Here is a 461,373-nt window from a genome sequence, read left to right as displayed (position 1 = left end):
GATCCACATCGGCGGTACGGCGTTGTAGGGCTTCGGCACGCTGGTGGAGGTGGGGAACTTGTACACTTCGCCGTCATGGGCGTAGTCGCCTTCCCACAGCTTGCGCACCACCGGCACCATTTCACGCAGGGCCTTGCCGCCGTCGGTGGCCGGCATGCCACCTGCCATGCGGTCGAATTCGAACTGGTAGGCGCCACGGGCCAGGCCCACTTCCATGCGGCCCTTGCTGATCACGTCGAGCAGGGCGCATTCGCCCGCCACGCGGATCGGGTTCCAGAACGGCGCGATGATGGTGCCGGCGCCCAGGCGGATCTTGTCGGTGCGCGCAGCCAGGTAGGCCAGCAGCGGCATCGGGCTTGGCGAAATGGTGTATTCCATGGCGTGGTGTTCGCCGATCCACACGGTGCTGAAACCGCCGTTCTCGGCCATCAGGGTCAGTTCGGTCAGGTCTTCGAACAGCTGGCGGTGGCTGACCTGTTCATCCCAACGTTCCATGTGCACGAACAACGAAAATTTCATGGGGCTTTCCTCAACGCTTGAAAGGGGCTGGCGCCTGGCAGGGTTGGCACCAGCGGTCTCGATTCAGAATAGGCTTCAGGCAAAGGCCGGCAGGCTGGCCATCTTGCCGCGGCAGTACACCATCGGCCGTGGCGCCTCTTCAGGGACGATCAGGTTGTGCACCTTGCCGACCATGATGGCGTGGTCGCCACCTTCGTATTCGCGCCACAGTTCGCATTCGATGACTGCGGTGGCACCGGCCAGGATCGGGTTGCCCAGTTCGCTCAGGGACCACTCGATGCCACTGGCCTTGTCCTTGCCCTTCTTGGCGAACGCATAGGCTTCGGCCTGCTGTTCACCGGACAACAGATGAATGGCGAAGCGCTTCTGCCTGATCAGCACGGGGTAGGAGTCGGAGGTGTAGTTGGGGCAGAACAGCACCAGCGGCGGGTCCATCGACAGGGAGGAAAAGGCGCTGGCGGTCAGACCGACGACCGAGCCATCGTCGTCCAGGGTGGTGATGACGGTAACGCCGGACGGGAAGGAGCCCAGGACATGCTTGTAGACGGTTGCGTCGATCATCTGGTGTACCTCTATAGGGCTGCGGTGGTCCGCGGTTTTTATCATTGATGTGTCTGATGGTATACCGTAATACCTATTTTGCAAGCGGAATTTTCAAGCGAGGGTGTTGCGCGATGAACGGCTCAAGCCCGCGTATACCGTGGGCTTGAGCGGTGAGGCGGTTTGCCGCAGGGGTTGCGCGAGCGGATCAGTGGGCGTTTTTTCCTACGGATCAGTGTTGTCAAAAGTTTGGAATACCATAATATGGTCCGCAGCTGAGAGGCCGCCTAGAAGCGGTTTCCTTACAAAGATAAAAACGACCTTTCGAGCTGAATCCTATGTCCCAACCGTCGTCGCAACACCAGTTTGTCGAGAATCACACGGTCGATTACGTTCCACCTGCCGAGCGCCACGGGAAGGCGCGCGACCTGTTCACCCTCTGGTTCAGTACCAACATCGCGCCACTGCCCATCGTCACCGGCGCCATGGTGGTCCAGGTGTTCCATCTGAACCTGTTATGGGGGCTGGTCGCCATCGTGCTGGGCCATCTGGTCGGGGGCGTGGTCATTGCCCTTGCCTCTGCGCAGGGACCGCAGCTGGGCATTCCGCAGATGGTGCAGAGCCGTGGCCAGTTCGGCCGCTACGGCGCCTTGCTGATCGTGTTCTTCACCGCGCTGATCTATGTCGGCTTCTTCATTTCCAACATCGTCCTGGCGGGCAAGACCATCCACGGCATCACCCCGAGCGTGCCGATGCCCGGCGCGATCGTGATCGGTGCGCTGAGTGCCACCGCCATTGGCGTGATCGGCTACCGTTTCATTCACATCCTCAACCGCATCGGTACCTGGGTGATGGGTTCGGCGCTGCTGGCCGGCTTCATCATGATGTTCGCCCAGGAACTGCCGGCCGACTTCTTCAGCCGTGGCGCGTTCAACCTGTCGGGCTTCATCGCCACCGTGTCGCTGGGCACCATCTGGCAGATCAGCTTCTCGCCGTATACCTCCGACTATTCGCGCTACCTGCCGCGTGAAGTGGGCATTGCCAAGCCGTTCTGGGCCACCTACTTCGGCGCTACCCTGGGCACCATCCTGTGCTTCAGCTTTGGTGCGGTGGCGGTGCTTTGCGTGCCGGAAGGCACCGATGCAATGGATGCGGTCAAGCAGGCCACCGGCTGGCTGGGCCCGATCCTGATGGTGCTGTTCCTGCTCAACATCATCAGCCACAACGCCCTCAACCTGTATGGCGCGGTGCTGTCGATCGTCACCGCGATCCAGACCTTCGTCGCCGAGTGGACGCCGAGCATCAAGGTGCGGGTGGTGCTGGCTTCGGTGATTCTGGTGGTTTGCGGCCTGGTAGCGCTGAATGCCTCGGCGGACTTCATCGGCCAGTTCATCGGCCTGATCCTGGCACTGCTGCTGGTGCTGGTGCCGTGGGCGTCGATCAACCTGATCGACTTCTACCTGATCAAGAGGGGCCAGTACGACATCGCCTCGATCTTCAGTGCTGACGGCGGCATCTATGGCCGCTTCAACCACCACGCGATCATTGCCTATGCGTGCGGCATCCTGGTGCAGTTGCCGTTTGCCAACACGTCGCTGTATGTGGGGCCGTATTCCAATATCGTCGAAGGGGCTGATCTGTCGTGGCTGTTCGGCTTGCTGGTGACGGTGCCGCTGTATTACTGCCTGGCGACCCGGGGCAAGGCTGCCGAGAAGGCGGGGCGGGTTGTGAGTGTGAATGACTGATAGATTGGCGTTGCTGTAACAGGGGCTGCGTTGCAGCCCATTCGCAGCGCAAGGCTGCTCCTACAAAGGAATCGCGTTGCATGTAGGAGCAGCCTTGCGCTGCGAATGGGCCGCAACGCGGCCCCGGTTGTTTCAGCTCGCACCTCGCTGCGGTCAGACGATCGCGATCAGCGGGTCGGCAGCGGCCAGTGCCAGGGCGCGATCAGCCGCTGGCGGGTAGATCCACACCGAGTTGATCTGGCGCTTGAGGTCTTTGCCTTCCTGGCCGTGCAGCTTCAGTTCGCGCTCCCAACCCTCGCTGAACGTCGCGCCCCATTCGCCCAGGTCCAGGCAGGTGACGTACTTGGGCTGGCGGTACACCACCGGCTGCAGGCCGAGCAGGTCGGCCGCGGCGTTGTTGCCGGAGTGGCGGCCCATGGGGATGGCGTGCTGGCAGGTCATCAGGGCGTGGTTGCCCAGCTCGTCCACAGCGGCCCAGGCGGTGTCGCCCGTGGCGTACACATGGTCCTGGCCGAGCACCTTCAGGTGGCCGTCCACTTTCAGCCGGCCGAAGTGGTCACGCTCGCCGGCAACCTGTGCGGTCAACGGGCTGGCCTTCACGCCAACGGTCCAGATCACGGTGTTGCTGGCGATATGGTCGCCGTTGTCCAGGGTAACGCCACCGGCATCGACAGCCACTACCGAGGCCCCGGCCTTCCACTCGACCCCGGCCTGTTCGCAGGCTGCGATGATCGACGGCGTGATACCGGCGCCCAGCGCCGCACCAACTTGCGCACCGCGGTCGACCACCACCACCCGCACCGCTGCACTGGCACCGAGGATGGTACGCAGGCGGGCAGGCATTTCCGTGGCGGTTTCAATACCTGTGAAGCCACCGCCACAGACCACCACAGTGTTGCGTGCAGGCGAAGCGGGCTGGGCGGCCAGACCGACCAGGTGCTGTTCCAGGCGCATGGCCGATTCCATCTGGTCGACATCGAATGCATGTTCGGCCAGGCCAGGCACTGGCGGGCGTGCGACCTGGCTGCCGGCGGCGAGGATCAGGCGGTCGTAGGCGATCTGTTGCCGGTGCCCCTGGGCGTTGGTGTAGCTGACGCTGCGCCCTTCGGTATCGATGCTGTCGGCATTGCCCGGGATGAAGTGAATGCCCACCGCTTGGAACAGCTCGCCCAGCGGGGCCTTCATGCCGTGCACGTCGGCCTCGTAGAAGCGCGGGCGGATGCGCAGTTCAGGCTGTGGAGCGAGGACGCTGACGTTGATGTCGGCGCGCTGGGCCTGATCGAGCAGGCGCGCAGCGCTCAGGGCGCTCCATACACCGGCAAAGCCGGCACCGATGATGAGGATGTTCGATTTCATGAAGGTGCTCCGCAAGGTTCGAAAGGGGCTTCGAGGGCGGGTTGTGTGCCTCTCGAATAACTACGACTGTATTGATCGTAGTTAGTGCGTGCAAGTCTTTTTTCTCACAGGCCGACACTCCGCATGACCATTTCACGGCTCGAATAGCTGTATTTACTGGGCTTAAGGGATAAACAAGGCCGACAGACGGCAGCTTTGCGCTTTGCGGTGCGGATGCTATAGGCGTATTATTTGCGACAAGATTGGTCGGAGATAGATATGTCGCTCTACAGTGCTGGCGTCGAATACGGTATCCATTGCCTGCTGTTCCTGGTGGACGAGCGGGGCGATTCGCGCGAGTCCAGCGTGCGCGACCTGGCGGAGTTGCAGGGTGTACCCCAGGAGTACCTGGCCAAGGTATTCACCAAGCTGGCCCGTGCCGGTCTGGTGGCCGCCACCGAGGGCGTGCGTGGCGGCTTCCGGCTGGCGCGACCGTCGGATGAAATCACCGTGCTGGATATCGTCAATGCCATCGACGGGCCGAAGAAGATCTTCGACTGCCGCGAAGTTCGCGAGCGTTGCAGCCTGTTCGAGGGATCGCCGCCGGGTTGGGCGACCGAGGGCACCTGCGCGATCCACGCGGTGATGCTGGGTGCGCAGAAGCGCATGGAAGAGGCCCTGGCGCAGCAGACCATCCTTGATCTGGCGCGGCGGTTCGGGCGCAAGGCGCCGGCCGAGTTCGGGCAGAAGGTCAATGCCTGGATGGGTGAGCGGCGGGAGGGCAAAGGGGCAGGGGATATTCCGGTCAGTCAGGTCTGAATCTGCTGCCTGCACCGGCCTCTTCGCGGGTAAACCCGCTCCCACAGGTTCCAGAGATTGTGATATCCCTGTGGGAGCGGGTTCACCCGCGAAGAGGCCAGTGCAGGCTAACGCCCCTCATGCTGCCGCCGATACGCCCCCGGCTGCAGCCCCACCGCCTTGGCAAACGCCCGGGTAAACGCCGCCACTGACTGATACCCCACCTGTGCCCCCACCTGCTCCACGGTATGCCCCGCCCGCAGCAACTGGCTTGCAAGGCGCATGCGCAGCGCCAGCAGTACTTGCCCCGGCGACTGTCCGGCCAGTTCATTGAAACGCTTGAAAAACGCCGACCGCGACAACCCGGTACAGGCGGCCATGCTTTCCAGCGTCCACGCTTGCCCCGGTTGCTCGATCAACTGCTCCAGCAAACCGGCAAACGCCGGTTGCCGGGCGAGGGCGACCAGCCCGCCCAGCGATTGCCCGGCATGCACCTGCTGGCGTAGCACATACAGGAACAGCAAGTGCGTCAGCCGCTCCAGCAACGTCTGGGAAGGCCCGGCGGCGCGCCGGCACTCCTCCAGGATCAGCTCGAACAACGCCCGCGCCGCATGCCCGGCCGGTTCATCGGCGCGCAGCAATATCCAGTCGGCCAGGCTGTCGACGATCAGCGCCGACAACCCCGGCCTGAAGTGGAAGAAACCACATACCAGGCCCACGCCATCGACCGCATCAACGTCCATGGCCTGCATCTGCTGGCGTGGCTGGGCGCAGGCACTTGCAGGGTCCTGGTCGCTGGCCAGGCGATAGCCGAGGTCGCGCAGCAGGAACACCGCATCGCCCGCCTCCAGGCGCAGTGCCTCGGGCTGGCCATCGATGTGCAGCCAGCAATGCCCTTGCACCACCAAGTGGAAGCTGGCCCGGCCCATGCCTTCGGTGCTGGCGTGCCAGCCGCGGCAGTAGCGGCCCACATGGAACAGGCTGGCATCGAGCTCCAGGCCCTCTAATAACCAATCGACAAGGTGGCTGGACGAAATCATCTAATGCAAAGACTCAAGAGCAAGGAAAGGCGACTGATGAATATGGAGGGTAGTTCTTATAACCAACAGACTGTAGTGACACTCATCAAAGGAGACCACTCCATGTCCTCGCGCATTACTTTACACACGCTGCAGAGCGCCCCGGAAGCGGCCCGTCCGTTCCTCGAGAACGCCCAGAAGAATTCCGGCTTCATCCCCAACCTGCTGGGCGTACTGGCCAATGCCCCGGCTGCGCTGGAAACCTACGTGACCGTTTCGGCACTCAACGGCAAAGCCGAACTGAGCCTGGCCGAGCGTGAAGTGGTGCAGCTGATTGCCGCCACCCAGCATGGCTGCGACTTCTGCGTGGCTGGCCACACGGCCGTGGCCCTGAACAAGGCCAAGCTGCCGCAGGAAGTGGTCGATGCCCTGCGTGCCCGTGGCGAGCTGCCCGATGCCCGGTATGAAACCCTGGCCGCGTTCGCCCGCGAAGTGATCGCCACCCGCGGCAATGTCAGCGAGGCCACTTACCAGGCCTTCCGCGCAGCCGGTTTCAGCGAAGGCAACGCCCTGGAGGTGATTCTGGGCGTGAGCCTCGCAACCCTGTGCAACTTTGCTAATGTGTTCGCCCAGACGCCGCTCAATGACGAGCTCGGCAAGTACCGCTGGCAACCTTCTGCATGATCCGCGCGTGACACCGGTCGTACCGCGATCGTTGCAGGAGCGGCCTTGTGCCGCGAATGGGCCGCCAGGCGGCCCCGGCGTTTTCAAAGGAGCAAGACCATGCAAGATTGTGCATTTCGACACTGGCTGGATGCCAATGCCGAGGCCATTGACCGGGGCCAGTGCGAGCCGCAGCTGGTGCTGGCGCAAATCGCCGAGTCGCAGCTGCTGCGCGTCGGTGTCGACCCCGCCCAGGGCGGCACGGGCGGGCAGGTGACCGACGCGGTCGAGGCCATCGCCGCGATCGCCAGCCGCTCGCTGGCAGCGGCGTTCGTTTGCTGGGGCCAGCGCGCCTTCATCGAATACCTGTTGCACAGCCCCAACCAGCCCCTGCGCGAGCGCCTGCTGCCGCGCCTGCTGACTGGCGAACTGGCCGGTGCCACCGGGCTGTCCAACGCCATGAAGTTCTTGTCCGGCATCGAAGCGCTGCAGGTGCGTGGCCGCCCGCAAGCCGATGGCTGGCTGCTGGAAGGGTGCCTGCACTGGGTGACCAACTTGCGCAAAAGCGGCTTCGTGGTGGCTGCGGCTATCGAAGACGAAGCCGGTGGTGCACCGTTCGTGCTGGCCATCCCGTCCGACGCACAGGGCCTGGAGCGTTCCGACGACCTGCAACTGATGGGCCTGCAGTCAAGCAACACCGCAGCACTGGCCTTCCACCAGGTGCAATTGCAGCGTGGCTGGTTGCTGCACGAAAATGCCCGTGAGTTCCTGCCCCGGGTACGCCCGGCGTTCCTGGCGCTGCAGTGCGGCATGGCCATTGGCCTGGCGCGGCGGGCGCTGGCGGAAGTGCAGGCACACCTGCATGGCCGTGCCTCATTCCTCGACGAAGCACGTCAGGTGCTCAGCGAACGCCTGGAAAACACCGTGAACGAGCTCAAGCAGGGCCTGCTCGATGGCCGCTTCCAGCAGCAGCCGGCGGCCTTGTTCAAGCTGCGCATCACCTTGGCCGAAAGCGCTGCCGACGCCGTACAGCTGGAGTTGCAGGCCAGTGGTGGCAAGGCCTACCTCAGCGAGTACGGTGAAGGCTTTGCCCGCCGCTGGCGCGAGTCGGCCTTCGTGCCGATCGTCACGCCCAGCCTGGTGCAACTGCGCGCCGAACTGCAACGCCAGGCGGGCGCGGCATGAGCCAAATGTTGCTCGAAGCCCGTGACATCAGCCTGGGCTACCCGCGCGAGGGTGGCTGGCAAGCGGTGCTGGCGCAGTTCGACCTGCAGCTGGCCCCCGGCGAAGTGGTGACCATCCTCGGCCCCAGCGGGGTCGGCAAGTCCAGCTTGCTGCGGGTACTGGCCGGCCTGCAGCAGCCCCGCGGTGGCAGCGTGACCCTGCACGGCCAGCCGCTGCAGGGCCCGCACCCACGCCTGGCGGTGGCCTTCCAGGACCCGAGCCTGTTGCCCTGGTTGAACCTGGAGAAGAACGTCGCCTTCGGCCTGGACTTCGCCCGCCAGCCAAAACTTGCCGCCGCCGAACGGCGCGCACGCATCGACCATGCGATTGCCGCCGTGGGCCTGGCCCATGCCCGTGGCCAGTACCCGGCGCAGTTGTCCGGCGGCATGGCCCAGCGCACCGCGCTGGCCCGCTGCCTGGCCCGCCAGCCCGAAGTACTGTTGCTCGACGAGCCGTTCGGCGCGCTGGATGAAGTGACCCGGGCCGACATGCAGCAACTGCTGCTGCAACTGATCGCCACCCACAATACGGCGGCGGTGCTGATCACCCACGATATCGACGAAGCCCTGCTGCTGTCCGACCGGGTCCTGCTACTGGGCAACCACCCAGCGCACACCCTCGGCCAGTGGCACATCGACCTGCCGCAACCACGGACGCAGCGGGTCGAGGAACTGGGCGCCTTGCGCATCGAAATCCTCAAAACCCTTCGGCGGGCAAGCCGCACAGTCGAACCTACCCCAACCCCATTGCCCTCGGAGGCTGTCCATGTGCATGGATGACTGCTGTTCCTCTTCTTCGCGTCGCGATTTCCTCAAGCTCGGCGCCATGCTCACGGCCGCCGGAGCACTGCCGTTGCTGTCGAGCCTGCAGGCCCGGGCCGCCGCCGAGCCGGACGCGCCGGTGCGTATTGGCTACCTGCCGATCACCGACGCCACGCCACTGCTGGTGGCGCACAACAACGGCCTGTTCGAGGCCGAAGGCATCAAGGCCGAGCGCCCGGTGCTGCTGCGCAGCTGGGCGCAGGTGATCGAGGCGTTCATCTCCGGCCAGGTCAACGTCATCCACCTGCTGTCGCCGATGACCGTGTGGGCCCGCTACGCCAGCAAGGTGCCGGCCAAGGTGGTGGCCTGGAACCACGTGGGCGGTTCAGGCCTGACCGTGGCCCCGGACATCAGCGACATGAAACAGCTGGGCGGCAAGACCGTGGCCATCCCGTTCTGGTACTCGATCCACAACGTGGTGCTGCAACAGATGCTCGACGACAACGGCCTGACCCCGGTGTCGAAGCCGGCCAATGCGCCACTGGCCGGCAACGAAGTCAACCTGCTGGTATTGCCGCCGTCCGACATGCCGCCGGCGCTGGCCAGCAAACGCATCGCTGGCTATATCGTCGCCGAGCCCTTCAACGCCCTGGCCGAGAACCTCAAGGTTGGCCGCGTGCAGCGCTTTACCGGCGATGTGTGGCGCAACCACGCCTGCTGCGTGGTGTTCATGCACGAGCACGACCTGAACAACCGCCCGGAGTGGTCGCAGAAGGTGGTCAACGCCATCGTCAAGGCCCAGCACTGGACCCGTGACCACCGCGCCGAGGCCGCCGCACTGTTGTCCAAGGCCGGCCCCAACAAGTACACGCCGCATGAACCTGCGGTGCTCGGCAAAGTGCTGGCCCCGGCCGCCGAGGACCGTGCCGGTTACATTGCCAGTGGCGCCATTCGCCACCAGCAGTGGGACGAAAAGCGCATCGATTTCCAGCCTTACCCGTTCCCCAGCTACACCGAAGAACTGGTCAAGCGCCTGAAAACCACCCTGATCGAGGGCGACAGCGCGTTCCTGGCCGGCCTTGACCCGGCACAGACCGCCCGCGACCTGGTCGACGACCGCTTCGTGCGCAACGCCATTGCTACCGTTGGCGGGCCGTCGGTGTTCGGCATCGCCGATAACTTCGAGCGTAGCGAGGAGTTCGCGGTCTGATGCGCACGCATGTCGTTCATGCCGGCCTGGGGCTGGCCGGGTTGCTGGGTTTGTTGCTGTTGTGGTGGGCCGGTGTCGCGCTGTTCGGCCAGGCCGATGGCCTGTCGGCGCGCTTTTCGCCGGCAGCGACCCTGGCCAGCCTGGTCGAGTTGCTGGGGCAGGGCGAGGTGTACGGGCATATCTGGGTCAGCCTCAAACGTATCCTGATCGGGCTGCTGCTGGCGCTGCTGATCGGCGTGCCGCTGGGCTTGCTGGTGGGCAGCTACCGGCACCTGGAGGCGGCGACCACGCCGGCGTTCCAGTTTCTGCGCATGATCTCGCCGCTGTCGTGGATGCCGGTGGTGGTAATGCTGATGGGCGTGGGGGACCAGCCTGTCTACTTTCTGCTGGCGTTTGCCGCGTTGTGGCCGATCTTGTTGAACACGTCGGCCGGGGTAAGGCAGCTGGACCCGCGCTGGTTGCAGTTGAGCCGTAGTTTGAGTGCCACGCGCCGGGAAACCTTGTGCAAGGTGATCGTGCCGGGGGTGATCGGCCATGTGCTGACCGGCGTGCGCCTGGCTATCGGCATCCTGTGGATCGTGCTGGTGCCGTGCGAAATGCTCGGGGTCAGTGCGGGGCTGGGGTACTTCATTCTCGATACCCGCGACCGGCTGGCGTATTCCGAGCTGATGGCGATGGTACTGCTGATCGGGGTGCTGGGGTTTGTGCTGGATGCCCTGGCGCGTGGGCTGCATCGGCGCTGGGTGCATGGCTGACAGGCCAGTGTGGCTTCTTCGCGGGTAAACCCGCTCTCATAGAACTGCACATAACTCATTGAATTAGCAGGGACCCTGTGGGAGCGGCTTTAGCCGCGAACACCGGCGCAGCCGGTGCCATGCACCGCGTTGGATTCTTCGCGGCTAAAGCCGCTCCCACAGGGTACGAGGATCGCTTGCGAATTCAGTTATCTGTGCGACAGCGCAGCCCAAAGGGCTGGGCAATCTCCCACAGGCCCTTGGATCAATGCACGGTCTTGCGCTGCCGTACACACTCCTGGGCCTCTCATAGAACTGCACATAACTCATTGAATTAGCAGGGACCCTGTGGGAGCGGCTTTAGCCGCGAACACCGGCGCAGCCGGTGCCATGCACCGCGTTGGATTCTTCGCGGCTAAAGCCGCTCCCACAGGGTACGAGGATCGCTTGCGAATTCAGTTATCTGTGCGACAGCGCAGCCCAAAGGGCTGGGCAATCTCCCACAGGTCCTTGGGTCAATGCACGGTCTTGCGCTGCCGTACACACTCCCGGGCCTCTCATAGAACTGCACATAACTCATTGAATTAGCAGGGACCCTGTGGGAGCGGCTTTAGCCGCGAACACCGGCGCAGCCGGTGCCATGCACCGCGTTGGATTCTTCGCGGCTAAAGCCGCTCCCACAGGGTACGAGGATCGCTTGCGAATTCAGTTATCTGTGCGACAGCGCAGCCCAAAGGGCTGGGCAATCTCCCACAGGTCCTTGGATCAATGCACGGTCTTGCGCTGCCGTACACACTCCTGGGCCTGAGCGGTCAGTTCGTCCAGCCGCTCATCCCGCATCTGTTCCGCTTCGATCATCGCATCCTCACCCTGCTGGTTGAGCAGGTAGGTATGGATCTGCATCACTTCCGCCGTCTGGTAGATCGGCGCAATATCCAGTCGCCCGATCAGCGCGCCGCTAGCCCGCCCGGTACTGCTCATCAGTACCTGCGGCCCATTGGCGGCCACCACCTGCATGCCCATCGCCTCGAACCACGGTACCTGGCTGGCAAAGGCATTCAGCTCGACGCAGGCATGGCGTGCCTGCAGGTCGCCCAGCAGGGCGCGGGCGATGCCTTGGCGTCGATGGCTGGCGCGCACGGCCAGGAACGCCAGGGCGCACGCCTGTTCATCGTCCTCGGCCGGCAGCGACAGGGCAAACCCCAGCAATTGGTCTGGCTCTTCGGCATCCAGCGCCAGGGTCAGCGCCACGGCCAGGCCGCGGGTACCGTCCAGTGCTTGCAGGTACTGGTGCACCTCCATGCCAACGCCGTACTGGTACAGCGGGTACAGCGGGTTGTCGGCGCTGATGGCGACACTGCTCAGTTCGCCGACGTGGTGGATCACCAGTTCGCGGATCTGGTTCTGGAAGGATTCAGGCGGCACGCTGTCGAGGCGGCTCAGGATGAACATCGGGGGGCGGGCTCCGGCGGGTAGATGGACGGCCCGCGCCATGCGGGCGCGGGCTGTACAGTCTAACCGTTTTTGCCGATCAGCCTTGTACCTGCAATGCACCGAGCATCAGGTCGAGGTTTTGCACCGCCGCACCGGAGGCACCTTTGCCGAGGTTGTCGAACACTGCGGTCAGCAGCACCTGGCCATGCTCAGGGTTGGCGTAAAGCGCCAGGCGCAGGTCGTTGCTGTCGTTCAACGCCTCGGGGTCGAGGTTCGGCGCTGCGCCGTGCTGGTGCAGGGGCATTAGCTGGACGTGGCGGGCACCCTGGTAGTGCTGCTGCAGGCAGGCCTGCAGCTGTTCGGCACTGACCTGGCCGGGCAGCAGGCGCAACTGCAGCGGGATGCTCAGCACGATGCCCTGGCGGTAGGCACCGTAACCGGGCATGAACATCGGCCGCGCCGACAGCCCGGCGTGCTGCTGGATTTCCGGCACATGCTTGTGCGCCAGTTCCAGGCCGTACAGTTGCAGGGCCGGGGTTTTGCCGGCGGCGGGCTGTTCATGCCGTTCGACTGCGGCGCGGCCACCACCGGAATAGCCGGAGATGGCGTGGATGTTCAGCGGGTAGTCCGCTGGCAGCAGGCCGGCCTTGACCAGTGGGCGCAACAGGGCGATGGCGCCGGTGGGGTAGCAGCCGGGGTTGCTGACGCGCTTGCTGTGCGCGATGCGCTCGGCTTGCTGCTCGTCGAGCTCCGGCAGGCCATAGACCCAGCCTGGGCTGGTGCGGTGCGCGGAGCTTGCGTCGATCACCCGCACTTGCGGGTTGTGGATCGCCGCCACGGCCTCGCGGGCGGCATCGTCGGGCAGGCACAGCAGGGCGATGTCGGCGCTGTTGATCGCTTCGCGGCGGCGTTGCGGGTCTTTGCGTTCGGCTTCGGGCAGGGTCAGCAGGCGCAGATCGCTGCGGCCTTGCAGCCGGGCATGGATCTGCAGGCCGGTGGTGCCTTGGTCACCGTCGATGAAGACAACAGGTGTGTGCATGGTCAAAGTCCGGTCGGGTAGGGATGGCCTATGCTCGCTTGTGGCTCTGGTAAAGAAAATTTGAATATGATGATCGATATATTCATCTTTTCTGAACGAGATTGGCCCATGCGCGAAATCAGCCTCGATCGCCTCCGCACCTTGGTGGTCATCTCCGACCTGGGCTCGTTTGCCGAAGCCGCCCGCCAGCTCAACCTGGCACCGCCCACCATCAGCCTGCACGTGGCCGAGCTGGAAGCGCGCATTGGCGCACCGTTGCTCACCCGCACCCGCGGCCAGGTGCGGCCCACGGTCATCGGCGAAACCCTGCTGGCCCGTGCCCGCCGCCTGCTGGCCGACGCCGACCTGGCGCTGGATGAAGTGCGCCGGCAGGTCGAGGGCCTGACCGGCCGGGTGCGCCTGGGCGCCTCCACCGGTGCCATCGCCCACTTGCTGCCGCAGGCGCTGGAGCACCTGCGTACGGTGCACCCAGGGATCGATGTGCAGGTCCAGGTGCTGACCTCCCAGGCCTCGTTGGCGCGCCTGCGCGAAGGCACGCTGGATATCGGCCTGGTGGCCTTGCCACAGGTGGCCGGTAAGGGGCTTGCGGTTACGCCCTGGCGGCGCGACCCGATCCTGGCCTACGTGCCGGCCGACTGGCAGCCACCGGCCAAGGTTACGCCGGCCTGGCTGGCGCAGCGGGCGTTGATTCTCAACGACAGCAGCACCCAGCTTTCGCGGGTGACCGGCGAGTGGTTCGCGGCAGCGGGGTTGTACCCTGAGCCGCGAATCGAGCTGAACTACAACGATGCGATCAAGAGCCTGGTCGGGGCCGGGTATGGGGCGACATTGCTGCCGCAGGAGGGGGAGTCGGCCGAGCTGGACCGGCGCATTGCCCGCCGGCCGCTGCGGCCGGGGTTGTGGCGGCAACTGGGCATTGCCTGCCGGGAAGGGCAGGTGGAGCGGGCCACGGGGTATGTGTTGCAGGCGTTGGAGCGGTTGCGCCAGTAGGGGCCGCAAGGCGGCCCTTGGGGTCACCCTCGCTCTCGGGCCCGCACCGCAGTCACTGTCTCCCCGCCAACCCCCCAGTTATCGGTCGGCACCTCCTCGATCACCACAAAGGTACTGGCCGGCGGCTTGCCCAGCACCTGCTCCAGCATGCGGGTCGTCTGTTCGATCAGTTGGCGCTTGTGCTCAGCACTGACGCCTTCATTGGTCACGCGAATATGGACATAAGGCATGGTTGCTCGCTCCTCTGTTAATGCCAGGTGCCAGCGGTGCTACCGCCATCCACCGGCAGGATAACGCCGCTGACGAAGCGTGAGTCGGCCAGGTATAACACTGCATCCACGACATCCTGTGGCAAGCCGGTGCGGCCACTGGGTGACAGCGCGCCCATGCCTTGTGTGTTGCCGCCATGCAGCGGTGTATCGATGATCCCCGGTGCCACCGCATTCACCTGCACGCCGCTGGCTGCCAGTTCCAGCGCCAGGCCTTTCACCGCCTGGTTCAGGCCACCCTTGACCAGTACCGGCAGCAGGGCCGGCACGCGGGTGTCCGGTTGCAAGGCAATGGAGGCGGTGATGGCGATGATCTGCCCATGCCCTTGCCTGGTCATGATCCGCGCCGCTTCCTGGGCCGGGTAGAAGAAGCCCTTGAGGTTGGTGCCGACCAGGGCGTCGACATCCGCTTCGCTGTACTCGGCAAACGGCTTGGCAATGAAGATGCCGGCGTTGTTGATCAGCATGTCGACCCCGCCAAAGGCTTGCTCGGCGCTGGCGAACAGGCGCTGGGCCGTGCCCGGCTCGGCGATGTCGCCAGCCACGCCGATGAAGCGCGATGGGTTGCCGAGGCGGGCGGCGGCTTGCTCAAGGCGGGCCTGGCTGCGGGCGTTGCCGACCACGTTGTCGCCGCGTTTGAGGAAGGCCTCGGCCAGGGCGAAACCCAGGCCGCTCGAGGCCCCGGTAATAATGACGGTGCGTGGCGTGTTCATGTGCATGATCTCCAGTGAAGTGAGCCATGGGCTCGGTGTGAAGCCACTGTAGGTTGCAATCAGAACTTGAAAAATGAGGCGCTTGGCATTTCAATCGATACACCATGTAATCAATCGAGCCGACATGACCCGCCATTTCGATGACCTGCAACTGGGCAGCCTGGAACTGTTCTGCCTGGCAGCCGACAGCGGCAGCTTCACCGCTGCGGCCACGGAAGCCGGCGTTACCCCGGCGGCGGTCAGCCGCAGCGTGGCGCGCCTGGAAGAGCGCCTGGGTGTGCGTCTGTTCGTTCGCACCACCCGGCAGATGCGCCTGTCCTCAGCCGGCCAGGCCTATTACCAGCAATGCCGGCAGGCACTGGGGCAGTTGGTGGAGGCCGAGCGCCAGGTCACGGGCGGGCAGGTCGAGCCGAGCGGTCGGCTGCGTATCAGTGCACCCACGCCCTATGCTCATCACCGGCTGTTGCCGCTGCTGCCGCGGTTTCGCCAGCGCTACCCCAAGGTGCAGGTGGATGTGCATGTCAGCAACCGCAACGTCGACTTTGCCGAGGAACCGTTCGACCTGGCCATTCGTGGCCGCGAGCCGGCCGATTCGCGGCTGGTGGCGCGTCGCCTGGAAGATGCCGAACTGGTGGTGGTGGCCACGCCGGGCTACCTGGCCCGTGCCGGCACGCCACGAACACCGCACGACTTGCTGCAACATGAGTGCATCCAGTTCGAACTGCCCAGCAGTGGCCGCCGCCCGCCGTGGAGCTTCCTTCAGGATGGCCAGCAGGTGGAGATCGAAACCCAGGGTGGGTTCACCTGCCTGGGCGACTTCCTCGCCACCGCCACGCTGGTGCGCCACGGCGGCGGGCTGATGCAGGCTTACCGCTTTACCGTGCAGGACGCACTGGCCAGTGGCGAACTGGTGGAAGTGCTCGCCGAGTTTGGCGGCACTTCGCGGCCGTTCATGCTGATCTACCCCCAGGCCCGGCACATGCCGCTGCGGGTGCGGGTGTTCATCGATTTCCTGTTTGCCGAGGGGGCATAGCCCCCGGGCTGAGCCGAGGCGCCGGGGCGTATGGCCGACTATGCTGTTTGCTGCGTCGAGCCAGTGTCATCTCGACGACCCTTCAGGTTTTCCAGGAGAACGCTCCATGAAATCCACTAAATGCATACCTTTGCTGGTGATTGCCTCGGTCCTCAGTTTTGCCGCACACGCAGACCCGGCGAGCAACTGTGCGGCCAAGATCAAGGAGCTTGAGGATTTCGAAAAGGCCAGTGGCCAGGCAATGCATGGCGGCATGGCCCATGACTTCAAAGTCCACTTGCAAAATGCCAAGGATGCTCAGAGCAAGGGCGATATGACTCAGTGTCAGGCCTCGGCGGACCAAGCCAAGACTATCTACAACAAGGCACGTAGCAAGTAAGCCCTTGCTGGCCTCTTCGCGGGTAAACCCGCTCCTACAGTATCTCCAACAGGCTCAAGGCCAGCGTGGTTACTGTGGGAGCGGGTTTACCCGCGAAGAGGCCAGCGCAGGCTGGCGCCGTCTTCAGAACCAGCGATCGTTCTTCCTGCGCCCACGGGTCAGCGACGGCAGGATCAGCCCCGCCAGCAAGCCCGCGCCGGCAATGCTGCCGCCATACACCATGTAGCGCATCATCACCTGCTTGTTCTCGTCTCCCAGGCGGGCCTGGGTATCGCGCAGCTGCGACTGGCTCTGGTCGAGCTGTTCATTCAGCGCCTGGTTGCGCGCTTCCAGTTCGTCGATCAGCTTCTTGCGTGAATCGAGGGTTTCCTGCATGCCCTGCACGCGGTTCTTCCAGCTGTCGTCGATGTTCTTCAACTGCCCGGTCAGGTCCGCGACCTGGGCATCGAGCTGCGGCAGGCGCTCGCCCTGGCCTGGCACCGACTGCAGGTCGTTGCTGAGAATCCACACCACATCGCCGTTCTGCCCGCGCACCTGGCTGTAGTTGCCCTGGCTGCCGATCAGGGTCAGCTTCTGCCCGGACTTGAGCGTACCGACAATGCGGTGGCCATCGGTGGGGCCGCTGCGCACATAGGTGCTCAGGCTGTCGCTGACCCAGCGTGCATCGCTGGCAGGCTCTTCGGCGTGCACCGGTGCGGCAAGGGCCACCAGGGTGGCGATCAGGCCGCCGCGCAGGGCAGTGAGGGCGGAAGCAGTTGGGCGGGAATCGGGCATGTTGGGTCTTCGCTGAAACAGGACAAAAAGTAGGCCCGGTGACTGGGCCGATGAACCGGTCGGTGGGTTGACCGTCAGCGAAAGACCGTTTTTTTGTCAGCAGGTTCACTACCTGATGTCGGAAATGTCTGCAGGATGTTGCAGGACTTCAACCGGCGACTGTGAGACTAGACTCAAAGGCTCACACCCTTTCTTGGAACAAGACCATGACAGCCAAGAACACAATTTGCCTCTGGTACGACAACGACGCCGAGGAGGCCGCGAACTTTTACGCCAGCGTCTTCCCTGACACGGCAGTGATAGCGGTGCATCAGGCACCTGCTGATTATCCATCCGGGAAACAGGGTGACGTGATTACCGTGGAGTTCAGCGTCATGGGTATTCCCTGCGTGGGGCTCAACGGAGGCAAGGCCTTCACGCATTGCGAGGCGTTTTCATTCCAGGTCAGCACCGAGGACCAGGCCGAGACCGACCGCTTGTGGGATGCCATTGTCGGCAACGGCGGGGAGGCCAGTGTCTGCGGCTGGTGCAAGGATAAATGGGGGATTTCGTGGCAGATCACCCCGCGCATCCTCATCGAAGCCATCGGCCACCCCGACCGGGCGGCGGCCAAGCGGGCGTTTGATGCCATGATGCAGATGGGCAAGATCGATGTGGCCAGGATAGAGGCGGCGTTGAAGGGCTGATCACGGCAGTGAAGGCATCTTGATCGGGGGCTGCGCAGCAGCCCCGATTCCACAAAGTTGCCAGGTCAGTTGCCGGTCACTTCGGCCTCTGCCGACGCCGGCTTGGTCGAAGCCTTCTTCTCCTGCACCACGATGTAGAACTCTTCGCCATGCTTCACCGCGCCATACAGCACTGCCTTCTCGATCAGTTCGTTGCCGCGCAGGTGGCGCAGCATCATCGGGTCCTTGCGCAGGTCGCGGTACAGCGCCAGGCACAGCAGCACCATCACCACCACGAACGGCAGGGCCACGACGATGGTCAGGTTCTGCAGGCCGGTCAGTGCCTCGCCGGGGTCGCGCGGGTCGCCGATTGCCAGCATGATCGCCGCCACCGTACCGGTCAGCGCGCCCCAGAAGATCACCGTACGGCGCGATGGCGTGGTGGTGCCGTGTTCCGACAGCGTGCCCATCACCAGCGAGGCTGCGTCGGCACCGGAGACGAAGAAGATACCCACCAGAACCATCACCAGCACTGATGTCGCCGAGGCCAGCGGGTAGCTGTCCAGCAACTGGTACAGCGCGTGGTTGCTGTTGACTGCACCATTGGCCAGCTGGAAGGCGCCTTCACGCAGGGCGTCGATACCCGCGCCGCCAAAGATGGTGAACCACACCAGGCTGACCAGGCTCGGTACCAGCAGCACCCCGGTAACGAACTGGCGGATGGTGCGGCCGCGGCTGATGCGGGCGATGAACATGCCCACGAACGGCGTCCAGGAAATCCACCAGGCCCAGTAGAACACGGTCCAGCCGGCCAGCCAGTTGTTCATCTGTTCACCGCCGCTGGCGTTGGTACGGGCCATCATTTCCGGCAGCATCTTGACGTAGATGCCGATCGAGGTTGGCAGCAGGTTGAGCATCAGCAGGGTCGGGCCAACCATGAACACGAACACCGCCAGCACCAGCGCCAGCACCATGTTGGTGTTGGACAGCCACTGGATGCCCTTGCCGATGCCCGACACCGCCGAGGTAACGAAGGCAATGGTCAGCAGGGTGATGATCGAGATGTAGAACAGCTTGCCGGGGCTTTCGATCCAGCCGTTGTATTCCAGGCCACCGGCAATCTGCAGCGCGCCCAGGCCCAGCGAGGCCGCCGAGCCGAACAGCGTGGCGAAGATCGCCATCATGTCGATCAGGCGGCCGAGCGGGCCGTTGGCATGCTTGCCGATCAACGGCCGGAAGGCGGCGGAAATCAGCTGCGAGCGGCCGCGGCGGAAGGTGCCATAGGCAATCACCAGGCCGACGATGGCGTACATGGCCCAGGGGTGCAAGGTCCAGTGGAACAACGTCGTGGCCATGGCCACCTGCATCGCTTCGCTGGACTGCCCGGTGGCCGTCCCTGGTGGTGGCGATACATAGTGCGACAGCGGTTCGGCAACGCCGAAGAACATCAGGCCAATGCCCATGCCGGCGCTGAACATCATCGCCACCCACGACACCGTACGGAATTCTGGCTGTTCGCCATCACGGCCCAGCGGGACCCGGCCGTAACGGCTGGCCGCCAACCACAGCACGAACACCACGAACAGCGTGGAGGTAAGCACAAAGAACCAGCCGAAGTTGAGAATGACCCAGGATTGCGCGCTGGAGGCGCTGCTGGCGAGGCTTGCCTGGTTGAGGAAGCCCCAGAGGACGAAAGCGATGGCCAGGAAGCTGGTGAAACCAAAGACGATCCAGTCGAGCTTGCCCTCGAAACGCCGGTCCTGGCGTGCTTCCGCGGTTTTCGAGGGATCCGTCACGCCAAGGTCGAGCGTTTCGGTGATGTGTTCCTTTGCCATGAATGATGAGGCCCCTTTCTGGCTTACCGGCTGGTGCAGGCTTGTAGTTTTGTGTGGGCTACCGAGTTCGATGACTGCCTCGGCGGGGAGATTGCTGGCGGGATTATCCTGCGCACTAAACGGCGGCTCCTGTCCCGATAACGCCCCGGGGCGTCCATTACGCGACCTGCCAAATACTTTTAGTTCTGGGGGCGATGGCCCTTTCTGCCTCGGGTTCTGGTACCCTGTGGGCATTACCCAGGCCTGCACATCCGGGCATCGTAGAAGCGCTGCCGCTTGTGGGCCTGGCCGTACCAGGAAACGGAGATTCGTCCAGATGGCCACTGACCGTGTGAGCCTGATTCATTTCGATAAATTGAGCATGAGCCCTGCCGCTGCCGATCGGTTCCAGAAAGCCCTCGACGCGCTGGAAGCGCTCAAGCTGCAGGACCGTTACGTGTATCTCATCGCTCCTTATCTGGGTGATATCGCTGACGCCTCCGACCGCGAGCAACTGGCCACCGCCCTGGAACAGGGCTTGCGCGTGGTCGACGAGCTGCTGGCTGCCAGGTCGGTCACCAAGGTCAAGGCCGAAGAAGTACGCCAGGTGTTCCACGCTGCCGCCGAGCGCGCGCAGGCTGAAATGCCCGGCTGAGTGGCGGCATGGCCAAAGACATCGACAACCCCTGCGTCTCGCTGTGCCAGCTCAATAGCGAGCTGTGCGTGAGCTGCGGGCGCAGCCGTGACGAAATTCGCAAATGGCGGAGCATGAAGCGCCCCGAGAAGATGGCCACCGTGCAGCGGGCGGCAACGCGGATGAAGGCTATCGCCAAGAAGGCGGCCAAGCGGCAGAATGGCGACTGAACCTGCGCACCCTGTGCGCAATTTTCCTGATTGTCTGACGAGCCTGAAAATGGATTCTCACTCGCTGTTTGCCTTTACCCTGGTCGCTGCCATCGCGATCGCCAGCCCCGGCCCTGCCACCCTGATGGCCATCAACAACAGCCTTGCCCATGGCCAGCGCAGCGCGATCTGGTCGTCGCTGGGCAATGGCTCGGGCCTGTTCTGCCTGTCGGCAGCCGCCATGCTGGGGCTGGGCGCGCTGCTGGCCAGTTCCGAAATGCTGTTCAACGCCGTGAAGATCCTGGGGGCGGGCTACCTGTTCTATTTGGGCGCGCGGCAATTGCTGAAAAAGAGCCCGATGCTGGCGCAGGGCGACGCAGAGGGTGTGGCCAAGGTTCGGCCCACGCCGCTGAAGCTATACAAGTCGGCCTTCCTCACGGCAGTGACCAACCCCAAGGCGACCATGTTCTTCACCGCGCTGTTCCCGCAGTTCATCGACCAGGGGGCGGCGCTGTTGCCGCAGTTCCTGATCCTGACCGGGATATTCGTAGCGTTGTCGCTGGTTTCGCTGAGCCTGTATGCCGCACTGGCGGCGCGGGCCAAGGGCGTGCTGACCCGGCCGTCCCTGTCGCGCTGGGTGAGCCGGGTGGTGGGCACTACCTTTATCGGTTTTGGCGCGGCAATCCTGGCGATGCGCCGGCAGGGGGCCTGAAGTACGAGGGGCGCTCCATCTGGCCGATAAAAGGCCAACCTGATGGCCATACATGGTCCAGACTGTCTGCAGCACGCACAGATGGGTGCTGCAGTCGACCACAGGACGTGGCAACCATTGGCCACCGCTCCGGGTCTGCGGATGTCACATGTGCCGAGGGTTGTCGATGATCGAGCGCTGCTTTCGCCACGCCTTGTTGCTGTTGCCGTGCCTGCTGCTGCCGCTGGCGGCGGTAGCGCATGAGGAATGCCGGCGGCTGACTGCCACCGGCAACCCGGAATACCCCCCCTACCTGTGGCGCGACCCGCAAAACCCCCAGCAACTGATCGGTGCCAATGCCGACCTGCTCAAGTACCTGGGCAAACAACTGGGGCTGGAAATCGAGGTGGTCTACGGCGGGCCGTGGTCGCGCGCCCAGGAAGAAGTGCGCACGGGCCGGATCGACCTGATGGCCGGGTACTTCCTGACCAAGACCCGTCAGCAGCAGATGGACTTCATTACCCCGGCATTCCTGTATACCCCAAGTGTTATCTGGGTGCGCCAGGACAATACCTTTGCCTACCAGCAATGGGCCGACCTGAAGGGCCGCAAAGGCGGCACGCTGGTCAACAACAGCCACGGCCAGCAGTTCGACGACTACGCCAGAACCAACCTCACCCTCGAAGCGGTACCCGGTGCCAGGCAGGCATTCGAGAAGTTGATGCACAAGCGCAGCGATTACGTGGTGTACGAGCAGTATCCCGGCTTGGCGCTGGCACGCACCTTGGGGATTGCCGACAATTTACAGGTGCTGGAACCACCGGTATCCAGCGAAGGGCTGTACCTGGCGCTTTCGCATGACTCGCCCTGCAATCAGCCGAAGCTGCGTGAGGCACTGACAAGGGAGATGGAAAAGATCGTTGCCGGGGCGTTGCCGGAGCAACTGGTGCAGCAAAACCTGGAGCGTTGGCAATAAATAGCAGCCTGGCATGCGCTCCTACAGGGCTCGGGCCAACTGCTCGGCTTCCTTGGCCCGGATCACGCTGACTGCGCTGGGCAGGGTGACATCGTTCTTCGCCGCTAGGATCTCGGCCATGACGCTGACGGCAATCTCGGCTGGGGTCTTGCTACCGATATAAATGCCGATAGGGCCGTGCAGGCGCTGCAACGACGCTTCGCTTTCGCCAAAGTGTTCGATCAGCCGCTCGCGGCGCAGCTGGCTGTTGCGCCGTGAGCCGATGGCACCGATATAAAACGCCGGGCTGTGCAACGCTTCGAGCAGGGCCAGGTCGTCCAGCTTGGGGTCGTGGCTGACAGCGACGATGGCGCTGCGCAGGTCCGGGGCGAAGGCGCGGACGACGTCGTCCGGCATGCCGGCAAGGTGGTTGACGCCGGCAACGTTCCAGCCTGCTGTGTACTCGGGGCGCGGGTCGCACAGTGAAACGCTGAAGCCATTGAACAGGGCCATGGTCGCCAGGTATTCGGCCAGCGCGCCGGCACCGATCAGCAGCAGGCGGTAGCCGGGGCCCAGAGTGCTGAGCATGTGCCGGCCATCGAAGCTGAACAGTTCGGGCGTGGTGGTGGCGCTGAGGCTGGCTTTGCCGCTGTGCAGGTCGAGCCCACGCCGTACCAGGTTGCCGCCGTCGAGGCCGGCGAGCAATTGTTCGAGGTGTGGCAGCGACGGGGAGAATTCCAGCACCAGTTCGAGGGTGCCGCCACAGGGCAGGCCGAAGCGGTGGGCCTCGTCGGCGCTGACGCCATAGCGCACCACCTGGGGCAGGCCGCCGGGCATGCCGGGGCCGCCGTAGGCGCTGGTGTAGCGGTGAATGAGGTCGTCCTCGATGCAGCCGCCAGAGACACTGCCAACCACACGGCCGTCGCTGCGCAGGGCCATCATCGAGCCGACCGGGCGGGGGGAGGAGCCCCAGGTGCGGGCGACCGTGGCGAGCAGGGTGCGGTGGCCGGCGGCGAGCCAGTCACGGGTGGTGCGCAGGACCAGCAGGTCGATGCTTTCCATGGGTACTCCGGTAAAGCCTGGTGTTCAAGGGTGGCTGTACCGGCCTCTTCGCGGGTGAACCCGCTCCCACAGGTATTGCACAGGTCTTAGGGGTGGTGCAAATCCTGTGGGAGCGGGTTCACCCGCGAAGAGGCCGGTACAGCCACCAAATTCATCGCATATGCAAAATGATCGGGCTACTGCTGGCCGGGTCGGTATGCCCACGCAACTTGCCCACCGCCTGCGCATTCACCGCGCCACCATTGTTCCCCCAGGCACTGCGCACGAAACCCAGCACATCAGCAATTTCCTGGTCACTCAGTTGCTCACGGAAGGCCGGCATGCGATAGGCATCGGGCAACCCGGCCGTCACCACCCGCTGCGAACCATTGAGGGTGATGTTGATCGCCGAGGCGTCTTCCTTGGCCAGTGCTGAAGTAGCGCCGGCCAAAGGCGGCATCCATTCGGGCTGGCCCTTGCCGTCCAGGCCGTGGCACGACGCACAGCGGGTTACATAGGTATGCGCCCCAGGGCTGTCGAGCCGCGCCGCCGTCGTTTCGGCCTGGTATTGCCACGGCGCACCGTCGCGTTGCGGGTCGCCGGGCAGCGACTTCAGGTAGCGGGCGATGGCGGCCAGGTCGTCGTCACTCATGAACTGCGTGGAGTTGTTGAAGGCCTCGGTCATCGAGCCGAATACCACCGCATGCCGGTTGCGCCCGGTCTTGAGGAACTGCGCGATCTCGGCTTCGCTCCAGCGCCCCAGCCCGGTGTTGGGGTCGGCACGCAAGCTCGGTGCATACCAGCCATCGAGCAGGGCACCAGCGAGGAACGGCTTGCCGCTGTCATCCAGGGCCTTTTCGTTGAAGGCCAGGCCGCGCGGCGTATGGCAGCTGCCACAGTGGCCAGGGCCCTGGACGATGTAGGCGCCGCGGTTCCACTGGGCATCCTGCCCGGCCTGGTTGGTGTAGGGCGTGGTGGCGGCGAACACGCCGTTCCACAAGGCGATGGGCCAACGCAGGTTCAGCGGCCAGGGAATGTCGCTGGCCAGGTTGGCCTGTTGCACCGGTTGCACGCCGTGCATGAAGAAGGCGTACAGCGCCTTTACATCGTCATCGCTGAGCTTGGCGTAGGACGGGTAGGGCATGGCCGGGTACAGCCGCCGGCCACCGGGTGCGACGCCCTGGCGCACGGCACGGTCGAAGTCGGCCAGGCTGTAGCCACCGATGCCGGTGTCGCGGTCGGGGGTGATGTTGGTGGCGTGGATCGCCCCCAGCGGGGTGGCCATTTCCAGCCCGCCGGCGAACGGTTTGCCGTCCGGCAGGCTGTGGCAGGCCACGCAGTCGCTGAGGCGGGCCACGTACTCGCCACGGCTGACCAGCGCCGGGTCGGCAGTGGTGGCCTGCGCATCGGCGAATGGCGAGGCGGGCTCGCGGGTGACGTACCAGGCCAGCAGGCCTGCCGCGACCAGGCACGGCAGCGCCAGCCAGCCAGCGGTTCTTGCGAAACGATGGGTCATGGGGCGTCCTTGTGTGCTCAGCTGAAGGTATGGCGGCTCAATGGCAGGCTGCGCACGCGCTGGCCGGTCAGCTGCGCGACTGCGTTGGCTACCGCCGGTGCCACCGCGGGCAACGGTGGCTCGCCGATGCCGCCCATCTTCGCCCCGCTTTCGACAATGCGCACATGCACCCTGGCCATGCGCGACGGCGGCAGGATCGGGTACAGGTCGTAGTTGCGCGCGCGCGGCTTGCCATCCACGTACACCGCTTCTTCCAGCAGTGTCTGCGACAGGCCCAGGGCGACGGCGCCGTTGACCTGATGCTCGATGATCGCCGGGTTGACGATGCTGCCCGGGTCGATGGCCTGCCAGATGTCGTGCACTTTGACCTGGCCGTTCTCGATCGATACCTCGGCAATGACCGCTGCCTCCGAGCCGAACGGCGAGGCCATGGCCACGCCACGCGCCCGCTTGCTGCCGTCCTCGGCGGTGAACGGCCCGCGCTTCCAGCCGCCGGAAAGCTCGGCGACGGCCTGCAGCAGGTTGGTCAGGCGCGGGTTGTCGCGCAGCAGGTGCAGGCGCAGTTCGAACGGGTCCTTGCCGCCTTTGTCGGCCAGTTCGTCGAGGAACGACTCATAGAAGAAGTCATTCAGCGAGTTGCCCACCGAGCGCCAGTAGCCGAGCATGGCCGGGCCTTTCACGTAGATCTGCGCGATACGCTTGTTGGCGATGGCGTAGGACTTGCCCGACAGGCCTTCGAGCGCGGTCGGGTCGAGCTTTTCGCCTTGCTTGCCTGCGAGGGCCTCGGTCGGGCCTTCGGTGGCGCTCACGGCTTCGAGGGCCACCGGCAGGCCGTCGGCATCCAGCCCGGCACGGAATTTCACCACGGCGACCGGGCGCAGCACATCGCGGAGGAATTCTTCCTCGCGGCTCCAAATGAGTTTCACCGGCCGGCCGACCGCCTTGGCCAAGGCAATGGCCTGTGGGTAGGGGTTGGCCGAGTCGTACAGGAAGTGGCGGCCAAAGAAACCGCCCAGCAACGGCGAATGCAGGGTGATCTGTGCCGGGGCCAGGCCGGTGCGCTTGGCAATGTCGTCACGGAACATGTCCGGCGCCTGGTTGGGCAGCCATACCTCCAGGGTGCCGTCCGGGTTGAAGCGCGCCAGTGCCGACGGCGGCTCCAGCTGGGCGTGGTTGAGGTACTGGTTATGGTAGGTTGCCTCGACCCGGGTCTTGGCACTGGCCAGCATGCCGGCCACGTCGCCCTGGTTTTCGTCGTCGCGCGCCGGGCCCGTGACCGTGGCCAGGTGCTCGCGCCAGCCATCGCTGGAGAAGTCGGCCGGCATCGGCCGTACCGGGCTGTCAGCCGCAGGCTCCTTCCAGTCAACCTGGATGGCCTCGACCGCGCGCTTGGCATGCCACCAGCGTTCGGCTACCACGGCCACGGCGCCCGGCAGCTGATGCACCGAATGCACGCCCTTCATGGCCTTGACCTGGTCTTCGTTGCGCAGGCTGCCGACGGTCATGCCCAGGCGTGGCGCGTGCTGCACGGCAGCGTGGAGCATGCCGTCGACCTTGATGTCGATGCTGTACACCGCCTTGCCGGTGGACTTGTCGTAGGCATCCAGGCGACGTACCGGCTTGCCGATCCAGCGAAACTGGCTGGGGTCGCGCAGCTTGACGCTGGCCGGGTCCGGCACCGGCAGGTCCATGGCCCGCCCGGCCAGTTCTCCGTAGGGGATGGAGCGGCCAGTCGTGGTATGTACCACGTGACCCGGCGTGGTGGAGAGTTCTTCGACCGGCACGCCCAGCTGCTCGGCACCCGCCTGCAGCAGCATGGCCCGGGCGAGGGCGCCCAGGCGGCGCATGGTCGGGTAGCTCATGCGCACCGACATGCTGCCGCCGGTGATGCGCATACCGTTTTCCATCACTACATAGGCTTCGCCGGGCGGCGCGCTGTCGACCACGAAATTGGCCGGGTCGACGTCCAGCTCTTCACCAACGATCTGCGCCATGGCGGTGAAGGGGCCTTGGCCACCTTCCATGAACGGGCTGAGCAGGCGCACTTTGCCGTCCGGGCGGATCTCCAGAAACGCCGGCACCTGGGTGCCGCGCTCCGGGGTTGCTGCGGCAGCTGCCTGCACGCGGGCCGAGCCCATGGGCAGGCCGAAACCCAGCACCAGGGCACCGACAGCCGTGCCGGCAAGAAAGCGCCGACGCGACAGGTTGACGGTTTCGCCCAGTTGCAGCTTGAGCAGTTCGGCGGGGGAATCGACTGGTGTGTTCATCAGGCCTTCTCCCCTTGGGCCAGCTCATGCACGGCAGCATGGATGGCGTTGTAGGTGCCGCAGCGGCACAGGTTGACCATGGCTGCCTCGATCTGTGCGTCACTGGGCTTGGGCGTGTGCTTGAGCAGAGCCGTGGCGGCCATTACCTGGCCGGACTGGCAGTAGCCGCACTGGGCCACCTGGTGCTCGACCCAGGCCGCGACCACCCGTTTGCCGACGGCATCGGCCTCGATCGCCTCGATGGTGGTCACCTCGCGCCCGACCACACCGGCCACCGGGGTGACGCAGGCGCGCACCACGTTGCCGTCCACCAGCACCGAACAGGCGCCGCACTGGGCCAGGCCGCAGCCATACTTGGTGCCGGTCAGCCCCAGGTCATCGCGGATCACCCATAGCAGGGGCGTGTCGGCGTCTGCCTCGACCTGGTAGGTCTTCTGGTTGATGCGTAGTTCCATGGTTCACCTGCCCGTCAACGGTTGCTGTCGCTTGGTTTCTTGTGATCGGGGAATACGGTGCTCCCCAGTGCAGAAACGCTAGCACAGCGGGGTGACCGCCGGTCTGCTGACGGGGGCAGGTTCAGAGGATCAGGCAAGCAATTCGGTGAAATGCGCAAGCGGCGATGTGCGCTATCGCCTGTAGGAGCGGCCTTGTGTCGCGATGGGGCGCGCAGCGGCCCCAGGATCTTGGCAGCATGCAGTATTGTAAGGGGCCGCTTTGCGGCCCATCGCGACACAAGGCCGCTCCTACAAGAAAGCGCATTTGGAGGTGAGGAGGACTTCCGCAACGAAAACCCGGATAATGTCGGCCAATTTCGTTTTGCACGTTTAAATCACGGTAATCCCGCATGGAAATCAAGGTCAATTTTCTCGACAATCTCCGTCTCGAAGCCAAGTTCGACGACTTCACGGTGATCGCCGACCAACCGATCCGCTACAAGGGTGATGGCTCGGCCCCGGGGCCGTTCGACTATTTCCTGGCGTCTTCGGCCTTGTGCGCGGCTTACTTCGTCAAGCTGTACTGCCAGACCCGCGACATTCCCACCGAAAACATTCGCCTGTCGCAGAACAACATCGTCGACCCGGAAAACCGCTACAACCAGGTCTTCAAGATCCAGGTCGAGCTGCCCGAGGACATTTCCGAGAAGGACCGCCAGGGCATCCTGCGCTCGATCGACCGCTGCACGGTGAAGAAGGTGGTGCAGACCGGCCCCGAGTTCGTGATCGAAGTGGTCGACAACCTCGATGCCGATGCCCAGGGCTTGCTGATGCCGGTGGCGGACACCAGCACCTACATCCCCGGCAAGGACCTGCCGCTGGAACAGACCATCGCCAACATGTCGGGCATCCTCGCCGGGCTGGGGATGAAGATCGAGATCGCCTCGTGGCGCAACATCGTGCCTAACGTGTGGTCGCTGCATGTGCGCGACGCCCAGTCGCCGATGTGCTTCACCAATGGCAAGGGCGCGACCAAGGAGGCCGCGCTGGCCTCGGCGCTGGGTGAGTTCATCGAGCGGCTGAACTGCAACTTCTTCTATAACGACCAGTTCTGGGGCGAGGACCTGGCCAACGCGCCGTTCGTGCACTACCCGAACGAGCAGTGGTTCAAACCCGGCCCGCGCGATGCGCTGCCGGCTGAGATCCTCGACGAGCACTGCCTGGCAATCTACAACCCGGACGGCGAGCTGCGTGGCTCGCACCTGTACGACACCAACTCGGGCAACACCGCGCGCGGCATCTGCTCGTTGCCGTTCGTGCGCCAGTCCGACCAGCAGGTGGTGTACTTCCCGTCCAACCTGATCGAGAACCTGTTCCTCAGCAACGGCATGAGCGCCGGCAACACCCTGGCCGAGGCGCAGGTGCAGTGCCTGTCGGAAATCTTCGAGCGCGCCGTGAAGCGCGAAATCCTCGAAGGCGAGCTGTGCCTGCCGGATGTGCCGCAGGAGGTACTGGCCAAGTACCCGGCCATCGTCGCCGGCATCCAGGGCCTGGAAGAGCAGGGCTTCCCGGTGCTGGTCAAGGATGCGTCGCTGGGCGGTGAGTTCCCGGTGATGTGCGTGACCTTGATGAACCCGCGCACCGGCGGCGTATTCGCTTCGTTCGGCGCCCACCCGAGCTTGGAAGTGGCGCTGGAGCGCAGCCTCACCGAACTGCTGCAGGGCCGCAGCTTCGAAGGCTTGAATGACCTGCCGCAACCGACCTTCGAAAGCCACGCGCTGACCGAGCCGAACAACTTCGTCGAGCACTTCATCGACTCCAGCGGTGTGGTGTCGTGGCGCTTCTTCAGTGCCAAGGCCGACTTCGAGTTCGTCGAGTGGGACTTTTCCGGCCACGGCGAGGATTCCAACGTGCAGGAGGCCGCGACCCTGTTCGGTATCCTCGAGGACCTGGGTAAGGAAGTGTACATGGCGGTGTACGACAACCTTGGCGCCACCGCCTGCCGCATCCTGGTGCCGGGTTACTCGGAGATCTACCCGGTCGAGGACCTGATCTGGGACAACACCAACCGCGCCTTGTCGTTCCGCGCCGACATCCTCAACCTGCACAGCCTGGACAACCGTTCCCTCAAGCTGCTGCTCAAGCGCCTGGACAACTGCGATGTGGATGACTACACCACCATCACCACGCTGATCGGCGTGGAGTTCGACGAGAACACGGTGTGGGGCCAGCTGACCATTCTCGAGTTGAAGCTGCTGATCTGCCTGGCGGTACAGCGCTTCGAGGATGCCAAGGAATTGGTGGAGGCGTTCCTGCAGTTCAATGACAACACCGTCGAGCGCGGCCTGTTCTACCAGGCGCTGAACGTGGTGCTGGAAGTGCTGCTGGACGACGAACTGGAAATGGACGATTACGAAGCCAACTTCCGCCGCATGTTCGGTAACCCGCGCATGGACGCGGTGCTGGGTTCGGTGGACGGCAGCGTGCGCTTCCATGGCCTGACCCCGACCAGCATGAAGCTCGAAGGCCTCGATCGCCACCTGCGCCTGATCGAAAGCTACAAGAAGCTGCACGCGGCCCGGGCCAAGTTCGCCTGACTCCTGTAGGAGCGGCCTTGCGGCCCATCGCGACACAAGGCCGCTCCTACAGCGACGTCGATCGCCTTCATATATCGGTTTCAAATAAACGCTATCCCCAATCTGTCTTGCCGCTTCGCCTGCCAGGCGCGTAGCGTTTTGCTCCCATCCCCTCGATCCATGGCGCGTTGACCGCCAGAAGGACCTCGGCCGCGCACAACAAGAAGGCGCAGACCATGAGCACCCCTTTGGATACCAATGCCCTCAAAGCCCGTCAGCAAGCCGCGTGGGCAAGTGGCGACTACGCGGTAATCGGCACCACCCTGCAACTGGTTGGCGAGCGCCTGGCCGAAGCCTGTGACCTGCGCTGGGACGAACAGGTGCTGGATGTCGCCGCCGGCAACGGCAATGCCACCCTGGCTGCTGCCCGGCTCGGCTGCCGTGTCACCTCCACCGACTATGTGCCCGAGCTGCTCAAGCGCGGTGAAGAACGCGCGCGGGCCGAGCACCTCAATGTGGTGTTCCAGGTCGCCGATGCCGAAGCGCTGCCGTTTGCCGATGGCACCTTCGATGCCGTGCTGTCCACTTTCGGCGTGATGTTCGCCCCCGACCAGGCTCAGGCCGCACGCGAACTGAGCCGGGTGTGCCGGCCCGGTGGCCGGATCGGTCTGGCCAACTGGACCCCGCAAGGGTTCGTCGGGCAAATGTTCAAGACCCTCGGGCGGCATGTACCGCCACCAGCCGGGGCTCTGCCGCCTTCACGCTGGGGTGATGAAGAACAGTTGCGCGTGATGTTCGAGGGGGCGCTGGGCGAATTGAAGGTCAGCCGCCAGCACTTCAACTTCCGCTATCGCTCGGCGGCGCATTTCATCGAGGTGTTTCGCACCTGGTACGGGCCGGTGCACAAAGCGTTTGCCTCGCTGGAGCCGGAAGCGGCCGGGGCGCTGGAGCGGGATCTGACCCAGTTGCTGAATGAAAGCAATGTGGGCGGCGCGTCGTCGTTGGTGGTGCCGAGTGAGTACCTTGAAGTGGTGATCATTCGAGGTTGAGCCCACGGGCCAAGCGCTCAGTTCTTGCACTTGGCCATCACCACCTGGCAAGTCTTCGGTGTGCCTCCTGACCGGCTTGCATAACGCACGCAGTTGTTCAGCGATTTCTGCCGGGCAATGCTCAGCGTATTGCCCCACGCGAGACCGCCTTCGCCGGTGGTGGGCACGGCCTTGGCGAAGCAGTTGGAGCCCGTTGCCGGTGTCGCGTACCTGGCCTTGCTGGCTTTGCTGGAGCAACCGGCGGTGAGTGCCAGGCTGAAGGCGAGCAGGGTGGTCAGCGCCCAGGAGGTGGAGGGGCGAATCGGTTTACTGCTCATATGCTCTCCTTACCGAGGCGCAGGACTCTGCGATCGCAAGCAAGGTGCTGCCCCTGTGGGAGTGGGTTTACCGAGGCGTCGAAGCGCCGCGAACACTGGCAAGGCCGGTGCCATACACTGCACAGGATATTGCATTCAAGCGAAGCGGTGAACGCTTGCGTTGTATCAGAAGCAGCGCAAGGCCTCGAACCATGGCAAGGCCTTGCGCCTGGGGCAACGATCAGAACCGGTAGTTGAAGCTGGCTTCCAGCGTGCGCGGTGCACCCGGGGTGATCAGGTCAACCGAACCGTGCGCGGAGGCATAGTAGTCGCGGTCGAACACGTTCTTGAGGCGCAGCGCGGCATCCCACTGCGGCACGCTGTACAGCAGCGCGGCGTCGAAGGTGGTGTAGCCCGGCATCACCACCACGTTGTCGAGTGCGGTGTAGCGCTCGTCGACGTAGTTGGCGCCGGCGGCCACGCGCCATTCCGGGGTCAGCGTGCGCACCAGCCAGACGTTGGCGCTGTTACGCGGCGTCAGGGTAGGAGTCTGGCCTTCGTTGGCCACGCCATTGGTCTTGCTGTTGGACTTGGTGATCTCGGCATCCAGGTAGGCGTAGCCGGCGTAGATCTGCCACTTGTCCGTGAGCTGCCCGCTGACGGTGGCTTCGAAACCGTCGGTGCGCTGTTCGCCGGCCAGCACAGTCAGGTTGGGGTTGGCCGGGTCGGCGGTCTTCATGTTGGTGCGCTCGAGGCGGAATACCGCTGCGGTCACCGACAGGCGGCTGTCGAGCAGGTCCCACTTGGCGCCGATTTCGTAGTTGGTGGTTTCTTCCGGCTCCAGATGCTGGTTGGTCGGGCTGACCGCGAACACTTCGCCCGAAGGCTGGTAACTGCGGCTGACCGACACATAGTAGGACTGGATGTTATCCGGCTGGTACACCAGGCCGGCACGTGGGCTCCAGGTCTTGTCGGTACGGTCGAGGTCGACGTTCTGCGCGCGGTCGTCGTCGTACTCCTGGCCGAAGATGTCATAACGCACACCGACCAGGGCCTTCCAGTGCTCGTTCAGCTCGATCATGTCCTGCACATACAGGCCGGCGGTCTGCTGGAAGTTGGTGCCCTTGGACGACAGGTTGGCGGCGTGCTCCGGCACCGGCACCAGGGCGTCGCGGTACACCGGCACCTGGGCCACGTTGTTCTGGCTCAGCACCCGCTGGTGCTTGTCCTGGAAGCCCACTTCCACGCCATACAGCAGGTTGTGCTGCATGCCGGCAAGCTGCGCCTGTTGCTTGAGTTCGGTCTGGTTGAACATGCCGTACTCGTCGCGGGCGACGTTGCCACGGTTGAGCTTGACCAGCAGTTCGCCGTCAGGCGCGGTGACGAAGCGCGTCGGGCTGCTGTCGGCCAAGGTGTTGTTGCGGTCCAGGTCGTAGCGGTAGTACCGGCTGGTGTTGGTCAGGGTGAAGTCGTCGTTGATGCGGTAGTCCAGGCTGGCAGTCAGCGAGAACACTTCGCTGCGGGCGTAGTCCTGGTCGGCATCGCCGGAGCCGAAGCGCTTGTCGCGGTCCACATCTACCGGGCGGTTGCCCAGCGCCGGGATGCCGAAGTCGATCAGGCGCTTGTCGTACAGGTAGGTGGCGCCCAGGTTCAGTTCCAGGTCGTCGGAGAGGCGGAAGTAGGCCGATGGCGCGATGGCCTTGCGGTCGATATAGCCATCGTCGCGGAAGGTGTCGCTGTCTTCGAAGGCGCCGGTCACGCGGTAGGCCTGGTTGCTTTGCGGGTCGGCCCAGCCGGTGTCGAACTGGGTGCGGCGCTTGCCTTCGCTGTCGAAGCTCATGCCGACTTCGCGCTTGGGCGTGAAGCTCGGCTTCTTGCTGATGCTGTTGATCAGGCCGCCCGAAGAGCCGCGGCCATACAGCACGGCGGCAGGGCCCTTGATCACCTCGACCCGCTCGATGTTGGACAGGTCGCGGAAGTACAGCGCGTCGTCGCGCACGCCGTCGATGTACATGTCGCCAATGGCGCTGAAGCCGCGAATGGTCACCTGGTCACGCTGGCCGTCGCCGTTGGACAGGCCGACGCCGGGCACGTTCTTCAGCACGTCTTCCATAGACTGCGCACCCTGGTCCTTGATCACGCTTTCGGGCACGACGTTGACGGTTTGCGGGATGTCGCGCAGCGGGGCGTCGATCTTCATGGCGCTGCGGCTTTCGCTGGCCTTGTAGCTTTGCTGCTCGTAGGCGCTGGTGACCGCAGTGGCGGGCAAGGCGAGGGAACCCTGCGATTCAGATTGGACCGCGTGAACAGCAGGTACAACCAGAATGCCCAGCACGGAAATGGATGCTGGGACAACAGACTTTTTTGCCATTACAGGTGACTCTTTGTTGTATTTGAAGGTCACGAATAGTAATGATTTGCAAATGTAAAGCAAGTGTAAAGAGTTCGTATTTGCTATTGCAAGAATGCAGCTGGCAGAAAAAGCGACAAAACGCGTCGTGAGGGGGAAGGGCCGGCAATGTGTCAGGCAAGGGCTATGCTTGTTGGCGCGTGAACATTTCACGTCCCTACCCGGTCTCGATTACATGGAAGCAGGCCTATGAATCCAATTCGCTCTCTCGCTCGTGCCATTGCCGTTGCCACCCTGGCGTCTGCCTTCAGCTTCACGGTGCAGGCTGCCGGTATTCCCATTGGTAGCGAGGCGCTGGAAAGCCACGTCACCACGCAGGTCACGGCCATCGACCTGGCTAACCGACAGGTCACGGTGAAAGGCCCTGACGCCAAGAAGGATGTGACCTTCCAGCTCACTGAAAAGGCCAAGGCGCTGCCCAACCTCAAGGTGGGTGACCAAGTCGACATCTACGTGACCCGTGCAGTGGCCTATGTGCTGAATCCCGAGGTGGGCGGTGCACCGAAGGCGACTGAAGAGTCCGGTACCATTCGCGCCACCGCAGACAACCCCAACCCGGGCGGCGAGGCGTTCCGCCAGGTCAGGGTGACCTCGCAGATCAAGAAGATCGACCTCAAGACGCATGAAGTGAGCCTGTTGCCGCCGGAGGGCAAGCTGCAGGTGGTCAAGGTCGAGAACCCTGACCTGCAGGCACGCATGAAGAACCTCAAGGTCGGCCAGACGGTCGACGCGATCTACACCGAAGTGCTGCGCGTCGAAACCTCGCGCTGACCATTCATTGGGGCAGGCTGTGGGTTGCCCGCCTATGGGATCGCCTTGCATTGATGCCCTTTCAGCTAATCGATTGGGGCCGCTGTGCGGCCCATCGCCGGCAAGCCAGCTCCCATAGAACTGCACATAACTCATTGAATTAGCAGGGACTTTGTGGGAGCGGCTTTAGCCGCGAACACCGGCGCAGCCGGTGCCATGCACCGCGTTGGATTCTCGCGGCTAAAGCCGCTCCCACAGAGATCGCGCCAACTTTTAGAATTTGAGCAAGACAGTTGCTCTCATAGGTACGGCTCAGGCTTCAGGACTGCGCGGTACCTATGGGCGCTGGCTTGCCGGTAATGGGCTGCGTGATCGTGTATCCATGTGGTGAATAAAGTACGTGCACACTTTCGATTTCCATGGATGAAGGGAATTTCCCGATCATCGCCTGAACATCTGTCACGAATGAGGACTGCCATGTTCAGCAAGACCTTGTGCCTTCTGGTGCTTCCCTTTGCCCTGGCGTTGCTTGCCGGTGCCGTGCTGCCGTTCCAGGCTGCGGGTAATGCCGCCGTCGGCCGGGCTCTGGGGCATTGGTTATGGGGCGCGTTCACGTCATTGACGGTAAGTTCGCTGGTAGTGATTTTCGCGCTGCTGATCCTCAGGGTACCGGCGCCGGACATGAGCAAGGCCTTGCAGGGGCCCTGGTGGCTGTGGGTTGGTGGTGTGCTGGGGGGCTGTACGTGGCCGGTGCTGCTGCGCTCACCCCCCGGCTTGGGGCGGCGGGGTTCCTGGTGCTGGTGGTGGCGGGGCAGATCATCACGGCGGTGGTCGCAGACCACTTCGGGGTGATGGGGTTGGGGGGCAAGCCGCTCAACCTGGCCAGGTTGGCAGGTGTGGTGCTGATCCTCTGCGGCGTGCTGCTGGTGCAGGGCACCTGGGCAGCAGGCACGCCGGCCAGTGCCACTGCCGTGGAGAAACAGTCGGAAGGCTGATCAGCGCCCCGGCTGGCTGCACGCCCACACGGTTTCCCGCAGCCAGCGATGCCCGGGGTCGTCGTCCTTGCGGCTATGCCAGGCTTGCTGGTAATCGAACGAAGGAATCGCCAGTGGCGGCTCGAACTGGCGCAATGTCTTGTGCTGGTGCAGCGAGCCCACCGCGCGGCTGGCCACGGTGAGGATCAGGTCGGTGCCGGCCAGCACCTCGACCGCCGCACTCCAATGCGGCAAGGCCAGGGCAATCCGCCGACGCAGGCCTTGCGCGGCCAGGGCGCGTTCGATTTCATCGAAGGCATCCGGGTGCATGGCCATCAGCACATGCGGGCGGGCCAGCCAGTCGTCCAGGGCCAGGCCGCCGCTGGCCGGTAGCACCTGGCGGTCGGCAACGCTGATGAAGCTGTCGGTGAACAGCGGCTGCGCCGTGATGGCCTGGGGCAGGTCCGGGAAGATGCCCAAGGCCAGGTCCAGTTCACCATCGAGCAACTGGGCCAGCATGGTTTCGCGGCTGGCCTGGCTGATGGCCAGGTCCACCCCGGGCGCGACCTGGCGCAGGTGGCGCAGCAGGGGTGGCAGGATGATCCGCGAGGAATAGTCGGACAGCGAGAGCCTGAAGCGACGCTGGGCCTTGGCCGGTTCGAACTGTGGGGCGGCCAGCAGGCCGTTGAGGTTGCCCAGGGCGTCGTGCAGCGGTTTGGCCAGCGATTGGGCGCGGGCGGTCAAGGTCATGCTGCCGTTCTGGCGCACCAGCAAGGGGTCGTCGAAGTGCTTGCGCAACTGCGCCAGGGCGTGGCTTACCGCCGGTTGGCTGCGGTGCAGGCGCAGGGCGGCGCGGGTGACGTGCTTTTCGCTCAGCAGGGCGTGCAGGGCGAGCAGCAGGTTGAGGTCGATCTTGCGTAGTTCATCCATGGTGCGAATGGTCTTGGTTGTGTCTGGCAGTTTTGATCAGCTTAACAAATGCCCAAGGCTGTCGAGGCCCCAGGATTTCGGCATCATGGCTGACATTGTCGGGGCCGCGGTGCGGCCCATCGCGACACAAGGCCGCTCCTACAGGGACCGTGTCATTCGTTGGGGTTATATTCCCCACCCGTTTCACTGTTATCCGAGTATTCCGATGGGTCTTTCCGCAACCGCAACACCCGAGCCGCGTCGCCTGGGCGCCCCTATGGCTGCAACCTGATCGGCGTGCGCCTGCGTCCGCTGTACTTTGCCGGCGAGCGTCGGCCTGTAGCGCTGACCGGGTGCTGAGGCACTGAGCGAACTGCTGCAAGGGGTGCAGAAATCATCTGCATCCTGCCTAATTGTTCAACATTCCTCGCCTGATTAGCCTGCCTCGAACCCCCATCCAACAGGATTCGATCATGGCTACCCGCATCGTTCTCAACAGCACCGGCACTGCCGATGTCATGCAGCTTGAACACTTGCAAGCACAAGCCCCAGGGCCCGGCCAGGTCTGGCTGGAACAGACGGCCATGGGTGTCAACCCGCTCGACCTGTTGCAGCGCAAGGGCGGTGCCCCACTGGACTTGCCTTCCGGGCTGGGGCTGGAAGGGGCTGGGCGGGTCGCTGCCGTCGGCGAAGGGGTACATGACGTGCAGGTGGGCGACCGGGTCGCCTATGCCATGGGCCCGGTTGGCGGTTACGCCAGCGGCCGCCTGTACCCGGCCGAGCGCCTGATCAAGCTGCCGCCGCAGCTGGATGACCAGGCCGCTGCCGCCGTGCTGTTCAAGGGCATCACGGCGCAGTACCTGCTGAAGACCACCTATGCCGTGGGCCCGGGTAGCCAAGTGTTGTTGTACGGTGCCGCCGGTGCCTTGGGCCAGCTGATGGCGCCTTGGGCGCGGCACCTGGGGGCGACGGTGATCGGCGTGGTATCACGCCCGCAGAGTGTGGCAAGGGCGCAGGCAGCAGGTTGCCACCATGTGCTGGTGTTCGACGCGGCAACCTTGGCCGGCCAGGTCCGCGAGCTGACCCAGGGCCAGGGCGTGGACGTGGCCTATGACTGTGTCGGCAAGGTGTCGCTGCAAGCCTCGCTGGACAGCCTGCGGGTGCGTGGCTTGCTGGTGTCGTTCGGCGGCACCTCCGGCGCGCCGGCGGCCATCGAGGTTGCCATGCTCAACGCCAAGGGCTCGCTGTACCTGACCCGGCCCTCGCTGGCAGCACACACCCGCACGGTCGACGAGTACCAGCAGCGCGCCGCCGATGTGCTGGCGGCGGTCGCCGAGGGTATCATCCAGCCTCGGGTCTGGCGTGCCTACCCGCTGGCCGACGCGGCCAGGGCCCACGGGGACCTGGAGCAAGGGCAGTCGGAGGGCGCGCTGGTCCTTACTGCCTGATACCCGACTTCCACCTCTACTGCCTTGTGCCGAGCCTTGCCATGGATGCCTTCGACAGCCGCCGCGCCGATGAACTTGCCACCTTGCTGGCGCTGCACGAGCAGGGCTCGTTTGCCGCTGCCGGGCGGCAGCTGGAGCGCCACCCCACGGTGCTGTCGAAGCGCCTGGGCATTCGCCTGGTGGAGCGCAGCACGCGGCAACTGCGCTTTACCGATGAAGGCGAGCGGCTGGTGGCCAAGGTGCGCGAGGCCAACCGGCTGATCGCCGAGGCCGAACAGGAAGCGGCCGAGGGGGCGGCGACGGTACGTGGGCGCCTGCGCCTGGCATTGCCGGCAGCCATGGGCCGGCGCTGGTTGAGCGGGATGCTGGCCGATTTCGTGCTGGCCTACCCGCAGGTGATGGTGGAGGCCGAGTATGCCGATCGTTTCGTCGACCTGATCGGCGAGGGTTTCGACGCTGCCATCCGCATTGGCGAGCTGGCTGACAACCGCCTGGTGGCCAGGAAGCTGTGCGATCACCTGCGCATCCTGTGTGCGTCGCCCGAGTACCTGGCCCGGCATGGCGCACCCGTGCAGCCGGAGGATCTTGCCGGGCATGACTGCTTGGGTTTCAGTGGTTTGCGAAGCTTCCCCGAATGGCGACTGATGAGTGGCGGGCAGCAGGTGAGTGTCAAGGTTGCCGGCAGCCTGCGCAGCAATGACAACGAAGCCCTGCTGGAGGCGGCGCGGCGTGGCGTTGGCATCCTGGCGGGAGGGACTGGCTGATGGGCGAGGACCTCGCCGCCGGGCGCTTGGTGCGGGTGCTGCCGCAATGGCAGCTGGATGTGGCGGCAGGCATTTACCTGGTACGGCCGACCGCGCGCCTCAACACTGCCGCCCTGGTGGCTTTCAAGGCGTGGCTGGAAGCACGCTTCGAGGCCGGCGCACCGTGGCGGCTATAGAATTGCACATAATCAATTGAATTAGCAGGGACCCTGTGGGAGCGGCTTTAGCCGCGAACACCGGCATAGCCGGTGCCATGCACCGCGATGGATTCTTCGCGGCTAAAGCCGCTTGTGTCTTCAAGGTCTCTTAAACTCGAAAGGGTGAGAGCAGTGGATGGCAGACTGAAAGCCAGGTGTGCTCTAAAGCACGAGTGGGAGCCTAGTCGCCATCCACCTCCCACTCTGACCTAAGCCCGAACAGTTGAATGAGTGGCGAACTCGCAGTCACAAGCTAGGGCTAAGTCAGAGTGCTCTCACTTCTTGAGTGTAAGAGGGCTTGGCGATGATTTCCTACTTCGTTGGTCTCGACGTTTCGAAAGCGACTCTGGATGTGGGCTTTCTTCCTGAAAGTATTCCCCAGTTCCAGGTCAGGAATGACTCTGAGGGCTTTGCGCAACTGATCGCATGCCTGAACGAGCTTGAGGTCGAACGGGTCTTGCTGGAAGCCACCGGTGGCTATGAACGGGCCGTATTCAAAGCCTTGCGACTGGAGGGTTTGAACGTCGTCAGGGTCAACCCCAGGCGCTGTCGGGACTATGCGAGTGCCATGGGCAAAATTGCCAAGACTGACAAGATCGACGCCCAGATGCTGGCGCGGTTTGCCAGGGACTTCGAGGACTTGCCGCAGATAGAGCCTAATCAAGATCGGGATGAACTGGGAGAGCTCATCAAACTCCGTGGCAATCTTGTCCAGCATCGGGATGATGACAAGCGTCGGATGAAACAAACCACTTCAGCTACGGCCATTACCGTTTATACCGAGCATGTCGCTTACCTGAATGATCAGATTAAGGCCTTGGACAAGGCGATTGAGCGTGCCTCGAACGTGCTGGATCGCACGACAGCCATGCGGCTAAGGTCTGTGAAAGGGATTGGCGTCATCAGTTGTGGCACCTTCATGGCCTACCTACCTGAGCTGGGAAGCGTGACGGGGCGCGAAATTGCAGCCTTGGCTGGGTTAGCGCCGTACAACAAAGACAGCGGCAAGAAGAGTGGCCCGAGGAAGATCGAAGGCGGGCGTTACAGAGTCCGCAAGGCGGCCTACATGTCGATCTGGTCAATGATCCAGCATGTCCCAGAAGTTAGAACCCGCTATGAAGCCCTGATAGCCCGAGGCAAGCGCGCAAAAGTTGCCGCAGTGGCGTGCATGCGCGTGTTGCTGGTGCGCCTGAACGCAATGCTGCGTGACGGAACGGAGTGGAAAGAGCTCAAGCCTCAGGTACCCGCACCCTGATCACGAACGAGGATCGATTTTCTACAAATGCGGGCTTCGCCAGCGACACCGCTACGCGGTATCGAGCGAAGCCCTGCCCGAATGGCACGCTTGAAAATAAATTTCTAAAGACAGTTGCTCCCACAGGGTACGCGGGCAATCGTTATCGCCTTGCTACCGCATGTTGCACGCACTGCTCGTAATAGGTCTGCTTGATCGCTGCAGGCTTTAGCCGCGAGCGGCTGTTGTAGGTCTGTTCGGTAATGCCGAAGGCGGTCATGCGCATCCACGGTTTGGGGAATTTGCGCGCCTGCAGCTTCTTGCGCGTGGCATACAGGGTTACCCCGGAAAGCTTGGCCTGCTGCGCCTCGGCGGCTATCTGCGCGCCCCAACCGCAAGTGTGGCGATCGTTCTGGCTCAGCGCCCGTGCCTGGGCGCCGAAAGCGAGCGTGGCTAGCAGGCAGCCGGCCATCGTTGCTAGAAGTACTCGCATGTTGCTGTCCTAAGCATCTGAAGGAAAACGAAGTTTGCCTTCACAAGCAGTTACCGGGGGCCAGCAAATTGCCGTCAGGTTGTTGCCATCCGCAACGGGCTGGCGCGGTGTGTGCGCAGGCTGGTCCAGGCCAGGCTGGCGACCCAGATCACCGATACGCCGTAGTTCAGGCGCTGGTACAGGCCGAACCATTGGCCGCTTTGCGCTGCCTTGCCCATGAGTACGACGGTCACGATCGCCAGCACCACGCAAGCCAGGGAAAACAGCCCCAGTGCCCTGGAGCCGGCAATGCGATTGCCCAACCAGGCCCACAGTGCGCTTGCAAGGGTCAGCGAAAGGAACATCAGCAAGCCGGACAGGTTGTGTAGCTGCTGTGAAGGGGAAGGCTGCGCCGGAGCGCAACCTTGGTCGCAAGGAAACCAGCCGGTACCCAGGCTGCCCAGACCATGAAACAGCACCAGCGCCGCACTCAGCAATGCCAGCTTCGAACCACGCCAGCGCCGCGCCAGGCCCCAGGCAAACAGGGTGAACAGCATGGCAAGGGGGAAGTTGTTGACCAACGGCGACCAGTTCTGGGTCGGCGAACCGACGGCGCCGAGCTGGCTCATGGCCTGTTGCAGGTGGTCGTAGCCGGGGTAGGCCAGGGCGGTGAACCATACGCCTGCCAGCAGCCAGAAGGGGATCAACAGGCCACTGGCTAGCAACAAGCGGTCGAGGGGTTTCATGCGGTGTTTTCCTTCCATGGATGAGCGTAAAACCGCACAGTACAGCGTTGCAACTGCGAGGCGCCAGCATTCCAGTGTTTCGTTCAGGGCTGCGTGTCGCCTGCGGACGCCGAGAAATACCGCACTGCGTGTATGTGATCGTACAACTGCTTGCGCTATGATGAGCGCTGTCTTTCAAGGTGAAATACAGGGCAATGACAGAGCAGCAGGTACAGGCAAAGACCCGGCGCAAGCCGCGCAGTCTGGCCCAGGAACTGGTCACGGTGCTGACCGAGCGCATTCGCAGCGGCCAGCTCAAGCGCGGCGACAAGCTGCCGACCGAATCGCAGATCATGGCCGAAGAGGGTGTCAGCCGCACGGTGGTGCGTGAAGCGATCTCGCGGCTGCAGGCTGCCGGGCAGGTCGAGACCCGCCACGGCATCGGTACCTTCGTGCTGGACGCGCCAGCCACGGGTGGTTTCCGTATCGACCCGGCGACCGTGGTCACCCTGCGCGAAGTGTTGGCGGTGCTGGAGTTGCGCATTGCCCTGGAGATCGAATCGGCGGGCTTGGCGGCGCAGCGGCGCAGCGATGAAGAGCTGACCGGCATGCGTGCGGCGCTGGACGAACTCAACGAAGGGGCTGCCCACGCCACGGATGCGGTGTCGGCGGATTTCCAGTTCCACCTGCGCATTGCCCAGGCCAGCGGCAACCACTACTTCGCCGACATCATCAACCACCTGGGCACCAGCATCATCCCGCGTACCCGGTTGAACTCGGCGCGGCTGGCCCATGATGACCAGGCGCACTACATGAGCCGGCTGATGCATGAGCACGAGGCGATCTACGAAGCCATCGCCCGGCGTGATAGCGAAGGGGCGAAGATGGCCATGCGCATGCACCTGAGCAACAGCCGCGAGCGCTTGCGCCAGGCGCATGCAGAGGCCGAGGCGCAGGGGGCCTGAGGCTTCTCTGTTGCCTGACCTGGCCTCTTCGCGGGTAAACCCGCTCCCACAAGGTTATCCATTACCTGTAAGTACGGCGCGGTCCCTGTAGGAGCGGGTTTACCCGCGAAGAGGCCGGTACAGCCAAAAGAAAAGCCCCGCCATCCGCGGGGCTTTCTGGTTTCAAGGGGCGATCAGATCGCGCCCTCACTCCACTGGCCATTCACCAGCCGGCGCAGCCCAAGCGGGTTGCCGTCGCGCAGTGCCTCAGGCAACAGCGCCTGCGGGTAGTTCTGGTAGCACACCGGGCGCAGGAAGCGGTCGATGGCCAGGGTGCCGACCGATGTGCCGCGCGCATCCGACGTGGCCGGGTAAGGCCCGCCGTGCACCATCGCATCACACACCTCGACACCGGTCGGGTAGCCGTTGACCAGGATCCGCCCGACCTTCTCTTCCAGCAGGGGGACCAGCCAGGCGAAGGCCTGCAGGTCTTCCGGCTCGCCAATCAGGGTCGCGGTCAGCTGGCCGCGCAGGCCGAGCAGGGCGGCGCGCAACTGATCGTTGTCCTGCACTTCCACGGCAACAGTGGTCGGGCCGAACACTTCTTCCTGCAGTAGCGGGTCAGACGCCACCAGCAGGCGGGCATCGGCCTTGAACAGTTGGGCGCGCGCCTGGCTGCCTGCCTGCGCCTGGCCGGCCAGGTGCTCGATACCGGCATGGGCGTGCAGGTGCTCCAGGCCACCGACGTAGCTGCGCAGGCCACCTGCGTTGAGCATGGTCTGGCCGGCTTGCTGGCTCAGGTGCTGGCCAAGCTCGGCCAGCAGTTGGCTGTACTGCGGCGACTGCAGGCCGATCACCAGGCCCGGGTTGGTGCAGAACTGGCCTGCGCCCAGGCTCACCGAACCGGCCAGTTCTCGGGCGATGGCTTCGCCACGCTTGGCCAGGGCGCCCGGCAGGATGATGACCGGGTTGATACTGGACATCTCGGCGAACACCGGGATCGGCTGCGGGCGCTCGGCGGCCATGCGGCACAGGGCGTCACCGCCTTTCAGCGAGCCGGTAAAGCCGACCGCCTGGATGGCCGGGTGCTTGACCAGCCACTCGCCGACGCCGCCACCGAACACCATGTTGAACACGCCCTTGGGCATGCCGGTGCGCTCGGCGGCGCGCTGGATGGCACAGCCAACCAGGTCGGCGGTGGCCATGTGGCCGCTGTGGGCCTTGAACACCACCGGGCAACCGGCGGCCAGGGCCGCAGCGGTATCGCCACCGGCGGTGGAGAAGGCCAGCGGGAAGTTGCTGGCGCCGAACACGGCGACCGGGCCGACGCCGATGCGCATCTGGCGCAGGTCCACGCGTGGCAGGGGCTGGCGCTCGGGCAGGGCCAGGTCGATGCGCGCACCGAGGAAGTCACCACGGCGCAGCACCTGGGCGAACAGGCGCATCTGGCCGCTGGTGCGGCCGCGCTCGCCCTGGATACGGGCGGGGGGCAGGGCGGTTTCACGGCAGACGATGGCGACGAAGGCGTCGTCCAGTTCGTCCAGCTCGGCGGCGATGGCGTCGAGGAATTCGGCGCGCCGCGCCGGGGCCAGCTGGCGGAATTCGGCGAAAGCGGCGGCCGCGGCCTTGGCGGCCTGGTCCACTTCGCTTTCGGTGGCTTGGGCGAAGCTGTAGGGCAGGGCCTCGCCGGTGCTGGCGTCCAGGCTCTGCAGGCGCTGCGGGCCAGCGGCGCTGCGCTGGCCGGCGATGAAGTTGTGGCCGAGGATTTCAGGCATGGGGTGCTCCTGTAGAGAGTAGTGAATGAAGAGAACGTGCTTGAGGCGTTTGCTCGGACCCTGTGGGAGCGGGTTCACCCGCGAAGCAGGCAACTCGGTGTATGGCACCGGCATTGCCGGTGTTCGCGGGTGAACCCGCTCCCACAGGGACCGCGTTGCAATATTGAGTCGGGCAAGCCCTTGGCATCAGGTAATCGGTGCCGGGTTGAAGAGGGTGATGTCGTTGTGCAGGCGATGCTGTTCGGCCCAGGTCTGCTTGCGGCCGCTGGCCACGTCCAGGTAGTAGTGGAACAGCTCCCAGCCCAGCTCCTCGATGGTCGAGCGGCCGCTGGCGATGCGCCCGGCGTCGATGTCGATCAGGTCGGGCCAGCGTTGGGCCAGCTCGCTGCGGGTGCATACCTTGACCACCGGCGCCATGGCCAGGCCGTACGGGGTGCCGCGGCCAGTGGTGAACACATGCAGGTTCATCCCGGCAGCCAGTTGCAGGGTGCCGCAGACAAAGTCGCTGGCCGGGGTGGCGCAGAAGATCAGGCCTTTGCGGTTGACCCGCTCGCCCGGGCCGAGCACGCCCTGGATGGCGCCGCTACCGGACTTGACGATCGACCCCAGCGACTTCTCGACGATATTCGACAGGCCGCCTTTCTTGTTGCCCGGCGTGGTGTTGGCGCTGCGGTCGGCGGCGCCTTGCTGCAGGTAGCGGTCGTACCAGTCCATTTCGCGCACCAGGGCGTCTGCGACCTCCTGGTTTTCCGCCCGCGAGGTGAGCATGTAGATGGCGTCACGCACTTCGGTCACCTCCGAGAACAGCACGGTGGCGCCGGCGCGTACCAGCAGGTCGGCGGCGTAGCCCAGCGCCGGGTTGGCGGTGATGCCCGAAAAGGCATCGCTGCCTCCGCACTGCATACCCAGGATCAGTTCGCTGGCCGGCACGCTTTCGCGGCGGCGCTGGTCGAGTTTCTTCAGGCGGGTCTCGGCCAGTTGCATGATCTGTTCGATCATTTCCACAAAGCCCAGGCTGGCGTCCTGCAGGCGGTACAGCCACGGGTCGCTGAGGTCCACCGACGGGTCGTTGTCGTGCATCACCTGGCCGGCCTGCAGCTTTTCGCAGCCCAGGCTGATGACCAGGGCCTCACCGCCCAGGTTGGGGTTGCGCGCCAGGTTGCGCACCGTGCGGATCGGGATGTAGGCATCGCGCGCGTTGATCGCCACCCCGCAGCCGTAGCTGTGGGTGATCGCCACCACGTCATCGACATTGGGGTACTTGGGCAGCAACTCGCTGCGAATGCGCTTTACCGCATGCTCCAGCACGCCGGCCACGCACTGCACGGTGGTGGTGATGCCGAGGATGTTGCGGGTGCCGACGGTGCCGTCGGCGTTGCGGTAGCCTTCGAAGGTGAAGCCTTCGAGCGGCGGCAGCGGCTGCGGGACGGCGTCGCAGCGTGGCAGGCTGTCCAGCTCCGGCGCGGCCGGCATGGCCAGTTGGCTTTCCTGCACCCAGCTGCCCTGGCGCAGGTCTTCCAGCGCGTAGCCGATGATCTGCCCGTAGCGGCGCACCGGTTCGCCCTTGGCGATGGCTACGGTGGCTACCTTGTGGCTCTGTGGCACGCCCTCGACCAGGGTCAGGCCGTCGGCGAAGCGGGCGCCTTCGCCCAGGCCGCCATCATTGACCACCACCACGACATTGTCATCGTCGTGCAGGCGGACGTAGCGGGGCGAGTCGGAATGTTCGATCAACTGCATGTTCGGGCCCTACTTGTCAGGTTCTCAGGCTTTTGTACATCCGCCCGCGGCGGGGTGGCCGCCGCGGGCGTGTTCACTCAGTGGCGCGAGCCGGCCAGTTCGCTGCCGGCCGCTGGCTCGGCGTCAGGCTTTGGGCTTTCACGCAGCTCGATGCGCTTGATCGGGCCGACGATCACCAGGTAGCTGAACACCGCCACCAGGGCGTTGGCGCCGACGTACACCAAGGCCCACTTGAACGAACCCGTGGCGCTGATGATGTAGCCGATCACGATTGGCGTGGTGATCGAGGCGATGTTGCCGAAGGTGTTGAACAGCCCGCCCGACAGCCCGGCGATCTGTTTCGGCGAGGTGTCGGCGACCACCGCCCAGCCCAGCGCGCCGATGCCTTTGCCGAAGAACGCCAGGGTCATGAAGCCGACCACCATCCACTCGGCGTCGACGTAGTTGCAGAACACCATGGTGGTCGACAGCAGCAGGCCGCAGACGATCGGCAGCTTGCGCGAGAAGGTCAGCGAGTTGCCGCGGCGCAGCAGCCAGTCGGAGATCACCCCGCCCAGCACACCACCGATGAAGCCGCAGACCGCCGGCAGCGAGGCGATGAAGCCGGCCTTGAGGATGGTCATGCCGCGCTCCTGTACCAGGTACACCGGGAACCAGGTGAGGAAGAAGTAGGTGATGGCGTTGATGCAGTACTGGCCCAGGTACACGCCCAGCAGCATGCGGCTGGTCAGCAGTTGCTTGATGTAGCCCCATTTCGGGCCGTCGTTGCCGCGCTTCTGGTCCATGTCCACCAGGCCGCCGTTCTGCTCGATGTGCTCGAGTTCACCCGGGCTGATACGTGGGTGTTGGCGCGGGTTGTAGATGGTCTTCAGCCACACCATGGAGAACACGATGCCCAGTGCGCCCATGACCACGAACACGTGCTCCCAGCCGAAGCTGAACACGATCCAGCCCATGATCGGTGCGAACAATGCGGTGGCGAAGTACTGCGCCGAGTTGAAGATGGCCGAGGCGGTGCCGCGTTCCTGGGTCGGGAACCAGGCCGCGACGATGCGCGCATTGCCGGGGAACGACGGGGCTTCGGCAAAACCGACCAAAAAGCGCAGGGTGAACAGGGTCACCACCGCCCAGGCCACCGGCAGGCCACCGACAAAGCCCTGCAACAAGGTGAACAGCGACCAGGTGAAGATGCTGAAGGCGTAGACGTTCTTGGAACCGAAGCGGTCGAGCAGCCAGCCACCAGGAATCTGGCCAGCCACGTATGCCCATCCGAAGGCGGAGAAGATGTAGCCGAGGGTCACGGCATCGATGCCGAGGTCTTTCTGCAGGCTGGAACCCGCGATTGCAATGGTGGCGCGGTCAGCGTAGTTGATCGTGGTCACCAGGAACAGCATGAACAGGATCAGGTAGCGCACATGCGTCTTCTTCGTCGCTTGCATGCTGGTAGTACTCCCACTAGTTATTTTTGTGCGGGCTCACGAATTGTAACCGGAGCGGGGCTGGTCCACTCCGGGTGCGGCATCTGGCAGGCCGCGGGCGGCGCTTACTGCGGGCCCATCTTGTCCATCAGCGCGGCGAGTTTTTCGTACTCGTCGGCGGTGAGGTCGGTAAGCGGAGTACGCACCGGGCCGGCGTCGTAACCGGCGATTTTGGCGCCGGCCTTGACGATGCTCACGGCGTAACCGGCCTTGCGGTTGCGGATGTCCAGGTACGGCAGGAAGAAGTCGTCGATCAGCTTGGCCACGGTGGCGTGGTCGTCACGGGCGATGGCGTTGTAGAAGTCCATGGCGGTCTTCGGCACGAAGTTGAACACGGCGGAGGAGTACACCGGCACGCCCAGGGCCTTGTAGGCGGCCGCATACACCTCGGCGGTCGGCAGGCCACCCAGGTAGCTGAAGCGGTCACCCAGGCGGCGACGGATCGACACCATCAACTCGATGTCACCCAGGCCGTCCTTGTAGCCGATCAGGTTCGGGCAGCGCTCGGCCAGTTTTTCCAGCAGGTCGGCGTTCAGGCGGCAGACGTTGCGGTTGTAGACGACTACGCCGATGTTTACCGATTTGCACACGGCTTCGACGTGGGCGGCGACACCTTCCTGGCTGGCTTCGGTCAGGTAGTGCGGCAGCAGCAGCAGGCCCTTGGCACCCAGGCGCTCGGCTTCTTGCGCGTATTCGATGGCCTGGCGGGTGGAGCCACCGACGCCGGCAAGGATAGGGACCGACTTGGCGCAGGTGTCGATGGCGGTCTTGATCACCTGGCTGTATTCGCTGGCAGCCAGGGAGAAGAACTCACCGGTGCCACCGGCGGCGAACAGAGCGCTGGCGCCGTACGGGGCCAGCCATTCCAGGCGCTTGACGTAGCCAGCCGGGTTGAAGTCGCCCTGGGCGTTGAAGTCGGTGACCGGGAAAGACAGCAGGCCGTGGGAGAGGATGGATTTGAGTTCTTGTGGAGTCATTGTTGTTGGCATCCTGTGGCGCTTGGGTGAAGGGTGTTGTTTTGCGTTTGAGGTAAGTTATCGTACAACTTGTACGATGACTAGTCCCTTTGGGAGATTTTTTTGTGGAGGGGCGGAAGGAGTGTTATTGCCTGTGCTGGCCTCATCGCGGGTAAACCCGCTCCCACACGGACCGCGTCGCGCTTGAAATTTGCGGAGATCCCTGTAGGAGCGGGTTTACCCGCGAAGAGGCCAGAACAGGCGACAACAAGAGATGCACGAGACGCAGATGGCAGATCCATCGCGATCAGTCATCGTATCTCTTTATGGGGCAGGAAAAAAAGATCGCGGAGACAGGCACAAGCCCGCCGCCCGTTTCCACGGGAAGTGTTCTGGGACCAGCAGAGGGTGACCGGGGAAAACGAGGGCGGCCTTGCGCCGCCCCGCGATCAAAGCAGAGGAAACTGGGGTCAGGCAGCGTGCTGGCGCTTGATCTGCGCCTTGCGTACCTGGGCCCGGCAAGCGTCGCCGAAAGCCTGGAAAATCTTGATCGAATCCGGGTTCTTCGCCGCTTGCCACTCCGGGTGCCACTGCACGGCGAACAGGAATGGCGAGATGCTCGGGGCATGGATCGCCTCGACCAGGCCGTCTTCGGCGTGGGCGATGGCCTCGATGCCGGTGCCGAGCTTGTGCAGGCCTTGGCCATGCAGCGAGTTGACGCGAATCTCGTCGGTACCCAGGGTGTCACGCAGCCAGCTGTCCGGCTTGATCTTCACGCCGTGCACCTGGGCGTATTGCACCTCGACCGGGTCTTCCGGGTTTTCCCGGTGGTCGTTGAAGCCTGGCTCGGCGTACACCTTCTGGTAGATGTCGCCACCCAGGGCCACGTTGATTTCCTGCATGCCACGGCAGATGCCGAAGATCGGCAGGCCACGCTTGATCGCGGCCTTGACCAGCGGGATGTCGAACAGGTCGCGGTTCTGGTCCTGGCCTTTGCCGGGGGTCTCGTTTTCCTGGCCGTACAGGGCCGGGTCGATGTTGCTGCCGGCGCCGGTCAGGTACACGCCGTCGGCCATGTCCAGATAGGTCTCGAGGTCTTCGATGCCGCAGCAGGTGGGCACCAGCACCGGGACGCAATCGGAAAACTCGACCAGCGGGGTGATGTATTTGTGGGTCATGACCTGATAGTCATGGCCTTTGCGCTCTTGGCTGCCCATGGTCATCAGGACGACGGGTTTGCGCAGGGAGGGTTGCTTGTTGCCAATGTTGCTGTTGGACATATGTCACCTTGGGACAGGTTCGGCCTGTCGTTGTTGTGCAGGTGCACGGCGCGGGGCCATGGGTGCAACCTGTAGCCCCGAGCACTGCCGGCTCGTCGGAGGCGACGATTCCGGTCGGGGCTTGTAGATAGCTTGCCAGAGCCGTTCGATATGTCAAACGACGGAGCAGGGCTTGATGGCAGGGAATGCGCCGGTTTTTGGGGGGCTGAAACCGTTGCGGGCCTGTGGTGGCGTGGGTTTGGCGGGGGGTAAGGTCAATAATATTTAACGATGCAGTTGGGTCTTTGCAGCGGTGCAATGAAGGTGTCGCCTGTTCCGGCCTCTTCGCGGGCATGCCCGCTCCCACAGTTTGATCACCGGTCTCGAAGGCCGAGGTGATCCTGTGGGAGCGGGCGAGCCCGCGAAGAGGCCGGAACAGGTGTCAGTGCAGTATCTGCGCCAGGAACCCCTTGGCCCGCTCGGTACGCGGCTGGTTGAAGAACACCTGCGGCGGGCTGTCTTCGATGATCTGCCCGCCCTCGAGGAACAGCACCCGCTCGGCCACCTGGCGGGCAAAGCCCATTTCATGGGTGACGCAAAGCATGGTCATGCCAGTGCCGGCCAGCTGCACCAGCACATCCAGCACCTCGGCGACCATCTCTGGGTCAAGCGCCGAGGTGGGCTCGTCGAACAGCATGATCCGCGGCTTCATGCACAGCGCCCGGGCAATCGCCACGCGCTGCTGCTGGCCGCCGGACAGCTGGCTGGGGTACTTGTGCGCCTGGCTTTCGATGCCGACCTTGCTCAGGTACATGCGCGCCCGCTCCTCGGCGTCCTTGCGCGACAGGCCGCGCACGCTGGTGGGGGCCAGCAGGCAGTTGTCGAGCACGCTCATGTGCGGGAACAGGTTGAAGTGCTGGAACACCATGCCGATGTCGCTGCGCACCTGCGCCGCTTCGCGGGTGGTGGCCGCCAGGTCGATGCCATCCACCTTGATGCTGCCCTGCTGGGCCACTTCCAGGCGGTTGATGCAGCGGATCAGGGTCGACTTGCCCGAGCCGGACGGCCCGCACAGCACGATGCGTTCGCCTTCGCGCACCTGCAGGTCGATGTCGCGCAGTACGTGGAACGCGCCATAGTGCTTGTTCAGGCCTTCGATGCGGATCAGCACCGGGCGTGGGTCGGGTTCGGGGGCAAGGGTGGCAAGGCTCAGTGGTGCGGTCATCTTGTTGTTCTCCCGCAGGGGTTCAGTCGAAACGGGTCGCGCTGTAGGGCGCGGGGTCGGTGAAGGGGCGTTCGCCGGTGACCAGTTCGGCCACCAGTCGGCCGCTGACCGGGCCCAGGGTGAGGCCGTGGTGGGCGTGGCCGAAGTTGAACCACAGCCCCGGGTGGCGCGGTGCCGGGCCGATCACCGGGCGCATGTCGGGCAGGCACGGGCGGCGGCCCAGCCAGGGGGTGTCGTCCAGGCGCTCACCCAGGGCCGGGAAAAGCTTGCGCGCCAGGGCTTCGCAACGGCCCAGCTGGATCTGGTTGCCCGGCGCGCTGCTGGCGTCGAACTCGATGCCGGTGGTCAGGCGCACACCGCGGGCCATCGGCGCCAGCACGTAGCCGCCCTGGGTGTCGCAGATGGAATGCTCCAGTTGCGCGCCGTCACGGGTGCTGTAGTGCATGTGGTAGCCACGCTTGATCGCCAGCGGTATCTGGTAGCCCAGGCCACTGAACAGGTCGGCTGACTGCGGGCCGAGGCAGGCCACCACCTCGTTGGCGGTGATCGGGCCGCGGCGGCTGTCTACCTGCCATTGGCCGTCGACCTGGCGCAGGCTGCGCGCATCGCCATGCAGGAACTGCCCGCCGCGCTGCGTGAACAGGGTGGCGTAGCCGCGGGTGAGGGCGCCGGGGTTGTTCACGGTCTTGGGGTCGAGCCAGTGAATGCCGCCGACCACGCTGGCGTCCAGCTGGTGCTCGCGGGCCTGCAACTGCCCGCATTCGAGGATTTCGAACTGCAGGCCATATCGGCTCAGGCCCTTGGCGTCGGCCTTGGCCTGCTCGAACAGCGCCGGGTCACGGAACACTTCGATCCAGCCTTTGGCCTGCACCAGCCCTTCCAGGCCGGCGGCAGCAATGAATGCGTCGTGCTCTTCGACGCAGCGTTGCACCAGCGGCAGCATATCGGCAGCGGCCCCGGCCAGGCGCCCGGGGGCCGATTGGCGCCAGTAGCGCCACAGCCATGGAGCGGCCTTGGGCAGGTGCAGCAGGCTGTAGCGCACATCGGGCTGGCGGTTCAAGCCGTAGCGCAGCAGTGCGCCCAGTTGCCGCGGGAAGGCATAGGGGATCACGCTGGAGCGCTCGATCAGCCCGGCGTTGCCGTGGCTGGTGCCGCTGCCCGGTTCGTCGCGGTCGATCAGGATCACCTGGCGCCCGCGGGCCTGCAGGTGCAGCGCGGTGCTGACGCCGACGATGCCGGCGCCGAGGACAAGGGTCTGGCAATGCATGGAACGTATCCTTCGGTCAGTTCAGGTGGCGGCCCAAGCGGGCTTCCAGGTGTTTCAGCAGGCGCCGCACCAGTTCGACGATCAGCAGGTAGAGCACGGCGGCCCACAGGTAGATCTGGAAGTCGAAACTGCGCGAGAAGGCCAGTTTGGTCACGCCCATCAGGTCGTAGATGGTCACCAGCGAGGCGATCGCGCTGGCCTTGATCATCAGGATCAATTCGTTGCCCAGCGGGCCGATGGCCACCAGCAGCGACTGCGGCAGGATCACCTTGAAAAAGGTGGTCGAGCGCTTCAGGTTCAGCGCCCGCGCCGCCTCATACTGGCCGGGGGCGACGGCCATCAGGCTGCCGCGGAAGATCTCGGCCTGGTAGGCGGCGGTATTCAGGGTGAACGCCAGCAGGGTGCAGAACCACGCCTCGCGGAAGAACCACCACAGGCCGACGTCCTGCCAGAAGCCTTTGAGCGAACCCAGGCCGTAATACAGAAGGAACAGCTGGGCCAGCAGCGGCGAGCCGCGGAAGAAGTACACATAGCCGGCGGCCATGCGCTGCAGCAACAGGCTGCGCGACATGCGCGCCAGGGCCAGCAACAGGCCGAGCACGGCACCCAGGCTGAAGGAAATCGCCACCAGCTTGGCCGTTACCAGCAGGCCATCGAGGAAGCGCGGGCCGTAGCGGTCCAGCAGGTCGGGGTCGAGTATCAGCGCCAGCAGTTGTTCGAAGCTCATGCGCGTGCTCCTTGCAGGTGGCGGTTGCTGCGCCGTTCGATGAAGGCGAACACGCGCCCGGAAATGGCGGCGAACAGCAGGTAGCCCAGGCAGGCCACGCCATAGAAGAACATCGGCTCCTTGGTCACGCTGACGGCCAGGTTGGTCTGGCGCATCAGGTCGACCAGCGAGATGGTGGATACCAGCGAGGTGTCCTTGAGCAGCGACAGCCAGTTGTTGGACAAGCCGGGCAGGGCGATGCGGGTCAGTTGCGGCAGCAGCACCTTGAAGAAGCCGGTGCGCTTGCTCAGTCCCAGCGCCGAGCAGGCTTCCAGTTGGCCCTTGGGCAGGGTCTTGAAGGCTGCCAGCCAGATCTCGCTGGAGAACGCGGCGAACACCAGGCTGAAGGCGATCATCGCGGCGAGGAAGGTATTGATCAGGAACTCACCCTGGTAGCCCATGGCTGCGAGAATTTTCTGTGCGGCGATCTGGCAGCCGTAATAGATGATCAGCAGCGTCAGCAGTTCGGGCAGGCCACGGAAGACGGTGGAGAAGGTGGTGGCCCAGGCGCGCGGCAAGCGCTTGCGCGAGCGTGCTGCAAGGGCGACCACCAGGCCCAGCGGCAGGCCGATGGGCAGGCAGGCCAGGGCCAGGGAAACGGTGACCAGCGCGCCGGCCAGCAGCGCCTGGCCCCAGCCTCCACTGGCGAAGGACAGCAAGGACAATTGATCGAGCATGACAAACCCCTTGGGCGGGTAGGTGCGATCTCTGTGGGAGCGGCCTTGCGTCGCGAAAGGGCTGCGTAGCGGCCCCAGGATTCATGCAACTGCACAGATTGCCGGGGCCGCTGCGCGCCCCTTTCGCGACGCAAGGCCGCTCCCACAGGGGGTGCGCAAAACTTCCTGAAGATCAGTTGTAGATATCGAAAGCGAAGTATTTGCTGGCGATCTTCTGGTAGGTGCCGTTGGCGACGATCTGCTGCAGCGCGGTGTTCAGGCGCTGGCGCAGGGCTTCGTCGTCCTTGCGCACGGCAATGGCGGCATCGGCCTTGGTGTCGGCCACGTCACCGAGGATCTTGCAGCAGTCCCCGCCGTTCTTGGTCATCCACTCATGCAGCGGGAATTTGTCGGCAATCACCCCATCCAGGCGGCCCGCGGCCAGGTCGGCGTTGGCTTCGTCCATGGTCGGGTACAGTTTCACATCGGCACCGGCCTTGGCGTAGACGTCTTCGGCGTAGATGGCCTGGGTGGAGGACGACTGGGCGCCAACGGTGTAGCCGTCGAAGGTGGTCTGGGCGTCGTTGATCTTGCTGTCCTTGGCCACGGCAACGGTCAGCGGGGTGCGGTAATAGTGGTCGGTGAAGGCGATTTTCTTGCGCCGTTCTTCGGTATTGATCATCGACGCGACCACCGCGTCGTACTTGCGTGCCATCAGCGCCGGGATGATGCCTTCCCAGTCCTGGGCCACCAGCGTGCACTCGACTTTCATCTGCTCGCACAGGGCATGGGTGATGTCGACGTCGAAGCCGTGCAACTGGTTATTGGCGTCGACATAGTTGAAGGGCGGGTAGGCGCCCTCGGTGGCGAAGCGCAGGGTTTCGGCACTGGCGGCACCCGACAGCAGCAGGGCGCACGCACCCACCAAGGCCATGGTCTTTTTCATCTCGCACCTCATTGCACTCTTGCTATTGTTGTTTTCCCGTCGACCACGAGGTGTAGCCGACGAATTCGTTATGTAGAGCGGCAGTTGCTTCCAAGCGCTTTTCAACATCCGGCCCGAGCTTCTTGCAGACCTCGTTGACCATCAGGTGCACCCACGACAGCATGGTCGAGGTGGACTCCCAGAACAGGTTGAACTCGGTGGGGATGCGGAACACCTCGTCGGCGTTGGCATCGGCCCAGTCACAGAAGGTGTCGGTCACCAGGGTGACCGCTATGCCAGCCTCGCGCGCCTTCTGGCACAACAGCAGGGCATGGCGGGAATAACGGCGGGCTTCGAACACCACCAGGGCGCTGTCTTCGGCGCGGCCCAGCAATACTTCGCCGAAGTGCCCGGCACTCATATCCACCAGCTGCACGCCATCGCGCAGGTACTGCAGCAGGTGGCTCATGCACATGGCGATGCCGCGCTCGGTCTGGAAGCCGGCAATGAACACCCGCTGCTTGCTTGCCAGGCGCTGCGCGACGCTGTGCCAGGCGCTGCTCTGGCGATACTCGTGCACGCGCACCAGCGCGGCGATTTCCAGCTCCAGGCTGCCGGCGTTGTCGCTGGCGTTCTGGTTCTGGCGGTAATCTTGCAGGCGGTCGCCCACCAGCCACGGGCCATCGCCCAGGTCGTTCTGCAGGTCTTGCTTCAACGCCTTGAGATGGGCATAACCCAATGAACGGCAGAAACGGCCGACGCTGGATTCGCTGACGCCCAGCTTGACGGCAATGCTGGCCGAGGTCTGGAACGGCAGTTCATGCAGGTTGGCGAGCATGTAGGTGGCGATCTTGCGGCCCGAAGCAGCGGCCCCTTCGAGGCTGTTTTCCAGGCGTTGCTTGATCGGTTGGCTCATGCTGCGGCTCCAGGGGTAAGGCTTGCGAAAGAAAATGGCTGTTTTCTGTCATTAAGTCAACATTTGACAGATAGCTGTCACATGCAGGAAAGTTTTTGTCGTTGCAACGCTGTAGCCATTCCAATTCCAACAAGGAGCTTCAGATGTCCGCACCTTCCACCAGCACTGTCGTGCGTGTGCCTTTTACCGAGCTGCAGGGCCTGTTGCAGAGCATTTTCCAGCGCCATGGCTGCAGCGAAAGCGTGGCCCGGGTGCTGGCCCACAACTGCGCCAGCGCCCAGCGCGATGGTGCCCATAGCCATGGGGTGTTCCGCATGCCCGGCTATGTTTCGACATTGGCCAGCGGCTGGGTCGATGGCCAGGCCACGCCGAAGGTCAGCGACGTGGCGCCCGGTTATGTTCGTGTCGATGCCGCAGGCGGCTTCGCCCAGCCGGCGCTGGCGGCGGCCCGTGAACTTCTGGTGGCGAAGGCGCGCAACGCTGGCATCGCCGTGCTGGCGATCCACAACTCGCACCACTTCGCCGCGCTGTGGCCGGATGTGGAGCCTTTCGCCGACGAAGGCCTGGTAGCCCTGAGCGTGGTCAACAGCATGACCTGTGTGGTGCCGCACGGCGCCCGCAAGCCGCTGTTCGGCACCAACCCCATCGCCTTTGCCGCACCTTGCGCCGAACATGACCCGATCGTCTTCGACATGGCCACCAGCGCCATGGCCCATGGCGACGTGCAGATTGCCGCGCGTGCTGGCCAGCAATTGCCGCAGGGCATGGGGGTGGATGCCAATGGTGAGCCGACAACCGACCCCAAGGCGATTCTGGAAGGCGGCGCGTTGCTGCCATTTGGCGGGCACAAGGGCTCGGCCTTGTCGATGATGGTCGAGTTGCTGGCGGCGGCGCTGACCGGCGGGAATTTTTCCTGGGAGTTCGACTGGTCGGGGCACCCGGGGGCGAAGACGCCGTGGACCGGGCAGTTGATCATCGTCATCGACCCGAACAAGGCCGAGGGCGAACGTTTTGCCCAGCGCAGCCGCGAGCTGGTCGAGCAGATGCAGGCGGTAGGGCTGACGCGCATGCCGGGCGAGCGGCGTTACCGCGAGCGCGAGGTGGCCGAGGAGGAGGGGGTGGCGGTGACCGAGCAGGAATTGCAAGGCCTGAAAGAATTGCTTGGCTGACCCGGCCTCTTCGCGGGTAAACCCGCTCCCACAGGGTTATCACAGGCTTCGAAAATTGTGCATGACCTGTGGGAGCGGGTTTACCCGCGAAGAATCCAGCACCAATCCTCAGCCATGCAATGTTGCATAGACAACCTTGCATAATAGTTGATGTTCCTGAGCCCGCACTCCGGGTATGCTCAGGGCTGCCTTTTCGAACTGTCCTGATCCAAGGAGCTGCACGCTGTGTTCAAACATGTCGATGCCTATGCCGGCGACCCGATCCTCTCGTTGATGGAAACCTTCAAGGCCGACCCGCGCGCCGACAAGGTCAACCTGAGTATCGGCCTGTACTACGATGAGGCCGGCGTGGTGCCGCAGCTGGCGGCTGTGGATGCGGTGGAGAAACGCATCGCCGGCCAGGACCACGAAGCCTCTTTGTACCTGCCGATGGAAGGCCTGGCCAGCTACCGCCAGGCGATCCAGGCGCTGCTGTTCGGTGCCGATCACCCGGCTGTTACCGGCGGGCGTGTGGCCACCGTGCAGACCGTAGGCGGTTCCGGCGCCCTCAAAGTCGGCGCCGACTTCCTCAAGCGCTACTTCCCGCAGTCCGAAGTCTGGGTCAGCAACCCGACCTGGGACAACCACCGCGCCATCTTCGAAGGCGCCGGCTTCAAGGTGCACACCTACCCGTACTTCGACCAGGCCACCCGTGGCGTGGACTTCGAAGGCATGCTGGCTACCCTGCAGACCCTGCCGGCCAACAGCGTGGTGCTGCTGCACCCGTGCTGCCACAACCCCACCGGTGCCGACCTGGAACAGCACCAGTGGCAACAGGTGGTTGAAGTGGTCAAGGCACGCCAACTGATCCCGTTCCTCGACATCGCCTACCAGGGCTTCGCCGAAGGCCTGGTGGAAGACGCCTACGCCATCCGCGAAATGGCCCGCGCCGGCGTGCCGTGCCTGGTCAGCAACTCGTTCTCGAAGATCTTCTCGCTGTACGGCGAGCGTGTCGGCGGCCTGTCGGTGGTCTGCGACGATGAAGCCACTGCCCAGAGCGTGCTCGGCCAGCTGAAGGCTACCGTGCGCCGCAACTACTCCAGCCCGCCCAACTTCGGCGCCCAGCTGGTCGCTGGCGTGCTCAACGATGCGGCCCTCAATGCCCAGTGGGCCGAGGAAGTCGAAGTGATGCGCAAACGTATCCTCGACATGCGCCAGGCGCTGGTCGATGCCCTGGCCGTGCTGCTGCCAGGCCAGGACTTCCAGTTCTTCCTGCGCCAGCGCGGCATGTTCAGCTACACCGGCTTCAGCGTCGAGCAGGTGCGCCGCCTGCGTGACGAGTTCGGCGTGTACCTGATCGACAGCGGCCGCGTATGCATGTCCGGCCTGCGCCCGGCCAACCTGCAACGGGTTGCCGAAGCCTTCGCCGCCGTCCAGAAGTAACACCGCACGGGGCCGCTTTGCGGCCCTTTCGCCGGCAAGCCGGCTCCCACAGAGATAGCGCAAGGCTCAAGCACTGCGCGGTCGGTGTGGGAGCCGGCTTGCCGGCGATCAGGCTGCATGCAGCCTCTGGTTGCAATCCGCTTGTAAAGACAAGTGCAACCGCTCCTCGGAAAAGGGCTTCGCAAGTGCAACCTTTCCGTGCACAATCGCGCTCCCTTTTTCGGTTGAGTTGGGCGAAACGTCTATTTCGCCATTCTCAGCCTGTTGCAGTCTTGCGAGTGGAGCTTCACCCGGAATGAATGAGCAGGCCCCAAGCGTTGAACAACGCTTTGCAGAATCGACCCCCGCCACCCTCGGCAGCTGGTCGCGTCACGACACCACCTGGATGCTGGGCCTGTTCGGCACAGCGATCGGCGCCGGAACCCTGTTCCTGCCGATCAACGCCGGCCTTGGCGGCTTCTGGCCGTTGCTGATCCTGGCCATGCTGGCCTTCCCGATGACCTATTTCGCTCACCGCGGGCTGACCCGTTTCGTCCTTTCCGGGCGCAATGACGGCGATATCACCGAAGTGGTCAAGGAGCACTTCGGCATTACCGCCGGCGCCTCGATCACCGTGCTGTACTTCTTCGCGATCTTCCCGATCCTGCTTATCTATAGCGTGGCGCTGACCAACACCGTGTCCAGCTTCATGGAGCACCAGTTGCACATGCAGCCGCCGCCACGGGCCATCCTGTCGTTCGTGCTGATTCTCGGCCTGCTGGCCATCGTGCGCTGCGGGGAGCAGGCCACGGTCAAGGTCATGAGCCTGCTGGTCTACCCGTTCATCGTCGCCCTGGCATTGCTGGGCCTGTACCTGGTGCCGCACTGGACCGGTGGCATTCTCGACAGCGCCACCCAGGTACCACCAGCTTCGGCCTTCCTGCACACCCTGTGGCTGGCGATTCCGGTGATGGTGTTCTCGTTCAACCACTCGCCGATCATCTCCGCCTTTGCCGTCGACCAGAAGCGCCGCTACGGCGAGCATGCCGATGAGCGTAGCGGCCAGATCCTGCGCCGTGCCCACCTGCTGATGGTGGTGATGGTGCTGTTCTTCGTGTTCAGCTGCGTGCTCACCCTGAGCAGCGCCCAGCTGGCCGAGGCCAAGGCGCAGAACCTGTCGATCCTGTCGTACCTGGCCAACCACTTCAGCAACCCGACCATCGCGTTCGCTGCACCGCTGATCGCCTTCGTGGCCATTGCCAAGTCGTTCCTCGGCCACTACATCGGCGCCAGCGAAGGCCTGAAGGGCATCATCACCAAGGCCGGTGCACGCCCGGCGGCCAAGACCCTGGACCGGGTGGTTGCCGCGCTGATGCTGGTGGTGTGCTGGATTGTCGCCACCCTCAACCCGAGCATCCTCGGCATGATCGAGTCGCTCGGTGGCCCCATCCTCGCGGTGTTGCTGTTCCTGATGCCGATGTACGCCATTCGCCGCGTGCCATCCATGCGCAAGTACAGCGGTGCTGCCTCCAACGTGTTCGTGGTAGTCGTCGGCCTGGTTGCGCTGACCTCGGTGGTATACGGCCTGCTGGGCTGATACGCCATCCGCAAAAGTAATGCCCGGGGCGCTTGTAGCCACCCGGGCATTTTTTTGTCCACAAGAATTGTCCGGTAATAGAACAATTTCACTGCCCCCATAGGCACCCGGCCGCCTTCATGCTTAACTCAGTGTCCTTTTCAAACCCGCATAAGGATTTCGTCATGGCTCAAGTGACTCTCAAAGGCAACCCGGTTCAGGTCAACGGCGAGCTGCCGAAAGCCGGCGCCCAGGCTCCGGCTTTCTCCCTGGTCGGTGAAGGTCTGGCTGACAAGTCGCTGAAAGACTTCGCCGGCAAGCGCAAGGTGCTGAACATCTTCCCGAGCGTCGACACCCCGACCTGCGCAACCTCCGTGCGCAAGTTCAACGCCCAGGCCAACGATGTGGCCAACACCGTGGTGCTGTGCATCTCCGCCGACCTGCCGTTCGCTCAGGCACGCTTCTGCGGCGCCGAAGGCCTGGACAACGTGAAGAACCTGTCGACCCTGCGTGGCCGCGAGTTCCTCGAAAACTACGGCGTGGCCATCGCCGATGGCCCGCTGGCCGGCCTGGCTGCCCGTGCCGTGGTGGTGCTGGACGAAAACGACAAGGTGCTGCACAGCGAGCTGGTTGGCGAAATCGCTGATGAGCCGAACTACGACGCAGCTCTGGCTGTGCTGAAGTAAGGGTTGTGGGGTAGGTCGGCTGAGTCCTGTACCGGCCTCTTCGCGGGTAAACCCGCTCCTACAGGTACGGCACAGGTTTCAAAAGCTGTGATATCCCTGTGGGAGCGGGTTTACCCGCGAAGGGGCCGGCACAGGCAACCGAAACCTTTCAGCCCGCCACCGCTCAAGCAACACCCTGTAAACGGCCCGGAACGCTTTCCGGGCCGTTTTCATTTAAAGTTCAACCTCTTGGCAACGTCAGGCAAAGGTAAACCTCTGGTAAAGGCGCTTTGCTAAAACGATGCCAGTGCTTATCGTTCATTCTCCCCAAGCCGTCATTCCGAACAAGGTTCGTTCAACCCATGCAAGTGTCCAATTCCCGCTCCCCTCGTCGCTGGCTCGTCGGCCTGCTGATCCTGCTGCTGGTGGCTGCACTGGCCTGGTGGCTGTGGCCCGCAGCGACGCCTGCGCATAAAGAAGCCGGTAGCGGGCGCGGTGGCAAGGGCATGGGCATGATGGGCGGTCGCCCGGGCTTCGGCGGCTCCAGCGACCCGGTGCCGGTGCGCGTCGAGCCGGTGCGGGTGGGCGACTTCCCGCTGTACTACAAGGCCCTGGGCACAGTCACCGCGACCAACACCGTCAACGTGCGCAGCCGCGTGGCCGGCGAGCTGGTCAAGATCCACTTCAAGGAAGGCCAGCAGGTCAAGGCCGGCGACCTGCTCGCCGAAATCGACCCGCGCCCGTACCGCATTGCCCTGCAGCAGGCCGAGGGCACCCTGGCGCAGAACCAGGCGCAACTGAAGAACGCCCAGGTCGACCTGGCCCGCTATAAAGGCCTGTACGCCGAAGACAGCATTGCCAAGCAAACTCTCGACACCGCCGAAGCGCAGGTGGCACAGTTCCAGGGGCTGGTGAAGACCAACCAGGCGCAGGTCAACGACGCCCGCCTGAATCTGGACTTCACCCAGATCCGCGCGCCGATCAACGGCCGCGTAGGCCTGCGCCAGCTCGACCTGGGCAACCTGGTGGCGGCCAACGACACCACCGCGCTGGTGGTGATCACCCAGACCGAGCCGATCAGCGTTGCCTTCACCCTGCCGGAAACCGAGTTGAGCACCGTGCTGGAACGTTACCGCAGCGGCGCCAGCCTGCCGGTCGAGGCCTGGGACCGCAGTGACAGCAAGCTGCAGTCCACCGGCGTGCTGGGCAGCATCGACAACCAGATCGACACCACCACCGGCACCCTCAAGTTCAAGGGCCGCTTCGAGAACAAGGACCTGGCCCTGTTCCCCAACCAGTTCGTCAACGTGCGCCTGCTGGCCGACACCCTCAAGCAGGTGACCATGGCCCCGGCGGCGGCCATCCAGTTCGGCAATGACGGTTCCTTCGCCTACGTGGTCAATGACCAGAACACGGTCAATATCCGCAAGCTCAAGGTTGGCGCCAGCGACGGCGAGAACAGCGTCATTCTCGAGGGCCTCAAGGCCGGCGAACGCCTGGTGCTGGAAGGCACCGACCGCCTGCGCGAAGGCACCAAGGTGGAAGTTGTCGAAGACAGCTCGCAAGTGCCGACCACCCCGGGCCAGCACCTGCAAGGCCAGGAAGCCAAGGGTTCGGCAAGCACTGGCGATGTGCAGCCCGGTGAAGCACAGCCTGGTAGCGCAGCAGGCAAGGCGGGCGCATGAACCTCTCGCGTCTGTTCATCCTGCGGCCGGTTGCCACCACGCTGAGCATGCTGGCCATCGTCCTGGCCGGCCTGATCGCCTACAAGCTGCTGCCGGTTTCCGCATTGCCGCAGGTGGATTACCCGACCATCCGGGTCATGACCCTGTACCCAGGCGCCAGCCCGCAGGTCATGACCAGCGCGGTTACCGCGCCGCTCGAACGTCAGTTCGGCCAGATGCCAGGCCTGGAGCAGATGGCCTCGACCAGCTCCGGCGGCGCCTCGGTGCTGACCTTGCGCTTCAACCTCGACATGAACATGGACGTTGCCGAGCAACAGGTGCAGGCCGCGATCAACGCCGCCAGCAACCTGCTGCCCAGCGACCTTCCGGCGCCGCCGGTGTACAACAAGGTCAACCCGGCCGACACCCCGGTGCTGACCCTGGCCATCTCCAGCAAGACCATGCCGCTGCCCAAGCTCAACGACCTGGTCGATACCCGTGTGGCACAGAAGCTCGCACAGATCAGCGGTGTGGGCATGGTCAGCATCGCTGGTGGCCAGCGCCAGGCGGTGCGGATCAAGGTCAACGTCGATGCCCTGGCCGCCAACGGCCTGAACCTGGAGGACGTACGCACCCTGATCGGCGCTTCCAACGTCAATCAGCCCAAGGGCAACTTCGACGGCCCGACCCGGGTGTCGATGCTCGACGCCAACGACCAGCTGCGTTCCCCTGAGGAATATGCCAACCTGATCCTGGCCTACAACAATGGCGCGCCTCTGCGTCTGAAGGATGTTGCAGAAATCGTCGACGGCGCCGAAAACGAGCGCCTGGCTGCCTGGGCCAACGAAAACCACGCCGTGCTGCTGAACATCCAGCGCCAGCCGGGCGCCAACGTCATCGAAGTGGTCGACCGCATCAAGGCCTTGCTGCCGTCGATCACCGACAACCTGCCGGCCGGCCTCGATGTGTCGGTGCTCACCGACCGCACCCAGACCATCCGCGCCGCGGTCAAGGACGTGCAGCACGAACTGCTGATCGCCATCGCCCTGGTGGTAATGGTCACGTTCGTCTTCCTGCGCCGTTTCAGCGCCACGCTCATCCCGTCGATCGCCGTGCCGTTGTCGCTGATCGGTACCTTCGGCGTGATGTACCTGGCCGGTTTCTCGGTCAACAACCTGACCCTGATGGCCCTGACCATCGCCACCGGTTTCGTGGTCGACGACGCCATCGTCATGCTGGAGAACATCTCCCGGCACATCGAGGAGGGCGAGACGCCCATGCAGGCGGCGCTCAAGGGCGCCCGGCAAATCGGCTTCACCCTGATCTCGCTGACCTTCTCGCTGATTGCGGTACTGATCCCGCTGCTGTTCATGGCCGATGTGGTCGGCCGCCTGTTCCGCGAGTTTGCCATCACCCTGGCGGTGGCCATCCTGATTTCCCTGGTGGTATCGCTGACCCTCACGCCGATGATGTGCGCGCGCCTGCTCAAGCGCGAGCCCAGGGAAGAGGAACAGGGCCGGTTCTACCGCGCCAGTGGCGCCTGGATCGACTGGCTGATCAGGCACTACGGTAGCGCCCTGCAGTGGGTCCTCAAGCGCCAGCCGCTGACGCTGCTGGTGGCCGTGGCCAGCCTGGCGCTCACCGTATTCCTGTACATGGTGGTGCCCAAGGGCTTCTTCCCGGTACAGGACACCGGGGTGATTCAGGGCATTTCCGAAGCGCCGCAGTCCACCTCGTTCGCCGCCATGAGCGAACGCCAGCAGGCGCTGAGCAAGGTGATCCTGCAGGACCCGGCGGTGCAGAGCCTGTCGTCCTACATTGGTGTCGATGGCGACAACGCCACGCTCAACAGCGGCCGCCTGCTGATCAACCTCAAACCCCATGGCGAGCGTGATGTCACTGCCAGCGAGGTGATCAACCGCCTGCAGCCACAAGTCGATCGGCTGGTGGGCATCCGCCTGTTCATGCAGCCGGTGCAGGACCTGAGCATCGAGGACCGGGTCAGCCGGACCCAGTACCAGTTCAGCCTCTCGTCGCCCGACGCCGACCTGCTGGCGCAGTGGAGCGGCAAGCTGGTGCAGGCGTTGCAGCAACGCCCGGAACTGGCCGACGTGGCCAGCGACCTGCAGGACAAGGGCCTGCAGGTTTACCTGGTGATCGACCGCGACATGGCCGGCCGCCTGGGCATCAGCGTGTCGCAAATCACCAACGCCCTGTATGACGCCTTCGGCCAGCGTCAGATCTCGACCATCTACACCCAGGCCAGCCAGTACCGCGTGGTGCTGCAGTCGCAGGATGCGGCGGTGATCGGCCCGCAGGCGCTGGAGTCGATCCACGTCAAGGCCACCGATGGCGGCCAGGTGCGCCTGTCGGCGCTGGCGCGCATCGAGCAGCGCCAGGCCCAGCTGGCCATTTCCCACATTGGTCAGTTCCCGGCGGTGACCTTGTCGTTCAACCTGGCCCACGGCGCTTCGCTGGGCAAGGCGGTGCAGGTGATCGAGCAGGTGCAGAAGGACATCGGCATGCCGCTGGGCGTGCAGACCCGCTTCCAGGGCGCGGCGGAGGCCTTCCAGGCATCGCTGTCGAGCACCTTGCTGTTGATCCTGGCGGCGGTGGTGACCATGTACATCGTGCTGGGCGTGCTGTACGAGAGCTACATCCACCCGGTGACCATTCTTTCGACCCTGCCGTCGGCAGCGGTCGGCGCCTTGCTGGCCTTGCTCATCAGCGGCAACGACCTGGGCATGATCGCCATCATCGGCATCATCCTGCTGATCGGCATCGTCAAGAAGAACGCGATCATGATGATCGACTTCGCCCTCGAGGCCGAGCGCCAGCAGGGCATGAGCCCGCGCGATGCCATCTACCAGGCGGCGCTGCTGCGCTTCCGGCCGATCCTGATGACTACCCTGGCCGCGCTGTTCGGCGCCGTGCCGCTGATGCTCGCCACCGGTTCCGGCGCCGAGCTGCGCCAGCCGCTGGGCCTGGTGATGGTCGGCGGGTTGCTGGTCAGCCAGGTGCTGACGCTGTTCACCACCCCGGTCATCTACCTGTACTTCGACCGCCTGGCCCGCCGCTGGCGCCCGGCCACTGACGTGAAGCAGGCCGAGGCATGAACCTGTCCGGTCCTTTCATCCGTCGCCCCGTTGCGACGATGCTGTTGAGCCTGGCGATCATGCTGCTGGGCGGGGTCAGCTTCGGCCTGTTGCCGGTGGCACCGCTGCCACAGATGGACTTCCCGGTAATCGTGGTGTCGGCCAACCTGTCAGGCGCCAGCCCGGAAGTGATGGCGTCCACCGTGGCCACGCCGCTGGAGCGCAAGCTGGGCAGCATTGCCGGCGTGACCACCCTGACCAGCAGCTCCAACCAAGGCTCCACACGGGTGATCATCGGCTTCGAGATGGGCCGCGACATCGACGGAGCGGCGCGCGAGGTGCAGGCGGCGATCAACGCCACCCGCAACCTGCTGCCCAGCGGTATGCGCAGCATGCCCACCTACAAGAAGATCAACCCGTCGCAGGCACCGATCATGGTGCTGTCGCTGACTTCGGACGTGCTGCAGAAGGGCCAGTTGTACGACCTGGCCGACACCATCCTGTCGCAGAGCCTGGCCCAGGTGCCCGGGGTAGGGGAGGTGCAGATCGGCGGCAGTTCGCTGCCGGCGGTGCGCATTGCCGTCGAGCCGCAATTGCTCAACCAGTACGGCGTGTCGCTGGATGAAGTGCGCACTGCGGTGTCCAACGCCAACCAGCGCCGGCCGATGGGCTTTGTCGAGGACGCCGAGCGCAACTGGCAGGTGCGTGCCAATGACCAGCTGGAAAGCGCCAAGGACTACGAGCCCGTGGTGATCCGCCAGCAGAACGGCACCATCCTGCGCCTTTCCGACGTGGCGACCATCACCGACGGCGTCGAGAACCGCTACAACAGCGGCTTCTTCAATGACCAGAGCGCGGTGCTGCTGGTGGTCAACCGCCAGACAGGCGCCAACATCATTGAAACGGTCGACCAGATCAAGGCGCAGTTGCCGGCCCTGCAGTCGCTGCTGCCGGCCAGCGTGCAACTGAACGTGGCCATGGACCGTTCGCCAGTGATCAAGGCAACCCTCAAGGAAGCCGAGCACACCCTGCTGATCGCCGTGGTGCTGGTGATCCTGGTGGTCTACCTGTTCCTCGGCAGCCTGCGTGCTTCGCTGATCCCCAGCCTGGCGGTGCCGGTGTCACTGGTGGGCACCTTCGCGGTCATGTACCTGTGCGGCTTCTCGCTCAACAACCTGTCGCTGATGGCGCTGATCCTCGCCACTGGCCTGGTGGTGGACGATGCCATCGTGGTGCTGGAGAACATATCCCGGCACATCGAGGACGGCCAACCACCTATGAAAGCGGCCTTCTTGGGCGCCAAGGAAGTGGGTTTCACCTTGCTGTCGATGAACGTGTCGCTGGTGGCGGTATTCGTCTCCATCCTGTTCATGGGTGGCATCGTGCGCAACCTGTTCCAGGAGTTCTCCATCACCCTGGCGGCGGCGATCATCGTGTCGCTGGTGGTGTCGCTGACCCTCACGCCGATGCTGTGCGCCCGCTGGCTCAAACCGCACCAGGCCGAGCCGACACGTCTGCAGCGCTGGAGCGAACACTTGCACCAGCGCATGGTCGATGCCTATGACCGCAGCCTGGGCTGGGCCTTGCGCCACAAACGCCTGACGCTGATCAGCCTGCTGGCCACCATCGGCATCAACATCGCCCTGTACGTGGTGGTGCCGAAAACGCTGATGCCGCAGCAGGATACCGGCCAGCTGATAGGCTTCATCCGTGGCGACGATGGCCTGTCGTTCAGCGTCATGCAACCGAAAATGGAAATCTACCGCCGCGCCTTGCTGGCCGACCCGGCAGTGCAGAGCGTTGCCGGCTTCATCGGTGGCAACAGCGGGACCAACAATGCCTTTGTGCTGGTGCGCCTGAAGCCGATTAGCGAGCGCAAGCTCGACGCCCAGAAGGTGATCGAACGCCTGCGCAAGGAAATGCCCAAGGTACCCGGCGGGCGCCTGTTCCTGATGGCCGACCAGGACCTGCAACTGGGTGGTGGTGGCCGTGACCAGACCTCTTCGCAGTACCTGTACTCCCTGCAGAGCGGAGACCTGGCGGCCCTGCGCGAATGGTTCCCGAAAGTGGTGGCGGCGCTGCGTGCACTGCCGCAACTGACTGCCATCGACGCCCGCGACGGTGCCGGCACCCAGCAGGTGACCCTGGTGGTCGACCGTGACCAGGCCAAGCGCCTGGGCATCGACATGGACATGGTCACCTCGGTGCTGAACAACGCCTATAGCCAGCGGCAGATCTCCACCATCTACGACAGCCTCAACCAGTACCAGGTAGTGCTCGAGATCAACCCGAAGTACGCCTGGGACCCAAGCACCCTCGAGCAGGTGCAGGTGATTACCGCCGACGGTGCCCGCGTACCGCTGTCGACCATCGCCCACTACGAGAACAGCCTGGCCAACGACCGGGTCAGCCACGAAGGCCAGTTCGCCGCCGAAAGCATCGCCTTCGACGTCGCCGAAGGCTACAGCCCCGACCAGGCCATGGCGGCGCTGGAGCGTGCGGTGGCCAAGCTGGGCTTGCCCGAGGAAGTGATCGCCAAGCTCGGCGGTACCGCCGATGCCTTTGCCAAGACCCAGGAAGGCCAGCCGCTGATGATCCTTGGCGCGCTGGTGCTGGTCTACCTGGTGCTGGGCATTCTCTACGAAAGCTACATTCACCCGCTGACCATCCTCTCGACACTGCCCTCGGCCGGCGTCGGTGCCTTGCTGGCGCTGTACGTCACCGGCGGCGAGTTCAGCCTGATCTCGCTGCTGGGGCTGTTCCTGCTGATCGGCGTGGTGAAGAAGAACGCCATCCTGATGATCGACCTGGCCTTGCAGCTGGAGCGCCACCAGGGCCTGACACCGGAAGAGTCGATCCGCCGGGCTTGCCTGCTGCGCCTGCGGCCGATCCTGATGACTACCCTGGCGGCCATCCTCGGTGCCTTGCCGCTGCTGCTGAGCCGCGCCGAAGGCGCGGAAATGCGCCAGCCTCTGGGCCTGACCATCATTGGCGGCCTGGTGTTCAGCCAGGTCCTCACTCTTTACACGACACCGGTGGTCTACCTGTACCTGGACCGCCTGCGTCACCGTTTCAACCGTTGGCGTGGCGTGCGCACCGACGCCGCCCTGGAAACCCCGCTATGACTTTTGCCCAGACCCCACTTCACCGTGCCCTGCAGACGCTGACCCGTGGGCGTGGCTCGCGCCTGCTCGGCGCCGGGTTGTGCGTCGCCTTGCTCAGCGCCTGCACCCTGAGCCCGGACTACCACCGCCCGGAGCTGAGCAGCACGGCGCAGTTCAAGCACGCCGAAGGCTGGACCCAGGCCACGCCGTCCGATGCCATCGCCCGCGGCGCCTGGTGGGAAATCTACGGCGATGCCGGGCTCAATGCACTGGTCGAAGAGCTCAACCGCAGCAACCAGACCGTGGCCCAATCGGAGGCCCAGTATCGCCAGGCCCAGGCGCTGGTGCGCAGCAGCCGGGCGGCGCTGTTCCCCAGCCTGGACCTGAGCGTCGGCAAGAACCGCTCGGCCCAGGGCACCGGTAGCTCCAGCTCGAGCCTGTCCAACAACAGCAGCGGCATTCGCAACACCTACAACGCCCAGCTCGGCGTCAGCTGGGAAATCGACCTGTGGGGCAAGCTGCGCGAGACCCTGAACGCCAACGAAGCCAGTGCCGAAGCCAGCCTGGCCGACCTGGCCTCGATCCGCCTCAGCCAGCAGTCGGAACTGGTGCAGAACTACCTGCAGTTGCGGGTGATCGACGAGCAGAAACGCCTGTTGGAAGCCACCGTGGCAGCTTATGAACGTTCCCTGCGGATGAACGAAAACCAGTATCGCGCCGGCGTCGCCGGCCCGGATGCAGTGGCCCAGGCGCGTACCCAGCTCAAGAGCACCCAGGCCGACCTGATCGACCTGATCTGGCAGCGCGCGCAGTTCGAGAACGCCATTGCCGTGTTGCTGGGCAAGGCCCCGGCGGACTTCGCCCTGGCCGACAGCAAATCCATTCCAGCGCTGCCGCAAATTCCGGTGGCCTTGCCTTCGCAGTTGCTGGAGCGACGCCCGGACATCGCTGCGGCCGAGCGCAACGTGATGGCTGCCAACGCCAACATCGGCGTGTCGCGGGCGGCGTATTTCCCGGACCTGAGCCTGAGCATGAGTGGCGGTTACTCCAGCAGCAGCTTCAGCAACTGGATCGAACTGCCCAACCGCTACTGGTCGGTGGGCCCACAGCTGGCGCTGACCTTGTTCGACGCCGGCAAGCGCAGTGCCGAGGTGGACCGCACGGTGGCGGTGTATGACCAGACCGTGGCGCAGTACCGCCAGACCGTGCTCGACGGCTTCAAGGAAGTGGAAAACCTGCTGGTGCAGTTGAAGGTGTATGGCGATGAGGCGGTGGTGCGCCAGGAGGCACTGGATGCCGCTCGCGAGTCGCTGCGCCTGACCGAGAACCAGTACCGCGCCGGGCTGATCGGCTATCTGGATGTGGTCAACGTGCAGACCACGGCGCTGAGCAACGAGCGCAGTGTGTTGAACCTGCTGCAAGGGCGCCTGGTGGCCAGCGTGCAGCTGGTTGCCGCGCTGGGTGGTGGTTGGGATGCGGAACAGGCGTTTGCCGAGCAGGACTGAAATATTGGCAGTGCTTTGTGGGAGCGGCCTTGTGTCGCGAAAGGGCCGCAAAGCGGCCCCAGGTTCTCGGCACAATGGCTGATATTGCTGGGGCTGCTTCGCAGCCCTTTCGCGACACAAGGCCGCTCCCACAAAAGAGAGTGCATTTCTGCGAGGCCGTATAGCGTCTTCCCTTTGGATCCATTCCCATTCGCAAAAACCCCGTGCGTTTCGCCTGACCTTGAGTACAATCGTCAGCTTTTTCCGGGCTTCCCGCCCCGCTGGAACTCTCGATGCTGACCGGTAGCTACTCCTCTTCGCTGGTGTTGATTTCGCTGTGCGTGGCGATCCTGGCGTCCTATACAGCCCTTGACCTGACCGGCCGCATCGCCACGGCCAAAGGCCGGGCTGCCTGCCTGTGGATGGGGGGGGGCGCGTTGGCCATGGGCATCGGCGTGTGGTCGATGCACTTCATCGGCATGCTCGCCTTCAGCCTGCCCATCGACCTGGGCTACGACCTTGCCCTGACCGCGTTCTCGCTGCTGATTGCCGTGTTGTCCTCGGGCTTTGCCTTGTGGCTGGTCAGCCAGCCGAGCCTGCCGTGGCAGCAATTGGCATTTGGCGCACTGATCATGGGCACCGGCATTGCCTGCATGCACTACACCGGTATGGCCGCGCTGCGCATGCTGCCGGGCATCGCCTATGACCCGACGCTGTTCGGGGCCTCGCTGCTGATTGCCGTGGCCGCCTCGGCAGCGGCGTTGTGGATCGCCTTCCGGCTGCGTGCGCATACTCCTTATGTGAGGCAGATTCGCGGCCTGGCGGCAGTGGTGATGGGCTTTGCCATCGTTGGCATGCACTACACCGGCATGGCCGCGGCGAATTTCCCCGAAGGCAGCTTCTGCGGTGCGCTGGCAGCGGGAGGCCTGCAAGGCGACGGCCTGGTCTACCTGGTGCTGATCACCACGCTGGCGGTACTGGCGGTGGCCTTGCTCACCTCGGTACTGGATGCCCGCCTGGAGGCACGCACCGCCGAGCTGGCCCGCTCGCTGACCCTGGCCAACCAGGAACTGACCCAGCTGGCCCTGCACGACACGCTCACCGACCTGCCCAACCGTACGTTGCTGGCCGACCGCATCGAGCAGGCCATTGCCAAGGTAGCGGAGCAGGGCGGCTGCTTTGCCCTGATGTTCATCGACCTGGACGGCTTCAAGCCAGTCAACGATGCCTTCGGCCACCACATCGGCGACTTGCTGCTCAAGGCCGTGGCGGCGCGCCTGCGCGGGCACCTGCACAGCCAGGACACGCTGGCGCGCATCGGCGGCGACGAATTCGTGCTGCTGGTGGAGCTGCGCGAGCCGAACGATGCCATGGATGTGGCGGTCAAGCAGGTCAACCTGGTGTCACGGCCATTCCGCGTGGCCGAGCATGACCTGCAGCTGACAGCGAGCCTGGGCATCGTCCTGTACCCGGGCAATGGCCTGGACCAGCATGAGCTGCTGCGCAATGCCGACGCTGCCATGTATCACGCCAAGAGCGCCGGCAAGAATGGCTACAGTTTCTTCGACGCGTCGATGAACAGCAACGCCCGCCAGCAATTGCAGCTACTGCAGGACCTGCGCCAGGCCCTGGAGCAGCGCCAGTTCCGCCTGCACTACCAGCCCAAGTTCGACGCCCAGAATTGCCAGCCGATCGGTGCCGAGGCCTTGCTGCGCTGGGAGCACCCGCAGCAGGGCCTGTTGCTGCCCGACCGTTTCATCGGCCTGGCAGAAAAGACCGGCCTGATCATTCCCATTGGCGAATGGGTGCTCATCGAGGCTTGCCGGCAGATGCGTCAGTGGCTGGACCAAGGGCACCACGGCTGGCGCATGGCGGTGAACCTGTCGGCCATCCAGTTCTGCCATGCCGGGCTGGTCGACAGCGTGGCCCGAGCCCTGCAGCAGAACAGCCTGCCGGCCAACTGCCTGACCCTGGAAATTACCGAAACCACCGCCATGCACGACGCCGATGCCAGCCTTACGGTGCTGCAACGGTTGTCCGACATGGGCGTGGACCTGTCCATCGATGACTTCGGCACCGGTTATTCCAGCCTGATGTACCTCAAGCGCCTGCCGGCCAACGAGCTGAAGATCGACCGCGGTTTCGTGCGCGACCTGGAGCAGGACAGCGATGATGCGGCGATCGTTTCGGCAATCGTGGCGCTGGGCCAGGCGCTGGGGCTGCGCATCGTTGCCGAAGGGGTGGAGACTGACAGGCAGCAGGACTTCCTGACCCGCCTGGGCTGCGATTCGCTGCAGGGCTACCTGCTGGGCCAGCCGGTGCCGGCCGAGCAGTTCATGGGCAAGTTGCAGGCCATGCGCCAGGAAAGTACGGCAGTGGGCTAGACTGCGTCGCGCAGGGTGAAGGCGGGCATGAAAGTATCCATCTCCGCCTCGACGGCCTCGATGATGCGCTCTACGTCGGCGGCCGCCATGATTGCCGAGCAGGGGATGCCGGCAATCGCCAGCAGGGTTTCGCCGGTGGCGCGGTCGAACAGCCGCGCGACCATGCTGCGTGGCGCATCCATGCTGGCTTCGAAGCCCAGCGGGTGGAAATGCCAGCGCATCACCTGGCAGGCGTTGGGGAACGTCATCTTGTTCATGCCAGCCTCCTTGTTCGTACCTGGACGTGGTGAGCGGGTGGCCACATCGATGCGACCGCCGGGAAAGTAACCATAGCACCTGTCACGGAGTATTCTCGGCTGCAAATACGACAAATGTGCTAATGCATGACAGCGGTCACATCCTTGTGAGGGACGGCAACTTGGAGACCGGCGCTCTGGCAAACGTTTTCCGCGTGCGATGGCGGCAGATATTCCGATGAACTCTGCAGGGGCAATTGATACTGTGACATGGTACTTTCGGACGAGCGGCATTGCTCCTCAGCCCACGGGAGGACGTTGAAGTGAATAACCGGGCGAGTAGTTTGCCATCGCAGAGGTAGTATCCATGGGATTCCTGATGGTTCCCGTCGTCATCCATGTAACGACCGTCTCCAGGATTGAAGCTCCTGACATGGCGAGCGTCATGCCCCCGAGAGTTAGCTCAGCAGGGTGGACTTGTTGAGTGATTACAGCCTGGAGGCCGATATTCTGTGCCTGCAAGACGGCCTGATCCATCATTTGCATCAGTTGTGCAAGGTTCATTTCCGGAGCTTGGTGCGGCTGCGGGGCCTGGTGATTATCTTGTGGCTCTCTTTGCGGCCGGTCCTGCGGGCGTTGTGCTCGTTGCTGCTGTCGTTGCTCGGCCCTTTGTTGAACTCTGCGAGGGCGTTGGGTAGTAAAACCTTGGGGTGGGCGGAAGCTATTTTTCGGGACGCCATTTGTTCTGGCCTGTGCCATTGGTCGACGCGGCATTTTGAAACGGCCCGTTGGATCGGTGAAATTTATAGGGTCATCTTGGCAGTAGACATAACAGTTCAGACCGCCGTAATGGAAAGGCGAAAAGCTGTCTGGTTGGTAAAAGCGCATTAGTAAAGGGCTATAGACTCTATGGCCATTTCCAAGCGAATAGGTTCTGAAAGCAGCGTCATAGAGAGCTCCAGTAAAACCTAACAAGCTTTCAACGGAATTCGGCTTACTAACCCCATAAGGTGAATACACCTGTTGCGATGGCGTTGCAGCCGTGCCCATGATCGTACTTGCGGTGTCGGCTTGAATCAGCAAACTTTTCGAACCAGCCGTTTTCATGGCTTAACCCTTTTACACTTCGGCCATCAAGAGTCTCTTGGTGGGCCGAACGGTTGCAACTAGCAGAATTGATGGGAAGCTCAGCCCAGCAGGCCAGCAGCGATGTTGATGGTGAACCCCAAAATCGCCGTATTGAATACGAACCCCACTAGCGAATGCGCCAGCACCACCCGCCGTAGGCCCCGCCCAGCGACGCCCACGTCGGAGGTTTGTACCGCCACGCTGATGGTGAACGAGAAATAGTGGAAGTCCCAGTAATCGGGGTTGCGTTCGCCATCGGCGAAGCGCAGCGGCGGTTCGTGGTTTTGTCCGGTATAGAACAGCCGCGCGTAGTGCAGGCTGAAAATGCAGCCGATCAACAGCCAGGAACCGGCCACGGTCAGGCCGGTGTAGAGGTAGTGCACGACCAGCGCCGTGCCTTGCAGGCCACGGCTGGACACCAGTTGCAGGGTGACGGCGGCGAGGCTGGCGATGGCGGCGATGCACACGGTGAGCAGGACCAGGCCGGCGTTTTCGTCTTCGACGCGGGCGACCTTGCGTACCTTTTCCGCATTGGCGCTCAAGGTCAGGTAGAGCACCAGCAGCAGGTACAGCCATACGCCAAGATTCCAGCCGGCGAGGATGTGCTGCACGCTGTCGCTGGCGGGGATCAGCCAGGCGCCGAGCAGGCCGACCACAGTGGCGATGCTCAGGCGCGGGTGGGTGTGGGTCAGGCGGTGGAAAGCCATGGGGCCTCGTTTTCGGGGGTATGGCTACCACTCTAGCCGGTCATTACAGAGATGAGGGACATGCGCGGGTCCATTGTGGGAGCGGGCGAGCCCGCGAAGCAGCCACCGCGGTGGCTGGCAAGTACCCTGTGGGAGCGGCTTTAGCCGCGAACACCGGCGCAGCCGGTGCCATGCACCGCGTTGGATTCTTCGCGGCTAAAGCCGCTCCCACAGGGTATGCGGTGTGCTCACTGATTCTTTGCTGCCGCCCATCGCGCGGCATTGCAACTCTCAGTACACTGCACGCTCCAACACCAACATCCGTTGAACTCGAGGTTACTGCATGACGCTCAGTCCTTTGGCAGGCAAGCCGGCTCCGGCCAGCGTGCTGGTCGATATTCCCCGACTGCTCACCGCCTACTACACCGGCCGCCCCGACGCTGCCGTGGCGGCCCAGCGGGTGGCCTTCGGCACCTCGGGGCACCGTGGCACTTCGCTTGAATTGAGCTTCAACGAGTACCACGTCCTGGCCATTACCCAGGCCATCTGCCTGTATCGCCAGGAGAAGGGCATCGATGGCCCGCTGTTCATCGGCGCCGACACCCACGCACTGTCGGCACCGGCTACCGCCAGCGCCCTGGAAGTGCTGGCTGCCAATGGCGTGCAGGTAATGCTGTCCAAGGACGACGAATACACGCCAACACCAGCGGTTTCCCATGCCATCCTCTGCCATAACCGTGGCCGCGAGCAGGGCCTGGCCGACGGCATCGTCATCACCCCGTCGCACAACCCGCCGCAGAGTGGTGGCTTCAAGTACAACCCGCCCAATGGCGGCCCGGCCGACAGCGATGTGACCAAGTGGATCGAGGCCAAGGCCAACGAACTGCTGGCTGCTGACCTGGCGGGCGTCAAGCGCATGGACCATGCCCAGGCGCTGCAGGCATCCACCACCCAGCGTCACGACTACGTGAGCAACTACGTGGCCGACCTGGAAAACGTCATCGACTTCGACGTCATCCGCGCTGCCAAGCTGCGCCTGGGCGTCGATCCGCTGGGCGGGGCAGGGGTGCGCTACTGGTCGGCGATTGCCGAGCATTACCAGCTGGACCTGGAAGTGGTGAACACCGAGGTCGACCCGACCTTCCGCTTCATGACCGTCGACTGGGACGGCCAGATCCGCATGGACCCGTCCTCGCCCTATGCCATGCAGGGCCTGATCGGCCTGCGGGAACGCTTCGACGTGGCCTTCGCCTGCGACCCCGACCACGACCGCCATGGCATCGTCACCCCCGATGGCCTGCTGCAGCCGAACAACTACCTGGCCGTGGCCATCGACTACCTGTACCGCCACCGCCCGCAATGGCGCAGCGATGCCGCCGTCGGCAAGACCGTGGTGTCCAGTGGCCTGATCGATCGCGTCACCCAGCGCCTGGGCCGTGAACTGTACGAAGTACCGGTGGGCTTTAAGTTCTTCGCCCAGGGCCTGTTCGACGGCACGCTGGGCTTTGGTGGCGAGGAAAGTGCGGGGGCTTCGTTCCTGCGCCGCGATGGCTCGGTCTGGGCCACCGACAAGGACGGGCTGATCCCGGCCTTGCTGGCTGCCGAGATGACCGCCCGCACCGGGCGCAACCCGAGCCAGGCCTACGCCGACCTGACCGAGGCGCTGGGCAAGCCGTTCGCCACCCGTGTCGAAGCCAAGGCCGATGCCCGGCAGAAGGCTTTGCTGAGCAAGCTGGCGCCGGAGCAGGTGAAGTCGACCGAGCTGGCGGGTGAGCCGATCGTGCAGATCCTCAGCCATGCACCGGGCAACGGCCAGGCGATCGGCGGGCTGAAGGTGATGACCGCCAATGGCTGGTTCGCCGCGCGCCCTTCGGGCACCGAGGATATCTACAAGATCTACGCTGAAAGCTTCATCGACGAGGCGCACCTGCAGCGCCTGGTGCAGGAAGCGCAAGTGCTGGTGGATGCGGCGATTGCCTGACTGGTAACAAACCGCTTGGTTCTGTGGTGCGCTGTAAATTAGAATTAATCTTATTTACGCCACCGCAGGGCCTTCCCCATGATCGACGCCGCGCCGCCACCGGAGCATAGCCTGCCTGCCCTGTACCGGGAACACCGCGGCTGGCTGGAAACCTGGCTGCGGCGGCGCATGGGCAATGCCTGGGATGCCGCCGACCTCAGCCAGGATACCTTCCTGCGTATCCTGGCCAGCGCCCAGCCGCTGGCAGACATTCGCGAACCGCGTGCCTACCTGCTGACCGTGGGCAAGCGCCTGCTGAGCAACTTCCACCAGCGGCGCAGCCTGGAACAAGCCTACCTCGATGCACTGGCGCAGTTGCCCGAGCAGCATGTGCCCTCGCCAGAGCAGCGTTGGGTACTGCTGGAAACCCTGCAAGCCCTCGACGAGTTGCTCGACGGCCTCAAGGCGCCGGTACGCAAGGCCTTTCTCTGGAGCCAGCTGGAGGGCCTGGGCTATGCCGAGATCGGCAAGCGCCTGGGCGTTTGCGAGCGCTCGGTCAAACGCTACATGGCGCAGGCCTACGAGCATTGCCTGCTGGCCGAACTGTAATGACCAGCCATTCCCCCGAAACCCGCGAGGCACTGCAGGCCGCCGCGCGCTGGCTGGCACTGGTGGACTCTGGCGCTGCCAGCGAGGGTGACCTGCAGCGCCTGGAACAATGGCGCACCAGCAACACCTTGCACGAACACGCCTGGCAAAAGGCACTGCTGTTGCGCCAGCGCTTTTCCGCGCTACCCGGCGCATTGGCCATGGCCACCCTGGACCGCCCGGATAGCGGCCGCCGGGCGCTGCTCAAGCAGGCCCTGGGCGTGGCTGCATTGTTGCCGGCGGCCTGGCTGGCAAGCCGCGAACTGCCGCTGGAGGCCTGGGCCGCCGACATGCGCACCGCGGTCGGGGAGCGCCGGCAGGTGCTGCTGAGCGATGGCACATTCGTGCAGTTGAACACCGACAGTGCGGTGGATATCGACCTGGGCGCGCGTCGCCTGACATTGCTGCGTGGCGAAGTGGCAGTCAGGTTGCCCGGCAACCTGAGCCTGACGTTGCAGGTGCCCTATGGCCAGGTCGCGCTGGATGCTGGCGAGGTGTGCTTGCGCCTGGTCGATCAGGCTTGCCGGGTATCGGTGCTCAAGGGCACGGCCAACCTGCAGCCGCGGCAAGGCCCGGCGCTGCTGCTGCAGGCCGGGCAGCAGGCCAGCCTGCAAGTGGTCGGGGTTGGCCCTGTCACCGGCCTGGACGCCTGGCTGCTGGGCTGGCGCGAAGGGGTACTGCGGCTGGAGGATCGCCCCTTGGGCGAGCTGCTGCACGAGCTGCGCAGGTACCGCCCCGGCGTGCTGCGCTGGGCGCCCGAACTGGAGGCCCTGCGCGTGACCGGTACGTTCCGCCTCGACGACACCGACCGGGTGCTGGCCTTGCTCGCCGTCAGCCTGCCGTTGCAGGTGCACACGCGCACGCGTTACTGGGTGAGCCTGGCCGCGCGAGAAAATCGCGCATGATGCTGTCCCCTTTTTTTCGCTCACCGGTCATTACCGGTAGGAGCAAATAAAGGGGAGCCTTGTTCAATGCCTGTTGTCATGTCCAGCCGCCTGCGCCCACTGGCGCGTGCGGCACATCCGTTGTTCGCCATGAGCCTGTTGTTGTGTGCACCGGCCTGGGCCGAAGAACCCGCCCGGCGCAGCTATCAGGTGCCGCCTGCAAACCTTGGTGCGGCACTTACCCAGTTTGCTGACCAGGCCGGGGTCAGCCTGTCGCTGGACCCGGCGCTGGTCAACGGTCGGCAGAGCAATGGCCTGTCCGGCAGCTACAGCGTCGACGAAGGCTTCACCCAGCTGTTGCGCGGCAGCGGCCTGCAGCTGCTGCCGGTGGGCGAGGGCGCTTTCACATTGATGCCGGCACCCCAGGCGGGTGGTGCGCTTGAAATCGCCCCGACCAGCATCGTCGGTGGCCTGGCCGCAGGCAACGAAACGCAACCCTATGCCGGTGGCCAAGTGGCCCGTCAGGGTTCACAGGGCCTGCTCGGCACGCGCGACTTCATGGAAACCCCGTTCAGCATCACCAGCTACACCAGCGAACTGGTGAAGAACCAGCAGGCGCGAACCTTGGGCGAGCTGATCGCCAGCGACCCATCGGTACGCGCCACCAACCCGGCGGGTGGGCGCTTCGAGCAGTTCACCATTCGCGGCTTCAGCCTGTTCAACAGTGATGTGGCCTACAACGGCCTGTACGGCATCCTGCCGACCTACTCGATCGACATGGAAATGGCCGACCGGGTCGACATCATCAAAGGCCCCAGCCAGCTGATCAACGGCATTTCGCCGCGAGGCAGTGTCGGCGGCGGCATCAATGTGCAGCCCAAGCGAGCCGGCGACCAGCCGCTCACCGAGTTTACCGGCAGCTATGCCTCGGCCGGCCAGGCAGGCGGTGCGGTGGACGTTGGCCGGCGCTTTGGCGAAGGCCAGCAGTTCGGCGTGCGCTTCAATGGCGTGAAACAGGCGGGCGATACCGAATGGGACCACCAGCGAGTCGAACGTGAAATGGCGGTGTTGGGCCTGGACTTTCGTGGCGAGCGCCTGCGGCTTTCGGCGGACCTTGGCCATACCGAGCGCGATACCGATGCACCGCAGGAGCGGGTGCTGGTCGGTGCCAATGCCAAGGTGCCGGATGCCAACGACGTACGCCACAACTACGCCCAGGCCTGGAGCAAGGCGCGCACCAACGACACCTTCGGTGCGCTGCATGCCGAGTACGATATCAGCGAGTCGCTGCTGGCCTATGGCGCGGTCGGCGCACGCAAGAGCAACCATGACTTCCTGCGCCACAACGTGTCCATCAGCAACGATGCCGGCGACTTCACCGTGCAGCCGCGCGACTTCACCCGGGATGAAAGCGTGCGTACCGCCATGGCCGGCGTGCGCAACTGGTTCCATACCGGGCCGGTCAGCCACGAGCTGAACCTGGCCGCCACCTACTTCTACATGGACTTCACCAACGGCGGCGCCCGCTATGCCTCGGCGCCCAGCAACCTCTACCACCCGGTGGCCACGCCGACACCGGGCACGCCAACCCGCATCGACCCCGAGGTGTACACGGAAAACCGCTTTTCCGGCGTGGCCCTGGCCGACACCCTGGGCTTCTTCGATGACCGCCTGCTGCTGACCCTGGGCGCGCGTTGGCAGCGGGTGCAGGTTGATGACTGGAGCGACGGCATCAAGGGGGATACCGCCTACGATGAAGAGAAGGTGTCGCCCTCGGGCGGCGTGCTGCTCAAGGTTACCGACCAGCTGTCGTTGTATGCCAACTACATGGAGGGCCTGAGCCAGGGCAAGATTGCGCCGTCGACATCGGTCAACGAAGACCAGATCTTCCCGCCGTTCACCAGCCGCCAGGTCGAAGTGGGGGCCAAGTACGACCTGGGCCAGGTCGCCTTTACCGCCAGCGCCTTCCGCATCCGCCAGCCCGCCTATGAAACCAACCCCACATCGCGGGTGTTCGGCCCCAATGGCAAGCGTGACAACCGCGGTATCGAACTGAGCGTGTTCGGCGAGCCCGTGCAAGGCATGCGTGTGCTGGGCGGGGTGATGTATATCGACAGCGAACTGACCGACACCATCGGTGGCGCCTACGATGGCAACCGCGCGCCGGCCACGCCCGAGTACAACGTCAACCTCGGCGCAGAATGGGATGTGCCTGGGGTGAACGGCCTGACCCTGACGGCGCGGGGCATCCACTCGAGCCCGCAGTACCTGGACCAGTACAACAGCAAGCAGATCGACGGCTGGGAGCGTTATGACGTGGGCGCGCGTTATGCGTTCAAGGTGGATGCCACTCAGGTGACCTTGCGTGCCAGTGTCGAGAATGTGCTGGACGACCGCTACTGGAGCTCGGCCGGAGCTTCGGATGACAGCGAGCCGGGGCTGACGCTGTCTACGCCGCGTACCTACCTGCTGTCGGCGACAGTGGGTTTCTAGCCCATTTCAAAAGTGGGCGCGTTCCCTGTAGGAGCGGCCTTGTGTCGCGAAAGGGCTGCAAAGCAGCCCCAGCAATTTCAAGTGTTGCGCATCAATCCTGGGGCCGCGTTGCGGCCCTTTCGCGACACAAGGCCGCTCCTACAGGTTGAACCGATCGGTCAGACCGAATCAGGCACCACGGCGATCACATCGATCTCCATCAGCCACTCGGCCTGGGCCAACCCGGCCACCACCAGCCCGGTGGAAATCGGGAACACACCCTTGAGCCACTTGCCTACCTCCTTGTACACCGGCTCGCGGAAGCGCGGGTCGGTGATGTAGGTGGTGGTCTTGACGATGTGCGACAGGTCCGAGCCGGCTTCTTCGAGCAGTTGCTTGACGTTCTTCATTGCCTGCTCGGCCTGCGCCCGTGGGTCACCCAGGCCCACCAGGTTGCCTTCGAAGTCGGTGCCGACCTGGCCGCGCACGTAGATGGTGTTGCCGGCGCGCACCGCCTGGCACAGGTCGTTGTCCAGGGTCTGGTTGGGGTAGGTGGCCTTGGTGTTGAACATGCGAATGCGGGTATGAGTAGGCATCAGTGGGCTCCGAGGGTGCTGACGTTGCTGATCTTGGGTTGCTGCTGCTCATCCGCTGCGCGTTGCTCGCGGTCGCGGTAGGCGGCATAGGTGCGTTGCGTGGCGATGTGGCCGGCGACGTGCTTGGCGTCGTGCCACACGCCCCAGATGAACGACGAGCCACGACGCGACAGCCACGGCAGGCCAAGGAAGTACACGCCCGGCTCGCGGGCCACGCCGCGTTGGTGCTGGGGCTTGCCGTTGGCGTCGAAGGTGTCGACCTGTAGCCAGCTGAAGTCGACACCGTAACCGGTGGCCCAGATGATGCTGGTGACGCCGGCCTTGGCCAGGTCCAGTTGCTGCAGCGGGTTGCGCATGCACTCCGGGTCGGCCAGGCGTTTGCGGGCTTCGGGCTCTTCCGGCAGGTCCAGGCCGTTGCGTTCGATGTAGGCATCGGCGGCATCGAGCAGGGCCAGGTAGTTTTCGTCGCCGCGGTTGATGTTCTCGACCAGGTTGTCCTGGAAGCGCGCTACGCCGTTCTCGAATGACTGGGTCAGGCCGACCAGGGTCATGCCCTGGTGGGCGAGGGCGCGGAAGTCCACGGTGTGGCCGCCACGGGCGCCACTGACGGCAATGGTCACGTGCTCGCGGCCAGGCTTGGCGATTTCCGCATCCCACTCACCCAGCACGCCCAGCCACCAGCAGAAGTCGCGGTTGCGGTAAGCGCGTGGCGGGCGATCGTGGGCGCCGACCGAGAGGTACACATGGCGCCCGGCACGCATCAGTTCTTCGGCGATCTGCACGCCCGAGGAGCCGGCGCCGACCACCAGCACAGCGCCTTCTGGCAACTGCTCGGGGTTGTAATAGGCAGCGGAGTGGATCTGGTGCAGGTTGCTGTCTTTCGGCGCGATGGCCGGGATCACCGGCTTCTGGAACGGGCCGGTGGCGGCGACCACGCGGTTGGCGCGAATCACGCCTTCATCGGTTTCGATGGTAAAACCGGGGCGGTCGCTGTTGCGCAGCACTTTCTTCACTTCGATGCCGGTGCGTACGGGCAGGTTGTACTTGCGTACGTACTGCTCGAAGTAGTCGGCCACCTGGTCCTTGCCGGCGAAGGCGTCGGCGTCGAGGTTGAATTCCAGCCCCGGGAAGCGGTCGTGCCAGACCGGGCCGTTGGCCACCAGCGAGTCCCAGCGGCCGGTGCGCCAGGCCTCGGCGATACGCTTGCGCTCCAGCACCAGGTGCGGCACGCCAAGCTTGCTCAGGTGTTCGCTCATGGCCACGCCGGCCTGGCCGGCGCCGACGACGAGGGTGTCGATTTCGAGGTTGTTCAGTGTCATGTCCGAGCCCTTGTTCAGGCGGTTTTTGTCAGGTCGGTTTGGAGGACCGCCGTTGCCTGGGGCCAGACTAGGGATGCCGTGGAAATGGCGAAAATAGTATTTAGCTGGGGCTTGCCGATAAAACGGCGAAGGCTTTGATTCCTGCCGCCTGCAGCGGTTCCAGCAGCAGCTGTGCCAGGGTTTTGTCCGAACGTTTCGTGGTCATAGTTTTTTCCTCTGCAAACCCTCGGAAAAAGGTCGTTTCGCCGGCCGAAAGGCTCAACCCAGAATGCCGTATATCGCACAGCACAACAGGAACCATGACATGACTTTTTCCATCATCGGTCGTTGCCAGGAAACCGGCCAGGTCGGTATCGCCATCAGCTCTTCGAGCATCGCCGTGGGCGCCCGCTGCCCGTGGGTGCGTGCCGGTGTGGGTGCGGTCGCCACCCAGAACATCACCTTGCCGGCGCTGGGCCCGCAGATTCTCGATGCCCTGGAACAGGGCCAGTTGCCGCCTGCCGCTGCGCTGGACCGGGTGCTGAGCGCCAACGGCTGGAGCGAGTATCGCCAGCTCACGGTGATCGACAGCCATGGCCAGGTCGCGCTGTTCACTGGCAAGGAAGCCCTGGGCACCCACCACGCCGTGGCCGGTGAGCAATGTGCGGCGGCAGGCAACCTGTTGGCCTCGACCCAGGTGATCGAGGCGATGGTGCAGGCCTTTGAACAAGCCGGCGGGCATCTGGCCGACCGCCTGCTGGCGGCCATGCACGCGGCGATGGCCGCAGGTGGCGAGGCGGGGCCTGTGCACTCGGCGGCGTTGAAGATTGCCGGCGAACTGACCTGGCCACTGGTGGACCTGCGTGTGGACTGGGCCGAAGCCGACCCGATCGGTGTGCTCGATGGCCTGTGGCAGGCATATCGGCCGCAGATGCAGGACTACGTCACCCGCGCCCTCAACCCGACTGCCGCGCCAAGCTACGGGGTGCCGGGCGATGAGTGAATTTGCCAGTCGCGCGCTGCTGGCCAGGCTGATCGGCTTTGCCACGGTCAGCCGGGATTCCAACCTCGAACTGATCAGCTTCATCCGCGACTACCTGGCCGAGCTGGGGGTGGAAAGCGAACTGTTCCATAACCCGGAAGGCACCAAGGCCAACCTGTTCGCCACCATCGGCCCCCGGGACGTTGGCGGCGTGGTGCTGTCCGGGCATACCGATGTGGTGCCGGTGGACGGCCAGGCCTGGACAGTCGAGCCGTTTGCCCTGAGTGAGCGCGACGGGCGCCTGTATGGCCGCGGCACGGCCGACATGAAGGGCTTCATCGCTTCGGTACTGGCGGCTGTACCGGCGTTTCTCACACAGCCGTTGCGCATGCCGGTGCACCTGGCGTTCTCCTACGACGAGGAAGTCGGCTGCCTGGGGGTGCGCTCGATGTTGGCCGCGCTGGAGCAGCGCCCGCACAAGCCACGGCTGTGCCTGATTGGCGAACCCACCGAACTCAAGCCGGTGCTGGGGCACAAGGGCAAGCTGGCGATGCGTTGCCAGGTGCATGGTGCGGCCTGCCACTCGGCGTACGCGCCGTATGGGGTGAATGCCATCGAGTATGCGGCGAAGCTGATCGGCAAGCTGGGTGATATTGGTGATGCCCTGGCGTTGCCGGAGCATCACGACGAGCGCTTCGACCCACCGTTCTCCACGGTGCAGACCGGTGTGATCAAAGGGGGCAGGGCGCTGAACATCGTGCCGGCGGAATGCGAATTCGATTTCGAAGTACGGGCTTTGCCGGGGTTCGAGGCGCAGGCAGTGGCCGACCAGCTGCAAACCTATGCCGAGGCCGAACTGCTGCCGCGCATGCGCAAGGTCAATGCCGCCAGCGCCATTCGCCTGCAGCCGTTGAGTGCGTATCCGGGGCTGGCCACGCCAGCGGATAGCGAGGCGGCTGGCCTGGTGGCGTTGCTCAGTAGTTCGGATGAGTTCGGTACGGTGGCGTTTGGTACCGAAGGTGGACTGTTCGACCAGGTGGGCATCCCGACTGTGGTGTGTGGGCCCGGGAGCATGGACCAGGGGCACAAGCCGGATGAGTTCGTCAGCGTCGAGCAGTTGCGGGGGTGTGATGCCATGTTGCTGAGGTTGGTGGATTACCTCAGGCAGGGTTGATTGCGCTGGCCTCTTCGCGGGCACGCCCGCTCCCACAGGTACAGCACCGCCAGGACAGCCGGTGATACACCTGTGGGAGCGGGCGTGCCCGCGAAGGGCTGCAGAGCAGCCCCAATCAAGGTTTCAGAAGGTAGCCTTGACCTGCAGGCCAACCACCAGCGCGTTGTCGATGTCCTTCCCGGAGAACGCGCCCGGCTCGATGATGTACTGCACATCCGGGCGCAGGTTCAGCCACGGTGTGGCCTGGTAGCCATAGCTCAGCTCGACCAGCTGCTCGCCGCTGTCGATATCGGGGAACTGCTGCCCGGCATCGAACGCGGCATCTTCCAGCACGTCGCGGCTACGCGGGTTGGGTACGGCACGGCCATAGCCCAGGGCCACAGTATCCTTCGGGCGGCCTGCGAACGGCTTGTACAGCACCACGCCGGCGCCATACCACTTGGTGAATGGCGATGCGGCCTTGCTCGACGCCGAGTACTGGCCGAAGGCATGCAGGCTGCGGCCCGGCAAGCCCTGGTCGTTCCACACCGCCTGGTCGACCAGCAAGTAGTGGCCGCCACGGCCGGACACTTCCTCGTCGCTGCCGATGCGCTTCACGTCGGAGCTGTCGTAGTAGTAGCCCAGTTTGTACTCGCCAGGCAGCTCGCCCTGCAGCTTGTAGACCAGCTCTACCGGTACCACGGTGCCAGTGGTGTGCTTGGGGCCCAGGTGCCAGGCGCGGCTGGAGTTGCCATTGCTTTCCGGGTCGACGTTGAACGCCGCCACACGCAGTTGCCAGGATGGCGACAGGTCGTACTTCACCCGTACGCCTAGGTGGGCATTGGGGTAATTGGTCCAGCCACTGCCGCCAGACATGTTCAGCGGGTGGCCGCAGAAGCCGGCGTTCATGAAGTTGCACAGGATGCCACTGTCCAGGCCGCCGAGGTCGTTGCCCATGGCCATGTAGCCGAGCTTGACGTTGAGCGCCGGGGTGAACAGGGTACGCTCGTAGCTCAGCTCGGTCAGGCGGGTGTACAGACCACCGAAGTTTTCCTGGATCGGCAGGCGGTTGCCCACCAGGTCTTCCGAGGCGCTGTTGCCGCGGCGGTCGTTGATGGTCAGCTGGACCTTGCCGCCGTTGTCCAGGCCATACAGTTTCGACAGGTCGAACTGCACGCCCAGTTTCAGGTTTTGCGAGTAGCGCGCCGAGCGGTGCAGGCCACCGTGGGCGTTGTAGGCGGTTTCGCCGCTGTAGTCGCCGGTGAACCTGACGCCGTCTTCTTCCAGCTGGTGACGCAGGCCGCCCCAGTCACCGGTCAGGGTGCTGCGGGTCATCAGGTCGCCGTCGGCCAGGGCGGTGCTGCTGGCGAGGGCCAGCAACAGGGTGGGGGTGATGCGAATTGCGGATGGCATTGCTGAATCTCGTATTCTTTTCTGGGGCCTGTTCGCGGGCAAGCCCGCTCCCACAGGATGATCACTGCCCAAGCGGACGGTGCAGTCCCTGTGGGAGCGGGCGTGCCCGCGAAGAAGGCGACGCGGTCTTACGGCAGAGCGTAAGAAATCACGTAATCGCCACGGTCAGTCGACTGGCGCGCGCCGCCAGCCGTGACCACCACGTACTGCTTGCCGGTTTTCGGCGAAACGTAGGTCATCGGGCCGCCCTGGCTGCCCACTGGCAGGCGAGCCTTCCAGATTTCGTTGCCGTTGCTGCTGTCGTAGGCGCGCAGGTAGAAGTCCTGGGTGCCGGCGATGAACACCAGGCCGCCCTGGGTGGACAGGGTGCCGCCGAGGGTCGGCAGGCCGATCTTGATCGGCAAGTGCATGCGGATGCCGAGCGGGCCGGTGTCCTCGACGGTACCCACAGGTACCTGCCACGCCACCTGGCGGGTCTTCATGTCGATGGCGGTCAGGGTGCCGAATGGCGGCGCCTGGCACGGAATGCCGGCCACCGACAGGAAGCGGTTCTTGTTCACCGCATACGGGGTGCCCTTGAGCGGTACTGCACCCATGCCGGTATTCAGCGCTTCGCCACCGGAAGCGGCACCGCCCTTGTTCTGCGACGGGATCATCTGGATCCACAGGCCCAGGCGCATGTCGTTGACGAAGATGAAACCATGTACCGGGTCGGTGGAAATGCTGCCCCAGTTCATGCCGCCCAGCGAACCCGGGAAGCTCAACGACAGGTCGGTGCCCGGCGCGGTGTACAGGCCGTCGTAGCGCATTTTCTTGAAGTCGATGCGGCACAGCAGCTGGTCGTACGGGGTTGCGCCCCACATGTCCGATTCGGTCAGGGTCTGCGCGCCGATCTGCGGCATGCCCACCGACTTCGGCTGGGTTGGCGAGTACGGCTCGTTGGGGATGTTGCTTGGCTTGACCGGTACTTCGTCGACCTGGGTCAGCGGCTTGCCGGTGGCGCGGTCGAGCACGTAGATCTGCCCGGCCTTGGTGCCGATTACCACTGCAGGTACCGACTGGCCGTCGTCCTTGGTGAAATCGATCAGGCTCGGCTGCATCGGCAGGTCGAAGTCCCACAGGTCGTTGTGCACGGTCTGGAACACCCACTTCTGGTTGCCGGTGGTGGCGTCCAGCGCCAGTACCGAAGCGCCATAGGTGTGGTCCAGCTTGCTGCGTTCGACACCGTAGATGTCGGTGGACGACGAGCCCATCGGCAGGAACACGGTATTCATCGCCGGGTCGTAGGACATCGGGGCCCAGCTGTTGGGGGTGCTGCGCACATAGGTGCTGTCGCCCTGCGGCGCCTGGCGATCTTCCGGGTTGCCGGGGTCGAAGGCCCAGCGCATTTCACCCGTGATCACGTCGAAACCACGGATCACGCCGCCTGGCATGTCGGTCTGGACGTTGTCGGCGACGCGGCCGCCGACCACCACGGTGGTACCGGCCATCAGTGGGGCCGAGGACAGCTGGTAGTAGGAGTCCGGCACATCGCCCAGGCCGGCCTTGAGGTCGACCTGGCCGTTGTTGCCGAAGCCCTGGCAGAACTCGCCGGTGTCGGCGTCGACGGCAATCAGGCGGCCATCGATGGTGTTGGTCAGCAGGCGACGCTGGCAGTTGGCACCGGCCGGTACGCTGGCCGCGGTGATTGGCGAGCTGTTCGGCTGGGTCGGCTGGGCGATGGCGGCAGTGGCGTCGAAGTAGGCCATGCCACGGCAACGCTGCCAGACCTTGGACTGGGCGTTGATCGCGTTCTTCCACAGCTCTTTGCCGGTGTCGGCATCAAGGGCGATCAGGTTGTTGTGCGGGGTGCAGATGAACACCTTGTTGCCGACCTGCAGCGGGGTCAGCTGGTCTTCGGCGCCGTTGCCGTCGCTGAGCGCCACGTCACCGGTGCGGTAGGTCCAGGCCACTTTCAGCTTGTTGACGTTGTCGCGGTTGATCTGGTCCAGCGCGGCGAAGCGGCTGCCACCTTCGGTGTTGCCGTAGTGAGCCCAGTCCTTCTGCGCCTTGCCGGCCTCGACCGGGGTCATGCCCGGGCCTTTGCCGGTGGGGGCGACGCTTGGGTGGGCGACGAACATGTTGCCGGCGGCGATCACCAGCAGCACGGCCATAACCCCGGCAACGCCATAGGCACCGCGGCCGGCGCTGGTGCCATTGGCACGGGCCAGCAGCGGGTAGACCAGTGCCACCACCATGCCGATTGCGCCGAACATGAACAGGCGCGAGAACAGCGGCCAGAACACCAGGCCAGCGTCGATCAGCGCCCAGATGGCAGTGCCGACCAGGAACGCCGCGTACAGCCAGGCGCCAGCCGGCTTGCGGCGAGCGATGAGAACGCCGGCGATGGCCATGGCCAGGCCGCCGATCAGGAAGTACCAGGAACCTCCCAGGCCGGCCAGTTTGACGCCGCCCGCAGCCAGGAGGAGGCCGAGCAGGGCGATGATCACGCCCAGGCCGACCAGGATGATGTTTGTGGCGCCAGAGGCGCGCGATGTTTCTTTCATGCCAGGGATCTCAGCAGGTGGAATGCGCGCAGTGTAATCTCTTAGCTTGCTAATTAACAAGTTGGTACATAATTTTGTGGGGCGGATTGTCGCAGGGTTGAACTCTGCAAGGTGTGGCTAAAAGTCTAGATCATGCGCTTAAAATTGCAGTAAACAGGGTGTTCATGTCGGCTGGTTAACCCGCGTTCGATTTTCGATTACCGGATTCACGCCGGCCACGGAGTGCCGCTGCTGTAGAACACCGCGAGCCAGATGGTGGCGGTGCCGGGGGCGGTCCATTCCACGCGGTGGCGGTAATGCGGCGGGATGTCCAGGCAATCGCCCGGCGCCAGCAGGCGGGTGTGGCTCTCGTGCTCGAAGCGCAGGCCGGCGGCGCCACTGAGCAGCACGATCCATTCGCCTTCGGCCTGGTCGTACCAGAAACCGGGCGGGCTGGCCTGGCCGCTGGAAACGATACGCTCAACGCGCACACCCGGGCGGCTGAGCAGTTGGTCGACCCGTTCGGAGCTGGTGGGGTCGCAAGGGGGCAGGGCAGTCAGCAGGTTGGTCGGGATCATGGAAAACCTCGCTTGAAAGGGGGTAGTTCCACTATGGACGCAATTGCCGTGCGCCGCGCTTCTTGACCGGCCCGGCTGTTTGTAAGAACTTTCCGGGATTTGGAAGACGGGCAACAAATGGACAAACTCCTGGCGATGAAGATGTTCGTAGCCACCGTCGATGCCCAGGGCTTTTCTGCCGCCGCACGCCAGCTTGGGCTGGCGACATCGTCGGTGACGCGCCTGGTCGATGCCCTGGAAGCGGCGTTGGGCGCCACCTTGCTCAACCGCTCCACGCGCCAGGTCAGCCTGACCGAGGCCGGCGCCCGTTATTACGAGCGCGCGCGGGGTATTTTCGAGGCCCTGGACGAGGCCGATGCCAGTGTCGCCGACCGGGGTGAAGAACCGGTTGGCGTGTTGCGCCTGTGCTTGCCGGTGGAGTTCGGCAGGCGGGTCATCGCCCCGCACCTGGGGCCGTTCCTGGCGCAACATCCGGCTCTGGAGCTGGACATCGACCTCAGCGACCGCCTGGATGACCTGCTTGACGGGCGCTATGACCTGTCGATCCGCCTGGGCGACCCCTCGCCCAATGACGAGCTGGTATGCCGCCAGCTGGGTCGCTTCCAGCGCTGGCTGGTGGCCAGCCCGGGCTACCTGGCCGGGCGTGACGCGCTGGAGCATCCGCGGCAGCTGCTCGAGCACGCCTGCCTGCGCTTTCGCTACGGGCAGAAAAGCCGCCCCTGGCGCCTGGCCCGTGGGCAGGACAGTCTGGAACTGGACGTGAGCGGGCCGTTGCGCAGTGCCAATGCCGACATGCTGCGCGAAACCGCACTGGCGGGCAGCGGCATCGCGCTGCTGGCCGACTGGCTGGTGCGTGAGGATGTGGCGGCCGGGCGCCTGCAGCGGCTGTTCCCCGATTGGCAGGCCAGCCCCGGCGCTGCCAATGACAGCATCAACGCCTTGTATCTGCCCAATCATCGTGGTTCACGGCGGGTGAATGCCTTTATCGACTTTTGCGAAAACCTGTTGCAGCGCAGCACCTAGTGTTGCGCAGTGCGCAAAGCCCTGTTGCGCCAGCGCTGGATTCTCGCCAGGAGTGCGTCTGGGTAAGGTAGCCGGCATATTCCAGCCATCGCCGAGGACACTCGCATGAATCCCTCCCTTGCCGCCGCGCAGCCTGCCGCCACCGGCCTCAGCCGGGCCCTGGTCGCCCTGCTGGCGTTCTGCTGCGGCGCGATCGTCGCCAATATCTACTATGCCCAGCCCATCGTCGGCCTGATCGCCCCGGACCTGGGGCTGTCCACCGAGCATGCCAGCCTCATCGTTTCGCTCACGCAGCTTGGCTATGCCTTGGGCCTGCTGTTGCTGGTACCGCTAGCCGACCTGTTGGAAAACCGCCGCTTGATGGTGGCTACCGCCGTGCTGGCCTGCGTCAGCCTGCTGCTGGCGGGCACCAGCAGCAGCGGCCAGGGCCAGCTGTTCCTCGGCTATGCACTGCTGATCGGTTTCAGTTCCGTGGCGGTGCAGATGCTCATCCCGCTGGCGGCGCACCTGGCGCCGGAGCAGCAGCGTGGGCGGGTGGTCGGCAACATCATGGGCGGCCTGCTGCTGGGTATCCTGCTGGCGCGGCCGTTGTCCAGCCTGGTGGCCGACTACTTCGGCTGGCGGGCGGTGTTCATTGGCGCTGCCGCGGTGATGCTGGCGATCATCCTGCTGCTGGCCCTGACCTTGCCGCGGCGGGTGCCCGAGCACAAGGCCAGCTATGCCGGGCTGATGCTGTCGCTGCTCACGCTGCTGCGCCGTTATCCCTTGCTGCGCCAGCGCTCGCTGTACCAGGCGTTGATGTTCGCGGCGTTCAGCCTGTACTGGACGGCGGTGCCGATGGCCCTGGCAACCGAGCATGGCCTGTCGCAGAGCCAGATCGCAGTATTCGCCCTGGTGGGCGCGGTAGGCGCCGTCGCCGCACCCATGGCCGGCCGCCTGGCCGATGCCGGGCATGCCCGGGCCGGTTCGCTGTTGGCGTTGTTACTGGCACCGGCGGCACTGTTGCTGGGGCTGACCGTGCCGGGCTACAGCGTGATCGGCCTGGGCCTGACTGGCGTGCTGCTGGATTTTGCGGTGCAGATGAACATGGTCATCGGCCAGCGTGAAGTGTACGCGCTGGACCCGGCCAGCCGCGGGCGGCTGAACGCGGTGTACATGACCAGCATCTTCCTGGGTGGGGCGCTGGGTTCGGCGGTGGCCAGTGCGGTGTTCAGCCAGTTCGGCTGGCAGGGTGTGGCGCTGGTGGGGGCGGGGTTGCCGGGCGTGGCCTTGATCATCTTCCTGACCAAAGCGCGCCGGGGTTGAATGGTAGCGCGGTCACCTGTGGGAGCGGCCTTGTGTCGCGAAAGGGCCGCAAAGCGGCCCCGGCAATTCTGAAGTGATGCGTAGATCGTGGGGGCGCTTCGCACCCCTTTCGCGACGCAAGGCCGCTCCCACAAAAAAAACGGCACACGCCTGTATCAGACGCTACCGCCCAAGCGGCAACGCCACACCAATCAAGGCAAACAGGCTGCCGCAGCAGCGGTTGAAGCCCTTGCCGCCCTTGGCCAGCCATGGCCGGATGCGAAACGCCAGGCGTGCCAACAGGTGTTCGACCAGGAACTCGACACTGGCAAAGGTCGCCGCCATCACCACGAACTGCAGCAGCAACCCACGCTGCGGGTCGATGAACTGCGGCAGGAAAGCGCCGTAGAACAGCAGCACCTTGGGGTTGGCCATGGCCGACAGCAGGCCCTGGCGGAACAGGCCGGCATTGCCCAGCCGCGCACTTTGCGCGGTCAGTTCCAGGTGCAGGCCCGGGCTGCGCCACAGCTGGATACCCAGCCAGACCAGATAAGCGCCACCCACCCACTTGAGCACGCTCAGCACCGAGGCCGAGGCCTGCAGCAATGCGCTGAGGCCGAACATGGCCAAGGCAATCAGGGCGCTAAAGCCAAACACCCCGCCAATGATGGTGAACAACGTCCGGCGTGCGCCATACAGGGCACCGTGGGTCAGGGCCAGCAGGCTGTTGGGGCCTGGGGTCAGCGACAGGCCGATGCTCGCCAGCAGGTAGATGAGCCAGGTGTCGAGTGCCATGGTGGGGAATGCCTTGTTGATGGAGAGGGCGCCAGTCTATGGCGCCGATCTTGTCGGGCAAGGGTATGATCCGGACATTGAATGGTCGTTTCTGGACGCGATGCCAATGCTGCCCGACATCCGCTTGCTGATCTTGCCGTTACCGGATTTTGCCCTGCTGCCGTTCGGCGCCTTTCTCGACAAGTTGCGTTTCAGCGCCGACGACGAGGACTACAGCCAGCAGCGCTACTGCAGCTGGACCGTGGCAGGGCTGACCCTCGACCCGGTGCCTTCGAGCAGTGGCGCGGTGGTGCAGGTCGAGGCCGTCGCTGGCCAGCTCGAGCTGGCCAGTTTCGACTACCTGGTGGTGTTCGGCGGGCGCAACGCGCTGGCCACTGCCGCGCTGGCGCCTCGCTACCGGGCCTTGCTGAGGCAGGCTGGCAAGGCTGGCGTCAAGCTGGTGGCGGTCGACAACGGTGCTTTCCTGTTGGCTGCCTGCGGGTTGCTGCAGGGGCACAAGGTAGTGGTGCACTGGCGCCACGAAGCCGAATTCCGTGCAGCCTTCCCGCATTTGCAGGTACTGAGTGAGCAACTGTATTGCATCGACGGTAGCCGCATCACCTGCGCCGGCGGCACCGCGGCCATCGACCTGGCCGTCGCGCTGTTGTCACGCGCTTGCGGGAGGGCCAGGGCGCTCAAGGGCCTGGCCGACATGCTGGTGGATGAAACCCGTGACAGCCGCCATGCCTTGCGCTCGTTGGAGCTGGGGGCCGGGCAGGGGCGGCAGGTGCAGCGCGCGCAGGCATTGATGCGTCACCACCTGGGTACGCCGTTGACCGCGGAGCAGCTGGCGGCTGAGCTGGGCATCAGCCGGCGCCAGCTGGACCGGCAGTTTCACGCCAGCCATGGCATGAGCGCCAAGGCCTGGTGGCTGGAGATGCGCCTGCAACAGGCGCGTTGGCGCCTGCTCAATTCCAGCCACAGCCTGGCGCAGATTGCCGATGAAGTGGGCCTGGGCGATGCCAGTTACCTGGGCAAGTGCGTGCGGCGACGGTTTGGATGCACGGCCCTTGAGCTGCGCTGTCACGTAGAGAACTGAATTCACAAGCGGTCCACGTACCCTGTGGGAGCGGGTTTACCCGCGAAGAAGCCACCGCGGTGCATGGCACCGGCTGCGCCGGTGTTCGCGGCTAAAGCCGCTCCCACAGGGTCCCTGCTATTTGAATGAGTCCTGTGGGAGCCGGCCTACTGCGGCGTCCCGAACAACCCTGTCCAGTAGATCCCCGCATCACTCTTCGGGTCCACTGCATACGCAGCGCCCAGCTCACGGAAGTCCGGGTTCATCAGCGTCGCGCAATGCCCCGGGCTATCCAGCCAGCCATCGACCACCTTGCGCGCGGTGTCACGCCCGGCGGCGATGTTTTCGCCGATCTGCTGGTACAGGTAACCGGCCAGCTCTGCCCGGTCACCGGGGGTGCGGCCATCCTTGTCGATGTGGTCGAAGAAGTTCTGGTTGGCCATGGCCCGGGTGTGGCTGGCAGCAACCCCGGCCAGCACCGTGCTCCAGCTCAGTGCGGGGGCGGCGGCGAAGGGCTGGCCACCGCATTGGCGCGGCACCTTGCGCGCGGCGTTGATCTCCTGCAGCACCTTCTGCCCCTCGGCCTGCCAGTCGCCCAGGCGGCCACTGAGCAGCGGCCGGGCAAGCACGATGCGCCAGTCGCGGCCTTCCTGGCTGACGCCGATATCGACGAACTGCGGGTCCAGCACCACCTGGCAGAAGCTCTCTTCGATGGCATGCATGGCAGCGCGCGCATCACGTGGCCCCGACAGGCTGATGGCCTGCACGTTGACCATCGGGTAGGCGGCGCGGGTCATGGCCTGCTGCAGGTCGCGGGTACCCTCTGGCGACAGCGCCAGGCGGGTATCGCTGTTGAGCGGTGGCAGTTCCAACGACGCTTCGCCACCGCAGGGCTGGGCCTTGCTGCGGTAGACATTGATCGAATCGATCAGTTGCGCTTCTTCGCCGGTGGCAGCCATGGCCCCGACCGAGACGACCAGGCCCAGCGACAAGGCGGCTACGGATGACAGGACGCGCATGTGGATCTCCCTATGACTGGCAGCGTCGGGGTTCGCGCTGCTCATCCTACACAAGCCCGGGGCTTTTGGCCCGGGCTCGTGCAAAGCAATGAGAACGCCAACATTCGTTGCTGGCGGCAAAAGAGGGAGTAGACCACTGTTCATCTGAAAAGTGCGAATAGTTGGTAATCATTCCTATCGAACCACGCCTGTCTGCCGGTTTGCTGGCGCCCGGCGTCTATCAGCGCGCCACCGCCTGGTTCGGTTTGTAGAACAGAAAATGCCTGGTCTGCGCCGTCCGGCGGTAGGCTTTGGCCCAGTCCGGGTGCACATTGCGGTCATGGAAGTACAAGGCACCCCCGGTGCGGTCTCTCAATTGCTGGTTGAGCGCCTTGCGCGCGATCTCCTTGGCAATGTCGTAGCGTTGCGCTTCTTCGACCTGGTCCGGGCGCCCGTCACACCACCAGGAGAACTGGCAGGCCTTGCTTTCCACCCCCTGCTTGACCACGCCGCAGATGGTATCCGGGAAGCCATCGTGGCCCAGGCGGTTGAGCACGACGTTGGCCACGGCGGCCATGTCTTCGGCGTCGGCACCCTTGGCCTCCCAGTAAATGGTGCGGGCCAGGCAGGTGATGCTGTCATCCAGCGGCGCCTGGCCGGCCGGGTCCACTGCCTGTGCTTCGCCCGGTGTGAGGGTCTCGGCCTTTTTCGGGGGTGGCGTGTCATTCACCACTTTTTCCTCGAGCACCTCGGCCTTGTCCTCGGCAACGGCAGCCTTGGCCGGGTCGGCCGCGTGCAAGGGGCCTGCGAGCAGGGCCGAAACCAGGCCGATCACCATCCACGAAAGGCGCATGATGCAAGCTCCCGAACTGTGGGCTGGTTCACAGTCTAGCCAAGCGCAAGCATCAGCACCAAAGGCAGGGTGGCGGCGGCCAACACAGTCTGCAGGGCGATGATGGTGGCCATCAGCGGTGCGTTACCGCCCATTTGCCGGGCCATTACATAGGAAGATGATGCGGTCGGCAGTGCCTGGAACAGCACCGCGACAACCGCTGCCTGGCCACCCAGGCCAAGCAGGCGGCACAAGCCCCAGGTAGTCAGCGGCATGACCAGGAACTTGAATGCCGACGCCGCCATCAGCGGGCGCACCTGCTGGCCCAGGCGGGCACCACCCAGGGCTGCGCCGACGCACAGCAGGCCCAGCGGCAGGGCGGCCTGGCCCAGGGCCTTGACCGTGGGTTCGATACCCGCTGGCAAGCCCAGCCCGCTGGCGCGCAGCAGCAACCCGCCGGCGCAACCGACGATCAAGGGGTTGGCGAAGATGGCCCGCAACACCGTGGCCGGTGAGCTATGGCGGGCGCTGAAGCGGGCGAACACCAACACGCAAAGCAGGTTGACCAGTGGCACGATGGCGGCGTTGGCCACCGCTGCCAGGGCAATGCCGGCGCTGCCGTAGATACCCGCTGCAAGGGTGGCGCCGATGTAGTTGTTGAAGCGGATGCCGCCCTGGAACACCGAGGTGAAGTCGGCACCGTCGTGGTTCATGGCGCCCTGGTACAGCACCAGCAGCACGGCCCCGGCCAGGGTCGAGAGCATCAGCACGCCAACCATGCCCAGCACCGGTACGCCATCGAGGTTGGCGGTGGCCAGGCCATGGAGGAACAGCGACGGCAGCAGTACGTAATAGCTCAGGCGCTCGGCGCCGGGCCAGAAGTTATCGGCGAGAAAGCCGCGCAGGCGCAGGAAAGTGCCCAGGGCAATCAGCAGGATGATCGGCAGCAGGGTAGTCAGCAGCAGGTGGAGCATGATCGACGTTCCGTGGTCGGGTACGGGGCACAGACTACTGGTGCGGATCGATCTGTAAAAACGTTGTTTTCTGCACTGACCATTGAGGAAAAATGCATGGTTGCTCTGGGGGCGCTGTGCGCCCCTTTCGCGACGCAAGGCCGCTCCCACAGGTTTGCCACTGCCTTCAAATGCAACGCGTTCGCTGTGGGAGCGGCCTTGTGTCGCGAAAGGGCCGCGCAGCGGCCCCGGCAATCTCAAGCCTCCAGCGCAGTCTTCAGCACCGCGCTCAAATGCCGCCGCTGGCTCTTCTCATGCTCCAGCAACACCACGCGCCGGGTCAGCTGCGGTTCGCCAAATGGCAGGCAGGTAGCCGGTGGCAAGCGTTGCAGGTCGTCATCGGCCATGGGGATGATTGCCACGCCCAGGCCCATCACCGCCATGCGCGCCAGCGCTTCCTGGCTGTCCAGTTCCATCTGCTCGCTCACCTGCAGATGCTGGCGGCGCAGCTCCTGCTCGATCTGCCGCCCGGCCCAGGCACGCTTGTCGAAGCGCAGGAACGGCTGGCTGGCCAGCAACTGCGGCACGCTTAGCCCGGCCAGGTCGGGACTGGCAATGGTCCAGAAGCGGTCTTCGAACAACGGCGTGAAGTCCAGGCTTTGCGGGTAGGGGCTGACCGGCTCGGTGGTGATTGCCGCATCGAGCTCGCCGTCTTCCACCCGTCGCGCCAGTTCCGCCGACATGCCGGAGGCCACGCTGACATGCAGCTGCGGATGGTGCGCCTTGATCCACACCAGCGCCTTGGGCAGGCGCCGCGCCAGCACGGTGTGGATCGCCCCCAGGCGCAGGCGGCCGCGCAGGCTCGGGCCGCTGGCCAGGGCGTCGGCCAGTTCGTCATAACTAGCCAGGATGGTCTCGGCGCGGGCGACCGCCAACTGGCCGGCTTCGGTCAGCGACACCTGCCGGCGGCTGCGGTCGAACAAGGTCACCTGCAGTTCGTCTTCGAGGGTCTTGATGTGCAGGCTTACCGCCGAAGGGGTGAGGCTGAGCAGGTCGGCGGCACGGGCGAAGGTGCCGTGGCGGGCGATGGTCACCAGGGTGCGCAAGGCTTTGAGGGACATGCGGGTGAGGTCCGGTTTCAAGCTGACAGAGATGCATTGTCAGGCCCGGCCCTTTCGCAGCACAAGGCTGCTCCTACAGCGAGTCGAGGCTGGTAGAGGCAGTATTTCTCAGCGCCCACCACGCCCATAGGCCTGGCTGATCCGATCGATCACCATGGCCAGGGCGACGATCGCCAGCCCGGCCTCGACGCCTTGGCCGACATTCAGCGTCTGGATCCCTGACAGCACATCCTCGCCCAGCCCGCGGGCACCAATCATCGAAGCCACCACCACCATCGACAGGGCCATCATCACCGACTGGTTGAGCCCGGCCATGATGCTCGGCAGCGCCAGCGGCAGGGCGATGCGCCGCAACCGCTGCCAGCGGCTGGCCCCCAGGCCATGGGCGGCTTGCAGCAGCGAAGGGTCGATCTGGCTCAGGCCCAGTTCGGTCAGCCGCACCAGCGGTGGCAGGGCATAGATCAGTGTGGCGAACACGGCGGGCACCTTGCCCAGGCCGAACAGCATCAGCACCGGGATCAGGTAAACGAAGGCCGGCAAGGTCTGCATCACATCCAGTACCGGCAACAGCAAGCGCTTCGCCAGTGGCCGGGCAGCCAGCAGGATGCCCAGCGGCACGCCCACCAGCACGCAGAGGCCGGTACTGACCAGCACCAACGCCATGGTCTGCAGCAGTTTGTCCCACAACCCGAGCATACCGATCAGGGCCAGCAGCGCCACCAGTACCGCGCTGCGCAGCACGCTGCGGCTGGCATGCCAGGCAAGCAGGCCGATCAGCAACAGCAGCAGCCACCACGGCAGCAGGCGCAGCAGGGTTTCCAGGCCGACCAGCAGTTGCAGCAACTGGTCCGAGACGCTGCGCAGGTGATCGCCGTAATGCAGTACCAGCCAGTCGACCAGGCGGTTGACGCTGTCGGCAAAGGAGAATTGCAGGGCCTCGGGGAAGCCGCCGCTCACAGGCTGGCCTCGACCTTGGTGGCAATGTCCGCAGGCAACCAGGCTTTCCACACCTCGCGGTTATTGCGCAGGAAGGTGAGGGCAGCGTCGCGGGGCGGCGTTCGCTTTTCGCTCATGTCGGCCAGTGCCTTGTTCAGTCGGTCGATGGGCAGGTCGACCCGCTCGAACATGCTCACCAGTTCCGGGTAGCCCTCGCGAAAGGCCTTGGACACGCCAATCGACAATTTGGCCGGCAGCGAGCTGCTGCCCTTGGGCTCGGGGTTGCCGGCATCGGTGAGGGTGGCCCAGGCCTGGGCATCGAACGGCGGCTCTTGCAGGCGTATGAGCTTGTAACGCCCCATCAAAGGGGTCGGGTTCCAGTAGTAGAACAGCACCGGTTGGCCACGGCGGATGGCCGAGCCGATTTCGGCATCCATTGCAGCCCCGGAGCCACTGCGGAAGTTGGTATAGAGATCATTCAGCCCGTAGGCCTTGAGTTTCTGGCTGTTGACGGTTTCGGATGTCCAGCCGCTGGGGCTATTCAGAAAGCGCCCTTTACCGGGTGACTCGGGGTCGCGGAACACCTGCGGGTAACGTTTCAGGTCCTCGACGCTGCGCAATTGCGGCGCTACGGGTTTCAGTTTGCGCGCGTCATCGCCCTCGATCACATAGGCCGGCACCCACCAGCCTTCTTCGGCGTTCTTGACCGTGTCGCCCAAGGCAAACACCTGGCCGGCCTGTTCTGCCTTGACCCAGGCTGGGCTGCGCCCGGCCCATTCCTCGGCGATTACTTGCAGGTCGTTGCGCGCCAGGGCCACTTCCATGCTGACGGTGCTGCCGGGCAGGGTGTCGGTGGTGTAGCCGTAGCCACGCTCCACGATCAGCCGCAGGATCTCGGTGGTGAGGGCACCGCTTTCCCAGCCGATGGCGCCAAAGCGGATGGGCGTGGTGCGTTCTGCGGAGGCGGCGCTGTCGGTGCTGGCCAGGCCGACGGCGAGCAGCAGGCCGGCCAGCAACGTCGGAATCTTTTTCATGGGGCCTCTTGGAGTGGCGCTACTGAGTTGCCGCAAGTGTAGACGACCGGCTCCAGGCCCGGCAGGAAGGCCGCTGCACGCGATTGGCAGCGGCCTGCAAGTGACTTAGACGCGGAACTGGTCCATCAGCGCCTGTTGCTGGTTGGCCAGGCTGTTCAGCGACTGGCTTACCCGCGCCGACTCGTTGGCCTGCCCCGACAGCGATTCGGTGACATCACGGATGGTTGCCACGTTGCTGTTGATTTCCTCCGCCACTGCGCTTTGCTCCTCGGCGGCCGAGGCGATCTGCAGGTTCATGTCGGTGATCACCGTCACTGCCTGGCCGATGCGCTGCAGCGCGGTGACTGCCTGGCCAACCTGCTGCACGCCGCTCTGGGCTTGGCGGTGGCTGTTGTCCATGGCCCCGACCACCTCGCGAGTGCCGTTCTGCAAGGCCTCGATCACCTGGCGCGTTTCTTCCACCGATTCCTGGGTACGCTGGGCCAGGTTGCGTACCTCGTCCGCGACCACGGCAAAGCCACGGCCGGCTTCACCGGCGCGGGCCGCCTCGATGGCGGCGTTGAGCGCCAGCAAGTTGGTCTGTTCGGCGATCGAGCGGATCACCTCCAGCACCGAACCGATTTTCTCGCTGTTCTGCGCCAGGCCCTCCACTTCGCTCATGGCGTTGCTCATGTCGGCAGCCAGGGCATCGATGCTGTGGGTGGTGCGGTCGATCACCGCCAGACCTTCGCGGGTGGCCTGGTCGGCATCGCGGGCGGCTTGCGCGGCCTGGGCGGCGCTGCGGGCGACGTCCTGGGCGGTGGCACTCATCTCGTGCGAAGCAGTGGCCACCTGGTCGACCTGGCGGTACTGCTGCTCCATGCCGGCGCTGGTCTGGGTGGCAATTGCCGAAGACTGGTCGGCGGTGCCACGGGCGGCCTGCACCGAGCGTTTGACCTCGGCAATGGTCGGCTGCAGCTTGTCGAGGAAGCGGTTGAACCAGCCGGCCAGTTCGCCCAGTTCGTCCTGCTTCTGGTAGGTCAGGCGGCGGGTCAGGTCACCTTCGCCGCTGGCAATGTCCTTGAGCATGCTTGCCACGCCGAGGATCGGCCGGGTAACGCCTCGGGCCATCAGCCACACCATCAGCAGGCCGGCAATCGCCGCCGCCAGGCCCAGGCCAAGTTCCAGCAGGGTGCCGCTGGTGTTCAGCGCGTCCAGTTCCTGTTTCAGCGCTTCGGCCGGCCCGGTCAGGGCGTTCTCCGGCACATCCAGCAGCACGCCCCAAGGCTGGGCATCCGGGATCGGCTGGAAGGCGGCCAGCACCTTCAGGCGCTGCTGGTCGTGCACGATGGTCATCTTGCCGTCGGCCAGCTTGCGCACCAGTTCAGCACCCTTGGCGGTGTCGACCTGGTCGAAGCGCTGGGCCAGCTTGCTGGCGTCGGCGCTGTAGCCGGCCAGCAGGCCGACCGGGCTGAGGATGCCGACCGTGGTGCGGCCTTCGTACAGGCTGCGGCTGGCCTCCTGGCTCAGGGCCTGCAGGCTGTTGAGGTTGATGTCGATGGACAGGGTGGCGATCACCTTGCCGTCGACTGCCAGCGGGAAGACGATGCTGGTCATCAGCACCTGCTGGCCATCGATGTCGTAGAAGTAGGGCTCCACCACGCACACCTTGCCGGATGTGCGCGGGCACACCCACCAGGTATTGGCTGGCTGGCCGCTGGGGCCGATCTCGGTGTTGGCCATGTCATGTTCGGGCAGGGCCATGGCCGTCAGCTGGCCGACACGCGGCTGCGACCAGTACAGGGCGAAGCGCCCGGTTTCGTTGCTGCCCAGTTCTGCCTTGCCGGCGAACAGGCTGTCCTTGTTGTCCAGGGCGTTGGGCTCGAATACCAGCGACAGGCCGAGCAGCTCAGGGTTGGCCTGCAGGGCGGCGCGCACCTGGCGGGTCATGTCCTCGCGCAGGTCGAAGGCATCGAGAAAGCGCTTTTCCGCCTGCTCGCGCAGGAACAGCACCTGGCGGGCGAAACCGGCGCCGTACTGGTAGGCGTCCATGAACTGGCGGCGGATGTTCAGCGCCTGCACCTCGCCCTGCGACTCGATGCGCGACTGCGCCGACTCGGTCAGCATCTGCATGCTGCTGGCCTTGACCAGGTCCGAGCTGTGGTCCATGCGATACAGCGACAGGCCGACGAGCAGGGTGACGATGCCGGCCAGGCAGAGACCGGCGAGCAGGGTGATCTTCCACTGGATGGAAAGTTGTCGCAAAGGCATGGGGTGGGTCCCTTGTAATAAGAGTGTGGCTGACGAATGTGTCGGCTGGCGCGGGCTTTTCTTTATTCAAACGTTCAATTTAATCCGCAGGCCGCGCGGGGCGTTGGTAATCCGCCGCAACATGGCGCTTTTGACATCTGCTGCCCACTGCTTCAGAGTGCGCGCTTTTTTTCTGTCGCAATGAGGTAAGTCAACCATGAATGCAGTGATCGCCGCGGTCGGCATCATGCTGATACTCAGCCTGTCCCGCGTGCACGTGGTCATCGCCCTGATCGTCGGGGCCCTGGCCGGTGGGCTGGTGGGGGGGCTGGGCATCGAAGGTACGCTCAAGGCCTTCAACGGCGGCCTCGGCGGCGGGGCCACGGTAGCCCTGTCCTATGCACTGCTGGGCGCCTTTGCCGTGGCCATCGCCAAGTCCGGCCTGGCCCATGCCCTGGCCGACCGCGCCCTGGCCATGATCGACCGCCAGGGCCACGCCAGTGGCGGCAAGGTCAAATGGTTGCTGGTGGGCCTGATGCTGGTGGTGGCAGTGTCGTCGCAGAACATCCTGCCTATCCACATCGCCTTCATCCCCTTGCTGGTGCCACCGCTGCTGTACGTGCTGACCCGCCTGCGCATCGACCGCCGGCTGATCGCCTGCGTGATCACCTTTGGCCTGATCACCCCGTACATGTTCCTGCCGGTGGGCTTTGGCAACATCTTCCTCAACGAAATCCTGCTGGCCAACGTCGCCCGCGCGGGTGTCGACGTGAGTGGCGTGAATGTCACCCACGCCATGGCCATCCCGGCCGCTGGCATGCTGGCTGGCCTGTTGCTGGCGGTATTCGTCAGCTACCGCAAGAAGCGTGACTACGACCTGGCGCGCATCGAGCAGGTGGAGCAGGTGAGCGTGCAGTACAACCCGCTGACCCTGCTGGTGGCCGGGCTGGCGATTGCCTCGGCGTTCATCGTCCAGTTGTGGCTGGACTCGATGATCATCGGCGCCATGGTCGGCTTCCTGATCTTCTCGCTGTCGGGCATCGTGCGCTGGAAGGACACTGACGACCTGTTCACCGAAGGCATGAAGATGATGGCCATGATCGGCTTCATCATGATTGCCGCCTCAGGCTTTGCCGACGTGATGAAGGCCACCGGTGAGGTGAACAGCCTGGTGGAAACCTCGGCGCAGTGGATCGACCACAGCAAGGGCGTCGGTGCCTTGCTGATGCTGCTGGTGGGCCTGCTGGTGACCATGGGCATCGGCTCGTCGTTCTCCACCGTGCCGATCCTGGCCGCGATCTTCGTGCCGCTGTGCGTGCAGCTGGGCTTCGACCCGCTGGCCACCGTGTGCATCGTTGGTACCGCCGGTGCCCTGGGCGACGCGGGCTCGCCTGCCTCGGACTCGACCCTGGGCCCGACCTCGGGGTTGAACGTGGATGGCCAGCACCACCATATCTGGGACACCGTGGTGCCTACCTTCATCCACTACAACCTGCCACTGCTGGCGTTCGGCTGGTTGGCGGCGATGACGCTGTAAGACGGGGAGGGCGTCAGCCCTTGTCGGGCGGTGGCGAGATGCGGTTGAGCACGGTGCTGCCGTCCTTGCTGCGGGTCAGGTAGACCGGCAGCACCTTGGGCAGGTTGTTGACCAGGCGCCCCACCTCACGGGTGTTGTAGATACCGCTGATGCGGATGCGGCCGGTGCTGGCGTCGGCCAGCAGCAGCGGTGCGTCGAGGTAGCGGTTGATTATCGGCAGGGCCTGTTCCAGGCTCAGGTTGTCGAGCACCAGCTTGCCGTCGCGCCAGGCCAGGCTGTTGCCGTAGTCCTCGCTCTGCTCCAGTTGCGGCTCGAAGTCGCCCTTGTGATAGCTGGCCTGCATACCAGGGCCCAGGCGGTAGCCACCGGTGCTGCCGTCGCTGGATACCAGTACCGAACCTTCCACCAGGGTGACCTTGACCTGGTCCTGGTACTTCCACACGTTGAACTGGGTGCCGGTGACGCGGGTCTGGCCACGACCGGCATGCACGATGAACGGGTGGCTGCTGTCGTGCTGCACCTTGAAGAACGCCTCGCCACGCTTGAGCGTGACCTGGCGCTGGTCCTTGTAGTTGAGGTAGGTGAGCTCGGTGTTGAGGTTGAGCTGCACCGTGCTGCCGTCGCTTAGCTGCACGGTCTGCATGTGCGCGCCGGCTTCGAAGTGCTGGTAGCGATTGGGCAGCCAGCCTTGTTCCCAGCCCACCCAGCCGGCCAGCGGCAGCACTGCCAGGGCGATCGCGGCGGCGGATGCCAGCGGCCGCCAGTTGCGCTGGCGCGCAGCCTTTTGCAGCGGCGGGTTGAAGTCGATGACGGTGGCATTGCGCGGCAGCAGGTCGGCGGTTTGCCAGATTTCCAGCATCGCCTGGTATTCCTCGGCATGCCGCGGGTCGGCCGCCAGCCAGCGGGCGAACGCCTCGCGCTCGGCCACCGAGCAATCTTCGGCGTGCATGCGCATGCACCAGTGCGCGGCGGCGTCGGTGATGGCATCGTCTGGGCTGGAATTGAGGCGGTCGTGGTTCATTGCGGCTCCGGGTTTTGCGCATTCTACCCTTGCGGGAGGGCTCCCGAGAACCGAGGTAATGGCGAATGACTATCAGTTGTGCCGGTTTTCGTCGGATTGGTGATGGTTTTTCAGCGTTTGAGAACCCTTCGCGCAGGTAAATTCAGGCTGAAATCGTTGGGGCTGCTGCGCAGCCCTTTCGCGACACAAGGCCGCTCCCACAGGTGCAGCGCTGCCCGATGGGTTGGTGGGATGCCTGTGGGAGCGGCCTTGTGTCGCGAAAGGGGCGCACAGCGCCCCCAGCGGCTCATCAGAACTGCGCCGCCTCCAAACCATAAAGGCTGCCACTACCTGCCCGGATACTGGCCTCCAGCCCCAACCCGCGCGGCAAGACCCGCTGGAAGAAGAACTCCGCACACGCAAGCTTGGCCCCATGAAACGCGGCATCCTCGTCACGCCTGGCCAACGCCACCGCCGCCATCCGCGCCCACATGAAGGCGTACGCAGTCAGCCCGAACAGCTGCAGGTATTCCACCGCCACCGCGCTGACCAGGTTGGCATCCTCGCCGGCCCGCGCCCGCAGCCAGGCGCTGGTCGCTTCCAGCCGCGCCAGGCTCGCTTGCAGGGCTTCACGGTGCAGGGGCGCATCAACGCTGAAGGCCCGCACCTCGGCGGCAAAGCCGGCCAGCGCCTGGCCACCGTCGGCCAGCACCTTGCGCCCGAGCAGGTCGAGGGCCTGGATGCCGTTGGTGCCTTCATAGATCTGCGCGATGCGCACATCGCGCACCCGCTGCTCCTGGCCCCATTCGCGAATGTAGCCATGGCCGCCATACACCTGCTGGCCGAGCACACAGCTTTCCAGGCCGTTGTCGGTGAAGAACGCCTTGGCCACCGGCGTCAGCAGCGCCACCAGGCGTTGCGCATGTTCGCGCTCGCCGGCGTCTTCGGCGTAGCGTGCCAGGTCCAGCTGCTGGCTGACGTAGGCGGCAAACGCCCGGCCACCTTCGGTGAGGGTGCGCATGGTCAGCAACATGCGCCGCACATCGCCATGGTGAATGATCGGGTCGGCAACCTTGTCCTGTGCCTGCGGGCCGCTGGCGGCGCGGCTTTGCAGGCGCTCGTTGGCGTAGCGGGCGGCGCTCTGGTAGGACGCCTCGGCACAACCGATGCCCTGGATGCCGATGGACAGGCGCTCGTAGTTCATCATGGTGAACATCGCCGCCAGGCCCTTGTTCGGCTCGCCGACCAGGTAGCCGACGGCACCATCGAGGTTCATCACACAGGTGGCCGAGGCCTTGATGCCCATCTTGTGTTCGATCGAGCCGCAATGGGCGGCGTTGCGCGCCCCCAGGCGGCCATCGGCCTCGACCAGGTACTTGGGCACCAGGAACAGCGAGATGCCCTTGGCGCCGGTGGGCGCATCCGGCAGCTTGGCCAGCACCAGGTGGACGATGTTCTCGGTCAGGTCCTGTTCGCCGCCGGTGATGAAGATCTTGCTGCCGCTGATGCGATAGCTGCCATCGGCCTGGGGCTCGGCGCGGCTGCGGATCAGCCCAAGGTCGGTGCCGGCATGGGGTTCGGTGAGGCACATGGTGCCAGCCCAGCGGCCTTCGTACAGGGGCGGCAGGTAGGTGGCCTTGAGTGTTTCGCTGGCGTGGGCATCGATCGCCAGGCAGCTGCCGGCGCTCAATGCCGAATACAGGCTGAAGCTGCAGTCGGCGGCGTAGAGCATTTCTTCGAACAGCACACCGAGCATTTTCGGCATGCCCATGCCGCCATGTTCAGGATTGCCGCCGAGGCCGACCCAACCGCCTTCACGGTAGGTGTGCCAGGCCTCGCGGAAGCCGTCGGGTGTAGTGACTTCACCAGCGGCGAAGCGCACGCCTTGCTCGTCACCGTTGCGGCTGAGCGGGGCAATCAGCTGGCCGGTGACTTTGGCTGCTTCCTCGAGGATGGCATCGGCGGTATCGGCGTCGATGCGCTCGGCCAGGGCGGGCAGGCGGGCCCACAGGGCCGGGGCGTTGAACACGTCATGCAGGACGAAGCGCATGTCGCGCAGGGGGGCGGAGTAGGTAGTCATCGGTAGCTCTTGAGAAGTGGGAAATCTGGGCTGGCCTCTTCGCGGGTAAACCCGCTCCCACAGGGATCGCGCCAAACCTGAGCACATTGCTGTACCTGTGGGAGCGGGTTTACCCGCGAAGAGGCCGCTACGGGTTCAGAGGGCTTTGGCCCGGTCGCGCAGCACGTACTTCTGGATCTTGCCGGTGGAGGTCTTGGGCAGTTCGCCGAACACCACGGTCTTCGGCACCTTGAACCCGGCCAGGTGCTCGCGGCACCAGCTGGTGATGTCGGCTTCGCGGGTGTCTTCGCGGCCCGGCTTGAGCGCAACGAAGGCGCACGGGGTTTCTCCCCACTTTTCATCCGGGCGTGCCACCACCGCGGCCTCCAGCACCGCCGGGTGCTTGTACAGGGCGTCTTCGACCTCGATGGTGGAAATGTTCTCGCCACCGGAAATGATGATGTCCTTGAGCCGGTCCTTGATCTCGACATAGCCGTCGGTATGCCACACAGCCAGGTCACCGGTATGGAACCAGCCGCCACGGAAGGCTTCGGCGGTAGCCTCGGGGTTCTTCAGGTAGCCCTTCATCACCGTGTTGCCACGCATGAAGATCTCGCCCAAGGTGTTGCCGTCGCGCGGTACCGGCTCGAGGGTTTGCGGGTCGGCGACCATCAGGCCGTCGAGGGTCGGGTAGCGCACGCCCTGGCGGGACTTGATCCGTGCCCTCTCTTCCAGCGACAGGTCATCCCATTCGTCATGCCAGGCACACACGGTCACCGGGCCGTAGACTTCGGTCAGGCCGTAGGTGTGGGTGACCTGGATGCCCATCTCTTCCACTGCGCCGATGACCTTCGCAGGTGGCGCGGCGCCCGCGACCATGGCCTGCACCGGGTGCTCGATGGCCGCCTTGGCCGCCTCGGGCATGTTGACCAGGGCGTTGAGCACGATCGGCGCGCCGCACAGGTGGCTGACCCGGTGCTCGCGGATCAGGGTCAGGATCTTCTGCGGGTCGACCCGGCGCAGGAACACATGGGTGCCGGCCAGCGCGGTGATGGTCCATGGGTAGCACCAGCCGTTGCAGTGGAACATCGGCAGGGTCCACAGGTACACCGGGCGATGGCCCATGCCCCAGACCATCTGGTTGCCCAGGGCGTTCAGGTAAGCGCCACGGTGGTGGTAGACCACGCCCTTGGGGTTGCCGGTGGTGCCGGAGGTGTAGTTGAGCGAGATCGCCTGCCACTCGTCATCGGGCCATTCCCAGGCAAAGTCCGGGTCGCCTTCGGCGAGGAACGCTTCATAATCCAGTTCGCTGACCGCACGGCCTTCGCCGTACTCCGGGTCATCCACATCCACCACCAATGGCGGGTGCTCGAGCAAGGCCAGGGCCGCCTCGATGACCGTGTGGAACTCGCGGTCGGTGATCAGCACCTTGGCCTCGCCATGCTGCAGCATGAAGGCGATGGCCTCGGCGTCCAGGCGTACGTTCAGGGTATTGAGCACGGCACCGGTCATGGGCACGCCAAAATGGGCTTCGAGCATGGCCGGAATATTGGGCAACATCACCGCCACGGTGTCGCCACGGCCGATACCCCGGCCCACCAACGCGCTGGCCAGGCGCCGACAGCGTTGGTAGGTCTGCTGCCAGTTACGGCGGATGGCACCGTGGATCACCGCCGGATAATCGCCATATACGGCAGCGGTGCGTTCGATGAAACTCAGCGGGGTGAGGGCGACATGGTTGACGGCAGCGGGCATCAGGCCCTGGGCATAGATCGACATGCGGTAATCCTGTAGAGGAGGCAGGCACAACCTGTGCGCTTGACCCCCGGTGGCTGATTGTTAGCTCTGTTCAGGGTGCAGGGAGGCGGACGGTGGGCCGCTCCCCTTGTCGCAGTTTTACGCGAGTCGCTATGGTATTAGGAATATCGACTATAGCAATATAGTAAAACTACTATAACAACGAGCCGCCTACCGTGGACAACACTGCCTATCCCTTGCTCGCCAAGGACCCGCAACCCAGCCTGATGCTGGCCGGCGACGCCAGGCCGCTGGCACTCAACCCGGCGCTGCAGGCCTGGGTCGATGAAGGCCCGGCACTGGCCAGCTGGCTGCCGGGCAACTGCGCCGCCCTGGTGCGCGCCTGCCTGCGCCAGCGCCGGGCGATCGCCGATGTCGAGGTGCAGGTCGGTGAACGCATCGTGCTGTGGAGCTTCATCCCTGACGACCAGGGCCAGCAGGTGCTGGCGCGTGGCCGCGACGCCAGCGACGAGCGTCATGGCGCACGCGAGGCCAGCCGCGCCCGGCGCCTGTACCGGCTGATCATTGAGAACACCACCGACCTGATCTCCCGGCATAGCCCCGATGGCCGTTTCCTCGATGCTTCGCCGGCAGCATTCCGCCTGCTTGGCCTGTGGCCCGAGCAACTGCGCGGCATGGCCGTACATACCCTGCTGCACCCGCGCGAGCGCCGCCAGGTGCTGCGCCAGGCCGCCGCCGCCCTGGACCAGGACGGCTACCACACCATGACCTGCCGAGTGCGCCAGGCCGCAGGCGGCTACCGCTGGTTCGAAATCGCCAGCCGGGCCATCCGCGAAACCTACACCGGCGCGGTGGTGGAGGTGGTCAGCGTGTCTCGCGACATCACCCTGCGCATCGAGGCCCAGGAAAGCCTGGCGCACAGTGCCCGGCTGGCCACCTTGGGCGAGCTGGCTTCGGGCATTGCCCACGAGATCAACCAGCCGTTGGCCGCGGTGGTCAACTATGCCAACGCCAGCCAGCGTTACCTGCAGGGCCTGGAGCGCGACCCGCAGGCCCGAGAGCGGGTAGGGCAGGGCCTGCAGCGCATCAGCGAACAGGCCACCCATGCCGCCGAAGTGATCCGCCGCCTGCGCGCCTTCCTGCGCAAGGGGCCGCGCCGCCTGCAGGCTCTGGACGTGGCCGAGGTGGCCGGCGAAGCCATGCGCCTGTGCGCCTGGGAAGCCGCGCGTGACCAAGTGGTGGTCGAGTTGCGCATGAGCGCGCAGCTGCCCTTGGTGTATGCCGACCGGGTACTGCTGGAGCAAGTGCTGTTGAACCTGTTGCGCAACGCCATCGATGCCAACCGCGAGCAGCATGGCGAGCGGCCGTCACGTATCCTGCTGGGCGCTGCGCGCGATGGTGATGGCGTGCTGGTCGAGGTGGCCGACCAGGGCCCGGGCGTGGCGCCCGAGCGCCTGGATGAAATCTTCACGCCGTTCACCACCAGCAAGGCCGATGGCCTGGGCCTTGGCCTGAGCATGAGCCGCAGCCTGATCGAGGGCTTTGGTGGCAGCCTGTGGGCGCGAGCCGGTGACAATGGCGGTCTGGTACTGTGCTGCCGCCTGGCGGTCAGCAGGGGATAAGGGGAGATGGCGGTGCAAGCGAAAGTGTATGTGGTCGATGACGACCAGGGTATGCGCGACTCGACGGTGTGGCTGTTGCAGTCGGTGGGTTTGCAGGCCTTGCCGTTCGCCGGCGGGCAGGCGTTTCTCGACGCCTGCGTCGACGATGGGCCGGCCTGTGTGCTGCTGGATGTGCGCATGCCGGGGCTGGGCGGGTTGGCGGTGCAGCAGGCGATGCGCGAGCGTGGCCTGGGTTTGCCGGTGATTTTCGTCAGCGGCCATGCCGATGTGCCGATCGTGGTGCGGGCATTCAAGGCCGGCGCCTGCGACTTCATCGAGAAACCCTACAACGACCAGTTGCTGCTCGACAGCGTGCAGGCCGCGTTGGAAAGCGCCGGGCGGGCACGCCAGGACGACCAGGCGCTGGCCCGGGTGCAGGCGCGCATCGATGGCCTGACCCCACGCGAGCGCGACGTGTTCGTGCCGTTGGCCCAAGGGTTGAGCAACCGCGAGATTGCCGAACGGCTGGGCGTCAGCGTGAAGACGGTGGACCTGTACCGGGGGCGGGTGATGAAGCGGTTGCAGGCCGATAGCCTGGCGGAGTTGGTGGGCATGGCCATTGCCTGCGGGGCGGTGGAGGCACTGGGCCTGCGATTGCGGCAGTGACAGCAGTCACAGTTCCCTGTGGGAGATGACCCAGCCCTTTGGGCTGCGTTGTCGCGTAGATAACTGAAATCGCAAGCAGTCCGCGTACCCTGTGGGAGCGGCTTCAGCCGCGAAGAATCCAATGCGGTGCATGGCACCGGCTGCGCCGGTGTTCGCGGCTAAAGCCGCTCCCACAAGAGCCTCCCTCGGCAGGCGAGAGAAGGGGAACATCATGAAATTTTCCATAGCAACCTAATCAAAGCTTTGACATTCACTGCCTAGGCAGTAATATTTCTACACAATTACCCGAGCAGCCTCCAATGGCCCATTTCTCCCCCGAAAACTTCCAGACCTGCGCCATCGGCATGCTGCTTGGCCGGGCGGCGATCCTGAAGGACCGCACTCTCGACTGGCACCTCGAATCCGAAGGCGTCACCGCCGCGCAGTTCAAGGTGCTGATCATCGTCACCCAGTACCAGGTGGACACCCCGGCCGAGCTGTGCCGGTACCTGGGCCTGGACAGCGGATCGATGACCCGCATGCTCGACCGCCTCGAGCAGAAGGAACTGATCGTGCGCAACCGTTGCGCCGACGACCGTCGCCAGGTGCGCCTGGCGCTTACCGCCGATGGCCAGCGCCTGGCTGACCGCCTGCCGGAAATCGGCGCGGCGGCCATGAACGAGCTGTGCGGCGTGCTGGCACCCGAAGAGCTCGCGACCCTGGAAGGCCTGCTGGCCAAGGTCCTGCTCGCTGCCGGCGACCCGTTGACGATCCGCCGCTTCGGCGATCGTTGATCCCTGTCACGAATTATCCAAGGTATTGCCATGGCCACTCCCGCAGACACCCCGATTCCCTCCGCCGCGCCCGAACCGTCGCGCAAGCGCAAGGCCTGGCTGCTTGGCCTGGTGTTGCTGCTGATCCTTGCCGGCGTCGGTGCCTGGGCCTGGTACAGCCTGGTCGGGCGCTGGCACGAAAGCACCGACGATGCCTACGTCAACGGCAACGTGGTAGAGATCACCCCGCTGGTCACCGGCACTGTCACCAGCATCGGTGCCGATGACGGCGACCTGGTCCACGCCGGCCAGGTATTGCTGCAATTCGACCCGGCCGACAGCCAGGTGGCCTTGCAGGCCGCCGAAGCCAGGCTGGCGCGCAGCGTGCGCCAGGTGCGCGGGTTGTACAGCAACGTCGACGCGCTCAAGGCCCAGCTGGAAACCCGCCAGGCCGAGCTGCGCAAGGCCCGCCAGGACTTCAACCGGCGCAAGGTACTGGCCGACAGCGGCGCGATAGCTGCGGAAGAATTGTCCCATGCCCGCGACGACCTGAGCGTGGCCGAGGCCGCCGTCAACAGTGCACGCCAGCAGCTCAGCACCAGCAGCGCACTGGTCGACGACACCGTGGTGTCCTCGCACCCCGAGGTGATGGCCGCCGCCGCCGACCTGCGCCAGGCCTACCTCGACCATGCCCGCACCACCCTGGTGGCACCGGTCACCGGCTACGTTGCCAAGCGTACCGTGCAGCTGGGCCAGCGCCTGCAACCGGGCACCGCGACCATGGCGGTGATCCCGCTGGACCAGGTGTGGATCGACGCCAACTTCAAGGAAACCCAGCTGCGCGACATGCGTATCGGCCAGCCGGTGCAGATCAGCGCCGACCTGTACGGCAGCGAGGTCAGGTACAGCGGCACGGTCGACAGCCTTGGCGCCGGCACCGGCAGCGCCTTCGCCCTGTTGCCGGCGCAGAATGCCACCGGTAACTGGATCAAGATCGTCCAGCGCGTGCCGGTACGCATCCACCTCAGCCCCGACCAGCTCAAGGACCACCCGCTGCGCATCGGCCTGTCCACCGTGGTCGAGGTCGACCTGCACGACCAGAGTGGCCCGGCCTTGGCCCAGCAGCCACCGCAGCAGGCCAGCTACACCACCCAGGTGTATGACCGCCAGCTGGTCGAAGCCGACAACCTGATCGCCCGGCTGATCCACGAAAACAGCGCAACCGGCAAGACGGCCCAGCGATGAGCAACAACGCTGCTGCCCAGTTCACGCCGCCGAGCCTGCTGCTGACCACCATCGGCCTGTCGCTGGCGACGTTCATGCAGGTGCTCGACACCACCATCGCCAACGTGGCCTTGCCGACCATTTCCGGCAACCTGGGGGTGAGCTACGAACAGGGCACCTGGGTCATCACCTCGTTCGCGGTGAGCAACGCCATCGCCTTGCCGCTCACCGGTTGGCTCAGCCGACGGTTTGGCGAGGTGAAGCTGTTCATCTGGGCCACGCTGCTGTTCGTGCTGGCCTCGTTCCTGTGCGGTATTGCCCAGTCGATGCCGGAGCTGGTCGGTTTTCGCGTGTTGCAGGGTGTGGTGGCCGGGCCGTTGTACCCGATGACCCAGACTTTGCTGATCGCCGTCTATCCCCCGGCCAAGCGCGGCATGGCCCTGGCGCTGCTGGCGATGGTCACGGTGGTGGCGCCGATTGCCGGGCCGATTCTCGGCGGCTGGATAACCGACAGCTACAGCTGGCCTTGGATCTTCTTCATCAACGTGCCCATCGGCCTGTTCGCCGCCGCCGTGGTCCGCCAGCAGATGCGCACCCGGCCGGTGGTCACCAGCCGCCAGCCGATGGACTACATCGGCCTGCTGACGCTGATCATCGGCGTTGGCGCCTTGCAGGTGGTGCTGGACAAAGGCAACGACCTGGACTGGTTCGAATCGTCGTTCATCATTGCCGGAAGCCTAGTCTCGCTGGTGTTCCTGGCGGTGTTCGTGATCTGGGAACTGACCGACCGTCACCCGGTGGTCAACCTGCGCCTGTTCGCGCACCGCAACTTCCGCGTGGGCACCATCGTGCTGGTAGGGGGCTATGCCGGGTTCTTCGGCATCAACCTGATCCTGCCTCAGTGGCTGCAGACGCAGATGGGCTATACCGCTACCTGGGCCGGCCTGGCGGTGGCGCCGATCGGCCTGTTGCCGGTGCTGATGTCGCCGTTCGTGGGCAAGTACGCCCACCGCTTCGACCTGCGTGTGCTGGCCGGGCTGGCGTTCCTGGCGATCGGCAGCAGCTGCTACATGCGTGCCGGGTTCACCAGCGAGGTGGACTTCCAGCATGTGGCGCTGGTGCAGTTGTTCATGGGTATTGGCGTTGCGCTGTTCTTCATGCCGACCTTGAGCATCCTGCTGTCCGACCTGCCACCGCAGCAGATCGCCGATGGCTCGGGCCTGGCGACCTTCCTGCGTACCTTGGGCGGCAGTTTCGCGGCGTCGCTGACCACCTGGATCTGGATTCGCCGGGCGGACCAGCACCATGCCTACCTGAGCGAGCACATCAGCCAGTTCGACCCGGCCACGCGACATACCCTGGAGCAGCTGGGCGGGGCCAGCCCGCAGAGCTATGCGCAGCTGGAGCAGATACTCAACGGGCAGGCGTACATGATGTCGACGGTGGACTACTTCACCCTGATGACCTGGGTGTTTGCCGGGTTGATCCTGCTGGTGTGGTTCGCCAAACCGCCCTTTACCGCCAAGGCGGGGCCGGCGTCGGCAGGGCACTGAGCCGGGCCAGAACAAGGCCCAGGCTCATTGCCAAATGCCATGTCAGGCACTCGCTGCTGCGTACCAGGGCCGCTGCATGCGCAGCACCAACCGGTCGATTTGCGGCACCAGCAGGTTGCCGGCCAGCACGGCGAAGCAGAGGCCATCGGCGTAAAGCCCGAACTCGCGAATCAGCTCGGTCAGCGTGCCGACGGTCACGCCGAAGAGGATGCGACCGGCGCGGGTATCGGGGCTGGTGACCGGATCGGTGGCGATGAAGAAGGCGGTGAAGAGATAGCCGCCGAGGCTGAGGTTGTAAACGGCTTCCTGCAGGCTGTGGCCGGCAGCCATGCACAGCAATACTGTGCTCGCGATCATCGCCAGCGGAATCTCGATGCGGATCACCCGCAGCGAAGCCAGCAGCAAACCGCCGGCAACGTAGCCGAACCCCGACAGATTGTGGGTGACATGGGTGAACTCGTTCTGCGCCAGTTGAGTGGCGCCGGCGAACGCATCGAGCTCCAGGCGTGGCACCAACTGTAGTTGTTGGAGCAGAACCGCCTTGGCGTCCAGGGTTGCGGTCCAGGGGGCATGGTTCGATGGCGCGGGGTACAGCTGCTGATAGAAGCAGATGGCAACGACCCCCAGGCCAACCATGGCAGGGTTGAGACGGTTGCGACCAAGGCCTCCACTGGCGTGCTTGCATAGTGCCAGAGCAGCAAAACTGGCCAGGGCGATCATCCACAACGGCACCATCAGCGGCAATGCCCGAGCCAGTATCAGGCCCAGCACCAGCCAGCTGAAGTCGCTCAAACCCTTGCGTACGTCATGCCCGCGCAGGCGCAGCAGGGCGGCTTCGAAGCCCAGGGCGAACAGCACGCACCAGAACACTTGCAACCAGACCACGACGCCGAATTGCCAGGCATACAGGACGGTGCCCGGCAGCAGGCACAGGACGACCAGCAGCATCACCGTGCGCAGCCGTTGCGGGATGGGGTGGCGTATCAGGCTCATGCGCGGACCTCCGTCTTGCTTTGGCGGAAGCGTTCGCGCAGCGGGATATTGCTTGGGCAGATGCTGCTGCAGCTGCCGCATTCGATGCAGGCATCCAGGCGCAGTTCCTGCAGGCTGGTCTTGTCCAGGCGCTCGGCGGCAGCGTAGAGGTCCAGCGGCCGCAGCGACATCGGGCAGACATCCACGCAGCGCGTGCAGCGAATGCAACTGCTGGCGGGGCGAGCAGCCGGCAGGTAGCGCTCGGCGCCGAAAATCAGGCAACTGCTGGTCTTGCTGACGAAGGCGTTGGCGTCCGGTAGCGGCTGCCCCATCATCGGGCCACCGACTTGGGTCAACTGCCCTGTGGGGGACGCGCCAGCAATCGCGCGCAGTTCGCTGACCGGGTAACCCACCGGCACCCGCACATTGCCGGGGCGCTCGCAGTCACCTGTCAGCGTCAGCACGCGGCTGGTCAGTGGTTCGTCCTGGAAGACGGCCCGGCCCAGCGCGTAGAGCGTTGCGACATTCAGGGCGAGGACGCCGATATCGGCGGGGCGCCTCCCCGGGGCCAGGTTGCGGCCACTGAGGCTCTTGATCATCAACGGCTGCCCACCTGCTGGGTAACGCTCCGGAAGTGGACAAATCTCGACCCGGGTGCGCGCCTGGCGTGCGGCGGCACGTAACGTGGCCATCGCCTCCGGTTTGTTGGTTTCGATGCCGAAACGGGTTGCCGTTATTCCCAGCAGCGCGGCGACATAGTCGGCGGCCTCGATCAACGCTTCGGCATTTTCACGCATGAGGCGGTCATCGCAGGTAAGGAAGGGCTCGCATTCGGCACCGTTGATCAGCAGCAGGTCGGGCTGCTGTGCGTCGGCCAGCTTGAGGGCCGTGGGGAAACCCGCACCACCAAGGCCGACTATGCCCATCTGCAATGCGCGCTCGACCAGCGCCTCTGGCGTTTGCGGCAGGCCCGGTGCCGGGCGTTCGAGCCACTCGTCCAGGCCATCTGCGTTCAGGATGACGGCCATGACTGGCTCGGCCGAGTCGGCCGCGAAGACGTGATCGATCCGGTCCACGATGCCGGAGGTACTGGCATGCACCCAAGCGGTGGTGTTGTCGCCAATACCGATCACTTCGCCCTTGCGCACATGCTGCCCCGGCTGCACGCAAGGCTGGACAAACCGCCGACCCCGCCCGAGCGGAATCGCCAGCTGGATTTTACCGACCACGACCGGGGCAACCGGCGTAGCGTTGGATAGTTCCTTGTATCCCCTGAGCTCGATCCCTCCGTGCCAACTACGCTGAGAGGATGAGGCGATGGCCAGCAGACGGCGCCAGAAAGGTTTCTGTTGCGGCTGACGCTGGGCGCGGATGCGGCTCTGCAGGCGTTCGACGCTCTGCAACGAATGGCTAGACATGTAATGTCCTCCAATTTTTGGGCAAAGAACGCCCCTGTGCGCTTATGCACATGGTTGTCTTATTGCTTCCGGGACGTTAAGCGGAAAGGGAGGGGGATGAATGATCACCCGCGCAGATCAGAGTGTTCGATGAGGAGTTTGTTCGGTTTTTGACCAGGTTTGCTGATGAACGGTAGGCCAATTGCCATCTCGCAACTCTGGTGAAATAGCCTGCGCCGCGTACGGGCGGCCAGAGTCTGCGAGGTGTCCAATGATGCGCGCAAGCCTGCTGGTGATGCTGGTGACGTTGCTGTATGGCTGCGGCGACAGGATTGAACGCTTTGGCGGGCCGACCATGGGGAGTACGTATTCGATCCAGTACGTACCCACTGCACAGACGCCCGATTCGCGGCAAGTAAAGGCCGAAGTCGAGCTTGTTCTCCAGGCCCTCGACAAGCAGTTCTCCAACTGGCGCGGCGATTCCGTGGTTTCCCGCTTCAACAACCTGCCGGCCGGCGCCTGTCAGGCAGTGCCGCAAGAGATGCAGCAATTGCTGGCGTACGGTGTTTCTCTGTTCCGCGAGAGTGGCGGGGCTTTCGACCTGACGGTCTTGCCATTGATGAACCTCTGGGGCTTCGGCCCGCAGTCACGCGGTAGGCAGGTGCCGGACGCCAGCACGCTGGCACGGGAGCAGGCACGGGTAGGGCTGCAGCACTTGCACCTGGATGGAGAAAAGCTGTGCAAGGATGTGGCGGCGCAGCTGGATTTCGACAGCATGCTCGCCGGTTATGCAGTGGATCGGGTGGGCGACAGGCTTGCGGCCCTGGGTATCCAGGCCTATCTGGTCGAGATCACCGGTGAACTCAAGGGCGTCGGCCGCAAGCCGGATGGCTCGCCCTGGCGCATCGCCCTCGAGGTACCGAGTGGTGGGGGCGAACAGCAAGTGGAGCGCGCCATCGCCCTGGATGGCTACGGCGTTGCCACCGCCGGCGATTACCGCAACTATTTCGAGGAAGGTGGCCAGCGTTATTCGCACACCTTCGATCCCCGTGTCGGCAGGCCGGTCAAGCACGCGCTGGCGGCAGTGTCGGTGGTCGACCCTTCGGTGTTGCGTGCCGATGCCCTGGACACACTGTTGATGGTGCTGGGCCCGGAGGAAGGCTATGCCTTCGCCGAGCGGAATGAAATCGCTGCCTACTTCATCATGCACCAGGGGCTGGGTTTCGTTGCGCGGGCGACGCCGCGGTTCGAGACGTTGTTTCCCGGGCAAGGCAAACCCACGCAGTAGCAGAAGGAAAGGTCATTCCCACGCGCTGCCTTTTCCCCTATTGTCGATGCTCCCTTTCCAAACGATTAGCAGACCCATGGAGCAAGTCATAGTCATCACCGGTGCCAGCCGCGGCATCGGCGCCGCCACGGCGCTGCTGGCCGCCCGTCAGGGCTACCGCATCTGCATCAACTACCACGCCGACGACCAGGCCGCCGAGGACATCCTCGGCCAGGTCCGAGCCCTGGGCGCCAAGGCCATCACCGTGCGCGCCGACGCCAGTGTCGAGGATGAGGTCATCCAGCTGTTCCAGCGCGTTGACGAAGAACTCGGCCCGGTCACCGCGCTGGTAAACAACGCAGGCACCATCGGCCAGCAAAGCCGGGTTGAGGACATGTCCGAATTCCGCCTGCTCAAGGTCATGAAGACCAACGTCGTCGGCCCCATGCTCTGCGCCAAGCACGCACTGAAGCGCATGGCACGCCGGTACGGCGGGCCGGGCGGGGCCATCGTCAACGTGTCGTCGGTGGCCGCCCGCCTGGGCTCGCCCAACGAATACGTGGACTATGCCGCTTCCAAGGGCGCCCTCGACACCTTCACCATTGGCCTGGCAAAGGAAGTGGCAGGCGAGGGCGTGCGGGTAAATGGTGTGCGGCCAGGCTATATCCATACCGGGTTCCACGCGCTGTCGGGCGACTCCGACCGGGTCAGCAAGCTCGAGCCCGGCTTGCCCATGGGCCGCGGCGGGCGCCCCGAGGAAGTGGCCGAGGCCATCCTCTGGCTGCTCTCGGACAAAGCCTCGTACTCCACCGGCAGCTTCATCGACCTGGGCGGCGGGCGCTGAGCGCGCCGGTCAATCCTCCAGCAGCGTGCGTACCCGTTCGGCCAGCACTGCCAGCTCGAACGGCTTGGTCAGCACCTGAGTGCCTTGCAGCAACTGGCCGTCACTGAGCGCCGCGCTTTCGTCGTAGCCGGTGATGAACAGTACCTTGAGGTCGGGGTGGCGCTCGCGGCAACGTTCAGCCAACTGGCGGCCATTCAGGCCGCCGGGCAGGCCGATATCGCTCAACAGCAGGTCTGGCCGCTCGCCAGCTTGCAGATGGGCGAGGGCAGCCGGGCCGTTCTCGAATGCATCGACCCGATAACCCAGTTCTTCCAGCACCTCGCAGACGACCACGCGCAAGGCGGCCTGGTCTTCGACCAGCAGGATACGCTGCGTGGCGCCGCTGCTTTTTTCCAGCAGTGTGTGCAGTGGCCTGGGTGCCGGGGCTTCGGGGTGCTGGTGGTGGCGGGGAAGCAGCAGCTCGATGCGGGTGCCTTCGCCAGGTGTCGACAACACCCGTAGCTGCCCGCCCGACTGGCGCACGAAACCATAAGTCATCGACAAGCCCAGCCCAGTGCCCTGGCCCATGGGCTTGGTGGTGAAGAACGGGTCGACGGCGCGCTCGGCCACCTCCGCCGACATGCCCTTGCCGTTGTCGCTGATGCTCAGCCGTACGTATTCGCCAGCTGGCAGTTCCAGTGCACGGGCTTGCTGGTCGTCGAGCAGCAGGTTGTCACCGAGGATATCGATCACGCCGCCGGCAGGCATGGCATCGCGGGCATTGATGCACACGTTGAGCAGGGCGCTTTCCAGTTGCGGCGGGTCGATGAAGGTCGGCCATAGCTGGCAGGGGAATTGGCTGGTCAGGGTGATGGAGGGGCCGATGGTGCGGCGCAGCAGCTCCTCCATGCCGCCCACCAGCGTGGCCACCTGCGTGGAGCAGGGCTGCAGGGTCTGCTGACGGGAAAATGCCAGCAGCCGGTGTACCAGCGAAGAGGCCCGCTGCGCCGAGCCGCTGGACAGCTTCAGCAATGGCTCCAGGGCGTCGAAACGGGATTGCTCCAGGCGTTGGCGCATCAGCTCCTGGGCACTGAGGATGCCGCCCAGCAGGTTGTTGAAGTCGTGGGCGATGCCGCCACTGAGCTGGCCGACCGCTTCCATCTTCTGTGCCTGGCGCAGGGCTTCCTCGGCCTTGGCCTGTTCTGCCAGTGCCGCATTCACCCGTTGTTCCAGTTCCTCGTTCAGGCGCTGCAGGGCCTGCTCTGCCCGTCGGCGTGCAGTGACGTCCTTGAACAGTACCGCCACCTGGCGCTTTTCGGCAGGCTCTACGCGGAAGGTGGTCACCGACAACACATGGCCGGTGGCGACCAGTTCCTGCTCGAAATGCAGCGGCTCGCCCGTACGCAGCACCGCGCCATAACGGGCGACCCAATCGTCGGCCTCATCGGGCACCATCTCGCGCAGTTTCTGCCCGACCACGTTGGGGATGCCGGCATGCTTGGCATAGGCCGCATTGGCCAGCACATGCACATAGTCGCTCAGTGGGCCGTGCGGGCCGTCGAAGAACTCGATGATGCAGAAGCCTTCGTCCATGGTGTCGAAGAGCGAGCGGTAGAAGTCCTGATCGTGTTGCTGATGGCTTGCCAGGCGGGCTTCCAGCAGCGCGTTCTGTTGCTGCAGGGCTTCGACTTGTTGGCGCAGTGAAAGCAGGTCGCGGGAGGGCATGCCGACGTCCGACAGTGGATGAAGCCCAGACTTTAGCGTGTTCGGCAACAGGCGAATAGCCAGTCAACGCGGGTGTGACGCAATGCCCAACAGGCGCTCGATCCGTTCGCCGAGGGTGTTCAGGTCGAGGGGTTTGTGCAGCAGTTCGGTGCGCCTGCCGGGCCGGGCACAGTGCACCGTTTCGGCAGTCTCGTAGCCGGTAATCAGCAATACCGGGGCATCCGCCACAAGGTCCTGGCAGGCCTCTGCAAGCTGGTAACCGTCGAGTCGCCCAGGCAGGCCGACATCGGTGATCAGCAGGTCCGGTGGCGGCCCTTTCTGCAACGATTCCAGAGCCCGGTGGCCACTCTCGAAAGCCTGCACCTGATAGCCCAGTTCCGTCAGCACTTCGACCAGTACCAGGCGCAGGGCCGGTTGGTCCGCCACCCGCATGATCCGGTGCATCCGCGGCTGCAACGTCGCGGTGGCGGATGTGGCTGGCTCGCCGTGGCCGGTTGCGCAAGCGCTCTGGTCACGGGGCAGGTACAGGTGAACGCAAGTGCCTTGCCCGGTGACGCTGTCGATCAGCAACTGCCCCCCGGACTGGCGAACAAAACCATAGGCCATGGACAATCCCAAGCCAGTGCCCTGGCCCAGCGGCTTGGTGGTGAAGAAGGGCTCGAAAGCGTGTTGCAGCACCTCACTGGGCATGCCCACGCCGGTGTCCTCGACACGAATGTGCAGATAGTGCCCCGTCGGCAGGTCCAGGCGCTTGGCCTCGGCCGCTGCGAGATCGGCGTTTTCACAACCGATGCGCAAGGTGCCGCCCAGCGGCATGGCGTCACGGGCATTGATGCACAGGTTGAGCAGAGCGTTCTCCAGCTGCTGCGGATCGATGCGGATCGACCATTGCGCGGCCAGCGTGCGGTCCTGGAAGTCAATGTGCGGGCCGGTCGAGCTGCGGATCAGGTCATGCATGTCGGCGACCAGGCGGTGCACATCCACCGCTTGTGGCATCAGCGTCTGTTGGCGCGAAAAGGCCAGCAACCGCTGCACCAGGGCTGCGGCGCGCATTGCGTTGCTGCGGCCGAGCCCGAGCATGCGGGCGGTGTCGGCAAGGCGTTGCTCGCCCAGGCGCTGCTCTGCAAGCTCCAGCGCGCCAAGCAGGCTACCCAGCAAGTTGTTGAAGTCGTGGGCGATGCCGCCGGTCAACTGGCCGACCGCCTCCATTTTCTGCGACTGGCGCAGGGCCTCTTCGGCCTGGCGCAGGCGTTCCTGCTCGGCCATGCGCTCGGTGATGTCATAGGCGAACAGGTACCCGCCCTGGACTTGCTGTTGTGCATCGAGCAATGGGTGATAGCGGATTTCGTAATGGCGGGGGGCATCGGAGGGGCCGAGTGAGATAGTGTCGATGAAGGCTTCGCCGGCCAGCACGCGTGGCCACACCGGTGCCAGGCGGCCCATGATGTCAGGGTGGTTGAGCAGAATTTGTGGCACGTAATCGCCGATCTGCGGCACGAAGCCCCGGTAATGCTCGAAGGTTTCCCGGGCCGTGCGGTTGATCGCGACCAGGCGCTTCTCGCTGTCGGCGGCAAACACGTTGGCCCGGCTGTTGTCGAGCAGTTCGCCCAGTAGCTGGATGTGGGCCTGTGCAGTGTCGTCGCGCTCTGCCAGGCGAGCTTCCAGTTCTGCGACACGCGCTTGCAGTTGTGCCAATGACGGGAGCGAGTCTGCTTGCATGGCGAGGGCCCGGTGAGCGGATCGGGCAACTATAGCCGCCCACCGGGGCGCCAGTCATCAGAACGAGCGGATGATCCGCCCCAGGGTTTCCATGGCCCGTTCGGCATCCTCATGCCAGGGGCTGCCGTAGTTCAGGCGGATGCAGTTGCCGAAGCGCCGGGTGGGCGAGAAGATCGGCCCGGGGGCGATGCTGATGCCTTGGGCCAAGGCCATGTGGAACAGCTTGAGGGCGTCCATCTGTTCGGGCAGCTCCAGCCACAGGAAGTAGCCGCCGGACGGTTGGCTGACCCGCGTCTGCGCCGGAAAGTGCCGGGCGATGGCCGCCAGCATGTTGGCCTGCTGGCCTTCCAGGGCATAGCGCAGCTTGCGCAGGTGGCGGTCGTAGCCGCCGTGCTGCAGGTAGTCGGCGATGGCCGCCTGCGCCGGCATCGAGGCGCACAGCGAGGTCATCAGCTTGAGCCGCTCGATCTTCTGTGCAAAGCGCCCGGCTGCCACCCAGCCGATGCGGTAGCCAGGTGCCAGGCTCTTGGCGAACGAGCCGCAGTGCATCACCAGCCCCTGGGTGTCGAAGGCCTTGGCCGGTTTGGGTGCCTGTTGCGCGTAGTACAGTTCGGCGTACACGTCGTCTTCGATCAATGGCACCTGATGACGCGCCAGCAGCTCCACCAGTGCCTGCTTTTTCGCCTCCGGCATGCTGGCGCCCACCGGGTTCTGGAAGTTGGTCATGCACCACACGGCCTTGACCGGGTGTTTCTCCAGCGTTTGCGCCAGCACGCCCAGATCCATGCCTTCGCGCGGGTGCACAGGAATTTCCACGGCCTTTAGCTTGAGACGCTCCAGTACCTGCAGGCAGGCATAGAAGGCGGGGGCTTCGATGGCCACCAGGTCACCGGGCTGGGTGACGGCCTGCAGGCACAGGTTCAGGGCTTCCAGCGCGCCGTTGGTGATCAGCAACTCCTCCATTGGCAGCATCAGCCCGCCAACCATGTAGCGCAGGGCAATCTGCCGGCGCAGCTGCGGGTTGCCGGGTGACAGGTCGGTCACCACCATGCGCGGGTCCATGCTGCGGCTGGCGCTGGCCAGCGAGCGCGACAGGCGTTGCAGCGGAAACAGCTCGGGGCTGGGAAAGGCCGAGCCGAACGGCACGGTGTTGGGGTCCTTGATCGAGTCGAGGATCGAGAACACCAGCGCGCTGACGTCGACATCGGTGGACTCGCTGACCGGCTGCAATGCCTGCGGCTCGCTGAACTGGCGCGGGGCGTGGGCATTGACGAAATAGCCCGAGCGCGGCCGGGCGCGGATCAGCCCGCGCCGCTCCAGCAGGTAGTAGGCCTGGAACACGGTGGACGGGCTGACCCCGTGGGTCTGGCTGGCATAGCGCACCGAGGGCACGCGCTGGCCGGGGCCCAGCACCCCGGAGCGGATCAGTTCGGCGATGTCGTCGGCAAAGCGTTCGTAGCGTTTCATTCTGGCCTTCTGTCGAAGCCTGGCAGGCAAGGTGGAATCAGTGTAAGGGATCAACGGTTCATCGGCGCGACGAAGCGGCTGTGGGCCACGCTGCGGATGGCGGGGTCGTCGCGCTCGCTGATTTCGAAGCTCAGCGTCTGCGAGCTGCTGGCCGGGCGCTCGGCGAGCATCGCCACCGACACCGGCAGTTCACTCATTTCACCGGCCGGGATCACGAAGGAGGTCTTGCCCTGCAGGCTGAAGCCGTCGGCGTCCAGCAGGCGCAGCTCATAGTGCCGGGTGCTTTCGGTCTTGTTGATGACCTTGAGCAGGTAGATGTTCTCGATCTGGCCCTGGGCATTCTCGCGGAACAGGCCGCGGTCCTTGATCACGTCCAGCGACACCATCGGGCGCAGCTGCAAGGCCACCACCAGTGCCGCGATCATCACCCAAAGCGCGGCGGCGTAGCCCAGCAGGCGCGGGCGAAGCCAATGGGTGGTGCCACCTTGCAGGCTGCGTTCGGACTTGTAGCCGATCAGGCCACGGGCGTAGCCCATCTTGTCCATTACCCCGTCACAGGCATCGATGCACGCCGCACAACCGATGCACGCCATTTGCAGGCCGTCGCGGATATCGATGCCGGTGGGGCACACCTGCACGCACAAGGTGCAGTCGATGCAGTCGCCCAGGCCCTGGGCGCGGAGGTCACTGCCTTTCTTGCGCGGGCCACGGGCTTCGCCGCGACGCGGGTCATAGGCGACCGCCAGGGTGTCCTTGTCGAACATCACGCTCTGGAAGCGTGCATAAGGGCACATGTGCAGGCACACCGCTTCGCGCAGCAGGCCGGCATTGATGTAGGTGGCGGCGGTAAAGAACAGCACCCAGAACAGCGCCACGCCGTCCAGTTGCAAGGTGAACAGTTCCGCGGCCAGTGGGCGGATCGGGGTGAAGTAGCCGACGAAGGTCAGCCCGGTGAGCACGCCAATGGCCAGCCACAGGCTGTGCTTCAGCGTGCGACGGGCCAGTTTGCTCAGGCTCCAGGGCGCGGCGGCCAGCTTGATGCGCTGGTTGCGGTCGCCTTCGGTGACCTTCTCGCACCACATGAACAGCCAGGTCCAGGTGCTCTGCGGGCAGCTGTAGCCGCACCACACGCGGCCGGCATATACGGTGATGGCGAACAGGCCGAAGGCGCAGATGATCAGCAGCGCCGACAGCAGGATGAAGTCCTGCGGCCAGAAGGTGGCGCCGAAGATGTGGAATTTGCTGTTGCCCAGGTCCCACAGCACGGCCTGGCGGCCGTTCCAGTTCAGCCAGGCGGTGCCGAAGAACAGCACGAACAGGGCGCCGGCGAAGCCGATGCGCAGGTTGCGGTACAGCCCGGTGAAGCTGCGGGTATGGATGCCATTGTCGGCGCGGCGTGGCTGGGGGCTGGCTGGGGCGGTGGCGATCTCTGTAAAAGGGATTCTATCGTTCATGGCTCGGTGCTCATCAGGCCTCGATCAGGCATGAGCACTATGGCCCTGAGGCTGTTATCAGCACAGGCTCAGATTTTGCGATAAAAACCGTATCAGATTTCCCGGCGGGCCCCGCCAGGCCTCAGATTACCGAGCCTGGCGTGCTGGCCTTCAGATGCCTGCGGCTATCCACCGCACCCGCCACGGTCAGTGCATCGGCCTCGGCTTCGGTGATGGGCACACGCTGGCCGGCGAGCAGGGCCACGGACATGCGCAGCTGTTCGTCGGTGACGATTTCGATGGACGGGCCATCACCCTCGATGCGCAGGTCTTCGGCGATCAGGGTGCAGCGGCGGGTGGTTTCGTCGATTTCAATGGGCATGGGGTGGTCCTCCTGGGGGTTACAGGGGTGGACCACAGGGCGGGGCGGGTTGCTGCATCCGGAAGCTGAGCGGCACTTTGTCATTTACCCGGAGGTCAACCCTTGCAGATGGCAGGCCCGGCCTCTTCGCGGGTAAACCCGCTCCCACAGGGTTTGCACAGGTTTCAATGCAGTGCAGTACCCGCGAAGAGGCCGAACCTGACAACACAATGCTCCACATGGGAAGAAAGCAATGGACCTCATCTGGCAAGCAATCCAGGCCGAATTCGCCGATATCACCGACGAGCGCGAGGTCACGCAAATCCTCGTACGCCTGCTGATGGCAGCCCTGCTTGGCGCTGTGCTGGGTTTCGAGCGCGAGCACAAGGGCAAGGCCGCCGGGGTGCGTACGCATATGCTGGTTTCGCTGGGCGCCGCGCTGTTCGTGCTGGCACCGAGCATGGCCGGGGCCGACGAGCAAGCGCTGAGTCGCGTTATCCAGGGCATTGTCGCCGGTATCGGTTTTCTGGGTGCCGGCACCATTCTCAAGGGTAACGGCCAGGACGCCAGCCATGTGAAGGGCCTGACCACTGCCGCCGGGTTGTGGATGACCGCCGCCATCGGTACGGCAGCCGGCATGGGCCGCGAAGCCACGGCGTTGATCAGCACGATACTGGCCCTGCTGGTGCTGGGCACGATGCCGTTGCTGGTGGACAAGCTCGAAGGGCAGGATGAGGGAAAGCAGGAGGAGGAAGAGGGCAGGAAGCACTGAGGGGAGCCGAAGCTCCCCTCAAAGCGTTGTTGCCTGCTCTTTTTTTATTATTGGGACCGGCCTGTTTTTGTTTTTGTCAGCCTGTCCTGGTGTTGCGGGCGACCCCCATGCGGGGTCAAGAGCAAACGTATTTTTTTGAGCGCTGACCTGCTTTCATCATTGCTGATCCGAACTGGCTGCCGCTACCTGGAGGTAGTTTTATTGTTCTGTGCCAGACCGCGGGGCGTACCCCTGAAAAGCGTGTCGACTCCAAAAAAATCTGCTTGCTACGCCTCTGCCGTGTTGTTCTTGTTATGTCAGAGCCGTTACCTGTTGTTTTTATTGGGTGTCACATTTTTTTTGTTGTTGTACCAGAGATATAGCAGGGTGCGTGCCAACTTTTGCAAACCCTTTAAAATCAATCACTTGGCGATTTCAGTCGAAATCGACCGGCCTGAAATTCTGCCGATTTGTTTCCCTGTTACCCGATTTTTTGCTGCAAAACGTGGGGGCGGTAACACTCCACCCACACCAATGTGACACCTGTATGACCTATTGCGCGCTGCGCGCCCGTGCTACCCGCGACCCGTTGTCGCGGCCCAGCACGCTGCTGATGCGGCGGCCGGCGGCGATCAGTCGGTCCAGGTCGATGCCGGTTTCAATGCCCAGCCCCTGCAGCAGGTACACCACGTCTTCACTGGCGATATTGCCGGTAGCGCCTTTGGCATAGGGGCAGCCGCCCAGCCCGGCCACCGAGCTGTCGAACACGCTGATGCCTTCGAGCAGGCTGGCATACACGTTGGCCAGGGCCTGGCCATAGGTATCGTGGAAGTGCCCGGCCAGTTGCTCGCGCGGTACCTGTGCAGCGACCACCTCGAACAGGCGCCGGGTCTCGCCGGCGGTACCGGTGCCGATGGTGTCACCCAGCGATACCTCGTAGCAGCCCATGTCGTGCAGGGCACGGGCCACCGGGGCGACCTGCTCGGCGCTGACCTTGCCTTCATAGGGGCAGCCGAGCACGCACGACACATAGCCGCGCACGCGCACACCGTGGCTGCGCGCGGCTTCCATGATCGGCTCGAAGCGCTTGAGGCTGTCGCTGATCGAGCAATTGATGTTGCGTTGCGAGAAGGCTTCGGAGGCGGCGGCGAACACCGCCACTTCCTTCACGCCGGCGGCCAGGGCGTCCTCGAAACCGCGCAGGTTGGGGGCAAGCGCCGCATAGGTGACACCCGGGCGCTGGTGGATGCCGGCGAACACTTCGGCGGAGCCGGCCATCTGCGGTACCCACTTGGGCGAGACGAAACTGCCCACTTCGATATAGGCCAGGCCCGCTTCGGTGAGGTCGTCCACCAGGCGCACCTTGTCGGCGACGCTGATGGGCTGGGCTTCGTTCTGCAGGCCGTCGCGGGGGCCTACTTCGACCAGGCGGACGTGTTTGGGCAAGGACATGGCGGGTTTCCTGTGGCGTTCAGCGGTTGTCTTTATTGTTCAGGGTGGCGGCCAGGGCTTGTTCGCAGCGCTCCTGGGCGGTGTCCAGCTCCAGCTGCATCTGGTGGATGTCGAGCATCTGCTGTTCCAGCTGGGCGCGGCGCTCGGCGATTTTCGCCAGCATGCTGTTGAGCTGCTTGAGGTTGCCGCTGGAGGGGTCGTACAGCTCGATCAGCTCGCGGCATTCGGCCAGCGAAAAGCCGATGCGCTTGCCGCGCAGGATGAGTTTCAAACTGACTTTGTCACGCGCCGAATAGATACGCTCCAGGCCACGGCGCTCGGGGCTCAGCAGGCCCTGTTCCTCATAGAAGCGGATGGCGCGGGTGGTGATGTCCAGTTCGCGGGACAGGTCGGAAATGCTGTAGGTCTGGGTGCTCATGCTGGGGCTCGGCGTGGGGTATGCGGGTATCCTGAGGGCAGGTTGACGTATACGTCAAGCAGGGGCGCGGGATGTGTGTTGCCTGTGCCGGCCTCTTCGCGGGTAAACCCGCTCCCCTGTAGGAGCGGGTTTACCCGCGAAGAGGCCCGCACAGGCGAAAAATTTACTCAGACAACCCCGACCTGCGATACCCATTCGGCGTCTGCCCAGTCAACCGCTTGAACCACCGGGCAAAATACGTCGGGTCGGTAAACCCCAGGCTATCCGACAACTGCCCGATGCTCATCCGCGTATAGATCAGGTTGCGCCGGGCCTCCAGCAGCAAGCGCTGGTGCACCACCTGCAGCGCGGTCTGCCCACTTAGTGCCCGGCACAGCTGGTTCAACTGCAAACTCGGAATATTCAACCGCGCGGCAAAATCCTCCACCGACAGGTGCTCACGGTAATGCGCCTCGACCAGGCGCAGGTACTGCCCCAGCAAGTGGCGGTCACGTTCATCGCGGTTGCGCGGTGCCTGTACCAGCTGCTGGCGGCGGCTGATCCACACCATCAGCGCCGTCACCAGTGCTTCGAGCAAGGCTGCCCGCGCCGGGGCGTTGCCCTGGTACTCCTGCTGCAGGGTCTCGATCAGGCTGCGCAGATGCACCCGGTCCCGGCCAAGCGGGTAACACGCCGCCTTCGCCAGTACCGCCAGCGGCGCGCCCAGGCGCTGCTCCAGGTTGGCCACCAGTGCCGTGCCAAAGGTCAGCACATGCCCCTGGATATCGGCGCTGAAGCGAAACCCGTGCACGGTCATCGGCGGTACCACCTGGATTGCCGCTTCGCTGATGGCGCTGCGCCCCCCCTCGATCTCCACTTCGGCCCGGCCGCGTTGCACATACAGCAACTGGAACAGCTCGGCGTGCTGGTGCGGCTTGATTTCCCAGTGATGCAAACGGCTACGCGCCGGGATCGACTCGCAGTGCAGCAGGTCGGTGCCGGGCCAGGCCTGGTTTTCGCCGTACAGCTTGAACAAGGGGACGCCGGGGAGGGTGGATTTCATGCGGGCAGGCCTGTTCGTTAATCGAACGTTTTTTGTAAAAGTGCAGGTTATGCATGGGATATCACACTTCAATGGCTGTTTTTGCCAGTAAAAATGCAAGGGCAAACCCTAACAGCAGATGCCGCCCCACTGCCAGTCCAGGGCCGGCATCGTCCGCACAGAGACAACAACAATGAAAACTCAGGTCGCAATTATTGGTGCAGGTCCGTCTGGCCTGCTGCTGGGCCAACTGCTGCACAAGGCCGGTATCGATACCGTCATCGTCGAACGCCAGACGCCCGAATACGTGCTTGGCCGCATCCGTGCCGGGGTGCTGGAGCAAGGCACGGTCGACCTGCTGCGTGAAGCCGGTGTGGCCGAGCGCATGGACCGTGAAGGCCTGGTACACGAGGGTGTCGAACTGCTGGTCGGCGGGCGCCGCCAACGCCTGGACCTCAAGGCCCTGACCGGTGGCAAGACGGTGATGGTATACGGCCAGACCGAAGTCACCCGTGACCTGATGCAAGCACGTGAAGCCAGCGGCGCGCCGATCATCTATTCGGCAAGCAATGTCCAGCCGCACGAACTCAAGGGCGAACAGCCCTACCTGACCTACGAAAAAGACGGCCAGATGCACCGCGTGGTCTGCGACTACATTGCCGGTTGTGACGGCTTCCACGGTGTCTCGCGGCAGAGCATCCCCGAGGGCATCCTCAAGCAGTACGAGCGGGTCTACCCGTTTGGCTGGCTGGGCATGCTGTCAGACACGCCACCGGTCAACCACGAACTTATCTACGCCCACCACGAACGCGGTTTCGTGCTGTGCAGCCAGCGTTCGCACACCCGTAGCCGCTACTACCTGCAGGTGCCGCTGGACGAGCAGGTGGAGGCGTGGCCCGACGAGCGCTTCTGGGCGGAGCTGAAGGCACGCTTGCCCGAAGACGTGGCTGCGCGCCTGGTCACCGGCCCGGCCCTGGAGAAGAGCATCGCGCCGCTGCGCAGCCTGGTGGTCGAGCCGATGCAGTATGGCCACCTGTTCCTGGTCGGTGACGCCGCACATATCGTCCCGCCGACCGGCGCCAAGGGCCTGAACCTGGCGGCATCGGATGTCAACTACCTGTACCGGATCCTGGTCAAGGTGTATCGCGAAGGGCGCACCGACCTGTTGCAGCAGTATTCGCCGCTGGCCCTGCGCCGAGTGTGGAAAGGCGAGCGCTTCAGCTGGTTCATGACCCAGCTGCTGCATGACTTCGGCAGCCACAAGGACGCCTGGGACCAGAAGATGCAGGAAGCCGACCGCGAGTACTTCCTGACCTCGCCGGCGGGGCTGGTGAACATTGCCGAGAACTATGTAGGGCTGCCGTTCGAAGAAGTGGCCTGACCTGTAGGAGCGGCCTTGTGTCGCGAAAGGGGTGCGAAGCGCCCCCAGGGTCTTCGCATTCCTGCAAAATTGCTGGGGCCGCTTTGCGGCCCTTTCGCGACACAAGGCCGCTCCCACAGGTACAGCAGCGCCTGTGAGGCAAGCGATTACATGTGGGAGCGGCCTTGCGTCGCGATTGGGCTGCAAAGCAGCCCCGGCATTCGAAAGTCAGCATTGGCTAGCGAGCCAGTAACGCCTCCATCTCCCGATACCCCCGCTGCCGCGCATGCTCCAGCGCGGTCACCCCGTCCTTGTCGGCAATCTGCCGATCCGCCCCGGCCGCCAGTAGCCGGCGCACGATCTCAACATGCCGCGGCCCGCCGTCACCGAGGATCACCGCCTCCAGCAGCGCAGTCCAGTGCAGGCGGTTGAGATGGTTCACGTCCACCCCGGCATCGATCAGCAACTGCACGGTCTCGACATGCCCGCGTTCGGCGGCGGGTATCAGCGCAGTGCCTCCATACCGGTTGGTGCTCTTGAGGTCGGCACCGTGGCTCAAGGTCAGCCGCAGGATGTCGTTCAGGCCACGCGCCCCGGCATACAGGTACGGGCTGTCGTCGATGTTGTCCTTGGCATTCACATCGGCACCGGCCTCGATCAGCGCTTTCGCGGCCGCAACCTGGTTGCCATGGGTAGCCACCAGCAGGGCAGTGCGCCCTTGATCGTCACGGCTCTCCAGCTGCGCACCTTGTGCCAGAAGTTGTTGCAGGGTGCGCACATCATCGTGACGGGCAGCGTTGTGCAGGCGGTTGTCCATGGCAGTGCTCTCGGCGTGGGCGGCAAGGCTGGTGCACAGGGCGAACAGCATCGCAGCAAGTAGTGAACGCATGGGGGCAGGCTCCTCGATGACCTGCCCGCATCCTAGAAAAAACACGCCAGGGCTTGAAGTTAAGTTTGCGCATGACAGACAGTGCCTTGCTGAATAGGTAATGGCAGGAAGCACAACGATGACATTCTCCACCCCCCTGATGGGCGCCTTGTGCCTGGTAGCTGCCAGTGGCTGGGCCTGTGCCGACCAGGTGCTGCCCGCGCCACCGGAACTGGCCTCCGGCTACCGCACTGGCCTGCAGCCGGTGCATGCCAGCCGGCACATGGCCGCAGCTGCCAACCCGCTGGCCAGCGAAGCGGGGCGGGCGATGCTGCGTGCCGGTGGCAGCGCCATCGACGCGGCCATCGCCATGCAGATGGTGCTGAGCCTGGTCGAACCGCAATCCAGCGGCATTGGCGGCGGGGCGTTCATCCTCTACTGGGACGGCCAGCGCGTGCAGGCCTTCGATGGCCGCGAGGCAGCCCCGGCGACGGTAACGGAAAACCTGTTCCTGCAAGCCGATGGTTCACCGATGCCGTTCAGGACGGCGCAGATCGGCGGGCGTTCGGTGGGCGTACCAGGGGTTCTGCGTGCCCTGAAGCTAGCCCATGAGCAGCACGGCAAGCTGCCCTGGCGCGACCTGTTCGCCCCGGCCATTGCGCTGGCGCGCAACGGTTTCGCGGTTTCCGAACGCCTTCACACCCTGGTGGCGGGCGACCCGTTCATTGCCCGCTCACCCGCCATGGCCCGCTACTTCCTGGATGAACAGGGCAAGCCACTGGCGGTGGGGACTACCTTGCGCAACCCCGAGCTTGCGCAAACCTTCGAGCAGATTGCCGAGCAGGGCCCCGAGGTGTTCTACAGCGGCGAGATCGCCGAAGCCATCGTCGCCAAGGTGCGCAGCCATGCCAATGCCGGCTACCTGTCGCTGCAGGATATGCAGCAGTACCGAGCCAAGGTGCGCGAGCCGCTGTGTGGCCCCTACAAGGCCTGGCGCATCTGTGGCATGCCACCGCCATCGTCGGGCGGGGTGACGGTGCTGCAGACCCTGGGCATCCTGGAGGCACTGCAGCGGGCTTCGCCACAGCGCGACCTTGCCGCCATGCGGCCGCTGCGCACTTCGACCGTTGCCGGGCTGGAAGCCCCGCCGCTGGCCGTGCATCTGGTTGCCGAGGCCGAGCGCCTGGCCTATGCCGACCGCGCCCAGTACCTGGCCGACAGCGATTACGTGCCGGTGCCGCTCAAGGCCCTGACCGACTCCGCATACTTGGCCAGCCGCGCGGCGCAGGTCGGCGAGTACAGCATGAAACGCGCCCGCCCGGGCCAGCCGCAGGGGGCCGATCTGGCCCTGGCGCCTGACCGCTCGCCGCTGCGCATTTCCACCTCGCACCTCAGCGCGGTGGATGACCGCGGCCAGGCCCTGGCCATGACCACTTCGGTGGAAGCAGCGTTCGGCTCGCACCTGATGGTCAAGGGCTTCTTGCTCAACAACCACCTGACCGACTTCTCGTTCATCCCCCGGGAACAAGGCAAGCCCGTGGCCAACCGGGTGCAACCGGGCAAGCGGCCGCTGTCGGCCATGGCGCCGACCCTGGTGTTCTCGCAAGCTTCCGGAGAGCTGGTGGCCAGCCTGGGCTCGCCCGGCGGCTCGCAGATCATCGGCTACGTGAACAAGGCGCTGATCGGCCTGCTGGATTGGCAGCTCGACCCGCAGCAGGCCGCCGGCCTGCCCAACTTCGGCAGCCGCAATGCCGGCACCGAAGTAGAGGCGGGTTTGGCCAGCCCGGCACTGATCCGGCAGTTGGCAGCCTGGGGGCATGAGGTGACGCCGATGATCATGACCAGTGGCATGCAGATCATCCAGCGCAGTGGCGAGGGTTGGTCGGGTGGTGCCGACCCTCGGCGCGAAGGCGTGGCAGTCGGCGACTAGCGGTGTGCGTTGCGGTGCAGCAGGTGGCGTGATAGAAGTCAGTCTTGCCATTCAAAAGTTGAATACCAAGATGTCTATCAGCGTGAAATCGAATAGGGCCCTGTTCGACCTCGACCTGCTGCGTGCCATTGTCGTGGTGGCCGATTGCGGCAGCTTCACCACGGCTGCTGCGCGCCTGCACTCCACCCAATCGACCATCAGCCAGAAGGTGCGCCGCCTGGAGGATATGGTTGGCCACCGTCTGCTGGTGCGTGGCAATCGCGACGTGCTGCCGACCGACGCCGGGCAGACCCTGCTCGGCTATGCCCGGCACATGCTGGCCCTCAACGACCAGATGCTCGAAGCCTTGGCCGGGGCGATGGTTGGCATGACCGTGCGCCTTGGCGTGCCCGAGGACTTCGTGGGCGGGCGTACCACCAATGCGCTGTCGGCGTTCAGCCGGCTGCACCCGCAGGTGAAGCTGGAAGTGACCAGCGGCCTGTGCCGCGACCTCAGCCAGGCCTACGACAACGGTGAGCTCGACCTGGTGTTGCTCAAGCAGCGGCGCAACAGCCGCGAAGGCGTGGCCTGCTGGCCCGAGCGCCTGCAGTGGATCGACAGCGCGCGCACGCCCGCCTTCGAACTGGACCCGATCCCGCTGGTGACTTTCCCGCCCCGAGGCCTGTACCGCGACGACATGATTACCGCCATCGAAGGCATGGGCCGGCGTTGGCGCATCAGCTTCACCAGTTCCAGCCTCAGCGGCATCCAGGCAGCGGTCGCCGATGGTATGGGCATCAGCCTGCTGCCGCCACGGGCGGCGACCGGCGAACATCGGGTGCTCGGTGCGGAGCAGGGGCTACCTGAGGTCGACAGCTATGAAATCGTCATCGTCCACCGGCCGACGGCGGATGTGATGGTCAAGGCGCTGGCCGAGGTGATGACGCAATTGCTTGCGGGTGGCGGGATCTGACAGGGTTGAGGCCGGTGCAGGTTTTCAATGCCCTCTAGGGCTGGCGCTCGGCCACCGCTCGCAGGGTCCGCAACGTCACCACTGGCGCATCCACCACAAACCGGTTGGCCAGCCACCCCGGCACATCCCCGGCAGGGTCGGCTTGCAGCTGGTAAGTCACCTCGGTCCTGCGCTCACCCAGCGGTTTCATCCGCCACTCGCCGTTGAGCTGCTGCACACGGATCAGCCCATCTACCTTGGGGATCCTGTCTGGCTCGGCGCTCAGGTGGCGCAGCAGCGTGCCGTCGTCCAGGCGTTCGGTGGTGACCTTCAGCACGATGTCCCGCGGCATCGTCGGCCACGGCAGGTTGGTGGTCAGGTACACCCAGGTGTTTTCGCCCTGCACATCCAGCAAGCGCATCTCGGCGCAGGCGTACAGCCACTTGCAGGCCACCCGCAGGTTCTCCTGCAGGTCGGTGAGCGTGCGAACGCTGGCTTTCATGGTGCTGACACCACGGAATTGCTGGTAGGGCGAGTCGGGGGCGGCGCTCAGGTAAACGCGGATGCCTTCGCGGTCGTAGGCCAGGTTCCAGTCATCGGCGGCTGGGGCGGGGGTGCAGAACAGCAGGGCGGTGAGCAGCAGGCAGCGGTTCATGGCTGGTACCGCACGGGGGCAGGATTTTCAGTATGCGGCTACTGGGGCTGCCTTGCAGCCCTTTCGCGACACAAGGCCGCTGCCACAGGGTTCGGGGTACACCGCACTTTTGTGGGAGCGGCCTTGTGTCGCGAAAGGGGCGCAGAGCGCCCCCAATGCATCAACGCTTAGGGTTGAGCGTCAGGTGCACATGACGGTTCACGTCCTTGTACAGCAGGTAGCTGAACTTGCCTGGGCCGCCGGCGTAGCAGGCTTGCGGGCAGAAGGCGCGCAGCCACATGAAGTCGCCGGCTTCCACTTCGACCCAGTCCTGGTTCAGGCGGTACACCGCCTTGCCTTCCAGCACGTACAGGCCGTGTTCCATTACGTGGGTCTCGGCGAACGGGATCACGCCGCCCGGCTGGAAGGTGACGATGTTCACGTGCATGTCGTGGCGCATGTCGGCCATGTCGACGAAGCGGGTGGTGACCCAGCGGCCTTCGGTGCCCGGCATCTCGATGACGGTGGCGTTGTCACGGTGGGTGACGAACGACTCGGGAACGTCCAGGCCTTCGACCTTCTGGTAGTGCTTGCGCAGCCAGTGGAAGGTGACGTTGGACTTGCTGTTGTTGCGCAGGCTCCACTCGGCGCCCGGGGCCAGGAAGGCGTAGCCGCCCGGTACCAGGGTGTGGTGCTTGCCTTCGACGGTGATGTCCAGTTCGCCTTCGACGATGAACACCACGGCTTCGGCGTTCGGGTCCAGCTCAGGGCGCTCGCTGCCGCCTTCCGGGGCCACTTCGACGATGTACTGGGAGAAGGTTTCGGCAAAACCGGTCAGCGGGCGGGCGATGACCCACATGCGCATCTTGTCCCAGAACGGCAGGTGGCTGGTGACGATGTCACGCATCACGCCCTTGGGAATGACGGCATAGGCTTCGGTGAACATGGCACGGTCAGTCAGCAGCTCGGTCTGAGCCGGGTGCCCACCGTGGGGGGCGAAGTACGAATGGTTCGACATGGACGATCTCGACTTGTTGTTCTCTCCCCATGCCGTGAACCGCACCGGCCGGTGCGGCGCAGGGGATGTGGCGACAGAATAGGGTCGAGTGCGTGCCATCCACAAATTAAATGTTGGAATACCCGGTATTTGCCGACTGAATGCGAACCTGCCGGCCAGCGTGCCCTTCCGGCAAGCGGTCGCCCTGGCCGAACAGCTTGCGGCGCAAGGTGCCTTCGGTATAACTCAGCGGGTAGCGGCCACGGCGTTGCAACTCCGGCACCAGTAGCTCGACCACATTTGCCAGGTCGTCTGGTTGCACTGCGTAGGTCAGGTTGAAGCCATCGATGCCGGTCTGGTCCAGCCAGCTTTCCAGCTGGTCGGCCACCTCGCTGGCAGCACCCACCAGCACCGGGCCACGGCCGCCCAGGCCGACGAACTCGGCAGCCTCGCGCACGGTCCAGCTGCGGTTCGGGTCGGCGGCGGTGAAGGCGGCCAGGGCTGCGCGGCCGGCATCGTTCTCGACGTATTCGATGGGCGCATCGGGGTCGAGGCCGGCAAAGTCGATGCCGGTCCAGCCCGACAGCAGTGCCAGGGCGGCGTCCAGGTCGACATAACGGCGGTATTCGGCGAAGCGCGCTTCGGCCTCCTCCCGGGTGGGAGCGACGATCAACAGCGCCTGGGCGTAGATCAGCACCTCGTCCCGGCCACGCCCGGCCACCTCGCTGGCCTGGCGGATGCCGTCGGCGTAGCGGCGCAGTACCGTGGGCGTCGGCCCGCTGATGAACACGCATTCGGCGTGCCGCGCCGCGAACTGCTGGCCGCGTGCCGAAGCACCGGCCTGGAACAGCACAGGCGTGCGTTGCGGCGAAGGTTGGCACAGGTGCATGCCCGGCACCTGGAAGTGCTCGCCCACATGGTTGATGGGGTGCACCCGGGCGGGTTCGATATAGCGCCCGCTGTCACGCTCCAGCAGCACCGCATCGTCGTCCCAGCTTTTCTCCCAGAGCTTGTACAGCACCTGCAGGTATTCCTCGGCCAGGTCATAGCGCTGGTCGTGGCCCAACTGGCGCGCCAGGCCCAGGTTACGCGCGGCGCTGTCGAGGTAGCCGGTGACGATGTTCCAGCCGACCCGGCCACTGCTCAGGTGGTCGAGCGTCGACATGCGCCGGGCGAACGGGTAGGGGTGTTCGTAGGTGAGCGAGAAGGTGACGCCGAAGCCCAGGTGCTCGGTAACCCCGGCCATGGCCGGCACCAGCAGCAGCGGGTCGTTGACCGGCACCTGCACGCCACCGCGCAGGGCGGCTTCGGGGCCGCCCTGGTAGACGTCGTAGATGCCCAGCACATCGGCGATGAACAGGGCATCGAACAAGCCGCGTTCGAGCAGGCGGGCCAGGTCGGTCCAGTAGCCCAGGCGGTTGAAGGCCACGCTGGTGTTGCGCGGGTGGCGCCACAGGCCGGGGGACTGGTGGCTGGCGGCATTCATGCTGAAGGCGTTGAAGCGAATCGGGCGGGGCATGGTGGGCGCGCTCCGCTCAAGGCAATACGGAAGCCGGGTAGACCGCGTCGGCCACCTGCAGCTTGCGTGGAATCAGGCCCAGGCCCTGGAAGGTGTCGGCCAGCTTTTGTTGCTCGGCAACGATCTCTGGGGTGATGGCCACGGCATTGTAGTTGCGCCGCTCGCTGGCCGCTTGCAGCACGTTGGCGTTGATCCCGAGTTGCGGGGCCAGCAGTGCGGCGACTTCCTCAGGCTTGGCGTTGGCCCATTGGCTGACCTTGCCCAGCTCGGCGAAAAAGGTCTTCAGCAAGGCGCGATGCTTGTCGGCGAAGCTGGCGGTGGACAGGTAGAAGGTGCGGTTGTTGGACAGGCCGCTGCCGTCGCGCAGGTTCTTCAGGCCCGGCTGGCTTTCTGCCGCGGCGAGGAACGGGTCCCACAGGGTCACGGCCTGTACGCTGCCCGATTGCAGGGCAGCCACGGCATCGGCGGCGTTGTTGACGTAGGCCGGGGTGATGTCCTGGTAACTGAGGCCGGCCTGTTCCAGGGCAACGGCCAGCAGGTACTGGGCGTTCCAGCCGCGGCCGGTGGCCACGCGCTTGCCCTTGAGGTCTTGCACGCTGGCCAGGTGGTCCTGCTCACGTACCACCAGGCCGATGCCACGTGGGTAGGGCTGCTCGGCGGCCAGGTACACCACCGGCTTGCCTGCGGCCTGGGCGAACACCGAGGGTGCGTCGGCGGCATGGCCGAGGTCGATGGCGCCGGTGCTCAAGGCTTCGAGCAACTGCGGGCCGGCGGCGAACTCGTGCCAGCTGACTTTCACGCCTTGCGGCGCCAGGGCCTTCTCCAGGGCACCGCTGCCCTTGAGGATGTTGATGCTGTTGAACTTCTGGTAACCGATGCGCAGGGTCCTGGCCTCGTCGGCAAGGGCTTGGGACCAGGGCAACAGGGTACTGGCGACACTGGCCAGCAAGCCGCCGATCAACAGGCGGCGCAGGGGGGAAAAAGCACGGGCGGGCATGGGCATTGCTCCTTGAACGGGGAGGGAAGCGATGCGCCCAGACTAGGGAGGTGGCGTTTGGCATTCAATTTTTATATCTCTTTTTGTTAGATTGTTTTGTTATTTTTATATCCTTTTGTTTTGTTACGTCTGGTCAATTTCACATTCACTTGCCAGGCTCCCGGCAGGCCATTCGATGACGAGAGCGTGCAGGGCCTTCGCACTCCGAGGTGCCTGTTCTGCGACCAGCGTGGCCCTTGGCCAGGGCAGGCAGCGTTTGCGGGTAGGCAGCAGCCGTGGGGTGGTGGCTACCCGACCAACAGCGCGCTTCCCTGCATGGCCGCGCTCGCGGATAATCCCCCTCATTCCAATAAACAGCCTGTGAGTGGGTATGAGTGATTCCGTAGTCAGCCTCGGCCAGCCTGAAACCGAAGGGGGGCGCAAGACGCGCAAGAACAACCCCGAGAAAACCCGCGAGGACATCCTTCAGGCCGCAATCAACGAGTTTGTCCAGCAAGGGCTGGCTGGTGCCCGCGTCGACGCCATCGCCGAGCGCACCGCCACCTCCAAGCGCATGATCTACTACTACTTCGGCAGCAAGGAGCAGCTGTACTGCGAGTGCCTGATCAAGCTGTACGGCGACATCCGCAAGACCGAACAAAGCCTGGACCTTGAGTCGCTGCCGGCCGAGCAGGCGATCCGCCGGCTGGTGGAGTTCACCTTCGATCACCACGACCGCAACGTCGATTTCGTGCGGATCATCTGCACCGAAAACATCCACTATGGCGAGTACGTCAAGCAGTCGCCGGCGATTCGCGAAATGAGCAGCCTGGTGCTCGAGGCTCTGGGCAATACCTTGCGCCGTGGGGTGCAGGAAGGTGTGTTCCGCACCGGCATCGAGGTCATCGACCTGCACATGCTGATGAGCTCGTTCTGCTTCTACCGGGTTTCGAACCGCCACACCTTTGGCGAGATCTTCCAGATCGACCTGTCCGATGAGCAGGTCAAGCTGCGTCACAAGGCCATGATCTGTGATGCTGTGTTGCGGTATATCCAGACCGAGCACCGCCCCTGAAAATTCTCCAGTGGCTGGGCCGGCTCCTTTGCCGGCAAGCCAGCCCACGGGTGCAAGAACTGGCTTGCCGGCGATGGGCCGCGTAGCAGCCCCCGGCGATCAGCTCAATTCCAGCCAGATCGGCGCATGGTCCGACGGCTTTTCCATCCCGCGCAGTTCGTAGTCCACACCTGCATCCTTGATCCGCGGCACCAGGTGCTGGGAGGCCATGATCAGGTCGATGCGCAGGCCGCGCTTGGGCTCGTCCTCGAAACCGCGGCTGCGGTAGTCGAACCAGCTGAAGCGGTCGGCCACTTCCGGGTAAAGGTGGCGGAAACTGTCCACCAGGCCCCAGCCCTTCAAGCGTTCCATCCACTCGCGCTCTTCCGGCAGGAAACTGCACTTGCCAGTCTTGAGCCAGCGCTTGGCATTGTCCGGGCCGATGCCGATGTCGCAGTCCTGCGGCGAGATATTCATGTCGCCCATCACCAGCAGTGGCTGGTCGTTGCGGAACTGGCCCTCCAGCAGCGCCTGCAGGTCGCTGTAGAAGCGCTGCTTGGCCGGGAACTTGGTGGGGTGGTCGCGGCTTTCACCCTGAGGGAAATAGCCGTTCATGATGGTGATCGGGTTGCCATCGGCATCGGCGAAGGTGCCCCAGATGAAGCGGCGCTGAGCGTCTTCCTCATCGCTGGCAAAACCCTTGTGCAGGCTCAGCGGTGCCTGGCGGGACAGCAGGGCCACGCCATAGTGGCCTTTCTGGCCGTGGTAATGTACGTGGTAGCCCAGCGCCTGCACGTCGGCCAGCGGGAACTGATCGTCGCTGACCTTGGTTTCCTGCAGGCCGATCACGTCCGGCTGGTGCTTTTCGATCAGCGCCGCCAGCTGGTGCGGGCGGGCCCGCAGGCCGTTGATGTTGAAACAGACGATCTTCATGGAAACATGATCCCGGTAAAAGGCGCGATGCTAGCCGACATCGCTTGCCATCACCAGCATGGCGGCTTCGGCAGCCTGCTGCTAACGTCCTTTCCAAGGCACCCATGAGCCCATTCCAGGAGGACTGCCCGCAATGCCCGAAACCACTGCCGCTCCGGCCCGTGTCTGCCTGCTCGATGACGGCTACAGCCGTGAGGCGCGTTCGCTTCTGTACAACGCCTACCGTCACGAACCTACCTTCGCCTATATCTTCGAGGCCCAGCGCCCAGGCTACGAGCGGCGTCTGCGGGTGATGGTGCGCGAGTGGGTACGCCAGCATTTCTACCTGCAACTGCCCGCCATCGGCCTGCTGGTGGAAGACCGCCTGATCGCCATGGCCCTGATCGTGCCGCCGATGCGCCGGCTGGGCGTGGCCGACAGCTGGGCCTGGCGCCTGCGCATGATAATGGGCACCGGCCTGCGCTGTACGCGCCGCTACATGGACTACCAGGCCGCCCTGGCCACCTGCCTGCCCACCGACGAGGTGCATGTGCTGCCGCTGCTGGGCGTGCACCCGCAGTTCCAGGGCAAGCACTACGGCGAGCAATTGTTACAAGCTGTGCATGACTGGTGTGCAGACGACCCTGGTACGCAGGGAGTGGTGCTGGACACCGGCAACGAGCACTACCTGGCCTTTTACCAGCGCCAGGGCTATGAGGAAATTGGCGAGGTGGCTGTAGGACCAATCCGTGAGAGGGTGTTCTTCCATCCCAACCCGGTCTCTTCCAATTCTGCTTTTGCCTGAGCGGACCGCGCGACGGCTCCCTTGAGCGCCCGGCTCTGGTAGCATGCCCCGCATGACGTATTCAGGAAGATTGACCTGGGGCCTGGTTATCTGGGTCGCCAGTTTCGCAGCATGGGGCCAGAGTGAGTTGCTGGTGAAGGTCAAACCGGCCAACAAGGCGCTCAAGGCCAATGTCGAAGGCTATATCGGTACCCTTGGCGACCGCGATGAAGAAGCGCTGCTGCGCTTCAGTCGCGGCGCCCAGGAGCAGGCGCGCAAAGCCGCGCAGGCACTTGGCTACTACCAGGCGCAGATCGACACAGAGGTCAAGCCCGCCAGCGAGGCTGACCGTTCCCCGCAACTGATCATCACCATCGACCCTGGCGAGCCGATTCGCCTGCGCAACGTGACCATACGCATCGAAGGCCCCGCCAGTGAGATGAAGGCTTTCCGCGTGCCCGACAGCAAGGTCCTGCGCGCGGGTGAACAACTCAACCACGGCCATTACGAAGATGCCAAGCGGCTGATCCAGAACCAGGCGTCGCGCTACGGCTTCTTCAGTGGGCGCTTCAGTCGCCAGCGCCTGGCGGTAGACCCCCAGGCCGGTGTGGCCGATATCGAACTGGTCTACCAGAGCGGCCCGCGCTATCACCTGGGCGCGGTCACCTTCGGTGGCGACACACCGCTGGACGACGACCTGCTGCAGCGTATGGTCTCGTTCAAGCCGGGTACACCTTACGACTCGGAACTGATCGCCGAGCTGAACAATGACCTGCAATCGAGCGGCTACTTCGAAGGCGTGCGCGTGGATGCGGCGCCCACCGCCGCCGTGGGCGAAGAAATCCCCGTGGATGTCCGCCTGCAAACCCGCAAACCGCGCACCATGGGCCTGGGCCTGGGCTTCTCGACCGACGTCGGGCCCCGCGGCAAGGCCAACTGGACCCGCCACTGGGTCAACCCGCAAGGCCATAGCTACGGCTGGGAAACCGAACTGTCGGCACCCCGGCAGAACGTCGGCCTTTGGTACGACATCCCCCTCGACCCGCCGCTGACCGACAAGTTGCGCTTTGCCGGCGGCTACCAGAACGAAGAGATTGCCGGCACCGACACCCTCAGCAAACTGCTGACGGTGGGCCCCGAGTGGCACAGCAAGCTGCCAAGCGGCTGGCAGCGGGTGATTTCCCTCAAGTACCAGCGCGAGGAGTACCGTCTGGGTGATGACTCCGGGCTGAGCAACCTGTTGATGCCGGGGGTGAGTTACTCCTTCCTGCGCAGTGACAACCGCATCGACCCGCACAACGGCTACCGCCTGCAGTTCGATGTACAGGTAGCCAAGGAAGGGCTGGTCTCGGACACCAACCTGCTGCATGGCAACGTGCTGCTCAAGGGCCTGACCACGCTTGGCCATGACCATCGCTTGCTCGGCCGGGTGCAGTTCGGTGGCAGCGCGACCAATGGCTTCAAGAACAACATCCCGCCGTCGCTGCGCTTCTTCGCCGGTGGCGACCAGAGCGTGCGTGGCTATGACTACCAGACCTTGTCGCCGAAGAACAGCGACGGCGACCGCATTGGCGGGCGCTACCTGGTCGCCGGCAGCGTCGAGTACCAGTATTCACTGACCGAGAAGTGGCGGCTGGCAACCTTCGTCGACCAGGGCAACTCGTTCAACGACCTGGAACTGCCAAGCCTCAAGACCGGTGTCGGTTTTGGCGTGCGCTGGGTGTCGCCGGTCGGGCCGCTGCGCCTGGACCTGGCCAAGGCGCTGGATGATGAAGGGGGAATTCGCCTGCACTTTTCCATGGGGCCTGAGCTGTGAAACGCGTGATCAAGTACACTCTGGCGGGCCTGCTGGGGGTAACCGCAAGCCTGGGCCTGGTACTCGGCCTGTTGCTGGGGACCGAAGCCGGCAGCCGCTGGGTGCTGGGCAAGGTGCCCGGGCTTGAGGTGGCTGACTTCCAGGGCCGCCTGGCCGGTAGCTGGCAAGCCAGCCGGCTTATCTGGGCCGATGCCGGCAGCTCGGTAGATTTGCAGGCACCGCTGCTGGCCTGGTCGCCGGCATGCCTGCTGCGCTCTACCTTGTGCATTGACCAGTTGCAGGCGCAGCGTATCGACATGGCCTTTGCGCCCAGCGCCGAATCGGCCGACAGTGGCCCGCTGCAGTTGCCGGCCTTGCGCTTGCCGCTGGCCATCGAACTGGGTGAGGTCAAGGTTGGCCAGTTGCGCCTGGATGGCAATGATCTGCTTGGCGACTTGCAACTGGCGGCGCACTGGACCAATGCCGGGCTGCGCATCGACAGCCTGCAGCTGAAGCGTGACGACCTGCAATTGAGCCTGCAGGGCGACCTGCAGCCCGAAGCTGACTGGCCGGTAGAACTCCAGGCGCAGCTGCAACTGCCAACGGTAGGTGGCAAACCCTGGCAGCTGGCATTGACCGCCACCGGCGAGTTGCAGAAAACCCTGAAACTAGCCGGCACCAGCAGCGGTTACCTCGACGCCACGCTGAACGGGCAATTGCAGGCGTTGGCCGAGCACCTGCCGGCGACCTTGCAGATCCGCTCCGAGGCATTCAAGCCGGCCGCCTCGTTGCCCGACACCGTGCAGTTCAACCAGCTCAAGCTCGACGCCCGGGGCGACCTGCTCAAGGGCTATCAACTGTCGGGGTCGGCCAGCCTGCCGGCCGAGCAGTCGCCGATCGCCTTGCTGTTGTCAGGGCTGGTCGACAGCAAAGGCGCCAGGCTTGATGCCCTGGACCTGAGCGCCAGCGATACCCAGCGGGTCAAGATGCAAGCCACGGCTGACTGGCAGCAAGGCCTGGTCGCCGACGCCCAGTTGGACTGGCAGGACTTTCCGTGGCTGCGCCTGTACCCGCTGGAGACGCCCCCTGAGGTCACCCTCAAGCGGCTCATGGCCCAGGTACATTATCGCGATGGCAACTACCAGGGCACTTTCAATGGCGACCTGGATGGCCCGGCTGGCGCGTTCAGCCTGGCCAGCCCCTTCGAAGGCGACCTGAGCCAGGTGAAGCTGCCGCAGTTGGCGCTGACCGCTGGGCAAGGCAAGGCTGCCGGCAGTGTCGCCGTGCGCTTTGCCGACACCTTGGCATGGGATGTCGACCTGCAGTTGTCGGCGCTCGACCCAGCTTATTGGCTGGCCGAGCTGCCGGGTAACCTGGCGGGTCCGCTGCGCAGCAAAGGGGAGATGAAAGGCGACGCCTTGAGCCTCGATGCCCAGCTTGACCTGAAAGGCCGCCTGCGCGGCCAACCGGCAGTGCTCAAGGTCGAGGCCCAGGGGGCAGGGCAGAGCTGGACCTTGGGTACCCTGGCAGTCCAGCTGGGGGATAACCGCATCAATGGCAGTGGCAGCCTGCAGCAACGCCTGGCCGGGCGGCTCGACCTCGACCTGCCGCGCCTGGGCCAGTTGTGGCCAAGGTTGCAGGGCCAGGTCAAGGGCCGGCTTGACGTCGCCGGTACCTTGCAGGCTCCGCAAGGTACGCTGGCCCTGCAGGGCCAGCGGCTGGCCCAGGCGGAAAACCGCGTGCAGCAGCTGGACCTGGACGCCCGCCTGGACAACGCCCAGCGTGGCGTGATCGAACTGAAGGCCAGCGGCATTCACCTGGGTGACACGGCGTTGGGCACCTTGCAGGCCAACGGCAAGGGCGACATTCGCCAGCAAGCTTTGACCTTGGCGCTGGACGGCCCGCAGCTCAAACTCGACCTCGGCCTGGATGGCCAGTTGAACAAGGGTGACTGGCGCGGGCGCCTGGCCAGTGGGCGGATCCAGGCCGGCGGCCAGGACTGGCAGTTGCAGGCACCGGCGCGCCTGCAGCGGCTGGCCAGCGGCCAGCTGGACTTTGCGGCGCACTGCTGGCGCTCCGGCCAGGCCAGCTTGTGCGGCGACGACCAGCGTCTGGCCCCCGAGCCACGCTTGCGCTACCACCTCAAGCAGTTCCCGCTGGACAGCCTGGCCCAGTGGCTGCCGAAGGACTTCGCCTGGCAGGGTCTGCTCAATGCCGACATCAATCTGGACATGCCGGCCAGCGGCCCCAAGGGCAACATCGTCGTCGACGCCAGTGGCGGTACCCTGCGCGTGCGCGACAAGGACCGCTGGGTCGACTTCCCGTACCAGGCCCTGCGCCTGGACAGCACGCTGGCGCCAAGGCGCATCGATACCCGCCTGGCGTTCCGCGGCGAGCGCCTGGGCGAGCTGAACGTCAACACTCGCCTGGATCCACTGGGCAACAACAAACCGCTGTCGGGTGATTTTCGCCTGGCCGGCCTCGACCTGTCGGTGGCGCGCCCGTTCGTGCCTATGGTCGAGCGCCTGGCCGGGCAGCTCAATGGCAGTGGCCGGCTGTCGGGCACCTTGTTGGCGCCGCAGGTCAACGGCAACCTGATGCTCAGTGGCGGCGAAGTCAGTGGTGCCGAGCTGCCGGTCAGTCTCGAGGACCTGTCATTGCAGGCGTTGATTGCCGGGGAGCAGGTACAGCTCAACGGCGGCTGGCGCAGTGGCGAGGCGGGGCGTGGCCAGCTCAATGGCAACCTGACCTGGGGCCAGGCACTGGGCATGGACCTGCGTCTGCAGGGCCAGCAACTGCCCGTCACGGTCGAGCCCTATGCGACGCTGGAGGTCGCCCCGGACCTGACCTTGCGCCTGATCGACGACAAGCTGGCGGTGACCGGCAAGGTACAGGTGCCCAAGGGTGCGATCACTGTGCGCGAGCTGCCACCGTCCACCGTCAAGGTCTCGGATGACACGGTGATCGTCGGCCACCAGACCGAAGAGGGCAAACCGCCCATGGCTATGGCCATGGACATCGATGTCGAAGTGGGCCGCGACAAGCTTTCGTTCAGCGGCTTTGGTCTCACGGCCAACCTGCTCGGCCATGTGCACATCGGCGACAACCTCGACACCCGTGGCGAGCTGAACCTGGCCGATGGACGCTACCGCGCCTACGGCCAGCGCCTGACCATCCGCAGTGCGCGGTTGTTGTTCGCAGGCCCGATCGACCAGCCGTACCTGGACATTGAAGCGATCCGCAAGGTCGACGATGTGATTGCCGGTATCCGCCTGAGCGGCAGTGCCGAGCAGCCCACAAGCAAAGTGTTCTCGGAACCGGCCATGAGCCAGGAGCAGGCGCTGTCGTACCTGGTACTGGGGCGGCCGCTGGGCACGTCCGGCGAAGACAACAACATGCTCGCCGAGGCGGCCTTGGGCCTGGGCCTGGCGGGTAGCGCCGGCATCACCGGCAGCCTGGCTTCGAGCCTGGGCATCGACGACTTCCAGCTGGACACCGAAGGTTCGGGCAATACCACCAGCGTGGTCGCCAGCGGCAACCTTACCGAGAAACTGAGCCTGCGCTACGGGGTGGGGGTGTTCGAGCCCGCCAACACCATTGCATTGCGCTACAAGCTGAGCAAGAAGGTGTACCTCGAAGCTGCCAGCGGGCTGGCCAGTTCACTGGACATCTTCTACAAGCGCGACTTCTGAGCTGGCGCGGGGCGGCCGTCAACGGACAGTGGCCGCTTCGATGAACTCATTGGTATCGGGCGATGGCGGCGGGCTGGGGGCGCGTACCGGGATGATCAGGCTGGTGTATTCCTCGATCAACCGGTTGAGGGCTTCCGGCGGTTCGCTGGCCTGGAACTGCATGCGGATCTGCACTTCATCAGGGTCACGGCTGTCGCCCTGACGGCCCTGGCCGCCGATGGTGACCTTGAAGCTCGCCGCTTTGTTTTCGCCTGCACTCAAGAGTGCCTGCCGTGCTTCGGTACCTTTGACTCTTACCGAAAGGTCGACCTGCATGCGCTCGAGGGCCAGGCCCTTGGGCGACACCAGCGCGAACAGCGGCACGCGCATGATGTGCTGGCCATCCATGGCCACCTCGACCATCTTGGCTTTCATGGGCGCACCCAGCGCCTCGGTGTCGCACTCGAAGAACTGGTCGAACAGGTTGATGTACTGCTGCGCGATCAGGCTGTTGGTAGCGCTGGCGGCCTCCTGCAGGCCACGAGTGATCTCGCGCAGGTCGATGGAGGTCATGGGGGCGGGGGCTTTATCCAATGATTCGATTCCTCTGGCCAGGTGGTGCCCCCCTGTTCAGGAGGGCTGTTCGGGGCGGGGAGGCGTGTCTCAAGGGGTGCCTGCGCCGAGGGCTGGGGCGCTGGCGGCCGCAGGGTGCTTCAAGGTATCGGCCTGGGAAATCACGTCCTGGCTGTCCAGTGTGGCGGTTTTGACCACGGTCGGCTTTGTCGCGGCGTCGGTCAGGAAGTCGATCACCCGCATCATCGCTTCAGGCGGATCCTGGCGCTTCAAGGTCGTGTTGAAGGCGTATCGGGCTCGAGTATCGGTCTTGCGGGTTTGCGTGGACTTGTGGCTGACGCTGCCTTTCACGTTGAGCCTGAACGGCCCCCAGCCCAGCGAACCGCTTGCCTCGGCGCTCATGTCCTTGCTGGAAACGTCTTCCGACATCTGGTTGATGACCAGCTCGAACTCGACATTACCTTCTTCGATGGAAATGTTCGGGTGGGTGATGGCTGCCACCAGCGGCACTTTCATGGTCTTGCTGACCACGCCCTTGTATTCGCCTTGTTCGTCGACGATGGTTTCGTCGTAGTCGAACTGGATGGCCACGGCCTTGCCGTCCTGGACGCACACCTGCATCAGGAAGTCGGCGTAGGATTTGCTGGCGGTGACCTGGGCCTGGACCATGGCCTGCAGGGGGCCTGCGATCATGCGGTCCATTGGCAAGGCATTGATTACGGAACCGATGAGGCTGTTATCTATCGACATTGCTGGGTTCTCTTCTGGTTGGGTTCAAAACGTGGCCGTCAGTGGTGGTGACGATGCCGGGGCTTCAGCGCGCGCAATGTTCCTGGCGACGGATGTTGCCGATCTGGCGCAGGCTCAGGCCGTACTTGTCAGCGAGCAGGCTGCGCGACAGGCCGCTGGCGCTTTCCTTCTGGATCTGCAGGTTGCGCAACTGGCGCATGAAATGGTCAGCCTTGGGGATTTCCAGGGCGACACCGGCAAAGCGCTTGATCAGCGCGTCGAGCGCTTCGGCCGGCAGCACGTCGGCAAGCTTGGTGCGCTCGCGGTGCTTGGGGATGTACTTGGGCCTGCCGCCGTAGGCGCAGGTCAGCTGGTAGGCGTTGTCGATGCCGATGCAGTCGATCAGGGCCTGCAGCGAGTGGGGCAGTTGGCTGATATCGATGTGGCTCAAGTCTGGCGTTTGCATATGGCGCTCCTTCGGGACGGATGGGCTGTGCTACCCGATCACCAGCGGCGTTATGTCGAAGGTGTGACTGGATTTTCTGTGACAGCCGAGGCATGTCGCTAGGCGGCATATGGGTTGGGGGTTGTAGCTTCCGTGAACAGGTTTTGCAGGCAGCGATATCCGGCGTTGTAGGACATGGCTTCAACACCTGGCTGTAGCGGGTGATTTCCCATCAGCTCACTCCTTGTGTTGCGCGCTGGGTGTGATAACCATCAATCACACGGATAGCTGCTCAACAGGCTGGCGCTGCGCAGGTAGGCCTGAGGGGAGTCGCGCATGCCTTGCGGCAGCGTGCGCCAATCGACCAGCAGGCACAGGGCATGCAGCGGCTGCCCGTCACGCTGGCCGATGACCTGGTCGGCAAAGCTGCGGCGATACAGTGCCTGGGTCTGCTGTTGCGCTTGTACCCGGTCGGCCTGGGCCAGGGTTTGCCGGGCCAGCTCTGGCAGTTGCGCCTGGGGGGCAGTGAAATGCACCGACGCACCTTTTGCCTGCAAGTAACCGGCCTGGCGCACGCGCTGCCACAGTTGCTGCCATTGGCTGGCGCCGGCGTGGGCAGCCAGTTCGCGGCCCAGTTCGAGCAGTTGCTCGGCCGAGGTCTGGCGGGTGTCCAGCGCATGAAGGGAAAAGGGGGTCAGCAATAGCGACGCGAACAGAAGGGGTTTGTACATGGTGCCTCCGGCATGGGTGCTTGGGAGCACCATGCTTTCAGGCAGGCGCCGCCCCACCCAGCAGGAAATGCAGCGCCGGGGCCGGTGGCCGTTGTATCATTGCCGCGGCTCGTTGCGAGCCATTTGCCCCTGATGTTGCAAGGAACCTTCGATGACACACGTGCAGCGCCTCAAATACTCCCTTCTGATCATCCTGGTGGTACTGGGCCTGATGCTGGGCCTGTCCCACCTGCAGAAGCAGGGTACGATCAGTGAGCAGACCTTCCAGATGCTGGCCATCGCCATCGCCGTGGTGGTCGTGGTGATCAACGGCATCCTGCGGCGCAAGGTCAAACCCTGACTTTGGCGGGCCGGCCAGGTATGGCCGGCCATGCGCTCAGCGCAAAGGCGTTCGTTCCAGCACGGCGCGCGCCTGGGGGGCGAGGCTGTAGCATTTGTCGCTGCCCAGCTGGATGACGCCCTCGCTGCACAGCCGCTTGAGAACTTCGCGCACGCTGAGGAACGACAGCGGGATATCCAGCTGTTCCAGCTGCGCGTGCACGCCGCGCACGCCAATGCTGCGGCCATTGCGGTCGGCGGCGTGCAAGGCATCGATGACCTTGAGGCGGATCAGGCTGGTACGCAGGCCGAAACTGCGCAAAAGCTCGCGGATCTGTTCGTTGCCGATGCGTTCGTCAGCAAAAACGTCCTGTTCCCTGGGCGCTTTGCCTGGGACGCGCCCAGCCTGGATCGAGGGTTGCGGGTTGTACATGTGAATGCTCCTTTTCGTGGACGAACCCGAAATTTGGGTGCCTCACTTACTAGGACGAATGAGAACGGAAAAACTGCAGCCCACTCGCAAAAAAAATCTGGTTCTGTTCAAGACGTTCCATTGCCTTGTGGTACGTAAAATTTTCATTTGGCCATTCGTCTGATCGGGATGATCCCCGAAGCCGAGGAGTGCCTGTGTTTCCACTTTCCCGTCCCATGACTTGCGCTGGCCTGGCCGCCGCCCTGGTAGCCTTCAGCGTTGGCGCAGTGCCGGTGCAGTCCGCCGCAGCCGATGCCAGTGCGCAGATTCGCCGAACCACTTACGGTGTGCCGCACATCGTGGCCAAGGACGAGCGCGGCCTGGGTTATGGCATCGGCTACGCCTACGCCCAGGACAACTTGTGCCTGCTGGCCAATGAAGTGCTGACCGTGAGTGGCGAGCGCTCACGCTACTTCGGTGCCAAGGGCAAGACCCTTGAGCAGCGTGACAATCTGGCCAGCGACGTATTCTTCACCTGGCTCAACACTCCGGCGGCAGTCGATGCGTTCTTGCAGGCGCAGCCGGCACCGGTACGGGCGCTGCTGGCAGGTTATGCCAGCGGGTTCAACCGGGCGCTGGCCGAGCGCCGCAGCCAAGGGTTGCCCGCCGAATGTGGCACCGGCGAGTGGCTGCGGCCGATAAGCAGCGAGGACCTGGTCAGGCTGACCCGTCGGCTGCTCGCCGAAGGCGGTGTCGGGCAGTTCGTCGAAGCGCTGGCCGGGGCGCAACCGCCAATGCAGGCCAGCCAGCCGGCGCCGGCAGGGTTTGCCGCGGCGCTGGCCAGGCAACAGCGTTTTGCCACGGAGCGCGGTAGCAATGCGGTGGCTGTCGGGGCCCGGCGTTCGGCCAATGGCCGTGGTCTGTTGCTGGCCAACCCGCACTTCCCGTGGATGGGGGGCATGCGTTTCTATCAGATGCAACTGACCATTCCCGGCCAGCTCGATGTGATGGGGGCGGCATTGCCGGGCCTGCCGGTGGTCAACATCGGCTTCAACCAGCATCTGGCCTGGACGCACACCGTCGATACGTCGAATCACTTCACCCTGTACCGCCTGCAACTCGACCCCAAGGACCCGACCCGCTACCTGCTCGATGGCAAGTCGCTGCCGCTGGCCCGGCAAACCGTCAGTGTTGCGGTAAAGGCCGAGGATGGCAGCCTGAGCCAGGTGCAGCGCCAGGTCTACAGCTCGCAATTCGGCCCGGTGGTGCAATGGCCGGGGCGACTGGACTGGGATGCACATGCTGCCTACAGCCTGCGCGACGCCAACCTCGAGAACACCCGGGTGTTGCAGCAGTGGTACCAGATCAACCATGCAGACAGCCTGGTGGCGTTGAAACGCTCGATCGAACAGCTGCAGGGCATCCCCTGGGTCAACACACTGTCGGTGGATCAGGCTGGCAAGGCCCTGTACCTGAACCAGTCAGTGGTGCCTTATGTGGATCAGCAACTGCTGAGCACGTGCAGCAACCCGCAGGCACAAGGGCGCCTGGTAGTACTGGATGGCTCCCGCAGCGCGTGCCAGTGGAAGGTCGATGCGCAGGCCGCACAGCCGGGGATTTTCCCTGCGCGGCTTCTGCCGAGCCTGGAACGCGAAGATTTCGTGCAGAACTCCAACGACCCGGCCTGGATGGCCAACCCGGCGCAGCCGCTGACCGGTTATTCGCCGCTGGTCAGCCGCAGTGACCAGCCGCTGGGCATGCGTGGCCGCTTTGCCCTGCAACGCCTGCAGGGTACGGCCCGCCTGGGCGCTGACGACCTGCAGCGCATGGTGACCGATGACGAGGTCTACCTGGCCAGCCTGCTACTGCCTGACCTGCTGCAGTGGTGCAAGGGCGCCGACGCGGATGTGCGGGCCGTATGCAGCAGCCTGGCGGCCTGGAATGGCAAGGCTGACCTGGACAGTGGCATTGGGCTGATACATTTCCAGAACCTGTACGATGCCCTGGCCGAGCACCCGCAAAGCTGGCGGGTGGCCTTTGACCCTGCCGATCCGCAGCATACCCCGCGCGGGTTGGCGGTCGAGCAGGCGGCCGTGCGCAAGCTGTTGCATCAGGCCGCATTGGCGTCGCTCGAGCAGGTGCGTGACAGCGGTATGGCAGGGGAGGTGCGTTGGGGGCAGGTGCAACAGGCGGGCGATGGTACGCCGGTGCCGGGTGGCCCGCAGGCGTTGGGCGTGTACAACGCGATCTACAGCGTGCCGCATGGGCAGGGCAAGCGGTTGGTGGTCAGTGGTACCAGCTACCTGCAACTGGTCAGTTTTACCGACCAGGGGCCAGAGGCCCGTGGGCTGCTGGCGTTTTCCCAGTCCAGTGAAGCGGCTTCGGTGCATGCCGGTGATCAGACCAAGGCGTTTGCAGCCGGGCAACTGGCGGTGATTCCGTTTACCGAGGCGCAGATCAAGGCTGACCCGGAGTACCGGGAACTGGTGATCAGTGAGGGGGACAAGGGGGCGGTGGTCAGCCGGCCTTGAGGTATAAGCCTGTGCCGGCCTCTTCGCGGGTAAACCCGCTCCCACAGGTGCTGCACCAGGGCTGCAAGCAGCACGATACCTGTGGGAGCGGGTTTACCCGCGAAGAAGGCGACTCGGTTGGTCAGGAAAACTCGAACGGCGCCAGCTGAAAGCCTTGCTCGTCAACCTGCAAGGCCCAGCCACGGCGGTCCCAGTCGCCCAGCACGATACGCCGTGCCGGTTGCCCATCGACCACCAGCTTGTGTATCGCCGGCCGATGGGTATGCCCATGCACCAAGGTACGTACACCATGCGCTGCCATTACCTTCGGCACTTCCTCTGGCGTGACATCGACGATCTCGGTGGACTTCATCCGCGTTTGCGAGCGGCTTTCGCTGCGTAGCTTGCGTGCCAGCTTGTAGCGGGCCGACAGCGGCAGGTGCCGCAACACCCACAGGCTCAGCGGGTTGCGCAGCAAGCGGCGCATTTTCATGTAGGCCAGGTCGCGGGTGCACAAGGTATCGCCATGCATCAGCAGCACCTGCTCGCCACCCAGCTCGATCACGCTGGGGTCGTGCAGCAACGTGCAGCCCGCAGCGTCGCAGAAGGCTTGGCCGATCAGGAAATCACGGTTGCCATGCATCAGATAGATGGCCGTGCCGCTGTCGCTCAGCCGACGCATGGCCTGGCAGACCGACTGCTGGAAGGGCGTCATGGCATCGTCGCCGATCCAGGCTTCGAAAAAGTCGCCAAGGATGTACAACGCCTTGGCGTGGCGGGCACGGCCATCGAGCAGATCAAGAAACGCCCGGGTAATGTCCGGGCGTTCTTCTTGCAGGTGCAGATCGGAGATCAGCAGGATCACTCAACGATCTCGGCTTTCTCGATGATCACGTCGTCCTTCGGCACGTCCTGGTGGCCAGCCTTGGAACCGGTGGCGACCTTTTCGATGGCGTCGACGATTTCACGGCCTTCGATCACTTCGCCGAATACCGCGTAGCCCCAGCCCTGAACGTTCTTGCCGCTGTGGTTGAGGAAGTCGTTGTCGGACGAGTTGATGAAGAACTGCGCCGAGGCGGAGTGCGGCTCCATGGTACGGGCCATGGCGATGCTGTACTTCTTGTTCTTCAGGCCGTTGTCGGCTTCGTTCTGGATGCTGGCGCGGGTCTTCTTCTGGCTCATGCCAGGCTCGAAGCCGCCGCCCTGGATCATGAAGCCCTTGATCACGCGGTGGAACACGGTGCCATTGTAGTGGCCGTCCTTGACGTACTGAACGAAGTTTTCGGTAGTCAGCGGCGCTTTCTCGGCGTCCAGTTGCAGGACGATGTCGCCGTGGTTGGTGCTCAGTTTGACTTTGGACATGCTGAAACTCGCTCTTTCAAGGCAATCGGAATTAGGGTGCGCAGGGCGCGGGTCATCACCTGACGCAGGATCAGGCGATCGCGACACATGGCGCGCACTGGCCATTTTGCCAGGCTGCGGCAAAAAGCCGTGATAAATCACGCCAGTTTGTCCGGGCCCGACTGTCAGCAGCTTGACTGCTTCGGCTATGATAGGCCCTTTGATTCAATCGGCCTACCCAGGCCGGACACGTGCATTCAAGGATCCTATGAGCAAGCCCACTGCCGACAACGCGCCCAACGCCGCTGCCAAAGGCGCCCCCGCTGTCCCTGCGAATTTCCTGCGGCCGATCATCCAGGCCGACCTGGACTCGGGCAAGCACAGCAGCATCGTCACCCGTTTCCCGCCGGAGCCCAATGGCTACCTGCACATCGGTCACGCCAAGTCGATCTGCGTCAACTTCGGCCTGGCCAAGGAATTCGGGGGCGTCTGCCACCTGCGTTTCGACGATACCAACCCGGCCAAGGAAGACCAGGAGTACATCGACGCCATCCAGAGCGATGTCAAGTGGCTGGGCTTCGACTGGGCCGGCGATGTGCGCTACGCCTCCGACTACTTCGACCAGTTGCACGACTGGGCGGTCGAGCTGATCAAGCGTGGCAAGGCCTACGTCTGCGACCTTACCCCCGAGCAGGCCAAGGAATACCGTGGCAACCTCAAGGAGCCGGGCAAGAACAGCCCGTTCCGCGAGCGCAGCGTTGACGAGAACCTCGACCTGTTCGCCCGCATGAAGGCCGGCGAGTTCAAGGATGGCGAGCGCGTGCTGCGGGCCAAGATCGACATGGCCTCGCCGAACATGAACCTGCGCGACCCGATCCTGTACCGTATCCGCCATGCCCACCACCACCAGACCGGTGACAAGTGGTGCATCTACCCGAACTACGACTTCACCCACGGCCAGTCGGACGCCATCGAGGGCATCACCCATTCGATCTGCACCCTGGAGTTCGAAGGCCATCGTCCGCTGTACGACTGGTTCCTCGACAACCTGCCGGTGCCGGCGCACCCGCGCCAGTACGAGTTCAGCCGCCTGAACCTGAACTACACCATCACGTCCAAGCGCAAGCTCAAGCAGCTGGTAGACGAAAAGCACGTCGAAGGCTGGGACGACCCACGCATGTCGACCCTGTCCGGCTTCCGTCGCCGTGGCTACACCCCGGCTTCGATCCGCAACTTCTGCGAAATGATCGGCACCAACCGTTCCGACGGCGTGGTCGACATGTCGATGCTCGAGTTCAGCATCCGTGACGACCTGGACCGCACCGCACCGCGCGCCATGTGCGTGCTGCGCCCGCTGAAAGTGGTCATCACCAACTACCCGGAAGGCCAGGTCGAGCAGCTCGAATTGCCGCGCCATCCGAAGGAAGACATGGGTGTGCGCGTGCTGCCGTTCTCCCGTGAACTGTACATCGACCGCGACGACTTCATGGAAGAGCCGCCGAAGGGCTACAAGCGCCTGGAACCGGCCGGTGAAGTGCGCCTGCGCGGCAGCTACGTGATTCGCGCCGACGAGGCGATCAAGGATGCCGACGGCAACATCGTCGAGCTGCGCTGCTCGTACGACCCGGACACCCTGGGCAAGAACCCGGAAGGCCGCAAGGTCAAGGGCGTGATCCACTGGGTGCCGGCCGAGGGCAGCGTTGAGTGCGAAGTGCGCCTGTACGACCGCCTGTTCCGCTCGCCGAACCCGGAAAAGACCGAGGAGGGCGGCAGCTTCCTGGACAACATCAACCCAGGCTCGCTGCAAGTGCTCAGCGGCTGCCGCGCTGAGCCGTCGCTGGCCCAGGCGCAGCCCGAGGACCGTTTCCAGTTCGAACGCGAAGGCTACTTCTGCGCCGACCTGAAGGACAGCCAGCCGGGCCGCCCGGTGTTCAACCGCACTGTCACCCTGCGTGACTCCTGGGGCAGCTGAGGAACCGCCGTGCTTACCATCTACAACACGCTGAGCAAAACGAAGGAAACCTTCAAGCCGCTGGATGGCAACAAGGTGCGCATGTACGTGTGCGGCATGACCGTGTACGACTACTGCCACCTGGGCCATGGCCGCAGCATGGTGGCCTTCGACCTGGTCACCCGCTGGCTGCGCAAAAGCGGCTACGAGCTGACCTACGTGCGCAACATCACCGACATCGATGACAAGATCATCAACCGGGCCAACGAGAACGGCGAAAGCTTCGACGCCCTGACCGCCCGCATGATCGACGCGATGCACGAAGACGAGCGCCGCCTGAACATCCTGCCGCCGGACCAGGAGCCGCGTGCCACCGACCATATCGCCGGCATGCACGCGATGATCCAGACCCTGATCGACAAGGGTTATGCCTATGCCCCGGGCAATGGTGACGTGTACTACCGCGTCGGCAAGTTCGTCGGCTACGGCAAGCTGTCGCGCAAGAAGATCGAAGACCTGCGCATCGGTGCCCGTATCGAGGTCGACGAAGCCAAGCAGGACCCGCTGGACTTCGTGCTGTGGAAGGGCGTCAAGCCGGGCGAGCCGAGCTGGGAGTCGCCATGGGGCCCGGGGCGTCCGGGCTGGCACATCGAGTGCTCGGTGATGTCCACCTGCTGCCTGGGTGAAAGCTTCGACATCCACGGCGGCGGTAGCGACCTGGAGTTCCCGCACCACGAGAACGAGATTGCCCAGAGCGAGGCGGCCACCGGCAAGCAGTACGCCAACGCCTGGATGCACTGCGGCATGATTCGTATCAATGGCGAGAAGATGTCCAAGTCGTTGAACAACTTCTTCACCATTCGCGACGTGCTCGAGAAGTATCACCCGGAAGTGGTGCGCTACCTGCTGGTGGCCAGCCACTACCGCAGCGCGATCAACTACTCGGAAGACAGCCTGCGCGATGCCAAGGGCGCGCTGGAGCGCTTCTACCACGCCCTGCGTGGCTTGCCACGGGTAGCGGCCAAGGGTGGTGAAGAGTTTGTCGAGCGCTTCAGCGTGGCCATGAACGACGACTTCGGTACCCCCGAAGCCTGCGCCGTGCTGTTCGACCTGGTGCGCGAGATCAACCGCCTGCGCGAAAGCGACGTCGAGGCTGCTGCCGGCCTGGCCGGTCGCCTGCGCGAGCTGGGTGATGTGCTGGGTGTGCTGCAGCTGGAAGCCGATGACTTCCTGCGTGCCGGTGCCGAAGGCAAGGTGGATGCCGCTGAGGTCGAGGGCTTGATCCAGGCTCGCCTGCAGGCGCGTGCGGACAAGAACTGGGCCGAGTCCGACCGCATTCGCGACCAGCTGACCGCCATGGGTGTGGTGCTGGAAGACGGCAAGGGTGGGACTACCTGGCGTCTGGCCGACTGATCGGTTTAAAGGGGGCTGCGCTGCAGCCCATCGCGACACAAGGCCGCTCCTACAGGAATAGCGCCGCATTCAATGCTTGCGTAATCCCTGTAGGAGCGGCCTTGTGTCGCGATGGGCCGCAAAGCGGCCCCGTTTCTATTTGGCCAGGCCCACAAGCGGGCAGTGCAACACCAACCTGGCCCCACCCAGCTCGCTTTCCCCCACCTCCAGTCCGAACCCATGCAGGTCGACGATCGCCGCAACGATCGACAAACCCAGCCCGAACCCCGCATGGCGGTGGCCTTCATCGCTACGGTAGAAGCGCTTCAGCACTGCCGCCCGTTCCTCTTCCGGAATACCCGGCCCGCTGTCCTCGATGGCCAGGTGCAGGCCCTTGTCGTCCTGCGTCGCCGTTATCCGCACCAGCCCACCCTCGGGCGTGAACTTGATGCCGTTGCCCACCAGGTTGGCCAGTGCGTCGAACAGCAGTTCGCGGTCACCATGCAATGCCGACAGTTCGGCCGGCTGCTGCAGTTCCAGGCGGATGCCACCATCTTCTGCCAACGGCAGGTAGAAGTCGTGCAGCTCGACCAGCAACTCGTGCGGGTCAAGCTGGACGAAACCGGCCCGCCGCTGGCGGTCTTCCAGTTCGCTGATGCGCAACAACCCGCGAAAACGCGCCATCAGGGTGTCGGTTTCGCTAATGGCCTGGTCCAGTGCCTCGGCCTGGGTGGAGTCAGCGTCACTTTGCTGGCGAATGCGGTACAGCTGGGCGCGCAGGCGCGTGAGCGGGGTGCGCAGGTCGTGGGCGATGTTGTCACACACGCCCTTGACCTCATGCATCAGCCGCTCGATGCGGTCGAGCATGGCGTTGACGATGGCCGCCAGCATGTCCAGCTCGTCGCGCCGGGCCGACAGCGGCAGGCGGTGGGTAAGGTCACCGGCGACGATCAGTTCGGCCTGGGCCTGGATCGCGCGGATGCGCTTGAGTGGGCGGCGCCTCAGCAGGTACCAGCCGGCAAAGCCCGGGATCAGGGTCAGCGAGATCCCCCAAAGCAGGGCATGCAGGATGATCCGGGTGACCACGAACAGCGAGCCGTTGTCGCGCACCAGCACCAGCCAGCGGCCATCCTGCACCTTGATCGCCACCGCGTCGCAGCTGTCACGCGGCATGTGCGGGTCGTCGGCGTCCAGGCAGCGCTTGAGTTCGTGAACCTTGCCGTCCAGCCCCAGCTCTGGCGGGATGGCGCGAATGCGCCCGCCGATCGGGTTGAGCTGGTTGTCGAACAGGCCGTAGGCGTCGAAGCTGCGTTCCTCGAAGGCCTGGCTGGCGACCAGGGCGTCGTCCAGCTGTTTGCCGCTCATGTGCGCGAACAGGTGCTGGCGCTGCAGCATCGAATGGCGGGTGAGTTTGTTCAGGTAGCTGGACACCTCGAAGTACAGCACCCCCATGAGGATGCTGCTCCAGGCCACGAACAGAAAGCTGTACAGCGCCAGCAGGCGGCTGGTCGAGGAGCTCCAGCCCTTAGACGGGTTCAGCAATGGCATAGCCGGAGCCCCGTACCGTACGGATCAGCGGCGACTGGCCGGGCGAGTCGATTTTCTTGCGCAGGCGACCGATGTGTACGTCGATCAGGTTGGTGCCCGGGTCGAAGTGGTAGCCCCAGACTTCCTCGAAAATCATCATCCGCGTGATCACCTGGCCGCTATGGCGCATCAGGTACTCCAGCAGCTTGTATTCGGTGGGCAGCAGGTTGAGGGTCTGTTCGCCACGGCGGGCTTCGTGGCTAATCAGGTCCAGTTGCAGGTCGGCGACCTGCAGGCGGGTCTGGGTCATGGGCACGCTGTTGCGGCGCAGCAGCACTTCGACCCGCGCGGCCATCTCGTCGGAGGCGAACGGTTTGGTCAGGTAGTCGTCACCCCCGGCACGCAGGCCGCGCACCCGCTCGTCGACGTCGGAGAGGGCGCTGATCATCAGGATCGGCGTGGCAATCTTGAGGTTGCGCAGCGTGGTGACGATGGTCAGGCCATCGACCTCGGGCAGCATGCGGTCCAGAGTGATCAGGTCGTAGCCGCCGGCAATGGCCTTGGCCAGGCCTTCACGGCCATTGTCGGCCCAATCCACCTCAAGGCCGTGGCTGGTAAGTTCGGCGACGATTTCCTGGCCGGTGACGGCGTCGTCTTCGATGGTCAGTACGCGAGGCATGCTGGTTCCCGGGCATCTAATGGAGACTTGATTGTGCCAAAGAATAGCCAAACGGCGATTTAAGAAAAATTCATCTGGCGTGTTTTGCCTGCACTGGCCTCTTCGCGGGTAAACCCGCTCCCACAGGTGCAGCGTCACCCCCAAGGGCGGTGACATCCCTGTGGGAGCGGGTTTACCCGCGAAGCAGGCGCCGCGGTCTTTCAACGTGCGCCGATACCCTCGGCATGCATGATCTGCGCAATGATCGGCACCGGAGTCATCAGGTGCGAGCGCATCATGGCGCTGGCGCGCTTGGCGTCCCGGGCCAGAATCACTTCCACCAGGGCCGCATGCTCCTGGCGCTTGAGTTCCAGGGCCTGTTCGGAAAACACCGTCTGGGTCAGCCACAGGTGCCGGTAGCGCTCGGCCTGGTCGAACAGGTAAGTGCGCGCCTGCAGCAGGTGCTTGGAGCCGCAGCCCGAGGCAATGGCCGTGTGGAATGCCTTGTGCCGTTCGTCCCACACATCCAGGCGCTGTTCGCGGGTCTTCACTTCCACCACCTTGGCCAGGGTATGCGAGTGGGCCAGTACCGACGCCTCCCAGGCGTCGTCGCCACGCTCGATGGCCAGGGTGATGATCATCGCCTCCAGGTTGGCGCGGGCATCGTAGATGTCGTTCATCTCGTCCAGCGACATGGGCGCCACACGGTAGCCCTTCTGGCTGATCGCGTTGACCAGGTGCTCGGCCACCAACTGCGACAGTGCTTCGCGCAGCGGGCCCACGCCCAGGTCGTAGCGCTCCTTCAGGGTGCTCATCAGCAGCTTTTCGCCGGGTTTGAACACGCCGCGGATGATGTCCTTCTTGAGCCTCTCATACCCGCTGAATGCTGAGTTTTGTCGGGGGGCGAGCGCTTCCAAGGTCCTGTTCCTCAAACGGTTTTGTCGATCATACCGAAAGCGTTCGCCGGCGAAAAACAATGGACAAAAACACATTCTGTCTCTGAAAAATAAAAATGTAGACATTTTGCGTTTATGGCGATAATTTTAGCTCGCCCGCACTGATCCAGGTCATGCCCGGACGGCGCTACTCATTTTTTCTGCCAGGACACTGCCATGAACGCTTTTACGCAGATCGACGAACTTGTGATGCCACTGCCGCTCGAGCCGCGTGGTTACACCATCGCCCCTTCGAAACAGTCGCCGCGCCTGCTTGAGCTCACCTTTGCCCGCGAAACGGTCGAAGCGTTCGTCCAGGCTGTTGCCCAGTGGCCGGTGCAGGCGCTGGAGTACAAGTCGTTCCTGCGCTTCCGGGTTGGCGAGATCCTCGACGAGCTGTGCCAGGGCACCCTGCGGCCGGTGCTGCTCAATACCATCCTCAACCGCGCCAGCGGCGGCATGCTGATCACCCCGGTCGGCCTGGATGACGTGAGCCAGGCCGAGGACATGGTCAAGTTCACCACCGCCTGCGCACACCTGATCGGCCGCTCCAACTACGACGCCATGAGCGGCCAGTTCTATGCCCGCTTCGTGGTGGTCAACACCGACAACTCCGACAGCTACCTGCGCCAGCCGCACCGGGTCATGGAGCTGCACAACGACGGCACCTTCGTCAACCAGATCACCGACTACGTGCTGATGCTGAAGATCGACGAAAAGAACATGGAAGGCGGCAACTCGCTGCTGCTGCACCTGGACGACTGGGAGCAGTGCGACGAATTCTTCCGCCACCCGCTGGCCCGTCGCGAAATGCGCTGGACCGCACCGCCGAGCAAGAAGGTGTCCGAAGATGTGTTCCACTCGGTATTCGACACCGATGCCGAAGGCCGCCCGACCATGCGCTACATCGACCAGTTCGTGCAGCCGGAAAACTACGAGGAGGGCATCTGGCTGAACGCCTTGTCCGAATCGCTGGAAGGCAGCGAGAAGAAGCTTTCGGTACCGGTCGGTGTGGGTAGCTTCCTGCTGATCAACAACCTGTTCTGGCTGCATGGCCGCGACCGCTTCACGCCGCACGAAGGCCTGCGCCGCGAGCTGATGCGCCAGCGCGGTTACGTGGCCTTCCCCAAACCGCTGTACCAGCGCGGGCAATAATGACAGGGCGCGGGGCGGGCGCCCGCCCACGCGTCTTTGCACAAAACGATGCCACCAGGGCCCGCGCGGGCCTTGGTGAGCCAGTCAGGCAATGCCTGCGTGTGAGGTAAGGCTGTGTACGATTTCATCATCATTGGCGGTGGCATTGTGGGCATGTCCACGGCCATGCACCTGATCAAGGTCTACCCGGATGCGAAGATTCTCCTGCTGGAGAAAGAGTCCGGCCCGGCCCGCCACCAGACCGGCCACAACAGCGGCGTGATCCACGCCGGCGTGTATTACACCCCCGGCAGCCTCAAGGCGCGCTTCTGCCTGGAAGGCAACAAGGCCACCAAGGCTTTCTGCACCCAGCACGGTATCCGCTTCGATGAATGCGGCAAGCTGCTGGTGGCTACCAACGACCTGGAAATGCAGCGCATGAAGGCGCTGTGGGAGCGCACCGCGGCCAATGGCCTGGAGCGCTACTGGCTGTCGGCGGCCGAACTGCGCGAGCGCGAGCCCAATATCGTTGGCATGGGCGGCATCTTCGTGCCCTCCAGCGGTATCGTCAATTACGCCGAAGTGACTGCGGCCATGGGCGCCGAGTTCCAGCGCGCCGGCGGTGAGATCCGCTATGGCGCCGAGGTGGTCGGCCTGCAGGAGTTGGCCAGCGAAGTGGTCGTGCGCACGCGTGGCGACCATCATGACGATGAGTTGCGCAGCCGTTTCCTGGTGACCTGCTCGGGCCTGATGGCCGACCGCGTGGTGAGCATGCTGGGCCTGCGGACCGAGTTCGTCATCTGCCCGTTCCGTGGCGAGTACTACCTGCTGCCCAAGCAGCACAACCAGATCGTCAACCACCTGATCTACCCGATTCCCGACCCGTCCATGCCGTTCCTGGGGGTGCACCTGACTCGCATGATCGACGGCACCGTGACCGTTGGCCCCAACGCCGTGCTGGCAATGAAGCGCGAGGGTTACCGCAAGCGCGATGTCAGCCCAGCCGACCTGTTCCAGACCCTGACCACCCCCGGCATCCTCAAGGTGCTGGCGAAGAACTTCCGCCCAGGCCTGATCGAGATGAAGAACTCGCTGTTCAAGGGTGGTTACCTCAAGCAGGTCCAGAAATACTGCCCGAGCATCACCAAGGCCGACCTCACGCCTTATCCGGCCGGCGTGCGTGCCCAGGCCGTATCGCGTGACGGCAAGCTGATCGACGACTTCCTGTTCGTCAACACCGCTCGCAGCGTCAACGTGTGCAACGCACCGTCGCCGGCCGCCACCTCCGCCATCCCGATCGGCGCGTACATCGTCGACAAGGTATGCGAGCAGGTCGGTCGCCAGGGCGGCAGTTTCCCCAAGGCCGACCTGGCGCCTCGTCAGCGGGCTGCCGGCTGACCTACCCGTAATACGCCCTGCGGTTTCGTTTTCCTCAACCCGTACTGCCCTACTCACCATCTGGGGCAGGGCGGGCTTTTTCGCGCCTGCGTCGGTGACGTGCAAGCCGGCGGCCCCAGCGTGGGCATGACAAAAACAACAAGGTAGCGCCATGCAAACCCACAAGAACAATTTGAGTCATGGATTGAAATCCCGGCATGTCACCATGCTGTCCATTGCCGGCGTGATCGGTGCCGGCCTGTTCGTCGGCTCCGGCCGTGCGATTGCCGAGGCAGGGCCCGCCACCATCCTGGCCTATATCCTGGCCGGCGCGCTGGTGGTGCTGGTGATGCGCATGCTGGCCGAAATGGCCGTTGCTTCACCGGACACCGGTTCGTTCTCTACCTATGCCGACCTCGCCATCGGCAAATGGGCCGGCTACACCATCGGCTGGCTGTATTGGTGGTTCTGGGTACTGATCATCCCCATCGAGGCCAATATCGCCGCCACCATCATCAACTCCTGGGTCCCGCAGCTGGAGATCTGGGTCTTGTCGTTGGTGATTACCCTGTTGCTGACCGCCACCAACCTGTTCAGCGTGAAGAACTACGGTGAGTTCGAGTTCTGGCTGGCGTTGGTCAAGGTGGTGGCCATTGTCGGCTTCATCGCGCTAGGGGTATGCGCCATCTTCGGCCTGCTGCCAGGCTCCGGTGTCAGCGGCGTGTCCCGCCTGTGGGACAGTGGCGGCTTCATCCCCAACGGTTTTGGTGCGGTGCTGAGCGCCATGCTGATTACCATGTTCTCGTTCCTCGGCGCCGAAGTGGTGACCATTGCCGCAGCCGAATCGGATGAAGCGGGCAAGCATATTTCCAAGGCCACCAACTCGGTGATCTGGCGGATCACGCTGTTCTATATCCTGTCGATCTTCATCGTCATCGCGCTGGTGCCGTGGACTGACCCGCGCCTGGCCACCGAAGGGTCCTATGTCACGGTGCTGGACACCCTGGGCGTGCCGAATGCCAAGGCCATCATCGACTTCGTGGTGCTGACGTCGGTGACCAGTTGCCTCAACTCGTCGCTGTATACCGCTTCGCGCATGGTCTACTCGCTGAGCCGCCGCGGTGATGCGCCGGCCTGTGCCCAGGTGACCAGCCGCAGCGGCACCCCTGTGGTGGCTGTGCTGCTGTCCACAGGCGCAGCTTTCCTGGCGGTGATTGCCAATTACCTGGTCCCGGCCAAGGTGTTCGGCTTCCTCATGGCAAGCTCCGGCGCCATTGCCCTGCTGGTGTATCTGGTGATCGCCGTTTCCCAGCTGCGCCTGCGTCAGCGCCTGACTGCACAGGGCAAGACGTTGGGCTACCGCATGTGGCTGTTCCCATGGCTAACCTGGGGCGTGATCCTGTTCATCAGCGGCGTGCTGGTACTGATGCTGTTCCGCCCGGATCACCGTCTGGAAGTAGTATCGACCATGGTGCTGGCGGTACTGGTGGTGTGTTCGGGCCTTCTGGTCACACGGCGCCGGGCGCGCGAGGCGGTGGTTGGCAGCGTAGGGCAGGGCGCTTGAGTCGCTCGGCCTGAAGACAGACGAGCAAGTCGCATCAGGCTGTGAGAGGATGTCCGCCATCACAGCCAGGACCCCGAACGCAGCCTGATGAAGACACCCAAAAGAATCGAACCCCTGATCGAAGACGGCCTGGTCGACGAAGTACTGCGGCCGTTGATGAGTGGCAAGGAAGCCGCCGTGTATGTGGTGCGCTGTGGCAGCCAGGTGCGCTGCGCCAAGGTTTATAAAGAAGCCAACAAGCGCAGTTTCCGCCAGGCTGCCGAGTACCAGGAGGGCCGCAAGGTTCGCAACAGCCGTCAGGCCCGGGCCATGGCCAAGGGCAGCAAGTACGGCCGCAAGGAAGCCGAAGACGCCTGGCAGAACGCCGAAGTGGCGGCGCTGTTCCGCCTGGCCGGCGCTGGCGTGAGGGTTCCCAGGCCCTACGATTTTCAGGACGGCGTGCTGTTGATGGAGCTGGTGACCGATGCCGACGGTGACGCGGCCCCGCGCCTGAACGACGTACACCTCGAAGCCGAGGAAGCCCGGGCGTACCATGCCTTCGTCATTCGCCAGATCGTGCTGATGCTGTGTGCCGGGCTGGTGCACGGCGACCTGTCGGAGTTCAACGTGCTGCTTGGCCCGGACGGGCCGGTGATCATCGACTTGCCGCAAGCGGTGGATGCAGCGGCCAACAACCATGCCTTCAGCATGCTGCAGCGCGATGTGGCCAACATGGCCCATTATTTCGGGCGCTTTGCGCCGGAGCTGAAAAGTACCCGGTATGCGCAGGAAATGTGGGCCTTGTACGAGGCGGGCGAACTGCGCCCGGACAGCCCACTGACGGGGTTGTTCGAGGATGACGAGCATGCGGCTGACGTGGCCGGGGTGATGCGCGAGATCGATGCGGCCCGGCTGGATGATGCGCGCCGGCGAGCCGCGCGGGCCGAGGCTGAGGCCGGTGTGGCCAGGGCAGAGGAGCCTGCGCCGCCCTGGCTGCAGTAATAGGTTGCCTGCACTGGCCTCTTCGCGGGTAAACCCGCTCCCACAAGTACAGCGCGAATCCCGTGGGAGCGGGTTTACCCGCGAAGAGGCCGGCACAGGAAAAATGCAGCCATTGCCTTTGACGCAAGACAATATCTCGTCATCCGGCCTTTTCACTGGCGCGCGACAGGCATAAGGTATACGCCGTTCAAATTCCCTGGAGCTGTCATGTCCAACCAATTCCCGTCCGTTCGTCCACGCCGCCTGCGCCAGAACGAGTCCCTGCGCACGATCTTCCAGGAAACCGAGTTCCGCCTTGAAGACCTGATCCTGCCGATCTTCGTCGAAGAGGGTATCGATGACTTCGTGCCGATCACCAGCATGCCGGGCGTCAACCGCATCCCCGAGAAGCTGCTGGCCCAGGAAATCGAGCGCTATGCCCGCGCTGGTATCAAGTCGGTGATGACCTTTGGCGTTTCGCACAACCTGGACGCCGTCGGCAGCGACACCTGGAACGAAAACGGCCTGGTCGCGCGCATGTCACGCATCTGCAAGGACACCGTGCCGGAAATGGTGGTGATGTCCGACACCTGCTTCTGCGAATACACCAGCCACGGCCACTGCGGCGTACTGCACGACCACGGTGTGGACAACGACGCCACCCTGGCCAACCTGGGCAAGCAGGCGGTCATCGCCGCTGCTGCAGGTGCCGATTTCATTGCCCCGTCGGCGGCGATGGACGGCCAGGTCCAGGCCATCCGCAGCGCGCTGGATGGTGCCGGCTTCCACGACACCGCGATCATGGCCTATTCCACCAAGTTCGCCTCGTCGCTGTATGGCCCGTTCCGTGAAGCCGGTGGTACCGCGCTGAAGGGCGATCGCAAGAGCTACCAGATGAACCCGATGAACCGCCGCGAAGCCGTGCGCGAGTCGCTGCTCGACGAGCAGGAAGGCGCCGATGTACTGATGGTCAAGCCGGCCGGTGCCTACCTCGACGTGATCGCCGATATCCGTGCCGCCTCGCGCCTGCCGCTGGCGGCGTACCAGGTGAGCGGCGAGTACGCGATGATCAAGTTCGGTGGCCTGGCTGGCGCCATCGATGAAGGCCGGGTGGTGCGTGAAAGCATTGGCGCGATCAAGCGTGCCGGTGCCGACCTGATCCTCACCTACTTCGCCATGGACCTGGCCCGCGAAGGCATCTGACCGCGAGCCGTTGCCCATGCAAGCCGCTGCCATCGCAGCGGCTTTTCTTTGCCTGTGCAGCAACCGAAGAGGAGAAACACAAAAAACCCGTAAGCGCTGAATTATTTAGTGTCCCGTCGTATCTCATCCCTTAGAGCATTCATCGACAGGGATACGGACATGAAACCTCGCAAGAAAAGCATCCAGCCAATCGGCCTGAAGGACATCACCATCGTCGACGACGGCAAGATGCGCAAGGCAATCACCGCGGCGGCACTGGGCAATGCCATGGAGTGGTTCGACTTCGGCGTCTACGGCTTCGTCGCCTACGCCCTGGGCAAGGTTTTCTTCCCCAATGCCGACCCCAGCGTGCAGATGATCGCGGCGTTGGCCACGTTCTCGGTGCCGTTTCTGATCAGGCCTCTGGGCGGGCTGTTCTTCGGCGCCTTGGGCGACCGGTTCGGGCGGCAGAAAATCCTCGCTGCGACCATCGTGATCATGTCGCTCAGCACCTTTGCCATCGGCCTGATACCGTCCTATGCCAGCATCGGTATCTGGGCGCCGATCCTGTTGCTGCTGGCCAAGATGGCCCAGGGCTTCTCGGTGGGGGGCGAGTACACCGGCGCGTCGATCTTCGTCGCCGAATATGCCCCGGACCGAAAACGGGGTTTTCTCGGCAGTTGGCTGGACTTCGGCTCGATTGCCGGGTTCGTGCTGGGTGCCGGTGTGGTGGTGTTGATCTCTACGGTGCTGGGTGAGGAAAAGTTCCTCGAATGGGGTTGGCGCCTGCCGTTCTTCCTCGCCTTGCCGCTGGGCATCATCGGCCTGTACCTGCGCCATGCTCTGGAGGAAACGCCGGCTTTCCAGCAGCATGTCGAAAAACTGGAGCAGGGCGACCGCGAAGGCCTGGCGTCCGGGCCCAAGGTGTCCTTCAAGGAGGTCGCCACCCAACACTGGCGCAGCCTGGTGACCTGTATCGGTGTAGTGATCGCCACCAACGTCACCTACTACATGCTGCTCACGTACATGCCCAGCTACCTGTCGCACAACCTGCACTACAGCGAAGACCATGGCGTGCTGATCATCATCGCGATCATGGTCGGCATGCTGTTCGTGCAACCGATGATCGGGCTGCTCAGCGACAAGTTCGGCCGCCGACCGTTCATCATCGTCGGCAGCGTCGGCCTGTTTGCGCTGGCCATTCCGGCATTCATGCTCATCAACAGCGGCGTACTGGGGGTGATCTTTGCCGGGCTGCTGATCATTGCCGTGCTGCTGAACTTCTTCATCGGCGTGATGGCCTCGACGCTACCGGCAATGTTCCCCACGCATATCCGCTACAGCGCCCTCGCCAGCGCCTTCAACATCTCGGTGCTGATCGCCGGCCTCACCCCGACCATCGCCGCCTGGCTGGTGGAAAGTACTGGCAACCTGTACATGCCGGCCTATTACCTGATGGTGATCGCCGCCGTGGGGCTGGTCACCGGCCTGACCATGAAGGAAACCGCCAACAAGCCGCTGCGCGGCGCGGCACCGGCAGCATCGGATATCGAGGAAGCGCGTGAGCTGCTGCAGGAGCACCACGACAACATCGAGCAAAGGATAGAGGACATCGATGCGCAGATTGCCGAACTGGAGGCCAAGCGCAAGTTGCTGGTGCAGCAGCACCCGCGCATCGAGTGATCAGTGTGGCATGTAGCCACGCTGCCACGTCCGTGGAATGAACCGCGACACCAGGGCCAGCACGCAGGCCAGCGAGCAGCTGCCGGCTAGCGCCTGCAGGCCCAGGTGGTGCTGCAGCCAGGCCCCCAGCGCGGCGCCCAGCAGCATGCCGGCCCAAGGCACCAGTTGCACCCGCCAGCCATTGCGCCGCTCGCCCAGCAGCCAGCGCCCCAGCCCACGACCGAAGCGTGACAGGGCACCGGTGACGTAGGTCAGGCCGATGGGCAGGCCGTTCACCTGTTCGACCACGGCGTTGATCATGCCCATGGCCAGTGTGGCGGCGAGCAGCGCGGGCAAGGTCGCTGCCAAGGGCCATGCGGCTGCAAAGCCCAGCAGGGCGGCGACCACCAGCAGCACCGGCCAGGCCCGACGGCGGAACGCGCGCGCCAGCAGCACGCCCAGGGCGTTGCCGATGACGAAGCTCAGCACTGCAGCACTCAGGCGCAGCACCAGGGCCAGGTCCGCATCGCTGATGGCGACGGCCAGACGCGTGGTGTTGCCACTCATGAATGACACGAAGTCGCCCAGCGCCAGCAGGCCGATGGCATCGGTCATGCCGGCCAGTACGGACAGGCCGGCGACCAGGCCGAGGCCGACACGACCACGCAGAATCTGCAGGCGCAGCCGCTTGGCAGTGCGCGCGGGGAGGGTGTTGGGCAGCATCCTCGGGAACTCAGCGAGGCATTTCGCGGGCCAGGGTGCTCTTGATCGTGCGCTCCACTACATCGACCAGCACCATTGTCTGGTGGTCCACTTCGATGTTGAGCAGTTCGCCGGCCTTGTAGCTGGCAAAGGTGGTCTGGCGCAGGGTTTCCGGGATCAGGTTGATGGTGATCACGTTGTTCTCGACATCGGCTACGGTCAGGCTGCAGCCGTTGACCCCGATAAAACCGCGCGGGAATACGTACTTGCCCCATTCCGCTGGCATGCGGAACTTGATGAAGGCGCCGGTTTCCTTGATCGACAGCTCGACGATTTCGGCGGTGGTGGCGATGTGGCCGGCCATCAGGTGGCCGCCGACTTCGGCGTTCATCTTCGCCGAGCGTTCGATGTTGACGCCCTGGCCGGCCTTGAAGTTGCGCAGGTTGGTGCGCTCGAGGGTGGCGGTCATGGCGTCGAACCTGACCTGGGTGCCGTTGATCTCGGTGACCGACAGACAGGTGCCTTCGACACTGACGCTGGCGCCGATCTTCAGCTCGTCGAGCAGTTCGGGGGTGAGGTCGATGGTGAACTGGTTGTGGCCCGGGTAGGTGGTCACATCAAGCAGAGGGCGGACGGCCTGGACGATGCCGGTGTACATGGAGTTGCTCCTGGGCACGGAAAAGAAAACCTCCGAACGCTATGCCCGTGGAGCGGTAAAAGCAAGCCAGCCATTGGTCTGGACACTGGAAACCCACAGGCACGGCGCACTTTGTCACCTGGAAGTGACCCTGTGGGAGTGGGTTCACCCGCGAAGCAGGCGACGCGGTGGATGGCACCGGCTGCGCCGGTGTTCGCGGGTAAACCCGCTCCTACAGGTATGGCGCATTCCTTCAGGTGGTGGGGCCCCTGTGGGAGCGGGCATGCCCGCGAAGCAGGCGATGCGGTGGATGGCACCGGCTGCGCCGGTGTTCGCGGGCGCGCCCGCTCCCACAGGTATGGTGCATTCCTCAGCTGGTGGGGCCCCTGTGGGAGCGGGCATGCCCGCGAAGTAGGCGATGCGGTGGATGGCACCGGCTGCGCCGGTGTTTGCGGGTGAACCCGCTCCCACAGGAATCGCGTGGCTGCCGTTCAGAGCTTCACCGGCGAAGGCAATGGGGCAAATACAATTCAGACATGGCCGCTGCTGTTGACGATCCGCAGGCACAGCGCCTCATACGGGTCCAGGTTCACCATCAGCCGCCCATCCTCGGTCAAATCCCCTTCGACCGTTTCATTGATCATGTCCACCACCGGCCCCGGCGTGAACCCGGTCAGTTGCAGCTCCTCGGCAATCACTTCCTGGCCGAAGTTCAGCGCACTGATCTGGATGCCACGCCCGGCCGGCAGCTCATGCACCATCACCAGCAAGCCGGGGCTGCTGACTTCGGGCACCAGCACCTGGCGGCTGGTGGCAATGCCATAAGCCTGGCGCACCGCCAGCAGCTTCTTCACCTTGCAGGCAAACGAATCGCCGTTCTCCAGCTGGCTGTCCAGGCTGCCATAAAGCGCCCGGGCTCGGGGCATGCCACGCACAGACGTCTGGGCCTGCGGCTCCAGCCCGGCCAGGTCGTAGCCGCCGCGGTGAATCCAGCGGGTATCGCCATCCAGCATCCGCTGGGCGACCGCTTCGCCGGGCAAGGGCAGGGCGCCTACCAGGTCCCAGCCGGACAGCGCCACCACACCCGGCTGCATGGCGTTGTACATGACCAGCAGCAGGTGCACCTTCTGGATCAGCTCGATTTCTGCCACCCCGATCTGCCCAAGGTCGCGGATACCCAGCGCGGCAGCGATCAGGCTGGCCGTGGTACAGGCTATGCCATTGGTGACGAAGCGCAGGTTGTATGGCGCATGCTCGCCCGACAGCCGTTCGTAGATCTCTTCGCGGATGTGCTCGCGCAGGATGCCGCCAGGCAAGGTCTGGCCTTTGTACAGGTACATGTCGTGGGCATGCAGGGTCCAGAAATGCACCAGCTCCACGGTCAGCTCGTCGTGGTTCTGCAAGGCATGGATCAGCGAGGCCGGGTCGATGCCGAAAGCATGCATCTCCTTGAGCATCAGGCGCAGGAACTCGGTGTCGCCGGTCAGCAGCGCATGCTGGTAGGCCGGCCGGGTAATGAAATCGTAGGACAGGTCGGCACCACCCCTGGACATCTGCGCGATGTCGTCGAGGGTCAGGTTCAGTTCCTGGAAGCTGAAACCGCCGGCCTTGCGGATCATGCCGCCAATCAGTTGGTTGCCGACGATCGACAGAGGGTGGCTTTCCGACCAGGCAGTGCCGCTGGCGCGGGTCTCCACACCGAGAAAACCGTTGGCATCCAGGCGCAGGCCACGTGCACCCAGGCAGTCCAGGGCGTGCAGGGCATCGCCAATGATCATCTGCTGGGCGGCGAAGGTCGGGTCCAGCCAGTTCAGCGATGGCTGGCCTTCCTTGAAGTAGTGCAGGTACACCCAGCGCCGGGTCTTGCCATCTACACCGGTCACCGGCGGCGTGGCGCTCCAGTCGGTTTCCTTCACACCTGGTTCGAAGAAGATAACCCGTTGCAGCTGGCCGACGATGTAATGGCGGGCCTTGAGCTCGTCGCACTGGGCCGGCAGCAGATTGACCGCGTCGCGCCCGGCAGGCACTTCGGGCAGCAGCGGCCAGTCTTCCTCGCGGATTTCGACCATGTGGTACAGCCCCGGATAGGGACCGTAGGCCAGCTCGGCCAGGCGAAAGTCGGCGCCCTTGCCCGTGTGCGAGGGGATCAGGTCGTCGATGGTCACGGCGTTGTGCGCGGCGGCCATGCGGCTCATCTGGATCAGCTCCTGCTCGCTGCCGTACAGCGGATCGATGTCGAAACTGATGCGGTCGAAGTTGCCGTCCACGCTGGGGGTGAGTTCACAGCCACGAATGCCGCCGGACAACTTGATCGGGCCGGTGTGCAGGCCCTGAATGCCGATCTCCGACAAACGCTTCCACAGCGCCTCGTGGCCCAAGGCGCCAAGCACCGAACAACCTTCGGGGGCGATGATGGCATCGGGGTAGACGGTCAGCCAGACCGAAGCGATTTCAGTGGCGCGGCGGGGCTGCGCTTCGGCGTAGGGCTGTTGCCACAGGCGCGACTGGCCCGAGTACAAGTGGGTGCGTTGCTGGGAGGCCTTGAGCATGGCGCGGTCTTCGAGCCATTTGACGTATGACGGGTCGGGTTGGGTCATTTCGCGTCCTCTTTGCGTGTCGGCAGCGGCTCAGGTTATGACGGCTGTGGCGGCTGATCGTTCGGCTTGAGATTGCTTTTGGCTGTTTCGCGGGCGCGCCCGCTCCCACCGGATCTCTACACACTTCGAGAACTGTGCAATACCTGTGGGAGCGGGCATGCCCGCGAAGAAACTCCCACTGATCAAGGTTTGCGAATACGCAACTACCGTATGGGCTTGCTGATTTGTTTGCCAGCCTGAGAGGCGACCTCCAGTGCTTGGCCGTCCCGTTGCTTGCCTTGCCGAGCCAGGCCTTCGAGCTGCGGAATCAGCATGCCCTCCGGCAAATGACGCCAGAACCGCCCGGGCATGTGCAAGCGCAAGGCGTCGGGGTTGAGGCGGGCGGGGTTGAAGGTATGACGATAGTAGGTGCGCCATAATTCGGCACCAGGGTCTTCGGCGTTGCGGGCCCATTGGCGCCAGGGTTCGGGGCACTGTCGCTGGTAGTCGAATGCCTGGCCATCGAAGCGTATGCCGTCGTGGGCCGTGGCAATCATCCAGCGCAAACGCCCCAGGCGGTCGGCGAAATGCCCACTGGCGCTTTCCAGAATGTCATGCGCCGGCTCGTGGTAGGCCACCAGGTCGAGTTGCAGCTGTTCAGCCAATACTTCGGGTAGTGGCACGAAGCGTACAAACGCATGCAGGTGGTGTGCTTCGCGATTGACCTGCTTGATCCGTCTATGCAGCTCACTGCCCAATCGGTCACCCGGCAGCATTGCAGTGCGGTCGCCATGGGCCACCCGCCAAAGTACCTCGTAAAGCAGGTTCCAGCGGTGCTCGCCACGGTAGCGGGCCGCCTGTTCCAGCTGGCCGAGCAGCGCCGCAGGCACTTTGGCGCGAAAGGGACCGGAGCCTTCCGGCAGCGCTGTCGGTACGGCCAGCAAATCAGCCACCGGCCCTTGCGCCCAGGTGACCTCCGACGGGTCGATGCCATGCCCCAACAACACCCGGGCCTGGTCACGCCAGGTGGCGAACAGGCCGTCGCAATCGAGCGCGATCATCCCCATAAGCCCATCTGCACCGGGGCCTGCGGCTCACGCAAGCGCGCCCTCAGCAGGCCGCTGCGCAGTTCGGCCTGGGGCGGGCGGTAGTCGCTGGTGACAATGAATGGCCGCGCCTTGTCCAGCACGCAGCGCAACTGGATCAGGTCATCGTAGCGAATGCGCCGTTCGCGTCGCAGGGCTACCAGGCGCTGCACGCTGCGCAGGCCGATGCCGGGGATGCGCGCCAGTAGCGCCGGCTCGGCACGGTTCACATCCAGCGGGAACACGTCGCGGTTGGCCAGCGCCCAGGCCAGCTTGGGGTCGATGTCCAGTGCCAGATTGCCGCTCTGGCCCAGCAGCTCGCCGGCCTTGTAGCCATAGCCACGCAACAGGAAGTCAGCCTGGTACAGACGGTGCTCGCGCAGCAGCGGTGGTGCGGCCAGGGGGACGCTGCCGGGGCTGTCAGGGATGGGGCTGAAGGCGGAGTAGTACACACGCTTGAGGCCGTAGCCTTGGTACAGCGATTCGGCATTGCGCAGCAGTGTGCTGTCGTCGGTGCTGTCGGCCCCGACGATCACCTGGGTGCTTTGCCCGGCCGGGGTAAAGCGCGGCGCCTTGGGTTCGTGGGCCACAGCTTGCTGGCCCTGGTGGATCACGCCCATGGCCTGGCGAATGGTGTGCGCCTGTTTTTCCGGTGCCAGGCGTTTCAGGCTGGCGTCGGTCGGCAGCTCGATGTTGACGCTGAGCCGGTCTGCCAGGCGCCCGGCCTCCTCGATCAGCAACGGGTCGGCATCGGGGATGGTCTTGAGGTGGATGTAGCCACGGAAGTCGTGCTCTTCGCGCAACAGCCGCGCCACACGGACCAGCTGCTCCATGGTGTAGTCCGCCGAACGGATGATGCCGGAGCTGAGGAACAGGCCGCTTATGCAGTTGCGCCGGTAGAAGTCCAGGGTCAGCCGGACCACTTCCTCGGGGCTGAAGCGTGCGCGTGGCACGTTGCTGGATCGGCGGTTGACGCAGTACTGGCAGTCGTAGAGGCAAAAGTTGGTCAGCAGCACCTTGAGCAGCGATACGCAGCGCCCATCAGGGGTGTAGCTGTGACAGATGCCCATGCCATTGGTAGCACCCAGCCCATCAGCCCCGCGCGAGTTGCGTTTGGGCGCGCCGCTGCTGGCGCAGGATGCGTCGTACTTGGCAGCATCGGCAAGGATGCCGAGTTTGGCGATGAGTTGCATGGGGCTGACCTGTGATACTGAATATTCATACAGTATTTTGAGGCGTGACGGATTGCAAGTGATTGTGCACCAGCCACGCCCGACCAAATCCGTCATCTAAGCTTGTGGCTGACTTACGGATAGCAACGAGGCAAGGGGGAGGTTATGAGGATCACCATCAAGCCGGTACTGGCGCTGACCGGGCTGGCCTTGGCATTCGGCATGCTCGATGCCCAGGCCGCGGAAACCAGAAGAGTCGATGTCATGCTGGTGGGCGGCGGCATCATGAGTTCAACCCTGGCCGTCTGGCTCAATGAGCTGGAGCCGGGTTGGTCGATGGAAATGGTCGAGCGCCTGGACAAGGTCGCCGAAGAAAGCTCCAACGGCTGGAACAACGCTGGTACCGGCCACTCGGCCCTGGCCGAACTGAACTACACCCCGGAGAAGGACGGCAAGGTCGATATCAGCAAGGCGGTGGAGATCAACGAGTCGTTCCAGGTCACCCGTCAGTTCCTCGCCTGGCAGGTCAAACAGGGCGTGCTGAAGAACCCGCATTCATTCATCAACACTACTCCGCACATGAGCTTCGTCTGGGGCGACGACAACATTCGCTTCCTGAAGAAGCGCTACGAGGCGCTGCAGGCCAGCCCGTTGTTCAAGCCCATGCAGTACTCCGAGGACCACGAGCAGATTCGCAAGTGGGTACCGTTGATGATGGAGGGCCGCGACCCCAACCAGAAACTGGCCGTGACCTGGACGCCGATCGGCACCGACGTCAACTTTGGCGAGATCACCCGGCAATACGTGGGCTATCTGCAGACCCGGCCGAACTTCGACCTCAAGCTGTCGACCGAAGTGCAGGCGATCACCCGCAACGACGACGGCTCCTGGCATGTCGAATACAAAAACCTCAAAGACGGCAGCAACGCGGCCACCGACGCCAGGTTCCTGTTCATCGGCGCAGGTGGTGCAGCGCTGCCACTGCTGCAGAAGTCGGGTATCGAGGAGGCCAAGGACTATGCCGGTTTCCCGGTCGGTGGTTCGTTCCTGGTCACCGACAACCCGGCCATCGCCCTGCGTCACATGGCCAAGGCCTACGGTATCGCCGCCACGGGCGCACCACCGATGTCGGTGCCGCACCTGGACACCCGTGTGCTCGATGGCAAGCGCATGATCCTGTTCGGGCCGTTCGCCACCTTCTCGACCAAGTTCCTCAAGCAGGGCTCGCTGCTTGACCTGTTCGCCAGCGCCAGTGTGCACAATGCCTGGCCGATGGTAAGGGTTGGGGTGCGCGAGTTCGACCTGGTGCAGTACCTGATCGGCCAGGTGCTGCAATCTGACGATGACCGTTTCGAAGCGTTGCGCACCTACTTCCCCGAGGCGAAGAAGGAGGACTGGCGGCTGTGGCAGGCGGGCCAGCGGGTGCAGATCATCAAGAAGGACGAAGCATTGGGTGGTGTGCTCAAGCTCGGCACTGAAGTGGTGACGTCCAAGGATGGCAGCATTGCAGGATTGCTGGGTGCTTCGCCTGGCGCCTCGACCGCGCCGCCGATCATGCTCGATGTGCTGAGCAAGGTGTTCAAGGACAAGATGGCATCGCCGCAGTGGCAGGCGAAGATCAGGCAGATCATCCCGTCCTACGGCATCCGCCTTAACGACCACCCGGACCAGGTGCAGAAGGAGTGGGCATACACCAACGAGGTGTTGCAACTGAATCCTCCAGAGGGCGCCGTTACGCCGTAGCAAAGTACCATGCGGCGACCACCTCGATGCCTGCTTCCCACAGGCGCCGTGCAATGTGGTCGCCGGTGAAGCCGGCCACGCCGGTAATCAGTTCGGGCATGCTGGCTGCACCTGGCCGCGGCCGATGCCGTAGTAAGTCAGGCCGGCGGCGGCCATGTGCTCGGGTTCGAACAGGTTGCGCCCGTCGAACACCACCCGGTCGGCCAGTTGTTGCGGCACCTTGTCCAGGTTGAGCACGCGGTATTCCTGCCATTCGGTGACGATCACCAGGGCATCGGCGCCGCGCAGCGCGTCGTCCTTGCACGGTACCAATTGCAGGTCGGCGCGGGCGCCATAGTGCCGCTGGATTTCCTCCATGGCCTGCGGGTCATGGGCCTGCACCCGCGCGCCGGCGGCCCACAGCGCTTCCAGCAAGACTCGGCTGGAGGCCTCGCGGATGTCGTTGGTATTGGGCTTGAACGACAACCCCCACACGGCGAAGACCTTGCCTCGCAGGCCGCGTGGGTAGTGGCGTTGGATCTTGCCGAACAGCCGGTTCTTTTGCTGCTCGTTGACCGATTCCACCGCACGCAGCAACTGTGGTTCGAAGCCCTCGGCCTCGGCGCTGCGGCGCAGGGCTTGCAGGTCCTTGGGGAAGCATGAGCCGCCAAAGCCGCAGCCGGCATAGATGAAGTCGTAGCCGATGCGCGGGTCCGAGCCGATGCCGCGGCGCACCAGTTCGATGTCGGCGCCCAGATGCTCGGCCAGGTTGGCGATTTCGTTGATGAACGAGATCTTGGTCGCCAGCATGCAGTTGGCCGCGTACTTGGTCAGCTCGGCGCTGCGCGCGTCCATCACCATCAGTTTTTCGCGGTTGCGGCTGAACGGCAGGTACAGCTCGCGCAGCAGCTCTACTTCGGCGGGCTCCGCGCCACCGATGATGATGCGCTCCGGGCGCATGCAGTCATCCACCGCCGAGCCCTCCTTGAGGAACTCGGGGTTGCTGACGACGCGCAAGCGGCTGGTATCGGCCACGGCCTGGGCGATGCGCGCCTTGATGCGGTGCACCGTACCAACCGGCGCGGTGGATTTGTTGACGATCAGCTTGGGGCCATCGGCATGTTCGAGGATGCTGTCGACCACGGCGAACACGTGCTTCAGGTCGGCGCTGCCATCGGCCTGAGGCGGGGTGCCGACGGCAATGAACTGCACCTTTGCGTAGTTGGCCGCTTCGCTGGCGTCGGTGGTGAAGCGAAGGCGACCGCAGGCCAGGTTCTTCTCCAGCATCGGCGCAAGGCCGGGCTCGAAGATCGGGCAATGGCCTGCATTGAGGCTGGCGACCCGCTCGGCGTCGACATCCATGCACAACACCGAATGGCCCACCTGGGCCAGGCACACTGCCTGGGTGAGGCCGACATAGCCGGTACCGAAAACCGTGACCTTCATCTGACAGCTCCTTGGCGAGAAAGCTGAAAAAAAATGTCACATCGTTGTTTAGAAATTGTTACTCGCGCAGGCGGCTGCCTCTTGGGCGACGTTCCACAGCTGTTGGCGAAACCAGCGGCGCAAGGGGTCGGCGTGGGTGCGTTCGTGCCAGATCTGCATCACCTCGATCGCTGGCAATGTCAGCGGCAGCGGGTACATGAGCAGGTCGTCGTCACGTTCGACGGCTTCGGTGGCCAGCGAGCGCAGGCAGGTGAGCAGCAGATCGGTGCCGCGCAGCAGGCGCATGGGGGCCAGGAAACTCGACAGGCCAGCCACGACCCGCCGTTGCATGCCCTGGCTGCGCAAGGCGCGGTCGACCAGGCCATCGAGGTCGCCGGTGAGGGTGGTAAGCAGGTGGTCGCTGGCAAGGAAGGTATCGAGGTCCAGGCCGTTTTCCAGGCCTGGATGGCTGCGCGAGGCCAGCACTACCAAGTGTTCACTGAGCAGGCGCTGTTGGTGGAAGGTTTCCGGCAGGTCGGTGTAGAACCCGGCAACGGCCAGGTCACAGGTGCCTTTCTCCAATTCTTCGCGAGGCAGCAGACCGCGGGTGTTGCAGGTGACCAGCGTCAGGTTCGGTGCCTGGCTACGCAGGATCGGCAGCAGCCTGGGCAACAGGGTCTGCTCCACATAATCGGTGCTGTACAGGTGCAGTCGGGCAGGGCGGGCGAGGAAGTCCTGCCCTTCGCAGCGCTCATAAAAACCTTCCAGGCCCACTACCAGGCGTTCTACCTCAGGCGCCAGTTCGTGGGCGCGTGGCGTCGGGGTCAGGCCCCTGGGCGCGCGCACGAACAGCGGGTCGCCAAACTGATGGCGCAGCTTGTTGAGCTTGTGGCTGAGCGCGGGCTGGCTCAGCGCCATGCGCTGGGCGGCGAGGGTGGCGTTGCGTTCCTGGTACAGCACATGGAACAGGTACAGCAGGTTGAAGTCCTTGCTGGATATATTCATTTTCTGGATCACAGGCATGAGAGCTTTCGAATTATCGAATCATAGCCTCGCCGTTAGCATGAACGCATCCCCGCCAACATGAGCGGACAGCTCTATTTGCCTGATCAGGAGATTGTTGCATGACCAAGATGTCCCGGCTTGCCCTGGCTGTTGCCAGCACCCTGCTTGCCACCGGCGCCCACGCTGCGCCCAAGGGAGAGGTGCTGGTGCTGTTGTCCAGCGAGCACCAGCTGCCCCTGCAGGACGGCAAGCGCTACGCCACCGGCTACTACCTGAACGAATTCGGCGTGCCTGCCGACCAGTTGCTCAAGGCTGGCTACAAGCTGGTGCTGGTTACCCCCAAGGGTAATGCCCCGAGTGTCGACCAGCGTTCGATCGACCCGAGCTACTTTGCCGGCGATGCGGTGGAGATGCGCCGGATCGAGAAGGTCGTGCAAGGCCTGCCGGGCATTGACGATACCCTGTCGGTGAAAGAAGTACTGGCAGGTGACCTAGGGCGCTATGCCGGGCTGTTCATCCCCGGCGGCCATGCGCCGTTGATCGACCTGGCCAACAACCCGGACGTGGGCGCCTTGCTGCGGCATTTCCATCAAGCCGGCAAGCCTACAGCCGCGATCTGCCACGGCCCCATCGCCTTGCTCTCGGCCCAGCAGGACCCGGCCAGCTACCAGTCGGCGCTGGCGCGTGGTGAAAAGCCGGCAGCCACCGACTGGTTGTACAAGGGTTACAAGATGACCATTTTCTCCGACCCGGAGGAGCAGGTATTCGAAGGTTCGCTCAAGGACCAGCGGCTGCTGTTCTACCCGGCCAACGCCATGGCGATGGCAGGGGGCGACATGGGCTACGCCAAGGCCTGGCAACCCAATGTGGTGGTGGACCGCGAACTCATCACCGGGCAGAACCCGTTCTCGGACAAGGCGCTGGCCAAGGTATTGCTGGAAAAGCTGGCTGAGCAGGCAAAGCCCTCTGGCCAGGGCATCTAGGCTTACACGTGGCCTGCAAAAGCAGAGGGGGCGCCTTGATGGCGCCCCCTCTGCTTTGCTGCTTAGGCTTCAGCGTCCCAAGGACGATCGCCTTTTTCATCCTTGACGCGGGTCGGCAGGCCCATGACGTCCAGTGCCTTGAGGAACGGCTCGGCTGGCAGCTCCTCGACGTTGACCATGCGCTTGGCATCCCACTCGCCACGGGCGACCAGCAGGGCGGCAGCCACTGGCGGTACACCGGCGGTGTAGGAAATACCCTGGCTGTCGGTCTCGGCGTAGGCTTCTTCGTGGTCGGCCACGTTGTAGATGAACACTTCGCGCGGCTGGCCATCCTTGGTGCCCTTGACCAGGTCACCGATGCAGGTCTTGCCGGTGTAGCCCGGGGCCAGAGAGGCTGGGTCCGGCAGCACGGCCTTGACTACTTTCAGCGGTACCACTTCCAGGCCTTCGGCGGTTTTCACCGGTTGCTCGGAGAGCAGGCCCAGGTTCTTCAGCACGGTGAACACGTTGATGTAGTGCTCGCCGAAGCTCATCCAGAAACGCACGTTCGGCACGTTGAGGTTCTTCGAAATCGAGTGAACCTCATCGTGGCCGGTCAGGTACAGGTTCTGCGAACCCACCACCGGCAGGTCGTCCGTACGCTTGACCTCGAACATGGTGTTGCTGGTCCACTGGCTGTTCTGCCAGCTCCACACTTGCCCGGTGAACTCACGGAAGTTGATTTCCGGGTCGAAGTTGGTGGCGAAGTATTTGCCATGCGAACCGGCATTGACGTCGAGGATGTCGATCGAGTCAATGCTGTCGAAATACTGTTGCTGCGCCAGCTTGGCGTAGCTGTTCACCACACCCGGGTCGAAGCCGACGCCGAGAATGGCGGTAATGTTCTTTGCCTGGCACTCTTCGAGGTGTTTCCACTCGTAGTTGCCGTACCACGGCGGGGTCTCGCAGATCTTGCCCGGCTCTTCGTGGATGGCGGTGTCCAGGTAGGCGACACCGGTATCGATGCAGGCACGCAGCACCGACATGTTGAGGAAGGCGGAACCAACGTTGATCACGATCTGCGATTCGGTCTCGCGGATCAGCGCCTTGGTAGCCTCGACATCGAGGGCATTGAGCGAGAAGGCCTGGATGTCGGCGGGTACCTTGAGGCTACCCTTGGCCTTGACGCTGTCGATGATGGCCTGGCATTTGGAGATGTTCCGTGACGCGATAGCGATACGACCCAGTTCGTCGTTATGCTGCGCGCACTTGTGGGCCACCACCTTGGCGACACCTCCTGCACCAATGATAAGAACGTTCTTCTTCAATTTATCCCTTGCTCCTTACTGAAAGCCGGTCTTACGACAGGCTGGAAACGTAGTCTTCGAAACCGAACTCGCGCACCACTTCGACGCTGCCGTCGAGTTGCTTGACCACGATGGATGGCATTTTCAGACCGTTGAACCAGTTTTTCTTGACCATGGTGTAACCCGCCGCGTCGACGAACGACAGGCGATCACCGATGGCCAGCGGACGATCGAATTGGTATTCGCCGAAGATGTCACCGGCCAGGCACGACTTGCCGCAGACCATGTAGGTGTGCGCGCCGTCGTTGGGGGCCATCTTGGCGTTGAGGCGGTAGATCAGCAGGTCGAGCATGTGCGCTTCGATCGAGCTGTCGACCACGGCCAGGTGCTTGCCGTTGTACAGGGTGTCGAGCACGGTCACTTCCAGCGAGGCGCTGTTGGTGATGGCCGCTTCGCCCGGCTCCAGGTACACCTGCACGCCGTACTTTTCCGAGAAGGCTTTCAGGCGCGCGCAGAAGGCGTCCAGCGCGTAGTCTTCACCGGTGAAGTGGATGCCGCCACCGAGGCTGACCCACTCGACCTTGTGCAGCAGGTGGCCGAAGCGCTCTTCGATGTGCGTGAGCATCTTGTCGAACAGGCCGAAGTCGCCGTTCTCGCAGTTGTTGTGGAACATGAAGCCGGAGATCTGCTCGATCACCTGTTCGACCTTGGCCGGGTCCCATTCGCCCAGGCGGCTGAACGGGCGGGCAGGGTCTGCCAGCAGGTAGTCGGAGCTGCTGACCTGCGGGTTGACGCGCAGGCCACGGACCTTGCCTTCGGACTGTTCGGCGAAGCGCTGCAGCTGGCCGATCGAGTTGAAGATGATCTTGTCGCAGTTCTCGAGCATTTCCTCGACCTCGTCGTCGGCCCAGGCCACGCTGTAGGCGTGGGTTTCGCCGGCGAACTTCTGGCGGCCGAGCTTGAGCTCGTACAGCGACGAAGAGGTGGTGCCGTCCATGTACTGTTGCATCAGGTCGAAGACTGACCAGGTGGCAAAGCACTTGAGGGCGAGCAGTGCCTTGGCGCCGGAGTGTTCGCGCACGTAGGCGATCTTCTCCATGTTGCCCAGCAGCTTGGTTTTATCGATGAGGTAGTACGGCGTCTTGATCATTTAAAGGCCCCCGGCCAGGCCGGCCAAAAAAAGGACACGCATTGTGCCTTCACTTGCCGCAGACCGAAAGGGTGGGCTACGCATTTCGTCGTGGTTGACGCTGTTGCGACGGGAATTTTCCGGTTGCGGTGGGCTTAGTAGAACAGCGGCATGTGACTATCGTAATCAGCAACCGGGTGCCGCAAGGAGAATCCGATGAGTGTTTATTGGATGGCACCGGCTCCGCCGGTGTTCGCGGGCTTGCCCGCTTCCACAGGATTAGCGCGAGGCTCAGAAAATGCGCGGTTCCTGTGGGAGCGGGCAAGCCCGCGAAGAGGCCGGTACAGGTAACCTCAATCCACCTGCTGCAACCACGCCTGGATCTGCTCCAGCGTGGCGGTAGCCCCGCCACAAACCACCACCAGCACATTCTGGTACTGCGCCAGGGCGCCCGGTGCATAGGCCAACGCCAAGGCTGCTCCACAAGCTGGCTCCACCAGCACGCGATGGTCCAGCAGGAACCGCTCGCACGCCTCCAGCGCAGCGCGGTCAGTGACCAGATGGCTGTGCACCGGATGCTCCTTCACGCACACCAGCGCCTGGTCAGCCACACGCTTGGCCCCAAGCGACGTCGCCACCGAGGTAATACGTTCCAGCTCCACCGAATGCCCCGCCTGCATGGCCGCATGCAGCGATGCCGCGCCCTCGGTTTCCACCGCCAGCACCGGCACATCGCCCCAGCCGTTGCGCTGTAGCCCCTCGACCACGCCACTGAGCAAACCGCCACCGCCCACCGACAACACCACGGCGTCCGGCCTCACGCCGGTCTCGGCGACTTCATCCACCAGGCTGGCATGCCCGGCCCACAGCAACGGGTCATCGAATGGGTGGATGAAGGCGTCATCCGGGCCGACCAAGCTCTGCGCCAGGGCGTTGGCCTCCTGCCAGGAGCTGCCATGCACCACCACCTCGGCGCCCTCCAGGCGCAGCAGGTCCTTGGCCCGCTCGGTGGTGGTCTCGGGTACCACCACGGTCACTGGCACGCCCAGTTTGCGCCCGGCATAAGCTACAGCCAGGCCGGCGTTGCCGCCCGAGGAAGACACGAAATGCCGAGCGCCACGGGCATGGTGCACCTCGCAGGCATGGCCCACGCCGCGCAGCTTGAACGAGCCGCAGGGCTGCAGGGCTTCGAGCTTGAGCCAGACGTTGCTGTCCGCGGCCAGCGACAGCGGGCGGGACTCGATCAGGGGGGTATGGATATGCAAGGTCATTGGCTGGCTCCGCGCAGTTGCTCGAGGTAGTTGTAAACGGTGTAGCGGGTCACACCAAGGGCGCTGGCGGCCTTTTCCACGCCGCCCTTGACGATGAACAGGCCGCGCTCCTGCATCACTCTTACGGCTTCTACCTTGGCCTGCTTGTTCATTCGCCCCTGGCCGCTGCGCTGCAGGGATGCCTGGATTATCTCGCTCATCAGCAGTTCCATGTCGGCGGGTTCACTGACGGCAGGTGCGGCCCCTGTTGGTTGGAACTGCCGGAGAAAATTCATGGCTGCATCCAGGCCGGTGACGTCGGTGTTGACGCAGAGGCTGGCGAAGGGGTGGCCGCTGCTGTCACGGAAGATGGCCGTGGCGCTGCGCAGTGTGCGGCCCTTCAGCGTGGTGGGGTAGTCGGGCAGCACCACCGGCTCGCAGCCGTGCTGATCGGCCGAGGCCTGCATCAGTGCCTTGAAACCCTGGTCCTGTTCCGGGGCGGCGAGGATTGGGCTACCGACGCTGCGCCCGGAAAGATGGCCGTTGACGATCGCCACCACGGAGTGTTCCGGGTGGTCGAGGTCGTGCAGGAGGATTTCCATGTTGCGCGCGGCAACGCTGCCCAGGGCCTGGATGGCGGCCTTGAGGACGGTGAGGGTGAGCTGGCGTTCTTCGCTTGGGGTGATAGGCATGGCAGATCGCAAAATCAACGTTTTGTGTATTTTTACACATAAAGTTGAATTAGGCGATTTGCTTTTCCAGGCCCATTCGCGGGTAAACCCGCTCCCACAGGGACCCCACGGTATTCAATACCTGTGGGGTCCCTGTGGGAGCGGGTTTACCCGCGAATGGGCCGCAAAGCGGCCCCTTTAACCCTCAGCCCAGGGGCGGGGTACGCGGCGGGATCATTCGACGCGACCCGGTCGCCTCGAAGGCTGCACCAAAGCTGAGCAGCGCATTGTCGCTGTAAGCCCGGCCAGCAAAGGTCAGCCCCACCGGCATGCCGATATCGGCCATCACGCCCATCGGCACGGTCACGGTAGGCACGCCCAGGTGACGGATTGCCAGGTTGCCGTTGGCCACCCAGATACCGTTGCTCCAGGCGATGTCCGCCGACGCCGGGTTGACGTCGGCATCCGCCGGGCCCACGTCGGCCACGGTGGGGAACAGCACCGCGTCCAGGCCCAGCTTGTCCATCCAGTCTTCCAGGTCGATCTTGCGGGTCTGCTCCAGGCCGCGCAGGCCGTCGGGCAGGGTCTCGATCTGGTCCCAGGTCTTCAGGCCACGCTTGGCCATGTTGACGTACTCGTCCATGCCAGCGGCCAGGTCGTCCTCACGGTTGGGCAGGGTGCCCGGGTCGTGGGGGAAGATCTGCGGCCCGTCGACATCGGCCAGGCGGTTGAGCCTGGGGTCATCGTTGGCGCGCAGGAAGTCGTCGAAGGCCCAGCCCGACAGCTCCCACAGCTCGTCATGCAGGAATTCCTTGCTGACGATGCCGCGGTTGTACACGGTCGGTGCGCCAGGGCGGTCACCTTCGCAGTTGGATACCAGCGGGAAGTCCACTTCCAGTACTTCGGCACCAGCCGCCTCCAGTGCCTGGCGGGCCTGCTGCCACAGGTCGATCACCGTGGCGCGGGTGTGGATGCGCTGGCCAGTCGGGCCGCCGATGCCTGGCTTCTCGGAAGTACCTGCTTCGGCATCGGCATTGATGTACATGCGTGGCACGCCAAAGTGCTTGCCCTTGAGCGCGCTGGCATCCACGGCCAGGTCCAGATACGAAGCCGGGCGCACCGTAGAAGCGGCCGGGATTGGCACCCAGGGTTGCAGGCGCCACAGGTCGCCGCGCTTGTCGGCGTCGTCGGCTACGACCACGTCGAGGATTTCCAGCAGGTCGGCCATGGTACGGGCATAGGGAACCACCACGTCCATGGTCGGTGTGAGCGGCCAGTTGCCACGCACCGAAATCACCCCACGCGACGGGGTATAGGCGCACAGGCCATTGTTGGATGCCGGGCCACGGCCGCTGGACCAGGTTTCTTCGGCCAGGCCGAAGGCACTGAAACTGGCGGCAGTGGCGGTGCCGGCACCGTTGGACGAGCCCGAGGCGAACGGTGCGGTCAGGTAGTTGGCGTTGTATGGGCTTTCGGCGCGGCCATACACGCCGCGCTGCATGCCGCCGTTGGCCATGGGCGGCATGTTGGTCTTGCCCAGGCACACGGCGCCGGCGGCGCGCAGGCGTTCGATGGTGAAGGCGTCGCGCTGGGCCACCAGGTCCTTGAAGGCAGGGCTGCCGGAGGCAGCGGTCAGGCCTTTGACCAGGTAGCTGTCCTTGGCGGTGTAGGGGATGCCGTCCAGCGGGCTCAGGACCTGGCCTTTGGCGCGACGGGCGTCGGAGGCTGCGGCCTCATTCAGCGCCTCGGGGTTGCGTACCACAACGGCGTTCAGGGCGGTGGCGGTGTCGGCGCCATCGTAGGCGTCGATGCGCGCCAGGTAGGCCTGGACCAGCTCGACCGCCGTCGTGCGGCCCGACTCGAGCGCATCGCGCAGCTCGGCAATGGAAACCTCGGTTACCTCGATCATGCGTTCACCAAAAAATGTGCAGGTGGGGGCTAATGCGAGGAGTGTACAAGAAGGGCTTGGCGGGCGCAGGTTTGCGCGGGGGCAAACGGTTTTTTGCAGGCAAGCATTGTCGGGTCTTCCCGAGTCGTCCCACCATCCCTTCGAGTATCACCATGCAGGCGGCTTCAGCCGCAAAAGGGCCCTTGCAGGCCACCGATCAATGCGGCCCGCGCGGAATGGTCTTCAGCAGGTCTTCCGGGCTGATGTGCCCAACCACCTGGGCCACCGCGCTGCCCGGGGTCGGCAGGTCGATGATGTGGCTTTTCATCTTGCCGATCACGTGCATTTCGCACGGCTTGCAGTCGAACTTCAGGGTCAGCACCTCATCACCCTGGATCAGCTGCATCGGCGCCACCTTGGTGCGCACGCCGGTCACGCCCTTGGCCTGCTTGGGGCACAGGTTGAAGGAGAAGCGCAGGCAGTGCTTGGTGATCATCACCGGCACTTCGCCGTGCTCTTCATGGGCCTCGTAGGCCGCGTCGATCAGCTGCACGCCGTGGCGGTGGTAGAAGTCGCGGGCCTTCTGGTTGTACACGTTGGCCAGGAACGACAGGTGCGACTCCGGGTAAACCGGCGGTGGCGTGGTCTCGGCCTTGCGCCCGCCACGCGGGTGCGCCTGCACCCGTGCTGCCGTCAGCGCCTCGATGGCTTCGCGGCGCAGGGCCTTGAGCTGCGAGTTGGGGATGAAGTAAGCCTGCGGGGCGTCCAGCTCGATGCTGTCGGCGTGGTACATGGTGGTGCCCAGCTGGCCGAGCAGGTCGTGCAGTTGGTCCAGCGCCTGCTGCGGCTTGTTGGCCGGGCCGAACGGGCCTTCCAGTGCCACTTGCGTGCCCACGCCTTCCTCGCTGGTGACGGTCAGCACCAGGCGTTGCTCGCGCAGTACCGCGTGCCATTGCACGCCGACGCGGCGCTCGGCCGAAGTGCGTTGCAGGGCCTGCTGCCAGTTGTGGTCGAGGTTGCGCGACAGCGGGTGGTTGGGCCGCAGCTTGTGCAGGCCTTCAGGCATTTCGTTGGGCTCGACGCGGTAGCGGTAGCGCTTCTCGCCGTCTTCCTCGAATTCGCCACGCGGTTCGGCGATGTTGGCACGGAAGCCCACCACCTCACGCTTCAGCAGCACATTGAGACCGTCGCCGTTGGTCAGCGGCACCTCGGTGACCACCTGCATGTCACGCTTGCCGACCTTTTCCACCACGCCCACCGGCAGGCCGGTGAAGGTTGGCGAGTCGAAGGCGCCGATGTCGACCTTGCGGTCGGTGACGAAGTAGTCGGTGCTGCCGCGGTGGAAGGTCTTGTCCGGGTCGGGCACGAAGAAGTGCTGGGTGCGGCCGCTGGAGGCACGGGCCAGCTCCGGGCGGCCTTCGAGGATGGCGTCGAGTTCCTTGCGGTAGTGGGCGGTGATGTTCTTCACATAGGCCACGTCCTTGTAGCGGCCTTCGATCTTGAACGAGCGCACGCCGGCGTCGACCAGGTCAGCCAGGTTGGCGGTCTGGTTGTTGTCCTTCATCGACAGCAGGTGCTTCTCGAACGCGACCACGCGGCCCTGGTCATCCTTCAGGGTGTAGGGCAGGCGGCAGGCTTGCGAGCAGTCGCCACGGTTGGCGCTGCGGCCGGTCTGCGCATGGGAGATGTTGCACTGGCCGGAGAAGGCCACGCACAGCGCACCGTGGATGAAGAATTCGATGGCGGCGTCGGTTTCGGCGGCGATGGCGCGGATCTGCTGCAGGTTCAGCTCACGCGCCAGCACCAGCTGGGAGAAGCCGGCCTGGTCGAGGAACCTGGCCCGTTCCAGGGTACGGATGTCGGTCTGGGTGCTGGCGTGCAGCTCGATCGGCGGGATGTCCAGCTCCATCACCCCCAGGTCCTGCACGATCAGTGCGTCGACACCAGCGTCGTACAGCTGGTGGATCAGCTTGCGCGCGGGCTCCAGCTCGTTGTCGTGGAGGATGGTGTTGATGGTGGTGAACACGCGTGCATGGTAGCGATGGGCGAACTCGACCAGTTCGGCGATATCGCTGACTTCGTTGCAGGCGTTATGGCGCGCGCCGAAGCTCGGGCCACCGATGTAGATGGCGTCTGCGCCGTGCAGGATCGCTTCGCGGGCGATGGCCACGTCACGGGCAGGGCTGAGCAGTTCCAGGTGATTCTTTGGAAGGGACATGTCGTTATAGGTTCGGGCTGTCACGGTTTAGGCGGGCATTGTAGCGGCGAAACGGGCTGGCGGCATCATCGGGGTGCCGAGAGGTGCAGGATGCAGGAATATTGTGGGGCTCGGGCAACTGTGGGAGCGGCCTTGCGTCGCGAAAGGGGTGCGTAGCGCCCCCAGGGGCTTGGATCCACTGCAAGATCACTGGGGCCGCTTTGCGGCCCTTTCGCGACACAAGGCCGCTCCCACAGGCCGTTCCTGACTGGATGAATCAGCGCTTGGCAGCCATTGCGGTCACTTCCACGCGCATGCCTTCGAACGCCAGTGCAGCCACACCCACGGCGGCGCGTACCGGCCAGGGCTTGCTGAAGAAGCGCTGGTACACCTCGTTGAATGCCGCGCGGTCGGCCATGTCGGTGAGGTAGATGGTCAGGTGCAGCACGCGGTCCATGCCGCTGCCGGCCTTCTCCAGCGCCACCTTCAGCGCCTGCAGGGTGCACTCGCTCTGCTCGACGATGCCGCCCAGCTCCAGGCTGCCATCAGCGTGGGTCGGGATCTGCGTGGTGACCAGCACGCCGTTGTATTCGGCAACGTCGGAAGAAATCGACTCGGCGTCCGAGTCCGGGGTGTAAATGATGTCTGCTTGTGCCATGGTGTGTTTTGCCTTGCTACGGAAGGAAAGCGGCAAGCCTACGCGAGCGCGCCGGCCCGGTCGAGGGCGCCCCGGTGTTTGAAATGCGTGGCGTTCGCCGTCAGAATCGCGGCCGATTGCAAAGCAGGGGTTTACGTTGAACGAACAGACATTGTCCAGGCGCCTGGAGCGCGTGGCTGCACAAGTACCGCAAGGCGCGCGCCTGGCTGACATCGGCTCGGACCATGGCTACCTGCCGGTGGCCTTGATGCTGCGCGGCATACTGGACGCGGCGGTAGCGGGCGAGGTGGCGCAGACGCCGTTCGCCTCGGCCCAGCGCAACGTGCGCAGGAACGGCCTGGAAGGGCGGGTCTGCGTGCGCCTGGCCGATGGCCTGGCAGCGGTCGAGCCGGAAGATCGCATTTCGGTGATCAGCATCTGCGGCATGGGTGGCGACACCATGTGCGAGATCCTCGAGGCCGGCAAGCAGCGCCTGGCTGGCGTCACGCGCCTGGTGCTGCAGCCCAATGGCGCCGAGCGCGAACTGCGCCAGTGGCTGATGGGCAATGGTTACCGGATCGTCAGCGAAGAACTGCTGCGGGAGAACCGCTTCGACTACGAGATCATCGTCGCCGAGCCGGGCGGGGCGGGGTACACCGCTGAACAGCTGTACTTCGGCCCGGTGCTGGTGCAGGAGAAAAGCGAGGCGTTTCTGGTCAAGTGGCGGCGCATGCTGCGGCAGAAGCAGCAGACCCTGGCCAACTTCGAGCGGGCCCGCGGTGCGGTGCCTCAGGCGAAAATCGACGACTTCAAGCAACAGGTCGGCTGGATCACCGAGGTACTGGCCTGACTCACTGCTGCGAGCAGTTGCCCATTTCCCGGTAGTCGATTTCGCGCTTCTGGCCCTGGTGGTCGACATAAACCATGTGCGCGGTACCAACCTGGCAGTCGGCGGCGTTGCTGGGCGGGGTGATGGAGATAACCTTGGCCACGTCCAGCGGCATGCCGTATTCGTAGTTGCTGCTGCTGACCGGCTGGTTGCTGCCGGTGTCGGCAAGGGCACCGAACGAGGCGAGAGTAGCGGCAACGGCAAGGACAGCGATCGAACGTTTCATGGCAGGCTCCTTTTTCAATGTATGACTAATGATCCATTCATTGGCCATCCACAATAAATGGGCTAACCCGTGATAGATTCCTGCCTGTAACGCAAGAATAAGACCGAACAGGGAGCACCTTCATGGACATGCTGCATGCCATGCGTACCTTCGCCCGTGTGGTGGAATGCGGCAGCTTCGCTGCGGCCGCCAATGCCCTGGATATTTCCGCGGCGCAGGTTTCGCGTATCGTTGCCGAGCTGGAAAACCAGCTGCAGACCCGCCTGCTGCACCGCACCACGCGGCGTTTGCGCATGAGCGAGGCGGGCGAGCGGTTTCTTGAGCGCGCGCGGCAGATCATGTTGCTGACCGAAGAGGCGGTGGGTGAAGCCCGTGGCGCGCACCTCACGCCCCGCGGTCGCCTGCGCTTGCATTGCCCGCACGGGATGGGCCTGTTGCTGATGCCGCTGGTGGCCGGCTACAACGCATTGTGCCCGGAGGTGGTGATCGAACTGACCCTGTCCCAGCGCAACCCCGACCCGCTGGCCGAAGGGCATGACGTGGTGATTACCGTGGACGGTGCGTTGCCGGATTCGCAGCTGATCGCTGTGCCGCTGGGCAACATTTTCAGCATCCCCTGCGCGGCGCCGAGCTACCTGTTGGCCCACGGCGTGCCAGAGCGCCCGGAAGACCTGCACCAGCACCGTTGCCTGCGCATGGCGTATCCGATGTACGAAGGTGACTGGGTGTTCCCGCAAGGGGTGGACCAGTGCGTGATCGCACCGAACGACAGTTTTTCCACCAACGTCGCCGACGCCATGCTGGTGGCCAGCGAGCTGGGCATGGGCATTGGCCTGCTGCCGTTCTACACCGCCAGCCAGGCGATCGAGCAGGGGCGGTTGTGCCGCTTGCTGGCGCCGTATCGCCTGCGCGAGAGCGCGCTGTATGCGATCTACCCGTCACGGCATTATCTGGATGCCAAGGTGCGCACCTGGATCGACTACCTCAAGGAGCAACTGCCGGCGCTGTTCGAGGGGCATGCCAGGGTGGTGGATGATTCGAGGTATTGGCGATAGCCGAGTGCGGGGCGGTTAACGCTGGCCCTTGTAGGAGCGGCCTTGTGTCGCGATAGGGCCGCAAAGCGGCCCCAGGATGTCAGCTTCGATGCACAAATTGCTGGGGCCGCCATGCGGCCTATCGCGACACAAGGCCGCTCCTACAGGGATCGCGCAAGGTTTTAAAGCGGGTAGTGCTTCAACTCCCGCGCAATCAGCATCCGCTGGATCTCGCTAGACCCTTCATAGATCTGCGTGATCCGCGCATCGCGGTAGTAGCGCTCGACCGGGTAATCCTCCAGGTAGCCATACCCGCCATGCACCTGGATCGCCATCGAACACACCCGCTCGGCCATCTCCGAGGCGAACAGCTTGGCCTGCGAAGCTTCCGACAGGCACGGCTTGCCGGCGCTGCGCAGGCGCGCGGCATGCAGGATCAGCAAGCGCGCGGCATTCACCTGCACCTGCATGTCGGCCAGCAGGTTGGCGATGCTCTGGTGTTCGTTGATCGGCTTGCCGAACTGCACCCGATCACGCGAGTAGGCCAACGCCGCCTCGAATGCGGCGCGGGCAATGCCCAGTGCCTGGGCAGCAATGCCGATACGGCCGCCCTCGAGGTTGGACAGGGCGATGGCCAGGCCCTTGCCACGCTCACCGAGGATGTTGGCGGCAGGGATGCGGCAGTTGTCGAAGGTGACAGCGCAGGTGTCGGAAGCGCGGATGCCCATCTTGTGCTCGCTGCGATCGACCTTGAAGCCCGGGTTGTCGGTGGGCACCAGGAACGCCGACAGGCCCTTTTTGCCCAGCTCCGGGTCGGTCACCGCGAAGACGATGGCCAGGCCGGCGCGGCGAGCGTTGCTGACGAACTGCTTGGCACCGTTGATCACCCACTGGCCATCCACCAGTTCGGCGCGGGTGCGCAGGTTGTGCGCCTCGGAACCGGCCTGTGGCTCGGTCAGGCAGAAGCAGCCGATCACCTCGCCGGTGGCCAGGCGCGGCAGCCACTGCTGTTGCTGTTCGGCCGTGCCATAGGCCAGCAGCGGGCCGCAGCCCACCGAGTTGTGGATGCTCATCATCGCTCCGGTGGCGCCGCAGCCGGCAGCGATCTCCTCCACCGCCAGGGCGTAGGCGACATAGTCGGTGTAGCTGCCGCCGAAGTCTTCCGGCACCACCATGCCCAGCAGGCCCAGTTCGCCCATCTTGCGTACCACGCCATCGTCGATCCAGCCGGCCTTTTCCCAGGCCTGGGCATGCGGGGCGATCTCGCCACGGGCAAAGTCCCGGGCCATGTCGCGGATCATGATCTGTTCTTCGCTCAGTTCCAGGTCTTGCATCTGTGTACTCCCGGGCTCACAGGCCTTCGAAGAATTGGTCGACCCGCTGGCGGTGCAGTGCGGCCAGGGTCGGAGGGTTCCAGCGTGGCTGCTTGTCCTTGTCGATGATCAGCGCGCGCACGCCTTCGATGATGTCGCCGTGCTGGAACCACTGGCGGTCCAGGTGCAGCTCCATGGCAAAGCAGTCGTCAAGGCTCAGGTGGCGACCCCGGCGCAGCATCTCCAGAGTAACCGCCATGGCCAGCGGCGAGCGGCTTTCCAGCTGGTCGGCGGTGGCTACCGCCCAGGCGTGGCTGTCGCCAATGCTCACGGCACGCAGTTGCTCGACCATGGCAGGCACGTCGGTCAGGGCGAAGAAGTGGTCGATGACCGGGCGCAGTTTTTCCAGCGGCGCATCGTCGAGCACCTGGGTGCCGAGCTTGGCCAGCAGGTTCTGCAGGTCCTTGAGTGGCTGGTCGCCGAAGTGCAGCTGGTCCAGGCCCTGGTCGAGGGCTGCCAGCTGGTCGCTGGCCAGGTACCAGTCGGCCAGGCCGCAGTACAGTGCATCGGCTGCCTGGATCTGGCTGCCGCTGACGCCCAGGTAGGTGCCCAGCTCGCCAGGGATGCGCGACAGGAAGTAGCTGCCACCCACATCCGGGAAGTAGCCGATTGCCACTTCGGGCATGCCCAGGCGGCTGCGTTCGGTGACCACGCGCAGGTCGCAGCCCTGGGCCAGGCCCATGCCGCCACCGAGGGTGAAGCCGTCCATCAGCACCAGCACCGGCTTGCGGTAGCGGTGGATGGCCAGGTCTAGGGCGTATTCCTCTACGAAGAAGGTTTCATGCAGCGTTTCGCCGGCCTTGAAACTGTCGTGCAGCGAGCGGATATCGCCACCGGCGCAGAACCCTTTCGGGCCTTCGCCACGCAGTACCACGGCGTGCACGTGCGGGTCTTCGGCCCACTGGTCGAGGTGCTGGCGCAGGCTGCGGACCATGTCCAGGGTCAGGGCATTGAGGCCGGCGGGGCGGTTCAGGGTCAGATGGCCGATCTGGTTGCGGACCTCGGCCAGCACATGGTCGGTTGCCGAGGTATGAGCGTGCGCAGTCATTGCGTTCTCCCTGCTTTGTTATTGATTTTCCAAGTGAAGTCTGGAGTTCGCTGGAGGATCGCAGGATCCTGTCATGCGAATTTGCCTTGCACAATCGACAATTGTGCAAGGGCATCGTGCATTTTTGCCCTGCCCGAAGGTAGCGCGCTCCAATCATTAACCTGACAGTAACGAAAGCGCCAGTAGCTTGATTGATCCCCCCACCACACCAGCCCTAAGGTGACCCCACGACAGCGAACCCGTGGAGTCACCATGACAACAACCAAGAATCCACCGCCGCAATGGTCGCGGCGGCGCGCCGAAAAGCAGCGCCGCCTTGACCGGGTCCGCCACCTCGCCGACGGCGTGGTGCTGCCCACCGAGCGTATCGTCGAAGCCCTGGAACTGCTGCTGGCTCCCGGCGACCGGGTAGTGCTCGAAGGCAACAACCAGAAGCAGGCCGACTTCCTTTCTCGCGCGCTGGCCAAGGTCGACCCTGCGCGCCTGCACGACCTGCACATGATCATGCCCAGCGTCAGCCGGGCCGAGCACCTCGACCTGTTCGAACGTGGTATAGCCCGCAAGCTCGACTTCTCGTTCGCCGGCCCGCAGAGCCTGCGCATTGGCCAACTGCTGGAAGACGGCCTGCTCGAAGTCGGTGCCATCCACACCTATATCGAGCTGTACTCGCGGCTGCTGGTCGACCTGATCCCCAACGTCACCCTGGTGGCTGGCTTCATGGCCGATCGCAACGGCAACCTGTTCACCGGCCCCAGCACCGAAGACACCCCGGCCTTGGTGGAGCCGGCTGCGTTCAGCGACGGCATCGTCATTGCCCAGGTCAACCAGCTGGTGGACCGCGTGGATGACCTGCCACGGGTCGATATCCCGGCGTCCTGGGTCGATTTCGTTGTGGTTGCCGACCAGCCTTTCTATATAGAGCCGCTGTTCACCCGCGACCCGCGCCACATCAAGCCGGTGCATGTGCTGATGGCGATGATGGCCATTCGCGGCATCTACGAAAAGCACCAGGTGCAGTCGCTGAACCATGGCATTGGCTTCAACACCGCCGCCATCGAGCTGATCCTGCCCACCTATGGCGAGTCCCTGGGCCTGAAGGGCAAGATCTGCCGCAACTGGACACTCAACCCGCACCCGACACTGATCCCGGCCATCGAGACCGGCTGGGTGGAAAGCGTGCACTGCTTCGGCACCGAACTGGGCATGGAAGACTACATCGCCCAGCGCCCGGATGTGTTCTTCACTGGCCGTGATGGCTCGCTGCGTTCCAACCGCATGATGTGCCAGCTGGCCGGGCAGTACGCCGTCGACCTGTTCATCGGCGCCACCCTGCAGGTGGATGGCGATGGCCATTCCTCGACCGTGACCCGCGGCCGCCTGGCCGGCTTCGGCGGTGCCCCGAACATGGGCCACGACCCCCGTGGCCGGCGCCACGCGACCCCGGCCTGGCTCGACATGACCGTGCCGGAAACCATGCTCGAACGCGGTCGCAAGCTGGTGGTGCAGATGGTCGAGACCTACCAGGAAGGCGGCAAGCCCACCTTCGTGGAAACCCTCGATGCCGTGGAAGTGGCCAGGAAAGCCGGCATACCGCTGGCGCCGGTGATGATCTACGGCGACGACGTTACCCACCTGCTGACCGAGGAGGGCATTGCCTACCTGTACAAGGCCCGCAGCCTGGAAGAGCGCCAGCAGATGATCGCCGCCGTGGCCGGGGTTACCGCCATCGGCCTGCGGCACGACCCCAAGGACACTCAGCGCCTGCGCCAGCAAGGCCTGGTCGCCTTGCCCGAAGACCTCGGCATCCGCCGCACCGACGCCAGCCGCGAACTGCTGGCCGCGCGCAGCATCGCCGACCTGGTCGAATGGTCCGGCGGCCTCTACAACCCGCCTGCACGGTTCAGGAGCTGGTGATGAAAGCACTCGACTTGCAACCGCGTGGGATTCTTCGCGAGCACAGGAATAGTGATGCATCTGGAAGTTGCGCGATCCTTGTGGGAGCGGGTTCACCCGCGAAGAGGCCAGCACAAGCAACCGAATTACCCCTGGCCGATCACCTGGCCGACCTGGCCGTGGAAGCCCTGATCGACGAAGCCGACCTGTCCCCCAAACCCGGCCTGGTCGACCGCCGTGGCAATGGCGCCCACCACGACATGACCCTGGCCCTGATGCATGCCTCGGCCCTGGCCCTGTGGCCATGCCTGCGCAACATGGCCGAAGCCGCCCAGGCCATCGGCACCCTCGGCCAGCCCCTGCGCGCCACCCTGGGCCAGCTCGGCCGCGAAGGCGAGGCGGCGATGCTGGCCGCGACCGGTGGGGTCAACACCCACCGCGGCGCAATCTGGGCCCTCGGCCTGCTGGTTGCATCCAAGGCCCTCGACACCCAGGCCGATACCAACACCCTGGCTGCCCGTGCCGGGCGCATCGCACTGTTCGACGACCCCGCCATGACCACCCAAGACAGCCATGGCCTGCAGGTACGCCGCCGCTATGGCACTGGCGGCGCCCGCGAACAGGCGCAACAAGGTTTCCCGGCGGTTATCGGTCACGGCCTGCCACAACTGCAGCGCAGCCGCGCCGCAGGTGCCAGCGAGCCCCACGCCCGGCTCGACGCGCTGCTGGCGATCATGGCCGTGCTCAACGATACCTGCGTGCTCTGGCGCAGCGGCCCGACCGGGCTGGCTGCCGTCCAGCACGGCGCCCGTACCGTGCTGAGCGAAGGCGGCAGCGCCACGCTGGCCGGGCGCCGACAGCTGCGCCGGCTGGACCAGCACCTGCTGCACCTGAATGCCTCACCGGGCGGCGCCGCCGATCTGCTGGCCGCCTGCCTGTTCCTCGACAAAGCCGGGAGCCTGTGACATGGAAACCCTGACCTTTCAATTCCCCGCCGCCGCCCCTGGGCGTGGCCGCACGCTGGTGGGCTGCGTCAGCTCCGGCGACCTTGAAGTGCTGATCGAGCCCGGCACCACCGGCAGCCTGCAAATTCAGGTGGTGACCTCGGTCAACGGCAGCGCTGCCCGCTGGGCGCAGCTGTTCCAGCGCCTGTTCGAGGGCCGCACCTGGCCGGCCGTGAACATCGACATCCATGATTTCGGCGCCACCCCAGGCGTGGTGCGCTTGCGCCTGGAGCAAGGCCTCGAGGAGATCGCTCATGACTGATATCGCACGCTTGCTGCACAGCCGCAGCTTTGTCGAACTGGGTGCCCGCCAGCGCGCCCGCGCCGTGCTCGACCCGGGCAGCTTCCGTGAGCTGCTGGGCCCGTTCGACCGGTTGATGTCACCGTGGCTGCCGCGCCAGGGCATCGTGCCCCAGGCCGATGATGGCGTGGTCATCGCCAAGGGCCTGCTGAACGGGCGCAACGCGGTGGTCGCTGCCATCGAAGGCAGTTTCCAGGGCGGCAGCATGGGCGAGGTGGGAGGGGCCAAGATCGCCGGTGCGCTGGAACTGGCCATCGAAGACAACCGCAACGGCATCCCCACCTGCGCCGTGCTGCTGCTGGAAACCGGCGGTGTACGCCTGCAGGAAGCCAACCTGGGCCTGGCGGCGATTGCCGAAATACAGGCGGCGATTGTCGAACTGCGCGCCTGGCAGCCGGTGGTCGGCCTGGTCGCAGGTTCGGTCGGCTGTTTCGGCGGCATGTCCATCGCCGCTGGCCTTTGCAGCCACTTGCTGGTCACCCGCGAAGCCCGCGTGGGCCTCAACGGCCCGCAGGTAATCGAGCAGGAAGCGGGCATCGGTGAATACGACGCCAAGGACCGTCCCTTCATCTGGAGCTTGACCGGCGGCGAGCAGCGCCACGCCAGCGGCCTGGTCGATGCCTATGTGGCCGATGACATCGAGGCGTTGCGCGAACGCTTGCTGCAATTGCTCGACGAGCCTTCAAGGGATCGCGCCGGTCAACACGCCTGGTTCCTCGAACGCCTGGCCCGGCTGGGCGATGGCTGCCCGCAACTGGATGCCGCTGCCGTGCGTGACCTTTACCAAGGAGAAGCCAAATGAACCGTGCCTTGAACTGGCTGCCGGGCCTGGCCGGTGGGCAAGCCTTGCCCGGCTACCCCGCGTCGTTGCGGGTAATCGACGGCGAACTGGACAACCGCCTGGCGCGTTTCATCGCCGTGGTGCCGGACGCCGACAACCCGTTCCCTCGTGCGCGCTCGGGCGAAGTCGGCCTGCTGGAAGGCTGGGGCCTGGCCAAGGCTGTGAGCGAAGCGGTCGAGGCTGACCGCCACGGTCAGAAGCGCGCCATCGTCGCGGTGATCGACGTGCCCAGTCAGGCCTATGGCCGCCGTGAGGAAGCCTTGGGGATTCATCAGGCGTTGGCCGCTTCGGTGCAAGCCTATGCCCAAGCACGGCTGGCCGGGCACCCGGTGATCGGCCTGCTGGTCGGCAAGGCCATGTCCGGTGCCTTCCTGGCCCACGGTTACCAGGCCCAGCGCCTGATCGCCCTGGATGATGCCGGGGTCATGGTGCACGCCATGGGCAAGGCGGCGGCAGCGCGCATCACCCTGCGCAGCGTCGAGCAACTGGAAGCCCTGGCCGCCGAGGTGCCGCCGATGGCCTACGACCTGGCCAGCTACGCCTCCCTGGGCCTGCTGTGGCGCCGCCTGACGGTGGACAACGCCGAGACGCCGAGCAGTGCCGACATCGCCCAGGTACGTGCCTGCCTGGCAGATGCGGTGCGCGACATCGGCAGCTCGAGCGACCTGTCGTCGCGGCTGGCGGGCGAAAACCGCAGCGCCTCGCGCCAGGTGCGCGAACAGCTGCGCCGCCAATGGCAGGGCGCTTGAGATGAACGCGCCAAGGCCGCACGACCTGCTCTGGGGCATGCCCGTATCGGGCCTGCCTGCTGATGCGCCGCGTTGGGCGCAGGATGTGCTGCTGAGCGGCCAGCCGGTGGTGGTGCGCCGTGCCACCTGTGCGAACGGCTGGGTGGCAGTGGGGCTGCGTGGCCAGGGCAGGGCGCAGCGGTCGGGTGTACTGATGCGGCTGGCCGATATCCAGTGTCAGCAAGGCCCCGAAGCGCTGCGCTGGCAAGCTGAGAGCCCTTGGCCTGCATTGCAGGCCCTGGCCTCGGTCGCCCCGGTACTGGATGCCAGCGGCCTGGCCTGGGGGCCGACAGGTGGGGTGGGGTACCAGATCGCCACCGGTATGGAGGTGGTACACGCCGACAGCGACCTGGACTTGCTGCTGCGCACGCCACAACCGCTGGCCCGGGTGCAGGCGCGTGAGCTGCTGGATATCCTCGATTGCGCGCCTTGTCGTATCGACCTGCAGCTGGAAACCCCGGCGGGCGCTATCGCTCTGCGTGAGTGGGCCGGCTTCGCCCGCCGCGTGCTGCTCAAGTCGGCCCATGGCCCACGCCTGGTCAGCGACCCATGGGCAACGATGGAGCGTGCAGCATGAGCAGCCTGTTCGCCTTCCCCGGCCAAGGCGCCCAGCAGGTGGGCATGCTGCAGCGCCTGCCTGAGGGCGCCGGGCAATTGCTGGAAGAGGCCAGTGACACCCTCGGCCAGCAGGCCCTGGCGCTGGACAGCCAGCAGGCCCTGCAGACGACCCGTGCCGTGCAGCTGTGCCTGCTGCTGGCTGGCGTGGCCTGGGCGCGCTGGCTGATGCAGCGCAGCCCCGCGCCGGATTACGTGGCAGGCTTGTCGATTGGCGCCTACCCGGCGGCGGTCACGGCGGGCGCCCTGGGCTTTGCCGATGCCGTGCGCCTGGTTGCCCTGCGTGGCGAACTGATGCAGCGCGCTTATCCGCAAGGCTACGGCATGACCGCACTCAGCGGCCTGGACCTGGCCTGTGTCGAACGCTTGCTGAGCGATACGGGCGGCGAGGTGTATGTCGCCAACCTCAACAGCGACAACCAGATCGTCATCGCCGGCAGCGATGGCGCGATGGCTGCGGTTGCCGCCAGGGCACGCCGCCTGGGCCAGGGCGTGGCCCGGCGCCTGGCGGTCAGCGTGCCGTCGCATTGCCCGTTGCTGGATGGCCCGGCGGCCGAACTGGCCAGTGCCTTCGCCACGGTCGAGCTGCAGCGACCGCGCATCACCTACCTCAGCGGCAGCAGCGCACGGCCGATATTCGACCCACAGCGTCTGCGCGACGACCTGGCCGGCAACATGGCGCGGGTGGTCGACTGGCGTGCTACGTTGCGCAACGCCTATGAGCGTGGCGTGCGCCTGCACCTGGAATTGCCGCCCGGCAACGTGCTCGGCGGGCTGGCCCGGCCGGTGTTCGAACAGGGCAGGGTGGTTGCTGTTGAAGGCACCCGCTGGGACACCCTGGATGCGCTGCTGCGCCAGGAGGTGGCCGACGAACGATGACAGCGACACTGCGGCGGATGGTGACCCCTGTGGGAGCGGCTTTAGCCGCGAAGAATCCAACGCGGTGCATGGCACCGGCTGCGCCGGTGTTCGCGGCTAAAGCCGCTCCCACAGAGTTCAGTTCCATGGGGGCAAAAGCCGCACAAAAGTGTGTTTACGAAGAACAACAACAAGCAACTTCGACACTACCTGAGGACAACAACAATGATCATCTATGGTGTGGCACTGCTGGCGGTCTGCACGCTTGCCGGCGTCATCGTCGGCGACTTCCTGGGCGTGCTGCTGGGCGTCAAATCCAATGTGGGCGGGGTCGGCATCGCCATGATCCTGCTGATCTGCGCACGCCTGTACATGCACCGCAACGGCGGCATGAGCAAGGAATGCGAGTTCGGCGTGGGCTTCTGGGGCGCCATGTACATCCCGGTGGTGGTGGCCATGGCTGCCCAACAGAACGTGGTCACCGCCCTGCACGGCGGGCCGGTGGCGTTGCTGGCGGCGGTGGGTGCGGTACTGGTGTGCGGTGCGACCATTGCCCTGATCAGCCGCAGCCACCGCGGCGAACCCCTGCCGGCAGTGGAGGCCGGCCCCGAAAGCAATGTGCAGGCCGCCCCTGCAGGAGGGCGTTGATCATGTGGCCGATCATTGAAAATGCCCTGGAACATAACGGTTTGATCACTGCCTTTGCGGTGGTGGGCGCGATCATGTGGTTGTCGGTGGTGCTGTCGAAGTACCTGACCTTCGGCCGCGTGCACGGCTCGGCCATCGCCATCGTCATCGGCCTGGTGCTGGCCTGGGTCGGTGGCACCATAACCGGTGGCCAGAAAGGCCTGGCCGACATGGCGCTGTTCTCCGGCATCGGCCTGATGGGCGGGGCCATGCTACGCGACTTCGCCATTGTCGCCACGGCCTTCGAGGTGCAAGCTACCGAGGCGCGCAGGGCCGGGATGATCGGCGCGGTGGCGCTGCTGCTCGGCACGGTGCTGCCATTCATTGTCGGCGCTGCGGTGGCCTACGCCTTCGGTTACCGTGATGCGGTGAGCATGACCACCATTGGTGCGGGTGCGGTGACCTATATCGTCGGGCCGGTGACCGGGGCAGCGTTGGGGGCCAGCTCGGACGTGATGGCGCTGTCGATTGCCACCGGGCTGATCAAGGCGATCCTGGTGATGGTGTTCACCCCGGTATCGGCGCGCCTGCTGGCGCTGGACAACCCACGTTCGGCGATGGTGTTCGGCGGGTTGGCGGGGACGGTGTCGGGGGTGACGGCCGGGCTGGCGGCGACCGACCGGCGCCTGGTGCCGTACGGGGCGCTGACAGCCGCCTTCCATACCGGGCTGGGCTGCCTGATGGGCCCGTCGATCCTGTACTTCTGCGTACGCGCCCTGGTTGGGTGACATCAATCCCCTGGACTGCGCAGACCCCTTGTAGGAGCGGCCTTGTGTCGCGATCGGGCCGCAACGCGGCCCCAGCGATATCCGCACCGCAGCCAAGATCCTGGGGCCGCTGCGCGCCCCATCGCGACACAAGGCCGCTCCCACAGGTACAGCGACAACCTCGAGAGCAATGCTGTACCTGTGGGAGATTCTATGGTTTTAGGGAAGTTTTTTAAGCGGCTTTTGACCGATACTCATCTCCGCTTTTCAGTAGGGCAAATACTACTCGCGCCAATTTGCGTGCGAGCATGACAAGCGATGCTGTCGTGCTAAAACCACGTGCCAGGCGCTCTTCGTAGTACGATTTCCATACTGCCGTGCGGCATGCCGACATGGCTGCGTTGTGAAGGAGGCGTCGAGCTTCGGGGTCTCCTCGCTTCGTGAGCTTGGATTGCCCTTTTTTCTGCCCCGACTGCGCAATCCTCAGATCCATACCCAAAAAGGCGATAAACGCATCCCCCCCGCTGAAGTTGCCACGCTGAAACGTCGCAGTCAGGCGTGCAGCCGTTAGAAAACCAATCCCCTCGACCTTCATGCAGCGCTTTACCTGAGGCATCAGTCCGGCCTTTTCCAGCAGACCCTTGATCATCTTCTCCACCAGCAGCTCAAGCCGCTGCATCGCACGCAGATGTGTCTTGAAGGCGGCTCTAAGTAGCGGTTCATTAGCCCATCCCTGAGACAGGCTGGTTCGTGCCTGGACCAGTCCCGCACGTCGCCGAAACAGGCTCAGAAGTTGTCGATAGATAGCCGGTGGCGGCGCCCAAGGCGTAAGGTCCTGTCCTTCGTTCTTCAGATAGCGGGCCAACAGCTGGGCATCAATTGCATCTGTCTTAGCGCGTACGTTGACGCCTTTGCGGTAATGGCTCAGGGCGTAACCATCTACCACGTAGATCGTATGCCCAAACTCAAAGGCCAGATCCGTAAACAGAACGTGATAGATGTTGGTCGCCTCGATGGCCACGGACATCGCACCCGAGAGGCCTTTGAGCCATTTCTTAATAGCTGCTTTGGTATTGGGGATTGCTATGAGCTCTGCTGATTCATCGTCCCAGATGACCAGTTCCGCTTTGGCCACATCCACGCCAATCAGCCGCTTTGAATCAGCAACCACCATTGCCATGAGCAACTCTCCTCGATAGTGTTGAAGCACTTGAAGGGTCACCCAGAGGCGCTGGCTTGTGTCTTTCGTCGGTCTGAGCCCGGAAGCATTCTTTATCGGCGCTTGGGTGAAAAGGGAGGAGGGGCGAGATCTCCCACGGTCTGTACTGCGCTAACAGTCAGAAGCTGGCTTTGTCCCTCCTCCTCCCTTCAAGTCTAACCATACAAGCTGGCTTGCCGGCGATGAGGCCAGTCGACTCTACTTCAATGCCAGGTGATATCCCCGGCCTGCCGGTGGAACAGCAACTCTGTCAGGGCCTTGGTCATCTGAACATGATGCACCGCATTGACCAACATATTGATGCCGGGCTCGCCGGCGTTGGCGCAGATGAATTCGTCCAGCGTGTCTTCGATGCCAGACATCAGCTGAAGGGCGTGGATCAGAGCGTCAACCGAGGGCATGTCCTGGTTGATGGTGTAGAAGGGGCGGGACGTCAGTTTGACGGGTGGGTCGGGGACAAGCTTTTTCATTATGTAATTCCAGCTTCTACTTAGAGGAATGGAACTACCACCTGAATCTTTCTCATGGATTGAAGGTGGCAGCCGTACGCGGGTGTGAGAAAGCCGAGAAGAAGCTAGCAAAGACCCGGCCAGGCGAAAGCCCGCCCACGTACGGCCACCATAGAGGTGCTGCTAGCTTATCTGTCGGGTTCTCATGCCCGGTCACCGGAGCGACCCGGAAACGTTATCCGTGAGGTGTTTCCCCGACAACAGCGATAGTTCGGCAGCGCGCGTAGGATAATTCCTAAGCGGGTTCATTCTGAAGCATTTGGTTTCATGTTCAGAAATGTCTTACAGGTGATGGCTTTGTTGGCTTTGTTGGCTGTGGGGTGTAGGGCGAGAGGTTGGAGTCATGGCTAACATGTGTCCGGCACTACATTGTCGGTGCCAGTGAGATCGAGCGCCGCCCGCGCGGCGCTCGATCTCCCAGGCACTGAAAATCTTGTGACGAGCACCCGCAACCCACCCCCCGTTTCGGGGAAAGCCGCTGGGGAATCCTCCCCAATCTGTTTCGTTTGCCGCTGCAACCTACTGAAAATTAAAGCAATCTGCTCCTGGCATGCACCTTGCTCCAGCTCCACGCAGAGATCCTGTGTCCCGGAGGTGCAGCATGTCCATGCCACTCAAAGGCCCCATCCTGTCATCACTCGTTCTGGCCTTGCTCGGCTGGGAGTCGACCAGCGAAGCCGCCGTGCAGTGCCAGCGCACCCTGGTCGCCAACGTTGTGGCGCTGGACCAGCCACTGATGTTCAACCGCCTTGGCGCGCAAAACGCCAACGGCATGATGTTCGCCCTGCGCGAGGATGTGGTGGACGACAAGATGGTCCCCCTCAGCAGCGGCGGGGCGGCGGTACCGGGCAAGGTCACCCTGCGCCCGGACAAGCGCCCGCGGCCCATCGTGCTGCGGGTGGCCGCCGGTGAATGCCTTACCGTCAACCTGACCAACCTGCTCGACTACAAGGCCAACCCCAACAAGGACGGCATCGAGGCCGAAGAGCCTGAGGGCGAAGAGGAGGGGCCGGAGCTCGAAAATGAAGCCGCCGAAGGCTTCGTCGCCGATGAACAAGTGGCCGAACGCATGGTCGGCTTCCAGGTCAACGGCATGCAGGCGGTCAACAGCATCGCCGACATTTCGGCCTACACCGGGCGTAACGGCAACTTCTTCGTCAGCCCCGGCAGCACCCGCAGCTATACCTTGTACGCCGAACGCGAAGGCGCTTTTGCCGCCACCAGCAAAGCCGCCACCTTCGGCGGCGAGGGCACTGCGGGCAACGTTGCCAACGGCCTGTTCGGCCAGGTAGTGGTAGTGCCCAAGCTCGGCCGCACCTACCGCAATACCCTCACCGAAGAAGAAATGCGCCTGGCCACCACCGGCCGCACCGCCACCGGCCAGCCGGTAATCGATTACGAAGCCCGCTACCCGCAAATGCAACCCTGGATCGCCGAGGGCAAGGCCGGCAAACCGATCATTGCCATGGTCGACGGCAACGAAATCATCAACAGCGAAACCGATGCCATCGTCATGGGCCCCAACCCCGATGGCAGCTTCCCCAAATCCACCTACCCGCTGGAAAACCTGGGCAAGCGCAACCCGGCGCTGCCCAACCGCCTGGAGGCGTTCCGCGACTTTGCCTCGCAGTTCGCCGACGAGGTCGCCGGCACCCAGGCGTTCCCGGGCTACTGGGCCGACCCGGTGATGGGCCACGTACTGGAACCCACCCGCGACTCGTTCATGATCAACTACGGTTCCGGTGGCATGGGCGCGGAAGTGGTGGCCAACCGCCTGGGCGTGGGGCCGATGCACGACTGCCTGTCGTGTGCCTATGAGGAGTTCTTCCTCAGTGCGCACACTGTCGGTGACGTCGGTACCCTGGTGGACGTGCCGGCCAACGTCGGCCTGGAGCACATTCGCCCTGGCGAGGTGCCACCGGCCAGTGCCGTCGGGGTCAAGGCCAGCATGGCCCTGTTCCCGGCGGAACCGGCCAACGTGCACCACAGCTACATCGGTGACTTCACCAAGTTCCGCAACACCCACAACGGCCATGAACAGCACATCTTCCACCTGCACGGCCACCAGTGGCTGTTCAACCCCAATGACGACAATTCCGACTACATCGATGCCCAGGGCATCGGCGCGGGGGTCGGCTACACCTACGAAATCGCCAACGGCGGTGCGGGCAACCGCAACCGGGTGGCGGGCGATGCCATTTACCATTGTCACTTCTACCCGCACTTCGCCCAGGGCATGTGGGCCATGTGGCGGGTGCACGACGTGTTCGAGGAAGGCACCCGCCTGGAAGTGAGCGGCCAGGGCGAGAACGGCTTCCACAGCACCCCGTTCGCCCTGCGCAGCGGCAAGCCGGCGGTTGGCGCGCGGGCCTTGCCCGATGGCGAGATCGTTGCGGGTACGCCGATCCCGGCCATCGTGCCGCTGCCCGGCAAGGCCATGGCGCCGATGCCAGGCAAGGTGGTGGTGGTACCGAAGCTGTCCGAAGCGCTGGTTGCCGCCAATGATGACGACGACGAGCCCGAGGAAGAAGAGGATGAAGAGCCAGCCAATCAGGAACCGGTTCGCAAGGCCATCGGCTCGCTGGCGCTGGTCGACCGCAGCGACGCCAACCGCAACGCCGACGGCACCTTGAAAAACCCTGGCTATCCGTTCTGGATCGGCGGCATGGAAAGCAGCGTGGGCAACCGCCCACCAACCCCGCCACTGGACATGCTCGACCCGGTCATGGCACGCCAGCTCAAGGAAAGCGGCAAGGCGCTGTGGGCCAACCTTGACCCGAACCAGGTCGATGGCTGGGATGGCGGCCTGGGGCGCCACGCGCTGGACGGCGTATCTGCAGGCGGCGAGGCCGAAACCACCACCACCAAGCTCGATTTCACCAAGGTGGTACACAAGGCCAAGCCCATCTACCTGCCGGAAGAGGGCACCGATGTCGAGCAGGCGGCCATGCAGTTCCATGCCCAGGCCGAACACCAAAGCTTTGCCCTGATCCCCGGCAGCCAGCCGGTGGCCAAGGCGTTCCGCACCAACGGCGCCTTGCCGACTGCCGGCGCGCCGTTCTACGAGCCATGCATGGATGACCGGGGCAAACGCCTGACCCAATCTTCCGGGGTAGGCGAGTTCTTCAGCGGCGAAAGCCTTTCGGGCCTGAACTTCCGGGGCTCCTCGGCCTTCACCGCCGACCACCCACGCATCTACAAGGGCGCCAACATCCAGTTCGACGCGGTGTACAACAAGGTCGGCTACCACTTCCCGCAGGCCCGCATCATCGCCCTGTGGGAGGACGCCTGGCCGGTGATCACCAAGCAGCGCCCGCCAGAGCCACTGGTGATGCGCATGAACACCTTCGACTGCACCATGTACCAGCACACCAACCTGATCCCGAACATCTACGAGATGGACGATTACCAGGTGCGCACCCCGACCGACGTGATCGGCCAGCACATCCACCTGCCCAAGTGGGACCTGACCGCCGCCGACGGCTCGGCCAACGGCTGGAACTACGAAGACGGCATCCTCTCGCCCGGCAGCGTGGTCGAGCGGGTGCAGGCCATTCGTGCCTACAACGGCTGCACCCAAGGCGATAGCCGCGACGGCACCGCCGCCTGCCCGCAAGCCCGGCAGCACCCATACTTCGGCCGCTTCGGCCGGGCCGACTGGCTGGGCGCACGCACGGCCATGCAGCGCTGGTTCGCCGACCCGCTGGTGAACGTGTACAACGTCGACCGTGGCCTGGGCACCATCTTCACCCACGACCACCTCGGCCCATCGACCCACCAGCAGCTTGGGCTGTATGCCACCGTACTGGCCGAACCGGCCAACTCCACCTGGTACCACGCCGAAACCGGCGAGAAGCTGTACAACCCGGCCACGCGCCAGGACGGTGGCCCGACCTCGTGGCAGGCGGTGATCCAGACCGGTGACCACGATGGTGACGGCAAGAACGACAGCTACCGCGAGTTCTTCCTGGAATACAGCGACTTCCAGCACGCCTACGAGGCCGGTGTGTACGTCGGCGCCGGGCCGGACGGCATCCCCAATGCGCAGTCCTACCCGGCCACCGCCGACAGCTTCCGCTACGCCATCAACCCGCCGGTGCGCGGCAAGGCGTCGAACCTGCTGGAGGCCATCGTCGAGGAACGCGGCGGCATCAACCCGGGCTGCCCAAGCCGGCCCTGCCCGCAGGCAATCTCGGTGGATGACCCGGGCATGTTCGTCGTCAACTACCGCAACGAGCCCCTGGCCCTGCGTGTGTACGACCCGAACAAGGTCGGCCCGGACGGCAAGCGTGGCATGCAGGCCGACGGCCTGGCCGGCGACCTCAGCTATGCCTTGCAAACCCGTACCGACCGGGCGATTCCGGCCATGAACCTGGCTCCGTCGGCGATTACTTCGGCCGTGGGCCCCACCGGCGGCACCACGCTGTTCCCGCCGCACATCAACGCGGCCGGCAGCGAACCGGGCGACCCCTTTACCCCGATGCTGCGCACCTACTCCGGTGACAACGTACGCCTGCGCATGCACGCCGGCGGCCATGAAGAGGAGCACAACGTCACCTTGCATGGCGTGAAGTGGCTGCAGAACGGCACCGGCTACGGCAACAGCTCCAACTCGGGCTGGAAGTCATCGCAGATGATCGGTATTTCCGAGCAACTGGGCTTCATGGCGCCGGTGTCGATGATCTCCAGTTCGGCGGCCACCAACGGTGACTACCTGTATTCCCTGGACGCGGCCCTGGAGGGCTACTGGAACGGCATCTGGGGCATCATGCGCAACTACACCGCGCAGCGTGCCGACCTGTTCCCGCTGCCCAACAACCCGCAGCCGGTGGCCATGCGCAACACCGTCAACTTCGACGGCATCTGCCCGAAAACCACGGCCAACCCCAACGGCATCGGCAGCCGCCCGACCGTCAAGCGCAGCTACGAAATCGTCGCGGCACTGGCCAACGACATTCTCGAGAACCGCAACGGCGTCAGCATCAACGACCCGGCCGGTGTCGGCCAGCATGTCGGCGGCCCGCTCAAGGCCAATGGCGGCACCTTGGTGTTCAACAGCCGCAAGACCGCCATCCCGCTGGTCAGTGGGGTAGACCCCGAAGATGGGGAACCCTTCACCATCGGTGGCCACAGCGCGCCGCTGCACGACCCGACCGCGATCCTGTACGTGCGCAAGGCCGACCTGGACGCCACCACCGGCAAGCTCAAGGCGGGCGTGCCCGTGGAGCCCCTGGTGCTGCGCGCCAACGCCGGCGACTGCATCAGCATCACCCTGGAAAACCGCCTGCCGCTGGTGATGCCGGACCTGCCCAGCACTGCGGTGATGCACAACGTGGTCAAGCGTGACCGCTTCGACAGCGAGGGTGCCACCGCCTTTGCCAACAACCTGATGCGGCCGTCCAGCCACGTGGGCCTGCATGCCCAGCTGCTGGCCTACGACATCACCAAGTCCGATGGCGCCAACGTCGGCCTCAACCCGGTGCAGACCGTAGCCCCGCGTGCCGGCACCAGTGGCGCCTGGCCGACCCGTACCTACCAGTACTATGCCGGCCACCTGGAGCGTGAAGGCAAGCCGGTGTCGCAGCTGGGCCGCACGGTGGACAACATCAACACCACGGCCATCGAGTTCGGCGGCCTCAACCTGACCCCGTCGGACTTCATCAAGCAGCCGCAGAAAGGCCTGGTGGGTGCCATGAGCATCCTGCCGCAGACCGCCACCTGGACCGAGGACAGCGCAACACGGGCCCAGGCCACGGTCAAGGTCACCGGCCAGCCCGACTACCGCGACTTCGTCACGGTCTGGCAGCGCGCGCTGAACATGCGCTGGGCCGACGGCCGCCCGGTGGAGGGCATCAATACCGAAGGCAACGGCGCCGCCGGCGACCCGCAGGACAACGGCAACATGGCGGTCAACTACAAGACCGAACCCCTGTGGCTGCGCTTCGGCATGGCCCCCGACTCACCCTTCGGCCGCGCCGGTGGCCTGGGCTTTGGCGATGTGCCCAATGCCCACATGGCCTACGCCAACGCCCTGGTCGGTGGCGACCCGCAAACCCCGGTGCTGTACGCCAAGCCCGGCCAGCCGGTGCGCAACCATATCGTGATGCCCAGTGGTGGCAGCCGCGGCATGGTCTACCAGCTGGATGGCCACTTGTGGCCGCTGCACAACTACCAGGCCGAGAAGAACGACGTGGACGGCTACCCGCTGAGCCTGCCTGGCATCGGCTCGGTGCGCTTCGGCTACAACCCGATGGCCATGTACATCGGTGCCCAGGAAAGCGTGCTGCCGGCCGCGCACTTCAGCTTCATGCTGCCCAGTGCCGGCGGCGCCAACGCGGTGGCGGGTGACTACCTGTTCCGCGACTACGCCGCCTACGGCAACCTCTCGGGGCTGTGGGGGATCTTGCGGGTGACCAATGAAGCGCCGCCGGCAACGGCACCGGCGCAGTGACGGTAAATGGGGGCGCGAAAATGAACAAGAAGACCCGCCTTGCATGCATGGGGGTAGCACTGGGGGCAGCGCTGATCGGCCTGGGCGTGGCCTATGAAAGCCTGTGGTGCGATCCGCGCGAGTATTTGCAGGGCTCTGCCGACCCGCAGGCCCCGCACCGGCTCAGCCGCGACGGTGTGACCGTGGAGTTCGAGGCCCGGCCGCTGGCGGGGGATGAGCTGCAGGAGGGCAGCTTCGCCAACATCCGTTTCAAGGTCAGCGACCAGGCCAGTGGCCAACCGCTGTCGGGCATGGCCCCGGGGGCGTGGCTCGACCCGACGCAGTCGGCCCCGGAGGGCGACCGCGACCAGAGCTGCAAGGCCCGTGTCGCGCTGTTCCTCAAAAGCAGCATTGGCGCCCGGCCTTTGCTCGACCTGAACAGTTACTTCCTGTTGATGATGAACAAGGACGCCAGCCTGACGGTGATCGACCCGACCGTATCGGTGGGCGGCGTGACCAGCACCATGGCCCGCATCGACCTGCCTGGGCGGCCCATGGACTGGGTAGCCACCGCTGACGACAGGCAGGTGTTCGTGTCTATTCCCGAGCGCGGCAAGGTCTCGGTGATCGACACCGAGACCTTCACCCGCGTGGCCGACCTGGACGCTGGCGACCAGCCGCTGCGCGTGGCCCTGCAACCGGACCAGCACCGGCTTTGGGTAGGCAACAACAGCAGCGACCCGGCCAAGGGCGGGGTAACGGTGATAGACGTACCGGGGCGCAACACCCTGAAAACCTTCAACACCGGCGGCGGCCACCACGAAATCGCCTTCAGTGGTGACTCCCGCTACGCCTATGTCAGCAACCGCGACAGCGGCACCCTGAGCGTGATCGATATCCCGGAAATGCGCCTGGCCAAGACCATCAAGGTTGGCCCGCACCCGCTGTCGGTCAGCTATTCGGCGTTGTCCCAGGCGGTGTACGTGGTCGATGGCGAGGAGGGCAGCGTGCGCGTGTTCGATGCCCGCAACCACCAGCTGCGCCACACGGTCCAGGCCGAGCAGGGCCTGGGGCCGATGCGTTTCAGCAGCGATGGCCGCTATGGCATCGTGCTCAACACCCTGGAGAACCAGGCCCTGGTGATCGACGCCAGTACCGACAAGCTGATCCACCGGATCCCGGTGGCGGCCGAACCGTATCAGCTCACTTTCACCAAGGGCTATGCCTACGTGCGCGGCCTGGCTTCACCGAAGGTGAGCATGATCAACCTGGCCAGCCTGGGCGAAGGGCGTTCGCCGATCATCCAGGGCTTCGAGGCCGGCCCGGCGGCGCCACGCCAGGCTGGCGACCTGCCGCTGGCTCAGGGGCTGTCGGTGTCGCGCGACGACAATTCGGTGTTCGTGGTCAACCCGGTGGACAACACCACCTACTTCTACGCCGAAGGCATGAACGCACCGATGTCCGGCTACAACAACCGTGGCCACCAGGCCCGTGCCGCCATCGTCGTCGACCGCAGCCTGCGCGAGCTGGCGCCGGGCGTGTATGGCTCGACGGTGAAGATGCCCGCCGCCGGCAAGTTCGACGTGGCCTTTTTGCTCAACCAGCCGCAGATCATCCACTGCTTCAGCACCGATGTGGTCGCAGCGCCGAATGCCGGCAAGCGCAAGGGCGCGCATGCCGAGTTCATCGGCCTGGACCGGCCGTTGTCGCAGCACAGCGCCGTGACCGCACGGGTGCGCATCGTCGGCGACGACGGCCTGCCGCGCCTGGGCCTGAGCGACCTGAGCCTGCGCTACTTCCTGGCGCCTTCGTCGATGCCACGCAACCTGCAGCTGGAGGAGGTGGGCGAGGGCATCTATCAGGCAGCGCTGAGCCTGCCCGAAGCTGGTGCCTGGTACCTGCACGTGCAGTCGCCGTCGCTGGGGCGCAAGTTCGCCGAAGAAAACTACACCAGCCTGCGCGTGCTGCCGGCCGCAACGTCCACCGTTTCCGATAATGACGTGAGGAATCTGCGATGAACGCCAAGCATGTTTGCACACTGTTGGCCCTGAGCCTGGCTTTTGCCGGCAACCTGGCCCTGGCCCATGGCGGCCACGACCATAACGGCCACGCCGAACAGCCGCCAGCGGCGCGCCAGGAAAAGGCCAGCGTGCGCTTTGCCGATGTCTCGCTGCTGAACCAGGACGGCATGCCGGTACGCCTGGAAAAAGACCTGGTAGGCGACCACCTGGTGGTCATGGGCTTTATCTACACCAGCTGCACCACGGTGTGCCCGGTGGTGTCGTCGATCATGGGCAAGGTCCAGCAGCAACTGGGTGGCCGGGTGGGGCAAGACATTCACCTGGTATCGATCAGCGTCGACCCGCAACGTGACGACGCCAAGCGCCTGCAGGATTACGCCAAGGCCTTCCAGAAGGGGCCGGGCTGGAGCTGGCTGACCGGCACGCCATATGCCATCAGCGAAACCCTCAAGGGCCTGGGCAGCTTCAGCGCCGACCTCAGCCAGCACCCGCCGCTGATCCTGGTGGGGGACGGGCGCACCGGCCACTGGACGCGCTACTACGGCTTCACCGACCCGGCAGTGCTGATCGACGAAATCAACCGCCTCGGCGCCCGCCGGGTGCATGCCAAGAGCACGGCGATTGCCGACCATCACGAGGTGCAACCATGAGCCTGGTAAGCTCCCGCCGCGCAGGCATGCGCGGTCTTGACTGGCTGATGCTGGGTGGCTGCCTGTGGATCCTCGCCTCGGTGGCGTTCGCCCATGATGGCCATGCCCCGCAGGCGCCAGAACCGCAGCCGGCACCGCAGGCGATGACCAGTGGCGGCGGTACCCGCGATGCCCAGGCTTGGTTCACCGACACTGTGCTCAAGGACCAGAATGGCCGCGAGCTGCGCTTCTACAGCGATGTGCTCAAGGACAAGGTGGTGATGCTCAACGTGATCTTCACCCATTGCACCGACGCCTGCCCGCTGATTACCCGCAAGTTGCGCGAAGTGCGCGAGACAATGGGGCCGCAGCTGGCCAGCCAGGTGACCTTCGTGTCGATCAGCAGCGACCCGCTCAATGACACCCCCGAAGTGCTCAAGGCGTTTGCCGGGAAGCAGGGCGTGGATGGGCCCAACTGGTTGTTCCTGACCGGTGACAAGGCCAATGTCGACCTGGTGCTCGGGCGTATCGGCCAGTTCCTGCCCAGCCCCGAGCAGCATTCGACACAGCTGATTGCCGGCGATGTGGCCGGCAAGCGCTGGAGCAAGATCCGCCCGGATGCACCGCCGGCGGCGATTGCCCAGCGCATGCAGTTGCTGGCACTGCCTTTGGCAGGGCGGTGAGTATCATGCGATCCCTGCGGCATTGGCCTCTGTGGCATCTGCCACTCTGGGAACTCGCTTTGTGGATGCGGTCTTTGTGGGAGCGGCCTTGCGTCGCGAAAGGAGCGCGCAGCGCTCCCCGTTATCTGGGTTGGTGCAACTATCGCCGGGGCTGCTGCGCAGCCCTTTCGCGACGCAAGGCCGCTCCCACAAAGACCGCTCCCACAGGGCTTGCGATCTGGTTGGCGTTCGTGCTCGGCATGGCACACTTTTCTTCTGCCTTTGCCTTGGACCTGACCGAACATGAACAAGCCGGCAAACACCTCTACCGCCAGGGCGTCTCCAGCAGCGACGCACAACTGCAGGCCCGGGTCGGTGCCAGCGACATGACGGTCCCCGCCAGCGTGCTGCCCTGTGCCAGCTGCCACGGCAACGATGGCCGCGGCCGTGCCGAAGGGGGCGTACGCCCGCCCAGCCTCGACTGGCAGCGCCTGGCGCTAGGCCAGGGCGAACGCGAGGTCAACGGCCGCCGCTATCCGGCCTACACCGACAGCAGCCTGGCCCGGGCGATTCAGCACGGCGTCGACCCGGCAGGCAATCGCCTGGACCCGGCCATGCCGCGCTTCGAACTCACCTTGGCCGACCAGCGCAACCTCACGGCCTACCTCAAGCGCCTGGCCCAGGAGCGCGACCCCGGCGTGGAGGAGGGCGTGCTGCGCCTGGGGACCTTGCTGCCGGCATCCGGCCCGCTGACCGAGGCCGGGCAGGTGGTGCGTGCGGTGCTGGAAGACGGCCTGACGCAACTCAACCAGCAGGGTGGCATCCACGGGCGACGCCTGGAGCTGGTGGTGCTCGACCCGGGATCCGACCCGGCCAGCGCCGAACGGGCGCTGAAGCAGTTGCTGGAGCAGGAGCAGGTGTTCGCCCTGATCGCGCCATTGGCACCCATGCTCGACCAGCGCCTGGCAACCTTGCTGGCGCCCCACAATGTACCGCTGATCGGCAGCACCCCACGCAGCGGCGGCAGCCCACAGATTTTTGACCCGTTGCCCGGCTTGCCCGCGCAATTGCTGAGCCTGGCCGGCCACGCCCGCGCGGCACTGGGGCTGGCTGCCAACGACCTGCGTGTGGTGTATGCCGGCAATGAACAAGCGGCGTTGGCCGAACAGGTGCGCGAACGCCTTGAGCAGCAGGGCTGGTCACCACCTGCGGCCCAGGCCTTTGCTGGCCAGGCCGTGGACGGGCAGGGCATTGTCTTCCTCGGCCGTGCCCAGGCCTTTGCCGAACTGGCTTCGGCGCTGCAGTCAGCCGGCCGCCAGCCATACCTGTTTGCCGCCTCCAGCCAGGTGACCGGCGCCGTGGCGCGCTTGCCCGAGTTTTGGTCGCAACGGGTGTTCCTGGCTTATCCCTACGTGCCTGGGGACTGGACCGAACAGGGCCAGGCGATTCTGGCCGGCCTGCAGCAGCGCCAGGGCCTCGACCCTCGCCAGGCGTCGTTGCAGGTCAACACCCTGTGCGCGCTGCGCCTGCTGAGTGAAGCGTTGAAGCAGACAGGCCGCGACACCAGCCGCGAGCAGCTGATTGCCGCGCTGGAAGGCCTGCATGATGTGTCCACCGGCCTGACCCCGGCCCTGGGCTTTGGCCCCGGTCGCCGCCAGGGCATGGCCGGTGCCCATGTGGTGGCGGTGGCCCTGCCCGGGCCGCGCTTCACCGCGGTCACCCCGTACCGGCCACTGCCGGACAGCCCTTGAGCGGAGGTTGCCATGCGCGTTCTGTTGTTGTGCCTGTTGCAGGTGTTGGCCAAGGCAAGCTGGGCCGATATGCCGGCGGCGCGGGTCAATGGTGTAGAGATCGAGACGATGCGCCTGGAGCGCTATTTCAGCGAATACCTGGATGCCCAGGGCCGCGCGGTGGCCAGTATCCGCAACCCGAACCTGTACCAGCGCCTGCGCGACCAGGCACTGAATGAACTGATCGACAAGGAGCTGTTGTGGCAGGAGGCCCAGCGCCGCGGCATAGCCATCAGCGACGAGCAGGTGTCGGCGCATGTGGGCGAGGTAGAGGCCGCGCTTGGCAGCCCGGCAATCTTTGAACGGCGGCTGGCGGAAGCGGGCTTCGATAGGGCACAGTACAATGAGTACACCCGGCGCGAGCTGGCCGCGCAGCAGGTGTATGCCCAGCTCAGCGCTGTCGCCGCGCCCAGCCAGGCCGAAGTGGAGGCGTTCTACGATGCCAGCCTGGAAACCCTGCAAGGAGTGCAGAAACAAAATGACGAACCTTCGGTCATACGCGAACAGGGACTGGTTCAAGCCAGGGCCACGCTCATCGGGCAGCGGGAGGCGCAGGCGCGCCAGTCCGTGCGCCAACGTTTGCGTGCGTCCGCTATCGTGGAGATTGCCGACTGAGGTGACTGATGGCGTTTCCCCAATCATGGGGAATAACGATCTGGCAGTGTGCCATCAGTTTCCCCGCATGTGGGGAACCGGGCCGGTGCGCCTGCCCGCCGCGTTACGGATGTTGATCGGTACCCTTGGCTAATCAATGACTTACAGTGAGTGCAGCATGACTTTTCCCGCCTGGCACGAAGCCTGCTCAAGCCTCTACAGGGGCGCACTTCGCAGACCGGGTTACCGGGCAGTTCTTGGGAGTCGACCTTGGTGAACAGAGTATTGGTAGTCGATGACGAACAGACTCTTGCGCAGAACCTGCAAGCGTACCTGCAGGCGCAAGGCCTGGAAGTTCATGTTGCCCACGACGGTGCCAGTGGTATCGAGCAGGCTGCAAGCCTGGCACCGCAAGTGATCGTGCTGGATTACCGCTTGCCCGACATGGAGGGTTTTCAGGTTCTGGAGACCGTACGCAGGAACAGGCAGTGCCACTTCGTGCTGATTACCGCCCACCCCACCGTCGAGGTGCGTGAGCGGGCCGCCGAACTGGGTGTGAGCCATGTCCTGTTCAAGCCGTTCCCGTTGGTGGAACTGGCCCGTGCAGTCTTCGACCTGATGGGCATCGAGCGCCGGCGCAGGGCCACGGACAACCCGGCTGAAGGGTTTGTCGAACGACGCCAGAACAGGAACGAATCGTTCCCCCTGCAGTTGTACGATGGAAGCTGGGTATTGGCCGACCGCCGACGCAACGGCGCCAAGCCCCCGGGGCCCGACGACGATCAACTGCTCACAGGGGAATAGCGGCGCCCGCACCCCTGGCCGAGCCAGCCTGCGACGCGCCCCTGAGCGGAGTCGCAGGCCATGCCAGAAGCATTCGATGCAACCCAGGACGCTCTACCGCCTGCACCGGCCTCTTCGCGGGTAAACCCGCTCCCACAGGGGCACCGCAATTCTGAAGAAATCGGCAATCCTGTGGGAGCGGGTTTACCCGCGAAAGGGCCGGCACAGGTAAAAGCATATTCTGCCTACCCCCGCGAACTGCTGGCCCAGGCCCGCCTGCAAACCAGCGACGAACGCCTGCTCACCCGCCTGGAACAGCTGGCCTGCGACACCCCCGACACCTTCACCCAGCGCCTGGGCCTGACCCTGCATTACCCGGTGCTGGACAGCCACACCCTGCTGGCCAGCACCCCACGCTTCGACAAGGTCAGCCTGGCGATGTGCCTGAAGCGTGAATTCGTCCTGATCGAGCAGGGTAGCCAACTGCTGGGCGTGTTCGCCGACCCCTTCGACCACGCCCGCCTGGCCTGGATCGACGATGTGCTGCAAGGCGCACCGCTGTACCTGGCCCACGCCGCGGACCTCGCCACCTTCCTGGCCCGCCACGAAGAAAGCTTCCACGCCGTGGACGCCCTTGACCACGACGCCGAAACCAGCAGCGAAAGCGACCCGCTGCAGCGCCTGTCGCTGGCCAGCATCAGCGAAGACCAGAGCCGCGTGGTCAAGCTGGTCAACTCCACGCTGTACGACGCCCTCAAGCTGCACGCCAGCGACATCCACCTGGGCATGACCGGCCAGGGCCTGACCATAAAGTACCGCATCGACGGCGTGCTCAACGGCGCCGGCAAGGCCAGCGGCAGCGCCTTCGCCGACCAGGTGATCTCGCGCATCAAGGTGATGGCCGAGCTGGACATCGGCGAAAAACGCGTGCCCCAGGACGGCCGTTTCAAGGTTGCCGTGGGCGACCGGCAAATCGACTTCCGGGTATCGATCATGCCCAGCATCTTCGGCGAAGACGCCGTGCTGCGGGTGCTCGACAAGCAGGACCTGTCCGACCGGGTCAGCGGCGTGCAGCTGCAGGCCCTGGGCTTTGCCGAGGAAACCCTGCGCGCCCTGCGTCGCCTGGCCGCCGAACCCTACGGCATGATCCTGGTCACCGGCCCCACCGGCAGCGGCAAGACCACCACCCTGTACGCCATGATCAGCGAGATCAACCACGGCGTGGACAAGATCATCACCATCGAGGACCCGGTCGAATACCAGCTGCCTGGGGTGTTGCAGATCCCGGTCAACGAGAAGAAGGGCCTGACGTTCGCCCGCGGTCTGCGCTCGATCCTGCGCCACGACCCGGACAAGATCCTGGTCGGTGAAATCCGCGATCCGGACACCGCGCAAATCGCCGTGCAGTCGGCGCTCACCGGCCACCTGGTGTTCACCACCATCCACGCCAACAACGTGTTCGATGTGATCGGCCGTTTCAGCCAGATGCAGGTCGACCCCTACAGCTTCGTCTCCGCGCTCAATGCGGTGCTGGCCCAGCGCCTGATCCGCCTGGCCTGCCCGCACTGCGCCACGCCGTGCGAAGTCGACGACGACACCCTGTACGGCGCGGGCCTGACCCGCGAGGGCGTGGCCGGCTGGAAGTTCGTCCGCGCCCAGGGCTGCGGCCAGTGCCGTGGCAGTGGCTACCGCGGCCGCAGCGCCATCGCCGAACTGCTGCACCTGGACGACGACCTGCGGCAGATGATCGTCGAGCGTCGCCCTCTGTCGCAAATCAAGAACCTCGCCTGCCAGCGTGGCCTGCGCCTGCTGCGGGCCTCGGCCCTGGACCTGGTCCGGGATGGCCGTACCACACTCGAGGAGATCAACCGTGTCACATTCATCTGATCGTGGCGCTTACAGATACAGTGCCGTACTCGGTGCCGAAGGTGTGGGCCTGGGTAGCTGGCACGCCAATCACCACCAATGGCTGGGCAGCCGCGACTTTACCTGCGATGCCGCCCAACCGGCCTGGGAGGCCGCCGTCGACGCCCTGGCCACGCTGCTGGCCGAGCATGCCGTGCGCGGTGCCCAGTTGCGGGTACTGCTGTCGGCCCGGTACAGCCGCTTCTGCCTGGTGCCCTGGAGTGATGCCATCAGCCACCCGCGCGAGCTGGACGCTTACGCCCGGGCCTGTTTCGAAAACCTCTACGGGCAGCCGCTGGACGACTGGCGCATCGTGCTGTCGCCCGAGCCGGCCGGTGCCGCGCGCATCGCCACGGCGTTGCCCGAAGCCCTGCTGCAGCGGCTGCAGGCGCTGGGCCGGGAGAGCCACCTGAGCCTGCGCTCGGTACAGCCGTACCTGATGGCCGCCTACAACCGCTGCTCGGCGCAGCTGGGGCAGGGCGACTTCCTGTTCGTCCTGGCCGAACCGCGCCGCAGCGTGCTGCTGCTGGCTGCCGGCGGGGCCTGGCAGCAAGTGCTGACGCAAGGCTGTGCCGACAGTGACCTGGCCCTGCAAGCACTGATCGAGCGCACCTGCGAGCTGTACGGCGAACACCTGCCACGGGTCTACCTGCATGCCCCGGGCCGGGGTGACGTGCCGCAACTGGCGGCGGTGCAGCTGTGCCAGCCAGCCAGCGATGCCGACCCACTGTGCGCCATGTGGCGGGCGGTGGCCTGACATGCGCCGCCTCGACCTGGAATTCCAGCCCCGGCGCAGCAGCCCGTTGGCCTGGTCGCTGCTGGCCGTGGCAAGTGCCATGGTCGCCGGCCTGGTGCTGCTGCAACAAAGCTTGCAGGCCGAGCAGGTCGAACGGGAGGCCAGCGTGCACAGCCTGGAGCAGCAACTGGGCCGTCGCCCGGCCACTGTCGCGCCGCTGAGCAGCGCCGCCAGCCGCGAACAGGCCGAGCGCCTGGCGCAGATGCAAAGCGTCTCGCAGCAACTGCAACGGCCTTGGCAGCAGCTGTTCGCCATGCTCGAAGCGCAGCCCCAGGACGACGTGGCGCTGCTAAGCCTGGCCCCCGACGCGCGCAAAGGCCAGCTGCGCATCACCGCCGAGGCGCGCAACCTGGAAGCGATGCTGCAGTACCACCAGCGCCTGGAGGCCAGTGCCGAGCTCAGCGATGTGTCGTTGCTCAACCACGAAGTGCTGGCCGCGCAGCCCGAACACCCGGTGCGCTTCACCCTCACCGCTACCTGGGAGACCGGCCATGCGCGCCCGTGAATCGCTGAACAGCCTGATCCTCCAGGAGCGCCTGCGTCGCGTCGGCCCGGTCGGCCTGGCTGCGGTTGCGGTAGGCCTGCTGGCCGTGGGCGTGCTGTGCGCCGGGGTGTTGCCGCAATGGCAGAACCTGCGCGAGCTGCGCGCCACCGAAGCGGACGCCAGCGTGCAGGTCGAGCGGGTCAGGCGTGGCGAGCTGAAGATTGCCATCAAACCCGAGCAGCAGGCCCTCGACAGCCTGCGCCAGCAACTGCCGGGGCAGCCCCGGGCCAGTGAGCTGATCGAGCGCCTGTACCACCTGGCCAGCGCCGAGCATATCAGCCTGGCGCGTGGCGAATATGCCCTGGGCATCGACCCCAAGACGCAACTGGCGCGCTACCAGATCGTGCTGCCGGTACGCGGCAGCTACCCGCAGATTCGCGGTTTCCTCAAGGGCCTGCTCAAGCAGTTGCCGACCCTGGTGCTGGAAGACCTGGAGCTGCAACGCAAACGCATTGGCGACAGCGAGCTCAACGCCCGCCTGCGCATGACCCTTTACCTGTCGAGGTCATGATGAACACACAACGTGCTGTCATCTGGGTTGGCTTCCTCGGCGTGAGTGCGGCGCTGGCCTGGGCCCCGGGCCATTGGTTCGGCGAGGAAGACAGTGTTGCCCCCTTCGCGGGCGCGCCCGCTCCCACAAAATCGGCGGTATCCACGGTCACTGTGGGAGCGGGTTTACCCGCGAAAGGGCCGGAACAAGCCTCAAGAGATCTCTTCCCGACCCAACAATGGACCAAACCCCAGGCCCTGGCCACCGTCACCGAACAACCCGTGATCACCGCACCCGCCGTAGCCGCAGCCCCCACTGCCCCGGCCCTGCCATTCCAGTTCATTGGCCGCATCGGCGACCGCGACGACCTGCAGATCTTCCTGCAGAGCGGCGAAAAACTCTACGTCGTGCGCCAGGGCGACGTGATCGAAGACACCTACCGCCTCGAGCGGGTATCGGCCAGCGAGCTGCACCTGGTCTACCTGCCTTTGCATCAGTCGCAGACTTTGTCTGTAGGGAGCGCACCATGAAGTCGTCAAAGCTGTGCAAACCGGCTCCATTCCTGCTTGTGGCGCTGTGCGTGGCCATTGCCGGCTGCGGCTCCAGTGCGGTACGCAAGGACAGCGAACAGCTGATGAAGGAGGGCCAGTACGAAGCCGGCATCGCCAGCCTGGAAGAAGCCCTGCGCGAGGACCCGCGTGACACCGAGCTGAACATCGCCCTGGCCCACAGCCGCCAGGCCGCGGTCGAGGCGCTGCTGACCCAGGCCGACGCCGACCGCATCCGCCACGACTTCGCCAGCGCCCGCATGGGTTATGGCCGGGTGCTGACCCTGGAGCCGAACAACCGCCGCGCCCAGGAAGGCATCCGCCAGCTGGAGCTGATCCGCACCCTCGACGAGCGCGTGGCGCTGGGCCAGGCGGCGCTGCGCCAGGGCGACCTGTTCGGTGCCGAGCGCTACATGCGCGAAGTGCTACGCCTGGACCCGCAGAACCAGAAGGGCATTGCCCTGCGCAGCGACATCGAGAACGTGCAGGCGCGCACCGCGCAACCGTTCCCGCAACTGCGCAGCAAACTGGAGCGGCCGGTGACCCTGGAGTTTCGCGACGCCAACCTGAAGACCATCTTCGAGGTGCTGTCCCAGGTTGCCGGCATCAACTTCATCTTCGACAAGGACATGCGCCCGGACATGAAGGCCACCATCTTCGTGCGCGAGTTGCGCATCGAGGACGCCGTGGCGCTGCTGCTGGAACAGAACCAGCTGCGGCAGAAGATCGTCAACGAAAACACCCTGATGATCTACCCCGACTCGCCGCAGAAGACCAAGGACTACCAGGAACTGGTCATGCGCACCTTCTACCTGACCAGCATCGACTCCAACACCGCGCTGAACATGGTCAAGACCATGCTCAAGACCCGCGACGTGTTCGTCGATGAACGCCTCAACACCCTGACCATGCGCGACACCCCCGATGCCGTGCGCATGGCCGAAAAGCTGCTGCAGTCGCAGGACCAGTCCAACCCCGAGGTGGTGCTGGAAGTGGAGGTGATGGAAGTGGCCACTTCGCGCATCCTCGACCTCGGCCTGCAATGGCCCAACACCTTCGGCGTGCTGAGCTCCGACGGCCAGCCGGTAAGCGTGCTCGACCAGCTCAAGGGCATCGACTCCAGCCGCATCAGCATCGCGCCGGCACCGCAGGCCAAGATCAACGCCCAGGACAAGGACATCAACACCCTGGCCAGCCCGGTGATCCGCGTCAGCAACCGCGAGCAGGCGCGCATCCACATCGGCCAGCGGGTGCCTATCATCAGCGCCACTTCGGTGCCGTCCACCCAGGGCCCGGTGATTACCGAAAGCGTCACCTACCTGGACGTGGGCCTGAAGCTTGAGGTGCAGCCCACCGTGCACCTGAACAACGAAGTGGCGATCAAGGTAGCCCTGGAGGTGAGTAACGCCACCCCGCTGGAAGCCACCCGCCAGGGCACCATTCCGGTCCAGGTCGACACCCGCAACGCCCAGACCACCCTGCGCCTGCACGATGGCGAAACCCAGGTGCTGGCCGGCCTGGTGCGCAACGACCATAACGCCAGCGGCAACAAGATCCCGGGCCTTGGCGACATCCCTGGCCTGGGCCGGCTGTTCGGCAGCAACAAGGACGACATGAGCAAGTCGGAGCTGGTGCTGGCGATCACCCCGCGCATCGTGCGCAACTTGCCGTACCAGAGCCCGTCGGACATGGAGTTCGCCACCGGCACCGAGTCTGCCATGCAGGTGCGGCAGATGGCGCCGTTGCCGCCGGCGGATGTGCCTGGCAATGCCCCGGCCACCGATGCCCCGGTGGTGGAAAGCCAGATGGCGATCGCCCCGGCCAAAGGGAGCCCGCGGCCATGATCGCGCAGCGCCGCATGCAGGGCTTCAGCCTGATCGAGGTGGTGCTGACCCTGGCACTGCTCGGGCTGCTTGCCAGCATGGCCGCGCCGCTGACCGAAACCGTGGTGCGCCGCGGCAAGGAACAGCAGCTGCGCGAGGCGCTGTACCAGATTCGCGACGCCATCGACGCCTACAAGCGCGCGTTCGATGCCGGCTACATCGAGAAGCGCCTGGACGCCAGTGGCTACCCGCCGAACCTGCAGGTGCTGGTCGACGGCGTGCGCGATGTGCGCAGTGCCAAGGGCGCCAAGTTCTACTTCCTGCGGCGCATCCCGCACGACCCGCTGGTGGCGGCCAAGGGCGAGGACGAAGGCGGGTGGGGGCTGCGCGCCTATAACAGCAGCCCCGACAACCCGCGCGAAGGCGAAGACGTGTTCGACGTGTATTCCAAGGCCCGCGGCAAAGGCCTGAACAACATCCCCTACGGGCAATGGTGACAGCCATGAAACGCAGCAAAGGCTTCACCCTGATCGAACTGCTGGTGGTGCTGGCGATCATCGCCACACTGATGACCATTGCCATGCCGCGCTACTTCAACAGCCTGGAAAGTTCCCGCGAAGCCACCCTGCGCCAGAGCCTGGCGGTGCTGCGCGAGGCGCTGGACCACTACTACGGCGACACCGGCCACTACCCGGACTCACTGGAGCAACTGGTGGAACAGCGTTACCTGCGCAACACCCCGGTGGACCCGATCACCGAGCGCAGCGATGCCTGGCAGCTGGTGCCACCGCCCGAAGGCGTGGCTGGCGGCGTGGCCGATATCAAGAGCGGTGCCACAGGGAGGGCGCGCGATGGCAGCCTGTTCGCGGAATGGTAAGGCCGACGCCGGCTTCACCTACCTGGGCGTACTGCTGCTGATTGCGGTCAGCAGCGTGGCCCTGGCCGCCACCGGCACGCTCTGGGCCAGTGCTGCCCAGCGTGACCGCGAACGCCAGCTGTTGTGGGTAGGCAGCCAGTATGCCCAGGCCCTGCGCAGCTACTACCGCGCTTCGCCGGGGCTGGCCCAGTACCCGCAGGAACTGGCCGACCTGCTGCAGGACAACCGCTTCCCGCAGGCCAGGCGGCACATTCGCCGGCTGTACCCCGACCCCATCACCAACAGCGACGATTGGGGCCTGCTGCGCTCGATCGATGGCCGCATCACCGGCGTGCACAGCCGCTCGGACGCCACCCCGTTCAAGCGCAGTGGCTTCAGCGCCGAATGGAGCGGTTTCGACGGGCTGGAACATTACAGCGACTGGCAGTTCGTCGCCGAACAGGCCTTTACCGAAAGTGCCGGTGGCGTGCAGACCCATGCCGGCCCGGGAGACACGCCATGAGCCGCCTGGCCGCGTTGTGCCTGGGCCTGCTGCTGGTGGCAGTGCTGGCCACCTCGGCCAGGGCCGGGGACGAGGACGAGATGCAAGGCTTCATCGTCGACAACACCATCTCGCACATCGGCCACGACTTTTACTACTACTTCGCCGACCGCCTGCGCGCCACCAGCCGGCTGGATTTCAACCTGGTGGTGCGCGAACGCCCGGATGCCCGCTGGGGCAGCCTGGTCACCGTAGAGTTCGAGCGTGAGGTGGTGTACCGCCGCTTCCTGCCGCCGAACACCACCGAGCTCAAGGACGAGGCCGTTGCAGCAGCCGACCTGGTCAAGCAGCAAATCATCCAGCGCAAGTTGCAACGCCTGCTGCAGGACACCACCGATCTGGAGAGGGACGAGCTATGAAGCACCACATACCCCGTTGCATCGCCGCCTGCCTGTTGGCCAGCGCGTGTGCCGCCCAGGCCACCGAGCTGGTGTACACCCCGGTCAACCCGGCCTTTGGCGGCAACCCGCTCAATGGCACCTGGTTGCTGAACAATGCGCAGGCGCAGAACGACTACGACGACCCCGACCTCAAGGACCGCTCCTCGGCCTTTGCCGGCACCACGGCCCTGGAGCGCTTCAGCAACCAGCTTGAGTCGCGGATGTTGTCGCAGTTGCTGGACAACATCAGTAACGGCAACACCGGCAGCATGGCGACCGATGCGTTTCTCATCGACGTCATCGACGATTCCGGGGCCTTGAGCATCAAGGTCACCGATCGTGCCACAGGAGAAATTTCGATCATTGAGGTCAGCGGCCTGAACCCTTGAAGGGGCAAGGCTATTTGTTGGGGAGAGAACACCATGAAACGTCTGCTGAGCACGCTGCTGATCCTCACCGCCCTGGGTCTGCACGGTTGTGGCCTGCGCGAACCGATGCCCGCCGAACAGGACTCGGAAACCCCGACCCTGACCCCACGTGCCTCGACCTACTACGACCTGATCAACATGCCACGGCCCAAGGGCCGGTTGATGGCGGTGGTATATGGCTTCCGCGACCAGACCGGGCAGTACAAGCCGACCCCGGCCAGCTCGTTCTCCACCAGCGTCACCCAGGGCGCGGCAAGCATGCTGATGGACGCCCTGAGTGCCAGTGGCTGGTTCGTGGTGCTGGAGCGTGAAGGCCTGCAGAACCTGCTGACCGAGCGCAAGATCATCCGTGCTTCGCAGAAAAAGCCCGACGTGCCGGAAAACATCATGGGCGAGCTGCCACCGCTGCAGGCCGCCAACCTGATGCTGGAGGGCGGCATCATCGCCTACGACACCAACGTGCGCAGCGGCGGCGAAGGTGCCCGCTACCTGGGCATAGACATCTCCCGCGAGTACCGCGTCGACCAGGTGACCGTGAACCTGCGCGCGGTGGACGTGCGCACCGGGCAGGTCCTGGCCAATGTGATGACCAGCAAGACCATCTATTCGGTTGGGCGCAGTGCGGGAGTGTTCAAGTTCATCGAGTTCAAGAAGCTGCTCGAGGCCGAGGTGGGGTACACCACCAACGAACCGGCGCAGCTGTGCGTGCTGTCGGCGATCGAGGCGGCGGTGGGGCACTTGCTGGCGCAGGGGATCGAACGGCGGCTGTGGCAGGTGGCGGGGGATGCGGGGGAAGGGCAGGCTACGGTGGACAAGTATTTGAGCCAGAATCAGCAACAATGAGTGAGTTTGAGGGCCTCTTCGTGGGGCTTGTCCACGAAGAGGCAAGTGCAGGCGATACAACATTTTGCTCACTTTTGACCCTGCTGGGGCGCAGATTGCCGGCGATTTCCTATCAGGCCCTGGCCTCGGTCGGCGAAGAATACTAATAATTTTGCCAGTTGCATTATTTTTATCGGTAGCGAACTCTAGGCTTTCCTATCTTAAGTTTGCAAGGGGAAAACAATGAGTCGGCACTTTGCCTGGAAATGGGGGTGGCTATACCGCCTATGGTTATCAAGTGTCGGTACAGAATGAGTCATTTACTGGTTTTAATGGAGAGCCTCGAGATACCTTTTTGAGGTGGTATTTTTTAGGAGGTGGCAAGCGTATTTATAGTCCGGTGCTGATGAGGTTTTTATCTGTGGACATGGTTAGCCCTTTCGCTGAAGGTGGTATAAATTGCTATGCATATTGTGGGGGTGACCCTGTGAATTTTACGGATCCAAGCGGGATGGTTAGGTGGAGGAATATAGTAAAGAATAAAGTGTTTCCTTTGGCTCGTAAAAATAAGCCTTTGCCCCAGTCGGATTATTCTCCCGCCAGTAAGCGTCGTAAATTGTCAGCGTCTACGGAGCAAGGTACATCGAACAACAGAGAAGCATCTGGAGTGAGTCCAGCGGCGGCTCCGTTAGTCGATTCCATATGGAAAAATTCAGAGCAGCGTCTTGCTGCACAAAAAAAATCGGCTCCGGAACTAGATACGCTAGGCGGTCTAACAGATTATGAAAAAATGGCCGCTTTGGCTATAGATACGGGCAGGCTGAATGGCTCGACACGAACATACTTAGATGCTGCCAAGGGCTTCGCCCCGGAACGTGATCCTATGGTGCTGACAGGGTTGATGCATCTTTATGTGCATAACGTCCGCAAGGTAGAAAGCAAGCAAGCTTTGAATCAGATCCTTCGGGAGTTTGGTTTGTAAATTGCCGCTTAATCTTGAGTCGAGCTCGTTGAGCATTATCGGCACAGTTTTAGAGCGGTGGCCGTGATTTTGGGGAAGTCTCCTTAGAAGACGAGAGCGCTGGCCGGGGTTTGGTGATTGGGAATTGAAGTGTTTGGCGGTAGAGATTTGGCGCCTGTGAGATTGAGCGCCGCCCGCGCGTCGCTTCGCGGGACAAGCCCGCTCCCACATCTGTTTCGGGCCAATTATTCCTGTGCCAGGTGGGTTGCAGCCTTGGTGCATGACTGGAAATGAATGAAAAGCAGCAGAGCAACCTTCGATATCAAATGGAACAAACAAGGCGGACAGGAGTGACCTCACAGGAATGACTGGCCCAACATAGTGATCACTGCTGATTCCTCGGGGCCGCTTTGCGGACCTTTCCGACCGGTCCGGCGCTCCGGCAAGGCCGCTCCCACATGGATCACGTCAGCCGGTGAACCATGGGCTGGATTCGGCCAAGGCGGTGGTGGAGGCGTTGCTGGATGGGGTGGAGAGGCAGCAGCTGGTTGGGCGGAAGACGGTGCCGGGTGTCTGACGGGAGCTTGGGCTTTGTTGGACTCAAGCGGCAGCTGTGATTGACCTCGAGGGCCTCTTCGCGGGTGAACCCGCTCCCACAGGTTCAGCGCCACTCGAAGCCCGCGCAGTCCCTGTGGGAGCGGGTTTACCCGCGAATGGGCCGGTGCCGGGTGTCTGACGGGCGCTTAGGCTTTGTTGGACTCAAGCGGCAGCCGTGATTGACCTCGATGGCCTCTTCGCGGGTTCAGCGCCAACTCGAAGCCCGCGCCGTCCCTGTAGGAGCGGGCGCGCCCGCGAAGCAGACGACGTGGTGGATGGCACCGGCTTTGCCGGTGTTCGCGGGCATGCCCGCTCCCACAAGTACCGCGTGATCTCAAGTGCGACGCCGTCCCTGTGGGAGCGGGTTTACCCGCGAATGGGCCGGTGCCGGGTGTCTGGCGGGCACCTGGGCTTTGTTGAAATCGAGCGGCAGCCGTGATCGACCTCTAGGAACCCGTTCCCACAAAGCTTGCGCAAGCTTTCAGATCTTGAGCAAGGCGGTGCTCCTGCGTGTCCCTTTACGTAAACGTCACCATATGCCACCTTCTACCTCAGCCTGATGACGGCCAGGGATTTCTCCCGCACACTGCGGAAAATTCCCAAGCCCGTTCCCCGCCACCTTGCGGGGTACAGCCGGAGTAGAAAATGGCGCGACAACTAATAACAAACGCCCACGACCCGCTGCACGAATCCCGCCAGGCCCGCCTGAAGCTGGCCAGCGAAGGCGAGCTGCCACTGGGCATGCTGCGCGACGAGATCGATGCCTCCTGGCGCCGCAGCCTGGGCCATGGCCTGGATTGCCTGCAGGGCGAGCAGGTCGGCCTGGGCCTGGAGCAGGGCCACGACCTGCGCATGCTGCTGGATCGCAACCGCCTGCTGGTCGACGCCGTTACCCCGGAACTGGACTACCTGGTCGCGCGCCAGGGCAAGGCCGGTATCGTTATCCTCGGCGACGCCCAGGCCAACGTGCTGGCCATCGAAGGGCAGAAGCACGTGCTGCAACGCGAGGGCCTGCGCGACCTGCACCCGGGTAGTTGCTGGAGCGAGTCGCTGCGTGGCACCAACGCGATCGGCACGGCAGTGGTGGAAGGCCGGCCGACCTTGATCAACTGCGGCGAACATTACCTCGACCGCCTCAGCCCGTTCTCCTGCACTTCGGTACCCCTGCGCGACCCGCGCGGCGAGGTGATCGGCGTGCTCGACATCACCCGTGAAGGGGTGATGGCGCAACCACAGGACAGCCTGTCGACGCTGATGCTGGCGGCCGGCAACATCGAAAGCCGCATGTTCGGCCTGTGCCACCCGGAGCAATTGGTGCTGGCTTTTCACAGCCGCCCGCAATACCTCAACAGCGCCTGGCATGGCCTGCTGGCGCTGAGCCTGGACGGTGAAGTGCTGGCTGCCAACGACAGTGCCTGCCAGCTGTTGCAGGTGCCGCGCCATGAGCTGTTGGGCCGGCGCAGCAGTGACCTGCTGGGTGAACGGTCACCGGCCTTCATCGCCCGCCTGTGGCAGGGCGGGGTGAGCAGTGTGCAGACGGCCAAGGGCGAGTTCTACTTCCGCGCCCTGCAGCTGCCGCGCCATGGCCGGGTCAACGGCAGCACGCCGGTGAGCAAGCCGGCGCCGGGCAAGCAGTCACCCGCCCTCGACGCCCTGGCCGGTGGCGACCCGCGCCTGGCGCGCAACCTGCGCATGGCCCGCCAGGGGCTGGGCAATGGCCTGCCGGTGCTGTTGCTGGGCGAGACCGGTACCGGCAAGGAAGTCGTCGCCCGGGCCCTGCACCAGGCCAGCCCGCGTGCCGACAAACCGTTCGTGGCCGTCAACTGCGCGGCCATCCCCGAAGGGCTGATCGAGTCCGAACTGTTCGGCTACCGTGAAGGTGCGTTCACCGGCTCGCGCCGGGGCGGCATGGTCGGCCGGCTGATGCAGGCCCACGGCGGCACGCTGTTCCTCGACGAAATCGGCGACATGCCGCTAGCGCTGCAGGCGCGCTTGTTGCGGGTACTGCAGGAACGGCGCGTGGCACCGCTGGGGGCGGGCGACGAGCAGGAGATCGACGTGGCATTGATCTGTGCCACGCACCGCGACCTCAAGCGCCTGGTGCAGGAGCAGCACTTCCGCGAAGACCTTTACTACCGGGTCAACGGCGTGTCGCTGCGCCTGCCGGCATTGCGCGAGCGTGATGACCTGGCGGCAATCATCCAGGGGCTGCTGGACAAGTCCGATGCCCGGGGCGTGACCTTGGACCCGGCCCTGAACGCGTTGCTCGAAGGCTTCGACTGGCCGGGCAACATCCGCCAGCTGGAAATGGTCGTGCGCACCGCGCTGGCCATGCGCGAGGACGGCGAGCAGGTGCTGACCCTGGACCACCTCACCGACTGCCTGCTGGACGAACTGGCCAGCGGCACCGCGCCTTCCGGCAGCCTCAAGGACAAAGAGCTGGAGCTGATCCGTGGCGCCTTGGCGCGCCATCAGGGCAACGTGTCCGCGGCGGCCGAGGCGCTGGGTATCAGCCGGGCGACGCTGTACCGCAAGCTCAAACAGTTGCGCGGCTGACGTGGGCGGCCTGTTCGCCCGGCTGGTGGAGTCCAGCGACCCTGTACTCATGCGCCAGGCGTTGGCCTGGCTGTATGGTTTCGTGCGCCCCCATCGACGCGCCATCGGCCTGTTGCTCGGTTTGTCGCTGGGCGCCTCGTTGCTGGCGCTGGCGCAACCCTGGCTGGTCAAGACGCTGATCGACGAGGGGCTGCTGGCCAAGGACTACCAGACCCTCTGGCACATGGCCGCGATCATGATCGGCGCGGGCCTGCTGGGTACCGTGCTGGCCGGGGTCAACCGCTACCTGCACACGCGCTTGTCGGGGCGCATCCTGTTTGCCCTGCGCGACGACCTTTACCGCCACCTGCAGCAGCTGTCGCCGACGTTCTACGGGCGGCGGCGCATCGGCGACATCCTTTCGCGGCTGGATGGCGATGTAGCGGAAATCCAGCGCTTTGCCGTGGATTCGCTGTTTTCGGCGGTGTCGGCGGTGATCGGCCTGGTGGGCGCGGTGGTGTTGATGCTGATGCTGTCGTGGCAACTGTCGCTGCTGCTGGCGCTGCTGGTGCCGATCGAAGTGCTGTGGTTGCGCTGGATGCGGCGCAAGGTGGAGCGCGAAGTACGCAACCTGCGCGAACGCTCGGCAGATGTGTCGTCATTCCTGGTCGAAACCCTGCCGGCGATGAAGTTCATCCAGGCCGCCGGCCAGCAAGGCCGCGAGGCGGGGCGCCTGGACCAGCTGGGGCAGGGCTACATGCGCCAGTTGCTCAAGGTGCAGGTGACCGAATTCTTCACCCAGGCCATTCCCGGCACGCTTACCTCCTGGTGCCGCGCTTGCGCGTTCCTGGTCGGCGGTTGGTGGGTAATCCAGGGCACTTGGCAACTAGGTGCGCTGATCGCCTTTTCCACCTACATGGGCATGGCAGTAGGGCCGGTGCAGAGCCTGCTGGGCCTGTACGTGGCGGTGCAGCGCATGGCGGTGAGCCTGGGGCGGGTGATGGAACTGAAGCAGGAGGCCGTGGCCGTGCGCCCGGCAGCCAACCCTCAGCCGGTGCCCGACGGCCCGGGCGAATTGCGCCTCGAGGGGGTGAGTTTTGCCCATGAAGGGCGCCAGGGCGCGGTGCTGAACGACGTGCAGGTGTGCGTGCCGGGTGGCCTGAAGGTGGCCATCAGCGGTGCCTCAGGGGTGGGCAAGTCGACCCTGATCGACCTGCTGCAGCGCTTCTACGACCCGGACGCCGGGCGCATCCTGCTGGACGGCACCGACCTGCGCGAACTGGATCTGGCCGCGCTGCGCCGGCGTATTGCGGTGGTCAGCCAGGATATCGTGCTGTTTCGCGGCACCCTAGCACAGAACCTGGCCTACGGCGTGCCCGAGGCCAGCCGTGAGGAACTGGAGCGGGTGGTGCGCCTGGCGCGGCTGGACAGCCTGGTCGACAGCCTGCCGCTGGGCCTTGACGGCCTGCTGGGTGAGCGTGGCCAGCAGTTGTCCGGCGGGCAGAAACAACGCATAGCCATCGCCCGCGCGGTGCTGCAGGCGCCGGCGATCCTGGTACTGGACGAGGCCACCTCGGCGGTGGACGAAGCCACCGAGCGCGAAGTGATCGCGGCCATCGACCAGTTGTTCGCCGGCCGCACGCGCATCCTGATCAGCCACCGTGCTTCGACCCTGGCCGATGCCGACCTGCACCTGCAGCTGCACGCTGGCCAGTTGCAGGTGCTGCCCGAGGAGGTGATCAGGCATGGGCACTGACGTGCGTGTTGGCGTGATCGACAGTGGTTGCACGCCGGAGCAGGCCAGCGCCTTGCTGGGCGCGCGCCGCTTCTGGCTGGAGGACGGCCAGTTGCGCGAAGGTGACATGCTGCCCGACCAGCTTGGGCACGGTAGCGCGGTGCTCGCCGGCTTGCAGCGGGAGGCCGGGCCGGTGCCCGTGCTGCTGGCCCAGGTTTTCGGCGCCCAGGCCAGCACCAGTGCCTTGCAGGTGGCGGCCGCGCTGCTGTGGCTGGTGGAAGCGGGGGTTACGCTGGTCAACCTCAGCCTTGGCCTGCAGCAGGACCGGCCAGTGCTGCACCAGGCCTGCGCCGAGGCTTTGGCCGCGGGTGTGCTGTTGTGCGCCTCCAGCCCGGCGCAGGGCGGGCCGGTGTATCCGGCCAGCTACCCCGGGGTGATCCGGGTTACCGGCGATGCCCGGTGTGCGCCGGGCCAGTGGTCCTGGCTGGGTACCCGGCAGGCGGACTTCGGCGGTTATGTGGGGGCGGGCGGCAGGGCGGGCGCGAGCCTGGGCTGTGCGGCCCTGAGTGGCAGGATCGCTGCGTTGCTGTGTGACGAGCCGGGCATGGGCCAGCAGCAGGTTCATGACTGGTTGCGCCACCACGCGGCGTTTACCGGCCCCGAGCGACGAGGTGTCGGCCATGGCTGAACCGCGCATTGTGGTGTTGGGGGCAGGCCCTGCGGGTGCGGCCACGGCCATTGGCCTGCGGCGGCTGGGTTATGCGGTGACGGTGGTGTCCGAGTGGCGCCGGTTTGCGGCGGTCGAAGGGGTTTCGCAGCGGGTGCTGGACGGGCTGCGCCATGCCGGCCTTGGCGGGGCGTTGCGCCAGGCGGCGATGCCGGCGACTCGGCAAGTGCACTGGAACGGCCAGCAGCTGCAACTGAACCAGGAGTTTCTACTCGACCGGCAAATGTTTGACCGGGCGCTGCGCGACGACCTTCAGCGTGCGGGTGTGAGCGTGGTCGAGGGGCGGGTGCGTGAGGTGGTTCGCGAAGTCGGTCATGGTATTCGCCTGGACGACGGGCAGGTACTGCAGGCCGATTTCCTGGTCGAAGCCCGAGGCCGCCAGGCCCCGTTGGCCGCCGACCGCCTGCGCGGGCCGGAGACGGTCAGCTTGCTGAATGTCTGGCAGGCCGCCCCCGGGGCGCCCGCGTCGGCGGTGGAGAGCCTGGCGGATGGCTGGGCGTGGATGGCGCGCCTGGAAGACGGCCGCTGCTACTGGCAAGTCACCTTGGACGCGGCCGGGCTGCCGGGCAAGGCCGGCTTGGCGGATTACTGTGCGGCGCGGCGAGCCGGCAGCGTGCTGGTGGCCGAGCTGTTCGATGCCAGGGCCTTGGCGCCGGCAGAGGTGCATGCGCGCAGCAGCACCGCGATTCTGGCCGGTGAGTGTGTCGGGCAGGACTGGATACGCGTGGGCGATGCTGCGATGGCCGTTGACCCACTGTCGGGCAACGGGATCTTCCAGTCGTTGTCTTCGGCGCTGCAGGCACCGGTGGTGATCAATACCTTGCTGCGCAGGCCCGAGCGGGCCGGGTTGGCGCGGCAGTTTCACCAGCAGCGGATCGAACAGCTGTTTTTGCGTTTTGCCCGGATCGGGCGGGATTTTTATGGGCAAGAACAGGGGCGGGTGGGGCAGCCGTTCTGGGCGCGGCGGCAGGGTTGGCCGGACATGCAGGCATTGCACGTGGCGGCGGACTGGAGCGCGGTGAGGGTCGAGCGGCGGCCGGTGTTGCGTGACGGGCTGGTGGATGAGGCCGAGGTGGTGGTGACGGCGGATCAGCCGTTGGGGGTGTGGCATTTGCAGGGGGTGGAGCTGGCGCCGGTGGTGCGTGGGCTGCGTAGCGGCCGACCTATCGAGGCAGAGTTGTCAGGCCTGCCAGGGGAGCAGCAGATGATGGTGCGGCGGTGGTTGTTGGAGCAGGGCTTGGTTTGAGATTGCCGAGGCCGCTTTGCGGCCCTTTCGCGACACAAGGCCGCTCCCACAGGTCTGCACAAACCTTGATGGCAGCGCTGTACCTGTGGGAGCGGCCTTGTGTCGCGATGGGCTGCGCAGCAGCCCCAGGATTTCGAATCAGAAGAAAGTCCCGACGATCAGCTGCATATAGGTGCCGGTATCCCGCCCACCCAGCTGCGTCCCGCCATTGGCCGCGCTGCGCTCCGGCTTGTAGAACCCTACCAGCGGGCTGATCAGCAGGTGGTCGTTGACCATCCATTCCACATACAGGTCCAGCTCCCGCCCGCCCAGGTTGCCCTGGTCGGTGTCCAGCGTATCGAAGTCGAAGTACAGTGCGCCGACGGTCAGGTTGTCCCGTGGCTTGCCTTTCAGCGCCACGTGGTGCACCTGGCTGTTGCTGTTGAACGGCCCGGCATAATTGGCTGCCACCTCACCCTGGAACCAGGTGCCATAGCCACGGCTCAGGCCATAGAACAGCGGGTCGAAGTCTTCGGAAAAGCGGCTGTAGCGGTAGGTGGCGGTGGGGGACCAGGGCAGTTCGGAAAAGGTCCAGTTGCCTTCCAGGTACCAGGCGTTCTCCCGCCCGCCGGTTTTGTCCTGGGTCACGTACTCGGCGGCCAGCTCCAGGTCTTTCACCCCCAGGCTGCCACGCCCGCGCAGGCTGGCGGTGTCCATGCCGTCGCGGTGTTCCAGGCCCATGATCTGCGCGTAGCGCTGGTCCACGTCGAGGCCGCGGATCCAGCTCAGGCCGACGGTGCCGGCGTCGGCGACGTGCTCCAGGTTGGCCACCGCCAGCGAGGTGTCGGCCTGGTAGTGGTTGTCGGACTTCAGCCACATCAGGTCGCTGCGCCAGCCTTGCTTGCCGCCCAGGCGCAGCACGGCGGTGCGGTCGAAGGCCTTGCGTGCGGCCAGGTAGTAGGCGCCGCCGCGGTCGAAGTTGGCGCCCAGGTCGACCTTGCCCAGGTTCACCGGGTCGCCCTGGATCAGGAAGCCGTCGCCCAGGGTCACCACCTGGCGGCCGCCGGAAATGTCCACGCCGTCTTCGCCCAAGGCCGGGAACAGGTTGGCCGAGCGCCAGCCCAGGTACAGGTCTTCGATGGCGGTGCGGCGCTCGTCACCCAGGGTCAGGCCGGCGGCATCGCCGTCGCCCCAGGTGGCGGAGCTAAGCAGGTTGAAGGCGCCGTAGAGCGCGCCGCTGTCGGCCAGGGCCTGGCTGCCGCTGAGGCCATACTTGACGTAGCCTTCCTGCCAGGCGGTGCTGCCGGGCTTGCGGTTGCCGGCCAGGTTGAAGCTTTCGTCGCTGTGGAAGGCGCCGAACAGGGCTTCGAGGTCGGCGTTGAGGGTGGTGCCGTCGTGGTTGTACAGCTCGTAAGCCTGGGTGAAGGGGGCGGCGAACAGCAGGGCCAATGTGCAGGCGAGTTTGTGCCTCATGGTGTGCTCCATGTTTTTGTTGTTGTTCTCGGGTTGCCTGTGCCGGCCTCTTCGCGGGTGAACCCGCTCCCACAAGGACCCCACAGTGTTCAGGCCTGTGATGATCCTGTAGGAGCGGGTTTACCCGCGAAAGGGCCGGTACAGGAAAATGATCAGAGCTTGATCAACACCGATTTCAGCTCGGTGTAGTGGTCGATGGCAGCCGCCCCCATCTCACGGCCGACGCCGGACATCTTGTAGCCGCCAAACGGCAAGGCAGGGTCGAGGGCGCTGTGGCAGTTGACCCACACCGACCCCGACTTGATGCGCGGGATCATCCGGTGCACGGCGGACAGGTCGTTGGACCAGATGCTCGCACCCAGGCCATAGGGGTTGTCGTTGGCCATGCCGATCACTTCGTCGATGTCATCGAACGGCATCGCCACCAGCACCGGCCCGAAGATCTCTTCCTGTACCAGGCGGTGGCGCTGGTCGACATCGACGATCACCGTCGGCTTGACGAAGTAGCCAGGCCCGAAGCCTTCGCCACCACAGGCGATGGTCGCGCCCAGCTCGCGGCCAAGCTCGATGTAGCCGGTGACGCGGTCCTGCTGCTTGGCCGAGATCAGCGGGCCCATCTGCACCGCAGGGTCCAGGCCGCTGCCCAGCTTCATGCCGTTGGCGATGCCGGCGATGTCGGCCACCACGTTGTCGAAGTGCTTGCGGTGCACGTACAGGCGGGACCCGGCGCAGCACACCTGGCCCTGGTTGAAGAAGATCGCCGTGGCCGCGCCGGCGGCGGCTTCCTGCAGGTTGGCGTCGGGCATGACGATGGTCGGCGACTTGCCGCCGAGTTCCAGGGTGACGCGGGTCATGTTGTCCATGGCTGCCTTGCCGATCAGCTTGCCGACCTCGGTGGAGCCGGTAAAGGTCAGCTTGTCCACGCCGGGGTGGCGGCTGAGTGCGGCGCCGGCGTTCAGGCCGGTGCCGGTGACCACGTTGAACACGCCCGCCGGGTAGCCGGCTTCGTCCACCAGTTCAGCCAGCTTGAGCACGCTCAGCGGTGTTTCGTCAGCGGGCTTGAGCACGACGGTGCAACCGGTAGCCAGGGCCGGGCCGAGCTTCCAGCAGGCCAGCAGCAACGGGAAGTTCCAGGCGACGATGGCGCCGACCACGCCCACTGCCTCGCGCCGCACGAAACCATGGAACTGGTCGTTGGGCATCAACGGCATCGAGGCTTCGACGGTGCTACCCTCGATCTTGGTGGCCCAGCCGGCCATGTAGCGCAGGAAGTCGATGGCCAGTTGCACGTCCATCACCTGGGCAACGGCGGCGCTCTTGCCGTTGTTCAGGCATTCCAGTTCGGCCAGCTGGCGGGCGTCGCGCTCCATCAGGTCGGCCAGGCGCCACAGCAGGTTCTGCCGTTCGCGTGGGCGCAGGCGGCTCCACGGCGAATCGTCGAAGGCCTGGCGAGCGGCGCGCACCGCGCGGTCGACATCTTCGGCCTCGGCGGCGGGCACTTCACCCAGTACCTCGCCAGTGGCCGGGTTGCGGAACGACAGGGTGCGACCGCTGGCGGCGTCCTGCCAGTCGGCGCCGATGCGCATCTTCAGCTTGCGTTCGAGAAAGGCGCGGGTGGCGGGCAGGATGGGCAGTTCGGAAAGCATGGGACGGTGCCTCTTGTCATTGGATGTGACAGGCATAGGCGCAATGGGCGTGCCAAGGTCGATAGATGGCTGCAAACCGTTGAACGGGTTGGGTTTTGTCCTGGTGCAAGGTTGGGATTGCAGGGGTGCGCTGTTGCACATTGAGACGGTGTGAGACGGTGGTGAAACAGTGGCTGTTCCGGCCTCTTCGCGGGCACGCCCGCTCCCACAGGTACGGCGCTGGCCCCGGCGTGCGGGAGCGGGCAGGCCCTTGTCTCAGGATGAAACACCCTGTCGCGAAATGGCACGCTGCAATTGGCCATACCTGCTCCTGGCCAAGGCCGAAAAACCGGCTAACAGGTTGAAAGAAAACACTTTTACAGCACCTGGCACAGTTCCTGTATCGCAACCGTCACATGCACACCTGCTGTACCAAAGCGTGCGAAAACGATAAGAACAACAACCGTGGAGGTCTGACCTTGAAGACGACTCGACTCCGGCGGCATGCGGGCAAACTGGCGCTGGTCGCCGCCGCGCTGCTGAGCACCCAGGCCATGGCGGCCGAGCAGGGCCCGAGCCTGTTGCAGAACAAGTGCATGGGGTGCCATATCCCCGAAGGCAACGACACCTACAGCCGCATCAGCCACCAGCGCAAGACGCCGGAAGGCTGGCTGATGAGCATCGCCCGCATGCAGGTGATGCACGGCCTGCAGATCAGCGACGACGACCGCCGCACCCTGGTCAAGTACCTGGCCGACAAGCAGGGCCTGGCGCCCAGCGAAACCGATGGCGTGCGGTATGCCATGGAGCGCCGGCTGAACACTGTCGAGCAGTTCGACACCCAGCTCAGCGAAACCTGTGGCCGTTGCCACTCCGGTGCCCGTGTCGCCTTGCAGCGGCGCCCGGCCAAGGAATGGGAGCACCTGGTCAACTTCCATCTCGGCCAGTGGCCGTCCCTCGAATACCAGGCCCAGGCGCGTGACCGCGACTGGCTGCCGATCGCCCTGCAACAAGTGGTGCCCGACCTGGCCAAGCGCTACCCGCTGGAAAGCGCGGCGTGGGCCGAATGGCAGAAGGCCAGGCCAAAGGCCGATGCGCTGCCGGGTCAGTGGGCATTCAGCGGCCACATGCTGGCCAAGGGCGATGTGCGCGGGGTGATGAGCGTCACGCCTGACCAGGGTGACACCTTCAAGGTCGAGGTCAAGGGCGCTTATGCCGACGGCACGCCGTTCAATGGCAGCGGTTCGGCGATCCTCTACAACGGCTATGAATGGCGTGGCAACGTCAAGGTCGGCGACGCCAACCTGCGCCAGGTGTTCGCCGCGCTGGATGGCGAAATGAAGGGCCGCATGTTCGAGGCCGAGCACGACGAGCGTGGCCTGGACTTCACCGCAGTGAAGGAGGGCAAGGCGCGCCTGCTGGCGGTACAACCGGCATTCATCAAGGCCGGTGGCGAAAGCGAGATCACCTTGGTCGGCAGCGGCCTGGCCGGCAAACCGGACCTGGGCGCTGGCGTGGAAGTGACCGAGGTGCTGGAGCAGACCCCGACCCTGGTACGGGTGAAGGCCCGCGCCGCGGCCGATGCCAAACCAGGCCAGCGCGAAGTCGCCATCGGGGCGCTCAAGGGCGTCAACCTGGCGGTGTACGACAAAGTCGAGGAAGTGAAAGTGGTGCCGGCGTTCTCCATCGCCCGCATCGGCGAAAACGGTGCCTCGGTGCCCAAGGTGCAGGGCCGCTTCGAGGCCGAAGCCTGGGGCAAGGACGCCAATGGCCGGCCGCTGCGCATCGGCTACCTGCCGGCCAGCTGGAAGGTCGAGCCGTTCAACGAGCGTGCGGTCGAGGACGAAGACGTCAAGTTCGCCGGGAAGATGCAGGCCGATGGCGTGTTCGTGCCAGGCGGTGCCGGCCCCAACCCGGAGCGCAAGATGATGACCAACAACGCCGGCAACCTGAAGGTCATCGCCACCCTGGCCGACGGTGGCCAGACTGGCGAGGGGCACATGATCGTCACCGTACAGCGCTGGAACAACCCGCCGCTGCCGTAACGGCAGGGGGCTTACGGTTTTCCAACGGATCGATTATCGGGAGGTCGCCATGGGCGCGCTACTGAACCTGGTCGAACGCAACCTGCATGAAGTGCAGGTCGACGCCGACCGCATGCTGTTCCATATCCCCAGCAGTTCGCTGTTCACCGCCGACGCGGTGACCGGCGGCATCATCGACACCCTGCGCCAGCAAGGCTGCTCGGCCGAGGAGCTGATGCAGCGCCTTGGCCAGCAGTTTGCCGGCAGCGATATCCAGGACACCCTGCGCGAGCTGATCGCGCTGGAACTGGTCAGCGACGGCTCGCCGCTGACCCCGGAAATTGCCCTCAAGCAGGTCGAGCGCACGGCGCTGAACACCGTGGTGCTCAACGTCAACACCGGCTGCAACCTCAGCTGCACCTACTGCTACAAGGAAGACCTGGACAAACCGTCCGCGGGCAAGAAGATGAGTACTGCCACCGCCGAGGCTTCGGTGGAGATGCTGCTCAAGGAGTCGCCCGACGAGCAGCGCTACAGCGTGGTGTTCTTCGGTGGCGAGCCGCTGTCCAACCGGCCACTGATCGAGCACATGGTCGCCTACTGCGAGCGGCGCTTCGCCGAGGCGGGCAAGCAGGTGGAGTTCATCATGACCACCAATGCCACCTTGCTCACCGAAGAGATCATCGACTGGCTCAATGCCCATCGCTTCGGCCTGTCGATCAGCATCGACGGCCCCAAGACCGTGCACGACCGCAACCGCATCACCGTGGGCGGGCAGGGCACCTATGACGTGGTGCGGCGCAAGGTCGACATGCTGCTGTCGCGCTACCACAGCCGCCCGGTGGGCGCACGGGTCACGCTGACCCGTGGCATCACCGACGTCGAGACCATCTGGAACCACCTGTTCAACGAACTGGGCTTCGCTGAAGTCGGCTTTGCCCCGGTCACCTCCGGCGACATGGCCAACTTCAACCTCACCGGCGAAGAGCTGGTTCAGGTGTTCGCCAACATGAAGGCGCTGGGCCGGCGTTACCTGGAGGCTGCGCTGGAGCACCGCAACATCGGCTTCTCCAACCTGCACCAGCTGATCACCGACATCCACGAGGGCCACAAGAAGGCCCTGCCGTGCGGCGCCGGGCTGAAGATGCTGGCCGTGGACCATGAGGGCGAGCTGAACTTGTGCCACCGCTTCACCGGCTCCAGCCTGCCGACCTTCGGCAATGTGCACCAGGGCGTGAAGCAGGCGCAGCTCAACGACTTCCTGTCGCAGCGCCTGGACCGCAGCAACACCGGCTGCGACAGCTGCCGCATCCGCAACCTGTGCTCCGGCGGCTGCTACCACGAAAGCTATGCCCGCTATGGCGACCCGCAGCACCCGACCTACCACTATTGCGAACTGATGCGCGACTGGGTCGACTTCGGCATCGAAGTCTACAGCCGCATCATGGCCGCCAACCCGGCCTTCATCGATCGCTACATCACCCCGCGGAAGGCGCACTGACATGAAGCACTTGAAGCCCCTGAACAACAAGGCGCGCATCCTCGAGCAGGCCGCCGCCGAAGACCGCGTCGAAGAAGTCATGGCCATGAGCGCAGTGGCGGGCTGCACCGCCACCACCGACCCGGGCTGGGAAGTGGACGCCTTTGGTGGCGTGAGCTCGCTGTGCCAGCCGATGGAGGCCGACCTGTATGGCTGCTCCGACCCTTGCTGGTGGCCGGCCCAGGTGCCGGACATGATGAGCACCTACCAGGACTGGAACGCCCAGGCGAGCAACTCGGCGGAAGACTGGCGCAACCTCGGCACCGTGTTCCCGAAAGACAAGTGACCGGCCCAACAAGAATGACAAGGGGAAACCGCATGAAAGCTGGACGCTGCGCGCCACTCGCGCTCACCATCGCCGCCACGGCCTGTGCCGGGCTGGTACAGGCCGCCGACACCGGGCCGGCGCTGAAGGCTGGCCACGAATACATGATCGTGACCAACTACCCGAACAACCTGCACGTGGTCGATGTGGCCAGTGACACGGTGTACAAGAGCTGCGTGATGCCCGACAAGTTCGGCCCCGGCACCGCGATGATGGCGCCGGACAACCGCACCGCCTACGTGCTCAACAACCACTACGGCGACATCTACGGCATCGACCTGGACACCTGCAAGAACACCTTCCACGCCAACCTGTCCAGCGTGCCGGGTGAGGTGGGCCGGTCGATGTACTCGTTCGCCATCAGCCCGGACGGCAAGGAAGTGTACGCCACGGTCAACCCGACCCAGCGCCTGAACGACCACTACGTGGTCAAGCCACCGCGGCTGGAGGTGTTCAGCACCGCCGACGGCCTGGAGGCCAAGCCGGTGCGCACCTTCCCGATGCCGCGCCAGGTGTACCTGATGCGAGCGGCGGACGATGGCAGCCTGTACGTCGCCGGGCCGGACATCTACAAGATGGACGTGAAGACCGGCAAGTACACGGTGGCCTTGCCGCTGCGCAACTGGAACCGCAAAGGCTACAGCGCCCCGGACGTGCTGTACTTCTGGCCGCACCAGAGCCCGCGCCACGAGTTTTCGATGCTGTACACCATTGCCAGGTTCAAGGATGACAAGCAGGACCCGGCCACCGCCGATCTGCTGTATGGCTACCTGAGCGTCGACCTGAAGACCGGCAAGACCCACACCCAGGAATTTGCCGACCTGACCGAGCTGTACTTCACCGGGCTGCGTTCGCCGAAAGACCCGAACCAGATCTACGGCGTGCTCAACCGCCTGGCCAAGTACGACCTCAAACAGCGCAAGCTGATCAAGGCGGCGAATCTGGACCACACTTACTACTGCCTGGCCTTCGACAAGAAAGGCGACAAGTTGTACCTGGGCGGCACCTTCAACGACCTGGCGGTGTTCAACCCGGATACGCTGGAGAAAGTGAAGAACATCAAGTTGCCGGGTGGGGACATGTCCACCACCACGCCGCAGGTGTTCATCCGTTAAACCGGTGTTGCTTTCTTCGCGGGTAAACCCGCTCCTACAAGGATCTCCACAGGGGCTGAATGTGCTGCGGTCCCTGTGGGAGCGGGTTTACCCGCGAAGAGGCCCGCTCAATCAACACAAGAACAACAAGAGACCGCCCATGCCCCAGCCAAGCTACTCCCAGGGCAACCAGGACAAACCCCTGCTTACCCAGTGCATCGGCGACGCCTTCGACACCACCGTCGCCCGCTTCCCCGACCGTGACGCGCTGGTCGTCCGCCACCAGGCACTGCGCTACACCTGGCAGCAACTGGCCGAAGCCGTCGACCAGCACGCCCGTGCGCTGATGGCCCTGGGCGTGCAGCCCGGTGACCGCCTCGGCATCTGGGCACCCAACTGCGCAGAGTGGTGCATCACCCAGTTCGCCAGCGCCAAGGTGGGCGCGATCCTGGTCAACATCAACCCGGCCTACCGCTCCAGCGAACTGGACTACGCCCTCGGCCAGTCCGGCTGCCGCTGGGTGATCTGCGCCGACGCGTTCAAGACATCCGACTATCACGCCATGTTGCTGGGCCTGGTTCCGGGCCTGGCCAGCAGCCAGCCGGGCGCCCTGATCTGCGAACGCTTCCCCGAACTGCGCGGTGTGGTCAGCCTGGCCGTCGCGCCACCGGCGGGCTTTCTCGCCTGGCACGACCTGCAGGCCCGTGCCGCGGCCGTCAGCCGCGAAGCCTTGGCCGAGCGCCAGGCACAGCTGCGCTGCGACGACCCGATCAATATCCAGTACACCTCGGGCACCACCGGTTTCCCGAAAGGCGCCACCCTCAGCCACAGCAACATCCTCAACAACGGCTACATGGTCGGTGAAAGCCTGGGCCTGACCGAGCATGACCGGCTGGTGGTGCCGGTGCCGCTGTACCACTGCTTCGGCATGGTCATGGCCAACCTCGGCTGCATGACCCACGGCAGCACCCTGATCTACCCTAACGACGCCTTCGACCCGCTGGCCACCCTGCGTGCGGTGGCGGAAGAAAAGGCCACGGCGTTGTATGGTGTGCCGACCATGTTCATCGCCGAACTGGACCACCCCCAGCGCGGCGAGTTCGACCTGTCCAGCCTGCGCACCGGGATCATGGCCGGTGCCACCTGCCCGATCGAAGTGATGCGCCGGGTTATCGGCGAGATGCACATGGCCGAGGTGCAGATTGCCTACGGCATGACCGAAACCAGCCCGGTGTCGCTGCAGACCGGCGCCAGCGACGACCTGGAGCGCCGCGTGACCAGCGTCGGGCGCACCCAGCCAAGGCTGGAGAACAAGGTGATCGATGCTGATGGCAACACGCTGCCGCGGGGCGAGATCGGCGAATTGTGCACGCGGGGTTACAGCGTGATGCTGGGCTATTGGAACAACCCCAAGGCCACGGCTGAAAGCATCGATGAGGAAGGCTGGATGCACACCGGCGACCTGGCGGTAATGGACGAGCAGGGCTATGTGCGTATTGTCGGGCGCAGCAAGGACATGATCATTCGCGGCGGCGAGAACATCTACCCGCGCGAGCTGGAGGAGTTCTTCTTCACCCACCCGGCGGTGGCCGATGTGCAGGTGATTGGCGTGCCGTGCAGCAAGTACGGTGAAGAGATCGTGGCCTGGGTGCGGCTGCACCCGGGGCATACGGCCAGCGCGGAGGAACTGCGCGATTGGGCGAAGGCGCGGATCGCGCACTTCAAGGTGCCGCGGTACTTCCGCTTTGTCGATGAGTTCCCGATGACGGTGACCGGCAAGGTGCAGAAGTTCCGCATGCGCGAGATCAGTGTCGAGGAGCTGTCTGCCAGGTGAGGTGTCGCCTGTGCTGGCCTCTTCGCGGGTAAACCCGCTCCCACAGGTATTGCACAGGCCTCAAGGGCAGTGGAGAACCTGTGGGAGCGGGTTTACCCGCGAAGAGGCCAGTGCAGGCAGTAGATGCTCCCCACAGGTCTCCAACGCCCTTGAGGCCTGTGCAATACCTGTGGGAGCGGGTTTACCCGCGAAGAGGCCAGTACAGGCAGCAGATGACCTCAGCCTTGCAACAACTCCGGGCTGTTGAAGTTGCTCAACCTGCGATCATCGTCGACACATTCCAGCCCCTGCACCGCTTCACGCAGCAAGGCCTTCTGCAAACTCCGCTCGCCCGCCACCCAGGCCTGCTCCAGCACCGGCAACACCCGGCGTGGCAGCACGCTGAACATCGGCTGCCAGTACCCACCCTGGCGCACCATGGCCGCACTGTCACTGGTCACTGCCAGGTGCAGCAGGTCCTCGATCAACCCCCGGTCAACCAGCGGTGCATCACAGGCCAGCAGCACCACCCATTCATGCCGCGCCACCTTGAGCCCGGCAATCACCCCCGCCAACGGCCCGGGGTAGTCCGCCTCGGCATCGCCCACCAACTGGTCGGCATACGCCTGGTAGGCCTGCTGGTTACGGTTGCAGGAAATCACCAGGTCATCGCTGAGCGGCCGTACCACGCGCTGCACATGCGCCACCAGCGGTTCGCCCTGCCAGTCGACCAGGCCCTTGTCGCGGCCGCCCATGCGCTGGCCGCGGCCACCGGCGAGAATGAGGATGGAGCAGGGGGGCAGGGCATCAGGCATGAAAAAGGGTTCCGGGCAGTCAATGCCGGGAACCCTCCCATTTCACGCGGGGCTTGTCCAGTCAGCTGTCGCTGGTCACGGCCTGCGTGTCGGCCTTACCCGCCTGGCGTCGCCCGGCAAGGCGCATCACCACCACGAAGAACACCGGCACGAACACCACAGCCAGGGTGGCGCTGAGCATGCCGCCGATCACCCCGGTACCGATCGCCTTCTGGCTGGCCGAGCTGGCGCCGCTGGCAATGGCCAGCGGCACCACGCCGAGGATGAACGCCAGCGAGGTCATCACGATCGGCCGCAGGCGCAGGCGCGCGGCCTGCACGGCAGCGTCGGCAGCATCCACGCCCTGGTCGACCAGGCTCTTGGCGAACTCGATGATCAGGATGGCGTTCTTCGCCGACAGGCCGATCAGGGTGATCAGGCCGACCTTGAAGAACACGTCGTTGGGCATGCCGCGCAGGGTCACCGCCAGCACCGCACCGAGCACGCCCAACGGTACTACCAGCAGTACTGCGGTGGGGATCGACCAGCTTTCGTACAGCGCTGCCAGGCACAGGAACACCACCAGCAACGACAGCGCCATCAGCATCGGTGCCTGGCTGCCGGACAGCCGCTCCTGCAGCGACAGGCCAGTCCATTCCAGGCCGGCACCGGCCGGCAGCTGGGCCACCAGGCGCTCGATCTCGGCCATGGCTTCGCCCGAACTGTAGCCGGCTGCCGGTTCGCCGGAAATCGACACCGCCGGGTAGCCGTTGTAGCGGGTCAGCTGCACCGGGCCGCTGACCCACCTGGCCTGGACGAAGGCGCCCAGTGGCACCATCTTGCCGCTGTCGTTGCGCACGTGGATCTTCAGCAGGTCTTCGACCTGGCTGCGCTGGTCGCCTTCGGCCTGCACCACCACCCGCTGCATGCGGCCCTGGTTGGGGAAGTCGTTGACGTAGCTGGAACCCACGGCCACGTCCAGCACCGAACCGATATCGGCAAACGATACGCCCAGGGCGTTGGCCTGGCGGCGGTCGATTTCCAGTTGTACCTGCGGGCTTTCCGCCAGCGAGGCTTCGCGCACGTTGGTCAGCACCTTGCTTTTGCCGGCATTTGCCAGCAGCTCGTCGCGGGCGGCCATCAGCTCGGCGTGGCCCATGCCGCCGCGGTCCTGCAGGCGGAACTCGAAGCCGATCGACTCGCCAAGGCCGTCGATTGGCGGTGGCAGCACGGAATAGGCCACGGCGTCCTTGAGCTGGGTAAAGGCCATGGTCGCGCGGTCGGCGATCGACTGGGCGCTGTCGTCGGCACCGCGCTCGGACCAGTCCTTGAGCGTGGTGAAGGCCAGTGCCGCGTTCTGCCCGCTGCCCGAGAAGCTGAAACCCAGGATCAAGGTGGTGTTACCCACGCCGGGCTCTTCGGCGTTGTGCGCCTCGATCTGTGCCGCCACCTGTTCGGTGCGCATGCGGCTGGCGCCTGGCGGCAGCTGGATATCGGTGATGGTGTAGCCCTGGTCTTCGGTGGGCAGGAACGCCGTGGGCAGCTGGCTGAAGCCATAACCCAGCACCGCCAGCAGCAACGCGTATACCAGCAGGTAGCGGCCGCTGCGCTTGAGTGCCTGCACCACCCAGCGCTGGTAACCGTTGCTCATGCCCTCGAAGCGCCGGTTGAACCAGCCGAAGAAGCCCTTGCGTTCGTGGTGCTCGCCCTTGGCCACCGGCTTCAGCAGGGTGGCACACAGCGCCGGGGTCAGGCTGAGGGCGAGGAACGCCGAGAACAGGATCGACACTGCCATCGACAGCGAGAACTGCTGGTAGATCACCCCCACCGAGCCTTGCATGAAGGCCATCGGCAGGAACACCGCCACCAGCACCAGGGTAATGCCGACGATCGCGCCGCTGATCTGCCCCATCGCCTTGCGCGTAGCCTCCTTGGGCGGCAGGCCTTCTTCGGCCATGATCCGCTCGACGTTCTCCACCACCACGATGGCATCGTCGACCAGGATGCCGATGGCCAGCACCATGCCGAACAGGGTCAGCACGTTGACCGAGAAGCCCATGGCCAACATCACGGCGAAGGTGCCCATCAGGGCCACCGGCACCACCAGGGTTGGGATCAGGGTGTAGCGCAGGTTCTGCAGGAACAGGAACATCACCGCGAACACCAGCAGCATGGCTTCGAACAGGGTGTTGATGACCTGCTCGATCGACACCTTGACGAATGGCGAGGTGTCGTAGGGGATGTCGTACTTGACGCCTTCGGGGAAGTAGCGCGCCAGGTCCTGCATCTTCGCCCGCACCAGGGTGGCGGTTTCCATGGCGTTGGCGCCCGGCGACAGCTGCACGCTGAAGGCGGTGGCCGGCTTGCCGTTCAGGCGCGTGCCGTACTGGTACTCCTGGGCACCGATCTCGACCCGGGCGACATCGCCGATGGTCACCGTGGAACCGTCCGGGTTGGCACGCAGGACAATCCCGGCGAACTCCTCGGGGGTGCTCAGCTGGCCCTTGACCACCACGTTGGCGGTGATTTCCTGAGTGCCACGGGTGGGCAGGTCACCAATGCTGCCGGGGGCCACCTGGGCGTTCTGCGCGGCGATGGCCTCGGCCACGTCGTTGGGCGTGAGGTTGAAGCCGATCAGCTTGCGCGGGTCGATCCAGATGCGCATGGCGCGTTCCGAACCGTACAGCTGGGCCTTGCCGACGCCCTTGAGGCGACGGATTTCGTCCATCACGTTGCGCGCGAGGATATCCGACAGGGCGGTTTCGTCGAGCTTGCCATCTTCGGAGGTGAGGGTGGCCAGCAGCAGGAAACCGGTGGAGACCTTTTCCACCTGCAGGCCTTGCTGGGTTACCGGGCGCGGCAGGCGCGACTCGACCACCTTCAGGCGGTTCTGTACGTCGACCTGGGCCAGGTCCGGGTTGGTGCCCGGGGCGAAGGTGGCGGTGATGGTGGCGCTGCCCAGGCTGCTCTGCGACTCGAAGTACAGCAGGTTGTCGGCGCCGTTGAGCTCCTGCTCGATCAGGCTGACCACGCTCTCGTCCATGGTCGCCGCCGAAGCGCCCGGATACACGGCGTAGATTTCCACCTGCGGCGGGGCCACGTTGGGGTACTGGGCCACCGGCAGTTGCGGGATGGCCAGGGCACCGGCCAGCAGGATGAACAGGGCGACCACCCAGGCGAATACCGGGCGGTCGATGAAGAATTGCGGCATGAATCAGGCCCTCACTGGCCAGTGTGCTGTGCGATGGGCGATGCCCCTGATGCATTGTCGACCTGCACCTGGTCACCGGCCTTGACGTGTTGCAGGCCCTCGACCACCACCCGCTCGCCGGGGGCCAGGCCTTCGCTGACGATCCAGCGGTCGCCCTGGGCGCTGCCCAGTACTACCTGGCGGTCGCTGACTCGGGCCTGCGGGTCGACCACCAGCACCTTGGGCACGCCAGCGCTGTCGCGCAGGATGGCGCGCTGCGGCACGCTCAGGCCCTTGGGCTGCACGGCCTGCTCCAGGCGCACGCGCACGTAGCTGCCGGGCAGCAGGTCGAGGTCCGGGTTGGGGAACTCGCTGCGCAGGGTGATCTGGTTGGTGCTGGGGTCGACGCTGATGTCGGAGAACAGCAGTTTGCCCGGCAACGGGTAGGTGCTGCCATCGTCCTGGATCAGCGTGGCCCGGGCCTGGCCGTCGCCCACCTGCTGCAGCTCGCCGGCACGCATGGCGCGGCGCAGGGCGTTGAGCTCGCGGGTCGACTGGGTGACATCGGCGTGGATCGGGTCCAGCTGCTGGATGGTCGCCAGGGGCGTGGTCTCGTTCTGCCCGACCAGCGCACCTTCGGTGACCTGGGCGCGGCCGATACGGCCGGAAATCGGCGCGGTCACGGTGGCGTAGCCGAGGTTGAGGCGGGCGCGTTCCAGGGCGGCCCTGGCCTCGGCCACTGCGGCATCGGCCTGCAGGTAGCTGGCCTTGGCGTTGTCGTACTCCTGGCGGCTGACGGCTTTGTCGTCGACCAGTTCGCGGTAGCGCTGCTCCTGCAGGCGTGCCTGGTACAGGGTGGCCTCGGCCTTGGCCAGGGTGGCGCGGGCGCTGTCGTGGTCGGCCTTGAACGGCGCCGGGTCGATCAGGAACAGCACATCGCCCTGCTTGACGTCGCTGCCTTCGCGATACACCCGTTTGAGCACAACGCCCGCGACACGTGCTCGCACTTCGGCGGTGCGCGGCGCGAGGATACGGCCGCTTAGCTCACTGCTGATGGCCAGTGGCTGCAGTTGCAGGGTTTCCACCCGCACTTGCGGGGTGGGGGCCTGTTCTTCCTGTTCGGCGCTGTCGTCGCAGCCGGCCAGGGACAGGCTCAGGAACGCCAGAAGCGCCAACGGGCGCAAGCGTGGGGGGAGGGTAGTAGACATACGGATCTTCCGATGATGACCGCCGGTATGCTACGGCAGGCGTTCCTTGCGTGGCTGTTAATACCTGTAGGACGAGTGTGAAAAAGTGTGAAGAACAATCCTCTCGACCTGTAGGGTTCTATATTCTGCGTGTACCTGTACCGGCCTCTTCGCGGGTAAACCCGCTCCCACAGGGACCGCACAGCACTGGAACCTGTGCAGTCCCTGTGGGAGCGGGTTTACCCGCGAAGAGGCCGGCAAGGCCTACCACAACCCAGACTTCCAAGCGCCTATGCCGAATATTTTCCTGGTCGAAGACGACAGCGCCCTGTCCGAACTGATCGCCAGCTACCTGCAACGCAACGACTTCCATGTCCAGGTGATCGCCCGTGGCGATCATGTGCTTGACGAGTACCGCCGGCAAAAGCCCGACCTGGTCATCCTCGACCTGATGCTGCCAGGCATCGACGGCCTGCAGCTGTGCCGCCTGCTGCGCCAGGAATCGCAAGGCCTGCCGATCCTGATGCTGACCGCCCGCGACGACAGCCACGACCAGGTCCTGGGCCTGGAAATGGGCGCCGACGACTACGTGACCAAACCCTGCGAACCGCGTGTACTGCTGGCCCGCGTGCGTACCCTGCTGCGTCGCAGCAGCGTCAACGAGCCGCGCCTGGACAACGACCTGATCCTGATCGGTGGCCTGCGCATCGACCTGGCCGAGCGCACCGTGAGCTGGCGTGGCGAAGAGGTGGAGCTGTCCAGCGGCGAGTACAACCTGCTGGTGGTACTGGCGCGCAATGCCGGCGAAGTGCTGAACCGCGACCGCATCCTGCAGCAACTGCGGGGTATCGAGTTCAACGGCACCGACCGCTCGGTGGATGTGGCCATCTCCAAGCTGCGGCGCAAGTTCGACGATAACGCCGGCGAAGCGCGCAAGATCAAGACCGTGTGGGGCAAGGGCTACCTGTTCAGCCGTGTCGAGTGGGAGTGTTGACCGCCCATGCTGAAGATTCTGGTGCGGCTGTACCTGGTGATCATCGTTGCCTATGCCGGTGCGCTGTTGTTCATCCCCGACACCATCGTCGGCCTGTTCCAGGACCGCTTCATGGCCTACAACCTGGACCAGGCCAAGGGCGTGCAGTCGCTTATCGTGCGCCAGTTCCGCCAGGCCCCGCGCGAGCAGTGGCCGGCGGTGGAGCAAGAGCTGGCCAGTGATTTCGCACCGCTGGAACTGCAACTGCTGCGCATGGACCAGGCTGACCTGAGCGAGGACGAGCAGGCGCGCCTGGAGCACGGCCTGTACGCCGTGCGCATTGCCGAATGGGGCTACTACGAGACGGTGCTGGCGCCGCTGGACAAGGAATGGCTGGTGCGCCTGCACTCACCGCCAGACCCGCTGGATATCAACGTGCTGTCGTGGGGCGTGACCGTACTGATCGGTGCAGCCATGCTCGGTTGCCTGTTGCTGTGGGTATGGCCGCACTGGCGCGACCTGGAGCGCCTCAAGGAAACCGCCCGGCGCCTGGGCCAGGGGCAGATGGCCGAGCGTACGCATATCTCGCCGCACTCCAACATCGGTGAACTGGCCGGGGTGTTCGACACCATGGCCAGTGACCTGGAACGCCACGTGAACCAGCAGCGCGAGCTGCTCAATGCGGTGTCGCACGAGTTGCGCACGCCGTTGACCCGGCTGGATTTCGGCCTGGTGCTGCTGTTCGACGAAGTGCCGCCGGCCAGCCGCAAGCGCCTGCTGGAGCTGGTGGGGCATGTGCGTGAGCTGGATGAGCTGGTGCTGGAGCTGTTGTCCTACAGCCGGCTGTACAACGCCGACCAGGCCCGCGAGCGGGTCGAGGTCTCGTTGCTGGAGCTGGTCGACAGTGTACTCGGCGGCTTTGCCGAGGAACTCGATGGCCGGGGTATCCAGTGGGAGGTGCGGGCCGAGGGAGATTTGCCGCGTTTTGTGCTGGACCCACGGCTGACGGCACGGGCGGTGCAGAACCTGGTGCGCAATGCCATGCGTTACTGCGACGAGAGCCTGTTGCTGCGCTTGCGCCTGGAAGACGATGGCGCCTGCCTGGTGACGGTGGAGGATGACGGGATCGGTATTCCGGTGGAGGAGCGCGAGCGGATTTTCCAGCCGTTCTACCGCCTGGACCGTAGCCGTGACCGCAATACCGGAGGGTTTGGCCTGGGCTTGGCGATCAGCCGGCGGGCGATCGAGGGGCAGGGTGGCACCTTGACCGTGGCGCAGTCGGCGCTGGGTGGCGCGCAGTTCCGGATTCGCTTGCCTGCCGGGTGATGGGGTGCCTGTGCCGGCCCTTTCGCGGGTGAACCCGCTCCTACAAGGGCCGTACAGATTTCACACACTGTGGAGCACCTGTGGGAGCGGGTTTACCCGCGAAAGGGCCGGGCCTGCTAATCACTTTCTGCCAGCCGGGCAGACCACAGCACAAACCGGTCCTTGCCACTGTGCTTGGCCTCGTACAGCGCCTGGTCGGCGCGCACCAGCGCCGTGGTCAGGCTGTCGCCCTGGTCCACCCGGGCCAGGCCAATGCTGATGGTTACCGGGTGTTCGCCAACATCTTCACGTACTCGTTGGCACAGCGCCGCCACTCGTTGCTCGGCGCCTTGCTGGTCCAGCCCCTGGAAAAAGATCGCGAATTCTTCACCACCCAGTCGGGCAAACTCGTAACCGGCCATGCTCGCCTTGATATGCAGGGCCACGCGCTTGAGTACTTCATCGCCCACGTCATGGCCAAAACGGTCATTCACCCGCTTGAAGTTGTCGATGTCGATCATCGCCAGGTACTGCTCGGCCGTGGCCAGGCGCAGCTGGTGGCCGGCCTGGGCCATGAACGAACGGCGGTTGGGGATTTCGGTCAGGGCATCGACATAGGCCTGGTCCAGCAGCACCTTGGACAGGTAGAAGTTGTGCAGCTTGGCCTTGCGCATCTGCAGGTAGCTGTAGACGACCAGGCCGCTGAGGAACACCGCGTAGCTGAACAGCATGGCGCCTTCGAGTGCGTCCGCTTCGATACGGGTGTGGTAGAACGGGTTGAGCACCACCCAGGTGATGGCCATGGCGCAGAAGAACGACCAGCGCCGCACCGGTAGCACCGAAACGGCATACAGCACGGTGGACACCCCGAGCACCAGCCATACCGGGCGCTGGGCCACCGGGATGCCTTCGATCACCAGGCGCATGCCCAGGGTGATGGCGGCGATGAATAGCAGGTTGAGTACATCGAAGTGATGGCTGCGACGGGTGAACCGCAGTACCACGGTGAGGCTGCCGAGCAGGGTGATGAACAGATAGGACAGCCAGGTGAAACCCTGGCCGCCGAGGAAGCTGACGATCAGCTCGAAGACCAGCCAGATCAGGATGCTGACGCAGAATACCAGCAGGCAGAACGGGCGCATGGCCTCGAATTCGTGCTGGCGGAATTCGGCGCGCAGGGCGGCGGGGGCGACCTGTTTGCGAACGTGGGCTTCGATGGTCTTGAACATGCGGGCTCCTGTGAGTACTGCTATGCCAGGCCCGGCCCTTTCGCGGGTAAACCCGCTCCCACAGGTCTTCCACAGCGCTGGAAATCTGTGCGGTCCCTGTGGGAGCGGGTTTACCCGCGAAGAGGCCAGGCCTGGAGACTCAATTGGTGGGCAGAACACCCCGGGCCCATGGCCGGTAACGCAGGTCGAACACCGCCTCGGCATGGCACCCGGCGCCCAGCTTCGGCTGGGCAGGCTCAGCCCGAAACGCCTGGCCTGGCGCGCTCACCTGGCGGAACGCCTCGCGCACCACGCCAACCCGGCACGGCAAGGCCTGCTCGTAGCCTTGGCGCACCAACGCGGGCAAGCGCCCGGTCCCGGCGCCATCCTGCCACCACACAGTCAAGCCCAACCCGGCCAGTTGATCCAGCCATGCGGCATTGACCCGCGGTGAGAGTTTGCCGGCGCTGAAAGCACTGATGTGCAAAGGCTTGTCCAGTTGACGGTTGAAGGCCTGCAACTGGCTGTGCAGGGCATCCCGGCGCTCGGCCTCGCGAAAGTGATGGTCGTCCAGCTCCATGGGCAGGTACCAGCCGTCCACCGGCAACTGCCACGCCTGGCGCAGTTGCCGGTACTGGCTGAGCGAGCGCCCCAGCTGCGCCTTCCAGTAACTGTTCAGGCCTTCACCGTCCAGCTCGTCGATGCGCTGGTAATAGGCCGGGTCCATGTACAGCCCCAGCACCAGTTGCAGGCCCTGGGCACGCGCGCTGCGCAGGCTGTCGGCCAGCCAGCCGCGGGCACCGCCGAAATCGCTGTCGCCATAGGCGCTCCACTGCACGATCAGGGTTTTGCCGCCCTGGGCCACGGTGGCATGCCACAGTTGCTGCCACTGGGCGGGGGTGACATTGGCGTCGCGGTTGAGGGGTTGGTAGAACAGGCGCTGGTCGGCGCTGGCTGGCAGGCACAGGGCAAGCAGGCAGAGGGCCAGGAACGTACGCATCAGAAGGTCATCTCCGCACCGACCAGCACGCCATTGGCGCGCTCGTATAGATTGCCGCCCAGCGATTGCTGGTACTCGGCACGCACTTTCAGCGAACCGCGGTAGGCGTTGTAGCGGTCATCATCGAACCACCACTGCCAGCGCACGCCCACCCCGGCCCGAGCGTCCTGGCGCCAGTCGTTGCTCGGGTCCTGGCTGGAAAACTCGACAAAACCATAGGGCATGATGGTTTGCGGCGAGCTGCCCGGCAGCTTCCAGGCGTGGCCTTGCTGGTAGCGCGACAGCCAGGCGTGGTCGCCGGCACGGGTCCACCAGGCGGCGTCGAGGTAGAGGAAGCGTTCGTTCCAGTCGTCTTCATCGACCCGCCAGTCGTTGCGCCAGTCGCCCTGGTCGAGGAAAGAAGCGGTGGCCCGCAACAGCAGGTCGTTGCTCGATTCGGCGTGGTGACGCAGGTCGCCCCAGTTGCCGCCGACCTTGGCCGGGCTCAGCAGTTCTCCCAGGCTCAGCCCGCGGTAGTGTTCCTCGTCGATCTGACGCTGGTGGTACAGCTCGGCATACAGGTTGAGGTTGGCCTGGCCGAATGGTTTGTAGCGCAGGCCGACACCGGTACCCATGCTTTGCGCGTAGTCGGTGCGGCTTTGCCCACCGAACAGCACGCGGCCATACACAGACAGGGTGCTGCCGTTGCGGCTGGGCTCTTCGCCCAGGGCGTGGTCCCACATGGCCAGTTGCACGTTCTGCGATTGCGCGCGGCGCGAAGTGCCGCTGCGCTGGCCATTGTCGAGGAACTTGTCGTTGGTCGAGGTGCCGGCCGGCGACCAGGTGCTGGCCAGGGTGATGGTGTCGCGCCGCGACAGGTTTTCGTGGGCGCGGCGCTGGCGGTACTTGCGGGCTTCCAGGCTGCCGTATTCGTCGTCGCCGTCGACCAGGTCCTGCTCCACATCGAGGATGCGGCGCAGTTCGCGGCGCGCCGAAGCGCTGTCTTCGGCTTCGTCATAGCGCAAGGCCAGCGTCTCGCCAAGGCGGTAGTCCTCGGGGAAGTCGTGGGTGGCGCGTTCCAGGTAGGGGATCGACTGGCGGCGCTGGGTCTTGTCCGTCGAGCCGGCCAGGCGCATGCCGTAGTCGGCGCGGTAGCGTGGCTGGTCGGGAGCCAGGCGCACGGCTTCTGCCAGCCAGGCGCTGCTCTGGGCACTGTCGCCAGCCAGTTGCGCGGTGCTGGAGGCCGCGTAGTAGTGGTCGGCCCGCGGGTTGTGTGCCAGGGCCTGGCGCTGGAAGCCCAGCGCCGCCTGGTAATCGCCTTGGCGCTGGGCGATGGCGGCACCCAGGGCCCAATCGTCGGCGCTATTGTGCGCGGCGGCGTCCCAATAGCGCCGGGCCGCTTGTGCGTCGCCGGCGTTCAACGCGCCGCGAGCGGCAGTGAGGCGGGCGTTGTCGGTCCAGGCACTGTCGGGCTGGGTGCGCCAGATGGGCAGGGCCGCTTCGGAGTCGCCAGCGGCTTCCAGGGCATAGGCCAGGGGCAGGCGGCTCCCGCTGTCGCCCAGGCGCTCGGCGGCCTGGTAGTAGACCACCGCTTCGCCTGGCTGGTCGGGCATGGCGCAGCGGCCCAGGGCGCGGTACTGGCCAGGTTCGCTCGGGGTGGCCGGTACTGCCTGGTGCACGGCATCGCACTGGCCAGCCTCGGCAAGGCGGCCGAGCAACTGGGCCCGGGTAGTGGCGTTGACCCGAGGGACCAGGCCGAGCATGCGGCGGGCGTCCAGCGGGCCGTCGTTACGCGCATACAGGTTGCCAAGGCGCTGCAGCAGCGACGGTGCAAGGCGGCCCTGGTGGCGATCGTAGGCCTGCTCCAGCAATTGCCGGGCGTGTTCGTCATGGCCTTGCTGCATCAGCAGGAAGGTGGTTTGCTCCAGTACGGCCATGTCGCCGCTCTGTCGATAGCGTTGCTCCCACTCGGCGGCGGTACGTGGTTGCGGGGGCTGGGGCGGGTCGCCGTAAAGGCGTTGCTTGAGCACGGCGTAGGCCCTGGGGGCGGTGCTGGCTGTGCAGCCCTTGAACTGCTCGCGTGCCAGCTGCGGATCGTGGAGCGACAACCAGTCCACGGTTTCCAGGCAGGGCCGTTGCAGTTCGTTGCTCAGGCGCTGTACCAGCGGTGCGTCGTCGCCTTCGCGGGCGAGCTCCCACAGTTGCTGGCGCTGCTCGGGCTGGTTCAGCTCTGCGGTGGGCAACGCCTGAAGCCAACGCTGTGCCTGCTGGTTATGGCCGACGGCAATGGCGCGGTTGGCCATGGCCAGGCGAGCCTGGTTGGCTGCGTCGGGGGAGGGGGCGCTGGGCAGCAGTGCTTTCAGCCCTTTCTCATCCACTTGCTGGATGTAGGCATTGGCCAGGCGTTGCCAGTCTTGCGCCGGCAACTGGCCCTGCTCGGCCAGCGGCTGCAGCTGTTCGATGGTCTCCTTCCAGTTGCGCAGTTGTTCGGCGAAGTTGGCCCGGGCCAGGCGCAGAACCTGGCCGTCCCCCTGTGCCGGCAGATGATTGAGCCAGTCCAGCGCCCTGGCAGCACCCCCGGATCTGGCCAGGCTCAGGCTGTAGGCCTGCCACAGGCGCACCCGTTGAGCGCCGTCGCTGCTGGCCAGCCATTGTTCCACCTGGCTGGCCGGCGGTGGGTCCTGTTCGATCCAGGTCAAGCGCAGTTCCAGCAGGGCGTTGGCGTGTTCGGGGCTGTCACCCAGTTTCGGCAAGGGCTTCGGCCTCCTTGTAGCGGCGCTGGTGAGCCAGGGCCTCCACCAGCAGCGCACGGGCTTCGTCGTTGTTCGGCACCCGGCCCAGCACGTGGCGGGTCAGGCGTTCGACCTCGGCCCAGTTGTCCTTCTTCGCTTCGCGGTAGCTGCGCTCCATGAACGGGTAGCTGGTGAACCGCTGAAAGTCGGTCATCGGCGCCGAAGCGGCGCAGGGCAGGGCGGCGGAACACAGCAACAAGCCAGTGAAGGTGAGGGAAAAGCGCGGCTTCATGCCACCTCCCGGGTCAGGTCAAAGGCGGCCTGCTGTTCGCTGGCCTGTTCGATCAGGGCCTGCTGCAGCACCTGCTCGGTGATGATGCCGCGGGCGATCAGGTGCTCGCCGAGGCTCTGGTGTTCCGGGTCGAAGTCGATCAGCGCCTGGTTGAACAAAGTGACCGGGACCATGCCGCGCACCTGCAGCAGGGCGCCGAGCATTACCTGGTGATGGCTGACCTGTTCCAGCAGCACTTCGTCGTCCTGGTGGCGCTCGAGGATGGCCAGCATGTCGCGGGTTTCCGGCTTCTGCCAGGGGCTTGGGTAGTGGTAGCGCAGGCCCAGGGTCACCCGGCCCTGGGGCGCCAGGCGGGCGCTGACCGGGCGCTTCAGGTGGCGGCTGATTACCCCCAGCGACACCTGGCTCACCGGGCTTTCGCTGGCCAGCACCAGCGTGTCGCCGTCTTCGGCCACGGGCAGCACGCCGTAGTGCGTAGCCAGCTTGCGTGGCAGCTTGGCGATCAGCTGCGGGTCGAGCTTGAACGGGTTCAGCGGCGCCCAGGGCAGGTCCATTTGCTCGGCCAAGGTGGCGACCAGCTGTTCGCTGTTCAGCCAGCCGCGCAGCAGCAGCTCGCGGCCCAGGCGCCGGCGTACCGGGCTGGTGATCGCCTGTTGCAGTTGTTCGTCGCTGATCAGGCCCTTGGCCACCAGGCGCTGACCCAGCGGCGTGCGGGCGGGGGCAGCGATGGCGGGGAATTCGTGGGTGGTCTTGTCCCAGGCCACGCGCCGCGAGTCACCCATTTCCATCACCTGACGCAGGGCGCGCAGGTTGGCGAAGAAGTTGACGAAGTTGCTCCACATCATCCGCGGTGCCGACAGCAGCCCTTCGCCGATGCCATAGAAGCGGGTGACGAACCAGGCGCGCTGGAACAGTCGGTTGAACAGCATCAGCCCGTTCAGCCACAGCAAGGTGGTCAGCAGCCAGCTGTCGCTGAGGATCGACATGAAGCGCCACGACTCCGGCGCAATCACCGTGACCAGCCACATGGCCAGCAACACCAGCAGCAACAGGTTGACCAGGAAACTCAGCAGGTAGGCGAACAGGCCGCGGCGGTCGCGCCAGAGGAAGTAGTTGAGCGCGCCTTTGCGACTCCAGCCGAGGTTGCTGGTGCCCTGGAACACGATGCCGACGATCCACCGCGACTTTTGCCGGATGGCATGCTGCCAGTCGCGCGGGAAGTGCTCGCGCACGCAGATCACCTGGGAAAATTCGCGGCTCATGCCCGGGCGCCATTCCTGCTTCAGGGTCAGCGCCGGGTCGGTGATGGAGTAGCGGGCGAAAATGCACTTCATGCCCTTCTGTTTCAGGCGGAAGCCGATGTCGTAGTCTTCGGTGAGGCTCTGCACGTCGAAGGCGATGCCGTCACCGTCCTCGAGCAGCGCGCTGATGGCACGGCGGCTGAAGCAGGTGCCGACCCCGGCGCTGGGCACCTGGCCGGTCAGGGCCTCGCGCACGATCACGTCCTTGCCGTGGTTTTCGGCGAACTCGTCGACATAGTGGCCGGCGGTGAAGCCTTTCCATTCCGGTGCGTAGGGGTACACCGGGATCTGGATCATGTCCTTGTTCGGCAGCAGGTAGTTGAACAGGCGCAGCTCCATGGGCGAAATCACGTCTTCGGCGTCGTGCAGGATGAAACCGGCAAACTCGATGCCGGCGTCCTGCTGGAAGCGCAGCAGCGCGTCGATGATGTTGTTCAGGCAGTCGGCCTTGCTGGTGGGGCCGGGGCGGGCGCAGACCACCTTGTGCACGTTGGGGTAGTGCAGGCACACGGCGTCGACATCGGCCTGGGTTTGCGGGTCGTTGGGGTAGGTGCCGACGAAGATCTGGTAGTTCTCGTAGTCGATGGTCGAGGCTGCCAGGCGCGCCATCTCGCCCACCACGCCCACTTCGTTCCAGGCCGGGACCATGATGGCCAGCGGTTTCTCCGGTACCTCGAACAGGCGTTTTTCGTCGGCTTTCTCGTACTTGTCGTAGATGCGAAAGCGCCGGATCAGCTTGCGGCCCCAGTAGCACAGGTCGATGAACAGATCATCCAGACCCAGCAGGAACATCAGCGAGGCCAGGATGATCGCGAGGATCTTCAGGCCGAACAGCACGTAGGTGAGGAAGTCGATGAATACCAGGCTCATTTGCCGGTCACCGACAGGAAGGGGGGGCCATCGTCTTTATCCTCGTTCGATTCCCTGGACGAAGTTGTACGACTTGCTGCCGTTTGTACTGGATAGATACAAGCAGCCGAACGCGGGGTTGTCCAAATTTCAGGCTTTTTCTTGTGGGCCACTTCTTGTAGTTTTACAGGTCGTTTACCCAGGGAGCTGAACATGCAAGGCAAGGCACGCAAGATCGTCCAGGCCATCCTTCACGAGGCCATCGCCGTCGCCTGCGTGGCGCCCGCGCTGGAGCTGGCGTTCGGTGCCGGCATGGCGCAGTCGACCGTGCTGTCGGTGCTGATGTCGGGCATCGCGATGAGCTGGAACATGGCCTACAACTGGGTGTTCGAACGCTGGGAAGCGCGCCAGCACCGGCGTGAGCGCACTTTCCTGCGGCGCCTGCTGCATGCGCTGGGCTTCGAGGGCGGGCTGGTGCTGATCCTGCTGCCGCTGGTGGCGTACTGGCTGGATGTCAGCCTGTGGGCGGCATTGCTGACCAACCTGGCGTTGTTCGTGTTCTTCTTCGCTTACGCGTTTGTCTTCCAGTGGGGCTTCGACAAGGTATTCGATGTGCCGCTTTCGGCGCAGCAGGCCAAGTGTTGACTTTGTGCTGCGCTACCGGCTAAGTTCCTACCCCATGAAAACTTTCCAGCACGTCAACGCCATTATTATTACCGCCATTATCAGTTTGGCGGGCTAGCGCGTACGTGCACCGAACCCGCCCTGGAGGCGGGTTTCTTCTCTCTGACTCCTGGGCAACGTGAACACAGCCAAGGAGTCATCGATGACCAGCTTCGTCAGCCCTCGTTCTACCGTCACCCCCCAGCAACTGCTGTCGGAGCAGGTGCGGCGCATTCTTGCCGCCCCGGTGTACGACCTGGCCATCGAAACGCCTTTGCAAGCTGCGCCTGCGTTATCTGCCAGCCTGGGCAACCAGGTATTGCTGAAGCGGGAAGACCTGCAGCCTACCTTTTCGTTCAAGATCCGCGGTGCGTATACCCGCCTGTCACGGCTGAGTACCGTGCAGCGCGAGCGCGGGGTGATCACCGCCTCTGCGGGCAACCATGCCCAGGGCGTGGCCCTGGCGGCATCGCACCTGGGCATGAAGGCCACCATCGTCATGCCTACCACCACGCCGTCGCTGAAGGTGGAGGGTGTACGCTCGCGCGGTGGTCATGTAGTACTGCACGGCGAGAGCTTCCCCCATGCCTTGGCCCATGCGCTGAAACTGGCCGACAGCGAAGGCGCCACCTTCGTGCCACCGTTCGACGACCCGGATGTGATCGCCGGGCAGGGCACCGTGGCCATGGAAATCCTGCGCCAGCGCCCGGGTGCGCTGGACGCCATCTTCGTGCCAGTGGGCGGTGGTGGTCTGATCGCGGGTATTGCCGCTTATGTGAAGTACCTGCGCCCGGAGGTGAAGGTGATCGGCGTCGAGCCGGAGGACTCCAACTGCCTGCAGGCTGCCATGGCGGCCGGTGAGCGGGTGATCCTGCCGCAGGTCGGCACCTTCGCAGATGGCGTGGCGGTAGCGCAGATCGGCGCCCATTGCTTCGAGTTGTGCCGGCACTTCGTTGATGAAGTGGTGACCGTGAGCAGCGACGAGCTGTGCGCGGCGATCAAGGACATCTATGACGATACCCGCTCGATCACCGAGCCGTCAGGCGCCCTTGCCGTGGCGGGGATCAAGAAATATGTGGCGCGCGACGGCGTGCAGGGGCAGACCCTGGTGGCCATCGACTCCGGGGCCAACGTCAATTTCGACCGCCTGCGCCATGTGGCCGAGCGTGCCGAACTGGGCGAGCAGCGCGAGGCGATCATCGCTGTCACCATTCCGGAGCAGCCGGGCAGCTTTCGCGCCTTCTGCCAGGCCCTGGGCAAGCGGCAGATCACCGAGTTCAACTACCGCTATTACCCTGGCAAGGAGGCGCGGCTGTTCGTTGGGGTGCAGACACACCCACTACACGACCCGCGTGAGCAGTTGCTGGCCAGCCTGCATGAGCAGGGCTACAGCGTGCTGGACCTGACTGACAACGAACTGGCCAAGCTGCATGTGCGCCATACCGTTGGCGGCCATGCCGCGCCCGGGGCTGACGAGCGGGTACTGCGCTTCGAATTCCCCGAGCGCCCGGGGGCTTTGCTGGGCTTTCTGGAGCGGCTTGGCAAGCGCTGGAATATCAGCTTGTTCCATTACCGCAACCATGGCGCGGCAGAAGCACGGGTATTTGCGGCGCTGGAAGTACCGGGGGATGAGTTGGCGGGGTTGCCGCTGGCGCTGGATGAGATGGGGTACCGTTACTGGGATGAGACCGACAACCCGGCGTACAAGCTGTTCCTGGGTTGATACGCAAACCTCATGCAGCCTGTATGGGCCTCTTCGCGGGCACGCCCGCTCCCACAGGGACGGCGCGTGGCTTGAGGTTGGTGCGGTCCAGAGCTGGCTTGCCGGCGATGGGCCGCGAAGCGGCCCCTGGGTTTCAGCACTTGTGCATGAATTGCCGGGGCTGCTTCGCAGCCCATCGCGACACAAGGCCGCTCCTACAAGGTTTTGTGTGTGCCGGTAGAGGGTGCTCAGCGCTCACGCATGAAGAAGCCGGCGACGAATTTGCGGAAGGTTTCCAGGCTCTTGAAGTCGGCGTAGCGCTTGAAGTTCTCGGTATCCGGTTCGGGGCCGATGGGCTGCTCCAGCAACGATACCGACAACACCCGGTCCTGGTCCGAGGTCATTACCAGTTCGTCCATCACCTGGCCACCGATCACCGGCCGGCGCATCTGCACTTTCACGCCTTTGCCGGCCATCCAGTCGACCAGCGACACCAGGGCCTTGAGCGGCTCGCGTTCTTCATCGCGGTAAACCGGGAACAGATGAGCACGCGATAGCACCGGCACGCTGGCCACATGGATCAGTTCGTAGTAATGGCTGCCGGCACTGGTCGGTGAATAGAGCATCAGCGCCAGCAATGGCCCGCTGGTGCGGTTGCCGCCCCAATAGAGGTGGTGCCCCTGGAAGTCGAAGCCGTCTTCACTTCGGTTATTGAACAGCTTGCGTCCCTTGATCTGGTCCACGCAATCCAGCAGCAGGCCGTGGCGGCGGTGGTTGCCGAACACCGTGGCTTCACGCAGGCGGGACTTGAGCATCATCATGTGCTTCATGTCCAGGCGGGTTTCCAGGTAGTTGCTTGCGGGCACCCGTTCCAGCAGCGGATAGCGGCTGGCAACGCTGCGCAACTCGGCAAACTGCCCGGTCAGGTCCTTTTTCAGGTGCGTGGCATACAGGTTCAGGCCGCTGGTCTCGATCCAGGTCAGCAACAGTGACAGCAGGCGCTGTTGTTCACGCCGTTCGCTGCCGTCGCCACCACTGCCGGTGGTGCTGCTGCGGAAATCACCAATCAGGCGCAACGGTGTGTCGGGCGGTAGCCAGGCAGCAGGTGGCGCGGGGTCGTTCTCGCGCTCGGTCGCTTCGCGCTCGTCCTTGGTGAACGGGCAGCCAGGCGCGTGTTCGGCAGTTCCCGGGTTGTTCTTGAGAAACAGCGTACCGGTGCTGCCGTTGAGGGTGACATTCAGCACCGGCAAGGCATCGTTGCGGCAATCGCAGGCCAGCCACTGGTTGGCGTTGCGCACCTTCATCAGCAACTGGTTGGCCTGCAGCAGGCGCGGGCCGGTGAGGCTGCCGGTGGCAAAGCCGACCAGCAGCTCCTCTTCTGCAGGGGTCAGGCTACGGACCTGTGCGGCGGTTTTGTCGATGATTCGCATGAAGCAGCTCCCAGCTACGAGCCCCAAGCTTCAAGCAAAGTGGCGCCGCTTTCAACTTACTGCGCAGTGCCAGCGAACATCTTCGCAGCACGGGCGCGAATTTCATCGGGGGTCAGGTCCTCCTTGTGGGTGGAAACGAACCAGATGTTGCCGAAGGGGTCTTTCAGGGTGCCGCTGCGGTCGCCGTAGAACTGGTCCGTCACTGCACGCAGCTGGGTGGCGCCGGCCGTCAGGGCCTGGGCATAGACCTTGTCGCAGTCCTCGACATACAGGTGCAGGCCTACGCTGGCGCCGCTGAGCTTCTGGCTGGCGGTGAGGCCGCCTTCCATGTCGCAGGGGTCGCCCAGCATCAGCGACGAATCGCCGATTTTCAGCTCGGCATGGCCAACGCGGCCGCCAGGGGCATCGAGGCGGAACATTTCCACCGCGCCAAAGGCCTTCTTGTAGAACTCGATGGCCTTGGCGGCGTCGTTGATGGCCAGGTAGGGCGTAATGCTGTGCTGGCCTTCGGGAATGGGTTTGGCTGCCATGTTCGACTCTCCTTGGAAGTGGGCGCCGGTTGGCGCCCTTTTGCTTAGAGTCGTTTGCGCTGATGGAAAATCGACAGGGGTGATAGATCGATTCTCTATAAGCGTGGCGGTCAGAAGATGTAGTCGGTGGTCAGGAAGGTCGACTGCCGGTTGCGAATGATCTCGCTGATCAGTTCCTTGTTCGCCTCCTGGAAGCGCGTCGCGACCAGCGTGCGGATAGAGAACACTCGCAGGGCGTCGTGTACCGACAGGGTGCCTTCGGCGCTGTTCTTGCGGCCGTTGAACGGGTAGGTGTCGGGGCCGCGCTGACATTGCGCATTGATGTTGATGCGCCCGACCTGGTTGGCAAAGATGTCGACCAGGCTGCCGACGGTCGCCGGGTCATTGCCGAACAGGCTCAGTTGCTGGCCGTAGTCGGAGTCCAGCACATAGTCGATCACCGTCTGCAGGTCGCGGTAGGGCACTACCGGCACCAGCGGGCCGAACTGCTCCTCGTGGTACACGCGCATGTCGCTCTTCACCGGGTACAGCACGGCGGGGTAGAAGAACGAGCCACGGCTATGCCCGCCGCGTTCGTTGAGCACCCGGGCGCCCTTGGCGGTGGCATCAGCGACCAGGCCATCGAGGTAATCGACCTTGCCGGGCTCGGGCAGCGGCGTCAGCGCCACGCCTGGCTCCCAAGGCATGCCAGGCTTGAGCGCGGCCAGCTTGCGCTGGAACTTGTCGAGGAACGCATCGACCACATCCTCGTGCACGAACAGGATCTTCAGCGCCGTGCAGCGTTGGCCATTGAACGACAGCGCACCGGTGACGGCCTCTTCGACGGCATTGTCGAGGTCCACCTGGGGCAGCACGATGCCCGGGTTCTTGGCATCCAGCCCCAGCGCGGCGCGCAGCCGGTGCGGGCGCGGATGCAGCTTCTTCAGGTCGCTGGCGGCCTTGTGCGTGCCGATGAAGGCGAACACATCGACCTTGCCGCTGGCCATCAGCGCGCTCACCGTTTCCCGGCCACGGCCGTAGATGACGTTGATCACCCCCGGCGGGAAGCTGTCGCGGAAGGCTTCGAGCAACGGCCGAATCAGCAGCACGCCGAACTTGGCCGGCTTGAACACCACGGTGTTGCCCATGATCAGCGCCGGGATCAGCGTGGTGAAGGTCTCGTTCAGCGGGTAGTTGTATGGGCCCATGCACAGGGCCACGCCCAGCGGTGCTCGGCGGATCTGGCCGAGCGTGCCCTGTTCCAGCTCGAAGCGGCTGGAACGGCGGTCGAGGTCCTTGAGGGCGTTGATGGTATCGACGATGTAGTCGCAGGTGCGGTCGAATTCCTTTTCCGAGTCCTTGAGGTTCTTGCCGATTTCCCACATCAGCAACTTGACCACGGCCTGGCGCTGCTCGCGCATGCGCGCCAGGAAGGTTTCGACATGCTGGATTCGCTCGGCCACGCGCATGTTCGGCCAGGCGCCACGGCCTTTGTCGTACGCCTGCACGGCGGCATCGAGGGCGGTGAGCGCGGTGTCGGCATCGAGCAGTGGAGCGCTGCCCAACACCACCTGGTGCTCATCGTCGCCTTCCTTGAGCCAGACCGGGCTGCGCACTGTGGCCAGTGGGCCGTCCCACCGCCTGAGCTCACCGTTCACCAGGTAGTCGCGTTGTTCCAGGGGGGCTTCCAGGCGCCAGTTTTCCGGGATGTCCTCGGCGCTGGGGAAGAGTGAATCGAGCAGACGGTCCATGGGTACTGCACCTCACATTGCTGGGTGGGTTTCGAGCTGGGTGAAACGCTTCAGCAGCGAGCATGCACCGCTCGCCGGAAAAACACCAGTCTGGCTTAACATGACCACCCGCGCCTGCCTGTTGGACAGGCAGGCAACGGTATCCCTGTCAAAGCGGGAGGTTGAACAGGTCATAGGGTGGGTGCGTCAACCATTGCTGGCGCAGGGCCGGGTCTGCGTCGATCAGGGCCAGGCGCCGCCAGAACTCTGCACGGGCTTGCCGTGGGCGGGACACGAACGGTTCAAGTTCAAGCAAGGGCCTGAGGTCGCGCCGATACTGCAGCGGCAATCGCTGCCACAGGGCCAGTTCGGCCGGGCCGGTCTGTTCGAAGAATTCCAGGTAGTCGCCTTCGCACACCAGCAGGTCCACCTGGTGCATCGCGTTGTAGGCCTCGATCTGCGCAAGCACTGGTGAACCCAGCCATTCGCTTTCCAGGCGCAGGGCGTTTGCGACTGGCCGTGGTACGTTGAAACCGTCAGGCAGCCGCAGCAGCTGGTTGTCGCCAATGTCCAGGATGATGGGCTCGATCATCTGGTCCAGGCCTTGCGGCAATTCGCTGAGCGCACAGTCGTTCAGGAACAGTGTCCTCAGGTACCCCAGCCCGCGCAGGTCCGGGGCCTCTAGCAGCGGGTTGCCCGAAAGGTCCAGTACGTTGAGCCCGGAGCAGCGGTTCAGTGCCTGCTGGGCCTGGGTACTCCAGGTGATGCGGTTGCCTTCCAGGTCCAGCCAGGCGAGCTGCTCAGGGCGGCCCAGGTGGGGCACGGTGTCGAACCGACAGTCGGTCAGCAGCAGGCGATTGAGGTTGGGGAAGCGTTCGTGGAATTCGGCCGGCAACTGGCTGAGCGAACGGTTGTAGCTGAGCGACAGGTGCTGCACATGGGTGAAGTCGTCCGGCAAGGCCAGGCTGGCCAGGGCCTGGTTGTCCAGGTCCAGGCCGGAAAGGTCCAGGCTGTGCAGGCGGCCACCCCCTTCAAGCGCTATTGTCGATAGCCGTCGCCAGGCGTTGAGGATGGGGCGGATGGCCAGGTGTCGCTGGTGAGGGCGCTGGGGATCGGGCCGCGCCCATTCATGCAGGTCGCGGCGCAAAGTTTCCAGACGCTGCTGCAGGTCATGCAGGCGCTGTGTGGGTGAGCGAATGTCATCGACGTACAGGTTGTCCTCGTCGTTGCCTAGCCAGTTTTCGAATTCCCAGTCGGTGGCGTCAGGGAACAAGCGGCGATAAGCCCCGGCCAGGGAGCTTGCCAGGCGCGGCTGAGGCGGTTCGGGGTCAAGCGGCCGACCGCCGCGCAAGCTGCCCATGGGCTTGCGCAACAGCGCGCGGTGCCCCCAGAGCCGTTGGGCGAGTGCATCCCTGTGCTGGTCGACCCAACCCAGTACGCGCTGGCGTAGCGAGCTGCCATCGGCCGTCGTGATGCCCAGCGTATCGCGATGCGGGCGCGGCAGTGCCTGCTCGATGGCGCGGCAGAGGTCTGGATCAAGCGGTGCAGGTGCAGGGCGCTCGCCCCGGTCGACCTCATAGCCTTCGACCGATTTGATCACGCGGCGCAGGGTGCCGGCCTGTTCGCGGCCGACATGCTCCAGCAAAGGGCCTATGGGACTTGCACCGTGCAGCTCCAGGCGCAGGTCCGCGGGCCAGTCGGGCATGGCATCCAGGGCGCTGAACAGCAAGCGTTCGCTGTCGCTGCTGGCCCGGGCTGGCTGAAGCACACCTTCCAGTGCACGTACCAGCGGCAGCTCGCTGTGCACCTGCTCCAGCAACTGGCGAACCTGTGTGGGCAACTGACTGTGCTCTTGCCAGGCGAACGTTTCGGCCTCGCTCAGCGGCGCCAGCAAGCGTCTGGCCAAGGCAGGGGACAGCCGCGCATAGGCGTCGAGCAGCTTCTGCGTTGCCGGGGTGGCGGGCGCGCTGCCATTGTAGAGCCGCTCGAACAGGCCTGGCGGGGCTTTGTCGGCCAACGCCTCTACCTCGGCCTGTGCCGTCATGCGTTGCAGGGTATCGAGCAACAGCGGGGGCGTTGGTTGGCCTTCCAGGTGCACCCGGCGCAAGCGCGCGGCGTCGATGCCGCAGAGGCGCCCTGCCTTGGTCAGCTGTTCTGGTGTGAACGCGGCATACGCCTCGCCAAGACGGCGCGCCAGCTTCGCGAATGGCCACTGACCGGGCTGTTCATGCTGGCCGCGCCAGGCACCTTGGGCATTGTGCGCCAGTGGTGGCTGCCAGGCATCGGGCGTGTCGGGGTGAATGGCCCGCCATTGCTGCAGGTTGTGGTCAAAGCGTTGTTCGAAGAGCTGGCCGTCCATGCGGATGAAATACCGGCCCTGGTACAGGTACTGGCCAAGTGCATTGGGCTGCAGGGTTTGCGGCAGTGTCACGGCACTGCGGTAGGGGGTGAGGTCTTCATTCCAGAGCCGGTAGCGCCCGTCGCTGCCGCGTACCTGCTGCAGGCTTTCCATAAACGGGCTGTTGAACAGCTTGGGTACCACCTTGCCCGCCGCCACGAAGCCGCCGATCAGGGCCAGGTTCAGGCCGACCGCCTCCAGGTGGCGCAGCGCCAGGTGACGGTCGCCTTCATGCCAGGCCTGGTAGCCTTCGAAGGCCTCGCCGAGCAGTTGGCAGGCCGTGACGGCCAGCATCAGGGTGCCTGCACCTGGAATGAAGAACGCGGCAATATTGAGTGCATCCAGGCCAAGGTTTTCCCACTCATCCAGGCGCCTGGCCCGCGCGTTGGCATCGGCCATCGCGGTGGGGACCGCCAGCAGGCTGGCTTCGTGCTTGAGGCGGGCCAGGTGCAGGTCCTGGTAATGGCCGAAAGGCTCGGCTGTGATAGCCACGCGTGTGGGACGCAGGTCCGCTTGCGCTGCGCGCTGCCAAGGGCGGTCATAGGCAGTATTGCCTGTGGCGTCGAGGTTCTGCTGCAACAGGTCGAGAAAGTGCGTGCGCTGGTCCTGCCTGATGTAGGCCGTGAAGGCTTGGCGGGCATCGGGCTCCAGCAGCAAGGTCGCCAGCGTGTCGTGTACCGCGTCCAGGTTGCTGCATTGGCGCAGGGCCGGGTCATGGCCGGGCAGATACAGCGCCAGCCCCGCACCGCCGGCATCGATCAGCATGACCTCGTGCAGGGGCGTGCCGAACAGCGCCAGTTGCCAGCACTGTACGGTGCCACCCCGCAACAGCCGTTCGATCTGGTCAAGGGTGCTGCCATCAAGCAGGTGCCGCATATAGGCAAGGTCGGCCGCCAGGCGCAGGCGGTCTTTCTGCACCCTGATGGCCAAGCCCCGTGTGGCGGGTTGGGCGAGGTGCTGTTCCAGGTGGGCCTGGTAAGCCTTGCCCAGGTCCAGGTCACGGCACAGGGTGGCGAAAGCGGCCGGTTCGAGTGGCAGCCGTTCCACCTGATAGTGCTCCGACTGCAATGGAAAGTGTGCAACGGGTACTTGCATGCCGACAGGGACGGCGCCTTGTATCTGAATCGGCGTGACGTGAATGTTATCGCCCAGGGCAATGGCACTTTCAGCTGTGAACACCTCGTCGCTGGCGAAGTTCTGCAGCGCGGCCTGCAGCAGGTTGTCGCGTCGATGGCTTGATAGATAGCGCAGGGCGGCCCAGTGCCAGCTACGCTTGACCCGCAATAGCTGGCTATTGCGCAACTGCGCGTGAAAGCCGTGTTCGGCAAGACGCCGTTGCAGCAATGGTTCTGCGAACTCTGTGATTTGTTGCAGGCCTTTGAGTGAGTTGGCCAAGGCTGCTTGCGCCTGCATCAGGCGCGCCTGGCTGGCGCACGCTGCTTCACGCAGGTCGGGGGCAGCATTGGCGAACCAGTCCTGCCTCTTCCACGGGGCGACCTGGGTTTGCTTCAACGCGGCCCACTGATTGGGCGTTACCTGGCGAGCCCAGTGCGGCAGCTGCGCCTGAAGTAGGGGTTGATGGGGGTTGATGGCTGGCATGTCGACGCTCCTTTCAGGCAAAGGGGGCATCAAACGTCAATTCCAGACAGGCGAGTGGTAATGGGATAACGCGGCTTGGATCTATCGATGGAAATTCGCTGTCTGAATCGGTCATTCATGCAGGGAATTTGACGTCATGAAACTTTACATGGCGTGAGGAAGCTTTAAGGAAATGCAATCAAAGTGCCACTTGATAAAGTGTTTGGGCGCACCTTAAATTGTTAGTTGACATGGGGGCTTCTGGATAATTTCAGAATATCAACATGATACGTGCTTTTTACTGAGTTGCTGTCCTTTTCCGATTGACCATGCTGTGTCTCAAAGGACGTCGAAGAAGAAATGAAAGCGACCTTGACGGCAGCGGCGAGGAGACTCGTCTCGCCCTCCATACGCTACGAAATCAGACACCTGGCCAGCAAGGTGTCAGAAGTGATGGCGCGTGCCTGTTTCTGGCGCTGGGAAGTCGCCAGGTTCAGGTTGCAGCAGGAAAGCCCCTACGAAATCATCTATATAGGCCGGAAGCAGCAACGGGAAATGGCCAAGTTGCTGATTGCCGGCAAGGGTTCGGGCAATGCTGCAATTGTTGACAGCGCAAGCGCGACGGTAGCAGCCAACCACGTGGTGGTGGTCAGTGAAATGCCGACGTCGGGGGCATTGTCGGTACCGCATTACCTGAGCGCCGTGGTGCCGCTGGGGCGCTCGCTGGAGGATATAACCGCGCGCTACGACAGCGAGTTGCGGCGCAGCATCCGCAAGAACCGGCCGCTGTACCAGATGCGCCAGGCCCGCTCGGATGACGAGATCGCCATGGCCGACCGCAACCTGCTGCGCCCTTATGCCAGCGCCAGGCAAGGTATCCATGCCGCGCAGTTTCCCACTGAAGAAGTGTTCCGCATTGCCAGGGGCGTCGGTCGGCTCGACTTGATCACCTTGGGCGATGAAGTGATTGGCTGCCACCTGGGCTGTGAAGTGGTGCGTGGTGGCAAGCGTTATTGGAGCACCCTGCGTTTCGGCTATTGCGAGGCGGTGTTCACCGATGCGCGGAAGTTGCGCGAGGTAAATTCGATCACCACCTTCATGGCCCTGGAGTGGGCACTGGAGCAGGGCTTCGACTATTACGATATCGGCCTTTGCCTGGCGCGCCCGGATGACGGTTTGTTGAAGTGGAAGCGCCGCCGCGGTGGCGATATCGACTCGCTGGGTAACCATGCCTACCTGTTTGTCCGCTTGCCCAGAACCGGCACGGCGAAGTTCCTCTGGGACACTCCGATGTTCGCGGTCGAAGACGACAAGCTCACGCTGCACCTGGGGTTGCCCGAGGGCGCGAGTGACGAGGAAGTTGCCAGCCGCTACCAGGAAATGGTGTTTGGCGGCCTGCACAAGATCTACTTCTATGGGGGCAACGGTACGGGCGAAACGTTCGTGGAAAGCCTGCGTCACCGTTACGCCAACCTGCCGTCACCACCCACCATGGAAAGGGTCATGTGCAGCTGAGCGGTTGCCAGGATGCGTTGATCTGGCGCCTTGCGCCAGGCTTTTGACCTTGTGATCAAGGGAGGACGCTTCATGGGAAGCGACATCTCGAAGTTCAGTGCATCGCCTGCGGCCAGGCAGCACACCTGGACCCTGGCCGCCTACCGCTACATGGCGCGCAAACGGCTAGGCAGGAACAGCGGCATCGACCTCAAGAGCGTGGCGGACAAAAGTTGGGACATTGCCCCGGGGGAAGTCACGGTTTCGCCCCCGGCCGTTTTCCTGCCAGGCCAGCTGGAGCGAGTAACGGGGTGGGAAGGCAAGCGTTTCTATCCCTACGTGCACCCTGCGCGCACCATGGAAGGCGGCATCAGCACGCTGCAAGGGCCAACCCGGGGCTACCTGATCAAGGAGGTATGGCTGGTCGACGGGGCGTTGTACAAGGGCAAGGCCAGCCATTGGCTGTCGTTGAAGCCGGGCCCCTTTCCGAGCATCGTCGTGGAAAATGAAATCGACCGCGCGGCCATCTATTGCACGCAAAACGGCAACACGTGGTTCGGTACCTGGCTGATGGAGGATTGTCCGACCTATGCGCTGGCCTGTAACGAAGGCATACCGGTAACCACCGCGCCCTCGGCCAGATTCCCGCTGTTTGCCCAGGCCCCGGCCTATGAAGACTGGCTGGAAATGAACCCGCTGCGCCTGCGCAGTGCGTTTTTCCGTGAGCTGGTGCTGTTCGATGACCAGGCCAACAACCGCAGCCGGCATGCCCGCTACCGGGCCATGGGCGACAAGTTGTTGTCGCATGTGCCGCATGCGCCACACCCGGGGGTGTTCCTGCTGCGTGGTGGAGATGGTGACCTGCGCCTGCTGCGCAATGAGCTGGCGCTGGCGGAGCATTTGCGCGCCACCCGCGGTTTTCGCATCGTCAACCCGCTGAAGTCCGATGTGCCGAGTATCGTCGCGGCCTGCGCCGGGGCGAGGGTGGTAATCGGTGTGGAGGGTAGCCAGCTGGTGCATGGGGTCAACGTACTGCAGGCCGGTGGTTGCCTGCTGACGTTGCAGCCGCCCAATCGGTTTGTCAGCTACTACAAGTACCTGACGGACCGAGACCACCAGCATTTCGGCTTTGTAGTCGGGATACCGGACGGCGATGGTTTCACGATCGATGTCGGCGAAGTTGAGCGGACGCTAGACCTGTTTCCGCGATAGGCGTGTAGTATTCAGGCGCATGGCAGCGGCGAGCGGGGTGAGGGATGATCGAGGTATCACGGTTCTGGCGCGACCCGGCGTTGCCCTTTGTCGAGGCCCGGCGGGTAGGGGACGGGCGCCAGGTGTGCTACGCCGCGCATTCCCATGAGAGCTTTTCCATCGGAGTGATAACGGGTGGGCGCAGCTCCTATCTGTACGGTGACCAGTGCATAGAGGTGGCTGCTGGTACCACGGTGCTGATGAACCCAGGTGTGGTGCATGCCTGCAACCCCATCGACGGGGAACACTGGTCCTACCTGATGATGTTCGTCGATATGCCTTGGTTGCAGGCGCTGGGGTTCACCTTGCCGGCCCGGCCCTGGAGTAGCTCGCCGGTGTTGTACCGGAGCCTGTTGCAGGCCTTTGCCGACCTGTTCGACGCCGGCGTGCCAGACCGGGAAGGGCGCCTGGCGGCGCTGTTTGGCGCACTTCCAGGTTTGCTTGGCGGCGATGCCAGCGTCAACGACGAGGGCAACCCACGACTGGACACGGCGGCAGCGTTCATTCGCGCCCATCGTGGCGACCCGCTGAGCCTGGACGACATCTGCGCGGCGTGCGGCCTGTCGCGTTCCTACCTGATTCGCGCGTTCCGCCAACGCTTCGGCCTGACGCCGCATGGTTACCTGCTCGACCAGCGCGTGCAGCTGGCCAGGGCGCAATTGCGTCAGGGCCGGGCTATTGCCGAGGTTGCACAGGAGGCCGGGTTTGCCGACCAGGCGCACCTGCAGCGGGCCTTCAAGCAGCACCTGGCGGCGACACCGGGCCATTACCGCAATGCATTCGGCTGAATTGCCATTTTTGGCGGTGGTGGCCCTATCGCCGGCAACCCAGCTCCCACAGGTACTGCGCAGGCCTTGAGGGCAGCGATAGGGTCGGTGCAGCCAGGCTCAAATGACCAGATAGACCGCACTGCCCACGAGCAGCAGCGCCAAGCCCCGATTCAGCAGGCGCATGTGCCGTGGGTTGCCCAGATACTGGCGAACCACGCTCCCGGCCCACGCCCAGCTGGCCACTGAAATGAAGCAGATCGGCCCGTAGATCCAGGCAAACAGCCACAGCAGCTGCTGCTCACCGCCGGTATAGGCACCAACCCCGGCCACCGCTGCCAGCCATGCCTTGGGATTGAGCCATTGCATCGCCGCGCCGTGCCAGGCCGAGGGAGCCTGGGTGGGATGGGCACTGCCCAGTTGCCCATCGTCGCTGGCCAGCTTCCATGCCATGTACAGCAGGAACGCCACGCCGCCCCAGTGCAAAATCAGGCCCAGCAAAGGCCAGCGCAGCAACAATTGATGCAGGCCCAGCCCGACCAGCACCAGCAGCAGGCAGAAGCCCAGCGTGGCGCCAGCCACATGTGCCAGGCTGGCACGCAGGCCATGGCGGGCACCGCTGCCCAGCGCAACGATGTTGACCGGGCCGGGGGAGATCGAGGCCGCAAGTGCGAAAGCGGCCATGGACAGGGACAGGCTCATGAGGGGGATCCGTTTGGTTGAGGTGGGCCTTCATGCTCGGGCATTGACAGCCTGCGGTATTGAAGAAAAGTACCTCACGCACGGCCAGCGCATTTTTGTGTAGGAGCGGCCTTGTGTCGCGATCGGGCCGCAGAGCGGCCCCAGCTGTTGATGCAGCGCTCCTGAAACCTGGGGGGCGCTGTGCGGCCCGTTCGCGACACAAGGCCGCTCCTACAAGGTTGTTACAGGTTTTGTAATAGTTTTGCGCTATTACGGAAAGCTGCTGAGCTTGTAGGATCATTTTCCCAATTTGCTAACAAGGTCTATATGAGCACCTTCGCGGAGCCCCCCAGTCCCCGGTCTTCCCGGCCTTCTTTCATCCGTCCTCGTGACGCTGCCCTCGTGAGTACCCGCTAATGGAATGGCTAGCCGACCCCACGGCCTGGCTGGGCCTGTTGACGCTTATCGTCCTCGAGCTGGTGCTGGGTATCGACAACCTGGTGTTCATCGCCATCCTCGCCGACAAACTGCCGCCGCATCAGCGCGACCGCGCACGGGTCATTGGCCTGAGCCTGGCGTTGATCATGCGCCTTGGCCTGTTGGCCAGTATCTCGTGGATGGTCACCCTGACCGCGCCGTTGTTCGAGGTGTTCGAAAAGAGCTTCTCGGGCCGCGACCTGATCATGCTGTTCGGTGGCGTGTTCCTGCTGTTCAAGGCCACCATGGAGCTGCACGAACGCCTGGAAGGCCACGTGGCCCAGGCCAGCGGCACGGTACGCCACGCTGCGTTCTGGCCGATCGTCGCGCAGATCGTGGTGCTTGATGCGGTGTTCTCGCTGGACGCGGTGATCACCGCGGTGGGCATGGTCGAGCAGTTGTCGGTGATGATGATCGCGGTGATCTTCTCGATCGGCATCATGATCGTTGCCAGCAAGCCGCTGACCCGCTTCGTCAACGCCCACCCCACGGTGATCATGCTGTGCCTGGGCTTCCTGATGATGATCGGCTTCAGCCTCACCGCCGAAGGCCTGGGCTTCCATATCCCCAAAGGCTACCTGTACGCGGCCATCGGCTTCTCGATCCTGATCGAGCTGTTCAACCAGCTGGCCCGTGCCCGCCGCAAGCGCAGCCTGCAGCAGCACCGGCCGCTGCGTGAGCGCACCGCGCATGCCGTGCTGCGCCTGCTGGGTGGCCGCCGGGTCGAGGCTGACGAGGTGGGCGAGGAAATCGCTGACCTGGTCGAAGGCGGTGAGGAGCAGGTGCTGTTCGACCGCCGTGAACGGGTGATGATCAGTGGCGTGCTGAACCTGGCCGAGCGGCCTATCCGCACGGTGATGACCGCCCGCGCCGAGGTCGATGTGATCGACCTGGCGCAGCCGGCCGACGCCATTGCCCAAGCCCTGGCCAATTCGCCGTACTCGCGCCTGCCGCTGATCCGCGATGGCCGCGTGGACGAGCCACTGGGCTTCGTGCACAAGAAGGAACTGCTCAAGGAGCTGCTGTCGGGCAACCAGCCCGATCTGGAAGGCATGGCCCGAGTACCGCTGAACCTGCTGGAGAGCTTCAGCATCCTCAATGCCCTGGAGCAGATGCGAGGCCAGTCGACGCACATTGCTTTCGTCGTCAACGAGTTCGGTGACTTTACCGGCCTGCTGACCATGACCGATATCCTGGAGTCGATTGCCGGCGAGTTGCCGGATGCCAGCGAGGTCGAAGGCCCGGGCATCGTTCAGGAAGGTGAAGGCTTTGTGGTCAGCGGCGCGTTGAACCTGAGCCAGGTGCAGGCACGTACCGGCTTCTGCGCCCGCGCCACCGAGGACTACCAGACCCTCGCGGGCCTGGTAATGAGCCTGCTCGACCGCCTGCCTATGGTTGGTGACCGCCTGGCCTGGAATGGCTGGACGCTGACCGTGGAGGCGGTCGAGGAGCGGCGGGTGCGTCAGGTTCGGCTTACACCGAACGGCGACGTTGACGCAGCAGGTGCTTGAAACCCTCGATCACCAGTACCAGCACCGCGGCCCAGATCGGAAGGTAGGTCAGCCACTGATCCGGGCCGATGGTTTCGCCCAGCAACAGCGCAACGCCTACCAGCAGCACTGGCTCGACGTAGCTGAGCAGGCCGAACAGGCTGAAAGGCAGCAGGCGGCTGGCCAGCACGTAGGCGATCAGGGCCGAGGCGCTGATCGCCCCGAGGATCGGGATCAACGCATACAGCCCAGGGTGTGCCTGCAGATCCGCAGGGGAAAGCGGACCCTGGATCACGAAATACAGCGCCCATGGCAACAGCAGGCACATGTCGCACCACAGGCCGCCCAAATGGTCGGTGCGGCAGCGCCTGCGCAACACGAAATAGATCGGGTAGCCGATCGTCACCACCAGGGTTTCCCAGGCGAAACTGCCATGCTGATACAGCTCGTGGCCCACGCCCAGAGCAGCGCAGGCCACGGCCACCTTCTGCAGGCGTGACAGGCGCTCGCCATACACCAGCCGCCCGGTCAGGACCATGGCCAGCGGCAGCAGGAAATAGCCCATCGACACTTCAAGGCTGCGCCCGTGCAGGGGCGCCCAGAGGAACAGCCACAGCTGCACGCCCATCAGCCACGATGTGCCGACCATGCCCAGCAACAGCAGCGGCGTATGTTTTACCCGGGCGAGCAGTTCGCCCACCCGTTTCCAGTCTTTCGAGACAAGCATGAACAGGGTCAGGCAGGGCAGCGTCAACAGGGTGCGCCAGCCAAAGATCTCCTCGCCATCGAGCGGCGTGAGCAGAGAGGTATAGAAGTACATCACGGCGAACAGACAGGACGCCATGACCGACGAAAGAATGCCTTTTGACACGAATGCCTCGAATAGGGAATTGAGCAGGTGGATCAGCCGCGCATGATCTCAGGGGGCGCGGCTTGCGGCAACCGCGACGCAGCCGGGCGTGCGGCCAGCGCTTCGAGGAACTGGGCAGCCGGCATGGGCCTGGCGAACAGGTAGCCCTGCTGGAAGTCCACCTCATGACGGGCCAGGTAGTCGCGCTGGGCTTCTGTTTCCACGCCCTCGGCAACGATGCCCAGGCCCAGCTTGGCCGATAGCTCGATGATGGTCTCGAGGATGTGCACCGACAGCGCATCGCCACCGATCATGGCGACGAAGCTCTGGTCGATCTTCAGGTAATCGACCTTGAACTGGCGCAGGTAGTTGAGGCTTGACTGGCCGGTGCCGAAGTCGTCCAGGGCGATCTTCACACCCATGGCGTCGAGCTTCTCGAACAGTTCCAGGGCCACCGGCGTGGGCTCGATCAGCTTGCGCTCGGTCAGCTCCAGGGTCAGCACCACCCGGCCTGGCGGGAAGTGCTGGAGGAAGGTTCGGCAATCGTCCAGCAGGCTGAAGTCGCGGCAGTGGTCGGCGGTGATATTGACGCCGATATGGAAACCGTCCTCCAGCAGCCCGGCAAAGGGTGCCAGGCTCTGCGCGGTGTGCATCATCAGCGCACGGGTCATGGCGACGATCTGCCCGCTGTGTTCGGCGTAGGGGATGAACAGGTCGGGGCGCACCAGGCCTTCGCGCGGGTGGTTCCAGCGCATCAGCACTTCGGCGCCGGCCCAGCGGTAGTCGCCCTTGCGCACTACCGGCTGGAAGTACGGCAGGAACTCGTCGGCCTCCAGGGCCCGGCGCAGTTCGGCACGGGGCGAGGTGGCGCGGCGAACCTGCCAGCGGCACACCAGGCCGGCCACCGCGCCCAGTATCAGCAGCAGACCGAACAGGGCGGGATAGTGGCTGCGCCACAGCTGGCCCTGCTTGTCGGCGCCGTAGCCGCCATGCACGCTGAACGGGTAACGGGTCGAGCCCAGCTGCACATTCGCGCTGGCCGCGGCAGGGGGCACGCCCTTGTGCACGATGCCATCCTTGCCCAGCCAGGCATCGCCCACGCGGATCTGCAGCTCTTCATCGGGGCCGATCAGGCGCAGCGCCGTCAGCAGGTGTTCGCCATCGACCGTACTGATCGCGCCGCGGTCGCCATCGCTGGCCCGATACACCAGCAGCGGGTGGCCCGGTGTGACCGAGTTGCCGTCCATCAGCCACAGCTTGCCGTCGATGTAGTCGCCGGGGTTGACCGGCTCGTCGAATGCGCCGAACAGCGAGGTGCAATAAAGGGCGTTGTGCCGGAACAGGTTGGTCGAGCGTACGAAGGCGTTGCGCGTGACCTGGGCGCGCAGCATGAGCTGGACCTCGTCGCACGGGCTGTCGACAAGCGGCAGCAGAGCATGGGCAGCGCTGGACAGATTGTCGAGAATGCGCTCGACGTGCTCCACCACCTGGCGGGTGGTAGCCTGGCTGCTGGCGTGCATTTCACGCTCGATCTGCCAGTTCATCACGGCCAGGCCGCATGCCACGGGCAGCACGCCGACGACCCAGGGCAACAGGGTGCGCCAGCCGAGGCCGGCGCGGCGTTTGACGGTAAGGGGCATGCTGACCTGATCTGTATAAAGGATTACGAGAGGATAGCCGCTTGTCGGAACCGGTGAGCAACTAAAGGGCGACAAACCATTTTACGCAATGTAGAATCCATTTACGAATACAACAATAAGGTCCTTCGATGCCGAAGGATCAAGCCCGCCGAGAATGGGTCCATATGACATACCATGGGTTCAAGCTGATAATAGGTGATTTCCTCGCCCGCAGCGTGCGGGGTATCCCGTGCTCCCCGCCGTTTCCGTTCCACATCCCACGCAATCAATAATCTTTCGCTGCAGATGAGGACACGAACATGGCTGATATCTTCGACAATCCGATGGGCCTGATGGGCTTTGAATTCATCGAACTGGCTTCGCCGACCCCTGGCGTACTCGAGCCGGTATTCCAGATGCTGGGCTTCACCAAGGTCGCTACCCACCGTTCCAAGGATGTGCACCTGTATCGCCAGGGTGACATCAACCTGATCCTGAACAACGAACCCAAGAGCATCGCCTCGTACTTCGCTGCCGAACACGGCCCGTCGGTATGCGGCATGGCGTTCCGCGTGCGCAATGCCCATGAGGCCTATGCCCGCGCCCTGGAACTGGGCGCCCAGCCGGTGGAAATCGAAACCGGCCCGATGGAACTGCGCCTGCCGGCGATCAAGGGCATCGGCGGTGCGCCGCTGTACCTGATCGACCGTTTCGAGGAAGGCAGCTCGATCTACGATATCGACTTCAAGTTCATCGAGGGTGTGGACCGCAACCCGGTGGGTGCCGGCCTGAAGATCATCGACCACCTCACCCACAACGTTTATCGCGGGCGCATGTCGTACTGGGCCGGCTTCTACGAGAAGCTGTTCAACTTCCGCGAAATCCGCTATTTCGACATCAAGGGTGAGTACACCGGCCTGACTTCGCGTGCCATGACCGCACCGGATGGCATGATCCGCATCCCGCTGAACGAAGAATCGTCCAAGGGCTCCGGGCAGATCGAAGAGTTCCTGATGCAGTTCAACGGCGAAGGCATCCAGCACGTCGCCTTCCTGACCGATGACCTGCTCAAGACCTGGGACGCCCTCAAGGGCTTCGGCATGCGCTTCATGACTGCACCGCCGCAAACCTACTACGAGATGCTCGAAGAGCGCCTGCCAGGTCATGGCGAGCCGGTCGACCAGTTGAAAGCACGCGGTATCCTCCTCGATGGTGCCTCCCAGCCTGACGACAAGCGCCTGCTGCTGCAGATCTTTTCCGAGACCCTGCTCGGCCCGGTGTTCTTCGAGTTCATCCAGCGCAAGGGGGATGACGGCTTTGGCGAAGGCAACTTCAAGGCCCTGTTCGAATCCATCGAGCGCGACCAGGTACGTCGTGGTGTGCTGAGCACCGAGTAACCCCAGGGTACCGCCGTCACGATTCGATGGCGGCGGTATCAACCCTTCTTCTTGCCCGAAATGGTCAGGCCCAGGTACATGATGAACATGCTGGCGACCCCGACCAATACCAGCGAGGGCAGTACCTGATGCAGGGATAGGCGAAACTCCTGGGTGGCGTACCCTTTGGGGTAACCGCCGATCACCACGTAACCATATTTCTGGGAAACCGATCGCTCGGTGAATTCGGCCTGGGAGGGGCGTTGTGCGTCGCGGCTGTCTCCCTCGCTCCAGATATACAGGTCGCTGAATTCCAGAAGCAGTGTCAGGCCGTCCTGGAAAGCACGCAGTTCGTCACGCAGCTGCCGACCGTACGCTGTTGCGATTATCCCAGGGTCGCTGTTCGGTCTCTGGACTTTGATGATCGCCGCGTTAGGCGACGATGGAGCGTCGAATGCCAGCTCTGTCTGCCGTCCGGACAGGGCAAAAGCCGAGTTGTACGCCAAAGGGTCCATGTCCGTCGCACAATACGCTTGTTGGTCGCGGGTGAGTATCAGTGAGCGAAGGTGCGGGCTGTTGGCGACTCTCTGCTCCAGCGTACCAAGCACTTCGTCACAGGGCTTGCCTGCCAATGGCAGGATCAGGTCCAGATCGCCTTCCATGCGGCCCAGTGCCTGGTCGATGCTGAAAATCGCCTCTTGAACAGAAACCTTGGCATTCTCCTCAAGTTTTCTATCCAGTTGATAGTTCATCATCAGTAACCCGGACAGTACCGGTATTGCGCCGATGGACAATATCAACAGTAACTTCCGCCAGTTGATGCCGAGACTCGGTATTGCTGCCATAGGACCGCCGCTCCGTTGAACCTTGCTGTTCGGGTTGAACAGGTCAACGCTGATCCTATGTGCTTGATGATGCTCCGGCTGTAGGCCAAAAGTGTTGCGGTTTTACAGAAAAGCAGAACCTCGTTGTCAGCCTCGCTTCAGCCTGGCGAGCACTTTTTCGGCCAACTGGGCCGTGGAGGCCGGGTTCTGCCCGGTGATCAGCCGATCATCGGCCACCACGAACGGCTGCCACGGGTCTTCATGCTTGCTGTAGGTACCACCGCGGGCACCCAGCTCGGTTTCCGTCAGGAAGGGGACCACCTTGTCCAGTTCGACGAGTTTCTCCTCGGTATTGGAGAAGCCGGTCACCTGACGGTCCTTGAGCAACAGGCTGTTGTCGCTGAGCTTGATGTTCAGCAGGCCGACAACGCCATGGCAAACCGCCGCGACAATGCCCTTGTGCTCGTACACCCGGCGGGCCAGCTCTTGCAGCGGCTGGTTGTCAGGAAAGTCATACATCACTCCGTGCCCGCCGGTGTAGTAGATGACGCTGTACTCTTCTGCCTTCACCTGGCCAGGGCTCAAGGTGTTGCCCAGGCGGGTCATGAAGCGCTTGTCGTCATACCACAGCCAGTCCAGGTCGGGCGCCATCTGCAAGCTATGCGGGTCGACAGGGACGTAGCCGCCCAGCGGGCTGACATAATCGACCTCGTAACCGGCTTTTTCGACTTTTTCGACAAAGTGCACCGCTTCCCCCAGCCACAAGCCGGTCGCCCGCTTGAGGGTCGGATACTTGGCTGTATTGGTCAGCACCACCAGCATTTTCTTGCTCATGACCACGCTCCCGTCGGCAACCTGAATGGGCCGTTGCTCCCCCGGCCCGAGGGAAAACCTAATGAGCATAGCTCTCAGGTGCCGGTACGCCATATTGCGTGGCGTGTGTTGTGCTAACGTGAACCACATTCACGCAGCGCCCGTACTTTTTCTGAATCATGCTGGAGTCACGACAGTGGTCACAAATGGTACGCCGCGCGAGCCTGCGTCGATGGTCATCCTGAAGCCGTCTGTGCTGGCACCGGTCGACCTCATGGGCGAACGGATTGCACGGTTCGACTGGGGGCGAACACCGCTCGGGCCGCTGCCGCGCTGGCCGGCTTCGTTGCGCATTGCCGTCGACATGATGCAATTGTCACCGTTCCCGTGTGCCGTGGTCTGGGGACCAGACCTCAGCGTGGTCCACAATGAAGGCTATCGGGCATTGCGGCGGGTTGCTCCGGATGCATTGGGCATGTCCTTCGATGCGCTGTGGAGCGATGAGTGGCCGGCGATGGGACCGTGGGTGTTCAAGGCGCTCGAGGGGCGCTCGAGCTTTGTCGAGGACCCACCACTGCGTATTGGCTGCGGCCAAGGCGGGGAGCCGTTGTGGTGTGCGTTCGGTTACACACCGTTGCACGATGAACTGGGCAACGTGGCAGGGTTTCTGCACGCGGTGATCGAAACCACGGCCAGCGTCGAGGCGCATCGCCACTGGCGGGAGCAGGCGCAAGAATTCCAGCGGCAGGTCGAGCGACACCTGGTGGAGCGCGAGCAGTTCTGGCAGCTGTCGCGTGATGCGATGATGACCGTCACTCCCGAGCTGAAGGTGTGTGCCGCCAACCCCGCCTGGTATCGCATCCTGGGCTGGTCTGAAGAGCAGGTACTGGGCACTCCGGTGCTGGACCTGGTACATCCGGCAGATCGCGCTGAGGTAGAGGTGGCTGTTTCCGGGTGCCTGCAGTACCAGGATACCGAGCAGATAGAGACGCGCCTGCGCCACCGCGATGGCCATTACCACTGTTTTCGCTGGAGTGCACGGTTCGATGGCAGCCTGCTGACTGCCGTTGGCCGGGATATCACCGGGGAACGTGAGGAGGCTGCTCGTCAATCCGAAACGCTGATGCGCAACAACGAGCGTCTGGAGGTGGTTGGGCAGTTGGCCGGGGGCATGGGCCATGAATTGAACAACTTGTTGTCCGGCATCGGTGGCAGCCTCGAACTGCTTCAGCGGCGCCTGCAGGAAGGACGGCTGGAGCGGGTGGAGGCGTATGTCGAGGTCGCGCGAGATTCGGTGCAGCGTGCCATGGAGCTGACCCATCGCCTGCTGGCGTTTTCCCGTCATCAACCTTTGGCGCCCAGGCCGCTGGACTTCAACCGGCAATTGCGCTTGAGCGAACCACTGCTGCGGAGCACGCTGGGCGCCGAGATGCGCTTGCACTGGCAGCTGGATGTCACGCCGTGGGCGGTGAACCTTGATGTTTCCCAGCTGGAAAATGCCTTGATCAATCTTTGCACCAACGCCCGCGAAGCATGCCTTGATCGCGGCAATGTCACGCTGCGCAGCATCAACCAGCGGCTGACAAGGTGTTTCCCGGATGAGAGCGGCCTGCCACCAGGCGACTACGTTGCGTTGTATGTGGAGGATGATGGCCATGGCATGCCGGCCGTGGACATTGCCAGGGCCTTTGAACCGTTCTTCACCACCAAGCCGGTCGGGCGTGGCTCAGGCCTTGGTTTGTCGATGGTGTATGGGTTTGTCGGCCAGTCGGGGGGCTACGCCTGGATCGAGTCGGCGCCGAACCAGGGCACCAAGGTCTGCATGCTTTTTCCAAGGTGGCATGACCCGGTACCCGAGGCGCCTGCGGTTGTGCAACGGACGCAGCGCATGGCCGGGAGGCAGCGCCTGTTGCTGGTCGATGACGAGCTCGGTTTGCGTGCTGTGATGTGCGAGTACCTGACCGAACGTGGTTTCGAAGTCATTGATGTGGGCGACGCCAATAGCGCACTGGAGCGCTTCCGCCATGACGGCCCGTTCGACCTGGTGATCACCGACATTGGCTTGCCGGGTGGTTTCAGTGGCCGCCAGGTGGCCAAGGCCATGCGCATGCAGCTGCCGTTGCAGAAGATCCTTTTCATTACCGGCTATGCGGGGCAGCCGATCGAAGCGCAGTTGCTCGAGCAGCCGGGCACGGCATTGATGAACAAGCCGTTCCCGCTGGCGGACCTGGTGGATGAGGCGCTACGCATGCTCGAGGAGTGAAGCGGTTCAGGGCTTGCCCAGTATCTGGGTCACCTGGGCCTGCAGCTGCTTCAGCTCGAAGGGCTTGCTGATCAGGTGCATCCCCGCCTCCAGGAAGCCCTCGCGGGCCATGGCGGTTTCTGCATAGCCGGTGATGAACAGTACTGGCAAGCGTGGGCGCAGGTTGCGGGCAATCTCGGCCAACTGGCGGCCATTCATGCCGGGCAAGCCGACATCGCTGATCAGCAGATCCACCGGTTGTGTCGAACGCAGTACCTTAAGGCCCTCATTGGCGTCGGCGGCACTGTGGCAGGCGAAGCCATCCTCGCGCAGGGCCTGGCAGAGCAATTGGCGTACATGGGGGTCGTCCTCGACTACCAGCACGTGATGGCCCTGGTAACCTCGCACGGGTTGTACGGGTTTGACAGGTGCCTGGCCCTGGTCGACATGGCGCGGCAGATAAAGGTCCACCCGGGTCCCTTGGCCGATCTGGCTGTGCAGGGTGACATGTCCGTGGGATTGCTTGCTGAAGCCGTAAACCATCGACAGGCCAAGGCCGATGCCCTGGCCGATCGCCTTGGTGCTGAAGAACGGCTCGAAGGCATGCTCCAGCGTGCTTTGCGCCATGCCCTGGCCGTCATCGATGACTCGCAGGCGTACATAGTCGCCGGCGCACAGGGCACCGCCAGCGAATTGCCCGGCGCCGATGTGCTGGTTACTTGCCTCGATGCGCAGCTGGCCGCCATTGGGCATGGCTTCGCAGGCATTGAGCAACAGGTTATCGAGGGCCTCCTGTAACTGTTGGTCATCGGCTTCGACCGACCACAGGTTCTTGGCGATTTGCACCTGCAGGGTCACGGTCGGGGTCACGCAAGCCTTCAGGCGTTTTGCCTGGAGCAGGTCGTGCAGGCCGACCTGCTGGGTGTGCAGCGATTGCCGAGAAGAGAAGGCCAGCAGGCGGTGGGTCAGGCGCGCGGCGCGTGACACTGCCTCGCGGCCCATGCGCAGCACGTTGTCCAGGCCATCGCTGCGACCCTGTCGCAAGCGCCGGTCAATCAGCTCGAAGCTGCCACCAATGCTGGTGAGCAGGTTGTTGAAGTCGTGGGCGACCCCCCCAGCCAGTTGGCCGATGGCCTCCATCTTGCGCGTTTGGTGGCGTGCAAACTCGCTGCGTTGCTGGTCTTCGCCGGGAGGTGCGGCCTTGGCGTCAAGGCGTTGCTGCAGGTCTTGCAACTGGTCGCGTGCCAGATACTGCCGACGCCGGTTGCGCAGGGCGGACTGGGTCATGCGCAGCAGCTGGGCGTTTTCGAATGGTGCGACCAGCAGGACCAGGTTGCCCACCGGGAGGTTGGTCGAGCCCTTGGCCGCTTGGCTCCCTTGACCGAGCAGCACGATGGGCAGGTCCGACCAGCACGGTTGCTGGTCGATGAATTCTTGCAGCAATGCACTTGGGCCCTGTTTGAACGCTTGCTCGGCAATGATCGCCAGGCCTGCGCCTTCGGCCAGGCAGGCTTGCAGGTTGGCCAGGTCGACCGCGCACAGGCTGTCGATGCCCGCAGAAGCGAGCAGGCGAGCAGTATCTGCGGCTATTGGCGGGGGCGCCAGGATCAATGCACGTTCGTCCAGCGCCAACGAACTGGCCACAACACACTCTCCTGAAGGGTGGTCCGATATCCACTGGACCCTGGGCACAGCCCCGGGGTTCAACAAATTTTCGGACGTTGCCTACAGGCCCTGTTGCAACACTGGGTCGTCCGGATTCTGCCGCTCCAGCTCGGCCAGCAGCACCTGCACGTTCTGCAACTGGCCGGTTTCCTTCCAGTACTTAATCAGCAACACCCGTGCCCGGCGATTGGCCGGCTGGCGGTTGAGCACGATTTCCAGTTGCTTTTGCGCGGCGTCGAGTTGTTCCAGTTCATGCAAGGTGACTGCCAGTGTATAGCGGTAGTCGGCGTTGTCCGGGTCCAGTTCGACGGCACGGGACAAGGCCAGCAGTGCGTATTCGCGCTGTTCGTGACGGTTAAGCCAGAGCCCCAGTTCGTACTGCAGAAAGGCCGAATCGGGGCTTAGCGCAAGGGCTTTGCCCAGTATCTGACGCGAGGCGTCGTGATAGCCCTGGCGCTCCAGCAGGCGTACCTGAGTCGCCAGTGCGTCGAGGTTGCCTGGCGCTACCGCCAGGGCTCGCTGCAGGGCGGTGTCGGCCAGGGTGTAGTCGTTTTCGTGCAGATAGAGGCGCGCCAGGTGGACTTGGGCGTCGGCGTCTTCGGGTTGTTGCTCGAGGGCCTGCTGGTATTGCTCCAGGGCGACCTGTAGCGGGCCGAAATAAAGGCCGATGTCATCCGGAGCAAGGCCGAGCAGGGCATCTACCGCGGCAAAGCGCACGCTTTGCTCGTCGTCGTCCAGCAGTGGGCCGAGTACCAGGCTGCGCTGCGCCGCCGGCAGCAGGCGGCGAATACCGGCAATGGCTGCACGGCGCACCTGCGGGTCGGCATGCTCGAGGTCCTGACGGGCGAGTTTCAATGCCTGGGGCGAAGGGTAGTTTGGCAGTTCGGCATACAAGGCGGCACGGCGAATGGGCGGCAGGTCGGTGCGCTGCAGTTGCTGGTACAGCACCCGTGCAGCGCCGGGTTGGCCCTCATGGGCCTGGCGCAGGGCCTTGGCGTAGCTGTGCGCAGGCAGGGTAGGCGGGGCTGGCGGAGCGTCGCGCCACAGGTAGCCGAACAGGGCCGATACCAGGATCAACAGCAGCAGGGCGATCAGGTAGCGGTTGCGTCTGTGCATCGGACGATCCGGGGCGGCGGGAAGGGCAGAGCTTGGGCTAGCCGGGTGGTAAATGCAACCAGGTCCCTGCACACACCCTCAATCAGCATAAAAAAGCCCCGCGGACCAAGGCCTGCGGGGCAAACGGTTGGGGGAGGGGCCAACCAAAGGAGTCGTTGAAGCGGGTGTATCAGCGCGCGCTGGCTACGGTCTCCGGTTGCCAGCCGCCGCCCAGGGCCTTGTAGATGGAGACGATGCCGCGGTACAACTCGACTTCACCCTGGGCCTGCGCATCTTCAGCGCTCAGCCGCTCACGCTCGGCATCGAGCAGCACCAGGTAGTCCACCGTACCCTCGCGATAACGAATCGAGGCCAGTTCCGCCGCCTTGCGGCTGGCGTCGCTCTGGCGCATCAGCGACAACAGCCGCTGCTGGGTCTTGTCGTAGTCGCTGAAGGCGTTGGCCGATTCTTCCAGGGCCAGCAATACCTGCTGTTCATAGTTGGCCAGTGCCCCTTCGGCATCGGCCTTGGCACCGCGCAGTCGGGCGCGCACGCTGCCCAGGTCGAAGGCGGCCCACGTTATGCTCGGGCCCAGCGCCCAGGCATTGGCTGCCGAGGAACCTATCTGCGAACCACGTGCAGCAGTAAAGCCGAGGAAGCCACTGAGGCTGACGCGCGGGAACAAGTCGGCCGTGGCCACGCCAACGTTGGCGGTGGCAGCCGCCAGCTGGCGTTCGGCGCTGCGGATGTCCGGGCGGCGGCGCAGCAGTTCCCCCGGGTCACCCACCGGTAGCGCCTTGGCGATGGCCGGCAGTGCCTTGGGCGACAGGTCGACGCTGAGCGCCTCGGGGCGCTGACCGAGCAGGGTGGCGATGCGATGCCGGGCCCGTGCCTGTTCCGCCTGCAGTTGCGGTACGGTGGCTTCAACCCCGGCCAGGCGCGCGTCGGCCCGCACCACATCAAGGTCGTTGCCCACGCCGGCATCGCGCAGGGTTTCGGTGATGGCCCGCGATTCCTGCTGGGTCTTGAGGTTGGCCAGGGCGATCTTCTCGCGCAACTGCGCGCCACGCAGCTGGCCGTAAGCATCCACCAGTTCGGCGATCAGGCTGACCTGCAGCTGCTGCAGGTCGGCCGCGGCTGCTGCTTCCTGGGCTTCGCTGGCTTCGATCTGGCGCTGGATGCGGCCGAACAGGTCAAGCTCCCAGGCCATGTCCAGGCCCAGGTCGTAGCGCTCACTGTTTACCCGCTGCGTGGTCTGGCCGGGGATCTGGCCCTTGCCGATGTCGCTGCTGGCGCGGCTGGTGACCACCGGAAACTGATCGTTCTCGGCGTCTTCACGGATCGAACGGGCCGACTTCAGGCGGGCGAAGGCCACGCGCAGGTCACGGTTGCCATCCAGCGAAGCCTGCACCAGCTGGTTCAGCACCGGGTCGTCGAACTGCTTCCACCACAGGCTTTCGAAACGGCTACGGTCGTAGGCCTTGGTCTGTATGTCGCTGGCCAGCTGCGCGGGCTCGGTGGCTGGCGCCTGGTAGTCCGGGCCTACTGCACAGGCCGACAAGGCGAGCGCCAGCAAGCTCGGGGTCAAGGGTTTGAGCAGGTTCATGCATGGCTCTCCAGCGATTGGGCGCGTTCGGCCTTGCGGGCCTGGCGACGCTCGACGAAACGGCGAATCAGGAAGAAGAACACCGGGGTCAGGAACAGGCCGAACACGGTAACCCCGATCATTCCCGAGAACACCGCCACGCCCATGGCATGGCGCATTTCAGAACCGGCACCGGAGCTGAACACCAGTGGAACCACACCCATGATGAAAGCGATCGAGGTCATCAGGATCGGCCGCAGGCGCAGGCGGCAGGCTTCCAGTACCGCAGCCAGCGGGTCGAGCCCCTTGGCCTGTTCGTCCTTGGCGAACTCGACGATCAGGATCGCGTTCTTGCACGCCAGGCCCACCAGTACGATCAGACCGATCTGGGTGAAGATGTTGTTGTCACCCCCCGACACGATCACCCCGGTGATGGCCGACAACAGGGTCATAGGCACGATCAGGATCACTGCCAGCGGCAGGCTCCAGCTTTCGTACTGGGCGGCAAGCACCAGGAAGGCCAGCAGCACGCACAGCGGGAACACGAACAGCGCGGTATTGCCCGAAAGGATCTGCTGGTAGGTCAGGTCGGTCCACTCGAAGGTCATGCCGTTGGGCAGTTCCTCCTTCAGCAGCTTCTCGATGGCAGCTTCGGCCTGGCCGGAGCTGTAGCCCGGTGCCGCGGCGCCGTTGATCTCGGCGGTGATGAAACCGTTGTAGTGCATCACCCGGTCAGGCCCGGAGGTGTCGCTGACCTTGAGGAAGGTCGCCAGCGGGATCATCTCGCCGAGGTTGTTGCGCACCTTCAGCTGGCCGATCTGCTCGGCATCGAGGCGGAACTGCTGCTCGGCCTGGACGTTGACCTGATAGGTACGGCCAAAGCGGTTGAAGTCGTTGGTGTACAGCGAGCCCAGGTAGACCTGCAGGGTGTCGAAGATGTCGGTGATCGCCACGCCGTGGGTCTTGGCCTTTTCCCGGTCGATGGCGGCATCGACCTGGGGCACGTTGACCTGGTAGCTGGTGAAAAGGCCCGCCAGTTCCGGCACGTTGTGGCTCTTGGCGATGATGTTCTGGGTTTCCTTGTACAGCGCCTCGTAGCCCAGGTTGCCACGGTCTTCGATCTGCAGACGGAAGCCGCCGATGGTGCCCAGGCCTTGTACCGGCGGTGGCGGGAAGATCGCGATGTAGGCGTCCTGGATGTCGGCGAACTGGGCATTCAGTGCAGCCGCGATGGCCGCCGCCGACTGGCTCGGGTCCTTGCGCTCGTCGAACGGCTTGAGCGGGGTGAACACGATGCCGCTGTTCGGGCTGTTGGTGAAACCGTTGATCGACAGGCCAGGGAAGGCTACCGAGTCGGCCACGCCAGGCTGCTTCAGGGCGATTTCGCTCATGCGCTTGATCACCGCTTCGGTGCGGTCGAGGCTGGCCGCGTCAGGCAGCTGGGCGAACGCCACCAGGTACTGCTTGTCCTGGGCCGGCACGAAACCGGTCGGGGTGGACGAGAAGCCGAGGTAGGTCAGGCCCATCAGGCCGGCATACACGAACAGGGCGATGCCGCTGGAGCGGATGACCCGACGCACGCCGCCGACGTAGCGGTTGGAAGCGCGGTCGAAGAAGCGGTTGAACGGGGCGAACAGCCAGCTGCCCAGCAGTTTTTCCAGGAACCGCGAGAAACGGTCCTTGGGCGCATGGTGGTCCTTCAGCAGCACGGCTGCCAGGGCCGGCGACAGGGTCAGCGAGTTGAATGCCGAGATGACCGTGGAAATGGCGATGGTCAGAGCGAACTGCTTGTAGAACTGCCCGGTCAGGCCGGAAATGAACGCAGCAGGTACGAACACCGCGCACAGCACCAGGGCGGTGGCGATGATCGGCCCGGTCACTTCGCCCATGGCCTTTTGCGTGGCTTCCAGCGGTTTCAGGCCCAGGCCGATGTTGCGCTCGACGTTCTCCACCACGACGATGGCATCGTCCACCACGATACCGATGGCCAGGACCAGGCCGAACAATGACAGCGCGTTGAGCGAGAAGCCGAACAGGTGCATCACGGCAAAGGTACCGATCAGCGATACCGGCACGGCCATCAGCGGGATGATCGAGGCACGCCAGGTCTGCAGGAACAGGATGACGACCAGCACCACCAGCACCAGCGCTTCGAACAGGGTGTGTACCACGGCTTCGATGGAACCACGGACGAACACGGTCGGGTCATAGACGATGCTGTAGTCCATGCCCTCGGGGAAGTCCTTCTTCAGCTCGGCCATCTTCGCCCGCACTTCGTCGGAGATCTCGATGGCGTTGGAGCCTGGGCGCTGGAAGATCGGAATGGCCACCGCCGGCTGGTTGTTCAGCAGCGAGCGCAGGGCGTACTGGCTGGAACCGAGTTCGACCCGGGCGATGTCCTTCAGGCGGGTGATTTCGCCATCGGCACCGGCGCGGATGATGATGTTCTCGAACTCTTCCTCATTCACCAGGCGACCCTGGGTGTTGATCGACAGCTGGAAGCTGGTCGAACCCGGGGCGGGTGGGGCGCCCAGCTGGCCGGCGGCCACCTGGCGGTTCTGCTCGCGGATCGCAGCCACCACATCACTGGCGGTGAGGTTGCGCGAAGCGGTCTTGTTCGGGTCCAGCCACACGCGCAGCGAGTAGTCGCCCATGCCGAACAGCTGCACATCGCCCACGCCGCCCAGGCGCGCCAGCTCATCCTTGATGTTGAGGATGGCGTAGTTGGACAGGTAGAGCATGTCGTAGCGGTTATCCGGCGAGGTCAGGTGCACGACCATGGTCAGGTCGGGCGAGGCCTTGTCGACCGTGATACCGATGCGGGTCACTTCCTCTGGCAGCTTGGGCTGGGTACGGGTGACGCGGTTCTGCACCTGCACCTGGGCGTTGTCCAGGTCGGTGCCCAGGGCGAAGGTGATGGTCAGCGTCAGCTTGCCGTCAGCGGTGGACTGGGAGGACATGTACAGCATGTTCTCCACGCCGGTAATCGCCTGCTCCAGTGGCGCGGCGACGGTTTCGCCGATGACCTTGGGGTTGGCGCCGGGGAAGTTGGCGCGCACCACCACGGTGGGCGGCACCACTTCGGGGTATTCGCTGATCGGCAGCTGGAACAGCGAGATCGAACCCGCGATCAGCAGCACCAGCGACAGCACCGCGGCGAAAATTGGCCGGGTAATGAAGAATTTCGAGAAGTTCATCGGTGTGGTCCCTTAACCGCGTGGCGCCTGGGCGCTGGCGACTTTCACGTTGTTGCCCGCCACCTTCGGCGCCGGGTTGCTGGCCTCCAGGGCCTGGCGCTGCTGGGCGAGGGCGGCGAGGGTCTGTTCGCTGGCCATCGGTGTCTCTTCCGGGGTGACCGGTGAGCCAGGGCGCACACGCTGCAGGCCCTTGACCACGATGCGGTCGTCCTTGCCCAGGCCGCTGCGCACGATGCGCAGGCCTTCCAGCTTCGGCCCCAGCTCCACGGCGCGGTAGGCGGCCTTGTTGTCCTTGTCCATGACCAGCACGAACTTCTTGCCAAGGTCGGTGCCCACGGCTTCGTCGTTGATCAGCACGGCCTGGTACTGGGCGCTGCCCACCAGCTTCAGGCGTGCATACAGGCCTGGGGTGAACTGGCCGTCGCTGTTGTCGAACACCGCACGGCCACGGATGGTGCCGGTGCGCGGGTTGACCTGGTTGTCGACGAAGTTCATCTGGCCCAGGTGCGGGTTGCCGGTTTCGTTGGTCAGGCCCAGGTACACCGGGGTGCTCTGGCCGCGCTGGCCTTCGCGGGCCAGCTGGGTGTACTTGAGGTACACGCGCTCGTCGGCGTCGAAGTAGGCGTAGACCTTGTCGGTGGAGACCACGCTGGTCAGCGGGGTGACATCGGCGGTGACGATGTTGCCGGCGGTGAACTGGGCGCGGCTGACACGGCCGCTGATGGGCGCGGTGACACGGGTGAAGCTGAGGTTCAGGCGTGCCAGGTCGAGCTGGGCCTGGATCGCGTCGACCCCGGCGCGGGCTTCGGCGGCGGCGCTGCTACGCGATTCGGCCAGTTCTGCGGAAATGGCGTTGCTGTCACGCAGGCGTTCGCCACGGCGGGCTTCGTTGGCGCTGCGAATGGCGGTGGCCTTGGCCTGCTGCAGTTGGGCTTCGAGGCGGCGGACCTCTGCCTGGAACGGGCGTGGATCGATCTGGAACAGCAGGTCGCCTTTCTTGACCTGGGCGCCTTCGGTGAAGGCTACCAGGTCGATCTGGCCGGAGACCCGTGGGCGTACCTCGACGGCTTCCGGCGCTTCGAGGCGGCCGGTGAACTCGTCCCATTCATTGATCGGTTGCTCGATCACCTTGGCCACGCTGACCTTCGGCGCGGTGGGAGCCTGCACTGCGTCTGGGGTTCGGCCACAAGCGCTGATCACCACCACTGCCAGGGCAGCGAGGGGGAAGCGCAAGGGTTTGAATGATTGTTCCATGGAGAACTCCGCCAATGTATTAGTAGTGGGCGGAGTGTGAGTGTCTTGCGCGTGAGGCACGAATCGAACGGGACGAAGGTTATTATCACGATGAATGATATGAGCAGATCATTCATCGATTGCAGACATGGCCAGCTCGGTCGTGGGCTTTCATCCTGGGTCAGAGATTTCAGTGAATGCTCGAGGCCAGTTCGAAGATCGGCATGTACATCAGGATCACGATCAGGCCGATCAGCAGGCCGATGAAGGTCATCAGCAGCGGTTCGAACAGCTTGACGAACCATTCCACCCAGCGGCCGATTTCCTGGTCATGGAAGTCGGCGCAGCGCTCCAGCATTTCGCCCAGGTTGCCGGACTGCTCGCCGGCGCGCAGCAGGCGCAACGACACCGGCGTCACCAGTTGCCCGGCCTCCAACGCATCGGACAGGGGCAACCCTTCGGCGACCCGCTGGCTGGCGTGCTCCAGGCCCTCGGCCGCCGCGCTGCCGAGCAGGCCGCGGGCCATGCCCATGGCGGTGAGGATGGGGATACCGCCTTGCAGCAGGATGCCCAATGAGCGATAGAAGCGCGCCAGTTCGTACATCATCAGGCGTTGGTGAAGTGCCGGCAGGCGCCGCAGCTGGCAGGCTGCCCAGCGCCGTACCCATGGCTGGCGGCGCAGCAGCCACAGCGCAGTGGCCGCACCGAGGGCGCCCAATGCCAGCGGTAGTTGCTGGGCATGCAGGAATAGCCCGATCTGCATCAGCAGCCGAGACAGCCAGGGCAACTCGGTGCCCATGCCCTCGAACACCTGGCTGAAACGCGGCACCACGTAGCCAAGCAGGAACAGCACCACGCCACCGCCCACCAGCAATAGCAGCATCGGGTAGACCGAGGCACCCACCAGCTTCTGCCGGACCAGGTCCAGGCGCTGGCGGTAGCTTATGTAGCGGGCGAGGGCGTCGCCGAGCGCGCCGGTACGCTCGCTGGACTGTACCAGCGCCACGTATAGCGGCGGGAACACCCGTGGCTGCTGGCCCAGGGCCTGGGACAGCGAGCGGCCTTCGTACAGTTGGCGGACCAGTTCGGCGAGCACTTTGCGCGCTGCGGCTGCGGGGGCCTTTTCCGCCAGGCTTTCCAGCGCGTCGATCAGCGGCAGGCCGGCGTTGAGCAGGGTCGAGAGTTCCTGGCTGAACAGCACCAGGTCAAAGCTTGCTTCGCGGCGCCAGGCCATGCCGCGCAAGGCGCCGCCGTGGCCATGCAGGCTGAGCACGCGCAAGCCCTGGTCCTCGACCTGGCGGCGGGCCTGGTCGGCGTCCTCGGCGTCGATCTGCAACTGCACCACACCCTGCCTGCCCAGGGCCTTGAGGCTGTAGCGCATGGCCGTTCTCCCTACTGCCAACTGGTGATTTCGGCGTTTTCCCCGTCGCCACCGGGCTGCCCGTCCTTGCCCATCGACAGCAGGTCGTACTCGCCGCCGTTCTCGCCGGGTTGCCGGTAGATGTATGCGCGGCCCCACGGGTCTTGCGGCACGGCCTTCTGCAGGTACGGGCCGGTCCAGCGCGCTTCGCCATTGGGGGCGACCACCAGGGCCTGCAGGCCCTGCTCACTGCTGGGGTAGTGGCCGACTTCCAGGCGGTACAGGTCCAGGGCCTTGCTCAGCCCCTCTATCTGCGCCCGCGCCACCTTGGCTTCGGAGCGGCCGAGCTGGCTGAAGTACTTGGGCGCGACGATACCGGCCAACAGGCCGAGCACCACCAGCACCACCAAAAGTTCGAGCAGGGTGAAGCCACGTTGAGGGTTGGTTCTGCGCTGCATGGTGAAGCCCTCCGCTGCATGGGGACAAGCTTTTGCTGGCTCCATGCAACAGCCGTGCACGCCTGCGCTGGCGCCTTGCACCATGCGGCACGCGAAGCGGCACAGTGCTTGCGTCGTGGTCATCGACACCGGGTTTTCCGGGGTATATCCCCCAACATCGGGGGAGACCACGAAGAGGCGACCGACATGCGTGGACTCATTCTCGGTTTGATCTGGCTGGTGGCAGGTGCTGCCCAGGCCGATGTGTACATTTCCATCGACGCCAAAGGCAGCTACATACTGACCAACGTCCATCGACCCGGGCGCCTCTATGAAACGGTGATCAGCGAGCCGAAGGCCCAGGCCGGCCCGGCCAACGCGCAGCTCATCACCGGCCGCCCCTACGCCAAGCTGGTCGCCGCCGCGGCGCGCACCCACGACGTACCCCCGGCGTTGCTGCATGCGGTGATCAAGGCCGAGTCCGGTTACAACCCCAAGGCGCGTTCGCCAGCGGGCGCGGTGGGGCTGATGCAATTGATGCCGGATACTGCCCGCGAGATGGGCGTGGAAAACCGCCTGGACCCGGAAGACAACGTGCAGGGAGGGGCCCGCTACCTCAAGCGCATGCTCAATTTGTTCGACAATGACATCACCCTGGCCGTGGCGGCCTACAACGCCGGCCCGGACGCGGTGCTGCGCCGTGGTGCGGTACCGCCGTTTGCCGAGACCCGGCGCTATGTACCGAATGTGCTGCGGGAGTACCGCCGCTTGCAGGGGTTGACGGGTGATTAGCCCCTGTAGCCCCTTTCAACGCTGGTGCGACCCCTGTGGGAGCGGCTTTAGCCGCGAAGAATCCAACGCGGTGCATGGCACCGGCTGCGCCGGTGTTCGCGGCTAAAGCCGCTCCCACAGGGGCCGTGTGAGCATCTGGATTTTTGCAAGGCAGGTGCGTTCAATACGGGAAACAAGACAATACCCTTCGGCGGATGCCACCAAGCTGACCCGATGGTTTCCCCAACTCTGGGCTATAACCTTCTGAAGGTGCTCAGTTGTGGAGTCCGCCATGGACATCGCCCCTTGTTCCGACGTTATTGAAGTACCCGCCGGTAACGAACTGGCCACCCGACGCAAGCCGTTCAATCTGCTGCGCTGGTACGCCTGGGTCAGCCTGGCCATCATCCTCTCGGTAGCGGTCGGGCTGGGGTTGATTTCCAGCCGCTTCATCGTCGACGAGAGCATCGAGCGCGATGCCTTGCTCACCGCGCAGTTCATCACCTCCATCGCCGATGCCGAAGTGCGCCATGTGTCGATCCCTAATGTGCGCACCATGGGTGAACTGCTTGACCCGCGCATCGACCGCGCCAACCTGCTCGATGTCGACCCGGACGCCCGGCGCAGGGCGCGTGGCGAGTTCCTGGACCACATTGCGCACCTGCCCGACATGCTGCTGGCCAACATCTATGCCCCGGACCGTACGGTGATCTGGTCCAGCAACCCGGCCCTGGTCGGCAAGCTGATAGAAGGCGATGAGGACCTGGAGCAGGCTTTCGAGTACAAGATGCGAGTCTCGGCCAGCTACCACAACTTCGAACAGGCCCGCGTCGAGCAGAAGTTCGTCATCCCACCCGAGCAGTTGTTCATCGAAAACTATATTCCGCTGTTCGATGCCGATGGCGAGCAGGTCACGGCGATGGTCGAGATCTACAAGGAGCCCCATGACCTGATCGTGCGCATCGAGCATGGGCTGATCCTGATCTGGCTGGCGATCACCATCGGTGCCGCGCTGGTCTACGTAGGCCTGTACGGCATCATGCACCGCGCCGCGCGCCTGCTGGCGGTGCAGCAGAAGCGGCTGATCAGCAACGAAACCTACGTGGCGCTGGGCGAGGTGTCCTCGGCGGTGGCCCATAGCCTGCGCAACCCGCTGGCCAGCATCCGTTCCAGTGCCGAGTTGGCCCAGGCGTTCGACGATGGCCCGGCGCAGCGCAACGTCAACGACATCATCAGCCAGGTCGACCGCATGTCGCAGTGGATCCGCCAGATGTTGCAGTCCTTGCGCCCGCTCAACGATGAGGCCGTGGCGGTGGATTTGCCGCTGGCATTGCAGGAAAGCCTGCAGACCTACGCAGTGCCGCTGGCGCGCGGCGGAGTGAGCCTTGACCTGCAACCGATACCGGCAGTGCAGGTGCTGGGGCATCCGGTGTTACTGCGGCAGATCTTCAGCAGCCTGATCGCCAATGCCCTGGAGTCGATGGAGCAGGGTGGGCGGTTGCGTGTCGAGGTGGTGCGCCATGACCGGCGTAACCTGACCCTGCGCCTGTCCGACAACGGCAAAGGCATGACCGAACAGCAGCAGCGCATGGCCTTCCGGCCGTTCTTCACCACCAAGCAGGGTGGGTTGGGCGTGGGTCTGGTGTTGGTGAAACGCATCATGGAACGCTTCGGGGGCAGTGTCCGCCTCAGCAGCAGTGAAGGCCATGGCACCCGGGTTTCGCTGAGTTTCCGGCTGGTCAATGGCTCCTGACTTACATTAATAAATGCTCGTATCTAATTGTTTATAAAGGATTTAATGTTTTTTGGGTGAAAACCCCCAAATGTGGGGGATAGCCCTCCAAGTTAATTTAAGATGTGTCTTCAACCTATTGATAATCAAAGATAATTTGAATTGGCATGTTGGCTGGCTGGGTTCTTGCAATGTGACAGGCAGAGCGCAACACACGACAAATGGCGGCTGCGGCTGCACGGGTGGAGTGCTATCAATTGGCTACTATTTGTCGCCTTGATGCATTTCTGAATGGACGCCCTGGGCGGGAAGCACGCGATGCAGATGCTGGATAAAGAAGTTCCTGACAAGGCCAGTACTACCGCCAACGGTGTGGCCGTGCCATTGCGCGAATTCAACCTGCTGCGCTGGTTTTCGGTCATAAGCCTGCTGATCATCGCCTCGGTGGCGGGCGGGCTGGGTTATGTGTCGACGCGTTTCGTGGTGCGCGACAGCGTCGAGCGCGATGCCATGCTCACCGCCCAGTTCATCCAGGCCATGGCCCAGGCCGAAGTACGTCATTCGCAGTTGCCGCCGGGCACCACCATGGGCGAGTTGCTTGACCCGCGCCTGGACCAGCAGCACTTGCAGTTCACCCCGGAGCTGGCCGAATCGACCCGGGTCGAGTTCCTCGACCATGTGGAGCACCTGCCGGACACCTTGCTGGCCAACGTCTATGCCCGCGACCGCACCATTGTCTGGTCGACCAACCGGGAGCTGATCGGCAAGCGAATCGAGGCCGATGGTGACCTGGACCGCGCCTTCCGCTCGCGCAAGACGGTATCGGCCAGCTACCACCAGGCCGAGGATGACCGCGAAGAGCAGAAGTTCCAGCGTGAACCGCGCTTCCTGTTCATCGAGAACTACATCCCGCTGTTCGACAGCCAGGGCGAACAGGTGCTGGCCATGGTGGAAATCTACAAGGAGCCGCAGGACCTGGTGTTACGCATCCAGCGCGGTTATGTGCTGATCTGGGCTTCTACCCTGGTGGGCGGGGCGCTGGTCTACTTCGGCCTGTTCTGGATCGTGCGCCGCGCCGCGCAGCTGCTGCACCTGCAGCAGGACCGGCTGGTGGCCAGTGAAACCTATGTGGCCCTGGGCGAGATGTCTTCGGCCGTGGCGCATAGCTTGCGCAACCCGCTGGCCAACATTCGCTCCAGCGCCGAACTGGCTCAGGAAATCGCCAACCCCGCGGCGCAGAAGAACATCACCGACATCATCAGCCAGGTCGACCGCATGTCGCGCTGGGTGCGTGACCTGCTGGTGTCGCTGCGCCCGACCAGTGACGATGCCGAGGCCGTGGACCTGGTGACGGCCATCGAGGACACCCACCTGGCCTTCGCCCAGCAGATCGAACGCAACGGTGTGTACTTCTGCTACGAAGGCCCCCGGTCGCAATGGGTGGCCAGCCAGCCGCTACAGCTCACGCAGATTCTCAACACCCTGTTCTCCAATGCCCTGGAAGCCATGCCTGAAGGTGGCATGCTGTGCGCCCAGGTCAATGTGCAGGATGGGCAGCGTGCCGAGTTCGTCCTTAGCGATACCGGCAAGGGCATGAGCCAACAGCAGGAACGGATGGTGTTCAAGCCGTTCTACACCACCAAGCAGGGCGGCCTGGGTGTAGGCCTGGCCCTGGTCAAACGCATCATGGAGCGTTTTGGCGGCTCGGTCAGCCTGAGCAGCCGTGAAGAGGAAGGAACCCGCGTCAGCCTCACATTCAATATCGCAGCGGGAGGGGACCATGGAGCAAAGCATCCTGGTAGTCGAGGATGATGAAATTCTCGCCGACAATATTCGCACCTACCTCGGCCTCAAGGGCTTCGAGGTCACCGTGTGCCACAGCGCGGAGCTGGCGCTGGAGCAGATAAAACGGGGCCAGCCCGATGCGGTGCTGACCGACAACTCGCTGCCGGGCATGAGCGGGCACGACCTGCTGCGTACCTTGGTGGCGCAGGTGCCGGACCTGAAAGTCATCATGATGACCGGCTATGGCAACGTGGAAGATGCCGTGCAGGCAATGAAGGAGGGCGCCTTCCATTACCTGACCAAGCCCGTGGTGCTGGCCGAGCTCAAGCTGACCCTGGACAAGGCGCTGGCTGCCGAGCGCATGGAGCGCACGTTGTCGTTCTACCAGGAGCGCGAGGCGCAGAAGTCCGGGTTGCAGGCATTGATCGGTGAATCACCGGCGATGCTCACCCTCAAGCACACCCTGCGCCAAGTGCTGGATGCAGAACGGCGCATGGCCAGCGACGACCTGCCACCGGTGCTGATCGAAGGCGAGACCGGTACCGGCAAGGAGCTGGTGGCCCGCGCCCTGCATTTCGATGGTTCGCGCAGCAAGGGGCCGTTCATCGAGTTCAACTGCGCCTCGATCCCGGCCAACCTGCTGGAGGCCGAGCTGTTTGGCCACGAGAAGGGCGCCTTTACCGATGCCAAGGAGCGCAGGGTGGGCCTGGTGGAGGCTGCCGATGGGGGCACCTTGTTCCTCGACGAGATTGGCGAGATGGACCTGGTGCTCCAGGCCAAGCTGCTGAAGTTGCTGGAAGACCGCAGTATCCGCCGGATCGGCGCGGTGAAGGAGCGCAAGGTCGACCTGCGGGTGATCAGCGCTACCAACTGCAACCTGGAGCAGATGGTGCAGCAGGGCAAGTTCCGCCGCGACCTGTTCTTCCGCCTGCGTATCATTGCCCTGAAGGTACCGCGCCTGTATGCCCGCGGGCAGGACGTGCTGCTGCTGGCGCGGCATTTCCTGGCCCATCATGGCCGGCGTTATGGCAAGCCGAACCTGCGCTTTTCCGCCGAGGCGGAAAGCCTGATGCTCGGTTACAGCTGGCCAGGCAACGTGCGCGAACTGCGCAACATGCTGGAGCAGACCGTGCTGCTGGCGCCGAACGAGGTGGTGCAGGCGCACCAGCTCAACCTGTGCATGACCTTGATCGACGAGCCGCTGGTGCAGCAGGCGGCGCCTGCGGTGTTCGAAATGCCTCGGCACGAACCGGAGCCCGGCACCAGCCTGCCGGACATGGAGCGCGACCTGGTGTGCAAGACCCTGGACCGCACGGACTGGAACGTGACCAAGTCGGCACGCATGCTCGGGCTGTCGCGGGATATGCTGCGGTACCGGATCGAGAAGCTGGGGCTGACCAGGCCGGACAAGCGCCAGTGGTGAGCATCGGATAATGGGCCGTACAGGGGCCCCTGTGGGAGCGGCTTTGGCCGCGACCACCGGCGCAGCCGGTGCCATCACCGTGTTGGATTCTTCGCGGCTAAAGCCGCTCCTACAGGGATTGCGGCAACTTTTGGAATTTGAGCAAGACAGTTGCATTCAGGGGCATTGATCAACGCTGATTATCGGCTGCTCCCTGCCGCCCGGTACCTTCCGAGCCACTGCCATCCATCCCTGGCAAATCCCGGTTGTCATTCTGTTCAGCTGGCGGGCTGTCCGGGTCGTTGCCCTTTATGCGTGGGTCTGTGTCCCGCGGCATGGGCTTTTCGATCGGGTTGAGGGTGCTGTCCGCGCCCGGCTTGGGCGCCGGGTTGTGCGGGTCGTCGGGGTAGGTGGGGCCGGTGCCGGCAGCAATGGCTAACGGCGCGGCGAGCAGGGCAATAAGCAGGATGCTTGAGCGGGGCATGGCAGGCTCCTTTGCTTCTGGTAGGGCTGATACTTCCCTTCGGCCCTACCCGAAGCTTCAAGGTGCCATTACCCCGATCAACGGTTACACCACCAGCGACAGCAACATGATGAAGATGATGCCGACGATCGACAGGATGGTCTCCATCATGCTCCAGGTCTTGAAGGTTTCCGCCACGGTCATGTTGAAGTACTGCTTCACCAGCCAGAAGCCGGCGTCGTTGACGTGGGACAGAATCAACGAGCCAGCGCCGGTGGCCAGCACCAGCAGTTCACGGTTGACCCCCGGCACCAGGTCGATCACCGGTGCAACGATGCCCGCACCGGTAATGGTGGCGACCGTGGCGGAACCGGTGGCGATACGGATTACCGCTGCTACCAGCCAGGCCAGCATGATGGGCGAAATCTCCGCCTGTACGGCCATCTGTCCGATCACGTTGCCCACGCCGGTGTCTACCAGCATCTGCTTGAAGCCACCGCCGGCACCCACGATCAGCACGATCGCCGCAGTCGGTGCCAGGCTCTGGTCGAGCATCTTCATGATCTGCTGACGGTTGAAGCCACGGGCCGAGCCAAAGGTATGGAAGGCCAGCAGCAGGGCAGCGAGCAGGGCGGTGATGGGGTGGCCGATCAGGTCCATCCACTGGCGCACGATGTGCTCGGCAGGCAGCACCACGTCGGCGAAGGTCTTCAGCAGCATCAGCACCACCGGCAGCAGCACGGTGACCAGGGTGATGGTGAAGCTCGGCAGATTGCCCTGGTCGGACTCCTTGGCGATCTGGTCCATCAGCTCCTGGGACGGGGTGCCCGGGATGTAGCGGGAAATGAAATTACCGAACAGCGGGCCGGCGATGATGGCGGTAGGCAGCGCCACGATCAGGCCATAGAAGATGGTCTTGCCGATGTCGGCATGGAAGATGCCGATCGCCAGCAGCGGGCCCGGGTGCGGGGGCACCAGGCCGTGCACCACCGACAGGCCGGCCAGCAGTGGAATGCCGATCTTGATCAGCGATACGCCGGAGCGTCGGGCGACGATGAACACCAGCGGGATCAGCAGCACGAAGCCGATCTCGAAGAACAGCGGGATACCCACCAGGAAGGCGGCGAACATCATCGCCCAGTGCACGTTCTTCTTGCCGAAGGCGCGGATGAGGGTTTGCGCGATCTGATCGGCCCCCCCGGAGTCGGCCATCAGCTTGCCAAGCATGGTGCCCAGGGCGAGCACGATGCCGACGAAGCCCAGAACACCGCCAAAACCGTCCTGGAACGATTTCATGACCTTGGCCACCGGCATGCCGGAGGTCAGGCCAAGGAAGCCGGCCGCGATGGTCAGTGCGACGAAGGGATGGACTTTGAAGTGGGTGATCAGCAGGATCAGCCCGACGATGGTAACCAGCGCGTCGAGCAGCAGGAAGGTATCAGTAGCCAGTCCGAACATGGTTTGAAGGCCTCGGTCTTATCGTTGTTTTGGCGTAGCTTTTTTGCAAATTTGCTTGCGCTTGAGGGGCAGGGTAGCGCTGTCTCGGTTGGGCCGGGAAAGCCGCCTGGGTCAGGCGGTTTGTGCCAGGCCCGGCTCACTGCGGCCCTTTAGCCAGCTGTCCACCGCTTCGGCAAGCGCTTCGATGGGCTGGGTGGCGTCGAGCGCCAGGGTCAGGGGTTCGCCGTGTGGCGGCTCCAGGGCAGCGAATTGGCTATCGATGAGGCTCGCCGGCATGAAATGCCCGGGGCGGGCCAGCACGCGTTTCTCCGCCTCGGCGGGTGACAGCTCGAGGAACACGAACACCAGCCCGGGCATGGCGTCGCGCAGGGAGTCGCGATAGCGGCGCTTGAGGGCCGAACAGGTCAGGATCGGACGTTCCCCGGCCTGGGTCGTGGCTTGCAGCTCCTGACCAAGACGCACCAGCCAACCGGCACGGTCGCTGTCGTCCAGGGGGATGCCAGCGCTCATCTTGCGGATGTTTTCGGCAGGGTGGAAAGCGTCACCTTCGATCAGGCGGCCGCCGCTTCTGGCAGCGATGGCAGCGCCGATGCAGCTTTTGCCGCAACCGGCCACGCCCATCACCACGATGGCGGACAGGGGAGAATTCATCAGTACCTCCTGCGGGTGAGATAGCGCTGTCTCGTTGTCGACGAACAGCCACCTCCCCGGTGTTATTGGTCTTGTCCCTACGCAGTATGGACGCTTGGCGGCGAGCGCGCGTTGGCTGCTACCAAAGATTACATTGCCTGCATCCTGAGACAGCGCTACCTTAGTGGCCGTTCCCTTTCCTTGCAAGTAGTAAAATTACAACATCCATGTCCCGCACCGGCTCCCGTACCACAGGTCGTCCCACCTTGGCAGAAGTTGCCAGGCTTTCCGGGGTTTCCCCGATTACCGCCTCGCGCGCCCTGCGCGGGGTCAGCACGGTTGCGCCGGAGCTGGTGGAAAAGGTCGTTGCTGCCGCGGCGAGCCTCGGTTATGTCGCCAACCCGGCGGCCCGTGCCCTGGCTTCGGCGCGCAGCCAGTCGGTGGTGGTGTTGATCCCGTCGCTGTCCAACCAGCTGTTCATCGACACGCTGGAAGCCATTCATGAGGTCATGCGCCCGCGCGGGCTCGAGGTGCTGATTGGCAACTATCACTACGATCTTGCCGAAGAGGAGAACCTCATCCGCAACTACCTGGCCTATCAGCCCTGCGGCATGCTGCTGACCGGTTTCGAGCGCAGCGAGGCATCGCGGCAGATGCTGGCGGCCAGTGGCGTACCTTGTGTGCACATGATGGAACTGAATGGCGAAGCTGGTGCATTGTCCGTCGGCTTCTCGCAGCAGCAGGCCGGGCGCGCCGCCGCCCGCCACCTGATCGAGCGCGGGCGCAAGCGCCTGGGGTTCATTGCCGCACAGCTGGACCCACGAGTGATGCAGCGTGCCGAAGGGTTCCGCCAGGCGTTGGCCGAGGCCGGCTTGCAGGCGACCGAGCTTGAAGTGCTGACGCCGGAGCCTTCTTCCATTGCCTTGGGCAGCGAGTTGTTCAGCCAACTGATGCGGCAGGCGCCGGATGTCGACGGTATCTTCTTCTGCAACGACGACCTGGCCCAGGGCGCGGTGCTGCAGGCATTGCGCCAAGGGGTGGAGGTGCCGCGGCAGGTGGCGATGGTCGGTTTCAACGACCTGCCGGCTTCGGCGCACATGGTGCCGCGGCTGACCTCGATTCGCACGCCTCGCGCCGCTGTGGGGCGCGGTGCTGCGCAGGCGCTGCTGGCGTTGCTCGATGGCAAGCGGGTGCCGAATGCGCAGCAGGACCTGGGCTTCGAGTTGATGGTGCGGGAAAGTTCCTGAGGGCGGACGCTTGCCCATCCCGGTTAAGAATGGCGCTCCGTATTGCGAATGCAATAATTACAAGGTGATAGCACTGTGCTTGCATGGCGCTAACGGCGATCTATGCTCAGGACACCGCGCATACAGGAGCCCGGCGTCATGTTCGATTTCCACCGCGAGTGAGGCTCAGGCAAAAGCAGCCTCTCTAGCGCGGTAATCCCACCCTAAAAAGCCATCTCACGAACCCCCATGCATATCACCTTGGGAGTAATCGTGATGAGCAATCGAAAATCGGTAACGACCGTCCCTGACTTCCTCATTCCTTGGGAAGAAGTCAAACGCCTGCTCGGCACCAAGAGCGACACCACCCTGTACAAGTACATCGCCTTGGGGTTTCCCGCGCCGCTGGAGATAGGCCCGCGTCGGAGCAACGGTTGTGCCGGCAAGCGCATGTTCGTGAAGAGCGAAGTCGACGCGTGGTTCGTGGCACGGATAGCAGAGCGCGATGCCGCCTACGGTCGAGTACAGCCAGCCTGAAAAGAAAACCCCGGCAAGGGTCGAAGCTCGCCGGGGTTGAGGGGGATTGCATGATGAATACCAGTATATCGTCCACCGCCAGCGGCGCAAGCGGTGCCACTGCATCGGTCGCCATCATTACCGGTCGCATGTGCTTGGACGACCTGTACCGCCAGCTAGCCGCCAACGAACCACTGGCCGGTTCGCCGGTGCCGGGGGTCATCCACGACTTTGGCAACACCGTCGTTCAACCCATGGCACAGCAGCGTGCTGTTGACGCCCTTGTTGCCAAGATTTCGGCAAACCAAGCTGCCAGCCCAAGCAACGGTGCGACGGAAGCCAGCGAAAGGCCTGTCGACCAACTGGGCTCCGGCAGTGGAGAGCTACCGAAGGGTGACGGTGGTGCGCAGGGCTCGACCAAAGACAAGAAGATAGACCGCGAGTCTCGGGAGCTGCTGCGGCAAATCAACCTAGATTTTGTAATGCTCACTGGCGCTTCATATCCGCTGGCGTATCAGATAGAAACAGGCCTCAAGTACGGCAAGGACAGTTTCATTCACTTCTGTGACAAGCATTACGGCAGTGTGAGTCTCATCGACGAGAACGGCACAGAAACTGACCGGGCGTCGGCCGGCTCGATCTGGTGGCAGTGGTCCGACCACGGCAAGCGCGTAGTGGGTGCGGTTGTCATGGAGCCGACCAGCAAGCCCGAGCACGAAGGCAACCCCGAGGAATTCAACCGCTGGTATGTGCTCAAGAAGACCATGGAGGAACCGAACTACAACGCCACCATGGACGATGCGGCACCGTTCATCAACCACCTGATGCAGATCAGCGACGGCGACCAGATCGGCGTCATGTACTTCCTGAACTGGCTGGCCACCCTGTACCAGTTCCCCGACATCAAGATCCCCGTGGCGATTTTCATGTACAGCCAGTTCGGCGGCGTGGGCAAGAACCTGGTCCAGCGCCTGCTGTCGCGGGTGTTCGGCAAGCCACTGGTGGCCGGGGTGTCGGGCAAAAGGTTACAAAGTAACTTTATGGATGCCATCGAGCACAAGCGCTTGATCTTCATCAATGAGCTGGCGCGGTCGGACCGGGCGGATGGGTACGAAGACTTCAAGACGCAGATCAGCGAGGAAGATACCCAGTTCGAGGGCAAGGGCCGGGCAGCCCGGGAAATCCGCAACATCGCGCACTACATCATCACCACCAACAACATCGACGCGCTGCCGCTGATGCAGAACGACCGCCGTATCGCGGTGCTGATGACCGTCGAGCATCCGCTAGACGCGAGCTACTACAAGGCCTTCGTCAAGTGGATCGATGGGCCAGGCGCTGGGATCGTGGCCAACTTGCTGCGCACCTGGCAGTTCCCCGCTGACTGGGACCCGCATGCACCGGCACCGCAGACCATCGCTGCGCTGGCCGTACAACGGGGCGCGCAGGGTCCGCTGTACGCTGTGCTGGAGGAAATGTGCGAAAGCCGCACCCCGCCGTTCGATAAGAACGCCTTCACCGCACGCGAAGTCTCGGTGCATGTGGACAAACTGTACGGGTCGTCGCTGAGGTGCAACATCACCAGCGGGGCGTGTGGCAAACAGCTGACGAAGATGTCACAGCTGATGCTTTGGGACGGCAGGGTACTACGCAAAAGCCTGGGCCATACCAAGCCCGTTCCGACTCAGGTCTATGTACACGTTGCTGCTGTCGACTGGTGGAAGGGCATGTCGCCAGAATCGAAGGGAGATTACCTCGATACAGGCAGGCACCTATCCCCTGTGCAAACCCAGTTCGACAGCGAGGTGGCCGACCATGAATAGCTTTGAGGGGCGTACCGATGCGCTGTTGGGCATCGTGCGTGAGCCATCGCGGCAGCGTATGCGAGGGCACGGGCGGCCTGTGACCTGCTCGTTGAAGGCGACCTGACCGAGGTGTTAAGGGCGATCAGGCCGTACCTGGGTGATTTGTTGGAGGGTATGCGGGAGGTCGCTCAGTCAGCCAGCGACCCCGAAGTACGCCGCGAAGCAAAGGAACATGTCGCATGGCTGGAGTTTCGGCAACGGGTACTTGGAGGTGACGTATGAAATACGCATGGCTAGACTGGTACGCCAACGTACTGAAAATCGGACTCGCCGCCTTGGTGGTCTTTGGGTTCTATAGCTGGGCGCAGAAGGCCGCCGTCGAGCGCGACGAACTGTGCTATGTGATTCAATCGCACATGGAAATCAGCGAGGGCGACGAGTACAAGGCCGCCGACAACGCCTACTGGAACTACTGCGCTGAGCCCGACCCGCCGGCGAACGACTGGTGACCCACAATGAAACAAGCAACTACCTTCGGAAGCAACGGTGATCTTCTGGCTGGACTGCTGGACTGCGGTGTACGGTTTTTGGTGGTCGGCGGTGTAGCTGTTCATCTTCACGTCCCAGCACGGGGGATAGCAGGGGCGGACCTCGATCTGCTGGTCGAGTCCACCACCGACAATGCGAAGCGCGTCATCCGCGCCCTGTACGCACGCAATATTACGCCCGACTTCGATGAAGGTGATATCGCCAAAGTGGGCGCCAAGCCCCAACAGCTGTGCCTCAAGCCCGTCTTCCACGCTGACATTTTGACCGGTGGACCTGGCATCAACTTTGAGGAAGAGTGGCAGCGGGCGCTTGAGGTACTGGTCAATGGGAAACAAGTCCGCTGTGCCCACAGAGACCTTCTGATCCGCATGAAGCGGGGCACTGGTCGGCCGAAGGATCAAGACGACATCACCCTTCTTGAGTCCAGCGCAGACGGCACATCAACAGGCAACCCGCCCTAATCCACAGCACCAGGCAAAACAAAGGCCGCTCTCCATGGGCGGCTTTGCTGTTTCTGCCGACGTGAATTGCTCACCGCTACACGCCGCAGCTATCATCGCTGGCCATGTGCCACGGATAGAGCAAAGGGGTTGCAATGGCGGGTTTGTGGGAACCAGTGGGTGGTGTGTTCTGGAGCGCGCCACCTACTGCATTGGATGACGTGTGGTCGTATCTGCCGATAATCCCGGTGCTGGTGGTAGCAGTCATCGCCAGCCTCGTGGTGGGGCAGCGCATCAAGGTGAAACGTCAGCAGCCCGACTGGAAGCTGCGCCAGCACATGGTAGAGATTGGCACCGCGATTACAGTGGTCTATCTGTTCGCCATGTTCGTGCTGGTCTGTGTACGCTCTGGCCAAGTAGTGACCATGCCCCTGAATGAGGTGGGCGACTTCCTTGCTGGTGCCTTTGGGCCGGTGGCGTTCCTCTGGCTGGTCCTGGGTTTCCTGCAGCAGGGTGACGAACTGCGACAAGGCACCGAGGCTCTGCGCCTTCAAGCAACGGAGCTGCAAAACTCCGTTGCCCAGCAGAAGGTGATGGCAGATGTAGCGTTAGAGCAAAAGGAGCATCAGCGAACGGCCCAAGAGGCACAGCGTGTAAGAAGGGAGAAAGAAATTCAGGTAGAACTCACACTCACCACGGGCAATAGTGGCCCTGGTAGGATGCCCGGTGAGGCAATGAATGAAATCAGAATATTTAACAATGGGTACGATGCTTACAACGTCAAACTCACTTTGGATGCGCCCTTCGATTGCCAACAGGTTTCGTTTGGGACCGTCAAGAACGGCTCTCTAGAAAGTCGGAAGCTTTACCTATCCCCAATTCTCCCCCCAGCAGACGGCACCGCGCTGGTGGAGTATGAAGACGCTGACGGAAACCCCAAATCCGTGACGTTCCCTTACCGGCTCTCGGCAAGCCGCCGCGCCGAGTTTGCCAAACCGTAACGAAAGAAGGGGCGCCGACCATGGCGCCCTATCTAATTGTGCACAGGTCATCAGTCACTGTCGGCATCCTGTTCATCGACATTGTCCGCCTCTCGACACAGTTGCCTTGCAGCGTAGATCATTCGTTTGGTGACGCGCAGTTCCTCCATGATCGCCCCCGTGCGGTGTCCTGCGTTCAGCCGCTCGATGATCTTGTGCTGTATCGTGGTGGCGCCTGCGGGCGCGGTCAGCTTCTCCCGCTCCGCCTGAGTACGCTTAGGCACAGGGAGCATGATTTCGGCGGCCAGCACATCGCGCATACCCTCAAGCGGCAGCCCTTCCGCAACGGCGTCTAGGGCAGCGCGCATCCCACGCACGCATGCCCTGTGCCGTGCGCGGTCGACTTCCGGTGCCCTTTCCGCAAGCCGCTGGAGCCGGTACATCAGGCGCCCAACATCTGATTCCGTCAGCATGGCGACCACCCCCGTCAGAACTGCGGACGTTGGGTGTCGCGCATGGACTCAAACAGCGCGTCGAACTGGTCTTGTGGCATCGACGCGATATCCTTGGCAGTTAGCCGGCCACGCTGGTCCGGCGCCCGGCCAGCAGCCGGAACGGTGGACAGGCTGGTTGGTGGTGCTTTCCGCTGCTGGTTCGGCACACGCTGCCCGGACGGGACGAAGCCCAGCGCCTGCGCTTTCTCGTAGATGTGCCGCGCTGGGTCGATCCCCATTTGCTGGCACTGCTGAACAAAGGCGATACCGGCCACCTGCTCCAGCTGCGCAATCATCGCAGGATTCGCACCCGGGTAACGCTGTGCAAGCTCGGCCTGGACGTACTGGTGCACACGCTGGTAAGCGGCGTCGTATGCCTCGCCGCCAACCTCAGCGCGCAGCGCGTCTTCACTGGCAGTGACGGTGGGTGCGATGGCGGTGACTTCCTGCTGCAGCTGCTGGCCGAACTGCTGGAGCTGCGCTTGTTGCTGGGCGGATTGCTGCTGTTGCAGCTGGGCACGCTCGATCTGTTGCAGCCGGGCGTTCAGATGGCCCTCGGGGTCTTCGGCGAAGTCCGGGATGGCCTGTTCCTGGGCGGACTGCTGCGCCTGTTGCAGGAACTGCTGCACCTGGGCTTGGAACGCCTGGAGCTGTGCGACCTGCGCCTGCAGCTCACGCTCACGATCCTGCGACTGCTTGCGCAGGTTGCGCTCTTCCTGCAGCGCGCCCAGTGGCACAGTTTTGTCGCCACGCTGGGTGGGCTCTTCCTGCTCTGGCTCGGCATCAGGGTCGTCAATGCCTTCCGCCAGGTGTCCGTAACGGCGCTCGGAATCCTCGCTGTACGCGTCAATGTCATCGGCCAGTGCGTCCGGCACAGCTTGGTCAAGGCCGGCGTCCTCGCTGATGCCAGCGGAGCCAGTCGCGTGGGCTACAACGTCGGCCAGGATATCGCGGGTTTCTTCGCTCATTTTGCACCTCGGGCGCTTGGCTTAACGGCCACGCTTGGAAGCGATGGCACAGGTTTTGGCTTGCTGGCTTTACGTGGTTCGGCAACGCTCCCTGGATACCGGGCGGCGAGTTCGGCAGCTGCTACTTTGTTGGCCTCTGCCTGGCGCTCTTCGACGGCCTGCACCAGCTCGGCAGCGATCTTGCGCTGCAGTGCTGCCTCACGTTGGCGGGCACGGTAGGCGTCCAACTCTTCGGCGCTGATCGGCGTGCGGCGAACCCACATCGAGTCACGTCCAACGCTGCCGTTACGTACAGCCTGGCGTTCTGCGATCTGGAGTTTTAGCGCCCCCGACAGCATCGTGGCCTCGGCCTGGAGTACAGACTTGACCACGATGCTGTCGGGTGCGTCGGGCAAGAACTTGTCGATGGGAACCACCGGGGCGTCGAACGCGACGGCGAACCCGCCGTCACTGAGCGGCGTGATTCGGCACCGCGTCAAATCAACGTTGTGCAGGTCGACTTCCTCGCGCAGTTGGTCGAGCGTTCCTGTGAACTGATGCGTACTCATCGTTGTGCCTCCTGTGCGCGCAGTTTGTCGAGGGCAGCGCGGTTGCCACTTGTAATCCACGGGATCGCGGCCATGCGCACACGGCTTCGGATTTTGCGGGCCATCGTCTCCAGGCGCTCGCGTCGCTCGTCATCGCTGTAGGCCGACCAGTACCGCGAGCGCACCATGCGCTGCGCATTGAGGTACGTCAGCCGGCCAGCCAGTTCCGCCAGCTCATGGTGCTGCTCGGGTGTGAACTCGTACTTGACGCCTTTGAGGGTCAAGTCCTTCTGGAAGACTGGCGGTGCCCAACCGAGGCGTGCGGCTTCCCGGCGCACCGGGTCACTGCTTTCCTGCGACTGCGCGATGGGGGCGCCGATAGAGAACGGGCCGCCCGGGTAAGTGCGGTTAGGCACAGGCTCGCCGAAGGCGTCGAGCTTGGTCGGCAGGTCGTTACGCCAACCGGGCAAGCGGTACTTGATCGCGTCGAGAATCGAGTTGCCTTCACGGGCATAGGGGTCGTGTTCGCTGGCGATGTTCGACAGCAGCGTAAACGGCTGGACCACGGTCCCGGCCATCTGCCGGCTATACCACTCGGCGTTGCGCTTCGGGTCCTGCAAGAACTCGACGAAGTTCGACAGACCTTGCATGTAGGTCTTGTTCACTGTGTTACTGACCAGCGACCCGAGCACATTGGCAGCCACGTCGGCGGCGTCCTTGTTGCGGTAATCCATGGTGGCCATGTCGCTCGCAAGACCGAGCCATTGCGCGAACGGATCCAGGCGACTGTATTCGTGGTAGGTACCATCGCTCGTACGAATCGAATAGGGTTTCCACCCGCTATTCAGCAGCGCTTCGCGTTCCTTCTTGTCGTCGGGTCCGGCACCGGTGACGTACCCCGCCTGCGCTGCCAAGCCTACAGCAACCATCACGCCGGTGCCCCATATGATCCGGGCAGCAGCGCGTTCTTGTCGTGCCCCACCGGCAGCGAAGTCTTCGCGCACTTCTTTGAAGAACGGTGCCAGCGGGGTGCGCTTGAGGCCGAACTTGACCACGTTCGCCGGGGTACGGACGAAGGGCACAATGAGGTTGAGCCAGGGCGCCTTGGCCTTCGCGCTCATGACGGCTTGGGCGAACGTACCGGCTTTGGTGTTGAAGGTGTTTTCGCGGGCATGGGCGCCTGCGCTTTCGATCATCTTGGGTGTTGGGTCCTGTACCAGTTGCTCGATGCGCTGGCTCAGTTTCATACCCTGCGGCATCTGGCCGGCGCTGCGCTCGCTCAGGGCTTGTTGGCGGGCAAGGCTCCGCAGTTCAGCTTCATAGTTGAGCGTGGCAAAGAAGGCATCTTCGGCACCGAGGGCGCGGTATGGAAGGCTGGCTGCGCGGTCAGCGGCGAAGGCGGCAGCGCCCAGCACACCGGGTTGGCGTGGGGTGTTGTTCAGGCCAAGGCTGTTGTCCTGTTTCGCCTGGCCACCCAGTACCGCCGACTCGCCAGTACGGAAGGCGTCGACGGCAGCGGTGCCGGCCTTGGCCATGCCCTGGCTCATGCCCACTAGCAGGTCGATGGGTTCTGCGAAAACGGTCTGCCCCGACTTGCCACCAGTAGCGAGACGCTTGGCACCGCCGATGCCTGCGGCGATGCTGCGCTCGATGATTTCATTGCCGAGGGTCAGGCTGTTACTGGTGATGTTCACCGCGTGCGTGCGAACACCGCTTAACAGAGCGCTTCGGAAATAATACCCGAGCAGGCGCTGCATCTTCGTTTCTGGCTGGCCGACCAACTTCGCCAGGTTCTGCACACCGCCAGCCTGCAGCGCTTTGCCGATGGCAGTGGCCAGGTCGTCGGCACCTTGGATACCGCCAATGCCTTCAAGGATCCGCTGCGCTTCGTTGATGTTCTGCACCTGGCGGCGCTGAGCAGCGAGGGCGCGGCCGCTCTCGGCGCGTGCCCCCATGAGTTCACCGAACACGCTTTTCAGGTCGCCCAGGTCTTGCACAAAAGTGGCCTTCTCCAGATCGCTGGCCTGCCCGCTGGCGATGCGCTGCTGTTGCTCCATGACGGTCTTGAGACGGTCGGCCACCAAGTCGGTGCCCGCGATGATCTGTTCGGCGTTCCATGCTTGGCCGATCTGCCGGCTGAATGCCTGCGCCTTGGCACCGTCGAGGCCGATCAGGTTGGCCAGGCGGCGTTGTTCGTCCATGGTGACGACACCACGGCGGCGGGCTTCAATATCCTGTTCGGCAGGGCGCAGCAGGTCGAGCGACTGGGTACGCTTCTCACCTTGAACGCCAAGGTTGTCGAGCAGCGGGCTGATATCGGCAGACCCAGCGAATGGCACAGGTTGTGGCGCTGGCTGCGGTGCAGGCTGCTGCGCGACGGGTGCCGGTGCAGGGGTTGCCATGGCTTCGGGCTGTGGCGCTGCAACTGGGGCCGCTGGCGCTTGTTCTGCGGGCTGCTGGATAGCGGTATTCATGTTCGGACGACGCAGACCTGCAGCACCACCCATGGCACCGCCGACCGCAGCGCCCAGGACCATCTGCTTGGTGACGCCTTCCAGTGCCGGGCGGTCGGTGGCCAGATTCTGGAGTACCTGCTGTTGCCCGGACTGGGTGAGTTCTTCCAGGGATTCGATACCGGTCCCGACCAATGCGCGGTTGACCATGCCCTTGGCAACGTCTGCGCCACCCGCGCCAGCCAACTGTGCATCAATGTCCATGACGCCCAGCTTGCGGCCGACGCGTGCGCCGACCATGCCGAGCAAGCCAGTACCGATGCCGGTGCCAATCGCCAGGCCGGTCTGGCCAAGGGTCAAGCCCTCTTCACCTTTGCGCTGGTTGTCCTGCACAGTTTGAGAGGCCTGCTGACCTGCGCTGACAAGGCCTTCACCAGCGCCTGTACCGAGTAAACCGGCAAGGCCACCAGTTGCACCGAGGGCTTTCGCGCCTGCTGCGACACCACGCCCTGCGACACCACCAAGGGCCATGCTGGGCAGGCTCTCGACAATGGCGTGTGGTACCAACGACGGGTTGTCGCGCAGCGCCTGCAGCGTGCCGCCGATACCCTGGGCGCGGTCGAGCTGCTGCATGGCTTGCTGATGCTCGGGCGTGGCCATACGGTCGAGCGCTGCGCGACGGCCTGCCGGGTCATAGCCGTATGCGGCCTTGAGTCCAGGCGACACGCGCCCACCCGTGGCGATATCACCCAGCCCGACGACGCCTTCACCGGCACCGACCACGCCCTTGGATAGGGACAGGCCGTAGTCGTCGAGCGCTTGCGCTTTCTGGCGCAGACCATCGGGCAGCAAGTCATTGGCGTTGCCCGTCATCAGCCCGGACAGCAAGCCCATGATGCCCGTTTGTGGCGGCTGCGCGGATGGCACAGGTTTGACCTGGGGCGTGTCGGCGTCCAGTGGATCACCGAACGCTGACAAAGGGTCGCCGAACGCGCTTACGTGCGGCGCTTGTGGCGCTGGCGGTTTAACCGCAGCAGGGCCAGCCGCTGGGCTGTCGTCGTGGATAGGGTCACCAAACGCACTGAGGGCCATGTCATCACCGCTTGGTCGCTACCCGACCGGACGCCGGGTCGATGTATTGGGCGCCGCTTGGCAGAGCGTCGTAGTCTTCGCGGGTCATCGGTGTGGCCACCTTCGGCTGGCCCGGCTTGCGAGTGCCGGGCTGCTGGGTCTGCGCCTGCAGGCCACCACCTTGCGCGGCCAACGGCATAACGCCCACGGGTTGCTGTGGTTGCGGGGCGTAGCTCTGTAAGCCACCGGTACCCGGTAGGCTGCCAAGGTCTGGCCCGGCTGCGGGAGGTTCGGCGTTGAGGATCGCATCGGCGGCAGCCTGGGCACCGGTGGTCTTGCCGGGGCTGTACTGCGAGAACGGCTCACCCCACGGGGCGTAGTCCTGCGTTGCGGGATCGTATTTGAACCGCTGCATCTGGTTGTTGCCGATGGGCTGGTCTATGTACGGGCGCGGTGCCGGCATGCGTGGACCACTGGACGATCCGCCACCACCTTGGCGCGACAGGCGCTGATCGAATTGGGAAGCCTGTTGTTGCAGTTGTGCCTGGCGGTGGGCGTTCAGGTTGTCCGCGCTGTTGGCCTTGAGCACAACATCAGGACCGAGGCCTGCGGCAGCCAGCATCTTTGCCAACGGCCCCATCTGTTCCTGCACGGCGGGGTCAGCAAATGCCTGTTGTTGGCGTTGCAGCTGGTCAGCCTTGGCCTGGGCGGCTTGCTGGCGCATCTGCATCTCGGCCTGCTGTTGCGCGATCATCTGTTGGCGGTAGGCGTTCAACTGCTGGCTGTGTTGCTGTTGGGCGATCTGCTGCACAGTGTTCATGCCTGCAGCACCGAGGCGGGCGCCGAACCCGGGGTTGCCCTGTTGCGGGCCACTTTGGGCGAGCATTTGCAAACCTGCCAGCATCATTGGGTTCTGGAAAAGTTGGTTCAGGCTGTCGCCCTGCAGAATGTCGGAAAACGCCATGATCGTTTACTCCTGAGATTCGGTGCGCGCCTTGCACAGCGCGGCGGCTACGGTGGCGCGACTTCGATGAACATCGACAACTGCCTGCGCCAGACGGGTCGCTTCGTGTGCCTCGGCTTCGGCGTGCTGGGCGGCGAGCAGGTCGGCTTCGGCCCGTGCTGGATCGAGCAGCGCAGGGTCGAGCTGTGGCGCTGCGTCAAGCGGAGTGCAGAGGCCGTACCCGTACAGAGGCAGGTTGCATGGGCCGGTGCTAGCGGTGCTTTGCAGGAAGTCGGTGATGCTGGTCATGGCTGCGTTTCCTCGGTAGCGGGGTGGCGTCTGGTACGGCGCTGGGATGCGGCGGCGTTGTCGGCGTGGATTTGCTCGAGTAAGGCGGTGCGAACGGCGGGGGCCAGGTCGCTCAAGGGCTCATCGTCGTGCACGACGTGGTGCTTGCCATCGGCCTCAACTATGCGGAGCGGGGACTGGCAACCGAGGGCGCAGCGGATGCGGCAGGCCAGATCGGAAAGGTGGGCGGTCTGCTGGGCAACCAGCGCGGCTATGTCGTCGATGTTGTAGGCCAGCGACGGGCGTCCGGGTGCGCCGGTCGGCACAGGTGTGGCCTCGGGCAGCGTGTCACGGTGGCGGCTGAACAGCTGGTTAGGCACATGGGCGAGCTCGCCAAGCAACCGCTGGGTGATGGTGCTGGAGCTGGTGGTTGGCGTGGTCATTCTGCTGGCCCTCCGCTGAGGGGTTTTTTCCATGTGCAGAAATTATCTGCTCAAGGAGCTTGTATGTAAACAAAGCATTTGCATTAAATTTCTGGTTGTGGTATTTGCGACGAAAACGCAAGTGCTGGGTATTGCGTTTCAACGTTGTGCTTAAATTAAATATTTTCCTTTCAGCACAGTGGTTTATAGATATTTTCCGAACGCTTTACTCTTTTTGCGTTCGGTTTAGTCCAGAGATGCGAGGTGATGAACGGCTAATGATTATGCCGTTCATGCATGAAAAACGGGGCTGGCGGGGTAGTGGCGAAGTGCTATTAATGAGGGTTCCGGGTCAAAATTTTGAAATTTTTTCTGAGGGATTCACTGGCATATTTACGTATTAACGATCACGCAAAGGACGATGGGGTGTACGGGACGGGTCGCTTCTACGGCCTCCCGGTCAGTTTTTCTGCAGCACAGCTAGTCGCCCCGGCGCGCATTCGTCCCGGGCGAGTCAATGATTTCCAGTCTCTCCCCTATTTTCTGCAGCACTGCGGGCTACGCTGAGGCACTGAACTGACTTGGAGATACCATGGATAAGCCTTCGATAGCAGCCGACACCCTTGAGCTGATCCTTATGAACCAGCAAGCGCTGCGGGCCGGCATCGAGGAGCTGGCACTGTGGGTCAGACAGCGGGGAGCAGAACCTACAGCCGACAATGTGATGGTCGCCCTGCAAACCCTGGACATGAACGCCAAGGGCATTGCCAATGGAATTGAGGCATTGAAGAACTGACACTGCCTATGTGTTCACAAGTACACCCTTGACCACTTGTCAGAATGAACACAGTTACCTGGCTTCCAGGCTTGCCGAACGACAGGTTTTGGGTGATGTTGTCAATGTCTAGAGTTATGAACACAAAGGTGAGCACAATGGACATTGGCTATATCCGGGTGTCGAGCATTGACCAGAACACCGAGCGCCAGCTCGGCGGGGTGAAGCTTGACCAGATATTCACCGACAAGGTGAGCGGCGGTACCACGAACAGGCCGCAGATGGCCGAGATGCGACGATCATTGCGAGAAGGCGATACGGTGCATGTGCACAGCATCGACCGCCTGGCGCGCTCCCTGAGCGATCTGCTGGGGCTGGTCGAAGAGTTCCGTGCCAAGGGCGTGGTCCTGCGATTCCACAAGGAGAACCTGACGTTCACCGGGCAGATCGACCCGATGCAGGACCTGATGTTGCAGATGATGGGCGCGGTGGCACAGTTTGAGCGGGCGCTGATTCGCGAACGCCAGGCCGAGGGCATCGCCAAGGCCAAGGAGGCCGGCGTCTATGAACGGCGGTCTGCGGCCAAGGGTGATGCTGCGATCATCCAGGCGATCAACAATGGCATGTCGTACAGGAAGACCGCCGAGCACCTGGGTGTGTCACTGAGCACAGTGGCGCGGGTGATGAAGGCCGCGTCGACAGAATGACCTGCTACCTGGGCAATGGAGTGCCCTTGAGTATCGTCATGCTTAAAGCAGCCTGGCACAATTGTTAGCTTGCTACCTGTAGTAAGGTAGGAAGGTTTTTGCACTATTAGCATATATATACTGTAGTACAGGGGTGTAGTACAGGATATATATCTACCTTTTCTCTCTCTTTCTCTAAATTATGTAAAAACCTTCCTACCTTACTACCGAGACCCTAAAACCACTGTGATAGAGCGCTTATATCTGGTAGTAAGGTTTCCTAAAAAACTTCCTACCTGCTTCCTACCTAACCCCGAAACCTTCCTACCTCGACCACTGATTCCCGATATTTATCGATTTGTGCCAAAGCGAGCCGAGCCTGGTAGTAAGGTTTTTGCGCCCCGGTAGTAAGGTTTCACACCCAAAATCTTACTACCGCAAAACCCTAAATCCATCTTCAGTCAGCTGCGCTTCTGCCAGTTCGCGTCGTAGGCGGTGTCGTAGTTGTTCAGCGTACCGTGCTCCGTTACTTCGTTCCAAAGCTGCTCAACGTAGTCTGCCCAGCGCTGCATGGCCTCGCGCCGTAGTGCCAGGCGCTGCGCCCGCGCATACGTTTCCCCGAGTCCGCTGGTGTCCTGTCGCTCGTGGCCAAGACAGGCCTCTAGAATTCCCGGAGCTATGCCAAGCACGTCTTCGGCCAATGTCCTGAAAGTCGTGCGGAAACCATGTGCCGTAATCTCGGCGTTGCCGTACCCCAAAGCCCTGATCTGGCGCGACAGCGATACAGAAGCAATAGGGCGCCCGGCTCGCTGCCTTGAAGGGAATACCCAGCCGGTCAGCTTCGATTCGGGGCGGGTGTGCCCGAATGGTGTAGGCACATACGCTGCCTGGCCACCCTGTTGGCGCTCCCGGATTGCGCGCAACTGCCCGATGGCCTGGTTTGAGAGAAGCACGGTGTGCATTTTTTTCCGCTTCGACATGTGGTAGATCCACGTGCCCTTGTCCAGATCGAGTTGTTCCCAGCGCATGTGCGTCAACTCGCTCGGGCGGACTGCCAGTAGCACCTGTAGCCAGAGCGCTGAAACGACAGTGCTGTTATTCGTGCCATGAAGCCGGCCAATGAATTCCTTGAGCGCTTCGGGGGTTTCCACGGCGGCGTGGTGGATGGTCTTGGGCCGCTGCACCAGATTGACGCGGCGGTCGGCAATGTTTTCTTTTAGCGCGCCAAGGCTCATGGCGTAATCGAGCACCTCTCGCACAACGCTGTGTGCTTTCTTGGCCATCGTGGGGTAGTCGGCCAGACCCAGAATCAGGTCGCGCAGGTCGATGTATGCGATGCGTTCGACCTGCAAGCTGCCAAGGCGGGGCAGGATGTGGTTGTTCAGCACCGAGCGGTAGCCGGCCTGGGTCTTGGCGGCCTTGTCCGACTTATAGATAAGCCAGAGGTCGGTGACCCGCTGGAATGTCCATTGCTCCTTTTCCCGGCGTGCTGCGATACGGGCGTTCTTCATGTCCAGCGGTTTGAGGCCTTCGGCAACCCAGCTACGCGCTTCCTGGCCCAGCTCACAGGCCCTGGCGTGGCTGATATCGGGAAACTTGCCTATGGTGAAGAGGCCGCCGACACCGTCCAGTCGGTACTTGAGGCGCCAGACCTTGGCAGTGGGGGTGACATGCAGGAAAACACCGGGTACCGAACCTACAGGGTACTTGTTGGGCTCGGTGGCACTGTGTGCGTCGGCATCGCTGCCAATACGTTGTTTCGGGTCTTGGGGCACTGGGGGTATCCGCTGTTCGGGGTGGTACGAAAATCCGCAAGGATACTACCATGAACCCGAGATATTCCGCTGGACAATGCCGGTTTTTGGAGTATCTTGGATGTATGAAACGCCAGAAAACAAGGGTTTCGTTGGTGGTTTTGGGAGTATGGACAGGATGTTCGATTTCCACCGCAAGTCCGATCTGGTCGAAATCCAGCGCAGTCATCAGGCATTGGCCAGCTCGCAGGCCAAGCTGGCGGCGATCAGCCGCTCCATGGCAATGATCGAGTTCACCCCCGACGGTACGATCCTCGATGCCAATGAGCGCTTCTACCAAGCCATGGGCTACAGCGCCGAGGAGTTGCGCGGCAAACATCATCGGCTGTTCTGCGACCCTGGCTACGCGAAAAGCGCCGAATACCAGCAATTGTGGCGTGAACTGGGGCAGGGCAAGGCCATCAGCGGTACCTTCGAGCGCATCGACAAGGCCGGCCGCGAAGTCTGGCTGGAAGCCAGCTACATGCCGGTACTGGACGAGCAGCGCCAGGTCACCAGCGTTATCAAGGTGGCATCCGACATCAGCCAGCGAGTGATGGAGGAGCACGAGAGCGAAAGCCTGCTCAAGGCCATCAGCCGCTCCATGGCGGTGATCGAATTCACCCCGCAAGGCCGGGTGATCAAGGCCAACCAGAACTTCCTCGACACCATGGGCTATCGCCTGGACGAGGTGGTCGGTCGCCATCACGGGCTGTTCTGCCTGGCGCATGAGCGCGAATCGGCCGAGTACCGCGAGTTCTGGGCATCGCTCAACCGCGGCGAATACCACTCGCACCGTTTCGAGCGTGTCGACAAACATGGCCAGACGGTCTACCTGGAGGCCTCCTACAACCCGATCTTCGACAGCAAGGGCCGCTTGTACAAGGTAGTGAAGTTCGCCAGCGACATCACCCGCCAGGTCAGCACCCAGCAAAGCGCGGCCGATGCTGCCCATGCCAGTTCGGTACAGACCGATGCCTGCGCGCGCAAGGGCACCGAAGTAGTACAGCTGGCGGTACAGGTGATCGAGCAGATTTCCCATGAACTCAACGACGCGGCACGCAGTATCGATGCGGTGAGCAGGCAGTCGGATGTGATCGGGCAGATAGTGCTGACAATCCGTGGCATTGCCGACCAGACCAACCTGTTGGCTTTGAACGCAGCCATCGAGGCGGCCCGCGCCGGCGAGCACGGGCGCGGTTTTGCCGTGGTGGCCGACGAGGTGCGCAGCCTGGCGGCGCGAACCAGCAAGGCTACACTGGAAATCGTCGACGTGGTGCGGCAGAACCACGACCTGTCGCTGTTGGCCGTGGCCAGCATGCAGTCGAGCCTGAAGCGTACCGGCCATGGTGTGGCGCTGGCCAACGAAGCCGGTACGGTGATCATGGAAATCCAGCAGGGTTCACGGCACGTGGTAAACGCTATCAGCCAGATCAGTTCGACGCTGCAATTGCACTGAGCACATCGCCCAGCTCGTCCAGCAGGGTCTCCAGGCTGGCCTGTAGTTGCAGGCGATGGTCAACCGTCGGCAGGCCTTGGTCGTGGGCCTGCTCGATGGCTTCGCAATCCTTGACCAGCGTGCGTACCTTGAGCATCTTCGCCCCACCTTTGATCCGGTGAGCCAAGGCGCGCAAAGTTTCGCCGGGGGCGTCTGCTGGCAACGCCCGCAAGGTGGCCAGGTCTTCGCTGACGCTTTGTGACAACTGCTGCAGCAAGTTCCGCGTCAGTTGTTCGTCGTCCTGGGTCAGGTGGCGCAGTTCGCCAAGGTTGAACCCGCTGGCGCGCCGTGCTGTCGGCTGCTGCCGGGGGTGGGCGTGGGGCAGGTGGGTCTTGAGCGTACGCAGGCCGATGGGTTTGAACAGGCATTCGTCCATGCCGCTGGCCAGGCAGCGGGCACGCTCCTCGGCCTGGGCGTTGGCGGTGACGCCGAGAATGCGGCATGCCGTCAGGCCGCGTTCGCCCTCCAGGCTGCGGATACGGCGGGTCAGTTCGTGGCCGTCCATGACCGGCATGCTGCAGTCGGTGATTACCAGGTCAAAGCGCGCAGCCTGCCAGCGTGCCAGCGCGATTTCCCCGTTTTCCGCCAGCGTGACCCGATGCCCCAGGGTATGCAGTTGCCGCTCCAGCAGCAGCAGGTTGGCTGGGTAGTCGTCGACCACCAGTACGTTCAAAGGGCCGCTGCTTGTTTCCAGCACAGGGTCGTGCTGATCGGCCTGCACCGGTGCAGCGCAGGCGGGCAGCTGCAGGCTGACCTGCACCTTGGTGCCAAGGCCTTCGACGCTCTGCAAGTTCAAGGTACCGCCCATCAACTCGGCCAGCGTGCGGCTGATGACCAGTCCCAGGCCGGCGCCCTGGCGTGCCCGGGGGCCGTCGGCCTGGACGAAGGTATTGAACAGCCGGGCCTGGTCGGCAGGGCTGATGCCGATGCCGGTGTCTCGCACACTCAGCTCTACTGCCAGGCTGTCAGTGTCGGTGGGCGAGGGCAGTAGCAGGCTGGCCTGGACTTCACCGCTGTCGGTGAACTTGATGGCGTTGCTGATAAGGTTGGACAAGACCTGCTTGAGGCGGAGTGGATCAGCCAGCACCCACACCGGCGCAGCGGGCAGTTCGCTGTGCAGGTGCAGGCCTTTGGCCCTTGCGTTGCCTTCGAACACCCGCACGGTGGCGCGTACCAGTTCTACCAGGTTGGTGGGCACTGGCTGCAGGGTGATATGCCCGGATTCGATACGGGAAATGTCGAGAATATCGCCGATCAGCTCAAGCAGGCCAATGGCCGAATCGTGGGCGGTCTGCAGGGTCTGGGTGTCGCAGCGGCCGCCGCGGCTGTCTTCCAGGGCCAACTCCAGCAGGCCGATCACGGCATTCATCGGGGTACGGATTTCATGGCTCATGGTGGCCAGGAAGGTGCTTTTGGTCTGGCTGGCCTGTTCGGCGTCGTCCTTGGCCTGGCGCAGCTGTTCAAGCAGGCCGCGGCTAAGCGCAAGTTGCGCTTGCAGGGCATGCTGGGCCTCGGTGCGCTGGTTGATCAGCTTGCGCAGGTAGCTGTTCCAGAACACCACCCCGGCCAGCAGCAAGGCCGACAGCACCAGCACTTGCAAGACCAGCGTGCGGTAGTCGCGCCAGGGGCTGTCACTGACCAGGGTGGTGGTGCGCCAGCGGTTGATCAGCTGGTCCAGCTCTTCGGGTGGAATGCTCAGCAGCGCCTTGTCGAGGATTGCCTGCAGCTGTGGCTGGTCCGCGGCCACGGCGAAGGCGGCGATGGCCGGGTCATCGTCGAGCACGCTGGCAATGCGCAGGCGGTCCTTGAACACATGGCTGATGTAGTAGGCGGCATTGATATGGCTGCTCAGGGCGACGTCGGCGGCACCGTTGGCCACAGCCTCCATCAGGCCGAGCGGGTTGTCCACCTCGACCATCCTGGCCTGCGGATAGCGTTGTTGCAGCACGGCCCGTTGCGGCGAACCGCGTACCAGGGCGATGCGCATGCCATCCAGCGCCATCGCCTGCGGCGGTAATGCATTGTCGCCACGGGTGACCAGCACCCGTGGGCTGACCAGGTAGGGGCGGGTATAGCGCAGTTGTTTCGAACGGTCTGTGCTGTAACCCAATGCGCCGATCATCTGCGCATCCCCGCGCGCCAGGCGCTCGATCATTGCCTGCGCCGACGGGCTTTCGACCGGCTTGAAATGCAGCCCCGTGCGCAGCGAGATCTGCTTGAGCAGCTCGAGGGTGATGCCGCTGGGGCGGTGCTTGGTGTCGTTGAAGGTCAGTGGCGCCAGCGAAGTGTTGACCAGCACGCTGACGTTGGGGTTGGCAGCTATCCAGGCTTCTTCTTCGGCGGTCAGGGCGGTGAGGTGGCGCTGCAGCAGCAGGCTGGTGTTGCCACTGCTCCAGCGGCGCAGGATATTCAGGCGTTCGCTTTCGCTGATACGCGCCAGCGCCTTGTTGACCAACTGTTGCAGGCGCGGGTTGTCACTGGCCATGGCAAAGGCAAACGCGCCAGGGGCAACCTGGCAGAAGTGGTCGATCTTCAGTGTGCCCTGATAACTCTTGCCAATCGCGAAGTCGGTACTGATGGCATCGCCCAGGTAGGCGTCGGCCTCGCCCAGTTCGACGGCGGCCAACCCGGCCAGGGTCGAGCGATACAGGCTCAATTGTGCCTTGGGGTACAGGCTGCGGACGCTGCTGGCCGGCAGGTAATGATCGACCATGGCCAGGCGCAGGCCGGCGAGGTCGGGGGTGTTCTTCAGGCTGCGCCCCTCGCGGGTGACGATGACTGGCAGATCGTCGGCGTAGCTTGAACTGAGGCTGAGCTGGGCATCCGCTGCCTCGAAGGCGTTGGAGCTGCCCAGCAGGTCGATACGGCCGTCGCGTAGCGCAGCGATGGCTTGGTGGCGGCTGTCGAAGCGTCGTACTTCGATGGTGGTACCCAGCTGTTCTGCGATGATGCCAGCGTAATCGGCGCTGAGGCCTTCGTAGTCGTGCTGGCTGACATTGATCTCCAGCGGCGGGTAGTCGGGGCGCGAACTGCCAAGTACCAGGTGCTGGCGTTGCTGTAGCCAATGCCGCTCTTCGCTGGACAGCGCAAGCGGGGCCGCGGCGCTGACCGAGCGTGCCAGCAACTGGCGAGGTTCGCTGTTTGCCAGCAGCGCGCCGGAACCGGCCAGGCCGATGACCAGTAGGGCGCTTGCCAGCAGGCGCTTCATTGTCATCGAGCGCTCAGTAGACGCTGTTGCGCTTGGCCAGGTCGACCATTTCAACCAATGATTCGGTCTTGAGCTTTTCCATGATGCGGCCCCGGTAGGTGCTTATGGTCTTGGCGCTGAGGTTCATGCAGGTGCCGATATTCTTGTTGTTCTCGCCGCGCGCCAGGCGCCGCAGCACCTCCATTTCCCGGTTGGACAGGCTGGACAGGCGCATTGGCTCGCTTTCCAGCGAGTTGCTGTTGACCGACATCTGAGGGAAGGTCGAGTAGCCTTTGACCAGCGCTTTCAGGGCAAACAGCAACGCCTCGTGGTCTTCTTCCTTGGTGACAAAAGCGCCGATGCCAGCATCCAGGCAGCGCCGCACATACAGGTCGGTGGCCTGGCCGGTCAGCACCATGATCTTGGGCGCCGGCTCCAGGCATTGCAGGCGCTTTATCACTTCCATGCCGTCCAGGCCGGGCAGGCCGATGTCGAGAATTACCACATCCGGTCGCAGGTCGCGGGCCACCTGCGCCACCTCGCTGCCATTGCCGACCTCGCCGACAACACGGAAGCGCTCGCGTTCGAGCAACATGCGCAAGGACAGCCGGACGATGGGGTGGTCGTCGACGATCAGCACGGTAGTCATGAAGAAAACTCCTGTCAGGATGTGGTCCGCTTCCTGGATCACTCAGGAATACGTCTGCAAGTGGGGTTATCGGAAGCGCTGCACGATACGACCATTCCCGGAATTTGGTAATGCCGAGTATAGAAGTGTTGAAAGTCCACGTGCTTGTTGTTGAAAAGTCCTACAAAAAGTGGGAAAGACATCACCCTGGCAAAGCGGCGATGCCTGTTTTTGTAGTCGTCATGCGCAGGCGGAGTGTGATTTGCTCACGCGCTGGGTTGAGGCGGGGTTGTTGGCCAGTGCCTGGCCGACCCGTGTCGGGCGTGCCACCAACTGGCCGGTGCAGTTCGGGCAGCGGCCCTGGAAACGGGTTTCGGCGCAGGTGCGGCAGAAGGTGCATTCGAAGGAGCAGATCAGCGCATCGGGGCTGTCACCCGGCAGGTCGGTATCGCAGCACTCGCAGTTTGGGCGTAGGTCCAGCATGGGCGTGACTCCTGTTTGCAGGCGGGAAACCGGAGTCTGCTACGCCTGCGGCGAACCTGGCAATGCTCAGTCGCCAGGGCGATACAGGTGGGCGTGCCCGGCGCGATACAAGGCCGATTCGGCAAACGGTGTGTCGCCTAGCACATGGCCCACAAGGATCAGCGCCGTGCGTCGGAAATCCTTGGCCGCGACGCGTTCCACAATATCGCCGAGGGTACCGCGCACCCAGTCCTGGTCCGGCCAGGTGGCACGATGCACCACCGCCACCGGGCAGTGCGTGCCGTAGTGCGGCAGCAGTTCTTCGACGATACGCGACAGGTGCTTGACCCCCAGGTGAATCGCCAGGGTGCTGCCATGGCGCGCCAGGTCGCCCAGCTGCTCGCCGGGCGGCATCGGCGAGCTGTCACCATAGCGGGTGAGGATAACGGTCTGAGCTACCTGGGGCAGGGTCAGTTCGCAGCCGAGCAGGGCGGCGCTGGCCGCTGTAGCGGTGACCCCGGGGATGATCTGGTAATCGATGCCCAGCGTTTGCAGATGGCGGATCTGCTCGCCGATGGCGCCGTACAGGCTGGGGTCGCCACTGTGTACCCGAGCCACATCCTGGCCTTGCTCATGCGCACTGCGCATGGCGGCGATGATCTGCTCCAGGTGCAGTTCGGCACTGTTGATCACGGTCTCGGCCTGGTGGCCCTCGAGCACGGCGGCCGGCACCAGCGAGCCGGCATAGATGATCACCGGGCACTGGCGGATCAGCCGTTGGCCCTTGACCGTGATCAGTTCCGGGTCGCCGGGGCCGGCGCCGATGAAGTAGACCGTCATGGAAAGTCCTTGCAGGAAAGAAGGGAAGCGTTCAACAGGCCAGGGCGAGGGTAGCCGGGCCCAGTACCTTGCGCGTCAGCAGCAACCTGGCGGTGCCAACCCGCTGGCTGGCCAGGGCCAGTGCCGCACTCTCCGCCACGCCCCAGCAGCCACAGTGGGCATGGGCAGCGGCGGAACGGTGGCTGAGTCGGGGTTCGTAGGGTTGCAACTGCGCGGTATCGTACAACACCAAAGGCAGACCGAGGCGTTCGGCCAGTTGCTGCAAGCCGGGCTCGTCGGCCTTCAGGCTGATGCTGGCGATGCCTTGCAGGTCGGCCAACGCCAGGCCCTGGTTGCCCAGGGCCTGGCGTAGCAAGATTTCCAGCGTATCCGCCGGGCAACCCCGACGACAGCCGAAGCCGGCGTAGAAGGCAGGCATCAGGCCTGGCTGGAGCGCCGGAACAGCCAGGCGCTGAGCAGGCCCAGGGCCAGCCAGAATGCGGCGTTGGTCAGCCAGGAGGCCACTTTGAACTGGGTTTCCAAGGCGGCGGGGGCCAGGCTCTCGTGCACCTCGGGTTGCGGCGCACCGATCACATGGGGAATGACCAGCAGCACAGCGCCCAGCGCCTTCAGCAACCAGTGGCGAGCGAACACCAGCAGGGCCAGGCCCAGCGCGGTGGCACTGGCGGTGCCGATCCACCAAGCCTGGCGTTGCCCCAGGTCGGCTGCGGCAGTACCTGGCAGTTCCGGCGGCAGGCCCAGGGTCGGGGCCAGGCAGAACACGGCGAAGCCGGCCAGGCCCCAGAGTGCGCCGGTGCCGGCTCGCTTGGGTTCACGCAGGCTGTACAGGGCGGTGAGAATCAGGGCGAAGCCGACCGCGACCACCAGGTTGCCGCCGGTGGTGGACAGCACTCGCTGCCAGCCGTCCTCAGGTGCCCAGGCTTCGGCGCTGTGCTCATGCGCTGCCACTTCGCCAGCATGCTCGTGCTCGGCGATGGGGGCCGAGGATTCGTAGGTTTCTGCTTCGAGAATCAGAGGGGCGACCCAAAAGCTCTGCAGCAGGGTCAGCAGCAAGGCCGCCAGCAACCCGCTGAAGCCCGCGGTGCGGGCAATGCGTGTGATCATCGGGCGTACTCAGTGGCAGGGGAATGCGGCGCTGTGGCGGGTGTCGTGGGCGGCGTTGTGCACGGCCTCGATGTGCGAAAAGCCGGCGAAGTACACCAGGCACAGGCCCAGCAGGCTGGCGCCGATGGCGATGACGACACGCTGGCTGAGGGTGACGGGGGTGGTAATGCTGTGTTGCTTGGCGCTGGTGACGGGCATGACGCGTTCCTCTGCTTTTTGTGGGCAACGGGCAAGCGCGGCAGCCCCGAGCGTGGCAGCCCAGGGGAATGCAACAGCGCCCGCCCACCGCGGGGTGTTCATGAACGCCAGGCCGGTCTCCGGGCTTGCGAGGAGGAGCCAGGCTCCTGGAAAGCGTCACCTTCCCATGCCGGGGATCAGGCACAGTGGTACAGACGCTTCGCTCGCTTACCGTTGCGGGGGCAGCACCGGCCTTGTCCGGCCCTGCTGGAGGGCCTGTGACGCACCGGTTTCCCGTTTCACCCCCATCGGGGGCACCTGAACGCGAGGCATAAGGAGACCATGGGGCGGGGCTGCCGTCAATTGCCAGAATCGAGTTTGCCGGCACCTCGGGTACTCTGTGCATGGCACCGGCTGCGCCAGTGTTCGCGGCTCAAGCCTACACAGGGATTGCGAAGCGCTCCCGGTCAGCCCCGGGCAAACGCCACCAGCTTGTCCCCGTCCAGTCGGTAGCGCACCCACTCATCCTGCGCTTCGGCCCCCAGCTTCTGATAGAAGCCGATAGTCGGCTCGTTCCAGTCCAGAACGCTCCATTCCAGCCGTCCGCAATTCTTCGCCACCGCCTCGCGGGCGATGTGCCGCAGCAATTGCCGCCCGGCACCGTCGCCGCGCTGCTCGGGCGTTATGTACAGGTCTTCCAGGTAGATGCCGTTGCGCCCGAGCCAGGTCGAGTAGCTATAGAAATACACGGCAAAGCCGATTGCCCGGCCATCGCGCTCGCACATCAGGCTATGCACGGTGCTGCCCTCGCCAAAAAGGCTGTGCTCGATATCGGCAACGCTCGCGATCACCTCGTGGCGGGCGCGTTCGTACTCTGCCAGCTCGGTGATGAAGGCAAGTATCTGCTCGGCGTCGGCGCGAACGGCAGGACGGATGGTGAGGCTCATGGGGCGGCTTCCTTGATCTGATGGTAACGGTACAGAGATGTGTATCTATACAATTTCGTTAAACTGTGCCGGTCGCAGAGGAGGGCGACTCCGTTAGTGTGACAGCACCCATAAAAAAAGTGGATTGCCTGCCATGCTTGCCTCTGCCGACCTGCTGACCGCCTTCGTGCTGTTCGCCTTCGTGTCTTCCATCACTCCTGGCCCCAACAACACCATGCTGCTGCCTCTGGGGTGAATTTCGGTGTGCGTCGCTCGATCCCCCACGCCCTGGGCATCAGTGTCGGTTTCATGGTGATGGTGCTGGCTGTCGGCCTGGGCCTGGGCGAGGTGTTCAAGGCCTGGCCGGCGCTGTATACGGTATTGCGTTATACCGGTGCCGCCTACCTGCTGTACCTGGCCTGGAAGATCGCCACCTCCGGGCCGGTTGGCACAGCTTCGTCCAGTGCCCGCAAACCGCTGGGCTTCTGGGGAGCAGCGGCATTCCAGTGGGTCAACCCCAAGGCCTGGGTGATGGCAGTCGGGGCAATCACCACCTACACGCCGGCGCAGGGCTATGTGACCAACGTCATTGTCATTGCCGCCTTGTTCGCCTTGGTCAACCTGCCGAGCGTCGGGGTGTGGGTGATGTTCGGCAGCGCCCTGCGCAACTTGTTGCAGAACCCGCGCTGGCTGATGCTGTTCAATGTCCTGATGGCCTTGTTGCTGGTGATTTCACTGTACCCGCTGCTGTTTGTAGAATCAGCGTTTTCCTGACCCCGCGAGTACAGTAAGCCGATGCAGTTGATCCCCTGGTCTCACGAATGCGCCGAAGGCTTCACCCTGCGGGGCTGGCGAACCCCGGCCAGTGGCAAGCCGTTACTGCATTTTCTGCACGGCAACGGCTTCTGCTGCCTGGCCTACCAGCCATTGCTGATGCGCCTGGGCGAACATTTCGACCTGTGGCTCAGCGATGTGCAGGGCCATGGTGACAGCGACCATGGCGGGGTGTTCCGTGGCTGGAACCGGACCGCTGCGTTGGCGGTGGAGGCTTTTGCAGCCGGGCGAGGCGAGTATGGTGACGTACCGCGCTTTGCCGTCGGGCACAGCTTCGGTGGCGTGCTCACCGGCCTGATCCTGGCCAGTGAACCGCAACTGTTCGCGCGTGCCGTGCTGCTCGACCCGGTACTGTTCAGCCGGCGCATGCTGGGCGTGATGGGGATGGCAGCCCTGGTCGGCTTGCACCAGCGCCATGCCCTGGCGCGCAAGGCTGCCAGCCGTCGCAGCCACTGGCCCGACCGCGAGGCAGCCCTGGCTTCGCTGCATGGGCGGGGTATCTTCAAGGGGTGGACCGATGCGGCGCTGCGGGCCTACGTGGAGCATGCCATTGGCGACTGTGGCGAAGCGGTGGTGCTCAAGTGCCGGCCCAGCCGCGAAGTGGAAATATTCAGTTCGTTCCCCAAGCGCATGTGGGCGAGCCTGGCGGCAATCCGTACGCCCACGCGGGTGCTGTACGGCGAGCACACCTACCCCTTCGTACCGCATTCGGTAAATCGCCTGGTGGCGCTCAACCCTAAGGTCAGCGGCAGGCAGGTTGCAGGTGGGCACTGCTTCATGCAGGAGCATCCTGAGGCGTGTGCCGAAGAAGTGCAGGCCTTCCTGCTGCAGGGACCGGCGGGATAGTTTTTCCAGACAGCACCGGGCGCAAAGGCGTGAGTAATCTTGGGCTTTGCCCGAGCGTACGAACATGACCAGCAAGACCCTGCTACAGCCATCGTATCTGCAAAAACGCTACGACTACTCCTGCAAGTCAATCGAGTCACTCAGGCAGGCCCTGTACAGCACGCTTGCACCGCTGGCGGGGCGTTCACCTCTGGCTGTGGTCAGCGTGGGCTCCTATGGCCGATGCGAGGTTTCGCCTGTTTCGGACATCGACTTCTTCATCGTGCATGACACCAGTTTGCCGGCGGATCGTCTGGACGACATATTGTGCCAGGTCAGCGACCTTGTCCGGCCCATCAGCCATCCGGGAGAAAGCGACGAGGCGAAATTCGGCCGAGGGGCGTTGGCGCTGTACTCAGACGTTAGCGAACACATAGGCTGGAAATGCGAAGACAATACGGCGCTGACCAGGCGAATGCTGATGTTGCTCGAGGGCCGCGCCCTCTTCGGGCATAAGGCCTTTGCCTGGTGGCAGAATGACCTGCTGCGCCGTTATATTCCTGATGATCATGGAAGCGGGCTTGCCAGGTTCCTGCTTAACGACCTGATCCGCTACTACCGCACCCTCATGGCGAATTTCGAGGAAAAGAGGGCCGAAGGCAAGGCGTGGGGAGTACGCAACATCAAACTGCAATTTTCGCGAAAACTGCTTTTTGCAGGCGGTATCGTGGCGATTGCCGAAGTCCACGGCCTCGCTGCGCCGTCGAAGATCATGCGACTTCAACAATTGCTGGCCCTCACCCCTCTGCAACGCCTGGCATTGCTCGGTGACTCCAACCCCTACAGCGCTTCTCTGTTCGAAGACTACGCAGTGTTCCTCAAGTTGATATCCTCGGTGGAAAATCGCCGCCATCTGGATAGTCTGACCCCCGGCCAGGCCATGGCGGATCCGGTCTATCGGGAACTCAGGGGGCGGGGACAAGCCTTTTCGTTGAAGCTGGAGCATTGGTTGAGGTCGCAGTACGCGGGGCATCCGATACTTCACGCCGTCTTTTTTTGATTGTCCTTTAAATGAGACGATGCATGCCATTTTAGCCGGCTATTGCCTGATTGGTCTCACTGGTAAGGTTATCTCAACCAAGAGAGGAGCCTTCTCATGAAAACGATTCTGGGTATTCACCGCAGCCCCCACGCCCACTGGGTAGGTGATGGTTTCCCGGTGCGCAGCCTGTTCACCTACGACAACCTGGCCAGCAAGATCAGCCCGTTCCTGCTGCTGGACTATGCCGGCCCTCATGACTTCACCCCGACCAGTGCGCGGCGCGGCGTTGGCCAGCACCCGCACCGCGGCTTCGAGACCGTGACTATCGTCTACCAAGGCGAACTGGAACACCGTGACTCCACCGGCGCTGGCGGCTTGATCGGCCCTGGCGACGTGCAGTGGATGACTGCTGCCAATGGCATCATCCACGAAGAGTTCCATTCCCCAGGTTTCGCCCGTACTGGCGGTACGCTGGAGATGGTACAGCTGTGGGTCAACCTGCCGGCGCGGGACAAGCGCGCAGCGGCCGGCTACCAGACGCTGCTGGCCAAGGACATCCCGGTGGTGACGCTGGACGGCGAGGGCGGCAGCCTGCGAGTGATTGCCGGTGACTATCGTGGGCATTCGGGGCCGGCGCGGACCTTTACTGCGATGGATGTCTGGGACCTGCGCCTGAATGCCGGTGCAGCCTTGCAGCTACCGGTTGCCACCGGGCGCAATGCGGCGCTGGTGGTGTTGCGCGGCAACGTGCGGATCAACGGCGAGCGAGAAGCCGGCCCATCCAGCCTGGTGCTGTTTGACCGGGGCGGCGAGGATGTCGCGGTGGAAGCGCTGGAAGGTGCCAGCTTGCTGCTGCTAAGCGGTGAACCGATCGATGAGCCGATCGTGGGCTATGGCCCGTTCGTGATGAACAGCCAGGCGGAAATTGCCGAGTCGTTCGACGACTTCCATGCCGGGCGGTTCGGGCAGATGCAGGAAGCGCGGGACGGTGCGGCGCATTGATCCTGGTTGATTGAATGGCTTGTCCGGCCCTATCGCCGGCAAGCCAGCTCCCACAGGTACAGCGATGCTCCCGAGATTGTCGCTGTACCTGTGGGAGCTGGCTTGCCGGCGATAGGGCCGGTACAGGTATTACATTTGCTGGCATGATGCAGCCATGCCAAAGCTCACCCCCCTGCACGCCGTACGCCGATCATTGCCCACCCCCGGCCACCACACCTTGTGGCTGCGCTACCGTGCCCCTTACCACTGGCCCTCGACCCTGGCCTTCCTCGCTGCCCGCTGCATCCCCGGCATCGAGACCTGCCTCGACGGCACCTACCGCCGTACCCTGGTAATTGCCGGCCGACACGCCGTCTTGCACGCCACACCTTCGGGCAGCCAGTACTTGCGGGTCCGCCTTGAAGGCGTCCCGGCCCACGCGCTACCCGGCCTGACCGCCAGGCTGAGGCGGGTCTTCGACCTCGATGCCGACCCCGCGCGCATCAATGCCGAACTGTCCCGCGATCCGCTGATGGCCCGCCTGCTACAGGAGCGCCCAGGCCTGCGCGTGCCACAAGGCTGGGACGCCTGCGAACAGGCCATGCGCACTGTGCTGGGCCAGCAAGTCAGTGTGGCCGGGGCCATGACCCTGGCCGGCCGCCTGGTGCAACGCCACGGCGTGCCCTTGCGCTGGCCCGCACCTGGCCTGAGCCACGTATTCCCGGCGTTGCCGGTATTGGCAGTTGCGAAGTTCGATGGCATGGGCATGCCGCGAGCGCGCGCCGCCACCCTGGGCACGCTGGCCAATGCATTGCTCGCCGAGCCCAGGTTGCTGCGCCGCGGGCAGGTGCTGGATGAACTGCTGCGCAACCTGTGCCAGCTCAAGGGTATCGGCCCCTGGAGTGCGCACTACCTGGCATTGCGCCAGGCCGGCGCGGCCGATGCCTTGCCGCTGGGAGATGTGGCGTTGATCAAGGCGTTGCGCCTGCTCGAAGGCGAGGACGCCCAACTTGCGCAACGAGCCCTTGCATGGCGACCGTGGCGAGCCTATGCGGCACAGCATCTTTGGGCATCGCTAGGGCCTGTCGGGACCGCTCGTCGCTAAGTCTGCCATTGCGTTCGAACGCGCAGCCCGCGCAGGCAATCTTCCACTAAGGTGCTAGAGGATTCCCTGCATGATCATTGCCCAGGCGCATGAGCGCCTGCCCCGGCATGCGCAATATCAATTGGCACCTCGCCCGACAAAGGCGTACTCACACAACAGGCCATCCCAAAGAGAGGGTCGTACCATGTCGTTGATAGGAGTTTCGATGCTAGAAATGCGGCAGATGATCGAGCAGGCCTGCCTGCCCGACCGTTGCGAAGTCAGCTGCACGGATGGCGCCAACCTGACCATACGCCTGGGTCAGGGCCAGAGCCTCGACGAGGGCGTGACCCTGAGCGGGGTCCCCCTGCAAAGCCTCAACAGTTGCCGTGACCTGGTCAACCTGGTGGGGCAGCTGCACGCGCTTCGTGACAGCCACCCGGCGACACTCAAGGCGATTGCCTGAGGCGCCTGCCGCGCCCCGGTCAGCCCACGTTGGCCGGGCGCACATATTCCGGCATCAGGCCGTTGAACCAGAACAGGATCATCGCCACCAGGATGGTGACCAGCAGCAGTAACCCCACCCCCCACACGCAGGTCGCGAACAGCATGGCCTGTTCCTTCTTCAGCCGCAGGAAGGTCTGCAATCCGCCATACAGCAACACGCTGGCATACGCCGAGGCAGCCAGCAGTGCCGCCAGCGCCAGCCAGCGGATCGGTAGCAGGCCGACCACCCCGGCAAAGAACCATGGTGTGGCGCAGTAGGCGGCAAAGCCGATGCACTGGTTGAGGCTGGGCTGTGCATCGAAACCGCGCGACATCCAGCGGATCATCGTGCCCATCAACATTACCCCGACGACCGTTGTGGCGTAGAGCAAGCCCGCCAGTTGGGCGGCGCTGGTCATGCTCAGGCGCACCCGTTCCTCGGCCGCCAGGCTCCAGCCGAAGGTGGTCGTGCCGACGAACAGGCACACAGCGGGGATTAGTGCCAGGACCAACAGGCGCGGCAGATATTGCTGCGGGTGGTCTTCCTCGGCCCGGCGGATTTCCAGCCAGGCGTCGGCGGGGTGAGTGAAGAGTTTGAGCAACGGACTGTTCATTGACGTTCTCCGCGTTCTCCGGCAGGCATGGGCCCTTTTGCTATGGAGACGTGACGCGCCCGGTGGGTTCAGCCGGGTTGATCGCCGTTGATCGTCTTACAGCAGTTCCAGCAGCAGGTTCAGGCCGCCATCACCGCACTTGCCCTGGTCGCGGACCACTCCGTGGTAACTGCGCCCGTCCCAGACGAAGGCCACGCTGTGGGCGCGGTCGACCTTGTCGGGCAGGGGCGGGCAAATGTGCAGGCGCAGGCCGGGGCGGCCTTGCAGGTCGAGGGCGGCGAGTTGGCACTGGCACTCCACGCTTTGCGCCACCGGGCCGAACAGGGTGTCGCGTACGTAATCGAGCTGTAGTGAGGCATTGGGCGCGCGGCAGGGCATTTTCATAGGCGCGCGGCTCCGCTTTGAGAGGGCGGGTAATAGGGCTGGTAGGGCATGGCGGGCTCCAGGCTGAACAGGGCATGGCATATCGTTTGAAGCTTGCCTGGCCAAGATGTTCAACCTGTTTCATGCGCGTTCATCCTGTTTGCGCCGGTTACGGGCCGTTGGCCGCTTCAGCCACCGGCCTTGCGCAAGGTCAGGTTGATCCGCCGTTCACCGAGGCGCGGATGCACGCCAGGCTTGATCGGGAGCACGCCGTGAAAGCGCAGGCGGTCCTCGCCACCCCAGACCAGCACATCGCCGTGGCTCAGCGGGATGCGCTGGGTCTTGTCGGTGCGCTGCAGGCCACCGAACAGGAACACCGCCGGCAAGCCCAGCGACACCGACACGATCGGCTGGCCGAAGTCCTGCTCGTCGCGGTCCTGGTGCAGGCTCAGGCGGGTGCCCGGCAGGTAATGGTTGACCAGGCAGGCATCCGGTACGAAACCGTCGAACCCGGCCATGGTCGCAGCGCGGGCGGCCAGTTCGAGCAACACGGGGGGCAGGGCGGGCCAAGGTTTGCCGCTGAGCGGGTCGCAGGGGCTGTAGCGGTAGCCGTGTTCGTCACTGACCCAACCCAACGTGCCGCAGTTGGTCAGCCCTACCGCCATGCGCAGGCCGCCCGGGGTGTGCATGTGCCGGAACGGCGCGGCACGCAGCACCGGGCGCAGGGCATCGAGCAAGGCCTCGATCTCGGCCAGAGCGAAGCCGGGCAGCAGCACGGTGTGGCTGGCCAGGCGTTGCGGCTGGGTGCCGAACAGGTCGAGGTCGGACTGGATCATGGGTCAGGCATCGGTTGGGGTGTGGACCATTGTAATGCGCTTGGCAGGCTTGGCCTATTCGCGGGCATGCCCGCTCCCACAGGGTTGGCGCAGGCTTTGACGGCGGTGGAGCACCTGTGGGAGCGGGCGTGCCCGCGAACAAGTCGGCAAGAAAAGAAGTTCTGACAGGAAAAAAGGAACCGCGGCACCAGGGAGAGGAGCACCGCGGTTCAAGGGGGGAGCGATCTACTGCTGGGTCACAGTGGCCACGTTCGCGCTGCCCAGCTGGCTGATGGTCGCGGTCTGGGTCACACCGCTCTGGTCGACATACGCCTTGTTGCCCTGGCCTCCCTGGGTCACGTAGGCAATGTTGTAGCTGTCAACCTGCTTGATGTTGGCTTCGTTGCCGCTACCGTACAGCTGGTTGGTGTAGCTCTGGTTGCTGTAGCCGGACTGGTCCAGGTTGATGACGTTGCCGTTGCCCTGGCTGTTGCCGTAGGCATAGTTGTCGGTGCCACGCTGGTCGGCGATCAGGATGTTGTCGGTGCCGTTCTGTTCGAAGTACAGCTCGTTGTTCATGTCGGCCTGCTTGGTCTCCATTTGGTTGCCGGTGCCTTTCTGGGTCAGCGTGGCCAGCTGGTTGTCACCGTTCTGGGTCAGGTTGACGCCGTTGCCATTGCCATTCTGGTTGATGGTGGCAGTCTGGTTGGTACCGAACTGGCCGCCCATCTTGGCGCCTTTCCAGTTGCTGGCGGTGACGCTGTTGCCAGTGCCCTTGGTGTTGATGGTCAGGTTGAGGTTTTCACCGTTCTGGTAGGTGAAATGCACGTTGTTGCTACCAGTCTGGGTGATGGTGGTGGTCGAGTTGCTGGTCTCGAACTGGTCCGACCAGCTGGCGTTGGCCGTGCCCTGTTGCGACAGGCTGACCTTGTTGTTCATGCCGAAGCTCTGGTCGATATAGCCTTCGTTCATCTGGCCGGACTGGGTCACTGATGCCTGGCTGGCGGTCTGGTTGTCCTGCCACACTTCCACCGAGTTGCCGCCACCGTACTGGCCAATGCCGATGGTGCCGCCGGTGCCGTCGCGCTGGTCGCCATACGCCCAGTTGCCCGTGCCGTCCTGGTAGACCTGGATATCACCATCGACGTGGCTCAGGTGCTCGGCGGCGGCGTAGTTTTCCTGGCCGGTCTGGTTGATGCTGCTGCGGTTGTTGCTGCCACCAAAGATCTGCTCGATGAAAGCTTCGTTGCGCTGGCCGGATTGCCAGGTGGTGGCCTTGCTGCCTTCCTGGCTTTCCTGCCATACGGTCGAGGCGTTTTGCGCGCCTTGCTGGGTTTGCAGCGACTGGTTGCCCAAGCCCAGTGACTGGCTGGCGAAGGCATCGTTGTAGCTGCCGCTTGCGTGCTGGGTGACCTGGCTGCCGTTCTCGAACAGCTGGTCGGCGTAGCCGGCGTTGTATTGGCCGTTGGCGCTCTGCTGGATATCGCTGGTGCTATCCGATTGCACCGCCAGGTGGTTGTTGCCCTTGCCTGTCTGGGTCTGGGTAGCCGAAGCGAATGGCGCCAGGGACTGGCTGACTTCAGCGATGTTTTCCTTGCCATCCTGGGTCTGGGACGAGGTGCTGTCAGCAGCCATGGCCTGACCTGCGAGGGCCAGGACGATAGCGGCACTTAACGGAGCGAGCTTGTACATGGGGGTGCCTCCAGGTCTATCGGTATTGGGTTATCTGCACGTGCTGTCCATTGCCGGCCTGGGTCACGGAGCTGTTCAGGCCGGTGCCGGACTGCACGATGCTGGCGCTGTTGTCGTTGCCGATCTGCTCGATGGCCGCACTGTTGCTGCTGCCGGTCTGGCGGATCGACGCGTTGTTGCCATTCCCCTGTTGGCTGATGAGGGCCATCAGGTCACTGCCTTCCTGCAAGATGTACGCTTCCTGCGCGCCACCGGCCTGGACGATGCGGCCCAGCAGGGCCTGGCCGTTCTGGTCGAGGGCGGCGCGGTTGCCCGCGCCTTGCTGCTCGATCACCGCAGCCTGGCCGGCGCTGGCCGGCAGCAGGCGGATGATTACCGGTTCGCCGAGGTCGTTGCCGGGTGCGAGGTCGGCATTGTCCAGCAGGTCCTCGGCCCAGCAGGCCTGGCCCACCACAGCCAGGCCGAGCAGCAGGGAGTACAGGCGTCTCATTGCAACCTCCGGCCTTTACTGCACGGTTACGTTGACGGTGCGTGTGGTGCCCTGGCTGGTGGTGATCGTCGCCGTCGGTGCCGCAGTCGGGATGATCGTGGTGCTGTTGCTCACCGCCAGGCGCCAGCGGCCGGTCAGCGCCACCGTGGCGGTGCCAAGGGTCTGCACGCCGGTAGTGGTGGTTACCCGCACGGTGACGGTATTGCCGGTGGTGACCGACGAAGTACCGCTGAGGTCCCAGTTGTAACGGTTGTTGGAGCGTGCCGTGACCGTGGCGGTCGTGACCGTGAAGGTTTCGGCGGCGGGCCGTGGCGATACGTTGACGGTGACGGTGCCGGCGTTGGACAGGGCCCCCAGCGAGTCACGAGCCTGGTAGGTGAAGGTAGTGGTGAAGGCCGTGGTCACCGTGGCCGGTGGGGTGTAGGTCACCGTGGTGCCGTCGGTACTGACGGTGCCCCGGCCGGCAGCCGGCTGGGTGACGGCAGCAACGCTCAGCGGTACGTTGCCTTCCGGATCGGTGTCGTTGGCCAGCACGTTGATGGTCAAAGGCACGCCCAGGGTGGCGACCGTTTCCGGGTTGGCGGTTGGGGCCTGGTTGGGCGCCACGTTGATGGTGACCGTGGCTGGTTCCGACTTCAGGCCCTTGGCGTCCACTGCCCGGTAGCTGAAGGTGGCCACCACGGGTTGCGTGGCCCCGGCTGGCGGGGTGTAGGTGACCGAGGTGGTGCCGTTCATCACCACGCCGCCAAGACCGGTACCGGGCTGGGTGAGGTCGCTGATGGTCAGCGGTACGTTGCCATCCGGGTCGCTGTCGTTCTGCAGCAGGTTGAGGGTGATCGGGATGCCCACGCTGGTACTGCCGGTATCGGCCTGGGCCAGCGGCGGCTGGTTGGCCGCCTCGACCGGCGCGTTGCCGACCACGACTACCGGTTCGACATCGCTGCCGCCGCGTGCCGATTTCACCGTGATGGTGGCTGGTGGCTGCGGCACGTCGTTGACGGTCAGGCTCTGCAGCGTGCCCGCCTTGGACAGGCGACCGTAGCCTTGGGCGATCAGGTCCGGGACCGCCACTTCGTCACTGGAACGGGCCTCTATCAACAGGCGCTTGTTGGCCCAGTCGTAGCGTGCGGTGCCGACCTTGACCACGTCGGTGAGCTTGCTCGACAGCGCGGTCGGCTGGGTACCGCCGGCGCTGTCGCTGGCGGTGACCACCACCACTGCAGGCGGTGCTTCCTGGCCGAACTGCTGGTGGAAGAACAGCCCGTTGTTGTCGGCGGTGAGGGTGTACTGGCACGGCGAAGGCGGGGTGCCGACCAAGGCAATGCCATTGCGCATGCACAGGCTGGCTGTGCTGGGCGCCTTGGCGAACACTTCCGTACGGGTGCCGGTGGCATTGCGCGAATAGGTGGCGCGTTCCAGGCTGACCGGGGTCTGGGCCCGTTGGTCGAGTACCTTGCCTGAAACAGTGAAGGTGTTGGTCTGGATGGTGCCAGCGGGGCCTTGAATGCGCACGAAGTTGGTATTGAAGGGGCTGCCGGTCACCGCCTCGGTGATATTGGGGTCGCCGATGTAGGTTTCGATGGCGCCGGTATCGGGGTTGACCTCGGTGTAAGGCCCGCCAACACCCTTCAGCCAAGGGCCGATCGCCCCCGCCAGCGCTCCCCGGAAGTTGCCTGGTGCGCCAATGCCAATGTCCCGGGTGATGTTGATCGCCCGACGCCCCGCCGTGGTGACGTTGACCGTCTCCACCCCGTAGGGATGGGTGATGGTGTAGGTACCGGTACTTGGGACCGAAGCACGGATGCGGATCCGGGCGAAGCTTTGCTGGTCACCATCGACAGGGTTTTCGGCGGCGAAGGCAGCCTCCACCCCGGCTACATAAACCTCCAGTTCATAGCCGCTGTTGCCGACCTGCGGAATGGCGGTTTCCGCCAGGAACCAGAACATCTCGGGCGGCCAGTTGTCCGGGAACACCAGCGGCAGGGCATCGTCATAGATGCCAGGCTCGGGCAACAAGGTACACATGTACGCCGGTGCCCCCGGCGCGCCTGGCGCACGCGTACTGGTAGCACGGGATTGGCACAGCTCCAGGGACTGGTCGAGGCTGTCCTTGTACCACATCGGATAGCCACCGGTGGCGAAGGTGTAGGGCCCCGGGTCGACATCGGACAGCGCGGCAAACGCGGCGCTGGTAACGGTAAGGGAGAAACCGGCGGCCAACAGCGCACGGCGCGACCAAGTGTTCATGCTGCCTCCTTGAAGGCTGAGCCTTTGTCTGTTCATGGCACCAGCACCACGTCTTCGGTGTCGCTACCGCCGTTGGTACTGGTGACCTGCACCTTGGCCGGCGGGATCGGCGACAGGCTGGTGCTCAGCGTCTTCACGGCACCTGTGCCGCTCAGGTTGCCGATCAGCGCGCCGTTGCCGGTGTGTGCGGTGAGCACTGGCGGCGTGGTTTCGTCGCTGGTGCTGGCCACCAAGGTCAGCTCGCCGGTGGACAGACGGAACTGGGCCTGGGTGATAACGACCAGGTCGGTCAGCGGTACATTGGCGGTGGTCAGGCTGCTGGCAGGGATCGCCACGCTGTTGTCGGCGGTCAGCGTCAGGATCGTCCCGGCGGCCGGGTCGAGCACCGACTGGGCGTACCAGGCACCGGTACCGTTGGCCTCGGTGAGGTTCAGGTTGGGTGTCTGGCTGGTCAGGGTGACGCTGGCCGGTGGCGGCGGGGCCATCACGAAGATGTCCTGCTGGGCGCGCAGGTCGCCGTTCTCGGTATGCCGCGAGTAGGTACTGCGTTGCGGCATCAGCGGGGTTGGCAGGGTCACTTCGGAAAGCTTGCCCGAAACCGCGAACAGCTCGGTGCGCAGGTCGATGCCGCCGGGGCCTTCGATGCGCACGTAGTTGGTATTGAAGGGGCTGCCGGTCACCCGTTCTTCCAGGTTCGGGTCGCCGATGAAGCGCTCGCTGCCTTCGGTGTAGGGGCCGTTGACACTGCGCAGGAACGGCCCGACATCGCCTTTCAGGGCGCCGGTGAAGTCGCCTGCGCCGGCGATGCCGATGTCGCGGGTCATGTTGATCGCCCGGCGCCCGGGCGCAGGTACGTCGAACACTTCGACGCCGTAGGGGTGAGTGACCACGTAGGTGCCGGCGGTTGGCACGTCGACCCGGATACGCACCCGGGCGAAGCTGACCTGGTCGCCGTCGACCGGTTCTTCGGCGGCAAATGCCGCTTCGATCGCGGTGCCGTAGCTGAGGTCGATGCCGCGAGTGGCGTCGACGATGGCGGCATCGGCGGTGAACCAGAAAGCTTCGTCAGGGAAGTTGGTGGGGAAGACGATGGGTTGGGTATCGTCGAACACGCCGGGGGTGGGCAGCAGCGTGCACATGTACGAAGGTGCGCCGGGTGCGCCAGGCACACGCGAGCTGACCGCCTTTGTCAGGCACAGGTCGAGGGTACGACCGTGACTGTCCTGGTACCAGGCTGGGAAACCACCGTTGGCGGGAACATAGGCGCCTGGATCGACAGCGTTCAAGGCAGCCTGCGCCGGGAGTTGGAGCATGCCGGCGAAAATGGCCAATGCCAGCGGGTGGGGTATCGGTCGGTGCATGAGTCATTTCCTCCTGCAAACGGGCCCATGGACTTGGGGCGTCTGGCAGGAGATCGGCAATAGGCGTGCCAAGGCAGAAAAAATGTGCTGCAGCCCTTGCAGGGCAAGGGATCCATTTCTCTTGCAAGGGCGATTGCAGGGGGTGGGCCGTTGGGTACCGTGTCCCCAACGTTGGGGACTGGGGCAGGTGGTACCGACCCATTCGTAGCATCAGCTACCCGGTCGGTGCACCTTCGATCTCGACGTACGTAACTTGCGTGGCTTTTTCTCTGGTCGCTTGCCGGGTTTGAGTTGCCAGCGATCGGCATTGGCGAGCAGGCGCTTCTGGATCTCAGGTGGGTAGTCGCTCAGCGCTGTCACCGCTGGGACGGGCTTACCGGGCATGCCAGCTTCGCGGATAACCTTCGGCCAGCGCGGTCGCCAGCACAACAGCAAGCTCAGCCAATGGCCGGTGCCGATAATGACGAAGGCGGGCCAAACCAGGAGCAGGACGACTTTGAACAGCCAACTGCTTTTCCGGAAGAAACGACCCAATCCTTCGAACTGGGCGCTGAATGCCTGGACGGGCGAGGGGAGTTGGGTGCTCAGACGGGGGCGGGGGACGGCATGTGGGCCATCTTCCATATAGCGGCGAATGAACTCCCACTCGTCCCGAAGTTCGCTACCACCTTGGCCTTGCTTGCCGAGTAGGGCCACTTCCATGTGAGGGAGCTGATCATTTCGTCGAGTTCGAACGAAACCACCTCGAAGTCAATCTGGCCAGCCAGCGGCTGGAAGGTGAAGCGCAAGTCGGATTGGCTAGGCATGCGGATCCCCTTTGCTACTGCTGCAAAATGCCGTTAAGCGACTCCAGCACCTCGGCGGTGATCAAGGCTGTAGTAGCAGTAGGCGCAGACCATGGCGATGGCGGAGATCACCAACGGGCTCCACCAGGGCCATTCCCGACGCCGCATACGGTGGGGGCGATGGACCACGTTGGTATAGGGATCGCCCGGGAATTCCGGCGTGGGGCCGCGCAGTTCACGAATGACCTTGTGCATCCGCGAAATCAGGGCGTTGATGATTTCATCGCACTTCGGGTCCAGGGCGTACTTGCCCTTCAGGCCCAGGCAAAAGCAGAAGTACAGGAACTCCAGCACATCCTGGAACTCCTCCGGAGACTGCATCAACCGCTCCAGCAACACGAAGATCTTCTCGCCACCCTGGGTTTCGCCATGGAAGATGCTGAGCAGCGGTTCGTGGCTCCAGCACGAATTGTTCCCCAGGGGCGACTCATCACGGCCTCGTCCAGGTAAAGGCACAAGGCATAGGAATAGGCTTCGAGGTGCACAGAGGAATAACCGTGCTGCTGTATTTCCTCGCGGATTGTGCTGACCTGAATCTGCAGGGTCTTGTGCACCTGTTCGATGTTGGGCAGGTCATCCAACGTACGCAGGCGTATGACCAGGCCGAACAGCGGGTTGGCCGCGTCGAGCATCAGGTTGGCGAAGCCGCCGCGTAGCTGGAAGTCCGGGTCGGCTGAGTAGCCAGGAAGATCCATGGCTTGCCCGGATTCGGTGCTGGAGCGAGGTAGCGGGTTCCCTTGGATATCCTCCAGCAGGACCGGCTTTTTCTTCCTGTGTAGTGTTTTCACAGTGACATCGGGCTCATCGGACATCCTTAATCCTCGTTTGTCGGCGCGCCATCGCTGCATGGTGGCATGGAGTATCCACGCGGCTAGTCGCAGGCATTTGGCTGAAGCCCGAACGTAAACCAGGAATCAATCTATCGGGAATCCCGAAACGTCCGATGCGATCGTAGGAAGATTCTTCTTTTGTGCATTTCAGAATCTGAAGATGCAGCTCAAAGCGTCCTTAGTGTGAAAAATACCCTTGGCTGGATGCATAGGCTTAGGAGCATCTTTTATGGCAGGCAAGCACGGCATGAAACCGGTTTCAAAACATTTCTGAACGCGCTAGATTATCCGGCTGTTTTCTTGATGGCCTATCAAGACCACCCCCCATATTGAAAATCAGATGGCGCTTTTCAAGGCCGCACACAGCCGATGAGGATTCGCAATGCCTGAGCATGCCCCCGACAATCCGCGCAGGGACTTTCTGCGCAAGACCTTGACCTTGATCCCTGTGGTCACAGTGGCCAGCACGGGGCTTGGCGTGGGTGCCAGTCAGCTGCTTGCGGCCCCGCAACACGAGCCCAAAGTGCCGGCCACGCCGCCTGTGGGCAACTACCAGCCGACTTTCTTCACTGCCGAGGAGTGGGCCTTCGTGCAGGCTGCCGTCTCGCGCATCATCCCGGCCGACGAACTTGGCCCTGGCGCACTTGAAGCCGGCGCTGCCGAATTCATCGACCGGCAGATGAACACCCCCTACGCAACTGGCGCGCAGTGGTACATGCAAGGCCCTTTCAAGGCCGACGCCGCGCCCGAACTGGGGTACCAGCTGCAACTCAGCCCGCAACAGATCTACCGCCTGGGCATCGCCGCCGTGGATGGCTGGTGCAAGGCCAATTCCGGGCAAGTTTTTGCTGCGCAAGATAGCGCTACCCGAGACCGCATTCTCAGCAAGATCGAGGCTGGAGAGCTGGTTTTCGACGCCGTGCCAGCCAAGGTGTTCTTCAGCCTGCTGGTGCAGAACACCCGTGAAGGGTTCTTCTGCGACCCGATCCATGGCGGCAACAAAGGCATGGTCGGCTGGACCCAGATCGGCTTCCCCGGCGCCCGTGCCGATTTCATGGATTGGGTCGAGCGCAACGAGCCTTACCCGTTCCCCGCTGTTTCGATCCGTGGCGAGAGGGCCTGAGGCATGACGACCGTGATGAAGAAAGTGGACGCGGTGATCGTGGGCTTCGGCTGGGCCGGCGCGATCATGGCCAAGGAACTGACCGAGGCGGGGCTGCAAGTGCTGGCCCTGGAGCGGGGGCCGATGCAGGACACCTACCCGGAAGGCAGCTACCCGCAGGTGATCGACGAGCTGACCTACAGCGTGCGCAAGAAGCTGTTCGTCGATGTGTCCAAAGAGACCGTCACCATCCGCCACGGCATGAACGACGTGGCGCTGCCCAATCGCCAGCTCGGTGCCTTCCTGCCGGGCAAAGGTGTAGGTGGCGCAGGCCTGCACTGGTCTGGCGTGCACTTCCGGGTAGACCCGATGGAGCTGCGCATGCGCAGCCACTACGAAGAACGCTACGGGCGCAAGTTCATCCCCGAAGACATGACTATCCAGGACTTCGGGGTCAGCTACGAAGAACTGGAACCGCACTTCGACTTCGCCGAGAAGGTGTTCGGTACCTCTGGCCAGGCCTGGACCGTCAACGGCCAGGTCGTTGGCGAAGGGAAGGGCGGCAACCCCTATGCGCCAGACCGTTCCAGCCCGTTCCCGCTGCCTTCGCAGAAAAACGTGGTGTCGGCCAGGCTGTTCGAAAAGGCGGCGGCCAGCCTGGGCTACAAGCCCTACAACCTGCCCTCGGCCAACACCTCCGGCTCGTACACCAACCCGTACGGGGCGCAGATGGGGCCATGCAACTTCTGCGGTTTCTGCAGCGGCTACGTGTGCTACATGTACTCCAAGGCCTCGCCCAACGTGAACATCCTGCCGGCGCTGCGTCAGGTGCCGAACTTCGAATTGCGGCCCAACGCTCATGTGCTGCGGGTGAACCTGGACGACAGCAAGCGCAAGGCCACCGGCGTCACCTACATCGACGCCCAGGGGCGGGAAGTGGAGCAGCCGGCGGACCTGGTGATCCTGGCGGCGTTCCAGTTCAACAACGTACGCCTGATGCTGCTGTCCGGCATCGGCAAACCGTACGACCCCATCAGGAACGAAGGCGTGGTCGGGCGTAACTTCGCCTACCAGAACATGGGCACGGTCAAGGCGTTCTTCGACAAGGACACCTACACCAACAACTTCATCGGCGCCGGTGGCAATGGCATCGCCATCGATGACTTCAACGCCGACAACTTCGACCATGGCCCGCACGGCTTCGTCGGTGGCTCGCCGATGTGGGTGAACCAGGCCGGCACACGGCCGATTGCCGGCGGCGCCACCCCGCCTGGCACACCGGCCTGGGGCAGCGCCTGGAAGAAGGCCACCGCCGATTACTACACCCACCAGGTGTCGATGGACGCCCACGGCGCCCACCAGTCCTACCGTGGCAACTACCTGGACCTCGACCCGACCTACCGCGACGCCTACGGCCAGCCGCTGCTGCGCATGACCTTCGACTGGCAGGAAAACGACATCAGGATGAACCAGTTCATGGTCGACAAGCTGAGCAAGATCGCCCAGGCGATGAACCCCAAGACCATTGCCGTGCTGGGCAAGAAGGTCAAGGACCACTTCAACACCGCCAGCTACCAGACCACCCACCTGAACGGCGGCGCGATCATGGGCACCGACCCGAAGACCAGTGCCCTGAACCGCTACCTGCAAAGCTGGGACGTGCACAACGTGTTCGTTCCGGGGGCTTCGGCGTTCCCCCAAGGGTTGGGCTACAACCCGACCGGGCTGGTGGCTGCGCTGACCTACTGGTCAGCCCGCGCCATCCGCGAGCAGTACCTGAAAAACCCTGGCCCGCTGGTTCAGGCTTGAGGAGCGATGCGCATGAAGACAATGTTGATCGCAACCCTGCTGGGTGCCAGCGTGGCTGCTCAGGCTGCGCCGAATGACGATGCGCAGGTGCGCCAGGGCGAGTACCTGGCCCGCGCCGGCGACTGCGTCGCCTGCCATACCGCCAAGGGCGGCAAGCCGTTCGCCGGTGGGCTGCCGATGGAAACACCGATCGGCACGGTGTACTCCACCAACATCACCCCGGCGGCCAGTGGTATCGGCCAGTACAGCTTCGAAGACTTCGACCAGGCGGTGCGCAAGGGCATCGGCAAGGATGGCAGCACCCTGTATCCCGCCATGCCATACCCGTCCTATGCGCGCGTCAGCGAGCAGGACATGCAGGCGCTGTATGCCTACTTCATGAAGGGCGTGGAACCGGTCGAGCAGACGAACAAGGCCACCGATATCCCTTGGCCGCTGAGCATGCGCTGGCCGCTGGCGGTCTGGCGCGGGTTGTTCGCGCCAGAGGCCAAGCCCTGGCAGGCATCGGCGGCAGCCGACCCGGTGGTCAACCGCGGTGCCTACCTGGTCGAGGGCCTGGGGCACTGTGGCGCGTGCCATACGCCGCGGGCACTGACCATGCAGGAAAAGGCACTGAGCCCACAGGAGGGCGAGCAGTTCCTGGCTGGCAGTGCACCGCTGGAAGGCTGGATTGCCAAGAACCTGCGTGGCGACCACAAGGACGGCCTGGGTAGCTGGAGCGAAGAGCAGCTGGTGCAGTTTCTCAAGACTGGCCGTAGCGACCGCAGCGCCGTGTTCGGTGGCATGAGCGACGTGGTCGAGCACAGCATGCAACACATGAGCGACGCCGACCTGACCGCTATCGCCCGCTACCTGAAGACGTTGCCGCCAAGCAACCCTGACGACCAGCCGCACGTGTACGACAAACAGGTGGCGGATGCGCTATGGAAGGGTGACGACAGCAAGCCCGGGGCGGCGGTGTACATCGACAATTGCGCGGCCTGCCACCGTACCGATGGCCAGGGCTATACCCGCGTGTTCCCGGCCCTGGCCGGCAACCCGGTGGTGCAGACGGCGGATGCCACATCGCTGATCCACGTAGTATTGGCGGGGGGCACGGTGCCGGCGACGCACGCGGCACCGTCGAACTTCACCATGCCGGCGTTCGGCTGGCGCCTGAGTGACCAGGAGGTTGCCGAGGTGGTGAACTTCATTCGCACCAGTTGGGGTAACCAGGGCAGTGCCGTCACTGCCAGTGACGTGAAATCCCTCCGTTAACTGCATCCCTCTGTCTGCACCCCCAATCCACTGTAGGAGCGGGTTTACCCGCGAATGCGTCGGCACATTCAAAATCGCATTCGCGGGTGAACCCGCTCCCACAGGGTTTTGCATTTACTTTTCTTTATTTATCAGTTAGTTAAATAGAATTCTTATTGCATTTACTACGCATGGATATCGCACTCCCGACCAACGGCATGTTGACGAACGCGTGCGATTTTGCTGTATTGAAACCGGTTTCATCGCTATCACAACAATCATAAGGACAGCCCATGACCGACGCGCCTGCCCATGCCCGCGAACGGGTCACCATCAGCGAAGTAGCGCGTGTCGCTGGCGTTTCCAAGGCCACCGTCTCCCGTTACATCGGCGGTGACCGCCAGTTGCTCGCCGAAGCCACCGCCAAGCGCCTGGAAGAGGTCATCGAGCGCCTCGGTTACCGCCCCAACCAGATGGCCCGTGGCCTGAAGCGCGGCCAGACGCGCCTGATCGGCATGCTGGTGGCCGATATCCTCAACCCCTATTCAGTGGCCGTGATGCATGGCGTGGAAACAGCCTGCCGCCAGCATGGCTACAGCCTGGTGGTGTGCAACACCAACCGCGACGACGAGCAGGAGCGTCACCATCTGGTGGCCCTGCAGTCCTACAACGTCGAAGGGCTGATCGTGAACACGCTTGGCCATCACCCCGGCGAATTGCTCAACCTGCAGCGCGACATCCCCATGGTGCTGGTCGACCGCCAGTTGCCCGAACTGAATGTCGACCTGGTTGGCCTGGACAATGCCGACGCGGTCGAGCAGGCCCTCGACCACCTGCAAGCTCAAGGCTACCGCGACATCCTGGCGGTAACCGAACCTCTCGATGGCACCAGCTCGCGCCTGGAGCGAGTACAGGCGTTCGGATCCTCGGTCAGCCGTCGCCCCGGCATGCGCCAACAGGTGCTGGAGACCGGCACCGGGCTTGATGAGCAGCTGGCTGCGTTCCTCGCCGGCAACGGCCATGGCCCGCAGGCCATCTTTACCTTCAACGGTGTCGCCACCCTGGCCGTGACCCGGGCCCTGCACGAAGCAGGGCGCAATCTGTTCGTGGACGTCGGGCTGATCGCCCTCGACGACCTCGACTGGTACCCCTTGGTCGGCAGCGGCATCACTGCACTGGCCCAGCCCACCGAGCGAATCGGCGTGGCGGCATTCGAGAGTCTGCTTGGCCGCCTGCGCGGCGACAGCGGGGCAGCCCGGCGTATCGACTTCAAGGCCGAGCTGATCATCCGAGGTTCAACCCAGCCACAGTAATCACAGGCAGGCACCTGCGTGCCTGCTGTCATCAAAAAAATGAAACCGGTTTCATAAGGACAAGAACAATGCACTCGAACCCCGTTTCCATCAGCCTCTCCAGCTACGGTGCCGACTTTGTCCGGCAGCGTGGCCAGGAGCAATTCCTTGACCTGCTGGCTGCCGCCGGCGTTACCCGCGTGGAGCTGCGCGAAGAACTGTTCACTTGTGCGCCGGACACTGCAGCGCTGGCTGCAGCCATTGCCGCGCTACGCCTGGAGTGCCTGTATTCCACGCCCCTGGAACTGTGGACCGCACAAGGCGTGCCTGACCCGCAATTGGCGCAGAAGCTTGAAACTGCCCGTGCCCTTGGCGCGGTCGCGCTCAAGGTTTCCCTGGGCCACTACCATGCGGGCTGTGACGTCGCGGCCTTGGCGACGCTGTTGCCGGCGCATGGGCCATTGCTGCTGGTGGAGAACGACCAGACCGCGCATGGTGGACGGATCGAACCCCTACAGCAGTTTTTCCAGCGCGCCGACGAGCTCGGGCTGACCCTGGGCATGACTTTCGACATCGGTAACTGGCAGTGGCAGGGCGAGCCTGCCCGACATGCCGCACGCCAGCTGGGCCGCTGGGTGCGCTATGTGCACTGCAAGGCCGTGCAGTGCCGGGCCGATGGGCGCCTGGTTGCCGTACCGCCAGAGGCATCGGACCTGCAGGAGTGGGCCGAGCTGATGGCCGAGTTCACCCCTGGCGTGGTACGCGCTGTCGAGTACCCGCTGGTGAGCGACGATCTGCTGGCGCTGACCCGTGCCCAGGTGCGCGACCTGGCGGCGCTGGGGCAGGGCGTATCGAGCGAGGAGCTGAGCCATGCATGAGCATGACGTGTTGTGTTTCGGCGAGACCATGGCCATGTTCGTCGCCGAGCAGGCCGGCGACCTGGCCAGTGTCGGCCAGTTCGGCAAGCGCATTGCCGGCGCCGACAGCAACGTGGCCATCGGCCTGGCGCGGCTGGGCTTCAAGGTCCGCTGGCTGAGCCGGGTGGGCGACGATTCGCTGGGCCGTTTCGTGCTCGACAGCCTGCGCCGCGAAGGACTGGATTGCTCTGGTGTCGAGGTAGATGGCAGCTACCCCACCGGCTTCCAGCTCAAGGCCCGCTGCGATGACGGCAGCGACCCGGCGGTGGAGTACTTCCGCCGTGGCTCGGCGGCCAGCCGGCTGTCGCCGGCGCTGCTGCGCCCGGGTTCTCTGCAGGCCCGCCACTTGCACGCCACCGGCATCCCACCGGCGCTGTCGGACGGCTGCCGGGCGCTGTCCCATGCGTTGATGGACGCCATGCGTGCCGCCGGGCGCAGCATCTCGTTCGACCCCAACCTGCGCCCCTCGCTGTGGCCTGACCAGAGCAGCATGGTGCGCGAAGTCAATGCCCTGGCGGCCAAGGCCGACTGGGTTCTGCCAGGCCTGGAAGAGGGCCGCCTGCTGACCAGGCAGCACACCCCGGCAGACATCGCCGCTTTCTACCTCGACCAAGGGGTGGAACTGGTGGTGATCAAGCTGGGCGACGCCGGTGCCTACTTCCGCAGCGCCAAGGGCGAAGGCCAAGTGGCGCCAGTGCCGGTCAGCCAGGTGGTAGACACTGTTGGCGCCGGCGATGCCTTTGCCGTCGGCGTGCTCAGTGCGCTGCTGGAGGGCCACCCGGTAGCCGAGGCAGTGGCGCGTGGCAACTGGTGCGGCAGCCGCGCCGTGCAGTCGCGTGGCGACATGGAAGGGCTGCCGCTGCGCCATGAGCTGCAAGCCCACGACTTGCGCAGAAGCGCCTGAACACTTGACCCGAAACACCTGTTGCAACAAAAACAACAAGCTCAGGAGAAACGAACCATGCAAAGCCAAAGCCTGGCACCTCGCCGCTGGTGGTACATCATCCCGATCGTGTTCTTCACCTATAGCCTGGCGTACCTGGACCGCGCCAACTACGGGTTCGCCGCCGCTTCCGGCATGGCTGAAGACCTGCATATCACCCCCGCACTGTCTTCGCTGCTGGGGGCACTGTTCTTCCTTGGTTACTTCTTCTTCCAGGTGCCTGGCGCCATCTACGCCGAAAAGCGCAGTGTGAAGAAGCTGATCTTTGTCTGCCTGATCCTCTGGGGCGGCCTTGCCACGCTCACCGGCGTGGTCAGCAACGTCTACATGCTGATCGCCATCCGCTTCCTGCTCGGGGTGGTGGAGGCGGCGGTGATGCCGGCCATGCTGGTGTACCTGTGCCACTGGTTCACCCGCGCCGAGCGTTCGCGCGCCAATACCTTCCTGATCCTCGGCAACCCGGTGACCATCCTGTGGATGTCGGTGGTGTCGGGCTACCTGGTCAAGCATTACGACTGGCGTTGGATGTTCATCATCGAAGGCCTGCCCGCCGTCATCTGGGCGTTCTTCTGGTGGCGCCTGGTGGATGACCGCCCGGCCCAGGTGAACTGGCTGAGCGAGCAGGAAAAGGCCGCCCTGGAACAGGCGCTGGCTGCCGAGCAGCAAGGTATCAAGCCGGTGAAGAACTACCGCGAGGCGTTCCGCTCGCCGCAGGTGATCATCCTTTCGCTGCAGTACTTCTGCTGGAGCATCGGTGTGTATGGCTTCGTGCTGTGGTTGCCGTCGATCCTCAAGCAGGCGGCCAACCTCGACATCGTGCAGGCCGGCTGGTTGTCGTCGGTACCTTACCTGGCGGCGGTGCTGGGCATGGTCGGTGTGTCGTGGGCGTCCGACCGCCTGCAGAAGCGCAAGCGTTTCGTCTGGCCGCCACTGCTGATCGCCGCCGTCGCGTTCTATGGCTCGTACGCCTTGGGCACCGAGCACTTCTGGCTGTCGTACGCGTTGCTGGTGGTCGCCGGCGCCTGCATGTACGCACCCTATGGCCCGTTCTTCGCAATCGTGCCCGAGATCCTGCCGGCCAACGTCGCCGGTGGTGCCATGGCACTGATCAACAGCATGGGCGCGCTGGGCTCGTTCGGTGGCTCGTGGCTGGTGGGTTACCTCAATGGCGTCACCGGCGGGCCTGGTGCCTCCTACCTGTTCATGTGCGGTGCGCTGCTGGCCGCAGTGGCGCTTACCGCCGCACTCAATACTTCCCAGACATCCGGCCGGGCCAAGCGCGGCAACTCGCGTCTGGCCATGAACCATTAGGAACCTGTGCAATGAAGAAGCGAATCGTCCTGTACAAACGCCTGTCCGACGACTTGATGGCACGCCTGCAAGAGCGCGTCGAGGTGACCTGGGTGGATACCTCCCAGCCCGATGGCCTGGCCCGTCTGCGCGATGCCTTGCCGGGGGCGCACGGGCTGCTGGGGGCCAGCCTGCGCCTGGATGCCAGCCTGCTCGACCTGGCGCCACAGCTTGAAGTGGTGTCCAGCGTTTCGGTCGGTGTCGACAACTACGACATCGCCGAACTCAGCCGGCGTGGCGTGATGTTGACCAACACTCCCGACGTGCTGACCGAAACCACCGCCGACACGGGCTTCGCCTTGATCCTGGCCACCGCCAGGCGGGTGGTGGAGCTGGCGAACTGGGTGCGAGACGGGAGCTGGCAGGCCAACCTCGGCCCGGCGCATTTCGGCAGTGATGTGCACGGTAAGACGCTGGGCATCGTCGGCATGGGCCGCATCGGCGAGGCCCTGGCCCGGCGCGCCGCGGCCGGCTTTGGCATGCGTGTGCTGTATCACAGTCAGCGTGCAAAGCCAGAGGTGGAGGCGCGCCATGCTGCGCGTCAATGCAGCCTGGACGAGCTGTTGCAGCAGGCGGATTTCGTTTGCCTGACCGTGCCGCTGAGTGCCAGCACCGAAGGCCTGATCGGCGCGCGGGAGCTGGCGCTGATGAAGCCCCAGGCAATTCTGGTGAACATTTCCCGCGGGCGCGTGGTGGATGAGCCAGCGCTTATCGAAGCGTTGCGTGCCCGGCGCATACGCGGCGCCGGCCTGGATGTGTTCGTGCAGGAGCCGTTGCCGGCGCAGTCGCCGTTGTTGCAGCTGGACAACGTGGTGGCGACCCCGCATATCGGCTCGGCGACCGAGGAAACCCGCCAGGCCATGGCGCGCTGTGCGGTGGACAACCTGCTCAGTGCCCTGGCTGGTGAGCGCCCGGCCAACCTGGTGAATGGCTAATTTCGCGGGCGCGCCCGCTCCCACAGGTATGGCGCATTCCTTCAGCTGGTGGGGTCCCTGTGGGAGCGGCCTTGTGTCGCGAAAGGGCTGCAGGGCAGCCCCCGGAGTCAATGCGATTCTGAACGCTGCGCCTGCGCTGGCGCAGCACTCTCCACCGGCTCCAGCGGTGGGTGCTCCTGCGCCGCGTGCATCAGGTCTTCGGTCACCCGCAGCTCGGCACCGGTCGGCGAGAAGGTGGTCGAAGCTGTGAACGGAGCCGGGTGTTCTGCCGCCGGGCGCTTGCCTCGGCGCCACATGAAGAAGCACACCATGGCCAGGTTGACCACGGCAAAGGCCCAGAACAACCCGGCCTCGCCAAACTCGGTCATCATCGGCGAAATCGCCACCGGCGCCATGGCCGAACCCAGCGAGTTGATCAGCAGCAGGCCCTGGATCATCGGCACCAGTGCATCCGATGGCGCGCGGTCGGCCGCATGGCTGACCGCCACCGGGTAAAGGGTGAACACGCCACCGCCCAGCAAGAACAGCATGGCCGGAAGCAGGATCGAGTCAGACGGCAGGAACACCGTGACCAGCGACAGCAGCACGCACAGCCCGGCCAGGGCGATCAGCACATCCTGGCGGTCCTTGCGGTCAGACCAGCGTCCGACCGGGTATTGCAGCAGCATGGCACCCAGAATTACCCAGGCCATCATGTTGCCGACCTCGCCCACATCCAGGCCGATGCGCTGCAGGTACAGCGGCAGCAGGGCATAGATGCCGGCAATGGCCACACCCGAACCGAAGCAGCCGACCAGGCCCGACGGCGCAACGCCCAGCAACTGGCGCGGCTTGAGCGGTTCGACCTGGTCCAGCAGTGGCGACACCCGCGGCAGGATCACGATGGGCAGTACCGACAGGGCGGCGAGCACGCCGGCCAGCATGAACGGTGCGGTGTCACCCATCTGGGTGATTTCGCCAAGGCCGGCCTGGGCGATGACCCCGGCGCCGTAGAAGGCAATCATGTACAGCGCCAGCAAGCGGCCGCGGATCTTGGCGTCACCGGCCAGCAGCAGCCAGCTTTCGATCACCAGGAACACGCCCACTGCCGCCCAGCCGTTGATCAGGCGCAGCACCGACCACCAGGTGACGTCGTAGAACAGGCCTTGCAGCAGGATGGTCACGGCGATCAGCGAGGCGAAGCTGGTATAGGCGCGGATATGGCCGATGCGCAGGATCAGCCGGTCGTTGAAGATGGCACCCAGGGTCAGGCCGATGAAGTAGGTCGAGGAGACCACACCGATGGTGGTGGCTGATTCGCCGGCAGCGCCCAGGCGCAGGGTGGTGAGGGAAGACATGAAGCCGTTGCCCAGGGCAATGATGAACAGCCCGAGCAGGGGCGCCAGCGCCATGGCCAGCAAACGCGGAGACATAGGTACCTCTAGTTGGATGAGCGGAATGAGCGCCTTTTCGGACGCGCACACCGGCTCGACCCGAACGGGGCCGAGTGGCTGCACGGATGTGCCTGGGCTGGATGCGACGTTGCCGGTTGCCACCGTTCAAGGCGACGGGCGAAAAGGAAGCGCGATTCTACGGGCTTGCGCGGTTTTGCCCAAGGGGCTTGGGTGTGCGACGAGACGCCGCAGTCTGTGGGCGACACGAATGCGTCTTGGGCGGACATCCCGGGGCCGCAAAGCAGCCCCGGCAATACCGAAGACTGCGGCATAATGCGGGGCCCACCCCCAAGGAAGGCCCCCATGTTCGCTTCGCTGTTCGCCGTCCTGGCCCCGGTTTTCATCGTCGCCGGCATCGGCTATGCCTGGGCCCGCAAGGGCCTGGACTACCCCACCGAATTCATCGCCCGGGTGGTGATGACCGTCGGCACCCCGTCGCTGGTGCTGTCCACGCTCAGCCGCACCGAGCTGGACCCGAACGCTTTCACCAGCATGGCCATGGCCTGCCTGCTGTGCACCTTGGGCATGGCCCTGGCCGGCTTGCTGGTGTGCCGCGCTTCGGGCATGCACTGGCGTGTGCTGTTGCCGGCGTTCATGTTCCCCAACACCGGCAACATGGGCCTGCCGATCAGCCTTTATGCCTTTGGCGAACACGGGCTGGCCCTGGCCGTGGCGTTCTTCCTGACACTGTCGATCGTCCAGTTCACCCTCGGCATGGCCATTTCCGGTACTGCGGCTTCGTTCAAGGCACTGCTGCGCAACCCTATCGTGATCAGCCTGGCCGGCGCCATGCCGATCATCTTTCTCGATTTCGAGTTGCCGCGCTGGCTGGCCAATACCGCAGACCTGCTGGGCGGCATGACCATCCCGCTGATGTTGCTGACACTGGGCGTGTCGCTGGCCAGCATTCGCCTGCGCCATGTGGGCAGCGGCATGCTGCTGGGCGGCTTGCGCATTGGCCTGGGGGCTGCTGTAGGCTGGGCGGTAGGTGCGGCGCTGGGCATGGGCAACCTGGAGCGTGCGGTGCTGGTGGTGCAGTCGGCGATGCCGGTGGCGGTTTTCAATTACCTGATGGCGGTGCGCGCCAACCGCGAGCCGGAGCAGGTGGCGAACCTGGTGATGTGTTCTACGGTGTTGTCGTTTGCCTGGTTGCCGGTGGTGCTGGCCTGGTGGATGTAAGTCTGTACCGGCCCTTTCGCGGGTAAACCCGCTCCCACAGGTACTGCGCAGGTCTAAAGGCCTGTGATGGACCTGTGGGAGCGGGTTTACCCGCGAAGAGGCCGGCACGGCAAACGGCTATTTCTCCTGCAACCGCCACCCCTGGCTGGTCAGCACCATCGCCCGGGTTTCCTTGAGCGGTGCGTCATTGCTGGCCACCGCCTTGCCCAGTTCGGCAATGCTGGCCTTGACCCCGTCATCCCCGGCCCAAGCCGGTAACCCGGTGATCTTGTAGGCATAGGTCACATTCGACATCTTCTGCCCGGTCACCTCGCTCGGCTCACTGAACTGCTCGATCGCGGTGACCTGCGCCTTGCCGAAGCACAGCCCGTTATCTGCCTTGTAATACTTGCGGCCTTCGTCGGTGAGGTCATAGGCGTAGTAGATGTCCGTGCGTGCCGCTTGCCACAGGCGGGCGGGCACCTCGGTGCGCGAGATCTCCTTTTCGCTGACCACACCTACCTGGGCCAGGGCATGCAACGCTTTGTTGGTGCTATGGACGTCGAAGTCCTGGGTTCTGGTGGGGAATGAACTGATGACGAAGCAGTGTGGGTACTGGGTATCGAGGTAGGCCTGGGCGGCCTTCTGGAAACTGGCCTCGCTGGTTTCCTCGCTGTTCGAGCAACCGGCCAGGGTTGCCAACAGCGCCAGCGGCACGATCTTCCTGTACATGGTGACACTTCCTTGGGTGACAAAGGCAAACGGGTCGTGCGCGATTAGAACCTACGGGCTAGAGCGGCGCAATCATGGCAAGACGGCATCTCTGTTCACCACAGATCTTGCAAGCTGTGTAAGTACCTGTAGGAGCGGGTTTACCCGCGAAGAGGCCGGTGCAGGCGCTACAAGGCCTTGGCCAGAAACGCCGCAGTGCGGCTTTCAGCACACCCGGCCACCACCTGTGGCGTGCCGCTGACCACCACCTGGCCCCCGGCATCCCCGGCCCCAGGGCCGATGTCGATCACCCAGTCGCTCTGCGCGACCACCCGCATGTCATGCTCGACCACCACCACGCTGTGCCCGCCATCGACCAGGCGGTTGAGCTGCACCAGCAGCCGATCGATGTCTTGCGGATGCAAGCCGTTGGTAGGTTCGTCCAGTACATACAGCGTCGCCCCGCGGGCCATGCGCTGCAGCTCGGTGGCCAGCTTGATGCGCTGCGCCTCGCCGCCGGACAGTTCGGTGGCCGGCTGCCCCAGGCGCAAATAGCCCAGGCCGATGTCCTGCAGCACCTGCAGGCAGCGGCGAGCCGCTGGCTGCTCGGCGAACACTTGCAGGGCCTGGTCGACGGTCAATTGCAGCACCTGCGCGATGTTCATGCCCTGCCAGCTCACCGCCAGGGTTTCCGGGTTGTAGCGAGCGCCATGGCAGGTCGGGCAGGGCGCGTAGACGCTGGGCATGAACAGCAACTCGACACTGACGAAGCCTTCGCCCTCGCAGTTCTCGCAGCGCCCCTTGGCAACGTTGAAGGAGAAACGCCCGGCATCGAAGCCTTGTGCCTTGGCCTGTTCGGTGGCAGCGAACAGCTTGCGTACATGGTCGAACAGGCCGGTGTAGGTGGCCAGGTTGGAACGAGGCGTGCGGCCGATCGGTTTCTGGTCGACCTGCACCAGGCGCTTGATGCTGCCAAGGCCGGCGCTGACAAACCCGCCGCTGGCCTGTTCCGGTTCATCTTCCAGGCTCTGCTCCTCAGGCTCGCTGCGCAGGTCGGCATGGCCCAGGTGCGCCCCCACCAGCTCGAGCAGAGCCTGGCTGACCAGGCTCGACTTGCCCGAGCCGGAAATACCGGTGACGGCGGTAAAGCAACCCAGCGGGAATGCGGCACTGAGGTCGTGCAGATTGTTGCGGCTGATGCCTTCGAGCTTCAGCCAGTCGCGGGCCTGGCGTGGTGTGCGCGTGGCCTGGGCCAATGTACTGAACAGGTAGGCCCGGGTGCATGACTGCTCGACCCGGGCCAGGCCGGCGGGCGGCCCGCTGTAGAGAATGGTGCCGCCATGCTCGCCAGCGGCAGGCCCCACATCCACCAGCCAGTCGGCGCGACGCATGGTATCCAGGTCGTGCTCCACCACATACACCGAATTGCCTGCCTGCTTCAGTCGCTGCAGCGCTTCGAACAGGGCTTCGCTGTCGGCCGGGTGCAAGCCGGCCGACGGCTCGTCCAGCACGTAGATCACGCCGAACAATTGCGAGTTCAGCTGGGTGGCCAGGCGCAGGCGTTGCAGCTCTCCAGAGGACAGGGTAGGGGTGCTGCGCTCCAGGGCCAGGTAGCCCAGGCCCAGGTCGAGCAGGGGACCGATGCGTTCGAGCAGTTCGTTGGCGATGCGTTGCGCGGCGAGGCGTTTTTCCAGGGTCAGGTTGCCGTCGTGCTGCTCCAGATAGCCTGGGGCAGCAACCTGACGGAACACCTCGGCCAGCGCCTGCAACGACAACCGCGACAGCTCGCCTATGTCGCAGCCGGCGAAGGTTACGTCCAGCGCCTCACGCTTGAGGCGCTTGCCCTGGCACTGCGGGCATGGGCTGGGGCGCATGTACTGCGACACACGCTTGCGCATCTGCGCGCTCTGCGAGTGCATGAAGGTGTGCAGCACGTAGCGCCGGGCACCGCTGAAGGTGCCCTGGTAACTCGGCTCGAGCTTGCGCTTGAGCGCAGCGCGGGTTTGCGCCGGGGTCAGGCCGGCATACACCGGCACCGTGGGTGTTTCATCGGTGTAGAGAATCCAGTCGCGTTGCTGCTGGGGCAGGTCGCGCCAGGGGGTATCGACGTCATAGCCCAGGGTCACCAGAATGTCCCGCAGGTTCTGCCCCTGCCAGGCCATCGGCCAGGCCGCTACGGCCCGCTCGCGGATGGTCAGCGACGGGTCGGGGACCATGGTCGCCTCACTCACTTCATAGACCCGCCCCAGCCCATGGCACTCCGGGCAGGCACCTTGCGGGGTGTTGGGCGAGAAGTCCTCGGCATGCAACATCGGTTGCCCGGCCGGGTAGCTGCCGGCGCGGGAGTAGAGCATGCGGATCGAACTGGACAGGGTAGTCACGCTGCCCACCGAGGAACGTGCACTCGGCGTGCCGCGTTGCTGCTGCAGGGCCACGGCAGGCGGCAGGCCTTCGATGGCGTCGACGTCCGGCACGCCGACCTGATCGATCAGGCGCCGGGCATAGGGCGCCACCGATTCGAAGTAGCGGCGCTGGGCTTCGGCGTAGAGGGTGGAGAAGGCCAGCGAGGACTTGCCCGAGCCGGACACCCCCGTGAATACCACCAGCGCGTCGCGAGGGATATCCACATCGATGTTCTTCAGGTTGTGCTCGCGGGCGCCACGAACGCGAATGAAGCCGGTGGGGGCGGGTGAACGTGGCGGCATCTGAGCGGTCCTTGGCGGTTGAGAGCACTCACGTTAGCAGTATTTGTGGTGCCTGTACCGGCCTCTTCGCGGGTAAACCCGCTCCCACAGGGACCGCGTACAACCTGGGCGGAGCGGGTTTACCCGTGAACAGGCCGGTGTAGCCGATACAGCATCAGGATCTTGGCTCGCGGGTGCCCAGCACGTCGCGAATGTTGTCCACCACGTTGCTGTCCTTGATCACATCGCTCAGCCAGCCTTCCAGCGGCATGTTGCCCCACTTGATGGCGCGTTCGATCAGGTAGGGCACCGGGCTTTGCGGTTCGCTCTGCTTGAAGAACTGGGCGATACCCGCAAGCATGGTGAAGGCTTCGTCGCGGGTCAGTGGCGTCGTGCGCATCGGCGCAGGCGTGGTGGCCTGGACGGGTGTGTTCATCGGTTCACCTGCTTCGCTGGTGGGAGCAACAGTGGCTTCGGGCTCTGCCGCTGCCGCAGTGGCGGGGTGCAGTTCGACGCCGCGGTCCTTGAGCAGTTTTTCAGCCAGCTGGCTGGCGCGCGACAGCATGTCGGCAAGGCTGGCAAAGCTGGGCGCCTCATGGCCGAACAGGCGGTCGGCACTGGCTTGCAGGGCTTTGCAGGCCTCCAGGCTGGCGGCGATCTGCAGGGCCTTGGTGCGCAGGTGTTCGGTGTCGCTGAGCGCCACCGAGCGCTGGAAGATTTCGGCGTTGATCTTGCCTTCGTTCAGCGCGGTCTGCATTGCCTTGGGGTTCTGCAAGGCAAGGTTTTCTACGTAGCGTGATTCGTCATAGCGCAACACGCCAAAATTCTGCCCTTGGGTAATGGGCAAGCCACCGGCAATGTCGGTGAGCGTGGTCTTCAGCCAGGACAGCCGCGCAGCGCGTTCGTCCAGGCCATCTTCGAGTGTTGGGTACAGCGTGTCCCAGAATGCTTCCAGTACCTGTTCGGTCAGCCGAAGGCCAAAGGTGATGCCTTCGAAATGTTCACGCTGGGCCAACCCTTCGCTGAGCCAGGCTACCAGCATCAGGTCCTTGCTTTGCTGCGCCAGCCCTTGGGCCGACAGGTTGACCACCTGCTCCCAGTCGGCGGTCTTCAGGTCGGTTTGCCAGTCGCCCTGGGTCAGGTAGTCAGGGTCTGCCCGGCGTGCCTCCTTGATCTGGTCGAACAAGGCAGAGAAGCTCAAGTCTTCGCCACTGCCACCCTCGATGGGTGCGGTCAGCGTTGCCAGCGAAAGGTCATTGAGGATTTCAGGCATAAAACACTCTGGTCATGGCAGATGAACAGCGTGCCAGGTCACCTGGCACGCTGTGGGATGTGGGCCGCCGTAGCGGCCCCCGGGTACGCAGGTTATCAGGCAAACACTTTGTTCGCGGTGCGGTCCCAGCCGCCGACGATGTTGCCGCCAGCCTGGCCGTCGGTGCGGTTCTGCTGGGTGTAGGTGGTCTTGATGCGGGCGAAGTTGAAGCTGATTTCTTCGACCGGCAGGTCGCTCACAGCCTTGTCTTCACCGTTCTGGTTGCCACCGGCGATGAAGCGCACCGAGGACACCACGACTTCTTCCATGTCGATGGTCAGGTAGGTGACCTTGTCACCACCGGCGCGGTTCACGTTCAGCTTCAGCTTGGCGATGTGCTTGCCGGTGCAGCAGTGTTCGAACAGCTTGGCCGAAGCCTTGTCGACCGCCTTGCGGATCTTGAAGTCGCTCAGGGCAACACGCTCGGACGACGCACCGCCCGAGGAGCTGGCGGTAGCCGAGGTGGCCTGGGTGGCGCCGTACTCGTAGCCCAGCACTTCGATCCAGTCCTTGTGCTTTGCATCCAGTACTTCGCCCGGGATGCCGTCGATTTGGATATACGCGTCAAATGCCATTGTGAAACTCTCCATTAACAACATTTAAAGGGTTGCTCATGCGCCCCTTGGTTTTGACCTCGCCGAACCTGTCGGCAGAGGTAGCTTTCCGCCACCCGGGCCTCCTCCTGTGAGGCCCGGGTAGCCGGTTCTTGCAGCGGGCTTCAGTTGAGCCCGCGTACTTCGATTTCCACCCGGCGGTTGGGCTCCAGGCACTTGATCAGTTGCGCTCGCGGTTGCTGCAGGTCGCAGTTGACCAGCGGCTTGCGGCTGCCTTCGCCCTGGGCGACCACCAGTTCGGCAGGTACGCCCTTGCCGACCAGGTAGGTGCGAATGGTCTGCGCCCGCTGTTTCGAAACCTGCAGGTTGCCTTGGCTGTCGCCGAGCTGGTCGGCGTGGCCGGAAATGATGATCTTGCCGATGTCGGGCGTGTTCAGCAGTTTGCTGGCGATTGCGCTCAGCTGGCGCTGGCCCTCGCTCTTCAGGCTCTGGAAGTCGGCCCGGCCGAAAGCGAACAGGGTGTCGGACTCCAGCGTGATGGTCTCGATCGAACGCAGCGACTGGGCGCGCAGGCTGTCGATGTAATTGCGCGAACTGGACATCAGGAAGGCGTTGTCGAGGATACGCGGCACATCCGGCTCACGAATCTGGTCGCTGTAGAAGGTGATCTGGCGGCTGGCGTACAGATAGTTCTGGTTGCCGCCAGCCTCGCTGGCGGCCGCGGCCATGCTCTTGCCGGTATGGCGAGCGATGGCCGGGTACCAGTAGTCGGGCAGGTGCGCCTTGAGAAACGCCGGGTCGGCGTTTTCGCGTCGGGCCGGCGAGAGCATCACGTAGGTATCCAGCGCCGCCTTGCCGAAGTCGGCGATCGACTGCGCGCGGTTGTCATGTGGCAGCGCCTCGGCCTCGACGCTGTCCACGCCGCTCACAGGCTGCAGTTCGCGGGTGTTGCGCTGGTACACCTTGATCGTGGTCAGCAGGTACAGGGTGCGGGTCAGGTTGTCTGCCGTGGGCTTGAGCATCACGTTCTGCAGCGTGGCGAAGTAACGGCTGCGCAGCAGCGGCTCGACCTCATGGCCCTGGTACAGGCCCAGGCGCATGCCCAGCGGCACGCCCTGTTCGCGGTGCTGCCGATAGTAGTGCTCGGCCCAGAAGCGCAAGCGATCAAGGCTATGCCAGGCGGCGTACTGGCCGCGGGCAGCCTGGTCGTCGGCCTTGGCCTGGGCCAGTTCGCCGGCGATGTTGGCCAGGATGGCGCGGTTGTTCAGGTACGACCAGCCCCACAGGCTGCACAGCACCAGGGCTGCCAGGCCGGTGGCGGCAACCCAGCCCGCCTTGCGCCGGCGCTCCCGCGTGTTGCTGGTGTACAGCGCCACCAGGTGCTGGTCGGGGATGATCACCTTGCGGAACAGGCTGTTGATGAACAGCGGCGCCGGCTGGCTGACGGCAGTGGCGGTGCCTTCGGCATGTTCGAGGGCGAAGCGTTCGGCCACATGCTGGCCGTGGCTGCCCCACAGGGCTTCATCGGCCTGCAGTGCGGCAGTGAAATAGAAACCGCGCAGCATTTCGGCGTTCTGGTACGGGTTGGCGCGCAGCAGGCTGTCGACGAATTGTTGCAGGCGCGGCTTGAGTGCGGCCAGCTCCAGCGGGAAGCGATAGGCCGCATTGTTCTGCCGGGTTACCTGAATATCTTGCTGCACCAGTTGCTGGTTCGCCACCTGCTGCCAGTAACCGGTCAGCTCGTCCATCGCCTTGCCGAAACGCTGGCCCCAGTCGGCCTGTTCGTAACCCTTGTGCGAGAAGGTCTTGCCCATCACCTCGCCACGCGCGGCGTCGTCAAGCTGGCGATAGAACGGGGTGAAGCCGGGAATCAGGTCGCACTTGGTGAACACCAGGTAGATCGGCAGGCGCACTTCCAGCAGCGCGCAGCTTTCCTGGATCCGTTCACGCAGGCGCTTGGCCACGCGGTCCTGGTCCTCGGCCGAGCCATGCAGGATGTCGGCGATGCTGACGCTGACGATCAAGCCGTTGAGAGGGCGGCGTTGGCGATGCTGGCGCAACAGCTGCAGGAAGCCGCGCCACTTGCCGGCTTCTTCGGGGCTGTTCATGTAGCGCCCGGCGGTATCCAGCAGCACGGCTTCGGAGCTGAAGAACCAGTCGCAGTTGCGCGTGCCGCCAAGCCCCGCAACCCGTGCGCCTTCGCGTTCGGCATAGGGGAAGTTCAGGCCCGACTGCAGGATCATCGTGCTCTTGCCGGCAGCCGGCTGACCGATCACCAGGTACCAGGGCAGGGCGTACAGCGCGTCCTTGGCCGAGGTGCCGCGAGGTGTGTTACTGCGCAGGCGCTCGATGCTCTGCAGCAGGCGTTCGCGCAGCAGGCTTACTTCTTCGCGGTCGGCGGGGGTGGCGTTGAGTACCGCCTGGTCGGCATCGTCGCGCAGTAACCCTTCGAGGTTGTGGTGCTGGCCGGCGCCGCGATAAAGCAGCAGTACATAGCCTGCCGACAGCAGCAGAAACACGCCGATACCGGCCAGCAGGCTATGCAGCGAGGCGAAGCCCAGGGCGCAGCCGATGGCCCAGACCAGGAAGATCGCCAGGAAGAACGCCACTCCCAGCAGGTAGGGTTGGTAGCGCAGGCAGTAGTACTTGATCTTGTTCATACAGGCGTCGCATCCAGCGCATCGACGAATTGGCCGATGACATGTTCAAGAGATCGGTCGTAATCGTGCAGCCGTGGCGCTACCGTCAGCGGGTCGAGCGGCTCCAGATGCTGACCTGCTTCGGCGCAACCACTGAGCAGGCGGTAGGCACAGTTGGCGTGGCGCGACGGCAGGCAGTACAGCCGTGGCTTCATGAAATCGTCGGCCAGCAGGCTCACCGCCGGCACGCCGGGCTGCCGGCTCATGCGGGTCAGCCAGGTCAGCCAGAGGTCGGCGGTAGGGTTTTTCAGGCCGCGTTCGGCCGGCAAGGGCAGCTCGATGCCACCGGCGAAATCGTTGTGCAGCACGGCTCGGCTTGCCTGCAGTAGCGCAAGCGCCTTGTCACTTTTGAAGTCCGGCCAGGAGCGCAGCAGGGCGCGGGCGACATCGGCCAAGCTGAAATCCTTGAGGAATTTGGCGTGCACCTGGCGGAACAGGTCGAGGTCCTGGGCCTGCAGCGGCCGCAGGGCCTTGATGCGTTCGAACAGGCTGGCGCAGTCAGCGCCCTGCACCGCCTGGTGCAGCATCGGCTTGATCTGCGCGCTGAACAGCTCGCCGAGGGTGAACGGGTTCACCAGCATCGTGGCTCCCTCGCCCTTGAGCAACTGGAAGATGAAGAACGGGTAGCGTCGCTGGCTGGCATCCCGCGAGCTGAGCAGGCCACCCAGCAGCCAGTTGCCGTTGCTCGCGCGGTAATTGAAGAAGCACATCGGCAGTGCGTCGAACAATGCCTGCCAGTCTTCGCGGTGGCGCATGGCCGCCAGCGCAGACTGCAGCCAGGCGTCGAACTCGCAGACTTCTTCCGCCGCGCCATGCAGGCTGACGAAGTCTGCGCTCGACGGCAGCTTGCCGAAGCAACCGATCATTGGGCGCCCCTGTCGTTGAGGGCGCTCAGCGCCTTGACATCACCCAGGTCGGTCAGTTTCACCCCACCGAAGTTACGCACTACAAGGCTCACGCGGCCGCTGGCGGTGTTCCAGCTGAAGCGTTGCTGAATGCCGTCCAGGTCCTCGACCCGGGCGCTTTCGTTCATGCGCAGCAGGCCCCAGCGCCCGGGGAAGTCGAACACGGTGACCCGCGCGCCACTGAGGGTGACCACATCCAGGCGGGCACCCGGAGCGTTGCTGGTGCCCGGCCAGGCGAAGCGGTTCCAGCTACTGCGGCCGTTGCGGTAGTGCTGTTCCTGGCCATCGAGGGTGAACACGATGTCGGTGAAGTTGGCAGAAGGTTCCAGCATGATTTCGAAGCCGTTGTCACGGTCCGACAGGCTGGCGATCACCTGGCCCACGGAGCTGGCCTTGTCGATGCTGTTGAGCATGCCTGGGTTGACCAGCGCCGGTGCCTTGCCGTCGCCCACACCCAGGCCTTCACCCCCGGCCAGGTTGCCGATTTCGTTGCGCTTGAAGGCCGGCAGCAGGCCGCTGTCGGGGTCGACGAAGCGCTGCAGGTCCTTTACCGACGCCTCGTTGCGGCTGCTGCCGGCAATCGGGTAGCGGTGCGCCATGACCTGTTCCCAAGGCTTGGCGATCTGCTGCGCCCAGGCCTTGGCGATCTGCTGGCCGGCCGGGTCGCGCAGGGTCGCCCAGGCATACTGGATAGGCAGGCTGAACAGCCCCTGCAGCGAGCGCGACAGGCCGTCCTGGCTGGTGTCGACGCTGCTTTCCACATAGTTGCGTACGGTGGTGACTTCGCTCGGCTGGCCTTCCAGGGTCTCGCTGATCAGCTGCTTGCTGCTCTTGCCCACATCCTGCGAACGCTGGATGTTGTTCATGCGCACCTTGAGCTTGCGCAAGGCGGCCAGGTAGCGGTCCATGATGGTGCTGTCGGCGCCTTCGGCGTTGTTTTCGGCAAATACTCGCGCCACCGGTTCGAAGCGCTTGGCCAGGCTGCCGTCGTCCACCGCCGGCAGGGCCGGGGCGACGTTGGCGGGCAGGGCGTCCTTGTCGTCGAACAGGCCGGAGACCTTGCTCCAGAAGCCGTCTTCGCGGGTACTACCGAGGGCCGGGATAGCGTGCTTGGCCGGCAGGTCCCACTGGGTGTTGTCATTGACCGCAGCCAGCAGGTTCTTTACCGGCGAGTTCTGCACATCGCTGAGCAGCCCCAGCTGCTGGGTGGCCGAGGCCAGGTCGGCGAAGTGGCGTACCCCCACGCTGCTGACCATCTTGTACCAGGCCTGGGTGTAGTCGCGTTTGTAGCGGGTCATGAACTCGCGCACGAAGTTGGCCTTTTGCACGATGGCATCGCCACCTTCACCGTCCAGCACCCAGTCCGACTCGTTGCGCAGGTTGCCCGACACCAGCTTGATCAGTTCCGGCTTGACGAAGGTATCCCAGCCCTGGCGGGTATAGATTGCCGGTACGCCAGCAGAGCCATACAGCAACGCGCGGCCCGGTTGCGGCACCAGGTCGTTCAGGCTCAGGGCCGGGAACTGGCGGCTCGACTCGAGTTGCAGGCGCAGGTACTCGCGATCGACCAGCGAGCTGGAGATCATGAACGACTTGAGGTTTTGCCGGGTTTCGTTGATCAGCTGTTCGTTACGCGGCAACGACGGCGCCTGGCCTTGTTCCAGCAACTGTACGTACAGCGGGGCATTTTCTGCGATCACGGCTGCGTCGGCCGGAGTGCCTTCGGTGGCGGCGTTGGTCCAGGCCTGGGGCAGGTTGGCAGCGACGAAGGCCGGGTCCGGATGGCCTTGGGGCTCGGTCAGCAACAGGTACAGCTTGAGGGTGTTGTAGGCATCGATGATCGAGGCCACCTGCTGTTCGTCGAGGCGCCCGAGCATTTCTTCGGACAGTGACAGGCCACCGGTGGTGGCAGACAGCTCGGCGGCATCGCTGGCGGTGGCCAGGTTGACCTTGGCGGCATAGGCACCGGCGCGGCTGTTGCCCAGCGCAGCCTGGGCCTTGGCTGCAATGGCCGGGGCCAGCGGCTTGCCATTGCGTTTTTTCGGTGTCGGGGCCGGGGTGAATTCCAGCTCCTGGTTGATACCGTTGGCGAAGGTGTTGAAGGCCCGCATCTGCACTTGCAGGCTGCGTGCGATCGGCTCCAGCGCCTGGCTGCGCAGTTGCGCCAGGTAGGCGGTGCGAGTCACCTGGTGGATGGCTTCGCCATGGTACAGGCCACCCCCCAACTGCAGTGGTACACCCTGCAGGCGATGGTTTTCGACGCGGGCCATCTGTTCGCGCAGCACTTCCAGGCCCTTGCCAGCGGCCAGCTGCTGCTCGCGGTCTTCTGCCTGCTCGATCTGCGCCAGCTGCCCGCGCAGGCTGTCCAGCCATTGGCGGTTATTGGTGAACGACAGTGCCTGCCAACCGATGAACAGCAACCCGGTGGCGGCGGCCAGGCCCAGCAGCAGCGGGCTGAACGCAGCCTGGCGGCCCAGGCGCGACTGGTACAGGGTCAGGTCGCGATCGGGGAATATCACCTGGCGGAAGGTGTCGGTGATGAAGTAGCTGCGGTTGCCCGCGGCCTTGCCGACGTTCTCGGCGTGCTCATCGTAGGCGGCTTGCAGGGCGAATTCGTCGGCGATGACGTCTTCGTATACCTGGCCCAGCTGCTGCCCGGTCTGCAGGGCACTGGTGAAGTACAAGCCGCGCAGCAGCAGCGGGGCACCGCCGCGATGGCCGCGGGTGAAGTGCTCCAGGAACTGCTCGAGGACACCGCTGAGTGCGGCGAAGTATTGCGGGAAGTTCAACAGGGTGCTGTCGGCTTCGGCACCGAGGGCGATCACCTGCGCGTCGACATGCTGGCGAATGTGGTTCTGCAGGTTGCCCAGGCGCGTCTGCAGCACGGCGTGCAGGCCGTTGTTGCGGATTTCCGACAGGCCGAAGGTCATGCCCAGCGGTTGCTGGCGTTCATGCAGATCGAGGCCGTCGAACGCCTGGCTGAAGCCCGGCAACTGGTCGGTCTTGCTCAGCATCAGGTAGACCGGCGGGTTGGCGTCGAGGCACTCGGCATACTCTTCCACCCGCGCCACCAGCTGGGCCGCCAGGGCATTGCGTTCGTCGCTGTTGGCCGCCAGCAGCTCGGGCAGGCTGACCACCATTACCAGGCCATTGATCGCTGCCTTGCCGCGCTGCTTGCGCAGCATGCGCAGGAAGGCCGAGAACTCGCTGGCCGACTGGTCATCACGCAAATAGCGGCCGGCGGTGTCGATCATTACCGCGTCGGGGCTGAAGTACCAGTCGCAGTGCTGGGTGCCGCTTTCGCTGTCGTTGGCCGTGGCAATGCTGGCCGACAGGCCGGAATGGGTCAGCAGCGAGGTCTTGCCGGCTGCCGACATGCCAACCACCAGGTACCAGGGCAAATCGGACAGTGCCGCCTTGCCACCGCCTCCAGCGGAGCGGTCGGTGCGCAACATGGCAATGGCATGCTTGAGGCGTTCGCGCAGCACCTGCTGGTCACGGAACTCGCCAGTGGCATTCCACGAGCGATCAACCTCGATCTGCAGCAGGTTCTCCAGGTTGTGCTCGGCGCGAATGCGCTGGTATTGGCGCAGCACGATCACCAGCAGGAAGCAGGCGCTGATGATTGCCAGTGCTTCGGGCAGGTGCTGTTGCAGCCATGGCAGCAACGGGGCGACCAACCAGCAGGTCAACAGGCTCGCCAGCCACAGCAGCAGCAGGAGAAACCAGAAATTCTTCAAAAGGCGCAATAATGTTTTCATGTCTTCCTGACTCGGCTACCTGACGTTTGCTCAGGCACTGAACAGCTGGCGGATTTGTTCGGAAAGGGCGGCGACGTCCTTGTCCAGCAACCAGTCCAGCGTCAGGTACACGGCGACGCAGACCAGCGCGATCAGCGCCAGGTAAACCCACAGCGGCACCTCGTGGCGCAGCATCTGCGACACCTGGTCGGGCAGTGCCCAGTCCGGTGACAGTGCTTTGGGCGCCTTGCGGTAGCGGGCAATATCCTGGCCCAGGGTATTGGCCAGGTAGCGCAGCTGGTCTTTCTGGCCGAGGCTGAACTTGCCCTCGAAGCCCAAGGCCAGGCACAGGTGGTAGACCTCGAGTACATCGATGTTCTGCTTGACGTCGGCACGCAGCGCATCGACCTTCTCGAAGAAGCCTTCACCCGCCAGGTGCACGCCGAAGTAGCGGAACTGCAGCGGCTGCAGCTCGAAGTGCTGGCGCAGCTGGTTGTCGCTCGCGCGCAGCACGCTCTCGTCGAGGAAGGCACACAGCGCGTACTGGGTGTCCTTGACCTGTTCGGCGCTGTAGTTGGCAGCGCGGGCTTCGCGTTCCAGGTTGGCGAAGAAGCGTTCCACGCTGGCTTCGAAGGCCGGCACCGAGGTGACCTGACGACCACGCCGCACGATCAGGGCCATGCTGATGAAGTCCTGGACCAGGTCCTTGAGCGTCGGTTTGTCGTTGGCTGCCGCGACGGCGCCCTGTTGCAATACGGCTTCGGTCATTTGAGCACCGCCATCAGTTCAAGCTTGAGGTTGGTAAAGGCGCTGGGCGCGTAGAAGCAGATGGTCTGGGCATTCATCATTCGCTCGTAGACATGGCCATGCGGCTCGATGGCGAAGTACTGGTTGTCCAGGCGCACCGGAATTGCGTTGGGCAGCCGTGCGGCATGGTTGAGCGTGACGCCGGGCATCGCGCTGTTGACCACCACCTCGATGTCTTCCGGCGAGCCGACCTTGAATGCCCGCGGTACCAGCTCCAGCAGGCTGGCACCAGGCATGTCGGCATGGACCGAGATATAGAAGTCGGCCTCGGTCAGGCGTGGATCGTGCAACTGGCCCTGCCAGTACGACGGCTTGGTCTGGTTGAGGTTGATGACGATGCACTGGTTGGGCACCACGTTGTCGAGCATCACCCGGATCATCTCGTCGAGCTTGACCAGCGACGCGGCCGGGTCGTGATGGTCGTATTCGGGGATGTCGCTGAGCTGGGTGTCCAGGGTGAACGTCAGCAGGCCACCCGCCAGGTCGGCAAGGAACAGGTACAGGCGCTCGGGGTGCAGGCGCGGGTGCGCCAGCAGATGGGCCAGCTGCGGGTGGGCGCGGTTGACGGTGTTCAGCAGCCAGAACAGGGTTACGTCGCTGGAGCCGAACTCGGCGATCTGGTCTGCGCGTTCGCGGCGTCGGCCGGACAGGGCCTTGCTCTTGGCCTGCAGGGCGCCGAGCAGGCGCTTGCCGATACCGGCCAGGGTCTCGTGGCTGCCCAGATGCAAAGTGGGGTGGACGAAATGCGGGTCGAGATTGAAGCCGCCCATGCTGTTGCGGGTCAGCCTGGCCAGCGGGCAGTGGCTGTAGCCGTCCAGGCTGTCACCGTCCACCAGCAGCACCACGTTCAGGCGCAGGCTGGTGATTTCGTTTTCCAGCTCGCCTTCATTGAGGTCGGGCAGGGTATCGAACTGCTTGCGGAAACGCCGCGCGGCCTTGTGTTCCTGGCCGTCCTCGACATAGTTCAGGCCGAATGGCTCGGGCAGCTTCAAGGCAGCATGAACCTTGAGGTCGTTGGCCTTGAGCAGGTCCTTGAGGTCGCGGGCAGCCGGCAACGGGTCGTGCTGCGGTGCGTCGTAAAGGCTGCCGTCAGGGAACACCAGCTTGAGGCGCTTGAGCTGCAGCGAACCGTTGGCCAGGGCGTCCTCATCCACCTGCAGTACCTGCACACCCCAATGGAATGGGGTGGTGCGCAAGGTCGCCTCGGCCAGCTGGTGCTGGTGGAACTCATCCTGGTACTGGAAGTGCTGGGGCAGCAGGAACATGCCTTCCGACCACATCACCCGGCTCTGCTTGCTCATTTGACGCTATCCACTAAAGAGTTGAAGGTTGAATCCATGGTGTTCTGTGCCGATTTGCCGGCGGCATCGCTGGCCTTGTCGAGCACGGCGTCCTGCACCTTGTCGGTGAGCGTCGGTGCGTTGTCCCGGGCCTTCTGCGCGGCTGCCAGCTGGTCGGCGGTCGGCGGTTTGTTCAGTACGTCGACGCCACGCATGGCGCTGATTTCGGTGTTGTCCACCAGCACCCGCAGGCCGTCGGAAGAGAACCAGATACCGTCCTTGCGCAGCGAGTTGGCGTCGAAGGCGACCTTCCAGCGCGCGTCCTGTTCGTTGCGGAAGAACGCTGCCACGCCGACGTAGCGAGCGCTCTTGGCCAGTGGCCACTGGTCGATCTGGCCGATGCCCGGCAGCAGGGTGATCTCGCGGGCTTCCACCAGGGTGTTGCCCAAGGCCTTTTCCGGGGTGTCCCACAGGGTCTCGGCATCGGTCGCGGCGAAGCGTTCGAGGTCGGTCAGCTGGTACACGCGCATCACCACCGACAGCGGCTTGCCCTCGGCATCGGGGTTGAGCTGGTTGCCGCCGTCGGAGGTCAGGATGACCTTTTCGCTGTCGGCCAGCATGTCGGCCGCCCAGCTGTCTTCCATGCGCTTGCCGATACGGTCGGTGACCCCGCAGCCGGCCAGCGCCACCAGCAAGGCAGCTGTGGTCAGGCGTTTGAGGGCGGTGTGCTTGTGTTGCATGACGGCAAAACCTCCGTGTACTGGTCAGGCCACGCGATAGGCGAAATCGCCATCGCTGCCCAGCTCGATCGCAAGACGCTGGATCGGCGTGTCCTGGGCCATGCGCTCGAGCACGCGCTGGGCGAGCTCGGGCATCAGGGTCTGGGACAGGATGTTGTCGATGTTGCGCGCACCGCTGTCGACCTCGGTGCAGCGCGCGGCGATGGCCTTGACCAACGCCTGGTCGTAGCTGAGCTCGGCCTGGTGGTTGCGGGCGAAGCGCTTGGCGATGCGTTCGAGCTTGAGGGCGACGATGCGCTCGAGGATCTGGTCCTGCACCGGGTAGAACGGCACGATGCTCAGGCGGCCGAGGAAGGCCGGCTTGAACACATGGTTGAGCTGCTCACGCAGGTCTTCGACGATCGCTGCGGGCGTCGGTAGCTCGGTGGCGTTCAGGCAGGTCTGCATGATGCGCTCGGTACCGGTATTGGAGGTGAGGATGATCACCGTGTTGCGGAAATTGATCTCGCGGCCTTCGCCATCGTCCAGCACGCCCTTGTCGAATACCTGGAAGAACAGTTCGAGCACGTCGGGGTGGGCTTTTTCCACCTCGTCGAGCAACACCACGCTGTACGGCTTGCGGCGCACCGCCTCGGTCAGCACGCCGCCTTCGCCATAGCCGACATAGCCGGGAGGCGAGCCCTTGAGGCTCGAAACGGTGTGGGCTTCCTGGTACTCGGACATGTTGATGGTGATGAGGTTGCGTTCACCGCCGTACAGGGTATCGGCCAGGGCCAGCGCGGTTTCGGTCTTGCCGACGCCGCTGGGGCCGAGCAGCAGGAACACACCGATCGGTTTGTTCGGGTCTTCCATGCGTGCGCGGGAAATCTTGATGCGCTTGCCGATCTCGTGCAGGGCGTGGTCCTGGCCCAGCACGCGCTCACCAAGCAGGGCCGGCAGGCGCTGCACGGTGTCGATCTCGTCACGCAGCATCTTGCCCAGCGGGATACCGGTCCAGCCGCTGATGACCTGGGCGATGGCGCCGCTGTCGACCAGGGCATGGACCAGGGGCTGGTCGCCTTGCACGCGGGCCAGTTCGGCACGCAGGGCGTTGAGCTGCTTGGCATCGGCCTCGCTGGCGGCGTCCAGCGCCTTGAGCTGTTCGACCAGTTCCAGCTCCTGTTGCCACTGCGTGTTCAGCTGCTGCTCCCGCTGCTGCTCGGCCTGCAGGGCAGCCTGCAGCTCGCCCAGGCGGCGAGTGTGGTCGTGGCCTTTGCCGGCTTCGTGGCCGAGCACGGCGATTTCGGCCTGCAGGTTGTCGATCTGGCGGCGGCAGTCCTCCAGGGCGCCAGGTTGCGACGATTGCGCCAGGGCAATGCGTGCGCAGGCGGTGTCGAGCACGCTGACCGCCTTGTCGGGCAGCTGGCGGCCGGTGATGTAGCGGTTGGACAGGCGCACGGCCTGCACCAGCGCTTCGTCCATCACCGCTACCTTGTGGTGTTCGCGCATCTTGCCGAGCAGGCCGCGCAGCATGTGGATGGCCTTGTCTTCGTCGGGTTCCTCCACCTTGACCACCTGGAAGCGGCGGGCGAGGGCGGCGTCCTTCTCGAAGTACTTCTTGTATTCGGCCCAGGTAGTGGCGGCGATGGTGCGCAGCTCGCCACGGGCAAGGGCCGGCTTGAGCAGGTTGGCGGCATCGTTCTGCCCGGCCTGGCCACCGGAACCGATCAGGGTGTGGGCTTCGTCGATGAACAGGATGATCGGGTGCAGGCTGCGTTTGACCTCTTCGATCACTGCCTTGAGGCGGTTCTCGAACTCGCCCTTGACGCCGGCGCCGGCCTGCAGCAGGCCCAGGTCGAGGGTGTGCAGGGCCACATCCTTGAGCACCGCCGGCACGTCACCTTGGGCGATGCGCAGGGCCAGGCCTTCGACCACGGCGGTTTTGCCGACCCCGGCTTCGCCGGTGAGGATCGGGTTGTTCTGGCGGCGACGGGTGAGGATGTCGACCATCTGCCTTACTTCGAACTCGCGGCCCAGCACCGGGTCGATGCGGCCTTCGCGGGCGCTCTGGGTGAGGTTGACCGTGTACTGGTCCAACGCCGGGGTCTTGCCGCCGGCCTTGGTCGCACTGTTCACTGGCGCCGCAGGGCTGGCCTGCCGGGACTCGGCGCTGCCTTCTACAAGCGCGGCAAGGTTCAGGCGCAGGTCATCGGCGTTGATTTTCTCCAGCTCCGGCGCCGAGGCGATCACCACGCGACGCAGTTCGGCATCATCGAGCAGGGCCTGCAGCAGGTGAGCGCTGCGCACCTGGCCGACGCCGTATTCGATCGACGCCAGCAGCCAGGCCTGCTCGATCATGCGGGTGATGTGCGGCGACAGCGCCGGGGTGCGGGTATTACCTTTCTTGAAGGTGCCCAGGGCCGTGACCAGCTGCGCCTGCAGGCGCTCGGCGACTACTTCGTAGTGGCGCAGGATCGGCGCCAGGTCGCTGTCGCTGTTGTCGAGCAACTGCAGCAACAGGTGCTCCACCTCCACGTCGTAATGGTGCTCCGACAGGCACAGGGCCGCCGCGCTTTCCGTGGCCGTGCGGCTGGTTTCGTTGAGCTTGGCGAACAGAGACTTCAGGTTCACAAGGCGACCCCATCGTAAGGAATGTGGAAGACGGCGCAACGCGAAGGCTCCGCGTCACGACCAGGGCGTTTGAGCCAGCCCAGCCAGCCCAGGGCGACATTGCCACTGCGGCCCAGCTGGGCGCGTGGCACCGCCTCGCGCTTGAGGCGCGGGGCAATTTCGAAATCCAGTTCGGCGCCTATATAGAAGCGCACCAGCTCGACCAGCTTGCGGTAGCACGCGGTGCCCGGCTGGAAGCGCTGGTAGTCGGCCAGGCTTAGCGGGCCCAGCTCGATGCGGATGCACGACTGGTAGTCCCAGACCCGGTTGCCGGCTACGGCGCTGTGGCCGAGCTGGGCATTGCGGCGGCCGAGCTGGGTGCATTGTTCGGGCTGCAGGTGCAGCCAGCGCCCGGCGAATTGGCGGACCTTGATCGGCAGCGAGAAATAGAAGCCGAGCATGCGTTCGAGGTTCAGCGCGTTGCGCGGCTTCTGGCTGAGCAGGCCGGCAAAGTAGCTGAACAGCTCGCGGCGCAGCGCGGTTGGTTGCTGCTCGAACTTGAGTTGCTGCGCGCGCGGGCCGAGGCCGACCAGGTTGAGCAGGTAGCCATCGAAGCCCGAAGTGCCATTGCGTTCGTGCTCGATATGAAATTTGTACTTCTGCCAGGCCTCGTAGAACAGCGTGGTCATGCGGTGCGAGAAGATGTCGAGAAACGCGTGGGCGGCATCGTCGCGATAGTGCACGTGGCGCTCCAGCAGCAGCTCGGTATACGGGCGCGGCAGTACGCCTGACGGCCCGACCAGGCCCATGAAGGTGACCTGCACTTCCGACAGCGGCAAGCCGGCCGGCGACACCTTGCCTTCGCGCTCGAAGTGCAGGTCGCTGACCTCGCTGGCCGGGAACGCCAGCGACAGCTGGGTACGAAAACGCAGCGGGTCTTCGTGCGGCCGGGTTGCCAGGTCCATGCGCCCGGTACGGCTGTAGTGCAGGCGGAGCAGGCGCACCAATTGAAAGAATTCGAATCGGTGCGGCTCGGCTCGGGCCTGATCGATCAGACCAGGGGCTGATCGCCGGTGCGTGCTGGCCATTGGACGACTCTCTTTTCTCGTTGTTGGGTGCGCAGGGTCAGTTGGGTGAAGCTGTTCATCGAGCAGTACTGGCCGAAGAAGTGGTCCAGCACCATGCCGAACAGGTACACGCCACTGCCGATGAACTGGCTTTCATCCAGGGTCAGCGTGATGCCGACGCCACGTACGAAGTTCGGCCGCGGGTGGCCGATGCGTGCGACCACCGGCTCGCTGCTGATCGCCTTGATGCCGTTGATCTGTTTGCGAATGGCGGAAACATTGCGGTAGTTGTACAGCGACAACAGCTCCAGCAGCACTTCACGGCCCTGGCTGACCAGCGACATATGGTTCAGCGACAGGTGGGCGATCAACCGCCAGATCAGGCCCTTGCCCAGGGGCACACGCACCGTGGCGGTGGGCTTGCGCAGGCAGCGGATATCCTTGATCACCGAGTTGGCGGGAATGTTGAAGTCACCACGTTCGCCCCCGAACGGCAGCATCAGCGGTACATCGCGGTTGCTGCAGGTAAGGCCGATGCTGAGGGTGTCGCTGCTGGCGTCGATCAGCTCCAGGTCGCGGTCGACCACGCGGATGCTCATGGCGGTGGCGTCACCCTGGATGCGCCGGCGCGCCACCCAGAAGCTGCTGTGCGGGTCCTGCTCGCCACGGGGTTCGAAAAACGGGTGGCAGGTGGCGACCTGGTCGATGCCGCCGAGTTTGCGCACCCGCCGTACGCGGTCGATCGAGACGACTTCGGCAGCGTTGTGCAGCCGTGTATCGGGAGTGACCGGGTATTCGTGCTGGGTGTGGGTCAGCTTGATCGGCTCGGCTTGCTGGCGGAACAGGTTGATGATCGGTGTGCAGTTGAGCTTGAAGTTGTTGCGCCCGATGTTCTGTGTCAGCCGCGCCAGGCGCTCGCTGAGGTCGTAGTCGGAGAAATAGAAGTTGATCTCGACCTGCTCGATGGCCTTGCCCTGCAGAATGCGGGCAAAGCCGTTCAGGTCGAAGAACATGAACTTGTCGGGGAAGGTGAAGTACTCGTGCAGCAGGCGGTAGCCCAGGAACGAGCGCTCGGAGTAGTCCACCAGGCCTTCGTCACGGGCGTAGCCCACGGCTTTCAGGGCATCGGCCGGCAAGGCCACTTCGCGGCTGCGGCCCTGGTCCTGGAAGCTAAGGGTGGCCTTTGCCAGGTTGTTGAACAGCAGTTCGTACAGCTGCAGCATCAGGGTCGCCTCGCCGTCGAGGAAGAACCGCAGGCGGTCCAGCTCCATCTGCCCGAACAGGGCATCGCCGGTGGCTGCCAGGCGGATGCGCAGGCGTGCGACCAGGTCGGCGCTGTGGCCGTTGAAGGCCGAACGCTCCAGTTCGGCGAACGAGGCCTGCTGCACGGCAATCGGCCACAGCTCAACCGGGTAGCAGGTGCGGAACTTGCACACCACACCTTCCACGGCATTGGCATGCATTTCGGTATGGCGCGCCACCCGGTAGGCTTCGGTGACTTTCTCGTGCTTGCCCAGGCTCAGCTCGGCAATCGACATCGATGGGGTAGGGCGCAGGTAGTGTGGGTACAGCACCTCGAGGAAGGATTCGACGATTTCCGGAAACTCGTCATCGAGCTTCTTGTGCACCCGCGCAGACAGGAACGAGAACGCCTCGATCAGGCGCTCGGTGTGCGGGTCTTCGCAGTTGTCGCCCTCGATCAACAGCCGCGAAGCGATTTTCGGGTACTGCGCGGCAAACTCCTGGCCGAGGAAGCGCAGGTGCGACAGTTCCTTTTCGTAGTAGGGCAGCAGTTCGTCGAGCATCAGTTGAGGTTCTGCACTTTGTATTCCTGGGTGTTGACCTGCAGCACGGCGTCGAATGACACCTGGCGGCTGATGTCCTGCAGACGCAACACGGCGTCCACGCGGAAGGTCAACATACGGTGGCCGTTCTGCTGGGCCAGCAGCTGCACGCGGACACGGCGAAAACGTCGGTCCCCTGTGCTGATCGCCCGTTCCAGTTGCTGCTGGATCAGGCGCCGATCATGCGGGTCGAGCACGCTGCGGCTGATGAAGTCGGGCATGCCGTATTCGAGGATGGAACCACCGAGCTGGCTGTAGCCCTCCAGCTCTTCGGCGACCAGGCTCTGGCGAGTGTTCACCAGTACCTCCAGGTCACGGACGATGCTGGCCTTGTACTCGCTCAACGAGCAGGTGCGTTGCACGGCTGGCTCGGCCGACTGGTACGGACGGTCGTCCAGCAGTCGGTCGAGCAGCGAGGGCAGCAGGCGGGCCTGGTTACTCATGTGTCATCCCTGTACACACCGGCCTGTCAGCCGCGCGCGCCCTGTGGCAGCTCGGCAACCAGGCGCAGCGAAGCGGTCAGCTCATCCAGTTGGTAGTGCGGGCGCAGGTAGGTCACGGCCTTGTACACACCTGGCTTGCCCGGCACTTCGAACACCTCGGCGCGGGCTTCGCGCAGCGGGAACTTGGCCTTGGCTTCCTGGCTGGCGGTGTCGTCGAGCAGCACGTAGCTGGCCAGCCATTGGTTGAGGAAGCGCTCGACATCCATGCGCGAGGCGAAGCTGCCGATCTTGTCGCGCATGATGGCCTTCATGTAGTGGGCGATGCGCGAAGTGGCGAAGATGTACTGCAGCTGGGCCGACAGGCGCGCGTTGGCGTTGGCAATGTCAGTGTTGTACTGCTTCTGCTTCTGCGCCGACTGGGTGCCGAAGAACGCGGCATAGTCGGTGCCCTTGCAGTGCACCAGAGGGATGAAGCCCAGGTCCGACAGCTCTTTTTCGCGGCGGTCGGTGATGGCGATTTCGGTCGGGCACTTGAGGGCGATTTCGCCGTCGTCGGTCTTGAAGGTATGGGTTGGCAAACCTTCGACCAGGCCGCCACCTTCCACGCCGCGGATGGCCACGCACCAGCCGTAGCGGGCGAAGGCATCGGTAACGCGGGTGCCGAGGGCGTAGGCAGCGTTCATCCACAGGTACTTGTTGTGGTCGCGGCCATCGACGCTTTCGACGAAGTTGAATTCCTCCACCGGGGTGGTATCGGGGCCATACGGCAGGCGACCGAGCACGTGCGGCAGGGTGAGACCGACGTAGCGCGAGTCTTCCGAGGCGCGGAACGACTTCCACTTGGCGTATTCGACGGTGTCGAAGATCTTTGCCAGGTCACGCGGGCCGGACATTTCGGTGAACGAGTCCCAGCCGAACAGCTCGGGGGAGGCGGCCGAAATGAACGGGGCATGGGCGGCCGCGGCGACGTGCGAGATCTCCTCCAGCAGGTACATGTCTTCGGGGTTGCGGTTGAACTCGTAGTCACCGATCAGCATGCCGAAAGGCGCGCCACCGAAGGTGCCGTACTCTTCTTCGTAGACCTTCTTGAACAGTGCGCTCTGGTCGAATTCGCTGGCGGCCTTCAGGTCGCGTACCAGGTCTTTCTTCGAGGCATTGAGCAGGTGGATCTTCAGCGTGGTGCTGGTCTCGGTCTGGTCTACCTGGTATTTCAGGCCGCGCCAGGAGGCTTCCAGCTGCTGGAACTCACGGGCGTGCATGATTTCGTTCATCTGCTCGGAAAGCATCGCGTCGATTTCGGCGATACGCGAATCGAGCACGGCGATCAGGTCCTTGCTCGGGGTCATCTCGCCCTCGAGCACCTGGTTCACCAGTTCGCCAATCAGGTCGCGGGTGCGGTTGCGCTCGGTGTCGGAGCGGGCCACGCGGCTTTGCGAAATGATGCTGTCGAGCAACGATGCCTGTGGCGCGAAGTTTTCCACTTCGACCAGGTCGCCGGCCTGTTGCGGTGCGGTTTGCTTGTCGGTCATGTTCGGGCTCCTGCTCAGGCGCGATCGCTGCTGGATGGGTCTTTCACTTCGGCTTCACGGCCGAATTCCTTGCCCAGGGTCTTGAGCTTCTCGGTGTTCTGCAGCACGTCCATCAGCAGCTCTTCGAGCTTGTCGTTGCCGCCCATCTTGTTACGCAGGTCGGCCAGCTTGTTGCGCACTTCCAGCAGTTTGCGCAGCGGTTCGACCTGCTTGACCACGTTCTGTGGCTCGAAGTCTTCGAGGCTGTTGAAGTTCAGTTCCACGCCCAGCTGGGTGCCGTTCTTGGCCAGGGTGTTGTCGACGCGGTAGGTCAGGCGCGGCTTGATGCCCTTGAGCACGCCGTTGAAGTTGTCGCGGTCGATGTAGACGAACTTGCGGTCCTTGAGTTTGGGCAGCGGCTCCAGCGGGTTGCCGGAAAAGTCGCCCAGTACGCCGACGACGAAGGGCAGCTCCTTTTTCTCGATGGCATCGCCGATGTCCACGTCGTAGGTGATATGGACCCGAGGCGCGCGAACGCGGTCGAGTTTGTGCTGAGTGCTTTCCTTCTTCGCCATCGTGTTCTCCAGTGCGAGCAATTCGCTGCGAAACAATGCGCGGCCCGTGACCGGGCGCGGCGCGTTACAGTCCTTCGATCGTCAGCAGCAGGCGCTGACGGATTTCGTCGTTCATTTCCAGGATGTTGTCGCGGCCCACCAGTTCTTCGAAGCTGGTGTTGCCGGCAATCTGCGTGCTGCTGCGGATGACCGAGTCGTCGGGCAGTTCAGAGCGCACCGGCGAGCTGATGACGCAGAACGGCAGGTCGCCAAAGCCCTTGAGGCGCTCGAAGCTCAGGCTGTAGCGCAGGCCCTCGAACAGCCGGCCAAGGCCAGGCGACTTGCTCAGGCAGTAGAACAGCACCAGGTAGTGCACCACGAAGCGGTACAGCTCGGCGCTGCTGCGGTTGGGGTCTTTGATGACGTTGCGAAACCGTGCCAGGTCGAAGGCGTGGAAGCCCACCACCCAGCGGGTCGGGCTGGTGATGCGGATGACCTGGCCGCTGTGTTCCAGGGCCTTGTCGTATTCCAGCGGGAACAGTTCGGGGGTGGTGCTGATCAGGTTCAGCGGTACTTCCAGCTCGGTGACCAGCTGGAACGGCGCGGCCGAGCCGATACGTTCGTAGAGTTCGACCAGGGCCTGGAAGTGGCCCTGGGTTTCGCGCCCGCTGCTGCGCTGGGCGCCTTGCAGGTATTCGCCAAATAGAGTTTGCGGACGGATCAGCGGTGCCACGGTGGCGAGGTAATCCGCCGCCTGCGCCTTCAGCGCATCGGAGATCGCCCGCGTCTGGCTACGCAGCTTGATCAGTGCTTCGACATCGAATGTCTGTGTCATCGGTGCATCGTCCATGTGCCTGCTTGATCGTCCTGAAACGCCAATGGCGTGGACCTGAAATTGCGCCTCTCGACGGCGGCAAACCTGAGTGCTGGCACATGAATATCGTGTTGCCAGCAATGCCGAGTAGGGCACCTCGCTGCGGAAGAAGTTCCCGCGAGGGGGGCGATTTTTTCCCTGTTTTGTGATGTGACGCAATGATGGCGTCGTGATGTTGACTAGGGGTTTCGGGCACGGGAAATCGGGGTTCAGGCCCGAAAACGTGGGTGTGCGAGGGGCGGGAATGCGATAAAAATCCTTGGCAAAAGTTTTTTGCAAAAAGTGAATCCGGTCTCATTTTTTGCGCTGACCGCTTTCTCGCGGAGGTATTGGCGAGGCGCCTCAGGATGATGGCAATGCGACGGAATGTGCCGCGCGGAAAGGGTGTTATCAAGCGCGATCCATCCGTTTGGATAGTGACTTTTGAAAGCTCGCGCGCTCCGTCGGAAATAGCGTCGGCCCCGGGCCTATGCCGCACCTGCAGAGGCAACGGTCTCGCTAAAAACCTTGAAAACGTGCGCGATCCCTGTGGGAGCGCCGGCCCCAGGGTTTGTGCCCTGCCTGCAGCAACAATTGCCTCAGCCAAGACCGTGAAGCCTGCACGGCCCCTGTGGGAGCGGGTTCACCCGCGAACACCGGCGTAGCCGGTGCCATCCTCATGGTCGGCGACTTGCTCGGGTCGTTGCCGGGGTAGTGCAGGTCAAGCAAAATGAGCGCATGGACGAGAGCAACCTACTGCAAGGAATCAGCATGATCGACCTGAGAAGCCCGGATGCAATCCTGAGCGACTATGCAAAGCGTTACGCCGATCTGCTCCCCGAACTATCACCGCAGTTGCAACAGCGCATGGCCTACATGCCGGAGCCCGACGCACCAAGGCTGCCGCGGACAAAGCCCGCCTGGCTGAACGACCGATCCTGTACCTTGACACCAGGCCAGGCGCTAGACCGCGCTCAGGGTGCACTGTTGGGACTGGCGATCGGCGATGCGGTAGGCACCACTCTGGAGTTCCAGCGCCGCGATCAGGGGCAGGTCAGCGACATGGTCGGCGGTGGGCCGTTCCGCCTCGCGCCGGGTGAGTGGACCGACGATACCAGCATGGCCCTGTGCCTGGCAGACACCTACGCAAGCCAAGGCAAGTTCGATTTCGCGACCTTTGCCGATGCCATGGTGCGCTGGTACCGGCAGGGTGAAAATAGCGCCAATGGCCGCTGCTTCGACATCGGCAATGTCACCCGCCGAGCCCTGGAAGGGTGGGAGGCCCAAGGGCTTGCGTGGATGGGCAATCTCGAAGCCTCGACAGCGGGCAATGGTTCGTTGATACGGCTCGCGCCTACGGCCATTTTCAGACGCCACTCGCTGTCGGCAACCTGGTGGGAGAGTGTGACGCAGAGCAGCGTGACCCATCGCGCGATCGAGGTCTCGGAGTGCTGCAAGTTGTTCGGGGCACAGCTGCATCTGGCGCTCAATGGCGCGGACAAGGAAGAGGCGTTGTCGCCGAAGGTGCGCCCCCTGCAGCCCCGGGCCTTGATCATCAATGCCGGGGAGTACAAGCACAAAACCCGTGAGCAGATTCGCTCGTCAGGGTATGTAGTCGATACTTTGGAAGCGGCGCTCTGGGCTGTGTGGAATACGGACAACTTCAGGGATGCGATTCTGTTGGCTGCCAACCTTGCCGATGATGCCGACAGCGTGGCGGCGACGGCGGGGCAGATCGCCGGCGCCTTGTATGGGGTGTCGGGCATGCCGCCGGAGTGGGTGGCCAAGGTTGCCTGGTCGCGGCACATTTGTGAACTGGCAAGCCGGTTGTTTGAACTCGCGCCTCAGGGGGATGAAATGGACGAGCTGCTATTTGGCAGTGAGTGATAGCACCTTTGATCAGGTAATGGCGCTTAACGCGTCAACTGCAGCCCGGCAAAATAGCAGGTCGCGAAGTAGGTTGAGCATGGTCATGGCGTCAGGATTTTGGTCCTTGATAATTTCAAGCTTTTCGCGAAGCGCTCTGGCTGTAATTTTCAGTGTGTGCTTGTCTATTTAATGCCCGAGTATGCATAGCCCAGAGGTGCGCCGCTGTACGTCCACGTCACCCCGTCTCCAGGTTTCTGCGGCTTATCAACTGTCACCTTGTCGGTTTTCTCCGCCGTACTCGCTTTGAGCCTGGCAAGGTAGGCAACTCACCGCCCATCGACCTGGACGCAAACGTCCTTGCCGTCGATGACCTTGCATGGCCAGTTGTCGTTGATGTAGTGATCCGGCTTGAAGCACACCCGATCATCATTGACCCAGTACAACTGCCAGGCAGAACCCGAAATCAGCAGCTTCGAGCAGGGCGTATAACCCCTGGCTAGCAAAGCCCCCGTAGTCAGAATCATCACCGCTGGGACGACATGGATCAGCGTTTTAATCGATATCCCGAACATCAACGCCTGGAAGCGGTGCAGCCGGGATGCAGGGGGTGGGTCGAACTTCTTGCCGGTCCAGGCGCAGATCGCGCTGCCAACGAGCAGGATGGCGAGTGCCGGTGGGGCCATGAGCAGGCCGAACGCGAGGTACGGTGTTTCCACGACCGGAGCGCCACGAAGCAGCCTGCCGTACAGCGGGAACAGGTAGTTGGTATAGGCATAAAGCGAGATGGCCCCTACCAGGAGCAATGCGATGAACATGCCGACGGCCAGCAGCCTCATCTTGAGAGGCGTAAGCCCGGGTGACATTTGTGAGGAGCGTGTATTCATTCGCAGAGCTTGGGCAGGTTGAACGTGGGGGCGATGGCAGTGAGGGCATCGGCAATTTTACCCGCGATGTTTTTGGATGCCATAGCTTGGCGCATTGAGAGTCTGCGCGCTCGACCTCGATTGGCGCTTGCGGGTAGATCAACTCATGGTCCATCTGGCGTTTCCGGCCCTTGCTGACCATCGCAGGGGCGGTGCTCGGCCGCTGCAGCTAGGCATCGAACGGTGCCTGTTCGGTCCAATAGTACTCTTCGTAATCAACCAAGGTATGAACTCGCTAGTGGCCGAGTTCAATCAGGTAGTTGAATCTTCAAGCCGCGGGCCGACTGAATGGCCACGTAGTAAGCGTCCTTCAATACCCTGGCCAGCTCCGGGGCATTTTCCTCGAACTCCTTCGATGCAATAGCTCCAATCGTTAGCCTGTGCAGCTTGGATTTATCCTTTTCGGTACCGTCGAAAACTGCCCTGATGTAATTTAACTGGTCGACTATAGTCGCGTAAACCGTAAAGCCAGGAATGCGATTTGTCGGTCAATCGCCAGCGCAATTGCTTTATCTACATACTCCAGTGGTGTGGCTGGTTTCATCTCTCACCTACTCATATTAGTTTGAAAGGTTATTTCCGGTACAGGTTATTTGCATCGTTCCACGGAATGGATTTCGGTCCACGTGATGTGCATGAGTTGTATCGATATGTGCTTGATTCTTGGCGGTGTTCACTTGGAGGCATGGGGCTATTGGCCTGCGGCTTTCAGCAGTAGCTCCAGTTCGACGCTCAGCTTCATCGCGGCAGGGTCTTGCGCCTTCAGGCTGTCGATGATCAAGCGAAGCTTGAGTAATTTCTGCTTGAGTGTTTCGGTGTTCATGGTCAGTCCTGATTGGGATAAGGAACTGCACCACTTCACCGCAGCGTAAGAGGGCGCCACTCATTTGTTGGTAGGGTCAAACGTTCATGCAATGTCGGATTTCGTCAGCATTTATCTATGTGGCACTAGATGGCCGTGCCCCGATTTTTTCCTGGCTTGATGATCAGTAATTCGTCGAGTTGTCTTTTGCGGCATTTTATCACGAAAGCCAGCGCCGAATCAGGGTCGTCCATGAAGGCATCAAATGTAGCTGGAGCGATGGCGTAATATTCTTCGTAGTCAACCATGCCGTTGCTGACGGGGAACGAAACGTAATACTGACCAGCGTCTTCTTCGATGCCGACAGAGAACATGTGTTGACGACTGATGAAAAGATCTTTGAATTTCATAGGGTGCCTTCAAAAAGGGGAGCGGTATTGAACATCTTGGCGGCAATACCCGCCGCGTCTATGACGGCTTCACTGTTGCCGTCAGGTAGCTTGCCACCAGGGATCCAGAATTCGTTAGCACCGGCTTCATTTCCTGATGGTGATTTCTTCATTCATGGCACGCTTGAGCAGGCCATCCAGTTCCTCAAGCAATAGGGCCGCAACGCGCTCTTGATGTTGATAGTGCTCAAGCAACTTGCGCAGCGCCATAGCCGCGTGTTTCAGTGCAGCTGGATTCATGGTGGGGTTCCTGTCATATCAGGTTGTGGTACACCTCCCACGGCCGCAGTGGAAACCTCAGCCGTTTGGCGGTCGGCGTCCCCACGGTAGTTATTTTTCTCCAGGCAGGCGAATCTTTAGGCCGTTGGCGGATTGCTCTGCAATGTAATAAACATGAAGCAATGCCTCGGCGAGGGCTTCGTCCGTGGGTTCAAATTCTTTAGCCGCGATAGCACCAATCGTCAGTCTGTGCAGCTTCGATTTATCCTTCTCCGTACCGTCGAACACGGCCCTGATGTACTTTAACTGATCGATGACGGTGGCGTAGACAGGAAAGCCAGGGATGCGATTTTGGCGGTCAATGGCGAGTGCGAGCGCTTTGTCTACATACTCAAGTGGTGTAGTAGGTTTCAAGTTAATCACCTGGGCTTACCAACTTGAATGTAGTGATCCGGCTTGAAGCACACCCGGTCATCATTGACCCAGAACAACTGCAGCCTGGGGGCGCTTGGCCAGGTAGGCAAGTCTATCCCGTCGGGACGCAGCTTGCGGATGACCCACCTCTTGGCTTAATCGTATGCATCGCTGACGCACCACCCCGGCTTCCAAAAGGTGGGGTTTATGGAGCGCTACGATTTTTGCCGGAGTGGGTTAATGTCCATCGTGGCTCAGCCTGCTGGGGGTAGGGTCTGTAGCTTTCGTCAGTGACTGCGCTCGATGTACAGTGGCTGGCCTGATTGAACGTAGGCAATCAATCGGGCAGTTGAATTTTGAGGCCACGAGCCGACTGGATGGCTACGTAATAGGCGTCTTTCAGTGCTCTGGCCAACTCGGGGTCATTTTCTTCGAATTCTTTTGAGGCAATGGCACCGATACTGAGTTGGTGGAGTTTCGATTTATCTTGCTCACGCCCTTCGAACACGGCTTTCACATAGTCAAGTTGGTTTAGTAGCATCCCATAAATGGGGTAAGCGGGACAGGCCTTGTTCCGCTGCGCGGTGATGTCGATAGCCTTCTGTACATAGCCGAGGGGGGTTGTGGGTTTCATAATGCACCTGGTGTTATCAGTTTGAAGAGCTCGCGTTGGCCAGAGGTCATCTGCCGAGCACCGCCAATGGCGTTATAGGGTTGGGAAGGGACGGACCAGGTATCCAGTACCGGTGCCGAGGTGCTCCTCAGCAGCGTGACCTTCTCAGTGCTCTGGTAGACGTTCACGATCTTGGGCACGATGGTTTCCGTTTTGTAGATTTGGCCAAGCGGGTTGATCCCCAGTTGCCCTGGCACCACGTCTGGGGTAGGAGAGTACCACATGCCTTGCCGGCCGCCGGGCACCTGGAATTGCCAAAGTGTCTTGCCCCGGTTGATTGTTTCCGTGAAGACTGGTTGAGTGAAGTCCAAGCCGTTCATGTAGCCTTCGTAGTCGGCAGGCTTATAGCCCTGTGACTTGAAGAAGTTTACAGCAGTTTCCTGGTTGCCTCGTATGTTGATGTCCTGTGCCAAGTTACCCGTTCGAGCGAACTTCTTGTTCAGGTACTCCCTACGGGAAACTTCCGTTAAGCCTGGCTTATCCGGTGCCTGAGCAATGGGCGGTCGATCGGGTAGTGGTCGCAATGGCTCCGGTTGCGCTTGTGCACGAGAGATCGGTGCGGCCTCTCTGGGCTGCAAATCTGGCTGCGCCAACAGCTTCTGCTCATTCTTCGCCAACCAGGCCGCCAGCTGCTTGTTGGAGATCTCGGCCTGCAGCCGAGCGCTCCGGGCGGCAATGCTTTCCATGCTGCTCATCACGCCAGCCTTCATCTGCCCTCGAGTCAGATAGGTAACGATTGCAGTCAACAACAGCAGCACCAACTGCTCCTGCCCACGAGCCAGTTGGCGCGCCGCACGCTCGACACGCTCCTGGGCCTGCGCCGCGGAACCGCCGCTCGGGTCCAGGCCAGCAGGCTTGAGGCCATCCTCGGCGAACCAGGCCGTGGCCATCCCTTGCTGCAAGGTCGACAGGCAGGCCGGCAGGCCCTGGTAGAAATACTCGGCAATCGCCGACAGCCCCAGGCCCATGAGGATCAGGTTGCCGACCTGCAGGCCAATGCCGGCGCCGGCCACGGCCCCAGGTGCCGCGCCAACACCGAACGCGAACGCCCCGGCCACGCCGCCGGCCAGTGTACCGACCGCCACACTGCCACCGAGGATCATCGACACCTCTTTGACCAGTTGCAGCAGCACCGGCAGGATTTGCTCGATACCTATCGAGGACCACTTGCGCTTGAGGTTGTCCTGAATGATCGGGTAGGACAGGGCCATGGCCTGGCGCACGTTGTCGATACGCTGGCCACCGAGGTAGCCATAGGCCTGGTTGGCGCCATTGCTCACTCGCCGGCTGAAACCGTCCCAGGCCTCATGGGCGCTGTTCAGGCCGCTATCGACGCTCTGGTTGAGCTCGCTGAATTTCTGCTCGAGATTGCGTTCGATGTCTCCCCAACTGGGGATGTTGGCTAAAAGATCCATTTTCGCTTCACTGTCCATGGAAGTGGCGGCGCTCGGCGGCGAGCGCAGCATGTCGCGTCAGACCTCAGGATGGGGGCGAAGTCCGGCGGAGAGCCCATTGTTCTCATGACAGGCGTGCGCGGCAATGATGGCAATTGAGCATCGCTGCACGGTTTTGTGGCTGGCCGCATCCCGCAAGTGCCATTACGGCTGCGTTCGCGATGGCCATTTGCCGGAGTTGGTCAGTGGCGAAAAATTTGAACCAATCCACGTTATGAAACATTTTTCTCCGCCAGTGGAGCTGATGCGTCAGGTAGAGAGGCAGTTCGAGTTGGAGCCGTCAGGCATAGGCTCTGATCGACACCTCAAGAACCTTCTGCGACGGGCCGTTCGGCGGTAGCCGGAGCGCTTCCGGGCGCCAGTGAGGAATATTAAAGATGGCGATATGACATTGCCTTGCAGGGCGGTATTACCCGGTTTTTCTAGGCCTGTAGTGATTTGACAGGGCAGCTTTTGCCGGTGTTTCCTTTGGGCCTTTCTGCCTGCCTGGCATTCGGGAATGTGAACCATGTCGCATTAATTTCAATGCATGATGGCACTTTCCTTTCTGCAGGCAGTCGCATGATTCCGCAGAGCACGCGCGTTATGCGCGCATGCAGAATACGCCCGCAAGATCAGGGTTGCAGCTGAGCATCGCAAGCGCGTGCTGGCCGTGTTTTCAAGGAGATTTCGCATGATCATGGACCTGGCCTCCGCGCTGCTGTCGCCGCAGAACCGCCGCCTGTTCAAGTTTCACAACCTGGCCAACCCCGAGCAGGAACTGCTGCTGGAAACCTTCAAGGGCACCGAAGCCCTGTCGCGGGCGTTCAACTACGAACTGCTGCTGGTCTGCGAAGACTCCGGCGTGCCGCTCAAATCCATGATGGGCCAGCATGTCAGCATCGAGATCGAACTGGCCGAAGGCGGCCCGCGCTACATAACCGGCTACCTCACACGCTTTGCCAGCATTGGCAGCGACGGCGGCATGGCACGCTATACCGCAACCCTCAACCCGTGGTTCTCGATGTTGAAGAACCGCTTCGACACGCGGATCTTCCAGGGCAACACGGTCGAGGAAGTGGTTACCGAAGTGTTCGCCCTGTGCCCGGCGTTCTCTCGTCACGAGTTCCGCCTGACCCGTCCGCAGAAGCGCTACACCTACATCACCCAGTACCGTGAAACCGACTTCAACTTCGTCCAGCGCCTGCTGGAGGAAGAGGGGATGTTCTACTACTTCGAGCACACCGCCGAAGGCCACACCATGATCATCTGCGATGACTCCAGCACGCTGGTGGACATCCCCGAGCAACCGCAAATCCGCTTCCACAGCGCCTCGGTCACCGAGACTGCCGACTCCATCACCCAGTGGAGCGGCAACCGCCAGTTGCAGTCCGGCAAGATGGCCACGCAGACCTTCGACTACCGCCAGCCCAACAACCGCCTGCCGGTGGCGCTGAACAGCGTGAACAAGCAGGGCGATGTCGAGAACTTCGAGATCTACGACTTCCCCGGCCAGTACACCCACGGCACCTACGACGAGGGCGAAACCCTGCTGCGCCTGCGCATCGAGGCGCTGGAGCTACGCGGCAAGAAATTCGAAGGTGCCAGTAACTGTCGGGCCATGAAGCCGGGCTACACCTTCGAGCTGCTGCAGCACTACATCCACGACCAGGGCCCGGTAGAAGACCGCCAGTTCCTGCTGATGAGCGTGGAAAGCGAAGGCCACAACAACTACCTTACCGGCCAGCAGGCCAGCTACTTCAACACCTTCAGTTGCGTGCGCAAGAAGATCCCGTTCCGCCCGCAGCTGAGCACGCCCAAGCCGACCATCGCCGGCCCGCAGACCGCGATCATCGTCGGCCCACCGGGTGAGGAAATCTTCACCGACGAACTGGGCCGGGTGAAGATCCAGTTCCACTGGGACCGCAATGGCAAGTACAACGACCACAGCTCCTGCTGGGTCCGCGTCGCCCAATCCGGTGCCAGCGGCGGCTTCGGCAGCATCCAGATCCCACGTGTAGGCGACGAAGTGGTGGTGGTGTTCCTCGACGGCAACCCCGACCGGCCGCTGATCATGGGCAGCCTGTACAACAGCACCAACACCCCGCCATGGTCGCTGCCGGCGAACAAGACCCAGAGTGGTTTCCTGACCCGGTCGATGAAGGGCGACGGCGGTACCGCCAACTTCTTCCGCTTCGAGGACAAGGCTGGCGCCGAGCAGATCATCATGCATGCCGAGCGCAACATGGATACCGAGATCGAGTTGGATGAGACCCATGATGTGGGGAACAACCGCACGATTACGGTGGGCGGCACGCACACCGAAACGGTCAAGAAAGACACCATGGTGCAAGTGACCGAAGGTTCCTACACCCTGCAGGTCGACAACCAGTTCATACAGGTGGCTGCCAAGCAGCACATCATCCTGCAGGTGGGCGACAGCAGCATCACGCTGACCCCGGAAGGCATCGAGATCAAAGGCAAGGTCATCGTGACCACCAGCACCGACACCACCCAGATCACTGGCGCTGCAGTGCGGATCAACGACTGAGGCAAGGTTCATGTACAAGCCCTCGATCTACGACCGCATCTCTGCCAGGCGCGAAGCGCAAGAGGAGGCTGCGCGGCTGGCCAGGTTGGCGGAAGCCGCTCATGTGCCTGAGCCTGTGCCCGAGCCGGAACCGGTGCCAGCCGCGTTGCAGGATGTGGGCAGCGGTTTCACCTTCGCAGGTTTCACTCTGCAGTTTCCGATCGGCTTTCGCTTTCGCGACATCCAGACCACCATCGAGCATGAAGGCGAGCCGATCAGCCTCAGCATCCGCCGCCGTGATGTACGCGCCAGGCAGCCGCTGGAGCAATTGTTCGACGGCGCGATCCAGGCTTTGCGCGAATTGAACCCGCAACTGCGCGTGATTCGTCAACGTGATTGCCTCCTGGCTGGCAACCCGGCCAAGGTCCTGGATTTCCACTTCAATGCTGGCCACGAGCCCCGGCACGGTCGCCTGGTCGGCGCGCTGGTGCCCATCGCCGGCAGCCAGTCGCTGCAATGGCTGGATATTTCCAGCGTGATCGACCCAAGCAAGCCGGGCCTGAGCCAGTGGCTGGCCGAGTTCGACCGCATGCTCGATGGCTTCGCGCAGGGCTGACACCCGATTTTTTCGCTATCAGGAATTTTCATCGCATGGATTACGAGTTGCAGGAAGGCGGCATCGCGCTGCCGGCAGGTTTCGAGGACCGCACGGTCAACATGTTCGTCTTGGGTGCCAGTGTTCCAGCACCGTTGAGCATCACCATCTCGCGTGACACCTTGCTGCCGGACGAAGCGCTGCAGGCCTATGTCGATCGCCAGGTGAAGATGCTCACCTCCAAGCTGCGTGGTTACACCCGCATGGGCAACAAGGCCGTCTCGCTCTCGGCTACCGCACCCATTGCCGGCATCCAGATCGACGCCTACTACATGAACCAGGGCCGCCCGCTGTATCAGCGCCAGGCCGCTTTCATCATCAGCCCCGGGCGTGCCCTGATCTTTTCCACCACCGCACAGGCCGACTTCAGTGCCCAGCAGAACCAGGACTGGGACAACTTGCTGGCCAGCTTCACGCCGCGAGCCCCGTCCGTAACCAGCGCCGAGTCCGGCGAACAGGAGTAATCCCTCATGTTCGAAGCGGCCAGGTTCGGCGACGAGATATCGCACACCAGCGCGCTGGGGGGCTTCCTGATCGGGGCAGCCCTGGGCATCGCGCTGGTGGCCACGGTGGCCATCGCCACCTTCACCTGTGGGTTCGGCGTGGCCTTGCTGGCCGGCCTCGCAGCCGGCATCGGAGGCAGCTTGCTGACCGCCGCCGGAGAGGCGATAGGCAGTATGTTCTCGTCCCCCTCAGGGACGATAACCACTGCCTCACCCAACGTTTTCATCAACAGCCGCAAGGCCGCCCGCGTCGAAAAAAGCATCGGTGCCTGCGACAAGCACCCTGGCCCGGTGCAGATCGCCGAAGGCTCGACCAATGTCTTCATCAACAGCGTCGCGGCTGCACGCAAGGGCGACAAGCTGACCTGCGGCGCGACCATTTCCGGTGGGTCGGACAACGTCATCATCGGCGGTGGCACCTACCGCTATCTGCCAGTGGATGACGAGATCCCGGAGTGGCTGCGCACCACCGTGGATGTGCTGATGGCCATCGCCGGTGCCGCGGGTGGTATCGCGCAGTTGATCAAGGCCGGTACGCAAGCCGGCATGAAAACCATAATGCCTTGCGCCCTGAAGTTCACCGCCGGCTTCGTCGCTGGCGAGGTAGCCAGCCGCTACGTGGTCGAACCCGTCGCCCGCAGGGCCATCGGCGGCCTGGTCGGCAACCCGGTCGACCTCACCACCGGCCGCAAACTGATCCCCGACGAAATCGACTTCAGCCTGCCTGGCCTGATGCCGATCGAGTGGTCACGCTTCTACGCCAGCGACCTGACTGTCGATAGCGTGCTCGGTCGCGGCTGGGTGCTGCCTTGGGAGCAGAGCCTGCGCCGCCAGGGCTCGTTCATCTACCTCACCGACAACCAGGGCCGCGAAATCCCGTTCGTGACCTTGCAACCGGGCCAGCGCATCTACAACCCGCACGAACAGGTGTACCTGGTATGCACCGAGGGCGGCCACTACATCCTGCAAACCCTCGACAACCTGTTCTTCTATTTCGGCGAAGTGCCAGACACCAACAGCGAAGTGCCGCTGCAACGCATCGAAAACGCCCTCGGCCACTTCCTGCATTTCACCCGCACGCCCGATGGTACGCTGACCGACATCAGCGCCACCGGCGGTACCCGCGTGCACCTGCACTACGACAACCCGCTGGGTCGCCTGACCGACATCAAGCGCGTGGTGAACAACGAAGCGGTGGAAACGCTCACCCAGTACCGCTATGACGAACACGGCCAGCTGAGCGCGGTGATCAACCGCAACGGCGACACGGTGCGCAGCTTCAGCTACGCCGAAGGCCTGATGGTAACCCACAGCAACGCGCTGGGCCTGGGCTGCCACTACCGTTGGGAAACCCTCGGCGACAAGCCGCGCGTGGTCGAGCACTGGACCAGCGATGGCGAGCACTACCACTTCCGCTACGACCTCGACGCCCGCACCAGCTGGGCCACCGACGTGCTCGGCCGCGAGCTGGAAGTGCAGTACAACGCCGACCACCGCGTGCTCGCCAGCCGTGACTACGGTGGCGAACGCTACGCCATCGAGCTGGACGAGCAGGGCAACATGGTTGGCCTGGATTTGCCGGACGGCAACCGGCTCGCCTTCAAGTACGATGAATACGCCCGCCTGTTGGAAGAAACCGACCCGCTGGGCCGCAAGACCACCTACGAATATCACCACCTGACCACGCTGGTGACCCAGGTCAGCTATCCGGACGGCAGCACCTGGCGAGCGCGCTACGATGACAAGGGCAACCTGCTCGCCGAATTCGATGCCCTCGGCCAGATGACCGAGTACCTGAACAGCGATGACGGCCTGCCGCATACCATCATCGATGCGACTTACAAGTCCAAGTACCTGTGGTGGAACACCCTGGCCCAGGTCGAGCGTTATCAGGACTGCTCGGGCAAGAGCACCTGGTACCGCTACGACGAACGCCAGCACCTCGTCGCGGTGACCGATGCGCTGAACCAGACCACCACCCTGGAGCGCAAGCCCGACGGCGAAGTGCTGCGCATCAGTCACCCGGACGGTACCGCGGAAACCTTCACCTACAACGTCTACGGCCAGGTAATCAGCCACACCGACGGCAAGGGCCAGACCACACGCCTGATGCGTACGGCGCGTGGCCTGCCGAGCAGCCGCCAGGATGCCAAGGGCCAGCGGGTACGCTACGAGTACGACAAGGCCGTGCGCCTGATCGCGCTGGTCAATGAGAACAACGCCACGTACAGCTTTGCCTATGACGCTTCGGACCGGCTGAGCGAAGAAGTGCGGGTGGATAACCTGACCCGGCGTTTCAGCTACAACGTCGGAGGCCATCTCACGCGGCTGGATGAGATTGGCTATGGCGAAAATGCCGAGCGGCCGGAGCGGCATACGCTGTTTGAGCGTGACACCATTGGCCGATTGGTCGCCAAGATCAACCGCGATGCGCGTCAAGACTATGCGTACGATGACGGCGACCGGTTGCTGAGCATCGAGCGGCAACCGACCGGGATCGGCAAGCAGCTTGGGATCACGGAAGAGAAGCTGGAGTACGCCTACGATCTGCTGGGGCGGCTGACCAAAGAAATCATCCCCGACGGCACGCTCGGCTACGAGTACGATCCGCTCGGCAACCTGACCACATTGACCCTGCCGGATGGCCGCAAGGTCAATCACCTGTACTACGGCAGTGGGCATCTGCACCAGCTGAACCTGGATGGCCAGGTTATCAGCGATATGGAGCGCGACGACCTGCACCGCGAGGTGTACCGGACCCAGGGCAAGCTCACCAGCTGCTTCGGTTATGACGCGATGGGGCGCAAGGCCTGGCAGTTTGCCTCGAACTTGCCGGCCGACAAGCTTTCGCAGGTGCACAACACCGGGATCAATACCTCGTTGCTGGTGGAGCATGCGTATAACCCGATCCACCGTCGCTATCAGTACGACCCGGCGGGTGAACTGGTGCGCACGCTGGACAAGCTGCGGGGTGAGATCAAATACGAGTACGAAGCCAACGGGCAGTTGCGCAGCCGTGATACCGGCTCGCTGGTGGGCAGCGAGGAGTTCCGCTACGACGCGGCGGCCAACCGGCTGGACTTCAATGCGCGGCAGTTCGACAAGGTCAAGGACAACCGGATCAGACAGTGGCGGGATCAGGAGTACCGTTACGATCCGTGGGGCAACCTGATCGAGAAGCGCTCGGGACACAGCAAGCTGCAGAGCTTTAGCTATGACTGCGAGAACCGGCTGGTGCGGGCGGAAACTGTGGTCAACGGCAAGCTGGAGAGTACCGGGCAGTACCGGTACGACAGCCTTGGGCGACGGGTGGCCAAGCAGGCGGAGATCAATGGCCAGGTCGAACAGAAGCGCTTCCTCTGGCAAGGCTTGCGGATGCTGCATGAGGAGACGCCGGGGCAGAGCATCCTGTACCTGTATGAGCCGGGCAGCTATGCGCCGTTGGCGCGGATCGATCAGGTGGAGGGGGAAGAGCAGAAGCTCTATTACTTCCATACTGACCAGATTGGTACGCCGTTGGAGCTTACGAACAGTGACGGCAAGATCGTCTGGCAGGCGACGTATCGCTCATGGGGTGAGATAGAGCAGATAACCGTCAATAGAGTTGAGCAGAACCTACGTTTTCAAGGTCAATACTATGATGTTGAAACGGGAATTTATTATAATACTTTTCGTTATTATGATTCGCAAATAGGTAGGTTTTGCACTCAGGATCCTATTGGCCTCAATGGTGGTCTGAATTTATATCAATATGTCCCAAATCCACTATCCTGGATCGATCCTTGGGGGTGGATGCCATTTTGGAAGCCCTTGAAACCTGACGGTATGGGGCACCATCCGTTCCCCCGTGCTCATGCAAACACCCATGGGTTCCCAGAGCTAGGTACCAAGCTCGACTCGCCATCATGGTTCCCCAATGAGATTGAAGGTTCTGATAAGCTACATCAGCAATTCCATGATGCAATAAAGAAAGAAGGTGTACCGTTTAACAAGAAGTTTGAAGGGACGTCTGAAGAATTGGTTAAGAAGCTAAACAAGGCTTACGAGGGGTTCCCTCAAAAGGGCACGTTAAAAATTCCTCGTACCGGACAAGTGCTTGCGAAAGATGTAACTATTGGTGAGGCCCTAACTAAGTCGCTTGGCAAAGGCAGTGGTAACAATTCTGCAGGAGGATGCGGGTAATGAAACGGAGTGCGTTGATAGAGCTGTATGCTCCAGGAATAGTATTGTTTGATCCGGTACAATTTGCGGCTTTCATAAAAAGCAAAGGGTTAACAGATGCAAATATCTTTAATGCTTTTTTGAAAGACGAAGCGCTTGGGCGGCAGGCGATTGAACAGGGGGTGGTTTTTCCTATATACCAAATTTCGGAGCAAGAATACTCTGTTTTTACAGAGTGTCAAAATGTGGGGGTGGATGATTTGCCTGAGCCGGTATTCGAGTATTCAGGACTTCCTTTGGTAATAGTTTCTGGTGTCCTGATTGTTTCGGATCTCAATGCGCTATTTGACTGGGATGAAGATTTTTTCCTAAATTACAAAGCCGAGTATGCTTCTCGACTTCCGAGTAATGATTATATTGATGTTGAGCCTGGTATTTATAGTTTGTCCATCAAGGGATATGCAGGGCTTCGTGAATATGGTTCGGAATACGGATATGGACTCGAGTTTATCTCTGTCCCAGTTCTGCCAGTAGTTGCTGATGGTTCCGATGTGAGTCATCTTGATTTTGAACTGGTTGCTTGTTGAGTTTTAAAATGTGATTGAGCTGCTTGAGCTGGGCTGTGGTCGTTATTTTTCCTGATGATTTAATGCTTCGAGGGCATAGATCTTTAAAAACATGATCGATTCAGTGGGGCTGATTTAGCCCCATTTCTTTTTAGTTATAAAGGCAAATGACCTGGGGCATTGGGTTTGTCCGATCTATTGGACGAGATTGGCTACGGCGACAACGGCGAGCGGCCAGAGCGCAACACGCTGTTCGAACGTGATGCCATTGGCCGGCTGATGGCCAAGGTCAACCGCGATGCCCGACAGGATTTCGAATACGACGATGCCGATCGGCTGCTGAGCATTCAGCGCCAGCCGAGCAGTGCGGGCAAGCAGTTGGGGATCACCGAAGAGACATTGAGCTACAGCTACGACCTGCTCGGACGACTGACGCAGGAGCTGACCCCGGGTGGCGCACTGGACTATGAATACGACCCGCTCAGCAACCTGACCACATTGACCCTGCCGGATGGCCGCAAGGTCAACCACCTGTACTACGGCAGCGGGCACCTGCACCAGTTGAACCTGGACGGCCAGGTGATCAGCGACATGGAGCGTGATGACCTGCACCGCGAGGTGTATCGGACTCAGGGCAAGCTCACCAGTTGTTTCGGTTATGACGCAATGGGACGCAAGGCCTGGCAGTTTGCCTCGACCTTGCCGGCCGACAAGCTCTCGCAGGTGCACAACACCGGTATCAATACCTCATTGCTGGTGGAGCATGCGTACAACCCGATCCACCGTCGCTATCAGTACGACCCGGCGGGTGAACTGGTGCGCACGCTGGACAAGCTGCGTGGCGAGATCAAGTACGAGTACGAAGCCAACCTGCTCGCCGAATTCGATGCCCGCGGCCAGATGACCGAGTACCTGAACAGCGATGACGGCCTGCCGCACACCATCATCGATGCGACTTACAAGTCCAAGTACCTGTGGTGGAACACCCTGGATTGCCCATGCCTTGGGGGTTCAAAAGTGGCGCGGCGCTTCAGCTGGAACACTGGCGGCCATCTCGTGCGTCTGGATGAGATGGTTACGGCCAGCAGGTAGGGCCGCCAAAGTGACTACCTCCCCGGCAAGCCACGTTTCGGTTCCACCGTGCGAAACCAGATTCGATTGTGCTTCATCGCTCCTCGCGCTTATCTGTCAGCCAAGCACGACCTGCCTCACCCGTCGTGACCTCAAGGCGAACAACAAGAACGGGAAATCACCCGCGCGAGGAGACTCTACATGTCCCGACATCAGCACATCCTGGCCTGGCTGAACGATGTGGCCAGCGACCTGCACGCAATCCGTCACGATATCCACGCTCACCCGGAACTGGGCTTCGAAGAAAGCCGCACTTCGGCGCTGGTTGCCCAGCTGCTCGAAGAATGGGGCTATGAAGTGCACACCGGTATCGGCAAGACCGGCGTGGTCGGCGTACTGCGCAATGGCAGCAGCCCACGCCGCCTGGGCCTGCGCGCCGACATGGACGCGCTGCCCATCCACGAGGCTACCGGCGCCGCGTACAGCAGCCGGCACCAGGGCTGCATGCACGCCTGCGGCCATGACGGGCATACCACCATGCTGCTTGGCGCCGCGCGCTACCTGGCGGCGACCCGGCAGTTCGACGGGACGCTGACGCTGATCTTCCAGCCGGCCGAGGAGGGCCAGGGTGGCGCCGAGGCGATGCTGGCCGACGGCCTGCTGGAGCGCTTCCCTTGCGATGCACTGTTCGGCATGCACAACATGCCCGGGCTGCCGGCCGGGCACCTGGGCTTTCGAGAGGGGCCGATGATGGCCTCGCAAGACCTGCTCACGGTGACCCTCGACGGGGTTGGCGGCCATGGCTCGATGCCGCACCTGACCGTCGACCCGCTGGTGGCGGCGGCCAGTGTGGTGATGGCCCTGCAAACCGTGGTGGCGCGCAATATCGATGCGCAGGAGGCAGCCGTGGTTACCGTGGGCGCCTTGCAGGCCGGCGAAGCGGCCAACGTGATCCCGCAACAGGCGCTGCTGCGCCTGAGCCTGCGCGCGCTGAACGCCGAGGTGCGGGCGCAGACCCTGGAGCGGGTGCGGGCGATCATCGTCAGCCAGGCCGAGAGCTTTGGCTGCCGCGCCACCATCGAACACCGCCCGGCCTACCCGGTGTTGGTCAACCACGCCGCGGAAAACGCCTTCGCCCGGCAGGTGGGGGTGGAATTGCTCGGTGCCGAGGCCGTGGATGGCAACACCCGCAAGCTGATGGGCAGCGAAGACTTCGCCTGGATGCTGCAACGCTGCCCGGGCGCCTACCTGTTCATCGGCAATGGCGTATCGCGGCCGATGGTGCACAACCCGGCCTACGACTTCAACGACGACATCCTGCTGACCGGCGCCGCCTACTGGGGTGCGCTGGCAGAGCGCTGGCTCGCGCCCGCCTGACCTTTCCTTTTTGACGACTGCCGCTGGAACCCGGGCGCGACCGCGCCTGGGCGATCACCCAATCATTGTGTGGAGTGTTTCCTATGCAGACTTCGAGCACCGGCGTGTCGCGTACCCGGCAAGTGGTCGCCGCCGTCATCGGCAACGCCCTGGAGTGGTATGACTTTATCGTGTACGGCTTTCTGGCCAGCATCATCGCCCGGCAGTTCTTCCCCTCCGACGACGAATACGCCTCGCTGCTGATGGCCCTGGCCACCTTCGGCGTCGGCTTTTTCATGCGCCCGGTGGGCGGCGTGCTGCTGGGCATGTATTCCGACCGCAAGGGCCGCAAGGCGGCGATGCAGATGATCATCCGGCTGATGACCGTCTCCATTGCCATGATCGTCTTTGCACCCGACTACCTGGCCATCGGCATGGCCGCGCCGATGCTGATCGTGGTGGCGCGCATGCTGCAGGGTTTTGCCACCGGCGGCGAGTACGCCAGCGCCACGGCCTTTCTGGTGGAGAGCGCGCCGGCCCACCGCAAGGGCCTGTATGGCTCGTGGCAGTTGGTGGGGCAGTGCCTGGCGGTGTTCTCCGGGGCGGCGATGGTGGCCTTGGTCACCCACCTGTGCACGCCAGCGGCGCTGGACAGCTGGGGCTGGCGTATCCCGTTCGTGCTTGGCCTGCTGATCGGCCCGGTGGGGCTGTGGATTCGCAAGCACATGGAAGAGCCCGAGGAATTCATCGAGGCGCGCCGCCAGGCCAAGGGCCAGTCGCCCAGCCTGTGGCAGGTGCTGCGTGAGCATCGGCGCAGCCTGTTGGTATCGATGGGTCTGGCCTGTGGCGCGACGGTGTCGTTCTACGTGGTGCTGGTGAACATGCCGACCTTCGCCCACAAGAACCTCGGGCTGCCGCTGGACCAGGTGCTGCTGGTGCAGATGCTTGCGGTTGGGCTGATGACCGTGGTGATCCCGCTGTCCGGGGCGTTGTCTGACCGGCTGGGGCGGCGCCCGGTGCTGATGGCCTTCACCCTGGCGTTCTTCGTCATGGTCTACCCGTTGTATGTGTGGGTGGCTGCCGCGCCGTCGCTGGAGCGCCTGCTGGTGATGCAACTGCTGCTGTGCACCGCCATCGGTGGCTTCTTCGGGCCGGCGCCCACGGCCCTGGCCGAGCAGTTCCCGGTCGAGGTGCGTTCTACCGGTGTGTCGGTGGCCTATAACGTGGCGGTGATGGTGTTCGGCGGCTTCGCCCCGTTGATCGTCACCTGGCTGAGCAAGGTGCTCGGTACCCCGGTGGCGCCATCGTTCTACGTGCTGTTCGCCTGCCTGCTGACACTGCTGGGCACCTATTGCCTGAAAGAAGCCCCACGCGCGGGCAAGCCTGCCGCTTTCAACCTTGGAGTGAAACCGTGATGCCGCTAGCCATCGACCCCATCGTTGCCCTCGATGCCGAGGCATTGTCCCGGGCCATCCATGCCCGCCAGATATCGTGCCGGGAGGTGATGCAGGCTTATCTGGCGCACATCGAACGCTTCAACCCGCAGGTAAACGCGCTGGTGTCGCTGCGCCCGGCCGAGGCGCTGCTGGCCGAGGCCGATGAGCGTGACCGCGAGCTGGGCCGGGGCCATTCGCGCGGCTGGATGCATGGCATGCCCCAGGCGATCAAGGACCTGGCTGCCACTGCCGGGCTGCGCACCACGTTGGGCTCGCCGCTGTTCGCCGAGCAGGTGCCCGAGCAGGACGCGATCAGTGTGGCGCGGGTGCGGGCCAGTGGTGCGCTGATCGTGGGCAAGAGCAATGTGCCGGAATTCGGCCTTGGTTCGCAGACCTACAACACCCTGTTCGGCACCACCACCAACGCCTACGACCCGGGCAAGGTGGCCGGGGGTAGCAGCGGTGGGGCGGCGGCGGCGCTGGCCATGCGCCTGCTGCCGGTCGCCGATGGCAGCGACATGATGGGCTCGCTGCGCAACCCGGCGGCGTTCAACAACGTGTATGGCCTGCGCCCGTCGCAGGGCCGCGTTCCCCACGGGCCGGCGCCGGAACTGTTCGTGCAGCAGCTGGCCACCGAGGGGCCGATGGGCCGCAGTGTGGTGGATGTGGCGCGGCTGTTGTCGACCCAGGCGGGCTTCGATGCGCGGGCGCCGTTGTCGCTGGGCGAGGGCCGGCGCGATTTTGCCGCCGGGTTGCAGCGCGATTTTCGCGGCGTGCGGGTTGGCTGGCTGGGCGACTACGACGGTTACCTGGCGATGGATGACGGGGTACTGGGCCTGTGCGAAGCGGCCCTGGCAGACTTCGCCGAACTTGGCTGCCGGGTCGAGGCCTGCCAGCCGGCGTTCGACATGGCGCGTTTGTGGCAGTGCTGGCTGACCCATCGCCACTTCCTGGTGCACGGCAACCTCGCTGCGGCCTATGCCGACCCGGGCAAGCGCGCGCTGCTCAAGCCCGAGGCGCAGTGGGAGGTGGAGGGTGGCCTGCAACTGAGCGCGGCAGCGGTGTACCAGGCTTCGGTGGCCCGCAGCGACTGGTACCGCGCGCTGGGCAAGCTGTTCGAGCGTTACGATTACCTGCTGTTGCCATCGGCCCAGGTGTTCCCATTCGATGCATGGCAACCGTGGCCAACGGTGGTCGGTGGGCGGGCGATGGACACCTATCACCGCTGGATGGAAGTGGTGATTGGGCCGACCCTGGCCGGCTTGCCTAGCATCAGCGTACCGGTCGGTTTCAACGCTGCCGGGTTGCCCATGGGCCTGCAGATCATCGGCCCGGCCCAGGCTGACCATGCGGTGTTGCAGCTGGCCCATGCCCATGAACAGCTCACCCGTTGGGTAGCGCGGCGCCCACCCCGGAGCCTGCAAGCGCCATGAAACCGCTGGGCAGGCGCGGATCTTGCTGGCTATCCTGACCATCCAGTTACAGGGAGGTCACACTCATGGGCATCACGGCAGACAGTGGCGGCGTGCGTTCGGTGGAACGGGCGCTGGCCATCGTCGACCTGCTTGGCGAACACCAGGCGCTGGGCCTGGAAGAACTGCATTACCTGACGGCGCTGCCCAAGGCCACGGTGTCGCGCATGCTCGCCACCTTGCAGGAGCAGGGCTGGGTTTACCGCGGCCTCAGCGACAGGCGTTACCGGCTGTGCGCGCGGCGCCTGTTCGGTGACCGCCAACTGCGTTTCAAACGGCGCCTGGTGGAACACGCCGCGCCCATGCTGCTGGAATTGAGCGAGCGCACCGGGCTGGTGGCCGACCTGTCGTGTTTCGACGGCGAGCGGCTGGAGGTGATGGAAAGCGCTGTGCCCCAAGTATTGCGCAAGCGTTACCCGCACACCTGCCAGATCGTCGGGCATCATGCCAGCCTGTTCCACTCGGCGATGGGACGGGCATGCCTGGGTGAGTTGGCGGTCGATGAAGTGCAGCGCCTGGCGGCCCATGAGCGGGTGGGCGACGAGACGGTGCTGCGCGATATCGAGGAGGAAGCGAACAAGGGGTTCGGCCAGCGCACCGAAGGGCACTGGGAGTACCCGGTGCGCTTGCCGTTCCTGATCCGCGCCATTGCCCTGCCGGTGCATGCCGAAGGGCGCCTGGCCGGGAGCATTGCCTTGCACTGGCCGCTGGACCAGGCGCCGGTGGAGCGGGTGTTGAACCTGCACCTGAACAGCCTGGCTACAACGGTGGGCGAGGTGCAGCGGGCCCTGATTGTTTGAGTCAGCCTGTACCGGCCTCTTCGCGGGTAAACCCGCTCCCACAGGGAAAGTGCATTGCCCGAGGCCTGCTCGGTACCTGTGGGAGCGGGTTTACCCGCGAAGAGGCCAGTACAGCAAACAACAAAACCACAGGGAATGTGCATTGCCCGAGGCCTGCTCGGTACCTGTGGGAGCGGGTTACCCGCGAAGAGGCCAGTGCAGCAAACAACAAAACCACAGGGAATGTGCATTGCCCGAGGCCTGCTCGGTACCTGTGGGAGATTCTATGGTTTTCAGCAAGCCAGTTTCGCGCCTTTAGTGACGTATTCGTCCTGATTTTTCATCAGGGCGAATGCCACCCGCGCGAGCTTTCTTGCCAGGATTACCAACGCTTGGGTTGTTGCTTTACCACTGCTCCGATGCTGTTCGTAAAGCCCTTTCCAGGCTGCCGATCTGCTGGCCGCCATCGCAGCGTTGTGCAATAAGCGACGAATTTCTGAACAACCTCGCTTGGTGAGGCGACGTCGCCCATTCTTCTGTCCGGAATCACTGACTCGTAAATCCATTCCTAGGAATGCAATGTACGAGTCACTGCTTTTGAACTCGCCCCTTGTAAAAGCCATCACCAATGCTGCGGCGGTGAGAAAACCAATGCCCTCTACTGCCTGGCAGCGAGCGACTTGTTCCTGCAGCCCAGCGTCTCGCAGTACTTCTTTAATCTTCTTTTGAATCAACTGATCCAGCCGATCTATCGACTTCACAAAAGTTTCGAAGGCGGCTTTCAAAAGGCTTTCGTTAGCCCAGCTCTGAGTCATTGCAGTACGAGCAGTCACCAAGGCGGCTCTGCGTCGCAAGAGGCTCTGAAGCTTGCCGTAGACAGCGGGAGGCGGGCTCCAAGGGCGAAGGTCCTCGCCTTCATTTTTTAAAAAACGGGACAGCAACCGAGCATCGGAGGGGTCGGTTTTAACCCGTCCCCCAACACTCTTCCGGTAGTTGCTCAATTGAAAACCATCGATGACATAGACCTCGAAGCCTAGGCTGTGGGCCAATTCAACCAGGTCCAAGTGATAGACGTTGGTCGCCTCAACAGCGATAGCGGTGTTGAGGGGTTGTTGCTTGAGCCACCTTCTGATCTCGAGTTTGGAGTTTTTGAGCCTGATGATCTCGTCGCGATCATCGTGGTGGATAACCAGCTCAGCTTTCGCGACATCCGCACCCACGATCAACTTACCTACCTGCATTGCCATGGGCCGCTCCTCACGTTATGGTTTTTCGGCTTGAAGGGGTTTCACCAAGAGGCGCTGGCTTGTTTCTATCGTCGCTTGCAAACGATGCATTCTTTATCGGCGCTTTGGTGGAAGGGGTGGGGCGATGTCTCCCACGGTCTGTACTGCTGTGAACAGTCAGAATCGGGCATTTAGTCCCACCACCCCTTCAAGTCTAACCATACAAGCGGGTTTACCCGCGAAGAGGCCAGTACAGCAAACAACAAAACCACAGGGAATGTGCATTGCCCGAGGCCTGCTCGGTACCTGTGGGAGCGGGTTTACCCGCGAAGAGGCCAGTGCAGCAAACAACAAAACCACAGGGAATGTGCATTGCCCGAGGTCTGCTCGGTACCTGTGGGAGCGGGTTCACCCGCGAAGAGGCCAGTGCAGCAAACAACAAAAGAAGCTGTGTCCGCAGCCCTTCAGCGCTCCAGGCTGTACATCCGGCACTCTGCCAGCAACGCCAGCAGGTTCGGCTCCCGCTCCCGCGCCTTGAGGAACACCACGCCAATATGCTGCTGCAAGCGATATTGCGGCTTCAGGGCAATCAACCTGACCCGGTTTTCATACACCGCTGCGATCCGCCCAGGCAGCAAGGCAAAGCCCACGCCCGAGCTGACCATGCTCAGCAGGGTGAAGATATCGTTCACCTGCATGGCTACCTTGGGTTCGAAGCCGGCCTGCTGGAACACCCGGGCACCATCGCGGTGGGTGGCAAAGCCCTGGGTCAGGGTGATGAAGGTGGAGTCGGCCAGGTCGGCCAGGTCCACCTCGGCCTGCTCGGCGAAGGGTGAATCGATGGGCACGGCAAGGAAGATGTCGTCGGAGAACAGCGGTAACTGCTCGCAGGCCGGGTCGCTGACGCTTTCGTCGAGCGACACGAGGATGGCCTCCAGTTCGTGGTTCTTCAGGCGCTGCAGCAGGTCGACGTTGGAGCCCAGGGTCAGGTCGATGTTGAGTTCGCTGCGGCGCAGCTTGAGGCCCATGACTAGCTTGGGTACGGTTTTCACCGTCAGCGAGTAGAGCGCGCCCAAGCGGAAGCGTTCGGCGTAGAAGCCGGCGGCCTCGCGGGTCTGGCGGACCATCTGCTCGGCGTCCTGGATCAGCTGGCGGGCTTTCTTTTCCAGCACGTAGGCGCTTTCCAGCGGGATCAGCTGGCGGCCTTCATGCTTGAACAGCGGGCAGCGCAGTGCGCTTTCCAGCGAGTGGATGGCACGGTGCACGCTGACGGCGCTGGTGGCCAGCTCGACGGCGGCGCGGCCGAGGTTGCCGGTGCGCATGAAGGCGAGGAAGGTTTCCAGCTTCTTGAGGGTCAGTTCTTCGTCGATCAGCATGGGTGGACCTGGGTGTGCACAATGGCTGGGGCATGCATATTGCCTTGAAATTCTGGGGCCGCTTCGCAGCCCATCGCCGGCAAGCCAGCTCCCACAGGGATGGCGCATGGCTTGAGGCCGATGCGGTCGAGGTGGGAGCTGGCTTGCCGGCGATGGGGCGCGAAGCGGCCCCGTATGCTCATTGCATGGATCCGATCAAGGACCACAACGCCGGGTCGTTGAAGTCACGGACAACCAGCTTCGCCCCCGCCGCCAGCAACCGCTCCGGCGTCTGCGTAGTGGCCACGCCCACGGTAAAGATCCCAGCGCCACTCGCGGCCGCCACCCCCGGCAGCGAATCCTCGAAGGCCAGTGCCTGCCCGGCCTCGGCACCCAGCCGCTGCAACCCGGTCAGGTAAGGCAGCGGGTCCGGCTTGGGCCGTGCCAGTTCCTCTGCCACCAGCACGTGCGCGAAGCGCTGGCCCAGGCCCATGGCGTTCAACATGTGCTCGGCGTTCAGCCGCGGTGCGTTGGTCACCACGCACATGCCGATGTCACGAGCCTGGGCATGTTCCAGCAGGCGCACTAGGCCCGGCATCGGCTCAAGAGCCGGCGACATGTCGCGGAACAGCGCCTCCTTGCGGTCGGCCAGCACCTGGCACTGCTCGGCACTGGCACCGGCAAACAGCTCGGCGAACAGCTCGCCGTTGGCGCGGCCGCTGACCTGGGCATCGAACTGCGCCTGGCTCAGCTCGCGGCCGTCATGCTCGCGCAGCAGTTGGCGAAAGGCCTGCAGATGCAAGGTGTCAGTGTCGGTGAGGGTTCCGTCGAGGTCGAACAGCAGGGCAGTCAGCATTGGGTATCCAGGTCCAAAATCATGGGCGGGCCAGAAGGGAGATTCTTTGCCTTTGGAGTCACGTCAACTACGCGACTTCCTGAGTGTACTGGAGTACGGCAGCCTTGGCAGAGCTGTGCTCGAACGCGAGGTTGACGCCTGCGCGTCAAGTCAGCAACTGCCAAAGCTGGAAAGCCAACCGAGTAACCGGCCGTTGGCACGCTCCGGATTTCGAAGTTTGGTCATCAGTTCTGGTTGGCGTAGGTGGCTGGGCGCAGGTAGCTGATCTTCTCTATTGGAGCGCTGCATAGCCGCAAATATTGTGTGGATAGCCGCGAGGGCTGATATGTTTGCCGCGCACCGATCAAGGAAGTGCACAGGTGTCATGCTGGAGCCGAGAGAGCATCCAGTCGATAAATACCTGGGTCTCGGCGACCGCATCTTTCGATACCCCATAGTAGTAGCGAGTCAGGGGCAGTCGTAGATGAGGCAGCGGGTTGTGCAGTCGGCCGGTGGCAAGATCCTTGCCCAGCAGCGTGGCCGGGCACAGCGCCAGGCCAAGGCCGTCGACGGCAGCTTGCAGCACCAGGTGCATGTGATCGAACTGCAGCGCTGGCCGTTGTCTTGCCTGGCTGACACCGGCCAGCTTGCACCAGGCCTGCCAATCCCCATTACGTGTCCTGCCCGAGAGCAGGGTATGGCGCAGCACATCCGACGGCGCCTGAACCGGTATCGCTTCCAGAAGAGAAGGCGCGGCAACCAGCAGCAGCTCGTCCTCGAACAGCATGTTCGGTTCCAGATTGGCCGCCCAGCCTGCGCTGCCACGGCGCACCACCAGATCGAAGGCCTCACGCGAGGGGTCAGGGGCCAGGATGCTGGTCACAATCTCGGGCTGAATCTCTGGAAACTGCGTCATGAATTCGGGTAACCGAGGGATCAGCCAGCGCACGGCAAAGGACGGGCGCACATTGATGATCACCTTGCGCGATGCACTGCTTCGGGCCAGGGCCTGAGTGGCGTTGGCGATTTGCGCCAGGCCCAGGCTGATCTGTTCATAGTAAGCCTGGCCGCTCGGGGTGAGTACCGACTGCCGATTTCGGCGTTCGAACAACATTATGCCCAGGTGCTCTTCGAGCAGGCGTATATGGCGGCTGACAGCACTGTGGGTGACGTGCAGCTCCTCGGCGGCACGGCTGAAGCTCTGGTGTCGCGCGGCCGAGGCAAAGGCCCGGAGGGCATTCAAGGGTGGGAGGTCGCTGATCATATGTCTAATTTTGTCACATCAGGGGCGCAAATAAAGCGTTTGTCAGCGATGGTGTTTCACGCCACTCTGACGCCGCTCTGTTCTGGTCTTCGTCCATGTGCGCAACAAGTATCCGCTTCTTTGCTGATCGGACTTCGCTGTGTGCGGCATTGATCCTCGGGTGCCGTTGGCGGCCCTAACGCTCTTCAGTTCAATGCCAGGAGGCATTTTGCATGGCTAGCTATGGATTGTTCCTTGTCCTCGCGACTTTCACCGTGTTAAGCCCCGGTCCCGGGGTAGTGCTGACCCTCTCCAACGCCCTGCGCCACGGCTGGGGCGGAGCGCTGCCGGGGATCTTTGGCATCGCTTTGGGCGCTTTCATCGTCGCCGGGCTCTCGGCCAGCAGCGTGGGGTTGGTCCTGGCGACCTCGGCAACGGCGTTCACCGTGCTCAAGTACGTCGGCGCGTTGTACCTGTTGTACTTGGGGGGAAAAATGTGGCGCACCCAGCGTTTCATTCCGGAGTTTACCGTGACCGCCACGCAACCCTGGCGGCGCCTGGTCGAAGCGTTGTCGATCCAACTGCTGAATCCCAAGGCTGGTTTCTTCTTCCTGGCGGTGTTTCCACAATTCATCAGTCCCCAGGACAACTACTACCGCCAGTTCTTCCTGCTGGTTTCATCCTACGCGTTGCTGGTCGTGCTGGTACACACCGGTTATGCGCTGATGGCCAATAGCGCCAGGGGCTGGCTGTCGAGCGACCGCGGTGCGCGAATTGTCGGCAAAATCTCCGGCATCACCTTTTTCTGTTTTGGTGTTCTGATGGCCTCGGCCAGCAAATGAACTGCTGCCCGTCACAATTGCATCGCAGCCGCCAAGCCGTCGACGAAGGGGGCTGTTCAGCGTGCTCTAAAAAGAGTACAAATGTGCTCCATGGACAATCTTACCCCAAAACGCCGCGCCATCTTCGAGTTCATCCGTGAGCGCATCGCCGACCACGGCCAGCCGCCGAGCCTGGCCGATATCGCCACGCGCTTCGGTTTTGCCTCGCGCAGCGTGGCGCGCAAGCACATCACCGCCCTGTGCCAGGCCGGCTACATCGACGTCACGCCGAACCAGGCGCGGGGCATACGCCTGGCCGAACGGCTGCGCCGCCCGGAAATCCTCGAAGTGCCGGTGCTGGGCCAGGTGGCGGCAGGCGCCCCCATCGGCCCGGACCTCGACATTCACGAGCAACTGCTGCTCGACCCCAGCCTGTTCCGCCGTACCCCCGACTACCTGCTGAAGGTGCGTGGCGACTCGATGATCGACGACGGCATTTTCGATGGCGATCTGGTCGGCATCCTCCAGCAGGCCGACGCCCGCGATGGCCAGATCGTGGTCGCGCGCCTGGACGGCGAGGTGACCATCAAGCGCCTGCAGCGCCAGGGTGGCAATTACCGGCTGTTGCCACGCAACCCGGCCTATGCGCCCATCGATGTGCGGCCTGAACAGGAATTCTTCATCGAAGGCGTGTTCTGCGGCTTGCTGAGGCGTGACTGATGGGCGCGGTGGTCGACCTCGACAGGTTGCTCGACCAGCGCCGGGTATGGCGCGGTCGGCAGGCCCAGGCGCGGCCGCTCGGCCTGCAGCCCACGGGCCATGCCGCCCTTGACCAATGCCTGCCGGAAGGTGGCTGGCCGGCGGCTGCGCTCAGCGAACTGTTGCTGGCCAGCCCCGGCTGTGGCGAATTGCAGCTGATGTGGCCGACCCTGGCCCGCTTGAGCGCTGAAGCCAGCCGAATCGTGCTGGTGGCACCGCCATTCATTCCTTACGCCCCGGCCTGGCAGGCCGCGGGGGTGGACCTGCGCTGGCTGGTACAGGTGGACGCCGAACCTGCCGATGCCCTGTGGGCCGCCGAGCAGTGCCTGCGCTCCGGCAGTTGCGCGGCGGTGCTGTGCTGGCCGGAACGTGCCGATGACCGCGCCCTGCGGCGCCTGCAGGTGGCTGCCGAAACCGGCCAGGCGCTGGCCTTCGCCTGCCGGCCGCAACAGGCGGCGCACAACCCTTCGCCCGCAGCGCTGCGCATTGCCGTCGACACCCGCCCGGCACAATGGCGCGTGCTGAAAAGCCGTGGCGGCATGCCACCGGCGCTGCCCATCGCCTGCCCGGGGCGGGGCTGATGCAACATGCTCTGGGCCTGCATCCTGCTTCCGCAGCTGGCGCTGGACACGGTCCTGCGTGAGCGTGACGACCCCGATACCCCCCTGGTGCTGCTTGGCGGGCCGACCCAGCGACGTGTGCTGCAGGCGGTCAACCCGGCGGCGGCGGCGCTCGGCCTGCGGGCCGGGCAAACCCTGACGGCGGCGCGTGCGCTGGCCGATGGCTTCAGCTGCGTCGAAGCCGACCCCAGGCGCATCGACCAGGTGCAGCAGTTGCTGGCAGCCTGGGCCTACCGCTTCAGTGCCCAGGTCAGCCTGCACTACCCACGGGCGCTGTTGCTGGAGGTGGGTTCCAGCCTGCAGCTGTTCGGCCCCTGGCCGCTGTTCGAGGCCCGCCTGCGCCAGGAGCTGGCGGAGCTGGGCTTGCGCCAACGCATCGTCCTGGCCAGCAACCCGGTGGCGGCGCGCATGCTCGCCAATGCTCACGATGGCCTGGCCGTGATGGATGCCGATGCCACCCGTGCGGCGCTGCTGGGCATGCCCATCGAGCGTATCGGCCTGCCTGCGCAGGCTGCCGAGGCCTTTGCCCGCATGGGCCTGCGCCAGTTGAGCCAGGTGTTGGCCTTGCCCCGCGACAGCCTGGCCAGGCGCTTTCCGGCCCAGGTGCAGCTGCACCTTGACCAGTTGCTCGGCCTGCGCAACCTGGGGCTGGGCTTTTACCAGCCCCCGGACCGTTTCGAGACCCGGCTGGAGCTGAACTTCGACGTCGAATCACACCAGGCCCTGCTGTTTCCGCTGCGGCGCATGCTCAACGACCTTGCCGCGTTCCTCGCCGGGCGTGACTGTGGCGTGCAGCGTTTCTGCCTGCACCTGGAGCATGCCGAAGGGCCGGATACCTTGCTGAAGGTAGGCCTGCTGGCCGCCGAACGCGATGCTGCGATGCTGTTCGAACTGGCGCGCGGGCGCCTGGAGCCGCTACGCATTCCCGCACCTGTGCGCAACCTGCGGCTGGTTGCCGAGGACCTGCCACCCTTCGTGCCGCAACACCAGGCATTGTTCGACCCGCGTGCGCAGCAGGCGCAACCTTGGGAACAATTGCGCGAACGGCTACGCGCCCGCCTGGGGGATGAGGCGGTCAAGGGCCTGAGCGCGGCAGCCGATCATCGCCCCGAATGCGCCTGGCAAGCGGTAGAGCAAGGTGCCCAGGGCAGCATGCCGGTCGTCCCTGGCAGCCGCCCTGGCTGGCTGCTGTCGGCCCCCATGGCGCTGGACGAAGGCGGCTATCGCCTGCAAGGCCATGCCGAGCGCATCGAGTCGGGCTGGTGGGATGGCGGCGATGTGCGCCGCGACTATTACCGTATCGAAACCCGTGACGGCCTGCGCGGCTGGGCCTACCGCGACCTGGGCAAGGCCGGCCCGTTTTGGCTGCAGGGCTGGTTCGCATGAACACCCCGGGTTATGCCGAGCTGCACTGCCTGTCCAACTTCAGCTTCCAGCGCGGCGCGTCGAGCGCCGACGAGCTGTTCCGGCGCGCGCGTGAACAGGGCTACCAGGCGCTGGCGATCACCGACGAATGCACCCTGGCCGGTATCGTCCGTGCCTGGCAGGCGGCCAAGGAACACCAGCTGCGGCTGATCGTGGGCAGTGAAGTGCAGTTGCAGGACGGCCCCAGGCTGGTGCTGCTGGTGCAGGACCTGGCCGGCTACCAGAACCTGTGCGCGCTGATCACCCGGGCCCGGCGGCGGGCGCAGAAGGGCGAGTACCAACTGTTTCGCGATGACCTGCAGCAGCACCATCAGGGCCTGCTGGCATTGTGGGTAGCCGATGACAGCGGCGATGCCACCCCCGGGCAGTGGCTGCACGGCGTGTTCGGTGAGCGTCTGTGGCTGGCGGTGCACCTGCACCGCGGCAGTGACGATACCTTGCGTCTTGAACGCTTGCGCGGCCTGGCGGCCAGGGTCGGCATCCGCGCCGTGGCCTGTGGCGACGTGCACATGCACGTGCGCGGTCGCCGCGCCCTGCAAGATTGCATGACCGCCATTCGCCAGCATTGCCTGGTGGCCGAGGCCGGGCGCTTCCTGTTTGCCAATGGCGAGCGGCACCTGCGCAGCCAGGCACAACTGGGCGAGCTCTATCCCGCCGACCTGCTGGCCGAGACCCTGGCCATCGCTGCGCGCTGCCAGTTCGAGCTGAGCGAATTGAAATACCAGTACCCCTGCGAACTGGTGCCCCAGGGGCATACCCCGGCGAGCTGGTTGCGCGAATTGTGCCAGCAGGGTTTGCCGTTGCGCTGGCCAGCCGGGCCGAGCAGCAAGGTGCGGGATGTGCTGGCCAAGGAGCTGGCGCTGATCGAGGAGCTGGGCTACGAAAGCTACTTCCTGACTGTGCACGACATTGTCGCCTTCGCCCGCAGCCAGCGCATTCTGTGCCAGGGGCGGGGCTCGGCAGCCAACTCGGTGGTGTGCTTCGTGCTGGGCATCACCGAGCTCGACCCCATGCAACACCACCTGTTGTTCGAGCGCTTCCTGTCGCGCGAGCGCAACGAGCCGCCGGACATCGACGTGGACTTCGAGCACGACCGGCGCGAGGAGGTGATCCAGTATGTGTTCCGTCGCTATGGCCGGCACCGGGCGGCGCTCACTGCGGTGGTCAACACCTACCATGCCGCCGGTGCGGTGCGGGATGTGGCGCGGGTGCTGGGGCTGCCCGCCGACCAGGTGGACGCCCTGGCCAAGTGCTGTGGCCGCTGGAGCGATCGCATACCCGACGACCAGCGCCTGGCCGAGGCCGGCTTCGAGGCGGGCAGCCCTTCGCTGCGCCGGGTACTGGTGCTGGCCGGCGAACTGATCGGCTTCCCTCGGCACCTGTCACAGCACCCGGGCGGCTTCGTCATCTCGCAGCAACCCTTGGACGAGCTGGTGCCGGTGGAGAATGCCGCGATGCCGGAGCGCACGGTGATCCAGTGGGACAAGGACGACCTGGACATGGTAGGCCTGCTCAAGGTCGACGTGCTGGCGCTGGGCATGCTCAGCGCCTTGCGCCGTTGCTTCGACCTGCTGCAACGCCACCGTGGCCGGCACCTGACCCTGGCGACCATCCCCGCCGAAGACCCGGCTACCTACGCGATGATCAGCCGTGCCGAGACCATGGGCGTGTTCCAGATCGAATCGCGCGCGCAAATGGCCATGTTGCCGCGGCTTCGGCCGGAAAAGTTCTACGACCTGGTCATCGAGGTGGCCATCGTCCGCCCCGGGCCGATCCAGGGCGACATGGTCCACCCTTACCTGCGCCGGCGCCTGAAGCAGGAACCGGTGACCTATCCCTCGCCGCAACTGAAGGCAGTGTTCGAGCGCACCCTGGGTGTGCCGCTGTTCCAGGAGCAGGTAATGGAGCTGGCGATGGTCGCGGCCGACTACACCCCGGGCGAGGCCGACCAGTTGCGCCGCAGCATGGCCGCCTGGAAGCGTCACGGCGGCCTGGAGCCGCACCGCGAGCGGCTGGTGCAGGGCATGTTGCGCAATGGTTATGACCTGGCGTTTGCCGAGCGCATCTTCGAGCAGATCAAGGGCTTTGGCAGTTATGGCTTTCCGGAATCGCACGCGGCCAGTTTTGCCTTGTTGTGCTACGCCAGCAGCTGGCTCAAGTGCCATGAACCGGCGATTTTCACCTGCGCGCTGGTCAACAGCTGGCCCATGGGTTTCTACAGCCCCGACCAGTTGCTGCAAGAGGCCCGGCGCCAGGGTATCGAGGTCAGGCCGGTCGATGTGTGCCACAGTGACTGGGACTGCACGCTCGAGCCTGAGCCTGGAGAGGTGCTGGCCATTCGCATGGGCTTGCGCCTGGTACGCGGCTTTGCCGAGGCCGACGCCAGGCGCCTGGAGCAGGCGAGGGCGCAGCGGCCATGGCGCGATGTCGAAGACCTGTGCCTGCGTGCCGGGCTCGATTCGCGAGCCCGGGCCCAGTTGGCCGGTGCCGGCGCGCTGCGCGCCTTGGCCAGGGACCGGCACCAGGCGCGCTGGCAGGTGGCGGCGGTGCAGCCGCAGCTGCCTTTGTTCGCCGATATCGAAGCCTTGCCGGAACGTACCGTCGAACTGCCCGTCCCCAGTGTGGCAGAGGACCTGATGGCCGATTACCAGACCCTGGGTACCACGCTTGGGCCGCATCCCCTGACCTTGTTGCGCTCACGCCTGCGGGCCCTGGGCTGTCGCAGTTCGCGCGAGCTGCAAGATGTCGGGCATGGTGACAACATTGCCGTGGCCGGGCTGGTGGTGGGCCGCCAGCGGCCACAGACCGCCAGCGGCGTGACCTTCGTCACCCTGGAGGACGAGCACGGCATGGTCAATGTGGTGGTGTGGCGGGATCTTGCCGAACGGCAGCGGCGGGCACTGGTGGGGGCGCAGTTGCTCAAGGTAAGCGGGCGGCTGGAGCAGGAGAATGGCGTGCGCCACCTGATAGCACGGCGGTTGGAGGATGTGAGCCCGCTGTTGCAAGGGCTGGATGTACGCAGCCGGGACTTCCATTGATCCTCGGCACCTCACGCAAAACCCTGATTTTTGCGCGGTCCCTGTGGGAGCGGCTTTAGCCGCGAACACCGGCGCAGCCGGTGCCACGCACCGCGTTGAATTCTTCGCGGCTAAAGCCGCTCCCACAGGGTACGAGGATTGCTTGCGAATTCAGTTCTCTTCGCTACACCATCGCCAACCGCTGCTTGCGCGTCGGTGCCGGGAACGCCCGGTCGATCGCCCGCAGGTCTTCGCCGGTCAGGGTCAGCGCACCCGCAGCGGCATTCAACCGCACATGCTCGGGCGTCACGGCCTTGGGGATGGCTATCACCCCGTCATTGCGTGTCACCCACGCCAGGCTGACCTGGGCCACCGTGGCCCCATGGCGCTCGGCGATTTCCGCCAGCACCGGGTGCTGCAGCAGGCGCCCGGCCTGGGCCAGCGGGCAGTAGGCCATGGTCGGCAGCGCACGCTTTTCGCACCACGGCAACAGGTCGAACTCGATGCCACGCTGGGCCGGGTTGTACAGCACCTGGTTGGTGGCGCAATCGGGGTTGTGCAGTTCGCGCAGGTCGTCGACATCGAAATTGGAAACACCCCAGCGCTTGATCTTGCCTTGCTCGCGCAAGCGCTCGAACGCTTCGACGGTTTCTTCCAGTGGGTGCTGGCCGCGCCAGTGCAGCAGGTACAGGTCGATGCAGTCGGTGCCCAGGCGGGTGAGGCTGCGCTCGCAGGCGGCGGCCATGGCGCGCAGGCTGGCATTGTGCGGATACACCTTGCTGACCAGGAACACCTGGTCGCGGCGCCCGGCAATGGCCTGGCCAACCACTTCTTCCGCGCCACCTTCGGCATACATCTCGGCGGTATCGATCAGGCTCAGCCCAAGTTCGATACCCTGTTGCAGGGCCGCCACCTCGGCCGCCTTGCGAGCCGGATCTTCACCCATGTACCAGGTGCCCTGGCCGATGGCCGGAACGCTCGAACCTGCCAGTTTCACGTAACGCATGTCACCTCCGGGATGCGGGTATTGGAAAGCAGTACCTCAAGCAGCGCTTGCGCTGCCGTGGAAAGCTTGTGTTCGCTAAGAGCAATCACACCGATGCGGCGCTCGACCGTGGGCTCGACCAAGGGCACGCAGCGGGCGCCAAGCTCCTGCATCTGATTGATGCAAAGTGCCGGCACGGCACTGACCCCCAGCCCACTGGCGACCATGCGCCCGACGGTAGACAACTGATGGCTCTCGAAAGCCACCGCGAGTTTGCCGTGGCGGGCGGCCACGTTCTGCTCCATCAGCAGGCGCACCGCCGAAGGGCGTTGCAGGGCCACGAAGTCTTCGGCAAGCAACTGTGCCCAGCTGACCTGAGGCAGCTGCGCCAAGGGCGAATCGGCGGGCACCACGGCGACGAAACGGTCCATGTACAACGGATGGAAATCCAGGCCATCGTTGTTGTCGGGTTCGAAGCCGATGCCCAGTTCGACGCGGCGATGGCGCACCAGTTCCTGCACCTGTTCGTTGATCACATCGTGCACCGTGACGTTGACCTTCGGGTAACGCTGGCGAAATACCTTCAGCGAGTGGGGCAGCAGGTTGCCGGCAAAGGCCGGCATGGCCGCCACCGAAACCCGGCCCAGTTGCAGGGTGAAACGCTGGCGCAGCATTTCTTCGGTGTCGTCCCAGTCGGCCAGCAGGCGCCGTGCCAGCGGCAGCAGCACCTCGCCCTCGGCAGTCAGGCTGACGCTGCGCGTGGTGCGGCTGAGCAGGGCGCCGCCAAGGTTTTCTTCCAGGGCCTTGATGGTCAGGCTCAGTGCCGGTTGCGAGACATGCAGGTGTTCACCGGCCTGAGCGAAGCTCTGGTACTTGGCCACAGCGACAAAGGCGCGCAGTTGCTTGACGTTCATGACAGGCCTGTTGGTTGTTTTGCAAAAGTTATGAATCGATGATGAAAACAAAATTAACAAATCAGTCGCTTGCGGTGAAGATGTCCCCACACGCTCACCGACAGCCTCGTCGGTTCAACAACTACAAAAGGCGGATCAGCATGGCCGGACTGGACAAGCGCGTTGCAACCTATGAACAGGCACTCGAAGGCCTGACCGACAACATGACGGTACTGGCTGGTGGTTTCGGCCTGTGCGGTATCCCTGAAAACCTTATCAGCGAAATCAAGCGCCGTGGCGTCAAGGGCCTGACCGTGGTCTCCAACAACTGCGGTGTCGATGGCTTTGGCCTGGGCGTGCTGCTGGAAGACCGGCAGATCCGCAAGATGGTCGCTTCCTACGTGGGCGAGAACGCCGAGTTCGAACGCCAGCTGCTGAGCGGCGAGCTGGAAGTGGAACTGACCCCGCAAGGCACCCTCGCCGAGAAAATGCGCGCCGGTGGCGCCGGCATCCCGGCCTTCTACACCGCCACCGGCTACGGCACCCCGGTTGCAGACGGCAAGGAAGTGCGCGAGTTCAACGGCCGCAAGTACATCCTCGAAGAATCCATCACCGGCGACTTCACCATCGTCAAGGGCTGGAAGGCCGACCACTACGGCAACGTGGTGTACCGCAACACCGCGCAAAACTTCAACCCGCTGGCGGCCACCGCCGGCAAGATCACCGTGGTCGAAGTGGAAGAGATCGTCGAACCTGGCGTGCTGCTGCCCAGCGAGATCCACACACCGGGCATCTACGTGGACCGCGTCATCGTCGGCACCTTCGAAAAGCGTATCGAAAAGCGCACCGTCAAGGCCTGAGCGCCATCCACCAGAACAACAAAGAGATCCTGACCATGGCACTGACCCGCGAACAGATGGCGCAACGCGTCGCCCGTGAACTGAAGGACGGCTATTACGTAAACCTGGGCATCGGCATTCCGACCCTGGTGGCCAACTACGTACCCGCCGACATGGATGTGATGCTGCAATCGGAAAACGGCCTGCTCGGCATGGGCGAATTCCCCACCGAAGGCACCATCGATGCCGACATGATCAACGCCGGCAAGCAGACCGTCACCGCCCGCCGCGGTGCCTCGATCTTCGATTCGGCGCAGTCGTTCGCCATGATCCGTGGCGGCCACGTCGACCTGACCGTGCTTGGCGCCTTCGAAGTGGATGTGCAAGGCAACATCGCTTCGTGGATGATCCCGGGCAAGCTGGTGAAGGGCATGGGCGGCGCCATGGACCTGGTGGCCGGTGCCGAGAACATCATCGTCACCATGACCCACGCGTCCAAGGACGGCGAGTCCAAGCTGCTGCCGCAGTGCAGCCTGCCATTGACCGGTGCTGGCTGCATCCGCAAGGTGCTGACCGACCTGGCCTACCTGGAAATCGAAGACGGCGCCTTCATCCTGCGCGAGACCGCGCCTGGGGTGAGCATCGAGGAAATCATCGAGAAAACCGCCGGCAAGCTGATAGTGCCGGATGATGTGAAGGAAATGACCTTCTAACGCATCATGTGATCCTACCCTGTGGGAGCGGGCGTGCCCGCGAATGCTGCGGTGAATTTACCGACGCATTCGCGGGCACGTCCGCTCCCACAGGGTTTTTGCGTTGTCTGGCAATACTGCTTTACCTCATAAAACCAATAAAAGGAATTGAACTGTGGCCGCTGAAATCCAAGACAGCCGTTCCGCGCGCTTTGCCTTGCGCTGCTCCAACTGGGCCGAACGCTGGTTCCCCGATTCCTGGGTGTTTGCCGCCCTGGCAGTACTGCTGGTTTGCATCGGCGCCCTGGCCATGGGCGCCAAGCCGACCGACACCGCCAAGGCCTTTGGCGATGGCTTCTGGAGCCTGATCCCCTTCACCATGCAGATGGCCTTCGTAGTCATCGGCGGCTATGTGGTGGCCAGCTCGCCGCCCGCCGCGCGCCTGATCGACCGCCTGGCGCGCATCCCCGGCAATGGCCGTTCGGCCGTGTGCTGGGTGGCGCTGATCTCGATGTTGGCATCGCTGCTCAACTGGGGCCTGTCGCTGGTGTTCGGCGGCCTGCTGGTGCGCGCCCTGGCCCGACGCACCGAACTGAAGATGGACTACCGCGCCGCCGGCGCCGCCGCCTACCTGGGACTGGGCGCCGTGTGGGCGCTGGGCCTGTCTTCGTCGGCGGCGCAACTGCAGGCCAACCCGGCCAGCCTGCCACCGTCGATCCTGTCGATTACCGGGGTGATCCCGTTCACCGAAACCATCTTCCTCTGGCAGTCCGGCGTGATGCTGGCGGCATTGGTAGTGGTCTCGCTGGTGATCGCCTACGCCACGGCGCCGGGCCCGAACAGCGCGCGCAGCGCCCAGGACTGTGGGGTCGACCCCAGCTTCACCGCGCCACCGGCACCCCAGCGCACCCGCCCGGGCGAGTGGCTGGAACACAGCCCCATCCTGATCCTGTTGCTGGTGGCCCTGGCCGCCGGCTGGCTGTACCAGGAGTTCGCCACCAAACCGGCGATTACCGCCATTTCCGGGCTGAACACCTACAACCTGTTGTTCATCATGCTCGGTGCCTTGCTGCACTGGCGCCCGCGCAGCTTCCTCGATGCGGTGGCGCGTGCGGTTCCGACCACCACCGGGGTGCTGATCCAGTTCCCGCTGTATGGTTCGATCGCTGCCATTCTCACCCAGGTGAAGGGCGTCGACGAGCAGACTTTGGCCCACCACATTTCACTGTTCTTCACCCAGATCGCCACGCATGACACCTATGCCGTGCTGATGGGCGTCTACTCGGCGGTGCTGGGCTTCTTCATCCCATCGGGTGGTGGCAAGTGGATCATCGAGGCCCCGTACGTGATGCTGGTGGCCAATGACCTGCAGTACCACCTGGGCTGGGCAGTGCAGATCTACAACGCCGCCGAAGCCTTGCCGAACCTGATCAACCCGTTCTACATGCTGCCGCTGCTGGGGGTACTGGGGCTCAAGGCACGCGACCTGATCGGCTTCTCGTTCGTGCAGTTGCTGGTGCATGTGCCGCTGGTGCTGGTGTTGCTGTGGGCATTGGGTACGACGTTGCAGTACCTGCCGCCGGTGATGCCGTAAAGTCGGGGGCTGCACAGCAGCCCCAGCATTTCCCTGGCAGTCCACGTATGATGGCCGGGCTGCCTTCGCCTGGGAAATCCGCGTCACATGTCTATCCGATTGAAACTGCTGCGAAAGAAACTGGGGATGACCCTGGAGCTGCTGGCCGACAAGACCGGCATGACCAAGAGCTACCTGTCCAAGGTCGAACGTGGCCTGAACACCCCCTCGATCGCCGCCGCGCTGAAGCTGGCGCGGGCACTGAATGTCAATGTCGAAGAACTGTTCGCCGAAGAGCAGACCGGCCAGAACCGCTACAGCCTGGTACGCCATGGCGAGCGCCAGGCATTGGTGGGTGACGGGGCAGGGCCGGGGTACTCGGCCCTCACCAGCCAGGTCGGGCAGCGCAGCCTGTTGCCGTTCCTGATCCAGCCGCCGACCGAGTTCAGCGACCCTACGTTCAAGGAGCACCTGGGCGAAGAATTCCTGTTCGTCCACGCCGGCCAGGTGGAAGTGGACTTCATGAGCGAGCGGGTACTGCTGGAGCAAGGCGATGCCTTGCATTTCAATGCCCAGACACCACACCGGCTAAGGTCGGTGGGGCCGCTGCCGGCGCAGTTGCTGGTCGTGGTGCATCACACAGACGAATAACATGCCGGGGCGCCAAAGCGCCCCACGGCCTTGCCTTTCTCAGCGATGAAACTATGGCGCCACCAATGCAGCGCCCTATGCTCGATTTGCGCGTCGATATTTTGACTATATTGTCCGGCGCCCATTGAATTTTATTATAGTGTCGAATCGTTGACGCAATGTCATTGTGTTCATAAGCTCATCTCAACGGTGAAACAACTCCCGAACACCACGCCAACAAACAGTTGATTTTCCTCTTCAGGAGGGCGTATGCGCACGGCTCTGATTATCAAATCGATGTCTTTGCTGGCGCTGTTAAGTGGCGCAGCGCGTGCCGCGGATATGTATATCAATCAGAACAGTATCGTCCCTGTTTCAACGGCAGGGTGGTTCTTTGCATTTGCTGTCGTTGGCTTTGTAGCTGTCGCCAACAGGAGAAAGATCTGAATCCGCCAGCCTGGGTTCTACCCTTGACGCCAGCGGCCCGGGGCCTCGCTTGTCAATTCCCCAGCCGTTGCTATATTGCCAGTAGCCCGTGCAGGTCCACGGTTGCAGGCAGCAAAGCCCAGGCTGCACAGCGTCAAGGCAAGGCCTCGTAAAGATCGAGGTCATCGCGGTTGGCGTATACCGCGAAGCGGAGCGAGAGTTGGTGTGCTGTTCTCATTCAGTGCTCTTTGTCGGGCCTTTTCGGCCGGAGGGACCCTCATGGTGCGTTCAATGTTTGCCGCGTTCTGCATGCTGATGGTGTGGTCTGGTGCCGGTAAGGCCGACCCGAGCAGTGCTACCTACCTGCTCAGCCCTGGCGATGTGGTGATGGTTTCGGTGTGGCAGGAAGATAGCCTGCGCCAGGAAGCCACCGTACTTCCCGATGGAAGTATCACGTTCCCCCTGGCAGGTCGCATCGATGTTGCCGGGCTGGATGTGACGACCGTTGAAAAACAAGTGGCTGCCAAACTCGAGAAATTCCTCCCCGACCCGAACGTCAGCGTTGTCGTCAAGAGCATCGCCGGCAACCTGGTCTATGTACAAGGCAAAGTGATAAAGCCCGGGCCGGTACAGATGGCGGGCCCTACCGCAGTGTTGCAGGCCCTGAGCATGTCCGGCGGCCTGGACAAGTTTGCAGATGAAAGCGAAATCAAAGTGGTGCGCGGCACTGGCGCTTCCCAAAAAATCCTGCCCGTGCGATATAGAGACCTGGTGTCTGGCCGGGATATGTCCACCAACATCCAACTTCAGGCTGGCGATACGCTGGTCGTCCCTTGATCTTGCCTTTAATAAGAACACTTAATGCCTCTTCTCAGAACAACTAGTATTGCAACGGCAATCTTGGTGTTGCCGTTTACGAACACGGTCTTGGCAGCAAATTGGCAGTCTACGGTAGTGGTACCGACATCCGTCGAACATGACAGCAACCCCTTGCTGCTGTCGTCGGGTGAAAAGGGCATAACGCGCACGATCATCGCGCCGGATTACACCCTGATCGGTACCTTCGACCGTGACGAACTGAGGTTGGGGCTGGGCATGAATGTATTGCGCTCGTCCGACACGGCGGTGGTCGACAACCGTGAGGACCCTGACGTGAGCCTGGGCTGGCAGCGTCAGACCGAGCGCGGGCGGTTTGGCCTGCTGGCGCGTTACAACGAAAGTTCGACGCTGTCGGGAACGGTGCTGGATACCGGTGTGGTCACCACCGATGGCACGCAAAAGCTGTATACGCTGACCGGCAACTGGAGCCAGGCGGTTACCGAGCGTAGCACCTTGAGCAACGAAACCACGTACAACCGTGCCCGTTATGACATCAGTACGCTGACGGGGTACGAAGAACTGGGCAACGTGTTCACCTGGACCTACGCCTGGAGCGAGCGAGCCGATCTGTACAGCCGCTTTGGTGCCCGGCGCTATGAGCCCGAGGAGGACCAGACGGCGACGGCGTCCAACAGCTACAGCCCCGCGGTCGGGGTCAAGTACCAGTTTTCCGAAAGCCTCAGCGCCGATGCGCATGTGGGTGTCACCGAGGTTTCCGGTGACGAAGGTGGCCGACGCGGGGAGGGTGGGGTTGCGCTGCTGTACACCGGTGCGCGCGCCGTCGCCAGCTTCACCGCCGAACGCAGCACGGTAGCCAGCGCCGAAGGCGGCTTCGCCGAGCTGGACCAGGTGCGCGGTGTGTGGAGTTACGCCGTCAGCGAATTGACCCGGGTGGGCGCGGACGCTGCCTGGCAAGACAGCAAAGGGCAGACCCCCAACACCCTGCAGACTTACAGCGTGTGGGCCAGCCGCGAGTTTTCGCCGTACTGGGACCTGCGCCTGTCGCTGATGTACAAGGAACGGCAGCAGGATAACGAAGCCGATGCGAACGCTACGATCGTGGGTTTGACGTTGACGTACAGGTACCCCGACATCTGAACTTCAGGCAGGTGGCCCCATGAAGTCTGACTACGAGCTCTCCCTCAGAGATTACATTGCCATAATCAAGGACAGGGCCCTGTTATTGGGGGTGAGCATCGTAGTCATCCTGGCCGCGACCGTCGCAGTCGCGGTGATGGTGCCGCCGATCTACCAATCGACCGGCACCATCCTGGTGGAGTCGCAGCAGATTTCCCCTGAGCTGGTGTCGACCAACAACACCAGCTTTGCCGATGAACGCATCGAAGTGATTCGCCAGCGGGTGATGACCCGCGAGAACCTGCTGCGCATCATCGACAAGTACAACCTGTTTCCCGACAAGCGCTTCAGCGATAGCGACAAGATCGACCACATGCGCAGCGCCATCGTCGTCGAAACCCTTACCACATACGTGCGCGGGCGGGGTGAAGCGACCGTGGCGTTCAATGTGTCCTTCGAGCACAAGCAGCCCGAGGTGGCCAAGGACGTCGCCGACGAGTTGGTGACGCTGTTCCTCAACGAGAACCTCAAGCAGCGTACCGAGCGGGCCAACGAAACCACCGAGTTCCTCACTCAGGAGGCTAACAAGCTGGGTGCCGAGCTGGCCAACCTGGAAAACCAGCTGGCGGATTTCAAGCAGGCCCACGCCAACGCCTTGCCCGAGCACCAGACCTTGCGCATGAACATGCTGTCACGATCGGAGCTGGAGTTCCGCGAGGTCGACCGTGATTACAAGGCCGCCCAGGAAGAACTGCGTTACCTTGAGCTGGAACTGTCCGCGGCCAATGCCGGGCTGGCAACCAAGGCCGGCGAAGGCCCCAGGGTGGCCGGTGCCGAGCAGCCCCAGGACCTGCCCAGCCTGAAGGCCGAATATGCCCGGCTGCTGAGCCGCTACAAGGAAGCCCACCCCGATGTGGTGGCGGTCAAGCGCAGGATCCAGGCGCTCGAAGCCAGTGGCAATCGCACGGCGGCGGCCTCCACGGTCGGCCTCGATGTCGCCCGCGTGCGCGCCAAGATGAGCGCGGCACAGGAGCGCATTGCTTCGCTGGCCGAGCAGAAGCGCGAGTTGACCCGCAAGATGGAAGGCTACGAGGCTGAGATCCTCGAGGCGCCGCAGGTCGAGCGTGGCCTGGTGACCTTGATGCGTGACCACGACAACGCGCGCAAGAAGTACGAGGAAATCCGCGCCAAGGAAATGGGCGCGAAGATTACCGAAAGCCTGGAGCAGGAGAACAAGGCCGAGCGCTTTGTACTGCTTGAGCCACCACTGATGCCCGAGAAACCGATCAAGCCCAACCGCAAGAAGATCGCTGCGCTGGGCCTGGTGCTGGCACCGGCAGGTGGCGGTGCGCTGGTGATGCTGCTGGAGATGTTCAACCAGCGCATTCGCGGCGTCGGTGCACTGGAGAACCTGCTGGGCAGGCGGGTGCTGGTGGCGCTGCCATACATCGATACCAAGGCCGATGTGGCCAGGCGCAAGCGTTGGCGCAACTGGCTGATCGTGGCGGCACTGGCGCTGGCGGCTATCATGGTAGTGCTGGTGCACGTGTTCTACATGCCACTGGATGTGCTGTTGTTCAAAGTCATGTCTCGGTTTGCATAGGGAAGCAGTGATGGACAGGACCAAGCAGGCTGTCGGCAATAATCTTCACCAGGTTACCCCGGGTACCCCGCAGGCCTTGTCACCCGCCCCTGGTACGGCACTGGCGGAAGTGCCTGGCCAGTTCGATTACGTGAACACCAAGGTGGTGCCGCTGCGCGCGGAGCACCTGGAGCGTCACCGTATCGTCGCCTACAACAAGAACTCCAACATGAACGGGCCGATCGACCTGCTGCGCACGCAGGTGCTCAGGACCATGGACGAGAATGGCTGGCGAACCCTGGCCATCACCTCGCCAACCCCTGAAGCGGGCAAGACGGTGCTGGCGATCAACCTGGCCATGAGCATCGCCCACCACACCACCAAGACCGCTTTACTGGTGGACTTCGACCTGCGTCGACCCAAGGTCGGCAGCAGCCTGGGCCTGCCCATGGACCAGGCGTTGAACGAGTTTCTGACGGACAAGGCCGAGTTGCAGGACTGCCTGGTCAACCCGACCTTGCCTCGGTTCGTGGTGCTGCCCACGCGGGTGCCGGTGCCGTTGTCCACCGAAATGCTGTCGTCGCCCAAAGTGAGCAACCTGATCAGCGAACTACGCAACCGCTACGAGTCGCGCATCTGCATTTTCGATTTGCCGCCATTGCTCAGTTCTGACGATGCGATCACCGTGATACCCAAGTTCGACTGTGTGCTGCTGGTGGTGGCCAACGGTATGAACAACAGGAAGGAGATCGAGGATTGCCTGCATCACCTGGCAAGGGTGAACCTGGTGGGAACGGTATTGAACAAAGCTGACGAGCAGCCTCGAACCTATTATTGAGTCTCGTATTCTGGGGCTGCTTCGCAGCCCATCGCGACACAAGGCCGCTCCCACAGGTACAGCACATTCCTTCAGCTGGTGGGGTCTTTGTGGGAGCGGGTTTACCCGCGAAGCAGGCGACGCGGTGGATGGCACCGGCTGCGCCGGTGTTCGCGGACGCGCCCGCTGCCACAGGTATGGCGCACTCTTTCAGCGGGTGGGGTAGCGAGCCCAGGGGTACTGCAACTCCCACTGCCACGCATGCCGCACAATCGACTCCAGCGTGGCAAACTCCGGCCGCCAGCCCAGCATGTGCATAGCCTTGCCAGCATCCGCCACCAACCGGGGCGGGTCGCCGGGGCGGCGGGGGGCGTCGAGGGTGCGGATCTGCCGGCCAGTCACCGCCCGGGCCGTATCGATCACCTGCTGCACGGAAAAGCCCAGCCCGTTGCCCAGGTTGAACGCGGTTCGCTCGCCACCCGCCAGCAGGTAATCCACCGCCAGTGCATGAGCCGCCGCCAGGTCGGCCACATGCACATAGTCGCGTATGCAGGTGCCATCCGGCGTGTCGTAGTCGCGGCCAAAAACCGTTACTGCATCACGGCGGCCCGAAGCGGCCTGCAGGATCAGCGGGATCAGGTGGGTTTCCGGGTCATGACGCTCTCCCAGCTGGCCCTCCGGGTCTGCGCCCGCTGCGTTGAAGTAACGCAGGCATACCGACTTCAAGCCATAGGCCCGGTCGAAGTCCTCGAGAATCTGCTCGACCATCCATTTGCTCAACCCATACGGGTTGATCGGCCCCTTGGCATGCGCTTCGTCGATCGGCACGTACTGCGGGTTGCCGTAGACGGCTGCGCTGGAAGAAAACACCAGGTGCCTGATACCGGCATTCACCATGGCCTGCAGGAGGGAAAGGGTGGCCGCGACATTGTTCTGGTAGTACTTGCCGGGCACGCTGACCGACTCGCCCACCTGGATGAACGAGGCAAAGTGGAACACGGCATCGAAGCGGCAAACACCGAACAGCACATCCAGGGCGGGCTCGTCGGCGATGTCCAGTTTCGCCCACTGGACGCCGGGGCCGGGCGAGACGAGGTCCGCCACCACCACCTCATGGCCCGTACCGAGCAGGTGCTTGACCATGTGCGAGCCAATGTAGCCTGCGCCACCGACAACCAGAAACTTCATCCATGCCTCCTGGACTCTGCTGTTGTACAGCTGCGCTTTTCAGCTACAGGACTGTTGTGAGGGTAGATGGCCATATGCCCTATTTCAAGAACAGCCAGTTGGACATGTACTTGCCGTCGAACGTGATGCTATAGCGTCCATCCTGGTAAGCCATCGGCAAGGGTTTCAACTGGGCCTGTGCATCCCGGGCGAACAGCTTCAGGCCAGCAGGCGCCTTGATGTTCAAGGTGCCGGCAAACGGCTCTACGTTGAACGGTGTCTTGTCATCGGCCTTGGGCACGGCCCGGGTACCCAGCGACAGCAGCAGTTCACGCGACTGGCCCAGGGGGTTGCCGTCCAGGCTTTGCACCACGACGCTGGCGTACGGCGTTCGTGCTTGCACCTGGATGTCGCCCAGGCTGATCAAGCGACCTCCCAGCCATCCGGTGGCGGCCTGGGTCAGCGGTGTATCGATGGTATAGATGCCCTGTTGCCAGTTGCGCTTGAGTTCGCCCGTATCGCTGACCGCTTCCGTGGCGTCGGCCGGCAGCAAGGACTGCTCCGGGTCCTGCAGTACCTGCGCACCGACAGGGATGGCGGCGGGTTTCAGCCAGGGCAACTCCGGCGTCTGTGGCAGGGCGATCTGCAGTTGGCCCTTTTCCATGGCCGTGCGCAGCAGTGGCGAGTTGCGCGGGGTGATCTCCTGGTTGTACAGGGTGGCGGGCGTCGGCGCGAAAACGTATCGGGTAGTGGCCGGCTTCACATCCGCACGGCGATAGAGCAGGGCGGCAGCGGGCAGGGTGGCGATCATCGCCGGGTCGTTGTACGCGTGCCAGTTATCCGCCGTGCGCCAGCCAGGGTTGAAGGCCTGCTGGCTGTAAGCGTACTGCATCATGGCGTCCCAGCCCTGGTGGGCGGCGGTGCCGGCCACGTACAGCGGCAGCGAGTGGCGGTCGGGCAGCGGGAAGGGTTCGGCGTTCCACTCGGTGACGGTCAGCGGCTTGCCGACTACCTGGGCGGCAGCGAGCCAGTCGATCACGCCGTCGCTGGTCAACGGGTTCTTCTCCAATTGGCCATTGGCACCGTAGCCATGGGCATCGATGACATCGCCTGTGGTCAGTGCCGGCAGCGCGCTCAGGCCATTGCCGCCCCAGGTACTGGTGGTGGCGATCGGCACTTTCACGCCGAGGCCGCGCAGGTGAGTGATCATGTCGGTGTTGAAGCGCTGTTCCAGGTCGTTGAGAAAAAGCTTCGAAGGGCCATGCTCCCAGGCGCGCCAGGTGAGGTCGGTGGGCAGGTCATATTGTTTGGCGAAGGCTTTGGCCGCTTCCATGTAGCGCTCGCTATGGCGCGGCACATCCTTGTTCGGCATCAGGGCGTTACCGTAATGCTGGGTGAGGTCGTTCTCATTGGTGAGCAGTACGGCAGCGATGGCGGGGTCGTCCTTGTAAGCCAGGCCGGTGTATTCATTCACATGAGTCAGGTACTGCTCGGCAAAGCGTTTCATCGCCTGTTGGATGCTTCGGTTCACATAGGCGTAACCCTTCAGGTCGACATGGCTCTCACCCTTGGCCAGTTCCTTGAAGTCATCGATATTGTCATTGGCAGTAAGCGCCCGCTGCACGTGCAGGTCCAGCCAGATATAGATGCCCTCGTCCTTGAGCGCCTTGATCCATAAGTCGAGCTTGCGCAGCGATTCGGCACTGAGCTGCTGGGTATCGCGCACCAGGGTGCCGTCGCCGAACACGTTCGGGCTGACCCAGGGCGAGTCGTGGTGATGCAAACGCACCAGGTTGAACCCCAGTGCCGACAGGCGCTTGGCCTGTTGGCGGATTTCTTCGTCGGGGCTCTTGAACAGCGAATAGGCGGACAGGTTGGTGCCCCAGAAGCGCACTGGGGTGTTGTTTTCGAACACCAGCTGCTCGCCGACAGCCTTGACGAAGCCATGCTTACCGGCAGGCTTTTCCGGGGCGTTGAGGAATGACAGGTCCACGGGCGAGGTGCGCCAGTCCAGTTGGTCGTCGGGCCAACCGGCGGGGTCGGCCAGGCCGAAGCGTTCGCTGGGCGTGGGACCCAGGTCGATGTCGCCGGTGATGTTCAGCACCGCCTTGATCTGCTGCCGACCAGCGTTGATCGGGTCGCTGTAAATGAACGCACGCAGTTCGGACGGGTTGCCGCGCTCGAAATACACCTTGGCCAGCGGCGGGTCGAAGCGCATTTCGATGCGTCGGCCCTGGTCAGCCTTGCCCCATGACCAGCCGCGGTTGCCGGGCAGCAGCTGCGGTGCACCCATGCCCCCGGCGATTTGCGCAGGGTCGAACTCGAACACCATGCCACCGCCCATTACTCCGGCCTGGCGGCTGTGGGCCTCGAGGTCGAAGGCCCAGCCCAGGGTTTGCGCCTGCTCCTTGCGGATATCCGCCGCCAGATCGAAGTCCAGTTCCTTGTTCTTGCCCTGCAGCGTGTAGTGGTCGGGGCCAACCACCTTGAACGTGGTGGAAAAACCGGTCCAGCTCCAGTTGGCCGCCCAGAAGTCGAACTTGGCTTTCATCACTGGCCCACCACCGCGGGTCACCAAGGGCAGGCCGTTCTGTTCATCGACACTGACTTGCCACGCTGAGGCCCAGCCGGTGAGCGGCAGTGAGGCCAGGCCGGCGATGGCCGAAACCCGCAGCAGGGTTTGAAAACCCCAGCGGCGCAGGGGGAGCAGGTTCATAGGCGTCACCTGGGTTGAAGGGCGGGGTCGGCCAGCGCGATGGCCTGGCTGTTGTGCAGCTTGCGAACCATCTGGACATAGGCCACGCCCAGTCCGGCGACAGTCCAGTACACCACCGGGATGAAGGTGATGCTGCTGACGGTGAAGATGATCACCAGGATGCCGATCAGTGTCGCCAGCAATGCCCGGCCGAGCTGGCGTCGCTCGTCGTCCTTGTCGGGGAAACTGCGCATGGCCTTGCGGATACCGTGCAGTACGGCCGCGAAGAACGCCACGAACAGGCCCAGCCCGACCAGCCCGACCCGCAGTGCCAGGTTTATATAGGTGTTGACGATGTCGATGATGCCGTCACCCTGGATCATCGATTGCATTTCCGGGGTGTTGCGGAAGTCGAACGAGCCGAACAGTGGGTTGCGCTGGATGACGATCCACGAGTTGTCCATCAGCCGTTCGCGGTAAGTGATGTTCTCTTTCTCGAGGTTGCCAATGAACGGCAGCATGTCCAGTACCTTGTCGCCACCGGGCACGATGGTCAGCAAGGGCAGGGCCAGCATGCCGGCCGCAGCGAGCAGCGCCAGGCGCCTGACCGCACCTTTGCCCAGGGCGATGAACACCACCACGATGACCACGGCACCGATCCACGGGCCGCGGGACAGTGGCGCGAACAGCCCTGCGGCCAGCAGCAGGGCGCCCATGGCCCGCTGCAGGGGGCGGCGCACGTAACCCTGGACGAACAGGAACAGGCCGATGGCCACGCTCATCACATAGCCCAGGGCAATCGCCTGCCCGGTGGTGACGCTGGCGCGCAGCGAACCGCCACGGCTCAGGTAGCCGGACATGCTCCACGGCACGCCCATGGCGTCGACCAGGGCACTGTACAGCAGCCAGTGGCGCACGTACTCGGCCACGCCGATCAGGGCCAGAACGAATGAGGCAAGCACGAAGGCCAGCAGGGTGTCCTTGAAGTCGCTGATCTGGCGCAGGCCACGGCTGGCCACGTAATACGGCAGTAACACGTCGACAAACAGGTACAGCGTCTGGCGCAGGGTGTCGGTCAGGGTGGTCTCGCGCAGGTACAGCACGCTCATCAGCAGCAGGCCGGCCGCCAACAACCTGTCGGGCCAGGTGCGGCCGAAGCGCAGGGTGTCGCCTTGCCGGCGCAGGGCCAGCGCCGCCGGCAACAGCACGCACAGGGCCAGCAGGCGGATATGGTTGAGGTCGACCAGGTAATTGACCACGCCAAACCCGGGCACCTGCACCGAAGCCGGCGGGATCAGGAACAGCAGCATGTAGAACAGCGCCATGGGGTTGTGTTCGCGGCGCCCGGCGATGTACAGGATGACGGCGCCAGCACCCAGGTACAGCCAGAAGCTATGCGAGAAGAAGGCCAGCAGGGTAAGCAGGAACCACAGGTTGCGTCGGCGCTTGAAGTCGCTCAGCGGAATCAGGTCGGTGGCAGGCCGCCGCGCCAGCAGAAAGACCACGCTCGCCAGAAAAAGGATGACGATCAACGCACGAAAATGTTCAGGCATTGGCTATGTGCACCTTTGCATCGGTGGGCAACGGCTAGCGTCGTGGCTGATTGAAACTATAGTGACCTTTTAGCCTGTCAGTCAGAGATTGTACTCATGCCGTCGATTGATGTGTCTGCCACCGCGAGCCTGCGCAAGCGGGCCCTGAGGGCCGGGTCATGGAACCTGGTTGCACAAGTGGCGTCACAGGTGATGCGCCTTGGCGGCAACCTGATCATGGCCCGCTTGCTGCTGCCGGAAATGTTCGGGGTGATGGTCATCGCCACCACCGTTTCGGTACTCCTGCATCTACTGTCCGATGTCGGCCTGCGGCAGAACATCATCCAGAGCCATCGCGGTGACGACCCGGATTTTCTCAATACTGCATGGACCGTGCAGATCATCCGCGGCTTCGTGCTGTTCGCCCTGACCTTGCTGCTGGCCTTGGGGGCCTGGTTCGCCCAGCTCGCCGAGCTGTGGCCGGCGGACTCCACCTATGCCGCACCGGTGTTGCCGATGGTGCTGGCGGCAACCGGGCTGTCGGCGATGATCTGGGGCTTCCAGTCCACCAAGATAGATGTCGCGGTACGGACTTTCCAACAGAAGCGCGTGGTGCTGGTGGACCTGGCCTCGCAGGCGGTCGGCCTGGTGGTGATGCTGGTGCTGGGCTACCTGACCCATTCGGTGTGGGCACTGGTGATCGCCGGCCTGGTGTCTGCCGTGGCCTGGACCCTGCTCGGTCACACCGCCCTGGAGGGGCATGACAACCGCCTGCAGTGGGACCACAGCGCGCTGACCGAACTGATCGTGTTCGGCCGCTGGATCTTGCTGTCGTCGATGGTCGGCGTGCTGGCCATGTACGGTGATCGCATGTGGTTTGGCGCCAGCATGACGGCGGCACAACTGGGTGTATATTCGATTGCCGTGTTGATCCTGGGGGCCGTGCAGACCGCGCTGATGAAGGTTTTCGGCGCGGTGGCGCTGCCCGCCTTCAGCGAAGCGGCACGGGCCGATGACAAGGAGCGCCTCAAGGCGCTGTATTACCGCTTCCGCCTGCTGGTCGACCTGCTGGTGCTGTTCATCTGTGGCGGCTTCCTGACCGCCAGCCCTTTGCTGATCGGTTGGCTGTACGACGATCGCTACCGTGAAGCTGGCCCGATGATGGCCATTCTTTCGCTATCGTTCCTCACATTGCGCTATACCTTGGCTCATCAGGTATGGATTGCCCTGGGCCTGACCAGGTACCAGGCCATGGATAACATCATCCGCCTGGTCTCGTTGTGGGGGGGGCTGCCACTGTTGCTGGCGATCGGTGGAGTTGACTGGGCGATCTGGGGGGTTGCCCTGCATACCGTGCCAACCCTTGTGTTGATCGTGTACGTGAATCGCAAGCTGGATATGTTCAGCCTGAGGCGTGAGCTAGTGGTGCTGCCGATGCTACTGGTCGGGGCACTTTGCGGGGCGCTGCTGACAGCCTTTTTCAACTGGCTGTAATTCTGCTTGTCGGGTGAAACTTTCAAAGGTGCAGGTCATTGGATCATGGGGAAGTTTACGTTTTGTACTGCGCAATTGGGTCGTAGGGGGTTTCTCCAGAGTTGTGTCTTGCTGGGTGTAGGTGGTGTGGTGTTCGCTGCTACGCCAGCCATCACCAGCCAACCTGCTGGCAGGCCTGGGTTCGTGGTGATCAACGGCTGGGTACTGCCGTCCCGTTACTTCCGGAACGAGCACGCATGATCAGGGACTATCAGCAGCAGAAGGCGCTGCGCGACAGTTACGATGTCTGCATCATCGGCGCCGGCCCGGCCGGTATCACCCTGGGCTTGCGCCTGGCCGCCGCCGGCTGGAGCGTCCTGCTTGCCGAAGGTGGCGGGCGCGAATACTCGGCGAACTCGCAAGCCTTGTACGCCTGTGCATCCACTGGCCTGGAGCTGTATGCCGGGGAAGCTCGCCTGCGTTATCTGGGCGGCACATCCAACCATTGGGCCGGCCGTTGCCGGCCGTTCAGCCCCTCGGACTTCGCCGTTCCCCCCATTGGCGGCTTGCCTGGCTGGCCCATTCCTTATTCGGAGATCGCAGGCTACCTGCCTGCTGCCATGGATATCGTCGACCTGCCGCCAGGGGCGGACTTTCGCGCGTTGAATGATGGCCTCGACGGCGGTGACTTCGAACCGGACCGCTTTCTGCTCAGCCCGCCAACGCGCTTTGCGCAGAAGTACGCCACGGCCCTGGAGCAGACCCAGGGCCTGGACGTATTCATCAACTGCAATTGCGTGAACCTGGAGTTCGACCAGGCCTCCGGTCACCTTGCTGCAGTCGTGCTTTCCGATTACGAGTGCAATCGCCAGCGCCTGGTTGCAAGAAACTTCGTACTCGCTACAGGTGCCATCGAGAATGCCCGGCAACTGCTCAACAGCGAGTCGTTGGCGGCGGCGGGGATAGTGAGCAAGGACGGGCTGGTCGGCGGGTGTTTCATGGAGCATCTGAACATTGACCTGGGCACCTTCATCCTCAACTCGGGGCTGGCCCCTGACCCGCGCGAGTACTACACCACCGATGCCTTCGTTGAGGAGTACAAGGCAGGCAAGGGCAACGTCAGGGCCGCCTTGCTGGCTGATGTGCAAACCTATGGTCGTACTGCCGAGGTGAAGCATTTTCTGGAGAACCTGGTCTGCGACATGGGAGTCGCCAGCAAGATCGCCTTCGTGGCCAAGTTCAACTGCCCCGGTGATGGCGTCATCAGCACCATGATCGAGCAGTTTCCCAACCTGCACAGCCGTATTTCGCTGCTGGAGGAGAAGGACGCACTGGGCGTGGCCAAGGTCAATGTCAACTGGGCCCTGACCGCTGATGACCGGCACACCATCAAGTGCATCGGAAGCGAGCTGGCCAAGCAGTGGGTTGCCATGGACCTGGGCTACATCAAGCTCAATGACTTCGTTTACGACACCTCGATACCGCTGAAGCTGTCGCCACATGCCCATCACATGGGTACCACGCGCATGGCGTCTTCGGCGCAGTTTGGTGTTGTCGATACCAACTGCAAGGTGTTCGGTACCGAAAATCTTTATGTCGCCGGCAGCAGCATCTTTGCCACGGGCGGCGCTTGCAATCCGACCATGCCGCTGCTGCAGTTTGCGGTACGCCTGGCCGACCACCTCGATGCCAGGCTGAGCGCGGCCAGCGACGCCGTGGGGTGATGCATGTTGTAAACGGGTTGAGTGCGCGACGGTCAGCACCCACAAGAACGAGACCGGATGCGCCTCAGGGACAGTCCAGATGGCTTTGATTGCGAGGCTGGCAGAATGAAGGGATGGATACGCAAGGCAGTGGCGCACTATGTCCATGCAACGGGGCGAGGAAGCTCCTTCTACAGGAGGTTCTGCAAGCCGTCAGGGCTTGAGTGGGGGGCATACCTTGCCCGCTGGGGCAACTTCCACTCGGTAGGCAGCAACTTTTATGTCAATACAGGCTGCAAGTTCCTCGACCCTTCGCTGGTTCGCATCGGCAACAGTGTGGGGCTGTCCGACTGCACCCTGATCGGTCATGACGGGGTGGTATTGCTGATCGAACATCGCTTCGGCAAGCACCTGGATTCGGTCGGTTTCATCGACATCAAGGACAACTGCTTCATCGGCCACGGTGCAATCGTCATGCCTCGCGTCACCATCGGGCCTGAGTCGATCGTGGCCGCCGGTGCCGTGGTGACCAAGGATGTGCCGCCGGGCACGGTGTTCGGTGGCAACCCTGCTGAGTTCATATGCACCACCGAGGCGTTGATCAAGCGGGTTGAGGCACGTTGCGAAGCCTACCCATGGATCGACCTGGTCAAGCAGCGCAATGGTGCCTACGACCCGCAACTGGAGCCGCAGCTGATGGCGCAAAGGCGCCAGTATTTCTTCGGGGACGGCAACAATGGCTAGCAAACCTGTGGACGTCATGGTGGTCAACTTCAACACGGCCGGGCTGCTGCAGCCGATGTTCGATGCACTGCGTCGGGCCGACAGCGAACGGCTGGCCAGCTACCTGGTGGTGGACAATGCCTCGGCCGATGACTCGCTGCAGCGCATGGCCGAGGTATGCCCGCAGGCGCTGCTGCTGAGCAACAAGCAGAACGTGGGGTTCGGCCGGGCCAACAACCAGTTGCTGGCGCACCTGAAGGGCAAGTACGCCTTGCTGCTGAACACCGACGCCTTTGTCGCCGCCGATTCACTGCAGAAAACCCTCGACTACATGGAAGCCCACCCGGAGTGCGGTGTGCTGGGGGTACGCCTGGAGGGACGCGACGGCGCCCTGCAGCCCAGTTGCCGCTACTTCCCCACACCGTTCAACGTGTTCGTCGGGCGAACCGGGTTGGGGCGTTTCTTCCCGGGCTTGAAAATGGTCGACGAAATGGATTGGGACCACGCTTCGGTCCGCGAGTGCGACTGGCTGCCTGGCTGCTTCTACCTGGTGCGCCGCGAAGTGCTCGACCAGGTGGGCCTGTTCGACCCGCGCTACTTTCTTTATTACGAGGAGGTCGACCACTGCAAGCGGGTGAAGGCGGCGGGCTGGAAGGTGGTGTTCTACCCGCATACCACGGTGGTGCACATCGGAGGGGAAAGCTCCAGATCGGTGGCCGAACTGGAGGCGGCCAGCCGGCAGATCTCGTCATACCAGATCGAAAGCGAGCTGCTGTACTTCCGCAAGCATCATGGGCTGGCGGGCCTTGCCCTGCACATGCTGCTGGTCACCTTGGGCGACCTGGTACTGGCACTCAAGGCGCTGTTGAAACGACGCGGTCGGGGCGCAATACAGGCCTGCTGGCGTCACTGCCGGGCGACCTGGTCTCTGTTGTTCAAGACCCGGTACGCCAGCCAACCGACAAGGTAGGTGGAGCCATGTTCGAGAATATACGTGCCGACCTGCGTGCCCATGGTGGCGACTGGGGCGCCCAGGGTTTCTGGGTATTGCTGGTGTACCGCTTCGGCCGCTGGCGCTATGGGGTGCGCCCGGCACTGCTGCGAAAACTGTTTTCGCTCATCTACAAGGTCCTGTTCAAGTTCGTGCAGATCATCACGGGTGTGGAGCTGCCGTGCGAGGTGGTGATCGGCCGCAACTTCGTCATCGACCATTTTGGCGGCATCGTAGTCAGCGGCTATGCCCGGTTTGGCGATGACTGCCGCATCCGCAACGGGGTAGTGGTGGGCCTGAAGAACGTCGATGAGCCGATTGCACCAGTGTTCGGCAACAACGTCGATATTGGCACCGGGGCCAAGGTGCTGGGAAGCATCCGTATCGGCAACGACGTGATCATCGGTGCCAACGCCGTGGTGCTGGTGGATGTGCCGGACAATTCGCTGGCGGTGGGGGTGCCGGCCATCATCAAGGCCAGGCAACCGGCCGCCACGGCGCCCGTCGAGTGAGGCCCATGGCGAGCGGCATCGGAGTGGTGGTGATTGGCCGCAACGAAGGCCTGCGCCTGGAGCGTTGCCTGCGTTCGCTGCTACAGGGTACGGACAAGATCATGTACGTCGACTCCGGCTCTACCGATGGTTCACCGCACCTGGCTCGCAGCCTGGGGGTAGAGGTATTGGCGCTGGACATGGACACCCCGTTCACTGCCGCACGCGCGCGCAACGAAGGCTTTCTCGCCTTGCAACGGCGGTTGCCGTCGCTGCAACGGGTGCAGTTCGTCGATGGCGATTGCGAGGTGGATGGCGGCTGGCTGGCCGCGGCGCAGGCGTTTCTCGACGACCACCCCGACGTGGCCGTGGTGTGTGGCCGCCGACGCGAGCGCTTCCCCCAGCGGTCGGTGTACAACCTGTTGTGTGACCTGGAGTGGGACACCCCCATTGGCGAGGCCAAGGCGTGTGGTGGCGATGCCCTGATGCGAGCAGATGCCTTTGCCGCCGTCGGCGGCTTTCGCCCCGAGCTGATTGCCGGAGAGGAGCCCGAGCTATGCGTGCGCCTGCGGGCAAAGGGCTGGAAAGTCTGGCGCCTGGACGCCGAGATGACCCTGCACGACGCCGGCATGACCCGTTTCAGCCAGTGGTGGCGGCGTAGCCTGCGCGCTGGCCACGCCTATGCCGAAGGGGCTTACCTGCATGGTCAGCCACCCGAGCGGCACTGGTTGCGCGAATCGCGCCGGGCTTGGCTGTGGGGTCTGGGCATCCCCGTGGTAATCGTGCTGGCCTGCCTGCTGCTGGGCGGCTGGGGCCTGCTGCTGCTGGCGGTCTACCCGCTGCAGGCCGTACGCCTGGCCCGCCGTGGTGGCAAGTCGGTGAGGGAGAACTGGCTACAGGCGGTGTTTCTGGTATTGGGCAAGTTCCCGGAAATGCTCGGGCAACTGAAGTTCCTGCGCCACCGCATCGCGGCCGGCAAATCGACGTTGATCGAGTACAAGTGAGAGAGGCCCATGATGCTCGGCACGATCGTCAAAAGCGTGTTTACCTTGCAACCGGGCTACTCGTTGCGGGCGCTGAACAACAAGTACAGGTTGGCGCTGCAGATTGCCAGGCAATGGCCTGAACTGAATGCCTTCCTGCAGCGCATGACGGCGGCGCTGGGCCAGCAAGGGCTGCAGCGGCTAGGGGTGGATTGCATCGGTGTCGTGCAGTGGCCTTACCTCAGCAAATGCTGGGAAGCCCCGCAGCGCCTGGAGGTGGTGGCTTCGCACTTCGAAGTGCTGGCCGGGCAGTTTCCGGCGCTGTTGCTGCTGGGGCGGGACGAAAGCCTGACGTTGTGCGAGCTGTCCAGCCATTCGCCGGGTTGTCGTCTGGTTTTGGACCGGCCGATCTGGTTCAAGCGCGAAGGCGAGTTGGTATTGAACCTGTTCCAGAGCGACCTGCGCGTGGCATCCCTGGCGTTCAGCCTGTGCCGCAGCCAGGGCGAGCTTTGCCTGTTCATCGGTGCCGTGCAGGGCATCCACAAGGGGATAGACAGCGAAACCTCACTGGCCATCTACCGCGACCTGACCAAGGACTTCGAAGGGCTGCGCCCGCGCAGCCTGCTGATCGAGGCATTGAAGTGCCTGGCCAGGACCCTGGGCGTGGCGCACCTGTATGCCGTCAGTGACGCCTGCCGCCACCATCGGCACGCGTATTTTGGCAACGACAAAGGCCACGACCTGGCGGCCAATTACGATGTGATCTGGCTGGAACACGGTGCTACTGCATCGAGCCATGCTGACTTCTTCGCCCTTCCGCTGGCTGCGGTACAGCGGGCGGAACAGGATATTCCGGCGAAGAAACGGGCAATGTACCGCCGCCGCCAGGTGCTGCTCGACGATGTTTTCTCCCGCTTGCAGGCCGTGTTGCCAGGCAGCGGTCACAACCTTGGACTACAAGGGGAACAGGGGGATGTATCTGACGAGATGGCATCGGCGGGGCCCCGGCCGCCGGTAGTCGACAGCCTGAAGTAATCGCCAGCCCTGCCGCGGCAGGTCTGAATGTTCACTACGCGGGTCTTGATCTGGATTTCTATGCGCATTGCTTACTTCATAAACCAGTACCCGAAGGTCAGCCACAGTTTCATCCGCCGCGAGATCCTGGCGCTGGAGCGCCAGGGGGTAGAGGTGCAGCGTATTGCCCTGCGCGGGTGGGACGCCGAGTTGCAGGATGCCGACGACGCGAGCGAACGGGCCAAGACCCGCTATGTGCTGCAGCGTGGCATCAAGGGGTTGCTGGCACCGGCCTGGCAAGTGCTGCGGGCACAGCCGCGCCGGTTCTTCCGGGCACTGCAGTTGGCCATGCGCGTTGGCTTGCGGGCCGACCGCGCCTGGCCCTACCACTTGGTCTACCTGGCCGAGGCCTGCCAGGTACTGCAATGGTTGCAGGCTGGCGAGGCAAGACATGTGCATGCACATTTCGGCACCAATTCCACCGAGGTGGTGATGCTGGCCAATGTGCTGGGCGGGCCGGCCTACAGCTTTACCGTGCACGGACCGGAGGAGTTCGACAAGCCGCAGTTTCTGCACATGGGCGAGAAGGTGCGGCGTGCCGCATTTGTCGCGGCGGTCAGCTCGTACGGGCGCAGCCAGTTGTTTCGCTGGGTGGCACACGACCACTGGGCCAAGGTGAAGGTGGTGCATTGCGGCCTCGAGCGCAGTTTCCATGAGGTGGCGCCAGTTGGCGTGCCCACGGCGCCGCGCCTGGTGTGCGTCGGCCGCCTGTGCGAACAGAAAGGCCAGCTGCTGCTGCTCGAGGCCGCGCGAGTACTGGCCGCCCGGTCGATCGCTTTCGAACTGGTGCTGGCCGGCGACGGTGAAATGCGTGGCCAGGTCGAGGCGTTGATCGCCCGGCATGGCTTGCAGCAGCAGGTGCGCATCACCGGCTGGATCAGCAGCGCACAGGTGCGCGAGGAAATCCTGGCGGCGCGTGCGCTGGTGCTGCCCAGCTTTGCCGAAGGTTTGCCGGTGGTGATCATGGAGGCGATGGCCTTGCGCAGGCCAGTGCTGACCACCTATGTGGCAGGCATTCCCGAGCTGGTGCGGCCGGGCGAAAACGGCTGGTTGTTCCCTGCCGGCGCCGTGGACGAGCTGGCAGCGGCCATGGCCGATTGCCTGGCACAACCTGCCGAAGTGCTGCAGCGCATGGGCGAGGCGGCACGCCAGCGTGTGCTGCAACGGCATGACATCGATACCGAGGCGGCCAGGCTGGCCAGCTATTTCAAGGCATCCGCATGATGAGTGTATTGGCTTGGATACTGGGCATGCTGGCGGCCATCGTCCTGTTGCCGGTGCTGCTGCTGTTGGTGCAGGTGCTGATGGCCTGCTTGCCTGCACGCGCGCAGCCGATGGGCAACACCGCCCGTCCGCAGGTGGCAGTGCTGGTGCCAGCTCACGACGAGGCTTCGATAATTGGTGCCACGCTGGCGAGCATTGCCCCGCAGTTGCGGCCTGGCGACCGCTTGCTGGTGGTGGCGGACAACTGCACTGACGACACCGCGCAACTGGCGCGCGAGGCGGGTGCCGAAGTGGTGGAGCGCCACGATGCACGGTTGCGCGGCAAGGGCTACGCCTTGGACTTTGGCGTGCGCCACCTGGCCGACCAGCCGCCCGAGGTGGTGATCGTGGTGGATGCCGACTGCCAGGTGGGCGAGGGGGCGATCGAGCGCCTGGCGCGGCGCTACCGCGAAGTCGCTCGCCCGGTGCAGGCGCTGTACCTGATGTACGCACCGGCAGGGGCTGGGTTGACAGTGCAGGTTGCCGAGTTCGCCTGGCGGGTCAAGAACCTGGTGCGCCCGCGTGGATGGGCGCGGCTGGACCTGCCATGCCAGTTGATGGGCGCCGGCATGGCATTCGGCTGGCGTGACCTGGCCTTGATCGACCTGGCCAACGGGCACCTGGTGGAGGATGTGAAGCTGGGCCTGGACCTGTGCCAGCAGGGCAAGCCGCCAGTGTTCTGCCCCGAGGCCGTAGTCAGCAGCCGGTTCCCTGCCAGCCAGCAAGGCCTGGGCAGCCAGCGCACCCGCTGGGAACATGGGCACCTGAGCCTGATGCTGGCCGATGCGCCCAAGCGTGCGCTGGCGGCAATCACCCAGCGTAACGGCAGCTTGCTGGCCATGACCCTGGACCTGCTGGTGCCGCCGCTGGCGTTGCTGGTGCTGGCCTTGCTCGGCCTAAACCTGGTGGCCTGGCTGGCGTACCTGCTGTTCGGCCTGGCGGCACCTGCGTGGATCGCCCTTTGCGCGCTGGCATTGCTCGGCCTTGCCGTCGCAGTGGCCTGGGCGCGTTTCTGTCGTGAACTGATCCCGTTCTCCGTGCTGCTGTACGCGCCGTTCTACGCCGCAAGGAAGCTCCCCTTGTATCTGCGGTTCCTGATCAAGCGACAGGTTGAATGGGTACGTTCGAAACGGGATGAAGACTGATGGCTCATTGGCAAGAACGCTGGAACACCCTTGTCGGCAAGCTCGAAGTGGTGCCGGATGCCACTGCCGCGCAGCGCCTGCTGGACAGGCTCAGCGTCCCGAAAGCCGCGACCGTGCTGGGCTTCGTCAATGCCCATGCAATGAACCTGGTGGTTCGTGATGGCGCCTGCCACCAAGCATTGTCGGCGGCCGACGTACTGCTGCGCGATGGTTCCGGCCTGGCGATCCTGTATCGCCGGCTGGGGCTTGAGCCAGGGCTCAACATGAATGGCACCGACTTCATTCCTCGGCTTCTGGCTGCCTACCGCGGGCGGCGAGTTGCGTTCTGGGGCACCCGACAGCCGTACCTGGACCAGGCCGTGCAACGAAGCACAGCCACGTTCGGGGTGGTACCGGTGTCGGTCCACGATGGCTTTGCCAGCGTCGATACCTACCTGCAACTGGCCAGGGAGTTGCAACCTGAGCTGATCGTGCTGGGCATGGGAATGCCCAGGCAGGAGGTTGTGGCCGCAAGGCTGGCGGCAGCTGGGGGGCCGTGCCTGATCGTGTGTGGCGGCGCGATCCTGGATTTTCTCGGCGGCAAGGTCAGCCGGGCGCCCGAGTGGTTGCGGCGGTTGGGTGGGGAGTGGCTATACCGGCTGTTGCGCGAGCCGAAGCGTTTGTTCATTCGTTATGTTGTGGGCAACCCGTTGTTCCTGGTGCGTACCCTGCTGTTCCGCTGCGACGGGGGACGGCCAGGCACACCGTATGAGCGTCAGAATCCGCCCGAGCGGTAATTCCGGGTACGCTGATGGCGGATGGCTGCTACAGTTTGATCAATGGCTTGCGGCTGCAGGATTTTGCTCCACGGGCTTTGCATGAGCCGTTGTCAAGGCTTGCTTGTTGGTGGAAGGCATTTGCTGCACGCAAATTGATGAGGTCTGAAATGGTCTTAGAGCCCAGAAGCAGTCGTTCCTTATTGCAGAGAAGAAGCAGCGTAAGTAACGCTATTCAGGCCGGCCTCGATGGAATTGCAGTCATCGGCATTGCCTGGTACCTGATCTACGACCAGTTTGGCTACATCACTTCCGATTACGTGATCATGCTGCTGTTGCTGGTTGGCGCACTGGCAGTCATCTACGATCACTATGCGATCTACCGTACCAACGTCGGGCTTTCCATCAAGGCTTTCCGGCTGTTCAAGGCCTGGTCGGCAACTTTTTGCTTCCTGGTGGTCATGGCCTTCCTGGCCAAACAGAGCGAAACCTATTCGCGACTGCTGGTCGTGCAGTTGTTCATCATTGGCTACATCGCCCAGTTGTTCCTGCACTTTGCCGTGCGCGAATTGCAAAAGCGCTTCACCGCCCATGCACGCCTGGACAACGCCCTGATCATTGGTGCCGGTGATCTGGCCAACTTCCTGTATCAGAAAATCAGCAACAACCCCTGGTTCGGCGAACGCGTGCTGGGTTGCGTGCTGATCGACAATGCCGATGAGCCGGGGCGCGAAAGTGCCGAAGGAAAGCAGCGCATGCCGGTGCTCGGGCATGTTGCCGAGCTCGACGATATCGTGGCCCGCCATGGCATTCGCACAGTGTACCTGGTGACCCCGCTGGGCGGTTCCGAGGTCATCAACGATGTGTATTTCAAGTTGCTCGACAAGTGCATCGCGGTGAACTGGGTACCGGATATCTTCTCGTTGCGCCTGATCAATCACAGTGTGCGGGAAATTGCCGGCATACCTGTGCTGACCTTGTCGGAAACACCGCTGACGGGCATGAGCCTGTTCTTGAAGAACCTCGAGGACAGGGTGTTGGCGGCGCTGATCCTGCTGCTGGCATCGCCGGTGTTGCTGGCCGTTGCGCTGGCCATCAAGCTCGATAGCCGCGGCCCGGTTTTCTTCCGTCAGGAGCGCACCGGCTGGACGGGGGAAGCGTTCCGTATCTGGAAGTTCAGGAGCATGCATGTCCACCAGCCGGAAGATGGCGTGGTGAAGCAGGCGCAGAGGGATGACCCACGGCTGACCCGGGTCGGCGCCTTTATCCGCCGCACCAGCCTCGATGAACTGCCGCAGTTGTTCAATGTGCTGACCGGGGAGATGTCGCTGGTAGGGCCGCGGCCGCATGCGTTGCAGCATGACACGTTGTATTCGCAGGACATCGTCGACTACTTCGCTCGCCACAATATCAAGCCTGGCATGACCGGCCTGGCGCAGGTACGTGGGTTCAGGGGCGAAACCAGGGATATCGAGCAGATGATCCAGCGGGTGGACTCGGACATCGAGTACATCAACAACTGGTCGCTGTGGCTGGATTTCGTCATCCTGGTGCGCACGTTGAATGCGTTTACCGGCAAGCAGGCCTACTGACGCACAAATCTCGCAAGCGCTCTGCGCACCCTGTGGGAGCGGGTTTACCCGCGAAGAATCCAACGCGGTGCATGGCACCGGCTGCGCCGGTGTTCGCGGCTAAAGCCGCTCCCACAGGGTCCCTGCCAATTCAATGAGTCATTTGCAGCGTGCAAGCGCAATTGGCTGGCCTAGTCTTTGTTCAGCGGGTGCAACTCCCTGAACCCCCGCGCTTCCTCCACCAGCCAGTCATGCACCGCCCGCGCCCCCGGCTGGTTCAGCCCGCCCGGTGGGTAATGCACTACATAGCGCTTGTGATTGGCGATAGGCACCCCGAACGGCACGATCAGTGCGCCGCGCTCCAGTTCGTCGTTGAGCAGCGTGCGTCGGGCGATCGCCACGCCAATGCCGGCAATCGCCGCCTCGATGGTCAGGTGGTTGCGGTTGAAGGTATGCCCGCGCCGCACATCCAGGCCGGCGGCGCCGATGCCCTCCAGGTAGAACTCCCATTCGGCATATTCCGAACTGCCGCGCCAGGCCGTAATGTCGTGCAGCAGCGGGTAGTGCACAAGATCTGCCGGCCCGTGCAGCGGCGGGCGCCCGCGCAGCAAGGTGGGGGAGCACACGGGGAAGATCTGCTCGTCCAGCAGTGGTGTCGAGAGCATGCCGGGGTAGCTGCCATCGTTCAGGTCGATGGCCAGGTCGAAATCGCCCGGTGTCAACGCCTGGGCACTGTCTTCGGCCACCAGACGCAACTCGATGTCCGGGTAGCGTTGTTGAAAACGCGGAAGGCGAGGCGTGAGCCATTTGGCCAGGAACGACGGGATCGAGCGCAGGCGCAAGGTGCCGCGGATCTCACCTGCATCCAGGCGCAGCAGTTCGGCTTCGATGCTGCCGTAGGCTTCGGTCACCGTCTGTGCCAGGCGTTGCCCTTCGGCGCTCAGTTCCACACCACGTGCCCGACGCAGGAACAGCTGGTAGCCCAGGCGTTCCTCCAACTGGCGCATCTGTTGGCTGACGGCGCCCGGGGTAATGTGCAGCTCTTCGGCACAGCGGGTGAAGGACAAGTGCCGGGCCGCACAGGCGAACACGTGTAGCCAGACGAACGTCTGGCCATTGAGTTGTCGTCGCATCGTTTAGTACCACTAAAGCCTTGCTTAGGAAGTTTCGTTGGTCATCCGTGAGCCAGCGCGGCAGTATCGCGCAAAATCGCAATATCGCTCAATTTCTCCAGATAACCGCGCTGCGGCTTCATACCCGGGCACGGTCAGGCATTAGCATGGCTATCAGTGTTTTCGACCTTTTCAAAATCGGCATCGGGCCGTCCAGTTCCCACACCGTCGGCCCGATGCGGGCGGCGGCTACCTTTGCCCAGGCCCTGCGCGAACAGGGGCTGCTGGCCCAGGCAAGCCGTGTCGAGGTGCGGTTGTACGGGTCGCTGTCGGCAACCGGGGTTGGCCATGCGACCGATCGCGCCTGCCTGCTCGGCCTGATGGGCCAGTGGCCGGACCGCATCGACCCGGCCACCATCGAGTCGCGCATTGGCCAGGTGATGCAGGAGCACTGCCTGATGCTCGATGGCAGCCACCCGCTGGCGTTCGAGTACAGCCGCGACATGCTGCTGCTCGACGAGAACCTGCCGTATCACCCCAATGCCATGAGCCTGGAAGCCATGGACGGGCAGGGCAGCCTGTTGCGCCAGACCTACTATTCGGTGGGCGGTGGTTTTATCGTCGAGCAAGCCGAGATCGACGCGCCAGCGCTCGAAGCGAACGCGGTGGTGCTGCCGTACGAGTTCGACAGCGCTGCGCAATTGCTGGCCTTGTGCAAGAGCCATGGCTTGAGTGTGGCGCAGCTGATGATGGCCAACGAATGCGCCTGGCGCCCTGAGGCCGAGGTACGCGAGGGCCTGCTGCGGATCTGGGGTGCCATGCGTGAATGCGTCGACAATGGCCTGCGTAATGAAGGCATCCTGCCGGGCGGGTTGCACGTCAAGCGCCGTGCGGCGCGGCTGCATCGCAGCCTGCAGGAGCTGGGCAAGCCCAACGTGATCGGCTCCACCCTCAGTGCCATGGAATGGGTCAACTTGTTCGCCCTTGCGGTGAATGAAGAGAATGCCGCCGGCGGGCGCATGGTCACAGCACCTACCAATGGTGCTGCCGGCATCATCCCGGCGGTGCTGCATTACTACATGAAGTTCAACCCGGGGGCGTGCGACGCGGACGTGGTGGACTTCCTGCTGGCGGCAGCGGCGGTCGGTATCCTGTGCAAGAAGAATGCGTCGATTTCCGGGGCCGAGGTTGGTTGCCAGGGCGAGGTAGGTTCGGCCTGTTCGATGGCCGCTGCCGGCCTTGCCCAGGTGCTGGGCGCTACGCCGCCGCAGCTGGAAAATGCCGCCGAGATTGCCCTGGAGCATAACCTTGGGCTGACCTGCGACCCTGTCGGCGGCTTGGTGCAGGTGCCGTGTATCGAGCGCAACGCGATTGCTGCGGTGAAAGCGATCAACGCCGTGCAGATGGCGTTGAGAGGGGATGGCGAGCACTTCATCTCGCTCGACCGGGTGATCCGCACCATGCGTGATACCGGGGCGGACATGCATGCCAACTACAAGGAGACTTCGCGCGGCGGCCTGGCCGTTGCCTTCGTCGAGTGCTGAGTCACCGCAACGGTCAGCGCGGTCTTGGGGGAGCGGCCTTGTGTCGCGAAAGGGCTGCGAAGCAGCCCCATTCATACGCCTGAGCTGAGATCCCGGGGCCGCTCTGCGGCCCTTTCGCGACACAAGGCCGCTCCCACAGGTTCCGTGTCCGGTCGGTATCAGCGGGCTTTCTGCTTCGCTTCCAGGAAGCTCGCGCGCATGTCCTTGGCCCAGCCATCCAGCACCGGCTTGACGTCATTCAGGGTCAGTTGCGTGGTCTTGTTCTCCAGATCCTGCCCCGTGCCCTTGCGCACGACCTGGGCCAGCACTTTCTGACTGGCACCATCGAGGAACGCAGCTTCCACGCCGACATCCACCTCTTGGTCACGGCCGCCCATGGCGGTGTTCACACCGGCTGAAATCAGCGCGATAGGGATGACCTCATAAGGCTTGAGACCCTCGTTGCTGGTGGACACCGCAGTGATGGCCGGGCGCACCACGATCACGCCCGGGCCGGGGCCCTTGGCCAGCGGTACCACGCTGCCCATTTCACGGCGCAGCGCTTCGTTGAAGTAGCGGGTGATTTCCTGCAGCGTCTGCGCCGAGATGACCGGCGTCGGCTGCGGCTTGGGGTAGAACTGGCTGGGCTCGATGAACACCTGGCTGTACTGGTTGACGTTGACCTTGGGGTCGATCCAGCGCATCACCGGGTCACCCGACGGGCTCTTGGCTTCCTGCAGCCGGCTGTAATCCTTGAGGAAGCCGGAGTAGTCCTTCGGGTCCACGCGATTGCTGGAGCAGGCGGCCATGGTTAGCAGTGCGGCGCACAACAGGGTAATGCGGGGCAATGATTTCATGATGAAGATGCATCCATGATAGGTCGGCCAGAACAACGCTAGCAGGTGCGGGGCAGTTGGCCAGTGGGTAGGTTCAATCGATTGTGAAATGGTAGAAAGTTGGAGGGGGTGGAAGGGTTTGTCTTGAGTTTTTCTGCGCCTGTGAGACCGAGCGCCGCAAAGCTCGTGGCGAACTCAACCCAGCACCTCCCGCAATCGATACCACAACATCCCCAGCGCCAGCAGCGGCGAGCGTAGTGCCTTGCCGCCGGGGAAGGTCAGGTGTGGCACGGCGCTGAACACGTCCAGCCCCTGGCTGTGGCCGAGCGCGATGCTTTCGGCCAGCAGTTTCGCTGTCCAGTGCGTCACGTTCAGCCCATGCCCGGAATAGCCCTGGGCGTAGTAAACATTGGGGTGCTGGCTGAGGCGCCCGACTTGGGGGAAGCGGTTGGCGGTGATGCCGATCATGCCGCCCCACTGGTAGTCGATACGCACGTTGGCCAGCTGCGGGAACACCTTCAGCACCTTGGGCCGCATGTAGGCGGCGATGTCCTTGGGGTCGCGACCGGAATAGTGGCAGGCGCCGCCGAACAGCAGGCGCCGGTCTGCCGTGAGGCGGTAGTAGTCCAGGCCGACTTTCTGGTCGCACAGCGCCATGTTCTGCGGGATCAGGCTGCTGGCCAGTGACTCGGGCAATGGTTCGGTAGCCACCACGTAGCTGCCGGCCGGCAGCACCTTGCCGCTCAGGCGTGGCTCCAGTTCATCGAGATGTGCGTTGCAGCCCAGCACCAGGCTGCCTGCCCGCACCTTGCCACGAGCCGTGTGCAGGGTCACGCGGGGGCCATGCTCGATGCGCAACACCGGACTCTGCTCGAAGATGCGTACGCCCAAGCCATGGGCGGCGCGGGCTTCGCCCTGGACCAGATCAAGCGGGTGCAGGTGGCCCGAGCCCATGTCTACCAGGCCGCCGGCGTATTGGTCGCTGGCAACGATTTCATGCAGCCGGTCGGCACTGACCAGGCGGGTTTCAGGGCGATAGCCGAGTGCGTCGAGATCGTCCTGTTCGTCCTTGAAGGCGGCGAACTGCGCAGGGGTGTTGGCCAGTTCGCAGAAGCCCCAGCGCAGGTCGCAGGCAATGCCGTACCGGGCGATGCGGCTGGCCACCAGCGCTACCGAATCGATGCCGGCTTGTTTCAGGTAGTGCACGCCGTCCTGGCCGACATGCCGGGCAAAGCCGTTGACGTCATGGCCGATGCCGCGAATCAGCTGGCCGCCGTTGCGGCCGCTGGCGCCCCAGCCGATGCGCCGGCCTTCAAGCAGCACCACCGAGAGCCCGCGCTCGGCCAGTTCCAGGGCGGTATTGACCCCGGTCAGCCCGCCGCCGACCACGCACACATCGGCGCTCAGTTCGCCGTCCAGGCTGGGATAGGGCGCTGCATCGCGTGCCGTGGCGGCATAGTACGAAGCGGTGTGTTGGGTAGTAGAAGACATGGGCGTTCTCGACTCAGCGGTTGGACTTGATCTTGCTCCAGGAGCGAGTCATGACACGCATGATCTTCGGGCTCGGCGTGCTGGAGATGTACAGCTTGTCCAGCACGTCCTGGGGTGGGTAGATCTCAGGGTTGTTTACCAGCGATGCGTCCATGTAGGCCTGGGCATCGGGGTTTGCATTGGCATATCCGACCGTGGCGCTGACCTTGGCGATCACCTTGGGGTCGAGCAGGTAGTTGATGAACGCCAGGGCTTGTTCGGGGTTGTTGGCGTCCTTGGGGATGGCCAGCAGGTCGAACCACAGGTTGCTGCCTTCCTTGGGAATGCTGTAGGCGATCTTTACCCCATTCTTCGCTTCCACGGCGCGGTTGGCGGCTTGGAACACGTCGCCGGAGTAGCCGAAGGCCACGCAGACATCGCCATTGGCCAGGTCGGAAACGTACTTGGAGGAGTGGAAGTAGGTGATATAGGGGCGCAGTTCGAGCAGGCGGGCTTCCGCCTTGGCGTAGTCGGCCGGTTTTTCGCTGCGCGGGTTCATGCCCAGGTAGTTGAGCACGGCCGGGAACAGTTCATCGGGCGAGTCCATGAACGCCACGCCGCATTGCTTGAGCTTTTTCAGGTTCTCGGGTTCGAACAGCACCGCCCATGAATCGATATGGTCGACGCCCAGGGCCGCCTTGACCTTGTCGATGTTGTAGCCGATGCCGTTGGTACCCCACAGGTAGGGTACGGCGTACTGGTTGCCCGGGTCGTTCTGTTCAAGTTGCTTGAGCAGCTTGGGGTCCAGGTGCTGCCAGTTCGGCAGCTTGCTGCGGTCCAGCGGCAGGAAGGCACCCGCCTGTGCCTGGCGTGCGAGGAAGTGGTTGGATGGCACCACTACGTCATAGCCGGTGCGCCCGGCCAGCAGCTTGCCTTCCAGTGTTTCGTTGGAGTCGAACACGTCATAGACCACCTTGATCCCGCTGCTGGCCTGGAAGTCGGCCACGGTGGTGTCACCGATGTAGTCGGTCCAGTTGTACACGCTGACCGAGGGAGTGGCCTGGGTAGTGGTGGCGAACAGCAGGGTGAATGCGGCGGGGATCAGGGCTTGCAGATGACGCATGGGGACACCTCGTTGGTATTGTTCTTCGAGTTCGGTGCAAGGGCTCGTGCCCTGTGGGAGCGGGTTTACCCGCGAATACGTCGTTGAATGCACCACAGCATTCGCGGGTAAACCCGCTCCCACAGGTACCGCGAAAAGGTCAGACGCTCAGCATCAGGAATTCACGCTCCCACGAACTGATAACCCGCTTGTAGTTCTCGTGCTCGGCACGCTTGACCGCCACATAACCCTGGACGAATTGCTTGCCCAGGTACTGCTGCACGGTCTCGCAGTCTTCCATGTGCTGCAGCGCGTCCTCGATGGTGATCGGCAGGCGCAGGTTGCGCCGCTCGTAGGCACGGCCCTGCACAGGTGCGCTGGGCTCGATGCGCTCGACCATGCCCAGGTAGCCGCACAGAAGGCTGGCGGCGATGGCCAGGTACGGGTTGGCGTCGGCGCCCGGCAGGCGGTTTTCCACGCGCATTGCCTCGGGGCTTGAGGTGGGTACGCGCAGCCCGGCGGTACGGTTTTCCTCACCCCACTCGACGTTCACTGGTGCCGAGGTGTCCGGCAGGAAGCGGCGGAACGAGTTGACGTTGGGCGCGAACATCGGCAGCAGCTTGGGGATGTACTTCTGCAAACCGCCGATGTGGTACAGGAACAGCTGGCTCATGCTGCCGTCTTCATTGGCGAAGATCGGCTTGCCGGTGGCGATGTCGACCACGCTCTGGTGCAGGTGCATGGCACTGCCGGGCTCGTCGGTGATCGGCTTGGCCATGAAGGTGGCGGCCACGTTGTGCTTGAGCGCGGCTTCACGCATGGTGCGCTTGAACACGGTGATCTGGTCGGCCAGGTCCAGGGCGTCGCCATGGCGGAAGTTGATCTCCATCTGCGCCGGGCCGTCTTCATGGATCAGCGTGTCCAGGTCCAGGCCCTGGATCTCGCACCAGTCGTAGACGTCTTCGAACAGCGGATCGAACTCGTTGGCGGCATCGATCGAGAACGACTGGCGGCCGCTTTCGGCACGGCCGGAACGCCCCAGCGGCACTTGCAGCGGCAAGTCCGGGTCTTCGCAGCGCTGGGTCAGGTAGAACTCCATCTCCGGTGCCACGATCGGCTGCCAGCCTTTGTCTGCATAAAGCTTGAGCACTTTCTTCAGCACGTTGCGCGGCGACAGTTCGATGGGGTTGCCTTGCTTGTCGAAGGTGTCGTGGATAACGATCGCGGTCGGCTCGATCGCCCACGGGATCTGGTACACGGCGCTCGGGTCTGGGCGGCAGACCATGTCGATGTCGGCGGCATCGAGCAGGTTGTAGTAGATGTCATCGTCGACATAGTCGCCGGTGACCGTCTGCAGCAGCACGCTCTCGGGCAGGCGCATGCCACGCTCGTGGAGAAACTTGGCGGTGGGTGCGATCTTGCCGCGGGCGATGCCGGTCAGGTCGCTGATCACGCATTCGACTTCGGTGATACGGTGTTCTTTCAGCCAGGCGGACAGCTGATCGAAGGGGGCGTTCATACAGACCTCTTGGTTGGGTTTTGGTGTGGGAGCAGGCGTGCCAGCGTAAACCGTTCCAGGGTTTCGAAGGCGTCCCGCTTCCCAGGTGACGCGCTGGAGACTATCTTGGTCGCAGCCCGCAAGGCTGATCTATCCACTTTCTCCGGCAATGAATGCACCAAAAGAGTGCGACTAGGACCGAGCGTGACAACCGCCAATGCCCTGCAAGTCCAGGCTTACCACACCACCGACGTAACCGAACAAGTACGTGCCACCCCTGGCTGGCAGCAGCAGTACCGGCAGATGTCGCCCGGGCATTTCAGCGGTGAGCTGCGTTGCCTGGGGCTGGACGGGGTGGAGGTGTACGAGGAGCGGCTGAACACCCGGGTGGAGCAGTTTTTCCGCGCGCCGAGCGGTTCGCTGGCGTTCTGCTTCGACCGCAGCGAGAACAGCCTGTACCTGCTGAACGAACAGAGCCGGAACATCTGGATCACGCCAGAGAACTACCAGGAAGTGGCGGTCGTGTTCGACCAGGCCTTCCTGGCCCGCCATGGGCTTGACCCGCAACGCCTGGAAGGGTTGTTCATGGTGCCGCTGGGCAGCGGGCAGAACGCGCTGTTCGGCAGTTGGCTGAGTGCGACACTGACCCGCCTGGGCCAGGCGGATTGCCCGCTGCAGGGGCAGGCCCTGGCGGAGCAGCTGCTGGAGGACTGCCTGTTCATCCTCGACAACGCCTGCCAGCGACTGCAGGGCGTGGCGTTGGGCCGGCGTGACGAGGAACGGGCGATCATGCGCCGGGTAAGCGAATGGGCGGCCGACTGCCCGGAGGAGACGCTGAACCTGGTGGAGCTGGCGGATGCTGCCGGGGTTTCTTTGCGTCAGTTGCAACAGGCCTTCAAAGCGTTTACCGGAATGCCGCCGGCGCACTGGTTGCGCCTGCGCCGGCTGAACGGTGCGCGGCGCGATCTGTTGCGTGGCGATGGCGTGACCGTGGCCGAGGTGGCGATGCGTTGGTCGTTCTGGCATTTGGGAAGATTTTCAGAGAGTTACCGGCAGTTGTTCAAGGAGTTTCCCAGCGAGACCTTGAAGCGGGGCAGGGGCTGAATTTGGTGGTGTAGCTTGGTGGTATAGCTGCTCTTACAGGATTACCTCAGTGCCAGGCATGTGAGGTCCCTGTGGGAGCGGGTTCACCCGCGAAGAGGCAGGCCCAGGCAATACACAACCCAGCATTCCACAGCAAAAATTGCTATCGTGCCGCCCTGATTCCACCCGAGGTGCCGATGTTCTACCTGCCTTTGCCCAGCGACCAGGCCGACCGCCTCGCCAGCGAGCCCACCACCGACTTCTTCACCACCGCCAGCGTGCTCGACGCCGCCGCTGTGCTGTTCGTGCAGAACCTGCCGCGCCAGCCCGCCACCGCCTCGGCGGATGCGCAGGAACGCCGCTTTGCCGAAATCGTGCGCATTGCCAACGAGGTCGAAAGCGCCGCACCGGGGCGCTTCCAGGGCCAGGTGGCGCAGCACTTCGATCGCGAAGCCTTCGCCATGGGCCTGGGCATGCTGGGCGAAAACGGGATTGCACTGCTATCGACCGAGGTGGAGTACCAGGCCGAGGAGTTGCTGGACGCCGAGGGCCAGTGGAATTTCCAGTTCGCCGACAGCTACCGCCAGCGGGCAACACCGCTGCACCCGGTGTATCTGCCTTCCCTTGCCAGCGACCTGATGCTCAGCGACCAACAGAACCGCCTGCTGCGCGAATTCCTCAGTGGTATCGATGAGTCGGTGGCGGTGCAGGGCTTTGCCGGCACCGGCAAGACCTTCCTGATTCACCAGTTCGCCCGCCTGCTCGAGCCCCAGCGCACGCTGTTGCTGGCCTTGACCGAAGGCCAGCTGCGCGCCCTGCAGGCGCGGGTCAAGGACGCCGCCGCCTACACCGCGCTGACCTTCGGCCAGCTGGCCGACGAGCTGCTCAACCGCGACCTCACCAGCAACGGCTGGCGCCTGCGCGACCCCTATCGCACCAAGCTTTCGTGGCGCCCGCAGGATGCGCAGGTGGTACGTTGGCTGGCCATTCCCGACATCGGCCCGCTTGCCGCGCGTGATGTGGTTGCCTTGTGCATCCGCGCGGTACGCACGTTCTGCCATAGCGCCGATACCCAGCTGCAGTTGCAGCACCTGCCGTGGGCCGGGCCGGGTACCACGCCGCTGGACCAGGAAGTGTTGCTGGAAAAGGCACGCCTGTACTGGCAGGAGCTGATTCGCCCGTCGGCACGGGAGATCCAGTTGCCGGTGCGCGATTACCATCGGGTCAAACTGCTGTCGCTGACCGGTCATGTGATCGACAGCCGCTACACCCATGTCATCGTCGACGAGGCCCACGAGCTGTCGGCACCGATGCTTGCCGTGCTCGACCGCAGCCCGCAGTCGATCATTGCCCTGGGTGACGAGCTGCAGAACCTCAACGGCCTCAGCGCGCACCATGGCGGCTTTATCCGCCAGCGTTACATCGACCATTCACTGCGGGCCGGGCCGGCGATGGACAACGTGCTGAACCCGCTGATCAATGCCCACCCGGCGGCGATCCAGGCGGCCTTCAGTGGCAGCGCCGAGCACTACACCCGGGTCAGCTTTTTCGATGCGGTAACGGTGCCGGAACAGCCTACGGCGCTGATCGTCGACGATGAATGGGGCCTGTTTGGCTGGTTCCAGCGCCTGACCCACCAGGGCGTGCCGTTCGTGCTGCTGAAAAGCGCGCGCAAGGACTTCGAGCTGTTCGTTGAAGACTGCATCGAGTTGTACCGCCATGGCACCCGGCCGCGTCACCCGATGCTGTTCCGCTATGCCAGCTGGCAGGCGCTGGAGCAGGACAAGGGTGACGACAAGGCATTCGTCGCCGTGGCCAACATGCTGCGCAAGGGCTACACACCGGAGCACTTTGCCAGGGCCAAGAGCCGTTACCGCTGGGACAAGGCGCCCAAACTGTTCCTGGGGCGGGTGCGCGATGTGAAGAACATGGAGTTCGCCCGGGTGATGGTGTCGCCGGAGCTGATGGTAGCGCCGCAGGTAGCGGGGAACCGCAATGAACGGGCGCGGATGCTGGCGGGGTTGTATACCGCCTGTTCGCGGGCCCGGCATGAACTGATCGTGCCGGGGGGGATGCTGGACTGGGTCAAGGACCAGATTCGGGATTGAGGCCCCTCGGGCTGCTTTTTCAGCCCTTCAAAGTCCCTGTGGGAGATTGCCCAGCCCAGATAACTGAATTCGCAAGCGATCCTCGTACCCTGTGGGAGCGGCTTTAGCCGCGAAGAATCCAACGCGGTGCATGGCACCGGCTGCGCCGGTGTTCGCGGCTAAAGCCGCTCCCACAGGGTCCCTGCTAATTCAATGAGTTATATGCAGTTCTATGAGAGCGGGTTCATACGCGAACACCGGCGAAGCCGGTGCCATGCACCGCGTTGGATTCTTCGCGGCTAAAGCCGCTCCCACAGGGCCGCAAAGCGGCCCCTGTTACGCTGGATCAGTTACGGTCCAGCCACACAGTCTGGGCATTGGTGAACTCACGCACACCAAAGTGCGACAGTTCACGCCCGAAGCCGCTCTTCTTCACCCCGCCAAACGCCACGCGGGGGTCGGAAGCGCAATAGCCGTTGATGAACACGCCGCCGGTATCCAGCGCCGCGGTCATGCGTTCGGCCAGCGCGTAGTCGGCGGTGTAGATGGTCGAGGCCAGGCCGAATTCGCTGTCGTTGGCCAGCTCCACCGCATGCTCCGCATCACGTGCGCTGATGATCGCAGCCACCGGCCCGAACAGTTCCTGCTTGAACGCAGTCATCTGCGGGGTGACGTTGGCGAACACGGTCGGCGCGTAGAAGTTGGCCACGCCATCGACCTTGTGGCCGCCCAGCAGCAGGGTGGCGCCTTCGGCGATGGTCGCCTGGACCTGGCCATCCAGCTCGTCGCGCAGGTCGTAACGGGCCATAGGGCCGATGTAGGTACCTTCTTCCAGCGGGTTGCCGACCTTCAGCTCGCGAGTGGCCTCGACGAACTTGCGGGTGAATTCGTCAACGATGCTTTCCTCGACGATCAGGCGCTTGGCGGCAGCGCAGACCTGGCCGGTGTTCTGGTAACGGCCGATCACCGCAGCCTTGACGGCGGCATCCAGGTCCGCGTCGGCCAGCACGATGAACGGGTCGGAACCGCCCAGCTCCAGCACGCACTTCTTCAGCGCCGCGCCGGCTTGCGCACCAATCGCCATGCCGGCACGCACGCTGCCGGTCAGGGTCACCGCGGCGATGCGTGGGTCGTTGATGGCGCGAGTGACACCGTCCGGCGTCACGTTGAGCACTTCGAACACGCCTTCCGGCAGGCCGGCATCCTTGAACAGCTCGCCCAGCAGGTAGGCGCTGCCCATCACGTTCGGCGCGTGCTTGAGTACGTAGGTATTGCCGGCCAGGATTGCCGGCACGGCGCCACGCAGTACCTGCCAGACCGGGAAGTTCCAAGGCATCACCGCCAGGATCGGGCCCAACGGGCGGTATTCGATGCGGGCTTTCTCGACCTGGGTCGGCTCGGGGGCGAGCATGGCCGGGCCGTGTTCGGCGTACCAGCGGCACAGGCCGACGCACTTGCTGACTTCACCACGGGCCTGGGCGACAGGCTTGCCGATTTCGCGGCTGATCATTTGCGCGAAGGCTTCGGCCTTGGTTTCGAGGGTGCTGGCCAAGGCAAGCAGGTACTCGCTGCGCTGACCCAGCGACACCTGGCGCCACTGGCGGTAGCCAACCTTGGCGCGTTGCAGCGCCGCTTCCAGTGCGGCGTCGGTGTCGAACGGGTAGGCGCCGATCTGCTCGCCGCTGTACGGGTCGAGGGAGATGGCGTGGGTCAGGCTGCTGATCGCACTCATGGCGGGACACTCTCGTTGTAATTGATCCGTGACGCCAGACTAGTGGGCTATGGCTTTAATGAAAACTGAATAATAATGAGCGAAACATTCACGTTTGGAGAATGGCTGTGGACCTGGTGCAACTCGAGATCTTCAAGGCCGTGGCAGAGCAGGGCAGCATCAGTGCCGCTGCGCAGCATATCCACCGGGTGCCGTCGAACCTGACCACGCGTATCAAGCAACTGGAGGAGGACTTGGGCGTGGAGCTTTTCATACGTGAAAAGAGCCGCCTGCGCCTTTCCCCCGCAGGCTGGAACTTCCTCGAGTACACCCGGCGCATCCTTGACCTGGTGCACGAGGCGCGGCTGACAGTGGCCGGTGAAGACCCGCAGGGCACTTTCGCCCTGGGGTCGCTGGAAAGCACGGCGGCGGTGCGCATTCCGGCCTTGCTGGCGGCCTATAACCAGCGTTACCCCAAGGTCGACCTGGACCTGTCCACCGGGCCTTCCGGGACCATGCTCGAAGGCGTGCTGTCGGGGCGCCTGGTAGCGGCGTTCGTCGACGGCCCGGTGCTGCACCCGACGCTGGAGGGCATGCCGGTGTTCGAGGAAGAAATGATGGTCATCGCGCCGCTCAACCACGCCCCGGTAACCCGCGCCCAGGACGTCAACGGCGAAAGCATCTACGCCTTCCGCGCCAACTGTTCATACCGGCATCACTTCGAGAACTGGTTCGTGCAGGACCAGGCGGTACCGGGCAAGATCCACGAAATGGAGTCGTACCACGGCATGCTGGCCTGCGTCAGCGCCGGCGCCGGCCTGGCCATGATGCCGCGCAGCATGCTCGACAACATGCCCGGTTGCAGCACCGTCAGTGCCTGGCCGATGTCGGAGGACTTCCGTTACCTCAAAACCTGGCTGGTGTGGCGCCGGGGCACGGTATCGCGCAGTTTGAGCATGTTCGTGAAACTGCTCGAGGAAGGGCGCGCAACCTGATGTTCCAGCGCAACATCCATACCATTGATGCAAATTTCATCAAGACGACCATGCATCAGCACGAACGCCGTTACGCCCGAAGGATCTGATAATAGGTAAGCCATCCTCGAAAGGAGGGTCGTATCATGCGTAACCATCACTATGCCCTCGGCGCGGCGCTGCTGATCGCTCTGGCGCTGCCATGGACCCTGGCGGCCGCCTCCGACCACAATGCCCCCATCGACATGCAGGCCGTGCAACTGCAACAGCAGGAGCAGAACGGCGTCCGCTACCTGCAAGGCGGCATCGGCCAGGATGAAGCCAACGCCCTGCGCAAGACCCCGGGCTATGACCTGCACGTAGAACTCTCCACCGGCCCGGAAGGCAAGTTCCAGAGCGGTGCTACCGTCGACATCCAGAATGCACAGGGCCAGCCCGTGCTCAGTCTTACGGATGCCGGGCCGCTGCTGTATGTGCAGTTGCCTCCCGGCAAATACAAAGTGACTGGCAACGCCCAGGGTGAGACGGTGCAGCAATTGGTGACCGTGAATGGCAAGACCCCCACCACCGTGAACCTGAACTGGCGTTGATGGAAAAACGGGCAGGAGTACGGATGTGCTCCTGCCTGCTAAGGAGCACATCGCCATGAGCCTGGATCTTCAGCTGGAGATGTTGGACGAGCGGGGCTATGTTTTGCTCCCCGGTGTGCTCGAACCCTTGCGTATCGCCTTGCTGCGCTGCGCCATCGATGACCTGCAGCCCATCCACTGGGATTACCAAGGGCTGCTGGAACACTACAAGTGCGTGTTCAACCGCAACCCGCTGTGGTTACCCTTTCTCGACCTGCCGCCGCTGATTGCCCTGGCCGAAGCGGCATTGGGCGCCGACTGCCATGTGATCGGCCAGACTGCCTGGCGCAGCCACCCGGGCTACACCGGCATGGCCCTGCACCTGGACCATTTGCCCATGCAGTTGCCCGACTGGCTCAGCGAGCGCGGCGACTTCACCCAGCCCCCACAGATCCTGACTGCGCAGCTGTACCTCAGCGATATCGACCATCACATCGGGCCGACCTGGATTGTGCCCGGCAGCCACCGCGCGGCACGGCCACCGCAGGCTGGCGAGCAACACTGGCAGGGCCGAGAGGCCCAGCCGGTGCTGTGCAAGGCCGGGGACGCGCTGGTGTTTCGCAGCGATGTCTGGCATAGCGGCGGGGCCAACTGCACCCAATCACGCCAGCGCGACATGCTGCAAGTGCACTATGGCCGGCGCATGGTCGCGCAGAAGTTTTCGCCATACCTGAACTGGCGTTTCAACCCGCAGGTACTGGAGGAAGCCACACCCAGGCAAAGGCGCCTGTTGGGCGAGCACGAAGAAGCGGAATACGACTGAGTGCTGCTGCTCGGCATGGCAGATGCTGGCGCAGGGTATTAGCCAATGGTGGCAATTCACTTTCAACTTTCTGTTTATCTGGACGATAATCAGAAAAGTATTACTTCCTGTGACCGGTCTGGATGTATCCGGTCACCACATAAGATCGAGGGGCCCAAGCCTCCGCTTGCCGTGTAGACCATCAGGAGAAGTCATTGATGAAAACCCGTCTAGCAGCTTCGCTGGCTGCTGCAGTGCTGGCCTTTGCCGGGGCGAATCTGGCCCAGGCAGCGCAGGTGAGCGGCGCCGTTGGCGCCACTGGCCAAGGTGACATGACCTACCGTATTGGCCTGTCGTTCGACTGGGACAAGAAATGGCTGGAAAGCAGCGCCGGTCATCTGACCGGATACTGGGATGCGGCCTACACCTATTGGGAAGGCGGTGAGGCCAGTGGTGCACACTCACTGTCGTTCAGCCCGGTATTCACCTACGAGTTCAGCGGTTTTACTTACACCCCGTATATCGAGGCCGGCATTGGTTTGGCGGCGTTTTCCAAGACCGACGTGGGCGACCAGCGCCTGGGCTCGTCGGTCAACTTCGAAGACCGCATCGGCTTCGGCCTGAAACTGCCGGGGGAGCAGAAGGTGGGGATCCGCGCGATGCATTACTCCAACGCGGGGCTCAAGCAGCCTAACGACGGCATCGAATCGTACTCGTTGTTCTACAGCAAAGGGTTCTGAGGCCGGGGGCCGCTTTGCGGCCCTTTCGCGACACAAGGCCGCTCCCACAGGTATGCGCGTAACTTCTGTGGGAGCGGCCTTGTGTCGCGAAAGGGCTGCGAAGCAGCCCCGGCAATTCAGAAGGTATACGAAACCCCAGCCTGCACCGTCCGCGGCGCACCCGGGTAGACGTAGTTGTTGAAAGCGCCTTCGTCATAGCCCTTGTTGAACACGTTCTTCACGTCCAGGTTCAGCCGCACGTGTTCGTTGACCTTGTAGAAGCTCAGCAGGTCCACCACGCTGTAGCGCTCCATGGTGTAGGTCGTAGCTGCCGTCTGACCGGCGCGATCATCCACGTACTTCACCCCAACCCCCAACCCCAGCCCCTTGGCCAGGCCATCCTGGAACTCGTAGGTGTTCAGCAGGCTGAAGCTGTTGCGCGGGATGTTGGCCAGGCGTGTGCCCTTGGGCAGGGTCGTATCCTGGGTCACTTCCGCGTCCACGTAGGCATAACCACCGATCACGCGCCACTCCGGCGTCAGGTTGCCGGCGATGTTGATGTCCAGGCCACGGCTGCGCACTTCGCCGGCCGCAATACTGTAGGTACCGGTGGGGTCGTTCGGGTCGCGCGCCAGGACGTTCTCCTTGACGATGTGATAGATCGCCGCGTCGATGCTCAGCTGGCGGTCGAGTGCCTCCCATTTCACACCCAGTTCGTAGGACTTGCCTTTCTCCGGGTCGAAGCCTCCGCCTCCGCTTGGCGTGCCGGTGTTGGGCTTGAACGAGCGCGCGGTGTTGGCATAGACCGCAACCGTATCGGTCAGGTCGTAGATCAGGCCGAAGCGTGGGGTGACGCCGTTTTCGCCCTTGCTGAAGTCGCGGTTGGTCGGCAGCTTGTCGTCGTAATCGTGCTCGAAGCGCTCGAAGCGCACACCCGCCAGCGCCTTCAGTCGCTCGGTCAGGGCCACTTGGTCCTGGATGAATGCCGCCCAGGTCTTCAGGTTTTCCTTGTCATGGGTGGTGGTGCGGGTCAGGGCAGGGCGTGGCTGGCCCAGTACCGGGTCGAAGATGTCAATCGGGTACTTATCGGCACCGCTGGCCGAGCGCTGGATGATCGAGTTGTAGTCGTAGTCTTCGTACTCGATGCCCGTCAGCAGTGTATGAGCGTAGCCGCCGGTGTCGAAGTGGCCGGTGAGGTTGAGCTGGTAGTCGCGGTCGGTCCACTCCAGTTTGCGGTAGTTGAAGTTGCGCCCCAGCGTGCGACCGTCAGCCTGCAATGCGTTGGCCTCCACGGCGTTGCCCTTGAGCGAGCCGTCGAGCCACTGCATGCCACCGCCCAGCGTCCAGTTGTCGTTGAGCAGGTGCTCGAAACGCAACTGGGCCATGTTGTTGTCGTTGTGCAGCAGGTTGTCGCTGCCCTTTTCCCAGATGTTGGTGTCGCGCGAAGCTGTGCCGAGCTGGCCGGGCAGGCGGGTCAGGCCACGGTCCAGCGGGTGGTTGTTGCGCATGAAGTCGCCCTCGAAGACGATCTTCGTGCTGTCGTTGACCTGCCAGCTGACTACAGGCGCCACGTCATAGCGCTCGCTTTCCACATCGTCACGGAAGCTTTCGCCGCCTTCACCCAGCAGGTTCAGGCGGTAGGCCAGCGAGCCGTCCTGGTTCAGCGGCCCGGTGGCGTCCAGGGTAGCGCGGTGCATGCCCTGGTCATCGAACTGGCTTCCCAGGGTGACTTTCGACTCTGGCAGCGGCTGCTTGCTGACCACGTTGAAGGTGCCGCCTGGGTCGCCACGGCCGTACAGGCTGCTGGCCGGGCCACGGATCACTTCCAGGCGTTCGACGGTGTTGGCGTCGGGGGCGTTGGGGTAGCCGCGGTTGATCGGGAAACCGTTGCGGTAGAACTCGCCGGTGGTGAAGCCACGCACGGTGAAGGTGGTCAGGCCCTGGCCGCCGAAGTTGTTGGCGCGGCCGACGCCGCCGGCGTAGTCCAGGCCGTCCTGCAGACGCGTGGCGCCTGTGTCTTCCAGTACATCCTTGGGCACCACGCTGACCGATTGCGGGGTTTCGTGCAGGGCAGTGTCGGTGCGAGTGGCGCTGGCCGAGCGGGTAGCCTTGTAGCCCTCGACCGGGCCATCGGCACGTTCGCTGTCGGCGCTGCTGGTGATGTTCAGGGCCTGGAGTTCGATCTGGGTGGGTTCGCTGAGCGGTTCAGGCTCGGCAAAGGTCAGCGGAGAGACAGCATGAAGCACACAAAGCGAAACGAACGTGCGACGCATCGACGGTACGATCCTGGAGTAGGGCGCTGAGGGTAGGGTGGGCAAGCGCCGAGAAACTACTACGAATCATTATCAAATGCATTCTTTTTATGTGGCACTGGTGTACCAGATGCCAAGGGTAGAATCCGTGTTGGCTTCTTCGCGGGTAAACCCGCTCCCACAGGGGTTTCACCAAGCCTGAGGTCAGTGGAATTCCTGTGGGAGCGGGTTTACCCGCGAAGAGGCCGGTGCAGGTATACCAGCACTCACCGAACCGCCTTGATCGCCAACACATTGCACAGCGGATGTTCCAGCACATGCGCCGTGGTCCCGCCCAGGAACGTCTGCATGGCATCATGCCGGTGGCTGCCCATCACGATCACATCCGCCCGGCTGTGGCCGACGAACTGGGCAATCGCCTTGATCGCGGCCCCTTCCAGAAAGTGCCTGCGCTCCAGCGGGATCTGGTGGTGGTCGCCCAGCCGGTTGAACGCCGCCCGCTGCGCGGTGCGCACGCTGACATCGAAGCCGGGCATGGTCACCGTGCCAGCGCCGAAGTCGGCAATGTGTGTCTTGGCCGCGTCGCACACATGCAGCAGGTGCAGTTCGGCATTGCACTGCAGGGCCAGGGCATGGGCGCAGCGGATCACCTGCTCATCCAGATGCTCGCCTGCGCCATGGCTGTTCAGGTCCACCGCGGCGGCAATCTGCCGGGGCAGGGGCAGGCGGATATCGCTGACTAGGTGCACGGCGACCGGGCTGTCCTTCAGCAACTGCCAGTCCAGTGGCGTTACCAGCAGGCGCTTGAGCACCGGTTCGTGCTGCACATCCTTGATCAGCAGGTCGCAGCCCAGGCGCTCGACCCGTTCCAGCACACTGCTCAGCGGGTCGCGGGTCAGCAGCAGTTCGGTAGATACATCCAGGCCGGCGTTGGCAAGTTGCTCGGCTTCGTCCGCCAGCCATTGGCGGTTGTCACTGAGCAGCCGTTCCCGCTCGCGGCTATCGCTCATCAAACCGAAGGTGTCGACATCGTCGACGAACACGTTGATATCCAGCAACGCACCGCTGGATTCCGCCAGCGCCGCAGCGCGTTGCAGCGCTGGCGTGTGGCGCATCTGCGGGCCGAGCATGACGAACAGACGCTTGAACTGGCTCATCTCACACCTCCACGTGTGGCAGCCCCCCGGTGATCTGGTCTTGTTCAGTCTAGACCGCGCAGGGCGCATGAGCAGCCTGGTGGAGGCTGGCGCGGCACGGCGTGTCGGGTATGATGCGGGCCCCATCATTTTCACGAGGCCCGCCCCATGTCCCTGAGTGCTGAACAGATCGGCGAATTCCGCGCCTTTGCCGAGCAGCTGGCCGATGCCGCTGCCGTGGCGATCAAGCCATACTTTCGCGCCAGCCTGGACGTCGAGGACAAGGGTGGGCGCCTGTACGACCCGGTGACCGTGGCCGACAAGGCAGCCGAGGATGCCATGCGCGAGCTGATCCAGGCCCGCTATCCCGACCACGGCATCCTCGGTGAAGAAGCCGGCGTGGCAGTCGGCAGCAGCCCGCTGACCTGGGTGCTCGACCCGATCGACGGCACCCGCGCCTTCATCACCGGCCTGCCGCTGTGGGGCACGCTGATTGCGCTGAACGACGGCACCCGCCCGGTGGTCGGGGTGATGAACCAGCCGTTCACCGGCGAACGCTTTGTCGGAACGCCGGAAGGCGCCTGGCACAGCGGTGCGCCGTTGAAGACCCGTGCCTGTGCCGACCTGGCCTCGGCCACGTTGATGTGCACCACGCCGGACATGTTCGATACCGCCGCGCGCAAGGCTGCGTTCGAGGCCGTTGCCGGCAAGGCGCGCCTGATGCGTTACGGTGGCGATTGCTATGCCTATTGCATGCTGGCTTCCGGGTTCGTCGACGTGATTGTCGAGGCGAGCCTGCAGCCATATGACGTGCAGGCGCTGATGCCGATCATCGAAGGGGCGGGCGGGGTGATCACGGCGTGGGATGGCAGCAGCGCACAGAATGGCGGGTGCGTGGTGGCCTGTGGCGACCCGGCGCTGCATGCGCAGGTGGTGGAGATGTTGCGTCACGCCATGTGATTCATGTGTTGCCTGGGCCGGCCTCTTCGCGGGTAAACCCGCTCCCACAGGTACTGCGCAGTATTCAAGATATGTGGTGATCTTGTGGGAGCGGGTTTACCCGCGAAGAGGCCGGCGCAGGTATCCAAAACCCCCGATCACCGCACTTTTTCCAATTTCCGGGCTCTATGCATGGCCAGGCCACACTGATCCACGGTGCGGCCGCCGAATATCGACCCGGTGCCGATGGTTGCAAGCAAGCCAAAATTCTTCCCCCGCCTGCTAATGGCAGGCGCCCTCACATGCCTGTGCGCCTGCACCCAACAGCAGGGCCGCGACGTGCTCGAGCAGTTCGGCAACGGCAAGCCCAGCGAACTGTTCCAGACCAGCGTCGACCGCCTGGCCACGCTGTCCATGCGCGACAACCTGCAGAGCTTGTACCTGCTGATGAACAAGCTGTACCTGCGCAACCCCAACCAGTGGAAGCTGTCCGGCTACGTTGACGCTGCCACTGCCGAGCGGCAGATCCGTATCGCCATCGAGCAACGCCAGCCCTTGCCACAACTAGGCAACCGTCGCGACCTGGCAGCCTTGAGCTACGCCCTGAGCCCCGAGTTTCGCGGTGACCGGGTCGGTGCGTTCATTTACGCCATCGGCAGCATGCTGATTACCGCGCACGGCGGCCGTACCGAGTTCTACATGACCGATACCATCGACCCGCTGTTCGTCAACAACGCGGCGCGCAATATCGAGAAGGCCACCTGGATGTTGAGCCAGCGGCAGGATGCCAATGGTGTGCTGCTGTTGTTCTCCAACGAAATCTCGGAAGAGGGCAGCAACCTGAGTTTTGCCGTGGAGTTCGGCAAGATCGTGGCACGGCTGGACTTGCTGGCGGAGTTGCTGGATGAGCGTTATCGACGAATTGGGTTGAATTATGCGCAAAGCCTGCTGTTGATGAACTTCCTGCCGGTGCAGTGAAGTGAGCGGTGCCGGGTTGCCTGAGCCGTTCGATAAACGAACACTGACCTGTCCTTACTGTTCGCTATCCGCCCATCCATTCCCAAGGTCGCATTGCCCAACCCCCGCCTTTTTGCTTAAGTGTGCCCATCCACCGGTTGTCGCCTGCCCCCGCGACTCGCAGCCGGCTCGATAGAATGACCGTGACGACCGCAACCACAGCCCGCCGGGCCGTAGGATGCGGCAACCAGAACAATAACGATCCGGGTAACCTTGCCTATGGAAAGCCGCCTGCTGAGCGAGCGCAGTAGCGTGTTTCATCACGCCGACCCTTATGCTGTGTCCGATTATGTCAACCAGCACGTAGGCCAGCATTGCATCGGTTTGTCCCGCACCACTCATCCGCAAGCCAGCCTCAGCCACCGCAAGTTCGCTGAGCTGGACCTGTGCCGCATCAGCTACGGTGGCAGCGTGCGCGTTACCTCGCCGGCACTGGAAACCATCTACCACCTGCAGGTGCTGCTCAACGGCAACTGCCTGTGGCGTGGGCACAAGCGCGAGCACCACCTGGTGCCGGGCGAACTGTTGTTGATCAACCCCGACGACCCGGTTGACCTGACTTACTCGGAAGACTGCGAGAAATTCATCCTCAAGGTGCCGACCCGGCTACTGGACTCGATCTGCGACGAACAGCGCTGGCACCGACCCGAGGGCGGGGTGCGGTTCTTGCGCAACCATTACCGGCTGGACGAGCTGGACGGGTTCGTCAACCTGCTGGCCATGGTCTGCCAGGAAGCAGAGGTGAGCGATTCGCTGCCCAGGGTGCAGGGCCACTACAGCCAGATCGTCGCCAGCAAGCTGCTGACCCTGATGAGTACCAATATCCGTCGCGAATGCCTGAGCGGGCCGCAAGCGGGGCTTGAGCGCATTCTTGACTACATCGAGCGCAACCTGAAGCTGGAGTTGTCGGCTGAGGTACTGGCAGAGCAGGCCTGCATGAGCTTGCGCTCGTTGTATGCGTTGTTTGACCAGCACTTGGGCATCACGCCAAAGCATTACGTGCGCCAGCGTAAGCTGGAGCGGGTGCATGCGTGCCTGAGCGACCCGACTTGTGGCGTACGTAGTGTGACCGAGCTGGCCCTGGATTACGGATTCCTGCATCTGGGGCGGTTCTCGGAGGTGTACCGGCAGCAGTTTGGTGAGCTGCCTTCGCAGACGTTCAAGCGGCGCGAATGATAGCGTTTGGTCATCGGACCTAGCATTTTTGCCAGTTGCGAGTGCTTTGAGCCCACACCACGATTTACTCTTTACCGGTAAGTGGTGGCAATCATGGCGAAGTTACAGCAACAATTGTATTTCTATTCTGCGGAAGGCCTTACGCTTGTCAAACATAGCAGTTCGGGGGAGGCGGCCTTAATGCGTGCTACGGGGCGTGTATTGGCTCAGCGGGATGGTCATCAGGTCGCATTGTACGGGACAGATATACTAGGGTCGATAGCACAATATCTGGAAGGCGGCGAGCTGTGTTCCTTGTAGTACACACTGTATGGGTATGATAGTGACAAGTTATGCGCTTCTGTATTGCGATTTAACAGCCAGCGGAAAGACCGACCAATCGAAGGCTATCATTTAGGAAACGGTCATCGTACGTATAGCCCCATCTGCATGCGGTTCAATTCTCCTGACACACTTAGCCCACATGATGAGGGAGGGCTGAACGCCTACAGCTATTGTGGGGGCGATCCCATTAATCGGAGTGACCCCAGTGGTCGGTCGTGGATAGGTAGCCGCTTCCTCAGAGCATTGTCTCCCCGAAGGAATCGTGGCTCAAAAATTCCTGTACTGGTAGAACTTCGCCCCCTGCAAAAACGCCGATCGCTGGACCAAAATTTTTTAAATGCATCCATGGATAAGAAGTTAAAACAACATAACCAACGGATTTCTGAAACAAAACCAGAGGTCGAAATTAGAGGCTTTATAACTGAGCAATATGGGCGAAAGTTTGGTTATACGGTCCACAGGCTTAGTGAGGGTCTGCCCGTGATGGATCCAAACTTGGATTTGAATATCGCAGCTGTGAGCAGGCACGCCGCGGTTTATCGCAGAAGAGTCCAGGAGAATCCGTCCGAGCTTAATATTAAAATGGCCACTAAGCTTGCTGAAGCTGATAAGTATCTTCAATCGCTACAGAAGCAAATTCGAAGCTGACCCTGGCCGTCAATGCTAGCTTTTGCAAAGTCACGGCAAATTTGTGCAAACTGGATAACGCTCTGCACAATCCGGATAGTCCCCCGCCAGCCGTCTCCCTAACCTGACCAGGTCTAAACAATAACAAGGGAGACCCTGGCCATGTCCCTGGGATTCGACTACCTCAATGCCTTGCTCGAGGACGACCGTGAAAAGGGCATCTACCGCTGCAAGCGCGAGATGTTCACCGACCCACGCCTGTTCGACCTGGAGATGAAACACATCTTCGAGGGCAACTGGATCTACCTGGCCCATGAAAGCCAGATACCCGAGAAAAACGACTTCCTCACCCTGACCATGGGGCGCCAGCCGATTTTCATCGCGCGCAACAAGGACGGTGAACTCAATGCCTTCCTCAACGCCTGCAGCCACCGCGGCGCCATGCTCTGCCGGCACAAGCGCGGCAACCGCTCCAGCTACACCTGCCCGTTCCACGGCTGGACCTTCAACAACAGCGGCAAGCTGCTCAAGGTCAAAGACCCAAGCAACGCCGGCTACCCCGCCAGCTTCAACTGCGACGGCTCCCACGACCTGACCAAGGTGGCACGCTTCGAGTCGTACCGTGGCTTCCTGTTCGGCAGCCTGAAGGCCGACGTCAAGCCGTTGGTCGAGCACCTGGGCGAGTCGGCCAAGATCATCGACATGATCGTCGACCAGTCGCCGGAAGGCCTGGAAGTGCTGCGCGGCGCCAGTTCGTACATCTACGAAGGCAACTGGAAGCTCACCGCCGAGAACGGCGCCGACGGCTACCACGTCAGCTCCGTGCACTGGAACTATGCCGCCACCCAGAACCAGCGCAAGCAGCGCGAGGCGGGTGACGAGATCAAGACCATGAGCGCTGGCGCCTGGGCCAAGCAGGGCGGGGGCTTCTACTCCTTCGACCACGGCCACCTGCTGCTGTGGACCCGCTGGGCCAACCCCGAGGACCGCCCGGCCTACGAGCGCCGCGACCAACTGGCCGCCGACTTCGGCCAGGCCCGTGCCGACTGGATGATCGAGAACTCGCGCAACCTGTGCCTGTACCCGAACGTGTACCTGATGGACCAGTTCAGCTCGCAGATCCGCATCGCCCGGCCGATTTCGGTGAACAAGACCGAAATCACCATCTACTGCATCGCACCGAAAGGCGAGAGCGCCGATGCCCGCGCCAAGCGTATTCGCCAGTACGAAGACTTCTTCAACGTCAGCGGCATGGCCACCCCCGACGACCTGGAAGAGTTCCGCTCGTGCCAGACCGGCTACGGCGGCGGTACCGGCTGGAATGACATGTCCCGCGGCGCTGAACACTGGGTGGAAGGCGCCGACGAGGCGGCCCGGGAAATCGAACTCAAGCCGCTGCTGTCGGGCGTACGCACCGAGGACGAAGGCCTGTTCGTGCTGCAGCACAAGTACTGGCAGGAAACCATGATCCAGGCCTTGAAGGATGAACAGCAACTGATCCCCGTGGAGGCCGTGCAATGAGCCTGTATGCAACCGTGCGCGACTTCCTTTTCCGCGAAGCGCGTTACCTGGATGACGCCCAGTGGGATCAGTGGCTGGAAATGTACGCCAGCGATTGCACCTTCTGGATGCCGAGCTGGGACGATGACGACACCCTCACCGAAGACCCACAAAGCGAAATCTCGCTGATCTGGTACGGCAACCGAGGCGGCCTGGAAGACCGGGTGTTCCGCATCAAGACCGAGCGCTCCAGTGCGACCGTGCCCGACACCCGCACCTCGCACAACATCAGCAACATCGAGATCGTCGAGCAGGGCGAGGGCAGCTGCCAGGTGCGCTTCAACTGGCACACCCTGAGCTTCCGCTACAAGACCACCGACAGTTACTTCGGCACCAGCTTCTACACCCTCGACCTGCGCGGCGAGCAGCCGCTGATCAAGGCCAAGAAAGTGGTGCTGAAGAACGACTACGTTCGCCAGGTCATCGACATCTACCACATCTGATCCAGGGTTTTGCGAGCACTGCCCGGTGCGTCCTGCGACGTGCCGTGGCCCGGCTCGCCCGCGAGGTGCAACATGAGCTACCAGATCGCACTGAATTTCGAAGACGGGGTTACCCGCTTCATCGAGGCCACCGGCCATGAAACCGTGGCCGACGCCGCCTACCGCCAGGGCATCAACATCCCGCTGGACTGCCGCGACGGCGCCTGCGGTACCTGCAAGTGCAAGGCCGAGTCCGGCCGCTACGACCTGGGCGACAACTTCATCGAAGATGCCCTGAGCGAAGATGAAATCGCCGAAGGTTACGTACTGACCTGCCAGATGCGCGCCGAGAGCGACTGCGTCATCCGCATCCCGGCCTCGTCGCAGCTGTGCAAGACCGAACAGGCCAGTTTCGAGGCCGCCATCAGTGATGTCCGCCAACTGTCGGCCAGCACCATTGCCCTGTCGATCAAGGGTGAATCCCTCAGCCGCCTGGCCTTCCTGCCGGGGCAATATGTCAACCTCAAGGTGCCGGGCAGCGAGCAGAGCCGAGCCTATTCGTTCAGCTCGCTGCAGAAGGACGGCGAGGTCAGCTTCCTGATCCGCAACGTGCCGGGTGGGTTGATGAGCAGTTTCCTGACCAACCTGGCCAAGGCCGGCGACAGCATGACCCTGGCCGGGCCGCTGGGCAGCTTCTACCTGCGGCCGATCCAGCGCCCGCTGTTGCTGCTGGCCGGTGGTACCGGCCTGGCGCCGTTCACGGCGATGCTGGAGAAGATCGCCGAGCAGGGCAGCGAGCACCCACTGCACCTGATCTACGGCGTGACCAACGACTTCGACCTGGTCGAACTCGACCGCCTGCAGGCGCTGGCGGCGCGCATCCCCAACTTCACCTTCAGTGCCTGCGTGGCCAACCCCGACAGCCAGTACCCGCAGAAGGGCTACGTGACCCAGCACATCGAACCGCGCCACCTCAACGATGGCGATGTGGATGTGTACCTGTGCGGCCCGCCACCGATGGTCGAGGCGGTGAGCCAGTACGTGCGCGAGCAGGGCATTACACCGGCGAACTTCTATTACGAGAAGTTCGCGGCGGCGGCCTGATTCCCTTCATCCGAACATAACACCGCTTCTGTGGGAGCGGGTTCACCCGCGAAGAGGCCGGCAGGTACAGCGGTTTTGTCTTGTCGGACGCATTCGCGGGTAAACCCGCTCCCACAGGGACCGCGGGCTAGCGGAGATTTGCATATGAACAACCGATTCCAAGGCAAGGTCGCCCTGGTCACCGGTGCCGCCCAGGGCATCGGCCGTGGCGTGTGCTGGCGGCTCAAGGCCGAAGGCGCGCAAGTGATTGCGGTAGACCGCTCCGAACTGGTTCACGAACTGGCCAGCGAGGGCATGCTCACCCTCACCGCCGACCTGGAACAATATGGTGACTGCGCCAGGGTCATGGCCAACGCGGTTGAAGCGTTCGGCCGCCTCGACATCCTGGTCAACAACGTTGGCGGCACCATCTGGGCCAAGCCCTTCGAACACTACGAAGTGGACCAGATCGAAGCCGAAGTACGCCGTTCGCTGTTCCCCACCCTGTGGTGCTGCCATGCCGCACTGCCATACATGCTCGAACGTGGCAGCGGCGCCATCGTCAACGTCTCGTCCATCGCCACCCGTGGCGTCAACCGCGTGCCCTATGGCGCGGCCAAGGGCGGCGTCAACGCGCTGACTGCGTGCCTGGCCTTCGAAACCGCCGGCCGGGGCATCCGGGTCAACGCCACTGCTCCCGGCGGCACCGAAGCACCACCCCGGCGCGTGCCGCGCAATAGTGCCGAGCAGACCGAACAGGAAAAGCACTGGTACCAGCAGATCGTCGACCAGACCCTCGACAGCAGCCTGATGCACCGCTACGGCAGCATCGACGAGCAGGTGGGCGCAATCCTGTTCCTGGCTTCCGACGAAGCCTCGTACATCACCGGCGTGACCTTGCCGGTAGGGGGCGGCGACCTCGGCTGAGCGACACCCCAAGGCAAAAAGCTTTCTTCCACAACAAAAACAAGAGCGACAGATGCCATGCGAACCCTTGACGTACACCCGATCATCGATAATGCGCGCTTTACCCCGTTCCACTGGATGGTCATGGCCTGGTGCGGCCTGCTGCTGATCTTCGACGGCTATGACCTGTTCATCTACGGCGTGGTACTGCCGGTCATCATGAAAGAGTGGGGCCTGACCCCGTTGCAGGCGGGTGCACTGGGC

At 63.9% G+C, this 461,373-nt stretch carries 384 protein-coding genes, 10 pseudogenes and 1 riboswitch (2 of these 395 only partly in view); of the genes and pseudogenes, 201 read left to right on the top strand and 193 right to left on the bottom strand.

Annotated features, from left to right (window positions below):
• Both NY023_RS16405 and NY023_RS16400 read right to left on the bottom strand, forming a co-directional pair.
• A protein-coding gene (locus NY023_RS16405; protein ID WP_013973027.1) for an LLM class flavin-dependent oxidoreductase crosses the window boundary here: on the bottom strand, positions 1-519 show its beginning. 522 nt of this gene lie to the left of the window's left edge; the window shows 519 of its 1,041 coding nt (coding positions 1-519); it begins with the start codon at positions 517-519; its stop codon lies off the left edge, out of view.
• Positions 520-594: 75 nt separating this feature from the next.
• Positions 595-1,080 (bottom strand): flavin reductase family protein, encoded by a 486-nt coding sequence (locus NY023_RS16400; RefSeq protein ID WP_003259250.1) that lies wholly within the window; start codon positions 1,078-1,080, stop codon positions 595-597.
• Positions 1,081-1,397: 317 nt separating this feature from the next.
• Here NY023_RS16400 and NY023_RS16395 point away from each other — a divergent pair, with 317 nt between their 5' ends.
• On the top strand, positions 1,398-2,804 hold the full coding sequence (locus NY023_RS16395) for a purine-cytosine permease family protein (RefSeq protein WP_013973026.1): 1,407 nt from the start codon (positions 1,398-1,400) through the stop codon (positions 2,802-2,804).
• A gap of 153 nt (positions 2,805-2,957) precedes the next feature.
• Here NY023_RS16395 and NY023_RS16390 read toward each other — a convergent pair whose 3' ends face one another.
• A complete protein-coding gene (locus tag NY023_RS16390) occupies positions 2,958-4,160 on the bottom strand; it encodes an NAD(P)/FAD-dependent oxidoreductase (RefSeq protein ID WP_013973025.1) in 1,203 nt (400 codons plus the stop codon).
• 258 nt (positions 4,161-4,418) lie between these two features.
• Between NY023_RS16390 and NY023_RS16385 the strand changes: the two genes are divergently transcribed.
• On the top strand, positions 4,419-4,958 hold the full coding sequence (locus tag NY023_RS16385) for an RrF2 family transcriptional regulator (protein WP_003259245.1): 540 nt from the start codon (positions 4,419-4,421) through the stop codon (positions 4,956-4,958).
• Positions 4,959-5,065: 107 nt separating this feature from the next.
• Here NY023_RS16385 and NY023_RS16380 read toward each other — a convergent pair whose 3' ends face one another.
• On the bottom strand, positions 5,066-5,977 hold the full coding sequence (locus NY023_RS16380) for an AraC family transcriptional regulator (RefSeq protein ID WP_013973024.1): 912 nt from the start codon (positions 5,975-5,977) through the stop codon (positions 5,066-5,068).
• 102 nt (positions 5,978-6,079) lie between these two features.
• Between NY023_RS16380 and NY023_RS16375 the strand changes: the two genes are divergently transcribed.
• The 5 genes from NY023_RS16375 to NY023_RS16355 all read left to right on the top strand — a co-directional run bounded on the left by NY023_RS16375 (position 6,080) and on the right by NY023_RS16355 (position 10,569).
• Positions 6,080-6,640, top strand: coding sequence for a carboxymuconolactone decarboxylase family protein (locus tag NY023_RS16375; RefSeq protein WP_003259243.1), 561 nt, complete (start codon positions 6,080-6,082; stop codon positions 6,638-6,640).
• A 99-nt stretch (positions 6,641-6,739) separates the two neighbouring features.
• Positions 6,740-7,804, top strand: coding sequence for an acyl-CoA dehydrogenase family protein (locus tag NY023_RS16370; protein ID WP_013973023.1), 1,065 nt, complete (start codon positions 6,740-6,742; stop codon positions 7,802-7,804).
• On the top strand, positions 7,801-8,622 hold the full coding sequence (locus NY023_RS16365) for an ABC transporter ATP-binding protein (protein ID WP_038409780.1): 822 nt from the start codon (positions 7,801-7,803) through the stop codon (positions 8,620-8,622). Before NY023_RS16370 ends, NY023_RS16365 begins: the two co-directional genes overlap by 4 nt.
• Positions 8,609-9,814 (top strand): ABC transporter substrate-binding protein, encoded by a 1,206-nt coding sequence (locus NY023_RS16360; protein ID WP_003259241.1) that lies wholly within the window; start codon positions 8,609-8,611, stop codon positions 9,812-9,814. The genes NY023_RS16365 and NY023_RS16360 overlap by 14 nt, the downstream gene beginning before the upstream one ends.
• A complete protein-coding gene (locus tag NY023_RS16355; protein ID WP_013973020.1) occupies positions 9,814-10,569 on the top strand; it encodes an ABC transporter permease in 756 nt (251 codons plus the stop codon). Before NY023_RS16360 ends, NY023_RS16355 begins: the two co-directional genes overlap by 1 nt.
• Positions 10,570-11,313: 744 nt before the next feature.
• Here NY023_RS16355 and NY023_RS16350 read toward each other — a convergent pair.
• Both NY023_RS16350 and argC read right to left on the bottom strand, forming a co-directional pair.
• Positions 11,314-12,000 (bottom strand): GNAT family N-acetyltransferase, encoded by a 687-nt coding sequence (locus NY023_RS16350; RefSeq protein WP_013973019.1) that lies wholly within the window; start codon positions 11,998-12,000, stop codon positions 11,314-11,316.
• A 79-nt stretch (positions 12,001-12,079) separates the two neighbouring features.
• A complete protein-coding gene (gene argC, locus NY023_RS16345; RefSeq protein ID WP_013973018.1) occupies positions 12,080-13,021 on the bottom strand; it encodes an N-acetyl-gamma-glutamyl-phosphate reductase in 942 nt (313 codons plus the stop codon).
• 108 nt (positions 13,022-13,129) lie between these two features.
• Here argC and NY023_RS16340 point away from each other — a divergent pair, with 108 nt between their 5' ends.
• On the top strand, positions 13,130-14,011 hold the full coding sequence (locus tag NY023_RS16340) for a LysR family transcriptional regulator (RefSeq protein ID WP_025338802.1): 882 nt from the start codon (positions 13,130-13,132) through the stop codon (positions 14,009-14,011).
• A gap of 23 nt (positions 14,012-14,034) precedes the next feature.
• Here NY023_RS16340 and NY023_RS16335 read toward each other — a convergent pair whose 3' ends face one another.
• On the bottom strand, positions 14,035-14,241 hold the full coding sequence (locus tag NY023_RS16335; RefSeq protein ID WP_023663433.1) for a tautomerase family protein: 207 nt from the start codon (positions 14,239-14,241) through the stop codon (positions 14,035-14,037).
• Between the two features lie 17 nt (positions 14,242-14,258).
• Complete coding sequence (locus NY023_RS16330) at positions 14,259-14,993, bottom strand: SDR family NAD(P)-dependent oxidoreductase (protein WP_041505881.1); 735 nt, start codon at positions 14,991-14,993, stop codon at positions 14,259-14,261.
• A gap of 124 nt (positions 14,994-15,117) precedes the next feature.
• Between NY023_RS16330 and NY023_RS16325 the strand changes: the two genes are divergently transcribed.
• Positions 15,118-16,026 carry a LysR family transcriptional regulator gene (locus tag NY023_RS16325; protein ID WP_013973014.1) on the top strand — a complete coding sequence of 303 codons (909 nt, stop codon included), beginning with the start codon at positions 15,118-15,120 and terminating at the stop codon, positions 16,024-16,026.
• A 106-nt stretch (positions 16,027-16,132) separates the two neighbouring features.
• Entirely contained in the window at positions 16,133-16,405 is a 273-nt protein-coding gene (locus NY023_RS16320) for a hypothetical protein (RefSeq protein WP_013973013.1), read from the top strand.
• 123 nt (positions 16,406-16,528) lie between these two features.
• Here NY023_RS16320 and NY023_RS16315 read toward each other — a convergent pair whose 3' ends face one another.
• Positions 16,529-17,179, bottom strand: coding sequence for a TIGR04211 family SH3 domain-containing protein (locus tag NY023_RS16315; protein ID WP_013973012.1), 651 nt, complete (start codon positions 17,177-17,179; stop codon positions 16,529-16,531).
• A gap of 206 nt (positions 17,180-17,385) precedes the next feature.
• Here NY023_RS16315 and NY023_RS16310 point away from each other — a divergent pair, with 206 nt between their 5' ends.
• Positions 17,386-17,865 carry a VOC family protein gene (locus NY023_RS16310; RefSeq protein ID WP_003259234.1) on the top strand — a complete coding sequence of 160 codons (480 nt, stop codon included), beginning with the start codon at positions 17,386-17,388 and terminating at the stop codon, positions 17,863-17,865.
• Between the two features lie 65 nt (positions 17,866-17,930).
• On the opposite strand, the gene NY023_RS16305 is transcribed toward NY023_RS16310, so the two are convergent.
• A complete protein-coding gene (locus tag NY023_RS16305) occupies positions 17,931-19,679 on the bottom strand; it encodes a BCCT family transporter (RefSeq protein ID WP_013973010.1) in 1,749 nt (582 codons plus the stop codon).
• 316 nt (positions 19,680-19,995) lie between these two features.
• On the opposite strand from NY023_RS16305, the gene NY023_RS16300 reads away from it, so the two are divergent.
• From NY023_RS16300 to NY023_RS16285, 4 genes are all read left to right on the top strand, one after another.
• The gene (locus tag NY023_RS16300; RefSeq protein ID WP_003259233.1) at positions 19,996-20,313 is read left to right on the top strand and encodes a hypothetical protein; all 318 of its coding nucleotides are present in this window, start codon (positions 19,996-19,998) and stop codon (positions 20,311-20,313) included.
• 8 nt (positions 20,314-20,321) lie between these two features.
• Entirely contained in the window at positions 20,322-20,522 is a 201-nt protein-coding gene (locus NY023_RS16295; RefSeq protein WP_013973009.1) for a DUF1289 domain-containing protein, read from the top strand.
• A 49-nt stretch (positions 20,523-20,571) separates the two neighbouring features.
• Complete coding sequence (locus NY023_RS16290; RefSeq protein WP_015270713.1) at positions 20,572-21,213, top strand: LysE family translocator; 642 nt, start codon at positions 20,572-20,574, stop codon at positions 21,211-21,213.
• A gap of 166 nt (positions 21,214-21,379) precedes the next feature.
• The gene (locus NY023_RS16285; protein WP_024087296.1) at positions 21,380-22,168 is read left to right on the top strand and encodes a substrate-binding periplasmic protein; all 789 of its coding nucleotides are present in this window, start codon (positions 21,380-21,382) and stop codon (positions 22,166-22,168) included.
• A 21-nt stretch (positions 22,169-22,189) separates the two neighbouring features.
• On the opposite strand, the gene NY023_RS16280 is transcribed toward NY023_RS16285, so the two are convergent.
• From NY023_RS16280 to NY023_RS16265, 4 genes are all read right to left on the bottom strand, one after another.
• The gene (locus tag NY023_RS16280; protein WP_013973006.1) at positions 22,190-23,209 is read right to left on the bottom strand and encodes an XdhC family protein; all 1,020 of its coding nucleotides are present in this window, start codon (positions 23,207-23,209) and stop codon (positions 22,190-22,192) included.
• Between the two features lie 151 nt (positions 23,210-23,360).
• A complete protein-coding gene (locus NY023_RS16275) occupies positions 23,361-24,704 on the bottom strand; it encodes a c-type cytochrome (protein WP_013973005.1) in 1,344 nt (447 codons plus the stop codon).
• Between the two features lie 17 nt (positions 24,705-24,721).
• A complete protein-coding gene (locus NY023_RS16270) occupies positions 24,722-26,971 on the bottom strand; it encodes a xanthine dehydrogenase family protein molybdopterin-binding subunit (protein ID WP_013973004.1) in 2,250 nt (749 codons plus the stop codon).
• Positions 26,971-27,426, bottom strand: coding sequence for a (2Fe-2S)-binding protein (locus NY023_RS16265; RefSeq protein WP_003259224.1), 456 nt, complete (start codon positions 27,424-27,426; stop codon positions 26,971-26,973). The genes NY023_RS16270 and NY023_RS16265 overlap by 1 nt, the downstream gene beginning before the upstream one ends.
• A 389-nt stretch (positions 27,427-27,815) precedes the next feature.
• Between NY023_RS16265 and NY023_RS16260 the strand changes: the two genes are divergently transcribed.
• Together NY023_RS16260 and NY023_RS16255 are read left to right on the top strand one after the other, a co-directional pair.
• Complete coding sequence (locus NY023_RS16260) at positions 27,816-30,002, top strand: OsmC domain/YcaO domain-containing protein (RefSeq protein WP_013973003.1); 2,187 nt, start codon at positions 27,816-27,818, stop codon at positions 30,000-30,002.
• A gap of 215 nt (positions 30,003-30,217) precedes the next feature.
• On the top strand, positions 30,218-31,030 hold the full coding sequence (locus NY023_RS16255; RefSeq protein WP_044047080.1) for a class I SAM-dependent methyltransferase: 813 nt from the start codon (positions 30,218-30,220) through the stop codon (positions 31,028-31,030).
• Between the two features lie 17 nt (positions 31,031-31,047).
• Here NY023_RS16255 and NY023_RS16250 read toward each other — a convergent pair whose 3' ends face one another.
• Positions 31,048-31,347, bottom strand: a complete 300-nt coding sequence (locus NY023_RS16250) for a hypothetical protein (protein WP_003260568.1) — start codon at positions 31,345-31,347, stop codon at positions 31,048-31,050.
• A gap of 220 nt (positions 31,348-31,567) precedes the next feature.
• Positions 31,568-33,697: a TonB-dependent receptor gene (locus tag NY023_RS16245; protein WP_024087293.1), complete on the bottom strand. Its 2,130-nt coding sequence runs from the start codon at positions 33,695-33,697 to the stop codon at positions 31,568-31,570.
• A gap of 228 nt (positions 33,698-33,925) precedes the next feature.
• On the opposite strand from NY023_RS16245, the gene NY023_RS16240 reads away from it, so the two are divergent.
• A complete protein-coding gene (locus tag NY023_RS16240; protein ID WP_013973000.1) occupies positions 33,926-34,507 on the top strand; it encodes a hypothetical protein in 582 nt (193 codons plus the stop codon).
• A gap of 456 nt (positions 34,508-34,963) precedes the next feature.
• Positions 34,964-35,481: pseudogene (locus NY023_RS16235) on the top strand (DMT family transporter).
• Here the strand turns inward: NY023_RS16235 and NY023_RS16230 are convergent.
• The gene (locus NY023_RS16230; protein WP_013972998.1) at positions 35,482-36,390 is read right to left on the bottom strand and encodes a LysR family transcriptional regulator; all 909 of its coding nucleotides are present in this window, start codon (positions 36,388-36,390) and stop codon (positions 35,482-35,484) included.
• Positions 36,391-36,842: 452 nt separating this feature from the next.
• Here NY023_RS16230 and NY023_RS16225 point away from each other — a divergent pair, with 452 nt between their 5' ends.
• The 3 genes and pseudogenes from NY023_RS16225 to NY023_RS16215 all read left to right on the top strand — a co-directional run bounded on the left by NY023_RS16225 (position 36,843) and on the right by NY023_RS16215 (position 40,033).
• Positions 36,843-37,817, top strand: a complete 975-nt coding sequence (locus NY023_RS16225; protein ID WP_013972997.1) for a quinone oxidoreductase family protein — start codon at positions 36,843-36,845, stop codon at positions 37,815-37,817.
• Between the two features lie 41 nt (positions 37,818-37,858).
• A pseudogene (locus tag NY023_RS16220) lies at positions 37,859-38,757 on the top strand (LysR family transcriptional regulator).
• 325 nt (positions 38,758-39,082) lie between these two features.
• A complete protein-coding gene (locus NY023_RS16215; RefSeq protein WP_013970357.1) occupies positions 39,083-40,033 on the top strand; it encodes an IS110 family transposase in 951 nt (316 codons plus the stop codon).
• 142 nt (positions 40,034-40,175) lie between these two features.
• Here the strand turns inward: NY023_RS16215 and NY023_RS16210 are convergent, their stop codons facing one another.
• Positions 40,176-40,505, bottom strand: coding sequence for a hypothetical protein (locus NY023_RS16210; protein ID WP_023660807.1), 330 nt, complete (start codon positions 40,503-40,505; stop codon positions 40,176-40,178).
• A gap of 74 nt (positions 40,506-40,579) precedes the next feature.
• The gene (locus tag NY023_RS16205) at positions 40,580-41,230 is read right to left on the bottom strand and encodes a DUF998 domain-containing protein (protein WP_031324318.1); all 651 of its coding nucleotides are present in this window, start codon (positions 41,228-41,230) and stop codon (positions 40,580-40,582) included.
• A gap of 194 nt (positions 41,231-41,424) precedes the next feature.
• Here NY023_RS16205 and NY023_RS16200 point away from each other — a divergent pair, with 194 nt between their 5' ends.
• Positions 41,425-42,174, top strand: a complete 750-nt coding sequence (locus tag NY023_RS16200) for a FadR/GntR family transcriptional regulator (RefSeq protein ID WP_013972994.1) — start codon at positions 41,425-41,427, stop codon at positions 42,172-42,174.
• A gap of 173 nt (positions 42,175-42,347) precedes the next feature.
• On the opposite strand, the gene NY023_RS16195 is transcribed toward NY023_RS16200, so the two are convergent.
• The 11 genes from NY023_RS16195 to NY023_RS16145 form a co-directional block, all read right to left on the bottom strand.
• Positions 42,348-43,928 carry an aldehyde dehydrogenase (NADP(+)) gene (locus NY023_RS16195; RefSeq protein WP_013972993.1) on the bottom strand — a complete coding sequence of 527 codons (1,581 nt, stop codon included), beginning with the start codon at positions 43,926-43,928 and terminating at the stop codon, positions 42,348-42,350.
• Positions 43,929-44,114: 186 nt separating this feature from the next.
• Positions 44,115-45,668 (bottom strand): galactarate dehydratase, encoded by a 1,554-nt coding sequence (gene garD, locus NY023_RS16190; RefSeq protein ID WP_013972992.1) that lies wholly within the window; start codon positions 45,666-45,668, stop codon positions 44,115-44,117.
• Between the two features lie 77 nt (positions 45,669-45,745).
• Positions 45,746-47,107, bottom strand: a complete 1,362-nt coding sequence (locus tag NY023_RS16185; protein WP_015270698.1) for an MFS transporter — start codon at positions 47,105-47,107, stop codon at positions 45,746-45,748.
• 104 nt (positions 47,108-47,211) lie between these two features.
• Positions 47,212-48,123, bottom strand: coding sequence for a 5-dehydro-4-deoxyglucarate dehydratase (kdgD, locus tag NY023_RS16180; RefSeq protein WP_038409773.1), 912 nt, complete (start codon positions 48,121-48,123; stop codon positions 47,212-47,214).
• Positions 48,124-48,572: 449 nt separating this feature from the next.
• On the bottom strand, positions 48,573-49,382 hold the full coding sequence (locus NY023_RS16175) for a gamma-glutamyl-gamma-aminobutyrate hydrolase family protein (RefSeq protein ID WP_013972989.1): 810 nt from the start codon (positions 49,380-49,382) through the stop codon (positions 48,573-48,575).
• A 421-nt stretch (positions 49,383-49,803) separates the two neighbouring features.
• Positions 49,804-50,586 carry an amino acid ABC transporter ATP-binding protein gene (locus NY023_RS16170; protein WP_013972988.1) on the bottom strand — a complete coding sequence of 261 codons (783 nt, stop codon included), beginning with the start codon at positions 50,584-50,586 and terminating at the stop codon, positions 49,804-49,806.
• A 22-nt stretch (positions 50,587-50,608) separates the two neighbouring features.
• Positions 50,609-51,853: an NAD(P)/FAD-dependent oxidoreductase gene (locus tag NY023_RS16165; RefSeq protein WP_013972987.1), complete on the bottom strand. Its 1,245-nt coding sequence runs from the start codon at positions 51,851-51,853 to the stop codon at positions 50,609-50,611.
• Between the two features lie 16 nt (positions 51,854-51,869).
• On the bottom strand, positions 51,870-52,580 hold the full coding sequence (locus tag NY023_RS16160; protein ID WP_013972986.1) for an ABC transporter permease: 711 nt from the start codon (positions 52,578-52,580) through the stop codon (positions 51,870-51,872).
• On the bottom strand, positions 52,577-53,296 hold the full coding sequence (locus NY023_RS16155; RefSeq protein ID WP_004376260.1) for an ABC transporter permease: 720 nt from the start codon (positions 53,294-53,296) through the stop codon (positions 52,577-52,579). Before NY023_RS16155 ends, NY023_RS16160 begins: the two co-directional genes overlap by 4 nt.
• A 172-nt stretch (positions 53,297-53,468) precedes the next feature.
• Positions 53,469-54,221 carry a transporter substrate-binding domain-containing protein gene (locus NY023_RS16150; protein ID WP_013972985.1) on the bottom strand — a complete coding sequence of 251 codons (753 nt, stop codon included), beginning with the start codon at positions 54,219-54,221 and terminating at the stop codon, positions 53,469-53,471.
• 22 nt (positions 54,222-54,243) lie between these two features.
• On the bottom strand, positions 54,244-55,116 hold the full coding sequence (locus NY023_RS16145; protein ID WP_013972984.1) for a MurR/RpiR family transcriptional regulator: 873 nt from the start codon (positions 55,114-55,116) through the stop codon (positions 54,244-54,246).
• A gap of 143 nt (positions 55,117-55,259) precedes the next feature.
• On the opposite strand from NY023_RS16145, the gene NY023_RS16140 reads away from it, so the two are divergent.
• The 9 genes from NY023_RS16140 to NY023_RS16100 all read left to right on the top strand — a co-directional run bounded on the left by NY023_RS16140 (position 55,260) and on the right by NY023_RS16100 (position 71,658).
• Complete coding sequence (locus NY023_RS16140; RefSeq protein WP_024087284.1) at positions 55,260-56,285, top strand: Ldh family oxidoreductase; 1,026 nt, start codon at positions 55,260-55,262, stop codon at positions 56,283-56,285.
• A 225-nt stretch (positions 56,286-56,510) separates the two neighbouring features.
• Positions 56,511-57,707, top strand: coding sequence for an aromatic amino acid transaminase (locus tag NY023_RS16135; RefSeq protein WP_013972982.1), 1,197 nt, complete (start codon positions 56,511-56,513; stop codon positions 57,705-57,707).
• A 295-nt stretch (positions 57,708-58,002) separates the two neighbouring features.
• On the top strand, positions 58,003-59,283 hold the full coding sequence (locus NY023_RS16130) for a serine/threonine transporter (protein WP_013972981.1): 1,281 nt from the start codon (positions 58,003-58,005) through the stop codon (positions 59,281-59,283).
• 164 nt (positions 59,284-59,447) lie between these two features.
• A complete protein-coding gene (tpx, locus tag NY023_RS16125; protein ID WP_023661376.1) occupies positions 59,448-59,948 on the top strand; it encodes a thiol peroxidase in 501 nt (166 codons plus the stop codon).
• 341 nt (positions 59,949-60,289) lie between these two features.
• The gene (locus NY023_RS16120) at positions 60,290-61,612 is read left to right on the top strand and encodes an MdtA/MuxA family multidrug efflux RND transporter periplasmic adaptor subunit (RefSeq protein WP_013972979.1); all 1,323 of its coding nucleotides are present in this window, start codon (positions 60,290-60,292) and stop codon (positions 61,610-61,612) included.
• On the top strand, positions 61,609-64,707 hold the full coding sequence (locus tag NY023_RS16115; RefSeq protein WP_013972978.1) for an MdtB/MuxB family multidrug efflux RND transporter permease subunit: 3,099 nt from the start codon (positions 61,609-61,611) through the stop codon (positions 64,705-64,707). Before NY023_RS16120 ends, NY023_RS16115 begins: the two co-directional genes overlap by 4 nt.
• Complete coding sequence (locus NY023_RS16110) at positions 64,704-67,811, top strand: efflux RND transporter permease subunit (protein WP_024087283.1); 3,108 nt, start codon at positions 64,704-64,706, stop codon at positions 67,809-67,811. Before NY023_RS16115 ends, NY023_RS16110 begins: the two co-directional genes overlap by 4 nt.
• Complete coding sequence (locus NY023_RS16105; protein WP_013972976.1) at positions 67,808-69,295, top strand: efflux transporter outer membrane subunit; 1,488 nt, start codon at positions 67,808-67,810, stop codon at positions 69,293-69,295. The genes NY023_RS16110 and NY023_RS16105 overlap by 4 nt, the downstream gene beginning before the upstream one ends.
• 272 nt (positions 69,296-69,567) lie before the next feature.
• Positions 69,568-71,658: a putative bifunctional diguanylate cyclase/phosphodiesterase gene (locus tag NY023_RS16100; RefSeq protein ID WP_013972975.1), complete on the top strand. Its 2,091-nt coding sequence runs from the start codon at positions 69,568-69,570 to the stop codon at positions 71,656-71,658.
• Here the strand turns inward: NY023_RS16100 and NY023_RS16095 are convergent.
• The 3 genes from NY023_RS16095 to NY023_RS16085 all read right to left on the bottom strand — a co-directional run bounded on the left by NY023_RS16095 (position 71,655) and on the right by NY023_RS16085 (position 73,729).
• Positions 71,655-71,915 carry a DUF1652 domain-containing protein gene (locus tag NY023_RS16095; protein WP_013972974.1) on the bottom strand — a complete coding sequence of 87 codons (261 nt, stop codon included), beginning with the start codon at positions 71,913-71,915 and terminating at the stop codon, positions 71,655-71,657. The two genes, NY023_RS16100 and NY023_RS16095, sit on opposite strands and share 4 nt — an antisense overlap.
• A 279-nt stretch (positions 71,916-72,194) precedes the next feature.
• Positions 72,195-73,001: an RHS repeat-associated core domain-containing protein gene (locus NY023_RS16090; RefSeq protein WP_080563789.1), complete on the bottom strand. Its 807-nt coding sequence runs from the start codon at positions 72,999-73,001 to the stop codon at positions 72,195-72,197.
• Positions 73,002-73,081: 80 nt separating this feature from the next.
• On the bottom strand, positions 73,082-73,729 hold the full coding sequence (locus NY023_RS16085; protein WP_013972973.1) for a DUF1345 domain-containing protein: 648 nt from the start codon (positions 73,727-73,729) through the stop codon (positions 73,082-73,084).
• Between the two features lie 322 nt (positions 73,730-74,051).
• Here NY023_RS16085 and pgm point away from each other — a divergent pair, with 322 nt between their 5' ends.
• The 4 genes from pgm to NY023_RS16065 all read left to right on the top strand — a co-directional run bounded on the left by pgm (position 74,052) and on the right by NY023_RS16065 (position 79,693).
• Positions 74,052-75,689, top strand: a complete 1,638-nt coding sequence (gene pgm, locus NY023_RS16080) for a phosphoglucomutase (alpha-D-glucose-1,6-bisphosphate-dependent) (RefSeq protein WP_013972972.1) — start codon at positions 74,052-74,054, stop codon at positions 75,687-75,689.
• A 78-nt stretch (positions 75,690-75,767) separates the two neighbouring features.
• Complete coding sequence (locus NY023_RS16075) at positions 75,768-76,277, top strand: sigma-70 family RNA polymerase sigma factor (protein ID WP_013972971.1); 510 nt, start codon at positions 75,768-75,770, stop codon at positions 76,275-76,277.
• Positions 76,277-77,221, top strand: a complete 945-nt coding sequence (locus NY023_RS16070; RefSeq protein ID WP_013972970.1) for a FecR domain-containing protein — start codon at positions 76,277-76,279, stop codon at positions 77,219-77,221. Before NY023_RS16075 ends, NY023_RS16070 begins: the two co-directional genes overlap by 1 nt.
• Positions 77,222-77,287: 66 nt before the next feature.
• Positions 77,288-79,693, top strand: a complete 2,406-nt coding sequence (locus NY023_RS16065) for a TonB-dependent receptor (RefSeq protein WP_044047077.1) — start codon at positions 77,288-77,290, stop codon at positions 79,691-79,693.
• Positions 79,694-79,851: 158 nt separating this feature from the next.
• Here NY023_RS16065 and NY023_RS16060 read toward each other — a convergent pair whose 3' ends face one another.
• On the bottom strand, positions 79,852-80,268 hold the full coding sequence (locus NY023_RS16060) for a RidA family protein (RefSeq protein ID WP_015270679.1): 417 nt from the start codon (positions 80,266-80,268) through the stop codon (positions 79,852-79,854).
• On the bottom strand, positions 80,268-81,587 hold the full coding sequence (locus tag NY023_RS16055) for a flavin-containing monooxygenase (RefSeq protein ID WP_013972967.1): 1,320 nt from the start codon (positions 81,585-81,587) through the stop codon (positions 80,268-80,270). The genes NY023_RS16060 and NY023_RS16055 overlap by 1 nt, the downstream gene beginning before the upstream one ends.
• 304 nt (positions 81,588-81,891) lie before the next feature.
• Between NY023_RS16055 and NY023_RS16050 the strand changes: the two genes are divergently transcribed.
• Entirely contained in the window at positions 81,892-82,569 is a 678-nt protein-coding gene (locus NY023_RS16050; protein ID WP_013972966.1) for a DUF1028 domain-containing protein, read from the top strand.
• Positions 82,562-83,722 carry an acetylornithine deacetylase gene (gene argE, locus NY023_RS16045; RefSeq protein WP_013972965.1) on the top strand — a complete coding sequence of 387 codons (1,161 nt, stop codon included), beginning with the start codon at positions 82,562-82,564 and terminating at the stop codon, positions 83,720-83,722. Before NY023_RS16050 ends, argE begins: the two co-directional genes overlap by 8 nt.
• Before the next feature lie 123 nt (positions 83,723-83,845).
• Here argE and NY023_RS16040 read toward each other — a convergent pair whose 3' ends face one another.
• From NY023_RS16040 to NY023_RS16030, 3 genes are all read right to left on the bottom strand, one after another.
• Complete coding sequence (locus NY023_RS16040; protein WP_013972964.1) at positions 83,846-85,114, bottom strand: carbohydrate porin; 1,269 nt, start codon at positions 85,112-85,114, stop codon at positions 83,846-83,848.
• 128 nt (positions 85,115-85,242) lie between these two features.
• On the bottom strand, positions 85,243-87,660 hold the full coding sequence (locus NY023_RS16035) for a glucose/quinate/shikimate family membrane-bound PQQ-dependent dehydrogenase (RefSeq protein ID WP_013972963.1): 2,418 nt from the start codon (positions 87,658-87,660) through the stop codon (positions 85,243-85,245).
• 206 nt (positions 87,661-87,866) lie between these two features.
• Positions 87,867-88,217: a cupin gene (locus tag NY023_RS16030; RefSeq protein WP_013972962.1), complete on the bottom strand. Its 351-nt coding sequence runs from the start codon at positions 88,215-88,217 to the stop codon at positions 87,867-87,869.
• A gap of 117 nt (positions 88,218-88,334) precedes the next feature.
• Between NY023_RS16030 and NY023_RS16025 the strand changes: the two genes are divergently transcribed.
• Positions 88,335-89,240 carry a LysR family transcriptional regulator gene (locus NY023_RS16025; RefSeq protein WP_013972961.1) on the top strand — a complete coding sequence of 302 codons (906 nt, stop codon included), beginning with the start codon at positions 88,335-88,337 and terminating at the stop codon, positions 89,238-89,240.
• A gap of 105 nt (positions 89,241-89,345) precedes the next feature.
• Positions 89,346-90,545, top strand: a complete 1,200-nt coding sequence (locus NY023_RS16020) for an MFS transporter (protein ID WP_013972960.1) — start codon at positions 89,346-89,348, stop codon at positions 90,543-90,545.
• Between the two features lie 162 nt (positions 90,546-90,707).
• Here NY023_RS16020 and NY023_RS16015 read toward each other — a convergent pair whose 3' ends face one another.
• On the bottom strand, positions 90,708-91,319 hold the full coding sequence (locus NY023_RS16015) for a LysE family translocator (RefSeq protein ID WP_013972959.1): 612 nt from the start codon (positions 91,317-91,319) through the stop codon (positions 90,708-90,710).
• A gap of 106 nt (positions 91,320-91,425) precedes the next feature.
• Here NY023_RS16015 and NY023_RS16010 point away from each other — a divergent pair, with 106 nt between their 5' ends.
• On the top strand, positions 91,426-92,397 hold the full coding sequence (locus NY023_RS16010) for a GlxA family transcriptional regulator (protein WP_024087274.1): 972 nt from the start codon (positions 91,426-91,428) through the stop codon (positions 92,395-92,397).
• A gap of 146 nt (positions 92,398-92,543) precedes the next feature.
• Here NY023_RS16010 and NY023_RS16005 read toward each other — a convergent pair whose 3' ends face one another.
• The 8 genes and pseudogenes from NY023_RS16005 to NY023_RS27755 all read right to left on the bottom strand — a co-directional run.
• Complete coding sequence (locus NY023_RS16005; protein ID WP_024087273.1) at positions 92,544-93,395, bottom strand: CAP domain-containing protein; 852 nt, start codon at positions 93,393-93,395, stop codon at positions 92,544-92,546.
• A gap of 220 nt (positions 93,396-93,615) precedes the next feature.
• Complete coding sequence (locus NY023_RS16000) at positions 93,616-94,227, bottom strand: cell wall hydrolase (protein ID WP_023663417.1); 612 nt, start codon at positions 94,225-94,227, stop codon at positions 93,616-93,618.
• Positions 94,228-94,262: 35 nt separating this feature from the next.
• Positions 94,263-95,180, bottom strand: a complete 918-nt coding sequence (locus NY023_RS15995) for an AEC family transporter (protein WP_013972955.1) — start codon at positions 95,178-95,180, stop codon at positions 94,263-94,265.
• A 236-nt stretch (positions 95,181-95,416) separates the two neighbouring features.
• Positions 95,417-96,280 (bottom strand): LysR family transcriptional regulator, encoded by an 864-nt coding sequence (locus tag NY023_RS15990; protein ID WP_024087271.1) that lies wholly within the window; start codon positions 96,278-96,280, stop codon positions 95,417-95,419.
• A gap of 108 nt (positions 96,281-96,388) precedes the next feature.
• Complete coding sequence (locus NY023_RS15985) at positions 96,389-97,237, bottom strand: ABC transporter permease (protein ID WP_013972953.1); 849 nt, start codon at positions 97,235-97,237, stop codon at positions 96,389-96,391.
• Positions 97,234-98,250, bottom strand: a complete 1,017-nt coding sequence (locus NY023_RS15980; protein ID WP_013972952.1) for an ABC transporter substrate-binding protein — start codon at positions 98,248-98,250, stop codon at positions 97,234-97,236. The genes NY023_RS15985 and NY023_RS15980 overlap by 4 nt, the downstream gene beginning before the upstream one ends.
• A 105-nt stretch (positions 98,251-98,355) precedes the next feature.
• Positions 98,356-98,868 (bottom strand): annotated as a pseudogene (locus NY023_RS27760) (methyl-accepting chemotaxis protein); the annotation flags it as partial.
• 393 nt (positions 98,869-99,261) lie between these two features.
• Positions 99,262-100,179: pseudogene (locus NY023_RS27755) on the bottom strand (chemotaxis protein); the annotation flags it as partial.
• 517 nt (positions 100,180-100,696) lie between these two features.
• Here NY023_RS27755 and NY023_RS15970 point away from each other — a divergent pair.
• Entirely contained in the window at positions 100,697-102,016 is a 1,320-nt protein-coding gene (locus NY023_RS15970) for a Na+/H+ antiporter family protein (protein ID WP_013972950.1), read from the top strand.
• Between the two features lie 13 nt (positions 102,017-102,029).
• Here NY023_RS15970 and NY023_RS15965 read toward each other — a convergent pair whose 3' ends face one another.
• The 3 genes from NY023_RS15965 to NY023_RS15955 all read right to left on the bottom strand — a co-directional run bounded on the left by NY023_RS15965 (position 102,030) and on the right by NY023_RS15955 (position 106,854).
• Positions 102,030-103,037, bottom strand: a complete 1,008-nt coding sequence (locus NY023_RS15965) for a FecR family protein (RefSeq protein WP_013972949.1) — start codon at positions 103,035-103,037, stop codon at positions 102,030-102,032.
• A gap of 289 nt (positions 103,038-103,326) precedes the next feature.
• Entirely contained in the window at positions 103,327-105,096 is a 1,770-nt protein-coding gene (locus NY023_RS15960; RefSeq protein ID WP_013972948.1) for an acyl-CoA dehydrogenase C-terminal domain-containing protein, read from the bottom strand.
• 135 nt (positions 105,097-105,231) lie between these two features.
• On the bottom strand, positions 105,232-106,854 hold the full coding sequence (locus NY023_RS15955) for an acyl-CoA synthetase (RefSeq protein ID WP_013972947.1): 1,623 nt from the start codon (positions 106,852-106,854) through the stop codon (positions 105,232-105,234).
• Between the two features lie 194 nt (positions 106,855-107,048).
• On the opposite strand from NY023_RS15955, the gene NY023_RS15950 reads away from it, so the two are divergent.
• The 5 genes from NY023_RS15950 (at position 107,049) to NY023_RS15930 (ending at position 112,629) form a co-directional block, all read left to right on the top strand.
• Complete coding sequence (locus NY023_RS15950) at positions 107,049-108,455, top strand: sensor histidine kinase (protein WP_013972946.1); 1,407 nt, start codon at positions 107,049-107,051, stop codon at positions 108,453-108,455.
• A 6-nt stretch (positions 108,456-108,461) separates the two neighbouring features.
• Entirely contained in the window at positions 108,462-109,100 is a 639-nt protein-coding gene (locus tag NY023_RS15945; protein WP_013972945.1) for a response regulator transcription factor, read from the top strand.
• A 299-nt stretch (positions 109,101-109,399) separates the two neighbouring features.
• Positions 109,400-109,873 (top strand): MarR family winged helix-turn-helix transcriptional regulator, encoded by a 474-nt coding sequence (locus tag NY023_RS15940; RefSeq protein WP_013972944.1) that lies wholly within the window; start codon positions 109,400-109,402, stop codon positions 109,871-109,873.
• A gap of 30 nt (positions 109,874-109,903) precedes the next feature.
• Positions 109,904-111,097, top strand: coding sequence for an HlyD family efflux transporter periplasmic adaptor subunit (locus NY023_RS15935; protein ID WP_013972943.1), 1,194 nt, complete (start codon positions 109,904-109,906; stop codon positions 111,095-111,097).
• Positions 111,094-112,629, top strand: a complete 1,536-nt coding sequence (locus NY023_RS15930; RefSeq protein ID WP_013972942.1) for a DHA2 family efflux MFS transporter permease subunit — start codon at positions 111,094-111,096, stop codon at positions 112,627-112,629. The genes NY023_RS15935 and NY023_RS15930 overlap by 4 nt, the downstream gene beginning before the upstream one ends.
• A gap of 42 nt (positions 112,630-112,671) precedes the next feature.
• Here the strand turns inward: NY023_RS15930 and NY023_RS15925 are convergent, their stop codons facing one another.
• Both NY023_RS15925 and rsxC read right to left on the bottom strand, forming a co-directional pair.
• Positions 112,672-113,622 carry an RnfABCDGE type electron transport complex subunit D gene (locus NY023_RS15925; RefSeq protein WP_013972941.1) on the bottom strand — a complete coding sequence of 317 codons (951 nt, stop codon included), beginning with the start codon at positions 113,620-113,622 and terminating at the stop codon, positions 112,672-112,674.
• The gene (rsxC, locus tag NY023_RS15920; RefSeq protein WP_013972940.1) at positions 113,619-115,019 is read right to left on the bottom strand and encodes an electron transport complex subunit RsxC; all 1,401 of its coding nucleotides are present in this window, start codon (positions 115,017-115,019) and stop codon (positions 113,619-113,621) included. Before rsxC ends, NY023_RS15925 begins: the two co-directional genes overlap by 4 nt.
• Before the next feature lie 250 nt (positions 115,020-115,269).
• On the opposite strand from rsxC, the gene NY023_RS15915 reads away from it, so the two are divergent.
• Both NY023_RS15915 and NY023_RS15910 read left to right on the top strand, forming a co-directional pair.
• Positions 115,270-116,286: an FAD:protein FMN transferase gene (locus NY023_RS15915; protein WP_013972939.1), complete on the top strand. Its 1,017-nt coding sequence runs from the start codon at positions 115,270-115,272 to the stop codon at positions 116,284-116,286.
• 76 nt (positions 116,287-116,362) lie between these two features.
• Positions 116,363-117,109 (top strand): SDR family oxidoreductase, encoded by a 747-nt coding sequence (locus NY023_RS15910; RefSeq protein ID WP_013972938.1) that lies wholly within the window; start codon positions 116,363-116,365, stop codon positions 117,107-117,109.
• Between the two features lie 9 nt (positions 117,110-117,118).
• On the opposite strand, the gene NY023_RS15905 is transcribed toward NY023_RS15910, so the two are convergent.
• From NY023_RS15905 to NY023_RS15885, 5 genes are all read right to left on the bottom strand, one after another.
• On the bottom strand, positions 117,119-118,813 hold the full coding sequence (locus NY023_RS15905) for a response regulator (protein WP_013972937.1): 1,695 nt from the start codon (positions 118,811-118,813) through the stop codon (positions 117,119-117,121).
• Positions 118,814-118,876: 63 nt separating this feature from the next.
• A complete protein-coding gene (locus tag NY023_RS15900) occupies positions 118,877-120,532 on the bottom strand; it encodes a PAS domain-containing sensor histidine kinase (protein WP_044047076.1) in 1,656 nt (551 codons plus the stop codon).
• Positions 120,533-120,589: 57 nt separating this feature from the next.
• Positions 120,590-121,999 (bottom strand): GntR family transcriptional regulator MpaR, encoded by a 1,410-nt coding sequence (gene mapR / locus NY023_RS15895; RefSeq protein ID WP_013972935.1) that lies wholly within the window; start codon positions 121,997-121,999, stop codon positions 120,590-120,592.
• Positions 122,000-122,049: 50 nt separating this feature from the next.
• Positions 122,050-123,453 (bottom strand): cytochrome c oxidase accessory protein CcoG, encoded by a 1,404-nt coding sequence (gene ccoG, locus NY023_RS15890; protein WP_013972934.1) that lies wholly within the window; start codon positions 123,451-123,453, stop codon positions 122,050-122,052.
• A gap of 121 nt (positions 123,454-123,574) precedes the next feature.
• Complete coding sequence (locus tag NY023_RS15885) at positions 123,575-123,814, bottom strand: DUF3203 family protein (RefSeq protein ID WP_013972933.1); 240 nt, start codon at positions 123,812-123,814, stop codon at positions 123,575-123,577.
• A gap of 232 nt (positions 123,815-124,046) precedes the next feature.
• Here NY023_RS15885 and NY023_RS15880 point away from each other — a divergent pair, with 232 nt between their 5' ends.
• A complete protein-coding gene (locus NY023_RS15880; protein ID WP_013972932.1) occupies positions 124,047-124,565 on the top strand; it encodes an MgtC/SapB family protein in 519 nt (172 codons plus the stop codon).
• A 531-nt stretch (positions 124,566-125,096) separates the two neighbouring features.
• Here the strand turns inward: NY023_RS15880 and NY023_RS15875 are convergent.
• The 3 genes from NY023_RS15875 to NY023_RS15865 all read right to left on the bottom strand — a co-directional run bounded on the left by NY023_RS15875 (position 125,097) and on the right by NY023_RS15865 (position 127,456).
• On the bottom strand, positions 125,097-125,996 hold the full coding sequence (locus NY023_RS15875) for a hydroxymethylglutaryl-CoA lyase (protein ID WP_013972931.1): 900 nt from the start codon (positions 125,994-125,996) through the stop codon (positions 125,097-125,099).
• 19 nt (positions 125,997-126,015) lie between these two features.
• Positions 126,016-126,414, bottom strand: coding sequence for a MerR family transcriptional regulator (locus NY023_RS15870; protein ID WP_013972930.1), 399 nt, complete (start codon positions 126,412-126,414; stop codon positions 126,016-126,018).
• A 163-nt stretch (positions 126,415-126,577) separates the two neighbouring features.
• Positions 126,578-127,456, bottom strand: coding sequence for a helix-turn-helix domain-containing protein (locus NY023_RS15865; protein ID WP_023661265.1), 879 nt, complete (start codon positions 127,454-127,456; stop codon positions 126,578-126,580).
• 172 nt (positions 127,457-127,628) lie between these two features.
• Here NY023_RS15865 and pobA point away from each other — a divergent pair, with 172 nt between their 5' ends.
• Positions 127,629-128,816: a 4-hydroxybenzoate 3-monooxygenase gene (pobA, locus tag NY023_RS15860; RefSeq protein WP_044047075.1), complete on the top strand. Its 1,188-nt coding sequence runs from the start codon at positions 127,629-127,631 to the stop codon at positions 128,814-128,816.
• Between the two features lie 217 nt (positions 128,817-129,033).
• On the opposite strand, the gene NY023_RS15855 is transcribed toward pobA, so the two are convergent.
• Positions 129,034-129,684 (bottom strand): ankyrin repeat domain-containing protein, encoded by a 651-nt coding sequence (locus NY023_RS15855; protein WP_024087255.1) that lies wholly within the window; start codon positions 129,682-129,684, stop codon positions 129,034-129,036.
• A gap of 118 nt (positions 129,685-129,802) precedes the next feature.
• On the opposite strand from NY023_RS15855, the gene ggt reads away from it, so the two are divergent.
• Both ggt and NY023_RS15845 read left to right on the top strand, forming a co-directional pair.
• Positions 129,803-131,593: a gamma-glutamyltransferase gene (gene ggt / locus NY023_RS15850; protein ID WP_044047074.1), complete on the top strand. Its 1,791-nt coding sequence runs from the start codon at positions 129,803-129,805 to the stop codon at positions 131,591-131,593.
• 70 nt (positions 131,594-131,663) lie between these two features.
• Positions 131,664-132,545: a LysR substrate-binding domain-containing protein gene (locus NY023_RS15845; protein WP_015270644.1), complete on the top strand. Its 882-nt coding sequence runs from the start codon at positions 131,664-131,666 to the stop codon at positions 132,543-132,545.
• Positions 132,546-132,579: 34 nt separating this feature from the next.
• Here the strand turns inward: NY023_RS15845 and NY023_RS15840 are convergent, their stop codons facing one another.
• The 4 genes from NY023_RS15840 to NY023_RS15825 form a co-directional block, all read right to left on the bottom strand.
• Positions 132,580-133,179, bottom strand: coding sequence for an START domain-containing protein (locus tag NY023_RS15840; RefSeq protein WP_003257236.1), 600 nt, complete (start codon positions 133,177-133,179; stop codon positions 132,580-132,582).
• Between the two features lie 160 nt (positions 133,180-133,339).
• Positions 133,340-134,176: a bifunctional allantoicase/(S)-ureidoglycine aminohydrolase gene (locus NY023_RS15835; RefSeq protein WP_013972924.1), complete on the bottom strand. Its 837-nt coding sequence runs from the start codon at positions 134,174-134,176 to the stop codon at positions 133,340-133,342.
• 106 nt (positions 134,177-134,282) lie between these two features.
• Complete coding sequence (locus NY023_RS15830; protein ID WP_013972923.1) at positions 134,283-135,674, bottom strand: LLM class flavin-dependent oxidoreductase; 1,392 nt, start codon at positions 135,672-135,674, stop codon at positions 134,283-134,285.
• 16 nt (positions 135,675-135,690) lie between these two features.
• Positions 135,691-136,671, bottom strand: coding sequence for an aliphatic sulfonate ABC transporter substrate-binding protein (locus NY023_RS15825; RefSeq protein WP_024087251.1), 981 nt, complete (start codon positions 136,669-136,671; stop codon positions 135,691-135,693).
• 370 nt (positions 136,672-137,041) lie between these two features.
• Here NY023_RS15825 and NY023_RS15820 point away from each other — a divergent pair, with 370 nt between their 5' ends.
• Complete coding sequence (locus NY023_RS15820) at positions 137,042-137,725, top strand: TetR/AcrR family transcriptional regulator (protein ID WP_015270640.1); 684 nt, start codon at positions 137,042-137,044, stop codon at positions 137,723-137,725.
• Between the two features lie 99 nt (positions 137,726-137,824).
• Here the strand turns inward: NY023_RS15820 and xthA are convergent, their stop codons facing one another.
• A complete protein-coding gene (gene xthA, locus NY023_RS15815) occupies positions 137,825-138,637 on the bottom strand; it encodes an exodeoxyribonuclease III (RefSeq protein ID WP_013972920.1) in 813 nt (270 codons plus the stop codon).
• A gap of 133 nt (positions 138,638-138,770) precedes the next feature.
• On the opposite strand from xthA, the gene NY023_RS15810 reads away from it, so the two are divergent.
• Genes NY023_RS15810 through NY023_RS15800 form a run of 3 tightly spaced genes read left to right on the top strand, consistent with a single transcriptional unit; the run spans position 138,771 to position 144,887 of the window.
• On the top strand, positions 138,771-139,421 hold the full coding sequence (locus NY023_RS15810; RefSeq protein WP_013972919.1) for a GNAT family N-acetyltransferase: 651 nt from the start codon (positions 138,771-138,773) through the stop codon (positions 139,419-139,421).
• Between the two features lie 52 nt (positions 139,422-139,473).
• Positions 139,474-141,216, top strand: coding sequence for an autotransporter assembly complex protein TamA (locus tag NY023_RS15805; RefSeq protein WP_024087250.1), 1,743 nt, complete (start codon positions 139,474-139,476; stop codon positions 141,214-141,216).
• Positions 141,213-144,887: a translocation/assembly module TamB domain-containing protein gene (locus NY023_RS15800; protein WP_013972917.1), complete on the top strand. Its 3,675-nt coding sequence runs from the start codon at positions 141,213-141,215 to the stop codon at positions 144,885-144,887. The genes NY023_RS15805 and NY023_RS15800 overlap by 4 nt, the downstream gene beginning before the upstream one ends.
• 18 nt (positions 144,888-144,905) lie before the next feature.
• Here NY023_RS15800 and NY023_RS15795 read toward each other — a convergent pair whose 3' ends face one another.
• The 4 genes from NY023_RS15795 to NY023_RS15780 all read right to left on the bottom strand — a co-directional run bounded on the left by NY023_RS15795 (position 144,906) and on the right by NY023_RS15780 (position 147,344).
• Positions 144,906-145,460, bottom strand: a complete 555-nt coding sequence (locus NY023_RS15795) for a DUF2589 domain-containing protein (RefSeq protein ID WP_024087248.1) — start codon at positions 145,458-145,460, stop codon at positions 144,906-144,908.
• Positions 145,461-145,529: 69 nt separating this feature from the next.
• Positions 145,530-146,189 (bottom strand): DUF2589 domain-containing protein, encoded by a 660-nt coding sequence (locus NY023_RS15790; RefSeq protein ID WP_013972915.1) that lies wholly within the window; start codon positions 146,187-146,189, stop codon positions 145,530-145,532.
• A gap of 64 nt (positions 146,190-146,253) precedes the next feature.
• Entirely contained in the window at positions 146,254-146,634 is a 381-nt protein-coding gene (locus tag NY023_RS15785) for a Mor transcription activator family protein (protein ID WP_013972914.1), read from the bottom strand.
• Between the two features lie 251 nt (positions 146,635-146,885).
• Positions 146,886-147,344, bottom strand: coding sequence for a hypothetical protein (locus NY023_RS15780; protein ID WP_044047073.1), 459 nt, complete (start codon positions 147,342-147,344; stop codon positions 146,886-146,888).
• A 151-nt stretch (positions 147,345-147,495) separates the two neighbouring features.
• Between NY023_RS15780 and NY023_RS15775 the strand changes: the two genes are divergently transcribed.
• The gene (locus NY023_RS15775) at positions 147,496-147,684 is read left to right on the top strand and encodes a hypothetical protein (protein WP_003248064.1); all 189 of its coding nucleotides are present in this window, start codon (positions 147,496-147,498) and stop codon (positions 147,682-147,684) included.
• A gap of 36 nt (positions 147,685-147,720) precedes the next feature.
• Here NY023_RS15775 and NY023_RS15770 read toward each other — a convergent pair whose 3' ends face one another.
• Positions 147,721-148,095: a hypothetical protein gene (locus NY023_RS15770; RefSeq protein ID WP_013972911.1), complete on the bottom strand. Its 375-nt coding sequence runs from the start codon at positions 148,093-148,095 to the stop codon at positions 147,721-147,723.
• Between the two features lie 215 nt (positions 148,096-148,310).
• On the opposite strand from NY023_RS15770, the gene NY023_RS15765 reads away from it, so the two are divergent.
• Entirely contained in the window at positions 148,311-150,605 is a 2,295-nt protein-coding gene (locus NY023_RS15765) for an acylase (RefSeq protein ID WP_013972910.1), read from the top strand.
• A 121-nt stretch (positions 150,606-150,726) separates the two neighbouring features.
• On the opposite strand, the gene NY023_RS15760 is transcribed toward NY023_RS15765, so the two are convergent.
• Positions 150,727-151,449 carry a UDP-2,3-diacylglucosamine diphosphatase gene (locus tag NY023_RS15760; RefSeq protein ID WP_013972909.1) on the bottom strand — a complete coding sequence of 241 codons (723 nt, stop codon included), beginning with the start codon at positions 151,447-151,449 and terminating at the stop codon, positions 150,727-150,729.
• Positions 151,446-151,946 carry a peptidylprolyl isomerase gene (locus NY023_RS15755; RefSeq protein ID WP_003259195.1) on the bottom strand — a complete coding sequence of 167 codons (501 nt, stop codon included), beginning with the start codon at positions 151,944-151,946 and terminating at the stop codon, positions 151,446-151,448. The genes NY023_RS15760 and NY023_RS15755 overlap by 4 nt, the downstream gene beginning before the upstream one ends.
• Before the next feature lie 247 nt (positions 151,947-152,193).
• Between NY023_RS15755 and NY023_RS15750 the strand changes: the two genes are divergently transcribed.
• Together NY023_RS15750 and cysS are read left to right on the top strand one after the other, a co-directional pair.
• On the top strand, positions 152,194-153,897 hold the full coding sequence (locus NY023_RS15750; RefSeq protein WP_013972908.1) for a glutamine--tRNA ligase/YqeY domain fusion protein: 1,704 nt from the start codon (positions 152,194-152,196) through the stop codon (positions 153,895-153,897).
• 9 nt (positions 153,898-153,906) lie between these two features.
• Positions 153,907-155,289 (top strand): cysteine--tRNA ligase, encoded by a 1,383-nt coding sequence (gene cysS / locus NY023_RS15745; RefSeq protein WP_013972907.1) that lies wholly within the window; start codon positions 153,907-153,909, stop codon positions 155,287-155,289.
• Between the two features lie 135 nt (positions 155,290-155,424).
• Here the strand turns inward: cysS and NY023_RS15740 are convergent, their stop codons facing one another.
• The 3 genes from NY023_RS15740 to csiR all read right to left on the bottom strand — a co-directional run bounded on the left by NY023_RS15740 (position 155,425) and on the right by csiR (position 158,370).
• On the bottom strand, positions 155,425-156,816 hold the full coding sequence (locus NY023_RS15740) for a HAMP domain-containing sensor histidine kinase (RefSeq protein ID WP_316927848.1): 1,392 nt from the start codon (positions 156,814-156,816) through the stop codon (positions 155,425-155,427).
• Entirely contained in the window at positions 156,794-157,474 is a 681-nt protein-coding gene (locus tag NY023_RS15735) for a response regulator transcription factor (protein ID WP_013972905.1), read from the bottom strand. Before NY023_RS15735 ends, NY023_RS15740 begins: the two co-directional genes overlap by 23 nt.
• 200 nt (positions 157,475-157,674) lie before the next feature.
• Complete coding sequence (csiR, locus tag NY023_RS15730; RefSeq protein WP_015270630.1) at positions 157,675-158,370, bottom strand: DNA-binding transcriptional regulator CsiR; 696 nt, start codon at positions 158,368-158,370, stop codon at positions 157,675-157,677.
• Positions 158,371-158,565: 195 nt separating this feature from the next.
• Between csiR and glaH the strand changes: the two genes are divergently transcribed.
• From glaH to proP, 6 genes are all read left to right on the top strand, one after another.
• Positions 158,566-159,543: a glutarate dioxygenase GlaH gene (gene glaH, locus NY023_RS15725; RefSeq protein ID WP_013972903.1), complete on the top strand. Its 978-nt coding sequence runs from the start codon at positions 158,566-158,568 to the stop codon at positions 159,541-159,543.
• Between the two features lie 114 nt (positions 159,544-159,657).
• The gene (gene lhgO, locus NY023_RS15720) at positions 159,658-160,920 is read left to right on the top strand and encodes an L-2-hydroxyglutarate oxidase (protein ID WP_003260140.1); all 1,263 of its coding nucleotides are present in this window, start codon (positions 159,658-159,660) and stop codon (positions 160,918-160,920) included.
• Positions 160,921-161,071: 151 nt separating this feature from the next.
• Positions 161,072-162,463, top strand: coding sequence for a GABA permease (gene gabP / locus NY023_RS15715; RefSeq protein WP_013972902.1), 1,392 nt, complete (start codon positions 161,072-161,074; stop codon positions 162,461-162,463).
• Between the two features lie 87 nt (positions 162,464-162,550).
• On the top strand, positions 162,551-163,444 hold the full coding sequence (locus NY023_RS15710) for a PA4780 family RIO1-like protein kinase (protein WP_013972901.1): 894 nt from the start codon (positions 162,551-162,553) through the stop codon (positions 163,442-163,444).
• A gap of 207 nt (positions 163,445-163,651) precedes the next feature.
• Positions 163,652-164,626, top strand: a complete 975-nt coding sequence (gene hemB, locus NY023_RS15705) for a porphobilinogen synthase (RefSeq protein WP_013972900.1) — start codon at positions 163,652-163,654, stop codon at positions 164,624-164,626.
• Between the two features lie 159 nt (positions 164,627-164,785).
• Positions 164,786-166,288, top strand: coding sequence for a glycine betaine/L-proline transporter ProP (proP, locus tag NY023_RS15700; protein WP_013972899.1), 1,503 nt, complete (start codon positions 164,786-164,788; stop codon positions 166,286-166,288).
• Here the strand turns inward: proP and NY023_RS15695 are convergent, their stop codons facing one another.
• The 5 genes from NY023_RS15695 to NY023_RS15675 all read right to left on the bottom strand — a co-directional run bounded on the left by NY023_RS15695 (position 166,289) and on the right by NY023_RS15675 (position 172,460).
• Positions 166,289-166,990 (bottom strand): YoaK family protein, encoded by a 702-nt coding sequence (locus NY023_RS15695; RefSeq protein ID WP_013972898.1) that lies wholly within the window; start codon positions 166,988-166,990, stop codon positions 166,289-166,291.
• A 10-nt stretch (positions 166,991-167,000) separates the two neighbouring features.
• Complete coding sequence (locus NY023_RS15690) at positions 167,001-167,627, bottom strand: riboflavin synthase (RefSeq protein WP_013972897.1); 627 nt, start codon at positions 167,625-167,627, stop codon at positions 167,001-167,003.
• A gap of 509 nt (positions 167,628-168,136) precedes the next feature.
• On the bottom strand, positions 168,137-170,203 hold the full coding sequence (gene treS / locus NY023_RS15685) for a maltose alpha-D-glucosyltransferase (protein WP_013972896.1): 2,067 nt from the start codon (positions 170,201-170,203) through the stop codon (positions 168,137-168,139).
• A gap of 203 nt (positions 170,204-170,406) precedes the next feature.
• The gene (locus NY023_RS15680; RefSeq protein WP_013972895.1) at positions 170,407-171,249 is read right to left on the bottom strand and encodes a TIGR03915 family putative DNA repair protein; all 843 of its coding nucleotides are present in this window, start codon (positions 171,247-171,249) and stop codon (positions 170,407-170,409) included.
• Positions 171,240-172,460 carry a putative DNA modification/repair radical SAM protein gene (locus NY023_RS15675; protein WP_013972894.1) on the bottom strand — a complete coding sequence of 407 codons (1,221 nt, stop codon included), beginning with the start codon at positions 172,458-172,460 and terminating at the stop codon, positions 171,240-171,242. Before NY023_RS15675 ends, NY023_RS15680 begins: the two co-directional genes overlap by 10 nt.
• A gap of 144 nt (positions 172,461-172,604) precedes the next feature.
• On the opposite strand from NY023_RS15675, the gene mqo reads away from it, so the two are divergent.
• On the top strand, positions 172,605-174,182 hold the full coding sequence (gene mqo / locus NY023_RS15670; RefSeq protein ID WP_013972893.1) for a malate dehydrogenase (quinone): 1,578 nt from the start codon (positions 172,605-172,607) through the stop codon (positions 174,180-174,182).
• Here the strand turns inward: mqo and NY023_RS15665 are convergent.
• The 3 genes from NY023_RS15665 to NY023_RS15655 are packed head-to-tail and all read right to left on the bottom strand — an operon-like array spanning position 174,172 to position 176,591.
• Positions 174,172-174,282, bottom strand: a complete 111-nt coding sequence (locus NY023_RS15665) for an NAD-dependent epimerase/dehydratase family protein (protein WP_044047072.1) — start codon at positions 174,280-174,282, stop codon at positions 174,172-174,174. The two genes, mqo and NY023_RS15665, sit on opposite strands and share 11 nt — an antisense overlap.
• Positions 174,270-175,607, bottom strand: coding sequence for a UDP-glucose dehydrogenase family protein (locus NY023_RS15660; protein ID WP_013972892.1), 1,338 nt, complete (start codon positions 175,605-175,607; stop codon positions 174,270-174,272). The genes NY023_RS15665 and NY023_RS15660 overlap by 13 nt, the downstream gene beginning before the upstream one ends.
• Positions 175,608-175,655: 48 nt before the next feature.
• Positions 175,656-176,591, bottom strand: coding sequence for a LysR family transcriptional regulator (locus NY023_RS15655; RefSeq protein WP_024087242.1), 936 nt, complete (start codon positions 176,589-176,591; stop codon positions 175,656-175,658).
• Positions 176,592-176,710: 119 nt separating this feature from the next.
• On the opposite strand from NY023_RS15655, the gene NY023_RS15650 reads away from it, so the two are divergent.
• Positions 176,711-177,574, top strand: a complete 864-nt coding sequence (locus NY023_RS15650; RefSeq protein WP_013972890.1) for a type 1 glutamine amidotransferase domain-containing protein — start codon at positions 176,711-176,713, stop codon at positions 177,572-177,574.
• A 62-nt stretch (positions 177,575-177,636) separates the two neighbouring features.
• Here NY023_RS15650 and NY023_RS15645 read toward each other — a convergent pair whose 3' ends face one another.
• From NY023_RS15645 to NY023_RS15615, 7 genes are all read right to left on the bottom strand, one after another.
• Complete coding sequence (locus tag NY023_RS15645; RefSeq protein WP_003248123.1) at positions 177,637-178,881, bottom strand: saccharopine dehydrogenase family protein; 1,245 nt, start codon at positions 178,879-178,881, stop codon at positions 177,637-177,639.
• A 31-nt stretch (positions 178,882-178,912) separates the two neighbouring features.
• Entirely contained in the window at positions 178,913-180,010 is a 1,098-nt protein-coding gene (nspC, locus tag NY023_RS15640) for a carboxynorspermidine decarboxylase (protein ID WP_013972889.1), read from the bottom strand.
• 332 nt (positions 180,011-180,342) lie between these two features.
• Positions 180,343-181,260: a pyridoxal-phosphate dependent enzyme gene (locus NY023_RS15635; protein WP_013972888.1), complete on the bottom strand. Its 918-nt coding sequence runs from the start codon at positions 181,258-181,260 to the stop codon at positions 180,343-180,345.
• Positions 181,257-181,931: a transcriptional regulator gene (locus NY023_RS15630; RefSeq protein WP_013972887.1), complete on the bottom strand. Its 675-nt coding sequence runs from the start codon at positions 181,929-181,931 to the stop codon at positions 181,257-181,259. The genes NY023_RS15635 and NY023_RS15630 overlap by 4 nt, the downstream gene beginning before the upstream one ends.
• Positions 181,932-182,115: 184 nt before the next feature.
• Positions 182,116-183,819 (bottom strand): amidase, encoded by a 1,704-nt coding sequence (locus NY023_RS15625; protein WP_013972886.1) that lies wholly within the window; start codon positions 183,817-183,819, stop codon positions 182,116-182,118.
• A 196-nt stretch (positions 183,820-184,015) separates the two neighbouring features.
• Complete coding sequence (locus tag NY023_RS15620; RefSeq protein WP_023662522.1) at positions 184,016-186,016, bottom strand: peptidase U32 family protein; 2,001 nt, start codon at positions 186,014-186,016, stop codon at positions 184,016-184,018.
• A 256-nt stretch (positions 186,017-186,272) separates the two neighbouring features.
• Entirely contained in the window at positions 186,273-186,653 is a 381-nt protein-coding gene (locus tag NY023_RS15615) for a RidA family protein (protein WP_013972884.1), read from the bottom strand.
• A 136-nt stretch (positions 186,654-186,789) separates the two neighbouring features.
• On the opposite strand from NY023_RS15615, the gene NY023_RS15610 reads away from it, so the two are divergent.
• The gene (locus tag NY023_RS15610; protein ID WP_013972883.1) at positions 186,790-187,482 is read left to right on the top strand and encodes a tRNA (adenine(22)-N(1))-methyltransferase; all 693 of its coding nucleotides are present in this window, start codon (positions 186,790-186,792) and stop codon (positions 187,480-187,482) included.
• A gap of 1 nt (position 187,483) precedes the next feature.
• On the opposite strand, the gene NY023_RS15605 is transcribed toward NY023_RS15610, so the two are convergent.
• On the bottom strand, positions 187,484-187,747 hold the full coding sequence (locus NY023_RS15605) for a DUF2790 domain-containing protein (protein ID WP_024087237.1): 264 nt from the start codon (positions 187,745-187,747) through the stop codon (positions 187,484-187,486).
• A gap of 122 nt (positions 187,748-187,869) precedes the next feature.
• On the opposite strand from NY023_RS15605, the gene NY023_RS15600 reads away from it, so the two are divergent.
• A complete protein-coding gene (locus NY023_RS15600) occupies positions 187,870-188,802 on the top strand; it encodes a LysR family transcriptional regulator (protein WP_013972881.1) in 933 nt (310 codons plus the stop codon).
• Positions 188,803-188,963: 161 nt separating this feature from the next.
• On the opposite strand, the gene NY023_RS15595 is transcribed toward NY023_RS15600, so the two are convergent.
• Complete coding sequence (locus tag NY023_RS15595; RefSeq protein ID WP_003258582.1) at positions 188,964-190,115, bottom strand: acyl-CoA dehydrogenase family protein; 1,152 nt, start codon at positions 190,113-190,115, stop codon at positions 188,964-188,966.
• Between the two features lie 16 nt (positions 190,116-190,131).
• Positions 190,132-191,202, bottom strand: coding sequence for an enoyl-CoA hydratase/isomerase family protein (locus NY023_RS15590; protein ID WP_044047071.1), 1,071 nt, complete (start codon positions 191,200-191,202; stop codon positions 190,132-190,134).
• Positions 191,203-191,454: 252 nt separating this feature from the next.
• On the opposite strand from NY023_RS15590, the gene mdcA reads away from it, so the two are divergent.
• The 9 genes from mdcA to madM all read left to right on the top strand — a co-directional run bounded on the left by mdcA (position 191,455) and on the right by madM (position 198,917).
• Positions 191,455-193,116 (top strand): malonate decarboxylase subunit alpha, encoded by a 1,662-nt coding sequence (gene mdcA / locus NY023_RS15585; RefSeq protein WP_013972879.1) that lies wholly within the window; start codon positions 191,455-191,457, stop codon positions 193,114-193,116.
• On the top strand, positions 193,116-194,060 hold the full coding sequence (locus NY023_RS15580) for a triphosphoribosyl-dephospho-CoA synthase (RefSeq protein ID WP_038409730.1): 945 nt from the start codon (positions 193,116-193,118) through the stop codon (positions 194,058-194,060). The genes mdcA and NY023_RS15580 overlap by 1 nt, the downstream gene beginning before the upstream one ends.
• A 1-nt stretch (position 194,061) precedes the next feature.
• Complete coding sequence (locus tag NY023_RS15575) at positions 194,062-194,361, top strand: malonate decarboxylase subunit delta (RefSeq protein ID WP_013972877.1); 300 nt, start codon at positions 194,062-194,064, stop codon at positions 194,359-194,361.
• Positions 194,354-195,202 (top strand): biotin-independent malonate decarboxylase subunit beta, encoded by an 849-nt coding sequence (locus NY023_RS15570; protein ID WP_013972876.1) that lies wholly within the window; start codon positions 194,354-194,356, stop codon positions 195,200-195,202. Before NY023_RS15575 ends, NY023_RS15570 begins: the two co-directional genes overlap by 8 nt.
• The gene (gene mdcE / locus NY023_RS15565) at positions 195,199-195,990 is read left to right on the top strand and encodes a biotin-independent malonate decarboxylase subunit gamma (protein WP_013972875.1); all 792 of its coding nucleotides are present in this window, start codon (positions 195,199-195,201) and stop codon (positions 195,988-195,990) included. The genes NY023_RS15570 and mdcE overlap by 4 nt, the downstream gene beginning before the upstream one ends.
• A gap of 1 nt (position 195,991) precedes the next feature.
• Positions 195,992-196,606 (top strand): malonate decarboxylase holo-ACP synthase, encoded by a 615-nt coding sequence (locus NY023_RS15560; RefSeq protein ID WP_013972874.1) that lies wholly within the window; start codon positions 195,992-195,994, stop codon positions 196,604-196,606.
• Positions 196,603-197,523 (top strand): malonate decarboxylase subunit epsilon, encoded by a 921-nt coding sequence (gene mdcH / locus NY023_RS15555; protein WP_013972873.1) that lies wholly within the window; start codon positions 196,603-196,605, stop codon positions 197,521-197,523. The genes NY023_RS15560 and mdcH overlap by 4 nt, the downstream gene beginning before the upstream one ends.
• 204 nt (positions 197,524-197,727) lie before the next feature.
• Entirely contained in the window at positions 197,728-198,150 is a 423-nt protein-coding gene (madL, locus tag NY023_RS15550; RefSeq protein ID WP_003258591.1) for a malonate transporter subunit MadL, read from the top strand.
• Between the two features lie 2 nt (positions 198,151-198,152).
• A complete protein-coding gene (madM, locus tag NY023_RS15545; protein WP_208209134.1) occupies positions 198,153-198,917 on the top strand; it encodes a malonate transporter subunit MadM in 765 nt (254 codons plus the stop codon).
• A gap of 211 nt (positions 198,918-199,128) precedes the next feature.
• Here madM and NY023_RS15540 read toward each other — a convergent pair whose 3' ends face one another.
• Positions 199,129-200,076: an IS110 family transposase gene (locus NY023_RS15540; protein WP_038408539.1), complete on the bottom strand. Its 948-nt coding sequence runs from the start codon at positions 200,074-200,076 to the stop codon at positions 199,129-199,131.
• 242 nt (positions 200,077-200,318) lie between these two features.
• A complete protein-coding gene (locus NY023_RS15535) occupies positions 200,319-200,585 on the bottom strand; it encodes a hypothetical protein (protein ID WP_013972872.1) in 267 nt (88 codons plus the stop codon).
• A 640-nt stretch (positions 200,586-201,225) separates the two neighbouring features.
• Between NY023_RS15535 and mnxG the strand changes: the two genes are divergently transcribed.
• From mnxG to NY023_RS15410, 25 genes are all read left to right on the top strand, one after another.
• A complete protein-coding gene (gene mnxG / locus NY023_RS15530; RefSeq protein ID WP_013972871.1) occupies positions 201,226-207,075 on the top strand; it encodes a manganese-oxidizing multicopper oxidase MnxG in 5,850 nt (1,949 codons plus the stop codon).
• A 20-nt stretch (positions 207,076-207,095) separates the two neighbouring features.
• Positions 207,096-209,072, top strand: coding sequence for a YncE family protein (locus tag NY023_RS15525; protein WP_013972870.1), 1,977 nt, complete (start codon positions 207,096-207,098; stop codon positions 209,070-209,072).
• A complete protein-coding gene (locus NY023_RS15520; protein WP_013972869.1) occupies positions 209,069-209,725 on the top strand; it encodes an SCO family protein in 657 nt (218 codons plus the stop codon). The genes NY023_RS15525 and NY023_RS15520 overlap by 4 nt, the downstream gene beginning before the upstream one ends.
• Positions 209,722-210,387, top strand: coding sequence for an SCO family protein (locus NY023_RS15515; RefSeq protein ID WP_023662894.1), 666 nt, complete (start codon positions 209,722-209,724; stop codon positions 210,385-210,387). The genes NY023_RS15520 and NY023_RS15515 overlap by 4 nt, the downstream gene beginning before the upstream one ends.
• 239 nt (positions 210,388-210,626) lie before the next feature.
• Positions 210,627-212,117 (top strand): ABC transporter substrate-binding protein, encoded by a 1,491-nt coding sequence (locus NY023_RS15510; protein WP_193384119.1) that lies wholly within the window; start codon positions 210,627-210,629, stop codon positions 212,115-212,117.
• Positions 212,118-212,129: 12 nt separating this feature from the next.
• Entirely contained in the window at positions 212,130-212,771 is a 642-nt protein-coding gene (locus NY023_RS15505; protein WP_013972866.1) for a SurA N-terminal domain-containing protein, read from the top strand.
• Positions 212,772-213,020: 249 nt separating this feature from the next.
• Positions 213,021-213,554: a response regulator gene (locus NY023_RS15500; protein WP_031325917.1), complete on the top strand. Its 534-nt coding sequence runs from the start codon at positions 213,021-213,023 to the stop codon at positions 213,552-213,554.
• Between the two features lie 60 nt (positions 213,555-213,614).
• Positions 213,615-215,420, top strand: coding sequence for a GspE/PulE family protein (locus tag NY023_RS15495; RefSeq protein WP_013972864.1), 1,806 nt, complete (start codon positions 213,615-213,617; stop codon positions 215,418-215,420).
• Positions 215,404-216,195, top strand: coding sequence for a hypothetical protein (locus tag NY023_RS15490; protein WP_044047068.1), 792 nt, complete (start codon positions 215,404-215,406; stop codon positions 216,193-216,195). The genes NY023_RS15495 and NY023_RS15490 overlap by 17 nt, the downstream gene beginning before the upstream one ends.
• Position 216,196: 1 nt before the next feature.
• Complete coding sequence (locus NY023_RS15485; RefSeq protein ID WP_013972862.1) at positions 216,197-216,739, top strand: PilN domain-containing protein; 543 nt, start codon at positions 216,197-216,199, stop codon at positions 216,737-216,739.
• The gene (locus NY023_RS15480) at positions 216,726-217,289 is read left to right on the top strand and encodes a GspMb/PilO family protein (RefSeq protein ID WP_013972861.1); all 564 of its coding nucleotides are present in this window, start codon (positions 216,726-216,728) and stop codon (positions 217,287-217,289) included. Before NY023_RS15485 ends, NY023_RS15480 begins: the two co-directional genes overlap by 14 nt.
• Entirely contained in the window at positions 217,289-217,798 is a 510-nt protein-coding gene (locus NY023_RS15475) for a hypothetical protein (RefSeq protein WP_044047257.1), read from the top strand. The genes NY023_RS15480 and NY023_RS15475 overlap by 1 nt, the downstream gene beginning before the upstream one ends.
• Positions 217,795-219,660, top strand: coding sequence for a secretin N-terminal domain-containing protein (locus NY023_RS15470; RefSeq protein ID WP_038409724.1), 1,866 nt, complete (start codon positions 217,795-217,797; stop codon positions 219,658-219,660). Before NY023_RS15475 ends, NY023_RS15470 begins: the two co-directional genes overlap by 4 nt.
• Complete coding sequence (locus tag NY023_RS15465) at positions 219,657-220,136, top strand: type II secretion system protein (protein ID WP_013972858.1); 480 nt, start codon at positions 219,657-219,659, stop codon at positions 220,134-220,136. Before NY023_RS15470 ends, NY023_RS15465 begins: the two co-directional genes overlap by 4 nt.
• 5 nt (positions 220,137-220,141) lie before the next feature.
• Positions 220,142-220,516 (top strand): type II secretion system protein, encoded by a 375-nt coding sequence (locus NY023_RS15460; RefSeq protein ID WP_013972857.1) that lies wholly within the window; start codon positions 220,142-220,144, stop codon positions 220,514-220,516.
• Entirely contained in the window at positions 220,491-221,018 is a 528-nt protein-coding gene (locus NY023_RS15455; RefSeq protein WP_013972856.1) for a type II secretion system protein, read from the top strand. The genes NY023_RS15460 and NY023_RS15455 overlap by 26 nt, the downstream gene beginning before the upstream one ends.
• A complete protein-coding gene (gene csgE, locus NY023_RS15450) occupies positions 221,015-221,416 on the top strand; it encodes a curli production assembly/transport protein CsgE (protein WP_013972855.1) in 402 nt (133 codons plus the stop codon). The genes NY023_RS15455 and csgE overlap by 4 nt, the downstream gene beginning before the upstream one ends.
• The gene (locus NY023_RS15445; RefSeq protein ID WP_013972854.1) at positions 221,413-221,826 is read left to right on the top strand and encodes a curli assembly protein CsgF; all 414 of its coding nucleotides are present in this window, start codon (positions 221,413-221,415) and stop codon (positions 221,824-221,826) included. The genes csgE and NY023_RS15445 overlap by 4 nt, the downstream gene beginning before the upstream one ends.
• Before the next feature lie 33 nt (positions 221,827-221,859).
• Positions 221,860-222,708, top strand: coding sequence for a CsgG/HfaB family protein (locus NY023_RS15440; protein ID WP_013972853.1), 849 nt, complete (start codon positions 221,860-221,862; stop codon positions 222,706-222,708).
• A complete protein-coding gene (locus NY023_RS15435) occupies positions 222,705-222,854 on the top strand; it encodes a hypothetical protein (RefSeq protein WP_023661487.1) in 150 nt (49 codons plus the stop codon). Before NY023_RS15440 ends, NY023_RS15435 begins: the two co-directional genes overlap by 4 nt.
• A 131-nt stretch (positions 222,855-222,985) precedes the next feature.
• Positions 222,986-223,669, top strand: a complete 684-nt coding sequence (locus tag NY023_RS15430; protein WP_247726595.1) for an RHS repeat-associated core domain-containing protein — start codon at positions 222,986-222,988, stop codon at positions 223,667-223,669.
• Between the two features lie 1,221 nt (positions 223,670-224,890).
• Complete coding sequence (locus tag NY023_RS15425; protein WP_013972852.1) at positions 224,891-226,801, top strand: sigma-54-dependent Fis family transcriptional regulator; 1,911 nt, start codon at positions 224,891-224,893, stop codon at positions 226,799-226,801.
• 1 nt (position 226,802) lies between these two features.
• Complete coding sequence (locus NY023_RS15420; RefSeq protein WP_013972851.1) at positions 226,803-228,536, top strand: ABC transporter ATP-binding protein; 1,734 nt, start codon at positions 226,803-226,805, stop codon at positions 228,534-228,536.
• A complete protein-coding gene (locus NY023_RS15415; RefSeq protein ID WP_013972850.1) occupies positions 228,526-229,203 on the top strand; it encodes a hypothetical protein in 678 nt (225 codons plus the stop codon). The genes NY023_RS15420 and NY023_RS15415 overlap by 11 nt, the downstream gene beginning before the upstream one ends.
• Positions 229,196-230,488, top strand: coding sequence for an NAD(P)/FAD-dependent oxidoreductase (locus NY023_RS15410; protein ID WP_044047067.1), 1,293 nt, complete (start codon positions 229,196-229,198; stop codon positions 230,486-230,488). Before NY023_RS15415 ends, NY023_RS15410 begins: the two co-directional genes overlap by 8 nt.
• A 138-nt stretch (positions 230,489-230,626) precedes the next feature.
• On the opposite strand, the gene NY023_RS15405 is transcribed toward NY023_RS15410, so the two are convergent.
• On the bottom strand, positions 230,627-231,940 hold the full coding sequence (locus NY023_RS15405) for a hypothetical protein (protein ID WP_044047066.1): 1,314 nt from the start codon (positions 231,938-231,940) through the stop codon (positions 230,627-230,629).
• A 152-nt stretch (positions 231,941-232,092) separates the two neighbouring features.
• Positions 232,093-233,586: an aldehyde dehydrogenase family protein gene (locus NY023_RS15400; protein WP_013972847.1), complete on the bottom strand. Its 1,494-nt coding sequence runs from the start codon at positions 233,584-233,586 to the stop codon at positions 232,093-232,095.
• A 458-nt stretch (positions 233,587-234,044) separates the two neighbouring features.
• On the opposite strand from NY023_RS15400, the gene peaA reads away from it, so the two are divergent.
• The 5 genes from peaA to NY023_RS15375 all read left to right on the top strand — a co-directional run bounded on the left by peaA (position 234,045) and on the right by NY023_RS15375 (position 240,382).
• Positions 234,045-235,610, top strand: coding sequence for a quinohemoprotein amine dehydrogenase subunit alpha (gene peaA / locus NY023_RS15395; RefSeq protein ID WP_013972845.1), 1,566 nt, complete (start codon positions 234,045-234,047; stop codon positions 235,608-235,610).
• Between the two features lie 49 nt (positions 235,611-235,659).
• Positions 235,660-237,090, top strand: coding sequence for a quinohemoprotein amine dehydrogenase maturation protein (gene peaB / locus NY023_RS15390; RefSeq protein ID WP_013972844.1), 1,431 nt, complete (start codon positions 235,660-235,662; stop codon positions 237,088-237,090).
• A 1-nt stretch (position 237,091) separates the two neighbouring features.
• Entirely contained in the window at positions 237,092-237,415 is a 324-nt protein-coding gene (qhpC, locus tag NY023_RS15385; RefSeq protein ID WP_004375838.1) for a quinohemoprotein amine dehydrogenase subunit gamma, read from the top strand.
• A gap of 32 nt (positions 237,416-237,447) precedes the next feature.
• Complete coding sequence (peaD, locus tag NY023_RS15380; protein WP_044047065.1) at positions 237,448-238,569, top strand: quinohemoprotein amine dehydrogenase subunit beta; 1,122 nt, start codon at positions 237,448-237,450, stop codon at positions 238,567-238,569.
• Positions 238,570-238,708: 139 nt separating this feature from the next.
• Positions 238,709-240,382: a fatty acid CoA ligase family protein gene (locus tag NY023_RS15375; RefSeq protein WP_044047064.1), complete on the top strand. Its 1,674-nt coding sequence runs from the start codon at positions 238,709-238,711 to the stop codon at positions 240,380-240,382.
• Positions 240,383-240,600: 218 nt separating this feature from the next.
• On the opposite strand, the gene mobA is transcribed toward NY023_RS15375, so the two are convergent.
• The 3 genes from mobA to NY023_RS15360 form a co-directional block, all read right to left on the bottom strand.
• Entirely contained in the window at positions 240,601-241,176 is a 576-nt protein-coding gene (gene mobA / locus NY023_RS15370; protein WP_013972842.1) for a molybdenum cofactor guanylyltransferase MobA, read from the bottom strand.
• Between the two features lie 61 nt (positions 241,177-241,237).
• Positions 241,238-244,366, bottom strand: coding sequence for an efflux RND transporter permease subunit (locus NY023_RS15365; RefSeq protein WP_013972841.1), 3,129 nt, complete (start codon positions 244,364-244,366; stop codon positions 241,238-241,240).
• An 11-nt stretch (positions 244,367-244,377) separates the two neighbouring features.
• A complete protein-coding gene (locus NY023_RS15360; RefSeq protein WP_038409715.1) occupies positions 244,378-245,553 on the bottom strand; it encodes an efflux RND transporter periplasmic adaptor subunit in 1,176 nt (391 codons plus the stop codon).
• 271 nt (positions 245,554-245,824) lie between these two features.
• Here NY023_RS15360 and NY023_RS15355 point away from each other — a divergent pair, with 271 nt between their 5' ends.
• Complete coding sequence (locus tag NY023_RS15355) at positions 245,825-246,526, top strand: response regulator transcription factor (protein WP_003259958.1); 702 nt, start codon at positions 245,825-245,827, stop codon at positions 246,524-246,526.
• A gap of 6 nt (positions 246,527-246,532) precedes the next feature.
• The gene (locus tag NY023_RS15350; RefSeq protein ID WP_013972839.1) at positions 246,533-247,831 is read left to right on the top strand and encodes an ATP-binding protein; all 1,299 of its coding nucleotides are present in this window, start codon (positions 246,533-246,535) and stop codon (positions 247,829-247,831) included.
• 116 nt (positions 247,832-247,947) lie between these two features.
• Here NY023_RS15350 and NY023_RS15345 read toward each other — a convergent pair whose 3' ends face one another.
• The 4 genes and pseudogenes from NY023_RS15345 to nrfB form a co-directional block, all read right to left on the bottom strand.
• The gene (locus tag NY023_RS15345) at positions 247,948-249,039 is read right to left on the bottom strand and encodes a sensor domain-containing diguanylate cyclase (protein ID WP_013972838.1); all 1,092 of its coding nucleotides are present in this window, start codon (positions 249,037-249,039) and stop codon (positions 247,948-247,950) included.
• 139 nt (positions 249,040-249,178) lie between these two features.
• Positions 249,179-250,018, bottom strand: coding sequence for a DUF4434 family protein (locus NY023_RS15340; protein ID WP_013972837.1), 840 nt, complete (start codon positions 250,016-250,018; stop codon positions 249,179-249,181).
• Positions 250,018-253,021, bottom strand: a pseudogene (locus NY023_RS15335) (phage receptor). The gene NY023_RS15340 and the pseudogene NY023_RS15335 overlap by 1 nt, the downstream one beginning before the upstream one ends.
• A complete protein-coding gene (gene nrfB, locus NY023_RS15330; RefSeq protein ID WP_013972834.1) occupies positions 253,018-255,192 on the bottom strand; it encodes a cyclic di-3',5'-guanylate-activated glycosyltransferase NrfB in 2,175 nt (724 codons plus the stop codon). The pseudogene NY023_RS15335 and the gene nrfB overlap by 4 nt, the downstream one beginning before the upstream one ends.
• A 192-nt stretch (positions 255,193-255,384) precedes the next feature.
• Here nrfB and NY023_RS15325 point away from each other — a divergent pair, with 192 nt between their 5' ends.
• Positions 255,385-255,816, top strand: a complete 432-nt coding sequence (locus tag NY023_RS15325; RefSeq protein WP_013972833.1) for a PACE efflux transporter — start codon at positions 255,385-255,387, stop codon at positions 255,814-255,816.
• Between the two features lie 181 nt (positions 255,817-255,997).
• The gene (ilvA, locus tag NY023_RS15320) at positions 255,998-257,557 is read left to right on the top strand and encodes a threonine ammonia-lyase, biosynthetic (protein WP_013972832.1); all 1,560 of its coding nucleotides are present in this window, start codon (positions 255,998-256,000) and stop codon (positions 257,555-257,557) included.
• 227 nt (positions 257,558-257,784) lie between these two features.
• Here the strand turns inward: ilvA and NY023_RS15315 are convergent, their stop codons facing one another.
• The 4 genes from NY023_RS15315 to NY023_RS15300 all read right to left on the bottom strand — a co-directional run bounded on the left by NY023_RS15315 (position 257,785) and on the right by NY023_RS15300 (position 265,202).
• Positions 257,785-258,966 carry a hypothetical protein gene (locus NY023_RS15315; RefSeq protein ID WP_013972831.1) on the bottom strand — a complete coding sequence of 394 codons (1,182 nt, stop codon included), beginning with the start codon at positions 258,964-258,966 and terminating at the stop codon, positions 257,785-257,787.
• Positions 258,967-259,022: 56 nt separating this feature from the next.
• Positions 259,023-259,496 (bottom strand): VOC family protein, encoded by a 474-nt coding sequence (locus NY023_RS15310; RefSeq protein ID WP_013972830.1) that lies wholly within the window; start codon positions 259,494-259,496, stop codon positions 259,023-259,025.
• A gap of 110 nt (positions 259,497-259,606) precedes the next feature.
• Positions 259,607-261,226 carry an NADP-dependent glyceraldehyde-3-phosphate dehydrogenase gene (locus NY023_RS15305; protein WP_013972829.1) on the bottom strand — a complete coding sequence of 540 codons (1,620 nt, stop codon included), beginning with the start codon at positions 261,224-261,226 and terminating at the stop codon, positions 259,607-259,609.
• A 148-nt stretch (positions 261,227-261,374) separates the two neighbouring features.
• Positions 261,375-265,202: a leucine-rich repeat domain-containing protein gene (locus NY023_RS15300; protein ID WP_013972828.1), complete on the bottom strand. Its 3,828-nt coding sequence runs from the start codon at positions 265,200-265,202 to the stop codon at positions 261,375-261,377.
• Positions 265,203-265,541: 339 nt separating this feature from the next.
• Here NY023_RS15300 and NY023_RS15295 point away from each other — a divergent pair, with 339 nt between their 5' ends.
• The 3 genes from NY023_RS15295 to NY023_RS15285 all read left to right on the top strand — a co-directional run bounded on the left by NY023_RS15295 (position 265,542) and on the right by NY023_RS15285 (position 268,714).
• The gene (locus tag NY023_RS15295) at positions 265,542-266,696 is read left to right on the top strand and encodes a hypothetical protein (RefSeq protein WP_024087205.1); all 1,155 of its coding nucleotides are present in this window, start codon (positions 265,542-265,544) and stop codon (positions 266,694-266,696) included.
• 72 nt (positions 266,697-266,768) lie between these two features.
• Positions 266,769-267,887 (top strand): glycosyltransferase family 61 protein, encoded by a 1,119-nt coding sequence (locus tag NY023_RS15290; protein WP_024087204.1) that lies wholly within the window; start codon positions 266,769-266,771, stop codon positions 267,885-267,887.
• 44 nt (positions 267,888-267,931) lie between these two features.
• Positions 267,932-268,714: an AraC family transcriptional regulator gene (locus tag NY023_RS15285; protein ID WP_013972825.1), complete on the top strand. Its 783-nt coding sequence runs from the start codon at positions 267,932-267,934 to the stop codon at positions 268,712-268,714.
• A gap of 99 nt (positions 268,715-268,813) precedes the next feature.
• Here the strand turns inward: NY023_RS15285 and NY023_RS15280 are convergent, their stop codons facing one another.
• Positions 268,814-269,395 (bottom strand): LysE family translocator, encoded by a 582-nt coding sequence (locus NY023_RS15280; RefSeq protein WP_013972824.1) that lies wholly within the window; start codon positions 269,393-269,395, stop codon positions 268,814-268,816.
• Positions 269,396-269,790: 395 nt separating this feature from the next.
• Between NY023_RS15280 and NY023_RS15275 the strand changes: the two genes are divergently transcribed.
• Positions 269,791-271,362 carry a TerC family protein gene (locus NY023_RS15275; protein ID WP_013972823.1) on the top strand — a complete coding sequence of 524 codons (1,572 nt, stop codon included), beginning with the start codon at positions 269,791-269,793 and terminating at the stop codon, positions 271,360-271,362.
• Here the strand turns inward: NY023_RS15275 and rarD are convergent.
• Positions 271,325-272,212 (bottom strand): EamA family transporter RarD, encoded by an 888-nt coding sequence (rarD, locus tag NY023_RS15270; protein WP_013972822.1) that lies wholly within the window; start codon positions 272,210-272,212, stop codon positions 271,325-271,327. The two genes, NY023_RS15275 and rarD, sit on opposite strands and share 38 nt — an antisense overlap.
• A gap of 32 nt (positions 272,213-272,244) precedes the next feature.
• Positions 272,245-273,831 (bottom strand): cyclic diguanylate phosphodiesterase, encoded by a 1,587-nt coding sequence (locus NY023_RS15265; protein WP_013972821.1) that lies wholly within the window; start codon positions 273,829-273,831, stop codon positions 272,245-272,247.
• Positions 273,832-274,130: 299 nt separating this feature from the next.
• Between NY023_RS15265 and hppD the strand changes: the two genes are divergently transcribed.
• Positions 274,131-275,207 (top strand): 4-hydroxyphenylpyruvate dioxygenase, encoded by a 1,077-nt coding sequence (gene hppD / locus NY023_RS15260; RefSeq protein ID WP_013972820.1) that lies wholly within the window; start codon positions 274,131-274,133, stop codon positions 275,205-275,207.
• A 38-nt stretch (positions 275,208-275,245) separates the two neighbouring features.
• Here the strand turns inward: hppD and NY023_RS15255 are convergent, their stop codons facing one another.
• Positions 275,246-276,031 carry a CSS-motif domain-containing protein gene (locus NY023_RS15255; protein WP_023663070.1) on the bottom strand — a complete coding sequence of 262 codons (786 nt, stop codon included), beginning with the start codon at positions 276,029-276,031 and terminating at the stop codon, positions 275,246-275,248.
• Between the two features lie 126 nt (positions 276,032-276,157).
• Positions 276,158-276,844, bottom strand: a complete 687-nt coding sequence (locus tag NY023_RS15250; RefSeq protein ID WP_015270546.1) for a type 1 glutamine amidotransferase domain-containing protein — start codon at positions 276,842-276,844, stop codon at positions 276,158-276,160.
• A 211-nt stretch (positions 276,845-277,055) separates the two neighbouring features.
• Here NY023_RS15250 and NY023_RS15245 point away from each other — a divergent pair, with 211 nt between their 5' ends.
• The gene (locus NY023_RS15245) at positions 277,056-279,086 is read left to right on the top strand and encodes a PAS domain-containing sensor histidine kinase (RefSeq protein ID WP_013972817.1); all 2,031 of its coding nucleotides are present in this window, start codon (positions 277,056-277,058) and stop codon (positions 279,084-279,086) included.
• Between the two features lie 6 nt (positions 279,087-279,092).
• Here the strand turns inward: NY023_RS15245 and NY023_RS15240 are convergent, their stop codons facing one another.
• From NY023_RS15240 to gspG, 7 genes are all read right to left on the bottom strand, one after another.
• Positions 279,093-280,709, bottom strand: a complete 1,617-nt coding sequence (locus NY023_RS15240; protein ID WP_013972816.1) for a response regulator — start codon at positions 280,707-280,709, stop codon at positions 279,093-279,095.
• A gap of 81 nt (positions 280,710-280,790) precedes the next feature.
• Positions 280,791-281,846, bottom strand: a complete 1,056-nt coding sequence (locus NY023_RS15235; protein WP_013972815.1) for a tetratricopeptide repeat protein — start codon at positions 281,844-281,846, stop codon at positions 280,791-280,793.
• A gap of 169 nt (positions 281,847-282,015) precedes the next feature.
• The gene (locus NY023_RS15230) at positions 282,016-283,431 is read right to left on the bottom strand and encodes an efflux transporter outer membrane subunit (RefSeq protein WP_013972814.1); all 1,416 of its coding nucleotides are present in this window, start codon (positions 283,429-283,431) and stop codon (positions 282,016-282,018) included.
• Positions 283,428-286,607, bottom strand: a complete 3,180-nt coding sequence (locus tag NY023_RS15225; RefSeq protein WP_013972813.1) for an efflux RND transporter permease subunit — start codon at positions 286,605-286,607, stop codon at positions 283,428-283,430. The genes NY023_RS15230 and NY023_RS15225 overlap by 4 nt, the downstream gene beginning before the upstream one ends.
• A 12-nt stretch (positions 286,608-286,619) precedes the next feature.
• Positions 286,620-287,861: a multidrug efflux RND transporter periplasmic adaptor subunit MexE gene (gene mexE, locus NY023_RS15220; protein ID WP_013972812.1), complete on the bottom strand. Its 1,242-nt coding sequence runs from the start codon at positions 287,859-287,861 to the stop codon at positions 286,620-286,622.
• 169 nt (positions 287,862-288,030) lie between these two features.
• Positions 288,031-289,221 carry a type II secretion system F family protein gene (locus tag NY023_RS15215; protein ID WP_013972811.1) on the bottom strand — a complete coding sequence of 397 codons (1,191 nt, stop codon included), beginning with the start codon at positions 289,219-289,221 and terminating at the stop codon, positions 288,031-288,033.
• Between the two features lie 11 nt (positions 289,222-289,232).
• Entirely contained in the window at positions 289,233-289,658 is a 426-nt protein-coding gene (gene gspG, locus NY023_RS15210) for a type II secretion system major pseudopilin GspG (RefSeq protein ID WP_003258264.1), read from the bottom strand.
• Between the two features lie 186 nt (positions 289,659-289,844).
• On the opposite strand from gspG, the gene NY023_RS15205 reads away from it, so the two are divergent.
• The 4 genes from NY023_RS15205 to NY023_RS15190 all read left to right on the top strand — a co-directional run bounded on the left by NY023_RS15205 (position 289,845) and on the right by NY023_RS15190 (position 295,348).
• Complete coding sequence (locus tag NY023_RS15205; RefSeq protein WP_013972810.1) at positions 289,845-290,429, top strand: lytic transglycosylase domain-containing protein; 585 nt, start codon at positions 289,845-289,847, stop codon at positions 290,427-290,429.
• Between the two features lie 271 nt (positions 290,430-290,700).
• A complete protein-coding gene (locus NY023_RS15200; RefSeq protein WP_013972809.1) occupies positions 290,701-292,161 on the top strand; it encodes a sensor histidine kinase in 1,461 nt (486 codons plus the stop codon).
• Between the two features lie 297 nt (positions 292,162-292,458).
• A complete protein-coding gene (locus NY023_RS15195) occupies positions 292,459-293,952 on the top strand; it encodes a sensor histidine kinase (protein ID WP_024087202.1) in 1,494 nt (497 codons plus the stop codon).
• Positions 293,921-295,348: a sigma-54-dependent transcriptional regulator gene (locus NY023_RS15190; RefSeq protein ID WP_013972807.1), complete on the top strand. Its 1,428-nt coding sequence runs from the start codon at positions 293,921-293,923 to the stop codon at positions 295,346-295,348. The genes NY023_RS15195 and NY023_RS15190 overlap by 32 nt, the downstream gene beginning before the upstream one ends.
• A 169-nt stretch (positions 295,349-295,517) precedes the next feature.
• On the opposite strand, the gene NY023_RS15185 is transcribed toward NY023_RS15190, so the two are convergent.
• The 3 genes from NY023_RS15185 to NY023_RS15175 form a co-directional block, all read right to left on the bottom strand.
• Positions 295,518-295,811 carry a hypothetical protein gene (locus NY023_RS15185; RefSeq protein ID WP_013972806.1) on the bottom strand — a complete coding sequence of 98 codons (294 nt, stop codon included), beginning with the start codon at positions 295,809-295,811 and terminating at the stop codon, positions 295,518-295,520.
• A gap of 84 nt (positions 295,812-295,895) precedes the next feature.
• On the bottom strand, positions 295,896-297,248 hold the full coding sequence (locus NY023_RS15180) for a GntP family permease (RefSeq protein ID WP_013972805.1): 1,353 nt from the start codon (positions 297,246-297,248) through the stop codon (positions 295,896-295,898).
• A 111-nt stretch (positions 297,249-297,359) separates the two neighbouring features.
• On the bottom strand, positions 297,360-297,899 hold the full coding sequence (locus NY023_RS15175; protein WP_015270531.1) for a gluconokinase: 540 nt from the start codon (positions 297,897-297,899) through the stop codon (positions 297,360-297,362).
• Between the two features lie 206 nt (positions 297,900-298,105).
• Between NY023_RS15175 and NY023_RS15170 the strand changes: the two genes are divergently transcribed.
• The 6 genes from NY023_RS15170 to NY023_RS15145 all read left to right on the top strand — a co-directional run bounded on the left by NY023_RS15170 (position 298,106) and on the right by NY023_RS15145 (position 303,415).
• Positions 298,106-299,125 (top strand): LacI family DNA-binding transcriptional regulator, encoded by a 1,020-nt coding sequence (locus NY023_RS15170; protein WP_024087200.1) that lies wholly within the window; start codon positions 298,106-298,108, stop codon positions 299,123-299,125.
• A gap of 255 nt (positions 299,126-299,380) precedes the next feature.
• Complete coding sequence (locus tag NY023_RS15165; protein WP_148265645.1) at positions 299,381-299,641, top strand: helix-turn-helix transcriptional regulator; 261 nt, start codon at positions 299,381-299,383, stop codon at positions 299,639-299,641.
• Between the two features lie 134 nt (positions 299,642-299,775).
• On the top strand, positions 299,776-301,443 hold the full coding sequence (locus tag NY023_RS15160) for a primase-helicase family protein (protein ID WP_158308190.1): 1,668 nt from the start codon (positions 299,776-299,778) through the stop codon (positions 301,441-301,443).
• A 260-nt stretch (positions 301,444-301,703) separates the two neighbouring features.
• A complete protein-coding gene (locus NY023_RS15155) occupies positions 301,704-301,934 on the top strand; it encodes a hypothetical protein (protein ID WP_044047062.1) in 231 nt (76 codons plus the stop codon).
• 6 nt (positions 301,935-301,940) lie between these two features.
• The gene (locus NY023_RS15150; protein WP_013972801.1) at positions 301,941-302,435 is read left to right on the top strand and encodes a hypothetical protein; all 495 of its coding nucleotides are present in this window, start codon (positions 301,941-301,943) and stop codon (positions 302,433-302,435) included.
• Between the two features lie 134 nt (positions 302,436-302,569).
• The gene (locus tag NY023_RS15145) at positions 302,570-303,415 is read left to right on the top strand and encodes a hypothetical protein (RefSeq protein WP_049798448.1); all 846 of its coding nucleotides are present in this window, start codon (positions 302,570-302,572) and stop codon (positions 303,413-303,415) included.
• Positions 303,416-303,465: 50 nt separating this feature from the next.
• Here NY023_RS15145 and NY023_RS15140 read toward each other — a convergent pair whose 3' ends face one another.
• The 7 genes from NY023_RS15140 to NY023_RS15110 all read right to left on the bottom strand — a co-directional run bounded on the left by NY023_RS15140 (position 303,466) and on the right by NY023_RS15110 (position 310,614).
• On the bottom strand, positions 303,466-303,867 hold the full coding sequence (locus NY023_RS15140; RefSeq protein ID WP_044047061.1) for a hypothetical protein: 402 nt from the start codon (positions 303,865-303,867) through the stop codon (positions 303,466-303,468).
• A 14-nt stretch (positions 303,868-303,881) separates the two neighbouring features.
• Positions 303,882-304,856, bottom strand: a complete 975-nt coding sequence (locus NY023_RS15135; RefSeq protein ID WP_044047060.1) for a hypothetical protein — start codon at positions 304,854-304,856, stop codon at positions 303,882-303,884.
• On the bottom strand, positions 304,853-305,404 hold the full coding sequence (locus NY023_RS15130; RefSeq protein WP_044047059.1) for a hypothetical protein: 552 nt from the start codon (positions 305,402-305,404) through the stop codon (positions 304,853-304,855). The genes NY023_RS15135 and NY023_RS15130 overlap by 4 nt, the downstream gene beginning before the upstream one ends.
• The gene (locus tag NY023_RS15125; RefSeq protein WP_410479885.1) at positions 305,401-308,688 is read right to left on the bottom strand and encodes a hypothetical protein; all 3,288 of its coding nucleotides are present in this window, start codon (positions 308,686-308,688) and stop codon (positions 305,401-305,403) included. Before NY023_RS15125 ends, NY023_RS15130 begins: the two co-directional genes overlap by 4 nt.
• A gap of 244 nt (positions 308,689-308,932) precedes the next feature.
• The gene (locus NY023_RS15120) at positions 308,933-309,871 is read right to left on the bottom strand and encodes a hypothetical protein (RefSeq protein ID WP_044047058.1); all 939 of its coding nucleotides are present in this window, start codon (positions 309,869-309,871) and stop codon (positions 308,933-308,935) included.
• Between the two features lie 6 nt (positions 309,872-309,877).
• Complete coding sequence (locus NY023_RS15115) at positions 309,878-310,159, bottom strand: hypothetical protein (protein ID WP_044047057.1); 282 nt, start codon at positions 310,157-310,159, stop codon at positions 309,878-309,880.
• Positions 310,156-310,614: a hypothetical protein gene (locus NY023_RS15110; RefSeq protein ID WP_148265644.1), complete on the bottom strand. Its 459-nt coding sequence runs from the start codon at positions 310,612-310,614 to the stop codon at positions 310,156-310,158. Before NY023_RS15110 ends, NY023_RS15115 begins: the two co-directional genes overlap by 4 nt.
• 538 nt (positions 310,615-311,152) lie before the next feature.
• On the opposite strand from NY023_RS15110, the gene NY023_RS15105 reads away from it, so the two are divergent.
• A complete protein-coding gene (locus NY023_RS15105; RefSeq protein WP_013972798.1) occupies positions 311,153-311,356 on the top strand; it encodes a hypothetical protein in 204 nt (67 codons plus the stop codon).
• Positions 311,357-311,493: 137 nt separating this feature from the next.
• A complete protein-coding gene (locus NY023_RS15100; protein ID WP_013972797.1) occupies positions 311,494-312,042 on the top strand; it encodes a recombinase family protein in 549 nt (182 codons plus the stop codon).
• Positions 312,043-312,482: 440 nt separating this feature from the next.
• Here NY023_RS15100 and NY023_RS15095 read toward each other — a convergent pair whose 3' ends face one another.
• Positions 312,483-313,796, bottom strand: a complete 1,314-nt coding sequence (locus NY023_RS15095) for a tyrosine-type recombinase/integrase (RefSeq protein WP_013972796.1) — start codon at positions 313,794-313,796, stop codon at positions 312,483-312,485.
• A gap of 76 nt (positions 313,797-313,872) precedes the next feature.
• On the opposite strand from NY023_RS15095, the pseudogene NY023_RS27750 reads away from it, so the two are divergent.
• Positions 313,873-314,688: pseudogene (locus NY023_RS27750) on the top strand (PAS domain-containing protein); the annotation flags it as partial.
• A 15-nt stretch (positions 314,689-314,703) separates the two neighbouring features.
• Positions 314,704-315,273: a methyl-accepting chemotaxis protein gene (locus NY023_RS27745; RefSeq protein ID WP_410479884.1), complete on the top strand. Its 570-nt coding sequence runs from the start codon at positions 314,704-314,706 to the stop codon at positions 315,271-315,273.
• Here NY023_RS27745 and NY023_RS15085 read toward each other — a convergent pair.
• The 8 genes from NY023_RS15085 to NY023_RS15050 all read right to left on the bottom strand — a co-directional run bounded on the left by NY023_RS15085 (position 315,248) and on the right by NY023_RS15050 (position 322,657).
• The gene (locus tag NY023_RS15085) at positions 315,248-318,520 is read right to left on the bottom strand and encodes a transporter substrate-binding domain-containing protein (protein ID WP_013972794.1); all 3,273 of its coding nucleotides are present in this window, start codon (positions 318,518-318,520) and stop codon (positions 315,248-315,250) included. The two genes, NY023_RS27745 and NY023_RS15085, sit on opposite strands and share 26 nt — an antisense overlap.
• Positions 318,521-318,533: 13 nt before the next feature.
• Positions 318,534-319,148 carry a response regulator transcription factor gene (locus NY023_RS15080; protein ID WP_023663311.1) on the bottom strand — a complete coding sequence of 205 codons (615 nt, stop codon included), beginning with the start codon at positions 319,146-319,148 and terminating at the stop codon, positions 318,534-318,536.
• 219 nt (positions 319,149-319,367) lie between these two features.
• Positions 319,368-319,610, bottom strand: coding sequence for a DUF1272 domain-containing protein (locus NY023_RS15075; RefSeq protein WP_013972792.1), 243 nt, complete (start codon positions 319,608-319,610; stop codon positions 319,368-319,370).
• 66 nt (positions 319,611-319,676) lie between these two features.
• Positions 319,677-320,429 carry a precorrin-4 C(11)-methyltransferase gene (gene cobM / locus NY023_RS15070; protein ID WP_013972791.1) on the bottom strand — a complete coding sequence of 251 codons (753 nt, stop codon included), beginning with the start codon at positions 320,427-320,429 and terminating at the stop codon, positions 319,677-319,679.
• 31 nt (positions 320,430-320,460) lie between these two features.
• Positions 320,461-320,847 carry a cobalamin biosynthesis protein gene (locus NY023_RS15065; protein ID WP_013972790.1) on the bottom strand — a complete coding sequence of 129 codons (387 nt, stop codon included), beginning with the start codon at positions 320,845-320,847 and terminating at the stop codon, positions 320,461-320,463.
• Positions 320,847-321,533, bottom strand: a complete 687-nt coding sequence (locus tag NY023_RS15060) for a CbtA family protein (protein WP_013972789.1) — start codon at positions 321,531-321,533, stop codon at positions 320,847-320,849. Before NY023_RS15060 ends, NY023_RS15065 begins: the two co-directional genes overlap by 1 nt.
• A gap of 9 nt (positions 321,534-321,542) precedes the next feature.
• The gene (locus tag NY023_RS15055; RefSeq protein ID WP_003258255.1) at positions 321,543-321,731 is read right to left on the bottom strand and encodes a CbtB domain-containing protein; all 189 of its coding nucleotides are present in this window, start codon (positions 321,729-321,731) and stop codon (positions 321,543-321,545) included.
• A 92-nt stretch (positions 321,732-321,823) separates the two neighbouring features.
• Positions 321,824-322,047, bottom strand: a riboswitch (cobalamin riboswitch).
• A 130-nt stretch (positions 322,048-322,177) separates the two neighbouring features.
• Positions 322,178-322,657, bottom strand: coding sequence for a GNAT family N-acetyltransferase (locus tag NY023_RS15050; RefSeq protein ID WP_013972788.1), 480 nt, complete (start codon positions 322,655-322,657; stop codon positions 322,178-322,180).
• A 133-nt stretch (positions 322,658-322,790) separates the two neighbouring features.
• Between NY023_RS15050 and NY023_RS15045 the strand changes: the two are divergent.
• The 6 genes and pseudogenes from NY023_RS15045 (at position 322,791) to NY023_RS15020 (ending at position 327,868) form a co-directional block, all read left to right on the top strand.
• A pseudogene (locus NY023_RS15045) lies at positions 322,791-323,410 on the top strand (LysE family translocator).
• 21 nt (positions 323,411-323,431) lie between these two features.
• Positions 323,432-324,316 (top strand): alpha/beta fold hydrolase, encoded by an 885-nt coding sequence (locus NY023_RS15040; RefSeq protein ID WP_013972786.1) that lies wholly within the window; start codon positions 323,432-323,434, stop codon positions 324,314-324,316.
• Positions 324,317-324,380: 64 nt separating this feature from the next.
• Entirely contained in the window at positions 324,381-325,355 is a 975-nt protein-coding gene (locus tag NY023_RS15035; RefSeq protein ID WP_013972785.1) for a hypothetical protein, read from the top strand.
• A 96-nt stretch (positions 325,356-325,451) separates the two neighbouring features.
• Complete coding sequence (locus NY023_RS15030; RefSeq protein ID WP_013972784.1) at positions 325,452-326,339, top strand: pirin family protein; 888 nt, start codon at positions 325,452-325,454, stop codon at positions 326,337-326,339.
• Positions 326,340-326,493: 154 nt separating this feature from the next.
• On the top strand, positions 326,494-327,423 hold the full coding sequence (locus NY023_RS15025) for a DNA-3-methyladenine glycosylase family protein (protein ID WP_013972783.1): 930 nt from the start codon (positions 326,494-326,496) through the stop codon (positions 327,421-327,423).
• 184 nt (positions 327,424-327,607) lie between these two features.
• Positions 327,608-327,868: a DUF1652 domain-containing protein gene (locus NY023_RS15020; RefSeq protein ID WP_024087193.1), complete on the top strand. Its 261-nt coding sequence runs from the start codon at positions 327,608-327,610 to the stop codon at positions 327,866-327,868.
• Between the two features lie 19 nt (positions 327,869-327,887).
• On the opposite strand, the gene NY023_RS15015 is transcribed toward NY023_RS15020, so the two are convergent.
• From NY023_RS15015 to icmH (NY023_RS14975), 9 genes and pseudogenes are all read right to left on the bottom strand, one after another.
• Entirely contained in the window at positions 327,888-328,502 is a 615-nt protein-coding gene (locus NY023_RS15015) for a Yip1 family protein (RefSeq protein ID WP_013972781.1), read from the bottom strand.
• Positions 328,503-328,598: 96 nt separating this feature from the next.
• Positions 328,599-328,886 carry a hypothetical protein gene (locus NY023_RS15010; RefSeq protein ID WP_013972780.1) on the bottom strand — a complete coding sequence of 96 codons (288 nt, stop codon included), beginning with the start codon at positions 328,884-328,886 and terminating at the stop codon, positions 328,599-328,601.
• A 167-nt stretch (positions 328,887-329,053) separates the two neighbouring features.
• Positions 329,054-329,701 carry a DNA oxidative demethylase AlkB gene (gene alkB / locus NY023_RS15005; RefSeq protein WP_013972779.1) on the bottom strand — a complete coding sequence of 216 codons (648 nt, stop codon included), beginning with the start codon at positions 329,699-329,701 and terminating at the stop codon, positions 329,054-329,056.
• Positions 329,702-329,926: 225 nt separating this feature from the next.
• Positions 329,927-331,372 carry a curlin gene (locus NY023_RS15000; protein WP_013972778.1) on the bottom strand — a complete coding sequence of 482 codons (1,446 nt, stop codon included), beginning with the start codon at positions 331,370-331,372 and terminating at the stop codon, positions 329,927-329,929.
• Positions 331,373-331,388: 16 nt separating this feature from the next.
• The gene (locus NY023_RS14995) at positions 331,389-331,862 is read right to left on the bottom strand and encodes a curlin (RefSeq protein WP_013972777.1); all 474 of its coding nucleotides are present in this window, start codon (positions 331,860-331,862) and stop codon (positions 331,389-331,391) included.
• A 15-nt stretch (positions 331,863-331,877) separates the two neighbouring features.
• Complete coding sequence (locus tag NY023_RS14990; RefSeq protein ID WP_013972776.1) at positions 331,878-334,109, bottom strand: Ig-like domain-containing protein; 2,232 nt, start codon at positions 334,107-334,109, stop codon at positions 331,878-331,880.
• A gap of 32 nt (positions 334,110-334,141) precedes the next feature.
• Positions 334,142-335,470 (bottom strand): hypothetical protein, encoded by a 1,329-nt coding sequence (locus NY023_RS14985; protein ID WP_023662458.1) that lies wholly within the window; start codon positions 335,468-335,470, stop codon positions 334,142-334,144.
• A gap of 210 nt (positions 335,471-335,680) precedes the next feature.
• On the bottom strand, positions 335,681-336,172 hold the full coding sequence (locus tag NY023_RS14980; protein WP_013972774.1) for a DUF6708 domain-containing protein: 492 nt from the start codon (positions 336,170-336,172) through the stop codon (positions 335,681-335,683).
• Between the two features lie 118 nt (positions 336,173-336,290).
• Positions 336,291-337,127 (bottom strand): annotated as a pseudogene (gene icmH / locus NY023_RS14975) (type IVB secretion system protein IcmH/DotU).
• Between the two features lie 400 nt (positions 337,128-337,527).
• Here icmH (NY023_RS14975) and NY023_RS14970 point away from each other — a divergent pair.
• The 8 genes from NY023_RS14970 to NY023_RS14935 all read left to right on the top strand — a co-directional run bounded on the left by NY023_RS14970 (position 337,528) and on the right by NY023_RS14935 (position 346,729).
• The gene (locus NY023_RS14970) at positions 337,528-338,268 is read left to right on the top strand and encodes a gluconate 2-dehydrogenase subunit 3 family protein (RefSeq protein ID WP_024087189.1); all 741 of its coding nucleotides are present in this window, start codon (positions 337,528-337,530) and stop codon (positions 338,266-338,268) included.
• A gap of 3 nt (positions 338,269-338,271) precedes the next feature.
• Positions 338,272-340,056: a GMC family oxidoreductase gene (locus NY023_RS14965; RefSeq protein WP_015270510.1), complete on the top strand. Its 1,785-nt coding sequence runs from the start codon at positions 338,272-338,274 to the stop codon at positions 340,054-340,056.
• A gap of 12 nt (positions 340,057-340,068) precedes the next feature.
• Complete coding sequence (locus NY023_RS14960) at positions 340,069-341,313, top strand: cytochrome c (protein ID WP_024087188.1); 1,245 nt, start codon at positions 340,069-340,071, stop codon at positions 341,311-341,313.
• 272 nt (positions 341,314-341,585) lie between these two features.
• Positions 341,586-342,605 carry a transcriptional regulator PtxS gene (ptxS, locus tag NY023_RS14955; RefSeq protein ID WP_013972769.1) on the top strand — a complete coding sequence of 340 codons (1,020 nt, stop codon included), beginning with the start codon at positions 341,586-341,588 and terminating at the stop codon, positions 342,603-342,605.
• A 68-nt stretch (positions 342,606-342,673) separates the two neighbouring features.
• The gene (locus NY023_RS14950) at positions 342,674-343,462 is read left to right on the top strand and encodes a TIM barrel protein (protein ID WP_013972768.1); all 789 of its coding nucleotides are present in this window, start codon (positions 342,674-342,676) and stop codon (positions 343,460-343,462) included.
• On the top strand, positions 343,455-344,405 hold the full coding sequence (locus NY023_RS14945) for a sugar kinase (RefSeq protein ID WP_013972767.1): 951 nt from the start codon (positions 343,455-343,457) through the stop codon (positions 344,403-344,405). Before NY023_RS14950 ends, NY023_RS14945 begins: the two co-directional genes overlap by 8 nt.
• Before the next feature lie 57 nt (positions 344,406-344,462).
• On the top strand, positions 344,463-345,755 hold the full coding sequence (locus tag NY023_RS14940; protein ID WP_023663526.1) for an MFS transporter: 1,293 nt from the start codon (positions 344,463-344,465) through the stop codon (positions 345,753-345,755).
• An 11-nt stretch (positions 345,756-345,766) separates the two neighbouring features.
• Complete coding sequence (locus tag NY023_RS14935) at positions 345,767-346,729, top strand: 2-hydroxyacid dehydrogenase (RefSeq protein WP_013972765.1); 963 nt, start codon at positions 345,767-345,769, stop codon at positions 346,727-346,729.
• Between the two features lie 107 nt (positions 346,730-346,836).
• On the opposite strand, the gene NY023_RS14930 is transcribed toward NY023_RS14935, so the two are convergent.
• The gene (locus NY023_RS14930; RefSeq protein WP_023663517.1) at positions 346,837-348,141 is read right to left on the bottom strand and encodes an MFS transporter; all 1,305 of its coding nucleotides are present in this window, start codon (positions 348,139-348,141) and stop codon (positions 346,837-346,839) included.
• Positions 348,142-348,465: 324 nt separating this feature from the next.
• On the opposite strand from NY023_RS14930, the gene NY023_RS14925 reads away from it, so the two are divergent.
• On the top strand, positions 348,466-349,341 hold the full coding sequence (locus tag NY023_RS14925) for an AEC family transporter (RefSeq protein ID WP_013972763.1): 876 nt from the start codon (positions 348,466-348,468) through the stop codon (positions 349,339-349,341).
• Between the two features lie 117 nt (positions 349,342-349,458).
• On the opposite strand, the gene NY023_RS14920 is transcribed toward NY023_RS14925, so the two are convergent.
• From NY023_RS14920 to NY023_RS14840, 17 genes are all read right to left on the bottom strand, one after another.
• Positions 349,459-350,052: a hypothetical protein gene (locus NY023_RS14920; RefSeq protein WP_013972762.1), complete on the bottom strand. Its 594-nt coding sequence runs from the start codon at positions 350,050-350,052 to the stop codon at positions 349,459-349,461.
• A gap of 167 nt (positions 350,053-350,219) precedes the next feature.
• The gene (gene uvrA, locus NY023_RS14915; RefSeq protein ID WP_013972761.1) at positions 350,220-352,736 is read right to left on the bottom strand and encodes an excinuclease ABC subunit UvrA; all 2,517 of its coding nucleotides are present in this window, start codon (positions 352,734-352,736) and stop codon (positions 350,220-350,222) included.
• Between the two features lie 154 nt (positions 352,737-352,890).
• A complete protein-coding gene (gene tssA / locus NY023_RS14910) occupies positions 352,891-353,988 on the bottom strand; it encodes a type VI secretion system protein TssA (protein WP_013972760.1) in 1,098 nt (365 codons plus the stop codon).
• 95 nt (positions 353,989-354,083) lie between these two features.
• Positions 354,084-354,602 (bottom strand): Hcp family type VI secretion system effector, encoded by a 519-nt coding sequence (locus NY023_RS14905; RefSeq protein ID WP_013972759.1) that lies wholly within the window; start codon positions 354,600-354,602, stop codon positions 354,084-354,086.
• Positions 354,603-354,745: 143 nt separating this feature from the next.
• Complete coding sequence (gene tssM / locus NY023_RS14900; protein ID WP_013972758.1) at positions 354,746-357,241, bottom strand: type VI secretion system membrane subunit TssM; 2,496 nt, start codon at positions 357,239-357,241, stop codon at positions 354,746-354,748.
• The gene (gene tagF, locus NY023_RS14895; RefSeq protein ID WP_013972757.1) at positions 357,238-358,146 is read right to left on the bottom strand and encodes a type VI secretion system-associated protein TagF; all 909 of its coding nucleotides are present in this window, start codon (positions 358,144-358,146) and stop codon (positions 357,238-357,240) included. The genes tssM and tagF overlap by 4 nt, the downstream gene beginning before the upstream one ends.
• A complete protein-coding gene (locus tag NY023_RS14890) occupies positions 358,143-361,946 on the bottom strand; it encodes a type VI secretion protein IcmF/TssM N-terminal domain-containing protein (protein ID WP_013972756.1) in 3,804 nt (1,267 codons plus the stop codon). Before NY023_RS14890 ends, tagF begins: the two co-directional genes overlap by 4 nt.
• Before the next feature lie 30 nt (positions 361,947-361,976).
• Positions 361,977-362,693 (bottom strand): type IVB secretion system protein IcmH/DotU, encoded by a 717-nt coding sequence (gene icmH, locus NY023_RS14885; RefSeq protein ID WP_013972755.1) that lies wholly within the window; start codon positions 362,691-362,693, stop codon positions 361,977-361,979.
• Entirely contained in the window at positions 362,690-364,033 is a 1,344-nt protein-coding gene (gene tssK, locus NY023_RS14880) for a type VI secretion system baseplate subunit TssK (RefSeq protein ID WP_013972754.1), read from the bottom strand. Before tssK ends, icmH (NY023_RS14885) begins: the two co-directional genes overlap by 4 nt.
• A complete protein-coding gene (gene tssJ, locus NY023_RS14875; RefSeq protein WP_013972753.1) occupies positions 364,030-364,752 on the bottom strand; it encodes a type VI secretion system lipoprotein TssJ in 723 nt (240 codons plus the stop codon). Before tssJ ends, tssK begins: the two co-directional genes overlap by 4 nt.
• A 24-nt stretch (positions 364,753-364,776) precedes the next feature.
• The gene (tssH, locus tag NY023_RS14870; protein WP_013972752.1) at positions 364,777-367,362 is read right to left on the bottom strand and encodes a type VI secretion system ATPase TssH; all 2,586 of its coding nucleotides are present in this window, start codon (positions 367,360-367,362) and stop codon (positions 364,777-364,779) included.
• A complete protein-coding gene (tssG, locus tag NY023_RS14865) occupies positions 367,359-368,429 on the bottom strand; it encodes a type VI secretion system baseplate subunit TssG (protein ID WP_044047053.1) in 1,071 nt (356 codons plus the stop codon). The genes tssH and tssG overlap by 4 nt, the downstream gene beginning before the upstream one ends.
• Positions 368,393-370,213, bottom strand: a complete 1,821-nt coding sequence (tssF, locus tag NY023_RS14860; protein ID WP_013972750.1) for a type VI secretion system baseplate subunit TssF — start codon at positions 370,211-370,213, stop codon at positions 368,393-368,395. Before tssF ends, tssG begins: the two co-directional genes overlap by 37 nt.
• Positions 370,213-370,695, bottom strand: coding sequence for a type VI secretion system baseplate subunit TssE (gene tssE, locus NY023_RS14855; protein WP_013972749.1), 483 nt, complete (start codon positions 370,693-370,695; stop codon positions 370,213-370,215). The genes tssF and tssE overlap by 1 nt, the downstream gene beginning before the upstream one ends.
• 26 nt (positions 370,696-370,721) lie before the next feature.
• Entirely contained in the window at positions 370,722-372,224 is a 1,503-nt protein-coding gene (gene tssC / locus NY023_RS14850; protein WP_013972748.1) for a type VI secretion system contractile sheath large subunit, read from the bottom strand.
• Between the two features lie 14 nt (positions 372,225-372,238).
• Positions 372,239-372,778 (bottom strand): type VI secretion system contractile sheath small subunit, encoded by a 540-nt coding sequence (tssB, locus tag NY023_RS14845; RefSeq protein ID WP_024087179.1) that lies wholly within the window; start codon positions 372,776-372,778, stop codon positions 372,239-372,241.
• A 64-nt stretch (positions 372,779-372,842) separates the two neighbouring features.
• Positions 372,843-373,592, bottom strand: a complete 750-nt coding sequence (locus NY023_RS14840; RefSeq protein ID WP_024087178.1) for a hypothetical protein — start codon at positions 373,590-373,592, stop codon at positions 372,843-372,845.
• 789 nt (positions 373,593-374,381) lie between these two features.
• Between NY023_RS14840 and tri1 the strand changes: the two genes are divergently transcribed.
• Positions 374,382-375,497: an ADP-ribosylarginine hydrolase Tri1 gene (gene tri1, locus NY023_RS14835; protein WP_044047254.1), complete on the top strand. Its 1,116-nt coding sequence runs from the start codon at positions 374,382-374,384 to the stop codon at positions 375,495-375,497.
• Between the two features lie 308 nt (positions 375,498-375,805).
• Here the strand turns inward: tri1 and NY023_RS14830 are convergent, their stop codons facing one another.
• The 9 genes and pseudogenes from NY023_RS14830 to NY023_RS14790 form a co-directional block, all read right to left on the bottom strand.
• Positions 375,806-376,315, bottom strand: coding sequence for a hypothetical protein (locus NY023_RS14830; RefSeq protein WP_013972745.1), 510 nt, complete (start codon positions 376,313-376,315; stop codon positions 375,806-375,808).
• A gap of 335 nt (positions 376,316-376,650) precedes the next feature.
• Positions 376,651-376,946 (bottom strand): annotated as a pseudogene (locus tag NY023_RS14825) (immunity protein Tsi6 family protein).
• A 147-nt stretch (positions 376,947-377,093) separates the two neighbouring features.
• Positions 377,094-377,225, bottom strand: coding sequence for a hypothetical protein (locus NY023_RS14820; RefSeq protein ID WP_023661186.1), 132 nt, complete (start codon positions 377,223-377,225; stop codon positions 377,094-377,096).
• Positions 377,226-377,350: 125 nt separating this feature from the next.
• Positions 377,351-377,614: a hypothetical protein gene (locus tag NY023_RS14815; protein ID WP_024087175.1), complete on the bottom strand. Its 264-nt coding sequence runs from the start codon at positions 377,612-377,614 to the stop codon at positions 377,351-377,353.
• Positions 377,611-377,766, bottom strand: coding sequence for a hypothetical protein (locus tag NY023_RS14810; RefSeq protein ID WP_155252251.1), 156 nt, complete (start codon positions 377,764-377,766; stop codon positions 377,611-377,613). The genes NY023_RS14815 and NY023_RS14810 overlap by 4 nt, the downstream gene beginning before the upstream one ends.
• Entirely contained in the window at positions 377,741-377,893 is a 153-nt protein-coding gene (locus NY023_RS14805; RefSeq protein ID WP_023661188.1) for a hypothetical protein, read from the bottom strand. Before NY023_RS14805 ends, NY023_RS14810 begins: the two co-directional genes overlap by 26 nt.
• Positions 377,894-377,983: 90 nt before the next feature.
• Positions 377,984-378,286: an immunity protein Tsi6 family protein gene (locus NY023_RS14800; RefSeq protein ID WP_024087174.1), complete on the bottom strand. Its 303-nt coding sequence runs from the start codon at positions 378,284-378,286 to the stop codon at positions 377,984-377,986.
• Positions 378,287-378,623: 337 nt separating this feature from the next.
• Positions 378,624-378,920 carry an immunity protein Tsi6 family protein gene (locus NY023_RS14795; RefSeq protein WP_003248391.1) on the bottom strand — a complete coding sequence of 99 codons (297 nt, stop codon included), beginning with the start codon at positions 378,918-378,920 and terminating at the stop codon, positions 378,624-378,626.
• Complete coding sequence (locus NY023_RS14790) at positions 378,917-380,374, bottom strand: polymorphic toxin type 46 domain-containing protein (protein WP_024087173.1); 1,458 nt, start codon at positions 380,372-380,374, stop codon at positions 378,917-378,919. Before NY023_RS14790 ends, NY023_RS14795 begins: the two co-directional genes overlap by 4 nt.
• Positions 380,375-381,086: 712 nt before the next feature.
• On the opposite strand from NY023_RS14790, the gene tssI reads away from it, so the two are divergent.
• The 10 genes and pseudogenes from tssI (at position 381,087) to NY023_RS14740 (ending at position 394,942) form a co-directional block, all read left to right on the top strand.
• Positions 381,087-382,943, top strand: a complete 1,857-nt coding sequence (tssI, locus tag NY023_RS14785) for a type VI secretion system tip protein TssI/VgrG (protein ID WP_013972740.1) — start codon at positions 381,087-381,089, stop codon at positions 382,941-382,943.
• Positions 382,944-382,953: 10 nt separating this feature from the next.
• On the top strand, positions 382,954-383,538 hold the full coding sequence (locus tag NY023_RS14780) for a hypothetical protein (protein ID WP_013972739.1): 585 nt from the start codon (positions 382,954-382,956) through the stop codon (positions 383,536-383,538).
• Positions 383,539-383,573: 35 nt separating this feature from the next.
• Positions 383,574-384,041 carry a DcrB-related protein gene (locus tag NY023_RS14775; RefSeq protein WP_003260502.1) on the top strand — a complete coding sequence of 156 codons (468 nt, stop codon included), beginning with the start codon at positions 383,574-383,576 and terminating at the stop codon, positions 384,039-384,041.
• A gap of 6 nt (positions 384,042-384,047) precedes the next feature.
• Entirely contained in the window at positions 384,048-388,262 is a 4,215-nt protein-coding gene (locus NY023_RS14770; RefSeq protein WP_013972738.1) for an RHS repeat-associated core domain-containing protein, read from the top strand.
• The gene (locus NY023_RS14765) at positions 388,262-388,828 is read left to right on the top strand and encodes a hypothetical protein (protein ID WP_023662905.1); all 567 of its coding nucleotides are present in this window, start codon (positions 388,262-388,264) and stop codon (positions 388,826-388,828) included. The genes NY023_RS14770 and NY023_RS14765 overlap by 1 nt, the downstream gene beginning before the upstream one ends.
• A gap of 177 nt (positions 388,829-389,005) precedes the next feature.
• Positions 389,006-389,677 (top strand): annotated as a pseudogene (locus tag NY023_RS14760) (RHS repeat domain-containing protein); the annotation flags it as partial.
• Between the two features lie 402 nt (positions 389,678-390,079).
• Entirely contained in the window at positions 390,080-391,255 is a 1,176-nt protein-coding gene (locus NY023_RS14755; RefSeq protein WP_013972736.1) for a M20 aminoacylase family protein, read from the top strand.
• Between the two features lie 83 nt (positions 391,256-391,338).
• The gene (locus NY023_RS14750; RefSeq protein ID WP_013972735.1) at positions 391,339-392,649 is read left to right on the top strand and encodes a citrate-proton symporter; all 1,311 of its coding nucleotides are present in this window, start codon (positions 391,339-391,341) and stop codon (positions 392,647-392,649) included.
• Positions 392,649-394,103, top strand: a complete 1,455-nt coding sequence (locus tag NY023_RS14745; protein WP_013972734.1) for an amidase — start codon at positions 392,649-392,651, stop codon at positions 394,101-394,103. The genes NY023_RS14750 and NY023_RS14745 overlap by 1 nt, the downstream gene beginning before the upstream one ends.
• Positions 394,104-394,168: 65 nt before the next feature.
• Entirely contained in the window at positions 394,169-394,942 is a 774-nt protein-coding gene (locus tag NY023_RS14740; RefSeq protein WP_013972733.1) for an IclR family transcriptional regulator, read from the top strand.
• 272 nt (positions 394,943-395,214) lie between these two features.
• Here the strand turns inward: NY023_RS14740 and NY023_RS14735 are convergent, their stop codons facing one another.
• From NY023_RS14735 to NY023_RS14720, 4 genes are all read right to left on the bottom strand, one after another.
• Entirely contained in the window at positions 395,215-396,168 is a 954-nt protein-coding gene (locus NY023_RS14735) for an IS110 family transposase (protein ID WP_013970314.1), read from the bottom strand.
• 443 nt (positions 396,169-396,611) lie between these two features.
• Positions 396,612-397,523 (bottom strand): LysR substrate-binding domain-containing protein, encoded by a 912-nt coding sequence (locus NY023_RS14730; RefSeq protein ID WP_013972731.1) that lies wholly within the window; start codon positions 397,521-397,523, stop codon positions 396,612-396,614.
• Between the two features lie 178 nt (positions 397,524-397,701).
• A complete protein-coding gene (locus NY023_RS14725; protein WP_013972730.1) occupies positions 397,702-398,358 on the bottom strand; it encodes an HAD family hydrolase in 657 nt (218 codons plus the stop codon).
• Positions 398,359-398,701: 343 nt separating this feature from the next.
• Positions 398,702-399,601 carry a LysR substrate-binding domain-containing protein gene (locus NY023_RS14720; RefSeq protein ID WP_013972729.1) on the bottom strand — a complete coding sequence of 300 codons (900 nt, stop codon included), beginning with the start codon at positions 399,599-399,601 and terminating at the stop codon, positions 398,702-398,704.
• 212 nt (positions 399,602-399,813) lie between these two features.
• On the opposite strand from NY023_RS14720, the gene NY023_RS14715 reads away from it, so the two are divergent.
• From NY023_RS14715 to NY023_RS14695, 5 genes are all read left to right on the top strand, one after another.
• Positions 399,814-400,422 (top strand): LysE family translocator, encoded by a 609-nt coding sequence (locus NY023_RS14715; RefSeq protein ID WP_024087167.1) that lies wholly within the window; start codon positions 399,814-399,816, stop codon positions 400,420-400,422.
• Between the two features lie 81 nt (positions 400,423-400,503).
• Complete coding sequence (gene lexA / locus NY023_RS14710; RefSeq protein ID WP_025339260.1) at positions 400,504-401,121, top strand: transcriptional repressor LexA; 618 nt, start codon at positions 400,504-400,506, stop codon at positions 401,119-401,121.
• On the top strand, positions 401,121-401,741 hold the full coding sequence (imuA, locus tag NY023_RS14705; RefSeq protein ID WP_013972726.1) for a translesion DNA synthesis-associated protein ImuA: 621 nt from the start codon (positions 401,121-401,123) through the stop codon (positions 401,739-401,741). The genes lexA and imuA overlap by 1 nt, the downstream gene beginning before the upstream one ends.
• 6 nt (positions 401,742-401,747) lie before the next feature.
• Positions 401,748-403,166, top strand: a complete 1,419-nt coding sequence (locus tag NY023_RS14700) for a Y-family DNA polymerase (protein ID WP_013972725.1) — start codon at positions 401,748-401,750, stop codon at positions 403,164-403,166.
• On the top strand, positions 403,163-406,243 hold the full coding sequence (locus NY023_RS14695; RefSeq protein ID WP_013972724.1) for an error-prone DNA polymerase: 3,081 nt from the start codon (positions 403,163-403,165) through the stop codon (positions 406,241-406,243). The genes NY023_RS14700 and NY023_RS14695 overlap by 4 nt, the downstream gene beginning before the upstream one ends.
• Before the next feature lie 163 nt (positions 406,244-406,406).
• Here the strand turns inward: NY023_RS14695 and NY023_RS14690 are convergent, their stop codons facing one another.
• Together NY023_RS14690 and NY023_RS14685 are read right to left on the bottom strand one after the other, a co-directional pair.
• On the bottom strand, positions 406,407-407,228 hold the full coding sequence (locus NY023_RS14690) for an aldo/keto reductase (RefSeq protein WP_013972723.1): 822 nt from the start codon (positions 407,226-407,228) through the stop codon (positions 406,407-406,409).
• Positions 407,216-408,121: a LysR family transcriptional regulator gene (locus NY023_RS14685; protein ID WP_013972722.1), complete on the bottom strand. Its 906-nt coding sequence runs from the start codon at positions 408,119-408,121 to the stop codon at positions 407,216-407,218. The genes NY023_RS14690 and NY023_RS14685 overlap by 13 nt, the downstream gene beginning before the upstream one ends.
• 140 nt (positions 408,122-408,261) lie before the next feature.
• Here NY023_RS14685 and NY023_RS14680 point away from each other — a divergent pair, with 140 nt between their 5' ends.
• The 9 genes from NY023_RS14680 (at position 408,262) to NY023_RS14640 (ending at position 416,636) form a co-directional block, all read left to right on the top strand.
• Complete coding sequence (locus NY023_RS14680; protein ID WP_013972721.1) at positions 408,262-408,960, top strand: CoA transferase subunit A; 699 nt, start codon at positions 408,262-408,264, stop codon at positions 408,958-408,960.
• Positions 408,961-408,995: 35 nt separating this feature from the next.
• A complete protein-coding gene (locus tag NY023_RS14675) occupies positions 408,996-409,652 on the top strand; it encodes a CoA transferase subunit B (protein WP_003260585.1) in 657 nt (218 codons plus the stop codon).
• 154 nt (positions 409,653-409,806) lie between these two features.
• Positions 409,807-411,225, top strand: a complete 1,419-nt coding sequence (locus NY023_RS14670; RefSeq protein ID WP_013972720.1) for a short-chain fatty acid transporter — start codon at positions 409,807-409,809, stop codon at positions 411,223-411,225.
• Positions 411,226-411,312: 87 nt separating this feature from the next.
• Positions 411,313-411,855, top strand: coding sequence for a helix-turn-helix domain-containing protein (locus tag NY023_RS14665; RefSeq protein ID WP_015270419.1), 543 nt, complete (start codon positions 411,313-411,315; stop codon positions 411,853-411,855).
• A 249-nt stretch (positions 411,856-412,104) separates the two neighbouring features.
• Complete coding sequence (eppA, locus tag NY023_RS14660) at positions 412,105-412,281, top strand: EPS-associated small membrane protein EppA (protein ID WP_013972718.1); 177 nt, start codon at positions 412,105-412,107, stop codon at positions 412,279-412,281.
• 258 nt (positions 412,282-412,539) lie between these two features.
• A complete protein-coding gene (locus NY023_RS14655) occupies positions 412,540-413,097 on the top strand; it encodes a polysaccharide biosynthesis/export family protein (RefSeq protein ID WP_015270418.1) in 558 nt (185 codons plus the stop codon).
• 24 nt (positions 413,098-413,121) lie between these two features.
• Positions 413,122-414,237 (top strand): hypothetical protein, encoded by a 1,116-nt coding sequence (locus tag NY023_RS14650; RefSeq protein ID WP_024087164.1) that lies wholly within the window; start codon positions 413,122-413,124, stop codon positions 414,235-414,237.
• A 19-nt stretch (positions 414,238-414,256) separates the two neighbouring features.
• A complete protein-coding gene (locus NY023_RS14645; RefSeq protein WP_023661896.1) occupies positions 414,257-415,819 on the top strand; it encodes a GumC family protein in 1,563 nt (520 codons plus the stop codon).
• A 10-nt stretch (positions 415,820-415,829) separates the two neighbouring features.
• Positions 415,830-416,636 carry a CpsD/CapB family tyrosine-protein kinase gene (locus NY023_RS14640; RefSeq protein WP_013972714.1) on the top strand — a complete coding sequence of 269 codons (807 nt, stop codon included), beginning with the start codon at positions 415,830-415,832 and terminating at the stop codon, positions 416,634-416,636.
• A 189-nt stretch (positions 416,637-416,825) separates the two neighbouring features.
• On the opposite strand, the gene galE is transcribed toward NY023_RS14640, so the two are convergent.
• The 3 genes from galE to NY023_RS14625 all read right to left on the bottom strand — a co-directional run bounded on the left by galE (position 416,826) and on the right by NY023_RS14625 (position 422,030).
• Entirely contained in the window at positions 416,826-417,803 is a 978-nt protein-coding gene (galE, locus tag NY023_RS14635; protein ID WP_013972713.1) for a UDP-glucose 4-epimerase GalE, read from the bottom strand.
• 79 nt (positions 417,804-417,882) lie between these two features.
• Positions 417,883-420,498 (bottom strand): cellulase family glycosylhydrolase, encoded by a 2,616-nt coding sequence (locus NY023_RS14630; RefSeq protein ID WP_013972712.1) that lies wholly within the window; start codon positions 420,496-420,498, stop codon positions 417,883-417,885.
• 5 nt (positions 420,499-420,503) lie between these two features.
• Entirely contained in the window at positions 420,504-422,030 is a 1,527-nt protein-coding gene (locus NY023_RS14625; protein WP_013972711.1) for an O-antigen ligase family protein, read from the bottom strand.
• A 96-nt stretch (positions 422,031-422,126) separates the two neighbouring features.
• Here NY023_RS14625 and NY023_RS14620 point away from each other — a divergent pair, with 96 nt between their 5' ends.
• The 11 genes from NY023_RS14620 to NY023_RS14570 all read left to right on the top strand — a co-directional run bounded on the left by NY023_RS14620 (position 422,127) and on the right by NY023_RS14570 (position 434,202).
• The gene (locus tag NY023_RS14620) at positions 422,127-423,503 is read left to right on the top strand and encodes an oligosaccharide flippase family protein (protein WP_013972710.1); all 1,377 of its coding nucleotides are present in this window, start codon (positions 422,127-422,129) and stop codon (positions 423,501-423,503) included.
• A 236-nt stretch (positions 423,504-423,739) separates the two neighbouring features.
• Positions 423,740-425,206: an FAD-dependent oxidoreductase gene (locus tag NY023_RS14615; protein ID WP_013972708.1), complete on the top strand. Its 1,467-nt coding sequence runs from the start codon at positions 423,740-423,742 to the stop codon at positions 425,204-425,206.
• Between the two features lie 105 nt (positions 425,207-425,311).
• Positions 425,312-425,929 (top strand): acyltransferase, encoded by a 618-nt coding sequence (locus tag NY023_RS14610; protein WP_024087161.1) that lies wholly within the window; start codon positions 425,312-425,314, stop codon positions 425,927-425,929.
• A complete protein-coding gene (locus tag NY023_RS14605) occupies positions 425,922-426,878 on the top strand; it encodes a glycosyltransferase family 2 protein (RefSeq protein ID WP_039613634.1) in 957 nt (318 codons plus the stop codon). Before NY023_RS14610 ends, NY023_RS14605 begins: the two co-directional genes overlap by 8 nt.
• 8 nt (positions 426,879-426,886) lie before the next feature.
• Positions 426,887-427,411, top strand: a complete 525-nt coding sequence (locus tag NY023_RS14600) for a serine O-acetyltransferase (protein ID WP_013972705.1) — start codon at positions 426,887-426,889, stop codon at positions 427,409-427,411.
• 5 nt (positions 427,412-427,416) lie between these two features.
• Positions 427,417-428,394 (top strand): glycosyltransferase family 2 protein, encoded by a 978-nt coding sequence (locus tag NY023_RS14595; RefSeq protein WP_024087159.1) that lies wholly within the window; start codon positions 427,417-427,419, stop codon positions 428,392-428,394.
• Between the two features lie 9 nt (positions 428,395-428,403).
• The gene (locus tag NY023_RS14590) at positions 428,404-429,408 is read left to right on the top strand and encodes a VirK/YbjX family protein (RefSeq protein WP_013972703.1); all 1,005 of its coding nucleotides are present in this window, start codon (positions 428,404-428,406) and stop codon (positions 429,406-429,408) included.
• A 60-nt stretch (positions 429,409-429,468) separates the two neighbouring features.
• Positions 429,469-430,671 carry a glycosyltransferase gene (locus tag NY023_RS14585; RefSeq protein ID WP_013972702.1) on the top strand — a complete coding sequence of 401 codons (1,203 nt, stop codon included), beginning with the start codon at positions 429,469-429,471 and terminating at the stop codon, positions 430,669-430,671.
• Positions 430,668-431,855 (top strand): glycosyltransferase family 2 protein, encoded by a 1,188-nt coding sequence (locus NY023_RS14580; RefSeq protein WP_013972701.1) that lies wholly within the window; start codon positions 430,668-430,670, stop codon positions 431,853-431,855. Before NY023_RS14585 ends, NY023_RS14580 begins: the two co-directional genes overlap by 4 nt.
• Positions 431,855-432,631, top strand: coding sequence for a WecB/TagA/CpsF family glycosyltransferase (locus NY023_RS14575; protein ID WP_013972700.1), 777 nt, complete (start codon positions 431,855-431,857; stop codon positions 432,629-432,631). Before NY023_RS14580 ends, NY023_RS14575 begins: the two co-directional genes overlap by 1 nt.
• Before the next feature lie 149 nt (positions 432,632-432,780).
• The gene (locus NY023_RS14570) at positions 432,781-434,202 is read left to right on the top strand and encodes an undecaprenyl-phosphate glucose phosphotransferase (protein ID WP_024087158.1); all 1,422 of its coding nucleotides are present in this window, start codon (positions 432,781-432,783) and stop codon (positions 434,200-434,202) included.
• Positions 434,203-434,372: 170 nt separating this feature from the next.
• On the opposite strand, the gene NY023_RS14565 is transcribed toward NY023_RS14570, so the two are convergent.
• A complete protein-coding gene (locus tag NY023_RS14565) occupies positions 434,373-435,314 on the bottom strand; it encodes a LysR substrate-binding domain-containing protein (RefSeq protein ID WP_013972698.1) in 942 nt (313 codons plus the stop codon).
• A 146-nt stretch (positions 435,315-435,460) separates the two neighbouring features.
• Between NY023_RS14565 and NY023_RS14560 the strand changes: the two genes are divergently transcribed.
• On the top strand, positions 435,461-436,837 hold the full coding sequence (locus NY023_RS14560; protein WP_013972697.1) for an L-serine ammonia-lyase: 1,377 nt from the start codon (positions 435,461-435,463) through the stop codon (positions 436,835-436,837).
• Positions 436,838-436,995: 158 nt separating this feature from the next.
• Here NY023_RS14560 and NY023_RS14555 read toward each other — a convergent pair whose 3' ends face one another.
• The 4 genes from NY023_RS14555 to NY023_RS14540 form a co-directional block, all read right to left on the bottom strand.
• Positions 436,996-437,673: a DUF3313 domain-containing protein gene (locus NY023_RS14555; RefSeq protein ID WP_024087157.1), complete on the bottom strand. Its 678-nt coding sequence runs from the start codon at positions 437,671-437,673 to the stop codon at positions 436,996-436,998.
• 174 nt (positions 437,674-437,847) lie between these two features.
• Positions 437,848-439,143, bottom strand: a complete 1,296-nt coding sequence (locus NY023_RS14550) for an NAD(P)/FAD-dependent oxidoreductase (protein ID WP_013972695.1) — start codon at positions 439,141-439,143, stop codon at positions 437,848-437,850.
• A gap of 13 nt (positions 439,144-439,156) precedes the next feature.
• Positions 439,157-440,245, bottom strand: coding sequence for a polyamine ABC transporter substrate-binding protein (locus NY023_RS14545; RefSeq protein ID WP_024087156.1), 1,089 nt, complete (start codon positions 440,243-440,245; stop codon positions 439,157-439,159).
• 139 nt (positions 440,246-440,384) lie between these two features.
• Positions 440,385-441,743 carry a glutamine synthetase family protein gene (locus NY023_RS14540; protein WP_013972693.1) on the bottom strand — a complete coding sequence of 453 codons (1,359 nt, stop codon included), beginning with the start codon at positions 441,741-441,743 and terminating at the stop codon, positions 440,385-440,387.
• Positions 441,744-441,926: 183 nt separating this feature from the next.
• On the opposite strand from NY023_RS14540, the gene NY023_RS14535 reads away from it, so the two are divergent.
• The gene (locus tag NY023_RS14535; RefSeq protein WP_013972692.1) at positions 441,927-442,826 is read left to right on the top strand and encodes a helix-turn-helix domain-containing protein; all 900 of its coding nucleotides are present in this window, start codon (positions 441,927-441,929) and stop codon (positions 442,824-442,826) included.
• 176 nt (positions 442,827-443,002) lie between these two features.
• The gene (locus tag NY023_RS14530; RefSeq protein WP_024087154.1) at positions 443,003-444,913 is read left to right on the top strand and encodes an AAA family ATPase; all 1,911 of its coding nucleotides are present in this window, start codon (positions 443,003-443,005) and stop codon (positions 444,911-444,913) included.
• A 325-nt stretch (positions 444,914-445,238) separates the two neighbouring features.
• On the opposite strand, the gene NY023_RS14525 is transcribed toward NY023_RS14530, so the two are convergent.
• Positions 445,239-446,624 carry an aldehyde dehydrogenase family protein gene (locus tag NY023_RS14525; RefSeq protein ID WP_013972689.1) on the bottom strand — a complete coding sequence of 462 codons (1,386 nt, stop codon included), beginning with the start codon at positions 446,622-446,624 and terminating at the stop codon, positions 445,239-445,241.
• Positions 446,625-446,731: 107 nt separating this feature from the next.
• On the opposite strand from NY023_RS14525, the gene ptrR reads away from it, so the two are divergent.
• From ptrR to NY023_RS14505, 4 genes are all read left to right on the top strand, one after another.
• Entirely contained in the window at positions 446,732-447,598 is an 867-nt protein-coding gene (ptrR, locus tag NY023_RS14520) for a putrescine utilization regulator PtrR (protein WP_013972688.1), read from the top strand.
• 125 nt (positions 447,599-447,723) lie between these two features.
• The gene (locus NY023_RS14515; protein ID WP_013972687.1) at positions 447,724-448,167 is read left to right on the top strand and encodes a hypothetical protein; all 444 of its coding nucleotides are present in this window, start codon (positions 447,724-447,726) and stop codon (positions 448,165-448,167) included.
• Positions 448,168-448,222: 55 nt separating this feature from the next.
• Entirely contained in the window at positions 448,223-448,969 is a 747-nt protein-coding gene (locus NY023_RS14510; RefSeq protein ID WP_013972686.1) for a phytanoyl-CoA dioxygenase family protein, read from the top strand.
• 197 nt (positions 448,970-449,166) lie between these two features.
• On the top strand, positions 449,167-449,688 hold the full coding sequence (locus NY023_RS14505) for an acyloxyacyl hydrolase (RefSeq protein ID WP_013972685.1): 522 nt from the start codon (positions 449,167-449,169) through the stop codon (positions 449,686-449,688).
• 116 nt (positions 449,689-449,804) lie between these two features.
• Here NY023_RS14505 and NY023_RS14500 read toward each other — a convergent pair whose 3' ends face one another.
• Both NY023_RS14500 and NY023_RS14495 read right to left on the bottom strand, forming a co-directional pair.
• Entirely contained in the window at positions 449,805-451,940 is a 2,136-nt protein-coding gene (locus tag NY023_RS14500) for a TonB-dependent siderophore receptor (protein WP_023660648.1), read from the bottom strand.
• A gap of 245 nt (positions 451,941-452,185) precedes the next feature.
• Positions 452,186-453,076 (bottom strand): universal stress protein, encoded by an 891-nt coding sequence (locus tag NY023_RS14495; protein ID WP_013972683.1) that lies wholly within the window; start codon positions 453,074-453,076, stop codon positions 452,186-452,188.
• A 147-nt stretch (positions 453,077-453,223) separates the two neighbouring features.
• Here NY023_RS14495 and hisN point away from each other — a divergent pair, with 147 nt between their 5' ends.
• The 9 genes from hisN to NY023_RS14450 form a co-directional block, all read left to right on the top strand.
• The gene (gene hisN / locus NY023_RS14490) at positions 453,224-454,015 is read left to right on the top strand and encodes a histidinol-phosphatase (protein ID WP_013972682.1); all 792 of its coding nucleotides are present in this window, start codon (positions 453,224-453,226) and stop codon (positions 454,013-454,015) included.
• Positions 454,016-454,240: 225 nt separating this feature from the next.
• A complete protein-coding gene (locus tag NY023_RS14485; RefSeq protein ID WP_024087153.1) occupies positions 454,241-454,972 on the top strand; it encodes a hypothetical protein in 732 nt (243 codons plus the stop codon).
• A gap of 258 nt (positions 454,973-455,230) precedes the next feature.
• The gene (benR, locus tag NY023_RS14480) at positions 455,231-456,187 is read left to right on the top strand and encodes a benABC operon transcriptional activator BenR (RefSeq protein WP_013972680.1); all 957 of its coding nucleotides are present in this window, start codon (positions 455,231-455,233) and stop codon (positions 456,185-456,187) included.
• A 345-nt stretch (positions 456,188-456,532) separates the two neighbouring features.
• Positions 456,533-457,159 carry an RHS repeat-associated core domain-containing protein gene (locus tag NY023_RS14475; RefSeq protein WP_178119460.1) on the top strand — a complete coding sequence of 209 codons (627 nt, stop codon included), beginning with the start codon at positions 456,533-456,535 and terminating at the stop codon, positions 457,157-457,159.
• Between the two features lie 141 nt (positions 457,160-457,300).
• Complete coding sequence (benA, locus tag NY023_RS14470) at positions 457,301-458,659, top strand: benzoate 1,2-dioxygenase large subunit (protein ID WP_013972679.1); 1,359 nt, start codon at positions 457,301-457,303, stop codon at positions 458,657-458,659.
• The gene (benB, locus tag NY023_RS14465) at positions 458,656-459,141 is read left to right on the top strand and encodes a benzoate 1,2-dioxygenase small subunit (RefSeq protein WP_013972678.1); all 486 of its coding nucleotides are present in this window, start codon (positions 458,656-458,658) and stop codon (positions 459,139-459,141) included. Before benA ends, benB begins: the two co-directional genes overlap by 4 nt.
• A 72-nt stretch (positions 459,142-459,213) precedes the next feature.
• Complete coding sequence (gene benC, locus NY023_RS14460) at positions 459,214-460,224, top strand: benzoate 1,2-dioxygenase electron transfer component BenC (protein ID WP_013972677.1); 1,011 nt, start codon at positions 459,214-459,216, stop codon at positions 460,222-460,224.
• A gap of 144 nt (positions 460,225-460,368) precedes the next feature.
• Positions 460,369-461,130, top strand: coding sequence for a 1,6-dihydroxycyclohexa-2,4-diene-1-carboxylate dehydrogenase (locus tag NY023_RS14455; RefSeq protein ID WP_013972676.1), 762 nt, complete (start codon positions 460,369-460,371; stop codon positions 461,128-461,130).
• 57 nt (positions 461,131-461,187) lie between these two features.
• Positions 461,188-461,373: the start of an MFS transporter gene (locus NY023_RS14450; RefSeq protein ID WP_013972675.1), read on the top strand. It continues 1,143 nt past the right edge of the window; 186 of the gene's 1,329 nt are visible here — the first part of the coding sequence; its start codon is at positions 461,188-461,190; its stop codon lies off the right edge, out of view.

This window comes from Pseudomonas sp. NBB (assembly GCF_032701105.1).
Lineage (GTDB): Bacteria > Pseudomonadota > Gammaproteobacteria > Pseudomonadales > Pseudomonadaceae > Aquipseudomonas > Aquipseudomonas asiatica.
This window is presented reverse-complemented; position numbering and strand designations above follow the sequence as displayed.

What these genes read in the sequence shown, in the direction of transcription:
- mdcE (WP_013972875.1), top strand. Translation starts at nt 195,199, where the DNA reads ATGAACCGTGCCTTGAACTGGCTGCCGGGCCTGGCCGGTGGGCAAGCC.
- NY023_RS15915 (WP_013972939.1), top strand. Translation starts at nt 115,270, where the DNA reads ATGATGCGCGCAAGCCTGCTGGTGATGCTGGTGACGTTGCTGTATGGC.
- NY023_RS15015 (WP_013972781.1), bottom strand. Translation starts at nt 328,502, where the DNA reads ATGAACAGTCCGTTGCTCAAACTCTTCACTCACCCCGCCGACGCCTGG.
- NY023_RS14745 (WP_013972734.1), top strand. Translation starts at nt 392,649, where the DNA reads ATGCCGCTAGCCATCGACCCCATCGTTGCCCTCGATGCCGAGGCATTG.
- uvrA (WP_013972761.1), bottom strand. Translation starts at nt 352,736, where the DNA reads ATGCCGCCACGTTCACCCGCCCCCACCGGCTTCATTCGCGTTCGTGGC.
- NY023_RS16255 (WP_044047080.1), top strand. Translation starts at nt 30,218, where the DNA reads ATGAGCACCCCTTTGGATACCAATGCCCTCAAAGCCCGTCAGCAAGCC.
- NY023_RS15035 (WP_013972785.1), top strand. Translation starts at nt 324,381, where the DNA reads ATGACCAGCAAGACCCTGCTACAGCCATCGTATCTGCAAAAACGCTAC.
- NY023_RS15665 (WP_044047072.1), bottom strand. Translation starts at nt 174,282, where the DNA reads ATGCCCGAACTGATTACCGGCGTGGCCGGCTTCACCGGCGACCACATT.
- NY023_RS15600 (WP_013972881.1), top strand. Translation starts at nt 187,870, where the DNA reads ATGGACATGCTGCATGCCATGCGTACCTTCGCCCGTGTGGTGGAATGC.
- NY023_RS14755 (WP_013972736.1), top strand. Translation starts at nt 390,080, where the DNA reads ATGTCCCGACATCAGCACATCCTGGCCTGGCTGAACGATGTGGCCAGC.
- NY023_RS16020 (WP_013972960.1), top strand. Translation starts at nt 89,346, where the DNA reads ATGAATCCCTCCCTTGCCGCCGCGCAGCCTGCCGCCACCGGCCTCAGC.
- NY023_RS15595 (WP_003258582.1), bottom strand. Translation starts at nt 190,115, where the DNA reads ATGCAAGACCTGGAACTGAGCGAAGAACAGATCATGATCCGCGACATG.
- NY023_RS15905 (WP_013972937.1), bottom strand. Translation starts at nt 118,813, where the DNA reads ATGCCCTCCCGCGACCTGCTTTCACTGCGCCAACAAGTCGAAGCCCTG.
- NY023_RS16075 (WP_013972971.1), top strand. Translation starts at nt 75,768, where the DNA reads ATGATCGACGCCGCGCCGCCACCGGAGCATAGCCTGCCTGCCCTGTAC.
- NY023_RS16340 (WP_025338802.1), top strand. Translation starts at nt 13,130, where the DNA reads ATGCGCGAAATCAGCCTCGATCGCCTCCGCACCTTGGTGGTCATCTCC.
- NY023_RS16245 (WP_024087293.1), bottom strand. Translation starts at nt 33,697, where the DNA reads ATGGCAAAAAAGTCTGTTGTCCCAGCATCCATTTCCGTGCTGGGCATT.
- NY023_RS16210 (WP_023660807.1), bottom strand. Translation starts at nt 40,505, where the DNA reads ATGCGAGTACTTCTAGCAACGATGGCCGGCTGCCTGCTAGCCACGCTC.
- NY023_RS14605 (WP_039613634.1), top strand. Translation starts at nt 425,922, where the DNA reads ATGGCTAGCAAACCTGTGGACGTCATGGTGGTCAACTTCAACACGGCC.
- NY023_RS14840 (WP_024087178.1), bottom strand. Translation starts at nt 373,592, where the DNA reads ATGACACAGACATTCGATGTCGAAGCACTGATCAAGCTGCGTAGCCAG.
- NY023_RS15475 (WP_044047257.1), top strand. Translation starts at nt 217,289, where the DNA reads ATGAACACACAACGTGCTGTCATCTGGGTTGGCTTCCTCGGCGTGAGT.
- ggt (WP_044047074.1), top strand. Translation starts at nt 129,803, where the DNA reads ATGACATTCTCCACCCCCCTGATGGGCGCCTTGTGCCTGGTAGCTGCC.
- NY023_RS14720 (WP_013972729.1), bottom strand. Translation starts at nt 399,601, where the DNA reads ATGATCAGCGACCTCCCACCCTTGAATGCCCTCCGGGCCTTTGCCTCG.
- NY023_RS14830 (WP_013972745.1), bottom strand. Translation starts at nt 376,315, where the DNA reads ATGAGGCTGCTGGCCGTCGGCATGTTCATCGCATTGCTCCTGGTAGGG.
- NY023_RS15265 (WP_013972821.1), bottom strand. Translation starts at nt 273,831, where the DNA reads ATGCCCCTTACCGTCAAACGCCGCGCCGGCCTCGGCTGGCGCACCCTG.
- NY023_RS16320 (WP_013973013.1), top strand. Translation starts at nt 16,133, where the DNA reads ATGAAATCCACTAAATGCATACCTTTGCTGGTGATTGCCTCGGTCCTC.
- NY023_RS16370 (WP_013973023.1), top strand. Translation starts at nt 6,740, where the DNA reads ATGCAAGATTGTGCATTTCGACACTGGCTGGATGCCAATGCCGAGGCC.
- NY023_RS16360 (WP_003259241.1), top strand. Translation starts at nt 8,609, where the DNA reads ATGTGCATGGATGACTGCTGTTCCTCTTCTTCGCGTCGCGATTTCCTC.
- NY023_RS16380 (WP_013973024.1), bottom strand. Translation starts at nt 5,977, where the DNA reads ATGATTTCGTCCAGCCACCTTGTCGATTGGTTATTAGAGGGCCTGGAG.
- NY023_RS15165 (WP_148265645.1), top strand. Translation starts at nt 299,381, where the DNA reads ATGAGCAATCGAAAATCGGTAACGACCGTCCCTGACTTCCTCATTCCT.
- NY023_RS16240 (WP_013973000.1), top strand. Translation starts at nt 33,926, where the DNA reads ATGAATCCAATTCGCTCTCTCGCTCGTGCCATTGCCGTTGCCACCCTG.
- NY023_RS15085 (WP_013972794.1), bottom strand. Translation starts at nt 318,520, where the DNA reads ATGAAGCGCCTGCTGGCAAGCGCCCTACTGGTCATCGGCCTGGCCGGT.
- NY023_RS15880 (WP_013972932.1), top strand. Translation starts at nt 124,047, where the DNA reads ATGGACCTCATCTGGCAAGCAATCCAGGCCGAATTCGCCGATATCACC.
- tssI (WP_013972740.1), top strand. Translation starts at nt 381,087, where the DNA reads ATGATCATGGACCTGGCCTCCGCGCTGCTGTCGCCGCAGAACCGCCGC.
- glaH (WP_013972903.1), top strand. Translation starts at nt 158,566, where the DNA reads ATGAACGCTTTTACGCAGATCGACGAACTTGTGATGCCACTGCCGCTC.
- NY023_RS14685 (WP_013972722.1), bottom strand. Translation starts at nt 408,121, where the DNA reads ATGAACGTCAAGCAACTGCGCGCCTTTGTCGCTGTGGCCAAGTACCAG.
- NY023_RS15115 (WP_044047057.1), bottom strand. Translation starts at nt 310,159, where the DNA reads ATGACCAGCATCACCGACTTCCTGCAAAGCACCGCTAGCACCGGCCCA.
- NY023_RS15885 (WP_013972933.1), bottom strand. Translation starts at nt 123,814, where the DNA reads ATGCCCATTGAAATCGACGAAACCACCCGCCGCTGCACCCTGATCGCC.
- NY023_RS14965 (WP_015270510.1), top strand. Translation starts at nt 338,272, where the DNA reads ATGACGACCGTGATGAAGAAAGTGGACGCGGTGATCGTGGGCTTCGGC.
- NY023_RS14575 (WP_013972700.1), top strand. Translation starts at nt 431,855, where the DNA reads ATGGCTCATTGGCAAGAACGCTGGAACACCCTTGTCGGCAAGCTCGAA.
- NY023_RS15310 (WP_013972830.1), bottom strand. Translation starts at nt 259,496, where the DNA reads ATGGCAGCCAAACCCATTCCCGAAGGCCAGCACAGCATTACGCCCTAC.
- argC (WP_013973018.1), bottom strand. Translation starts at nt 13,021, where the DNA reads ATGCACACACCTGTTGTCTTCATCGACGGTGACCAAGGCACCACCGGC.
- NY023_RS15775 (WP_003248064.1), top strand. Translation starts at nt 147,496, where the DNA reads ATGACACACGTGCAGCGCCTCAAATACTCCCTTCTGATCATCCTGGTG.
- NY023_RS14770 (WP_013972738.1), top strand. Translation starts at nt 384,048, where the DNA reads ATGTTCGAAGCGGCCAGGTTCGGCGACGAGATATCGCACACCAGCGCG.
- NY023_RS15960 (WP_013972948.1), bottom strand. Translation starts at nt 105,096, where the DNA reads ATGACTACCTACTCCGCCCCCCTGCGCGACATGCGCTTCGTCCTGCAT.
- NY023_RS16160 (WP_013972986.1), bottom strand. Translation starts at nt 52,580, where the DNA reads ATGAGCTTCGAACAACTGCTGGCGCTGATACTCGACCCCGACCTGCTG.
- tssA (WP_013972760.1), bottom strand. Translation starts at nt 353,988, where the DNA reads ATGCCTGAAATCCTCAATGACCTTTCGCTGGCAACGCTGACCGCACCC.
- NY023_RS15140 (WP_044047061.1), bottom strand. Translation starts at nt 303,867, where the DNA reads ATGCTGACGGAATCAGATGTTGGGCGCCTGATGTACCGGCTCCAGCGG.
- NY023_RS15680 (WP_013972895.1), bottom strand. Translation starts at nt 171,249, where the DNA reads ATGGGGATGATCGCGCTCGATTGCGACGGCCTGTTCGCCACCTGGCGT.
- NY023_RS15910 (WP_013972938.1), top strand. Translation starts at nt 116,363, where the DNA reads ATGGAGCAAGTCATAGTCATCACCGGTGCCAGCCGCGGCATCGGCGCC.
- galE (WP_013972713.1), bottom strand. Translation starts at nt 417,803, where the DNA reads ATGAAGTTTCTGGTTGTCGGTGGCGCAGGCTACATTGGCTCGCACATG.
- NY023_RS15055 (WP_003258255.1), bottom strand. Translation starts at nt 321,731, where the DNA reads ATGCCCGTCACCAGCGCCAAGCAACACAGCATTACCACCCCCGTCACC.
- NY023_RS14935 (WP_013972765.1), top strand. Translation starts at nt 345,767, where the DNA reads ATGAAGAAGCGAATCGTCCTGTACAAACGCCTGTCCGACGACTTGATG.
- NY023_RS16035 (WP_013972963.1), bottom strand. Translation starts at nt 87,660, where the DNA reads ATGAAAGAAACATCGCGCGCCTCTGGCGCCACAAACATCATCCTGGTC.
- NY023_RS14570 (WP_024087158.1), top strand. Translation starts at nt 432,781, where the DNA reads ATGGTCTTAGAGCCCAGAAGCAGTCGTTCCTTATTGCAGAGAAGAAGC.
- NY023_RS14995 (WP_013972777.1), bottom strand. Translation starts at nt 331,862, where the DNA reads ATGAGACGCCTGTACTCCCTGCTGCTCGGCCTGGCTGTGGTGGGCCAG.
- NY023_RS15225 (WP_013972813.1), bottom strand. Translation starts at nt 286,607, where the DNA reads ATGAACTTCTCGAAATTCTTCATTACCCGGCCAATTTTCGCCGCGGTG.
- NY023_RS15400 (WP_013972847.1), bottom strand. Translation starts at nt 233,586, where the DNA reads ATGCTTTCCGAACTGCCCATCCTGCCCGCCACCCGCGCCTTTCTCGAA.
- NY023_RS16175 (WP_013972989.1), bottom strand. Translation starts at nt 49,382, where the DNA reads ATGTCCAACAGCAACATTGGCAACAAGCAACCCTCCCTGCGCAAACCC.
- mnxG (WP_013972871.1), top strand. Translation starts at nt 201,226, where the DNA reads ATGTCCATGCCACTCAAAGGCCCCATCCTGTCATCACTCGTTCTGGCC.
- ilvA (WP_013972832.1), top strand. Translation starts at nt 255,998, where the DNA reads ATGACCAGCTTCGTCAGCCCTCGTTCTACCGTCACCCCCCAGCAACTG.
- NY023_RS15830 (WP_013972923.1), bottom strand. Translation starts at nt 135,674, where the DNA reads ATGCCCCGCCCGATTCGCTTCAACGCCTTCAGCATGAATGCCGCCAGC.
- NY023_RS16015 (WP_013972959.1), bottom strand. Translation starts at nt 91,319, where the DNA reads ATGGCACTCGACACCTGGCTCATCTACCTGCTGGCGAGCATCGGCCTG.
- NY023_RS15275 (WP_013972823.1), top strand. Translation starts at nt 269,791, where the DNA reads ATGGAATGGCTAGCCGACCCCACGGCCTGGCTGGGCCTGTTGACGCTT.
- NY023_RS16095 (WP_013972974.1), bottom strand. Translation starts at nt 71,915, where the DNA reads ATGAACAAGATGACGTTCCCCAACGCCTGCCAGGTGATGCGCTGGCAT.
- NY023_RS14945 (WP_013972767.1), top strand. Translation starts at nt 343,455, where the DNA reads ATGCATGAGCATGACGTGTTGTGTTTCGGCGAGACCATGGCCATGTTC.
- imuA (WP_013972726.1), top strand. Translation starts at nt 401,121, where the DNA reads ATGGGCGCGGTGGTCGACCTCGACAGGTTGCTCGACCAGCGCCGGGTA.
- NY023_RS16065 (WP_044047077.1), top strand. Translation starts at nt 77,288, where the DNA reads ATGCCTGTTGTCATGTCCAGCCGCCTGCGCCCACTGGCGCGTGCGGCA.
- NY023_RS15675 (WP_013972894.1), bottom strand. Translation starts at nt 172,460, where the DNA reads ATGCAACTCATCGCCAAACTCGGCATCCTTGCCGATGCTGCCAAGTAC.
- NY023_RS16350 (WP_013973019.1), bottom strand. Translation starts at nt 12,000, where the DNA reads ATGTTCATCCTGAGCCGCCTCGACAGCGTGCCGCCTGAATCCTTCCAG.
- tssK (WP_013972754.1), bottom strand. Translation starts at nt 364,033, where the DNA reads ATGAGCAAGCAGAGCCGGGTGATGTGGTCGGAAGGCATGTTCCTGCTG.
- NY023_RS16355 (WP_013973020.1), top strand. Translation starts at nt 9,814, where the DNA reads ATGCGCACGCATGTCGTTCATGCCGGCCTGGGGCTGGCCGGGTTGCTG.
- NY023_RS16115 (WP_013972978.1), top strand. Translation starts at nt 61,609, where the DNA reads ATGAACCTCTCGCGTCTGTTCATCCTGCGGCCGGTTGCCACCACGCTG.
- NY023_RS15410 (WP_044047067.1), top strand. Translation starts at nt 229,196, where the DNA reads ATGGCTGAACCGCGCATTGTGGTGTTGGGGGCAGGCCCTGCGGGTGCG.
- NY023_RS15315 (WP_013972831.1), bottom strand. Translation starts at nt 258,966, where the DNA reads ATGCGAATCATCGACAAAACCGCCGCACAGGTCCGTAGCCTGACCCCT.
- NY023_RS16250 (WP_003260568.1), bottom strand. Translation starts at nt 31,347, where the DNA reads ATGAGCAGTAAACCGATTCGCCCCTCCACCTCCTGGGCGCTGACCACC.
- NY023_RS15375 (WP_044047064.1), top strand. Translation starts at nt 238,709, where the DNA reads ATGCCCCAGCCAAGCTACTCCCAGGGCAACCAGGACAAACCCCTGCTT.
- NY023_RS16145 (WP_013972984.1), bottom strand. Translation starts at nt 55,116, where the DNA reads ATGAGCCAACCGATCAAGCAACGCCTGGAAAACAGCCTCGAAGGGGCC.
- NY023_RS15460 (WP_013972857.1), top strand. Translation starts at nt 220,142, where the DNA reads ATGAAACGCAGCAAAGGCTTCACCCTGATCGAACTGCTGGTGGTGCTG.
- NY023_RS15195 (WP_024087202.1), top strand. Translation starts at nt 292,459, where the DNA reads ATGCAGATGCTGGATAAAGAAGTTCCTGACAAGGCCAGTACTACCGCC.
- NY023_RS15215 (WP_013972811.1), bottom strand. Translation starts at nt 289,221, where the DNA reads ATGCGCTACAGCCTCAAGGCCCTGGGCAGGCAGGGTGTGGTGCAGTTG.
- NY023_RS15285 (WP_013972825.1), top strand. Translation starts at nt 267,932, where the DNA reads ATGATCGAGGTATCACGGTTCTGGCGCGACCCGGCGTTGCCCTTTGTC.
- NY023_RS16170 (WP_013972988.1), bottom strand. Translation starts at nt 50,586, where the DNA reads ATGACCGCACCACTGAGCCTTGCCACCCTTGCCCCCGAACCCGACCCA.
- NY023_RS16375 (WP_003259243.1), top strand. Translation starts at nt 6,080, where the DNA reads ATGTCCTCGCGCATTACTTTACACACGCTGCAGAGCGCCCCGGAAGCG.
- NY023_RS15495 (WP_013972864.1), top strand. Translation starts at nt 213,615, where the DNA reads ATGCCAGAAGCATTCGATGCAACCCAGGACGCTCTACCGCCTGCACCG.
- NY023_RS15205 (WP_013972810.1), top strand. Translation starts at nt 289,845, where the DNA reads ATGCGTGGACTCATTCTCGGTTTGATCTGGCTGGTGGCAGGTGCTGCC.
- NY023_RS16140 (WP_024087284.1), top strand. Translation starts at nt 55,260, where the DNA reads ATGTCCGCACCTTCCACCAGCACTGTCGTGCGTGTGCCTTTTACCGAG.
- NY023_RS14905 (WP_013972759.1), bottom strand. Translation starts at nt 354,602, where the DNA reads ATGGCATTTGACGCGTATATCCAAATCGACGGCATCCCGGGCGAAGTA.
- NY023_RS14920 (WP_013972762.1), bottom strand. Translation starts at nt 350,052, where the DNA reads ATGTACAGGAAGATCGTGCCGCTGGCGCTGTTGGCAACCCTGGCCGGT.
- NY023_RS15560 (WP_013972874.1), top strand. Translation starts at nt 195,992, where the DNA reads ATGAACGCGCCAAGGCCGCACGACCTGCTCTGGGGCATGCCCGTATCG.
- NY023_RS16395 (WP_013973026.1), top strand. Translation starts at nt 1,398, where the DNA reads ATGTCCCAACCGTCGTCGCAACACCAGTTTGTCGAGAATCACACGGTC.
- peaD (WP_044047065.1), top strand. Translation starts at nt 237,448, where the DNA reads ATGAAAGCTGGACGCTGCGCGCCACTCGCGCTCACCATCGCCGCCACG.
- mapR (WP_013972935.1), bottom strand. Translation starts at nt 121,999, where the DNA reads ATGAAACGCTACGAACGCTTTGCCGACGACATCGCCGAACTGATCCGC.
- NY023_RS15325 (WP_013972833.1), top strand. Translation starts at nt 255,385, where the DNA reads ATGCAAGGCAAGGCACGCAAGATCGTCCAGGCCATCCTTCACGAGGCC.
- NY023_RS15365 (WP_013972841.1), bottom strand. Translation starts at nt 244,366, where the DNA reads ATGCCGCAATTCTTCATCGACCGCCCGGTATTCGCCTGGGTGGTCGCC.
- NY023_RS14810 (WP_155252251.1), bottom strand. Translation starts at nt 377,766, where the DNA reads ATGAAGAAATCACCATCAGGAAATGAAGCCGGTGCTAACGAATTCTGG.
- NY023_RS15695 (WP_013972898.1), bottom strand. Translation starts at nt 166,990, where the DNA reads ATGCTGCCCAACACCCTCCCCGCGCGCACTGCCAAGCGGCTGCGCCTG.
- NY023_RS16275 (WP_013973005.1), bottom strand. Translation starts at nt 24,704, where the DNA reads ATGACCCATCGTTTCGCAAGAACCGCTGGCTGGCTGGCGCTGCCGTGC.
- qhpC (WP_004375838.1), top strand. Translation starts at nt 237,092, where the DNA reads ATGAAGCACTTGAAGCCCCTGAACAACAAGGCGCGCATCCTCGAGCAG.
- NY023_RS15405 (WP_044047066.1), bottom strand. Translation starts at nt 231,940, where the DNA reads ATGAGGCACAAACTCGCCTGCACATTGGCCCTGCTGTTCGCCGCCCCC.
- NY023_RS15000 (WP_013972778.1), bottom strand. Translation starts at nt 331,372, where the DNA reads ATGTACAAGCTCGCTCCGTTAAGTGCCGCTATCGTCCTGGCCCTCGCA.
- NY023_RS14700 (WP_013972725.1), top strand. Translation starts at nt 401,748, where the DNA reads ATGCTCTGGGCCTGCATCCTGCTTCCGCAGCTGGCGCTGGACACGGTC.
- tssG (WP_044047053.1), bottom strand. Translation starts at nt 368,429, where the DNA reads ATGGCCAGCACGCACCGGCGATCAGCCCCTGGTCTGATCGATCAGGCC.
- NY023_RS15785 (WP_013972914.1), bottom strand. Translation starts at nt 146,634, where the DNA reads ATGCAAACGCCAGACTTGAGCCACATCGATATCAGCCAACTGCCCCAC.
- NY023_RS14970 (WP_024087189.1), top strand. Translation starts at nt 337,528, where the DNA reads ATGCCTGAGCATGCCCCCGACAATCCGCGCAGGGACTTTCTGCGCAAG.
- NY023_RS15510 (WP_193384119.1), top strand. Translation starts at nt 210,627, where the DNA reads ATGGCACACTTTTCTTCTGCCTTTGCCTTGGACCTGACCGAACATGAA.
- tri1 (WP_044047254.1), top strand. Translation starts at nt 374,382, where the DNA reads ATGATCGACCTGAGAAGCCCGGATGCAATCCTGAGCGACTATGCAAAG.
- NY023_RS15935 (WP_013972943.1), top strand. Translation starts at nt 109,904, where the DNA reads ATGGCCACTCCCGCAGACACCCCGATTCCCTCCGCCGCGCCCGAACCG.
- xthA (WP_013972920.1), bottom strand. Translation starts at nt 138,637, where the DNA reads ATGAAGATCGTCTGTTTCAACATCAACGGCCTGCGGGCCCGCCCGCAC.
- NY023_RS16005 (WP_024087273.1), bottom strand. Translation starts at nt 93,395, where the DNA reads ATGCGCGTCCTGTCATCCGTAGCCGCCTTGTCGCTGGGCCTGGTCGTC.
- NY023_RS15135 (WP_044047060.1), bottom strand. Translation starts at nt 304,856, where the DNA reads ATGAGCGAAGAAACCCGCGATATCCTGGCCGACGTTGTAGCCCACGCG.
- NY023_RS14565 (WP_013972698.1), bottom strand. Translation starts at nt 435,314, where the DNA reads ATGCGACGACAACTCAATGGCCAGACGTTCGTCTGGCTACACGTGTTC.
- NY023_RS16025 (WP_013972961.1), top strand. Translation starts at nt 88,335, where the DNA reads ATGGACAAACTCCTGGCGATGAAGATGTTCGTAGCCACCGTCGATGCC.
- NY023_RS15130 (WP_044047059.1), bottom strand. Translation starts at nt 305,404, where the DNA reads ATGAGTACGCATCAGTTCACAGGAACGCTCGACCAACTGCGCGAGGAA.
- NY023_RS15875 (WP_013972931.1), bottom strand. Translation starts at nt 125,996, where the DNA reads ATGTCCTTGCCCAAACACGTCCGCCTGGTCGAAGTAGGCCCCCGCGAC.
- NY023_RS15940 (WP_013972944.1), top strand. Translation starts at nt 109,400, where the DNA reads ATGGCCCATTTCTCCCCCGAAAACTTCCAGACCTGCGCCATCGGCATG.
- NY023_RS14550 (WP_013972695.1), bottom strand. Translation starts at nt 439,143, where the DNA reads ATGTCTTCTACTACCCAACACACCGCTTCGTACTATGCCGCCACGGCA.
- ptxS (WP_013972769.1), top strand. Translation starts at nt 341,586, where the DNA reads ATGACCGACGCGCCTGCCCATGCCCGCGAACGGGTCACCATCAGCGAA.
- NY023_RS14600 (WP_013972705.1), top strand. Translation starts at nt 426,887, where the DNA reads ATGTTCGAGAATATACGTGCCGACCTGCGTGCCCATGGTGGCGACTGG.
- NY023_RS16120 (WP_013972979.1), top strand. Translation starts at nt 60,290, where the DNA reads ATGCAAGTGTCCAATTCCCGCTCCCCTCGTCGCTGGCTCGTCGGCCTG.
- NY023_RS14595 (WP_024087159.1), top strand. Translation starts at nt 427,417, where the DNA reads ATGGCGAGCGGCATCGGAGTGGTGGTGATTGGCCGCAACGAAGGCCTG.
- NY023_RS16260 (WP_013973003.1), top strand. Translation starts at nt 27,816, where the DNA reads ATGGAAATCAAGGTCAATTTTCTCGACAATCTCCGTCTCGAAGCCAAG.
- NY023_RS14545 (WP_024087156.1), bottom strand. Translation starts at nt 440,245, where the DNA reads ATGCGTCATCTGCAAGCCCTGATCCCCGCCGCATTCACCCTGCTGTTC.
- NY023_RS15750 (WP_013972908.1), top strand. Translation starts at nt 152,194, where the DNA reads ATGAGCAAGCCCACTGCCGACAACGCGCCCAACGCCGCTGCCAAAGGC.
- NY023_RS15660 (WP_013972892.1), bottom strand. Translation starts at nt 175,607, where the DNA reads ATGAAGGTCACGGTTTTCGGTACCGGCTATGTCGGCCTCACCCAGGCA.
- NY023_RS15485 (WP_013972862.1), top strand. Translation starts at nt 216,197, where the DNA reads ATGCGCCGCCTCGACCTGGAATTCCAGCCCCGGCGCAGCAGCCCGTTG.
- NY023_RS15425 (WP_013972852.1), top strand. Translation starts at nt 224,891, where the DNA reads ATGGCGCGACAACTAATAACAAACGCCCACGACCCGCTGCACGAATCC.
- NY023_RS15535 (WP_013972872.1), bottom strand. Translation starts at nt 200,585, where the DNA reads ATGAAAAAGCTTGTCCCCGACCCACCCGTCAAACTGACGTCCCGCCCC.
- NY023_RS15145 (WP_049798448.1), top strand. Translation starts at nt 302,570, where the DNA reads ATGGCGGGTTTGTGGGAACCAGTGGGTGGTGTGTTCTGGAGCGCGCCA.
- kdgD (WP_038409773.1), bottom strand. Translation starts at nt 48,123, where the DNA reads ATGACTCCACAAGAACTCAAATCCATCCTCTCCCACGGCCTGCTGTCT.
- benA (WP_013972679.1), top strand. Translation starts at nt 457,301, where the DNA reads ATGTCCCTGGGATTCGACTACCTCAATGCCTTGCTCGAGGACGACCGT.
- NY023_RS16105 (WP_013972976.1), top strand. Translation starts at nt 67,808, where the DNA reads ATGACTTTTGCCCAGACCCCACTTCACCGTGCCCTGCAGACGCTGACC.
- NY023_RS15740 (WP_316927848.1), bottom strand. Translation starts at nt 156,816, where the DNA reads ATGCCATTGCTGAACCCGTCTAAGGGCTGGAGCTCCTCGACCAGCCGC.
- NY023_RS14485 (WP_024087153.1), top strand. Translation starts at nt 454,241, where the DNA reads ATGGTTGCAAGCAAGCCAAAATTCTTCCCCCGCCTGCTAATGGCAGGC.
- NY023_RS16300 (WP_003259233.1), top strand. Translation starts at nt 19,996, where the DNA reads ATGGCCACTGACCGTGTGAGCCTGATTCATTTCGATAAATTGAGCATG.
- NY023_RS15735 (WP_013972905.1), bottom strand. Translation starts at nt 157,474, where the DNA reads ATGCCTCGCGTACTGACCATCGAAGACGACGCCGTCACCGGCCAGGAA.
- NY023_RS15445 (WP_013972854.1), top strand. Translation starts at nt 221,413, where the DNA reads ATGAAGCACCACATACCCCGTTGCATCGCCGCCTGCCTGTTGGCCAGC.
- NY023_RS14515 (WP_013972687.1), top strand. Translation starts at nt 447,724, where the DNA reads ATGCGTAACCATCACTATGCCCTCGGCGCGGCGCTGCTGATCGCTCTG.
- NY023_RS16400 (WP_003259250.1), bottom strand. Translation starts at nt 1,080, where the DNA reads ATGATCGACGCAACCGTCTACAAGCATGTCCTGGGCTCCTTCCCGTCC.
- NY023_RS15590 (WP_044047071.1), bottom strand. Translation starts at nt 191,202, where the DNA reads ATGACTGCGCACGCTCATACCTCGGCAACCGACCATGTGCTGGCCGAG.
- NY023_RS14525 (WP_013972689.1), bottom strand. Translation starts at nt 446,624, where the DNA reads ATGAGTGCGATCAGCAGCCTGACCCACGCCATCTCCCTCGACCCGTAC.
- NY023_RS14580 (WP_013972701.1), top strand. Translation starts at nt 430,668, where the DNA reads ATGATGAGTGTATTGGCTTGGATACTGGGCATGCTGGCGGCCATCGTC.
- NY023_RS15825 (WP_024087251.1), bottom strand. Translation starts at nt 136,671, where the DNA reads ATGCCCGCCCGTGCTTTTTCCCCCCTGCGCCGCCTGTTGATCGGCGGC.
- cobM (WP_013972791.1), bottom strand. Translation starts at nt 320,429, where the DNA reads ATGACGGTCTACTTCATCGGCGCCGGCCCCGGCGACCCGGAACTGATC.
- NY023_RS15065 (WP_013972790.1), bottom strand. Translation starts at nt 320,847, where the DNA reads ATGCCTGCCTTCTACGCCGGCTTCGGCTGTCGTCGGGGTTGCCCGGCG.
- NY023_RS14765 (WP_023662905.1), top strand. Translation starts at nt 388,262, where the DNA reads ATGAAACGGAGTGCGTTGATAGAGCTGTATGCTCCAGGAATAGTATTG.
- NY023_RS14985 (WP_023662458.1), bottom strand. Translation starts at nt 335,470, where the DNA reads ATGCACCGACCGATACCCCACCCGCTGGCATTGGCCATTTTCGCCGGC.
- NY023_RS14455 (WP_013972676.1), top strand. Translation starts at nt 460,369, where the DNA reads ATGAACAACCGATTCCAAGGCAAGGTCGCCCTGGTCACCGGTGCCGCC.
- NY023_RS15655 (WP_024087242.1), bottom strand. Translation starts at nt 176,591, where the DNA reads ATGAATATATCCAGCAAGGACTTCAACCTGCTGTACCTGTTCCATGTG.
- NY023_RS16195 (WP_013972993.1), bottom strand. Translation starts at nt 43,928, where the DNA reads ATGCCTGAAATCCTCGGCCACAACTTCATCGCCGGCCAGCGCAGCGCC.
- NY023_RS15155 (WP_044047062.1), top strand. Translation starts at nt 301,704, where the DNA reads ATGAAATACGCATGGCTAGACTGGTACGCCAACGTACTGAAAATCGGA.
- NY023_RS16130 (WP_013972981.1), top strand. Translation starts at nt 58,003, where the DNA reads ATGAATGAGCAGGCCCCAAGCGTTGAACAACGCTTTGCAGAATCGACC.
- NY023_RS15615 (WP_013972884.1), bottom strand. Translation starts at nt 186,653, where the DNA reads ATGGCACAAGCAGACATCATTTACACCCCGGACTCGGACGCCGAGTCG.
- hemB (WP_013972900.1), top strand. Translation starts at nt 163,652, where the DNA reads ATGTCCAACCAATTCCCGTCCGTTCGTCCACGCCGCCTGCGCCAGAAC.
- NY023_RS16085 (WP_013972973.1), bottom strand. Translation starts at nt 73,729, where the DNA reads ATGGCTTTCCACCGCCTGACCCACACCCACCCGCGCCTGAGCATCGCC.
- NY023_RS14530 (WP_024087154.1), top strand. Translation starts at nt 443,003, where the DNA reads ATGTTCTACCTGCCTTTGCCCAGCGACCAGGCCGACCGCCTCGCCAGC.
- NY023_RS16305 (WP_013973010.1), bottom strand. Translation starts at nt 19,679, where the DNA reads ATGGCAAAGGAACACATCACCGAAACGCTCGACCTTGGCGTGACGGAT.
- NY023_RS14805 (WP_023661188.1), bottom strand. Translation starts at nt 377,893, where the DNA reads ATGAATCCAGCTGCACTGAAACACGCGGCTATGGCGCTGCGCAAGTTG.
- NY023_RS15630 (WP_013972887.1), bottom strand. Translation starts at nt 181,931, where the DNA reads ATGCCTATCACCCCAAGCGAAGAACGCCAGCTCACCCTCACCGTCCTC.
- tagF (WP_013972757.1), bottom strand. Translation starts at nt 358,146, where the DNA reads ATGATCGGTTGCTTCGGCAAGCTGCCGTCGAGCGCAGACTTCGTCAGC.
- NY023_RS15175 (WP_015270531.1), bottom strand. Translation starts at nt 297,899, where the DNA reads ATGAATTCTCCCCTGTCCGCCATCGTGGTGATGGGCGTGGCCGGTTGC.
- NY023_RS14610 (WP_024087161.1), top strand. Translation starts at nt 425,312, where the DNA reads ATGAAGGGATGGATACGCAAGGCAGTGGCGCACTATGTCCATGCAACG.
- NY023_RS16270 (WP_013973004.1), bottom strand. Translation starts at nt 26,971, where the DNA reads ATGAACACACCAGTCGATTCCCCCGCCGAACTGCTCAAGCTGCAACTG.
- NY023_RS14540 (WP_013972693.1), bottom strand. Translation starts at nt 441,743, where the DNA reads ATGAACGCCCCCTTCGATCAGCTGTCCGCCTGGCTGAAAGAACACCGT.
- pobA (WP_044047075.1), top strand. Translation starts at nt 127,629, where the DNA reads ATGAAAACTCAGGTCGCAATTATTGGTGCAGGTCCGTCTGGCCTGCTG.
- NY023_RS14645 (WP_023661896.1), top strand. Translation starts at nt 414,257, where the DNA reads ATGAAGTCTGACTACGAGCTCTCCCTCAGAGATTACATTGCCATAATC.
- NY023_RS14925 (WP_013972763.1), top strand. Translation starts at nt 348,466, where the DNA reads ATGTTCGCTTCGCTGTTCGCCGTCCTGGCCCCGGTTTTCATCGTCGCC.
- NY023_RS16205 (WP_031324318.1), bottom strand. Translation starts at nt 41,230, where the DNA reads ATGAAACCCCTCGACCGCTTGTTGCTAGCCAGTGGCCTGTTGATCCCC.
- NY023_RS16185 (WP_015270698.1), bottom strand. Translation starts at nt 47,107, where the DNA reads ATGCAAGCGACGAAGAAGACGCATGTGCGCTACCTGATCCTGTTCATG.
- NY023_RS14780 (WP_013972739.1), top strand. Translation starts at nt 382,954, where the DNA reads ATGTACAAGCCCTCGATCTACGACCGCATCTCTGCCAGGCGCGAAGCG.
- benC (WP_013972677.1), top strand. Translation starts at nt 459,214, where the DNA reads ATGAGCTACCAGATCGCACTGAATTTCGAAGACGGGGTTACCCGCTTC.
- NY023_RS15840 (WP_003257236.1), bottom strand. Translation starts at nt 133,179, where the DNA reads ATGAACCGCTGCCTGCTGCTCACCGCCCTGCTGTTCTGCACCCCCGCC.
- NY023_RS15650 (WP_013972890.1), top strand. Translation starts at nt 176,711, where the DNA reads ATGACCAAGATGTCCCGGCTTGCCCTGGCTGTTGCCAGCACCCTGCTT.
- NY023_RS14795 (WP_003248391.1), bottom strand. Translation starts at nt 378,920, where the DNA reads ATGAAACCCACAACCCCCCTCGGCTATGTACAGAAGGCTATCGACATC.
- NY023_RS15295 (WP_024087205.1), top strand. Translation starts at nt 265,542, where the DNA reads ATGAAAGCGACCTTGACGGCAGCGGCGAGGAGACTCGTCTCGCCCTCC.
- NY023_RS14560 (WP_013972697.1), top strand. Translation starts at nt 435,461, where the DNA reads ATGGCTATCAGTGTTTTCGACCTTTTCAAAATCGGCATCGGGCCGTCC.
- proP (WP_013972899.1), top strand. Translation starts at nt 164,786, where the DNA reads ATGAAACCTCGCAAGAAAAGCATCCAGCCAATCGGCCTGAAGGACATC.
- NY023_RS16390 (WP_013973025.1), bottom strand. Translation starts at nt 4,160, where the DNA reads ATGAAATCGAACATCCTCATCATCGGTGCCGGCTTTGCCGGTGTATGG.
- NY023_RS15930 (WP_013972942.1), top strand. Translation starts at nt 111,094, where the DNA reads ATGAGCAACAACGCTGCTGCCCAGTTCACGCCGCCGAGCCTGCTGCTG.
- NY023_RS16295 (WP_013973009.1), top strand. Translation starts at nt 20,322, where the DNA reads ATGGCCAAAGACATCGACAACCCCTGCGTCTCGCTGTGCCAGCTCAAT.
- NY023_RS16325 (WP_013973014.1), top strand. Translation starts at nt 15,118, where the DNA reads ATGACCCGCCATTTCGATGACCTGCAACTGGGCAGCCTGGAACTGTTC.
- NY023_RS14750 (WP_013972735.1), top strand. Translation starts at nt 391,339, where the DNA reads ATGCAGACTTCGAGCACCGGCGTGTCGCGTACCCGGCAAGTGGTCGCC.
- gabP (WP_013972902.1), top strand. Translation starts at nt 161,072, where the DNA reads ATGCAAACCCACAAGAACAATTTGAGTCATGGATTGAAATCCCGGCAT.
- madL (WP_003258591.1), top strand. Translation starts at nt 197,728, where the DNA reads ATGATCATCTATGGTGTGGCACTGCTGGCGGTCTGCACGCTTGCCGGC.
- csgE (WP_013972855.1), top strand. Translation starts at nt 221,015, where the DNA reads ATGAGCCGCCTGGCCGCGTTGTGCCTGGGCCTGCTGCTGGTGGCAGTG.
- NY023_RS14495 (WP_013972683.1), bottom strand. Translation starts at nt 453,076, where the DNA reads ATGAGCCAGTTCAAGCGTCTGTTCGTCATGCTCGGCCCGCAGATGCGC.
- NY023_RS14735 (WP_013970314.1), bottom strand. Translation starts at nt 396,168, where the DNA reads ATGGCAATGCAGGTAGGTAAGTTGATCGTGGGTGCGGATGTCGCGAAA.
- NY023_RS16315 (WP_013973012.1), bottom strand. Translation starts at nt 17,179, where the DNA reads ATGCCCGATTCCCGCCCAACTGCTTCCGCCCTCACTGCCCTGCGCGGC.
- tssJ (WP_013972753.1), bottom strand. Translation starts at nt 364,752, where the DNA reads ATGCAACACAAGCACACCGCCCTCAAACGCCTGACCACAGCTGCCTTG.
- NY023_RS15235 (WP_013972815.1), bottom strand. Translation starts at nt 281,846, where the DNA reads ATGCACAGACGCAACCGCTACCTGATCGCCCTGCTGCTGTTGATCCTG.
- NY023_RS14695 (WP_013972724.1), top strand. Translation starts at nt 403,163, where the DNA reads ATGAACACCCCGGGTTATGCCGAGCTGCACTGCCTGTCCAACTTCAGC.
- NY023_RS15100 (WP_013972797.1), top strand. Translation starts at nt 311,494, where the DNA reads ATGGACATTGGCTATATCCGGGTGTCGAGCATTGACCAGAACACCGAG.
- NY023_RS15185 (WP_013972806.1), bottom strand. Translation starts at nt 295,811, where the DNA reads ATGCCCCGCTCAAGCATCCTGCTTATTGCCCTGCTCGCCGCGCCGTTA.
- NY023_RS15245 (WP_013972817.1), top strand. Translation starts at nt 277,056, where the DNA reads ATGGTCATCCTGAAGCCGTCTGTGCTGGCACCGGTCGACCTCATGGGC.
- NY023_RS14790 (WP_024087173.1), bottom strand. Translation starts at nt 380,374, where the DNA reads ATGGATCTTTTAGCCAACATCCCCAGTTGGGGAGACATCGAACGCAAT.
- NY023_RS14930 (WP_023663517.1), bottom strand. Translation starts at nt 348,141, where the DNA reads ATGTCTCCGCGTTTGCTGGCCATGGCGCTGGCGCCCCTGCTCGGGCTG.
- NY023_RS15580 (WP_038409730.1), top strand. Translation starts at nt 193,116, where the DNA reads ATGAAAGCACTCGACTTGCAACCGCGTGGGATTCTTCGCGAGCACAGG.
- tssC (WP_013972748.1), bottom strand. Translation starts at nt 372,224, where the DNA reads ATGACCGACAAGCAAACCGCACCGCAACAGGCCGGCGACCTGGTCGAA.
- NY023_RS16280 (WP_013973006.1), bottom strand. Translation starts at nt 23,209, where the DNA reads ATGGAAAGCATCGACCTGCTGGTCCTGCGCACCACCCGTGACTGGCTC.
- NY023_RS15770 (WP_013972911.1), bottom strand. Translation starts at nt 148,095, where the DNA reads ATGTACAACCCGCAACCCTCGATCCAGGCTGGGCGCGTCCCAGGCAAA.
- NY023_RS14715 (WP_024087167.1), top strand. Translation starts at nt 399,814, where the DNA reads ATGGCTAGCTATGGATTGTTCCTTGTCCTCGCGACTTTCACCGTGTTA.
- NY023_RS16165 (WP_013972987.1), bottom strand. Translation starts at nt 51,853, where the DNA reads ATGCATTGCCAGACCCTTGTCCTCGGCGCCGGCATCGTCGGCGTCAGC.
- hppD (WP_013972820.1), top strand. Translation starts at nt 274,131, where the DNA reads ATGGCTGATATCTTCGACAATCCGATGGGCCTGATGGGCTTTGAATTC.
- NY023_RS15865 (WP_023661265.1), bottom strand. Translation starts at nt 127,456, where the DNA reads ATGAAATCCACCCTCCCCGGCGTCCCCTTGTTCAAGCTGTACGGCGAA.
- NY023_RS15620 (WP_023662522.1), bottom strand. Translation starts at nt 186,016, where the DNA reads ATGTCCCTTCCAAAGAATCACCTGGAACTGCTCAGCCCTGCCCGTGAC.
- NY023_RS15435 (WP_023661487.1), top strand. Translation starts at nt 222,705, where the DNA reads ATGAGTGAGTTTGAGGGCCTCTTCGTGGGGCTTGTCCACGAAGAGGCA.
- argE (WP_013972965.1), top strand. Translation starts at nt 82,562, where the DNA reads ATGAGTGAATTTGCCAGTCGCGCGCTGCTGGCCAGGCTGATCGGCTTT.
- NY023_RS15030 (WP_013972784.1), top strand. Translation starts at nt 325,452, where the DNA reads ATGAAAACGATTCTGGGTATTCACCGCAGCCCCCACGCCCACTGGGTA.
- NY023_RS16060 (WP_015270679.1), bottom strand. Translation starts at nt 80,268, where the DNA reads ATGCCTACTCATACCCGCATTCGCATGTTCAACACCAAGGCCACCTAC.
- NY023_RS15060 (WP_013972789.1), bottom strand. Translation starts at nt 321,533, where the DNA reads ATGATCACACGCATTGCCCGCACCGCGGGCTTCAGCGGGTTGCTGGCG.
- lexA (WP_025339260.1), top strand. Translation starts at nt 400,504, where the DNA reads ATGTGCTCCATGGACAATCTTACCCCAAAACGCCGCGCCATCTTCGAG.
- mdcA (WP_013972879.1), top strand. Translation starts at nt 191,455, where the DNA reads ATGACAACAACCAAGAATCCACCGCCGCAATGGTCGCGGCGGCGCGCC.
- NY023_RS15635 (WP_013972888.1), bottom strand. Translation starts at nt 181,260, where the DNA reads ATGACCTTGCATATCCATACCCCCCTGATCGAGTCCCGCCCGCTGTCG.
- NY023_RS15255 (WP_023663070.1), bottom strand. Translation starts at nt 276,031, where the DNA reads ATGGCAGCAATACCGAGTCTCGGCATCAACTGGCGGAAGTTACTGTTG.
- NY023_RS14555 (WP_024087157.1), bottom strand. Translation starts at nt 437,673, where the DNA reads ATGAAATCATTGCCCCGCATTACCCTGTTGTGCGCCGCACTGCTAACC.
- peaB (WP_013972844.1), top strand. Translation starts at nt 235,660, where the DNA reads ATGGGCGCGCTACTGAACCTGGTCGAACGCAACCTGCATGAAGTGCAG.
- NY023_RS15020 (WP_024087193.1), top strand. Translation starts at nt 327,608, where the DNA reads ATGTCGTTGATAGGAGTTTCGATGCTAGAAATGCGGCAGATGATCGAG.
- mdcH (WP_013972873.1), top strand. Translation starts at nt 196,603, where the DNA reads ATGAGCAGCCTGTTCGCCTTCCCCGGCCAAGGCGCCCAGCAGGTGGGC.
- NY023_RS15200 (WP_013972809.1), top strand. Translation starts at nt 290,701, where the DNA reads ATGGACATCGCCCCTTGTTCCGACGTTATTGAAGTACCCGCCGGTAAC.
- NY023_RS15280 (WP_013972824.1), bottom strand. Translation starts at nt 269,395, where the DNA reads ATGAGCCTGTCCCTGTCCATGGCCGCTTTCGCACTTGCGGCCTCGATC.
- NY023_RS15190 (WP_013972807.1), top strand. Translation starts at nt 293,921, where the DNA reads ATGGAGCAAAGCATCCTGGTAGTCGAGGATGATGAAATTCTCGCCGAC.
- NY023_RS15690 (WP_013972897.1), bottom strand. Translation starts at nt 167,627, where the DNA reads ATGTACACCGGCATCGTCCAGGCCGTCCGCCCTCTGCTTGATGTGACC.
- nspC (WP_013972889.1), bottom strand. Translation starts at nt 180,010, where the DNA reads ATGATCAAGACGCCGTACTACCTCATCGATAAAACCAAGCTGCTGGGC.
- NY023_RS15970 (WP_013972950.1), top strand. Translation starts at nt 100,697, where the DNA reads ATGAATGCAGTGATCGCCGCGGTCGGCATCATGCTGATACTCAGCCTG.
- NY023_RS16050 (WP_013972966.1), top strand. Translation starts at nt 81,892, where the DNA reads ATGACTTTTTCCATCATCGGTCGTTGCCAGGAAACCGGCCAGGTCGGT.
- NY023_RS14740 (WP_013972733.1), top strand. Translation starts at nt 394,169, where the DNA reads ATGGGCATCACGGCAGACAGTGGCGGCGTGCGTTCGGTGGAACGGGCG.
- NY023_RS14980 (WP_013972774.1), bottom strand. Translation starts at nt 336,172, where the DNA reads ATGGAAGTGGCCCTACTCGGCAAGCAAGGCCAAGGTGGTAGCGAACTT.
- NY023_RS14690 (WP_013972723.1), bottom strand. Translation starts at nt 407,228, where the DNA reads ATGCGTTACGTGAAACTGGCAGGTTCGAGCGTTCCGGCCATCGGCCAG.
- NY023_RS16310 (WP_003259234.1), top strand. Translation starts at nt 17,386, where the DNA reads ATGACAGCCAAGAACACAATTTGCCTCTGGTACGACAACGACGCCGAG.
- NY023_RS15105 (WP_013972798.1), top strand. Translation starts at nt 311,153, where the DNA reads ATGGATAAGCCTTCGATAGCAGCCGACACCCTTGAGCTGATCCTTATG.
- NY023_RS15870 (WP_013972930.1), bottom strand. Translation starts at nt 126,414, where the DNA reads ATGAGCACCCAGACCTACAGCATTTCCGACCTGTCCCGCGAACTGGAC.
- NY023_RS15305 (WP_013972829.1), bottom strand. Translation starts at nt 261,226, where the DNA reads ATGGACCGTCTGCTCGATTCACTCTTCCCCAGCGCCGAGGACATCCCG.
- NY023_RS15710 (WP_013972901.1), top strand. Translation starts at nt 162,551, where the DNA reads ATGAAGACACCCAAAAGAATCGAACCCCTGATCGAAGACGGCCTGGTC.
- NY023_RS15480 (WP_013972861.1), top strand. Translation starts at nt 216,726, where the DNA reads ATGCGCGCCCGTGAATCGCTGAACAGCCTGATCCTCCAGGAGCGCCTG.
- NY023_RS14505 (WP_013972685.1), top strand. Translation starts at nt 449,167, where the DNA reads ATGAAAACCCGTCTAGCAGCTTCGCTGGCTGCTGCAGTGCTGGCCTTT.
- nrfB (WP_013972834.1), bottom strand. Translation starts at nt 255,192, where the DNA reads ATGAGCCTGGTATTCATCGACTTCCTCACCTACGTGCTGTTCGGCCTG.
- NY023_RS15980 (WP_013972952.1), bottom strand. Translation starts at nt 98,250, where the DNA reads ATGAAAAAGATTCCGACGTTGCTGGCCGGCCTGCTGCTCGCCGTCGGC.
- garD (WP_013972992.1), bottom strand. Translation starts at nt 45,668, where the DNA reads ATGCAGTTGATCGAACATTCCGACTCGCCCCGCTACGTCCGCCTGCAC.
- NY023_RS15350 (WP_013972839.1), top strand. Translation starts at nt 246,533, where the DNA reads ATGCTGAAGATTCTGGTGCGGCTGTACCTGGTGATCATCGTTGCCTAT.
- NY023_RS15945 (WP_013972945.1), top strand. Translation starts at nt 108,462, where the DNA reads ATGGCGGTGCAAGCGAAAGTGTATGTGGTCGATGACGACCAGGGTATG.
- NY023_RS15300 (WP_013972828.1), bottom strand. Translation starts at nt 265,202, where the DNA reads ATGCCAGCCATCAACCCCCATCAACCCCTACTTCAGGCGCAGCTGCCG.
- NY023_RS15150 (WP_013972801.1), top strand. Translation starts at nt 301,941, where the DNA reads ATGAAACAAGCAACTACCTTCGGAAGCAACGGTGATCTTCTGGCTGGA.
- tssE (WP_013972749.1), bottom strand. Translation starts at nt 370,695, where the DNA reads ATGAGTAACCAGGCCCGCCTGCTGCCCTCGCTGCTCGACCGACTGCTG.
- NY023_RS15080 (WP_023663311.1), bottom strand. Translation starts at nt 319,148, where the DNA reads ATGACTACCGTGCTGATCGTCGACGACCACCCCATCGTCCGGCTGTCC.
- NY023_RS15040 (WP_013972786.1), top strand. Translation starts at nt 323,432, where the DNA reads ATGCAGTTGATCCCCTGGTCTCACGAATGCGCCGAAGGCTTCACCCTG.
- NY023_RS16055 (WP_013972967.1), bottom strand. Translation starts at nt 81,587, where the DNA reads ATGACACTGAACAACCTCGAAATCGACACCCTCGTCGTCGGCGCCGGC.
- NY023_RS15470 (WP_038409724.1), top strand. Translation starts at nt 217,795, where the DNA reads ATGAAGTCGTCAAAGCTGTGCAAACCGGCTCCATTCCTGCTTGTGGCG.
- NY023_RS15570 (WP_013972876.1), top strand. Translation starts at nt 194,354, where the DNA reads ATGACTGATATCGCACGCTTGCTGCACAGCCGCAGCTTTGTCGAACTG.
- NY023_RS16010 (WP_024087274.1), top strand. Translation starts at nt 91,426, where the DNA reads ATGCTGCCCGACATCCGCTTGCTGATCTTGCCGTTACCGGATTTTGCC.
- NY023_RS14960 (WP_024087188.1), top strand. Translation starts at nt 340,069, where the DNA reads ATGAAGACAATGTTGATCGCAACCCTGCTGGGTGCCAGCGTGGCTGCT.
- NY023_RS14940 (WP_023663526.1), top strand. Translation starts at nt 344,463, where the DNA reads ATGCAAAGCCAAAGCCTGGCACCTCGCCGCTGGTGGTACATCATCCCG.
- NY023_RS15010 (WP_013972780.1), bottom strand. Translation starts at nt 328,886, where the DNA reads ATGAAAATGCCCTGCCGCGCGCCCAATGCCTCACTACAGCTCGATTAC.
- NY023_RS15355 (WP_003259958.1), top strand. Translation starts at nt 245,825, where the DNA reads ATGCCGAATATTTTCCTGGTCGAAGACGACAGCGCCCTGTCCGAACTG.
- NY023_RS14500 (WP_023660648.1), bottom strand. Translation starts at nt 451,940, where the DNA reads ATGCGTCGCACGTTCGTTTCGCTTTGTGTGCTTCATGCTGTCTCTCCG.
- NY023_RS15605 (WP_024087237.1), bottom strand. Translation starts at nt 187,747, where the DNA reads ATGAAACGTTCGATCGCTGTCCTTGCCGTTGCCGCTACTCTCGCCTCG.
- gspG (WP_003258264.1), bottom strand. Translation starts at nt 289,658, where the DNA reads ATGCAGCGCAGAACCAACCCTCAACGTGGCTTCACCCTGCTCGAACTT.
- NY023_RS14640 (WP_013972714.1), top strand. Translation starts at nt 415,830, where the DNA reads ATGGACAGGACCAAGCAGGCTGTCGGCAATAATCTTCACCAGGTTACC.
- NY023_RS16290 (WP_015270713.1), top strand. Translation starts at nt 20,572, where the DNA reads ATGGATTCTCACTCGCTGTTTGCCTTTACCCTGGTCGCTGCCATCGCG.
- eppA (WP_013972718.1), top strand. Translation starts at nt 412,105, where the DNA reads ATGCGCACGGCTCTGATTATCAAATCGATGTCTTTGCTGGCGCTGTTA.
- NY023_RS15900 (WP_044047076.1), bottom strand. Translation starts at nt 120,532, where the DNA reads ATGCAAGCAGACTCGCTCCCGTCATTGGCACAACTGCAAGCGCGTGTC.
- NY023_RS15340 (WP_013972837.1), bottom strand. Translation starts at nt 250,018, where the DNA reads ATGCGTACGTTCCTGGCCCTCTGCCTGCTTGCCCTGTGCCTGCCAGCC.
- NY023_RS14590 (WP_013972703.1), top strand. Translation starts at nt 428,404, where the DNA reads ATGATGCTCGGCACGATCGTCAAAAGCGTGTTTACCTTGCAACCGGGC.
- madM (WP_208209134.1), top strand. Translation starts at nt 198,153, where the DNA reads ATGTGGCCGATCATTGAAAATGCCCTGGAACATAACGGTTTGATCACT.
- NY023_RS14665 (WP_015270419.1), top strand. Translation starts at nt 411,313, where the DNA reads ATGTCTATCCGATTGAAACTGCTGCGAAAGAAACTGGGGATGACCCTG.
- NY023_RS14730 (WP_013972731.1), bottom strand. Translation starts at nt 397,523, where the DNA reads ATGCTGATCGACGAAGAACTGACCCTCAAGAAGCTGGAAACCTTCCTC.
- treS (WP_013972896.1), bottom strand. Translation starts at nt 170,203, where the DNA reads ATGACCCAACCCGACCCGTCATACGTCAAATGGCTCGAAGACCGCGCC.
- NY023_RS15415 (WP_013972850.1), top strand. Translation starts at nt 228,526, where the DNA reads ATGGGCACTGACGTGCGTGTTGGCGTGATCGACAGTGGTTGCACGCCG.
- mexE (WP_013972812.1), bottom strand. Translation starts at nt 287,861, where the DNA reads ATGGAACAATCATTCAAACCCTTGCGCTTCCCCCTCGCTGCCCTGGCA.
- NY023_RS15820 (WP_015270640.1), top strand. Translation starts at nt 137,042, where the DNA reads ATGAGTGATTCCGTAGTCAGCCTCGGCCAGCCTGAAACCGAAGGGGGG.
- NY023_RS14680 (WP_013972721.1), top strand. Translation starts at nt 408,262, where the DNA reads ATGGCCGGACTGGACAAGCGCGTTGCAACCTATGAACAGGCACTCGAA.
- NY023_RS15780 (WP_044047073.1), bottom strand. Translation starts at nt 147,344, where the DNA reads ATGTACAAACCCCTTCTGTTCGCGTCGCTATTGCTGACCCCCTTTTCC.
- NY023_RS15180 (WP_013972805.1), bottom strand. Translation starts at nt 297,248, where the DNA reads ATGTTCGGACTGGCTACTGATACCTTCCTGCTGCTCGACGCGCTGGTT.
- ccoG (WP_013972934.1), bottom strand. Translation starts at nt 123,453, where the DNA reads ATGAACGATAGAATCCCTTTTACAGAGATCGCCACCGCCCCAGCCAGC.
- NY023_RS16330 (WP_041505881.1), bottom strand. Translation starts at nt 14,993, where the DNA reads ATGAACACGCCACGCACCGTCATTATTACCGGGGCCTCGAGCGGCCTG.
- NY023_RS15075 (WP_013972792.1), bottom strand. Translation starts at nt 319,610, where the DNA reads ATGCTGGACCTACGCCCAAACTGCGAGTGCTGCGATACCGACCTGCCG.
- NY023_RS15440 (WP_013972853.1), top strand. Translation starts at nt 221,860, where the DNA reads ATGAAACGTCTGCTGAGCACGCTGCTGATCCTCACCGCCCTGGGTCTG.
- NY023_RS15965 (WP_013972949.1), bottom strand. Translation starts at nt 103,037, where the DNA reads ATGAACCACGACCGCCTCAATTCCAGCCCAGACGATGCCATCACCGAC.
- NY023_RS15250 (WP_015270546.1), bottom strand. Translation starts at nt 276,844, where the DNA reads ATGAGCAAGAAAATGCTGGTGGTGCTGACCAATACAGCCAAGTATCCG.
- NY023_RS15290 (WP_024087204.1), top strand. Translation starts at nt 266,769, where the DNA reads ATGGGAAGCGACATCTCGAAGTTCAGTGCATCGCCTGCGGCCAGGCAG.
- rsxC (WP_013972940.1), bottom strand. Translation starts at nt 115,019, where the DNA reads ATGTCTAGCCATTCGTTGCAGAGCGTCGAACGCCTGCAGAGCCGCATC.
- NY023_RS14890 (WP_013972756.1), bottom strand. Translation starts at nt 361,946, where the DNA reads ATGAAAACATTATTGCGCCTTTTGAAGAATTTCTGGTTTCTCCTGCTG.
- NY023_RS16335 (WP_023663433.1), bottom strand. Translation starts at nt 14,241, where the DNA reads ATGCCTTATGTCCATATTCGCGTGACCAATGAAGGCGTCAGTGCTGAG.
- NY023_RS15230 (WP_013972814.1), bottom strand. Translation starts at nt 283,431, where the DNA reads ATGAACCTGCTCAAACCCTTGACCCCGAGCTTGCTGGCGCTCGCCTTG.
- NY023_RS14775 (WP_003260502.1), top strand. Translation starts at nt 383,574, where the DNA reads ATGGATTACGAGTTGCAGGAAGGCGGCATCGCGCTGCCGGCAGGTTTC.
- NY023_RS16090 (WP_080563789.1), bottom strand. Translation starts at nt 73,001, where the DNA reads ATGAAAACGGCTGGTTCGAAAAGTTTGCTGATTCAAGCCGACACCGCA.
- NY023_RS15525 (WP_013972870.1), top strand. Translation starts at nt 207,096, where the DNA reads ATGAACAAGAAGACCCGCCTTGCATGCATGGGGGTAGCACTGGGGGCA.
- NY023_RS16265 (WP_003259224.1), bottom strand. Translation starts at nt 27,426, where the DNA reads ATGGAACTACGCATCAACCAGAAGACCTACCAGGTCGAGGCAGACGCC.
- tssM (WP_013972758.1), bottom strand. Translation starts at nt 357,241, where the DNA reads ATGAACAAGATCAAGTACTACTGCCTGCGCTACCAACCCTACCTGCTG.
- NY023_RS15360 (WP_038409715.1), bottom strand. Translation starts at nt 245,553, where the DNA reads ATGTCTACTACCCTCCCCCCACGCTTGCGCCCGTTGGCGCTTCTGGCG.
- NY023_RS16155 (WP_004376260.1), bottom strand. Translation starts at nt 53,296, where the DNA reads ATGCTCGATCAATTGTCCTTGCTGTCCTTCGCCAGTGGAGGCTGGGGC.
- NY023_RS15505 (WP_013972866.1), top strand. Translation starts at nt 212,130, where the DNA reads ATGCGCGTTCTGTTGTTGTGCCTGTTGCAGGTGTTGGCCAAGGCAAGC.
- NY023_RS15955 (WP_013972947.1), bottom strand. Translation starts at nt 106,854, where the DNA reads ATGTCGATCTATGCCCAGGGCCTGATGCCCGCTGCCGTCAACCATGTC.
- NY023_RS15515 (WP_023662894.1), top strand. Translation starts at nt 209,722, where the DNA reads ATGAGCCTGGTAAGCTCCCGCCGCGCAGGCATGCGCGGTCTTGACTGG.
- NY023_RS15995 (WP_013972955.1), bottom strand. Translation starts at nt 95,180, where the DNA reads ATGCTCCACCTGCTGCTGACTACCCTGCTGCCGATCATCCTGCTGATT.
- NY023_RS16110 (WP_024087283.1), top strand. Translation starts at nt 64,704, where the DNA reads ATGAACCTGTCCGGTCCTTTCATCCGTCGCCCCGTTGCGACGATGCTG.
- NY023_RS15765 (WP_013972910.1), top strand. Translation starts at nt 148,311, where the DNA reads ATGACTTGCGCTGGCCTGGCCGCCGCCCTGGTAGCCTTCAGCGTTGGC.
- NY023_RS15835 (WP_013972924.1), bottom strand. Translation starts at nt 134,176, where the DNA reads ATGTCGAACCATTCGTACTTCGCCCCCCACGGTGGGCACCCGGCTCAG.
- NY023_RS15790 (WP_013972915.1), bottom strand. Translation starts at nt 146,189, where the DNA reads ATGTCGATAGATAACAGCCTCATCGGTTCCGTAATCAATGCCTTGCCA.
- icmH (WP_013972755.1), bottom strand. Translation starts at nt 362,693, where the DNA reads ATGACCGAAGCCGTATTGCAACAGGGCGCCGTCGCGGCAGCCAACGAC.
- NY023_RS16070 (WP_013972970.1), top strand. Translation starts at nt 76,277, where the DNA reads ATGACCAGCCATTCCCCCGAAACCCGCGAGGCACTGCAGGCCGCCGCG.
- NY023_RS15575 (WP_013972877.1), top strand. Translation starts at nt 194,062, where the DNA reads ATGGAAACCCTGACCTTTCAATTCCCCGCCGCCGCCCCTGGGCGTGGC.
- NY023_RS15465 (WP_013972858.1), top strand. Translation starts at nt 219,657, where the DNA reads ATGATCGCGCAGCGCCGCATGCAGGGCTTCAGCCTGATCGAGGTGGTG.
- NY023_RS15925 (WP_013972941.1), bottom strand. Translation starts at nt 113,622, where the DNA reads ATGAGCCTGATACGCCACCCCATCCCGCAACGGCTGCGCACGGTGATG.
- tssB (WP_024087179.1), bottom strand. Translation starts at nt 372,778, where the DNA reads ATGGCGAAGAAGGAAAGCACTCAGCACAAACTCGACCGCGTTCGCGCG.
- NY023_RS15110 (WP_148265644.1), bottom strand. Translation starts at nt 310,614, where the DNA reads ATGGAAAAAACCCCTCAGCGGAGGGCCAGCAGAATGACCACGCCAACC.
- NY023_RS16385 (WP_003259245.1), top strand. Translation starts at nt 4,419, where the DNA reads ATGTCGCTCTACAGTGCTGGCGTCGAATACGGTATCCATTGCCTGCTG.
- NY023_RS16000 (WP_023663417.1), bottom strand. Translation starts at nt 94,227, where the DNA reads ATGCGCCTTTCGTGGATGGTGATCGGCCTGGTTTCGGCCCTGCTCGCA.
- NY023_RS14990 (WP_013972776.1), bottom strand. Translation starts at nt 334,109, where the DNA reads ATGAACACTTGGTCGCGCCGTGCGCTGTTGGCCGCCGGTTTCTCCCTT.
- NY023_RS15845 (WP_015270644.1), top strand. Translation starts at nt 131,664, where the DNA reads ATGTCTATCAGCGTGAAATCGAATAGGGCCCTGTTCGACCTCGACCTG.
- NY023_RS16230 (WP_013972998.1), bottom strand. Translation starts at nt 36,390, where the DNA reads ATGGATGAACTACGCAAGATCGACCTCAACCTGCTGCTCGCCCTGCAC.
- tssF (WP_013972750.1), bottom strand. Translation starts at nt 370,213, where the DNA reads ATGCTCGACGAACTGCTGCCCTACTACGAAAAGGAACTGTCGCACCTG.
- NY023_RS14675 (WP_003260585.1), top strand. Translation starts at nt 408,996, where the DNA reads ATGGCACTGACCCGCGAACAGATGGCGCAACGCGTCGCCCGTGAACTG.
- NY023_RS14625 (WP_013972711.1), bottom strand. Translation starts at nt 422,030, where the DNA reads ATGCCTGAACATTTTCGTGCGTTGATCGTCATCCTTTTTCTGGCGAGC.
- NY023_RS15805 (WP_024087250.1), top strand. Translation starts at nt 139,474, where the DNA reads ATGACGTATTCAGGAAGATTGACCTGGGGCCTGGTTATCTGGGTCGCC.
- pgm (WP_013972972.1), top strand. Translation starts at nt 74,052, where the DNA reads ATGACGCTCAGTCCTTTGGCAGGCAAGCCGGCTCCGGCCAGCGTGCTG.
- NY023_RS14510 (WP_013972686.1), top strand. Translation starts at nt 448,223, where the DNA reads ATGAGCCTGGATCTTCAGCTGGAGATGTTGGACGAGCGGGGCTATGTT.
- NY023_RS15025 (WP_013972783.1), top strand. Translation starts at nt 326,494, where the DNA reads ATGCCAAAGCTCACCCCCCTGCACGCCGTACGCCGATCATTGCCCACC.
- benR (WP_013972680.1), top strand. Translation starts at nt 455,231, where the DNA reads ATGGAAAGCCGCCTGCTGAGCGAGCGCAGTAGCGTGTTTCATCACGCC.
- NY023_RS15520 (WP_013972869.1), top strand. Translation starts at nt 209,069, where the DNA reads ATGAACGCCAAGCATGTTTGCACACTGTTGGCCCTGAGCCTGGCTTTT.
- NY023_RS15345 (WP_013972838.1), bottom strand. Translation starts at nt 249,039, where the DNA reads ATGTTCAAGACCATCGAAGCCCACGTTCGCAAACAGGTCGCCCCCGCC.
- NY023_RS14650 (WP_024087164.1), top strand. Translation starts at nt 413,122, where the DNA reads ATGCCTCTTCTCAGAACAACTAGTATTGCAACGGCAATCTTGGTGTTG.
- mobA (WP_013972842.1), bottom strand. Translation starts at nt 241,176, where the DNA reads ATGCCTGATGCCCTGCCCCCCTGCTCCATCCTCATTCTCGCCGGTGGC.
- NY023_RS15170 (WP_024087200.1), top strand. Translation starts at nt 298,106, where the DNA reads ATGTCCCGCACCGGCTCCCGTACCACAGGTCGTCCCACCTTGGCAGAA.
- NY023_RS14725 (WP_013972730.1), bottom strand. Translation starts at nt 398,358, where the DNA reads ATGCTGACTGCCCTGCTGTTCGACCTCGACGGAACCCTCACCGACACT.
- NY023_RS15455 (WP_013972856.1), top strand. Translation starts at nt 220,491, where the DNA reads ATGGCAGCCTGTTCGCGGAATGGTAAGGCCGACGCCGGCTTCACCTAC.
- NY023_RS14585 (WP_013972702.1), top strand. Translation starts at nt 429,469, where the DNA reads ATGCGCATTGCTTACTTCATAAACCAGTACCCGAAGGTCAGCCACAGT.
- NY023_RS14655 (WP_015270418.1), top strand. Translation starts at nt 412,540, where the DNA reads ATGGTGCGTTCAATGTTTGCCGCGTTCTGCATGCTGATGGTGTGGTCT.
- NY023_RS16285 (WP_024087296.1), top strand. Translation starts at nt 21,380, where the DNA reads ATGATCGAGCGCTGCTTTCGCCACGCCTTGTTGCTGTTGCCGTGCCTG.
- NY023_RS15755 (WP_003259195.1), bottom strand. Translation starts at nt 151,946, where the DNA reads ATGTCCAAAGTCAAACTGAGCACCAACCACGGCGACATCGTCCTGCAA.
- NY023_RS15625 (WP_013972886.1), bottom strand. Translation starts at nt 183,819, where the DNA reads ATGATCGAGGTAACCGAGGTTTCCATTGCCGAGCTGCGCGATGCGCTC.
- NY023_RS16225 (WP_013972997.1), top strand. Translation starts at nt 36,843, where the DNA reads ATGGCTACCCGCATCGTTCTCAACAGCACCGGCACTGCCGATGTCATG.
- NY023_RS16150 (WP_013972985.1), bottom strand. Translation starts at nt 54,221, where the DNA reads ATGAAAAAGACCATGGCCTTGGTGGGTGCGTGCGCCCTGCTGCTGTCG.
- alkB (WP_013972779.1), bottom strand. Translation starts at nt 329,701, where the DNA reads ATGATCCAGTCCGACCTCGACCTGTTCGGCACCCAGCCGCAACGCCTG.
- NY023_RS16030 (WP_013972962.1), bottom strand. Translation starts at nt 88,217, where the DNA reads ATGATCCCGACCAACCTGCTGACTGCCCTGCCCCCTTGCGACCCCACC.
- NY023_RS14950 (WP_013972768.1), top strand. Translation starts at nt 342,674, where the DNA reads ATGCACTCGAACCCCGTTTCCATCAGCCTCTCCAGCTACGGTGCCGAC.
- benB (WP_013972678.1), top strand. Translation starts at nt 458,656, where the DNA reads ATGAGCCTGTATGCAACCGTGCGCGACTTCCTTTTCCGCGAAGCGCGT.
- NY023_RS15855 (WP_024087255.1), bottom strand. Translation starts at nt 129,684, where the DNA reads ATGCGTTCACTACTTGCTGCGATGCTGTTCGCCCTGTGCACCAGCCTT.
- mqo (WP_013972893.1), top strand. Translation starts at nt 172,605, where the DNA reads ATGAGGATCACCATCAAGCCGGTACTGGCGCTGACCGGGCTGGCCTTG.
- NY023_RS15050 (WP_013972788.1), bottom strand. Translation starts at nt 322,657, where the DNA reads ATGAGCCTCACCATCCGTCCTGCCGTTCGCGCCGACGCCGAGCAGATA.
- NY023_RS14815 (WP_024087175.1), bottom strand. Translation starts at nt 377,614, where the DNA reads ATGAAATTCAAAGATCTTTTCATCAGTCGTCAACACATGTTCTCTGTC.
- hisN (WP_013972682.1), top strand. Translation starts at nt 453,224, where the DNA reads ATGTCCCTGAGTGCTGAACAGATCGGCGAATTCCGCGCCTTTGCCGAG.
- NY023_RS15120 (WP_044047058.1), bottom strand. Translation starts at nt 309,871, where the DNA reads ATGGCGTTTTCCGACATTCTGCAGGGCGACAGCCTGAACCAACTTTTC.
- NY023_RS16215 (WP_013970357.1), top strand. Translation starts at nt 39,083, where the DNA reads ATGATTTCCTACTTCGTTGGTCTCGACGTTTCGAAAGCGACTCTGGAT.
- NY023_RS16200 (WP_013972994.1), top strand. Translation starts at nt 41,425, where the DNA reads ATGACAGAGCAGCAGGTACAGGCAAAGACCCGGCGCAAGCCGCGCAGT.
- NY023_RS15540 (WP_038408539.1), bottom strand. Translation starts at nt 200,076, where the DNA reads ATGGCAATGGTGGTTGCTGATTCAAAGCGGCTGATTGGCGTGGATGTG.
- NY023_RS14630 (WP_013972712.1), bottom strand. Translation starts at nt 420,498, where the DNA reads ATGAACCTGCTCCCCCTGCGCCGCTGGGGTTTTCAAACCCTGCTGCGG.
- NY023_RS15810 (WP_013972919.1), top strand. Translation starts at nt 138,771, where the DNA reads ATGCCCGAAACCACTGCCGCTCCGGCCCGTGTCTGCCTGCTCGATGAC.
- NY023_RS14820 (WP_023661186.1), bottom strand. Translation starts at nt 377,225, where the DNA reads ATGAACACCGAAACACTCAAGCAGAAATTACTCAAGCTTCGCTTGATC.
- tpx (WP_023661376.1), top strand. Translation starts at nt 59,448, where the DNA reads ATGGCTCAAGTGACTCTCAAAGGCAACCCGGTTCAGGTCAACGGCGAG.
- NY023_RS15990 (WP_024087271.1), bottom strand. Translation starts at nt 96,280, where the DNA reads ATGTCCCTCAAAGCCTTGCGCACCCTGGTGACCATCGCCCGCCACGGC.
- NY023_RS14620 (WP_013972710.1), top strand. Translation starts at nt 422,127, where the DNA reads ATGCCGTCGATTGATGTGTCTGCCACCGCGAGCCTGCGCAAGCGGGCC.
- NY023_RS16040 (WP_013972964.1), bottom strand. Translation starts at nt 85,114, where the DNA reads ATGCCATCCGCAATTCGCATCACCCCCACCCTGTTGCTGGCCCTCGCC.
- NY023_RS16365 (WP_038409780.1), top strand. Translation starts at nt 7,801, where the DNA reads ATGAGCCAAATGTTGCTCGAAGCCCGTGACATCAGCCTGGGCTACCCG.
- NY023_RS14615 (WP_013972708.1), top strand. Translation starts at nt 423,740, where the DNA reads ATGATCAGGGACTATCAGCAGCAGAAGGCGCTGCGCGACAGTTACGAT.
- NY023_RS16100 (WP_013972975.1), top strand. Translation starts at nt 69,568, where the DNA reads ATGCTGACCGGTAGCTACTCCTCTTCGCTGGTGTTGATTTCGCTGTGC.